Source organism: Clostridium thermarum, assembly GCF_006351925.1.
Classification (GTDB): domain Bacteria; phylum Bacillota; class Clostridia; order Clostridiales; family Clostridiaceae; genus Clostridium_AU; species Clostridium_AU thermarum.
The window spans coordinates 1,488,358-1,949,730 of sequence record NZ_CP040924.1 but is presented as its reverse complement, the minus strand read 5'-3'; the positions used below and the strand labels follow the sequence as shown (position 1 = coordinate 1,949,730).

Here is a 461,373-nt window from a genome sequence, read left to right as displayed (position 1 = left end):
TAAATGTATACTGGCTCTTTCCTTACATGCTGATGAAGCAAATAGTAAAATTGCCATAGATTTTGCTGAAGAATTATCTAAATATGGTTTTAACAAATATTCAATTAGGTATTACGACTATGCTTTGTTAAACAGTGAAGTTTATAATCAAGAGGACTATGCCCTATGGTGTTATAAGTCCATATTTAACATCTTAAGTTCAAACTATCAGCTAAATAAGTTTGAAAATTATGCCTCTCATTTGGAGCAATTATTGGTCAATAGCAAATGTGGCAAGAATCTAACACAATATATTTTACTGCTTTCAAAATTTTATTTAAAAACCTCTCAAGTGTCTAAGTTGCAAACTTTTATAGATGTATTGGAAAATGCAATGTAAAGATAAAAAGAGTACGTCATTAAACCATAACTGTTTTGTGATATACTCTTTTTATTTATAGAAATAAAGTTTTGAAGCATTGTTAAAACTGAATATTTCTATCTATTGGTTGTGATAGGGATATCCAGGTATCAGTTCTTTGGATTCCGGTAATAACATGAACCTTATTCATCAATAAGTCTTGAAGATGTGAAATACTTTTACATATGACTTTAACAAATATTGAATACTCACCTGTGGTGTAGTGTAGTTCAACAATTTCTTTAATCTTCTTCATCTCTTCAAGAACATATGAAAATGAGGAAGATTTATCTAAGAATATCCCTACAAAGCAGCAAACATCGTACCCAAGTTTTGATGTATCCAATAATAGCTTAGTACCTTTAATAATCCCCATGTCTTCCATCTTCTTCATTCTTACATGGATTGTACCACCACTAACATGACACATTCTAGCAATTTCTAAGTACGGCGTTCTTGAATCCTTTATTAAAATCTCAAGTATTTGATAATCCAATTCATCTAGCTGTGGATTAGAAACAAAACTCATATGCTCACCTCATAACGTAATAATTTATGTTTATTTAATTATATCAGATTTTAGTGATAAATTAATAATTTTATTTAAAATATTTATTAAATTTAATATTTTGTTCTTTTTTTTAGGGTAAAAAATTATAATTTACATAAAGAATTTTATACTATAAAATATTATTGTTATGTACAATGCTGATAAAAAGGTAAAAACCTTAGATTTAGTGACACATGCTGCCGCTAATTCAGAATTCATACTCTAGTTAAAAAGGGGGGATAATTATGTTTTGGGAAATACTTTTATTAATCGTGCTTGCCCTAGTTACTTTAATTGTATATAACCTACTTAAAATATTTGTTTTAGATAAACTTAATATAAACAAATGGCTTATATTTGCACTAGGTGTTCTGCTGATTATGCTTTCTTCCTACTGCATGGGTAAAGTACCTCAAATTCTATCATTTGTTTTAATATCGATCTCTGTAATTCCATTTTTATGGTTTTTCAACGTTATCAGCACTGACAAGGTTGAAAAGAAGAAACAAATTAAAATTAAACCTAAGGCAAAACCAAATAGAGTAAAAAACAAAAGGTAAAAAAAGGTGACCAAAGGTCACCTTTTTTAGCTGCATCCGGTAGTAGTACCACAATCGAGGCACACCATACAGGTTCCATTCTTAACCATTCTTGTACTGGAGCAATTTTTACAACTTGCACTATATACCCTTTCACCTGTATCATTTTTATGAGAAACTACTTCCACGGCATGATTATGAGGTTTTACTTGACATCTTGTAAAATCATTCAATTCTATATCTATTATCTTACTGATCAAATCAGATATTGAGCTTACATGCTTGATATAAGGATGCTTCTGTACAAAACCGTAGGGTTCATATTTTTGTCCTCTCAACATTCTGGCGATATCCTTTGGAGGAACATTATATTGAAGCATAACTGATATTGATTTCGATAGAGAATTAAGCAGTCCTGTAATTATTGTTCCTTCTCTATCAGTCGTTATATATATTTCGCAAATTCTTCCTTTTTCATCTCTGTTTACAGTTGTATATATCTTTACATCATCAATTTGTGCAGGGTGTGTAGTACCGTACCTTATACCCTGAGGCTTGTTTCTCTTAGTATAACCGCTGTTTTGCTGCATTTCTTTTGCATACTTTAAAAGAGCATCATAAGTCAAATTCTCAAGATTTACTTCCTTACCTTCCTCTAAAGATGTATTTAGAGGTTGGCTTGCTTTTGAAGAATCCCTGTAAAGGGTGATACCCTTTATTCCTAACTTCCAGGAAGTTAAGGTAACAACTTCAAAGTCTTTTATTGTAGCGTCCTTTGGTAGATTTACTGTTTTTGAAACAGCACCTGAAATAACCGGCGTTAAAGCTGCTACCATTTTTACATGACCCTCCGGTGCAATATATCTTTTGCCGGTTCCGCACTTATTTGCTGTATCGAAGATTGGTAAGTGTTCAGGTTTAAGGTGTGGCGCACCTTCTAGTTTACCATCTATTATTTTGTCATATTCTACGTTACCTGCTTTTACCTTTTCACTTCTTAGTACATAATTTAAAATATCCTCAATTTCTTCTTTACTGTACCCCAAATTCTTTAAGCTTAATTCTATTACTGGATTAATTACAGTCATAAATCCGCCGCCAACAAGCTTTTTATAAACTATGTGGCTGAAAAAGGGCTCAATGGAAGTTGCTCCGCAATCCATTGCAAAGGAAATTGTACCAGTAGGGGCTATTACTGAAACCTGTGCATTTCTATACCCAAACTCTTTTCCGTTTTCTAAAGCCTTTATCCACGTATTTTTTACAACGTCACTTAAATTCTCAAGTTTACACTTGTTTAATATTTCATGATTGATTTCCACTGGTTTATAGTTTAACCCCTCATATTCACCGTCTAGTGCTCCTGACACCCTGCAGTGGTTCCTTATAACCCTTAGCATATGCTCTTTATTTAATTCAAACTTTTCGAAAGGACCAACTTTTTTTGCCATTAGAGCTGATACAGAGTAGGATTGCGCAGTTAACAATGACGTTAAGCCTGCTGCTACATTCCTAGCTTCATCTGAATCATAGGGTAAACCCATTACCATTAAAAGAGAAGCCAAGTTAGATATACCTAAGCCGGTAGTTCTAAACAAATAAGTCTTTCTAGCAATATCCTCAGTAGGAAATTGACCAAAATGTATGGATGCTTCTAATATAAGCTGTACCAGTGATATAGTATGCATATATCCTTCAATATCGAAGGCCTTTGTATCATTGTCGTAAAACCTATATATATTTATAGAAGCTAAATTACAGGAGGTATCGTCTAAAAAAGCATATTCACCACATGGATTTGTGGAATTAATTCTATTATAAGGGGCGTTATAAACACCATCTTCTCCATTTGGACAAGTGTGCCATGCATTAAAAGTATCGTTAAACTGAGGGGCAGGGTCTGCGCACTCCCAAGCAGCCTTATTAAACATTTCCCACAGGTCTTTAACCTTAGCCTCTCTGTCTACGGAGGAGTCTTTTCTTCCCTTTAGCTTTATTGTAACCTCCGGATTCTTGTCAAGATTAGCAACTTTCATCATAAATTCATCGCTAAGTCTTAGTGAGTTGTTGCTGTTCTGACCGGAAACTGTCTGATAGGCTTCGCCATCCATGTCTGTGTCATAACCCATCTTGGCCAAAGCACGTACCTTCATTTCCTCCTTTGACTTCCAAGTAATAAATTCCTCTATTTCAGGGTGATCTATGTCTAAACATACCATTTTTGCAGCTCTTCTGGTTGTTCCACCGGATTTTATTGCACCTGCATTTCTATCTAATCCCTTTAAAAAGCTCATGAGGCCTGATGAAACACCGCCACCGGATAGCTTTTCGCCAACGGCTCTGATTGTGGAGAAGTTGGTGCCGGTACCGGAGCCTCCTTTAAACAGCTTAGTCTCAGTAACATATTGCTCTGTAATAGAATGGGGTCCTAGCAGCTTATCTTCAATGGATAATATAAAACAAGCAGAAGCTTGTGTTCTGCTGTAAGCATCTTTAGACTTTACAACTTTTCTCTTTATAGGGTCAAAATAATATGTATCATTTGATTCACCAGTGATTCCATAGGCTAAATTCAAACCGGTGTTAAACCATTGAGGAGAGTTAGGTGCATACAATTGGCTTAATAATGCATAGACCATTTCATCGTAGAATATTGCCTCTTCCTCATCGTTTTCTATCAATCCTTCATCCTTTAGAGCTGTACTCCAAAACTTAACCATTCTATGAGCAACCATTCTCATGCTGTTTTCATAGCCTACTTCATTTGGTACTCCAGCTTTTCTAAAATACTTAGAGGCTATTATATCACAGGCATTTTGTGAGTAGTGTTCCGGGAACTCAAGGTTTTTCATATCTACCAGCACTTTACCGCTTTTATAATCCTTTAAAATGACATCGACCCTTTTCCATTTAAATAAATCATATACAGTTTTAGTTTTATTTTTTTCTAATTCTTTAGTATAATATCTAGTAAGTAAGTTTTTAATACTTTCCATTGTACACCTCCAAAAACAACTCAATATATTGTGTCAACATGCACACTCAATACAATATATTGTGTGCACAATAAATATTATATGACAATTCTATAATAAACACAATAAATAATAAGTATTAAGAAACAAAAAGAATAATATGTCTAAAAATACGGAAATTTAAGCAGAATTAAAAGAGAAAAAACAAGAATAGGAGGCGTTTCTATGCTCCATATTTACAAGGGAATATACCCTAAGGTGGCTGAAGATGTTTTTATAGCCGAAGGTAGTCATATAATAGGTTATGTAACCATAGAAAAAAATTGCAGTATTTGGTTTGGTGCTGTTCTAAGAGGGGATGACAATTATATTACCGTTGGAGAGGGGACAAATATACAGGACAATTCCGTAATCCATGGAAGCAAAGACACTGCACCAACCATTATAGGCAAATATGTGACCATTGGCCACAATGCCATTATACACGGTGCAGAGATAGGGGACAATTGCCTGATTGGAATGGGATCAATTATAATGAACAATTGTAAAATAGGGAAAAACACAATTATCGGAGCCGGCTCACTAATTCCCGGAGGAAAAGAAATACCAGAAGGTGTACTTTGTATGGGATCTCCTGCAAAAATAATTAGAAATCTTACTGAAGAAGAATATAAAAAACTGAGAAGTTCTGCAGAACACTACATAAAGATGATGGGGGAATATAATGATAAACGTAGATAACTTTAAAGATATGAAAATTGAAGATAAATACAACCTAATGCTGTTACTCATAGAAGGACAGTTAAAATCCGAATCAGATTTTATTGCTAATCTAAGCAATACATCAGCAATAATAAAGTCTGCATTAGAGGAAACAAACTGGGTAGGATTCTACCTATATAAGGATGGAGAATTGGTGCTTGGTCCTTTTCAAGGCCTTCCAGCTTGCTGTAGAATAGAGATTGGCAGCGGAGTCTGCGGAACTGCAGCAAAATTAAAAGCAACCCAAAGAGTTGCTAATGTACATGAGTTTGATGGACACATCGCATGTGACAGCGCTTCAAATTCGGAGATAGTTATACCTATCATAAAAGATGATAAACTACTAGGCGTACTGGATATTGACAGTCCTGTATTTGACAGGTTTTCAAAAATAGATCAAACGTATTTGGAGAAGGCTGTAGAGATCCTAGTGAAGTACCTGTAATAATTGACAATAAACATTTGACAATGGACAATTATGGATAAAATTCAGCAGAACTGAATTTCTACAAAAATTGTCAATCGTCCATTGTCAAATGTGAATTATCATAAACCATACTTTTTACATTGTCACCTAAGAAGCATCCTATCTGTAAATATCCAATACCAGTCCAGTTATCTCATCAATAGTTCCCGCTATTGACAAGTTATCTTTTTCTTCCTGTAAAAGAAGTTTCGTTAACTCTTCAAGTTTTTTATCTATGGTCTCTATAGTTATAAAGTATTGAGTCTGCCAAAAGCTTATGTCTTTCTTTATATTATACATATGCTGCAGTACAGAGTTTAAATATTCTTTAATAAGATTCTTATAGGCTTTTACGTCAGCATAGGATTTTGTGATTATCAGTCTGGCACCTTTCTTTTTGATGTCCTCTTGAATCCTCTTCAATTCTTCCTCACTTCTTTTATCACGGGCAAAATTGAAGTTTTGTGAAAAATCCTTTTTTAACTCTATACTTTTCTTTTCTTCGGACTTTATAGGAGAATTTCTCCCAACTCTTTTTATTTCCAATAAAGCAACCTCCTTACATTAAACCCATGAATTCATGCTTGCATCTGAAGGCATTCTCCAATCACCTCTAGGAGAAAGACTAATAGTTCCAACCTTTGGTCCATCAGGAAGAGCTGAACGCTTAAATTGCTGGGTGAAGAATCTAGAAATAAATTTATTAAGCCACTTTTTTATCTCTTCTTCGCTGTAAGTGCCTTGAAAGGCATGAATTGCAAGAAAACATATTTTCTCAGGCGTAGCTCCCTGTCTTATAAAATAGTATAGGAAAAAATCGTGCAGTTCATAGGGTCCAATAATATCTTCTGTCTTTTGTGATATCTCACCATTTTTATCTTTAGGTAACAGTTCAGGACTCACAGGAGTATTGATAACATCTAAAAGAATATCAGAAATAGCTTTATCAAACACATATAGGGCAGCATACTCTACCAAATACCTTACCAGTGTCTTTGGAATAGAAGAGTTTACACCATACATGGACATATGGTCTCCATTGTAAGTGCACCAACCTAAGGCTAGTTCCGAAAGGTCACCGGTACCAATCACTAATCCGTTTTCCTTATTTGCTATGTCCATAAGTATTTGAGTACGCTCACGTGCCTGAACATTCTCATAGGTGACATCATGTATTTCAGCAGGGTGTCCTATATCTTTAAAATGCTGCAGACTAGCATTTACTATATTTATCTCACGTAAGTCTGTATTTAGTTTCATACACAGCTCTACGGCATTATTGTAAGTCCTGTCCGTTGTACCAAAACCAGGCATAGTTACTGTAACAATATTTTCTCTGGACAAACCTAACATGTCAAAGGTCTTTATCACAACCAATAGGGCTAATGTAGAATCTAAGCCACCGGATATTCCTATCACTGCTTTTTTAGCACCGCTGTGTTGAATTCTTTTTGCTAAGCCTGCAGTTTGTATATTAAAAATCTCCTCACAACGCTCCTGCCTAAACTTAGGATCAGAGGGTACAAAAGGATGTTTATCGACAAATCTGTCAAATACAGCTATCTCTGTATTGCTATACTGGAATTTTATATCTATGAAATCATATGGCATTTTAAAGGAATGGGTACGAAAACTAGTGTTTCGGAGCCTTTCATTATTCAATCTGTCTACATCAACTATTGCAGTAATTATTTCATTTTCACGCTCAAACCGTCTGTTTTCTTTTAATAAGGAACCATTTTCAGAAATAAGCATATGTCCGCTGAAAACAAGATCCGTTGTAGATTCAAAAACACCACTAGAGGCATATAAGTAAGCACAATAACAACGAGCACTCTGTGAAAGCACCAGATCTCTTCTATAGTTTGATTTGCTAACAAGTTCATTTGAAGCTGAAAGATTACCGATAATATTAGCTCCAGCTAAAGCTGCGTTACTGCTTGGCGGTATCACAACCCATAGGTCTTCACAGATCTCAAAAGAAAATTTATAGCATCCGCTGGAAAACATTAGATTTATTCCAAATGGAATCTTATTTTGAAAGGGTAGATCCACTTCTTTGTCTATAATATTATTTCCTTCAGAAAACCATCTTTTTTCATAAAACTCTGTGTAATTTGGGATGAAGCTCTTTGGTATAATTCCCAAAACTTTGCCTTCGAAAATAACAAAGGCACAGTTATATAATGCATTTAAATAATGCAGTGGTGCACCAACAACTATTAGCATATCCTTTCCAATACTTTGAGTGCATATAACTTGTAAAGCCCTCTTTGCTTCCTCTATCAATTGTTGTTGGAGAAACAAATCTCCGCAGGTATAAGAGGTAATGCATAGCTCAGGGAAAACTAAGAGCTTAGTACTTAATGAAAATCCTTGTTCCAATAGCTTGCATATTTGCTCTGTATTATACTGAATATCTGCCACCCTTGTAGTAGGGCAGGCTGTGCCAACTCTTATGTAGTTCATTACTATCACTCCAATAACCATTTAAAACTGATATAGATAGATTATAACCTGTAATATTATTTTTAACAATAATTGATATAATTCTACGATATTCTTATTAATTTATAGTAAATATGTGAAATTTATTCAAAATCTCTTTATATGGTTTATTTTAACTTATATAATGATATATCTACCCTTTACAAATTGTAATATATAGCATATAATAATATCGTAAACAGCGAATACAAATGATAAAAAAAGTATTAATTATAAGACATTTCATGTATAATAAAATTATAGGGAAGGAGGGGTTTTATGGATAAAAATATGGTACTTTGGCTTATAATTGGTATTATTTCAGTAGTTGTAGACATAGTAACCAGCGCCTTTATTTTTGTTTGGATTGCTGTGGGCACTATAGCGGCAATTATAGCCAATTTACTAGGATATTCGTTCACCATACAACTGGTTGCATTCATCATTGTAAGCACACTGTTTATAATTGTTGGATATCCGCTGGTGAAGAATACCCTAAAAAAAACAGTGGCAAAATCGCCTACAACTGAGCAAGGCTATATCGGCAGAGAATTACTCATGGAAGAAGATGTGACAGATAAAGCTAATATAAAAATTGATGGCATATACTGGACAGTTAAGAACGAAGGAGAGTTAATTAGAAAAGGTGACAAGGTTAAAATAACAGGAATTGAGGGAAATAAATTAACCATTAAAAAGATTTAATTTTTAGGAGGATGTATTATGGGACCAGAAATTATTTTAGTAATAATATTAGCTATTGTTTTTCTAGGTGTGTTATCTTCAGTTAAGGTTGTTAATACTGGAGAGGTTTATATACTTGAAAGGTTGGGTCAATTCTATAAAGTACTTGAGCCAGGTTGGCATTTTACCATTCCTTTCATAGATTTTGTTAGAAAAAAGGTTTCAACCAAGCAGCAAATTCTTGATATAGAACCGCAAAGCGTTATTACAAAGGATAATGTAAAAATTTCAATAGACAACGTAATATTCTACAAAGTAATGAATGCCAAAGATGCAGTATATAACATAGAGAATTTCCACCATGGTATCATATACTCAACTATAACAAATATGCGTAACATTGTTGGTGAAATGACACTAGATGATGTTTTATCCGGAAGAGATAAAATCAATTCAAAGTTGCTGCAGATAATTGACGAAATTACCGATGCCTATGGTATAAAAATATTATCTGTTGAAATTAAAAACATAATACCACCTGCAGAAATTCAGCAGGCCATGGAAAAACAAATGAGAGCTGAAAGAGATAAGAGAGCAGCTATCCTGCAAGCAGAAGGTCAAAAAGCTGCAGAGATTGCAAGAGCAGAAGGTGAAAAGCAGGCTAAAATTCTTACTGCAGAGGCAGAAAAAGAAGCAAATATCAGAAGAGCCGAAGGTCTTAGGGAATCTCAACTTTTGGAAGCAGAAGGTAAAGCAAGGGCTATAGAAGCTATAGCAAAGGCACAGGCAGAGGCTATAGAAAAAGTAAACAGAGCTATTATAGAATCCGGAACCAACGAGACAGTTATAGCCCTTAAGCAGGTTGAAGCTCTGCAAGAAATGGCTAAAAACCCTGCAAATAAACTCATTCTGCCAAATGAAGCCATATCTTCCTTAGGAAGTATAGCAGCAGTAGCTGAAATGCTTAAAAAGTAATTTAAATGGTACTTAGAATCACAGGTGTTATCACCTTGATTCTACGGTACCTTTTTTTAACCGTTAAATTATAACATTTACATTTATTAAATTTGTAAACTTTTCTGATTTTAAGTTTAATTTAAACTGATTTTATTGAAATAATAACAAAATTAGTTATAATTGGTAGTATAAATTTTATTTACAAATTGGGAGGTAAAGTATGAGGGTTTTAATGCTATCTTGGGAATACCCACCTAGAAGTATAGGTGGTCTGTCCACTCATGTATACAATATTAGCCATAGTCTTCAGGGAGCAGGTCATGAAATTCATGTAGTTACATGCGGCAATGAAAAATCTAAGGCTTTTGAAGTTGAAGATGGTATCAATATACATAGAGTTTTTCCTATCAGTATAGAGAAAGACAATTTAATCGAATGGATAAATCAATTAAATTATGCAATGATTGAAGCCTCTGCCAAATTATTAAATAACGAAGAGAAATTTGATCTAATTCACGCGCATGATTGGCATGTGGCATTTGCCGCAAAAACCTTAAAGCAAATTTACTGCTTACCGCTTATAACCACATTTCATTCAACAGAGTATGGTAGAAATAACGGAATTTATACAGACTTACATAGGCACATAGCATCCATAGAAGCGCTTTTAGCAAAGGAGTCAAGTAAGATTATCTGCTGCAGCGAATATATGAAGGACCAGGTATCATCACTCTATGACATCGATAAAAATAATATACAAGTGATACCAAACGGCGTGTTTGAAGCACCTAAATCCAGCGGCAGAATTAATATATTTAGGAGAGCATATGCTAAGGATGATGAAAAAATTGTACTTTATATAGGCAGACATATATACCTAAAGGGAATTCATCATATAATAGATGCGATACCTACCATAGTTTCAAAAATTGGTAATATTAAATTTATTATTTCCGGTACAGGTCCCATGACTGAAGACCTAAAATATAAAGCTCAAGCTATGGGCATATCCGATAAGATAATATTTACAGGTTATATAGATGAAAAAGTAAAGCAAAAGTTATACCGTGCTGCCGATGTCTTTGTAATTCCATCCCTATATGAACCCTTTGGCAATGTGGCACTGGAAGCAATGACTATGGGGTGTCCAGTAGTTGCATCGGCCACCGGAGGCCTATCAGAAATTGTTGACAATAACGTAACGGGTAAGTTATTTAATCCCGGTTATGTACATGAGTTGGCTGATTCAATCGTAGAGTTACTCAATGACGATGTACTAAGAAATGGTATTATCGAAAAGGCTTTAGATGTGGTAAAAGATAGTTATACATGGGAAAAGGCCAGTGAGCTCACCAGTGAAGCATATATATCCCTGAGGGTAAAAAAGAAAAGAACACCTGTGAGAAAAAATAATAAAAAGCCTGTAGTAGAGGAGACAGTATTAGTTAATACAGAAGATATAAGCGAAAAAAGTTCAGAAAGGAAAAAGTCCAGCAGAAGCGGCAAAAAGAAAGCAGAAAGCGATATATCCGAATTATTATAAAATAAAATCAGAATATTATTCGTTTTAATACGAATTTTATTCTGATTTTATTTTATTTTATTGACTATTATGTTTTTAGATGGTACTATAGTATAAAAGTTTATAAATTTATCCATATAATCCTGATAATATGGTTCAGGAGTCTCTACAGTTTTGCCGTAAACAATCTGGCTATGGGTAAGTCCTAGGTAATATTTTTTTGTATATACCTCTTTTTGTCGACCGCAGGATTTACTCATACTGCGGTTTATTATTTTTCAAGGAGGTTTTACAATGGAACAGAAGGTTTATCGTATATTTGTGGAAAAGAAACAGGAGTATAATGTGGAAGGCCAGCATCTCTTAAAAGATTTTAAGATTAACCTGGATTTGTCCACATTGGAATACGTACGGATTATTAATAGATATGATATCTCCGGTATTAACGAAACAGAATTAGCCACTTCTATAAAAACAATCTTTTCAGAAGAAACCATTGATCTAGTTTACAAGGAAAACTTTCCCGTCCATGAAAATGAGTATGTCTTTGCTGTAGAATATTTGCCGGGTCAATATGACCAAAGAGCTGATTCTGCAGTTGAATGCCTTCAGCTTATCTTTAAAAAACGTCCAATTGTAAGAAGTTCAAAAGTACTTGTCTTAAAAGGCAGCTTAGCTCCATCTGATATACAAAAAATAAAACACTATTATATTAATCCAGTTGATACCAGAGAGGCTAGTTTAGATAAATATGATACCCTAGAAGAAATTTTTGACACTCCCTCATCTGTAGAAATTATTACTGGCTTTATTGATTTTGATGAAAATGGAATACAGGAACTTCATAAAAGATTAAGCCTTGCAATGTCTTTGGACGATCTTAGAGCCTGCCACACTTACTTTAAATACTCAGAAAAACGTAATCCTACCATAACAGAAATCAAAGTACTGGATACCTACTGGTCCGACCACTGCAGGCACACCACATTTTTGACAGAAATCAACCATGTGGACATAGAGGGTGGAAATTATACCTTACCAATAGCCTCTGCTTTCAGAGAATACTGTCAGGGCAGGGAAGTAGTATATGGACCTAACAACAAAGCTATTACTTTGATGGATATCGCCCTTATGGCAATGAAGGAGCTTAAGCACGCCGGTAAACTACAAAATCTTGATGAATCCGATGAAATAAATGCCTGCAGCATCAAAGTTCCAGTGGAAGTCGATGGTGTAAAAGAGGACTGGCTAGTTATGTTTAAGAACGAAACCCACAATCATCCCACAGAAATTGAACCCTTTGGCGGTGCTGCTACCTGTTTGGGAGGTGCCATTAGAGACCCGCTTTCAGGTAGGTCTTACGTCTATCAGGCTATGCGAGTGACCGGTAGTGGTGATCCAAGGACTGCCCTAAAGGATACTCTTCCTGGTAAGCTGTCTCAAAGGAAAATTACTACTGAAGCAGCTCATGGATACAGCTCCTATGGTAATCAAATCGGTTTGTCTACAGGTCTTGTTTCTGAGCTATACCATGGTGGCTATGTAACTAAAAGAATGGAAATCGGCGCTGTAATTGGCGCCGCACCGGCAGCAAATGTTATAAGACTGACTCCTGTGGCAGGAGATAAAGTTATCCTACTTGGAGGTAGAACCGGCCGGGATGGCTGTGGCGGTGCCACCGGATCTTCAAAAAAACATACTGAAGAATCCATTGAAATCTGCGGAGCAGAGGTGCAAAAGGGAAATCCCCCCATAGAAAGGAAACTTCAGAGATTATTTAGGAACAGGGAAGTTACCACATTGATAAAGAGATGTAATGACTTTGGTGCCGGTGGTGTATCCGTGGCAATAGGAGAATTAGCGGATGGTCTTCTAATAGATTTGGACAATATACCTAGAAAATATGAAGGCTTAGACGGCACTGAGCTGGCTATATCCGAATCACAAGAGCGTATGGCTGTAGTTGTGAGCCCTGAAAATGTAGATACCTTCATTAGCTTAGCCCAGAAAGAAAATGTGGAAGCTACGGTAGTAGCGGAAGTCACCGATGATAGCAGATTAATTATGAAATGGAAAGGAAATATAATTGTCAATCTATCCAGGGAATTTCTTAACACCAATGGTGCCAAAACTTATACTACAGTTATAGTTAAGTCTCCTAAGGATTTAGGAGAACTCTTTGAAGAAAATAGCATGGATTTAACCCTTGAAGATATGTGGCTGGACAAAATTTCTGATCTCAATGTCTGCAGCCAAAAGGGATTAATTGAAAGATTTGACAGTACTATAGGAGCAGGTACAGTTTTAATGCCCTTAGGTGGGAAATATCAACTTACACCGATTGAGGCTATGGTTTGTAAATTACCGGTCCTCAAAGGTAACACTGATACAGCCTCAATAATGTCCTATGGCTTCAATCCAAGAATCTCTGAAATAAGTCCTTTCCACGGCGCGGTCTATGCTATTGTTGAAGCAGTGTCAAAAGTGGTGGCCGTGGGCGGAGACTACCATAGAGTAAAGCTAACTCTGCAAGAATACTTTGAAAGATTGGGGAGCAATCCGGAAAGATGGGGGAAGCCTTTCGCCGCACTTTTGGGAGCCTATTTTGCGCAGAAGAGATTGGAAATTGCCGCTATCGGGGGTAAGGACAGCATGTCAGGCAGCTTTAATGACTTGGATGTGCCTCCTACACTAGTTGCTTTTGCAGTTGATGTAATTGAAAACTGCAGCCGCATAGTTTCTTCAGAATTTAAAAGTGCAAACTCAAAAGTATTTCTTATAGAAACAAGAATAGATGACAACTACTTGCCGGATTTTGAAGACCTAAAAAGAAACCTATCAGCGGTAACAAACCTAATCAAATGCGGAAAGCTAAAAGCCTGTTCCACTGTTAAATCCGGTGGAATCTGCGAAGCTATTACCAAAATGACCATAGGTAATAAGATAGGCTTTAGGTTTGACAACAAGGCTGAAAACCACAATCTATTTTCCTTAAAATACGGCTCCTTTATCTTAGAGGTGGAGAAGGACTTTGATGAAGTTACAACTTTAAAAGGTTTGAATTATGATTTATTAGGTTACACAGTAGAAACTGAAAGTATACAAATAGGCAGTACTATTATTGCACTGGACGCTATTCTTAAAAAATGGATAGACCCCCTAGATAAGATTTTTCCAACAACCGTTGAAGTTAAGCCTGTAGTATACGCGGAAAGATTATTCAATACTTCAAAGGTGAAAAGTTGTAACTTCAATATAGGTGGTGCAAAACCTAAGGTCTTTATTCCTGTATTTCCGGGTACAAACTGTGAATATGATTCTGCCAGAGCCTTTGAAAAGGCCGGTGGAAAAGCTTTAATTCAAGTGTTCAGAAACCTGACATCAAGTGATATATATGACTCTGTAAGAATTATAGAGCAGGAAATAAAGAATTCTAATATACTGATGTTTCCCGGAGGCTTTAGTGCAGGAGATGAGCCTGATGGTTCAGGTAAATTTATAGCCAACGTATTCAGAAACCCCATACTAAAAGAGGCAGTGATGGACTTTCTGCAAAATAGAGATGGGTTAATTCTTGGAATATGCAATGGCTTTCAAGTATTAATAAAGCTAGGCCTTCTTCCCTATGGTGAAATAAGAGAAATTGACAAAGACTGTCCAACACTTACTTATAATACCATCGGCAGACATGTTTCCTGTATGGTTAATACCAAGGTAGTATCAAATCTTTCTCCTTGGTTCAGCTCTGTAAAAGTGGGAGACATTCATACAGTACCGGTTTCTCATGGAGAAGGAAGGTTTGTGGCACAGGAGGCGCTCATAGAAAAATTATTTCAGAATGGTCAAATTGCAACTCAATATGTTGATTTACAGGGCAATGCAGTAAGTACTATGCCATACAATCCTAACGGTTCAATGTACGCTGTAGAAGGTATAACCAGTGCTGATGGAAGAATTCTAGGAAAAATGGCCCACAGCGAACGTATTGGAAAAAATCTATATAAGAATATTCCCGGAAACATGGATCAGAAGATCTTTGAATCCGGTATTAAATACTTTAAATAAAAGGGGGACAAATATGCAAGTAGCAATCATTTTTGGAAGCAAATCGGACAAGGAGGTAATGAAAGGTGCTGCAGATGCCTTAAAAGAGTTTGGCATTACTTATAAGGCCTTTATACTTTCTGCCCACCGGGTACCGGAAAAATTAATGGAGGTACTTGAAGAAATTGAGAGTGACGGCTGCCAATGTATTATAGCCGGAGCCGGTTTGGCTGCCCATCTTCCTGGGGTTATAGCCTCCCATACTACCAAGCCTGTTATAGGCGTACCTATTAACGCAGCAATGAACGGATTAGACTCACTGCTTTCAATAGTGCAGATGCCAAAATCCATTCCTGTTGCCACTGTAGGAATTAACAACAGCTATAATGCAGGAATTTTGGCTGTACAAATGCTGGCACTAAAGGATGAAGACCTGGCTATTAGAGTAAAAAATTACAGAGTAGTTATGAAAGAAAATTTCATAAATGAAAACAATCAGGGGGTAGATCTATAATGGATAAAAAAGAAATGCTTTATGAGGGAAAGGCAAAGAGAATTTTTGCTACAGCTGTTGAGGATGAGGTTATTGTTTATTACAAGGATGACGCCACTGCCTTTAATGGAGAAAAAAAGGGACAAATCGGAGATAAGGGTGTGATGAACAACCACATTTCTTCAATGCTTTTTGGACTGCTTGAAAAGAATGGGATTAATACGCATTTTTTAAAGAAAATAAGTGACAGAGAGCAACTTTGCAAGAAAGTAGAAATTGTACCACTTGAAGTTATAGTAAGAAATGTAGCTGCAGGCAGTATGGCAAAACGCCTTGGCTTAAATGAAGGTTATGAACTCAAAACAACAGTTTATGAAATCTGTTATAAAAACGATGATCTTGGGGATCCCCTTATAAATGATCACCAGGCAGTAGCCATAGGCTTAACTACTTTTGAAGAACTCAATAATATCTATGCCATAACAGAAAAGGTAAACAACATTCTTAAGGACTTCTTTAATGGTCTCGGCATTAAATTGATTGATTTTAAATTAGAATTTGGGAGATATAAGAACGAAATAATTTTGGCAGATGAAATCTCCCCGGATACCTGCAGGTTTTGGGATACAGTAACCAATGAAAAATTAGATAAGGACAGATTCCGCAGAGATATGGGCAATGTGGAAGAGGCCTATAAGGAGATATTAAACAGAATTTCAAATGCAAATTAGTGAGAGGAGTAAGGCATGTTGGGTATAAATGATGACAAGCTCAAGGAGGAATGCGGAGTTTTTGGGATTTACTCCACTGATAATATAGATGTGGCTACATTGACCTACTATGGTTTATATGCACTCCAGCATCGTGGACAAGAGAGTGCCGGAATTGTAGTTTCAGATGGTGAAAAGTTAGACTGCCATAAGGCAATGGGATTGGTTTGTGATATCTTTGATGAAGAAACTTTAAGGAAACTGAAGGGAATATCCGCTATAGGCCATGTCAGGTATTCCACTACCGGCTCCAGTAATGCAGCAAATGCACAACCGCTGCTTTCACAATATAAGCTTGGTTCAATAGCGATTGCCCATAACGGGAATCTTGTGAACGCCGATGTAATAAGAGAGCTCTTAGAGGATGCCGGCGTTATATTTCAAACTGCCGTAGACACGGAAGTTGTTCTGAATCTCATTGCAAGAGCAGCAAGTAAAGGAATTGAAAAAGCGGTTTTTGACGCAGTCCAAACAATAAAGGGTTCCTTTGCCATGGTAATACTCACAGAGGACAAACTTATTGGCGTAAGAGATCCCAATGGAATCCGTCCCCTCTGTATAGGCAAGGTTGGCAGCAGCTACGTCTTATGTTCAGAAAGTTGCGCACTGGACGCTGTCGGCGCAGAGTTTATACGAGATGTGAATCCCGGAGAAATTGTAATTATTGATGCTAACGAGCTAAAGTCCTTACATCCAGGAGAGAGGACCAGATGTGCTACCTGTGCCTTTGAGTATATATATTTCGCAAGACCTGACAGTGTCATTGACGGAATTGATGTATATGGTTCCAGAGTTAAAGCAGGTAAAATCCTTTATGAGGAATGTCCTATAGAGGCGGATATAGTTGTAGGAGTGCCGGATTCAGGTATAGCTGCCGCTTCAGGCTATGCTGAAGCCTCAGGGATCCCCTTTAGTATGGGTTTTGTTAAGAACAGATATGTTGGCCGTACCTTTATTTCACCTTCCCAAGACCTAAGAGAAAAGGCTGTAGCTGTAAAGCTCAATCCCTTAAAAGTCAATGTTAAAGGGAAGAGAGTAGTACTCATAGATGATTCAATTGTGAGAGGAACCACCAGCAAACGCTTGGTTGATTTACTTAGAAAAGCCGGTGCTTTAGAGGTACATTTTAGGGTTTCCTCACCGGTAGTTAAATACCCCTGCTATTTTGGAATTGATACACCCTATAGAAAGGATTTGATTGGTGCCAATTCTACAATAGAAAAGATTAGACAGGAAATAGGGGCTGATACGCTTGGCTATATAAGTATCAAAGGCTTATTAAAAAGCTTCGCCAGTAATAATGATTTCTGTCTGGGCTGCTTTAACGGAGAGTACCCTATAGCAACACCTATGGAGTCGGTGAAGGAAAGATTGGAAAGGTAGGTATTTATATGATAACTTATAAAGATTCCGGAGTTAATATAGAAGAAGGTTACAGGTCAGTAAATCTGATAAAAGCCTATGCAGAGAAAACCATGCTGCCCTTTGTACTAAATAGTATTGGAAGCTTTGCAGGTATGGTGGAATTACCGGAGGGTTATAAAAAGCCTGTGTTAGTGTCCGGAACCGACGGCGTCGGGACAAAACTTGATATAGCCTTTAGGTTAAAAAAATATGACACCGTAGGCATTGATTGCGTAGCCATGTGTGTAAATGATATATTATGCCACGGCGCTAAGCCATTATTCTTTTTGGATTATATAGCCTGCGGTAAGCTGGAAGCGGATGTGGCTGCAGCCCTAGTTAAAGGCGTAGCAGATGGTTGTCTTCAGGCAGGCTGCTCCCTAATTGGTGGGGAAACCGCAGAAATGCCCGGTTTCTACCCCCACGGAGAATATGATATAGCAGGTTTTGCAGCGGGAATTGTTGAAAAAGAATCCATAATAAACGGTAGTGATATAGAGGTCGGTGATGTGCTCATCGGTCTTGCCTCTTCCGGTCTTCACAGCAATGGATACTCTTTAATAAGAAAGATAATTCCTGATCTTAATATGCCCTTTGGTAATACAACTATTGGAAAAGTTCTATTGGTACCAACTAAAATATATGTGAAACCAATTTTGGACTTGATAAAGGATTTCAAAATAAAGGGGATGGCCCACATTACCGGAGGAGGTTTTATAGAAAACATCCCCAGAATGTTCAAAGGAGACTTTACTGCTGTAATCAATACAAAGTCTTATCCACTTCCAGAGATATTTGAATATATCAACTCTCTTGGTGTAGACAGAGCTCACATGTACAATATCTTTAATATGGGAATAGGCTTTGTGTTGTGTGTATCACCGCAGGATGCGGAGGCTGTTATCAGATCTTTAATCTCAATGGGTGAAACCGCTTATAAAATTGGTGTTGTCCGTGCCGGAGGTGAAGGTATTTGTATAGAGTAGCTGTGCTTATTTCCGGCAGTGGTTCAAATCTACAGGCTTTAATTGACAGCCCCGCTAGGAATACTAGCTACAGCATTGACTATGTTATAAGTGATAGGCCTGGGGTATACGGGCTGAAAAGAGCAGAATTAAATGGAATAAAGAATTATGTAGTGGATAGGAAAGTTTATAAGGCAGCTTTATCAGATGAAATTTTAAAATTGATTAAGGACAAAGTGGACATTATTGTTCTTGCAGGTTTCTTATCCATTTTGAGGGGAGAAATATTAGTGGCTTTTACGAATAAAATAATTAATATTCATCCCTCGCTAATACCAAGTTTCTGCGGAAGTGGAATGTATGGCATTAAGGTTCATGAAAGCGTAATTCAATGCGGAGCAAAAGTTTCCGGTTGCACCGTTCACTTTGTAGATGCAGGCACCGATTCGGGTCCAATTATTTTGCAAAAAACCGTTCCTGTATATTTTGAAGATGATGCATTATCCCTTCAAAAAAGGGTACTGGAACAGGAACATATTGCTCTACCGAAAGCACTAGATTTGCTGTGTAAGGATAGGTTAAAAATAATTGATGGTAGAGTAAAGATAATAGATTAAGGGGGTTTAGTATGATTAATAGGGCATTAATAAGTGTTTATAATAAAGAAGGTCTATTGGAACTATGTTCCTTCCTGGTTGACAAGGATGTAGAAATCATTTCTACCGGTGGAACATACAGGTTTTTAAAGGATAACAACCTGCCGGTTACAGAGGTTAGTGAGATAACGGGTTTTCCAGAAATGTTAGATGGCAGGGTAAAAACCTTACATCCCAAAATCCACGGAGGAATATTGGCGTTGAGAGAAAATTCTGAACATATGGAGGCATTGGCTGCTAAAAATATATCAACCATAGACATGGTGGTAGTAAACTTATATCCCTTCTTTGACAAAGTTACTAGCGACATAGCCTTTGAAGAAAAGATAGAATTCATCGACATCGGAGGCCCAACTATGCTACGTTCCTCTGCAAAGAACTTCAAAGATGTTGTGGTGATCAGTGATGTTAAGGACTATGCTCCCATAATGGAGGAGATTGAATCTAATGGGGATGTATCTTTTGAAACCAGAAAAAGACTAGCGGGAAAAGTTTTCAATTTAACATCTGCTTACGATGCTTCAATCAGCAGCTTTTTACTGGATAATGAACCTTATCCAGAATACTATACTATTTCCTACAGAAAGGCTATGGACTTGAGATACGGTGAAAATCCACATCAAACAGCGGCCTATTATACTTCCACTACTAGAAATGGTGCCATGAAGAACTTTGATGTTTTAAACGGTAAAGAGCTTTCCTACAATAACTTAAAGGATTTAGATGTTGCTTGGAGGGTTGTTTGTGAATTTGATGAAATAGCTTGTTGTGGACTTAAGCATAATAGCCCCTGTGGTGTAGCAATAGGGGACACAGTTGCTGATGCCTATATAAAGGCCTATGAATGTGATCCAACATCTATATTTGGTGGCATAGTTGCTGTAAATAGAAAAATAGACAAGATCACTGCTGAGGAAATGGTAAAGACCTTCCTGGAAGTGGTTGCAGCTCCGGATTACGATGAAGCCGCCCTGGAAGTATTAAGGACTAAAAAGAACTTGAGAGTTATAAAATGTGCTGTTCCCCCAAGTGATGAACAGTACATGGTTTCAATAGACGGCGGCCTTCTTGTTCAACAAGAAGACAAGAAATTAATTGACAGCCTTACTGTTGTTACGGAAAAGGCTCCAGAAGAGAATGATATGGAGGACCTTATCTTCGGCATGAAGGTTGTCAAATATGTAAAATCCAATGCCATAGTCGTGGTTAAAAATAAAATGGCTGTGGGCATAGGTGGAGGACAAGTTAATAGGATATGGGCAGCAGCCCAAGCCTTAGACAGAGCAAAAGATGGAACAGTTTTAGCTTCTGATGCCTTTTTCCCCTTTAATGATGTAGTGGAAGAGGCTGCTAAGTATGGTGTAAAGGCCATAATTCAACCCGGTGGTTCAATCAGAGATAAAGATTCCATAGAAGCTTGTAATAAACATAATATGGCTATGGTGTTCACCGGTATAAGACACTTTAAACATTAAGAGGGGTGGCCAAATGAAGGTTTTAGTTGTAGGATCCGGCGGCAGGGAGCATGCAATAGCATGGAAAGTGAGTGAAAGTTATAAGGTCAGTACAGTTTATTGCGCCCCCGGTAATGGCGGCACCCACTTTGAAAATAAATGCATCAATATACCACTTTCCTCCAAAGAGGACTTAAAGCATTTTGCTCTGAAAGAGAATATTGACTTAACCATAGTTGGACCGGAAGAGCCTCTCACCAAGGGTATCGTAGATGAATTTAAAGCAGCAGGTTTGAAAATCTTTGGTCCTTCCAGGGAAGCAGCTAAGCTTGAGGGCAGCAAAATCTATGCTAAAAACTTTATGAAAAAATACGGCGTAAAGACCGCTGCCTATGAAGTGTTTTATGATTTGAATAGTGCTGAAGAGCACTTAGCACATTGTGAGTATCCTATAGTTATAAAAGCTGATGGTTTGGCTGCAGGTAAAGGGGTAGTAATATGCTGTAATAAAGATGAGGCTCAAAAGGTACTGGAAGACTTCATGTTGAAGGATATATTCAAGGGTTCCGGCAAAAAAATAATTATGGAGGAATTCCTTGAAGGCGTTGAAGCCTCTATCCTATGTATCACTGATGGAAACACTATTATTCCGTTTATATCTGCTAAAGACCACAAGCAAATATACGATGGAAACCAGGGACCAAACACAGGGGGAATGGGTGCAATTGCCCCAAATCCCTACTGCAGTCAAGAAGTGTTGAGGGCCTTTGAAGAAGATATTATGCTGCCTACTCTAAGAGGTATTAAAAGGGAAGCACTAGACTATACAGGCATTATTTTCTTTGGAATAATGATAACCAAAAGTGGTGTCTATAACTTAGAATACAATGTAAGAATGGGTGACCCTGAAACCCAGGCAGTACTTCCCCTAATGGAAAGTGACTTTCTGGACCTTATTAATGCAGCCATAAATAAGACTTTGAATGATTATAAAATCCGATGGAAGAACCAACATAGCTGTTGTGTAGTAGCAGCCTCACCCGGTTATCCAGGTAGCTACAAAACGGATTTACTTATATCTGCCGGTGAAATATATGAAGGTAAATTTTTTGCAGCAGGCATACGGGAAAAGGACGGAAAAATGTATACTTCGGGTGGTAGAGTTTTTGCTGTCACATGCACAGGGGACAACTTGACAAGCGCAATTGAAAAGTCCTATAAAAATCTTCAGTGTTTTAGCTTTGAAGGTATTTACTATAGAAAGGATATCGGGACTTTATATTAGAAGGGTATAAAAGCAGTCAGTTATTATATAAAATATGACTGCTTTTTTCTTCCTAAAACTTTCATTTAATAGTATAATATGCTTTATGATAATAAAAGCAGGGGAGAAAAGTATGAATCTAAGTGGAAAAACAGCAATAATTACTGGAGGTTCCAGAGGCATAGGCAGAGCCATTGCCTTAAGCCTATCTAATTGTGGTGCCAGTACAATAATAACCTACTCAAGGGATCAAGCAGGAGCTGAAGAGACAGTAAAACTTATTCGAGAAAGTGGGGGCTATTGTACTTCGAAGCGTTTTGATATAAGAAATTTTGGTGCTTGCCAAAAGGCTGTAGATGAAGTCTATGCAGCTTTTGGAAAAATTGACATCCTGGTAAATAACGCGGGACAGTCTAAGATAGGCTTGTTTATAGATGCAAAGGAAGATTCTTGGAATGATCTCATTGATATTAACATTAAAGGTATATTTAACATGACTAAGCCTGTTCTGGAATATATGCTAAAAAGCGGCGGCGGATCCATCGTGAATATTTCCTCCATCTGGGGCGTAAATGGTGCTTCCTGTGAGAGCATATATTCTGCTACAAAGGGAGCCATAATTTCCTTCACAAAGGCTCTTGCAAAAGAAATGGGCCCCTCAAATATAAGGGTAAACGCCATTGCTCCTGGGGTTATAAAAACACGTATGAATCAATGGCTAAACAATGAGGAGGAAGAGGAACTACTTTCCAACATTTCCCTGGGCCGCTTTGGAGAACCCTCAGATATCGGCAATTTAACAGCTTTTTTATGCAGTGATGAAAGCAAGTATATAACTGGTCAAACCATTGTTGCGGACGGCGGATTTATTTAATTTAGAATTAAGATTTATTAATTAAGAATGAAAGAAAGAAATTCAGAGGAGCTGAATTTCTTCCATCATTCTTAATTTTTAATTTATTTTATTCACTCATTGAGTTATTCTTCTTTGGTGGGGTTTATCTTTCTTAATGAGAAATAAAAACATACGCCTTTCTCAGTATTTCTCACTCCAAAGGTACTGTTGTGAAGCAGCAATATGTTTTTCACAATGGATAAGCCTAGGCCAATTCCTCCAACACTTCTGTTTCTTGATTTATCAACTTTGTAAAACTTATCCCAGATGCTCTCTAACTCATGTTCAGGAATTTTCTCTCCCTGATTTTCCACTTCAACTATATAATAATCACCATCAGCAAAAAGTCTTATTTCGATATAGCAGCCTTCATTTGTATGCCGCACCGCATTAGTGATAAAGTTTGTGAGGACCTGTTCAATTCTGATATAATCCCCAAATACGTATGCGTTCTCAGATATATTAGTAATTAAATTTATATTCTTTTGCTGCATAAATTGCATATGCTTACTGATGCACTTTCTTATGAGTTCATCAATGCACAACTCTCTTGGAGTAAGCTTAAATGTGCCACTTTCAAGTTGTGATAAATCCAGCATATCTGAAACAAGTGCATTCATTTTTGCCGCTTCATCCATAATTACATCCAGATAAAATTCTCTAGATTCATCATCAGCAATATTGTCCTTTAAGCCTTCAGCATATCCGGAGATAATGGATATGGGAGTTCTAAGTTCATGAGAAACCCCGGCTATAAAGTCCTTTCTCATCCTATCCAGCTTTCTTTCTTTTTCAATATCTTTCTGAAGGGCTATATTTTTTTCTCTAAGCTCGCTTAATGCCTTATCCAACCTTTGACTTAAAAAATTCAGTGTACTTGCTAAGCTTCCTATTTCATCTTCACTGTTGACTTCACATTTTGCAGAGAAGTCCATTTCTGCAATTTTCACCGCTGTATTGTTTAGTTCTCTTAAAGGTTTCGAAATCATATTGGCGTAGATTAGGGATAGTATAACAATTACAAGTACAGCACCGAAAAAAACGTATATATAAAATTCCTTTATAATATCTGCTGCTTCTTCAACGGGCTGCAGAGATGAAACCGCCAGTATTACATCAGAGTCACCAGAAGTTGATAGGGGTGATAAGCATACGATATTCTGTATATCAAAATCTGTGTTATGGTAGATAGAAGTCTGAGTAGTTTTTAATTTCAATATTTTATTAAAGGTGGATGGGTTAGATATCCACTCCTTAAATATTTTATTGATAGTATTAACTTTACTGGAATCCATATCAATTTTACTGTCACCAATATATTTTATTTCGCCTGTACTACCAATAATGATAATTTTTGCATTGTTGCTTTCTTCAAACTGTCTCATCATCCTGTACAAGTTTCCGCTGTTTATGTAGTTTTGCGTGTACAAACCGTTGAACTGTTCTACATTTTGCTCAAAGCGTTTTATTTTTCTATTAACATAGAAATCCTCAAAAAATATACTTTGCAGATAAATAGTTACTGTAATAAATAGTATGAGTGATGCTGAGGTTATGGCAAAAAGTTTTTTCCAAATCTTCTTTTTCAACGTTTCACCTCAAATCTGTAACCGCTGCCTCGAATAGTAGTTATGAGATAGGCCTTTTCTTTGAGTTTTTCCCTAAGTCTTTTTATATTAGTGTCTACAGTTCTTGCATCGCCATAGTAATCAACACCCCAGACACTATCTAGTATCTGGTTGCGAGTCAAAGCTATACCTGCGTTCTTTACAAGGTATAGGAGCAGCTCGTACTCCTTTGGTGACAAAACAACCTCTTCATCATTAATTCTTACTTCATGAGATAACTCATTGATGGTCAAGCCATCCATTGATATAAGAGTGTTGTTGGCTTCTGAAGTGGCCTCGGTTCGCTTCAACAGTACTTTTATCTTTGCTATTAAGACTTTTGGACTAAATGGTTTAGTCACATAGTCATCGGCGCCCAACTCATAGCCTAGAAGTTTATCTTCTTCTTCAGCCTTGGCGGTTAGAATAATGATAGGAATATTTGAGGTTTTACGTATATGCTTACAAACCTCCCAACCATCCATAAACGGCATCATTATATCTAAAACAACCAGGTCCACAGGATTCTTTTTTAGCATCTCCATGGCTTCTAAGCCGTTAGATGCCTCGTAATATTCGAAATCTTCCCTTTTTAGATAGTCACAAAGCAATATCCTCATGCGCTTTTCGTCTTCAACTAATAATATCTTCTTCTTCAAAATAATCACTCCATAACTTATATACAGTAAAATTATCACAATATTATCTTGATTTCAAGAAGCTATAAGTGAAACAAGAGCCACGAAATAAATTATTACAAAGTAAATAATAATTCAGTTATATTTATGTTATAATAGCTATGTTACCAGTGTCAATTATTACTGCCCGTTAATAAGCTATAGTAGAATAAAACAATTGATGAGTAGGTGGGCAGTAATATGAGTAAAAGTGAGGGGTACTTTAGGAAGATTCACCGTATGAGTTTAGCAGAAATACACAGTAACTTTGAGTATCTGGGTGAAGGCATAAGCAGAATAGCTTATGGCATAAATGATTATTGGGTTGTAAAGATAGCAAAGGGACTAGAAGGTCTTTATCAAAACAAAGTTGAATTATATGTTTATAAGCATGCTGGCTCTAGATACAGGAAATACTTATGTCCAATCCTTTGGCATAGGCCTGATATGATAATCATGCCTAGAGCTCTACCTTTGAGTAAAATTACCAGATACAAAAGGGTAGATTTAAGATCCATCCGTCCGGAACCGGAGGCTTATAATGATTTGCTGTCCTTTACAAGGCGCTTTTATATGCTACCCGAAGATATAGAAGCTGCCAGCTCTTGGGGATTGATAAATAACCTCCCGGTGCTTATAGATTATGGCTGTACCAGTGAAGAGGGAGACGATTTTTACGATAATATATAGGTGCGCAAAGCACCTTTTAAATTTATTTTGAGGTGATATGATGACAAAAGTTTATGCTGATAATGCTGCAACCACATATCCAAAGCCGGAAGAAGTTGGCTTGAGCCTATTAAATTACATAACCAAAATCGGCACTAATGTTTCAAGAGGAACTTATGAGCAATCCTATTCTACTGCCAGGGTTGTATTTGAAACCAGAGAGCTCCTCTGTGAATTTTTTAATTTCAGGGAACCTCTCAATGTAGTTTTTACCTCAAATATTACTGAAAGTTTAAATATCATAATTAAAGGTTTTCTGCAAAATAGAGACCACGTAATAGTTTCATCTATGGAACACAATGCTGTGGTGAGACCTCTACATTCAATGTCAAAGCTTGGTGTAAATTTCACTATTGTTCCTTGTGATGAGGAGGGTAAACTTGCACCAAAGGCGGTAGAAAAAGCAATTACCAAAAATACAAGGCTTATTTTGATAAATCATGTATCAAATGTGTGCGGAACAAAACAGGATATCTTTGAAATAAGTAAAATCTGTAAAAGACATAATATCCACTTTGTCATAGATAGTGCACAAAGTGCCGGACTGCTGCCAATTGATTTCCAATTCCTAAATTTAAGCGCCTTGCCCTTTACCGGACATAAGGGGCTAATGGGGCCTCAAGGCATTGGTGGCATTCTTCTTAACGAAAGCTTTGCAAAGTCTATTAAGCCTTTCAAAGAAGGTGGTACCGGAAGTTTTTCTGAACAAGAAATTCAACCGGAAATCATGCCTGATAAATTCGAGAGTGGAACTTTAAATTTACCCGGTATTTTTGGATTAAATGCAGGTATAAAGTACATAAAGAAGGTTGGTCTATCTACTATTTATGAGCATGAACATTTTTTAGGTAAATTGTTCCTAAATAATATTTTAAACATAGGTGGAATACAACTTCATGGCATAAAAGAAATGGAGGGCAGGACTTCAGTCTTCTCAATTAGTTTTGACAAGTTAGACAGTGCTGAAGCTGCTTTTATATTAGATAGGGATTATGGTATTATGACTAGGTCAGGTATTCACTGTTCTCCTTTGGCCCATAAGACTTTGGGAACTTTTCCACAGGGCACAGTACGCTTTAGTTTTGGTTACTTCAATACAAAGGAAGATATTGACTACATATCAAAGGCATTACATGATATGGTAAAAAATCAAAAATAAAAGCTCGGTTTCCCGAGCTTTTATTTTTATTTATGTTAAGTTATCCAGCTGTTCTTTTCTGTGTTCCTGCTTTTCTATAGTATTTTGCAATGTCTCTTCGTCCATATGATCAGCATTATGATCTAGGTATCCTTCGGTGTATTTAATATTTCTCTTTAAGTTATCTACTTCACTGTTCTTCTCATGTTCACCATAAGCTATGATATTCTTGAGGTTATTAATTTCATCTTCTCTTTCTCTTTGAATCTTTTCTGCATGCTCTAAGTTTTCAGGGTCTGATATATCACTGTGCTGCTCTAAATGTCTTTCTGTCCTAGTATGTTTTTCAACTAAATCTATTAGCTGTTCTACTCTATTTTCCTGTTCTTTCTTATGACACTTATTCATATTTACACCTCCTTAAATTATCACTATTATTTTGTGATAAATCCAAGCTATCAATGCATTGAAAATAAATCTTAAAGACTTAAAAAATGGTTTTAATGAAAAAACTAAGAATGTATAATTATAGTTAATAAAAGCCATTGTAAAGAGGTGATAAATATGTGCGGAAGATTTTTATTTTCCTTTGATGTTGATGAAGTTATGAAAAGCTATAAGGTCAGCAAAAATTTATGCAATGACATAGAAAAAGGCGAAAAGTTTCCAGGAACAAAGATACCAGTAATATTAAATCAAGATGGCAAATTGGTTATAAAAGATATTTATTGGGGAATCAAATACGGCAGTAAAAATATTATAAATGCAAGGTTTGAAACAGTTGAAGAAAAACCCTTGTTCAAGGGATTATTGCAGTCTTCAAGATGTATAATACCGGCAAGTTCCTACTATGAGTGGAAGGTGAAAGGAAAATCAAAGGAAAAAATGGAAATTTCTCAAATCCACAATGAATCTATGGCCCTAGCAGGTATTTATGGTAATTTTAAAGATGGAGAAGATAACTATTATGAGGCAGTTGTTATATTAACAGTTCCAGCAGACGAGTCCATTGAAGACATTCATCCGAGAATGCCTCTCATAATTTCAAAGGAGTTAATAAAATACTGGTTAGATCCTTCAATAACAAATATAGATAAACAAAAGATGTTAGAGGCCAACTATGGTCAGAACTTTTCAAGCAAAAATTGTGAAGGTCTTCAACAAATGAGTTTTTTATAGAGGAGTTTTGGCTCCTCTATATAATTTCTGTAGCTATATCTACAATATAAGCCTCTGTATTGTCTTCAATAAAATTTATTACAGTTTGTATTACGCTGTTTCCATGAGAAGTGCTATTGCTGACACAGGCTATGCCTAAGACTATGGAGTTATGCATATCCAAATTCTCTATTTCACTAACGGAAACATTAAACTTACTGCTAACTTTGTCAATAATACTGTTAACCACCATTCTTTTTTCCTTTAAAGAGTGGCACCATTCTGCCATTAACTCGATTCTACCTGTTGCAATTATCATACTATCTCTCCTTATAAAACACTTCTTTTTACCCAATATACACAATATTATGATATAATACAACTGTATATATACTAGAGAGGAGCTATTATAATGAAAGTATTATACTATGACTGTTTCGCCGGCATCAGCGGTGATATGAATATTGGGGCTCTGATAGATCTAGGAGTGCCAAAAGAACATTTGTTGGAGGAATTGGCTAAGCTCAATATAGAAGATGAATATACTTTAGACATCATCCCTTCAAGTAAAATGGGTATTCACGGTACTAAATTTACCGTTAAGCTTAATCATCATCACCATGATCATGACCATCATCATAGGCACTTGTCTCATATAGAAAAATTGATTTTGGAATCTGGTCTCTCGGATCAGGTAAAGAAAATTAGCTTGAGTATCTTTAAAAGGGTGGCAGATGCCGAGGCTAAAATACATAATACCTCAATAGATGAAGTTCATTTTCATGAGGTCGGCGCAGTAGATTCCATTATTGATATAGTAGGTGGGGCCGTATGTTTAGAATACCTAAAAGCTGACAAAATATTCTCATCTCCCGTTCAATTAGGCGGAGGATTTGTGCGATGTGCTCATGGCACTTTTCCTGTACCTGCACCAGCTACCTTAGAAGTGATAAAAAATATACCGGTAAGCTTTGGTAAGGTCATGCATGAAGCCACTACACCTACTGGTGCTGCAATAATAGCTGAAATCAGCGATGAGTTTATTTATCCCAATAACATGAAGGTTTTAGCAACAGGCTATGGTATTGGAGGAAGAGATGTGGAAATTCCCAACGTATTGAGAGTAATCCTTGGAGAAATATAATAGAAGGAATGATTTTTATGAAGGACCAAGATATACTTAACTTACTAAACACTGTAAAATCCGGTGAACTCTCTGTGGAAGATGCCTATACTCAACTCAAGGATTTAACTTACAAGGAACTAGGCTATGCAAAAATTGACAATCACAGAGAGAGAAGAGTGGGTTATCCGGAAGTGATATACTGCGCAGGAAAAACCCCAAATCAGATTAAAGGTATAGTAGAATATATGTTGTCTAAGAATTGCAATATATTAGGCACAAGAGCGGATAGAGCAGCATATGATGCTGTTAAGGAAGTTTGTCCGCAGGCTGAATATAATGAGTTGGCTAGGACAATTACAGTTAAAGTGAAGGATGCGGAACTTACCAATAGCTATATAGCTATTGTATCTGCGGGAACTTCTGATTTACCGGTAGTAGAAGAAGCTGCAGTAACAGCTGAGATATTTGGAAATAGGGTAGAGAAAGTAATAGATGTGGGTGTTGCAGGAATACATAGGCTCTTTAATAAGCTGGAGATAATACAAGGTGCAAAGGTTGTGATTGTAGTAGCAGGCATGGAGGGTGCCTTAGCCAGTGTGGTTGGCGGTTTGGTAGATAAGCCAATCATTGCTGTTCCTACCAGTGTAGGCTATGGTGCAAACTTTGGCGGCCTTTCTGCCCTGCTTTGCATGCTTAACAGTTGTGCCAGTGGAGTAAGCGTAGTAAACATAGATAACGGCTTTGGTGCAGGTTATTTAGCCAGTATGATAAACAAATTGTAATTTTGTACACAAATTAGAAAAAATTTATTGCATAAGTAAAAGCAGAGTGGTATAATTATACAAAACTTAGAAACTTTATAGGATAGTTGGAGTGGATTTATCATGGAATTTCTTAATGTACAGCAAAAAAAGCATTATAGATATTATTTTAGCCAAAGCTTATATTACTTTGGTTATTTTTGCTGTACATTAATTTAATATTTTCATGTAAAATGGGTCAACTTCATAATACCAAAAAAGAAAAGGACTCATTTGGGTCTTTTTTTATTACAAAAAAGGAGTGAGTTATATGGTTATAATTATGAAAAAAGATGCGAATGCTGAGGACATTGAGAGAATCAAAAGGAGAATTGAAAATTTGGGTTGCAAAGTTCATATGAGTCAAGGAGAAAGTTGTTGTATTCTCGGAGTGGTTGGGGATACAAGCAGAATAGATACAGGAGTTTTTGAGGTTGAAGATTGTGTAGAGAGAGCCATGAGGATTCAAAGCCCATACAAAAGAGCCAGCAGATTCTTTAAACCAACGGATACGGTTGTTAATGTAAAAGGTAAGCTTATAGGGGGAAATAAACTAACAGTTATTGCAGGTCCTTGCTCAGTAGAAAGTGAAGAACAGCTTTTGACCATAGCAAAAGCTGTAAAAAAATCAGGAGCAACTTTTCTAAGAGGGGGGGCCTATAAGCCTAGAACATCCCCATACAGCTTTCAAGGCTTAAAAGAAGAAGGGTTAAAACTGTTAAAGAAGGCCAGTGATTTAACAGGTCTGCCGGTAGTAACAGAAATAATGGCTGCCCATCAAATAGAGTCAGCTCTGCCCTATGTGGATATAATTCAAATAGGAGCTAGAAACATGCAGAACTTTGATCTATTAAGAGAAGTAGGAAAAACCGATAAGCCTATTCTTCTTAAGAGAGGTTTAAGTGCTACCATTGAAGAACTATTAATGTCAGCTGAATATATAATGTCAGAAGGAAATGAAAATGTAATTCTCTGTGAAAGGGGGATCAGAACCTTCGAAACCTACACCAGAAATACGCTGGACTTAAGCGCAGTACTGGTAATTAAAAAGTTAAGCCATTTGCCGGTAATAGTTGATCCAAGTCATGCCAGCGGTAAATGGTGGATGGTTGAACCCCTATCTAAGGCAGCTCTTGCGGTAGGCGCTGATGGTATAGCTGTAGAAGTTCATCATGACCCCATAAATGCCTTAAGTGACGGAGAACAATCTATAAAGCCCGATAAATTCAATCACTTAATGGAATCCATAAAACAGATGTCTGGATTCTTGAATAAAGAATTTCAGGAGTAATATTATGGATATCAGTGACTTTAAAATAACAGTTGTAGGTCTTGGATTAATAGGCGGCTCTCTGGCTATGGCCTTGAGAGATTTAAAACCTAATAGATTATGGGCTATAGATAAAGATGAGCAAACAATCAGAGCCGCAGAAAATAGTGGTATAATTGATAAATTTAAAGGGGATATCAACTCACCTTTAGAAGAAAGCGATCTTATAATTATAGCTCTTTACCCTGAAGATACTGTTAAGTTTATTTTGAATAATATGCAGAGTTTTAAAAGAGGCTCTTTGATAACTGATACCTGTGGGTTAAAGAGCGGTATAATTCAAAAACTCAGTAATTTTCTTCGTAAGGATTTAGAATTTATCGGCGGGCACCCAATGGCCGGAAAAGAAAGCTCAGGGTTTAGCAGTGCAGATAAGGCAATTTTTTATAATGCTAATTATATTCTTACACCTACGGAAAATACTAATAGAGATGCTCTGAAGCATCTGGAGGCTATGATATTAGCCTTAGGCTGCAAAAAACCTATATTACTTTCACCAGAAGAACATGACAGGTTAATAGCATATACAAGTCATCTTCCCCATTTGGCCGCAGTTTCACTGATAAATTGTTTTAGTACTGAAAAGGATCTGGCTGGTTTAGTGGGAGGAAGTTATAGGGATGCTACAAGGGTAGCAGACATTAATAGTAACCTTTGGCTGGAACTATTAAAGCTCAATAAGAAAAATGTCACAATTGCGCTGGATTCTTTCATAGAATCTTTAAGTCAAATGAGAAATTCCATTGCTAATGACGACGATGCTAAGCTAATGAATTATTTTGAACAAGCCAGGCGCAGGAGAAAGGGGATAGGGTAATGTTTCAAATTGACCTGAATTTACCGCAGCATCAATATAATATTTTTATTGAAGCTCATCTGCTAAATAAGATTTCTGAGATCATATCTCATTTATTTAAAACTAAAAAAGTTATTATTATCACCGATTCTAATGTAGATAAAAACTATGGTAGTGTTGTTAAGGCAAATCTCATAGATGGAGGTTTTGACGTGCAGTTTATTGTATTAAAGCCCGGTGAGGAAAGTAAAAGCTTGCAATCACTGGAGTATATCTACAACAAACTTTTGGACTATTCTGCCAATAGAGATACTTTACTTGTTGCCTTAGGCGGTGGTGTAATAGGAGATATTACAGGCTTCGCCGCAGCTACCTTCCTAAGGGGGATAAAATATATACAAATTCCCACCTCCGTCATAGCCCAAGTTGACAGCAGCATAGGCGGAAAGGTAGCTGTAAACCTTGAGAGGGGAAAAAATCTTATAGGGAGCTTTTATCATCCCCATGCAGTTTTGATAGACCCGGAAGTATTAAGAAGCCTGGAAGATAGATTTTTCTTTGACGGAATGGCAGAGGTAATTAAATACGGACTCATAAAGGATTCACAGCTCTTTAACAACCTTATGAGCTATAAAACAAAAGAAGAAATTATGGCTAATATAGAATATATCATTTCAACCTGCTGTCTTATAAAAAAAGAAATAGTAGAAAAAGATGAAAAAGACATCGGTGAAAGAATGCTGTTAAACTTTGGCCACACCATAGGTCATGGGATTGAAGCTTATTATGAATATAAAACCTATACCCATGGCGAGGCAGTAGCAATCGGTATGTACTGTATCAGCGGTATTGGGGAACAATTAGGCTTGACTGCCCCAGGCTGCAATGAAAAAATAAAAGCTATTCTACAGCAGTATCATCTTCCCTATAAAGCTCCTGTTAATGTAGATGAGCTATTGGAAATAATAAAAAATGATAAAAAGGTCTTTGATGATGGTCTAAACTTCATTCTCATTAAGGACATCGGCAATGCATATATAAATAAGGTTAAATTGCAGGATGTTTCTATCTTCTTAAAAAAAGGAGCTGAGTGCAATGAGTAGTATTGAAATAAGACCCGGCAGTTACCTCCAGGGCACCGTAAAAGTTCCTTCATCAAAGAGCATAGGTCATAGAGCACTAATCTGTGCAGCGTTGTCTCAAGGGAATAGTACTGTTGAAAATATCAACTTATCCAGAGATATTAAAGCTACTACTGAAGTGTTGGAATCCTTAGGAGCAAAGTTTTTCACAAGTAAAAATAGTATTGAGGTCACCGGAACTCCTAAGTTAAACTGCTCCGGGAAAGAGCTCTTCTGTGACGAAAGCGGCTCAACTTTAAGATTCTTGATACCCATTGCGTTACTGCAGGATGAAAAAGTGACCTTTAATGGGAGAGGTAAGTTAGTAGAAAGGCCTCTTACTCCTTACTACAAAATCTTTGATAATCAACAGCTCTACTATAAAAATAACAACGGCCTGCTCCCTCTAGAGCTTTGCGGTAAGATCAAGCCTGGTGTGTTTAACATTAAAGGCAATGTCAGTTCGCAATTTATTAGTGGACTCATGTTTGCCCTTCCTCTCCTGGATGAAGATTCAACTATTGTTATTGATGGCAATTTGGAATCTCGACCATATGTTGATTTAACCATAGATGTTCTGAAAGATTTTGGTGTTTCAATTGTCAACAAGGACTACAAATCATTTATTGTAAGAGGAAAACAACGCTATTGTGCAAAGAATTATTCTGTAGAGGGGGACTTTTCTCAAGCTGCCTTCTTTATTGCAGGAGGATTGCTGAACGGAAGTGTGCTCTGCACAAATCTGAAAATGGCTTCTCTGCAAGGGGATAAGGCAATTGTTGATATTGGAAAATTAATGGGCGGTAAAATAACCGTAACAGAAAAGGGTGTATTAGCTGAGAAATCCGCCTTAAAAGGTACTGATATTGACGCATCCCAGGTGCCTGACTTAGTTCCCATACTTACAGTACTGGCAGCACTAAGTGAAGGGCAGACAATCATATATAATGCCGCAAGGCTAAGAATAAAGGAATGTGACAGACTGCAAGCCATCAGTACAGAACTTAATAAGCTAGGTGCTGATATTACAGAAAAGGAAGACTCATTGATTATCAACGGTGTAAAATCATTAAAGGGAGGAATAGTTAGTTCCTGGAATGATCATAGAATAGTCATGGCAATGACTATTGCATCAATGAGGGCCGAGGAACCTGTGATTATTGAGGATTATAAGGCTGTTGAAAAATCTTACCCCCATTTTTATTCTGATTTTACTGACTTAGGAGGACAAGTAAAAGAGTTCTAATTATACTTTAACGAGGTGAAACAATTGGATGAATTAAAAGCATATAGGGATGAAATAGACGCTATTGATAAAGAAGTTGTTAAGCTAATGGAAAAAAGATTGGAGATCTGTTTAAAGGTCGGCCAATATAAGAAAGAAAGAGATCTACCTATCTTAAATGAAGATAGAGAACAGCAAGTGCTTCAAAATAACTTAAGTCTTGTAGAAAACAAGTATTATGAAATATATATAAGGAATATATTACAGACTATTATGGATGAAAGTAAAAAACTACAGGCAAGTTTTTAAATTTATAGTGAGGTATAGATATGAAACAATCCTATGGACTAATAGGCGAAAAATTAGGCCACAGCATTTCACCTTTGATACATCAGCTTATCTTTGAATATTGCAACCTTGATGGTGACTACCAGTTATATGAGTTGAACCGCCACCAAATAGGAGAATTCGTAAAAAACACAAAGCTTAAAGGTTTTAATATTACTATTCCTTACAAGATAGAAATAACGCAGTATTTAGACTTTATAGCAGAAGAAGCCAAAGCTATAGGTGCAGTTAATACAGTAAACATTGTGGATAATGTCTTCTATGGCTATAATACAGACTATTACGGCATCGATATGACTTTCAAAAGACACAATATAAACTTAAAAGATGCCTCAGCAATTATTCTTGGCAGTGGAGGTGCTTCTGCTGCAGTTTTTCAATACTTGAAAGACAGTGGTTGCACTGATATAACAATTGTAGTAAGGGATAAGAGTAAAGTTGTAAATTCTATGTATAAGAACCTTAATCTCTTAACCTATAATCAATTATCTGCTGTTGAGAAAAAAGATCTATTGATAAATTGTACTCCGGCGGGTATGAGTCCCAATATTGACCAAAGTCCGGTATCCTGTGATTTTGTGAAAGGTTTTTCTTTTATTTTTGATTTGATATACAATCCTATGAAAACAAAGTTACTGTCTTTTGCTGAGCAGTGTGGTATAAAGCATTGTAATGGATTGCTGATGCTCATAGGGCAAGCGGTGCATGCTCAGGCTATCTGGAACAATATTTTGGTTTCAGATGATTTATTAGAAAAGCTTTATAATGAATTATCTAAAAGAGGTATATAATGGAGTTGAAAAAGAGTAATATAGTTTTAATCGGTATGCCTGGTTGTGGAAAAAGTACAATAGGAAGGAAACTCTCTGCCAGGATTAATTGGAATTTTATCGATGTTGATATATTAATAGAAGAACGAACCAGAAAGTCTATCCACGAGATTTTTCAGTCAGGAGAAGATTATTTCAGAGATATAGAATCAAACGTTATTGAAGAGCTGGAGCACAAAACCTCTACGGTTATTTCAACTGGAGGCGGCATAGTCAAAAGAGAAAAAAACATAGAGTCCTTAAGAAAACATGGATTTATAATTTTTATAAACAGGTCACCGGAGAAGATTCTTAAAGATATCGATATAGCTTCACGTCCTCTGCTTTCAACGAAGAAAGAGAATCTTTTAAAACTGTATGCAGAGAGAATTGACTTATATAAAAAGTATAGTGATATAGAGGTTTCAAATGATTGCAAGCTTAAGGCTACTTTAAATAAACTTTATTTAATTTGCAAGGAAAGGGGACTGTTATGAAAGTATTAGTTATAAATGGTCCAAATATAAACCTATTGGGTATCAGAGAAAAAAGCATCTATGGCTCTGAGAGCTATGAGGACTTATGTAATTTAGTTGCTGAGGAAGCCAGCAAAAGAAATATTTCTGTAACCATAGTTCAAAGTAATATAGAAGGCGAGCTTATCAATTTCATTCATGGTGCTTATGACAGCTATGACGGAATAATAATTAACCCCGGTGCCTACACACACTACAGTTATGCAATATATGATGCACTAAAAGCAGTAATGATCCCTACTATTGAGGTACATATAAGTAACATTCATGCAAGGGATGAATTTAGAAGTAAATCTGTCACTGCACCTGCAGCGGTCGGCATAATCAGTGGCTTTGGACTAAAGGGCTATGTTTTGGCACTTGAGGCCATGCTCCATATAAAGCAAAAATAACAGGGGACAAACTCCTCCCTGTTATTTTTTTATTGTTACATTGTTTTTATAAACATTTGTGTCCAGTAGGTTTTCCCTGAACTGCTGGTGGCAAGGCCTACGCCAATCTGATTGTAAGTTGGACTTAATATATTGGCTCTATGTCCTGGAGAGTTCATCCAAGCAGTTACAACTTCTGCCGGAGTTTTTTGTCCCATTGCTATGTTTTCACCGGCTGCAGAGAAGCGTATACCAAATGTTTCCATCATATTAAAAGGAGATCCATAGGTAGGTGAAGTATGGGAAAAATAATTTTTATTTATCATGTCCTGTGACTTATATCGCGCAACTCTAGCTAACTGCCAATTGGCTTTTAATGGTGCTAAACCTTTTTTATTTCTTTCAACATTGACTAATCTAACGACTTCAGCTTCCTTAGCTTTGATATCATCAATAGTTGGTACTGTTAGCTTTTGTCCTGGATAAATCATTGAGGGATTCTTAATGGTTGGATTAGCTGCTATAATCTCACTTACTCCAACTTCATATTTAGTTGCTATTTTCCACATGGAATCACCGGCCTTAACAGTATAAACTACCGGTTGTGCAAATACTTCTACAGTGAAAATTGATAGAAATAAAACTGATAAAGTGAAAATTTTCTTCATCACTAACACCTCCATATATATTTTTATATTTTATTGTTTTTTTATGTTATATTATTAGTGTCAATAAAGAAAACTAATATATCATACTACAAGTAATTGGAAAGCTCGTTGAGGTAATAGCATGAAAATAGCGGTATTGTCAGATACTCACGTAAAACTAAACAATATTAATATTCTGATGGAATTCTTGAAAAAACTGCCCAAGGTTGATATGATAATCCATAGTGGAGATTTAATTTGTTATGAAGCTTTTGAGATACAATTTATATTAATCCTGGCTTACTTTTTTATAAAAGAAAGGAAAAATACTTCACCTATGTACTAGTAAACCTAGAAGAGAATGCCATTTCTGCTTTCTTTGTTTTTACAAAACAATAATTAATAAATATACAGACCCTTATGTAATGAACAGAAGTATAAACAAAATATATAAAAATTTGGTGATTTTAATGGAAGAGAGATTACAAAAATATATGGCTCACTGCGGAATTGCATCCCGCAGAAAATGTGAAGAACTTATCCTTGCGGGCAAAGTAACCGTAAATGGTGTTGTGATCACTGAATTAGGAACACGCATTGATCCAACTGGTGATAAAATTTATGTGGACGGTGTCCTAATTCAACCGGAAGAGCGAATGAGATACATAGCCTTGAATAAACCCGTTGGATATGTAACAACGGTAAAGGATGAAAAAAACAGACCTACTGTATTGGATTTAATTAAGGTAGAGGAGAGAATTTATCCTATAGGACGACTAGATTATAATACCTCAGGACTACTATTGCTGACAAATGATGGAGATGTATATAACAGAGTCATACATCCACGCAAGGCAATCAATAAGGTTTATGTAGCCTTGGTCCGTGGTTTAATAACTGAAGATAAAATTCAGCGCTTTAAGACCGGTATAGATATTGGAGACTATATAACCGCTCCTGCTTCTCTTGAAATCTTAAGTGTCAGCAAAAACAGCACTACTGTAAAAATAGTAATCCATGAGGGAAAAAACCGCCAAATAAGAAGAATGTGTGAGAAAATTGGTAATCCTGTACTTGAACTGAAAAGGGTGAAAGTAGGCAACATATCATTAGGTAATCTTCCCTTAGGCAAATGGCGTGAGCTCACTGCTGAAGAAATCAACTACTTAAAAAATTTATAGTTCGGGGGATATTATGTTTAGATATGTAAATGATGTTAGTAATATAGCTCAAAACATTATACAGAATTATTGTAGGAGCTACGATATAGCTATAGATGCTACTCTGGGAAATGGACATGACACAGACTTTTTGTCCTCACTTTTTAAGAGGGTATATTCTTTTGATATACAAAAACAATGCATTTTAAAATATAAAGATTATAATAGAGAAAATGTTGTTCTGATAAATGATTCTCATGAGAAAATACACCAGTATGTAAGAGAAGAAATTGATTGTGCCATGTATAATTTAGGCTTTCTTCCCGGAGGGGATAAAAATATAACTACAAACTACAAAAGTACTTTACTAAGCATTGAAGATTCACTTACGCTCTTAAAACCAAATGGACTTATAACCATTGCAATTTATACCGGTCATGACACCGGCAAGTTAGAAAAGAATCATTTGCTTCACTTTGTAAAAAACTTGCCCAAAAATACCTACGGCGTCCTTCATCACACCTTTCTTAATAGACATAACAACCCACCAGAACTGTTAGTTATAGAAAAGAAATGAAGGATTTTGACGGCTATATTGAATAATCTTTCAATTGATGGTAAAATGAATCTAGCCTTGCAAATGTTGAACTTAGGAGTGGATATCAGTTGATTGATAATGAAAAACAAGATTTAATGAGAATAATTCAGGTTAAATTTCCTAGATTGAGTAAAGGTCAAAAGCTCATAGCAGAATATATCTTAAAACATTACGACAAAGCCGCATTTATGACTGCAGCAAAGCTAGGAACTAGTGTAGGTGTAAGTGAATCCACTGTAGTAAGATTTGCCAACGAACTTGGATACAGCGGTTATCCAACCTTGCAAAAAGCTCTTCAGGAATTAATAAAGAACAAGCTTACCACTGTACAGAGAATCGAATTGTCAAACGACTTCATCAGTGAAGAGAACGCTCTTAAAGGTGTGCTTAAATCCGATATGGAGAACATTCGGGCCACTCTGGAAAAAATTAATCATAAAACCTTTGAAGATGTAGTAAAGAGTATCTTCGAGGCAAAAACAATTTACATAATTGGCTTAAGAAGCTCCACAGCTTTAGCTGAATTTTTAGGTTTCTACTTAAATATAATACTGGATAATGTGAAAGTAGTTGGGTATGGTATTAGTGATATATTTGAGCAGATGCTAAACGTATCAGAAGAAGATTTAGTTATAGGAATCGGTTTCCCAAGATACGCCAACAGAACTATCGAAGCTCTAACCTTTGCTCAAAGCAGGTCTGCAAAAGTTGTAGCAATTACTGACAGTTTACTATCTCCACTGGCAGCTCAAGCTGACTTTACGCTTATTGCCCAAAGTAATATGGCGTCCTTTGTGGACTCCTTGGTTGCTCCACTTAGTGTAATCAATGCATTAATTATTGCAGTGGGCTTAAGAGAAAAAGAAAAAATTTCTACTATTTTTACAAATCTTGAAGGCATCTGGGAAGAATATAATGTCTATACATATAAAAGCAAAGATGATAGATAGTACATTGAAGACCTAAAACAGGTCTTTTTTGTTGAACGGACAAAAAATTTCTAATGATACAAGAAGAGGTGATAAGTTGAAGACTACTGTTGTTATTGGAGGAGGACCTGCTGGCATGATGTCAGCTATAGAAGCCTCTAGAAGTACCAAGGTTATACTGTTAGAATCCAATGCTAAATTGGGAAAGAAACTTTTTATTACCGGAAAAGGCAGATGTAATATCACAAATGCCAAGGACATTAATGATTTTTTTGATTTTATTCCCGGAAATCCTGCTTTTTTATATAGTGCACTCTACAGCTTTACAAACGAAAATACCATGGACTTTTTTGAGAAAGCAGGTGTTAAGCTAAAGGTGGAAAGAGGGGGTAGGGTCTTTCCTGAATCCGATAAATCCTCAGATATTTTAAACGCCTTTAACAGTGAATTATCCAAGAGAAATGTGGAAGTAAGGCTAAATTCCAAGGTTACAAAGATTTTAAAAGTAGGCAATAAAATATCCTGCGTTGTTTTAGAAAACGGCGAAAAAGTTTACGGAGATTATTTTATTCTTTGTACCGGTGGCAAATCATATCCGCTAACAGGTTCCACCGGGGATGGGTACACTTTCTCAGCATCACTTGGCCATAAAATTGTTCCGCTGCGTCCTTCCTTAGTTCCAATAGAAGTTGAAGAAGCATGGGTTAAGGAACTGCAGGGACTATCACTGAAAAATGTTGAATTTAAAATATACGAAAATAATAAATGTATTTTTAGAGACTTTGGAGAAATGCTTTTTACCCACTTTGGTGTATCCGGTCCAATTGTTTTGAGCGGCAGCAGAAAGGTTAAAGACAATGCAAATCAGTATGCCTCAATAGATCTAAAACCCGCCTTATCCGAAGATGAACTAGATAAGCGTATACAAAAGGACTTTGAACAATTCAAAAATAAGGACATAAAAAATGCATTAAATGAATTATTGCCGCAAAAAATCATTAATAGAATAATAATTGTCTCCGGTATTCCTGATGATAAAAAGGTTCATTCAATAACAAGACAGGAAAGAAAATGCCTAGTACATGCAATAAAAGACTTCAGACTTCAAATAAAGGGTTTAAGGCCTATAGCTGAAGCCATCGTTACAGCCGGGGGAGTGGATACTAAGGAAATAGATCCATCTACAATGAATTCAAAAATAATAAGCAATTTATACTTTGCCGGTGAAGTAATAGATGTAGATGCTTATACAGGTGGCTACAACATACAAATTGCACTGTCCACCGGTTATTTGGCTGGCAAAGCTATTTGTGAGAAAGAAAAATTGTAGTTTAAGAGGATTTTGTAAATATTTATAGAATAATATATAAAATACAAAAGAAAGGCGGTTTTTTATGAGAATTTCTATAGCAATTGACGGACCTGCCGGAGCAGGAAAAAGTACTATTGCGAAAAAAATAGCTAAAGAGCTAGGTATAATGTACATAAATACCGGGCTGATGTATAGAGCTGTTACTTTAAAAGCTATAGAGGAGAATATTTCTCCTGATAATATAGAAGCCTTAAGCATGTTGGTAGATAGAATGGATATGTATTTTGAAAATGATGATCTCATAGTGGATGGGCAAAATATTACTTCCAAGTTAACTACTGCAGAGGTAAGCAAACATGTGGCCTCTTACGCATCAATAGCGGAATTAAGAGAACGATTAGTAGTCCTGCAACGTAATCTGGCAAGTAAATTTGACATTATCATGGATGGCAGAGATATAGGTACAGTGGTATTAAAAAATGCTGCCTTTAAATTTTATCTTACTGCTACTCCAGAGGAAAGAGCCAATCGAAGATATAAAGAGCTTCTAAGTAAGAGTGCAGTTTGTTCTTATGAAGAGATTTTAAAGGATATTATAGATAGAGACTACATAGACATGAACAGGTCGGTTAACCCTTTGACAAAAGCAGAGGATGCCATCGAGATTGATACCACTTCCTTAAGTATAGATGAGATTGTAAAAACTATACTGGATTATATAAAAAAGGACTTGAACAACTTATAAGATTGAATGCAAAATAAAAAGAAAATTCAATTTAGGATTAATGCAGGTGCATCTGTACCTGTTTAGTTAATAAAGGAGGCATTATAAAAATGAAAGAGGAAAATGTTAAGGATTTCAACGAACAGTTAGCTTATATGGATCAATTCGATAAGCAAATTGTTGTTGGGGAAGTAGTTAAGGGAGAAGTAATTTCTGTAAACGAAAAGGAGGCCTTTTTAAACATAGGATATAAAGCTGACGCTATATTGCCAGCTGCTGAGGTTACGTTTGAATCAGTTCCAAATCTTAAGGATATCATTAAAGTTGGGGACATAGTTGAAGCAAAAGTAATTAGCAGAAGAAACGAAGATGGATATGTGGTTTTATCAAAAATCGAGTTAGAAAGAGGTTCAGCCTACAATTACATAAAAGAGGCTTTCAATGAAAAGAAGCCTGTATCTATAACTGTTAAAGAGGCAGTTAAAGGCGGCTTGGTAGCTACATATAAGGGAATAAGAATCTTCATACCTGCATCTCATATAGAGCTATATCACGTGGAAAATTTAAATGATTATGTAGGAAAGACCTTTGACATTCAAATCGTTGAATTTAACGAGTCAAAAAGAAATACTCGTATAATAGGATCTAGAAGAGACTTATTAAAAGCTGAAAAAGATAAATTTGAAGAAGAGGTCTTCAATAAGCTTGAAAAAGATATGATTGTAGAAGGTGAAGTTCAGAGAATAACTTCCTTCGGAGCCTTTGTTGACGTAATGGGTGTGGACGGTTTACTTCACGTTTCAGAACTTTCATGGGGTAGAGTTTCAAAGGTTACTGACGTATTAAAGGTTGGCGATGTTATAAAAGTTAAGATACTTGACATCAACAAGGAAACCAAAAAGATTTCCCTAAGTCAAAAAGCTCTCAGCAGTGATCCATGGAGCAATGTGGAGGTAAAATATCCTGTTGATTCTGTAGTTTTAGGTAAGGTTGTTCGTTTTGCAGACTTCGGCGCGTTTGTTGAGTTGGAACCTGGTGTTGATGCCTTGGTACACATCTCCGAAATCAGCCATAAAAGAATAAATAAGCCTTCAGAAGCATTGGAAATTGGTCAACAAGTTAAGGCTAAAATTATTGACGTAGACATAGAAAACAAGAAAATTGGCTTGAGCATCAAAGCTGTAGAGTAAAATTTTTGAAGCGTGTGAATACACGCTTCAATTCTTATTTATAACCAGACTGCCCAATAGCATTTTTATTTTAAGCGAATTATTTCAGTTTTTTATTAATATAATAAAGTAGCAATAAATAGGGGGAATTCTATGTCCGTTATCAACCATAACGGTGAACTCATAACGATTAAAGAACTGGTTATGATTGAAAGAGTTCTGCATCATTACGGTATTGAGGTAATCAGTGTTTCTAAATACCGTCATGTATACAAGGTACAAAGCAGTGTGGGTAATCTCTGTGTACGTAAAGTTAGTCATGGTAGAAAAAAGGTCTTAAACAGCTTCAAACTTGCTGAAGCATTAAAAAAGAATGGCTTTCACAATATTCAAAAGTATTATAAAACCCTCAAAGATGATTGCTACGTAAAATACGGAAAATATATTGTCTATGTAACTGAGTGGGTTGAAGGTGACGAGTGTAATTTTAATGATATTAAAGAAGCTGAAAAATGCTGTGAACTTTTGGCCCAATTCCATAAAAGTTGCATTGATATCGATTCCTATGACATAAATATTAAGAACAGCTCAAAAAACTTGCCAAAGATGTTTTATGAAAGTCTGATTGACTTAGAACGATTTAAAGAAATTATTAAACATAAAGTAATTCAAAATCAATTTGATTATATTTACAATGATCATATTGATGCCTTATACACTAGAGGTGTTACAGCTCTCTCAATATTAAATAATTGTAACTATTATAACCTGACTAAAAACGCCTTGGTTACAAAATCAATTGCTCATGGCAGTTTTTATAGGAAGAATATAATAAAAAGTGGAACAGGCTACTTTATAATCACTTTAAACTCAGTTAACATTGATTTGCCAATTATCGATTTGGCAAAATTACTTAGAAGGTTACTACCTAAAAGCGAGTTTGCTTGGGACTTCAAGAAAGCTCTTAATCTTCTCAATCATTACTCTATTTATAGACCAATTGAAATTCCTGAACTTGAAATACTACTTGCATTTCTCATCTTTCCATATAAGTTTTGGAAATTAGGCTATAAACGATATAAAAAACATAAAGGCTTTAACGAAGTAAAATATTTAAAAAGGCTGCAAAAATTACTGGCATATTCTGAACAGGAAAATAAGTTTATCGATGATTTTATGAGGTATATTAATAATTTAATTGCCATTAATCAAAATTCTAAATAAACTTTATATTTAATGAGGTATGTTATGTTTAAAACAGAGAGACTGCGAATTAAAAATTTAAATGAGTTCGCAGATTTAAACAGTAAAAGGCGTGAATTTAATTCTTTAAATGAGGAATACTTTAAATACTATAACAAGTCTAATTTTATTGGCAGATATCAGCTAAGAAAACAAGTGTGTCTACTAAGGTACGGTAATAAACTCGTTGGTTACCTTTGGCATTCAAAAATAGACTCAGGAGCAAATGCTTACTTAATTAATTCTCTTTATGTTGACAAGAACTATATGGATATAAATTGCTCTGAGTTATTAAAAGACTTTAAGGCCGGAAGTGTCTTGTACTTTGACGGTAAGTTAAGCGAGGAAGCTTCAAACTTACTATCGAGATTTGGTTTCGAAGAAAAAAGCACCACCTTTGAACTTAAACTCACATTAAATTCAAAACGTCATGAACCCTTAATTGATAATTTAAACTTTGTGACCTTTAAAAAGGGACGTCATGAAAAAATAAGATGTGATATTCAAAATAGCGTTTTTTTTAATTTTGAAAGACAGCCTTTAACTATTCAGGATATATTGGCAGATGAGATGCAGGATTATTATGTAAATGATTGGTGCATATTCATCAAGTACAATAACGACTATGCGGGGTATGGACAAATAATTATGCATAACTTTACCCCACTGATTGTCAACTTTGGAATCAAAAAAGAATACCAAAGAAGGGGGTTTGGTCAATTACTTTTAACCCATCTTTTAAATATACTTATTGATTGTGGATATAATGAAGTTAAAATCAAGGTAAATGCTGATAACACCCCAGCATACGAGTTATACAAAAAATGTGGTTTTAAACTCTTTGATCAATACAAAACATGGACAACATTAATAAAAACCTAAAGTAGCCAGCTTTTTTACTACTTTAGGTTTTATATTTGGGGATTCTAGGTTCTTTTTGAAAATTCCATTAAGGCCTTCTTAAGAATATTAATAGCTCTTATTAAAGCATCTGACTCAAGGCAGTAGGATATTCTAATTTCATCTTTGCCAAGGTTTGGTGTCAAATAAAAGCCCTCTGCAGGTGCTACCATGACAGTTTCATTATCAAGACTATATTCCGACAGCATCCATTTAGAAAATTCCTCAGCATCCTCTACAGGTAATTTAGCAATTATATAAAAGGCACCTTCCGGTTTCTTACACTCTACTCCAGGAATCTTTATTAGTTCTTCATATAAAACATCTCTTCTATGAGTGTACTCATTTCTTACGTTTACAAAATACTCCGGTGGAGTATTAATCAAGTTAGCCGCACCAAATTGTTCTAGAGTTGGAGAGCTTAGTCTCAGTTGGCACATTTTCAATATTTCGTTATTAAATTCTGGATTTTTGGAAGCAGTAAGTCCCACTCTTGCTCCACAAGCGCTGTACCGTTTGGATATACTGTCTATCAATATGGCCCTATCTTTAATTTCATCATATTCTAATATGGAAGTATGCTTTAATCCATCATATACAAACTCCCTATATACCTCATCAGATATAATATAGAGATTGTATTCCTTTGCTATACCGGCAAGCATTGTCACTTCTTCTTTAGTATATACCACACCGGTTGGATTACCTGGGTTTGAAAAGATGATAGCCTTTGTTTTTGGAGTTATAAGTTCCGTAATCACTTCTTTATGTGGCAAGTGAAAACCATTTCTTCTCAGTGTTGTAAAAGTCCTTACTTCTACACCACAAGCTGCTGCGATACTTCTATAATTTGTATAGAATGGCTCAGGTATTATTATATTATCTCCTATATCACAGACAGCCATAAGGGTGAACAATATGGCTTCGCTGCCACCATTTGTGACCATAATTTCCTTTGGGTCAAGATCAAAATTAAGCTTTTTATAGTATAAACTGAAGGATTCCAATAAGATTTTTTCACCATTGGAATTTGAATACTGTAGTACCTTTTCTTTAAACTTATCCACACCATAAAAAAATGTTTGAGGTGTTTCAATATCAGGCTGTCCTATATTGAGGTGATATATTTTCACACCTTTTTTGCGTGCTATTTCTGCATATGGAGTTAATTTTCTAATAGGTGAAAACAAAACTTTTTTTATTCGGTTAGAAACTTCCATAATGAACCCCCTTTTTGGTTTCCAGCTGCTAACAGTCTATTCTATGCCGATACTTTCATTGGGGACATAACCAGTTTTAGTATTTAGTAATGTCTCTGCTCTGACTCTATCAAAGTATCCTCTATCATAAATAGTCTCATACAGTGTTGAATCTTCATTTTCTTCTTCTTTTTTTGCATCGTACATTAAAAACACCTCCTGTACTTTAATTTTCTCACTTATGTTTTATTTTATTCTTATACTACAAAATACATATTTAAATTAAGGTTGCCACATTTCTTATTAAAACTTCTTTCAAATTGCAATTAAATTTTATATAATAAACTATGTAGATTTATGCATATAAGTTTAAAAAAACATCAATGAAAAATTTATCCTGTTTTATTTTGCGCTTTTATTGCAACTTATGTGAAAACCACTAGATTTTATAGAAGGAGAATTGCCATGCTAAACAATAAGACTTTGAGTTACTATATAGAAACTTGGGGATGTCAGATGAATGAGGAAGACTCAGAAAAACTATCCGGGATGTTAAAGAATATCGGCTGCATACGAACAGAAGTAAAGGAACAAGCTGATATAATCATATTCAATACCTGTGCAGTTAGAGAAAATGCTGAATTAAAAGTTTTCGGTAACTTGGGTGCTTTGAAGAAACTTAAGGAAGAGCGGCCGGACCTTATAATAGCACTATGTGGTTGTATGATGCAGCAAAAGGATATGTCTGAAACCATAATAAAGAAGTATCCTTTTGTAGACATAATATTTGGAACCCACAATTCCTATAAGTTCCCTGAATACCTGAACCGGGTTAGACAAGAGGGAAAATCCGTTATTGAAATCTTTGATAAAGAAGAGGGTATAGTTGAAGGAATACCTGTAGATAGAAAGAGTGACATAAAGGCCTTTGTAACCATTATGTATGGCTGCAATAATTTCTGTACTTATTGTGTGGTTCCCTATGTAAGAGGAAGAGAGAGAAGTAGAAAACCAGTGGAAATTATCAGGGAGATAAAGTCCTTGGTAGCTTTAGGCTACAAGGAGATTACTCTCCTAGGCCAAAACGTAAACTCCTATGGTAAGGGTTTAGAGGAAGATGTTGACTTCGCTAAGCTTTTAAGAATGGTCAACGAAATAGAAGGTCTTGAGAGAATAAGATTCATGACTTCACATCCAAAGGATTTAAGCTTGGATGTAATATATGCCATAAGAGACTGCGAAAAGATCTGTAATCAAATTCACTTACCGGTTCAAAGCGGTTCATCGGCTATACTTAAGAAGATGAACAGGTCTTATGACAGAGAACAATATCTTGAGCTTGTAAGAACCATCAAAAGGGAGATTCCTGATGTAGCGCTTACAACAGATATCATTGTAGGTTTCCCTGGAGAAACCGAAGAAGACTTTGAAGACACATTAAACCTTGTTAAAGAAGTTGAATATGATTCTGCCTTTACCTTCATATATTCAAGAAGAAAATATACTCCGGCTGATAAAATGGAAGAACAGATTGATGATAAAGTAAAGCATGATCGTTTCAATAGGCTTATTGAAGTGGTTAATGAAATCAGTGCTAAGATAAATAAAAGCTATCAGGATAAAGTTGTGAAAGTTCTTGTGGAAGGTAAAAGTAAAAATGATGAAACAAAGCTTATGGGCAGAACTACTACAGGTAAGCTTGTAAATTTTGTAGGTCCTGAGGATTCTATCGGAAATGTAATTGATGTTAAGATTACTAAGGCTTTAACCTTTTCACTAAACGGTGAAGCAATATAAATTGTGATAAAGGCTCTTAACAGAGCCTTTGATATCAGGAGGGAATAATTGTGGCACTAACTCCCATGATGCAGCAATACTTACAAATAAAAGAGAAGAATAAAGATTGTATATTATTTTTTCGATTGGGAGATTTCTATGAAATGTTCTTTGAGGATGCACAAATAGCCTCAAGAGAGTTAGAACTTGTTCTAACCGGCCGTGATTGTGGCTTGGAAGAGCGAGCTCCTATGTGTGGCATTCCTTATCATGCTGCAAATAATTATATAAGCAGACTTGTAGCAAAAGGGTATAAAATTGCTATATGTGAACAGCTGGAAGACCCAGCCCTGGCCAAAGGTATCGTAAAGAGGGATATAACAAAAATAATTACCCCTGGTACTTTTACTGATTCTGCTTTTTTGGAAGACAATAAAAATAACTATATACTTAGTATATTCTTAGACCAAGTTACTGATATATGCGGCTTATGTTTTTCAGATCTATCTACGGGAGAATTCTATGCAACATCCTTTAATATGGTTTACTCGTTAATTATAGATGAAATATATAAGTTTTCACCTAGAGAAATGTTAGTGGAGACCACCTTGGATTTAAGTCCCTTGAATGACATCATTGATAAGTTAGATATAACTGTTACCACTAAAGACAGCAGCTATTTTACTGAAGGTGCTTATAAAAACTTATCACATCAGTTTCCGGCTTTAGATATAAACAATTATGATAAGGCTACTGTCTATTCGGCTAACAGCCTACTTAACTATATCTTTGAAACCCAAAAGATTTCACTATCCAACATCAATACCATAGATTATTATGAAGTGTTGGATTATATGAATATGGATATTAACTCCAGGCGAAATCTTGAACTCACTGAGAATATCAGAGATAAGTCTAAAAAAGACTCCCTTTTATGGATACTAGATAAAACTAATACAGCTATGGGGAGCAGAATGCTCAGAAAATGGATAGAACTGCCCCTGATAAACGAGGAGGCGATCAATCAACGCTTAGATGCTGTGGAGACCATAAAAGAGGATTACAGTATGCTGTCTGAGCTTAAAGATAAACTTAAAAATGTTTACGATATGGAAAGAATTTGCGGAAAGGTTTCTTCCCAAAGTGTAAATGCCAAAGAAATGCTGTCACTGAAACATTCTATAAAAAATATTCCTGAAATTAAGCAAATGCTTGCTGTAACCACAAATCCACTGCTTAATTTAATGGAAAAAAATATGGATGCACTGGAAGACATATATGAGCTTTTAGACAGGGCTATTGCCGATAACCCGCCCCTTACAATAAAAGAAGGAAATATAATAAAAGAAGGCTATGACAGTGAAATAGATACTCTGAGAAAAGCCAAAGCCCACGGTAAGGAATGGATTGCAGCCCTAGAAAATCAGGAAAGGGAAGTAACCGGAATTAAGTCACTTAAGGTAGGTTATAATAAAGTATTCGGCTACTATATTGAGATAAGCAAAGCAAATTATGCTTCTATCCCTGATGGAAGATATATCAGAAAGCAAACCCTATCCAATGCTGAAAGGTTTGTAACTCAAGAGCTTAAGGAAATGGAAGAAAAGATCCTTGGAGCAGAGGAAAAGCTCTACACTCTTGAGTATTCTGTATTTATTAATATAAGAAACATCGTAGAACAAAATATTGACAGATTAAAGAAGACTGCAAGATTAATTTCTCAGCTTGATTGCCTTGTATCTTTAGCCGAGGTAGCACTGCAAAACAATTACAATAAACCCATTATAAAAAAAGATGGTTGTATTAGGATTGTAGAGGGAAGACATCCTGTCATCGAAAAAGTAATTAAGGAAGGCACCTTTATCAGTAATGATTCCTACCTTGATAATGAGGATAATCAAATGTTACTTATAACCGGGCCTAATATGGCTGGTAAGTCTACATATATGAGGCAGATAGCCCTTATTACTCTTATGGCCCAGATCGGCAGCTTTGTGCCTGCCAAGAGTGCAGAAGTAAGCATCTGTGATCGTATTTTTACCCGAATAGGAGCCTCTGACGACCTATCCTCGGGGAAAAGTACCTTTATGGTGGAAATGTCTGAGGTAGCCAATATTTTAGCTCATGCTACCAAGGATAGCTTAGTGCTGTTAGATGAAGTAGGAAGAGGTACCAGTACTTACGATGGCCTAAGTATCGCTTGGTCTGTAATTGAGTATATCTGCAACAAGTTGAGATCTAAGACATTGTTTGCAACCCATTATCATGAATTAACCCATTTGGAAGACAAGATAAAAGGTGTTAAAAACTACTGTGTATCAGTAAAGGAAATAGGCAATGAAATTGTGTTTTTAAGAAAGATAATCCCCGGCGGAGCAGATCAGTCCTATGGTATAGAGGTGGCTAAACTTGCAGGACTTCCCGAGATGGTAATTCAACGATCAAAGGAGATTCTAGCAGATTTGGAAAGTGAGAATAAGGTTGAAACAGCTCATATCAAAGAAGCAGCAATAACCATGAGCAGTGATGTTCACAGCAAACCTAAAGTACCCCAAAAGGCTCCTAAAAAGGAATCCCGGCAGTTAAATTTCATGGACTTGGAAAAAGATATTTTTATTGAGGAAATCAGTTCAATAGATATACTGAACATAACCCCAATGGAAGCCTTCAACAAACTCTATGAAATAGTAAAAAAATCAAAAAGCATATAGCTTCGCAGGTGATTATAAATGAAGAGAATTTCGGTTTTAAGTGAAGATACCAGCAATAAAATAGCTGCGGGAGAGGTTGTAGAAAAACCTTTCTCCGTAGTTAAAGAACTAGTTGAAAACAGTATCGATGCCGGTGCTAAAAATATAAGCATCGAAATAGAAGAAGGCGGGCAAAAGAGAATATCCATAATGGATGACGGTCAAGGAATTCATCCTGAGGACATTACAAAGGCTTTTTTACCTCATGCCACCAGCAAAATTAACAAAATAGATGATATATACAGGATCAATACCTTTGGCTTTAGAGGTGAGGCTCTGGCCAGTATAGCCTCTGTATCAAAGGTAAAATTAAAGAGTAGAACAGAAGAGTTTGATATTGGAAGGGAAATTGAGATCAACGGAGGCTATGTGGAAAGCATAAAGGATGCAGGAAGTAATATAGGTACTTTTATTGAGGTGAGGGACTTATTTTATAACGTGCCTGCAAGGCTGAAATTTTTAAAGTCCACCTCTAAGGAAACATCATCAATTTCTGATATAATAAGCCGTATTGCTCTCTGCAATAACAATATTGCTTTTAAACTTATTAACAACGGCAAAAAAGTATTTCAAACCTATGGTAACGGAAATTTAAAGGATGTAATCAGAATTATATATGGTAAAAATACAGTGGATAATCTTATATACTTTGAAGGTCATACAGATACTGCCAGCGTATTCGGTTACGTCGGTAACCAGGAGTTAAGCAGAGGAAGCCGTAATAATCAATCCATATTTGTCAACCGAAGGTATATAAAAAATAAACTTATAACAGCTGCTGTTGAGAATGCAATGAAATCTTTTTTGACCATAAACAAATTTCCGTTTTTTATCCTCTTCCTGGATATTTATCCTGAATTAATTGATGTTAATGTACACCCTACAAAGGCTGAGATTAAGTTCAATGATGATAGGTCAATTTTCAAATTGGTTTTTGACAGTGTTCATAAAGGTGTGGGTGAAGCCCTTAAGGATACCTTTATGACTGATATTGAGGAAGCAAAGGAATATATACCTAAGGCTACTACTGTAGAAGAAAAATCCGAGCCTTTATACTTTCATAATTTGATTTTTCCAAATGAAAAAAGTACTCCTGAGGTTTCTATCAGCAGTCTGCCCATAGATCTATCAGGAGAACCTAACAGCAGAATAGAGCATTATCAGGAAAAGGATACCATAAATACAGATATTAGGGTAAATTTAACTGAGAAGTCAATTGGTGCACGTAACATAAACCCTCAACCTGAGGTCTATGCTAAACTGCCCACATTAAAATATATAGGTACCTTTTATAATACCTATATTATTTGTGAACTAGGAGACGAATTATATCTCATTGACCAACACGCAGCTCATGAAAGAATTTTATTTGAAAGATATAGGTCTGACATAAAAAAGGGGACAGTTGTCAGTCAAATATCACTGACACCACTTGTGTTAGAACTATCCTTAGAAGACTATGTATTGTTTAATGAATATAAGGAAATATTTATTAATGCAGGTTTCCATATTGAAGATTTTGGAGATAATACTATAACAATAAGAGAAATACCCTACATTTTAGGAAAACTTGACGGTAAATGTTTCCTGTTGCAAATGCTTGATAACATAAGGAACTTCGGCACTGCCAGCACCATTGATGTAAAGTATGATAACATTGCGCGTATGGCTTGTAAAGCAGCAGTTAAAGCTCATGATAAACTATCACAGGCAGAGATTGAAAAGTTACTGGAAGACTTAAAGTATTGTGAAAATCCTTATAACTGTCCACACGGAAGGCCAACTATAATAAAAATGAGTCTTTATGAAATTGAGAAAAGATTTAAAAGAATACAATAAATCATAATTAATATTATGTTAACTATTAGGAGAATAATATGAAGGATAAACTCATAATAATAGGTGGACCTACTGCTGTAGGAAAAACTTTGATTTCTATTAAACTAGCAAAATATTTAAATGCTGAAATCATCTCAGCTGACTCTATGCAAATATATAAACACATGGATATAGGCTCAGCAAAAATTTCACCGTCAGAAATGTCCGGCGTTCCTCACCATATGATAGATATTGCGGAACCATGGGAAAGCTTTAGCGTAGCTCAATTTAAAGAGATGGCGCTGGAACATATAAAAAATATTTACTCTAAGAATAAGCTGCCAATGCTTGTGGGTGGGACTGGACTATATATTGATTCTATAGTTTGCAATTATAACTTTACAGAGGCTGACAAAGACGAAAGCTACAGAGCCTATCTGGAAGACCTAGCGGCCAGTGAAGGTAATGAATATGTTTTTAAGCTGCTTCAAAATGCAGACCCGGAAACTGCCTCTAAATTACATGCCAATAACTTAAAAAGAGTAATCAGAGCTCTTGAAGTCTATAAATTAACGGGTAAACCCTTTAGTTCTTATGTCATAGAAGAGCAGAAAAAGTTTGATATACCGTTCAAACTCTATTACTATGTTTTAAATATGAACAGAGATATTTTATATGACAGAATCAATAAGAGAGTTGATCAAATGATGTCCAGCGGACTATTGGAGGAGGTTAAGAAGTTAAAAGAAATGGGTTGCACAGCAGATATGCAGGCCATGAAGGGTATAGGTTATAAGGAGCTTCTATATCATCTAGACGGAAAAATGACTTTGAATGAGGCTATTGAGGCTATAAAAAAAGGTAGTAGAAATTATGCTAAAAGGCAGTTGACATGGTTTCGAAAAGATCCAAGGATAAAGTGGATAGAAAAAGAAAATTTTACTTCTGATGATGACATTGTTGAATATATATTAAATGATATAAACTCAAAAAATACTGTGAATAAAAACTAATTTTACTCTAAATAAAGGATTTTTTATTTCTTTATCGAATAAAATATTAAGAGAATTTTGGAGGGTGAGATGCAATGAACAAATCAACAAACAACTTACAGGATATATTTTTAAATGGTGCTAGAAAAAATAAAATACCAGTAACAATATATCTTACAAATGGTTTTCAACTAAAGGGCATAGTAAAGGGATTCGACAGTTTTACCGTTGTATTAGACTGTGATGGCAAACAGATGATGATATATAAGCATGCTATATCTACAATAACTCCATTGAAGGTTATTTTATTCAATAATCAAAATGATGATGAAGGTATTGAAGAATAGGCAAATTTGCCTATTCTTTTTTTATGTGATAATATGATTAACTGGAGGGTGGTAAAATGAATTTACATATGAAAAATTTTCTAAAGCTTAAATACAAAATAGGAGATAGAGTACTTGAGTTTATGGATGCTGCAGAAAGGGATGTTGCTGATCAATTTAAGTACTACGATGAAGTAAGGGAGTATAACCAAGCAAAGGTGCTGTCTGCTTTTCAAGCAGAAAGAATCAGCGATTCGCACTTTACAAACAGCACCGGATATGGCTATGGGGACATTGGTAGAGATGCATTAGATAAGGTTTATGCAAGAATCTTCAACTGTGAAAGTGCCTTAGTAAGGCCTCATTTTGTCAACGGAACTCATGCTATCGGTGCAGCCCTATTTGGCAACCTACGTCCCGGAGATACTATGCTGTCTATCTGCGGCAAGCCCTACGATACACTTCACAACATAATAGGTATAAGCGGCAAAGAAAACATAGGCTCATTAAAAGAATATGGAATCAATTATAAGCAAATCGATCTAATAGATGGAGATTTTAATTTTGATGAAATCAAAATAGAATTAACTGAAGATAAAACCATAAAGCTAGTACATATTCAAAGGTCAACTGGTTATGGTTGGAGAAAATCTCTTAGAATTAGTGCAATTGAAAAAATAATCAGTTTTGTTAAGTCTATTAGAAATGATGTTATTTGTTTCGTAGATAATTGCTACGGGGAATTTGTTGAAGTTAAAGAACCAACAGAGGTTGGCGCTGACTTAGTTTGCGGGTCTTTAATAAAGAATATAGGCGGTGGTATTGCTCCAACCGGTGGTTATATTGCCGGCAAAAGCGTATATGTAGAACAAGCCTCTTACAGGTTGACCATTCCGGGAATAGGAGGGGAGTGCGGCTCTACTTTTGGCGTGATGAGATTACTGTTCCAAGGATTGTTCCTAGCTCCACATACATCAATTGAAGCTGTAAAAGGTGCCGTGTTATGTGCAAGAATAATGGAACTTGCAGGTTTTGAAGTTCTGCCAGGATATAATGACATAAGAACTGATATAATACAGGCAATAAAGTTCAATGACAAAGATAAATTGATCAAATTCTGCAAGGGGATACAGAAGGGATCACCCATAGATTCTTTTGTAGAATGCGAGCCTTGGGATATGCCAGGATATAACGATCAAGTAATAATGGCTGCCGGAGCCTTTGTTCAGGGTGCTTCCATAGAACTATCTGCTGATGCACCTATCAGACCACCATATATTGCTTATCTGCAGGGCGGATTAACATTGGACCATGTTAAAATAGGTGTTATGATAGCACTCAATAATATAATATAGAAGAAAAAGCTGCATTGCTGCAGCTTTTTTAATATGCTCTATATAAACCTACCAACTTACCAAGTATCTTGCAATCTTTCACTATAATAGGACTCATAGTTTTATTTTCAGGCTGTAATCTTATGTGATCCTTTTCTTTAAAAAATCTTTTTATTGTAGCTTCATTTTCTATGAGAGCCACTACAATTTCACCATTTCTAACAGCTTCAGTTTTTTCTATTATGGCCATATCACCATCGAGTATACCGGCTTCAATCATACTTTCGCCTTTTACATTCAGTATAAATAGGTCATTTTGATTTTTTATATAGCTTAGGGGAATGCTGAAGGTATCTTCTATATTTTCTACTGCAAGAATAGGTGCACCAGCAGTAACTTTACCGACAACAGGAATATCAATCATTTCACGTTTACGATGAGCGAACTCAACAATTTCTAATGCTCTAGGTTTGCTAGGATCTCTTTTTATTAAACCCTTTTTCTCCAATCTCTTTAGATGTCCGTGTACTGTAGATGTAGAGCTTAAACCTACAGCATCACATATTTCTCTAACTGCCGGTGGATATCCTTTTTCTTCAGTATGTTTTTTAACAAATTCGTATACTTCTCTTTGCTTTGTACTTAAGTTTTCAAACATTTTAATAACACCTCTCAATCATATAAATTATACCATATAGTATCGAAAATATCAAACTTATGTTCTATCTAATAATAATTGACATATATTATAATTTTTATACACGGTTGAAAAAAAATATTTGATTTAATATAATATAGGGTGACCATAGAACATAAGTATAGGAGGCACTAAATGTCAAAATCTTGCATATTCACACTGAACAAAATCTGCGATAACTGCGGGGCCTGTAACATCTGTGACCTGAATTCAAAAAAGATCTGCAATAACTGCGGTAAATGCCTAGAGACTGCAAACAATGATTATAAAGAAGTTATTATCGATGAAATTGATGATATAAATATCTCTGACAACAACTTTTATGTACATAATAATGACTTAACAATAGAAAACTTAGAAAAATGGGAACTGGGGGAGGACGATACAAGTTACGAAGACGAACTAGATATAGAATATATAGATGATGTTGAAGGTCTAAGGGAACTGTTGGATACCCCTGAAAACGACACATTGGAAGAAGTTTTCCCCGGCTTTTATACCATAAAGAGAGATAAAAAAGATTGCATCCATTGATGCAATCTTTTTATTCAATTTCATTTAACGGATTTAGATTTACTGCCTCCCTGAGCTTTTCGTCATCAACATGGGTGTATATCTGGGTAGTAGAAATATTTTCATGGCCCAAAATCTTTTGAAGACTTCTGATATCTACATTACCATGCTTGTACATAAGAGTCGCTGCTGTATGACGAAGTTTATGAGGGGTATACTTAGTACTGTCTAATCCAGCAGCTGCTATGTATTTTTCAATTACCAGCTCAACATTTCGTTTGCTGATCCTTCTTTTTCTTTCGCTGATAAAAAGCGCATCTTTATGAGCATCTAATATTTCCATACTGTTTCTCTCAGGCAGATAGTCTTCAATAGCCCTTATGCAAGCTTTATTCAAATAGACAGTTCGCTCCTTATTGCCTTTACCTACTACCGATAAAATATCTCCCTTTATTTTTGAAATATCTATGCTGCACAATTCAGATAGACGCAAGCCACAATTTAAAAAAAGGGTAATAATGCAAAAATCTCGCTTCGAATGCCTGTAGGTGTCATCTACAGCTTCCAAGAGCTCTTTACTTTCGCTTAGAGTTAAATAAATTGGATTTCTTTTATCCGTTTTAGGCGTTTCAAGGTCCGCTGCAGGGTTTTCTTCCAATATTTTTGTCCTCGTATAAAGATATCTGAAAAAAGATTTTAACGAGGCAACTTTTCTGGCTCTGGCATAGGCACTGTTACCTCTGTTTTTTTCTACATAGGAAAGATATGCATATAAATCTGTAAGTTTAATTGTCTTTATGAAAGCATCATCTATATCATCAATAGGAATATCTGCAAATTCCATATCACCTGGGCATTTTCGTCTGTACAACTGCATGAACTTAAAGAAAATAGTTAAATCAATCTTGTAGCCTTCTACAGTATTAGGAGATTTTGCTTTAATTACTTCTAGATAATTTAAAAATTCCCTTAACCTTTCAGGAAGCAAATAGTATTCGCTAAAAGGCGAAAGGGTACTAGCCGCAGGCTTTGTCTTTTTTACAGTTTTTTCACTTTTAGCCGGAGTGCTTATATTTTTCACAACCAATTCTTTAGTTAACCCCATATCTTTTAATATTCTTTGTATTTGTCTTATACTTACATTATATACTTCTGCCAAATATGAAGTTGAGTATCCACTTCTATATAGTTTATATATATCTTCTATAATAGGATAAAAAGACTTACTTTGAAACTCTGATTTTAATTTTATTAATAATTTCTCATCCTCATCTGTAAGCTTAAAATTGCTTATTATATTTTTATCTTGCACGCTGTATAAGACCGCATCATAATTTTTACTCATTTGGCAATTCACCTCTGTTATATTATACCACTTTATATGTCGCTTGTCCACATTATTGCGCTAAATATACATTTAGCGCATAATATTTTAAGCGTCATTTACCATATATTAACATATTGTTCGTATAATCCTTATGTTGTTACTTGGATTCAGATATCTAACATATTTATGCTAACTTTAGCTTTGCATTCATAATGAAAATTTAATATTTAGACACCAACTTTCCGACATTTTTTATTAAATTTTTACTTGGCGTTTCAATTGAAATTATATCTTAAATATTTGGCTTTTATCTTAAAATTTTTACCCTATTTTTGATGCATAAATATACCATTATTTGTAAATCACATCCTGTTAGCAAAACTGGGTATATTTACCATATTGATAAAAATACAAAAGCTGCTCATTCGCAATTTCGAACAGCAGCTTTATAATATTTATATACAAAATATACTAAACGTTAATTTCAGCTTTCGCACCAAGATATTCAGCATTTTCATTCAATATAGGTTCAACAACCTCTTCTATAAACTGAACTACTTGTCCCGGCGCTCTTCCAACAAACTTTTTTGGATTTACAATACTTAAGATTTCTTCCTTGGACATTCCAAAAGCAGGGTCATCTATGATTCTTTCAATGAGATAGTTATTTAATCCTTCTTCCTTGACCCTCTTAGCAGCTTCCATAGAATGTACTCTTATCCTTTCATGGAGCTCTTGACGATCTTTTCCTCGTTTAACAGCTTCCATCAGAATATTTTCTGTGGCCATAAAAGGAAGTTCGTTATTTACATGGGCTTCAATTACTTTTTCATATACCACAAGATTTTCACTCACATTAAGATACAAATCTAAGACTCCATCTAAAGCAAGAAAAGCTTCAGCTACGGATAATCTCTTATTTGCAGAATCATCTAAAGTCCTTTCAAACCATTGCGTAGAAGCAGTTATAGCTGGATTCAAGGCGTCTACTATAATATATCTAGCCAAGGCTCCAATCCTTTCAGATCTCATAGGATTTCTCTTGTAGGCCATAGCAGAAGATCCAACTTGATTTTTTTCAAAAGGCTCTTCCATTTCCTTCATACTCTGGAGCAATCTCATGTCATTACTAAATTTATAGGCGCTCTGTGCTATCTCTGAAAGCGTATTAAGCACAATAGAATCCACTTTTCTTGTATATGTCTGTCCAGTAACCGCAAAAGTCTCTTCAAAGCCCATTTTATCTGCAACAAGTTTATCTAATGCCTTCACTTTTTCCTCATCGTCATTAAAGAGATTCATAAAACTAGCCTGTGTTCCAGTAGTCCCCTTAGCTCCTCTTAATTTTAATTTGCTGATGACAAAATCCAGATTCTCTAAGTCTATTACAAGATCCTGAATCCATAAACATGCTCTCTTACCTACAGTGGTCAATTGAGCAGGCTGAAGATGTGTAAAACCCAAGGTAGGTAAGTCCTTATATTTTTCTGCAAATTTTGATAGCAAGGAAATTATATTGATTAATTTCTTTCTTATAATATATAAAGCTTCTCTCATTATTATTATGTCAGTGTTATCTCCAACATAACAACTTGTAGCGCCAAGATGGATTATACCTTTAGCTGCGGGGCACTGCAATCCATATGCATATACATGACTCATAACATCATGTCTAATTTCTTTTTCTTTCATTTCCGCATCTTCATAGTTTATATTATCCATATTACTTCGAAGTTCGTTGATTTGCTCCTCTGTAATATTAAGTCCCAGTTCCTTTTCACTTTCAGCAAGAGCCACCCACAACTTTCTCCAAGTTTTAAATTTCATATCATCAGAAAAAAGGTAACTCATTTCTTTTGAAGCATATCTAGAGTTAAGTGGTGTACTATATAAATTTCTCATCCCTCGTCTCCTTTTATTTCATCAAATATTTTTCCCATAGGTATTATACCATAATTTATTAATTACATTAGTTATATTTATGTAAAATCTTAATATAATTTACTGTAAAAAGATATTCTTAGGGGGAATACCATGTATAAATTGAGTCTGTTAGACAAAATTTCAATCATTCTAGTCATAATTGGGGCTTTGAATTGGGGGCTGATCGGTATCGCAAACTTTAATTTCGTTGCTCAACTCACTTCTATTCTTGGAGAAATTTCATCCATTGTTGAAAGAATTATTTACATATTGGTTGGATTAGCAGGTCTAAACTTAGCTTTCCTCATATATAAGAGCAAAAATCAAAGATTCTCATAGAAGATTAAAAGAGGGGACTCATGTCACCCTCTTTTAATCTTCTAGTGAATTTATCAGTTTAACCAACTCTTCAACTGCGTGAGTTTCATCATCTCCAGAGGCTGTTATAATAATGTTAGAATTTTTTGATACACCTAAAGATAACACACCTATAAGACTTTTAACGTTTGCTTTTTTTCCATTATGTTCAATTGTAATATCAGATTTAAAGGATGAAGCCTTTTTTACCAGTAAAGTAGCTGGTCTTGCATGTAACCCGGTTGAGCTTTTAACTATTACTTCTCTACTTACCATTTTAACCCTCCTATTTTAAGTTTACAGTCATAAACACTTCTTTTGCCTTTGTGCTCCTGTAATTAATGTCTATGCTTTCAATAATTTCAGAATTTGTTATTACTAAAGGTGTTATAGTTGAAGCTTGCATTTCAACGAATTCTCTGTCGAAATATAAGATCTTATCTCCTGCTTTTACTTTTTCACCAACCTTTACATAAGAAGCAAATCCTTTACCCTCCAGTTTTACAGAGTCAATACCGACATGTATTAATATTTGCAGACCTTCCGCTGTTTTAATTCCAACAGCATGCTTTGCATCATATACAAGCACCACTTCACCATCTACCGGAGAATAAACAAAATTATCCTGAGGTTTTATAGCGGCACCTTCGCCCATTATTTTCTTGTTGAAAAGATAATCATTTACTTCTGTTAATGCTACGACTTTACCCGTTATAGGTAAAAGTAGATCAATTTGTTTTCCCATCTATTAATCACCCTTTGCTTCCAAATTATATCTATTAATAATATAACATGAATTAAAACAAAATAAAACCACTATACCAGCAATATCTTGTATATTTACAAAAATTATTTTATGTTAAATCACAAATAAATTTTTCTATTCTTGCAAGCCCTTTTTCGATATTCTCCAGCGAGGTCGCATAGGATAGTCTTATGTAGTTGCCGACACCAAAAGCTTCTCCAGGAATTACAGCCACCAACTGCTTCTCAAGCAATAATTGTGATAGAGTAAAAGAGTCTTTGATCAGCAAATCCCCCATTTTACGGTTTAGCAAATTACTAATGTTTACCATTACATAAAAGGCCCCTTGCGGATTGATGCAGCTAATATGATTTATACTATTAATTTTATCTACCATATAGTTTCTTCTTATTTCAAATTGTTTAATCATATATTGGATTTTATCTTGCGGACCCTCTAAAGCTTCTAAAGCTGCATACTGACAAATTGATGTAGGATTAGATGTAGTATGACTTTGAATGTTAGACATAATTTTAATGAGCTTTTCAGGACCTGCGGCGTATCCTACTCTCCAGCCTGTCATAGAATAAGTCTTTGATAAACCATTTACTATGATGGTCCTGTGGTATGCATCTTTGCTAAGTGACGCTATACTAACATGTTTTTCATTATCATATATTAATTTTTCATAAATTTCATCGGAGATAATTAGTAAATCATATTTCTCAGCAAATTTAGCTATCTGCTCCAGTTCCTCTTTTCCATAAACTGCACCGGTAGGATTATTGGGACTATTCACAAGTATGGCCTTTGTATTTTCGGTAACAACTCTCTCTAAGTCCTCGATACCATATTTGAAGTCACATTTTTCTGCTACACTTACAAATACCGGCTTTCCTCCATATAATTTAATTAATTCCGGGTAGGAAATCCAGTAAGGACTAGGCACTATGACTTCATCACCAGGATTGATAATAGCCTGAAATAAATTAGATAAGCACTGCTTAGCACCTGTTGATACGATAATTTGTGAAGTTGAATACTGCAGGCCATTATCATTATATAACTTCTTACTTATAGCTTCTTTCAACTGAACAATACCTGAAGCAGGTGTATACTTTGTTAGCCCTTTTTTCATTGCCTTTATTGCTGCTTCAATTATATTGTCTGGCGTGTTAAAGTCGGGTTCACCCGCCCCAAAACTCACTACATCCAATCCTTCATCTCTCATTTTTTTTGCTTTTGCTGTTATTTCTAGTGTTACAGAAGATTCTAGCTGCAAGGATAAGTTTGAAAATTTCATTTTACTTGCCCCCCGTTGTATTTATTATAATAATTAAAAAATTTTGTAGTTAGATTTAAATCCAGACCTATAGCCCCTATGTTGATATCAGATTTTGTATTGCTACCGTGATAATCTGTCCCTCCGCAGATAACCAACTTATACTTTTTTGACAGATTATAAAAATTATTTATATCTTTACTGTCATGTGAAGGATGAAAGACTTCAATACCACAGAGGCCATAAATCTTCAAGTCTCTTATCAGTTTTTCTGGATCTATACCCTTATACAATTCACCAGGATGTGCTAATACAGATATACCCCCACTATTTTTTATCAGCTTCAGCGCTTCTTTATAATTAAGCTTATACCGCTCAATATAAGCCGGCCTACCTTTGGCAAGATATAGATGAAAAGCTTCTCTTAATGATTTGACATAGCCTTTATCAAGCAGAAGTTTAGCTATGTGAGGCCTCCCCATTGATACAAATCTATCCAGCTTAATATCAGATTCAGAAATATTTATTCCCAGCTTTCTTAACCTGCCAATTATAGTATATACCCTTTCTACTCTTTCCTTATGTATATCATTAAGCACACTAATCAATTCTGTGTTAAATACATCAATAAAATACCCTAGAAAGTGAATCTCATGTCCATTATATTCGGAACTCAACTCCAACCCCGGCACTATAGTTATTTCTTCACTTATTTGGGACAGCTCATACTGGGATAATATAGAATCATGATCAGTGATTGATATGCAGTTGATACCCTTACTTTTAGTTATATCTATTATCTCTTTAGGAGTTAAAGATCCGTCGGAATAACTTGAATGAATATGCAGATCTGAGTAAATCATGAAAAACACCTATTTCTGTTATGGTATAAAAAATATATATAAAATATATCATTTATCGGAATTAATGTAAATATCTTTCCTTTGAATAAAAAGTTCAGTGTAGTAAAAAACTCCTTCTAAAGCTTGTAAAAATATTTTATAAGCTTTAAAGGAGTCTCTCTTTCTTCACTAATCTAAATTACTTTGCATAATCTATTGCTCGTGTTTCTCTAATTACATTAACTTTAATTTGTCCAGGGTATTCTAATTCGCTTTCAATCTTTTTGCAAAGATTTCTAGACATTTCAACTAACCCGGCATCATCAATTTGATCTGGTTTAACCATAATTCTAACTTCTCTGCCTGCTTGAATGGCATATGACTTTTCTACGCCTTCATATGAATTTGCGATTTCTTCTAATTTTTCTAATCTCTTAATGTAAGCTTCCAGAGTTTCTCTTCTTGCACCAGGTCTAGCAGCAGAAATAGCATCCGCAGCTTGAACTAATACAGCTTCGAGAGATTGCATCTCTACATCCCCATGATGAGCAGCTATTGCATTAACAACTATTGCAGATTCATGATATTTTTTCGCAATTTCTGCACCTATCAATGCATGCGGTCCTTCAACTTCATGATCTACGGCTTTACCGATATCATGAAGCAAACCGGCTCTCTTGGCTACTGTAGGATCTAGTCCTAGTTCCCCAGCCATTAATCCGGCTAGGTAGGCAACCTCCAGAGAATGCTTCAATACGTTTTGGCCATAACTTGTTCTATACTTCAATCGGCCCAACAGTTTAATTAACTCCAGATGGAGTCCATGTACACCTGTTTCAAAAGTTGCTTGTTCACCTTCTTCTTTTATGTCATTTTCAACTTCCTTTTTAGCTCTTTCAACCATTTCTTCTATTCTGGCAGGGTGTATTCTACCGTCAATAATTAGTTTTTCAAGAGCTATTCTAGCAACTTCTCTTCTAATTGGATCGAAACTTGAAAGTATAACTGCTTCCGGAGTATCATCAATTATTAGGTCAACACCAGTTAGTGTTTCAAGAGTTCTGATGTTTCTTCCCTCTCTACCTATAATTCTACCCTTCATTTCATCATTTGGAAGTGCAACCACATGAACTGTTGACTCTGAAACATGATCAGCCGCACATCTTTGAATGGCAGTTGTAATTATTTCCCGAGCTCTCTTTTCACATTCTTCCTTGGTCTTAGTTTCAAATTCTTTTATCAACACAGCAGAATCATGCTTTAGCTCAGAACTTAACTGTTCTAAAAGAAAAGCTTTTGCCTCTTCTGAGGTTAGACCAGCTATACGCTCTAGCTCTTCCCTCTGCTTTTGATATAATACTTGAATACTGTCCTCTAATTGCTGTACATCCTGAAGCTTTTTATTGATACTTTCATCCTTCTTTTCGAGCATGTCGCTCTTCTTATCCAAAGATTCTTCCCTCTGAAGTATTCTTCTTTCCATTCTCTGGATTTCATTGCGTCTTTCTCTGGATTCACGTTCAAAATCTGTTCTTAACTTATGAACTTCTTCCTTTGCCTCCAAAATAGCCTCTTTCTTTTTTGAATCTGCTTCTTTTTTAGCATTTTCAATTAAAGCTTCGGCCTCCTGTTCAGCTTTGACAATTTTTTGTTCTGCTAATTTTTTTCTTATTAGAAATTCAAATGCTATAACCACTGAGATTAAAACCCACACTAAAAATGGTATAACATAATCACCCATATGAACACCTCCTATGCTTTATTTTGTAATACTAGTTCTTTTCTATGAAAGCTTAGAAAAGGTGTCATATTATTCAATTAAAAATTACTATGATAAACCAGTATTTGTATTTATTTTATATTAAAATTCACTTAATGTCAAGTTGAAAACCTTTTGAGTGAGAATTGTTTGCCTCATACACATATTACAAATTATGTTAACTATAAAATATATACTTATTTTCCCAAAAACAATGTAAATATTAAAAAGGTTAGTATAAACTACCAACCTTTAATCAAGCCCTTTATTCGTTATCTGTATTTTTGGAATCACTTTCTTTATCTGCAGCTAAAATTGGAAGATCATACTTTTTTCGAATTAGATTTTCTATTTCCAAAGCTAACTGGGGGTTTTCTCTAAAATATTGCTTAGCATTTTCTCTTCCTTGTCCTAATCTAACATCATTATATGAGAACCAAGCCCCACTCTTCTGTACAATACCCTCTCTAACACCTACATCTAAAATAGTACCTTCTCTGGAAATTCCTTCATTATACATTATATCAAATTCAGCCTGTTTAAAAGGCGGCGCTACCTTATTTTTAATAACTTTTACCCTTGTTCTGTTTCCAATTACATCTTCGCCTTGTTTTATTGAGTCAACTCTTCTAATATCCAAACGTACTGACGCATAGAATTTAAGTGCTCTTCCTCCCGGCGTAGTTTCCGGATTGCCAAACATAACTCCTACTTTTTCTCTCAGCTGATTTATAAAAATAGCTAGACATTTTGATTTATTGATTGTACCAGCCAATTTTCTCAGAGCTTGGGACATAAGTCTAGCTTGTAAACCTACGTGAGAGTCACCCATTTCCCCTTCTATTTCTGCCCTAGGTACTAAGGCTGCTACGGAATCCACGACGATGGTATCAATAGCATTGGATCTTACAAGAGCTTCTGCAATTTCCAAAGCCTGTTCACCGGTATCCGGTTGTGAAACTATAAGATTATCTATATCTACTCCTAATCTTCTTGCATAATTAGGATCCAGTGCATGCTCCGCATCAATAAAAGCTGCTGCTCCACCTCTTTTTTGTGTTTCTGCTATTATGTGAAGTGCTACTGTTGTTTTACCTGAGGATTCTGGCCCAAAAATTTCAATTATTCTACCTCTTGGTACACCTCCAATTCCTAGGGCTATATCTAACTCCAGACACCCGGTAGGTATGGAATCTACACTTAATGTACTGTGTTCACCAAGTTTCATTACTGAACCTTTACCAAATTGCTTTTCAATCTGACTCATAGCCGCTTCTATGGCTTTTAACTTTTCCAAATCTAAATTTGCCATTGTTTCTCATCCCTTTCCGAACATGTGTTCTATTAATAATTATAACTTATCCTTAATAATAAGTCAACATTATATTAAAAAGTTCCTAATAAAGGAACTTACGTTTGGCGATATTTCAATTCTTGCCATAATAAGAAATAATATACATTATATTTTAAAATTATTTATTATTATTAGCTTAATCATTTTTCAATTTTTATTACATGCTTATTCTTAACAAAATAGTCATATCCAGATAACAACGTTATAATAACGGTTAAGTACAACGAAATTTCAGTTAGAAGAGGCATAAACTTTTTTATAGTATCAATGAAGGCAAAACCCTTAGTCAACTCTGGTTGGATTTCGAGGTTAAACTGTAAAAGTGCGATAATTATTGCTATTATCTGTATAACTGTTTTTATTTTTCCCCACCAGCTGGCAGCAATAACCAGGCCTTCTGAGGCTGCAATTGTTCTCAATCCAGATACTGCAAACTCCCTTGCAATAATAATAACTGCAGGCCACGCAGGTATTATTCTATACTCAACTAAAGATATTAAGGCGGCAGTAACCAATAATTTATCCGCCAGCGGATCCAAAAATTTACCAAACTTTGTTATTTGGTTTCTGCTTCTGGCTATGTATCCGTCAAGCTTATCTGTCAATGCTGCAATTATAAATACCAGTGTTGCCATTATTGATCCATAGGGAATATCTCGGATAGCAATGAATATTAAGAACAAGGGAACTAGAAAAATTCTTAAAACGGTTAACTTATTTGCCAGATTCATAATATACATCTCCTACTAAATCATACTCGCTAGCCTCATTAACTTTAACAGTAATATAAGATCCTAGATCTATATTTTCGTTGCTACTAATATACATCAAACCATCAATATCTGGAGCCATCTGCATGGTTCTACCAATATAGTACTCTCCATCTTTACTTTCCACAAGGGTCTCAAATACTTTTCCAATTTTAGCCCTATTGTTATTTAATGAAACCTTCTGCTGCAATAACATGATCTCATGCTCTCGTTTAGACTTTGTTTTATCATCAATAGTCTCCTTCATGCTAGCAGCGGCTGTACCCTCTTCGGGAGAATATTGAAATACTCCCATATTATCAAAACAAGTATCTTTTACAAAATCACACAATTCCTGAAAATCTTCTTCTGTCTCACCGGGAAAGCCTACAATAAAAGTAGTTCTTAATGCAATATCTTTAACCTTTGCTTTTAATTTTTTAATTACTAAAATAATATTTTCTTTTTTACCTCTTCTCCCCATTCGTCTTAGGATCCTGTCACTTATATGTTGTATAGGCATATCAATGTATTTACAAACCTTTGGATTATTTGCTATTACATCTATCAGCTCATCTGTAATCTCTTCTGGATAGCAATATAACAATCTAATCCACTTCACACCTTCTACTTTTGAAATCTCATCAATTAGTTTTGGTAAGCTCTTTGTACCATATATATCAATGCCATATAAGGTGGTATCTTGTGCAATTAAGATTATCTCGCTAACTCCTTGACTTACCAGTTGATGAGTTTCTTTTATTATATTCTCCATAGATCTACTGCGATAAGGTCCACGTATTTTTGGAATAGCGCAATATGTACAATTATTATTACATCCCTCGCTTATCCTTAAATAAGCAAAATTCTTGCCGGTTGTAAGTACCCTCTCACCTTCATTTATTATATTACTGTCTGAGCATAATATAATCTTTTGATGGTCAGAGTAAAACTTTTCAATAGCTGCGGATATTTTATCGTAATCATTGACTCCCAAAATAATATCTATTTCAGGCATTAGTTCCTGAAGCTCCGCTTTATACCTTTGTGTAAGACACCCCGTTGCAATCAATACTTTACATTTATAATTCTTCTTATACTCTGCCATTTCTAAAATTGTGTTTATAGATTCCTGCTTAGAAGCTTCAATGAATCCACAGGTATTAACGATTATGACATCTGCTTCCTTTGGATCATTAGTCACTTCAAACTTATCCTTGAGACTTCCAAGAATTATTTCTGTGTCAACTCTGTTTTTATCGCATCCTAAGCTTATTAAGCCTAACTTGTATACCGTCAATTTATTTCCTCCTAAAGTTTAAATTTATAAATATATTTTAAAACTCTTTTATATATTTAACAAGTTTTTTATTAATCATCACCTATAATTTCATTATTTAGATAAGAATTTCTATCCACTAAAATTTGACGTGGCTTACTTCCATCTCTTGCAGAGATAATCCCCTTCGCCTCAAGTTGATCTATTAGTCTAGCGGCTCTATTATAGCCGATTCTTAGCCTTCTTTGCAATAGGGAAGTAGAAGCTTGATCGCATTCCACCACAATTCTTATTGCTTCATCCAATAACTCATCAAATTCTTCCTCATATTCCTGTTCAGAGTTAATGTGATTCAGTATTTCCTCCTTATATTCACTTATATTCTGTTGACTCTTTATGAAATTTACAACTTTCTCTACTTCCTCTTCACCAATATAAGCACCTTGTATTCTTATTGGCTTAGCTTCACCAACTGGATAGAAAAGCATGTCCCCTTTACCTAGAAGTTTCTCAGCTCCTGTACTGTCCAGTATAGTTCTGGAATCTATTTGGCTTGAAACTGCAAATGAAATTCTGGAAGGTATATTAGCTTTTATAACACCTGTTATAACATCAACAGAAGGTCTCTGGGTGGCAATTACAAGATGCATACCAGCGGCTCTTGCCATCTGGGCTAACCTACCTATGTAATTTTCCACATCCCCTGGACAGACCATCATCAAATCAGCCAGCTCATCAACTATAATGACTATCCAAGGCAACTTTTCTGTAACCTTTCCCTTTTCCAAGAGTTCATTGTATCCCTCTACATTTCTTACAGAGTTATCTGCAAACAGCTTATATCTTCTTGTCATTTCATTTACAGCCCAATTAAGAGCTCCAGCTGCTTTTTTGGGATCTGTTACTACCGGAATGAGTAGGTGCGGAATACCATTATAAACACTTAACTCTACCACTTTAGGATCCACCATTAACAGCTTGACATCATCAGGTGAGTACTTGTATAGTAAACTTATAATTAGGGTGTTTATACATACACTTTTTCCTGAGCCAGTAGCCCCCGCTATAAGTAAATGGGGCATTTTGGTCAGGTCTGCAACTACACAGTTTCCTGCAATATCTTTACCCAATGAAAAAGAAAGATTATTTTTATTGTTCTTAAACTCTTCAGACTCTAAAACCTCTCTTAGATATACCGGAATCAGCTCCTTATTGGGAACTTCGATTCCTACTGCCGCTTTTCCTGGTATTGGCGCTTCTATACGAACCCCTTTTGCAGCAAGACTAAGTGCTATATCATCCGAAAGATTCACTATTTTGCTTACCTTTACACCGGAACTGGGCTGCAACTCATACCTAGTTACAGATGGGCCTTTAGTTACCTGAATAACCTTAGCTTCAACTCCAAAGCTGCTTAAGGTCTCTTCCAGCTTTGCTGCACTGTTCAGCAAGCCTTTTTTATCCTCCTTGTTCATATTAAGAGAATTATTTATGTTTAAAAGATCTGTTGAGGGAAAACTATATGCTGCTGCCACATCATTAAAATTCTGCATTATCTCTTCAGAAATGGATTTACTAATATCTTCTTTAGCCTCACCAACGGAATTATGCTTTTTTTCGATGCTTACAGCGGCTTTTTGCAATAAGTTTCCTTCTTCTTCAACATTATTATTCTTCATAAAATCTATTATTTTTATCTTCTTATTGATATCATTTATATAATTCCCCTTATCATTAACTACTTCCTCTGTCAGTGCTACCTCCTGTACATCCGATAAAACTTGCTTTTTTTCTTTTTGCTTTCTTGGGAGCTTAATTTTCCCCACCACATCCATAATTGTAAAGTTGAAAACTATCATCATGCTAATTATGTATACAGTACAATAGAGGATATAACAACCAGTACTACCTAACAGCTTATACAGAGGAACCGTTATAATATAGCTTAATACGCCACCATGTGCAAAATTTTTACTCATAGCTACATCTACAAGACCATTTACAAAATCACCATAATAAAATTTATCAATGTTAGCTAGCTGCACAAACAATATGGTGTTAATTACAAAGGTAAGAATTCCGTAGAATTTCTTTTCAAATTTTAAATTTCCCTTGGTAATTATCATTGCAATGCCTATAAAAATAATAAAAAGCGGTAATAAGAAAGCTCCGATCCCTATTAATGCAAACAATATATTTTTTATAAATCCACCTAATAATCCTGCTTTTAATGTAAATACACTGATCAATGTTAATAGGCCAAAGGCCACTAAGGTCACTCCATAAATGTCATTATGTAAATTAGATTTACTTTTCTTTTTAGCCAACGTCATCACCTCTTGGTATTATTTCTACATCACTTTTTAATATCCTTTTTTTTATAAAAATTTAACCATAGGTATCTCCTATGGTTGCTTTTTGCTTTCCTCAATCAAACTATTTAATTTTGAAAGGGCTTCTTTTATTCCACCCACTTCGTCGATTATGCCCTCTTCAACAGCTTGCTTTCCAATCAATATTGTTCCCATATCATTCAGCAACTCGTCAGATTGAAGCATGAGCTTTACAAATCTATCGCTACTTATCTTCGATGTTCTGGTAACAAAATCAATTATTCTCTTTTGCATTTTGTTGAAATACTCAAATGTTTGCGGTACACCAATAACCAGCCCCGTCATTCTTATTGGATGAACAATCATTGTTGCAGTAGGTGAAATAAATGAATAATTTGCAGAAGTAGCCAGGGGCACTCCAATTGAATGTCCTCCCCCAATTACCAGAGAAACCGTAGGCTTACTCAAACTATTTATCATTTCTGCAATTGCTAAGCCAGCCTCCACATCTCCACCTACAGTATTAAGTACTATCAATATACCCTCAACTTTCTCATCACGCTCCATACCTATTAGCTGCGGTATAATATGTTCATACTTAGTAGCTTTTGTTTGAGGTGACAATAGATTATGACCTTCTATTTGTCCTATTATAGGAACAACTTGAATGCGCTCGTCTGGGCGAGCTATATCAGTAGTACCTAATTCTTTTATATTTTCTCGTTTATCTTCTTTTTGTTGAATTTTTTCTTCATCAGCCAAAGCAATCCCTCCATATACGTTTGCTTTTATTATTTTGTACATCAGAGGGTTTAAATATACTTTATAGCAATTTAACTATAAATCAAATTCTTTATGAAGAGCTACTATAGCTTGTTGGGTTTTCGAGGATTTCACTAAACACCATATTGTCATGTGAGAATCTGCTGTCTGCAGGACCTCAATACCTTCATTCCTAAGTCTTTTCAGTATTCTAGCCATAACACCGGGAACGCCCTTCATTCCTATGCCAACAACAGCGATTTTGCTGCATTCCTCCTGTTTGTTATATATCAAATTCATACTCTCCATCAAATTATATACAAATTCTTTATCTTTATCATCTATAGTAAAAATCTTCTCGTGTGGAAAAACGTTTATTAAATCTATACTGATATTATTTCTACCTAGTATATCTAGAATATCGTCATAGCTACCGTTATTCTTGTTGTCTTCATAATTTATCTTTACTTGGACTCTATGGCTCATATGAGTTATACCAGTAATAACCTTACCTTCTTCTCCGTGAGTTACAGCGCTGGTTATTACTGTTCCTTCACAGTCATTTAGTGTATTCTTTATTGCTAACTTAATATTATATTTCATAGCAGCTTCCACAGCCCTTGGATGAATAACCTTAGCTCCCTGTTCTGCCAATTGAAAAACTTCATTATAGCTTATTTCCTTGATAAGTGATGCATTATTAACTATTCTTGGATCTGCAGTCATTATACCATCCACATCTGTGTATATTTCTACTTCTTCTGCTCCTAGAGCTCCACCAATTATCGCTGCTGATACATCACTGCCGCCTCGTCCCAAAGTTGTAATATAGCCACTTTCACTTATCCCCTGAAAGCCTGCTATAACCGGGATAGATGAGGAATCGAGAACTTCTAGAATTTTTGTGGTATTAACCTTTATAACCTCAGCTTCACCATATTTGTCATTAGTTATCAAACCTGCTTGTCCACCAGTCAAAGGTGTTGCTGTATAACCAGCTTCATAAAGATCTGCTGTAAAAACTACAGAACTAATTATTTCTCCACAACTCATCAATAAGTCTGATGCCATTTTATTATTATCCAAAAAATCCTTTTTAACCAATGAAAGTAGGGTATCGGTGGCATAGGGATCATTCATCCTCCCCATGGCAGATACTACAACTACTGGTTTATAACCCTTCTTAACACAATCAACTACCTTGTTGATAGCAGACTGCCTTCGTTCTTTGGTAGATACTGATGTTCCACCGAATTTCTGCACTATTATTTTCATCACATACCTCCACGCCTTATAATCGGGTCTTTTTTATTGATTGCTCATCCGCATCAATTATTATAGTCCTTAAACCAATTTTTTTCACGCATTCCCAGGGTACTTCCAAAAACTCATTATTACTAAAAAAGCTAAACTTAGATTGTGACTTATTTAGTATTATTAACTTTAAGTACCCATTTTCATCAATAATTACATCATTATTTGCTAGATAATTATATTTTTCACCATCATTTACATTAATTATCTCATATTTTTCTATTTCACTGTATAGTTTAGAGTTATCACCCATAATATATACCTCCTTAATCTTATATAAAGATTTTATGAAAAGCTATGGTATTATATTACAGGTGATAAACATTTAGACCAATTCCTTAGTTGTATTTTGTTTAAAAGCTACTGTATCAAAGTTCAGTATTTCATTGTATTGATCAATATTAATATTCTTACCTACAAAAGCAGCATTCATTATTCTATTTCCAAATGTAACTTTCATAACTTCATTTAATTTATCAGTAGTAATGGCGTCAATCTTCTTCAGTATTTCATCCGGCCTGTTAATTCGATTCTGGAACAGTGCAGCTTTACCGTTACTAAACATCCTACTGCTGGTGCTTTCCAATCCCAAAATGTAATTACCCTTAATCTGCTCCTTTGCTTTTATTAACTTCTCTTCTCTTATTCCTGTTTTAATGAAATCCTCTATTTCTTGAGATATCATCACTAAGGCATCAGCTGCATAATTAGGGTTTAGGCCAGCATAAATATTAATCACTCCAGTATTTATATATGAAGAAAGATAGGAATAAACAGTGTAACATAAGCCATGCTCCTCCCTGATTTTCTGGAAAAGCAAGGAAGATGCACCACCGCCCAATACATTATTTAAAAGCAAGAGAGGATATATATCATCATTACCCATTGGTATACCCTTAAGACCTAAGCTGATATGAAGCTGCTCTATATCTTTGTTCTTATAAAGACTACCGGTTAGTATCTCGGGAGAGGAATAATGAGTAATTTTCTTAGTATCACTTTTCCACTTGCCAAAATATGCTTCTACTAACTTTTCTACATTACTTATATCTACGTTTCCGCAGATAGAAATAACAGAGTTTTCCGGTATGTAGTAGGAATGAACATAATCTATTAACTGTGCACGGGTAAAGCTTCTAACTGTTTCTTCAGTACCTAAAATAGGAAGTGAAAGCGAATCTTCACCCCATGTTACTTGGCTGTGCAGCTCATTTACAACATCGTCGGGAGTATCTTCGCTCATATTAATTTCTTCAATAACTACACCTTTTTCTCTCTCTATTTCTTCTTCACTAAAAATACTGTTAAAAAGCATGTCAGACAATACATCTAGAGATAACTCCAGGTGTGTATCTAACAACTTTATATAAAAACAAGTAGCTTCTTTTCCTGTAAAGGCATTGAGCTGACCACCCACATCTTCGATTACTTCAGCCAACTCCTTTGCACTTCTATTTCTTGTACCTTTAAAGAGCATATGTTCTATAAAATGTGAAATTCCATTATTGTTTATAGCCTCATTTCTTGAACCATTCTCAATCCAAAGCCCTACGCTTACAGAATTAACATAATCAATCTTTTCAATTACAAGTCTAAGTCCATTGGATAATGTTATCATATTATACATGTTATCACCGACCTCTCATAAAAAATAAAAAGGCATAACGCCCTTCTATTTTTATTGCTCTTTCTCTTCGTTCTCACTATCTTTTATGGCATCTTTTCTAGAAAGATTTATTCTTCCCTGATTATCTATTTCAGTTACCTTAACTAAAATTTCATCGCCAACAGAAACCACATCTTCTACTTTGTTAACTCTAGCTATATCCAACTTAGATATATGAACTAAGCCTTCTTTATTTGGAAGAATCTCAACAAATGCGCCAAAAGTAGCAATTTTGGTTACTTTACCAAGATAAACTTCTCCTACTTTAACTTCCTTTGTTAAGTCTTCTATCATTTTTATCGCTCTCTTAGCTCCAACGCTATCACTTGACATAACAAAGATCTTTCCGTCATCTTTTATGTCAATTTTAACACCGGTTTCTGCTATAATCTTGTTTATAACCTTACCGCCAGTACCTATAACGTCTCTAATCTTTTCAGGGTCTATAGTCATTGTATAAGCTCTAGGAGCATAAACAGACAAATCATCTCTATGTTTTGGTATGCACTGAGTAATTTTTTCTATGATTTCCAGTCGGGCTTTTCTTGCCATGTCTATAGCTTTTCTGATACACTGATTAGATAATCCTCTTAGCTTAGTATCTACCTGTATAGAAGTTATTCCTTCTACGGTACCAGCTACTTTGAAGTCCATATCTCCAAAGAAATCTTCTATTCCTTGAATATCTGTCAATATTTCTTCCTGTGTTAAATCCTCACTGGTTACTAACCCCATAGCAATACCTGCTGCCGGCCTCTTTATTGGAACACCTGCATCTAATAATGCCAAGGTACTTCCGCAGACACTGGCTTGGGAAGTAGATCCATTAGAACTTAAAACCTCAGATACTAATCTTATAGTATATGGGAATTCTTCTTCAGAAGGAATTAAAGGCTGTAATGCTCTTTCTGCCAAAGCACCATGACCTATTTCTCTTCTTCCGGGTCCCCTCATTGGTTTAACTTCTCCAACACTGTAGGATGGGAAATTATAGTGATGCATATATCTCTTGAATTCTTCTTCCCCAAGGCCATCCAGTATTTGTACGTCACCTAGAGCTCCTAAGGTAGCAACAGTCAATACCTGAGTCAAACCTCTGGTGAAAAGTCCAGTACCATGAGTTCTTGGTAGTATTCCCACTTCACATGAAATTGGTCTTATTTCATCAAATTTTCTCTCATCAGGTCTTCTATGATCCACAAGAATCATATTTCTAACAATTTTTTTCTGAAGGTTATAAACTATCTCAGCAATATCTGCTAAATTGTCAGGATATTTTTCATCAAAGGCTTCGGAAATCTTCTGCTTAACAGCATCCATTGCCTCATTTCTTTTGTCTTTGTCAGTTATGTACATTGCTTCCTTTATCATATCAAAAGCAAACTGAGTAACCTCTTTTTCCAGTTGTTCATCAGGTTTGCTTACCTCAAAGGCTGCTTTAGGTTTACCATGTTGTTTCATGGCTTCTTCTTGGAATAAAGCTAGTTTTTTACATTCCTCAAAACCAAACATAATTGCATCATACATTACGTCTTCAGGAATTTCATTTCCACCAGCCTCAATCATCATTACTTTATCCTTAGTAGCACATACTGTAAGTTCAAGACAACTTTGCTCTCTTTCCTTTGAAGTTGGGTTGATGATGAACTTACCATCAATTAAACCAACGGATACTGCACCTACTGGGTCAGTAAAGGGTATGCTTGATAAACATAGGGCTAAAGAGGCCGCATTTATAGCCAATATGTCTGGCTGATTATCAGGCTCAACGGATAAAACAGTGCAGACAATCTGCACATCATTTCTATATCCCTTTGGAAATAATGGTCTTAAGGGCCTATCTATTGCTCTTCCGTTTAGGATAGCATTTTCTGAAGGCCTCCCCTCTCTTTTTACGAATCCCCCCGGAATTTTACCTACGGCATAAAGGCGTTCTTCGTATTCAACACTTAGTGGAAAGAAGTCAATTCCTTCTCTTGGTTTGTCTGATGCATTAACATTTACCATCACTACTGTGTCGCCATAACTCACTAACAGTGCACAGTTAGATAACATTCCAATTTTGCCATATTCCGCCTTTAATTTTCTGCCGGCTAATTCGTATTCTAATATATGGCTCATATTATAGTACCTCCCTTCAGTACACTAATATTATTTACAAAATAATACTTATTATTAATTTTTTAAAATAATAGAGCGGATTAACCGCTCTAGCTATTTTCTTAATCCTAGTTTTTCAACAATGTTACGATATCTTGTAATATCTTGTTTCATTAGATAGTTTAAAAGTCCTCTTCTTTGTCCAACCATCATAAGTAGACCTCTTCTTGAGTGGTGGTCTTTCTTATGAATCTTTAAGTGGTCATTTAAGTGATTAATTCTTTCTGTTAGTAATGCAATCTGCACTTCTGGAGAACCTGTATCTCCTTCATGTCTAGCATATTCTGCTATAATTTCATTTTTTCTTGCCTTATCCATGTCAACACCTCCAAAATTTAATCCCCTTTCTCCAAGAATCCAGTTGGCAACTCTGAAATCTTAGGGTAAGGTTCACAAAGCTTATTATAACAAACTCATTATTAATTGTAAATGTTTTTTTAGATTTCTTCTATTTTTTTGTCTTTTACGTATTCAAAGTCCTTTTTCATCTGATTTACAAGTTCTTCTATGGAGGAGAATTTAACCTCATCTCTTATTCTTTCAATGAAAAAGACCTGAATTTCGTCACCATAAATGTCTTTATCAAAGTTTAAAATATATGTTTCTACATTTATTTTTGTTGTGAACTCTACAGTTGGATTGTAGCCTACATTAGTCATTCCAATATAGAATTTACCATTATGTCTAATTTTGGTGTAGTATACACCAGGCTTTGGTATGACAAATCTCTCATCTACCATAATATTAGCTGTTGGATAGCCTAAAATCCTTCCAAGCTGTTTTCCTGGAATGACCTCTCCGGAAAGCATGAATGGTCTAGAAAGCATTTTATTAGCCTGAGTAATATCTCCATATTCAACAAGATTTCTTATTCTGGAACTGCTTATAAGTTCGCCATTAAAATCAAGTGGATTCATGACCTCTACCATAAAGTTATATTTTGGGGCAAGCTTCTGAAGTAAACTTACATCCCCTTGGTTTTTATGGCCAAAGCGATAATTAAAACCTACCACTACACCACCCATATTATACTTTGTCAAAAGTTCTATCACAAAGTTTTCTGCCGTGGTCTGCATTACCTCTCTATTAAACTCAACAAGACATAGAATATCAATTCCTACATCCTGTAGGGTTTCTCTTTTTGATGCATTATCCATCAGCAGCTTTGGTACGATATTGGGATTAACAACAGTTAATGGATGGTTTTTAAAAGTATAAACCATACTGCTTCCATTGTGCTGCTTAGAAAGTTGTATACATTTCTGTATGAGACTCATATGCCCTAAATGTAAACCATCAAAACTACCTAATGCAATGTAAGTCTTTTTATCCAAGACCCCTTCAAATTTGTTATCAATTAAATGCATATGCTTACTCCTAAATTAACAAAGTTGATATTTTAAAAGACTTATCGTATCTATGACCAATACCAATAAGTTGACAATCACTATTATATACCTTATATTCGCCGATTTCTATACCTTTTAAAAAGTTGAAGTCCCTTATTTCAACACCATTAGAAAGTAATTTTCCAAAGTAACCATCAACCCTGATTTCTCTAAAATTAACTAGTGCTTCATCCATTGGAATTATATACTGGTTAATATTCTCTATATTTAGATTATTAACATTAACTGAGTTTTCTATTTTAAAGTTTCCAGAAAAGGTTCTTTCCAATCCACTCATCATAGCTCCACAGCCTAACTTTTCACCTATGTCAAAACAAAGGCTTCTTATGTATGTACCCTTAGAACATTCAACATGGAATTTCACCTTATTCTCGTTAATACTTAAAATGTCTATCTTTTCAATGTTTACACTTCGTGCAGGACGTTCTACCTCTATTCCTTCTCTAGCTAATTCATATAGTCTTTTTCCGTTCTGTTTTAGTGCAGAGTACATGGGAGGGACCTGTTTAATATTTCCTTGAAACGATAATATAGCCTCTTGAATTTCCTCAGGACTTACATTAACCTCATTACGGCTTATAATTTTACCTTCTCTGTCATAAGTGTCTGTAACAATTCCTAGAGTCATTTCAACGGCATACCCCTTAGTTCCCTCCATTATATAGTCAATTAGCTTTGTAGCCTTGCCAATACAAATAGGTAGTACACCACTGGCAGCAGGATCTAATGTGCCAGTATGCCCCACCTTTGTCCCCTTTACAATTTTTTTAATTTTATTGACGGCATCAAAGGAGGTAATGCCGTCAGGTTTGTAGCAGTTTATTATACCATCCATCACTTTAAGGAATCCCCTATCTTTTGAATCAATATTTCCTTTAGTTCCTCTACACTACCACTATAAGTAAAACCTGAAGCTTTTGAATGACCTCCACCACCATATTCTTCAGCTAATTTTCTCACATCAAAATTAGTCTTAGATCTAAGACTAACCTTATAATTGTCGTCATTTTCCTTTATGAAAACCACAACTTCTACTCCTCGAATTTCAGTACCAATGGATACCAAATCAGACACTTCAGAAGTACTAACGGAATATTCCTTCATCAAAGCCTTACTTACCTCTATGATACAAACCCTATCATCACAGGCAAGATATAAACTATCTATCAACCGGCCAGTCAACTTAACTAGAGCAAGCTTTTTATTTTCATATATAATTCTGTGTATTTCAGAAAAATCAATATTTTTTGTTATTAAGTCTCCAGCTATCTTGTGAGTAAGAGCAGTAGTATTTGAAAATTTAAAGCTGCCACAATCAGTAATAATAGATGCATACAGACACTTTGCAATTTCTATATCTATACTAACTCCAATTTCTTGCAGCAGAAGATAGATTATCTCGCCCACAGCACTATAGGATGCATCAACATAATTCACATCTCCATAAAAGTCATTTGATAGATGATGATCCATATTCATTAGAACATATTTTCTAGGGGCTATATCTTTAATATGACAGTTGATCCTTTCAACATTTCCACAATCAAGCACAATCAGACAGTCAACATCATCATCTATCGTTCCATCACTTTTGTTTATTTCCTCAACACCAGGAAGAAAATTTAATATTTCAGGAACTGCTTCCTTACATAATATATTTACTTTCTTTCCTAGTTTTCTTAAGCCATACATCAAAGCTAAGGCGCTGCCTATTGAATCCCCATCAGGTGACACATGAAAAGATATTGCTATATTACTTGCTTTATTAATTTGCTCTATTATTTCTTTAAACATGTTATTCACCTTTTATTTTATGAAGTAATTGTTCAATATGCATACCATGTTCAATGGATTCATCTAATTCTATAAGTATCTGAGGAGTATACCTTAAGTTAATCCTGTTTCCTAATTCCCTTCTTAAGAAACCGCTGGAGTTTTTAAGAGCAGTTAAAGTACTTTCTTTCTCTTCATCTTTGCCAAATATACTTACATAGACTTTAGCATATCTTAAGTCCTTGGTGACATTTACATTTATGATGCTCACCATTGCATTGACTCTTGGATCTTTTAAGTCATTTCTTATTATATCGCTAAGTTCTTTTCTTATTTCTTCGTTAATTCTATCGTTTCTGTAACTAGCCATTTTAGTCACCCCTTTATAGATGCTCTCTCTTGATCTCCTCCATGGTATAAGCTTCTATAATGTCGCCTTCTTTTAAATCATTAAACTTTTCTATGCTTAAGCCACATTCATAACCAGCCGCAACTTCTCGTACATCATCTTTAAACCTTTTTAGAGAGGCAAGTTTTCCGTCTAAAATTACAATGCCATTTCTAATTACTCTTATATCGCTACTCCTTACAATTTTACCATTTAATACATAACATCCGGCAATGGTTCCAACATTGGAGATCTTGTAAATCTGACGTACCTCAGCGCTGCCTAATACTACTTCCTTATAATCAGGTTCAAGCATTCCAATCATAGCAGACTTAATATCTTCAATTGCATTGTATATTACTCTGTAAGTTTTAATATCTACTTTTTCTCTTTCTGATGCAGCTGTAGCATTGGCATCCGGTCTTACATTAAAGCCAATGATTATAGCATTGGAAGCTGAAGCTAGTGTTACATCAGTTTCTGTAATTGCACCAACTCCACCATGAAGTACTCTTACCTTTACATCGTCAGTGGAAAGCTTCTCCAAAGATTGCTTCATTGCTTCCACGGAACCCTGCACATCAGCTTTTACAATCAAGCCGAGTTCTTTAACCTTACCTTCTTGAATTTGACTATATAAGTCTTCCAAAGATACCCTATGAGATATTTGCTGGTCTTTGATCTTTTCTTTTCTTGCTTCAGCCATTTGTCTTGCTGTCTTTTCGTCTCTTATAACTGTGAAACGGTCTCCAGCTGATGGAACTTCAGATAATCCCAGTACTTCAGCAGGTATAGAAGGACCGGCTGATTTGATTTTTTTACCTTTATCATCAAACATTGCTCTGATCTTTCCATAAGTTGTGCCTACTAAGATAGAATCACCTACATGTAGCGTTCCATTCTGCACAAGTAGAGTTGCAACGGGTCCTCTACCCTTATCCAATTTAGCTTCTATGACAGTTCCCTTGGCATTTCTTGATGGATTAGCTTTTAATTCCATCATTTCAGCTGTCAGCAGAACCATTTCTAATAAATCGTCTATACCTTGTTTATTTTTTGCAGAAACAGGTACAGTTATTACATCTCCGCCCCAGTCTTCAGCTATCATACCAAATTCTGTGAGCTCCTGTTTTACTCTATCAGGATTGGCTTCTGGTTTATCCATTTTATTTATAGCTACTACCATAGGTACATTTGCAGCTTTACAATGGCTGATAGCTTCTTCAGTTTGAGGCATAATTCCATCATCGGCAGCAACCACTAAAATAACTAGGTCAGTAATTTGAGCTCCTCTTGCTCTCATAGCTGTAAAGGCTTCATGACCCGGAGTATCTAAGAATGTTATTTTCTCATCATTGATGGTTACTGTGTATGCACCAATATGTTGCGTAATTCCGCCCGCTTCTGTTTCCGTAACTCTCGACTTTCTAATTGCGTCCAGTAGGGAAGTCTTACCATGGTCAACGTGACCCATTACTGTAACTATCGGAGGACGCTTTTCAGTATTAACATCTTCCTCAGTTTCTTCCTCATCCATAAGTTTATTTTCTTCTTCTTGCTTTTGTTTTAATTGAATATCAAACTTTGCAGTAACTTTCTCAGCAGTAGCAAAATCAATTTCTTGATTTATAGCAGCCATTACTCCGCAAAAAATAAGCTGCTTTATTACCTCATTTACTGGCTTACCAATTTTCTCAGCCAGCTCCTTAACTGTTATAGTGGATGGTATTTCTATTACCCCCGGTGATATATTTAACTGATTATTGCTTGATACTTCCTTCTTGTTATCATTTTCGTTTTTGTTAGTTGACTTATTTTTGCTCTTTTTGGGCTTTGTAAAAGACTTCTGATTAACATATAGCTCTTCGTATTTTGCTACAATATCCTTTTCATCCTCTTCTACCATCTTTGAATCATTGCTAACCGTTACTTCACTTTCACTCTCTGGTGACTTACCAGTCAATAATTCTTTTATAAGCTCCGCATCCTCTTCCTCTATTACACTCATGTGGTTCTTTACTTCAACACTAAACTCATCCTGCAGAATAGTTATTAAATCCTTACTAGATATATCTAATTCTTTAGCTAATTCATACACTCTAATTTTAGACATATATTCACCCCCGATTATTTTGGTTGTTATCATAAATTTCTATTAACCTTTTACTCATATCAGCATCGATTACAGAAATTACATTAATCTCTTCTCTTCCTAAAATGCTTCCAAGCACTTCCTTTTCATAGTCAATAATCAATTTCACCTTGTGATTTTCACAAAGTCTTTCGAATTTTTCACGAGAATTTTTTGATATACTTTTTGATATAATACAAAGGGATACCTTACCTAACTTTATATATTCCTCAGACTTATTGTATCCTTCAACTAACTTTCCCGCCCTTTTTGTCAGTGCCAAGAATTGAAGAAAACTATCCTTCATTTGTTATTTCTCCCTTTAGCTTTTCATGTAACTCTTCTGATATTTTAACTTCTAAATTCTTCTCCAAACGCTTTGTTTTAAACGCTTTTTCTAAGCATTCTATATTTCTGCAAATATATGCACCTCTTCCAGGCTTTTTGCCTGTCAAGTCCATGGAAACTTCTCCTTCTTTGTTCTTTACAACTCTTACAAGTTCTTTTTTAGGCTTCATTTCCATGCAACCAGTGCACATTCTTAAAGGTATCTTTTTGACTTTCATGCCAGACACCTCCTTGTTTTACTCAGCTTTTTCAGCCTGCGACTTGCTCTTAATGTCAATTTTCCACCCTGTTAGCTTAGCTGCCAATCTAACATTCTGACCTTCTTTTCCAATAGCTAAGGATAATTGATTGTCATCAACTATTACTTTAGCAGATTTATTATCCTCATCTATAGTGACATCTAGAACTTTTGCAGGACTTAAAGCATTAGCAATATATTCTTCAGGTAACTTACTCCATTTTATGATGTCAATTTTTTCGTTTTTTAGTTCATTAACGATATTTTGTACTCTTATTCCCTTAGGTCCAACGCATGCACCCATTGGATCAACATTCTCATCATTGGAATGAACAGCAATCTTTGTTCTTGAACCAGCCTCTCTGGCAATACTTTTAATTTCAACTACTCCTTCATATATTTCAGGAACCTCAAGTTCAAATAATCTCTTTACAAGACCGGGATGGGTTCTGGAAACAATTACTTGGGCACCCTTCGTGGTATTTTTTACCTCAACTATATATAATTTTAATCTTTCATTGAAATTATATTCCTCACCATGCATCTGTTCTGTTGGTCCTAGAACGGCTTCTATTCTGCCTAAGTCAACAAATACATTTCCCTTATCTTTTCTTATTACTGTTCCAGTGATTATGTCATATTCCTTTTCTACAAACTCATTATAGATGATGTTTCTTTCAGCTTCCTTTATCCTTTGCACAACAACTTGCTTTGCAGACTGCGCAGCCACTCTGCCAAAGGTTCTAGGAGTAACTTCAATTTCTACAACATCGCCTATTTCATACCTTGGGCTGTATCGTCTGGCATCCTGCAGTGAGATGTCATTTACATCATCTTTTACCATGTCTACAACCTTTTTCTGAGCATATACATGAATTTCGCCGTTTTCTCTATTCATGCTTACTCTAACATTTTGCACAGAGCTGCCTGTAGTTGCATAATTCTTTTTGTAGGCGGCAACCAAAGCATCCTCAATTGTAGTGAAAAGTAACTCTTCACTAATGCCTTTTTCTTTCACAATTTCTCTCAATGCCCCAATAAATTCTTCATTCATTTGTACTAACCTCCTTTAAACTCCCCTCTAGATTAATTTTACTTATTTTATCTCTAGGTATTTTTATTTGATTATTATTATCTTTTATGTATATATAATCATTATCAAAATTATCAAGAATACCTTTCAATGATCTCTTTCCCTCAAAGACACCTTTAGTTTTAATATTTACAATATAGCCTATATATTTGCTCAGGTGCTTATCAGTAAACAGCTCTCTGTATACTCCCGGCGACGATACCTCAAGGTAATAGCTGTCCGGTACCGGATCTTCTATATCCAGCATTTCACTTATTGGTCTGCTAACCCTTTCACAATCCTCAAGTGTAATACCATCCTCTTTATCTATATATATTCTTAGAAAATTTTCTCCCTCTTCTTCTACATACTCGATGTAATATAACTCGTAACCCAGTTCAGAAACCAATGGTTCTATAAGTCTATTTAGGTTTTGTAATAACAGTTCTTTTTCCACAATCATCGCCTCCGTCTAATGTATAGTTATTTATATTTTGTGCCATTAGTAACATTATATTACCAATGCCAACGAAAAACGCAACAGATGTTGCGTTCAAATAAATAGAAAGAGCGGGTTTTATATATATCCCACTCCTCACGCTCAAATTATAGCAATTCATTAGAAATATTGTACCACAGCAAGTAAAATATTACAAGAAAAACTTAAACAATGTAGCTTATGTTTTAAATTACTACATCTTATTAATTTCTTCCATCAATGCCTCAACAATTTCTTCTTCCTTTACCTTTTTAATAATTTCACCTTTTTTAAAGATAAGACCCTCTCCATTACCTCCTGCTACTCCTATATCAGCTTCCCGAGCTTCACCGGGTCCATTCACTACGCATCCCATTACTGCTACCTTAATGTCTTTATCTAGCTCATTCAACTTTTCCTCTATGGTTTGAGCTAGCTTGATGAGATTGATCTGAGTTCTTCCACAGGTAGGGCAGGAAACAAAGGTCATACCTGACTTTATCAGTCCGAGAGATTTTAATATTTCTCTTCCTACTCTAATTTCCTGAACAGGCTCATCTGTTAAAGAAACCCTTATAGTATCACCAATTCCTTCCGCCAGCAGTGTTCCAATACCTACACTGGATTTAATAGTTCCCCGCCATGTAGTACCGGCTTCTGTTACACCTATATGTAGAGGATAATCCACCTTCTGAGATATTAATCTGTAACTTTCAATCATTTGAAGCACATCTGATGACTTTATAGAAATAACAATATCGTTAAAATTAACTTTTTCCAGTATATCAACATGCTTTAATGCACTTTCCACCAAAGCTTCAGGACAAACCCTTCCATACTTGGCAAGCAGTTCTTTTTCAAGGGAACCACTGTTTACGCCAATCCTTATTGGTATTCCTTTGTCTTTAGCATGTTCGGCCACCAGCTTTACCCTTTCTATACTTCCTATATTTCCTGGATTAATACGTAAGGCAGATACTCCGTTCTTAATAGAATTAAGGGCCAGACGATAATCAAAATGTATATCTGCCACCAGTGGTATACTTATTTGCTTTACAATTTCTTTTATGGCCTCGCTTGCTTCCACATCCGGTACTGCACATCTTATAATATCACAGCCAGCAATCTGCAATTGTCTAATTTGTTCTACAGTTGCGCTGACATTTCTTGTATCAGTATTAGTCATAGACTGAACAGTTATCGGAGAATCTCCTCCAACATAAATATTGCCAACCTTTATCTTTATAGTATTTCTTCTACTCATTAAGTTCATCTCCTAAAAATTGATCGGGTAGAAAATATCCTTTAAAAGAACCAACACCATTAAAAGCATTAGAAAAATAAAACCGATATAATTAACTACCGCAACCTTCTTATCATCAACTTTCTTTCTTGTAATAATCTCGAAAAGGAATAAGAATATCCATCCTCCATCCAGAGCAGGAAACGGAAGGACGTTAAATATGGCTAGTTGTATGCTCAAATATGCTGTTAAGAATAATAGTGACGTTATTCCGGCCTTTGCAGCACTGGTTGATACTTTAATTATAGTTATTGGTCCCCCAAAGTCGCTAGCTTTAGCTTTACCTTGGAATAGGGTTCCAAAGAATTTAAAGGTTTCTTTTGTCATAGTTACAGTTTCATTAAAACCATAAGAAATACTTTGTCCAAGGCTAGGTTTCTTTGTCTTCGGCTCTATACCGATCATATAGTTTTTTGTTTCCTCATTTAGTACTGGAACCATATTAAAACTTATAATGTCCTTTCCCCTTTGAACTTCAACTATCAGCTCTTTACTACCATTATTGATAATTTCAGTAGAAATTTCATCCCAGGTATTAATCTTCTTGTTGTTAATGGTCAGAATTTTATCATCTGCCATTATACCTGCCTTTTGTGCTGGAGAATCATTTAAAACGGATTTTATTTCTGTAGTTACAACTCCCCTAGCATATCCCGTAATTCCAAATAATAAAATTGCAATCAAAATGTTCATGATTGGGCCGGCAGAGACAATACTCAATTTTCTTAAGGAAGATTTATTTGAAAAAGCTCTGGGATCATCGCTTTTATCTTCCTCCCCTAACATTTTAACATATCCTCCAATAGGTAAGGCCTTTATAAGATATTCTGTCTCCTTACCCTTTATACCAAAAATCTTTGGTCCCATTCCAAGCGAAAATTCCTCTACTTTTACGTTATTTAATTTAGCAACGATAAAATGTCCAAATTCATGACCTATAATCAAAATGCTAAAAGCCAAAATCGCTAATAATATATACACTTGCATACCTCCTATAGAAACTTCTTATTGATGTATTCCCTAACTTGTTGCTCTGTCTGTATAATATTCTCCAATGTCACTTCCTGACAGTAATCAAACTTTTCCATACATTCTTTTATTGTATAATATATATCACCAAAGTTTATCATGTCCTTTAGGTATAAATCTACCGCTGCTTCGTTTGCACAGTTCATTATTGCTGGCATCAGTTTACCGCATTTACCAGCTTCAAAAGCTAAGCTTAGACAGGGAAAATTATTATAATCCGGTTCTTCAAAGGTGAGTTTTCCAACCTTTATTAAGTCCAAGGGTTCCACTACCATATTAGCTCTTTCAGGATAATTTAGAGCATATTGTATCGGTAGACGCATGTCAGCATTACCCATTTGAGCAATTACGCTGCCATCAATATATTCTATGGCAGAGTGAACTATGCTTTCAGGATGAATTATAGGCATGATTTTTTCATAGGGTTGAGAAAACAGCCAATGAGCTTCGATAACTTCCAGACCCTTATTCATTAAGGTAGCTGAATCTATGGAAATCTTGTGCCCCATATTCCACTTTGGATGCTTTAAGGCTGCTTCCTTTGGCATGAACTTCAACTCTTCAAATTTTTTCCCCCTAAAAGGTCCACCGGAGGCTGTGAGTATGATTTTGTTGATACTCTTTTCTGAATTTCCCTGGAGACATTGAAATATAGCACTATGCTCCGAGTCTACGGGAAATATATTAACTTTATTCTCTTTTGCCTTATTCATAACTAGCTCGCCGGCAGCTACCAGTGTTTCTTTGTTGGCAAGAGCTATATCCTTCCCACCCTCAATGGCCTTTAAAGTCGGTAAAATACCAACCATTCCAACAAGGGCAGTAACCACCACATTCACCTGGGGAAGTGAAGATATTTCTATCAGTCCTTCCATCCCCATAAGAACTTTAACCTTTATATTATGTAACTTGCAGTAAACCCTTAGTTTATTACAGCTTTCTTCATCTGTCATAACAACGTAAGCCGGTTCAAATTCATCAATTATTTTTCGCATAGCTTCGTAATTTTTATGTGCAGAAGCAGCAGTAAGTTTATATCTATTCTTTTCTTTTCTTAGTATATCTAAAGTTTGCGTACCAATTGAACCCGTTGCTCCCAATAATGTTATGTTCTTCACTTTACCACCTCAAAATTATGTGTAACTTACATTATTATATATTATCTATAATATATATTTATAATAAATTAAGCAATAATTATATTCCAACTAAAGTCCAAACCCATGAAAAATAAAAAGGAAGCAGTATATATCACATCTAGAATTATACTACATTCCTCTTATAAATAGCTATATTTTTACTACAATGGTAAGATAATAAAAGATTACAACAGAAGAATACATAATACTATCAAACCTATCTAAAATGCCACCATGGCCAGGTATAAGCTTGCTATAATCCTTGATATCTACATATCTCTTAATAGAAGAAGCTACTAGATCCCCAAACTGTGATATGATACCACACAATATACCGATAACAGCATAGTTAGCAATTGGCATGATGTTATAATTAATCTCCACCATATATCCAAATGCAAATGTTATTAATGTACTTCCAAGAATTCCACCCAAGGAACCTTCTATAGTCTTTTTAGGACTAACCCTTGGGCAAAGCTTAGTTTTCCCAAAAAAACGCCCGAAATAATATGCAGTTGTATCACAGCTCCAGGATGTTATAAATACTAACCATACCAGTATATTACCATATGGTTTCAAGTTGATCAATGGTATAAAACTAAAAAACACAGCCACATATAATACACACAAAAGACTTATTGCAGCATCGATAAAATTATATTTTGTATTTATAACAGGTATACATAATAATACTAATGTCAACATTATTAAGAAGGCATCAATATGATTTGAGTTTCTATTCAATATTAATAAAGCATAGTATACTACGGCTGCAGCATAACATATGAAAGAAAAAGGTTTAGATCCACTTTTTTTCACTGCATTAAGGAATTCGTGCATTCCTAATAAAGCTAAAACCATTGTAAAGCCTGCTAAATAGTACCCACCTAAGTAAATAATAATTATAAAGGGCGAAATTAGAAGGGCACCCACGTATCTATTATTCATTTGCTCTTCCCCCTACCTATTACTTTACACCACCAAATCTTCTATCCCTTTTTTGATAATCTTCTATTGCTTTGTGCAAGTCCTCAACAGTGAAATCCGGCCAATATATGTTAGCATACCAAAATTCAGAGTACGCGCACTGCCAAAGTAAGAAGTTGCTAACTCTCTTTTCACCGCTCGGCCTAATGATAAGGTCAGGATCAGGAATGCCAGCGGTATAAAGGTAGTTACTGAAGGACTTCTCATTTATGTCCGTAAATTTTATGTTACCTTTTTCGTAATCTTTTAAAAGTTTTTTCACAGCGTGCACTATTTCATCCCGCCCCCCATAATTAAGAGCGAGATTCATAATTACCCCAGTATTATTTTTTGTCTTATTATATGCATTTATAAGCTCCGTTTGGCATTTTTGAGGAAGTTTTGATATATCTCCTATATGGTTTACCACTACGTTATTCTTATGTAATTCTTCAATTTCATTTTTTAGATATTCAACAAGCAATTTCATAAGTGAGTTAATTTCTTCCTGGGGTCTTACCCAATTTTCTGTAGAAAAGGCATAAAGGGTCAAGTACTTAATACCTAGCCTATTGCACTCCTTTACCACTTCTCTTATGGTTTCTACTCCCGCCTTGTGTCCCATTGCACGTGGCAGATTTTTTTCCTTAGCCCATCTTCCATTACCATCCATAATGATAGCAATGTGTTTCGGCATCTCTTTATCAATACTTACTCTGCTACTCTTTTTCTTTTTCTTAAATAAAAAAAACATACTCAGCACATCCTTATCACTGATGGTGTCATTTGATATAAAATACAAATAAAACCTGCATAATGCAGGTTTTAAATTGACATTATTTCTTTCTCTTTGGCTTCTACTATTTTATCTACTTCTTTTATGCAGTTGTCAGTCTTTTTCTGAACTTCCTCTTCATACTTCTTCATCTCATCTTCAGACAGAGTACCGTCCTTTTTTAACGCCTTAATCTTATCGTTAGCGTCACGTCTAATAGATCTGATAGCAACCTTAGCATCTTCACCTAACTTTTTAACCTGTTTAACCAAATTCCTTCTTGTTTCTTCTGTTAATTCAGGAATCAGAAGTCTTATAACTGTACCGTCATTAGTTGGATTTAGGCCCAAGTCTGATTTTAAAATAGCTTTTTCAATGGCTTTTAGAGAACTCTTTTCCCATGGCTGAATAAGAATTAATCTTGGCTCCGGAGCGGATACGTTGGCTACTTGATTAATTCCAACCATACTTCCATAGTACTCTACTTCAATCCTATCAAGTATAGTAGGATTAGCTCTGCCAGCTTTCATAGTAGCTAAGTCTGACTTTAATACGCTAAGGGTCTTAGCCATCTTCTCTTCAGCCTTTTTCAAAATTTCCTTTACCATAATAAACCTCCTCTATTCTCTTGATACAATAGTACCAATTTTTTCTCCACAGACAGCTCTCTTAATATTGCCAGGCTCATCCAATGCAAAAACTAAGATAGGAATATTATTGTCCATGCATAATGAAGTAGCAGTTGAATCCATTACCTGCAGACCCTTTTCTAATACCTCAATATAAGTAAGTTTGTCAAATTTAACGGCATCAGCATATTTATGCGGATCCTTATCATACACACCGTCAACTTTTTTAGCCAAAAGTATAACTTCTGCTTCGATTTCAGCTGCACGAAGTGCCGCTGTTGTGTCCGTAGAAAAGTATGGATTACCGGTACCTGCCGCAAATATTACAACTCTTCCCTTTTCCAGGTGTCTCATAGCTCTTCTTCTAATGTATGGTTCAGCCACTTCCTTCATTTCAATGGCAGTTTGGACTCTTGTCATAACTCCCAAATTTTCTAAAGAATCCTGTAAAGCCATAGCGTTGATGCAAGTAGCCAGCATTCCCATATAGTCAGCGGTAGTTCTGTCCATTCCTTCACCGCTTCTTCCTCTCCATATATTGCCGCCACCTACTACAGCTCCAACCTCTATGCCCATGTCAACTAACTCTTTTATTTCTTTTGCAATTCTTGTTGTCACATCAAAATCTATGCCATAACCTTGCGGGCCAGCTAGAGCCTCACCTGATAGCTTTAGCATTATTCTTTTATATTTTGAGTCCATGTCTACACCTCCAAATTAAAGTTAAATACCTTAAAAAAAGGAACACGCAGTGTTCCTTTTTTTATTTAACCTGCTGCATTTGTTTTTGTACTTCTTCAGCAAAGTTTTCTTCCTTCTTCTCGATTCCTTCTCCTCTTTCAAATCTAACATATCTGTTTACTGTTATTGGAGATCCAACTTCCTTTGATTTTTCTTGAAGATATTTTGTAATAGTATAGTCAGGATTCTTTACCCATACTTGTTCTACCAAGCAAACTTCCTTGTAGTACTTCTGTACTCTTCCTTCAACCATCTTTTCAACTATTTTTTCTGGTTTACCTTCGTTTAAAGCTTGAACTCTGTAAATTTCCTTTTCTTTTTCAATTGCTTCTTTATCAACGGAATCTCTGTCTAAGTATAGTGGATTAGCAGCAGCAACTTGCATTGCAATATCCTTTGCAACTTCTTTAACAACGTCGTTAACTACGTCGCAACCAAGTTCAACTAAAACAGCGATTCTTCCGCCACCGTGTATGTAACTTTGAATTAAGCCCTTTTCTACGGAGAACTTTGCAATTCTTCTTACAGTCATATTTTCTCCAAGCTTTGCTATTAATGCTGTAACAGCATCCTTTACTGTAACACTGTTATCAGCTATGTATTGTTCTTCTACAAACTGTTCTACTGAACTAGCATTTGAAGTTGAAGCCTGCTTAGCTAAATTCTTTGCCAATGTAGTGAAGTCTTCATTAGCAGCAACAAAGTCAGTTTCGCAGTTAAATTCAACTATACCAGCGTTCTTTAAATCGTCTGATACATATGTATCAACTATTCCTTCTGCAGCTACTCTTCCAGCTTTCTTAGCAGCAGCAGCTAATCCCTTTTCTCTTAAAAACTCTATAGCTTTTTCCATATCGCCATTAGTTTCGCTTAGAGCCTTTTTACAATCCATCATTCCGGCTCCAGTTCTCTCTCTTAATTCTTTAACAGCTTGTGCAGTAATCATGTAATTATTCCTCCTATTAAAGTTAATTTAAAAGGTAAATGGAGTACTACTCCACCTACCTCTAATAAAATTACTCAGCTAGTTGTTCTCCTTGACGTCCTTCAATAATAGCATCAGCAATCTTTGCTGTTATTAGCTTAACCGCTCTTATCGCATCATCATTACCTGGTATTACATAATCTACTTCATCCGGATCACAATTAGTATCAACAATTGCAACAACAGGTATACCTAAAATTTTAGCCTCGGAAATTGCATTTCTTTCTTTTCTTGGGTCTACAACAAATAGAGCACCTATGTTGCTGTCACTCATCTTCTGAATTCCGCCTAAGTTCTTTTCAAGTTCTTTTTCCTCATGCTTAAGTTTGATTACTTCTTTCTTTGGAAGAACTTCAAAAGTTCCGTCCTCTTCCATCTTACGAAGTTCTTCAAGCTTTGAAATTCTAGTCTTAATTGTTTTGAAGTTAGTTAGCATACCGCCTAACCATCTATTTTTTACATAGTGCATACCGCATCTTACTGCTTCTTCCTCGATAGCTTCTTGAGCTTGCTTCTTAGTTCCTACAAAAAGAATATCTTTTCCTTCTGCAGATATGCTCTTAACAAACTCATAAGCCTCTTCAATCTTCTTTACAGTTTTCTGTAAATCGATTATATAGATACCATTTCTTTCGGTAAAGATATATGGAGCCATCTTTGGGTTCCATCTTCTTGTTTGGTGTCCAAAATGTACACCAGCTTCTAATAGTTGTTTCATTGAAATAACTGACATTTTTATACCTCCTTGGTTTTACCTCCATCATCCTCATTTTTATAAAACACCTTTCGGCACCCTTTTATAAATTGGACGATGTGTGTATTTTCTCACTTCAGTAGTATAACATAAGGATTTGTGTCCTTCAATAACTTTTTTAATAAATTCCAATTTTTTTTCTACATTATCTACTTTATCTTTTTCAATTCATCCAATAACTTATCATTCAGAATCTTAATGTGAGTCCCTTTCATACCTAAGGATCTAGATTCTATAACCCCTGCGCTCTCAAACTTTCTCAAGGCGTTTACTATTACTGACCGTGTAATTCCTACTTTATCCGCAATCTTTGAGGCCACCAGCAGACCTTCGTTACCATCTAGTTCATTAAATATATGCTCTACAGCTTCTAATTCTGAATAGGATAGTGTTCCAATGGCTAATTGCACAATTGCTTTTTTTCTTACTTCCTCTTCCATCTCATCACTTTTAGCCCTTAGTATTTCCATTCCTACAATTGTGGCACTGTACTCTACAAGCACTAAATCATCATCGGTAAAATGTTCTCCAAACCTTGCAAGCAGTAAGGTCCCAAGACGCTCCCTATTTCCCATTATGGGTACTATGGTAGTTATCTTATTGTCCAATTCACAGTTGCCATCTTCACCAAATACACACAATCCTTGATTATGTAGGTTTGCTAAAGTTTCTTGAGCATTCATCAGCTTAGAATTGTAAGCTTCAGGAAATCTCATTTCACTTAGCACCTTGTCTTTTACTATATCGCACTCAAAACCACCTGAAAAATTATAGCCAAGTATTTTTCCTTTTCTGCTAACAATGTATACATTACATGCTAATACATCGCTTAGTAACTTGCATATGTCACTAAATACTACTGGCTCCGCTCCAGTTTTCTGAAGTATTTTATTTAACTTTCTTGTTTTTTCTAATAATGTAGACATTATGTTACCTCCTATTAATATAGTGATTTCTCTTTTGTTGTAATTGTTTAAAAATTTCAAAATTTCAGAATTGTTTATCGTCACCTCAATTATAATATCATAACAAAGTTTTCATTTCAATATATTATTTTTCAAACTTTGACATTTTACTACTGATTTTTACTATTTTCTTCTCATTTTAATGGTTATTATAATAAGATAAAAGCTAAGCAATATCTATAATTGTAGTTTTGCATCCTTATTGCTTTAAAAACATTGAACAAAATAAATTGCACAACTCTGATCTATTAACTTAAATTCAAAAATATTCTAATTGCTTAGAATATATTGAAACTCTAGAATATCATCAGATTTGTGCAATCTATATTGAGATCTAAGAAGCTTTTATAAATACCTATACTTACTTTTCAACTTCATGTTTACATTCCGGATTTGAGCAAACGAAGTAGTTTCCCTTTGCTTTACTATATTTAACAACTACAAGACTACCGCATTTTTCGCATTTTTTATCTGTAGGTTCAAACCAACTGACAAAATCACAGTTGGGATAGTTTTCACAGCCAAAAAACTTCTTTCCTTTTTTACTTCTTTTAACTACTACCTTACCACCGCATTTAGGGCAGGAAACATTCAGTTCCTCAACAATAGCTTTTGTATTTTTACATTCTGGATAACCAGGACAGGCAAGAAATTCTCCGAATCTTCCTTGTTTAATAACCATCATTCTTCCACATTTATCGCAGGCAATATCACTTACTTTATCCTCAATGGTTATCTTATTAATTTCTTTTTCTGCAATTTCAATACTCTCCTTTAAAGGGATATAGAAATCGTCAACAATCTTCTGCCATTTTTCTTTGCCATCTTCTATATTATCTAACCTATTCTCCAGCTCTGCAGTAAAATCCACATCCACAATTCCCTTAAAATATTCACACATAATAGTGTTAACAATCTTTCCAAGCCCCGTAGGTACAAGACTCTTCTTATCTCTCTCAACATACTTCCTCTCTAAGATTGTGGTAATTATGGGAGCATAGGTACTTGGTCTTCCTATACCATTCTCCTCTAGCATCTTTACAAGAGAAGCTTCATTAAATCTTGAAGGTGGTTGAGTAAAATGTTGAATACCATCTATTTTCTTCTTTTCAAGCACTTCTCCCTCTTCAAGTTCCGGTACATTTATGCTGTTTTCCTCTTCTTCGTTAGTATATTCATATACCTTCATAAAGCCGTCAAACTTAACCTTTGAACCACTAGCCTTGAAGAGGTAATCTCCATTGACAATTTCTACAGAAGTAGTGTTCAGTATGCAAGATGCCATTTGACTTGCAATAAATCGATTCCATATAAGCGTGTATAACTTAAGCATATCTGGAGCTAGACTTTCCTTTAATTCAGCAGGAGTTAGCTCGGTATAGGTTGGTCTAATTGCTTCATGGGCATCCTGAGCACTTTTCTTTCCTTTATAAATTCTCGGAGTCTTTGGTAAATACTCACTGCCATAGGAGCTTAGGATAAAGTCAGCAGCATTCTTTTGCGCCTCTTCCGATATTCTCACCGAATCCGTACGCATATATGTTATGAGACCAACTGAGCCCTTGCCTTTGATTTCAACACCTTCATATAGTTGTTGAGCCAAAGACATAGTTTTCTTTGTAGAAAAGTTTAATTTTCTGTTGGCATCCTGCTGGAGTGTACTAGTTGTAAAAGGTGGCAATGGATTTTTCAGTTTGCTACCTTTTTTCACTAGCTTCACTTTAAATTCATTTTGCTCAAGTTCACTTATAATTCTGTTGCACTGCTCTCCATTATCGATTTCAATCTTTTTTCCCATGTAGCCCGACAACTTAACTTTAAAATTTTGTTTATCTTTTTTCTTTTTCAGTTCACTTTCTATTGTCCAAAATTCCTTCGGAACAAAGTTCAAAATCTCTTCTTCTCTATCACAGATCAGTTTTAAAGCCACAGACTGTACTCTACCCGCACTTAATCCCCACTTAACTTTCTTCCATAAGATAGGACTTATTTCATAGCCCACTAATCTGTCTAGGATACGTCTTGCTTGTTGCGCATCCACTAAGCCTTCATTTATCTTTCTTGGATTTTTTATGGCGTTCTTAACCGCATTTTTAGTGATTTCGTTAAACTCTATTCTGCAGGGTGTGTCTGATTGAATATCTAATGCCTTAGCCAAGTGCCAAGATATGGCCTCTCCTTCTCTATCAGGGTCCGTTGCCAGATAAATCTGCTCACTCTTTTTAGCTGCCTTTTTTAGTTTATCAAGCAAATCACCTTTTCCACGAATAGTTATATATTTAGGATTGTAGCCATTTTCTACATCCACACCTAGCTGACTCTTAGGTAGGTCTCTGATATGTCCCATTGATGCTTCCACTATAAAATTGGAGCCCAGGTATTTCTTAATGGTTTTCGCCTTCGCCGGTGACTCTACAATAACTAGTTTTTGTCCCATACAAATCCTTCAGCTCAAGTGCTGAAGAAACACCCCCTTTATACTAAATCTTATTAAAACTCCTTATTTACCTTAACATAGAAGTTGCCTGCAATACATTTTATATTATCTTCAAGTTGCATTTCCAATAATAACTCATATAATAATGAAATGTCAATATTAGTTATTCGAACTATATCGTCAACATGCATAGGTGTATCTGATAGAAGGTCATATACCAACCTCATATCTTTGTTGTCCAAAGCCGCATTTCTCCCTTTACACTTTTCATTATATTGTAGTCCAATTAAATCTAGTATGGACTCTATTCCGGTAAATATAAATGCACCATCCTTTATGAGCCTATTGGTTTCCTTACTCTTGTCGGAGAAAACGGACCCCGGTACTGCCATTACAAGCTTACCTTGATCTAAAGCCCTGGAAGCAGTAATCAGCGAACCGCTCTTTTCAGCAGCCTCAACAACTATTATAAGGTCACTCATACCACTAATAATTCTATTTCTAATTGGGAAATTATATGCAAAAGGAGGCGTGCCTGGTACAAACTCTGAGATAATGCACCCCTTTTCTTTAATTTCATAAAACAGTCTTCTATTTTCTGCAGGATAAATTTTATCTAGGCCACAACCTAGTACTGCTGTTGTAAACCCACCGTTATTAATGGCCCCCCAATGGGCTATGGAATCTATGCCCTTAGCAAGACCACTGACGATATTAACCTTGTATTTTGCAAGCTCTGAGGATATATTATCGGCCACATCTCTACCATAGATAGTACATAGTCTTGATCCTACAATTGAAACAGTTTTATACTGATTTAATTTTTCTATATCCCCCAGGTAGTAAAGTACAAAAGGTGAATCCTCATAATTTTTCAACATTATGGGGTAATTTTCAGATTTAATTGTTATAGTCTGTATACCGTTTTTCTCTATCAGTTCATTTGTTCGCTTTAACTTTTCTGTGTTCATAGCCAATTTAAGTGCTTTTAATACAGAGTAATCCTTCACATTATCATATTCATTTATAGCTAACCATAGGTCCTCTGTACTGTTAAAAGCCTCCATTAATTGTCTTTTTATCTCATTGGGTAATTTAGCCGAACTAAACCAGAGATCATACAAATCCATCACATCATCACCAATCATTTTTATTAGTTCAGTATTTCCATCTTAAAAACCTTTATTCATTTGAATTAAATTAAATAAACAAGTCAAAGATTACAAAGGAGGTGATAAAATTTGGCAATTAGTATTTATAGTTCAACTTATAATGGGTTACAAGGAATAATAATTAACGTAGAGGTAGAGATATCCAGGGGCTTGCCCGCCTTTAATATAGTGGGCTTAGCAGATACAGCTGTTCGAGAATCTAAAGAGAGAGTACGTTCTGCTATTATTAATTCAGGCTATGATTTTCCATTAGGAAAAATTACAGTAAATTTGGCGCCTGCTGACATAAAAAAGGTTGGTTCCCTGCTTGATTTGCCTATTGCAATAGGCATTTTGGCCGCAACAGACCAAATTAATTCTGAAGGAATCAATAATTTTATAATTGTTGGAGAGTTATCTCTAAACGGTGATATCACAAGCATTAGAGGGGCACTTCCCATTGTCATTGAAGGCATTAGAAATAATTTGGTGAAATTTATCGTACCCACTGACAATGCCCTTGAGTGTTCTCTCATTGAAAAAGCTGAAATATATCCCTTTGATACATTGAATCAAGTAACCAGCTATCTTAAGCATCGAGATATGCTGCCCTATAAAAATAACTGTGTCAACCGCAAAAAAGAGAGTAATATGGATTTTTCAGAGGTTGTGGGACAAAACGCTACAAAACGTGCACTGGAGATTGCTTGTGCAGGTGGTCATAATATTATAATGTTTGGCCCCCCAGGCTGTGGTAAATCTATGCTAGCCTCAAGAATTCCAACTATTCTCCCAAGTCTAACATATGAGGAGTCTCTCGATGTTACAAAGATCTACAGTATAACCGGAAAGCTTCATCCCAATGAAGGTTTGATCGTTAACCGCCCCTATAGAGCTCCCCATCATACTGCAACCAAAACCGCCTTAATAGGCGGTGGAAGCCAGCTAATGCCGGGTGAAATTACACTTAGTCATCACGGTATTCTGTTTCTGGATGAACTGTTGGAGTTCAATAAAACCGTATTGGAAGTATTAAGGGAACCACTGGAAAGCAAACAAATAACAATAAGCCGTTGCACGGGCTCTGTAGTCTATCCAGCTGATTTTATGTTGGTTGCTTCTCTAAATCCCTGTCCTTGCGGCTATTACTTGAGCAAGGTAAGAGAATGCACTTGCAGCGATCACGAGAGGATAAAATATTTGAACAAGTTATCCGGTCCTTTTCTTGACCGCATTGATATGTTTAGCTTTGCATATGCCCATAATTTTAATGAGATGACTTCAACCACCAAAGAAGAATCTTCCGAAAGCATTAGGAAAAGGGTAGAAGCTGCAAGACAGATCCAAAGGAAAAGATTTGCTATGGAAAAACTGAATTGCAACGGGGATATGTCCGGCAGACACATAAGAAAGTACTGTACTATAGACTCCGCAGCTGAAGATATCCTTAATAGATATTTTAATAAATTCCCTTTCAGCATGAGAATTTACAATAAAGTATTAAAAATCAGCCGTACCATAGCTGATTTGGAGAATAGCAAGGATATCACATCCTCCCATGTGATTGAAGCCATTAGTTACCGTCAGTTTATAAAGGGAGATGTAATATAGGATGGTGAAGGGCTTTGATTAATAGTATAGATATAGGGATTTATGGTGAAGATCTTGCTCTTAAGCATTTCCTAAATGAGGGCTATACTTTGTTAAGAAAAAATTATAGAACAAAGCAAGGAGAAATCGACTTAATCCTCAAACTCAAGGACATACTTTGCTTTGTAGAGGTAAAAACAAGATATAACAATAATTTCGGCACACCCGGTCAGTGCATAGACATAAAGAAAAAGAAACGTATTATAAAAGCCTCTCTGATTTTTATTTATTCAGAGAAGCTTTTGAATTATAATGTGCGATATGACGTTGTAGAGGTGGTTCTAAACTACAAAAACGATTCCTATAGCATAAATCATATAGAGGGCGCTTTTATTCAATAAGCGCCTTTAAAAAACTCTTTCTGTGAATTGGGGTTATTCCATATTTCTTAATTGCATCTATATGTTCCTGAGTGCCATAACCAGCATTTTTATCAAAGCCATACTGTGGATAGACCTTGCTGTATTCCTTCATGAGCCTATCCCTATAGACCTTTGCAATAATGGACGCTGCGGCAATGGCAGCACTCTTACTGTCACCCTTAATTACTGCCATATTGTTGCCGGAGTATCCCCTTATGGGATACCCATCTGAGAGGACCAATTCTGGCTTAACCTCAAGTCCCTGGCATGCTTGGAGAAAGACCTCATGGTTGCACACCCCTATGCCTTTCGCGTCTATGGCATTATTGTCTAGCAATACTATTTTATAATGAGCAGCCTTTTCAGTTATTATACTAAACAGTGCTTCTCTCTTCTCCGGAGAGATCTTCTTGGAGTCATTAAGTCCTAATATCATGGAATCATTCTTTAGTGCATCATAATTCAGCATGATGGCTGCTGCCACAATAGGGCCGGCTAGCGGGCCTCTGCCAACTTCATCAACCCCAGCAACATATTCATAGACTCCAAAACTCCTATCAAATTCATACATGGCCTTAACACGGTCTATCTCTTTTGTAAATTTGTTTACTCGGTTTTCAAGCCTTAACCCTAAACTTACAACATTTTTTCTACTGTCACTTTTTAATATGTTAATTATATTATTAATAGTATCTAACTCTTTATAGTTTTCTACACAGAGTGCATTTACATATGAGTGCAAATCTTTATAGGCTATTGTCTTTATACTTTCTTTTTCGATCATTACTGTTACCCTCTATCTCCTAAGGCAGCTCCAAGCAAATCTTTCCTATTTTCCCGCCTCTGAATTCATCTAAAATGATGTTAGCTATTCTATTATAGTCAACTTCCCCACCAGATACTATTGCACCTCGCTTAAGTGCAATTTTATTCAAGGTCTCTAACGGCTCATCACATAGTTCCGTTAATTTATATCTTTCCTTTAACCTATCAGGTGCAACTTCCTGCAAACGTCGTACAAGATGGACTGCAAGCTCCTCCATATCCATAACTTCATCCTTAATTGCACCGGTGAAAGCTAAATTAAAGCCTACTTCCATGTCTTCAAATTTTGGCCATAAAACTCCTGGTGTATCCATCAATTCCAGCCCCAGTTTAGTCTTAATCCATTGCTTGTTTTTTGTCACTCCCGGTCTGTCGCCGGTCTTAGCAATATTATTTTTTGCCATCTTGTTGATAAAAGAGGATTTACCTACATTAGGTATTCCTACTACCATAGCCCTTGTAACGATATTCATGAGGCCTTTAGCCTTTAAACGGTCATGCTTCTCTTTTAACAATTCGTTAATAAGGGGCTTTATTTCATTTAAGCCCTTTCCTGTAACACAGTTAACTGAAAGAGCTTTAACTTCTTCAGTGGATAACTTTTTACACCAACTGCGCACTACGTGGTCTTCACATAGGTCACTCTTATTTAAAAGTATTATTCTGGGCTTCCCACTGCATATCTCATCGATATCCGGATTGGAGCTGGACTTTACAATTCTGGCATCTCTAATTTCTATAACAACGTCTACAAGCTTTAGGTTTTCTTTTATTTCCTTCTTTGTTTTTAGCATATGTCCTGGAAACCAGTTTATCTTCATTTTTCATCAACCCTTTTACATTTTACTATACTGTTATCTATATAAAAAATGGGACTTTCTCAAGTCCCATTTTTAAATGCTTAAATTATGTTTAGATTAATTCCTTAACCTTAGCTGACTTACCCACTCTGTTTCTTAGGTAGAATAACTTAGCTCTTCTTACCTTACCCTTTCTTACAACTTCAATTTTTTCGATTACTGGAGCATGTACAGGGAAAGTTCTTTCAGTTCCTACACCATAAGCAACTCTTCTAACAGTGAAAGTTTCTCTTAAGCCACCGTTTTGTCTCTTTAAAACTGTGCCTTCAAAAACCTGAATTCTTTCTCTGTTACCTTCTTTAACCTTAACATGAACCTTTACAGTGTCTCCAACATTAAAGTCAGGTAGGTCTTTTCTTAATTGCTCTGCTTCAATTGATCTTATTAATTCATTCATTGTGTAATACCTCCTTTGTTTATTAAACGTTCATACCCATTACAGATAGAGGACCGTTCGTACTAACACAAAGCATATTTTATCATATTCTCAGTTCTAATTCAATATAAAAATTTACAATTTCAAACTTTTTTATTTCTCCTTTAATTGCAAAAGTAAATTCCACCTCTCTAGGTGGTAAGAGTGGATTTTAATTCTACAAATATGAAAGAGTATAGAGAGTGGAATTTAGTAATACAAAATATTATTATATTGATATATGCGTCATTACAGTAATCCTTGCTTGGTAAGGAAGGAGTTTTTCATTATGGCTAAATTCAAACACTTTACGTTAGAGGAAAGAGTCTCTATTGAAATAATGCTTAAAGCCTCCCTTTCTTTCAAAGCAATAGCCCGAGAGCTTGATCGAGATTGTACAACCATTTCCAAAGAGGTTAAAAATCATATCATGTACAAGCGAACAGGTTCTTACGGTAGACCTTTTAACAACTGTATTCATCGTTTAACTTGCAACCATACATATCTATGTGAGAAATCACATTGTAGAATTCGACGCTGTCGCTTTTGTTCAGATTGTTCAAAATTCTGTTCTGATTACAAAGCATATACTTGTCACTTACTCTCTAAGCCACCTTATGTGTGCAATGGATGTGCTAGCCTTACAAAATGTACTCTGGAGAAAGCAATCTATAATGCTTCCTATGCCCATGATGAATATGTACTTCGTCGTTCTGAGTCACGAAGCGGCATAACTATTTCTGAGGACGAGATTAAACGTCTTGATAAAATCATAACCCCACTCATTCAAAGAGGTCAATCTATACACCATATCTGCGTTAATAACAGAGACCTTATCATGCATAGTGAAAAATCAATCTACAACTATATTGATTACAATCTTTTCTCCACAAAAAATATTGACCTTCCAAGAAAAGTTGTTTATCGTCCAAGAAAAAAGCTTAAAAATCATTTTAAAGTGGATAAGTCCTACAGAATTGGACGCACATATCAGGATTTTCTTGAATTCATGAAGGAAAATCCTGATACTCCAGTAGTTGAAATGGATTCTGTTGAAGGTACTAAAGGTGGTAAGGTGTTGCTCACTATCCATTTCGTTGATTCTCAGTTTATGCTTGCTTTTATTAGGGATGCAAACACTTCACGTTCCGTCATAGATATTTTCGAAAATCTTTATTTGGAACTGGGGCCTGACACTTTTCTAAAACTATTTCCTGTCATTCTAACTGACAACGGCAGTGAGTTTACAAATCCAAAGGCTATCGAGTTTGATAGGCAGGGAAACCGCATAACACGCATCTTCTACTGCGACCCTTCAGCGCCATATCAGAAAGGTGCTGCAGAAAACAACCATGAATTGATCCGGAGAATTGTTCCTAAAGGCCAGAGCTTCAACTCATTTCAACAGAAGGATATCTCATTGATGATGAGTCACATTAATTCTTATTCAAGAAAAAAGCTGAATGACCAGTCTCCATACTCGGTATTCAGCTTCCTTTACGGCGCTAAAACGCTCGCAAAGTTGGATTCAGAACTCATCAAACCAAATGAGATTATCATGAATCCGAGTTTATTAAAATATTAACCTACTCAAGCAGGGATTACCGCTGGCGCTTAAGTTAAAACTTTTTCAATGGGTGGAATTTACCTTTGCAAAAAAAACGGAAAATATTCACCCTTTGTTTGCTATACCCAAAATCAGCTGAAATCTGCTTGAGCTACTTAAATTATACCTCATTTTTGTCTAAAATAAGCAAAAAATTACTCTTATAACCAAAAATCTTATCTAGTATCGATTTTACGGTGGAAGTTAATTCTACAAAGTGGAAGTTAACTTTTCAATTCACCTTTTTTATTTCTCTTCAGAAAACTTTTTAAGAAGTTTCTTTTCCTCCGTACTTAATTGGTATTTACTAAACAAGTCCGGTCTTCTCTCAGCAGTGATTTTTAAAGACTGGTATTTTCTCCATTTTCTTATATTTTCGTGATGTCCGGATAAAAGTACTTCTGGGACACCTTTCTCTTCAAAAACAGGAGGTCTGGTATATTGCGGATATTCCAGAAGCCCTTCATAGAAGGACTCATCCTTATAGCTTTCGTCATTGGACAGAACTCCTGGTAGCAGCCTGCTTATACTGTCAACAATCGGTATACAAGCTGCCTCACCGCCTGTTAGTACAAAATCTCCAAGAGAAACTTCCATATCTATGTAGTTGTAGGCTCTTTCATCTATGCCTTCGTAATGTCCGCACAAGAAAATCAAGTGTTCTTCCTTACAGAGTTCTTTGGCTAATTCTTGATTAAACGTCTTCCCCTTTGGTCCGAGAAAAATCACCTTGCCATCATGTAATGCCTTCACGTGCTTTATACAGTCTGCGATAGGTTGAACGGACATAACCATTCCTGCACCACCTCCATAAGGATAGTCATCAACCTTCCTATGCTTGTCGGCAGTAAAATCTCGTATATTGTATGTATTTATCTCCAAGAAGCCCCTTTGCTGAGCTTTTCCGATAATGCTGTAATTAAAGACATCAAACATCTCCGGAAAAAGGGTTAAAATACTAATCTTCATAATTCCATACCTCTACAGGCTCAATAATAATAGAAGCATTTTCCACATCTATATCCTTCACAACGGACTCTATAACCGGTACCAAGACGTCCTTTTCTCCCTTGACCCAATATACATCATTACTACCGGTAAAGATTACTTCCTTGACCTCACCTATATACTTTCCATTGGTGTCACTTACCTTGCATCCTATTATATCTACTACAAAGTATCTTCCTTCAGGTAATTTGGCTGCATCTTTTCTTTTTACTTTTATATATTTGTTCTTTAGTTTTTCCGCTTCTTCCATAGTCGCTATACCTTCAAGCTTTAGAATAGCTTTATCATTTTGAAGTTTAACCCAAATTACCTTTTTTTCCTCACCATCCAGTAAAACATACTTGAGTTTCTTAAATCTCTTTATATCATCTGTCAAAGGATGTACCTTTATCTCACCTTTAACCCCATGAGTATTGATTATTTGACCAATGGTTAATTCATCCTTCATATTATCACCACTTTTATATTATTATAGTAGCACTTAATTAAAAAGAGCTAGGAATAACCTAACTCTAAAAACTACAGTATTTCAACAGAAACCCTTTTGTTTTCTTTTATAGCAGCTGCTTTAACAACGGTCCTTATAGCCTTAGCTATTCTACCTTGTTTACCAATTACTTTTCCCATATCCTCCGGAGCTACTTTCAGTTCCAGAATAATTGACTGCTCTCCTGCTATTTCATTAACTTTCACCATATCAGGATTGTCAACCAAGGATTTAGCTATTACTTCAACTAATTCTCTCATTAACTGTTCTGTACCAGGTAAAACCTGCTACAGATTCACCTCCTAATAACTACTTTGAAAGTTTTTCAGTAATTCCAGCTCTATCGAATAGCTTTTTAACTATATCAGATGGTTGAGCACCATTCTTAACCCATTTAGCTGCCTTCTCTGCATCTATCTTGATTTCAGATGGTTCTACAAGAGGATTATAGTAACCAATTTCTTCTATGAATCTTCCATCTCTTGGGGATTTAGAATCAGCAACTACTACTCTATAAAATGGAGCCTTGTGTGCACCCATTCTTCTTAATCTTATCTTTACTGCCATTAATTTCACCTCCTTCAAATTGTAACACTTTTTATTTCATAAAAGGGAACTTTCCGAATAGACCTTTTTTCATATTCTTTTGTAACCCCTTCATTTGCTTTGTCATCTTCTTCATGTTTTCAAACATTTTTATTAATTTATTAACATCCTGTACGGTAGTTCCGGAACCAGCCGCTATTCTCTTTTTGCGGGATGGGGAGCTGCTTACCAGAGAAGGATGGGTTCTTTCCTTTTTGGTCATGGATTGAATAATCGCCTCAACCTTAGCCAACTCTTTTTCTCCTTTAGCAAAGTCAACGCCTTGCAGTTCTTTGGCATTAACCCCGGGCATCATCTCCAGTAACTTGTTAATAGGGCCAAGTTTCTTCATTTGATTCATACCCTGAAGGAAGTCCTCAAAGTTGAACTCTTGAGTCATCATCCTTTCGCTTAATTCCTTAGCTGCCTTCTCGTCTATAGCCGATTGTGCCTTCTCTATAAGTGAAAGCACATCACCCATACCAAGAATCCTGGAAGCCATTCTGTCAGGATAAAAGACTTCTAAATCGCTCATCTTTTCGCCTATGCCGACAAACTTTATAGGCTTTTGAGCCACTTCTCTGATGGAAAGGGCTGCACCGCCTCTTGTATCACCATCAAGCTTAGTCAATATTACACCAGTAATGTCCAGTCTGTTATTGAAAACTTCTGCCACATTTACTGCATCCTGACCAGCCATGGAATCAACCACCAGCAGAATTTCCTTTGGCCTTATAACTGACTTTATATTTTCCAACTCTTCCATCAGTTCATCATCTATGTGCAATCGGCCAGCTGTATCTATGATTACTACATTATTGCCATTATTTTCGGCGTATTCAAGTCCGCCCTTTGCAATATCAACAGGGTTGACCTTATCCCCCATAGAAAACACAGGAATGTCAATTTGCTTACCCAAAACTTGTAATTGCTTTATTGCAGCAGGTCTATATATATCACAGGCAACTAGTAATGGCTTCTTATTGTTTTTTCTCATTTGAAGAGCCAATTTTCCTGCCATAGTGGTCTTACCTGCACCTTGCAGACCAACTAACATTATAACAGTTATGCCATGTTCAGCATAGTTAATCTTACTGTCACTGCCACCCATAAGTCTGGTTAATTCATCATTAACGATTTTTATAACCTGTTGTCCCGGTGTCAAGCTTTCCATTACTTCATTACCAAGACACTTTTCACTGACAGTATTCACAAAGTTCTTAACCACCTTGTAGTTTACGTCAGCTTCCAACAAAGCTAACTTAACCTCTCTCATGGCTTCTTTTATATCTTTTTCTGTTAGCTTACCTTTACCTTTTAACTTTTTAATAGTTTCCTGCAGTCTAGATGCTAATCCTTCAAAAGCCATGTTTACCCTCCTATAACAACTTTAATATTTCTTGTTCAATTGCTTCTATCTTTTCTCTGCAAGCAGAGTCTGAAATATTTTCTTTTAATTCCCTAATGGAGTTTAAGAGTGAATGTTTAGCTTCAGTATTCCTTATGGCATTTTCCTTAAGCTTAAGCTTTTCTTCATACTCTAGAAGCTGCTTGTGGCATCTTCTAATAATATCATGAATTGCTTGCCTGCTGGTGTTAGTAATTTCAGAAATCTCAGCCAAAGATAAATTTTCATCGTAATACATAGATAAAATATCCTGCTGTTTTTCTGTTAGGAGGGTTCCATAAAACCCCATTAACATAGACATTTCAACATGGTTTTCCATACAATCACCACAACATTTAATATAATATCAGAGGAAATTTATCCTGTCAAGTATTTTTACTTAACAGTCATTAAAATAAAGCATCCGCAAACATCTTGGCGTCAAATTCCTGTAGATCATCAACACCTTCTCCAACACCTATAAAATATACCGGTACCTTCAATTCTTTCTGAATAGCAATAACCACACCGCCCTTTGCTGTACCATCTAACTTAGTCAAAATAATTCCGTCAAGACCGCATATTTCTTTGAATTGCTTAGCTTGAATTATGGCATTTTGACCAGTGGTAGCATCCAGTATCAGCAGGGTATTCTTATTTGCTTCCGGAAATTCCCTGTCTATTACTCTATTAATCTTAGAAAGCTCATCCATTAAATTCTTTTTGTTATGAAGTCTTCCGGCAGTATCACAAATTAAAAGCTCTGTTTTTCTTGCCTTTGCTGCTTGAATGGCATCAAACACCACAGCTGCAGGGTCTGCCCCCTCCTGTTGCTTAATGATATCCACTCCGGACCGTTTACTCCATACATCTAATTGTTCTATCGCTCCTGCTCTAAAGGTATCCGCTGCTGCTAAAAGTACTTTTTTACCGTTGCTTTTATACAGATTGGCTATCTTTCCTATAGAAGTAGTTTTACCAACTCCATTGACACCAATGATTAATAGGACGTTTTGTGGCCCATTGATCAAAGATCTCTTTTCTTTGGCTTCAAGTTGTTCCATAATCACTTCTTTTAATAGATCCTTAACTCCTGTAGGATCCTTCAGCTTATTTTCCTTAATCTTTGCTTTCAGATCATCCATAATCTCCATTGTGGTATTTATTCCGATATCTGCAGTGATAAGAAGTTCTTCCAATTCATCATACATATCATCATCTATTGATACTGTCAGATTCAGGATCTCACTTATTTTATCCGTAAATGAAGACTTAGTTTTTGATAACCCGCTTTTTAACTTATCAAAAAAATTTCCAAACATATTATTATCCTCCTCAGTAAGATAGTTATTTTGATAAATCTACAGAAACTATTTTTGATACACCCTTTTCCTCCATAGTTACCCCATAAAGTACATCACTGGCTTCCATTGTACCCTTTCTGTGGGTAATAACTATGAATTGTATCTTCTCTGAAAAAGTCTTTAAAAATTCCGCATATCTGGCAACATTGGCATCATCTAAAGCAGCTTCTATCTCATCTAAAATGCAGAAAGGCGTAGGCTTCATTTTCAATATGGCAAACAAAAGGGCAATGGCTGATAAACCCTTCTCTCCACCGGACATAAGGTTTATATTTTGCAGCTTCTTACCAGGAGGCTGAACATTAATATCTATAGCGGCTGTGAGTTCGTCTCCTTCACCTAAAATTAAGTCCGCACTTCCTCCTTTAAACAATTCTCTAAAGGTTTCATTGAAATTTACCCTTAGTTTGTTGAAGTTCTCATTAAAGACTTCCTTCATTTTTGCTGTCATCTCATTTATTACGCCAAGCAGCTCAGCTTTTGCATTAATAAGGTCCTCTTTCTGACTGTTCATAAAGGAATACTTTTCTTGCAGCTTTTCATACTCCTCTATAGAGCCTACATTTACTACCCCTAATTGAGAGATGCTTGACTTTAATGTTGTAACTTCTTTTTTTATAATATCAGGATTTTCTATGATCTTTTTGTATCTTTGAGCTTCTGCCAAAGTGAGGTTATACTCATCATTAAGTTTAGACAGCATATTTGACCTATCCAACTCATATTTTGTCATACTCATCTCTAACTTATGCTTTTCTGCTTCCTTGGCAGAAATGCTTTCCTTTGTATTTTCATGCTCCTGAGTCATTTTTTTAATGTTTTCTTTTTTATCTATTTTTATTACTTCATATTCACGGAATCTTTCTTCAAAAGCCTCAACTTCTAGAATTAAGTCACTGATTTTGATGTTGTTTTCATCAATATTACGCTGACTTTCATGAATGCCAGCTTCCGATTTACTTATTTCCAGACAAAGTTCTTCTTTTCTCTTGTAATTGCCCTCAATTTCTTTGGCAATTCTCTCCAGTTCCTTTATTTTGTTATTTACTACTTCATCATTTTGAGCCTTGTTTATTTTTAGCTTAATGAAGTTTTCCTTTTTCTCCTCCATTTCCGCCTTTTTCTCTTCTAATTCTGCTTGTAGTGTATCTATATGCTTTCTATACTCCGCTTCTTTTACTTCAGCCTGTTTTATCTGTTCTTCGATGCTAGAAATGCTTCCACTATACTCCTGGACTTTATCTTCCATAGACTGAATTTCTTGAACAGACAGCTTTGCATTTTGTTTTAACTTATCTGATTCTTCAGCAATAGCAGTTATCTTACCTTGTATCTTTGTAATTTCTATTTCTTTATAGTGAATTTGATCCCTTTCATTCATTATATTGTTGTCTAAGTTGCTTACCCTTGTTTTTAATGCAGAAAGGTCTCCACTGACGCTTTGAATATTTGCCTTCTCCTCCTCCATCTTGCTTTCTAAATCCTTAATTTCACGTTTTCTACCAAAAATATTTGAGGTCTTATTTTGTTGACTTCCACCTGTCAAAGAACCTCCCGGATTGACTACATCTCCGGACAAGGTTACAATTTTGAAACTATAAGAAGTCTTTTTAGCAATGATCAGGGCATTATCCATATTTTCACAAATTATAGTTCTGCCTAAAACATAGTTCACTGCTGAAGTAAATCTTTTGTCAAATTCCACTAAGTCACTGGCTATTCCAATAAAACCTTTAAGGCTCACTGTGTCATTTCCCAGATTTAACTTCTTACCAGTGATTATGTTTAAAGGAAGGAAGGTAGCTCGACCAAGATTATGGACTTTTAAATGATTAATTAAAAGCTTTGCTATATCATCATCTTCAGTTATAATATCGGATACAGCTCCTCCAAGGGCAACTTCGATGGCCTCTACAAGATTATCCGGAACCTTTATAACATTACCTAATACATAGGCCTTATCCTTAGCCTCTGGAACCTTACCATTTTCTATATTCAGCATGAGGGTCTTTACAGCCCTATTATAACCTTCATAATGTTTCTCTAGATTTAATAGAGCACTGTGATTTGCCTCTAACTTATTGTAACTTACTGTAGCATCCTTATAGATTTTCTCTAGGTCTGCTACTTCCTTCACCAAAGCGGAGATTTGCTTTTTATATTCTTTTATATTATTTTGATGTTCCTCTATACTGCTGTAAATTTTATTTTTCTCTTCCTCCAAAGCTGCTGCTGTGGTGGTATTAATAGCTAATGAAGCCTTATAGTTTTCATATTGAGTCTTAAGCTGTTCTTGTCGTTTAGAAAGGTTATCATGATTTATCCTTGCAGAATTAAGTTCATTTTTAAATTCTGTTATTTTTCTTATCACTTCAAACAAGTCATCGTTGTTCTCTGCAAGAGTTTGCTCATGTTCCCCTACCTTGCGGCTGATATCTTCCAGATAATCTTCTAAGACTTTTATTTCTTCATCAGTTTTAAACTTGTCCTGTTGACATTTACCCAATTCTTCATCCAGTTTAGTTTTTAGAGCATTCTGAGCTAATATCTTTCCATCCAGTTCTTCAATCTCTTTTTCATATTTAGAAATATTATCTTTTAGGTTTGCAATTCTTTCTGCAAGCACCTGATTATTAGATAATATACTTTGCTTTACATTTAGACTGTTATAATATCGCTCCTTATCACTTAAGCTCTGCTGTTCATGTTCCTCTAACTCTTTATTCAGAACATCCAATACACCTTTTATCTCTTCTTTTTTAGCAGTAAACTTTTCAATTTCAATATCAATTTTATTGACAGCTTCAGAAAACTCCTTAATTTTTTCTTCATTTTTTTGTATATAATGAATTATTAAAGCCACTTCCTGCTCTGTTAACTGCTTCGACAATTCTAAAAATTGCTTTGCTTTTTCATGTTCAATTCGTAAGGGTTCAAGTCTCTCCTCATAAGTGGACAGAATATCATTTATTCTCACGAGATTTTGCTCAGTATTTTCTAATTTCTTTTCCGCTTCCTCTTTTCTGCTTTTAAACTTTACAATACCTGCAGCTTCCTCTATGAGATTTCTTCTATCCTCAGGACGTCCGCTGAGGATAGCTTCTATCTTACCCTGCCCAATTATTGAATAGCCTTCTTTGCCTATACCGGTATCCATAAACAATTCATGAATATCCTTTAATCTGCAAAGAGTATTATTGATATAGTATTCACTTTCACCAGATCTATATAGCCTTCTAGAAATTGTAACATCAGAATACTCTATGGGCAACTCATAATCACTATTATCTAGGGTAATTGCTACTTGTGCTAGTCCAACAGGTTTTCTGAACATAGTTCCTGCAAAGATGACATCTTCCATTTTGCCGCCACGAAGTGTCTTAATACTTTGTTCACCTAGTACCCATCTCACAGCATCGGAAATATTACTTTTGCCGCTTCCGTTTGGACCGACTACCGCAGTTACACCATTTTTAAATTTTAATTCTGTTTTATCTGCAAAGGACTTAAATCCTCTAATCTCCAGTGATTTAAGAAACATATATACACTCCTAACTAACTATAGCAGTAACTAAAGATAATAAAAATGCAATAAGGACAAATATTACAACATATCTTGTAAACCTCTTTTTTTGTGATTTTTTCATTGCCTACACTCCCCATTTTTAATTTCACTTCTATAGTGTATAGTAAACCTTAAAAAACTTCAATTGGCAATTATAAAAAACAACTCCATGCAAGCATGTGGCGCCAGCATGGAGTGTATAATTCATTATCTAGGTTCAACAATAAACTTAATTGCAGTCCTTTCTTCTCCTTCGATAGTTATTTCTGAGAAGGCCGGTACTACTACTAAGTCAATACCGTTTGGAGCAACAAAACCTCTGGTAATTGCAATAGCTTTTACAGCTTGATTAACTGCTCCAGCACCTACAGCTTGCACTTCAGCAGCAGAATTCTCTCTTAAAACCGCAGCTAATGCGCCTGCAACAGATTTTGGTTGAGATTGTGCTGATACCTTTAATACTTCCATAAATAAATTCCCCCTATAATTATTATAAAAAAACTGTATAGTTAATTATTCTATACGCTTTAAGATTTTCCTGCTTTAACATTTTTAGAAATATAATCAAATATCGACACAATCCAACATCTACCTTCATACTCAAATCTTATAAGCCCATTCTCCAAAGAATCATCTATGAAAACATTTAAATTATCGGTAGTTATATGTCTTTTCATGTCGTAAAACAACATCTTTTTATTAGCATATAATCGAGAGATATATCTGGAATTAATAAATAATTTTATTGGTTCCGTGAAATTTTGTATCTCATCACGGATCATATCACATATTAAACTTCCTTCTACAAGTTCTCTGAACGCAGGATGATAGGGGCCGGTAATAATATCTCTTCCTTCAGTTATATTGTCTGTAGCCTGTAGACCCACTCTGATAATATTTACTCCGTGATACGTGTAGATACAATACAGTTTTTTCGCAATTTCTATTGCTTCTTGAAGGGAGTATGGTTTGTAACTGCCCCTATTATACATAAGCTCCATTGGTGTATTCTTAAGCACTAAAGCTGGATATATTCTGCATAAATCAGGTTTAAGTGCTATGCTGGCATAAGCAGTTTCAAGATCCTTTTTGATGTTATCTCCCGGCAAACCTAACATAATTTGATGGCCAAGAATAAATCCATATTCTTTAATTTTAATGGAAGCATTAATGGTGTCAGCACGATTGTGGCCTCTTCCAGACATTCTAAGAACATCATTATCCATAGACTGAAGACCAAGTTCAATTATATCTACTGAATAATGTTTTAATCTGGTCAATATTTCATCATCTATATAATCAGGACGAGTTGAGAGCCTAATGAAGTTAATTAAACCTTTATCCTTATAATGCTTTGCTGCTGAAAGAAGCTCTATCTGCTTATCCACAGGAATAGCAGTAAAAGTTCCTCCAAAGAAAGATATTTCAACTATGTTGTCATTTCCGTCAATTGTTTTAAAATATTCCTGCACTGTTTGATGTACTGTGCTGGCAGTAACCTTTTCTTGATATCCAGTTATTGAGTTTTGATTGCAAAAAACACAGTTATGAGGGCAGCCTTCATGTGGTACAAATAAGGGTATGATGTAATGTCGTTTACTCAAATTTTTCCTCCAATCTATTGAGTGCGGACTTTGCAGCAAATTGTTCAGCTTCTTTTTTGCTGTATCCAACTCCCTCACCCATAAATTTATTGTTGACTATGACGTTAACAAAAAATTGTCTTCTATGCGGCGGTCCTTCGTGTTTAGTCAAATCATATTGAATAGATATCTCTCCATTCTTTTGCAGAATTTCTTGGAGCTTAGTTTTATAGTCTAGTGTTATTTCATTCCTTATAGCCCGCTGAATAATTTCGTTGAAATTTTTAAGTATATAGGACTTTGTGAAGTTGAACCCCTTATCCAGATATATGGCCGCAATTATTGCTTCAACACAATCTGCCAATATTGAGATTCTGGTCCTGCCGCCTGTCATTTCTTCACCTTTGCTCATATATATATATCGACCTAAATCCCAGTCTTTAGCAATTTCGTAAAGAGAATTTTCACAAACTACAAGAGACCTAATCTTGGTTAGTTCGCCTTCGCTTTTATTTTTATAATTTTTAAATAAATGCTCAGTTATGGTAAGCTGCAACACTGAGTCACCTAAAAATTCCAATCGTTCGTTATACTTTACGTCTTTCTTTTGATTTGCGAAGGAACTATGGGTAATTGCAGTATTTAGAAATGCTTTATTCTTAAAACTTACTCCCAGTTTTTTCTCTAGTTCATCTAAGAGAAGATAATCCAAATCCATAGTATCTGCTCCTTTATAAGTATATAATTAAAGCCCCGAATGAACGGGACTTGTCAGCAAATTTTATTCTTCACTATGTGCCTTTATGTACTCAACTACATCTGCAACTGTTGATATATTCTCTACCTCTTCATCAGGGATTTCCATATCGAATTCATCTTCAAGAGCCATTATTAACTCGACTAAATCTAGTGAATCTGCGCCAAAATCATCAATAAAGGATGATTCCATGGTAATCTCATCTTCATCAAGACTTAATTTATCCGCAATTATCTCTCTAACTTTTTCAAATACCATACTTTCACCTCCTAATACATCTCTAATTCAATATTATAATATGACAATAATGCCGTCAACAAAATTATTGTGCATGAATTATATTACTCTGTCAAGCTATTGGTAATACTTTCTCTAATTTTTTCTATGACATTCTTTTCATACAATGTGTATGCTTGCTTAATAGCATTTTTTACAGCTCTAGCATCAGAACTTCCATGAGCTTTTATACAGATACCGTCTACGCCTAAGAATGGGGCACCACCCACTTCTTTATAATCAAACTTCTTCTTGAAGCTTTTAAACACAGGTTTTAATATAAGTGCACCTATTTTACTTCTAAGGTTTGACATCATTTCAGTCTTTAGAATGTCAAAGATGGTAGAGGCTACCCCCTCATACATCTTTAATACAGTATTTCCTACAAAGCCATCGCATACAAGGACCTGAACATCACCGGCAGGTATATCCCTAGGCTCTACATTTCCTATAAAATTTAAGTTGCTTTCCTTAAAAAGTTTATAGGCGGCCTTTGTAAGTTCATTTCCCTTTTCTTCTTCTGCTCCTATATTTACAAGACCCACTGAAGGTTTCTCAATTCCTATGACATCTTTCATATAAATTTGGCCCATAATGCCGAATTGAACCAAATTCACAGGCTTACACTCCGCATTTGCCCCAGCATCCATCACCATAAAAGATCCGTTTTTACCTGGCATAATGGGAGCTAGCCCAGGTCTGTCAACACCTTTAATTCTTCCAACAATAAAAAGAGATCCTGCTAAGAAGGCTCCAGTGCTTCCAGCTGAAATGACGGCGTGGCACTCCTTATTCTTTACTAGATTTAATGCAGTACAAATACTAGAATTTTTCTTTTTTCTGATTGCCATAACAGGATGCTCGTTAGGACTGATTACTTCCGGTGCATCTAATAGAGCAATCTTATTAGAATCAAAGTGATATTTTTGAAGTTCTTTTTCAATAATTTCTTTAGGTCCTGTTAAAGTAATATGTACATCTAGTTCCTTTACTGCTTCAATGCAACCTTCAACTACCGCTGCAGGTGCATTATCGCCGCCCATTGCATCAACTGCAATCCTCATAGCAACACCCCTTTTCTGTATTTTATCTAAAATAAAAGAAAGTCATTGACTTTCTTTATTTTTCTGGATTTACGATTTCTTTTCCCTTGTAATAACCACAATTCTTGCAAACTCTGTGAGCTAGCTTCATTTCGTGGCATTGTGGGCATTCTATTATGCCTGGTAAACTTAATTTAAAAGTCTGAGCTCTTCTAGAATCTCTTCTTGCTTTTGAAAATCTTCTTGCCGGATTTCCCATTGTTACACCTCCTTATTCAGTAAAAAACAACTCTTTTAGCTTTTCCAGCCTTGGATCAACGTTTCCGTTGTCACAATTACATGTCTTTTTATTGAGATTGCAGCCACAGCTTTGACACAAACCTTGGCAATCTTCACTACACAATTTTTTAATTGGTAAAGACATAAGAATATTGTTTTCTATTAATTCAGTTAGATTGATTATATCGCTATCGATGAAGATGACAGATTCATCTTCATCGTTAGGAACAGCTGAAAATTTTTCGTGTATCTCAATGTCTATAGGATATATAAAGTCCTCAAGACATCTTGAACACATTAAAATTAATTCTCCAGATAATTTACCATCAAGATAAAACATCTCATCAACTCTGCCGGTAACTCCCGAAAAAACAATTTCTTTATTAGTCTTAATTTCGGAATTTCCTATAAACAGCATATCAGGTTTAAGACTAACATTTATCTCCTTGCTAGAGTTTTTCTTGTTACTTAAATCATTGATATTAATATACATATGTTTATCTCTGGAATAAAAACAATTCCTTACGTGTAAACGTATATGCAGTATTCTGCATAGCTCGAGTCAGAGCGACCTTTTTCACTCCCTCTAGTAAAATGTTGTTCAGAGTAGCCACAATTTATTATATAAAGGACCCTAATAAAAGTCAAGTTTACAATGATAATTTATTTTACCAGATTTAAAGTATCTCTTGCAATCATTAATTCCTCATCGGTAGGAATTACAAAAACCTTAACCTTAGAGTCTACTGCGCTGATATCTTCTCTTCTTCCCTTGAAGTTATTTTTTGATTTTTCTATCTTAATTCCTAGTGCTCCAAGTCCGTTACATACTTCTTCTCTGGTTTCTGGAGAATTTTCTCCTAAGCCTGCAGTGAAGATTAGTGCATCAATACCATCCATAGCAGCTACATAGGAACCAATATACTTTCTAACTCTGTAGTGGAATATGTCTAGTGCTAACTTACATCTTTCGTGTCCAGCATTCATTTCATCTTCTACATCTCTAAAATCACTGCTTACACCGGATATTCCAAGAATACCACTCTTCTTGTTCAAAATATTATCCATTTCATCTGCAGATATATTTAATTGCTTCATAAGATAGGTTACCACAGCTGGATCAAGATCTCCTGATCTTGTGCCCATTACCAAGCCTTCAAGTGGAGTAAAGCCCATACTTGTATCAAAGGATTTACCATTCTTTACAGCAGTAATACTTGCTCCGTTTCCTAAATGGCATACCACAAGTTTTAGGTCTTTGATATCTTTACCTATCATCTTAGCAGCTTCTTGGGATACATATTTGTGTGAAGTTCCATGGAATCCATATCTTCTCACACCATACTTTTCATATAATTCATATGGCAAGGCGTAGATATAGGATTCCTTTGGCATTGTTTGATGGAAAGCAGTATCAAACACAGCTACCATTGGTACATTAGGCATTAATGCCCTACAAGCCTCTATACCGGTTATGTTTGGAGGATTATGAAGCGGTGCAAGCTTTACGCACTCATTTAAAGCCTTCATGACGCTGTCATCAATAATTACGGATTCTGCATATTTTTCTCCACCGTGAACAACTCTATGTCCAACAGCTGCAATTTCATCCATGCTTTTTATAACGCCATTTTTCTCATCTATAAGAGCATCAATAACTAACTGGATGGCTTCTTGATGATTTGCCAAAGGCTTTTCAACTATGTATTTGTCTCTTCCTTCAACCTTTTGAGTAAGCTTGGAACCTTCAATTCCGATTCTTTCTACTAGACCTTTTGCCATTACTCCTTCATTAGTCATATCAAGTAATTGATACTTTAAGGATGAACTACCGCAGTTTATAACTAATATCTTCATTTCAACACCTCTATACTACTAAATATTTAAATATTTTTTTGTGCTTGAACTGCTGTAACAGCAACAACATTGACAATATCTTCAGCACTGCAGCCTCTTGATAAATCATTTATTGGACGTGCAAACCCTTGACAGATTGGTCCTATGGCCTCTGCCTTAGCAAATCTTTGTACCAACTTGTAACCAATGTTTCCTGCTTGTAAATCTGGGAATATTAAAACATTAGCATTTCCTGCAACTTTACTGCCAGGTGCCTTTTGATCTGCAACTTTCTTAACTATAGCTGCATCTAGCTGCATCTCCCCATCTATTAACAGGTCAGGTCTTCTTTCCTTTGCTATTTCGGTAGCCTTTCTAACCTTTTCAACCAATTCGTGATCAGCACTTCCCATAGTTGAGAATGACAACATTGCAACCTTTGGATCAATACCGCACAAATTTTTTGCAGTTTCAGCTGTAGCTATGGCGATAGAAGCCAACTGCTCTGCATTTGGGTTTGGATTTACCGCACAGTCAGAGAATACCAGCATTCCTTCTTCTCCATACTTACAATCTGGAACCACCATTATAAAGAAACTGGAAACAACTGATACTCCAGGTGCAGTTTTAACTATCTGTAAACCTGGTCTTAGTAGATCTCCAGTAGTATGAACAGCTCCGGACACCATACCATCTACATATCCTAATTTAACCAACATCGTTCCGTAATATAACGGATCTCTAACAATTTTTTCAGCCTTTTCCATTGTCATCCCTTTGCTTTTTCTGAGTTCATAGAACTCCTGAGCAAAAAGTGATGTTCTTTCGCTGTTTTCCGGATCTTCTATTGCTATTCCTTCTATATTTGCCCCAATTTCCTTGGCTTTTGACTTTATTTTACCTATATTACCTACGAGTACAAGCTCCGCTAACCCATTTTTCACTATGGTTTCACAGGCTAACAGCGTCCTCTCTTCCTCACCTTCTGGCAGCACAATTCTCTTTTTATCTTGTTGTGCCATCTGCCAAATTTTTTGCAAAAATTCCATGTTCATTTCTCCTTTCAAAACTTATAAGGCTATATTTAATATACTCCTCACACCATACTAGTTTCAACAAAAAATTATAAAATCCTTGTATAATATAAAAGTTATTAAATTTCCAATTTTCTAAATTTTCTTATACGCTTCGATTAAAAGTAATTTTATTTACAAATTTAATTATTTACTACATTTTTTATATGCCTTGTAAAAAATGCTTTGATTATTATAAAAGTATAATATATATTGAGTATATATGGACATTTATTTTACAATACTTGAAAAGAAGGTGATAAAAATGAAAGTTGCTGCGATTATTTGTGAATACAACCCTCTCCACAACGGACACTTGTATCAGATAGATTTAACTAAAAAAATCACAGGTTGTGACAGTCTTATTGCCATTATGAGCGGAAATTTTGTTCAACGAGGAGAACCTGCAATAATTGATAAATGGCTCAGAACAAAAATGGCCCTAAGTAACGGTGTGGATTTAGTCATAGAACTTCCCGCAATATACGCCCTATCTTCCGCTGAATTTTTTGCAGAGGGTGCTGTATTAATTTTAAACAATCTCAACGTAGTAAACGCCCTTTGCTTTGGAAGTGAATGCGGTGAAATTTCACCACTGTTAAGAATTGCAGAAATTCTTCATATGGAACCAGAGGATTACAGGGCTTATTTGAAAACCTTTTTAAATGAAGGTCTCGTTTATCCTGCGGCTCGCAGTCTTGCTCTACAAAAATATATAACAGTGAACTTAAAAGATAGCTCAGCTGCTTATAAAAATATACTTATGACTTCAAATAACATACTTGGTATAGAATACTGTAAAAGTCTGATAGCTAATAATTCAAGCATTAAGCCCTATACAATTACCAGAATTGGTTCAGGCTATAATGATGAAAACATCAGCAACGGCTTTTCCAGCGCCACTGCAATCAGAAAACACCTTAAGAATCATGGCCATATGGAAAGTATTGCCTTACAGCTTCCTAAAAATTCATTTGATATTATTATGCAACTAAAGAAAGATAATTATGACTTTACTTATCCTGATTCAATGTTCAGATATATTAAATACAAAGCCCTGACTAAAAGGGATACAAATATAGAGAACCTATTTGATGTCAGTGAAGGTTTGCATAACAGGCTATACAAGTATATCCTAGAGTCAAACTCCCTTGAAGACCTCATAAGCAAGATAAAAACAAAACGATATACTTATACCCGTCTCAGCAGAATTCTTACTCAGTATTTTATAGGTTTTGAAGAATTTGATCAAAGCACATTGCTTAATAGCAAATGTGATTATATCAGGGTATTAGGTTTCAACACAAGAGGGGGAGAAATCCTTAACCTCATAAAGAAAAATTCAACTATGAAAATCATATCAAAGTTCCCGAGGAACATCACAAATGATATTTTAAAACTGGACTTGGCCACCACAAGAGCCTACAGCGTTATAAATAAGAACGTGCGCCATAATGATGACTATTTAAGAAGCCCAATTATTTTTGACTAGTATTTTGCAGGATAGTAATATTTAATCCTCCTAAGAACTATAAATAGTATATATTGTTTTTGACTTTAGAATACAGTGCAGCAATAAAATAAATACCTGTCTGCATATATCAATCAATTAGGAGGATTTATGTTGCAAACACTATTGTTATTAATACTTTCCCTATCACTGCTTTTCTTAATAAACTCCACCATCAGATGGAAGAGCATTAACATCATAATTGTCTTCCTATGTACCTGCGTAATAATTTATTTTATTACCTTTCCAAAACAGTGTATCAACTCTACACTTTTTGGAGCTAAAATATTCTTTACAGCTCTGTTTCCATCACTATTTCCATTTTTAATAGTTTGTAATTTACTTATTCGGTATGACGGTATAGAAATATACTCAAAACTCTTTGGAAGAATACTCTGTAAACCTCTGCGCCTGTCAGTCCAGTGCAGCATTGCGCTAATTATCAGTGCTCTTTGCGGATATCCGCTGGGTGCAAAATATACCTGTGATCTATACGAAAAATCCCTTATCTCTAAAGATGAATGCCAAAGGCTTCTCAATATAGCCTCAAATACCGGACCCATTTTTATCGTAGGCTCTGTGGCTACCGTTATGCTTGGTAATACTCAACTTGGTTATATAATGTTATTTTCTAACTATATAGCTTGTATCATTATATCATTTCTAATTAAGCCTGTGAGTACATATGTAAATATATCCGGTAAAAACAACTTCTCAACATATCTCCCAAGCAAAAGAAACTTTGGCAGTGAACTTAAAGAGAGTATTAATAACGCATTAAAAACTGTCATATCTGTAGGTGGATATGTAGTCTTGTTTGCTGTATTGATAGATATTTTAAGCTACAATAAATACTTCGATTTAGCTTTGCTGTACATAACAAAAAATACAAATACTAAGGATATATTAAAATCTGCCTTACTTGGCATAATTGAACTTACGAAAGGCTGTCAGTTAATCTCAACTTTGAATATATCCTTATATTATAAAAGTATAATTATCAGCTTTCTTTCCTGCTTCAGCGGTCTATCAATTATTTCGCAGGTATATTCCTTTACATACAAATTTCCGGAGCTTTCGATGAAAAAATACATAAAAAGAAAAGCAGTACAAGGACTTATTAGCTCCATTGTCACTGCATTATTGCTGCTCCCCTTCGAAAAGATCTCCACAAGTACCTTTACTGCTATAAATGTAAATTCAAGCTTTAATTGGGTTTACATCATATTGTTTGTTTTATTGTTAATTCCTTTATGTATACATAGTCTTAAGAAATTATTTCATATTTCGTAACTCTTTAATATTTTCACGGATGCCATTAGAGGTGCTGCTGATTTCTTTTATTACATCCTGTAAGAATTTATCGGTCTCACCTTTAATGGCCTGTACCATTTGATGAACTTTTACTTCCATCTCCTTATCAAGCTGGCAGAGAATTTCATCGGCATAGTCTCTAGCACCCAAGCGAATGGTTTTAGCGTCCCTTTGAGCCAGGGCCAGTATCTCTTGAGCCCTTGTCGTTGCCTCCTTTGTGATGTCATGATTTTCCACCTGTTTTCTCATCATTTCTACGGTTTCTTTTTTAACGGCTTCGTATTCTTTGTTCGCTTCGTTCAGTATTCTTTCTTTTTCACCTAACACCCACTGCGCCTTTTTAAACTCATCCGGCAAATAGTTGATAATCTGATCAACTATATCCAAGACTTCATTCTTATCAATAAAAACTTTTCCGGTGATAGGCATTTTTGGTGCATTTTCAACTATTTCCTGTAAGTACTCTAGTAATTGAATTACATCCATACTTTCTCCCCCTACTATTCCCGAATTTTTGATAGCACATTGTTGATTATCGGATCTGGTACAAGACCCTTAATACACCCTCCAAACATTGCTACCTGTTTTACAGAAGATGAACTTAAATATGAGTATTGAGCGCTGGTCATCATGAAGAGAGTCTCTATTGAATCATCAAGTTTGTTATTCATAAGAGCCATTTGAAATTCATATTCAAAATCAGAAACAGCTCTAAGACCTTTAATAATAACCTTCGCATTATGACTTTTCATAAAATTAATCAGCAGCCCGCTAAAACTCTCCACTTTAACGTTGCTGTAAGGTGTTACCACCTTTTTTATCAATTCAACCCTTTCCTCAATGGAAAAGAGACCTCTCTTATCCGGATTTATCAATACAGCTACTATTACCTCATCAAATATCTTTGCAGCTCTTTTTATTATGTCTTCATGTCCATTGGTAATAGGATCGAAACTTCCGGGATATACAGCTATTCTCATTTTGGCCTCCTTACGTCAACTGCAAACTACAAAGATTTGTCAATATACTTATATAAACAAACTGTAGTGTTACCATACTTTCTATATTTTGACAGCAATAATTCTCCATTGCCTTCGTAGATTCTTTCACTGGAATCTATTTTAGTAACAATAATTCCATCTTTATCTAACATATTATTTTGGTGTATTACATCTATAGCCCTTGGTATCATATCTTTTAGATAAGGTGGGTCAATAAAAATTATGTCAAAAACTCTGCTTTCCTTCGCTAAATACTCCAAGGCTTCGTATGAATCCATATTTAAGCAGATACACTGGTCTTGAAATTTAAGATTTTCAACATTTTTCTTTAGTCTATCAAAAGTAACAGGACTTCTGTCCACAAGAACACATTGTTTAGCACCTCTGCTGACAGACTCCAGTCCCAGGCTTCCGGTACCGGCAAAAACATCCAAAACTAAAGCATCCTCAAGTCTGTTCTGTATCATACTAAACATTGCTTCTTTAACTCTATCCAAGGTAGGCCTAGTAGTCTCCATACCTTCCGGCGGCAATAACTTCCTGCCTTTTGCAATACCTGCTATTATTCGCATGGTATTTCCTCCTTCTGCTCATTTCTATACTATTTTAACATATTGTTAATATACATACAATTATTCACGAAAATTTTACATAAATAAAAGGTTTTAGTTAAAGCAAATATATTTTGATGAACTCTCGATCGCCTCTTTTAATTCATCAATTACTGCTCTGTATTCCTCTTCGTTATTTAGCACATTCCTAGCCTCTTTATTAGCTACTTTCAGCAGCTCCGAATCCTCATATATGTCAGCCAGCATTAAGCCTGCATCACCGCTTTGATTTATGCCAAACATATCGCCGCTGCCTCTCAACCTCATATCTTCTTCTGCAATTTTAAATCCATCATTGGTTTCTACCATAATGCCCATACGTCTTTTAATATTATCATTCTTTATATCTGCTATTAATATACAGTAAGATTTATATCCACCTCTCCCTACTCTTCCTCTCAATTGATGAAGTTGGGCCAGGCCAAATCTTTCAGCATTTTCTATAACCATCACCGAGGCATTGGGAACATTTACTCCAACCTCTATAACCGTGGTAGCTATCAGAGCTTTGGTATTCCCACTTTTAAAGTCAGCCATAGTAGCTTCCTTCTCTGAGGGCGTCATTTTACCGTGGAGCACTGCCACGTGAATATTTTTGAAATAGCTCTTTTTCAGATCATCATATAAGGTTTTAACGGATTGCAATTCCAGGTTTTCACTATCTTCAATCATAGGACAAACGATATAAGCTTGCCTGCCCTTATTAATTTCTTCTATGACTGCCTTGTAGGCATTCTCTCTCTTTTTTCTTTCTATAAGTATTGTATCAATCTTTTGTCTTCCCGGAGGCAACTCATCTATAATGGATATATCCAAATCTCCGTAAACAAAAAGAGATAATGTCCTTGGAATGGGTGTAGCGCTCATAACCAACACTTCGATACTATTACCCTTATTTAATAGCTTAGCCCTTTGATAAACTCCAAATCTATGCTGTTCGTCGGTAACTATCATTGCCAGGTCAGAAAACTCTACATCTTCTTCCAAGATTGCGTGAGTTCCTATAATGAGCTGGGCCCTGCCTTCTTTAATTTCTTCTTTTATTCTTTGTTTGTTTTTGGGTGTTAAGCTCCCCGTCAATAGGACAATATTTATATCAAACTTTCCCAATATTTTTTGAGCTTCAGCATAATGCTGTTTAGCTAAAATTTCTGTAGGAACCATTAAGGCAGCCTGATATCCATTCTTGATTATATTGAACAATGCTATTAGGGCTATTACAGTCTTACCGCTGCCTACATCTCCCTGTAGCAATCTGTTCATAGCATATGGATTCTTTTGATCAAGCAGTATCTCCCTTATAACTTTTCTCTGTGCCTTTGTCAGTTCAAAGGGTAAAGAGTCCCTTAAGTCTGTCAACTCTTCAGCCATAACATAGCTTCTGCCAGCATTAATACTCCTGTTGTATTTCTTGAGCATAAGAATTTTTAAAGAGTAGGCAAAAAGCTCCTGAAACTTAAGCCTTTTCCTTGCACCTTCTAATTTTTCCTTGCTTTCGGGCATGTGAATGTTTCTAATTGCTTCATCCAATGACATCAGCTTATATTTATGCAGCAAGGTTTCAGGAAGGTTTTCACTTATGATTGTGGACTCTAAAACTTGCCTTACTAACTTCATAATTGTAGAAGAAGTTAAGCTTCTGGTTAAAGAGTACTTAGGCAAGATACTTGTATTCAATTCCAGATTATTAACAATCTTTGCATTACATAGCATTTCTTTACCCTGAAATATATTTAGCTTACCATACAACCTATAGGTTTCATTAATTCTAAAACTATTTTTGATATAGGGCTGATTAAACCACTTACATGCCAATTGCTTTTGTCCAGTATCAATGTATATGGTGGTAATGACCTTTCCTGTTTTAGACCGATTATCCCTGTCAATCCTGGTAACTCTTCCCTCTACCATGCAATGGTCAATTTCAGTCTTGCTTCCGCTTGTTAAAGTTCCAATAAATTCATAGTCCCTGGGAAAGTACAGCAGCAAATCCTTAACAGTAAAAATATCCAGGTCATTCAGATAGGCTTTTAATTTTGGTCCTACCCCTTTTAGGAAAGATATTTCTTTGCTTAAGTCCAAATAAATTCACCTCCATGAAAAAAAAGCCCTAAGGCTTTTTTTTACTCAACAGAAACGATAAAATAATATAGAGGTTGTTTTCCATTGTATGTTTGAACGTCTAAATCTGAATACTTATCTTCTATTCTCTCAACGAATTCCATAACCTCTTCCTCATTGCATTCCTGACCATATAATATAGTGATTAGTTCACTATCCTCAGTTACTGCATTATCAATCAGTTTTTCACAAACTTCAAAAATATCTGTACCAACTTCAGATATTTTTCCTTCTATCAAGCCGAGAATATCGCCTTCTTTAATCTCTTTTCCATCCATTTCTGTCTCTCTAACGGCATATGTAACAGATCCAGTTGTAACCTTTGCCATAGCTTCTATCATGGTTCCTTTGTTTTCCTCTACATCAGCCTCTCCATTAAACATGGTTAAGGCAGTTATACCTTGAGGTATTGTCTTAGATGGAATTACTATTATATTTTTTTCACTGATTTCTGCAGCTTGTGTAGCAGCCATAACAATATTTTTATTATTTGGTAAAACAAAAATGTTTTCAGCATTAATCTTTTTTACTGCATCCAGGATATCCTGTGTGCTTGGATTCATTGTTTGTCCGCCTTCAATAACATAATCAACACCAAGATCCTTAAAGATATTGGTAACTCCTTCTCCGGCGGCAACTGCGATAAATCCGTATTTTTTCAATTCTGTCGCTGTTTCCTCTGCGGTAATACTGTCTTCATCCACCACTAGGTGTCTGTGTTGTTCCTTCATATTTTCAATCTTAATCTTAGTCAGTTCTCCCAATTTTACCGCTTTAGATAAAACAACTCCAGGATCATTGGTATGTATATGAATCTTAATGACATTTTCGTAGGAAACTGCAACAATTGAATCGCCATATTGCTCGATTTCATCTCTGAAAGCATTGCTGTCAGGATTGCTTTCCTTAGTCATTATAATAAATTCAGTACAATATGCAAACTTTATATCTTCCTCGCTGATGCTTTGTTGCGCAGATGCATTGGATGCAACCGGAGCATCCTCCTTAACTACGGCCTTAACATTGCCAGTTAGTGCATCTCTCATTCCGTTTAATATTACTAAAAAGCCCATACCACCAGCATCTACTACCTTAGCCTTTTTTAGAACAGGCAACATTTCCGGTGTCTTGTTTAGTATGTTGCGGCAGTGGTCGCATACCTCATTCATTAGTGTAACAATATCGCTGGATTTGCTGTTAACTGCACTTTCTCCGGAAGCTCGAACTATAGTTAAGATTGTTCCTTCAGTGGGTCTCATAACAGCTTTATAAGCGCTTTTAGAACCTTCCATTAAGCTCTCAGCAAACTCCTTTGCATCAACCTCATCCTTATTTTCCAAGCCCTTAGCTATTCCTCTTAGAATTTGTGAAAGTATAACACCAGAGTTTCCCCTGGCTCCCATCAATGCACCCCTAGCCAGGGTTTTAGCTATATTTCCAACGGTATCGTTTTTCAAATTTTTTATTTCTTCCACAGCCGCCTTGATGGTCATAGACATGTTTGTTCCAGTATCCCCATCCGGTACCGGAAAAACATTTAAAGAGTTTACATACTCTTTTTGCTCCTCCAAAGTGTTGCTGGCATTTATCATCATATTATAAAAAATTTCACCATTAATTTTTAAAATGCTCATTCTGTCGTCCCCCTTAGACTCTTACACCTTGTACATTCACTGTAATAGTAGATACTTTAATTCCCAAGAAGCTTTCAACATTATACTTTATTTTCTGAATAATATTATTGGCAATTACAGAAATTTTAGTACCGTACTCAACTACTACGTATAATTCAACAGACAATTCATTATTTTTATAGTGTATTTTAACTCCTTTGTGCAGGTTTCCACCTTTAATAAGTTCCCAAAGGCCATCAGTAGCATTTTTTGAGGCCATGCCAACTACACCGTAGCATTCCATTGTAGATAGACCAACTATATTAGCAATTACTTCTTCGGAATAACTTACCAGACCAGTTTCGTTAGTTATACTTATCATAATTAATCCTCCTCGATTATTTCCATATAGTTTATTTTATATTAAATATTACTTATATTCAAGAAAATAATAATAATTGATGTATTCTTCGGTAATAATTTTATATTTTGCTTGCATGTTTTATGCATTCTATGCTAAAATAATAAATGTTTGAATTGAGAGTTAATCTTGATGTTACATAAGGAGGTGTTTTCAATGTCAAGAAAATGTGAAGTTTGCGATAAAGGTGTTGTCTTCGGTGTTCAATATAGTCATTCACACCGTCAATCAAAGAGAACATGGACTCCAAATATAAGAAGAGTTAAGGCTATAGTAAATGGAACCCCAAAAACTGTACACGTTTGTACAAGATGCTTACGTTCTGGTAAGGTTCAACGTGCGGTGTAAAAATAAAAAAATGCAGTTGTCATAAGCAATTGCATTTTTTTATTTTTTGTGATTAAAAGTCTTAGGAGTCTTTAACTCCAAGTTTGACTTTTCACTTTCTTATAAAAATTTTTATTATTGAGGAAAGAAATTTAGGTAGTTTAATAGCGATTATTTTCATATGTCCTCCTCATGAAAATTACTAATGATGATTGTGATTCATTATTTGCCACCCACAATATATGATAGCTATACCAGCTGCAGCAATCCAGCCCCATATAGGTACAACTACCGAAAGTACAACGCCTACACCTATACATGTAATTATGAGCCCAAGCTTTTTCTTAGTCTTTTTTAATGGCTTCCACATGCAAATCACACCTCATCATTATTTCATTATTTATTATATGAGGAAAATTTAAATCTGTTACAACTTTTTAGTCTCTGCTGAAAATAATTAATAAGGTGCCCTCTTTAAAGGATAGCTGAACATTAAGGCCAATAAACTCATTAGATATGGCAATATTATCCTCCGGCATCAGATTATGATTACATAGCTCATATTTGGCTCCACGTATATTAAGCCCCTTTACAGTTCCACCATAAGCAATAAGGGAAAAGAACCTGTATCCTTCGTTTACAAGCTCAACATCCCTGTCAGCCATGAATAAAAGATTATTGTCGTCCTTTATAGTGGCCTTTATGTCACTTTTTAAGCATTTATAAAGTAAGCCTACATTGGCCAAGGTATGATCTAACCTGCTGCCAGTGGCCCCTAGTATGGTTACTTCATCAGCCTTTAATTCCAAAACCTTGCTGACTGCAAGCTGAGTGTCCGTATAATCCTTTTCCGCAGGAAATCTAATCATTTCCTTCTTTAGCGCGGCCATCCTTTCAAATATTGTCCTATCTACGGAATCAAAATCTCCAACTAAAATATCAGGCTCTATATTATATTTATTCAAGCACTCCAAACCTTTATCAATTCCAATGATATAATCTGACATCTGAACTTCTTTTTCTATAAGTTCTTTTGAAGGAGGACTTCCTCCTGAGATAAGTAAAGCTTTCATATTGTTACATCCCTACCTAATCGTATAATTTGACTTTAGAAATTTCCTCCAGCATAGTGGTATAACTTTGGTATCTCCCCTGTACGATAATACCTTTTTCCACCGCCTCTTTGACCCCACAGCCTGGTTCTTTGTAATGTAAACAACCTTTAAACTTACATTGGTACTTATATTCTTCAAATTCAGGAAAACAGTGCTGAAGCTCCTCTTTTTTTATTTTAGTTATATCAAGGGAAGAAAATCCCGGAGTATCAACAATAAAGCCGTCTTCAACCGCTATAAGCTGACTATGTCTTGTGGTATGCTTACCTCTATTGTTCTTTTCGCTTATTTCACCGGTTTCCATCACATTACTGCCGCAAAGTCTATTTATCATAGTTGATTTCCCTGCGCCAGAAGGTCCACATACCACGGTAACATTGTTTTTCAAATACTTACCGACTTCCTCAAGGCCTTCTCCGGCCTTTGCGCCAATAAAGTGGTATTTATAGCCTATCCTTCCAAAATAATTTTCTATAAATTCCAGGTCCTGTCCTGCTGCCAAGTCCCTCTTATTTACAAATAACACTATATTTAGGTTATTGCTTTCACATACTACTAAAAATCTATTCAGTAAATCTAAATTAATATCGGGGTTTTTTATTGAAAAAACTACAAAGGCCTGAGTTACGTTAGCCACATTGGGTCTTATGAGTTCACTGGTCCTGGGTAGTATCTTTTCAATAACTCCTTTATTATTTTTTACAGCAATTTCAACTCTATCACCGACTAGAGGGGTAAGTTCATTAAATCTGAACTTACCCCTAGCCTTACATTCTACAACTTCATCATCAACTTTTACATAATAGAATCCGCCAATACCTTTAATGATAGTTCCTATCATATATCCTCCTCAAGATTACTCTTCCTGCTTTTCATAGTATTTTATATTTATTGCCGTTCCTTCTTCTACAGAGGTACCTCCTGCAGGACTCCATTCAAAGATCTTACCGTTATCTTCATCAATGTCTGTGGGAACAGCTTCTTGAGCGCCCATTTTTAGTTTAAATTGAGCCAGGATAGTTTCAGCTTCCTCTATAGTTTTACCCATTAAGTTTGGAACAATTACTGTTTTATCTTCTTCTAGTACATAATACTTAATATCTATTACTGCCCCTTCTTCAACCTTGGTATTTGCAGCTATATTTTGTTCTGCTATTTTGTCTGCTAGAGTTTGGTCCTTTGTTGGTACCTCTGTTTTATTGCCTAATTTCAACTTAGCTGTTGTGAGCAGAGCCTCTGCCTCTTTAACAGTCTTACCTTTCAAGTCCGGAACGGTAGAGAAGACAACTTCCGGTCCCAAGCTCACTACTACCTGCACTTTTGTTCCCTTTTCAGCTTCTGTATCCGCTGTGGGCGTCTGGCTTATTATAAAGTTCTTTGGCACAGTATCATTGTATTGCTTATCGGATATAACCAATTCAAAGTTTAGGTTTTGTAATATAATTTTAGCCTGTTCTACATCATAATCTAAAACAGATGGTACAGTATTCTTTCTAGGACCTTTACTTAATCTAACTCCAACTACATTATTTGGAGCCTTTTCACCTGCAGCAGGGAAGGTTTTTATAACACTGCCGGCAGGAATCTCATCATCATAGTCATCATCACGTACCTCAAACTCTAATCCCAATGCTTCAATTTCAGCTTTGGCTTCAGCCTCGGTTTTACCTATTACGTTTGGTACCAGTACCTCTTCTGAGGTCCTATCAGGCTTATTTGTATTAGGAGTTTTATTGGTTCCTCCAAATACAGCCCAAGCAGACAAAGCTCCGAGGGCAACTACCAATATACCTGCCAAAGCAAACAACAATATCTTCTTTGTTGTTATATTAACTTTTGGCTCATCATCAAATTCCTCATCAGCATGTGGAATATTGACTGGTTCCATTATCCTGGTATGATCCTTCTCCACAGAAGAGGGAATTATCTCATAATTTAAGTCCTTCTGTATACGCAGTAAGTCCATAAGTAATTCTCTGACAGTCTGATACCTGTTATTAGGATCCTTTTGTATACACTTCATAATAAGAGCATTTAAGCTCTCAGGTATACTGCTGTTAAGATGCTTTGGCGGTATAGCATCATCTTGAAGGTGTTTTAAGGCTATAGTAACCGGGCTTTCTGCATCAAATGGAAGTTTTCCGCTTACCATTTCATAGAGTACTATTCCCAGCGAATATATATCTGTCCTGGCATCAACAAAATTTCCTCTTGCCTGCTCCGGTGAAAAATAGTGAGCAGATCCTATAACCTTATTTGAGTTTGTTATAGTAACATTACTGCTGGCTTTAGCTATGCCAAAATCTGTTACTTTAACTACGCCCTCATCTGTAACCATTATATTCTGCGGCTTAACATCCCTATGTATTATATTATTCCTGTGAGCACAATCCAGAGCCTTTGCAATTTGAATGGCTATGTCTATGGCTCTTTCGTAACTCAATCTTACATTTTCCTTTATAATTTGTTTAAGAGTCTTTCCCTTTACATATTCCATAACAATATAATTTATATCTCCTTGGCTGCCTACATCAAAGATGTTTATGATATTATTATCTGATAAATTAGCAACAGCTGTTGCCTCGATTTTGAATTTATCAACGACGGCAGGATCATTGGCATAATCTCTTTTTAGTATCTTTACTGCATCATAACGGTTTAGCTTATGGCACTTTGCTTTATATACCTCAGCCATCCCGCCTTCACCTATCTTTTCAAGCAATTCATATCTGTTATTTAATATGGTTCCAATCATTATTACACTCCCCCTTCAATAACCATCACTGTTATATTATCTCTGCCGCCTCTTTCTTTAGCAATATTTATCAGCTCTCGGCAAGCCTCCACATTATTACTATACTTTTTGATATATTCATAGATTTCCTCCGGCAGAACTTCATTAGTTAGGCCATCTGTACACAGGATAATTTTATGTAAATCTTTTATACTTATATCAAAGATATCTATGTCAACATCAATACCAGTTCCCAATGCTCGAGTTATGATATTTTTGTTTGGATGCAGCTTTGCCTCCTGCTCTGTTATACTACCTTCGTCTATCAATTGCTGAACAAGAGAGTGATCTTTGGTAACCTTTAATATTCCCCCGGCTTTAATAATATAGCAGCTTGAATCACCAACATTGGCTACAATTCCACCTTCTCCATTACACAGATAGGCTGTAATAGTTGTCCCCATTCCTTTTAGATTATTATTTTCCAAAGCTCTTTCGTAGATGACCTTATTGGCATAAAGCACAGAATTTCTCAGCAGGTCCTTAGGTTTCTCCTCGTTTTTATGCTCAATAACATATTCAATAACCTTTTCTGCTGCCAGTGCGCTGGCAATTTCACCGGCATTGTGGCCCCCCATTCCATCAGCCACAAGATATATTCTAACACTTTCATCCTCATAGAAGGAATAATAATCCTCATTGATTTGTCTGACATTCCCCACATCTGTTAAGGCCCCCAGCATAACTTCACCCCTTTCTTATATGTTCCTACTATCCATATAACTTTTTCTTAATTGTCCGCAAGCTGCATTAATATCCGCTCCAAGTTCTCTACGTATTGTTGTTTCAATGCCGGCACTTTCCAGCCTCTCCTTAAAGGTACGTATACTTGATGTAGAGGACTTCTTTAAAGCACTTTCCTTTACTTCATTCATAGGGATTAAATTCACATGGCAGAGCATACCCTTAAGAAGTTTTATTAACTGCTCGGCATCTTCATTACGATCATTGATATTATTTATAAGCGCATATTCAAAGGTTATTCTTCTTCCTGTTATATTTATATAATATTTACAAGCTTCAATAATGTCAACAATTGAATACTTATTTGCTATGGGCATAATTTTCTTTCTTTCCTCATCCCAAGGACTGTGGAGAGAAATTGCCAGAGTAACCTGGAACTTTTTATTTGCCAGATCATAAATTTTCGGAACTATACCACAGGTTGAAATTGTTATATGCCGTTGTCCTATATTTAAACCGTGCTCCCAATTTACAAGTTCAAAAAACTTGAGAACATTATCATAGTTGTCTAGTGGCTCACCGCTACCCATGATTACAACGTTGGAGATTCTCTCACCAATTAATCTTCCTCCCACAATAACTTGAGATAAGATTTCTCCACCGGTTAAATTTCTTACACAACCATTTAAGGTTGAAGCACAAAACTTACAGCCCATTCTGCAGCCAACCTGAGAAGATACGCAGATTGTATTCCCATGTTTATATTTCATCACAACCGATTCAATAATATTGCCATCCCTATATTTTAGAAGCATTTTTACGGTATCGTCCACTTTAGATTTATATGCTTCAACAACTTCCGGAATGTCTACATAAAACTCCTCTGATAACTTTACCTTTACGGTGGAAGAAAGATTTCTCATTTCCTCAAATTTAAAGACTCCATTATAAATCCAATCAAAGACTTGTTTCGCTCTGAACTTTTTTTCTCCCTGTTTTTCCATCCATTGTTGAAGTTCCTCTAAATTTAAATCTAAGATATTGTTCATCCTTATACTCCTATAACTTCTTCTTTAATTTTGCTATAAAAAAGCCATCCATATCCTTATCCGGTAATATTGTCAACATACCGTCAGCGCTATATATAAAATTAGTTCTTTGACCAAAATTCAAAGTCTCAAGAGTAAAATCATTATTTTTCTCTAGGAAGGAATATATTCGTTCCTCATTTTCGGCTCTGTTTAAGGTACAAGTTGAATACACCAGTATTCCGCCTTTTTTTACATATCTGGATGCATTATTTAGGATCTTATCCTGCATAGAATACAAACCTTCTATTTCCTTCATGGTTTTAGTCCATTTTATTTCCGGCTTTTTCCGTATTATACCTATACCGGAGCAGGGGACATCAACCAAAACTCTGTGATAGGACTCATCAAACTCTTCATTATAAACTGATGCATCCATAACCTTGGCTGAAATATTTTCAATATGTAATCTTTTTGCATTATCCATTATCAGTTTAATCTTGTGGTCGTATAAATCAAAGGCCTCAACCCTGCCGGTACCTCTGAGCAGTTCTCCAATATGTGTACTTTTGCCCCCAGGAGCAGCACACATATCCATAACGAAGTTGTGCTCCATTACAGCTAAGGCCAGGGTAGCCATCATAGCACTCTCATCCTGAACTGTGAAGTAACCTTCCTTGAACAAAGGATTATTTTCTATATTGCTGCCTTTTAAAATCTTTATAGCCTCAGGGCATACTGCTCCTTCTTCTATATTGTAGTTCAGTTTAGTCAATTCATCCCAAACTTCATCATAATCAAAACGCATACTGTTAATTCTTACTGTAACACTGGGCGTAGAATTTAAACCGGCTAGTATCTGCTTTGCCCTTTCCTCTCCATATTGTTTAACAAAGAGCTTCACCATCCACTTTTCGAAGGAATACTTATAAGCTAATTCACTAATTGTTCCACTTTCAGGGTTATAGTTTCTCTCTTTATTTCTTAGATACCCTCTCAACACTCCGTTGACAAACTTACTGGCACCAATAGAAGTCTTTTTTGCTAAGTTTACAGCCTCATTCACAATGGCGTACTCCGGTACCTTATCCAGATAAATGAATTGGTACAAGGACATTCTCAGTATATTCAGCACCCTATTATCCAATTTTTTTAAGGGACTTTTAACTAGGCCGGATAATATTACATCCAATTTATACTTGTATTTTAGAGTCCCATATACAATTTCTGTTATCAAGGCCCGGTCCTTTTCTTCTACATTGTATTGATTCAGAAGCCTTCTGAGCACTATATTTGAATAAGCTCCATCCACCAGCACCATTTCTAAAGCCATTACAGCAATTTCTCTAACGTTCATTATTGCTACCTCAATTTACTCTAAAATTATACCTTCTTCTATGCTGTTGCCATTAAGAAAGCTTTCAATTGACATTCTCTTTCCATTTGGGAACTGTAATTCCTTAATAGCAAGGTAATTGTCCGAAGCTGCTACCACTAGGCCATCCTTAGAGGCCTTTACTATAAGTCCAGGAACTTCTCCCTTATTTTTCCCCAATACATCTGAAGTAAAAATCTTCATAGACTCACCTTTATACTTAGTATAAGCAACCGGCCAAGGATTCAATCCCCTTATCAAGTTATTTATTTCTTTTGCAGATTTACTCCAATCTATCAAGGCCATTTCCTTGTTTAACATTGAAGCATAACAGCTTTTACTATCATCCTGCTTTACCGGCATAATTGTCCCATCTGCTATGCCCCGAAGAGTTTTCACCATTAACTCAGCACCGTTTACTTTCAAGGCGTCATGAAGGTCACCTGCAGTCATATCTTCTGTAATATTAATTTTACTTTGCAGCAGTATATCTCCTGTATCTAAACCAACATCCATCAGCATTGTGGTATTTCCTGAGTATTCTTCTCCATTAATTATACTCCAGTTTATAGGTGCAGCTCCTCTATACTTAGGAAGCAGTGAAGCATGTAAATTGATGCAGCCATACCTTGGAATATCCAGCACTTCCTTGGGAAGTAATTGGCCAAAGGCCACTACTACAATAAAATCCGGTGCTATTTCCTTTAATATATGGATAGTTTCTCTATCATTTTTCAGTTTTATCGGCTGATATATGTCTATATTATGTTTTAACGCTTCCTCCTTAACCTCACTGTAAGTCAACTTCTTTCCTCGTCCCTTTGGCTTATCTGGCTGTGTTAACACCGCTGCAACATTAAAATTATCTATACAAGCCTTTAAAGTAGGAACCGCAAACTCAGGGGTTCCCATAAAAACTATCTTCATATTTAATTTCCCTCACTCTTTACTAATTTATCTATAAAAAGTATTCCATCCAAGTGATCTATTTCATGGCATATAGCCCTGGCAAAAAAGTCCTTTGCCTCCAAGATAAATTCCTCACCGTTTTCATTGAGTGCCTTAACCTTTACTCTGGTAGGTCTCTCGACCTCTCCTTGTCTTCCTGGAAGGCTGAGGCAGCCTTCTAAGCCTACACACGCTCCCTCTTTCTCAAGGATTTCAGGGTTTATGAAAACATGAACTCCTTCCCCTACATCCACAACGGCAACTCTTTTTAAGATTCCAACCTGAGGTGCAGCCAGACCAACCCCCTCTGCAGCGTACATTGTCTCTATCATATCTTTAACCAGTACTTTTATCCTGTCATTGACTTCATCAACAACCTTACTTTTCTTTCTTAGTATTTCATCATGGTCGGTTCTAATATTTCTTAATGCCATAATCAATTTCCTCCACTCTAAATTAAATTATTTGGGTTCACATCTAAATTCAATCTTACTTCAGTGTATACATTTTTTAAAGAATCATATACAATATCTTTAATCTTCGCTGCAGTTAAATGATCAAAGTGACCTTTTAATATAATCTGCCATCTATGCATATCCTTTATCTTAGATATTGCACAGGGACACGGACCTAATATACTAATATTATTCTTATCTTCCAAGTAACTATTTATTGCTATACCTAAATTCTTAATTGTAGTAATCAGCAAATCTACCTTGCTGGAGCTAAGGTTAATATTTATAAGTTCAGTAAAAGGCGGATAATTCATATTATTTCTGATGCCTATTTCTCTATTATAAAAACTTGTGTAATCATTGCCCAGTGAATATTGAATACTATAGTGGTCAGGTGTATAGGTTTGAATTATTACTTCACCTTGTTTATTGCTTCTTCCAGCTCTTCCTGCCACCTGGGTCAGAAGCTGAAAGGTCCTTTCCGCTGACTTATAGTCAGGCAGATTTAAGGTAAGATCTGCGGCCAATACCCCAACCAAGGTAACATTGGGAAAATCTAAGCCCTTAGCTATCATTTGAGTTCCAATTAATATTTGAGCTTCACCTTTTTTAAAGCTTTCATATATATTTATATAGGAATTTTTCTTTCTGGTGGTGTCCATATCCATTCGTAGAGTCTTTGCAGAGGGAAAGTATCTTTTAACCTCCTCCTCAACTCGCTCTGTTCCAATGCCAAAATACTTTATATATTTGCTTGAACACTCCGGACATTGATTATGGACCGGCTGTCTGTAGCCGCAGTAATGGCAGTGCATCAAATTATCTTCCTTATGGTAGGTTAAGGTTATGTCGCACTGCTTACATTTATACACAAAGCCGCACTTTCTACAGGAAACAAAGGTAGAAAATCCTCTTCTGTTTAAGAAAAGAATAATCTGCTCTCCCCTTCCCAAGGCCTTTTCAATAGAGGTGTAGAGCTTAGAACTGAAGATGGATCGATTATTCTTAGCCAGTTCCTCCCGCATATCTGCCAAAACCATATTAGGAAGCTTTGCATTATCTACCCGATTTTTTATTTCTATCAGCTCTAGTTCTCCTGCTTTAGCACGATAGTAGGTATCCATAGAAGGAGTAGCCGTACCTAATACCAGCTTACTCCCTTTTTGCATTGCTATAAACTCTGCTATTTCCCGAGCATCATATTTAGGATTGCTTTCAGATTTATAGCTGTTTTCATGTTCTTCATCTATTATGATCAAGCCAAGATTGGAAAAGGGTAAAAACAGAGCAGACCTAGCTCCAATAGCTATTTTAGTTCTCTTGTTTTTTATACGCATCCATTCATCAAAACGTTCACCATCAGACATTTTGCTGTGGTAGACACTGATGTCACTGCCAAATCTCCCTTTAAACCTTTCAATCATCTGTGGAGTCAGTGAAATTTCAGGAACCAATACAATACTGTCCTTACCCTCTTTTAGCATATTTTCTACTAAATTAAGATATATTTCAGTCTTACCGCTTCCGGTAACACCGTGTATAAGGTACTTGCCTTTATCACTATTCATAATAGTTTCCACAGCTTTTATCTGTTCTGCATTAAGGGTTTTTGCTGTATATTTTCCATACTCCCTGTCATCTAATCTATCTACAATCACTTCTTCCAAAGAGAGCATATGATGCTTTAACATTGTATTGATGGAGCTTAAGGAAAAGCTGAACTTGTTACTGAGAGTAGTTCTTGTATAAAGGCCGTTTTCAGCTTTTACTGCATTATAGATTTCAATATATGGAGATTTGTCGAATTTCCCGGCAGGCATCTCCTTAGCATATAGTACTCTTTCCGTTTTGTTGGTCATACCTTTAATAAGTCCTGTTGGAATGAGCAGTCTGATGCAGTCTATATAGGTGGCCAAGTAACGTCTTTTCATCTGCTCTATGAGTGCTATACCTTCTTCATCAAATAATGGGCTTTCATCACAAAGTGTCCTTATGGGTTTAATATATTTCATCTCTTCCTTTAGCTCTTCCTTAAGCTCCATTATAAATCCGTCAATTAACTTATCGCCTTTTCCAAAAGGAATCTTCACTCTTTGACCTAGTTTTACTTTTCCTAAAAGTTTTTCTGGTACTTGGTAGGTAAATATTTTATCCACCATTATAGAATCATTATTAACTACTACTCCGGCATATTTATATTCCATAAGCACTGCCCCTTAAAATAAAAAAGCGCACTAGCGCCTTTTTCCTATAGTATTAAAAATCTCCTCTGCCACTTCTCTTTTGCTCATCTTATCCAAAGAAATCATACTTCCATCCTTTGAAATGATGTTTACTTTGTTATAATCTGAGCCGAAGCCTGTATCCGTCGGCATTATATCATTTGCTATGATATAATCCAGATTTTTTTTTGCTAGCTTTATCTTAGCATTTTGAATTAAGTCGTTACTTTCTGCAGCAAAACCCACTAGTAATTGATCCTGAGTCTTTAGCTTACCAAGCTCCATTAAAATATCATTGTCCTGGACTAAGCGCAAATTTACTGAGTCACCGTCTTTCTTGATTTTTATGTTGCTGTAGTTTTCCACCTTAAAGTCAGAAACTGCAGCACATTTTATTATTATATCACTTTGGTGAAAAAAGCTAAGTACCGCATTGTGCATTTCAGCATTAGTGTTTACCTTCACTACATTTACACCTACAGGCGGTTCTAAGTTTGTAGGTCCAGAAACTAATATAACTTCTCCACCTCGGTCACGAGCTTCCTCTGCCAAAGCATAGCCCATCTTGCCCGAAGAATGATTACAGATATACCTAACAGGATCAATGGGGGCAACCGTTGGGCCGGCAGTGATAAGCACCTTTTTACCCATTAAATCTTTGATCTTATATAGTTTTGAAAGGGCAAACTCTGTAATTAGTTTTGGATCCGGTAACTTTCCTTTACCCTCGTCACCACAAGCTAACCTGCCAGAGGCAGGCTCAATGAATGTATAACCAAAGGCTTTTAATTTTTCAATATTTTGTTGCACAATAGGATTTTCATACATATTGGTGTTCATTGCAGGCGCAAAAACTACCGGTGCCTTAGAAGCCATGATAGTAGTTGAAAGCATATCATCTGCAATACCGTTAGCTACTTTGCCAATGATATTAGCTGTAGCCGGTACCACAAGAATCAGGTCTGCTTTTTTTGCTAAAGAAATATGCTGAATTTCCCAAACCTTTGGTTCTTCAAACATATCCACAATGACCTTGTTTGAGCTTAGTGACTGAAAAGACAAGGGTGTTACAAATTCCGTAGCATGCTCAGTCATTATAACATCTACGTTTATATCCTTTTTTCTTAAAGCACTTACAACCTCAAGTGCTTTATATGCAGCTATCCCACCGCATACACCAAGCACCACATTTTTTTTGTATTTCATTACTTAATACCCTCTTTTAATGATTCATAGACTATAGCCCCAGTGTTTACTTCATTAATTGCTACAGTTAGTGGTTTATTAGACCCAGTTTTCACCAATGGATCTGCTCCGTCTATAAGCTGTCTTGCTCTCTTTGCGGTTACAATTACTAATGAGTATCTATTGTCAACCTTTTTTAATAAGTCTACTATTGATGGATTAATCATAGAGTTGTTCATGTATTAGGCCCTCCTTAGAATCTAAAATATCATCTTTTATTCTGTCAACACGACACTTTTCTGCTATTATTATCGCTTGTATTTTCTTAACAGCTTCAGAAACTTGGTCGTTTACAACAGCATAATTATACTTTGATACATAATTAATTTCTTGATAAGCAGCTTTAAATCTTGTCATCAATGATTCGGGTGTTTCACTGCCTCTTCCTATTATTCTCTTTTTTAGCTCTTCCATGGAAGGTGGTAAAATGAATATAAATACACCACCGGGATAGGTTTCTTTTACCTTCAATGCTCCCTGTATATCTATTTCTAGAATCACGTCTTTACCAGCCTCTAGTGCCTCTAGAACACTGCTTTTGGGAGTACCGTAATAATTACCGTACACTTCAGCATATTCTAAAAAATCGTCAGCCTTAATTTTCTCTTGAAATTTATCCTTGGTTAAAAAATAATAGTTTTTCCCCTCAACTTCCCCAGCCCTAGGACTTCTTGTGGTGGCTGATACGGATAACCAAAAGTCTGAGCTTTCCAATAATGCTTTACAAATAGTACCCTTACCAGCACCGGAGGGACCGGACAAAACTATTAATATTCCTTTTTGGTTCATTATTCATCAACCTCGTCAACAGTTTCTTCTTCCTTAGATGATAGTCTATGTGCCACAGTTTCAGGCTGTACTGCAGATAAGATAACATGATCGCTGTCAGTTATTATAACAGCTCTTGTCCTTCTGCCATAGGTTGCATCGATCAGCATACCTCTATCCCTGGCTTCCTGAATAATTCTTTTTATGGGAGCTGATTCGGGACTGACAATTGCAACTAATCTATTAGCAGATACAATGTTTCCAAAGCCGATATTAATTAACTTAATATTCATAGTATTCCTCCTACTACTCTATATTTTGAATTTGTTCTCTGATTTTTTCAATCTCATTTTTTATCTTTAAAGCAGAATTAGTGATTTCTATATCATTTGACTTTGAAGCAATGGTGTTGGTCTCCCTGTTCATTTCTTGAACAATGAAATCCAGCTTTCTTCCCACCGGCTCATTTGAATCCAAAGTCGCTTTCATCTGCTCTATATGACTTTTTAATCTTGTTATTTCTTCATCAATACTGCTTTTATCCGCATAGATTGCTAGTTCCATGTTTAAACGGTTTTCATCAATAGCAACATTATCCAGAAGTTCTTTAAGCCTTTCTGCCAGCTTTGCCTTGTACTGTGTAACATGAGAATGAGCCTTACCACTGATTACCTTAACCTCATCAGAGATATTCTTACATTTAGCGATAATGTCCTCACGAAGCTTATTTCCTTCTGTACTTCTCATTTCTTTTAACATTGCTATGGCTTCAGCAAGAGCCTTTTTCAGCATACTCCAGATTTCTTCAATGTCTTCTTCATTTTCTTCAACATAGATCACATCAGGATATCTTGCAACCAAAGAAATAGAAATATCATCTCTGATATCAGAATATCTGTCTTTTATTTCCCTTAGGCATCTTACGTAACTATCCGCTAGGCTACTGTTAAACTGAGCGCTAACACCAAGTTTCTCATAGTTATTGTATGTAATAAAGACATCTATTTTGCCTCTGCTGATGTTCTCGCTTATTTCCTTTCTTATCCTGTCTTCTATGCTGTTCATCATTCGCGGCATTCTTATGTTAATATCAAGATATCGGTGATTTATACTTTTTATTTCTACATTAAAGCTTAGCTTTCCTTCAACTTCATAGCCTGACCTTCCGAAACCCGTCATGCTGTATATCATTAAAAATCATCTCCCGTCGCCTTGACAATATATAATAATTATTATACATAAACCAACACCATTATTTCAAGGCATTTTTTCTAATTTGCTCCATTATATTCATTAAATCTTCCATTTCCTTTTAATTATTCACATATAGTCCATCTTCGAATATGGCCTTGACCTCATCAACATTCCTGGTTTTGCTTAGAGCTAATATCAACTTTATCCTTGCCTTTTGTCCCGGCATATGGTCTGCAAAGATTACTCCCATTTCTCTCAGCATTTTTCCGCCACCTTCGTAACCATAGGATTCGTATACCCTGCCTTCAAAGCATCTTGACACTAGAACAACAGGCACGTTGCTGTCAATAGCATTTTGAATTCCCTTTAGCATTTGCGGAGGTACATTACCTCTGCCCATGGCTTCTAAGACAATTCCATTATCGCCTTTGTCTAGGCAAAATTCGATAAGACTTGAATCCTGTCCTGCCGTACATTTTATAAGGTCCACCTTGGCATCAATTTTATTAACTTCTATTCTTTTGGATATTCTATTGCATCTGTAAAAAATAACAGTGTTGTTATCCACTATTCCCAGGGGGCCAAAGCTGGGGGTTGCAAAGGCATTTATACTCATGGCATTTACTTTAGTAACTTCGTTTGCACTATTTAGCTCTCCGTTAAAGCATACAAGAACCCCTCGGTTTCTAGCCTCATGTGATATTGCGGTACATATAGCCTCTGCCAGATTTGAGGGGCCGTCATAGCCTAACTCCGAACTACTTCTCATGGCTCCGGTAAATACTACCGGCTTTTCAGTGTCTATGGTTAAATCCACTAGATAGGCCGTTTCCTCCAGAGTGTCTGTACCATGAGTTACAACCACACCGGATATATCATCTCTAAGTAGTAACTTCTGAATAAACTTCGACAGCTCAAACATATTATCTATGGTCATATGAGGTCCGGGCAAACTTGAAAAGGTAAGGGTTTCAATTTCACAATACCTTTCAATCCCCGTTACCATCTTCATAATTTCCTCTCCAGTAAGTCCCGGAACAGCAGCTTTGATCTTTTCATCTACTATCATCGATATTGTTCCACCATTAAAAACCACTGCTACCTTTTTCATAATATATTCCACCTTCATTCATCAACATAATTTATATATTATATATGGAAAACTTAAAATTAGAAATAGTTTTATCAAAGATTATATACTAAAATTTTATATCAAAGAGTTCAATGCTTGCCAAAATATATTTATTTCCAATTCATTATATAATAATCCTTCATGAAAATTCCATGAATTATAATAAGAGCCCATTGGAGGCTCTCATTATTTGAGTACTTTATTTCTTTTTTCCTCTGTCATAGAAAGTTCAGACAGCAGCACAAGATATTCCTTATCACCGTTTATTTCCTTAACCAGAGCTGTATCCTCTTCTTTATTTAGGCGCTCAATCCAAACAGATTTATTATTATATTCTACATCGATATACCCTTTGGATTCCACCAGTTCTTTAGCATCTTGGCAATTCATGATATTTCACCTCCAAAATGAATTAAAAATCTGTCTATAAACGCACAATAATTCTGTTATACTATAAGTATTATTGAAAGGAAGTGATTTTATGTGGAAAGAGTTTAAGAAGTTTGCTTTACGAGGCAATGTTTTGGATTTAGCTGTAGGTATAATTATAGGCGGTGCCTTCAACAAAATCGTCTCCTCTTTGGTTAACGATATCGTCATGCCTTTGGTTGGCATATTATTAGGTCATGTTGATATAAAGGAAGCCGCCCTTAAGCTAGGCGAGGTAGAGCTTAAATATGGCATGTTTATACAGAACATACTTGACTTTTTAATAATAGCTTTCTCTGTATTTATTCTTGTAAAGACAGTTAATAAGTTCAACAATTTTAGAAAGGCTGAGGAAGCAAAGGTTGAAGAGGCTAAGAAAATTTCCAAAGAAGAAGAGCTTCTTACAGAAATCAGAGACCTATTGGCTAAGAATAATTCCAGTAACCAATAAATGCATCCATATAGATGCCTTTTTTCCTATGAACTTATCATTAAATTGCCCTTTTTAGTATGAAATTTCGGTCCTAACTCTAAAACTTTACTTATAGCTAAATTTTCTTTTATTATATTAAAGGATTTTTAACCTTTTTGACTATCCACTGAATATTTTTCTTCATAACTGTTAGAATAATCATTATAACCTTGATTACATTGGAGGGAGTGTCTGTGGAAAAAGGGTTAAATTTAGCAGTATCAGATATCATTGAATGGGATGTAAAGAATTGGAGCACTGCTTTGGATTATTGGTTAAAGGAAAGCCTTCAGAATTTATCAACTTGCACAGCCTTGGAAATTGGAAGCAGGAATGGTGGTCTGTCTTTATGGCTGGCTATGCAAGGCTGCAGAGTCATTTGCAGCGACTTAGAAGGCCCTACAGATAAGGCAAAGGAACTGCATCAGAAGTATGGTGTACAAGATTTAATTGAATACCGTTCCGTGGACGCCACAGATATTCCTCTAGAGGACAATTCTATTGACCTAGTAGTATTTAAGTCTGTACTCGGAGGAATTGGCTATGGAAATAATAAAGAAGCTCAAATTAAGGCTATAAATGAGATGTATAGGGTATTAAAGCCAGGGGGAGAACTATTTTTCGCAGAAAACCTTATAGCCTCCCCAATACACAAAGCCCTGAGAAAGAGATTTGTTAACTGGGGAAATTCCTGGAGATATCCATCAATCTCAGAAATAAAGGAATTTCTGTATAACTTTAGCTGTGTCTATTACTTGACCACTGGCTTTCTAGGAACTCTTGGGAGAAGCGAAAGTCAAAGAAATATATTAGGAAACATAGATTCTATTTTCTCAAACCGTATCATTCCCGAACGTTGGAGATATATAGTAGTAGGTGTTGCGAGAAAGTAATCCAATAAGTTAAAGCCCGATACTATTCGGGCTTTTTTACTATTCTTTAAGATATTTCTTTAAAGCACTCTCTACAAATGGCAAAGGAATAAACAAACACATTATACCAATCCCTATATGAATTAGACTCAATATTTCCTTTTTAACAGGAACATACAGTTTACTAAGTAGTACTGCAATTAGCAGTACTATACCTACTTTAATCCAAATTTGCCCGCATTTTAAGTGTGCCAGTTTCCAAGTACCTTCATTACTCATAGACCTTTTCGTCCGATATCCATATAAATTATTTATTTTTCTAGGTGGAAACTTTATAAACACTAATCCTATGACAAGCATTGTTACCGGGATACTTAAATCTACAAACCAGAAAAATATATCCATAATTGAATTCCCCTTACTAAACTTTTTTCTGAATATTCACTCAATTAACAAAGTTATCCACATTTCCAGACAAGCCTTTGATCACTTTTTAGGCATTTTCGTAATGAACATACCGGTATACTTAGATACTTGTATGTAACCTTTTCTTGCAATAATACCTTCTAGGTACACATTAAAGTCTTTAATTTTACTTTCACTCATGACCTCATAAACCCCCATTTCTATATTAATTTTTCCCTATATTCCAGAACATCATCATACCATGACCAAAGTGCTCATTAGGCCCCTTCCAAAAGCCGAATTTTTCGTAAAATTCCTCTTTTCCCTTTGCAGACATCAGCCCTACTACAGCTCCTTCGCAGGCATTCTCAGCTATATAGTTCATAACTTCCTTCATCATCACTTGTCCAATTCCTTTGCGTTGGTGATCCGGATTAACTATGACATCTTGGATATAGAAGCATGTAGAGCCATCACCTATGGCCCTGATGGTTCCTACTGTTACCCCATTGTAAATAGCGCAAACTCCAAACAAAGAATTTTTCAGCCCCAGTTCCATCGATATTATATAAACCCAATATAAAAAGAAGGAAAACTCCTTCTTATATTCTTGCTTTACAATCTTTACTTAAATTCATTATTATTAGCTTTGCTTTGCAATTTTTTATCATTAACATTGCTGTTATTTACAGCTTGATTCTTTTTATCTTCTTCTATCATTCTAAAGCCTAACATAGCCATTTTCTTCCTATAACCTGTTAATTCTTCAACCATTTTTTCACTTCCTTTCAACAACTAAAGGAGAATAACCCACTATGTTAATCTTTCCTCTTATTTCTGCTTTGTTTTTCTTGGTGCTGAGCACTATCTGTAACCTTGGATCCTATATCCATATTGCTTTTTTCAGGATGACCTTTTTTAACCTTTGACATTTTTCACACCCCTTTCAAGTATATATTCCCCAAAAGAGTGAATGGTATTCGTTAATTGATTAAAAATGAGCCCTTTGGCTCATTTCCTTTTATTAGAGATTATGTTTAAATTAAGTGTCATGAGTCATGAAGACCTTAGGACAGAATATCAAAGGTCTCGTCTTTTGCACTTACCCTATAAGCTAGTCTTTCTAATTCACTTTCAAGCTCTGAAATTCTGAGGTTTAATTCAGTTATAGTATCCTTTAGAATTAAATTTTCTCTGGTCTTTTCATCAATCTCATTTAATTCTGAATCCACATATTTAAATTCTGGTTGAGTTTTACATTCAGCACATTCTACAGTCCAATTTTCAGTATCTTTATATCTTTTCACTCTGGCTTTAAACCTTGCACTATTGCAGTTACTGCAGTATTTCTTAACCGTTTCATACTTTTCCAGTTTTATATTAGCTACAATAGTTCCACATTCAGAACATACTGCTTCATACTCACCAGGTTTTTGATTCAGATTAAATATTACACCGCCACAATTAGAACAGCTTTTTGTAATCTCCATTCAAACCACCCCCATAGTATTTATGCTAGTTCTATTATTTTTATTACATAGAAAAATACAATATAAAAATATTTTTATATGTCTTTTATTTTTACATACCTTTTGACCTAAATAGACCGTATTATACATGTATAGACTTATTTTAACATTCAAGGGGGATGGAATATGAATACTAATAAATTATCCTATAGAAAAAGAAAAGGTAGTGTAAGAATATTTATCTTTACCATTATTCTTTTTTTGACTAGTTTTACAACAGTTACACTGTTTATAACCTCTTCTTCCGATGGCATTAACATAAAATCTGCTGCCAAAGGTAATGAAAAAATAACGGAACCAATAGATAAAACTGATAATACAGATCAAACTCCTAATAAAGATAAGGATTTAATTGTTAACCCTAATGATGGTACATCCCCCCAAAATACAAATATGGGAGAGCAAGAAGGACAAGTGTCTGATAATTCTGGAGAGGAGCCCCAGGAAGTACCCCCTGTTCCCACAAATGAATATGCCGTGCCGGCTGAAGAAGTATATTCTTACGGAAGAAGCGAAGGCAAGAAGTTTGCGTTTTTAACTTTTGATGATGGTCCTAATACAGTTATAACACCAAGAGTATTAGAAATCTTAAAAGAATACAATGTACATGCCACTTTTTTTGTGCTTGGCAATTCAGTTGATAATAATCCTCAAGTATTAAAGCAGATTATTGATGATGAACATGCTATTGCAAATCATACCTACAGCCATGATTATAAGATACTTTATCCTAATAAAACTGTGGATATAAGTGCATTTAAGGAAGAGCTTAAGAAAACAGATGAAGCCATTTCAAAGGCTCTGGGAACTGCCTATTCAACAAGGGTGGTGAGATTCCCTGCCGGTTCTTTCGAAAACTGGAAGAAACCCATGAGAGATGCTCTCGCAGGAGACGGGATGTATTATTTAGATTGGAATGCTGAGAACAAGGATGGTATAAAGCATAATGTAGCTATTGAAGAGCAATTAGAAACCGTAAAAAATTACATTGCAGCCGCCGAGAACAGTGATAAGAATGTGGTTCTTTTAATGCATGATTCTCCTACTAAAAAAACTACAGCTGATGCCCTACCTCAAATATTAGACCTATTAATATCAAAAGGTTATGAATTTTGTACAATTAAATAATTAAAAACCCTTTAATATTTTACAATATTTTGTTATTATAAGAATAGTTGGTATCCCTAAGGAGGTTAACTTATGCGAAAAAATAGCCTATTCGGTAGGATATCTTTTGCTGAAACAAGGTGTATTTTATCAGGTGCAGCTATAATATCCGTTTCAGCTATAATATCTATTCTTATAATAACTTTAAGAGAAATAAAAACTACAAATCTTTTGGCAGATGTTAATACAGTTTCCAATACGGCCAATTTAACCACAGTGGTTACTATAGATCACCCAGTGGTAGGTGAAGATGAACCTGCCAAAGCAAAGCCTTATGAAAATGATTCGATTTATGAAGAAATTTCGATATCAGAAATACCCTTACGAATTAAGGATACTAAAAAGATTAGGCGGACAAAATATTTTGTCCCTGCTGAACAAGTCTTTTCCTACGGCCGGAACTTTGGAAAGAAATATGCCTTTTTAACTTTTGATGATGGGCCAAGTAAAAATATAACGCCGCAGGTCTTAGAAATTTTAAGGGAACATAATGTCTCTGCAACCTTCTTCGTACTTGGAAGTGCTGTTGAAAATAATCGGGAGCTTGTAGAGCAGATTTATGAAGATGGTCACGCCATCGCAAACCATACCTACAGCCATGATTATGGAATATTATACCCTAACAAAACTGTGAACGTACAAGCTTTTAAGACTGAAGTAGACAAAACTACTGCAGCCATAGTGGCTGCAATAGGTACAACCTCTGCATCAAGAGTAGTAAGGTTTCCTTCCGGTTCCTTTGAAAGCTGGAAAAAGCCTATGAAAGAAGAGCTCATTAACAGTGGAATGTATTACGTAGACTGGAACGCTGAGAACAGGGATGGGATAAAAAACGATGTATCCTTGGATGAGCAACTTGAAGCTATTACCAATAATATTGGTAATGCTGAAGGCGCTGATGTGAACCTCATTGTACTTATGCATGATTCCTCCACTAAACAATCTACCGCTGATGCCCTACCTGCAATTATAGAATTAATTAAATCTAAAGGCTATGAGTTTGCAATAATCAAATAAAAAAAGCGGTACCTCCTATTCAAAGAATAGAGAGTATCGCTTTTTTGTGTTTTTCTTGTTTAAGTTTCATCCTGTTCTATCTCATCAGTTACTAATCGTTCATTGACCTTATTGACAAAAAGCTTATAAATACTTGCAGCTATGGGCACACTTAAGAGCATTCCCACAATTCCTCCTAATCCTCCGCCGATAGTGATGGCTGCAAAAACCCATATGCCTGGCAGTCCAATACTGGAACCAACTACTCTTGGATATATGAGGTTATTCTCTAATTGCTGCAAGATGCTTATGAAGACTAAAAAGAGCAGTGCTTTTATCGGACTAACAGTCAAAATCATAAAAGCTCCCAAAGCCGCACCAAGATATGCTCCCACAACGGGTATTAATGCAGTAGCGCTAATAAAAGCACCAACCGTCGCTGCATAAGGGAATCTGAATATCCACATGCCTATAGTACACAAACAGCCTATAATGACTGCTTCTATAAACTGACCTGAAATAAAACTTGAAAAAGCTGAATTTACTATGTGCATAACATAATTTATTTTTTCAATGCTCTTATCTTTCAAAAATGCCTTCATGACCTTTCTGATATTTAGCTCTAAGCCCTCCTTATTTGCCAAAACGTAAATGGCAAAGGTAAGAGCGATAATAAAATTCATCAGCCCACTTGTCAGTGAGCCTACAAATGCAAATGTAGAGTTCATTAGTCCCCTAAACACAGAAGTCACAGCCGACATTGCATTATGTAATAAGCCTTCAAGGTCTATTTTAAGTGTGTCTAATGCTTTTCCCACTATTTCATACTTATCACTATTTGTTTCTATAAAGTTCTCAATGCTGCCTATAATGCGGGGAACTCCTTCTATGATAACGGAAGCTGCTTTGATTAACTGCGGTATCACTATCAGCGAAAGTATAACCATTATGCCTATGATCAGTATTATGGACAAAAATATGCAGGCAGCCCTTCTAGTTCGTATAACAAACTGATTTTTTGAATTTGGAAAATAAACCTTTTCCAGCTTTATCATCAATATATTCAGTATATAGGCTATACAAAGCCCTAAAACCAAGGGCATACCAGCTTTTGTAATCCCCTTTATCCCACCGATAATTCCCTCTGAATACTTTACTATAAGTACTAGTATTGCAACTAAAATAAAGTATTTTGCAATACTAATAAATTTCTTCATGTTATTCACTTTGTTACCCTCCACACCGACTTTGCTTGGTATCTATTTTATAACCAGCTAGATAACTAGATTTCAAGTTATCTAGCTGGCTTATAATCACTCTATATCCAAGAGTTCACTTATGTCTTCTATAGCTAAATAATAACCATCCACCTTGCCAAAGCCGTACTTGGCATAAATAAAAGGTATACCTGCAAATTTTGTTGCTTCATAATCGCCCTGAGTATCTCCAACATAAACGGCGTCTCTAAGTTTATTTCTTTCTATAATTAACTTAATGTTGTTACCCTTGCTTTTATTTGTATTTCCAAAGCATTCAATATCAGTGATATATTTTTCAACTCCAGCTTTCTTCATGAATAACTCTATGTAACCCGACTGACAATTGCTAACAATGAAAAGTGAATATTTTTTTGAGAGCTTTTCCAAGGTCTCTTTTACATTAGGAAACAACAGATTTTCATTATTTTCTATCAATGCTTCATGTTCATATTTACAGCACAGTTCCAAGATATGTTCTCTTTCCTTCGCGTCAGCATTAGGAAATAAATCCTGTGCTATAACATCCATAGTCTTTCCAAATTCCTTTTTAAGTACCTCGGCAGTAATTTTGGCTGCTGATACACCTGCTTCCTCTACTGCCCTATTCCAAGCCTTTGCCACAACTTCTGTGGTATCCCACAATGTACCATCAACATCAAATATTATACTCTGCATCATAATTACCTACTTTCTATTTAATCTTATGGTTTAACAAAAATTTAAAATGCTAGCCAATTTAAATAGCTGACCTTCATATTTCTTATTTTCCGAGACTATATAACAATTATACATTGAAATCAATCATGTTCATAGCCCTTTTCTAATTTATGTATTTAGGCAAAATTAAGGAATAGCAACTGTAATTATTTCCCAGGTAATTTATCAAATACTCTCTTAGCTTCATACAGAAACAATACTATTAATCGATGGATATACTCACTTATACATAAAAATATCTTCTATTGGAAATCTTACTTATGATAGAACTGTAAGGAGTGAAAATGTAATGCGTGAAACTGTTTTAGAAAAATCTAAAGGTAGAGCCAGCTACCATGACTCTGTGGAAGAAATGCTTAAGAGAATTAGAGAAGATGGCATGTCAAATGTCTGGGACAGGTATGCCGCTCAGGAAAAAATCCGATGTAAGTTCTGCCTGGAAGGCCTAAGCTGTCAGCTTTGTTCCAACGGCCCATGCCGAATCAATGAAAAGACCGGTCAAGATAAGGGGGTATGTGGTATAGGCAACGACGCCATGGCCATGAGAAACTTTTTGCTAAAAAATATAATGGGTGCAGGTACATATAGTCATCATGCCTACGAGGCTTTTCGAACACTTAAAGCTACAGCAGAAGGAAAGACTCCTTTTAAAATTACAGAAGCAGAAAAGCTTAGATGGATGTGTGAGAAGGTAGGCATAGATACAAATCAAGATATCAATGATATGGCTGTGGAACTTGCCATTCTGCTTGAGGATCAACAACATATTGGAGTAGAAAATAAGAATATTATGGTGGAAGCTTTTGCACCAAGGAAGCGAAAGGAACTTTGGAGAAAGCTTGGCATATACCCTGCAGGCACAGTTCATGAAGAACAAAATTGCGTAGCCAGCTGTCTCACTAATGTGGATGGCAACCATGTGTCACTGGCAATGAAAGCCCTTAGACTTGGAATAGCCACAATTTACAATACACAAATCGGTCTTGAAATGGTTCAAGATATTTTGTTCGGAACACCTAAACCCCACGAAGCAAATATGGATTTAGGCATAATGGACCCTGATTATGTTAACCTGGTATTTAACGGTCATCAGCCTTGGGCCGGAGTTGCTACAATATTAAAGGCAAGGTCAAAGGAAGTTCAAGATAGGGCTAAGGCAGCCGGAGCCAAGGGCCTTAGAGTCGTTGGATCTATAGAAACCGGTCAGGAATTGCTGCAGCGATTTGAAATGGATGATGTTTTTGTAGGACATATGGGTAACTGGCTTACAATAGAACCCCTATTAGCTACCGGTACCGTAGATGTGTTTGCTATGGAGGAAAACTGTTCTCCACCTGCAATTGATATGTATGCTGAAAAGTATCAGGTAACCTTGGTAGCAGTAAGCACCATAATTGATCTACCCGGCGTTAAATATAAAATTCCTTATAATCCTGAAGAAGTTGACAAAATGGCTGATAGATTAATTGAACTGGGTATAGAGAACTTTAAAAAGAGAAAAGAAAGAAACATTAAGGCTGTAGTTCCAAAGAGAACTCAAAAAGCAATTACTGGCTTTTCCACGGAAGCGGTTTTAGGTGCTTTGGGAAACAAACTTGATCCTTTAGTAGATGTAATTTCCGCCGGTAAAATTAAAGGTGTTGTAGCCTTAGCAAACTGTTCAACCTTAAGAAATGGTCCTCAAGACTGGATGACAGTTAATCTTACAAAAGAATTGATAAAGAGAGATATTCTCCTAGTAGCCGGCGGATGCGGAAATCACGCTTTAGAAGTTGCTGGTCTCTGCACTTTGGAAGCAGCTAATGAATTAGCCGGAAGCGGCTTAAAAGAAGTTTGCAATATGTTAAAGATCCCACCGGTTTTAAGCTTTGGAACCTGTACGGATACCGGTAGAATATCCATGTTAGTAACAGCCTTAGCAGACCATCTAGACGTAGACGTCTGCCAGCTTCCAATAGCAGTGACAGCACCGGAATGGATGGAACAAAAGGCAACCATTGACGGTATATTTGCACTGGCCTATGGTGCTTTCACCCACCTATCTCCTACTCCATTTATGACCGGAGCTCCTCAGCTAGTGGAACTTTTAACTAATAAAGCAGAAGAGGTTACCGGAGGAAAAATTGCTCTAGGAGATGACCCTGTTAAGGCAGCGGAAGATATAGAAGCTCATATAATCAGCAAGAGAAAAGGACTTGGACTTAACTGATTAAAATTAACAATGGCTATTTGTCAATTTATATGGGGCTGTGGCATTGGTGTTTAAGAAACGCTAGTGCTCAGTCCTATCATTAGGCTGAGCTTGCTATGCTGTTTCCACTTCCCCCCGTATCAAAGAAGTTCCAAGTAGCAATAGTGATCCCCTCCAGAGGCTGTTCTATGTCCTCCTCCCTTGTTGTATCATAAGATTCTATTTCTTCCTCTACCTTCCCCCTACGTTTTTTCTTCCTTGTGGGTTTTGAATTGTCTGTTATACTGGTGAACAGCATTTTTTCTCCCACTTTTAGCTCTTCTTGCTTAGGCTCTTTTATAGGTTTTTCTTGATATTCAGAAGTTGTCTGCGGTGATTGTCCTATACTTTTAACCTCATATTTTGCTTCCGGCGAAATTATTATGCCCTTGAAGATTTCCTCTACAGGGTATTGTCTTTTCACACATATTTCATAGAGGTGATTCAGGAATTCCTTATCCTTCACATCTTTAAGCTCTTTATTTATAGCAGCTATGGTTTTCTTGTTGCACTTAAAATTATGCTTAAACCAATTCATTATCATTATTTCATTTGAGGTCTTTGATACTGCTATCTTTCCATAGGCTTCAAAGGTTCTAAGATGGGTCTCTATTACCTCAGGAGCCAGTCCTGTCTCAAGTTCTGCTACTTTCATATTAAACTTATATATACCACAGTGGTTAGTCATAGTATTGGTGATCAGATACATATAGAAATATCTCTCCTCAGGCTTTAACTCCAGGACAAAATCATTCTGCCAAAACTTCTCTTGAATTTGTTTATACATACTCATTTAACTTCCTCCCTTATATTAATCTTGGTTTCTACCAATTAATATACTATTGAGGAAAATTTTGCCCCGGAGACCAGAACTTTTTTTAATTAGTATTGAGTGATGAGTAATTATGGATGTGGCTGTTGCAGTATATATCGCCGGATTAATTGTCATGTAAATAGTCATTTATTCCTTTAGCTATTCCCTCTGCCCATTTCTTTTGATTCAAAGAATTATTTAATAGTTTTTCCTCTGTTGAATTGCTTATATATGCTAGTTCAACCAAAGCGGATACTGCTTGATTATTCTTTATTACATAAAATTTTTCTTCTCTTATTCCTCTGTTAGTTAAATTCATGCTTTTAACCATATTATCCTGAATGGATTTTGCCAGCAGCTTATTCTTGGAATTTGCAGAGGAATAGTATGTCTCAATTCCTCTGACACTGGAATACTCAGAAGCATTTGTATGTATGCTTATAAACAGATCAGCCTTCGCTTTATTGGAAATATCCACTCTTGCTCTAACGTCATCCTTTTCATTTGCAGCCCAAGCAATGCTGTCACTCTTTCTTGTGTATACTACATTATGTCCTTGACTTTCTAAAATATCACCAAGCATTAAAGATACAGCAAGAGTAATATTTTTTTCTTTTACTCCAGTGGGCCCTACAGATCCAGGGTCAAAGCCTCCATGTCCGGGATCTATAACAATGTTCTTACCTCCTTGGGGCTTGATAAGAGTAATGAATTCTGCAGAAACCCATCCAGTGGAATTGTTTTGGCTGATCTTCATCCAATCCTTCTGAGTTTCTAATATACGAACTGCTTCTCCTCTATAAAGTACTTTTACCACATTATAAGTGGTACCTGGACCATTTCTAGCGTTTAGTGCAGATGCGGAAACATAACCTAACTTCTTTTCCAAAACATTGGTACTGTAATTACTTGTGTTACTGCTGTGCTGGACAGCACTTTGTTGCGGAATAATATAATCTGTTTTTACATAGCTTTGAGAAACATAACCTATGCTGTTACGAAAGTTTATTTTATACCAGCCAGCATTCAAAGAAATAATGCTTACTTTTTCATTGGTTCGCAAACCACCTATGATGCTGTATTTGGTATCGGGACCACTTCTCACTGCTAAACTGCTGGCAGTTACAATTCCAATGTTAGCACTGCTTTTAGTGCTTGCGGCAGTGGTACTTGCTTTTGTAGATGTAATTTTTTCAGAAGCTTTTACAGAAAAGTTATTTATAGAAACAGCACCCATCATAAAGGCCAGAAATAAAACCTTTTTTAAAAAACTCATTAAATTCACCCCAAATTACTTAGATTCAAGCTCTCCGATTTCTTTTCTATATATTTCCATATATTTTACAATTTATACAAGTCGTAACTTTTTTGCTAATATTATAACATAAATTTCTGAAAAATTCTTTGTTTTTTTGTAAAAACTAATCCAAAAATTAAACCTAACAGCAGTCGACAACATATAAATGTAGACTAATATTTCCAACCCTGACGTTATCAAAGGCATATAAGCTGGAAGTGCAAGTATTTGAAAGAACAGAAAGTTTGTTCATGACTGCATGGATCCCAATTACTTTTACAAACCTTGTTCTCATATACTTGATTGTCATTACATGTGAAAAAGAATTACTTAGTATTAAGAAAACTATAACAGCTGCCCTGCTTTCCTTTCCCATAATATATATAGCATTATACCCAAAAGACATATATGAAGTATTTGATTTCCTTCCATTAACTAATGCTTTTGTATTAGGCCTTGCTTTCATATATATGCCCATCATAATTCTTGTAGAGTTAATCTAAAAAAGAAGCTAATTTCACTTATAATACGTAATTATATCAAAATAGTTGGTGCATAGTTAAAAATTGTTGTGGTAGCCCTAATATAAAAAGTGTTATTATAAAATCAAGACTAATCGCCCAAATTTGGCGAGTTACTAAGGAGAAATAACCATGGACTTGAAAGAAAAGATAAAAGCACTTCCCTCTTCCTCCGGCATTTATCTTATGAAGGACTCTCAGGGAACCATAATATATGTAGGAAAATCTAAAAACCTAAAAAATAGAGTATCATCATACTTTCAAAAGAGTAAAAACCGTTCGCCCAAGGTAGAGAAACTTGTAATGAATCTCAAGGATTTTGAATATATTCTTACGGACACGGAGTTTGAAGCCTTTATGCTGGAATGCAAATTGATTAAGAAGTATAAACCTCGCTACAACCGTTTGATGAAAAACCCTTTAGCCTATAACTTTATTGGTATATCAAAATCAGAGCCCTATCCTACCCTTGAAATAATATATAGTCCTTTTTCCAAGGATAAATATATCTATTGGGGTCCATATAGCAGCAAGGGTATTGTGGAGAAAGCGGTTCAAGGAATCAAGGAATGCTGTATGATCATGTGCAGTAATCCCACCAAGAAGAACAGCAGCTGCCTAAATTATTCTTTAGGTCTCTGTCTTGGTACCTGTTTGGGTAAAGTGACCAATGAACAATATAGAGAAATAATAGAAAGAATCATGGCCCTATTTAACGGTTCTGATCATAGTATTATTGAAGAAATGGAAAGAATTATGCTGTCAGCCTCTGAGAATTTTGATTTTGAAACAGCTGCAAAATATAGAGATTATATTACCGCGTTAACCTCCATTTTAAATAAGAAGAAGGTTATAGAATTCGCAGAGGAAAATAACGGTATAATTTTAGTAGAAAAGTTAGATGAGGAATACTTCAAGTTATTTATTATTAAGGGTAATAAAATTCTCTATACTGAAAGGTACTGTCTTCAAACCACGGATATACAAAAGCTTGTTAAAGAAGTACAAAAAAGTCCTCATAACTATATAAATCCAGCTTTACTAAAGGCATCTATTGAGGTAAATATAGATGAAATAGATGAAGCTCAGATCATATACAGCTATTTGAAAAGCAATAAATGCCAGTACTGGTTAATCTGATAACCCATAACATAAAAGCTGATATTAAAAATTAAATGTTTCTAAAATATTTATTAAATCTTTTGGAGTACTTGGATAGAAGTAAATTATTTGATAATATATATTTCATAATTGATAATACTACTTTATAAAACTAAGGAGGGACAGCGTTGTGCAAAATAGAAAAAGTTTAATAAGCTACATTATAACTGCCCTATTGATTACATTAATAATAAATACTCTTTTATCCAGAGTCTCCCAGTCATCTTTGGAAGAAATCGACTATAGCCGTTTTCTATCTATGTTGAAAAATAATGAAATAGAATCAGTGGAAATACAATCAGACAGACTCTTGATAACCCCAGTTGAGGATGAAAATTCACCTGCTGATAAAAAAATCTACTATACTGGTTACCTGTATGATCCTGAGCTGGTGAATAAGCTTGAGAGTGCAGGAGTTAAGTTTTCAACACCTGTTACAGATAAACAATCGCCTATTATAACCTTTATACTTTCTTGGATACTGCCCTTTGTGTTATTTTATATAGTAGGTTCCTTCCTCATGAACTCCCTGAGCAAAAAAATGGGAGGAGGAGCTATGTCCTTCGGTAAAAGCAATGCTAAGATATATATAGAGAAAAAGACCGGTGTTACCTTAAACGATGTAGCCGGTCAGGAAGAGGCAAAGGAATCTCTCAAGGAAATAATCGACTTCCTTCATAAGCCGGAAAAATATACGAAAATAGGAGCAAAACTACCTAAAGGTGCTCTTCTTGTAGGCCCTCCCGGTACCGGTAAAACCCTTTTAGCTAAAGCTGTAGCCGGAGAAGCTAATGTTCCCTTCTTCTCACTTTCTGGTTCAGACTTCGTAGAAATGTTCGTAGGAGTTGGTGCCTCAAGAGTTAGGGATTTGTTCAAACAAGCGGAAAAAAGTGCCCCCTGCATAATTTTTATCGATGAGATAGATGCCATTGGTAAGAGCCGTGAGGGAAACATGGGCGGAAATGACGAAAGAGAGCAGACCTTAAATCAGTTATTGGCAGAGATGGATGGTTTTGATTCTTCAAAGGGTGTAGTTATATTGGCAGCTACTAACAGACCGGAAGTATTAGATAAGGCCCTGTTAAGACCCGGCCGTTTTGACAGAAGAGTTATTGTTGATAAGCCTGATCTCAAAGGTAGAGAGGCTATCTTAAGGGTTCACGGCAAGAACGTCAAACTGGCTGATGACGTCAATTTTGAAGAAATAGCTCTTGCCACTGCCGGAGCTGTAGGAGCAGACCTTGCCAATATGGTAAATGAAGCTGCACTGAGAGCTGTAAGCCTAGGTAGAGATAGGGTTCAACAAGCGGATCTTTTTGAAGCGGTAGAAACAGTTATAGCAGGTAAGGAGAAAAAGGATAGGATTATGACAGAAGAGGAAAAAAGACTTGTGGCCTACCACGAAGTCGGTCATGCCCTAGCTGCAGCAATGCAAAAGCAAACACAGCCGGTTCATAAGATTACTATAGTTCCAAGAACTATGGGGGCCCTAGGCTATACAATGCAGATGCCTGAAAAGGAAAAGTACCTAATGTCCAAAGATGAAATACTGGAACAAATTGTAGTATTACTTGCCGGTAGAGCTGCAGAGGAAGTTGTCTTTAATAAAATAACTACCGGAGCTTCTAATGACATTGAAAGAGCTACTGAGCTTGCTAGACAAATGGTAACTATGTATGGTATGTCTGACAAATTTGGCATGATGGGTCTTGAGTCCATACAAAACAGATATCTTGACGGAAGGCCTGTTCAAACATGCTCCAGTGAGACATCTGCAGAGGTAGATAGAGTAGTTCTACAGATAATAGCTCAGTGCTACGAGAAGGCTAAAACCCTGTTAAATGACAATCTAGAAGCATTAAATAAAATTTCTGAGCATCTTATTCAAAAGGAAACTATCATGGGTGAAGAATTCATGGAGATACTAAATTCAGTTTCTTCTGCTAACAGCATAGAATAAAAAAATCAGACTTCAGAGCACCTGTAAATAATGGGCCTCTGAAGTCCTTTTGTTAGCACCTATTTTAGCTGTTTTCTTCTTCAAACTTCTTCATGAATTCTACTAAAGCTTTAACACCTTCTATGGGCATAGCGTTGTATATGCTGGCTCTCATCCCACCTACTGTTCTATGTCCTTTTAGGTTCTCAAAGCCTGCTGCCTTTGCTTCCTTCACAAATTTTGCATCCAATTCGTCGGAACCTGTTACAAAAGGTACATTCATCAAGGAACGATCCTTCTTAACCACAGTTCCCTTGAACATGCTGCTGGAATCCAAGTAATCATAAAGTATAGCAGCTTTTTCTTCGTTTATCTTCTTCATAGCCTCTAAGCCGCCTTTTTCCTTAACCCACTTAAACACCTTACCACAGATATATACCGTAAGCCGGTGGTGTGTTATATAACGAAGCATTGTCTGCATGAATTTTGTATTTTAGCATGGTTGGAGTACCCGTAAGCACTTCTTCGCTGATTAAATCTTCTCGAATTATTACAATAACAACTCCTGCAGGTCCAATATTTTTCTGAGCTCCTGCAAAAATTAGTCCATACTTACTTACATCTACCGGTTCAGATAATATATCTGAAGACATGTCAGCCACCAATACCTTATCTCCGGTTTCAGGAAGTTCATTGTACTTGGTTCCATATATAGTATTGTTATGGCAGATATATACATAGTCTGCATCATCAGAAATCTTTAAGTCTTTTACATCCGGTATATATGAAAAGGTCTTATCTGCTGAAGATGCCAATATATTTACCTTTCCATATATTTTTGCCTCTTCAGCCGCCTTCTTTGCCCATTGCCCTGTGATAATATAATCTGCTACTCTGTTTTTCATTAAGTTCATTGGTACCATGGCAAACTGTTGAGATGCCCCACCTTGTAAAAATAATACCTTATAATTGTCAGGAATGTTCATCAAATCCCTTAAGGTTGTCTCCGCATCAGTAATAATTTGCTCAAAAGCTTTTGATCGGTGACTCATCTCCATAACAGACATTCCTGTGCCGTTATAATCCAGCATTTCTGCCGCTGCCTCTCTGAGCACCTCCTCCGGTAACACCGCTGGTCCTGCAGAAAAATTATAAACTCTTGACATACTATAGCCCCCCTATTAACCCTTTAATGGCATGTTGCACAATGTAAGAAAATTGCGTATTAACGCAATTTTCTAAATGAGTAATGAGCAGTGAGTAATGAGTAATTGAGGAATATTTTTCTCCGCTTGTCTAAGAAAAATCTTTAATTTTATTATTTATATAGGCATGCGATATCATGTCCAATGTTTTATGAGACACGAGATGGTCAAGTTATAAAAATTAAGAATTATTAATGAATAGTGTATAATCATGGTATATTTTTGTAAGCTTACATTAAAGAAACACTAAAAAATAATTTAGTAGAAATTCAGCTCCGCTGAATTTCATCCATAATTACTCATTACTCATCACTCATTACTCATTACTAATTAAAAAAGTGCTTCGCAATTTCTTTCCATTCTGCAACATACCCATCTAGTATTTAATCATAATCATGATTCTATAATATTACAGATCCTAAAGCATATCAAGGGCAAAATTGATAATTTGTTAAAAAAATAGCACATTCTTTCACAGAAAAGCAATTTATACTTATAGTCTGCATACAGCGGACAACATTCGATAAATTTTAGGTGATGCATCTACCCTGAAACTATTCTTATTATCGTTTGGAAACCGATATCCATATTTCACTCTTATAATTTAGCAGATTGGTATCTTTTTTGAGAAAGCTTTTATCTCAATAAAACACCTTGGCATATGGCCAAGGTGTTTTATTATCTATTATATTTGTTCATATAGTGGTTTAGTGCTTGTGCACCTTTAAAGGCTAAACAGATAAATGATATATAAGCCAGTATTCTAAGTATTGATTCAATTATAGCAATGGCCTCTAAATTAACTAATACCCCCATAATCATCCTCCTAAAATGGATATTATTTATATTTCAATCTTATACTAATTTATGATATTTTAAAAGTGATATTCTGCAGCTATGAAAAAACTCCTTCAAAAATATAAAAAAGTGATCGACTAATCAGTCAATCACTTTTACAATTATCTTCTACCCTTTTTTAATGATTTTTGAAATTTAGACAACCCTTTTTGAAAGGCCTTTTCTTTCATTCGCAAACTTGTATTCTCTTTCCTCTCAGCAAATTCTGCCTCTTTCTTTAGCTTTATGAAGTTTTGCCACCTATCCTTAGAAAGCTCTCCCTTTTCCAAAGCTTCTTTTACCGCACATCCGGGCTCTGAACCATGACTGCAGTCCCTAAATTTACATCTTGTTGCCAGGTCCTCAATGTCACTAAAGGTTGTAGATATACCTTCAGTAACATCCCATAGACCAAGTTCTCTCATTCCCGGTGTGTCAATAATCATAGTACCGTTATCAAGCATAATAAGCTGCCTATGGGTGGTGGTATGCCGTCCCTTGCTGTCATCTTCTCTTATTCCGCTTACTTTCATAATCTCACACCCTGCAATGGTGTTTACCAATGAAGACTTGCCTACACCGGAAGAACCGAGAAATACAATTGTTGTCGCTGGCTTGATATATTTTTTTAATTCCTCCATTCCTTCACCGGTAAGTGAGCTTATTGCTACCACAGGAACCCCCACTGCCATACTCTCAACTTTTGCCTTATACTCCTCATAATTGGGGCAAAGATCCAATTTGGTCAGAACAATTACCGGCATACCGCCACTCTGCCAGGCAGTGGCTAAATACCTTTCCAGTCTTTTTAAGTTTAAATCATGATTTAATGAAGTCATGATGAATACATAATCAAAATTCGTTGCCACCACCTGTTCTGTTTCATTGAAAGAGTCAAGTCTGGAAAATTTGCTCTTTCTGTCCAAGACTTTGTATATAATATCTTGGCCATAGGGATTGTTTTGAACAAATACAAAGTCCCCTACTGCTGGATAAACAACATTTTGCTCACCATTGTAAAAAAGTGATCCTTTAAGCCTAGCACCTTTTTCACCGAATTCTGTTATTATAGTATAATATTCTCTTTGAACTTCAATTACCCTAGCAGGTATTAAGCCCTTATCACCTATACCAAACATTTCACTTTGCACCTTAAAAAAATCTGTATATCCATATCTATCCATTTTTACATTACTCATCAATTACCTCCGTTACATCTTTAATGAATGAAATAAATTTATTACAAAAATACTTTAAACAATTATTCAAATCACTCACAGCAACACCTCCTTGATAGATAACAAGACTCTAAAAATGGGCATAAAAATTCCGTAGACAAGCAACCTCTTAATTAGGCTACTATCTACGGACATAAAAATAACATGACCTTCCTGCCATGTTACTAATCCTCAATAGTCAGTATAATATGAAAGGTTAACTACAACTACGGAAATGTAACACTAATAAGGCATTTCCTTATAAGGTACACTCACGCCCATATTAAGTTTAAACTACAACCACCTTAACACTTGTTTTCATATGACATCTCTCCTTTCATAGGATACTAATCATTACACTACATACTGATAGGTTAAGTATATCATCTTAGGATTATTATGTCAAATTCACAATATTTAGTTTTTTTCTTCACAATAGACAAAAGTCGTGTTAAACTATCAATAATTGCAGTAATTAGGACAACTATTCTGTATAGAAATTAGTCAATTGTCCTAACCTATTGTGCATTACATTAATATATTTAAAACTATAGGAGGAAAAATCATGGGAAACCTAATGAAAAAATGGAACCAATTAAGCTTAGTAACCCAAATAGCCATAGGCTTAATTATCGGAATAGTCCTAGCTATAGGAATTCCAGAAACGGCCAAACCAATCACAATTTTGGGTTCATTATTTGTTGGTGCTTTGAAATCAATCGCCCCAGTACTGGTATTATTTTTAGTTATGTCTGCTATTGCCCAGCATAAAAGAGGTCACCAAACAAATATGAAATCAATAATTGTTCTCTACCTTATAGGAACATTCTTAGCTGGACTAGTAGCGGTTATTGCAAGCTTCTTGTTCCCTGTGAGCCTGACACTTGCTTCAGGTGCTGAGAACTTGACTCCACCCGGTGGCGTAGTGGAAGTTATAAGATCCTTACTTCTAAATCTGGTGGATAATCCTGTAAAGGCACTTTTGAATGCTAACTATATCGGGATACTATCCTGGGCTGTATTGCTTGGTTTTGCATTAAGAACAGCACCTGATTCCACAAAAACGATGCTCAGCAACTTCTCTGATGCAGTATCCACCATAGTACAATGGGTAATCAAGTTTGCTCCTCTTGGAATTATGGGGCTCGTATTTGATTCCATAGCCACAAATGGTCTATCATCCCTACTGGACTACGGTAAATTACTGGTAGTACTAATTGGATGTATGGTCTTCATAGCACTTGTCGTTAACCCAATAATAGTATTCATAATGATACGCCAAAACCCATTTCCACTGGTGTTTAAGTGTTTAAAGGAAAGTGGAATAACCGCCTTCTTTACGAGAAGTTCTGCAGCAAACATACCTGTAAATATGACTTTGTGCGAAAAGTTGGGCTTGGATAAGAACTCCTATTCTGTATCAATTCCCTTAGGTGCTACCATCAATATGGCCGGTGCCGCAGTTACAATTTCTGTTTTAGCTCTGGCTGCGGTTCACACTCTTGGTATTCAAGTGGACATAGGTACTGCCTTTATCCTAAGCATACTTTCCGCTGTATGTGCCTGCGGGGCCTCTGGTGTAGCTGGTGGTTCCTTACTTCTTATTCCACTGGCCTGCAGCTTATTCGGTATATCAAATGACACTGCCATGCAGGTTGTAGGTGTGGGCTTTATCATAGGAGTTCTACAGGATTCCTTTGAGACAGCAATCAATTCATCTACTGATGTGCTCTTTACAGCAGCTGCTGAATTTGCTCAATGGCGAAAAGAAGGAAAGAAAATTGTAATTAAAAAATAGTCGATGAAAACTGCGTATCTACGCAGTTTTCTTAATTAGATCCCGCGAACCGTGCCAATTCTTCGTTAAACTTCTCTCGTTCATCATAGAACAGTCCGTGTCCCCTTAACTCAAATGGAACAAGCTTAGAATCTTTTATCGTCTCTTTCTGTGCCTCTGCTAGGGCGAATGAACACACTTTGTCATGAATACCATGTAGTATTAATGTAGGAACATTAATAATGTATTCTTTGCGCCTTAAATTTGTGAATTAAAACTTCGTTCATAGGTTTCTAATTATAAAGGGTAAGAAATTTAAAAAACGAAATAATATTTTTATAGCTTAAAACCTTTACATTACTTATAATCATATTAATATAAACTTTTTAAATTAGTTGCTAATAGGAGGTAACAAATGAATAAGAGAGCTTTAAAATTAGTCTGGTCCGATGAATTTGACTATGAAGGACGTCCTGATCCTGAAAAATGGAGTTATGAAGTGGGAAACCATCAATGGCCTAATAATGAAGCCCAAGCCTATACAGACCGGCCTGCTAACATAAGAGTGGAAGATGGCAAAATGATAATTACAGCCTTAAAAGAACAGGATGGAGAAAGAGAATATACTTCTGCCAAATTAGTTACCTATGGCAAAGCCTCCTGGAAGTATGGACGAATTGAGGTTAGAGCAAAGCTTCCCGGAGGAAGAGGGGCTTGGCCTGCTATCTGGATGATGCCGGATTCCTTCCATGAAGGTATTGATTGGCCTAATTGTGGTGAAATTGACATCATGGAGTTTATTCCTAACGCTACTAACTCCAAAATATTTAGGATGACCTCTCGGCAGAACGATATGGCTAGCTCCTTCAATCCTGAGAAATCAATAGTACTGTTTAGCCTTCATTCAGAATTACACAATCACAGCAACAAAGATACAGTACAATACACCCACATGACTCAAGAAGTTGAAACTGCTGCCACTGAGTTTCATACCTATGGAATAGATTGGACAGAAGATTATATCGAGTTTTTTGTGGATGATAAGCCTATGGTCCGCTATAATAAATCTGATGATAATGAGGATCAGTCATTTAGAAGCTGGCCCTTTGATCAACCCTTCTATCTAATAATGAATATTGCTGTAGGTGGTTCCCTAGGTGGAGAGATACACGACGAGGACTTGCCTTATGTAATGGAGATTGAGTCAGTAAAAGTTTATCAATAGTTTCGCAGCTAATAATACATAAACAGTATCCACACTAAGAAATCTAGTCTGGATACTATTTTTTCATATCTCTCTTACTGATATGTTTGTACATATGCTAAACTATCGTTCTATAGTTTTTTCATCGAAACAGGCTAAGCCGAAAATGCACCCCACCGCTAAATCCATAATTTCTTCTCTCATTTCATCATAGTTTTTTGAATGTACCGCATCTACAAATTCCTTAAATTCTTCTGTCATAACACCAAGTATTTCATGTCTGCTTGCAAAGGATCCATAGCCTTTTTGATTAAGTCTGTATCTCAATTTTTCTGCGACCTTATCTACTGCATTCATAACTTGTTCTTCAGTAAGTTCCTCTCTAGGCAAAATAATTCTCCTTCCTAAATATGATTAATCACAGAAGACACTGAACTAACGGAAGAAGCGGAGAGATTTTCAATTTTTATAATTTATGGTGTAATCTCGTTTATGTCATCTCATATACGAAATTTTAATTATCTCTAGTAAAACCCTTCCGCGTAATTCCGTGTCTTCTGCATCTTCAGTGATTAATATTTTGTCATTTATTTTCCTATAATGCTAATTTAGTATGTTACTCAAGTATTTTTCTACAGCTTTGAGATCTTTATTACTGCGGACTGCATAATCGGCTGCTTGTTCCTTGCTAATCTTATTGATATCGAAGTATTTTGCTTCCTCCGATGCAAAGTAGAGGCCGCATACGGTGGCTGCAGGCTGCATCATAAAGCTTTCTGTGAGAGACACTCCGGTATTTTCCTGGCCCTTAAGCAGTTCAAAGAGTTTAAGCTTTTCACTGTGGTCCCTTAGAGATGGGTAGCCAAAGGCCGGCCTGATTCCTCTATACTTTTCTCTCAACATTTCTTGAACGGAAAGTTCTTCATCCTGTACATAGCCCCAGTATTCTTTACGTACCTGCATGTGAAGTAATTCTGCAAAGGCTTCAGCCAGTCGGTCTGCCAATACTTTTATCATAATGGCCTTATAGTCGTCGCCCTCAGCCTTTAGCTTTTCAACATATTCATCTGCTCCCAGTCCGGCGGTAACTATAAAGCCTCCAAGATAATCCGCTATTCCTGAGTCTTTAGGTGCAATATAATCTGCCAGACATCGGTATTCACCCTTCTGGTTTACCTCCTGCTGTCTCAACATATTAAAGGTTGTAAGGACTTTATCCCTACTTTCATCACTGTAAAGTTCAATGTCATCTCCCAAGGAATTTGCAGGGAATAAGCCAAACACTGCATTGGCAGTGAGGATTTTCTCTCTTTCCAGAAAGTCAAGCATTTCATTGGCATCATGCATGAGCTTCTTTGCTTCTTCAGCATATTTAGGATTTTCCATTATATCAGGATACATTTCCTTCATGCCCCAGGCCACAAAGAAGAACGTCCAATCTATAAATTTCCTCAATTTACTGATAGGAAACTCCTTTAAGGTTTTAATGCCAATGTAGTTAGGTTTATCTATTTTAATGTTTGACCAGTCAAGTTTAACGCCATTTTCTCTGGCTTCAACAATATCCAGAAGCTTACGCTGAATTTTATTGTAATTTTCCCTTGTGGTCTTGTATTCAGCGTTAATTTCCTGAAGGTATGCCCCTCTTGTGTCCTTGTTTGCAAGTTTCTTTGCTGCCTCTACAGCCTTTGAAGCATCTTTGGAGTGTACTACCCCCTTTGAATATCTTGGTGCTATCTTTAATGCTGTATGGGTAGGTGAAGTGGTTGCCCCACCCACCATGAGGGGAATATCAAAGCCCTGCCTTTCCATCTCCTCTGCAACAAAACACATCTCCTCAAGGGATGGAGTTATAAGGCCGCTCAGTGCTATGATATCTGCTTTCTCTCTTTTAGCGGTTTCCAATATTTTTTCACTGGGAACCATAACTCCCAAGTCAATTACTTCGAAGTTATTACAGGCAAGCACTACGGAAACAATGTTTTTACCTATGTCATGCACGTCTCCTTTTACAGTGGCAAAAACCACCTTTCCTGCACTGCTTTTCTCTCCGCTGTTCTTTTCCGCTTCTATATAGGGCAGCAGAACACTGACTGCCTTCTTCATAACTCTTGCGCTCTTAACCACCTGAGGCAGAAACATTTTCCCCTCTCCAAAGAGGTCTCCCACCATGTTCATTCCATCCATCAGTGGCCCTTCTATAACCTGCAGAGCTTTTTCATATCTTGCTCTTACTTCCTCCACATCCTGTTCTATATAGTCAGTGATTCCTTTAACCAAGGCATATTTCAGTCTTTCGGCAGCATCAGATTCTCTCCACTGCAACTTATTATCTGCCTGACTGACTTCATTGTTTTTATAATTCTGGGCAAATTCGAGTAATGCTTCTGCTGCATCTGCACTCTTATTTAGCACTACTGCTTCAACAGCTTCCAATAGCTCCTTATCAATTTCGTCATATATCTGTATCATGCCGGGATTAACTATTCCCATGTCCATACCTGCCTTAATGGCATGATATAGGAATACTGAATGCATAGCTTCTCTTATGACATTGTTTCCTCGGAAGGAGAAAGAAAGATTGCTTACTCCCCCGCTTACCTTTGCATAGGGAAGATTATCCTTTATCCAGGCCACTGCCTTGATATAGTCCACCGCATAGTTATTATGGTCTGGTATGCCTGTGGCAATGGCCAAGATATTGGGATCGAAAATTATATCTTCCGGTGGAAAATGCACTTCTTTTACAAGTATGTCATAGGCCCTCTTGCATATCTCTATCTTTCTTTCATAGGTATCCGCCTGACCTCTTTCATCGAATGCCATTACAACTATTCCGGCACCAAACTTTTTTATTAAGCTGGCCTGCTCTATAAATTGCTGCTCCCCGACTTTCAGTGAGATGGAATTTACTATTGGCTTTCCTTGTATGGCCTTTAATCCCTTTAAAAGCACTTCAAACTTTGAGGAATCGATCATTACGGGCACCTTAGCAATGTCCGGCTCACTAGCCAAGAGTTTTAAGAAGATATCCATCTCTGATTCTGCATCTAGAAGGGCATCATCAAAGTTGATATCGATAATTTGAGCGCCATTTTCCACCTGTTCCTTTGCAATGGATAGGGCTTCCTCATACTTTTTCTCCCGGATAAGTCTGGCAAACTTGGCCGACCCGGCCACATTGGTTCTCTCCCCGATATTGACAAAATTGTTTTCTTTGTTGATCCTTACAGCCTCCAGACCGCAAAATACAGTTTCTCTTGGCAACTTTGGTAGTTCTCTCGGCTTATAATTCTTTACAGTTTCATATATAGCCCTTATATGGTCAGGGGTAGTACCGCAGCAGCCTCCAACTATGTTTAAATGTCCTTCCTCTGCCAGTTCCTTCACCACCGATGCAGTTTCCTCAGGAAGTTCATCATATTCTCCTAGGGAGTTAGGTAAACCAGCATTGGGATAAAAGCTAATATACAGGCTCTGGGACTTGGAAAGTTCCTTTATAAAGGGAACCATCTCTTTAGCTCCGAAGGCACAATTTAAGCCTATGCTTATAATCCTATCACTTTTTACACTTTCTGCGAAGGCCTCCAGAGTTTGGCCTGAAAGCACCCTGCCACTTAGGTCAGTAATAGTTCCAGAAATCATAATAGGCAAGTCTATGCCTTTTTGGGTCAGCACATTATCAGCGGCTATTAATGCCGCCCTTGCATTTAAGGTGTCAAATACGGTTTCTATCAGCAGTATATCCACTCCACCATCAACTAAGCCCTCTATCTGTTCCTCATAGGCCTTTTTAAGTTCGTCAAAGGTTATATTTCTAATTCCGGGATTTTCCACATTCGGTGATAGGGAAGCAGTTCTGTTGGTAGGTCCTATGGAACCTGCCACAAATCTAGGTTTATTGATACTCTTGGAGGTATACTCATCCGCAATTTCTCTTGCTATTTTGGCCCCAAAATAGTTTAAGTCATAGACCTTGTCCTCAAGCCCATAATCCCCCTGTGAAATTCTGTTACTGTTAAAGGTATTGGTCTCTATGATATCTGCCCCTGCTTCAAGGTAAGCCTTGTGTATATCAATTATTATTGATGGATTTGTAAGATTTAATAAATCGTTATTGCCTTTTTGACTTTTATGGCATTCACAACTTCCATGAAATTCAGCTTCACTTAAGCCATGCTTTTGTATACTTGTTCCCATTGCCCCATCAAGAACAAGTATCCTTTCCTTTAAGTAAGTATCTAATTTTAAAGTCATTTAATCGCCCCCTGATTTGTTTTCTGAGTAAAAAAAGGCTCCCTGCTGCAGGAAGCCTTATAGTTAAAAATCAACTTAATAAGCTTCTTATCTTTCAGCCTTCGCTGCAGGATTTAGCACATGCTAGCACAAAGCTAGTGTTGCTGGGTTTCATTGGGCCTTTCCCTCCACCTCTCTCTATAAGAACCTTCTTTATAATGTTAATATGAGTATATATTTAGTTTTAGTTATAGTCAACAATTGTTTTTAAATAAAGTGTATTTTGGTGGTTAACGGATATCATAGACACTTCTGAGCTTTATGCCCACCGGTTTTCCCTTTAAAATTTTTACTCTTCTTTCACCGGCATTCATATCAAAATAGTTGTCTTCAAGCAGCATATTGTCCTCTTCATTTATTATTTCCACACTTCTTGCATAGCTTTTTGCTGTAACTATAATCTCGTCACCTTCTACTCTGTAGCTCAACTGGGGGTCAATAAATTTAAAGTGTTTTGGTACAGAGAATATTACCGTGCCCTGGGAAATTACCTGGCCGTCCTTTAACATTTCATAGCTTACATAGTCCTCATAAAGTGAGGCATCATTCATATCAACGGTGTCAAGCCACTTGCTGGATAATTTCTCCACCACAACTTCATAAGAGCCCTCTCTTTTTATCTCAGCTTTGTTATTGCGGAGAGCCCATCTTACTGTAACCTTCTCATCCTGCATGGATTCATTTGCCACGCAAAGTTGGATGGACTTCACTACTTCATATGGCTCTGCGTTTACATTTGTATTCTGCGTCAGGATTCCTTCTTCCTTACAGGACAGCATAAGCGGTGCAAAGAATCTCTTGGCATAGTAATGGAGAGCCTTCCATCTTCCGTAATAATCTATGGAAGCCCAAGAGGCTACCGGCCAGCAGTCATTTAACTGCCAGTAAACAGTACCCATACAGCGGCCTCGGTTTCTTCTAAAATGCTCAACTCCGTAACGGATAGCATCTGCCTGCAGCAATTGAGAAGCATATATCAAGGTATCAAAACTGTTTGGATAGAGGTAGGTGGCTCCCATATAGCTCATGATCTTGCTGTTTGCCCCATCATTTCTTTGGTGTTTCTCCATAACATAGGAGAAAATGTTTCTATCCTCCGGCTCAGTGAAAGTTTCAATAGTTTTAAGTGAGGGGAAGGACTGGAAGCCAAATTCCGATACATATCGGAAAAAGAACTTTCTATACTCTGTAAAAGGCTTGTTCCCATGCCATACATCCCAGTAATGTACATCGCCCCTGTTTTCATCATTTGGATTGTCAAAGCCTCCACCTGAAGATGGGCTTGCAGGCCAATAAAAGGTCTGCGGATCATATTCCTTTACCATCTTTGGAATGATGTACTCATACATTTTTACATAATCGCTCTTAAGTTTCGGAGTGAGATCCCAGATACCCCTGTCCACAAACATTTCCATCTCATTGTTTCCACACCAAAGAGCCAGGGAAGGATGGTTTCTGATTCTCTTGATATTATCCTTAAATTCGGCCTTTATATTTTCTTCAAATTCTTCTGTGAGGTTATAGTTTGCACAGGCAAACATAAAATCCTGCCATACCATAAGTCCCAGTTCATCACAGGCATTCCAGAAGGTATCATAAGGATAGTTTCCGCCTCCCCATACACGGATTACATTAAAATGTGCATCCTTGCACTGCTTTAAAAGCTCATAAGTCCTTTGTGGCGTAACCCTGGTCAGTATATTATCTTCCGGTATATAATCCGCACCCATAGCAAATATCTTGATACCGTTTACCTCATGAGCAAAGCTCTCACCGTATTCGTCCTTTTCAATGCACGCTGTCATGGTTCTTAGACCAATTCTCTTCTCCCAGAAATCCAGCTTTTCTTCACCATGCATTAGGGTTACTTTTACCTTGTATAAAGGCTGGTCTCCGTAGCCATTGGGCCACCAGAGCTGAGGCTTGTCTATTTCAATATACTTCGGTGAATCCCCATAAATTATCTCTTGTCCATCCGGATCAACAAGGGTAACTTCATAGGAAAATCCACGTCTTACTGCTTTATTATCCCTATCATAAAATCTCAGGTTTTGCTTTCCCTCTGTTCTTGCAATGTCCACTTGAAGTTCAAGGGTTACCCTGCCATCATTATGCTCCTGCCTGACATAGACACCGTCTATTCTACCTTTACATACACCAAAGAGTGCTACATCTCTCCATATCCCCATATCCGGAAGTCTTGGACCCCAATCCCATCCAAACATGCAGTGAGCCTTTCTTATCTGTGGAAAGCCCCTCATGGCATCTTCAGAACCGCCAATGTGTATTTTATCATCCGCCTCTCTTATGAACTTTGTGGGAGAATAAAAAACTATTTTTAACTCATTGTCATCGTCTTTAAGATATTTCTTTACTTCAAATTCCCAAACTCTGTGCATATTATTTACAAACCCCATATGATATCCGTTCAAGTAAATATCTGCAAGAGTGTCCAATCCATCAAAATGCAGGATAATTTCTTCACAATTAAGCATATCCTTTGTAATGTCAAAGCTTTTGCAGTATTCGTAATCCTCTTCCATGAGCTTTAAAGCCTTTAGCTCATTATCCCTATAGTAGGGATCCTCCATTTTATTGTTCCTTAGCAAGTCACTGTAAACAGAGCCGGGTACAACTGCATTCATATAATCTGCATCATGAATGCAGCGCATCTTCCAGGTACCATTCAGTTTTTCAATAAGCATTACTTTTCCTCCCTCCGTAATAAATCTCGATTGTAGACCATTTTTTATAATTATATTCTCAGTTAAGGCATTGAAATTTTAATACCCTAACTATCTACCAACAATAATAACCATCCACTTCTTATTCCTCCCAGAGTTTAAGAAAAATATTAATACATATACATTATAGCATTACTTTTAACATTTATTAACATAAACTAGAAAAACAAAAACCACAGATGCACTGTGAAATTTCAGTGACATCTGTGATTTTTTATTTCAGATAGACTACACTATTTATGATATTTAATTGTTATTATTATGTGTAAATATTTCTCACTTAAACTATTGAACTATTGGCTGTAGTACCACTTAATACTAATTATTTTTTGAACTCCTTAACTAATTGCTCAAAGGCAGGTATAGACCTCTTTATCATATCAAATTCAACACAGTAAGACATTCTAAAGTATCCGGGACATCCAAAACCGGACCCAGGCACCAGCAGAAGATTGTATTTGGTAGCAATTTTTGCAAATTCTATATCATCCGGTATAAGTGCTTTAGGGAACATATAAAAGGCACCTTGGGGTTTTGTACATTCAAAGCCCAGTCTAATGAGATTATCATACAAAAAGTCCCTTTTGGCCTTATAGTCTTCCACATCAATTTTAGCATCCAGTGAATCAGCCACGACTCTTTGGAACAAGGCTGGAGCGTTTACAAAACCCAAGGTACGGTTGCAGAAAGTCAAGGCCTTCATCAGCAAGTCAACATTTTCGATATTGCTGCTGGCAGCAATGTATCCAATTCTTTCACCGGCAAGGCCTAGAGATTTACTGAAAGAATTAACTATTATTGCATTTTTAAAAATACTTAGGATGGAGGGCATCTTTGTACCATCATATATTATTTTACTGTAGGGTTCATCAGATACTATATATATGGTACTTCCATACTCCTTTTCCTTATCCCCAATAATGTCATTAAGTTTTTTTAAGTTCTCCTCTGTATAAATAACTCCTGTTGGGTTATTAGGAGAATTTATAATAATGGCCTTGGTCTTAGGTGTTATGTGTTTTCCCACTTCCTCTAAATTAGGCTGAAAGTCAGAGGTCTGTGCAGGAACAAGCACAAGCCTTCCTCCACTATTGTCTACATAGGACCCATATTCTACAAAGTAGGGAGCAAATGCTATGACCTCTTCCCCTTCATTTAGTAAGGATTTAAAAACCACATTCAGTCCGCCGGCAGCTCCAACTGTCATCACTATATTTTTACCGCTTAAACTTATCCCACTTTCATCTTCCAGGCTTTTTGCTATTTTCTCACACACATCCGGATAACCGGTATTGCTCATATACTTATGCAAGCCAGTCTCACCGCTTAACACATGTTTCTTAAGGGATTCCAGCACTTCCACAGGTGGTTCGCCAAAGGGATTTCCCAAGCTGAAGTCATAAATATTCTCCCTGCCATGTATTTTTGCAAGCCTATTGCCTTCCTCGAACATAGCCCTTATCCAGGAAGACCTTTCTAGATTCCTCACAATCTTTTCTGAAAACATTATAAACACCCCAATTTCATTTAGATTAAAATATATTTTTTAAGTATATCATATAATTGGCTCACATGCACTATCAATAAGCTTCAATATTCTAAATAAAAATACCCGCCGAAGCGGGTACTTCTAATTATTGCTTTTCTTTTATATATTAACAGCCAAAATGATCTTTGTCGCCTTTACAAAGTAGCAAGAACAATAGGGCAATTACTAGAAATAAAGCTACCTTGTGGCAACATTTCTTGTCATCAAATTTTATATGATCAAATTTACAAAAGTCACAGCGGTCGAAGCAATCACAGCAGTCACAGCACTTACAGCAGTCGAAGCATTTACAGCTGCAAATGGTCTTGCAGCACTTTTTCTTACATTTTGACACTTATTTCAACTCCTCTTCTGCATAATATTAAAAATATGATTTTATATTGTATTTTATGACAAGAAATCAACCTTTGTTACATATTTCATTGAAATAATAGTTAATATCATGTAGAATAAGAATGTTATTATCTTAACAGACAAGCCGTTAAATGAAAATTCACAATAAGAGGAGCTAAGTATAAAACATATAGTACGGTTCGCTTTATATTTCTCAGGCTTATTCATTCTTGACTTAGGAATAAATCTTGCAATTAAATCTGATTTGGGAGTATCACCCATTTCGTCCTTTCCATTATCCATAAGCATAGCTAGAGAAAAAAATAAGGGATTATCTCAAGGCAATTTTAAGACAATCCCTTATTGATTATTTGCTTAAATCAATAAACAACCTTAATTATTTTTTCCACCTTAAGAAGAGATCCTTATATTCTTTCATAAAATTCTCAGAAATCACTATGTTGTTGCCGTCATCGCTTTTGTTCTCCTCACCTACCGGTACAGGATTACAGCCATTTCTCACCTTCTCTATCTGATCCACGTCAAAGACATTTCCACAGTTTTGACATACAAAAGTATCACCCTCTTGTAAGTAATACCCTCTGCCTGAGGCGTAACATATCTGGCAGGTATTTAAGGCTGTTCTGATTGTACCATCCTTAGCTTTTACTGCAAAGACCTCCATGGTCACATTGTCTACCTTGTAGGGATAAAACTTTGCAGTTTCCGTAACTTCAACCTTGGGTATAATTAGATCACCACTGGTAAGGACATCCTCAATCACGGTCTGGTTTTGTGATTTTTCAGTATTGTTTGACTCAACCGGCTTATCGGAAAACAATGCCACTATAACAGCAATAACCATTATCAAACCTGTCATGGAGCTAATAATCACCATCCTGTAGTCAGCTTTCTTTTTATTCTTCTTGGTTAACGTTCTTTTTTCAATATTTCTTACATTATTTTTTTTAGACATCTATATCTCTCCTCTCCAGATCTGAGTAAATATTACTAAAAACTTATGAAGTTCTTATGTAGATATATAAATTTAGCAAAAAAAGTTTGTAAACTCTTCAAGTTATTTTTTTGTCTTCATAAAATCAACATATACATCGTATATAATTTATAATTGCATAGTTAATTAAATAAAAAGTACTATATGAAATTCCGTACTAATGTGGGAGGGTCTTATGGGGATTAGAAGAGATAAGATAAAAGTGTACGAAATGACCTGTACATCTTGTGAAAATCGAGTAGAAAGAGCTATCAAAAGTTTGGATGGCGTAGTAAATGCCATGGCAAATTACAGTGGAGAATTTGCTGTGGTTGAATACGATGACGAATTCTGTGATTTAGATAAGATTAAAGAAGCAGTGAGAAAAGCTGGGTACTCCGTTCAAAGTTCCAATGATTATAAATTTATAGGCATACTTATTGCAGTGGCAGCTGTAGTATTGCTAGGCTTGAAGACAAGCGGCTTTGATATGGAAGAAAAGTTAAGCAATGCTTCCTATGCTGTCCTCTTTGTTGTTGGAGTACTTACATCCATTCACTGTGTGGGCATGTGCGGCGGTATAATGCTTTCACAGAGCCTATCAAAAGAAAGTACAAGCCGATTGGAAGCAATGATGCCTGCTTTTCAATATAATTTAGGAAGAGTTGTGTCTTACACCCTTCTTGGTGGGCTGGTTGGCGCTCTCGGTTCAGTTTTTTCACTTTCAATTGCAGCAAAAGCTGCTCTGCAAATATTTGCCGGTGCCTTTATGCTAGTAATGGGTTTTAACATGGCTGGTTTTAAAGTCTTTAGAAAATTTTCGATAAAACTTCCTCATTCTGTATGCAAGGTTAAAAACAGTTCAAATTCATCTTTTGTGGTTGGTCTGTTTAATGGACTTATGCCCTGTGGTCCACTGCAGACTATGCAACTTTTCGCTTTAGGTACGGGCAGTGCCATTAAGGGAGCCTTATCAATGTTCATGTTCTCTATTGGAACTGTGCCCTTGATGTTAACCTTCGGAGCCCTTTCCGGCCTATTAAGTAAAGGTTACACAAAAAAGATACTTAAGCTTAGCGGAGTACTTATCATCTTTCTAGGGATAATCATGGGAAACAGAGGCTTCACATTGATGGGCATAAATTTAAATCCTTTTAAAGCAATTGCCAATAGTTCTAAAGATTTATTAAATGGAAATTCCACCGATTCACTAAATAGCAATGTGGCTAAAGCTACTATAAAAGATGGTGTTCAGGAAATCGTAATGACCGCCGGCAACGGAGGCTATATGCCTAATGCCTTCTATGTTCAAAAAGGCATACCGGTGAGATGGATAATTAAAGGTGAAAAGCTGAATTCCTGTAATAATGCCATAATAGTCCCCTCATTAAACCTAGAGTTAAAATTAAAAAAAGGTGAAAATGTAGTAAAAGAATTTATTCCCGGTGACAAAGACATTAACTTCAGCTGTTGGATGGGCATGATAACAGGTGTGATTAAAGTAGTAGATAAGCTTGATACAGTAGATACATCCGTGGAGGATCCTTCAATTCCTCCTGCAAGTTCAGTTCCAGGTTGTTGTTCAGTTCCTCTGGAGGAAGAGGATGAGCCGGCTTCAACCAGCATATATGGTAATGACTTAACAATCATACCAACTACAGTATTGGTTAACAAAGCCACTGTAACCGAAAAAGAGCAGGCAGCACAGTTTAACGGATATGGCAATGTGTTTCAACCCCTGATAGTAGTCACCGGCAGTAGTAATAAAACTAAGTTAACCTTTGATCTATCAGCCTTTGATGTTGTTGATGGTGAATATGTAATTGCAGATGTTCTCACAGGAGAAAAAGTTGCTACCTTTATAGGCAAAAATGGAATTAATGAGGTGGAATTCAATGCTCCAAAAGCCGGAGGTTATGGTATTTGGTACGGAGACTATCTGCTGGGTGTCATTGAAGTGGTTAATGATTTAGAGTCTGTAGATTTAGAAGATATAAGGAACACGTATATTAATTAGAAGATGTGAGATGTGAGGTGCCTGGCACCTCACATCTCACATCTTTATCTTTCTATCTTTTTTAACTGGCCTAAATGTTCCAGTACATCCTCATAGTAGGGCAAGCCTTCATTATCACCTTCAACCCCCACTACCAGTGATCCCACTGCATTTGCAAACTTAACGCAATTCTCTAAGGATTCACCCTTAAGCATTGCTGTCAAGAATCCCGCTGCAAATCCATCCCCTGCTCCTACGGTATCAACCAAGGCCTTTGGTTTTATGGCAGCTACTTCATAAACATTTATTCCATCGGAACCAACTGCACCTTTGGCTCCTTTTTTAACAATGACCTTCTCTATACCTTTCTTATGGAAGGTTTTTATTGCCTCCTCAATGCTAATTTCTCCTAATAAGATGCAAATCTCTTCATCACCTATTAAAAGAATATCTACATAAGTCAAAATTTGATTTATGTAGTCTGTTGCCTCTTCCTTAGTCCACATCTTTAGTCTTATATTAGGGTCAAAGGATATAATTAGCTTATTTTTCTTTGCCAGCTTAACTGCTTCTAATATTATTTCTCTATTGTTAATGCTAATGGATGGAAACACTCCGGTAATATGAAGTACTTTTGCATTTCTGAAATATTCCTCATTTAAGTCTGCTGCCTTCATAGTACTTGTCGGAGATTTTTCTCTGTAGTAAAAAGACCTGCTGGATCCATCCGCTAAAACTTCTCTAAAGTATACTGAGGTTGGATATCCATCCACAAGTTTAACTTCTGAAGTATCAATCCCCTCTCCTCTTGCTACTTTTATTATATATTTTCCAAAATCATCATTGCCCAATCTGCTTATCCAACCGGCATTCAAACCCAATCTTGCACAGCCAATAGCAACATTTAATTCTGCTCCCCCAACCTTTCTGTCAAAGGTATTACAAAATATAATTGGTCCTTTTTGTTGAGGTACCATTGCAATCATGGCATCCCCTATTGTAATGACATCTCTCATTTTTAGTCACACTACCTTTCAAAATTTAATATTAAGCTTGCCTCAGTTAAATATAAATTCAAGGATAAGAAACTCTACATTTTTGAGCATATTTTAGCTCAATATCATCGCTTGTTCCACAATGCGGAACATTGTTTCATATTTCCTAATGTCATTGTAGATGCATTTTCTTTACTTGTCAATGCGGCTGTATTGAATCTTAACATTTTATTTGTTAAAATCCTTATAAAATATTAAAATGTAAATCAAAGTGATGAAATCGCGGGAGGATAAATAATGTCTGAGAAGATAAACAATTCGAATATGGTTCAGTCAATAGAACGGGCTATAGACATACTTGATTATTTGGCACAGCACCCAAAGGGCTGCGGAATTGGAGAACTATCTAAAAATTTAGCCCTAAGCAAAAGTACTATCCATCGAATAATAACAACTTTGAAGCATAAGGAATATGTCACTCAAAATATGGAAAATGAAAAGTATCAGCTTGGAATGAAGGTACTTAGCTTATCATCTTCCATAGTCAACAACATGGACTTCATAGACATAGCCAAGCCATATATAAATGATTTTGCAAATAAAGTCGGTGAAGTTATTCATCTTACTATCCCCGATGAATCATTTACCAATATAATCTATGTAGATAAGGTAACACCTGAAAACTCCGGCAGAGCTATAACAATGTCCTCAAACATAGGAAAAAAGGCCCCAATTTATTGTACCGCTTCCGGAAAACTATTATTGTCTCAACATACTGATGATAAAATAAGAGCCCTTTTGAAGGATGTTTCCTTTGTTAAGTACACTGAAAATACTATAAACAGTATAGATGTTTTAATAGATGAAATCCATGAGATCAGAAAAAATCAATATGCCTTTGACAATGTTGAATATGATAACGGAGTTATATGCATGGCAGTTCCAATTTATGATAAAGCCAATAAAATCATTGCGGCCATTAGTCTTTCAACGGTAACGCTTTTTAACACCAAAGATGATTTACTAAAACATTTGGATAACTTTAAGAATATTGCCAAAAATATAAGCAAGCTGATGATACATAGACCTTTCTAACTTCGCAAAAAAAGCTAATCTTAAGAAATATATATTTTTGAAGGCCCTAAAAAAATTCGAATAGTCTCCAAAGCCGCACCGCCTATAAACATCCGTGACAGACCTCTTGATAAGTATCAGCTCTTTTGCATCAATGAGCTTTTTTTGCACTATATACATGTGAATAGTAGTAAATGTGTGTTTTTTAAATTCCCTGGAAAGATGAAATTTGCTTAGATATAACTTTTCTGCTAAGTCATCAGCAGTAATATCTTCCTCCAAATTATTAATATAATTAATTTTTGCGCTGTCGCACAAAAAAAAAAGAGCGACAGCTCTTTTTTTCAGACTTTAAATTTGTCAATTTCTAAACTCAGTTCTTCTGCCAAGGCATACAAGCCTTTTGTGGATTGAGCTATCATTTCTGTGGAAGCAAGCTGCTCCTGGCCTGCTGAGGAAATTTGCTCGGTACTTGCAGCAAATTCTTCTGCCGTTGCAGACACATCCTGTGTATGCTTGAATATTTCCATTGACTTTTCATTGATAGTTTCCATTGCCGCTGCGGTTTTCTTAAAGATGTTAACTATGCTGTCATAGGAAGTTTTTATTTTGTTAAATACCTGCTGAGTAACCTTTAAGGCATCTCTTTGTTCATCAACCACTAAAGCTGCCTTGTTAATATTTGATACAGCCAAGCTTGTTTTTTCTGTAGTTTGATTAATTATGTCTGTAATTTCTTTTGCTGCACTTGAAGTTTCCTCTGCCAGTTTCCTAATTTCATCCGCCACTACTGCAAAACCTCTTCCGGTTTCCCCTGCCCTGGCTGCTTCTATTGCTGCATTGAGGGCCAACAGATTAGTTTGATCAGCTATAGAGGTGATGACGTTAATGATGTCCGCTACCTGTTCTATCATCCTACTTAGTTCATTTACAGATACATCCACTTCTTTGGAGATTGAAACACTTTCCTCCATCTTTTTAGCCTGCATATTAACTGCTTCCTCACCCTCTTTAATCGAAGTCAGTGATTTAACTGCATTCTGTGCTCCACTTGAAGCTTCCTCTGTTATGTCACTTATAAGTGATGTTACTTCTGACATTGTTGCACTAATATTATTAACTGTTTTTGCCTGATTACTATTTCCCTCTGCTAATTCACCAATGGTAGCCACTACTTGAGTAATTGTCTTCACATTCTCATCAGTAGCCTTTGCAAGCTCATTGGAATGTGTAGTGGCTGTGGCTGAAATATACTTAAGCTTAGATACCATTTCTCTTAAAGCTTGTCTAGTATCTCTTAGTGCCGCTGCCATAGCTCCTGTTTCATCCTTATATTTTAGAGCTTCATCAAAGGATTTATCATCTACCAAATCAAGCTTGGCAGTTCTCTTGGTGATTTCAGTTACCATTACGATGGGTTTAGAAATAATCTTACCAACAATATAGGCCATAATAACGCCAATTACCAATGATATGCCAAGTCCTACTAAAACAGAAATTGGCGGAAGGTGAAGGCCGCTTTTGGGAACAGATTGAACTGCCGGTACTCCCACACCTTGTGCATCCATAGCCAGTTTTGGGTCCCCACCGGTATTAAAAAAGGTTGAAGCAACATTTATTGCTGCCACTATCAAGGAATTTACCACGGATAAGGTAACAATCTTAGTAGATATTTTTTTCATATGTATCCTCCTCATCTATATATGTTAATGGATATTACCATATATTCATTTTATAGACTTAACCTTAAATCAACCTTAAAAATTATGCACCATTATTTTAGCAATTCAATTCGTGGTATTTTTTAATATGGTTAACTTCTAATTTGGATTAAGTTCTGCTGCCTCTGCTTCCTTTTATAATCTGATATTCCATTTTCTTTTTACATCTGCCACCTCCAGGCATCTTCACTTCCACAGTTCCTTCCAATGCATAATTGTTTCGCTTAACTCAACTAAAGCACTAGTCTTATCCTTTGCCAAGATTGCACCACGTAACCCTGCTATATTCATTGTAAGTATATTATTTCACATTTTCCGTATTCTCTTTGAGTGATGGTACCCTTCAATACCTCTTCTGGAGTCAAACTGCTGAATATTGAAACTCTCCTCTCTATGCAACTTCTCCCGCTTTTATATATGCAATTGGAATAATCCTGACAACTCATTTGCATCTCCTTATATTAAATAATAGTTTTTCATTTTTATGTCCTCATCCAAGCCCCTACATGAACAATCACCGATGGAAAGTAGGATGATGATAAATCTATATGTACTTTTTATTTTATATACCTAAAAGTATATAATAAAAAAAAACATCAAACTTTTTTTGCTTGATGTTTTGCTAAGCTATTCTCTGAAAATTGCACATAAGAATGTGCATTAGGTCAAGTCCTCGACCTATTAGTACTAGTCAGCTGCACACATTACTGTGCTTACACCTCTAGCCTATCAACCTTGTGTTCTTCAAGGGGTCTTACTGACTTACGTCATGGGAAATCTTATCTTGAGGTGGGCTTCACGCTTAGATGCTTTCAGCGTTTATCCCGTCCCGACATAGCTACCCAGCGGTGCTCCTGGCAGAACAACTGGTACACCAGAGGTCAGTCCATCCCGGTCCTCTCGTACTAAGGACAGCTCCTCTCAAATTTCCTACGCCCGCGACGGATAGGGACCGAACTGTCTCACGACGTTCTGAACCCAGCTCGCGTGCCGCTTTAATGGGCGAACAGCCCAACCCTTGGGACCTACTTCAGCCCCAGGATGCGACGAGCCGACATCGAGGTGCCAAACCTCCCCGTCGATGTGGACTCTTGGGGGAGATCAGCCTGTTATCCCCGAGGTAGCTTTTATCCGTTGAGCGATGGCCCTCCCACGAGGTACCACCGGATCACTAAGTCCGACTTTCGTCCCTGCTCCACTTGTGGGTGTCGCAGTCAGGCTCCCTTCTGCCTTTACACTCTACGAACGATTTCCAACCGTTCTGAGGGAACCTTTGAGCGCCTCCGTTACTTTTTAGGAGGCGACCGCCCCAGTCAAACTGCCCACCTAACAATGTCCCGTCACCAGCTTCATGGTGTCCGGTTAGAATCTCAGTATCATCAGGGTGGTATCCCAAGGTCGACTCCACAAAGGCTGACGCCCTTGCTTCCAAGTCTCCCACCTATCCTGTACAGATAATACCGAAACTCAATGCTAAGCTACAGTAAAGCTCTACGGGGTCTTTCCGTCCAATCGCGGGTAGCAAGCATCTTCACTTGCACTACAATTTCGCCGGATTTGCAGTTGAGACAGTGCCCAAATCATTACGCCATTCGTGCGGGTCGGAACTTACCCGACAAGGAATTTCGCTACCTTAGGACCGTTATAGTTACGGCCGCCGTTTACTGGGGCTTAAGTTCATGCCTTCGCTTGCGCTAAGCAATCCCCTTAACCTTCCAGCACCGGGCAGGCGTCAGCCCCTATACATCAGCTTACGCTTTAGCAGAGACCTGTGTTTTTGCTAAACAGTTGCTTGGGCCTATTCTCTGCGGCCTACTCGCGTAGGCACCCCTTCTCCCGAAGTTACGGGGTCAATTTGCCGAGTTCCTTAACTGCAATTCTTCCGCTGGTCTTAGGATTCTCTCCTCACCTACCTGTGTCGGTTTGCGGTACGGGCACTACTTCACTCCCTAGAGGCTTTTCTTGGCAGCGTGGAATCAGATACTTCGCTACTAAATTTCGCTCCCCATCACACCTCAGCATTGAACAGACGGATTTGCCTATCTGTTCTGCCTAGATGCTTAGACCCACATCCAATAGCGGGCACATCCTATCCTCCTGCGTCACCCCATCGGTAATAACGCGTCATAGTGGTATCGGAATATCAACCGATTGTCCATCGCCTACGCCTCTCGGCCTCGGCTTAGGTCCCGACTAACCCTGGGAGGACGAGCCTTCCCCAGGAAACCTTAGGTTTTCGACCAAAGAGATTCTCACTCTTTTCTCGCTACTTATTCCAGCATTCTCTCTTCTGTACAGTCCACCACTCCTTTCGGTATGACTTCAGCCCGTACAGGATGCTCCTCTACCGCTGACGCGCAAGCGTCAACCCGTAGCTTCGGTGGTAAGTTTGAGCCCCGGACATCTTCGGCGCAGGATCTCTCGACTAGTGAGCTATTACGCACTCTTTAAATGAGTGGCTGCTTCTAAGCCAACATCCTAGTTGTCTTAGAAATCCCACATCCTTTTCCACTTAACTTACACTTAGGGACCTTAGCTGACGGTCTGGGCTTTTTCCCTTTTGACTACGGATCTTATCACTCGCAGTCTGACTGCCGGTATACAAGTATATGGCATTCGGAGTTTGATAGGGTTCAGTAAGCGCAATGCCCCCTAGCCCATTCAGTGCTCTACCTCCATTACTCAATTATCCGACGCTAGCCCTAAAGCTATTTCGAGGAGAACCAGCTATCTCCGGGTTCGATTGGAATTTCTCCGCTATCCACAGCTCATCCCATGGTTTTTCAACACCAACGTGGTTCGGGCCTCCACGGAATTTTACTTCCGCTTCACCCTGTCCATGGATAGGTCACCCGGTTTCGGGTCTACAGCATGCAACTATCCGCCCTGTTCAGACTCGGTTTCCCTTCGGCTCCGTACCTTAAGTACTTAACCTTGCTACATGCCGTAACTCGCTGGATCGTTCTACAAAAAGCACGTCATCACACAGATTAAGGACGGGGGACACACCTGAAGGTGAGTCCCGCCCAGAATATAGTGCTCTGACCGGTTGTAGGCACACGGTTTCAGGTTCTGTTTCACTCCCCTCCCGGGGTTCTTTTCACCTTTCCCTCACGGTACTTCTTCGCTATCGGTCATCAGGTAGTATTTAGCCTTGGGAGGTGGTCCTCCCTGCTTCCCACAAGGTTTCACGTGTCTCGTGGTACTCTGGATCAGATCTTCACTTTGACAGTTTTCACTTACGTGGCTGTTACACTCTGCGGCTTAACTTTCCAGAAATATTCAGTTAACCATCTCTGTGAGTTATGATCTGTCCGCAACCCCAGAAACAAGTTTCTGGTTTGGGCTCTTCCGCTTTCGCTCGCCGCTACTGACGGAATCGATTTTTCTTTCTCTTCCTCCAGGTACTTAGATGTTTCAGTTCCCTGGGTTTACCTTCCTTAAGCTATGGATTCACTTAAGGATACATGGGGTTACCCATGTGAGTTTCCTCATTCGGAGATCTCCGGATCACAGGCTATTTGCGCCTACCCGAAGCTTATCGCAGCTTATCACGTCCTTCTTCGGCTCCTGATGCCAAGGCATTCACCATGCGCCCTTTATAACTTGACCTTACTCGTCTCACGATAAGCGGCGCACTGCGTTGTTGCCGTCGTCGCTCCGGTCCTCATTGGCCTATCCAGCCAACTCCGGTCCTCACTCCTAGGCGCCTAGCATTGCTTGCTTCTCCTGAGACTCGTTGTCAGTGAATGGCGAGTCCATTCAGCTGTACAACTTTGTTATAAAGAACAATAATTGATATTATTCTTAGCTTTACTCCAGATATCCTACGGAAACTTGATTTAAACTTGTTTGAAAATCCCGAATCTTCAACGGGTTTTCAGGCATGTTTAAATTATTAGCTGTAGTTGGATATCTGCTTAATTTCTTATGTGCAATTTTCAAAGAACAACGGAATACTATTTTACACCGCTGACGCGTTGGCGTCAACCTGTAATTTCTTCCACCTGAAAGACGTTAGTCTTTCAAAATTGAACAGAGATTGGTCAGACCTGCGCTCTAAGTATCTCTTGGATATCTTTAGAGCAGGTTCTCCATAGAAAGGAGGTGATCCAGCCGCAGGTTCTCCTACGGCTACCTTGTTACGACTTCACCCCAATCGCTGACCCTACCTTCGGCCGCGTCCTCCTTGCGGTTAGACTACGGACTTCGGGTATTGCCAACTCTCATGGTGTGACGGGCGGTGTGTACAAGGCCCGGGAACGTATTCACCGCGACATGCTGATTCGCGATTACTAGCAACTCCGGCTTCATGCAGGCGAGTTTCAGCCTGCAATCCGAACTGGGACGAGTTTTATAGTTTTGCTCCGCCTCGCGGCTTTGCCTCTCGTTGTACTCGCCATTGTAGCACGTGTGTAGCCCTAGACATAAGGGGCATGATGATTTGACGTCATCCCCACCTTCCTCCGAGTTAACCCCGGCAGTCTTGCTAGAGTGCTCAACTTAATGGTAGCAACTAACAATAAGGGTTGCGCTCGTTGCGGGACTTAACCCAACATCTCACGACACGAGCTGACGACAACCATGCACCACCTGTCTTCCTGCCCCGAAGGGCTTCCCGCATTACCGGTAATTCAGGAGATGTCAAGTCTAGGTAAGGTTCTTCGCGTTGCTTCGAATTAAACCACATGCTCCGCTGCTTGTGCGGGCCCCCGTCAATTCCTTTGAGTTTTAATCTTGCGACCGTACTCCCCAGGCGGAATACTTAATGTGTTAACGGCGGCACAGAAGGTTGGACCCTCCTACACCTAGTATTCATCGTTTACGGCGTGGACTACCAGGGTATCTAATCCTGTTTGCTCCCCACGCTTTCATGCCTCAGCGTCAGTTACGGTCCAGAAAGTCGCCTTCGCCACTGGTGTTCTTCCTAATCTCTACGCATTTCACCGCTACACTAGGAATTCCACTTTCCTCTCCCGCACTCTAGATATCCAGTTTGAAATGCAGCACCCAAGTTAAGCCCGGGTATTTCACATCTCACTTAAATATCCGCCTACGCATCCTTTACGCCCAGTAAATCCGGACAACGCTCGCCACCTACGTATTACCGCGGCTGCTGGCACGTAGTTAGCCGTGGCTTCCTCCTCTGGTACCGTCATTATCGTCCCAGAAGACAAGAGTTTACAACCCGAAGGCCTTCATCCTCCACGCGGCGTTGCTGCATCAGGCTTTCGCCCATTGTGCAATATTCCCCACTGCTGCCTCCCGTAGGAGTCTGGACCGTGTCTCAGTTCCAATGTGGCCGATCACCCTCTCAGGTCGGCTACGCATCGTGGCCTTGGTGAGCCGTTACCTCACCAACTAGCTAATGCGCCGCGGGCCCATCTCATAGCGGATTGCTCCTTTAAAGTTGCCATCATGCGATGGCTGCTTATTATGCGGTATTAATCTCCCTTTCGGGAGGCTATCCCCCTCTATGAGGCAGGTTACCCACGTGTTACTCACCCGTCCGCCGCTGGGGACCGAAGTCCCCCGCTCGACTTGCATGTGTTAGGCACGCCGCCAGCGTTCGTCCTGAGCCAGGATCAAACTCTCAATTTAAAAGTTTGAACTCTAGCTTATCGCTAAATTTATTCTTCAGACTTTCGTCTGTCAAAGAAATCGCTGACCATGATTTATTCTGTAAAGAATTATCATCTTGGGCAACATATACGCGTCAACTCCCGTTGACTATGTTGCCCGCTAAAGTGATAACATCACTTTAGCCCTCTGTTCAATTTTCAAAGACCAACATTATTTCATCTGCTGTTTTTCGACAGCTAATTTAGTTTAACATATTTTTTTATTATGTCAATATCTTTTCCTAAATATTTTTTGTAGATTTTAAAATCTTATTCAAAAATAGTTTTAGAAAAGTTTGTACTTTATATTATCATGATACACATCAACTGTCAGCAATCATTTTACCAGTAATAACTGGTATCTGATATATGATTACAAAGTTAGTCTTAACTTATGTGATTTATTTTATACCATCAAGTTCCCACCTTTTCAAAGATACTTTGATAAAATTTCACCCCATCCTCAACTTCTTTACTTGTAGGCTGATTTCGATTTATATCGCCTATGATTTTCCATTGTACATTGCACAGGTGTTTACTGCATAGACGGTCTTTCCTGCTGGAATCTTTTCGGCTATACCTATTACTGCAGGATAAAATGCACTGAAATCTATTCCTGAGGTAAATCAAATAAGATTGTATTCTTCCACATCTATTTCCACCCTCTCATCTGCATTTGTGTGGTGCCACCCACTTCACTAGTCACAACTTCCAATTCTCAAGTTAATAGGCGAAACCATAAAAAAGTTGCCAGACCTAACCCATGAGCATCTTATAATATCTTTCAATTTTGCTGTCTATATCCCCTATACTTATATGCCTTGCTTCTCTTAATATCTCCTTACCTTCAATAAACAAGAGCAGTGCCGGTATGGTAAAAATATTAAAGGCAGCTGCGACTTCCATTGATTTTTCCACATCCACTTCGGCACCTATAATCTTAGTATAAGCTTTAAGAATTTCTTGTACCTTTGGCTTTATAGCAGTACAGACATTGCAACTTTCACTTCCAAAGTACAATAGTACAATTTCATTTTCCTTAATTAATTGAGCAACAGCAACTTTTGAATCTAATTTATCCAAAGTATCCTCACCTTTCTAATTTTCCCCTATATCTACCGGTTCCACCAGATACATTCACTACATTGAAGCCCTTTCCCTTTAAAATACTGCAAACATTGGAACTTCTGCCTCCAGATTGACAGATAATATGATATTCCTTTGATTTATCTAATAGTTTATCTGCTTTATGAATAAGCTCATCCATAGGGATATTCTTTGCAGTTGGCAGGTGCCCGTATTTATATTCATAGGGTTCTCTAACATCTATTAATTCTATTTTTCCTAGTAAATCTTGTATTTCATTAACTTCTACAGATTTTAAAGTATTTTTAAACATAAATTTAAACATATATTCTCCCCCTGTTTTATTTGATTATTTTCTTTTGTATTTTAAAATTGATATTCCTTGAGTTGCTGTTCCCATTGGGCAGTAAACACACCATGAACGGGGCTTATATATGGCCATAGTTATCAGTCCTAGAATAGTTGATGTCAACATTAGACTATAAAATCCAAAGGCAAACTGTGCTATCCAAGGGGTAACATAACTTGTATTCACCCACTGCCAGGGCACTTTCCAGGTCCAAAGAAGAGTCACTACTTCTTTTAATTCACGGGCTCCGTTAAAGACCAAATAGGTATTAAAAAGCATATTTGCAAACATCACTAGAAAGAATATTAAGAATCCATATCTAAACCATTTTGTCCTAAAAAACTTTGGCATTGGTTTATTTTTCGAGAGTTTAAACTTAGTACCAAGTAGTTTTAACAGTTGTCCTCTTCCACAATAAGTGCTGCAATAGATCTTTCCTCCACCTGAAATAGCTATAATCAAGGGGACGGTAAAACATATTAAGCCTATCCAAGCAAAAAGAATATTAAATAATCCCAAAAATAAATATAAGGATGTGGCAATCCATAGATATTCATACCAAACCTTCTTTTTCTTCTTTGCCATATTACTTCACCACTTCCTTCTCAATTATTTCTATTATAGAAGCTGGGCAGACTTTTTCACACTTAGAACAGCCTACGCATCTGCCTTCATCAACCTCTGCAAATACTCCCGCTACAACCTTTATTGCCTCTATAGGACACTCTGCTTCACAAGTTCCGCAGGCCACACATTGATCTTTTAAAACTTTAGCCTTCTTTCTTATTATTTTCTTTTTCTCTTCCATTATCCTTCCCTCCACTATGACGTTAATATACCCTATAGGGGTATTATATTCGTAAATATATTTTTTTGCTACCATACCCATGGAGGGTATAATTAAAATTATATAAATTACCTTTAAATTTCTCCTTAAATCTTTATATCTCTTTATCTTGTAAAAAATAAAAAAATCCTTTGTTTGTTGATTTTTACAATAAACAAAAGATTCCTTAGCAACATTTCAGAAAATAATCATATTTCAACATCAGACCTCAATAATGAAAATAATATTAGATCAACTACACCATGTCCCTTCCAATGGTATCCTTGACGTATTAATCCCTCCTTCGTAAATCCATTTCTTTGTAACACATTTTGAGATTTAATATTATCCGGCATAACAAAGGCTTGTACACGATTAATTCCAATCTCCTTTAATAGATAATCTGTCATTCCCTTTACAGTTTTTGTAGCTATTCCTTTTGACCAATAACAGTGATTAAGCCTATAACCTATTGTAACCATGTTTACATCAGCAAAGTAATCAAAGATTTCTGCCACCCCAACAATGTGGTCAGGTTCACTGTTCAGGCATATTCCAAGAAAAATTCCCTTTTTCTTATTAAAATCCCTTTCAAAATGTCCTATCATATTGGTCACAGTATCTTTATTCTTTCTGAGCACTACGGGAGTATATTGAAAGAGCTTTTCATTACTATATATTTCAAAAAGACTATCCAGGTCTGAAGCTAAAATTTTTCTTAATGTTATTTCATCCGTCACAATATAAGGAAATTGCTCAAAAGGACTTTTGCTCAAGATTATCATACCCCTTCCATAATAGATATAATTCAATTATATAAAAGGTGGATAATCTTGTATATAAGTTTTTCATACTTTATGAATTCATCTTTCTAAGAAATAGAATAACAGGAATAAGGTATACTCCTGCTATTTTAACTTATATCCTATTTACTTGGGCTGATTTTTTCTGCATACACAAGTAGTTTTGTCGCAGCTTCCCTGCTTATATGTTTATCACTCTGAGCCTTCAAATGATTTTTAAATGAATTAAAATTATCTTGCTTTAGTTTCACCTTTAAGCTGTTGTATATTCCGACATTGTTTATGGACCATCTGCAAAATAGTGGGCAATAAGGCTTTCTATTTTGTCAATCAAAAATGCCTTTGGCTTCCACAAATAATCTTACTTGCTTTAAAAATATTCGCTCAAATGGTTATTGGGTTAGAGTATTTTGGTAGATGGACCAGTGAGATTAGTATAAAAAAATAAGCAGGAGTGAACCTTTTGCATCCCCCAGCTAATAATCATTATTTTACTTTTTTCACTACAATATCCTCATATTCCTGTGGCGTTATGCCTATAAACTCCTTAAACACTGTGAAAAAGTAGGTATAGCTATTGAATCCTACCCTTTTGGTAATATCTTTTAACTTGAAATCTCTATTTTCGATAAACCACTTAGCATGTTCTACTCTTATATGATTCAAATACTCGTTAAAGCCTATGCCGCAGTCCTTTTTAAATATCCTGCTGAGATAGGAACTATTTACCCCTATTTCTTCTGCAGCATCATTCAAAGAGATGTTTGAACTATAATTTTTATGAATAAAAGAAATTGCTTTCCTTGTTGGCTCTGAATAATCTGAACTTATTTCAGAAATCTCAATAAATTTTAATACCCTCTCATAAACACTTAAAATCCAATCTCTTACTTCATTAATCGTCTCATACTTTTTCATTTCTTCATAGGGTATCTCTCCATCCGAATAGATATCCTTAATATTTATGCCGGATTCTCTAGCTATTCTGTTTACTATATTAATGAGCTCCACGCAGATAATTCCAATAGATGCTTGGCTCATTTCATTAAGTATAACGGGATTAAAAATATTTTTGATGCACTCTTGGAGTTTTTCTCTGTTAGCAAATTTCAATGCTTCAATAATTGTCTTCTCATCATTCATGTCAAGGGTTAATATTTCTTTTCTCTTATTCGTTACTATATTCTCCTGAAATATTGAATCCTTACCTTTAAAGAATTTGTTTTTTAGATTTTTCTCAGCCTCCACATAATATTTATGTACATCCATAATGCTGACAATAGTGCTGCTTATACTAAAACAAGCAGTAATGTTAAGATACCTCTTTATACATTCTTTAATTCTATTTATGGATGCAAAAACATTATTATGCATTTCGGAGCAGCTTCGCAAATTACCTGGAGTAAATAGCATTGCAAACTTTTCTTCTTCTATATTTGTAATAAAAGCATTCCCCATATCATTTAAAATCTCTGTTGATATTTCCATAAAAGATGAGATTATCTTTTTTATACCCTTAGTTGTAAGCTTCTCTTTTAGATGATGAAAGTTATCCAGCTCTACAGCTACTACAATTAGATTACTCATATCTATGCTTAATCCCAAATCTGATATCTTCTGTTTCACTTCACCTATGTCATCAAAGCCTCCGGATACAAGTTCCCGTATAAACTTCTGCTTCATTTCGGATATACTTTCCTTTAATGCTTTCTCCATTTTATTTCTATTATCATTTTCCATACGTTCATTTCTAATGAGGTCACAGGCAGTTTTTAGCACATTCAACAAGGCTTCGGCATTTAGGGTATGCTTTAATATATAATCTACAGCACCTTTTTTCATACTTTGTCTTACATAGTCATACTGATCGTAACCGCTCAACGCTATGACCTTAATGTTAGGATAGTTTTTATTAAGATAATCAATAAACTCAACTCCATTCATAACAGGCATACTCATATCCGTGATTACAATGTGGGGATGTTGTTCTTTAATAGTTTCTAAGCCGTTTTCTCCATTCGCTGCTTCCCCACATATTTCAAAACCATGTTTATTCCAATCAATTAGGGTCTTAATGCTGGTTCTAGATATAGAGTCATCATCTACTATCAATACTTTAATCAAAACTATCCTCACCTTTCACTTTAGAATTGGAAAAGATATCTCTACAGTGGTATAAAGTCCTTCTATACTATTTATAGTTAAACCGTATTGTTCTCCAAAGTACATCTTGATTCTTTCATTTACATTATTAATGCCGATACCGCTTAATCTCCTCTTATCAACGTTCTCTCCCTTACCAAGTAAAGTAGCTAATTTTTTCTCCGATATTCCTATACCATTATCCGTTATGCTAATCTTTACAGTTCCATTATATTCATAGCCCTTTATAACTATAACTCCTTGCCCTTCCATAGGCTCGATGCCATGGATCAGAGCATTTTCCACCACGGGCTGCAGAGTGAACTTTGGAATCCTATAGTTAAGTATTTTCTCCTCCAAATCGTAATTGACTACAAATTTGTTAAAATATCTGTACTCTTGTATATTAATGTAGTTTTTAATATACTCTATTTCATCGTTAACAGTGACCAGCGTTTCACCCTTTCCCATGTTGGCATGTAGTAACTGTATTAAAGAGGTTATAAGATTCTCTATATTCTCAGCCCTTTGAATATTTGCCAGCCACTTTACAGTATTTAGTGTATTTGAAAGAAAATGCGGATTTATTTGAGCTTGGAGAGCTTTAAATTCAGCATCTCTCTTCTGCCGTTCTTTGCTTTTTACATTTTCCATGAGATTTTTTATTTCGTAAACCATGACATTAAAGTTTCTTGCCACTTCCCCAATTTCATCTTTACTCTCATCTTTTATATTGACAGATAGATCGCCCCCCTTAGCAAGATTCATAGAGTGTACCAGTCTTTTTAAAGGTAGTGAAATACTCTTAGAAAAGAAATAGGAGAGTATAATGGCAAGTATGGAACATATCAAACCAAATAACAATATTCTGAAACCTATGCTGGCAGATTCTGAATTTAAATAGGCATATGGAATGGTGCTTACAACGAACCAATCGGTTTTTACAATGGGTGTAAAGGCAACAAGATGTAGGTGATTGTCAATCTTTAAATTAAAAGTCCTGTTCCCCTTGTCAGAGTTGTTAATAATATTACTTATAAGCTCTACATTCTTATATAGCTTTCCTAGAGAAATATCTTTATTGATGCTTGAAATAACTATACCCTTCCTATCAATGACAAATATATCGGAACCTTGTCCTAAATCAATATTTCTATATATGTTTGCAAAGTATCTTTCATTTATGCGAATCATCAAAGAGCCTATAATATCACCGTCATTTAAAGACTTTATGGCTCTTCCAATCAAAATACCATTACTCTTACTTATCTGTTCTTCCTCAGTAGCAAAGTTAACCAGACGTTTTTGTCCTTCTGGATTTATAGATTTCCATACTGGCTTTCCTTCTTCCTTATGAATTTCCTCTTGATAATTGTAAAAATAAGTATCCGTAAAATTTAATGGAAATCCACTATCACCATAGGCTGTTATTCTTTCCATTTTATTTGTATAAATTAAAACATCAGATACGTCATGAAGCAGAGAAAACTTTTTCATCATCATCTCCTTCATTTTACGTTCCCTGTTCAATACTTGCCAAGAACTTAAACTATCGTAATTAAGCAAAGTTTCTTGAACTATATCTGAATATCCAATTTCAATACTGTCATTTTCAAACCTGTCAATCTCTCTACCTATGTTTTCACTTATCTGATCCATAACCTGCACTGAATAAGCACTGATCTTTTTGGTAAGGGCATTTATGGAATTTTCATAAGAAAAAACACTTATAATTATCAGTGGAACCAATGATATTGCAAGCATTAATATTAGCAGCCTATACTGTATTTTAATATTTCTAAAGAATCCTGTATGTTCTTCAATTATTCTACTAAGTCTACTTTTAGTTATTGATGATTTATTAATATTTAGTTTCATATCATCCCACATTCTCATCCTTACTATTATAATTATAGGTTTTATTTTGTTGAGATTTTAATTATATATCTATTATAGCGAATAAATACCATAATAGTACATAAATAATACTATTTAGCGCATTTAGTTAGCAACTTTCTTATAATATACACAAAAGGGCTATCACTCTATTTATTTAGTGTGCCAGCCCCTTAAAAAAATTCCATATTGTCAGTAAAGTTATATAAGGTCACATGATGGAAAGGATTATGTTTTATCCTTTAACTCCACCTACGGTAAGACCTGAAATAAAGGCCTTTTGATTAAATAAGAATAATATTACAATTGGAACAATAGACATAACAGCTCCTGATAATAATAAGTCATAGTTGTTGCCATAAGGTGCAATCAATGCCTGTAATCCTATTTGAAGAGTCAGCATTTTATCTGAACGAAGGACTATTAGGGGCCATACAAAACTATTCCAGCTTGTCATTGCCTGTAGTATAGTCATGGCTCCAAAAGCAGGCTTCATTAGAGGTAACATTATCCTGAAATATATACTGTATTCTGAACAACCATCAATTCTTCCAGCATCAATAAAGTCCTTTGGTATGCCAACTGCATATTGTCTGAAAAAGAAAATTGCAAAGGGAGAAACCATAAAAGGTAGTATTACCCCTGCATAGGTATCAATAAGTTTTAAGTTTATAGTCAATTTATACAAAGGCAATATGAGTATTTCCACCGGCACTGTCATAACAATCAAGACGATTATAAATAATAATCTTTTTCCTTTAAAATCATAAGCAGCAAGTCCATACCCTACCAGTGATGAAAAGAAAAGAGAGCATGCTGTAAAAAGTGCAGTTATGATAATGCTGTTTCTAAACCAATATAGATATATTCCGTCTCTTGCGGTGTAAAGAAGCTTATAATTATTAAGATTCCAACTCTCAAAATCCAAATTTATTGTTATTCCATTTCTTATCATTTCAGCCCCGGGTTTAAAGGATGATTGTAGCATAAATATAAAGGGTGCAAGGCAAAATATTGCAAATATAGACAAAACAATAAATGTTATAATTACTGCTATAGGCCTATGTCTTCGCTTAGATTTCATATTAATCACTCTCCTTCTTAAAGAATCCTGTTGCTGAAAGCTGTAATATGTTTACAAGCATCACTAATAAGAGAAGAACTATGCCTATAGCAGATCCAAAGCCAAGGTCATTCTGATTAAAGCCTTGATGATAAATGTAGTTTACGATAGTCATTCCAATTTCTCCTGGAGAACGAGGCCCTGACCATAGGGCATAGGACTCTGCAAACATGGAGTAGCCTCCATATACACTTATGGTTACAACGTAAGTTATTACCGGCCTAAGACCAGGCATGGTAATATGTCTAAACTTTTGAACTTCATTTGCTCCATCAATGGCAGCAGCCTCGTATAGTTCTGCCGGAATTGTTTGCAAACCAGATAGAAAATATACAACATTAACCCCAAGCCATCTCCAAGTACATAAAAGCACCAACACAAACATACCTGTATGTTTTCCCTGCAACCAAACTATTGGCTCAATTCCAAACTTACCTAGAATAAAGTTCACTAGGGTTGTTGATTGTTCACCAAAAACAAGTCTGAAAAATAATCCTGCTACAATAACTGAAGTCAATGCAGGTATAAAAAGTGATGCTCTAAAAAAGTTCTTTGCAAAGGTCAATTTGTTGTTTAGCAAAACAGCTATGATAATTGGCAACGGAACCAATACAAGAATGGTCCAAAAGGTATATCTTGTGGTTACAAAAATAGCGTTTAAAAAATGTTTATTGAAGAGCTTTGAATAGTTTTTGAATCCAATAAACTCTACTTCCCCTGGGCCAAGTATCTTTTGAAAGCTCATAATAACTGTAGAGATTAAAGGATATAGAAAAAATATCAGAAATGATAATATAAAAGGTAAAACAAAAATATAGGGCGCAACCTTTTTGGAATTTAGTATATTAATCCCTTTTCTAATGGGATTTGGTTTCATATTAGTTTGTTTTACTACACCATAGGACATGTTTAAAGCCTCCTTTTGAAAGTAAAAGATTCAACTTTAGATATAGTTGAATCTTTTACTGTTAATTAATGTCAGCTTGGATACTACTTATTGTTAAGTTCCTCAGTGGCTTCCCTTAATGCTTGTTCAGGTGTATCACTTTGTTCCTTTAGAACCTTGAACATAATGTTCTTCTGGATCAAAGAGGTAGCATCTGGGTAATTTTCTGTTAGATTTAATCCACTGATATCTCCTACTATTGATTGAAGTGTCTTAAATATATCTGTACCAAAATAATCAGTATATTTATTTGGAGCTTCCATAGCAGGATCTGTCCAAGCATCCTCTCTTATTGGGTCAAAGCCAAGAACTGTCCAAGTCTTTATGCTTCCTTCCTTGGATAGTTTTGCTTCAGCCATAAATTGCTTAGCTAGCTCTTCATGCTTAGTTTGATTTGCGATTACAGTTGCAGTTCCACCCATACCTGCAGACTTCTTGCCACCAGGGAAGGAAGGCATTGGTCTTACAACAATTTTGCCCTTTAAGTCCGGCATATATTGTTCGAATCTACTCATATACCACAAGGGCATCCATAATGATGCAGCATTTCCCTTATTCATCCATGCCCAATATTCTTCTGCATGATGGTTTCCACCAGGAGTTAGTACAGCTATTTTATCTTTATATACCATATCATAAAGCATTTGGAGGGTTTTAATATTTATTTGGTTATCTAATTGTGCCTTTCCATCCTTATCAAAGTAATCTGAACCTTGCATATTTATAAGCGGATAGAATGTCCATTGATCTGTGGTCTCAATTGTAGCCATTGGTATTCCAGTGGCTGCAACCACTTTTTTACCTGCTTCCATATAATCATCCCAAGTTTTAATGTCATCAACATTTACTCCTGCTTTTTCTAGAATTTCTTTATTATAATACATAACTTGAGCACCTGCGTGGTAATCTACGCCATAGTATTTACCGTTCTTAGCATAGGTATCTAATCTTCCCATGACTAAATTATCCTTCACAGGTTCAACTATGTCATTTAATTCAAGTAAAGGAGGATTGCTGCTTTTAACATAATTTTCGAATTTACTAATTTCTATATCTGCAATATCCGGTGCTCCAGTGCCCGACTGAAGAGCTATTAATAGCTTGTTATGCATATCATCATAGGGATATACATCAGTCTTTACCTCAATTGGCTTATCAGGATGATTCTTGTTCCAAGTGATTACTGCATCATCCCAAAACTGTTTATGAAGTTCTTGAAAAGTCCAGAAATTAAGAGTCGTAACCTTTGGTGTTGCATCTCCACTATCATTACCTGTTTTATCTGCCGGCTTATCACCTTTTCCGCAACCAGCAAAAAGTAGTGATACAGAAGTAACAGCAGTCAGTAAAAATGCTAATGATTTTTTCAATACAATCTCCCCCTAATATTTTTTATTACCCCAGTAAATACTGCAGCGATAATACTTATGCGCCTCCTTTTTTAGGAGTAACTCTCCGGATGGAATGTAATCATTTTCACCCCTTAGCATTATTATAAATTATTCTTAAGTCTTAAGCATTTAACTTTTTTTACCTTTTACTTAAAAATTTAGTTATCTGAAAATTAAATATAAAAAAATATCTATTAGCTCATTTAGTATTTCTACATAGTTATGTTTTGAAATATAAGGAGAGTCACAAAACTCCATAATTATTTTTCCAATTACACCGCTGCCAAACTCAATACGACCATTCCTTTTCAACGAGAGCGTTCAAGTTTCAACTAGTATCTTGGCTTCCTCTGGAGATAAGGTTAACACAAATCTTAAAGCAATATCATTGCATTTTAATATTTCATCAACCGCTTGTTTTTCGATCAAGGATGAAGATATATGCATAATGTCAAATATCAATCACATCACCTCCAAAAATAATATAATCTCTATAAAAACTCTTGACTTTTTGCGCAATATATGATATAATAAAAAAGTGTTAGTGTCTGCGATTTATTGTAAACTTTATTTTACCACCTATTTAGATAATATCAATACAAAATTTTAGCCACCCTTTATATGTTAATATAATCGGTGGCTATTTTTATATACTTCTCCCACTGGGTACGATTAATTGTATATAATTTAGTGATTTCATTCTCTTCATCTTCAAACTCATCAATTAGCTGACACCCATAAGCTATGCTCTCTCTATTTTTTCTTATCCATCCTCTCACTCTAGCCTCGTCAAAACTATAGGGATAATACCCTATAATATCCGAATCTGCAAGAACAGCATACAATGATCCAAAGTCATCTTCTGTCATCTCTCGTAAAATCAATCTATCTGTTTCTATAACCATAAGTTAGCCTCCCTCCTAAACGACGACTCCACAGCACCGGAGTATCCTCCGATGCTGTGGAGCCTATTTTCATAACCTACTTATTATTTTCTTTTTACAGGAATCCAAATTGCACTCTGATAGTCTGGATCCTTTGTGCTGCCTGAAGCAGAATACCATTCAATGTTATAATACCCTGCCAGCTCATACTCACCGTTACCAGGAAGCCATTCCTTCCAAATCTGGGTATTTACAGTCTGCAATGACTCAGGCATAGGTCCGACACATTTAAATTTTGCCCACTCTGCTTCAGGTAGTTCATAAATTTCCATACCTTCCGGAACATGACCACCCGTGTATCTTCCGGCTATCATGTAACGGAACTTTCCTTCTTTGCCTATATCGTCAATACAAACTCCAAATTCTCCAATACGGTTGTCATAGACTGCTTGTTCAATTTCATTTGCCGGAGCATTTCCTGCAAATAAATTTGCCTCATATTTCTTAAAAATCTCATCCCAGTATTTTGGTATATCTTTGTAAGCCATATCAAAAGAAAACTCCCTTGAAAATCCGATCACTTTGAAGCCAGCCATTTTTTCAACAGTATAGTTCATATTATCTCCTCCTTGAATAAAAATACTTACTCTCAGCGGAAGAAAGGTTTTTACAGCTCTCATTTTCTTTCGGACTTCTGTAGGTGTGGCATTATGAAAACGGGTAAATGCTTTTGTAAAGCTCTCCGGTGTCTCGTACCCATACTTAAGCGCCACATCGACGATCTTATTACCAGTGTTTACTAGCTCCATTGCCGCCAGATATAATCTTCTGTTTCTGATGTATTCGCCAATGGTGAATCCGGTCATAATTTGAAAACCACGCTGAAGGTACATGGGTGATATATGAACGTGGTCTGCTACCTCTTCAGGGCCCTTGACAGTTAGCAGCTCATCTTCCATATACTTTATAGCCTTTTTAATTGCAGTTATCCATTCCATCTGCTTCTCACCTTTCTCTCCTGCTGATACTATAATTCTAGCAAGAGTTAATTATATATTCTTGTCATTCAAGAGAATGATTTGTCAGGTTATATTTGCTGAAATCCTTATTTACTTTTAGAAATTTATACTATACCTGGCCTAGAAGCTTCTTAAGCAGCTCATTCTGCTTTGTTACTTCTGTTAATTCATTTTCTAATTCTTTTTCTCCCTCAACTAAAGCCTTTATCCATGGCTTAACCTTAATTTCATTCCTTTTCTCAGATTCTCTTATCCAAGTAAATATTGTTGATTTTGATATTCCATGTCTTCCTAATAGTAATGAAACATTTCCTACCTCTTGCACTTCCCTTAAGATCTCTTCCTTTAATTCTTTAGCATACATTTTTCCTCTGATAGTTTAACTTCAAACACTTTCTACAATATAATAAATGTAAAGTAATTGTCCAAATCTATTTAGCGGCTTATGAGATTAGTCCTAATTCTATCAAACAAATCTAGGTATTCATTGCGTAATCCATCAGCAATCAATTTTGCTATATATTCTGTATTTCCTGAACCTGAAAAATATAGTTTCATCTTCTAAACCTCAGATTTTTTAATGTCTTAGTCCAAATTTTTTATTCAAGCGAATTGTCTCAATAATAGCGCAATATTTGTCTGCGAAACATATGATCAAAGCTTCTCTACTTTTAGGTATTTTTGTAATAGTCAGCGGCCACATATGACTTCGTATAGCCTCTTGTTTTTTTTCAGAAATGTCAAAATGTTTTACTGCGTTATTGCATGCAATGTCTGGATGATCAAAACCATGAGTTTTACGTGAAGGATCACCATCGTGCCAGTCATAGAGAAATAAATCATGAAGCATTGCTGCTTCTATTAGTGCTTTTTCGTCCGCATTAAGATGTAATTTTTCATTAATGAGATAACTAATCCATGCTACATTTTCGCAATGCTCCAACGTGGTAGTTGTACCATGCTGAATATACTGGCCCATCTGTTTTACTACATCGGATTCGAAGTAATCTTTAATGAGCTCTTCAAAGCGTTCTTCACAAAGTTGTTTTGCAATCTTATTTTTTCGCTCTGAAAGTTTAAAAACCGCAATTCGACTTATTACTTTATTGTAAAGTGAATTCTGATTGCTGTAAACCTGATTTATTATATCTGTCATGTGATTTTGAAATCCTTCATCTATGGCAGCGACTCGTCTCTGAAAATCTGTCAGTGCAGATATTGTCAATGTGGCATCCATAGAAATAATTGAAACAAGCAAAAGGGCCAAAATATTTGATAAAGTTTCAGATAAGGTGATTAGTCCTCTATCAGCCAAAGGTATCAGAACCTTCATCACCAATATTGAGGCAGTACCAAATGCAAGGGACGTAGGAACGCTTGTCCTACCATTGATATTCAGCGGAACATTACTATAATCCCACCACCGTGCATTGAATCGTTTTTCAAGAATCCAAGATGTAGGATATTCTAAAACCATGCTTACAATAAAACCAAGTATAAATATCATCCACCACTCCATAGTCGGAAGATGCTCCGCTTTGCACAAGTCATATATGAAAAAGCCAAACAGTGATCCAAATCCATAAATGGGACATATAGGACCATAAAGAAAGCCACGGTTAGCCCACTTATGTTTACGCATAGTACAATAAATGCTTTCCCAGAGCCAGCCGAGAAAGCTAAAAAGGAAGAAAGCGAGAATATATCTATTCAAAACAACAACCCCTTTTCATCTTCCCATACTTAAATTGACCAGTATGTTTTGATTTGCTTATCCATATAATGTATTTTATTGGAATCCCTTTGCAATGTCAATGTTTATAAGCTTTTATTCATTAATATTATATACAACTATGTAAACATAACCACCGGCTTGGCCGGTGGTTATGTTTAATTCATAAAAGCTATCATTTTTAGCATATAGTATTTTGCTAATGGCTAGTTCTCCCCGATACATAGCACTTATATAACCATGAGGATGGCCGGTCTGGTAATTGATGATAACTATTCCTTGGTCTGTATCCTTTATTATTTGCTCCACCCGATCAATGTCACGCAAAATGAAATCTACATGATATCCCTTTATAATTAACCATCCGCCGGCGTTAACCCAATTGCCCCATCCACCTGGTGGTACTGCCAGATTACTTCTATGCTCGTCATCCAACTTTCTAATCTCATTCACCATAGGGCAAATGACAGCAATACATGTAATTAGACAATCAATAATAACTGCCTATCTAACATACATTATTACACTTTAAGCGTAAAAGTAAAGGTTGTATGTTAATTTTCCACTGTTTCAGCATAAATTTTTTCGCAGAAAAAGAGAGGACTATGCCTTTCTATATATAAATCAAGTATTGATTCTTGTGCTTCAAAAAAAGTTTGTCCATACGATAATAACACAAATTTAATGCTTTTAAAGTATATTTCATGGCTATAAAAAGCAATGAACTAGCTGAAGTTATACAGCTAGTCCATTAATACCTTATCGCACTATGTTATTATAAATCTATTTTTGAATAAGACTTTCTCCAGCTATGCCCATAATTTTATCAGTTGCTTTCATAATTTTATCTGATTCTTCTTCACTATATAATCCACATGCAGATTCCATGGCTGAGAAAAAATCAGTAAAGATATCTATAGCCTTTTGGGGTATTGAATCACTTTTCTCCCATTCAACTTGTAATTCTTTTAAAATACTACATATACCTTCTACCTTATCTTCATCTAATCCATTACCTAATATGAGTGGAACCAATAATCCATCATCTGCTAATATCAATTTTTCTAATTTTTTAAGTTTACTGCTTTTCATTCAATTGATCTCCTTTTACTTATAATTACTTTAATTGCATAAGTTGGGATACTTCCTACTTTTACAATTATGAGGAGTATTTAGCTTGTCCCTTTGCAATAGCTTCATATATATGATGTATTAAATAATTTCATTAATATTATACAGTGAATTTTTAATTATATCAAATTGATTCATACTTTTTAACGAATTTCTTATTTTTCAGCTTATTCCATAAATCTAGTGCCATATCCCAACAAATAAAAACACCTTAATTAAACAAACTCTTGTAGTATTTATTTAAAAATATATTTCATCGAAAATTAAAAGAACCTCATTACAAGGTTCTTTGTCATCATTCCTAAATACTAAAAGTTTTTAGCAGCTATTTTTGCTTTTTCAATTGCGTCATTTAGCATTTTCTCAGTATCTATTTCTTTCACATCTAACATTTCAGCTGTTAAACTTTCAACATCCTTAATTCCAAAGAAGTTGAATATAGTCTTCGCGTATCTTTCTCCCATTTCTAAAGCATCCATTGGAGGAGTTGAATAGTTTCCGCCTCTTCCTGAAATAACTATAGCTTTTTCAGCTTTAGCAAGTCCAGCTGGGCCATTGGCAGTATATCCAAAGGTAATTCCGGTTACTGAAACATAGTCAAAGTAAGCTTTAACTATAGCTGGCATTCCTAAGTTCCACATTGGTGCTGCTAAAACAATCTTATCAGCTTCTGCAAATTGATATGCATACTTTAATATTGGATGATTTTTACTATCTTCAGTTTTAGGTCCAAATATAGCTCCTAAATCTTCAGCTCTTAAGAAATCTATATTTTCTTTATATAAATCTAATACAGTAACTACATCCTGTGGATTTAATTTTTTGTATTCTTCAATGAATGTATCTGAAAGTTTAAAAGTTCTTGATTGACCTTCTGGTTTAATGTTTGCTTTTATATATAGTACTTTTTTCATTTTACTAATACCTCACTTTTACTAATAATGTCTTAAGTCAAATTTAATTCTGAGCAATTTAATCAACTTTAACTAAATGATAACCTATTTCAATTGAAATTGCAAGCAGGTATTTTTTTATATTTAAGATATTTTCAATTGCTTTTACAAGGATCTCTACAGATTTCTCTACTGTGTACATGAGTCCAAAGGTTAAATTGCCTCCATTTCTCTCGTGCCATAAAGGTTTTTGAAGTTTCTATGAAAGCAGCTCAAGTTGTCATAGCCTACAGCATGGTCAACATCCGCCACCAGCATTTTGATGAAAATTATAATGTTACCACAAAAGGCTTTGCTGGGTTATGAGCTTTATTATATATGTTCACTTCATAGTATGGTGTACTTGCAAAAGAAATTGTTAAGTTTTCGGGTAAATTTCCTAAAATCAACAATCCATCAGCTTCAATGGTTACTTTATCCGGGGTCAGCTCTTTCCCTTCCCCATCTGTAATAATCAAAGCATTCACCTTATCCCCCTTTACATATAGCCCATCACCGTTCTTAAAGTTAATACGTACTCCTCCGGTAAATCTCTCAGCAGTAGAAAATTCAGGCGGATCACACAATATGTCCTGTCCGTATACATGTCCTCTTGCACACAGTGCCAAACGCATTCCTATTGGTTTCTTTCTCTTCGGATGTATATCCCATTCCATACCGGCATCTGAAGAACTTACCATCCATGTGCCCGGTATTGTTTTCGATACAAGCTCCTGCTGTCTGCGAACCACCGGATAATTTTCACCGGTACTCCCCAGCCATTCACCAAAAGGTGCAAGTTGTACAAAGATGAAAGGTAGTTCGTCCTCCCATAGATTACGCCAGCACTCAATCAATTTTCCAAAAACTGTGAAATAGAGTTGCGGTCTTACAGCATCACTTTCTCCTTGATACCAGATGACACCTCGTATAGTATAGGGCGCCACCTTTTTCAGCATGGTTTCATATAAGCCCCCTGGCCGTTTTTCAGAATATGGCCCCATCACCGGCATAGTGACATTTACCTCTTGTTCAGTGTCCTTCCTAAGCATTTCTCGCTGTTCCTCTAAACTAAAGCCTGGGTACCAAAACTTTCTAGCCATATCATCCATGTCTTTTAGTGGAACTGAATGATTATTTGCAGGATTTCTGCGGAATTCTTCTTTATAAGCTTCCAAATCAAGGCCCTTTACTGCCTCTTCGTATGCCTCCAGCCATGCACTTCCTTCATTGTCTTTGAGATATTCTGTATCCATCCATGCACTGGCTGAGGTACCACTCCAATTGCAGCCAACTATTCCAATTGGAACATCAAGATTTTCATGGAGATCCTTCGCAAAATAATAACCAACTGCGGAAAAGTATGGCAGGTCTTCCCTTGTACATTTTTTCCATGTTCCAAAGCTTGAGTAATCATGTTCCTCAAGCTGTCCCTCATAAGAAACATCAGGAAAATCAAAAAAACGTATATCCTGATTCATCGTACCATTAAGGACTTCGTTTTTATCTTCATCGAATTCAAGCCAATATTCCATGTTAGATTGACCCCCGGCAAGCCACACTTCTCCAATGTTGATATCATGGAACTCTAAAGTATCTATACCATCAGAAATTTCTAGCTCCAGTCCCCTTTCCACCTCCATTGATGAGAATATAATCATCCAGTTACCATCAGCTCCAACTGTCGTGTTGCTTACCACTGTTTCTTTTCCCTTTAGGGTGCCCGTTATTCTTTTACCTGCATTGCCGCTACCCCATATCTTTATAGGCTTTTGGCGCTGCAATACCATATTATCTCCAAAAATCATGGCTGTCTTTAACATAAAAGGTGCCATCCTCCTCACTTCTCAAATCTTTGCAAAAAGTGAGGTGCCATGGCACCTCACATGTCATAGAGAGTGCCAGCCACCTCACTTATCATATCTTTATATTATTTAAACGGATTTTCTGTCTTATAAAGCATTCCCTTTGGTTGATTAAAACCTATTTCCTTAATGCCAAGGTATCTGAATAGGTTGTAAATTGCCTTTCCAAAGTGTCCGAAAGCAACTGCTCCATGGTGTGGGAATCTTCCTTCTATTAATACGTGTCTGTAGAATCTTCCCATTTCAGGAATTGCAAATACACCAATAGATCCGAAGGATCGTGTTGCTACAGGTAGAACTTCACCTTCAGCCACATAAGCAGTCAATTCAGCATCTGCGTTGCTTTGTAGACGGAAGAAAGTGATTTCTCCAGGGATAATGTCTCCTTCTAAAGTTCCTCTTGTAATGTTTGGTTCTTGATTTGGCTCAAGAGCTCTTGCCATTATCATTTGGTTCTTCATAGTTCCCTTTGTTAACTTGCAGATTGCAGTGTTTCCACAGTGGAAGGCCATAAATGTGTCTTTAAGAGTGTAGTCAAACTTACCTTTGATTTCTGATTCATACATATCAGCTGGTACTGTATTGTTTATATCAAGTAAAGTTACAACATCCTGGCTTATGCAAGTTCCTATGTATTCACTTAGGGCTCCGTATATATCAACTTCGCAGGATACTGGTATTCCCATAGCAGCTAAACGGCTGTTTACATAGCATGGTACAAATCCAAACTGTGTTTGGAAAGATGGCCAGCACTTGTTAGCAAAGACAACAAATTCTCTTGAACCCTTATGTTCTTCCATCCAGTCTAATAATGTTAATTCATATTGGGCAAGTTTTGGTAGAATACCGGCCATTTTGTTGCCTTCTCCTAATTCCTTTTCCATGCTAGCTATCACTTCAGGAATTCTTGGATCATTTGCATGTGCATTGAAGGCTGCATACAAATCAAGCTCAGAATTCTCTTCAATTTCAACGCCTAAGTTATATAATTGCTTAATTGGTGCATTACATGCTAAGAAATCTTGTGGTCTTGGACCAAAAGATATGATCTTTAGGTTCTTTAATCCGATTAACGCACTTGCAACCGGAATAAATTCAGCTATCATTTCTGCAACTTCTGCAGCAGTTCCAACTGGATATTCTGGAATATATGCCTTTATATTACGAAGTGCTAGGTTGTAGCTGGCATTTAGCATACCACAGTATGCATCTCCACGTCCGCCTACTAAGTTGTCCCCTGCTTCTTCTGATGCAGCCACAAACATAACTGGTCCATCAAATTCTTTAGCAAGTAATGTTTCTGGTGTTTCCGGTCCAAAATTTCCTAAGTAAACAACTAATGCATTAACTCCTGCAGCCTTAACATCTGCCAAAGCCTTTCTCATATCCTTTTCGTTTTCAACCACAGTTGGACATTCATAAATTTCTCCCTTGTATGCTCCTACTACAGCTTTTCTTCTGCTTTCAGATAACTCCATCGGAAAACAGTCTCTGCTTACCGCAACAATTCCTAGTTTAACTTTTGGTGTATTATTCATTATCTATATCCTCCTAAATTCCTTTAAAGCCCATAAAGATTTATAATCTTTATGCCTCCTGATTTATTTATAACTCTATCTAATCATACTTTATTTTTTTAATGAAATGTTTTCTCCAACTAATCCAATAAATGCTCCCTGAGCACCTAAGTCAGTATTTTTATGGCCAATTAACCACTTGTTTTTTGCAAACAATAATGCATCTTCATTAACCTTTTCAGCTTTATTATCTAATGGCTTATTAGTATCCTTTGGCAATACCACCACGCACTTGAAACCACCTTCATTAGCATTGCAGGGTGCATAGTGAAGAGTAGTTGCATAAACTTCGATAGCAGTACCTGCAGGTACAAAAAACGCTTCTATATTTGCAGTATTATAGGTATAATCAGCTTCAATATCCTGTTGGCTGCCTAAAAGAAGTATAAGATCAGTGACAGCAATGTTTATTTCTGAGGATCTATGATATTCAACGGCATTTAACATATAGTTATTACCATTGCAGTACCCTATTTGAATAGGTAATTCCCCAAACTCTCTGTCTCTTAGTTCTTTGGCAATTTCCAAATCCTCCAGCTCCTTTATGGATGGTTCGTAAGTTACTCCTTCCGGAAGTGGTGTGCTCTTCATCTTTTCAAGGATTTCTGCAAAATCATAATTTTTTAATACTTGTCCATACTTTCTGAATTCTCTGTCAGTGACATTTTTAATAACCATGCTATCTGTCCTTTCTTCTTTTAAAGATATACAGCCAAGACTTATAATTAGCAGTGGACAATTGACATTTGTCCACTGTCAATTAATTCTAATGCCAAAATTAAATTTTGGGTTTTATCTATACATAGATTTACTGATTATATATAACCTTTATTCCTTTGTTTACTACAGCTATTGCCTTTTCAACAACGTTTTCAACAGTAAATCCAAATTTTTCAAATAACACTTCTGCCTTTCCTGAAGCTCCAAAAGTATCTAAGGAAATTATTTCTCCATCAATACCTATATACTTGTGCCATCCGAAGGAAGATAAGGCTTCTACTGCAACTCTTGCTCTGATATTTCTAGGGAGTACAGATTCCTTGTAAGCTTCATCTTGAGCTTCGAACACTTCAAAGCTTGGAATACTTATAACTCTGGCATCTATACCCTTTGCTTCCAGCTCTTCAGCTGCCTTATATATCAGTTCTACCTCTGAACCTGATGCCATTAATAACACATCCGGAGTTTCTTTCTTAGAGTCCTTAAGAATATATCCGCCCTTTAAGGCTCTCTTTGCACAACCCTCATACAGCGGAAGCTTTTGTCTTGTTAATACCAAGGAAGTTGGTGTTGTTCCATTTGTTACAGCATAATACCAAGCTGCAGCTGTTTCCTTTGAATCTGCCGGTCTGTAAACAGTCATGTTTGGCATACTTCTTAGGGCTGCTAACTGCTCTATAGGCTGATGAGTTGGTCCATCTTCCCCTACTCCAATACTGTCATGGGTCAATACATATGCAACAGGAAGGTTCATAAGTGAAGATAATCTCATAGCTCCCTTCATATAATCACTGAATACGAAGAAGGTTGCACAGAATACCTTTAGTCCTCCGTGAGCACACATTCCATTAGCAATTGCTGCCATAGCATGTTCTCTAACACCGAAATGAAGGTTTTGTCCACTTCTATCCTCTGCTGAGAAATCACCCTTGCCGTTCATATAGGTTTTATTTGAAGGTGCTAAGTCAGCTGAACCTCCAATGAAGTTAGGAATTAATTTTGCCAATCTATTTATAATAACTCCTGAAGAATCTCTTGTGGCCATTTCTTTATCAAAGCTCCAAAACTCTTCATTGTTTAGTAAGGCTTCTTTATCTACTTCACCATTCATCCATTCATTATACTCTTTAGCTAATTCAGGATATGCTTCAGAATATGCTTTAAACAATTCATTCCAAGCAACTTCTTTTTCAATACCCTTTTCTATGTAGTTATTCATATTTGAATATACTTCATCAGGTACAAAGAAGGCAGGCTCTGTCTTCCAGCCTATATTTTCCTTCATTGCAAGAACGTTTTCTGTTCCCAGTGGTTCACCATGGGCTGATGCCTTTCCTTGCTTTGCAGGACAACCATAGCCTATTAGATTCTTAACTATTATAATAGATGGTTTTGATTTCTCTGCTTTTGCTGCTTCAATAGCCTTGTCAATTGCTTCTAAGTCATTACCATCATCAACCTTTAATACCTGCCAGCCATAGGCTTCATATCTCTTGGCAACATCTTCTCTAAAGGCAATGTCTGTATTTCCCTCAATTGATATGTTATTTGAATCGTATAATACAATAAGTTTTCCTAGTCCTAAAGTACCAGCTAAGGATGAGGCCTCTCCTGAAATTCCTTCCATAAGACAACCATCACCTACTATGGCATAGGTGTAATGATCAACTACGTTAAAGTTAGGCTTATTAAACTTTTCTGCAAGGTGAGCTTCTGCAATGGCCATACCTACAGCATTACAAATACCTTGTCCAAGTGGACCTGTAGTGATTTCTACACCCTTTGTGTGACCGTATTCAGGATGTCCTGGAGTTAAGCTTCCAAGTTGTCTAAAGTTTTTAATGTCATCTATAGTTATACCATATCCAAATAAGTGTAATAAGGAATATTCAAGCATGGAACCATGTCCTGCTGATAGTATAAATCTGTCTCTGTTGTCCCAGTTCGGATTTTTTCCATTGTGATTCATCTTTGTCCATAGTGTAAAAGCCATGCTAGCTGCCCCTAAAGGTAAGCCCGGATGCCCGGATTTTGACTTTTCGATGGCATCAGCTGAAAGAACTCTTATGGCATTTATACACAATTTATCTAATTCTCTACTCATGGTTTTTGTCTCCTACTTTCCAAAAGCTTTATTCCAGTCAGCTTTGAATTTTTCTAAGCCCTGGTCTGTTAATGGGTGCTTTAACATCTGCATAATTACAGAATAAGGAACTGTAGCTATATCTGCACCTGCCTGAGCTGCCTGTATAACATGTATAGGATGTCTTACGCTGGCTGCTATTATCTGAGTATCTATGCCGTGAATATTGAAGATTTCAGCAATGTCTCTTACTAACTGCATTCCATCCATTGATATGTCATCCAATCTTCCTAAAAATGGGCTTACATAAGTCGCTCCTGCATTTGCAGCCAGTAAAGCTTGTGTTGCTGTAAAAACTAATGTTACATTTGTTTTGATACCTTCGCTGGCTAAAACCTTTGTTGCAGCTAGTCCTTCTGCAGTCATTGGGATCTTAACTATCATATTTTTATGAATTGCAGCAATTTCTCTACCTTCTTTTATCATACCCTCTGCATCTTCACTGACAACTTCGCCGCTTATTGGTCCATCAACTATCTCGGTTATTTCCTTTATAACTTCGTTAAAGTCTCTGCCTTCCTTTGCAATTAGTGATGGATTAGTTGTAACTCCACAAATAACCCCCATTCTGTTTGCCTCTCTAATATGGTCTACATTTGCAGTGTCGAGAAAAAACTTCATTTTTATCTCTCCTTTTTTAATAATTTTTATGAAGCTCTTTTTAAATATGTTTTTAAAATTACTTTAATAAGTTAATTATACTTCCCATTGATAGGTTAGTCAATACACATAACTATACTTTATACGATTTTATGTATACCTTTTCTTATATGAAATTAAAAAACCTGTAATCTTCATGACTACAAGCTCTTTATAAAAAACTAATAATAAGTGGTACATTTGACACCGCCCACTAAAGCTATTACAAGTATATTGCTACCGGTCCGTAAGATCCGTTTATAATTTTAATCTTTGTTTCAAAAATATCTGTTAAAATATCTGCTTTCATAACCTCTTCTACTGTTTAATAAGCAGCAACCTTTCCATCCTTCATGGCACAAATTCTATCAGAATATTTTGCTGCAAAATTTATATCATGAGGCTGTCCGGGCTGTCGCATTAGCGATTAAAAATCGCTAATGCTCAGCCTTATTGTGTAACAAAGTAAACCACTTGCTAAGCAAGTGGTTTACTTTGTTACACAAATAAAAAAAGCCTTATTTCTAAGACTTTTATACAATTTGTCCCCCAATATGGTAAAATTTTGTTGAAAGGGGGTGTATTTTATCATGTTAGACTTTTTGGATGCAGTTTCTATAAAAGATTCAATTGTAAATTCAATAAAAATGTTTGAATCTAAACTAAGCGACGACTTAGAAGTTGCTATAATTATTAACTCACTTACCATAAGGCCTACTGCAATAGCTGCCAACACTGAGAAACCATTAATTTATTTTAGTGGTACATACTCAGGAGCTACTATTCAAATAATTCAGCATATTAATCAAATAAACTTTGCATTAATAGCTGTTGCAAAGGAAAATCCCAATCAAACTGCTAAAAGAATTGGTTTTACTCTTGGTTAGGATACAGTATTGTTACATCAATATTTTCTTCCTGTGATCTGGCCCTATCTTTTTCTTTTTTTGTACAACTCGTAGAAATAATTGTGCCATCCAATAAAATATTAATTTCTCTTGGCTGTACTTGAACTTGCCTTTCAACTGCAGCTACTTTTTCAAACTTCTCAAGAATTCTGTCCAAACTATATTCAATGTCTTTTAATTCCTGCTTAATCTTTTCAGTTCCTTCAATCTCTATAGTCGCAACAAAGCTGTTTAATGCAATCTTCTTTTCTTCCAACTTTTTCACCTCACTTTCAGAAATTAAAAAAGCACCTAAGATAAATTAAGTGCTTATTAATCATTATATATTTCAATTTTCCTATTACAACTGCAACACACCATATGTACGTATCCATCTGAACAGAATATTTTAAATTTTGCGGATTTATTTATATCATCCTGGAAGTTGGTTTTCTTAAGCTTTACTCTGTCATCATTTCCACAAGTACATTTCAAATATAGCTCCATAAACTTCACCTCAAGACAAAAGCACTTACTATCTTTACTTAGTAAGTGCTTTATTTGTTATAAAGTTTTTTTATTTTTAAATCAGCTTCTTCCTCAGATATCTCCTCAATATTGAATAGCTCTGAGCTGTTACCAATTAACTCCCCATCATATCCCATAATCCTATCCATTAGAATGTTATTATTATCAACAACCCAGCCCTTTTCTACGTCATAGAGATATGGGACAAAATTATTTATCTTCCCCACTTTATTTATATCTTGTATATAATAATATTCCATACTCTCACCTCACTTCTTCTATTTTTGCTGGATATTATAATTTACTGGAAAGTTCAGTCATTCTCTTGGATAGCTCAATGGCTTCTACAGATGCTTTATCCTTTAATACTCTCCATTTTTCATACAAACCGTGTAATTCGCCATTCTTTAATTCAAAACTCTCAGGAGTATGATATTGAATTTCAAACTTTTGACTCGCTGGAGATGTATAAATACAGTTTATGCCTTTATATGGATTACTTTTTATTAACCAAGTATTCTTCACCTTGACTTACTCATAACCTTTTTCAGATAAAAGCTTATTAATCTCAAAGTATTTGTCAACCAGTTCCTCATGTGGAGCTTGGTATGTATATCTTATTACATCATTTGTACCTGCAATGGTCTCATCAATAATCTTTACATCCAAACTATTGTTACTATCTGTATTTACCTTTCTGAGGTAAGAATCTTTGCTTTTTAGTCTAAAATCAAGTCCAACCAATTCATATCCAGAAGTCTTAGCTATATCTTGCAAGTCCTTTGTGATTGTCGGCTCATTAATAACAATTTTATTATAGGCGTTAATTTTTCTATAGTTACACTTTATAACATTCCATTTCTCAGTATTATTATACTTTAATTCCTGGAAGTCATCAATGTGTTTAGGTACTTCATCACCCAGTATACTTCTGTATTTTTTAAGCTCATTCTTATCTGACGCCTTATTCTTAATCTTCTTTTCCTCAGTTAACGCTCTAGGATTATTCGCAACATTCTCTTCATACCATTCCTTATAGGTCATATTCGCAGGAACCGTTTTGCTTTCTCCTGTCACTGGATCCTTAGCTCTCCTCTTGAGCTCCTCTTGATCTCCTCGAGATCATCATCATCAAATACCTCTAATGTTGTACTTCTACAATTAGCATGTAGTGGAGGAACGTTCTTCCCTATTTATGCTTCTTTAAGGTCATATATTTTCCCATCATGTTCTCGGCATATATCTGATGTCCTTAAATCTAACGTAGCCAGAAATTGAAATTTCTCAACGCCCGCTTCTTTATAAGCTTCAAGTTCTGCTGAGTTGGCTACATATGTTGTCTCAGTTCTGATAAGTCTTGCAGCAGCAAACTCTCCTACCTGCATTTTGTCAGCAATATCCTTGGTCATACGCTGAACACTGGCACCATTCATGAAGCCCTTAGTTAGTACATGTTCTAGTTCAGAAGAAAGCTTCTCTGTATTTCCCCATATTCTCTTACTGAAATGCTTACGACTCCACTTATTTTTCAATATCTCCTCAACTTGTTTCACCGATATCTCCGCAAAACTGAATCCATACCCTGTCATCTGCTGCATATCAAACATTGTCCTGTAATATGCAGTTTTAGCTGTATTCATTAGTCCCTTTTCTATGTTTCTCACCTGAATATCAGCTAGCTTTTTACATTCAACATTAAGCTTCTCCTTAATAGCCTGCAGCTTAGTAAGTCTGGCACGATAAGCCGGTGCATTTATCTGTCTTAACATTTCTCTTTTTAGCTCTTCATCCGGAACATAGGCTATTGTTGTTTTAAGATTGTCGATAAATTCTTTCTTTTCCCCAATAGTGAGATACTTTTTTGCTTCTTCCATACTCAATTTAGCATCTTTTGAGTATGTATTTAATATTTTCTGCATTGCCGCATTAATTTCTTCTATAGCGGCTTGATATGACTCCAGTATCTTTCCTATTACCCTATCAGAATCCTTGTGATAATCGTCCATACGCTGACGTGCACGTTCTCCCCAGTACTTATTCCTCATCTACTTCATCATCTCCGCCGGAGGCCTGCTGCTCTATATTCATTCCAAAAGCTTCCTGATGCTTTTTCAGGGTTTCTTCCTTCTGCTTAACTAATCTCTCAAGCTCTTGCTCTGGATCCTTAACCCAGGGATGATTAGCAATTATTGTTTCATCACTGATAACATCTTTTGAGTTTGTGCAATTGCTAATGGTCTCAGTTTCATTAATGGCAATGTCTCTATTGAATACTATCTCAACTTCTTCATTGCTGTAATTGCCTTGACCTGTTTCAGCTAGATAGATATTTACAAAGTATAGTAACTGTTCCCATGAATTTTTAAACTCAATCTCCAGCTTATTACACTTTAAATCTAATCCGGAGTAAAGGAACTTTAGAGCAATTCCGGATGGAGCTGATCCCATCTTATCAAGATCCATATTAACTGATTGTCCAAACTCTTTAATGTCTCTCTTAATTTGCTCAAGGTGGAGCTTAGCAGCGATATATCAGACCGTCTTTTGTCATAGTCATCAATGAGAGACTGAACAAACTTTATATCCGGATACTCTGAATCATTGTTCTTAAAAGCAACGAAAGGAACCCTTCCCCAGCTCCTAGCCTCCTCACCTTTTTTATAATGAGGTACCGGCCCACTTACAGGTTCCACTTCTATGTCATATATAAGCTTATTATCATTCAGTACAAAGTATTCAACGGTATCTTCTGTGTAATATTCAACCTTAGTAACTTCTTTCTTTTTCTTGCCTTCATACTCAATTTGAACATAATACCTTATCATTGCCTGCAGCTCCGTGTGCTGTTATCTTTCCAAATAGGTATGCACTGTTCTGCCGGCATCTTCATGTATTTAAAATTACCTGCTTCATCAATATAAATATACCAATATCCAATACCTTTATTGCTTACTTCATTTCCCATCTTAGATATTTCATACTGCAGGTTCTTCCCTAAGATAGTTTTAATTTTCTGGATATAGTCTTTATTCTCTCCATCTAATGAAAAAGGCTTAGATAATAAATACCCTACTTTTTCATCAACTAAATTTTTCATGAAGGCATGGACTAATTTATTATTGGCTTTGCACTTATCTTCTTCATAGCCTCTATCAGTATATCTGACTATCTTTCTGTCAAGTATATCATTTTCAACATCATAATACTTCTGTCCAGTAATCATCAGTTTTCTTTTGTCACTGGAGTTAAATTCTCTAATTTCAAGCAATATAATATCCTGCATAAACATCATGTTAGTGTTATTTTTAAATATAAACACCCCCATACCTCCTTTACTTTAGGACTGAAACACCTGCGTTTCTGTATAAAATAGTATTAACAAAATACCTCATAGCATCCATAGCATGGTCCATAACCTTAACCGGTTTATCTTCCCCTCGTCGGATGGCTTTCTCATCCCAGATGTAAGAGAAGAACTCTTTAAAGGTGTTAACGCACTTTTCATTAAACTGTAAAAGCATATCATTTAGCACAATTTCTGCGTCAGCTACGAAGCTGCAAAAATGTCCGTAGAACTCAAAGAAGGTCAGGAAATGGCCGAATATGAACTCAAATACCTTGTGGATAATTATGAGGTATTGGCAGACAGGTTAAAGAGATTGATGTTGAAAATAGAGGATATTGTTCATAAGATACCTGGTGCCCATCAAATGATTGCTATCAATGGCTTAGGTTTAGTAACAGTTGCGGGATTCCTTTCTGAAGTTTGTGACCTATTCAACTATGATCACCCCCGTCAAATTCAGAAACTCACGGGACTTAATTTAAAGGAGAACAATTCTGGCCAGCATAAAGGCCAAACCTCCATAACTAAACGTGGTCGACGAAAACTGCGTTCTATTTTGTTTAAAGCTATCATGCCGATGGTAGCTAAAAATTGAGAATTTAAGGCTTTACATTTATTCACAACTTTTTAGATTTTAGTTCTTTGAGATATGAAGCTGGGAGCAGTCAGATAAAGTTTTTTCAATTAGGGCATTGATCCCGTTTAGGAGCATAACTGACCTCCACCTCATGGATAGGTTGAACGAAGGAATTTAGGGACATTGATCCTGTGAGACATAGGAAGGTTAACCCCCTTGAGTATTGTGGAGATCCAACGCAAACATACTTGCTTATATTGTGGCTATGTTTGTTAAGGTCGCAGTTCTATAAGCATTACTCTAGATACATATTCTCACGTGCTGCCAAATATACAAAAGGAGGCCGCTCAAAAATTAAACGAATTATTTAAAGGTGTCCTGTGAAGGGCATCTTTTCATTTAAAAATTTATTACATACATTGGACATCCTACGCTAAAATAGAAAAGCTGTGAACCACTGATTCTTCAATGTTTCACAGCTTCTTTGGTCTGGGTAACAGGATTTGAACCTGCGACCTCTAGAACCCCATTCTAGCGCGCTACCATCTGCGCCATACCCAGTCGACGAATTATATTATACCATATATAAAAAGAAAATCAATAATAAATTATTATTTTTAAATATCCGGTGAGACATAAGCAACGTTCCCTAGTCCCAGCGGGACAGAAACAACATCTCTTTGTCCCAAAAAACAAGGGACATAAGCGGGACACTAACAACGTCCCTCTGTCCCTAGTCCCTTCGTTATTATAGTATAATGCAAATCAGACCGCCATTGCCTTCGTTGATGATCTTTTGGAGGGTCTTTTGAATCTTGGATTGAACATCTTCTGGCATCTTGTAGAGTTTGTTCTGTAGGCCTTCCTTAACAAGAACCTCTAAGGACTTACCAAACATGTTGCTCTGCCAGATCTTTGATGGATCTGATTCAAACTGCTCCAGTAATGACTTAACCAGCTCTTCACTTTCCTTCTCTGTACCCATAATAGGAGATATTTCTGTTTCGATATCTGCCTTTATCAGGTGCAGTGATGGAGCACTGGCCTTCAGCTTAACGCCAAATCTGTTGCCTTGTTTTACTATTTCCGGCTCTTCAAGTTTCATTTCACTAAGCTGTGGTGCTACTAGGCCATAGCCTGTTTCTCTTACATCTTTGAGAGCTTCTTCTATCTTGTCAAATTCTGTCTTCGCTCTATGCAATTCTTTCATAATGCCTAGGAGCTCTGTTTCACCCTTTATGTTACATCCGCAAACTTCACTTAATATATTGTAGAATATGGATTTTTGAGGTGCCAGTTCAATTCTTGCTGTTCCCTCTCCCATATTCATTTCGCTAACCATTCCTTTATCCAGGAACTCGATTTGTCCTAAGCCATCGATGGATTCTCTTACATCTCTAACCTTTTCGATACTCTTGCACATATCCTTGATGATGTTCATAAGGTTAACCTTTAGCCAATGGGTTGCCTCTAATTTCTCTATCCATTCAGGCATATCTATGTTGATTTCCTTCACCGGGAATTCCTTAAGAACTCTGTGCATTACATTTGTAACATCCTCTTGCCTTAGATTTAAAACATCTAACAGCTCTACAGGAACATTGTACTTTCTTTCAAGCTCAGCCTTTAGCTGAATGGTTTCAGGATCACCGGTTCTTGCGGAATTTAATATGATGATGAAGGGCTTATTTATAGCTTTTAATTCAGCTACAACTCTTTCTTCTGCCTCTAAATATTCTTCTCTGGATATGTCAGTGATAGATCCATCAGTGGTTACCAATAGACCGATAGTGGAATGTTCGTTTATAACCTTCTTTGTACCAAGCTCTGCTGCCTCTTCGAAAGGTATTTCGTAGTCATACCAAGGAGTAGTTACCATTTTAGGTTGATTACCTTCTATGTAGCCTGCTGCGCCTTTTACAATATAACCAACACAGTCCACCATTCTCACTTTGAACTTAATTCCTTCTGCTAAGCTGATTTCTACAGCTTCATTTGGAACAAACTTTGGTTCTGTAGTGTGAATTGTTTTTCCAGAAGAACTCTGAGGAAGTTCGTCCTTTGCTCTTTGCTTCTTGTAGGTATTATCGATATTTGGGATTACCATCATATCCATGAACTTTTTGATGAATGTTGACTTACCTGTTCTTACAGGACCTACTACTCCTACATAGATATCGCCTTGTGTACGCTCTGCTATATCCTTGTATATATCAAAGTTTTCCAAAATATACCCTCCCAATTATAGTTATTACGATATATATATATTAATAGCTAAAGTCATTTATGACAAAAAACAAAACTGCCTTAATTTATTTTAAGACAGTTTTTCGTAATTTTTTTAGTCTATGTATATTTCATCTTTTTTGTCTCTGGTCATCAATGCATGTACTGCTTCCTTTGGATTTAAGCCCATAAACAGAATTCTATAGAGTACATCGGTTATAGGCATATCTACCCCTTCCTTCTCTTTAAGGGTATAAAAGGCCTTGCAGGCGGTTATTCCTTCTACCACCATGCCAACTTCCTTGATAGCTTCATCTGTGGTATAGCCTTTACCAATGAGTATACCTGCCCTACGGTTTCTGCTGTGCATACTAGTACAAGTTACTATTAGGTCTCCCATGCCGGTAAGGCCGGAGAAGGTTGTTCTGAGCCCCCCAAGTTTGGTTCCTATTCGTATAATCTCATGCATTCCTCTGGTCATAAGGGCTGCCTTTGCATTGTCGCCGTAACCAATACCATCGGACACTCCAGCTGCTAAGGCAATTATGTTTTTTACAGCTCCGCCTATTTCCACGCCAATAATATCCGAATTTGTATAAACTCTCAGATGCTTTGACATAAATAGGTCCTGTACCTTTTGTGCCGCTTCCATATTAGTAGATGTAACAACCATGGTTGTAGGGGATTCTGTAGCTACCTCTTCAGCATGGCTGGGACCAGAAAGTACTACGACGTCATTTTCAGGAAGCTCCTCACTGATGACCACTGACAACCTCTTTAAGGAAGTCTCCTCTATGCCCTTTGCAATACTGACAATTATCTGACCGGGCTTTACCAATTCCCTAATCTGTTTTGATATAAGCCTAATAACATGAGATGGTACCGCAAGCACTATATATTCTGCCCCGCCTATAACTGCTTTCATATCGTTGGAGGCCAAGACATTTTCCGGAATAGCAATCTTCTTTAAATATCTCTCATTGGTTCTTTTAGTATTTATTTCTTCAATAACTTCTAAGTCTCTGTCCCAAAGTTCTGCCTTGTAGCCTTTTTTACCTAAAAGCATACTTAGAGCTGTTCCAAAGCTCCCCCCACCAATTAATGCCACCTTAATCATTTTTTTCGTTCCTTTCACGGAATTGTAGTTTTATTCCGGTACCTTTAAAATCAAAGCTGCTTCTTAACTGATTTTCAAGATACCTTTCATAGGAAAAATGAAGAGCCTTATAGTCATTTACAAAGAAAACAAAAGTTGGTGGTTTTATACCTACCTGAGTAACATAGTATATTTTGAGTCGCTTTACACCAACTACTGGAGGTTCCTTCATAAGTACAGCTTTGTTTATAACCTCATTCAATATACCCGTTGAAATTCTTCTGCAGTAATTGTCATAGCACTCTTTAGCCATTTCAAGGACCTTATGCACTCTTTGGCCAGTTTTTGCTGAAATAAACAGGTATGAGGCATAGTTTAAGAATTTTAATTTCATCTCTAGTTCTTTTTTGTATTTGTCCATGGTCTTATCGTCTTTTTCAACAAGATCCCACTTGTTCACTATAACCATTATGGCTTTGTTCATTTCATGGGCATAGCCAACGATTTTTTCATCCTGTTCAGTTACACCTTCCTCTACATCTATCATCAAGATACACACATCTGCCTTTTCGATAGCTGCCAGGGTTCTTACTACACTGTACCTCTCTATTTCTTCCTTAACCTTACTCTTACGTCGAAGACCTGCGGTATCGATAAGTATGAACTTTCCTAGCTCTGTTTCCAGATAACTATCCACCGCATCTCTTGTAGTTCCGGGAACATCACTTACTATTACTCTCTCTTCTCCCAAAAGCCTATTTATCAAGGAAGACTTTCCCACATTTGGTTTGCCCATAAAGGCTATTCTGATAATCTCATCGTCAACCGCTTCATCATCAATATCTCCAAAATGTTCAACAACCTTATCCAGCATATCTCCCAAGCCTAAACCCTGAGAAGCGGAAATTGTAATAGGATCCCCTATGCCTAAGTTATAGAACTCGAAGGCATTGTTTTCTTCCTTCAGAGAATCTACCTTATTTACAACTAAAACTATAGGCTTCTTGCTCTTTCTCAGCATTTGAGCAACCTCTTTATCTGCCCCGGTAAGACCTTCCTTACCGTCCACGATAAATATTATTACATCTGCAGTCTCAATGGCAATCTGCGCCTGTCTTCTCATTTGGCTTACTATGATGTCTTCACTTTCCGGTTCTATACCACCCGTATCTATAATTGTAAAGTTGTATCTAAGCCATTCTGCTTCGGCATATACTCTATCTCTTGTTACCCCAGGTGTATCCTGTACTATTGATATTCTCTTTCCCGCCAATTTATTAAATAAAGTTGACTTACCTACATTGGGTCTTCCCACGATTGCAACTATTGGTTTTCCCATTGCTATTCCTCCCTTTTGTATTCCTTATTCTGCATGTATAAATTATCAATTTCTGCTCCACCGGCTGTCTTTGTTTCTTTACACACCTGGCCATTATTATTGATTATGTCTATTAGATCTTCCCCGGTATATTCACATTTTATAACTTTTCTTCCCAAGGCCTCTTCTAAATCATGTATGGTCAAATCATCCAGAAAAACAGATTCCCCGCTTCTTAGCATGTTAACGGGTATGATTATCTTGCCCGGTCCGATATTATCCTTTAACTGGTCAATGATATCTCCACCGGTAAGGAGGCCTGCTACAGTTATGGTCTCTCCAAAGAACCGGTTAATGATCTTTCTGACATCAAGTTTAACCTTATTGTTTTTTTCCATAATAAGCTTTGCCATGCTTTTTATCTCCTCATAGGCTAAAACACCGGTAACCAAGGTATATTCTCCCTCAGCCTCATCTTTCAAATAGGGCAGTGTTTGTTCTATGCTATCCCTTAGGAACCTTATCATTCCAACACCGTCCTCCAGCTGTTCAAAGCCTTCGTAGAAGTCACTGTCAGGTATTTCTTCCCCGGCTAAGACATAAAACTCATCTGAAAGTCTCACAAAGGGTGCTCCAATTTCTTTTATGTACTTTTTCTGAAGCTTTCTGACACTATGAATTTCTTTCCTTGCACTGTCAGCATTATATAGGGTTATATTATACAAGCCTTCTCGGTACTTGGTAGAACCTACCGGAACCACTGCAACGTTTTGTATTGCAGGATGGAGCTTATAAAGGTCCTCAATAGTCTTTATAAGTTCTTCTCCGTTATTTATTCCGGGAACACTGACAATTTGAGTGTTCATGTTTATGTTTGCGGCAGCTAACTTTTGCAGTCTTTCATATATATTGCCGGCAAAACGGTTATTGAGCATCTTCTTTCTAAGCTCAGGGTCCGTAGTATGCACAGAAATATTAATGGGACTGATTCTATATTTTATAATTCTGTCTATATCGCTATCCTTCATATTGGTGAGGGTTACAAAGTTCCCCTGAAGAAAGGCCAGTCTTGAATCGTCATCTTTAAAATACAGGGTGTCCCTCATACCTGGAGGCAGCTGATCGATGAAGCAGAATATACATTTATTAGAGCATCTCTTAGCCTCATCCATAATAGATTTTTCAAAGTCTACTCCAAGGTTCTCGTCATATTCCTTTTCCACTTCATAGGTCCAAATCTCGCCAGTGAGCTTTTGAACCTCTAGTTCTATATATTCTTCTGCCATTAAGAATCTATAATCAATTATATCCTTTATTTCATTGCCGTTTATCGATAATATAACATCCCCAACTTCCAGCTCAAGCTCCTCAGCTATCCCCCCAGGATGTATATTACTTATTTTTGCTGACATAGCGTCACCTCGTTAAAATTAGTATACAACTAGTTATAATACCTTAATTGACCAATATAGTCAACAAATTAAAAGCTTACAGAATAGGAAATGACAATGGACACACGAAAAAATCTAAACACGGAATTTTCGGAGGACACGGAATACGCGGAAGTTCTTTTTTCAAGGTCAACTTTGCTTAAGTTATTGCATTAATGTAGTTTTAACAATTTTACATCCATGTCATATTAAAATAAAAAAGAAGAGTCCCTCAGCGTAATTCCGCGTATTCCGTGTATTCAGTGATTAATATTTTTCACTATTATTCTTCTAGTATCTATTCTTATCTTTATATTAACCCATGTATTATATTCATATTTCATGCAAAGTTTATCTTCGAAAGGATAATTTTCTCCATTGTTTAATGGATATTATAATTATAAATTATACTTATGAAAGATACTTTTAAAAGTTAATTTAGGAAGTGGTAATGTTGAGAGACTTGGCTGGTAGACCAAAAGTGATGGCCACAGTCAACAGAGAAATGATTCGTTCTGCCCTTTTAGAGCTTGGCAGTGCTACTAAGGCAGAACTGAGTAAGTACTGTGGCATAAGCTCTCCAACTGTGGGAAAAGTATTGGAAACACTACGAAAGAATGAAGAGATAATTGAATTAGGTTATGATGATTCCAGCGGCGGAAGACGAGCTATGCGGTATTCCATCAATGCTGAGAAAATTCTTGGCCTTACCCTATTTCTAGAGCAAAAGGAAACTATCTACTCTGTTTATAAGTGCACTGGTGAGACCTTAATAAGTGGTCGTCTAGATGGTGAATTTCTCAAATCCCTGGATAGTATTGAGATGATTGTGTCCGGATTATTGAAAGAGCATCCTAACATTGCTTCCATTTCAATCGGTGTTCCGGGAGCGGTAAAGAATGGAGAAATATTTTTTATACCGGATTATGATGCTTTCAAAGGAGTAAACTTAAAGAAGTATTTTGAAGAACGTTTCAATTTGCCGGTGGTCATAGAAAATGATATGAACGCTGCTGTTATCGGCTATCATGAAGTACTTAAACAAACTTCATTGAAAATTGAAGAGCCCTTGGATAGTAAAGCAAAGCTTCATGATATTTCCATTACCTATCTCTATCTTGGTAATAACGGTCCAGGTACAGGCATTTTAATTAATGGAGAAGTGGTTAGAGGCAGCACTTGTTTTGCCGGTGAAGTTAGCTTCATTCCCATATACGATAAGGAGAACTTTTTCCAGCGTACAAGGCAAAATGGTGTGACCAAGCTGGATATAGATGCTGTTAGCCGCTTAATCACTGCCTTCGTCACCATAATCAATCCCCAATACATAGTGTTATGTAAAAAGGATATTGATCAAAGTGATCTGCTGGAAATCATAGAGAATTGTTCAAAGTACTTTCCCATGGAACATATGCCTGATTTGCGAATCCGGGAAAATTGGAAAGAAGATTACACTCTTGGTTTAAAGACTCTTGGTTTAAAATCAATGTTCTCAGGTATTAAGATTATTAGAGATTAAAGTCCAAAATATAAGTAAAGGTGGAAGAAATTTTATGGCTACGTTTTTTTTAGTTATTATTTATTTATCCTTTATCAGTTTAGGACTGCCGGATTCACTACTGGGTGTTTCATGGCCACTGCTGCACTTAGATATTAATGCCCCATTTGAAGCGGCAGGTTTGATTTCTATGATAGTGGCAGGAGGGACTATCGTTTCCAGCTTTGTAAGTGGTAGAGTAATCAAAGCCTTAGGCACCGGTAAAATTGCCTTTATTAGCTGCTTAATGACCGCTGCTGCCCTCTTAGGTATCTCCTTTGCACCATCTCTCATATGGCTTATATTGTTGGCTATACCACTGGGCCTAGGAGCAGGCTCCGTAGATACTGCCTTGAACAATTATGTGGCCCTGCATTACAAGTCCTACCATATGAGTTGGCTGCACTGCTTTTGGGGAGTAGGCGCTAGTATCGGTCCTATAATTATGTCCAGGTTTATTTCAAAGGGTCAGACTTGGAGATACGGATATCTGACGGTGTCAATCATTCAATTTGTATTGGTTGTGATACTTTTAGCAGCCCTTCCCCTATGGATTAAAGCAGAAAGAGATTCTGAAAATAATGAATCTGGTTCAGAAGAAGCTGCAGATAGCACATCAGTTGGCCAAGCGGCCCAAAAGCCTCTTAAAATTAAGGGAGTTAAGTTAGCCTTAGTGTCATTCTTATTTTACTGCGGTACGGAATCCACAATGGGATTATGGGGCAGTAGTTTCCTCGTAAATGTAAAGAATATCTCTGCAGCCACTGCCGCCAGCTGGGTATCTCTCTATTATACCGGCATTACGGTTGGCCGATTTATCAGCGGATTTTTAACTCTGAAAATGAGTAACCGCATGATGATCCGTACTGGACAAACTATAGCATTGTGTGGTGCTCTCTTATTGTTGCTACCACTGCCATCTATATTCTCCCTGTTTGGCTTTATGCTAGTGGGACTAGGCTGCGCGCCTATTTATCCCTGCATGCTGCACGAAACTCCTGTACGTTTTGGAAAGGAAAACTCACAAATGCTTATGGGTTACCAAATGGCCTTTGCCTACACGGGAAGCACCTTCTTGCCGCCGCTGCTTGGAGTAATTGCATCTAGAACATCAATAAGCATAATGCCCTTCTTCGTTGTATTCTATATAGCTACTATGCTCATTGGTTCAGAAACTCTCAATGCCTATCTATACAAGTTAAAGTCGGAAGTATAGTAATTATCGAAAGAATGTTGATTTAAAACCATTTCTTTACTATACCACCGGTATTTTAATTGTAAACTTGCTACCCTGACCTAATTCACTTTCAACATCAATGGTGCCCTTTAAGCCAATGACAATGTGCTTGACTATGGCCAAGCCTAGGCCGGTACCTCCTTTGGCTCTGGACCTGGCCTTGTCAACCCTATAAAACCTTTCAAAAATTCTTGGTATATGATCTTTAGGTATACCCACTCCATTGTCCTTTACCCAAATTACGCAATGTTCTTCCTCCTGGGCGCAACCAATCTCCACGTTGTCGCCGGTTTCGGAGTATTTTATGGCATTGTCCACTAAGTTAATCATCATTTGCTTGAACTTATCAGTACTGCCTAAAATTCTACATCCCTGCTGTAAGTCGAATTCAAGGTTTATGGTTTTATCCTCTGCGGTTTGCTTCATTAAATTATATACCTGCATTATTGTTTCTTTAACATCTATAAGTTCTTTTCTTTCTTCTATATGGTTCTCTAAATCTGACAGTGTTAATATATCGTTTATCAATCTGGTGAGCCTTTCCGCCTCATCATTTATTATGTCTAAGAACTTCTCCTTAGTGGCTTTGTCCTCTACATATTTGAGGGTTTCCGCAAAGCCTTTAATAGATGTTAATGGAGTTTTTAATTCATGGGACACGTTAGCCACGAAATCCGACCTCATATGTTCCAGTCTTTTTATTTCTGTAATATCCTGCACCACAGCCACTGTTCCCATGTGCTCACTGTTATTTACTAACTCCGCTGTTCTTATCCTCAAAATCTTTTCATGGGGGTATGATACTCTAATTTCCCGCTGTGAACCGTCCGCACCATGGAGAAGCTCGTCAATTACCAGATCTTTTATATGATCAACCAATTTTTTTCCGATAATATCCTTATCAATACCGAATATCTTCTTTGCATAGGGGTTTATCATCATTATACGGTTATTTCTATCTATGGCTATTACTCCACTGTCCATGCTCTTTAGTATAGCCTCCAGCTTATTCTGCTTATCTACTAAGTCCTTAAGAGTGTCCTGAAGTCGACTTGCCATGTAGTTAAAGGTCTTTCCAAGTTGTCCGATTTCATCCTTGGAAGTTACCACTACTCTTTTTTCCAGTTCCCCTTTAGCAACTCTGCCAGTTATATACTGTAAATCTTTTATGGGCTTTATAATGATATAGGAGAGTCTGGAGGATATGGCAAGGGTCATGGCCAAGATTACTATTATCAATATAATATAGTACTTTAAATATTTGGTATTGATTGCACTTAAGGTCTCAATAGGTTTTGAGCTTCTAATAATAATGTTCCCATCTAACCTAGTAGCAACATAAATCATGTTCTTTCTTAAGCTAGAACTATACCTTATACTTATTCCTAACCCTTTTGCTCTTGCTTCAGTTACTTCACTACTTTCATTATGCTTTTCCATAGATTCACTGGTTTTCTGAGTTTCATAAATAACGTGGCCATCCTTGTCAATGATAGTAAGCCTATAATCATATTTCTCTAACTCAGAAGAAAAAGGAAGTTTACCTGAACTAATGTCAATTTTATACTCTTTAATAATCTTAGATATTATTTCATTATTCAAGGCAAGTTCCTTTTTCTTGATTTCAGTGTATTCATAGTTGGATATAAGGACATACAGGGCTATAGTTAGGGCCAGGCAAAATACTATGGTAGAGAGTATAAAAAACATAAGCTTCTTTTTCATGTCAATCACCAAAGTTAAATCTATAACCTATTCCTCTTATGGTCTCTATATACACAGGATTCTTGTCATCCTCCTCAATCTTCTGCCTAAGATGTCTTATATGCACATCCACGGTTCTGGTTTCTCCAATGTATTCATAACCCCATATCTTATCTAACAGAAAGTCCCGGGTCATGACGTGGCCCTTGTTTTTTATTAATATTTCCAGAAGCTCAAATTCCTTTAAGGTCAGTTCCAGTTTTTCACCTTTTTTGAGGATCTCATGTTTCTGAAAGTCTACTGTAATGTTGCCAAATTTATAGGAGTCATCATTAGGTTGAACGCTGGTTCTCCTCAGTACAGCTTTAACTCTGGCCATGAGCTCTCTTATGGAAAAGGGCTTTGTAATATAGTCATCAGCCCCCAGCTCCAGGCCCAAAATCTTATCAATCTCCTCGCCCTTTGCAGTTATCATAATGATGGGAATCTGAGACATTTGCTTATCTCTTCTTATTTCCTTGCAAACATCGTAACCATCCATACCGGGAAGCATCAAGTCTAAAAGCATCAAGCTTGGTTGCTCTGTCTTTGCTATTTTTAGGGCTTCCGCACCATTTTGGGCCGTTAATACCTTATAACCATTGTTCTCCAAATTGAATCTTATCAGTTCTAAAATATTTGCCTCATCGTCTACCACTAAAATTTTTTCTTCCGGCATAAAAAACCTCCATTTATTCTTCCATATATACTAGTGAAAATAATCTGCCGCTTTGGTCTTTCCTTGTCCTAAAGGAATGAAGCTTAATGCCCGATGTTCTTTCAGAGCATCCGGTACACAAGTTTACATCATAGATTTTATCTTTGCTTACACCGGATTTTATACACTGCAGCTCTATACACTTAGCTAAATTAAGCCTTCTATCTACTACTATTTCATCTGATTTATACAAATCATCCGAAGTAAATTTATCCATTAACTCCTGTCCTACCTCATAGCAGCAGCACCTCATATGGGGTCCAATATAGACAGAAATATCTTCGGCCTTAGATCCAAATTCCTGCATCATTTTATTTATTGTGCTGTAGGAAATTTGGCTGTAAGTTCCCTTCCAGCCGCTGTGTACTGCTGCACATAAGTCCCGTGCAGCATCGTATATAATCACCGGAACACAGTCTGCAGTAAATACGCCTATTGCTACTCGCTTTTCCTTTGTAAGTATGGCATCTCCACATTTCACCGAGCCGTCATATATATTTATGACATCACCGTGTACCTGCTTGGAGTAGCCTACATCCCTAAGGCCAAACATTTCTTGAACCTTATTGATATTATTGGTAAAGTTATCAGATATCATATTAAAATCCGCATCATTATATGCAGTAAAAAATATGATATTTGCCTTCCCCTGAACAAATTTGATGTATTGAAATCCATCCATATAATCTATTTTCATTGAATCAACCTCATAATATATTGTTGCATAAATTAATTATCCATTGCAAGCCTATATATATAGATTTAACCTAGTTAACGACAATTTAACATACCTATTTTGTAGACATAAGCTTTTTTATCTCTTCTATAAAGGTATTGACATCCTTAAATTGTCTATAGACGGAAGCAAATCTCACATATGCTATTTCATCTATATTTTTTAGGTTCTCCATTATTACCTCGCCAATATACTCGGACTTTACTTCTGTAAGCATCTGATTACTTATTCTCTTTTCTACGTCTTCAGCAATTGACTCAATTTGCGCCCTTGATACAGGCCTTTTTTCACAAGCCTTTATAAGCCCGTTTATTATTTTTGATTTATCGAAATAGTCCCTTCTTTGATCTTTCTTTATGACTAATATAGGTAAGTCCTCTATCTTTTCATAGGTAGTATATCTCTTTGCACAGCTGAGACATTCACGCCTTCTTCTTATGGACATATTATCTTCTGTAGATCTGGAGTCCACAACTTTACTTTCCTCAAATCCGCAGTAAGGACACTTCATATGCTATCACACCTCTCAAAAGCTTTTATTACATTATCGCATAAATGTGATAAAGCTTACAATAATATTTTAAACAGTTTGCTTTGTCTTAAAATAAATAGACAGACCACTTAAAGCCTGTCTAACTACCCATTAATATTATATTTCACAATTTCTTACAACTATTCCATGCAACAACAGCTTGCATTTATACTTCTATCAGAAAATCACTCTGCACCGGCTGTACTATCAGCATCCACAAGGATTACATCTATCCCTACCTTTTTAACTTTAGACCAGGGTATTTCCAGCATGTTCTGCTTTCCAAACCAGGAGCTTTTTTGCATAGGAAGCAGCAAAGACTCAATTCTATATTCATCACAATCTATCTTAATATCCTTTATATATCCAATTTTAGCACCGGTATTTATGTCGATTACTTCCATTACCCTTAAATTGTTTATGGAGTACATATTGCTATTGTTATCCACTTAAACCTACCCCCTTCGTTTATAAAAATCTCATTAAAATATATGTGCAAAATTAATAAGCTATGCATTTAATCATTAAAAACCTGGATGCCATATATATTTTCTAAAATTGACATTCCAATCAATGATTCATAGATACCATTGTATAGAACACATTCTCTTAAACAACCCTCTTAAATTCTTTTCAGATAAAAAAGGACCATATCAAGCTTCTCCCCTTGATACAGTCCTGTAAATAAATAATAAGTTTAAACATATTTTCTCATATGCCTTAAGGCTGTCTTTTCCAATCTCGATACTTGAGCCTGGGATATTCCTATTTCATCTGCTACTTCCATTTGGGTACGACCGTCAAAGAATCTCAATGTCAAGATAAGCTTTTCTCTGTCATTAAGTTTTTTCATTGCCTCTTTTATAGATATATTCTCCAACCAACTTTCATCCATGTTTTTATTATCGCTTATTTGATCCATCACATATATGGCATCGCCACCATCATGATAAATTGGCTCAAAAAGGGAAACCGGATCTTGAATAGCATCAAGCGCAAAGACAACCTCTTCTCTTGGTACCTTTAACTCCTTAGCAATCTCAGAGATTGTAGGTTCTTTGTTGTTGTCATTTACCATTTTGTCTCGCACTTGAAGAGCTCTGTATGCTATATCTCGCAGTGAACGGCTAACTCTTATAGAGTTGTTATCCCTTAAGTATCTTCTTATCTCACCAATAATCATAGGCACTGCATATGTAGAAAATCGTACATTCTGGCTCAAATCAAAATTATCAATGGCTTTCATTAACCCGATGCAGCCTACCTGAAATAAATCATCAACGTTTTCTCCTCTATTGTTAAATCTTTGAATTACACTCAATACTAATCTGAGGTTACCCTTTATGAACTTTTCCCGGGCTTCACTATTGCCTTTTTTCATCTCCTCCAATAGAGCCCGCATTTCGGGTTCTTTTAACACCGGGAGCTTTGAGGTATTTACACCACATATTTCAACCTTGTTAATCATCATCAAGTCATCGCCCCTTTAGAGTAATTGCATTTAAAATTATCTCCTGGGAAGCGCCTTTTTATACTAAAGACAAACTATATCATTTTATTTATTTCTTTCTTTAACCTTTTAATGATTCTCTTTTCAAGCCTTGAAATATAGGATTGGGATATGCCCAGCATATCAGCAACCTCCTTTTGGGTCTTTTCCCCGCTGCCATTAAGTCCAAATCTTAAGCTTACAATTTCCTTTTCTCTTTCATTGAGTCTTTTCATAGCCAGTACCAATAGCTGCTTGTCAATTTCATCTTCTATAAGATTATATACTATATCATTTTCAGTTCCCAGAATATCGGACAATAACAGTTCATTGCCGTCCCAATCTATATTAAGTGGCTCATAGAAGGAAATTTCGGCTTTGACCTTGCTATTTCTTCTAAGATACATTAGTATTTCGTTCTCTATACATCTGGAAGCATAAGTAGCTAATTTAATTTTTTTCTCAGGATCGAAGGTATTTACAGCTTTTATTAGTCCAATTGTACCCACTGATATTAGATCCTCAACACCAACTCCAGTATTTTCAAATTTTCTTGCTATATAGACAACCAGTCTTAAATTTCGTTCTATTAAAACGGACCGGACACTTTCGTCGCCTTCCACCAGTTTTATTACCAGGGAATCTTCCTCTTCCTTTGAAAGTGGCGGGGGTAGTGCATCGTTTCCACCTATGTAGTAAAGCCTCTTGTAAAGAAATTTTATTTTTAATACTAACTTACTGAAAAATGATAATAATCCCATCATAGTTTCTCCACCCCTCATATAATGTCTCTTGATAATAGTGCCTGATATTCATTGAATTCACTTAATTTTATATCGCTAATCCCGATTACGGCATTTTTATACTGAAAATTATCCTTGTCGTAGCTTATCTTAACTTTTTCCGGTTTAAAGGCTTCCAGAAAACTTGCTTGTCCACTTACTACTTTATAAGGTATATATAGCTTTTCATACAGGCTGGTATCAATATCTGATACCGCGCTTTTCTCTACTATAATCACAGGAAGATTAGTAATTGGTTCCTTTAATTCATTTCCTGTATCTAACAGTGCACTAACTGTAAAACTGCTGGACTTTGTAAATATCTCTACATTATAAGTATAGTTGTTAAGCTTTCTCCTGCTTATTATAAAACTAAAAACTCTATATATAATAATATAAAGTAACATCAGCGCAATTATAAGCCACTTTGTATTAAAGTTTTCATAATACCCATAGGCCGGGTTTCCCATATTTCTATATTCTAAAAAAAAGATTAGTCCTGCTAATACAAAAGTATATAATAGATATATTAATGTACTTTTCAGAATAAAAATAAGCTTATTTTTGCCAAAGGCACCATATATTATTAATATGACAACCAAAAGCTTTATAGGAAGTATAGTGAAAAATTTTAATTTATCATAGAAAATAACTAAAGTATAAAGCCCTGCTGCGGCAGAGGAAATTATCGCTCTAATATTTTTAAGCTTTATACTCAATGTTTGAGCTGTTATTATAAGCAAAAAATAATTGACTATTATATTTTCTAATATCATTACATCTACCCATACAATCAACAGCATCAACCCCTATTTACTCCCTAAGGATATTATATATCCATTGAAAGCAAAATTTTGTCACAATTGTCCTCTGTTTACACTATTTTATATGTTATATTTCTACATCAAAACCTATAAGTGCCAATAAAAATGTATCTGAGGATTATTTTTTATCATACAAAAAGATAATAAAAATAGACCATACATAAATGTATGGTCCTAAACTACTTATCTTCTTTGCTTTCTTAAAAACGCAGGAATCTCCAGTTCGTTGTCATTGTAATCTCTTGTTGAAGCCACTTCTTCAAGAGGCTTCTTATCGTCCTTTGGAGTATCAAAAATTAGCTTTTTTTGCTCATGTTTATCATTTTCAAAGCCTGTAGCAATGACGGTAATTCTTATTTCATCCTTAAGGTTCTCATCGATAACTGCTCCGAAGATGATGTTAGCATCCGGGTCTGCTGCCTGCTGTACTATCTCAGCAGCTTCATTGATCTCTAATAGTCCAAGATCTGGGCCACCGGTTACATTAAGCAGTACTCCTGTAGCACCAACGATGGAAGTTTCCAGCAATGGACTTGAAATAGCCTGCTTAGCTGCCTGCTGTGCTCTATCATCACCACTGGCCCTACCTACACCCATGTGAGCCAAGCCTTTGTTTAGCATTACGGTTCTAACATCGGCAAAGTCCAAGTTAACTAAACCAGGAATAGTTATCAAGTCTGATATACCTTGTACACCTTGTTTTAAAACGTCATCTGCCATTCTGAAGGACTCCACAAGAGTAGTTCTCTTATCTACCATTGTAAGTAATCTTTCATTTGGAATAGTAACCAATGTATCTACTCTTTCCTTTAAGTTCTTAATTCCAAGTTCTGCATGAAGCATTCTCTTTCTGCCTTCAAAAGGAAATGGCTTAGTAACAACACCAACAGTAAGTATGCCCATGGACTTTGCAATCTCTGCAACTACTGGAGCTGCACCGGTACCGGTACCTCCACCCATACCTGCAGTGATAAATACCATGTCAGCACCCTTTATTGCCTGTGCTATTTCTTCCTTACTCTCTTCTGCAGCCTTTTGTCCAACTTCAGGATTGGCTCCTGCCCCTAATCCCTTAGTCAGCTTATCTCCTATTTGTATCTTTTGAGACGCATGTGATAACATTAATGCCTGCTTGTCAGTATTTATAGCAATAAATTCTACATTTTTCAAACCTTCTTGAATCATTCTGTTTACGCCGTTATTACCACCGCCGCCACATCCAATTACCTTTATTTTCGCAAATTGTTGTACATCTACATCGAAATCTAACAAGATAATACCTCCCCTTTAAATAAACTCATCTATTAAGTTCTTTAATCTTCCAAAAATACTTTTTTTACTTTTTTTACCATTTCCCTCTGAAGGAACTGAAGCTTCATTTCTAACAATTTTGATACTGTCTAGTATCACTTTTAACATGCCAACGGGTACGGAATAAATCCAATTCCCTGCCCCCATCATATTATTTTCTATAATCTGTATGGGTTTACCTAATTCTTCTTCAAATTTAGCTATGATATCTTTATAATAGATAATACCACCGCCGGTTATGAAGATTCTATCAAACTCCTTTAATCTCTTTTTATTATTGATTTCTTTCAGGGCAAAAGTTATTAGTTCCTCAACCCTGGCTTCAATAACCTCATTAATTATACCACTATTATACATTGATTGTATATCATCTTTGAATTTTTCATCAATCTGATTGTCACCATTAACAGTATTTTGAGTATACTTTAATTTAACTTTTTCTGCATCAGCATAGGGGATACTTAAACATGACATTATGTCTTTTGTAATGCTGTTACCGCCTAATGGTATATATTTAGTATAACATATTCTGCCCATTTCGTATATGGACAAGTCCGTAGATTCCGCTCCAACATTTACAATTCCTATAGATGATACCTTATGTTCTTCAGTTGTCACCAGTTTGCCCAGGGCTATGGGTTCAGGAATTATCCCTCTTACCTTTATACCAGCAGTTTCCATACACTTAACCAGATCCTTGACTACCATCGAATCCACAGTAAACAGCTTAGCTTCAAAGGTCAATTCCTTGCCTCTTATTCCGATGGGATCCTCAATGCCGGAGTATTGATCCACACTGTATTGTACCGGCAATAACCAGACAACCTCTCTTTCTGGCTTCGATGCTTTCTCTCTTGTAATATTCATAATTTTTTCAACATCTTTATCAGTTATTGTTGAACCTGAGACAATTGATACAGTCTCCTTTGCATCTTGAATACTACATAAGCCTCCATGAATACTAATATAAGCATCATTAATAGATGAGTCAACCAAATTTTCCAATTTGGCCTTACATTGAGCAATAGCTTCTACAACTTGTTCCACATCAACTACGACAGACTTTTTAATACCGTAATTATTTACGGAGGATACAGCAACAACATTCATTTGTTTAAAGCCATCAACCCTTGCTACTGCAGCACTTATCTTTGAATATCCAATGTCAAAGGCTACAAGTAGATCATTCATCAATGCTTTCCCTCCCAAGTTCATATCCTATTTCTAGTCTTGAATAATCTATTTAAACACAAAACTTTTACCTAAATTATTCAACTTGCTGATTCATTTATTCGAATAGCTATAACCTTATATATTCAACACAAAAATTAATTTTCCTCCAATTTTTCATTAAATTTTAATAAAACATAAATTTTTTTTAAAAAAATAAAGAGGAAGACTTCCTCTCTATTAGTTAGCTTTTTCAAGGTCATTTATATTAATACTTCTCGTGTGAAGAGTATGACTCCACTCTTTTTTGTCTTTATCAATAATCCCCATAATTGATATTGGCATCCATGTAATGGCATAGATAGGGTATACTATATAGTAAAGCAATACCTTTAGACTAAGCTTTTTCTCCAGGGCCAACACCAGTGGTGTATAAATTAGCTGCATAACAGTAACAAATATCACACCCATTGTTATTAAGTTAAAATCTGCAGTTATGCTTTGACTAAACTCTGTGAAAAAGCCACTTAAATCACTTAGTTTTTCGTAATATTGAGTTCCCTTTTGAATTGCATTCATTATCATTCCTATGCCGGCTATGATAACTATTATAGGCTGTATGCTGTATATAGCACAGTCAAGTGACACTAGATCAAATTTAGTCACTGCTCTCTTTATCAACTTCCAAAAGTATCTGCTAGCTACATCAGCAAAGCCCTGCATCCATCGTTTTCTCTGCCACCAAGATTGTGCAAGGGTCAAAGGCTTTTCATCGTATATTACTGCGTCATGGGCCCATCCAACTCTCTTACCGTTAAGTACAAGCTTGCAGGTAAACTCAAGGTCTTCAGTTAAGCAGGTAGCTCCCCAGCCAAGTTCTTTAAGAACCTTGGTAGAAATACAGAAACCAGTGCCTCCCAATTGGTTTGACAGTTTTAAATTACTTCTGGATAGCTGGAACATACGGTTTGATGTCCAGAAGGCTATGGAGTAACTTCCAGTAATCCAAGAATCCACAGGATTTTTACTGTCCAGATAGCCTTGAACCACTTCAAAGCCTTCACAAAGCTTGTTATTCATTTCTCTTAAAAATTGTTTTGATACAAGATTATCCGCATCAAAGACCACTACGGAATCATACTTCTTATCCATCTTGAATATTTTATCAAACATCCACTCCAGAGCGTAGCCCTTTCCTCTTTTTTCTTTATTTGTTCTTTCATAAACTATCGCTCCGCTGTTTCTTGCAATTTTAGCTGTATTGTCAGTACAGTTGTCAGCGATAACAAAGATATCATATAGATCCTTGGGATAGTCTAGATTTGATAAACTATGTACTATATCCTTTATCACCATCTCTTCATTATGGGCTGCCACCAGCAAAGCAAATGACTTTTGAGGTTCAAACTTCTTTTTACTTTTTAGCCTTATTAGGCCAAAAAATGACAGAATGATATAGTATGCAGATATGGTCATAAGTCCCTTTGTAAATATCGCACCTAAAATATCAAATATTGCTTTTATAAATTGCATTTTCGTCCCCCCCTGATTCAAAGCTATTTTAGCACAATGAAAATACAAATGCCATAGTTTAAAAGATATTTTTACAACTTTGTCAGTAGATAATATTCGAAAAGCTACAAATAAATGGGGCATACTATAAAGTATGCCCACTTTTAGAAAAATTAAACTATAACATCATTAGTCTTTGAATCATCTCTTTATCTATAGAATAAGTAAGTGCCGTTTCAGCAGAAATGAGCTTCTTCTTGTACAGCTCTGTGATTGCCATATCCATAGTTTTCATTCCATGCTTACTTCCGGTTTGTACGGATGATTCAATTTGATGAGTTTTTCCTTCTCTTATTAGGTTTTGTATTGCTGAAGTAATAATCATTATTTCAAGAGCAGCTACTCTTCCTTCCCCATCTGATCTTGGAAGCAATTGTTGTGAAACAATCCCCTGCAGAACAGATGCCAGCTGAATTTTCACCTGCTGCTGCTGATAGGGAGGAAATACGTCCACTATTCTGTCTATAGTTTTTGCAGCACCAATAGTATGCAGGGTAGAAAGTACAAGATGACCGGTTTCAGCTGCAGTAATAGCGATGGATATAGTCTCCAGGTCTCTCATTTCTCCTACAAGAATTACATCCGGGTCTTCTCTTAATATTGATTTTAAGGCTCTTTGATAGCTACTGCTATCCTTACCTATCTCTCTTTGATTTATCACAGACTTATTGTGTCTATGTAAATATTCTACAGGATCTTCTAGGGTAATAATGTGTGCAGATCTTGTAGTGTTAATTTCGTTTATCATTGCTGCAAGAGTTGTACTTTTACCACTGCCTGTTGGTCCGGTAACCAATACCAAGCCTCTCTGCCTTGTGGTAAGGTCTCTTATTACATTTGGAAAACCTAAATCAGCAAGAGTAGGTATTTTTAATCCTACAACTCTTATGGCCAGGGCGTCACTGCCTCTCTGTTTGAAAACATTTACTCTGAATCTGCCTGTTCCCGAAATCGAATAAGAGGTATCTATTTCCCCCTGTTTGTTGTATTCATCATATCTATCCTCTAGTACCGCTCTGGCATAGGCCGCAGTATCTTCCGGGGTAAGAGACTTTTCCTGTATAGATGTAAGTTTACCATTAATACGCATTATGGGAGGCACGCCAACAGTTAAGTGAAGGTCTGAGGCTCCTGCATTAAGTGTCATTTCTAATAGTTCATTAAATGATAACATATTTAACCTCCTTGTTTGTACATAAAGGACATTCTTTTATCAGTTCAAAATTACAATCAATTATAATATTCTACAAAATATTATAAAATCCTTTTATAATTCACAATTTATAAAAGGATTTTATATCCAATAATTTATCATAATTTGAGCTTACCATTGAGTTCCTTATACAGCTTCTTTAAAGCCCTCTTTTCTATTCTTGATACATAGGATCTGGATATGCCCAGCAGCTTTGCAATCTCTCTCTGTGTTTTCTGGTTTCCATCAACTAGTCCATATCTCATCTCTATGATAATTTTTTCCCTTTCCGTCAATGAACTGTTTATTTTGCTGTATAGCTTCTTTATTTGAATTTTACTCTCTACTATCTCAATGATAGAATCTTCATCACTGCTTAACACGTCCATAAGTGAGATCTCATTTCCTTCCTTGTCTACACCTATGGGATCCTGCAAATATACTTCTCCTTTTATCTTCTTATTGTTCCGTATCAGCATTAATATTTCATTTTCTATACACCGGGCGGCATAAGTAGCCAATCTGGTACCTTTTTTTGTATCAAAGGAATCTATTGCCTTAATTAATCCTACGGTACCAATGGATATTAAATCATCAATATCCTTACCGGGATAGGAATACTTCTTTACTATATGTGCCACTAATCTAAGGTTTCTTTCAACCAATATACTTTTGGCTAACAAGTCTCCCTCTTTTAGCCTTGATAAGTAATATTCTTCCTCTTTTTCATCCAGCGGTTGAGGAAAGGAATTGCCACTGGTTATATAGGCTGTCAAAAAAGTTACACTGCCGAACATATCTAAAAGATAATTAACAAACAACACAGGATGTTCCTCCTAATAGTGCTTATTAATATTTTATTCGGTAGCTATAAATATGTTTCCTAATCAGCGAAAAACTTTTTCAACTGCTTCTTTAAAAATTGGTGCCGCAGTAGAGCCTGCGCCTTCAGTTTCCACATCAATATCTTGTACGAAAACAACAATAGAATAGTATTTCCCTTTACTTTTCACAAAGCCAGCAAACCATCCGTCAGAATACTTTTTAAATCCGCCCTCTTCTTGAATGAGTCGTGTGTTTGTACCAGTTTTGCCACCGGTCTCCAAACCTTCTACATAAGCACGCTTTCCCGTGCCCTTTTCATTACGGACAACCTCCAGCATATGTTTTTTTACTGTAGCTGCAGTAGTCTTTTTCAGTACTTGGTTTTTTATGGTTGTATACTTTTCAAGCTCTACACCATCATTATTTACCAGGGAATCGATAATGTAAGGTCTCACATAGGTGCCATTATTCACCACGGTATTTACAATCCCCAGTGCCTGAAGAGGTGATATTCTCATACTCTGACCAATTCCCAGCATAGATTCCGAGGAGTCTGCAAATTTAACATTCTTAACTTCATCATACTCCTCACCAAAGAGCTTTTTCAAGTTCAATCTATCAGAGGCTACTATGTCTCCGGTAACCTCATAGTTACCACTAAAATTTAGAACCTTGCTAAAGAGTCCCTGTTTCCTTGCCATGGTGTATATGTTTTTAAAACCCATTTTTGCTCCTAGATTTCCAAAGTAGGTGTTACAAGATTGTATGTAAGCTTCCTCCATATTTACTGTGCCATGGTTCTTTTCCTCTTCTTTACATTGAATCTCCTTATAAAGCCAGTTTTTATTTTGTTCTAAGGCGATCTCCTCCATGATGGTTTTAAAGATTGAACCTGGTTCAAAGCCGTTTTCCGTGGCAGAGCAAAGATTGATATTGGGCTTCCAGTCATCTCTCTGTACCATAGCCTTAATTTTACCGGTATCTGATTCCATAATTACCACGCCAATCTGATTATAGCTGCTCCATTCTTCCTTGTATAGCAAAGATTTTATTTTATCTTCCATCTCCTTGTCCGTGGTAAGTTTTATATTCACATTGTTTTCAGGAACAATATACTTTTCTTCACCAATTATGCCGTTTACATCCCTGTCAAAGGAAACTACAGGATACTTATTATCTTTAATTTTTTCCACTATAAAGCCTTCGATGGAATCCGCCTCTTTTTCATTGTTATTGGAATCCACAGGACTTGTCATTATGTTTTGATAAAGCCATGCATTAGAGCGGTCAACTTCGCTTTTTATAAAACAATATACTCCTTTTACATCCTTAATATCTTTAAGTTTATAGTAAGTTTCTTCGTCTACTTCATAGTACTTTTTATTACTAGTCATATTATATTTCAGCTCAGTCAAATCATAGTCCTTGTTATAGTTTCTAAGGGTATAAACCAGAGCATTTATTTTTGCCAGGTCAGTTTCCCTGTTATCCCTAATATAGCTGTTTACATCAACAACAAAATAATATTTTCTTATATAAGTCAGCATTTCCCTGCCGTTACTGTCCAGCAACATATATTTTATATTGCTTATGGGCTCCTCTATTAGATACTGCTTATCTGTCATAACACTTAGCTCCTGGCCCTGATATAGGTTTATATAAGCTATCCTAATAGTCAGTAACAAAAGGACTGCAATCATCAGAGCAGTGACTTTTATAGCCCGCAGCTTTATTGTTTGAAAAAACATAAATAAACCACCTCACCTCAGCTTAATTCTAGCCTAAGGTGAAGTGGCTTATACCTTTTTAATCTACTTTTTTCATTATGAGCATATCATTTTCGTAAAGTTTTTCTTCACATTTAAAGGTATAAAGCATTTGGGCCACTGGTGTAGCTTCTAACTTTTTACCTTCTAAATCTCTTATATCCTCAAATTTCACCTTAAAATCTCCGCCTACAGGCCTCAGAACTTCTGCAACATCTCCTTCAAAGACCTTATTTCTCTGCTCTATGGTTGCAATCTCCTTTTCTGGGTCATAGTTTCTTACAATTCCAACTATGTCATAATTTCTTATATACGAGGAGTTTTCATACACTTGCTTATTTTGATCTCCAAAATAAAAGCCGGTATAATACTGTCTGTGACTTACCTTATCTAAGTCTTCAAGCCACTTCTTGTTGAAGCTATAATTTTGCGGATCTTCCCAGAAGGCGTCCAAGGCTTCCCTGTAGACCTTAGTTACCACAGCTACATAGAAGGAACTCTTCATTCTTCCTTCAATTTTAAAGGACTGTACTCCTGCTGCAACCAATTCAGGTATATATTCAATCATACACAAATCCTTAGAGTTCATAATGTAGCTTCCCTTGTCATCCTCCAGAATCTCATATTTTTCTCCCGGCCTCTTTTCCTCTGTGAGGTAATACTTGTATCGGCAGGGCTGAGCACAGGCCCCTCTGTTGGCATCTCTACCGGTGAGGAAGTTAGATAACAGACATCTTCCGGAATAAGCCATGCACATGGACCCATGAACAAATGCTTCTATCTCAAGATCCAAGGGAAGTGCTTTTCTCATATCAATTACTTCCTTCATGGATAACTCTCTTGCAAGAACTATTCTCTTGATCCCCTGCTTATACCAAAACATAGCAGATCTATGGTTAACATTGTTGGCTTGAGTGCTTAAATGCAGTTCTAAATCCGGCACAACTTCCCTCGCAGTCATTATTATTCCTGGGTCCGCAACAATAGCCGCATCTACTTTTAGGTTATACAATTCTGTTAGATACTCTTCTAAACCGTTTAAATCCTCATTGTGTGGAAAAACATTTAATGCAACATAGGCTTTCTTGCCTCTGTCATGTGCATATTTTATACCTTCAGCCAGTTCTTCATTGCTAAAGTTATCTGCAAAGGCTCTCAAGTTCAGTTTATTTCCCCCAAGGTAAACAGCATCAGCGCCAAAGTCTATGGCTGTCTTCAGCTTTTCCAGATTACCTGCCGGTGCTAAGATTTCAGGCTTCTTCATGTTAATCCTCCTTACTTTTTATAACTGCTATACCATCCCCCATTGGAAGAATTGCAGTTATAAGTTTATCATCTTTGGTAATCATATCAATAAACTTTTTCATTCTTTTAACTATGGTTATTTTTCTTCTTATAACCAACTCTCTAGAGGCTACCATACCTTTATAGAGTACATTATCTGCTAAAATTACGCCATCTTTATTCAAAAGTCTCTGACAATGTGGAAAAAACTCATTGTAGTGTCCCTTGCCCGCATCAATAAATATCAGATCATATTTATCTACAAGCTTCTCAAGCACCTCAAGACAATCGCCACAGATTACATTTATTTTACCCTTAAGTCCAGCCTTCTCAATATTGGCACCGGCCAGAGCTATCATGTTTTCATCCCGCTCCACGGTGTCAACATGTTCAACAGAGCCATTACTGTTATACATAAGAATAGAAGAATAACCTATGGCTGTGCCCAGTTCCAAGATTCTCTTAGGCTTTATAATATTGATCATCAATTGAAGAAAGTTAGCTACTTCCTTATGGATAATTGGAACCTTATTCTCCTCTGCGTACTCTTCGAGTTCCTTAAGTAAACCTGCATTGTCCGGCACTAGCCCTCTGATATACTGCTCCATATAGTCATAAGTTATATTACTCATTCGTTTCCTCCATTTGTTAATTCGATTGGTACTTTAGAACTGCAGCATTGTGCTTTTCAAAGCTTTCGTTGAATTCATGGGTTCCATCATTCCTTGAGCAGAAGTACAAGTACTTTGTATCCTCAGGATTTAAGGCTGCTTCTATGGAGGCCTTACCAGGGTTACTGATTGGACCTACCGGAATGCCCGCTACCACATAGGTATTGTAAGGAGAATCAATCTTGTAATCATCCAGTGAAAGCTTTTCCTTATGCACCCCCAGAGCATACTGAACTGTAGGATCGGACTGCAGCGGCATTCCAATCTTTAATCTGTTTGCAAATACAGAAGATACCAGGGTCCTTTCCTCTTCCACTTTAACTTCTTTTTCTATAATGGAAGCCAAGGTTACTATTTTATCTATCTCATCTACCTCATCAAGGGATAATCCTACTTCCCCAATTTTTCTCTCAAAGTTATTGAGCATAATTTTAATTATAGCCCTTCCATCTTTTCCGCTTTCAACCTTTGTAAAATCATAGGTATCAGGGAAAAGGTATCCTTCTAAAGCATACTTTCTCTTCGAGTTATTCTTTATATATGGGGGTAATTCATATTTTAAGCAAGTGTCAACAAAATCCTGATAAGAAATAACACCCTTCTCCTCAAGGATCTTTCCAATTTCCTCTAAGTTTTTGCCCTCAGGTATCATAACTCTAACCACATTTGTGGGCAGACCTTGAAAATTTTTCAAAGTATCAAACATCTGAGCCAAGGTTGCATCTGCAGGTATCACTACATCACCTTGTTTTACAGAAAAGGAGACCTTGTTCAGCTTCATGTAAAGTCTAATTAACAATGAGTTTTTCAGATTTCCTTGGCTATTTAATCTGTTAATAACACCATTTAAAGTATCTCCGGACTTAATAGTCATCTTCAACTCAGTTGCATCAATATTTTTCAGAGGTTTATTAATGACACTTATGTAGTAACCTCTGCTGCCAATAATTATTACCATCACTACGATCCAAATGGTGGCTATGGTTTTTATCAACTTCTTTAACATTTAGTTCCCCCCATAAAATTCGTATACTATACCTCGTTTCTCCTAGCTGCTCTCTTTCTCATTTCTGCATTAAGAATCTTTTTCCTCATTCTTATAGTCTTTGGTGTAACTTCTACAAGTTCATCATTATTTATAAACTCCAAGCACTGTTCCAAGGACATCTTTCTAACAGGAGTTAGCTTTAAGGCCTCATCAGAACCGGAGGCACGAGTATTGCTTAGGTGCTTTTTCTTACATACATTAACCTCAATATCCTCTGCTCTTGAACATTCTCCGGCTATCATTCCCTCGTAAACTGGGGTACCCGGTTCTATAAACAGTGTTCCTCTTTCTTGTGCATTATATAAGCCATAGGTTATTGCTTCTCCGGTTTCAAATACCACTAAGGAACCTCTGGTTCTCTGTGGTATATCCCCTTTGTACTCCTCATAACCTTCAAATAGGCTGTTCATTATACCGTTGCCCTTTGTATCTGTAAGGAATTCGTTTCTAAAACCTATAAGACCTCTTGAAGGAATTAAGAATTCCAATCGTACATAACCGTTAACAGCTGAAGTCATGTTGAGCATTTCTCCCTTTCTTTGTCCAAGCTTTTGTATTACCGCTCCCATAAAATCTTCAGGTACATCTATTGTTAAGAATTCGATAGGCTCTAAGGTTTTCCCTTCTTTTTCTTTAAAAATAACTGAAGGTTTTGAAACTTGGAATTCATAGCCTTCTCTTCTCATTTGCTCTATTAAAATAGAAAGATGCAACTCACCTCTACCGCTTACCTTGAAGGTATCCGGAGAAAGCTCTTCTACTCTTAGACTTACATTAGTCTCTAATTCTCTCATCAGCCTATCTCTTAAATGTCTTGAAGTAACAAACTCTCCTTCTCTTCCTGCAAAAGGAGAATCATTCACAAGGAAATTCATACTGATGGTTGGCTCATCTATATCAACGAATGGAAGTGCTTCCGGTGCACTGCTGTCAGCAATGGTTTCACCGATATTAACCTCACCTAAACCGCTGACTGCCACTATATCTCCAAGCTTTGCTTCTTCAACTTCTACTCTCTTTAGTCCATTATATACATAAAGTGTGGATACTTTTACATTATGAGAGGAACCATCTCTGTGTAGAATTGTTACATTTTGATTTTTCCTGATTACTCCTCTTTCTATCTTACCAATGCATATTCTTCCTACATACTCGCTGGAATCTATGGTTGTAACCAGCAATTGAAGGGGCATATCTATATATCCTTCCGGAGCTTTTACTTTCTCAATAATTGTATTATACAAGGGTGCCATACTATCACTTTCATCATTGATATCCAATTTGGCATAACCTTCTCTTGCAGAGCAATATACTATTGGAAAGTCTAACTGCTCATCATCCGCTCCCAACTCAACGAATAGATCAAAAACCTCGTCGATTACTTCTGTGGGTCTTGCATCATGTCTGTCGATTTTATTGATGACAACTATAGGCTTTAACCCAAGCTCCAAGGCCTTTTTCAAAACGAACTTAGTTTGAGGCATAGTACCTTCATAGGCATCAACTACCAAAAGCACACTATCCACCATTTTTAAAACACGTTCTACTTCGCCACCGAAGTCCGCATGTCCAGGAGTATCTACTATATTTATCTTAATACCGTTATAGCTTATAGCAGTATTTTTTGACAGGATGGTAATTCCTCTTTCTCTTTCCAAGTCATTAGAGTCCATAACCCTTTCCTGAACTTTTTCATTGGTTCTGAAAACATTACTTTGTTTCAGCAAGGCATCAACTAAAGTAGTCTTACCATGGTCAACATGGGCAATTATAGCAATATTTCTTATATCTTCTCTGGTGTATTTATTCATATTAGCCTCCGTTTATTTAAATTGACTTTATATAACATACTATAAATTCATCAAAAATAAAATTGGATACAATGTACCCAATTTTACTGAAGTCATATTTATTCTAATATTATGGTCTATAATTGTCAACTTATTAAGAAAAATGTAACCCTATACAGCTTAAATTTCCATTATAATTGGAAGAATCATCGGTTTTCTCTTAGTTTTCTCATAAAGGAAGTTTCTCAGATCATCCTTAATATTTGTCTTCAGAGTTGCCCAATCAGTTATATGCTTTTCTTCACAATTTCTTAAAGTTTCCTTAACTACGAGTCTTGCTTCTTCCATTAAGTTTTCTGATTCTCTTACATATACAAAACCTCTGGATATAATATCGGGGCCGGCAATTACATTACCACTTTCTTTTTCAATAGTAACTACCACTGTTAAGATTCCATCTTGTGATAAGTGCTTTCTATCCCTAAGCACGATGTTTCCAACATCACCTACTCCAAGTCCATCTACAAAAACGTTGCCGGAGATTACTGTGCCATTTTTCTTTATACCATCCTTGTTTACTTCAATTACGTTACCTATATCTGCTATCAGGGTATTAGCAGGATTTAAACCAAGTTTTACAGCCAATTCAGCATGTTGTTTCAGGTGTCTGTATTCACCATGTACTGGTACGAAAAATTTAGGCTTAACAAGTGAATGCATAAGTTTTAATTCCTCCTGACAAGCATGACCAGATACATGGACATCTGCTAGTGATTCATAAATTACTTCTGCACCATTTTTAAACAGTTGATTAATAACTCTGGATACCAATTTCTCGTTACCAGGTATAGGTGAAGCAGAGATTATAACCATATCACCCTCCATGATGCTGACCTTTTTATGCTCATTGCTTGCAATCCTGGAAAGAGCAGACATCGTTTCTCCCTGGCTGCCAGTAGTTATTATTGTCACCTTATCCGGTGGATACTTATTGATAGTATCAATGCTGATAAAGTTATCTTTGTCAATATGGATATAGCCGAGTTCCGTACCAACAGCTACGATGTTTTCCAAGCTTCTTCCTGATACCGCTACCTTTCTGCCATATTTATTGGCTGCGGATATAATTTGCTGAATTCTGTGGATATTTGAGGCAAAGGTAGCTACAATAATTCTTCCCTTTGCAGCAGTAAAAAATCTCTCAAAAGTATCGCCAACAGTACTTTCCGACATGGTATAACCTGGACGTTCAACATTTGTACTGTCAGCCAACATTACAAGTACGCCTTTTCTTCCAAGTTCAGCAAATCTAGATAAGTCTATTACCTCTCCATCTATTGGGGTATAGTCTACTTTGAAATCACCGGTATGCAGCACAACTCCTAAAGGCGTATGAATCGCAATAGCCACCGAATCCGCAATACTATGGTTAGTCTTTATAAATTCTACTGAAACATTATTCAACTTTATTACATCCTTAGGACTTACTCTTTTAAGTTCTGTAACACTCAAAAGTCCATGTTCCTTAAGCTTCATTTCCACAATACCCAAGGTTAGCTTTGTTCCATATACCGGTACATTTATCTGTTTTAATACATAGGGTAGAGCCCCTATATGGTCCTCATGTCCATGGGTAAGGAATATCCCCTTAACCTTATCTGCATTCTTTATCAGATAGCTCACATCCGGAATTACTATATCAATTCCAAACATTTCTTCATCAGGGAATCTAAGCCCGCAATCTATTACTATTATCTCATCCTTATATTCAATAACGGTAAGGTTTTTTCCTATCTCATTAAGTCCCCCAAGAGGTATTATTTTGATCTTATCCTTATCCCTCCTCATTGAATCATCCTCCTTCTATTACTGTTCTTCCTTAGAGCACTCATAACAAATGCCAAAAAATCTGACACTATGATTTTTAATTTTGAACTTATATTTTTCTTCAATGTTTTGTTCCAGTATATCCAGTAAATCTCCTTCTACTTCTAATACTTTTGAACAATTATTACATATCAAATGATGATGTTGATGGTTTTCCTCTTCGTGAACAATTTCATATCTACTGATATTGTCACCGAGTTCTAATCTGCTCACTATGCCCAATTCTTCAAGCATAGCAATTGTTCTGTATACCGTAGCAAGCCCAATCTCGGCGCAATCTTCCTTTACCAGGTCATAAATTTCCTCAGCAGTAAGGTGCTTTCCCTCACTGCTGACGATACAGTCAACTATAGCCCTCCGTTGAGGAGTAAGCTTATAGCCCTTTGCTTTTAAGTTTTCTTTTAATCTTTTAACTTCATCAGCATGCATCTTAGCCATCTTTAATACCTCTTCAATATTAATTTAGGTCATCACCAGAAAAAATTGCCTCATAGGCTTCATTGACCATTTGAAATTCTTCCTCGTCTTCAATAGTAACTAAAATGTCATTGCCAGCCTCATCCTGTTCAATCTTAAGTGCTACCGCTTCATCTTCGTCACCATCAACAGGCACTACAATAACATACTCGTTTTCTTCAATGTCAAACTTAGTTATTACTTCGAATTCAGTTTCATTTCCTTCTTCGTCAGTCAATACGATTGATTCTACATCATTTTCCATATTTAACTCTCCTTTTCTATTAATATTTATTTATTTGACAATCTGTCAAGATAACCTTGTAAAATATACATAGCAGCTAATTTATCAACAATCTTTTTTCTCTTATTTCTGGATAGGTCAGCTTCCAGCATAACTCGGTGGGCTGCAACGGTCGTAAGCCTTTCGTCCCATGTATCCACCTTAATATTTAATCTTTCTTGGATTTTTTCAGCCAATTTTAAAACCTTTTCTCCTGATGGACCTATGGTGCCATTCATATTTTTGGGCAAACCCAATACAATAAGATCACAACCATATTCTACCACATATTTGTTTATTTCATCTATATCAACATTTACGCTTTTACGCTTTATTGTACAAATACCCTGCGCCGTTAACCCCAATGGGTCACTGACAGCCACTCCAATAGTTTTTTCACCAACATCTAGTCCTAGTATTCTCATAGTTCTCCATTCTTAAAATAAAAATGCCCTAAAAAGGGCACTTTTATTTTATACCTAAATAAGATTTTAAAACTTCTTCAAGAATTTCATCACGTTCCAGCTTTCTAACCAGAGCTCTGGCACCATTATAATTGGTTATATATGTAGGGTCTCCGGAAATTAGATAACCCACCAACTGGTTTACCGGATTATAGCCCTTTTCCTTCAGTGAATCATATACTTGAGTTAAAATTGCTTTAGTTAAATCCCTTTTATTGTTTATAAAATTAAACTGCATTGTGTAATCATTTTTATCCATATTAATCCTGTATAAAATCATGGTTATGATTTCTTACAGACTTCACCCCCTTGCTAGGAATACTTTAGCTTAAGGTATCATAATTAAGTATTAACTTCTTCATTATAATATATAATGGTAAACATTACTACACTTATATTATAAATGAAAATCATTTAAAAGTACACTATTTAACTAAAGTTTCTAATAACTTTTCAACAACATTCATTGCTTCCGGTAATTTTCCCGGCATTTTTCCTCCGGCTTGAGCCATATCTGGACGGCCACCGCCGCCGCCACCGGTTACTGCTGCTACGTCTTTGATGATTTTACCGCAGTGTACTCCCTTAGCCACAGCTTCCTTAGTTGCCATTGCCAGCAGAACTACTTTTTCATCAAAAGCACTTCCAAGAACAACAAGTCCGTTGTCTAACTTATTTCTCAGTCTATCTCCCAATTCTCTCAGGTTCTCACTGTCCATATTATCAACTACAGCAGCAATATATTTTACGCCTTTAACTTCTTTAATCTTATTTAGAAGTTCTCCTTCTGCGCCTTTAGCAAGCTCTTTCTTTAGTTCATTTATTTCCTTGTCTTTTTCTTTTAATTCCTGTACAAGAGCAGCAGATTTATTCACTACTTCTTTTGGATTACATTTTATTGTATTAGCAATGTCTTTTATAGTTGTAAGCTTTTCATTTAAGAACTTTATTGCATTAAAGCCTGTAATAGCCTCTATTCTTCTTATACCTGCAGCTACACCGCTTTCGGAGGTTATCTTAAAGAGGCCGATTTCACCGGAATTTGATACGTGAGTTCCACCGCAGAGCTCTATGCTGAAATCTCCAACGGAAACCACTCTTACAATATCACCGTATTTTTCGTCAAAGAGTGCCATAGCACCTTTTTCTCTTGCTGCTTCTATACCCATCTCTTCTGTTTCAACGGAAGTTGCTTCCATAATTTTTGCATTTACTATTTCTTCTACCCTGCTGATTTCTTCCTCAGTCATTGCAGTAAAGTGAGTAAAGTCGAATCTCAACTTATCTTCATCTACAAGAGAACCGGACTGATGTACATGGTCTCCCATCACTTCCTTGAGGGCTGCCTGTAGCATATGAGTTGCAGTATGGTTCTTTCTGATATTGTTTCTTCTAACTGAATCTACCTTAAGCTTTACTTCATTCCCCTGTTTTAAGCTTCCTTCCAGTACAGTTGCAAAATGTAGGGTCTTTCCTGCAACGCTCTTTTTGCAATCTTCTACCTCTGCTTTAAAATTATCGCTGTAAATTATACCCTTATCTCCTATCTGTCCCCCCATTTCAGCATAGAAAGGAGTTTCTTCCACAAGGATTATTCCCTTGTCTCCGGCCTCAAGGACCTCTGCAAACTCCTCATCCTTAATTAAAAGAGATACCTTTGAGCTATATTCTGTATGGTCATAACCTACAAAGTTTGTATTGTATTCAGCCGGTATTTTGTTTGTAATGCTGTCTTCGCTGCCCATATAGTTAGATTCGCCTCTTGCCTTTCTTGCTCTTTCCTTCTGCAGCTTCATTTCCACATTAAAAGCTTCCATATCCAGTCCAAGGCCCTTTTCAGCTAATATTTCCTCTGTCAATTCCACAGGGAAGCCATAGGTATCATAAAGTTTAAATACAAGCTCACCCTTCAGAACCTTTTCGCCGGACTTTTCTAATTCGGAAATATACTCAGCCAATATTCCCATACCGGAGTCAATTGTTTCTTCAAATCTTTCTTCTTCTATCTTTATTACATTCTTGATATAGTCCTTTTTCTCTTCTAATTCCGGATATGCACCTTTAGAATTTTCCACCACTATATCACATAGGTTATACAGGAAGGCACTGGTTAGACCAAGAAGTCTTCCATGTCTTGCAGCTCTTCTGAGGAGTCTTCTTAAAACATAGCCTCTTCCTTCATTTGATGGGAGCACTCCGTCGCAGATCATCATGCTTACACTTCTTATGTGGTCTGTAATGATTCTTATGGATACATCCTTTGCGGCATTTTCGCCGTACACAGTATTGGACACTCTACAAACTTCCTGTAAAATAGAATTTATTGTATCCACTTCAAATATAGTGTTCTTGCCTTGCATTAGGGCTGCCATTCTCTCCAAGCCCATACCGGTATCAATATTAGGATTGGCCAATCTATGGTATACACCATTTTCATCCTTATCAAATTGTGTAAATACAAGGTTCCAGAACTCTACTACTCTATCGGCATCAGCAGCTGCCTCAAATTCCTCGACAGTCTTTATTACCCCTACTCCTCTGTCGAAGTGAATCTCAGAACATGGTCCGCAGGGTCCCTGACCTATTTCCCAGAAGTTATCCTTCTTACCGAGACGGAAAATTCTTGAAGGATCTACATCTGTGCTCTTTGACCAAATTTCAAAGGCCTCATCATCTTCTTCATATATAGTAACATATAGCTTCTCTTTTGGAATTTCCAATACCTTAGTTACAAATTCCCAAGCCCATGGAATTACTTCTTCCTTAAAGTAGTCACCGAAGGAAAAATTACCAAGCATTTCGAAATAGGTAGCATGCCTTGATGTTTTTCCTACATTGTCGATATCACCAGTTCTTATACACTTTTGGCAGGTAGTTATTCTTGTCTTTGGTGGCTTTGCAAGCCCAGTGAAATATGGCTTTAACGGCGCCATACCTGCATTTATTAGTAACAGACTGTTATCATTTTTCGGAACCAGTGAAAAACTATCCAGTCTTAAATGTTCTTTGCTTTCAAAGAATTTCAAATAAGCTTCTCTAACTTCATTTAGGCCCATGAATCTCATGTGTATATCCTCCCTTAAATATAGTATTTATAAAATAAAAGGACTCTCATCCACAAGGGACGAAAGTCTATTTCGCGGTACCACCCTAATTACAGGAATAGAAATTCCTGCATCTCCTTAAAGAAAAGCTCAGAGACAGCTTCGATAAATCTATCAAGAAGTTCTCACCAACCACTTCCTCTCTGAATGAATCAATCAATCTACTAATTCTCGTCATCACTGATTATTAAATATATAGGCAAATTATAAATTATTCGAGATTTTATGTCAATAGCTTTAATACATGTAATAGTCTAAGTCTTCGAGAATCACCTTTACCATTACCGCCACCGGTACTGCCATTACCATGCCCACAAAGCCACCAACCTTTCCACCTGCTATGAGGAGCAAGATTATAAACAAGGGGTGTATATTTACAGTTTCTCCAGTGATTTTAGGTGATATAATATCACCCTCTATCTGCTGTATGAGATTCAAAAGGACCGCTGTCCATAGGGCTGTTTTTGGGGAGTCAATAAGTGCTACCAATACTGGTGGTACAGCTCCAAATAAGGGTCCAAAGTATGGAATCACATTGAAGATGCCATTGAGCAAGGATAGAAGCAGAGGAAAATCCACCCCGAGAGCCAACAACACAAAAAAGGTCATGATGCTTATTAGTGCACTTAACAGGAATTGGCTTAAAATATACTTTGACAGCATCAAATTTATATCCTTGGATAAATTTCTCATCACCGGTCGTTTTTTGTGCGGTATAAAGGCAATGAAATTCTTTCCTATTTTATGTCCATCTGACAAGATATAATAAACTAAAATCGGAATCACTGCAATGGATAAGAGGTTTCCGCTCTTTTCAAAAATGCAGTCAAAGGCATTCTCGCAAAATCCTGTTACCGCCTTTTCTATCTTACTCAAAGCTATGGTAATCACATTTTTAAAATATCTGTTGCTGGATAACTCCTCTATTCTTTTATTAATATTGTTGATTATCCCCTCAAATTCATCAAAGGTATTTCCTATATTTAAGGTTTCCCTTATTATATTTGGTATCAAAAATACAAGTATTACAGCAATACCAAGAAGCAAGCCCAGCAATATAACAATTGAAGATATTTTCTTTCCAATTCCTTTTTCTATTAACTTATCCTGTACAGGTTTTAAAGAATAGGCTATGACAAAGGCTATGAATAATGTACCCAGGACTTCTTTTATAATAGGATTAGTAGTCAGTAGAAATAATGCCAATAAAGAGACTGTTAAAATTAAGATATATCTCAAAACTTTATATTTTAAAATCCTATTCATAGTAATCAGCACCACTTATTTCATGTCTTAAACTTGTATAGCGAAAGTTCCCTTTTCCAAAATATAGAATGTTTTTATCTCCAAAAATCAGTTCATTTATAAGCAAAATTCCCTTACCTATTACGAGCTTTCTGATCATTCCCGGGCTGATGATAATGCCTCTAAGTTTAAACTTATTATCAAACAAAATGTCCTCTGCAATTCCAATTATATTGCCCTTGATGTCTGTTACCTCCATACCTTTTACCGCAGAGAAGGTCAAGAGTTTTTTTTCTGACATTTTGCCTATTATTATACTGCAATCATAATATATAATGTTCTCAATATATACAACTTTGTTTTTTCTTCTCAGTATACTGCCTCCAGATACAGAAAAACCCTGTACTTTCTTTTCATTAAAATTCACTATCACATCTGATACAATGCCGGCCTTCTTGCCATCACTATATAGAACATTCTTTGTCAAGAAATCCTTTAATCTGTACAACGACATAGTACAGCCCCTCTTCATCAATAATATACTTATTATTTCTCAATGAAGGGAATATCATACAACAAAAAGAAGCTGTCGCACTTAATATTTAAAGCGACAGCTTCTGCCTAATCTAACTTATTCACCATGAACATGATCATGTATATCATCATGTTCAACCATATCCCAAGGTTCCAAACCATGATTAATTCTATAGTCGTTTATGGCCTTGTGTATAGCTTCCTCAGCCAATACTGAACAATGCATTTTTACAGGTGGCAGACCATCTAATGCCTCTGCCACGGCTTTGTTTGTTAGCTTCCATGCTTCATCTAAAGTCTTACCCTTTATTAATTCAGTAGCCATACTTGAAGAAGCTATTGCCGAACCACAGCCATAGGTCTTAAACTTAACATCCTTAATAATATTGTCTTCAACCTTCAGGTATATTTTCATTATATCTCCGCATTTTGCGTTACCAACTTCACCTACTCCGTTTGCGTCTTCTATTTCTCCTACATTTCTTGGATTCCTGAAATGATCCATAACCTTTTCGCTATACATTGCTGCTTCCTCCCTTTTTAACTACTGACTCCCATAATGGTGACATATCTCTAAGTCTTTTTACTATGTTAGGAATAACTTCCAATACATAATCTACTTCTTCCTCTGTATTTCCTTCTCCAAGGCTTAGCCTTAAAGATCCGTGAGCAATTTCATGAGGTAATCCTATTGCCAAAAGTACATGAGAAGGATCTAAAGCCCCAGATGTGCAGGCACTACCGCTGGATGCGCAGATTCCCGCATCATCGAGAAGTAAAAGTACTGATTCTCCTTCGATGAATTCAAAACAAACATTGACATTACCCGGTAGTCTCTTGTCACCCTTAGGTCCATTTAATCTTGTATAAGGAACCTTTAGCAAACCTTCTACAAGCTTATCTCTTAGAGCTATCAGTTTTGCATTCTTTTCTTCTATATTAGCTGTTGCAAGTTCTATAGCCTTGCCCAAACCCACAACTCCTGCTACGTTTTCTGTTCCGGCTCTGCGGGCTCTTTCCTGTCCGCCGCCGTGGATTAAGTTGTCAATTTTCACGCCTTTTCTTATATATAAGGCTCCTACTCCCTTTGGTCCATAGAACTTATGTCCAGCCAAGGAAAGCAAGTCTATGTTCATATCCTTTACATCTACAGCTATGTTACCAATTGCCTGAACAGCATCAGTATGGAATAATATCTTTCTATCTCTGCATATTTGGCCAATTTCTTTAATTGGCTGAATTGTTCCTATTTCATTGTTAGCAAACATTACGGAAACTAAAATTGTAGTATCCTTAATTGCAGCCTTTAAATCCTCTAGACTAATAAAGCCTTCCTTATCTACAGGCAAATAAGTTACCTCGAAACCATTCTTTTCTAAATATTCACAAGTGTGTAGAACAGCATGGTGCTCTATTTTTGTTGTTATAATATGATTGCCTTTTTTTCTGTTAGCAAGGGCAACACCCTTTATAGCCCAATTGTCTGCTTCTGATCCAGAGCCTGTAAAGTATATTTCCGACGAATCCGCATTTAGAGCCTTTGCTACTCTATCTCTGCTTACATCAATAGCCTTCTTTGTCACTCTTGATAGAGAATATATTGATGATGGGTTACCAAAATTCTCGGTAAAATAGGGCAGCATTTCTTCAACCACTTCTCTCTTTGTGTAAGTGGTTGCAGCATAATCCATGTATATGGTTTTATTCATTTTTTCACCTTCCTTAAAGTATATAGAGCAAATTCTAAAAAACCACGCCTTATTAAGTCTCTTGGATTTTTAGAGGATAATCATTTCTCTTATCTTTCATTTTGTTATAATTATCAACTATATCCCATAGGGTAGTTGTTTCTAACACGCTGTCTATACTAAGCTTTATCTTTTCCCAAAGAAGTCTTGTGGCACAGTAGTCTTCATTGCTGCAGACCAATCCGTCAAGACATTCTGAGATTTCCACAGGTCCTTCCAAAACCTTGAATATATCAGCTACTGTTATTTCCTTAGGTGACCTGGTTAAAATATACCCACCTTGAGCACCTCTTATACTCTTTATCAAGCCCGCTTTTCTTAAAGGTGCAAACAGCTGCTCCAAATAGTATTCGGATATTCCCTGTCTTTCTGATATGCTCTTTATAGAAATAGGTTCATCTCCATAATGTACTGCCAAATCTACCATAGCCTTTATCCCATATCTTCCTCTGGTAGACAGCTTCATTTCATCACTTCCTTTAATCCCGACTCTTTTAGTATACTTTAATTTTAGAATAACAAATCCGACCATAATTGTCAACTATATATACAAGTTTCCTTTTATTCAGCCCGCTATTTTAAATTGACTGAAATATTTTTAAGCATATGAAATCTATCAATAAAAAAGCAAGGTAAGCCAAAACTTACCTTACTTTTTACTGGTACAGATAAAAATAAAGAATACCCCTTCAATACAATTCCACGCTTTCCGCGTGTTCCGTGATTATTTCAGTATTCCATGTTCTTAGGCCTTCCCTTGAGATTTCTTTCCGGTTCGTATTTGCCCCAATAAATACGCCTTTCATTATATTGTATTCTCGGTTCCTTTATTTCAGCTGGATAACCGATATGCACAATTCCCAAAGGAATTACGTGTTCAGGTATGCATAAAATCTCACTTACAGCCTCAATGATATTTTTGTAAGGATATACACTTACCCATACACCGCCCAAGCCAATACCGGAAGAAGCCAACAGCATGTTCTCTATGGCTGCACTGCAGTCCTGAATCCAATACGTCTCCATGCTGCCCCTGGCAAGTTTCATATTTCCGCAGACAGCTATTGCCAATGGTGCCTTATACCTTGTGGTTTTTAGGCATTTTTTTATTTTACACAGTGTTTCTTCCTCCAAAATAACAACGAACTCCCAAGGCTCATTATTACAGGCACTTGGTGCTGCCATTGCGGCTTCTAACAGCAACTTGATCTTTTGTTTCTCTACCTTTTTATTGGAGTAGCTCCTTATAATTCTTCTTGAGTATATTTGATCAATTTTGTTTTCCATCTCTAAACACCCTAGCCCCCTTGAATATTTAAAGTAACTGAAAACAATATAATTACAGTGTTGCCACCATAACCGCCTTTATGGAATGTAATCTGTTTTCTGCCTCATCAAAAACCACTGAATGCTTGCTTCTAAATACTTCATCTGAAACTTCTCTAATATCTATACCCTGTTCCTCGATATAGTATTTTGCAGTCTGCGTGTTAAAATCATGATAGGCCGGCAGACAATGCATAAATATAACATTCTCATTGTCAGCTGCCTTCAGCAGGTCCTTTGTAACCTTATAAGGTGAGAGGATTTTTACTCTTTCCTGCATTTTATCCTCTTCTCCCATGGAAGCCCAAATATCAGTATATATTGCATCTGAGCCTGCTAAGTCTATTATGTTATCTGTGACAATAATCTTTGCCCCGGTTTCAGCAGCTATACTGTTAGCCTTATCAAGTACCTCCTGTGAAGGCCACAACTCCTTTGGTCCATAGGCCACATATGTCATACCCATTTTGGCACAGCCATACATCAAGGCGTTGGACATATTGTTTCTCGCATCTCCAACAAAGGTGAGCTTTATATCCTTTAATGGCTTATTGACCTTTTCCTCCAAGGTCATAAAATCTGCCAACACTTGTGTTGGATGATCCTCATCCGTCAACCCGTTCCAAACCGGTATACCTGACTTCTCCGCCAAGGTTTCTACTATGCTTGGATCAAAACCTCTAAACTCAATGCCATCATAGAATTTCCCCAAAACTACTGCTGTATCTTCTATGGATTCCTTCTTACCCATTTGTGAGTTACTTAAGTATGTTACATTGGCGCCTTCGTCATAGGCAGCTACTTCAAAAGCACATCTTGTCCTAGTAGAAGTTTTATCGAAAATTAACACTATGTTTTTTCCTTCTAATACCTTATCTCTGACTCCACTCTTCTTTTTTCTTTTTAATGCATGTCCAAGATCAATCAGATATCGAATTTCCGAAGGTGAAAAGTCCAATAGTGTAAGAAAGCTTCTTCCCTTTAAATTAACAGTCATATAACCACCTCAATTAATATTTATACATGATATATCTATATTTATACATATATTATACAACAAAAACTCCTGTTGTACACAGGAGTTTTTAATATTTATACGTATTTTTTTATATTTATTCTTTATAATACCCAATTTTTCTAAACTTTTCATACCTTTTCATTAATAATTTATCTTCTTCCAGGCTACATAGCTTTTCTAAGGTAGAAATAAATCTATCCTTTAGTATAGTAGCCATGGCGTCTATATTCTTATGAGCTCCTCCATTGGGTTCCATAATTACCCTATCAATGACCTTTAAACTTAGCAGATCCTCTGCAGTGAGCTTCATTATATCTGCTGCTTCTTGAGCTCTGGAAGCATCCTTCCATAAAATACTAGCAAAGCCTTCTGGCGACAGTATAGAATAAACTGAGTTCTCCAACATCCAGACCTCATCTGCCACCGCTAAAGCTAAAGCACCACCACTTCCTCCTTGGCCTATAACTACTGAAATTATAGGTGTTTTTAGATTCATCATAGTAACCAGGTTTCTTGCAATAGCTTCACCCTGACCTCGTTCTTCAGCCCCTATTCCACAATAGGCACCTTGAGTATCTACAAAACAAATAACCGGTCTGCCAAACTTCTCTGCCTGCAGCATTAATCTTAGTGCCTTTCTGTAGCCTTCAGGATGAGGACAACCAAAGTTTCTAAAGATGTTGTCCTTTGTGTTTTCACCCTTTTGCTGAGCTATAACAGTAACACTTCTACCGTCTAACTGAGCAATACCTCCTATAATAGCAGGGTCATCACCGAAATTTCTGTCTCCATGGAACTCCATAAAGTTATCAAAAATTCTATCTATATACTGCTTTGCTGAAGGTCTTTCTTGGGCACGAGCCATATTTACCTTTTCCCAAGCACTTCTCTCCTTATTTATACCCATAGACATAATTATCTCTCCTTATGAAGCAATAGTATATTGGCCAATGTACGTCTAAGTTCGCTTCTATGAACTATACTGTCAATAAAACCTTTCTGTAGCAAAAATTCCGCAGTTTGAAATCCCTTGGGCAGCTCTTGTTTAATGGTATCTTGTATTACTCTCTTTCCTGCAAAACCGATTAGTGCTCCCGGTTCTGCCAGGATTATATCTCCTTCCATAGCAAAGCTGGCAGTGACACCACCGGTGGTAGGATCTGTAAGGACTGTAACATAAAGAAGCTTACTTTCAGAATGTTTAGCTATGGCTCCGCTTATCTTTGCCATCTGCATCAAGGACACTATGCCCTCCTGCATTCTGGCTCCGCCGGAAGCTGTGAATATTATTATAGACAGTCTCTGCTTGGTTGCATATTCCACAGCCCTTGTTATCTTTTCTCCAACTACAGAGCCCATACTCCCCATCATAAAATTGCTGTCCATTACGGCAATAACAGTGTCTAATCCGTTGATCTTGCCTCTCCCTGTTACTACCGCTTCATTGACACCTGCTAATTCCACTGTTTTCTCCAGCTTGCTTTCGTAGTCTTGAAAATTAATAGGATTAACACTTTTCATTCCTTTATCGAATTCAATGAAGGACTCCTTATCCAGAACATATTTAAGGCGATCACTGGCGGATAACCTAAAATGATAATTACAATTACTACAGGTATTATAGTTTTCTTCCACATCGCTTTTATAGAGTATTTTACCGCAGTTATTGCATTTTATCCACATTCCATCCGGAATAATAGGTCTATGTTCCTCTTCTGTACTCAAAGTTGTAGAGCTTACAGTAATATATTTCTGTTTTTTAAACAAGTCCTTTATCATTCACTTTTCACCAACTTATCTTTTAAGAATGAAGTGTCATACTCTCCTTTAACAAATCTGTCATCACAAAGTATTTCATATTGAAATTCTATATTTGTAACTACACCTTCGATTAACAGTTCTCCTAAGGCCCTCTTCATTCTGGCTATAGCACTGCTTCTGTCCTCTGAATGAACGATAAGCTTCGCTATCATTGAGTCATAATGTGGGGGAATGCTGTAGCTTTGATAAACAGCACAATCTACTCTTACTCCCGGTCCACCGGGCAGGTTAAGGCCCATAATTTTCCCCGGGGAAGGTCTAAACTCCTTGCTTGGGTCTTCAGCATTAATTCTGCACTCTATAGCATGACCTCTTATCTTTATGTCCTCTTGCTTTATATTAAGTGCCTCTCCTGCAGCAATTCTTATTTGTTGCTTTACAATATCTATACCTGTTACTAACTCTGTTATAGGATGCTCTACTTGAACTCTGGTGTTCATCTCCATAAAGTAGAAGTTATGGTTGCTGTCCACTAAAAATTCTATGGTTCCGGCATTGTGGTAGCCTACCTTTCTTGCAGCCTTAACTGCTGCCTCTCCCATTTTTATCCTTAGCTCCGGCGTTAAGAAGGCAGAAGGAGCTTCCTCCAGCACTTTTTGATTTCTTCGTTGAATAGAACACTCCCTTTCACCTAAGTGGATGATATTGCCGTATTTATCTCCAAGGATTTGAAATTCAATATGGTGAGGCTTGTCAATAAATTTTTCCATGTACAGTGTATCGTCACCAAAGCAGGCTTGTGCTTCAGTTTTCGCTGTGTTATAGGCCCTTGAAAGTTCATCCCTGCTGTAAACTATTCTGATACCTCTGCCGCCTCCACCGGCTGCAGCCTTTATCATTACAGGATATCCAATGATCTCTGCCATTTCATGTGCAGCCTCATCACTTTTCAAGGCCCCTTCAGTTCCCGGAATAACTGGTACCCCGGCCTCCTTCATAATTTCTCTGGCTTTAGCCTTATTTCCCATGAGTTCTATACTTTCAGCATCAGGGCCGATAAAAGCAATATTACATTCCCTGCACATCTTAGCAAACTTACTGTTTTCTGAAAGAAATCCAAAGCCCGGATGTATTGCCTCTGATCCAGTCAATACAGTGGCACTTATTATATTTTGTATGTTTAAATAGCTGTCCTTGGATGGGGCTGGCCCAATACATACCGCCTCATCAGCCAGCTGCACATGGAGGGCATCTCTATCCGCCTCTGAATATACAGCTACGGTAGCTATACCCATTTCTCTGCAGGCTCTGATTATTCTAACAGCTATCTCACCCCTATTAGCTATTAATATCTTTTTAAACATATATCCTCCCATTATCTTCCGACAATGAATGTAATCTCAGCTTCGCAGGCCTTATGCCCGTTAACGGTTGCCACTGCTTTACCCACACCGGCAGGCCCCTTAACCTTGATTATCTCAACCTCCAGTTTTAAAACATCTCCCGGCACAACTTTTCTTCTGAATTTAGCTTTATCTATACCGGCAAAGTAAGCTATTTTGCCTTTGTTTTCTTCAAGACTTAAAATAGATACTGCTCCGGTCTGTGCCAGGGCTTCTATTATAAGTACACCGGGCATAACCGGCTCCTGAGGAAAATGTCCCTGGAAGAAATATTCATTCATAGTCACATTCTTATATGCAGTAACCTTTACCCCCGGTACTACCTCCTCTACTCTATCAATTAGCAGGAAGGGATAGCGGTGAGGTAAAATATTTTGAATTTCTCTTATATCCATAAATTCACCAACCTACGCTTTTATTTTAAATAGTGGCTGATTGTACTCTACCATTTCTCCGTCTTTTACAAGCACCTCTATAATTGTTCCATTACATTCGCTTTCTATCTCATTCATAAGCTTCATAGCTTCAATTATACAAACAACATCTCCACTTTTAACTGTTTTACCAACAGTCACAAAGGGTTCACTACCAGGTGAGGGAGCACTGTAGAAGGTTCCTACCATTGGTGACTTAATCAATGTACATTCTACATCTTCCCTCTCCTGTTTCTTAACAGTTTCTACCCCAGTAATTACTTCACTGGAGGTGAAAGCCTCATACTGCTTTGCTTCCACAGTTCTTGTTGTAGTAAGAATCGGAGTTTCAGTGCTGTCAGTGTTTTTCTCCAATTTAATTCTCATGTCCTTGATTTCTATCTCCATTGAGGACAGTTTAGAATTTTCCATCATTGAGACAATTTCTCTCACTAAGTTTAAATCCATATTCAACCTCTCTCTTTTTATTCTTTCCACTTTTTAAAGGCTATAGTAGCATTATGGCCTCCAAAGCCTAAGGAATTTGATATTGCAACATTTACTTCTACCTTACGTCCCACATTAGGAACATAATCCAAATCGCAGTCCTCATCCTTTACCTTATAGCCTGCTGTCGGAGGAATAAAATCATCCAATATTGAGTTTATACAAACTACTGCTTCCACAGCCCCGGCAGCCCCTAGCAGATGTCCTGTCATTGACTTTGTGGAACTTACAGGTATTTTATAAGCCTGCTGGCCAAAGACTCTCTTTATGGCAATAGTTTCGAATTTGTCATTATAAGGAGTACTGGTTCCGTGAGCATTTATGTAGGATACCTCTTCCTTTGCGATGTCTGCATCTCTTAGTGCCATCTCCATACATCGGGCTGCGCCCTCTCCTTCCGGATCCGGAGAAGTCATATGGTAGGCATCACAGGTGGCTCCATAGCCTACGACTTCACAGTATATTCTGGCGCCTCTTTTTAATGCATGCTCTAAGGTTTCCATGATCAATATGCCGGCACCTTCTCCAATTACAAAGCCATCTCTTTCCTTGTCAAAAGGAATAGAAGCCCTCTCAATATCATTGCTGGTACTTAGAGCCGTAAGGGATGTAAAACCGGATACCCCCAAAGGAGTGATAGAAGCCTCTGCACCACCGGCAATCATTATATCTACAGTGCCCTTCTGAAGATGATTAAAGGCATCTCCTATGGCATTGGTTCCGCTGGCACAGGCTGTAACCACACTGGTACAAATACCCTTTGCCCCATATCTTATAGCTATATTACCGGAAGCCATATTTGAAATTGCCATAGGTATAAACAACGGTGATACTCTTGAAGGTCCCCTTTGAAGGAGCTTATCATATTCTCTTTCTATGGTTCCAAGTCCACCAATTCCGGAACCTACTAATACACCTAATCTATATTTATCAACAGCATCAAGATCCAGACCACTGTCTCTAATAGCTTCTTCTGCTGCAGCCATAGCAAATTGACAGTATCTGTCCATTCTCTTACATTCTCTTTTATCAATATATAGTTCAGGTTGGAAGTCTTTAACCTCCGCCGCTATTTTGACCTTATAGTCTGTAGTGTCAAAACCCTTTATATAATCTATGCCGGTTTTTCCATTTTTACAATTTTCCCAAAAGGTTTTTACATCATTACCAATTGGTGTAATGGCCCCCATACCGGTTACTACTACTCTATTTAACATATTATTACCAACCTCTCTTCTAAACAACCATTCCGCCATCAACATTGATTACTTGCCCAGTTATATAGGAAGCACTATCTGATGCCAAAAATGCTGCTAATTCTGCTACATCCTCTGCTTTACCAATCCTTTTCAGAGGTACACTTTCTACAATTGCATCCTTTACTTTCTGAGGCAGTACCTCTGTCATATCTGTCTCTATATATCCCGGAGCTATGGCATTCACTGTTATTCCTCTTGAACCAAGCTCCTTTGCCATGGATTTTGTAATTCCCAAAATACCTGCCTTTGAAGCAGCATAGTTTGCCTGCCCCGCATTTCCCACAAGGCCAATTACAGAAGATATATTGATAATTCTCCCACTTTTCTGCCTAAGCATTATAGAAGATACATGCTTTATGCAATTAAAGCAGCCCTTTAAGTTGACAGATATAACATTGTCAAAGTCCTCTTCCTTCATTCTCAGAATTAAATTATCCTTTGTAATACCGGCATTATTTACTAGTATATCAACTCTGCCGAACTTTTCCTGAGCACTTTTAATAAGAGTTTCTGCTTCATGAAAGTTGCTTACATCGGCCTTAACTGCTAAGGCAGCACCTCCCATATTTTCTATAGCATGTACCAGCTCCTCTGCTTCCTTTTCACTGTTTCTGTAATTTACTACTATATCAGCGCCCTGTTGAGCTAACTTCATAGCTATTGCCTTACCAATACCTCTGCCACCGCCGGTCACTACTGCGCATTTACCCTTAAGCATATTATCCTCCTCATATTCTTATAAACTATTTTATTTTTAAAACTTCCAGAGTATTATTCAGCGATCTTACGTCTTCAACATTTAAAGCCGTTATCTTCCTATTTATTTTCTTTAAGAAGCCAGTCAGTGTTTTACCCGGTCCCAGTTCTATAAAGACATCTACTCCATCCTGAAGCATCCTTCTCATAATGTCTTCCCAAAGTACCGGGCTCATAGCTTGTTTAACTAAGAGCTCCTTAATTTCCTCTTTATCATTTATATAATTTCCATGTACGTTAGTCAGTACAGGAATCTGCATATCCATAATTTTAATTTTCTCTAGTTCTCCCTTTAAGTTTTCAGCCGCAGGTTTTAACAATGAACTGTGGAAGGGAGCACTTACCGGCAGCTGTATACATTTACCCCCCTTTCCGCTCATTATTTCCACCGCTTTGTTTAAGGCTTCCTTTTCACCGGCAATGACGATTTGTCCGGGACAATTGAAGTTTACAGCTTCCACCACCCCAAATTCTGAAGCTTCTTTACAGCCCCCCAGTACTGTCTCTCTATCTGATCCAAGTACTGCTACCATTCCTCCTACTCCCACCGGTACTGCTTCCTGCATAAACTTTCCTCTTTTTTTAACAAGGGCTACAGCCTTCTCATAACTGAGAGCTCCACTGCATACTAAGGCAGAGTATTCTCCTAAGCTAAAGCCCGCTGTAACATCAGCTTTCACACCGGCTGCCTGCAGAGCCTTCATGGCTGCTATACTTACAGTGAGCACGGCGGGTTGAGTTACTTCTGTTGAATTTAGTTCCTCTTTACTTCCATTAAAACAGGTATCTGCTAAATTAAAGCCCAACACATCATTGGCTATATTAAAAATCTCTTTACATTCTATAAAATTATCGTATAAGTCCTTACCCATTCCTGTGTACTGAGATCCCTGTCCTGAGAAAATAAACCCTATTCTTGACATAATCCACCTCTTGAAAGCATTCGCTTAATTACTGCTTCTGCTTCAGCAAACATCTCTTCAACAATCTCAGCAGAAGTCTGCTCCTTATTCACCAGTCCTGCAATTTGCCCTGCCATAACAGAACCCATATCTATATCTCCATCTCTAACAGCTCTTGGGAGTGCCCCTCTTCCCAGTTCTTCATATTTTTCAAGAGCAGCACACTCTTTTTCTAACAGTTGGAATTGTCTTGCCAACTTATTCTTTATGACTCTAACAGGATGTCCTGTAGGCCTTCCTGTAACTACAGTATCTATATCCTTTGCATTCAATACCTTTTTCTTATAGTTCTCATGTATGGTACATTCCTTAGCAACTAAGAATCTGGTGCCAACCTGAACCCCCTCTGCTCCAAGCATGAAAGCTGCAGCCACACCTCTGCCGTCACCAATTCCTCCAGCTGCAATAACCGGTATATTGACTTCACTTACTACCTGAGGTACCAGGGCCATAGTAGTAAGCTCACCAACGTGACCTCCTGATTCACATCCTTCTGCTATTACAGCATCCGCTCCGGTTCTTTCCATTCTAACTGCTAAGGCCACAGATGGAACCACGGGAATTACAATGATACCGTGCTCTTTCCACTTATTTATATACTTGCCCGGATTTCCTGCACCGGTGGTTACTACCTTAACACCTTCGTTGCAGACCATCTGAGCCACTTCATCAGCATTGCTGCTTAGCAGCATGATATCTACTCCAAAGGGCTTATCTGTCAATTCCTTTGTCTTTCGGATTTGTTCTCTCACATATTCTGTAGGGGCATTAGCGGCTGCTATTATTCCAAGACCTCCGGCATTACTAACCGCAGCTGCCAGAGAACTGTCTGCTACCCAAGCCATACCACCTTGAAAAATTGGGTACTTTATTCCAATTAAATCACAAATTTTTGATTTAAACATATTACTCCTCCTACACAAAGGGTCAGACTTTCATCTGACCTAAAAAAACTATTGTTGTGCTTCTATGAACTCTACAGCATCCTTAATGCCCTTAATACTTTCAGCATTTTCAATTTTTATGTTGAAGGCTTCCTCAATTTCTATAACTATTTGGAATAGGTCTAAGGAATCTACCCCTAAATCTTCAAATGTTGTCTCCATAGTTATTTCCTCTTTGTCTAATCCAAGCTGATCCACAATTATATCTCTTACTTTTTCAAATACCATTTTCTTTTCCTCCAATATCAATTATTATTTTTGCCACTGCAAAAATGCAGCACCATTGGTTAGGCCTCCTCCGAAGCCAACAATTATCAATTTATCGCCATTACTTAAAAGTCCTTTTCTATTAATTTCGTCTAATGCAATTGGTATGCTTGCACTGGATGTATTGCCATATTTATCAAGGTTAACATAAAATTTAGACGGATCAGCCGATAATTTCTTTGCTGCATAATCTATAATTCTTACATTAGCCTGATGGGGGATGACATATTGGATATCATCCATAGTTAGATTTTCTCTTTTTAGAATTTCTTCAACGCTTTCTGCCATTACAGAGGTGGCAAACTTGAAAACTTCTCGTCCATCCATTACTATGTGATTATGTCCTGGGTGTTCTATATTATCCGGAGCATAAGGGTTGTTAATAGGTAGTGCATGACTTTGCAAAACCTCCCCCTTTTCACCATCTGCAGCAATCAGTATAGAACCAACGCCTCTTACCTTTGAACTGCTTAACAACACCGCTCCGGCACCGTCGCCGAACAGTACACAGGTACTTCTGTCCTGCCAGTTAACTATCTTTGAAAGTGTCTCAGCTCCAATTACTAGAACATGATTGTATACACCGGTTTTAATAAATTGTGTTCCAACACTTATGCCATAAATAAAACCTGTACAAGCCGCGTTGATATCAAAGGCTGCCGCTTTTTTTGCTCCTAGCTTACTTTGCACAAGACAAGCTGTGGCCGGAGTAAACATATCCGGGGTTACGGTTGCCACGATAATCAGGTCCACCTTCTCTGCACTGACTCCTGCATTTTCCAATGCATTTTTTGCCGCTTTGACCGCTAAGTCAGAAGTATTTTCTCCGGAAGTTATTCTTCTTTCCTTAATGCCGGATCTTGAACTAATCCATTCGTCGCTTGTGTCTACTATTTTAGCCAAGTCGTCGTTAGTAACTATATTTTCCGGCACATATCTTCCGGTTCCACTAATATAAACTTCTCCCATACAACTACTCCTCGTTGCTATTACTCAAATTATATTTTCTTTTGAAGAATTTATTCAGCTGATCCATAGCCCTAACTAAAATCTTTTCTTCCTCTTCACTTAGACCTTCTATAGTGGCCATTACCATGTCCCTATGGAACTTTTCATGGATTCTGTAGGCAAGTTTACCTCTTTTAGTTAGTTGTACAAGTACAACTCTTCTGTCCTCTTCTATTCTTTTTCTTTCAACATAACCCTTATTAATAAGCTTGTTAATGGCGGTAGTCAGAGTACCTACTGTGATCTTAAGGTCAGCTGCTATCTCAGACATACTTCTGGGCTCATACATACCAATAGCTTCTATAGTATGGATTTATGTAACGGTAATATCTTTAAATTCTCCTTGCTGCAATGCTGTCTGCTCAATCCGTAGTATATCGTTAAATATATCTACCAGTAATTCATTTAAGACTTGATAACTTTTATCCATAGATAGTAGTATAACTTCACCTCATTCTTTTACTTTGCACATCAAATACTTTGATTATCAAATTATTTATTTTGATAATCAAAGTATATTATAAAAAGAATGAGATGTCAATATTATAGAAGTAAGAATATAGAAAAATTGAGAATTGACAATAGACAATGGACAATTAAGGATTGGACTGTTGGCTATTAAAAGAAAAGATAAAAAATATTCATCACGGAAGACACAGAAGAATCTGAATACGCTGAGGAGGCTTTCTTTTTAAAGATTGAATTAATCAGAGACAGCGTTAACATTGCTTTATCTGGATACTTGAAATAGTCTAGAACTGTTGTCTAAAATCTTTCTGTGTCCTCAGCAGATTCAGCATCTTCCGTGATGAAATTATACTTCTAAATTGTCAATTATCATAGTTCTTTCTTTAAAGTACACAGGCTTAAGCGAAGTTTCCTGGCAAATTAATTTTGCATTCCCAAAATTCATACCTATAGCCTGAGGATAATGTGAATCTGAGCCAATGGTAACATACCGTCCACCTAGTTCATAAAATCTCTTATATATCACGAGTAAGTTTTCCAGGGCCTTCTTATCCGATAGCCTTCTAGCATTTACTTCCATAGCAATATCATATTTCACTAATGCCAATAAAATTTCATCAATTAAATCACTGTATTCGCTGTAATAGAGTTCCTTATCCTCGTAAGGAGAATATCTGCAAATGTAATCGATATGTCCCAGGCTATCAATATATTGATTTGCCACAATGTTTTTATAAACATCCTGAAGATATTGAATATAAACATCCTCTTTGCTTCTACCAACATATACCTCAGGAAAATATATGTCATAATTTCCCAGGAAATGTAAAGAACCTAATACGTAATCGAATTTATTTTCATTTGCAATTCTGCCATTGGCTTCACTATAAGCATCGGTCAATCCCAACTCTATACCTAGCAGTAGATCACTGTTTCTATATTCTCCATAGCTAGAAAAGTATTCATCAGTGTCAAATACAAATTGACCTTCCTCAGGATGGTTAATATCCATATGCTCAGTAATTATCAGTGATAAGTCTCTCTCTTTTGCTGCACTAATTGCTTCCTCAAGCTTCATTTTGGAGTCTGTTGAGAAGGTGGTATGAATGTGGGTATCAAACATAGTCTATTCCCCCTGATAACAATCAACTATTTCTCCATAGTAAATAGTATGAAGGTCCCCATCTATGTAGGAAGTATTTAATATATCCTCACTTAACATAGCTGCATTCATGTCATGTTTATATACTACCTTGCACTCAAAGTAAATATCGCAGTGGGTAATTACAGGGGCATTTACCTTTCTGCCTTCCTGTGCAGTAATATTAGCAGCCTCAAATTTGTCTACAACCCTTCCGGATTTGCTTCCGCACAGATCCAAAGCTTTCTTTAACCCATCCTTCAAGGGGATACTTACAGTAAATTCACCGCTTTTTTCTAAGAGCTCATGAGTGTAGCGTGATTTCCTCACCATCACTGAAAATATGGGTTTTCCCCATTGGTAACCAATATTTCCCCAGCTTATAGTCATGGTATTTGCTTTATCTTCGTGTTTTACAGAAAGGAAAGCACCTTTCTTATGGAAATAATCCATTACCTTTTCTGCATTTTTTAAAAAGTCTGCTGCCATCTTATAAAACCTCCTATATGGTATTATTTGTAAATTGGATACTTAGCGCAAAGAGCTTTTACTTGCTCCCTAATATCTGATAAGTCCTCTTCTCTATGTTCTACCACATAATTAATAAAGTATGCAATTTTTTTCATTTCTTCATCCTTAAAACCTCTTGTAGTAACAGCAGGAGTACCTATTCTTATACCGCTGGTGATAAAAGGACTGAGTTTTTCAAAGGGAATAGTATTTTTGTTTACTGTTATGCCTACAGTATCCAGAAGCTTTTCTGCCTCTTTTCCGGTTATATTCTTATTTGTCAAATCTACAAGCAGTAGATGATTATCTGTTCCACCTGAAATTAGCTTGAACCCATAGTTTTTAAGTTCTTCTCCCAATACCCTGGCATTTATAACAACTTGGTTCATATAAGTTTTATATTCCTCTGTCATAGCTTCCTTAAAGCATATTGCCTTTGCAGCAATAATATGCATCAGAGGACCGCCTTGCATTCCCGGGAATATGGCCTTATCCAAGTCCTTTGCATATTTTTCTTTGCACAAGATAGCTCCACCTCTTGGTCCCCTTAGGGTCTTGTGAGTGGTTGTTGTAACAAAATCTGCGTAAGGAACCGGATTTGGATGAAGGCCTACAGCTACTAATCCTGCAATGTGGGCCATATCCACCATGAAATAAGCGCCTACTTCATCAGCGATCCTGCGGAAATTTTCAAAATATATAATTCTTGGATATGCGCTGGCTCCCGCTACAATCATCTTGGGCTTATGCTTCAGCGCCAATTGTCTTACTGTTTCATAATTTATTGTTTCTGTCTCCTGCTCTACTTCATAAGAAACAAAATTAAAAAGCTTACCGGAGAAGTTCACCGGACTTCCATGAGTAAGATGTCCACCGTGGCTTAAGTTCATTCCCAGTACAGTATCTCCAGGGTTTAGCACCGAAAAATATACAGCCATATTAGCTTGAGAGCCTGAATGAGGCTGAACATTTGCATGCTCTGCACCAAATAACTGCTTTAGTCTCTCCCTTGCCAAGTCTTCTACCTTATCTACAATCTCACAGCCCCCGTAGTACCTTTTTGAAGGATATCCCTCTGCGTACTTATTCGTCAGTGGTGAACCCATTGCTTCCATCACTGCTTTACTGGTGAAGTTTTCTGATGCGATGAGTTCTATATTATTCTCCTGTCTTTCTGTTTCTTCTTGGATGAGCTTTAATAATTCTGAATCTAAAGCCCCAATATTTTCATAATTCATTTATCTCACTCCTATTCTAAAACACACTTTATATAAATTATAATTATGGAGAAGTCATTTATCAACAAGTTTTTCCATGGTAAAGTTAAAACCTTAATTTATGTGACGAAAAAAACATATTCTGTGATATAATATCATTGAAGTTTAGGAACGGAACCGATAAGAGGGTGATGACATGATTAGTAACATGGATATTAATAGAATTGGTTTTATTGCTGTGGAAGCAGGTAGGATTATACTGGAGAACGGCGGAGAAACCTATCGTGTGGAGGATACCATTGTAAGAATTTGTACGGCTTTTGGCGCCAGCCATGCGGAAAGCTTCGTAACTCCCACAGGAATAATGATGTCCGCCATTGGCAAAGATGGCAGTACAATTTCAATCATAAAAAGAATTAAAGTACGTACAGTAAATTTAGAAAAGATATGTAAGGTTAATGATCTATCCAGGAACATTTATAAATATGTAGACTCAGAGGAAGAAATAATTAAAATATTGAATGAGATAGACGCTACTCCAAGATACGGCCGCAGAAAAACAGTATTCTTTTCTGCCTTGGCCGCAGGATTTTTCACTCTTCTTTTTGGGGGGACGGTGCAGGACTTTTTTCTAGCCTTAATAATTGGATTTTTTATAAAGTTAACAACAATTTATCTCAATAACCTGAGCATAAATGAATTCTTTATAAACATCGTTGGTGGCGCAATGGCTGCCTTATTGGCCCTGATTTTTAACCAAATAGGTTTAGTGGGCAACTTCGACAAGCTGGTCATAGGCTCTATAATGCTGCTGGTTCCTGGCCTTTCAATTACTAACGCCATCAGGGATACCATAGCTGGTGACTTAATGGCAGGAATGACCCGAATTCTGGAAGCATTTCTGGTTGCGATCGGCATTGCTGTAGGCAATGGTATCATGTTAAAGTTGTGGATGTATGTGATTGGGGGGGTACACTAATGGTTCTTCAGACCCTATATGCAATAATGGCTAGCCTTGGTTTTGCTATAATTTTTAATATTAAAGGAAAAAACATAATTTATGCTTCTTTGGGAGGAGGCCTAGGTTGGCTTATCTATATTTTTTGTCAGGAATTTAATTTTAGCACCACTGCCTCTATGTTTATGGCATCCCTGGCCATCGGCACCTATAGTGAAATAATGGCAAGGGTAATAAAAGCGCCTGTGACCGTATTTGTGGTTTGCGCTCTAATTCCTCTGGTTCCCGGAGGCGGGATGTACTACACAATGTTGGAGTCCATTACCGGTAATGTTGATACTGCCTTAAAGCTTGGAATTGATACCTTAAGCAATGCAGGTGCCTTAGCAGTTGGGGTTTTGCTTACTTCTTCAATTTCAAGGCTTATGGGTAGTAGTGGATCAAAATAAAATTCATGGCGGAAGGCGCTGAATATACGGAAATACGTGGAGAAATACTTTTTAATACTGAATTTTCGAGGAAGCAGAGAACACTGAAGGATTCTTATTTGCAAAGTAACTAGCTTAAGTATATCGCTGTGTTTTGGAAAAAAGTGTTGATAAGTAAAATAAGTAAAATAAGTAAAAAGAAAAAATCTAGGCATGCTATTGCATGCCTAGTAAAGTTAAGTTATTTTATAAATTAAGTCATAGCCGAAACAAGGTTTCAAGCTGAATTAATAACCCCTTCCGCATCCTCAGTGTATTCCGTGGATTCCGTGTTAAATTTTTTAAGAGTAACAATTGCATTTATTGACCGTCGTTCCCTTACTTTAAAAATGTCAGGATTGTTGCTACAAGCCCGTCTATATTCTTGTTGGTGGCTTCCGGGTCTTCGCTTATTAAGCAGCCCTTAGCATAATTTTCAACCAAAAGGGCACCAACTTTATTTATTCCTTCTCTAACTGAAGCAATTTGTACTAGTATTTTCTTACAACAGGCTTCAGTCTGAATCATCTTCTCTATTTCCTCAACCTGAACAAGAATTCTATTTAATCTAATCAGTATTTCACCCTTTAAGTCTGTTTTTTCTACGGGCTCTTCCGGCATATCTGGGCCCTTTAAAAAAAGTAATAGTGTAATTACCAGTTCGTCTATATTCTTAGTGGTACTTTTACTGTCTTCACATATTACGCAGCTCTTTGCAAAGTTCTCTACCAAAAGGGCTCCAACCTTATTGTTGGCAGCTCTAATAGCAGCAATTTGTACCAAGACATCCTTGCAGCATACTTCACAGTCCACCATTTTCTCTATACCTTTAATCTGTCCTTGAATTCTTCTCAATCTAACAGCAATATCCTTTTGTAAGTTCTTTCTATCCATTGTTTCCTCCATTATACCTATACCCCGTATATATTATATTAATTATAACATTATTATGCTACTCCTTCAACTTGCCTAAACATAAAAAAAGTATGCTTACGCATACTTTTTTTATATTTCTTGATTATTTATAAGTCTTACTATGTTATCCTTGTGTCTAATAATCATTAAAACACAAGCTATTAGGGCACCGTTGGTAATTGCCATAGGGAACTGTAGAATATAACACATAAGCGGCAACATGATGCCCGTTGCAATAGATCTTATGGATACTATACTAGTAATAACCTTTAATAAAAAGTGTATAGCTATTCCAGCAGCAGTTGGTATTGGGGCTATAAAGAAAAAGGCTCCAAGGGTTGTGTTCACGCCTTTCCCTCCCTTAAATTTGAGGAAAGGTGTATAATTATGTCCTAAAATAGCTGAAATTGCTATCATGGATAAAAAGGTATCTTTATCCACCTGTAAAGCTAATTTATCATACAGATAAATACTTACAACCACCGGAGTAACACCCTTTGCTACATCTATTATCTGAGTGATGATTGAGGCTTTTGAACCTGCAACTCGCTTTACATTTGTTGAACCTATATTACCGCTGCCCACTGTCCTTATGTCTATACCACACATTTTTTTTGTTATTATGTACCCAGAAGGTATAGAACCACATAAAAATGAAATTAAGATAGTAATAATAAGTATCATATTATTCAACATCCTCACTTGCTACATAGTAATTTTATATTTAGAAAATTATCCTGGCAATATGATAGCATAAATATAAACAAAGCTCAAACTATTTATTTATTCTTCAATCAGGTACTTCTCCATTTCTATTATGGAGATTTAAGATTTTACAATTTAAATCATTATTACAGGTACTAGTCCAAACTCCTTCGATCCCTTTAGCCATAACTCCAATGTATTCTTTGAAATATCTTCCCCAAGCATCCCACTGGATAAACTCTTAAGAAGTAAATAAAAAACGTCCACCATTAAAGGCGGACAGCAATATCTTGATTAATTTACTTTACCATCATATATTAATGGAAAAGCACAGCTAATTTAAAAATTTGTGATTAGTTTTATAGTCCTTCTGTGTTTATCCTAGGCATGGTGTCTTCAGCATAATCCCATTCCTCATTATCTATAATCACTTCATTATCGATATTGACCTCCCAACTTGAATCCTGAAATTCTCTTGATAGACTTTCTTCTGTTTTGTATTGAGTTTTTTTTGATTTTTTTACCATATTCTCGCCCCTTTTATGTAATAAAGATATATATATTATTTCCCGAATCTCTATTTATATATAAATTAGCAATTATTCTGTTTATTAAATTTGACCAAATATAAAAAACACATACCTCCATATGAGGGTATGTGTTATAAACTTATTTATCAGTTTGTATTCCAATGCTAAGCTCCTTAAGCTGCTTTTCATCTACTACGTTTGGAGCTTCTGTCATTGGGTCGAAAGCATTTTGATTCTTAGGGAAGGCAATAACATCCTTAATGTTATCTCTGTTGGTTAAGAACATTACCATTCTGTCAAAACCGAAAGCTAACCCCCCGTGTGGTGGTGGTCCAAACTTGAAGGCTTCTAATAAGAATCCAAATCTTTCCCATGCACTTTCCTGGGTAAAGCCCAGAACCTTGAACATCTTTTCCTGAAGCTTAGTGTCGTGTATTCTTATACTTCCTCCGCCCAGTTCTTCACCGTTAAGCACTATATCATATGCCTTTGCTCTAACCTTTGATGGGTCAGTGTCCAGAAGAGGTATATCTTCATCCATTGGCATAGTGAAGGGGTGGTGTTCTGCTACATATCTGTTTTCTTCTTCATCATAGGATACCAATGGGAATTCTGTTATCCAAACAAAGTTGAATTCTTTGTTGTCCTTAAGTATTTCAAGCTTCTTGGCTACCTCTAATCTTAAAGCACCAAGAGCACTTAATACCACTTTATTCACATCTGCTACTATGAATATTAGGTCTCCTACTTTTGCATTCATAGCATTTATTACTTCCATTGTCTTGTCATCTCCAAGGAATTTGCTGATTGGAGACTTTATACCATCTTCCTTATAAGCTATCCAAGCTAAGCCTTTAGCCTTGTAGGTCTTAACAAATTCGCCAAATCTGTCGATGTCCTTTCTTCCCATGGTAGCACCGTTGTCAATTTTAATAGCTCTTACGGAACCATTTTTAGCAAGAGCATCCTTGAACACTGTAAACTCAACCTCCTTTACTATTTCAGTCAAGTCCACAATCTCATAACCAAATCTTAAATCAGGTTTGTCAGAACCGTACTTTTCCATGGCTTCTTTGTAGGGCATTCTTCTTATTGGGGTTGGAACGTCATAATTCAATAATTCCTTAAATACTCTCTTTATCAAACCTTCATTTAAAGTCATTACATCTTCAGCCTCTACAAAGGACATTTCCAAGTCCACCTGAGTGAATTCAGGCTGCCTGTTAGCTCTTAAGTCCTCATCTCTGAAGCACTTTACTATCTGGAAGTATCTATCAAAGCCAGACACCATTAATAGCTGCTTAAAGAGCTGTGGTGATTGTGGCAGCGCATAGAACATGCCAGGGTAGTTTCTGCTTGGAACCAGATAGTCTCTGGCTCCCTCAGGCGTACTCTTTGTAAGCATTGGAGTTTCTACTTCCAAGAATCCATTTTCATCAAGATAATCTCTGATAACCTTGGCGCACTTATGTCTAACCATGAATATGTTCTGCATATCCGGTCTTCTAAGATCCAAGTACCTATATTTCATTCTTATGGTTTCTGCAGCATCTAGATCTTCTTTTATGTAGATTGGAGGAGTTTCTGATTCTGATAGTATCTTTATTTCTTCTCCTCTTAACTCAAATTCACCTGTTTTCATATTGGGGTTTGGTGCTTCTCTTCTTGCCAATACTCCAGTTACGGCTATACAATACTCGGATCTAACGCCGTCGGCCTTTTCAAAGGCAGCCTTGTTGATTTCTTCTCCAAATACTACTTGAAGTATTCCTGCTCTGTCTCTTAAATCCACAAATATCAGTCCGCCCAGATTTCTCTTTCTTTGAACCCATCCCATAACGGTAATGGTTTCATTTAAATTTGCTTCAGTTACATTCCCGCAAAGTATAGATCTTTTTAGTCCATTTAATGCTTCTGCCATGGTTTTACCTCCTGTTATTCCCCTTTGATTATACGGCTTACAGCTTCGTAGTCATCAATATTTATATCAATAGTGCTGCCATCTTCCATCTTCTTTAGTCTGGCAACTCTTTTGTCCAGTTCATCCTCACCCAATACCAGTGAGTATTTTGCACCTAATTTGTTTGCGTACTTCATCTGCGCTTTCACACTCCTACCCATGTGATCGCAATCGCACTTTATGCCTTTTTTTCTTAGTTCATAAGTAAGTTTCATCGCTTCCAAGGAAGCCTTTTCCCCCATTGAACCGATGTAAAGCTGTATGTGGTCAGGCTTAGGAATCTCAAGGCCTGCTCCTTCTATGGTCATTATAAGACGCTCCAGGCCCATGCCAAAGCCTACTGCAGGCATGGAAGGACCTCCAATCTGTTCAATGAGGTAATCATAGCGTCCGCCGCCACATACCGTAATATCATTATTGATTATTTCAAAGACAGTCTTGCTGTAATAGTCCAGTCCTCTTACTATATATGGGTCAACTTCATAGCTGATTCCCATAGCTTCTAAATAGCCTTTTAGTTTATCCATGTGTTCTTTGCAATCATCGCATATATAATCTAAGATTACTGGTGCAGTCTTAGTGATGACCTTGCACTTTTCTTCCTTACAGTCCAAAATTCTCATAGGATTTTTCTCATATCTGCTGTTGCAGGTTTTACAGAGATTGTTCAAATTATCCTTTAGGAAACCCTTTAAGGCATCATTGTATGCCTTTCTGCATTTGGGGCAGCCTATACTGTTAATATGCAGCTTTAAATTATCTATACCAACCTCGCTGATAGCTCTCATAGCTAGACTGATAGTTTCTGCATCCAAGGATGCTGCCGGCGCCCCAAAAACCTCCACACCAAACTGGTGATGTTCTCTGAATCTTCCCTTTTGAACATTCTCATAACGGAATACTGGTGTAAAGTAATATAGTTTTGTTGGCTGAGCTTCACTGTAGAGACTGCTTTCAATGAAAGCTCTAACTGCCGGAGCTGTTCCTTCCGGTTTTAGTGTGATGCTTCTGCCCCCCTTGTCTTCAAAGGTGTACATCTCTTTTTGAACAACGTCGGTAGTTTCACCTACCCCTCTTGTGAATAATTCCGTAGCTTCAAAAGCCGGAGTTCTGATTTCCCTACAGCCATACTCCTCTGCAATCTTTCTTAGTTTGCCTTCTACATAGTGCCATTTATAAGCCTCTTGTGGAAGTACATCCTTAGTCCCCTTCTGTGCTTGTATCATATTTAAACCTCCTTAGCCCTTATAAACTGTATCCAGGAGAGCAAGCTTTCTCTCTATAAGCTCATCAATTCTATTTACATACTCTCCCACATCCTTTAAGTTTGCAAATCTTTCTATTCTGTTTTCCTCAGAAAATATTACCTTAGTTACAGCATCTGCACCAAGGGCAATATTAACCTGATTCTCTTCCATAATCTTTACATTATATATACATTCCAAGCCCTTTATAGTATAGCCCACATTTTCCATATTGCCTACCATATTTTTTTGCCTATATAGATAATATGGAATCATACCAAGCTTTTGGGCTGTTTTCCTTGTGACCTCAAACATTTTTGTCAGCTCTTCCATACCCAACTTATTTGAATATTTATCATTGATTAGGTCTTCATGAAGTCGTGACGCTCTCTTTATAGACATACCATGCACCGTAAGGCTCTCTGGCTTTAATCTAAAAATTTCTCTGCAGGTATTTTCTACTTCTTCGATACCTTCTCCCGGTAAGCCAACTATAATATCCATGTTGATATTGTTAAAGCCCAGTTCTCTGGCCATATTAAACTTATTAATAACCTCTTCTACGGTATGTATTCTACCTATAGTTGTTAAGGTTTTGTCGTTCATACTTTGTGGGTTTATGCTTATTCTTGTCACTCCATATTCTTTCATTGCCATAAGCTTCTCTTTAGTAATGCTGTCCGGCCTTCCTGCCTCAACGGTAAATTCCACTATTTCAGAACCGGTTATAAAATTTTTATGTATGCTTTTCAAAATGTCAGCAAACTGTTCATTATTTACCGAGGTTGGAGTTCCTCCTCCAAAATAAATACTTTCTATATTTAGGCCCTTTTCTTTTATGTAGACAGCTATTGCATGTATTTCCTTCTTTAAGGCATCCAAATAAGCCTCAACAAGAGCTTCCTTCCCCCTTATTCCATTAGCGGCAAAGGAGCAATAGGCACACCTTGTTGGGCAGAATGGCATGCCAACGTATATGCTTATGTCTTTTATGTCATTCCTCAGGTACTGCTCTTGATTTTTTGCCACATCATAACAGAGCTGGGCTTTTTCTTTGCTGACCAAATAATGCTGCTGATAGTGTTCCAGCACCTTTTCCAAATCAAGGCCCTTATGTATAAGACTTGAGGCTATCTTAGTGGGCCTGATACCTACTAAAGTGCCCCAGGGGTGTAATTTGCCGGTAAGCTTTGAAAAAAACTTATAAACAGCAACTTTTATATGATCTTTCAAGATATTGTTTTGAAGGCGAGCATAGTAATCCTGTATTTCCTTGCCCTTAATTAATACTCCTTCATCCTGAACTTCCACTTCAAAATCCTGGTTTTCACTTACAAAATTCACATCCTCAAAGGGATAAAATAGTTTTACAATCTGAAATACATCATATTTATATTGTTCAAGATTTATACTTAGTTTTATACTCATTTGTTCTCCCTGCTGAAGCTTTATAAAAATGGATTAAATTGCTTCTCCCTGCCTATGGTAGTTTCTTCTCCATGTCCCGGGAGCACTACCGTATCCTCAGGTAAATCCATAAGCTTTGTTTTAATACTGTTTATTAGAATCCTGTGGTTTGCTCCCACAAAATCTGTTCTACCAACACTGCCATTAAACAAGGTGTCTCCGCTTATAAGTATATTGTCAAAATAGAAGCATACCCCACCAGGTGTGTGGCCAGGAGTGGTTATGCACTTTATCTTTGTAGAACCAAGCTCAAATACTGTTGCTTCATAAATAAAATTATTTATAGAGCCATCATAGCCCTCCATGTTAAATAGCTCGCTGGCTACCGAATGTATCATGTCGTAGTCCTCTTTTGTAACATAAACAGGTGCCTTATACTTGTTTTTCAAATCCATAACAGCCCCGGTGTGATCAAAATGACCATGGGTCAGCAATATATACTTTACCTTTGCCTCATTTCTCTCGAGAGTTGCTATAAGCTTCTCTGCCTCACCGCCTGGATCGATAACCGCAGTTTCTTTAGTTTCTTCATCTATTAATATATAACAATTAGTAGCTAAAGGGCCCGCTGGAATTCTTAAAACCTTCATAAAACTCACTCCTAAAAATTCTTTTTACTGTCTAACAGTAAGGTTACTGGACCATCATTTACCAAATGCACATCCATCATGGCTCCAAAAACGCCTGTCTCAACTTTTGAAATCTCTTTTTTACATTCTTCAACAAAAGTATTATATAACTTTTCAGCTTCTTTACCTGAAAGAGCCGCCATAAAGTTAGGACGTCGGCCTTTTCTACAATCTCCGTAAAGGGTAAATTGAGACACAATTAATAATTCTCCATTTACGTCCTTTAAGGACAAATTCATTTTTTCCTCACTGTCTTCAAATATTCTCAAGTTCACTAATTTATCCTTTATATAGATTACATCATCAACAGTGTCTTCTTTTGAAATGCCCAAGAGCACCATTAAGCCCTGTGCTATTTCTCCTACAACTTTACCTTCAACCTTAACACTACTGCTGCTTACCCTTTGAACGACTGCTCTCATTTACTCACCTCTAGCTCTTTGTTCTATATATTTCCATGATTCCATCCACTCTTTTAAGCTTCTTCATCAATTCCTTTAATTGTTCAATATCAGTTATTTTCAGCTTAATATTGATCACTGCAAATCCACCTTTGGCAGTCTTTGCATTTAAAGCGTGCAGGTGAATTTTAAAATCAGTGATTAATACCATAATATCTGACAAGATTCCACTTCTGTCTTCCGCTTTAATCTGTATTTCAGTGATATAGCCATTGGATTTTGCACCACTCCAATTTACATCAATGATTTTATTATCAGTATCATGCAGTAAAACTTCAGCATTTTTACAGTCCTTCCTGTGGATGGACACACCTCTCCCCTTTGTAATGTAACCGATTATGTGGTCGCCTGGTACTGGGTTACAGCATTTTGCGAATCTAACCAATACATTGGTAAGCCCTTTTACCTCAACGCCATAGTCATTGCTTTTTCTGTTAATACGAGAGGATTTGGAAATCTGCTCCTCGATGTTTTTTAAAGCCGTTGTATTATCTAGTTCTGCAGTCTTATCACTCTTATAAGCCTCTTTGAGTTTAGTTACCACAGCAGATGCCATCAGTGCACCAATGCCTACTGCTGCATAGACATCATCTATACTGTTAAAGTTGTACTTTTTTAACAACTTATCTAAAATTTCACCTTTAGCAAGTTCTCCAAAGTTGCAGCCCTGTCTTTTCGCCTCCTTCTCCAGAAGTTCCTTACCCTTACTGATATTTTCTTCCCTCTTAGCCTTTTTAAACCAGGCTCTAATCTTACTTTTTGCCTGATTGCTCTTTGCTATATTCAGCCAATCTATACTGGGTCCCTTTGCCACCGCAGAAGTCATAACCTCTACAATTTCTCCCGTCTTTAAAACATAATCCAGAGGCACCATCTTTCCATTGACCTTTGCCCCAACACAGCGATTGCCTATGTCCGTATGAATCCTGTAAGCAAAATCTATGGGTGTTGACTCTGCAGGCAAATCAATTACAGCCCCTTTAGGAGTAAACACAAAAATTTCGTCGGAAAACAGATCAATCTTAAAGGCCTCCATAAATTCCTCTGCATCAGAGGTCTCTCTCTGCCATTCTAAAATATCTCTGAGCCAGGAAAGCCTTTTCTCAAAATCATCACTATTGTTTTCCTGATTTTTCTCCTTGTACTTCCAATGGGCAGCAATACCGTATTCTGCGGTTCTATGCATTTCAAAGGTACGTATTTGAATCTCAAAGGGCTTTCCCTGGGGTCCAATCACTGTAGAATGTAGGGATTGATACATATTAGGCTTAGGCATGGCAATATAATCTTTAAATCTGCCAGGAATAGGTTTATACATAGTATGAACAATACCTAAAGCTGCATAGCAATCCTTTACTGTTTCTACTAATATTCTTACGGCAGTTAAATCAAAAATTTGATCTATTGTCTTATTTTTATTCATCATTTTTCGATATATACTATAGAAATGTTTCGGTCTTCCGTCAATTTCTGATTTAATTGTAGCTTTCATCAAATTTTCATGGAGCTGCGATATTATTAGCTCAATATACGCTTCCCTCTCAGCTCGTTTTTCAGCAATTTTCTTCACCAAGTCATAGTATTCCTCCTGGTTGCTGTATCTGAAGGCCAAGTCCTCAAGTTCCCACTTGATTTTGGACATTCCCAATCTATGGGCTAGAGGAGCATAGATATCAAAAGTTTCCTTAGCTGTTTCACGCTGTTTTTCTGCTGATCTATATTTTAAGGTTCTCATATTATGGAGCCTGTCTGCCAATTTTATCAGAATAACCCTGATATCCTTTGTCATAGCAAGCAGCATCTTTCGAACATTATCTGCCTTTTGTTCTTCCTTTGTCTTATACTGAATTTTACTTAGCTTAGTTACTCCTTCTACCAGATTGGCAATTTCCAAGTTAAATTCTCTGACAATATCCTCGTGGGTGTAGTTGGTATCCTCAATAACATCATGGAGCAGCCCAGCAGCAATTGTATTAGTATCCATGCCCATTTCTGCAAGAATAGCGGCAACTTCCGCAGGATGAGTTACGTAGGGCTCTCCGGATTCTCTTCTCTGTTCTTTGTGAGCTTCCGCTGCGAAATTATATGCTTTTTCAATTAATTCTTTATTAACATTAACGCAATTCTTATCAATTAACTCAAACAACCTATCTAACATCGGGCTACTCTCCTCAGTTTTAAATCAAATTAAAATCAATGGCTGGTTAAGCAACCAGCCATTATTTTTCTATATTATATAATAACATGTATATTTTTTCAATTGCTTTTTAAATATCGTATTCAACTAGAGAGTTAATATCATATTTTTGTAGTTTTTCTCTTCCCTTCAACTCGGAAAGTTCAATGACAAACTGCATAGAAACCACTTCACCACCAACTAACTCAACCAGTCTTGCAACACTTTGAATAGTTCCTCCAGTGGCCAACAAATCATCCACAATCGCCACTCTTTGTCCTGGCTTTATAGCATCCTTGTGTATTTCAAGGCTGTCACTGCCATACTCTAGATCATACTCAATTTTTATTGTTTCAAAAGGTAATTTACCTTTCTTTCTAACCGGAACAAAACCCACTCCCAATGCATATGCTACAGGAACTCCAAAGATAAAGCCTCTTGCTTCCGGTCCAACTATTAAATCTATATTCTTATCCTTAAGCTCATCTACAATTTTATCTATAGCAAATTTCAAAGCCTCTCCGTCTTGTATAAGAGTAGAAACATCTTTGAAGCTGATACCTTCCTTTGGGAAGTCTTCTACTATTCTTATCTTGCTTCTTAAATCCATATAAATTCCCCCATGTTTCAAATTTGAATTCCAAGTAGATTACTTATGTAGCTACCTTTGACTAGTTTATTATATACCATTAAAAAAATTGTGCAATAATTTTTTAATAAATAATCATGTCCCGGTTGGAATTATTGACTTCTTTATTAAGGTACTTGGCAATTTGCTCTGCCCTATAGCCGTCAGAAGTTGTAAACAATTCCACTGCAATCCTAGCATTATCCATCTTGCCGATGGCATTGGTTGTAGGTTTTATATCCATTACAAGCTTTTGTATATTTTCCATTGTTATCTCATTTATATTATGTACTTTTAAAAGTGCCTTAATACCATGATTATGAGTCTTTAGTATATGCTTCAGACCTTCTTTTACAAAAATTTCATTTTCATCAATTACAGGCAGCCCTGAAGCAACAGTACCTATCAGCACTAAATCCGTATATTTCTTGGCAAACTTCATCTCATAATACATGGACAGCGCTTGGGCAAGTTTATACGACAATCCTGAGAAGGATAGTTCCTTAAATTTGTACAAACATTCCTTTTGTTTAGGATTTATAGATATGGCATCTATCTTACAGTATCTGACACTATTATTTATTATTATTACATCTATACCCATGCTCTTACAAAGTTGAATTTGACTAACGGATTCAGCCCCGCATCCAACAGTAACTATGAGCTTAGCACCTAGAAAATTGATATGATTTCTTATAACGTGGGTATCTAACTTATCTGCTTCACTATCTTGTATATAATATTCAACATCTGCATTCAAATATTTAAAGAGTAAGAAAAGTAATGATACACCACATATGGCATCGGCATTGCAGGCTCCATATATAACGATTTTTTCTCTGTCATTTATAGCCTTGACTGTTCTTTCAAGCGCTTTGCTCATATCCTTCAAAAAAAAAGGATTATATGTAGTTAAAAAGTTTGGATATTTCAAAGCCTCCAAAAACCTAGACATAATTAAACCTCCACTTAAATTAGAAAACATCTATATTATATAGGATAAAAGTAATTTTGACAATTTTTTTTTATAAAATATAAAAAAGAGAAACCCCTTAGAGTTTCTCTTTAAATTACAATATACTATGCAGCCATAGCCTTCTTCTTTCTTTTCTTGCTGAAGTTTTTAAACATAACCCACAGTGGGCTTGCAATGAAGATTGATGAGTAAGCTCCGGTAAGTATTCCCACTATTAGAGGAAGTGAAAAATCTCTAACCTGCGGAACAAAAATTTGAACCGCTACAATTGTAAATAGTGTTGTCAATGATGTATTTATGGATCTAGACATAGTTTGAGTTACGCTAATATTGGCAATCTCAGTAATGCTCTTTCCTCTAAGAGTCTTTTGATTCTCTCTTATTCTGTCAAAGATAACTATAGTATCATTGATTGAATATCCTATGATGGTCAGCATTGCTGCAATAAAGGGTGAGTTTACAGGTATTCTGAATGCCGCATAAAGTGTCAGCGTAATAAGTACATCATGAATCAGTGCTATTATTGCCGCAAGACCAAAAGCAACATCTTTAAACCTTATTCTAATGTAAAGCAACATACAAACTGTAGCAACTGCTAATGCAGTAAAAGCCTTTCTTGTCATTTCACTTCCTATAGAGCCCTCTATGGAGTTTTCAGAAAGCAGGGCTTCATCCTGTAGTTCATACTTAGTCTTAATTTTGCTAAATATCTCTTGAGTAGTTGCATTGTCAAGTTTACTTGATTGAATTTCAACTTGGGTTTCATCCACTATTCTTGTCACTGCATCTGGAGCAGTTTCTCTAACCAAAGCAGCAATCTCTTCATTGTTAACTGCTTTGCCCATTTCTATGGTAACTACTGTACCGCCTTTAAAATCTATACCAAAGTTCAGACCCTTGTTGGCAATTAAGAATACTATACCTACAGCTATAATTGCTAAGGAAATACCAAACCACATTTTAGTTCTTTCAATTATCTTAAGCAAGTGTATTACCCCCTCTTTACTCCGAAGTATGATGGTTTGCTAAGTATGCCGGCATTAAATGCAAGTCGTAACAGATATTTTGTTATAACTATTGCAGAGAACATACTTAATATTATACCTATAGACAAGGTCAAGGCAAAACCTTTAACTCCTCCGGAACCTAGATAGAATAATACTACTGCAGCAATTATAGTTGTAACGTTTGAGTCGATAATTGAAGAAAGCGCTCTGTGAAAGCCTGATTCCATAGAAGACTTTATGGACTTTCCTATCTTTAGTTCTTCCTTTATTCTCTCGAATATAAGAACATTTGCATCTACTGCCATACCAATTGTAAGCAAGAAACCTGCTATACCCGGTAAAGTCAATACTACGCCAAAGGCCTTGAAAGCATATAGTACCAATAATATGTACACTATTAATGCCAAACTTGCAATAACGCCAGGTAGTCTATAGTATACTATCATGAATAAGAATACAAGAATTATACCTATAAGACCAGCCTTTAAGCTCAGCGGAATAGCCTCTTCACCAAGAGTTGGTCCAACAGTTTTAGTTTCCACATTCTTTAGTGCAACAGGAAGGGCACCGGATTTAATTATACCTGCTACTCTTTTAGCTTCATCAAAACTGGACATATTTGTTATTGACGCTTCTCCATCAGTAATAATAGCTTGAACTTTAGGTGCAGAAACTGTCTCGTCATCCATCTTTATAGTTATTGCTTGACCATAATACTTCTCCGTTGCTTCAGCAAATTTCTCTTTACCAGATTCCTTAAACTTTAAACTTACTTGTGGTTCATTTGTTACAGTATTTATTACAGGTTCAGCAGTTTCTACATCTTCACCTGTAAGTATTTCCACACCATCTGGTCCTACAAAAGTTAATTTTCCAGACTGGCTCAACATAGTGGCTATTTCACTTGAGTTGAATTTTCCAGGTATCTCTACCCTAATTCTTTTTTCGCCTTCTCTTACTATAGGTGTTTCTGATACGCCCATAGAATTTACTCTCATTTCCAATGTTTGAATAGCTCTATCTATAGTGTCATCATCTACTTCAGAAGTAACTTCCAGAAGCATGCTAACCCCACCCTGCAAATCCAACCCCCTTTGTAATACTTCACCAAAGGATTGAACCTTATAACCTCCAACATCCGGAGTTCCATAAATCCCTAGGCCGGCAAATAATCCTATCAATATTACAGCAATGGTAAAGGTTACAATACTAGTTGCTTTTGTTCTCTTCTTTGTCCTCATCTTTCTCCCCCTCTGAACACTTTCATAGGTTTAATTATATTACGACATCAAATAATAGTCAATAACAGGTAATTTACATTATTTTTTCTTCATACTTACATTTGAGAGCTATAGCACACTCCAAACGCTTTTTAGTAATCTTGCAGCCAAGTTCATAAGGAACATGGATATCTTTGTTGAAGTTAAAGTTATTGGCCTGACAGCCACCACTACAGTAAAATCTTGCCCAGCATCCCATACATTTTGGCTTATTGTAGATGTGTGCATCCTTAAACTCCATGGCTAAATCGTCTCTAAAGTTGTCTTCAAAGATAGAGCCAAGCTTAAATTCCTCTATACCTACGAATTGGTGGCAAGGATATATGTCCCCGGATGGAGTTACTGCAACATATTCATGGCCGGCGCCACAGCCGCTTATTCTCTTATAGACACAGGGTCCTCCGTCAAGATCTATATGGAAGTGGTAGTACTTAAATTCCTTGTCAGTACCTATTCTCTCTTCCATTTCTTCTACCAATTTATCGTAGGACTCATAAATTGCTTCCAAATCCTCTTCCTTTAGAGCAAGCTCATGACCATCAGGCAGAACTACCGGTTCAATGGATATTTCTTTAAAGCCTTCATCGGCCAAAGCTATAACATCCTTGTAGAAGTCAGTATTTCTGCTTGTGAATGTTCCTCTTGCATAATACTGCTTATTCTTGTCTCTTCTTTCCACCATTTTTTTGATCTTTGGAAGAATATCATCATAGCTGCCGCTGCCATTATATCTTACTCTTACGCTGTCATTTGTCTCTTTTCTTCCATCTATAGACAATACTATATTTCCCATGTTTTTATCTATATATTCTATAATTTCATCACTGAGCAAAGTAGCGTTGGTGGTCATAGTAAATCTCACATTTTTGTTATGGATTTTTTCCTGTTCCTTAGCATACTCTACTATTTCTTTAATATTGTTAAAAGCCATTAAGGGTTCTCCTCCAAAGAGATCTATCTCAATGTTTCTTCTTGGTCCGGAGTTCTTTATGACAAAATCAACAGCCCTTTTTCCTACTTCTGCAGACATCATCTGTCTTCTTCCCTTATACTCACCCTCTTCTGCAAAACAGTACTTGCACTTGAGGTTACAATCATGTACAACATTTAAACACATAGCCTTTATAAAGGACTTTGATTTATCATTTCTTGCTATATGTTCATATTTGTCTCCAGAATACAGCAGTTCCTCTGCAAGAAGCTCTTCTATATCACTTAAAGCTTCTTCAATTTCTTCAGCGTTGTATTTTCCCCTTAGTCTATCAATTACTTCAGCTTTATTTGGTACAACCTCTTCATCTAAAATATCGTATATTAGCTCGTCTACTATATGAACGCAGCCGGAGTTTACATCCAGTACGTAATATTCGTTGCCTTGCTTAAATTTATGTATCAACGCCAAAATATTTTCCTCCTAACTAAATTATTAATACAGATAAAATGTGCAATGAAACATTGCACATTAAATAAGCAGCAGCCCGTGGCTACTGCTCTCCTATGATATTAGTTTTCACAGGCTAAATTTGCAACGGTGCAGGAAGTTTTGCATGCTGATTGACAGGAATTAGCACATTCCTTGCATCCTGGCTTTGCTAAGCTATTCTTTAGATTTGGTTTGTTTATTGTTCTGATATGTTTCATATTTTAGCCCTCCATTCCAAAAAACACTTCAAAAATATTATATCACATAAGATTGCTTAAATAAAGTATTTCTATATATTTATACCAAGCATACCTGAAAGTGCACCAACTACCACTGCAATCGTAATCCTTAATAATTCTGTAAGTCCAAAGAATACATTATTAAATAATACTGCTGATGCTATAAAAATCAACAGCATATAGAGCAGAGCCACCAGTATCCCCACCAGCCATCCGTTTTTATTGTTCTTTCTTGCAGCATATATGGCTCCATAAACCACACTTAAGCAGGTTGTCACCAGATAATACACAGAAAGGAACTGGTTGCTAACATCTGTAAAGGTCATGATTATTGCAAATATTATCACTAGTACGATAGTAATTAAGGTTGCCCTTAAAACCCCCATGGATACTTTTGTAAGAAACGCTTTTTCTTCCATATATAAAACACCTCCCATCTAATTATTATCTATGTAGATGAGAGGCATTTTATTACAATTATATACTTATTTATTCAGTTTTTGATTCTGTTATTACACTGGCAATTCCATTTTTTGAAATCTTAAGTCTTGCTCTGTCCGGACCGGTCTGAACCAATACATGGTCATCTTGAATACTAGTAATCTTGCCTATAATACCGCCTCTTGTCAAAACCTCATCATTGACTTTTAGCGCTTCTAACATAGCATTGTACTTTTTCTTCCTCTTATTTTCAGGTAAAAATACAATAAGGTAAAATAAACCCAGCATAACAATCAAAGGTAAAGCTGCACCCAAAATCTCGTTCATTGTCTTTTCCTCCTTTACAAATTATAGTTCGTTCCATTTAATTCTATACATTTCCACTGAATTGTTCAACCATTTTATTCTTAAATTCATAAAAATTATCATTTTCTATAGCTGTTCTTATGTCTTCCATCAATTTATTATAGAAATACAGGTTATGTAATACACACAGCCTCATGGCCAACATTTCCTTAGCTTTAAACAGATGTCTTATATAGGCTCTGCTGTAATGCTTACAAGCAGGACAGCCGCAGCCTTCATCAATAGGTTTAGAATCTGTTTCGTACTTGGCATTCATTATATTTATCTTACCATATTGGGTGAATACATGGCCATGTCTCCCGTTACGGGCAGGTAGTACACAGTCAAAGAAATCTATTCCTCTTGCTACACCTTCAAGTATATTTATTGGTGTACCAACTCCCATTAAGTAAATTGGTTTATCCTCAGGTAAATGGGGTACAACAGAATCTATAATTCTGTACATTTCTTCATGAGTCTCACCTACTGCAAGACCACCAATGGCATATCCATCTAGGTCAAGCTTTGAGATATCCTTGGCATGAGCTATTCGTATATCATCAAATACCCCACCTTGATTTATACCAAAGAGCATCTGTTTCTTATTAATTGTACTGTCTAAAGAATTTAATCTCTTCATTTCTGCTATACATCTGTGCAGCCATCGGGTAGTTCTCTCAACTGACCTTTCAACATACTCCCTAGGAGAAGGATTGGGTATACATTCATCAAAGGCCATGGCAATTGTGGATGCCAAGCGGCTCTGAATTTGCATACTTTCCTCCGGTCCCATGAAAATTCTCTTTCCATCTATATGAGAGTTAAAATATACCCCTTCTTCTTCTATCTTCCTTATGCCTGATAAAGAAAAGACCTGAAATCCTCCGGAGTCTGTTAGAATTGGCCTATCCCAATTCATAAACTTGTGGAGCCCTCCCATTTTATACACCACTTCATCACCAGGCCTTAGATGCAGGTGATAGGTATTTGACAACTCCACTTGACAGCCAATGTCCTTTAAATCCATGGAGGAAACGGCCCCTTTTATAGCTGCCAGAGTACCTACATTCATAAATACCGGTGTTTGAATTGTACCATGAGGAGTTGTAAAAGTTCCCCTCTTGGCCTTATCTTCCTTTTTAATTATCTTAAACATACATTTCACTTCCCTTTAGTTAATTAAGGATTAGTATTGTGGCTTTTAGAATCTGTAATAAACATAGCGTCTCCAAAACTAAAAAACCTGTATTTTTCTTCTATTGCTTTATGATAAGCCCTCATAATAATTTCCTTATGGGCAAGTGCACTTACCAGCATAATTAAAGTTGACTCGGGCAGATGGAAGTTTGTAATTAATGCATCTACAATTTTAAAATTATAGCCCGGGTATATAAAAATATCTGTCCATCCGGTCTTAGGAGCTACATATCCTGATGAGTCTGCTACGCTTTCCAAGGTTCTGCAGGAGGTAGTTCCCACTGCAATTATCCTGCCGCCGTTTTTCTTACAAGCATTGATTTTTGCACTGGTTTCCTCATCCACCATATAGAACTCAGAATGCATTTTATGTTCCTCAATGACATCCACCTTTACAGGTCTGAAGGTGCCAAGTCCAACATGCAGTGTAATATAGGCAATATTTACCCCTTTTTTCTCAATATCCGCCAACAATTCCTTGGTAAAATGAAGACCTGCTGTCGGCGCTGCCGCTGATCCCACTGTCTTAGAATAGACAGTCTGATACCTTTCCTTATCCTCCAACTGCTCAGTTATATAGGGAGGCAGGGGCATTTGACCCAGCTCATCCAAAATCTCCTCAAAAATACCTTGATAATAGAATTCAATTATTCTATTTCCTTCATCCACCATATCTATTACTTTTGCCTTCAATCTTCCGTTACCAAAGCTGAATTCAGCTCCTATCTTTGCCTTTTTTCCCGGCTTAACAAGACTTTCCCACTTATCTCCTTCTATCCTCTTAAGCAATAAAAATTCTATTTTACCACCGGTATGGAGTTTTTCACCAATAAGTCTAGCCGGCATAACTCTGGTATTATTAAGTACTAGACAATCTCCTGGATTTAAATAATTTATTATGTTTTTAAATACTTCATGTCTTAGCTCACCGTTATCCTTGTTAACTACCATAAGCCTTGATTCATCCCTATTTTTTAAGGGGTGTTGAGCTATAAGCTCCTCAGGAAGGTCAAAATAAAAATCACTTACTTTCAAAATTACACCTCATTTGTATTTATTTTTCTTCAAATAATGGAAGCTGCTCCACATTGTCTTTTATCCATTTTCTTTTAGTATGGCTATAAGCTTTATCTGTAGCCATTCTTCCTCTTGGGGTCCTAATTATAAACCCTTTTTGCAGAAGATAGGGTTCATAAACATCTTCTATGGTATCCAATTCTTCACCAATAAAATAGGATAAAGTTTCTATACCAACAGGACCGCCGGAGAAGTTATCTATAATAGCCTCCAGGATACGGTTATCAACCCTATCAAAGCCTTCTTCATCCACTTCTAAAAGTTCCAGGGCCGCCTTTGCATCTTCTAATTTAATAGTACTTTCACCTTTTACTTGAGAATAGTCTCTGACTCTTTTTAAAAGTCTTATGGCTATTCTAGGTGTTCCTCTGGACCTTCTGGCAACCTCATAGGCACTGTCTTCCTCTATTTTACAGTCTAAAATTTCCGCAGATCTTATGATAATTTCTTTTAGCTCATCATTATTATAATACTCCATAGCACACAGAACACCGAATCTATCCCTTAGGGGGGATGTCAGCAAGCCTACTCTGGTGGTTGCTCCAATAAGTGTAAACTTGGGCAAATCCAATCTTATGGACTTAGCAGAGGCTCCCTTTCCAATAACGATATCCAAGGCATAGTCTTCCATAGCCGGATATAATATTTCTTCCACATTTCTGTTTAATCTATGTATTTCATCGATAAACAGCACATCATTTTTGCTTAAGGTAGTGAGTATAGCTGCTAAATCCCCAGCTCTTTCTATAGCCGGTCCGGAGGTTATCTTCAAATTGCCTCCCATCTGTTTTGCTATTATATTGGCCAAGGTTGTTTTTCCTAAACCCGGAGGTCCATATAGAAGTACGTGGTCTAAGGCTTCTCCCCTATTCTGCGCTGCCTTTATAAACACCTTTAACTTATCCACTACTTTTCTCTGGCCAATATATTCATTTAGATTCTGAGGTCTCAGACTGTATTCAGAATTACTTTCTTCTATTGTACTAATTGACGATAATATTCTTTCATCCATTATTAGTATCCCCTCAATTCATAAGTTGTTTTAGGGAGTTCTTTATTACCCCTTCCAGAGAATCAGCTAAATTGACATTTTTTAAGACACTGACACATTCCTTTTCAGAGTATCCCAGTGCCATAAGAGCTTCAATAGCATCAGCATATACAGAGCTCTTTGTGGTATAGTCAATAGAGATCTCCTCAGCATTATCTCTTACCTTTTTCATCTTATCTTTAAGCTCCAATATTATCCTTTGAGCTGTCTTCTTTCCTACACCGGGTGCACGTGTCAGCGATGCCTCATCGCCAACTGCTATGGCAAATTGCAGTCTTTCCACATCTAATATGGATTGAATAGACAGGGCAGCCTTTGCACCTACTCCGTTAATATTTAATAATAGTAGAAACATCTCTAATTCTTCTCTTGAAATAAATCCATAAAGCCCAAGAAAGTCTTCCCTAACCATTTGATAGGTATATAATTGCACCTCATCACCGATCTTGGGAAGTTTCGTAAGAGTACTTCCTGGTACATATATTTTATATCCTATACCATTATTATCTATCACTACATAATCCTTATAAAAGCCCTTATAGCTTCCCTTTATATATTCGTACATCAATATTTCCTCCTCACTCAGGTTACGGTTCAAAACATAACACAGGCTATATATACTTTACCATCACAAAATAAATATTTCAATACAAGTATTGTTACTAAATTTACAGGATCCGTTGAACAAAAGAGAAGAGAAGAAAAAAAATTGACAATTGTCAATTGTCAATTTCAATCATTCCATAATATTATGGGGCAAAGATAGAACTCACAAACTTTTAATTGCTTACGAAGAGATTGCCATCATTTCATCCTGAGCCTCTTCTTTGGTTTCAAATTCAAATTCAAAATTTATTAAACTCTCTTGGTACTGCTCAGGTAAGGTTTCAAGGGTTCTATTTGAAATATCATAATCCGGATCCTCTATAAATAAGTTTCCCTCATTATCGCATTTGAAAATTGCTACAAACTCTTTATTGGTAGCTCCAAGATAGTACTTTTGTGGTGTAAACCGGGTTTCCTTTTCAAATATAAGCTCAAAATTTGTCTCTTGTATAAGTTTATAGTCCTTTCTCTCGTAATATTCTTTTAACTTTGACACAGTTAAGTCTCCAGATAAAAAGTTTTTAACCTCTTTCATGGATACATTCTTTGTATTTATTTCATTATCTTTATTCTTTAGCTTTAACACAATTACAGTATCATCTGATAACACTTTTTCAATAATTCTTGCACTGGTGACCTTTTCATTTTTTTCCTCATAGCTAAGGCTATTTTTACTTAAAACCCTCATAGCAATATTAAAGCTTATTGTAAATATAATAACAATTCCTAAAATACAGAGCATAAGATAATCATATTTGCTCAATTTCATAACATCACTCCCATAATGTTTTTGGACTTGCTTTCATTGTGATATTATGAACATATTTTTTCATTTTTAAACAAACATTTCAAAATTTATCAATAAAAATGTACTGTTACGCATTCATTAACTATACTTTTTATAGTTTCGGCAAAAAACAAGAGCCAATTAACTACGGCTCTTGAAAAAATATATGATATTTAGTGTTGTGGTACATCTAAGTATTTTAGCAAATCTTCCCCTAATGCTGCTTCAAATTCACTGTTTTCTATTTTGCTCAAGTCTCTATACAAAGTGTTCAAGCGGTTTATAAGCATTTGAACAGGCTCGTTGCTCTCCTTGGCTACAGCTTCTTCGATTATTCCCTTATTGTTAGGGTCCACACCTGTAATGTCAAGCAACTTTTTAATAGCCTCTTCATACTCCTCAATCTTTATACAGATATTGTTATAAAGATCTCTTATTTGCCCAAACTTTAACTTCATATATTTCTCCCCCCTTTGTAAAATAATATACAGTGTTCAATAAATTAAGCCCCACCGGCAAATCATTCTTTTCTATAGCTTCTATTCTACAATAATTTGTAAAATCCTTCTGATATTTCATATTTTTTATTTTATCTATCTTAAAAGAAAACAGCCTGTTGACATATAAAATCAACAAGCTATCTATATAATATAATTACTTCTTTAATTCTTGTACTCCAGTTATAGTTGTTGCTGTATCTACTTCTTTATCAGCAATTTTGAAAGTCTTTTGAGCTTCTTCGTTTAAGAAGTAAAGATTTCCTTCAATTGTCTGATTAACTAATTTAAAGTTCTTACCAGCAACATAAACGTCACCTTTGAAAGTACCGTGCTCAAGACTTCCGTTGATGCTATTGAAAGTAATGCTTGGAGCAGTCTAAGTAAATTTACCAGTTACTTTTTTATTTTCATCCTGAGTATATAGAGCTATCTTTCTCTGATATAACTCTTCTCCAGTTTCTGAATTCTTCTTGCCATTCTTAAAATCGCCATCTACTACCAGATCCTTGTCGATGGTTATATCCTTTGTAAGTGAGATTATCCATTTTCCGTCCTTGCCAATTGATTTTTCAAAAACAGCAGCATCATCTACGATTGAAGCAGCTGCCACTGTATCAGCCTTATTTGAATCAGTTGTTGAAGCTGGCTTTTAACATCCAGCAAATGATGTTGCCAATGAAACAGTTAATGCTAAAACTAATGCTTTAACTCATGAATTTTTTATCATAATAACATGAATATTATTCTTCCCATCCTTCAGGGAACTCAGCATTGTGGTAAACATCTTGAACATCATCATCATCTTCAAGAGCATCCAACATCTTTTGGAACTTAGCTGCAGTTTCTTCATCAATTGCTGTAAGTGTATCAGGTATCATTTTAACTTCTGCTTCAAGGAATTCCAAGCCATTTGCTTCAAGAGCTTCTCTTACTGAACCAAAGTCCTCAGGAGCAGTTGTAATTATGTAAACTTCTTCTTCAGAAGCAAAATCCTCTGCTCCTGCATCTAAAGCCATCATCATAAGTTCGTCTTCATCAATGTCATCAGTTTTTTCGATAACTATCTGACCTTTTTTTTGGAACATAAAAGATACACAGCCAGTAGACCCCATATTTCCACCATACTTAGTAAAAGCATGTCTAACATTTCCCGCACTTCTGTTCTTGTTATCTGTTAGTACATTTACTATCACTGCAATTCCTGAAGGGCCATATCCTTCATATACTATTTCTTCATAATTTACTGAGTCTGCTTCACCAGAGCTCTTTTTTATAGCTCTCATTATTGTATCTTGAGGCATATTATTAGCTTTTGCTTTTGCCACCACATCCTTTAGCTTAGCATTGGTGTCAATGTTTGGTCCTCCATTTTTAACCGCCAGGGCAATCTCCTTACCTATCTTAGTAAAAATCTTACCTCTCTTCGCATCGACCTTACTCTTTTTAGCTTGAATATTATGCCATTTTGAATGTCCTGACATATGTAAAACTCCTCCTATATTAAAATAAAAATCCACCATATCAATGAAAATTCGCAAATATTATATCACATAGCTTGAAGATACTTCAACCTTCAGTTATTGAAAAAAATTAATATTTAGCTCAGATCATCACAAGAGTTCCGTCGTCTTCCTTAAAGTATATACCCTCTTCTTGGCTTAAAAGCTGAAATTTATTATTTGTAATTTCTACTAAGCCTGTTTTTATTTCCTCTGCCTTTTCTTTTTCGCATAAAATGCTCAGCACTACCTTGTGGCTGTATTCTGTGTCGACTATCTGCCAATGATTTTTGTTAAAAGTGTATTCTACTTTTCCGTGGAGATCATAGTCTAATTGAATTTTAAAGAGTAGCCCATTTACTTTTTCAATGGTGCCTGCCTCTTTCACAGCTAATGCCGCCGCCTTTGAATAAGCCCTAACCAGCCCCGCAGCCCCTAAAAGCACCCCTCCAAAGTAACGAGTCACCACCACAACCACATCGGTTATGTTGTTTTTCTTGATTACCTCTAATACAGGTATTCCGCCTGTGCCCTGTGGCTCTCCATCATCACTGTAGCGTTGAATTTCACAGTTCTTTCCTATGGAATAGGCATATACGTTGTGTCTTGCTTCCCTATGTTCTGCCCTTATACGGTTAATAAAATCTCTTGCCTCTTCCTCACTTTCTACTCTGGCTACAGCGCCAATGAATAAAGATTTCTTTTCTTCATATTCACCAATAGCTTGTCCTTTTACAGTTTTATATCCCATCTCTAGCACCTATTTTCTATAATTATTCAAAATATCTGAGATTCTCTTCAAACCTACTTCGATTTCATTTTCACTGGTTTGAGAAAATCCTATCCTAAAATATCGGTTTCCATCAGCAATACTTCTGTAGAAAATTTCTCCTGGAGTAATTAATACCTTTGCCTCTCTACATTCTTCAAATAGTTCATAGGAGTTTATTGTAACATCCTCCTTAAGCCTAAAATAAAAATTCAATCCACCACCGGGATATTCAAAATTCACATAGTTTGCTAAATACTTCTCCAAGCTGCTTATCATGTAAAGATATCTTTTTTTATAGATATCATTTAGTTGATCTATATAACTTTTCCAATAACCAGAGCTTATATAGAGCTCTAAAGCCCTCTGCATAAGACTTGATGTAGCAATATCCGTATTTATTTTTGCATTTTGAATATTTTCCCTAAACTCTGGAGGGGCTATAACATATCCTATTCTTATTCCCGGTAGAAAAACCTTGGAAAAACTCTTAATATATATTACTCTTTGTCCAGTATCCATTTTCTTAAAGCTCATATAATTTATATGGCTGTCATATATCAATTCAGACAAGTAATCATCTTCAATTATATAAAAGTCATAAATTTCAGCAAGTCTTAATATTTGCTTCTTTTTCTCATGGGAGTATGTGGCTCCAGTAGGATTTTGAAAATAACTCATCAAATAGAGAAATTTTATATTATTTTTCTTAATTATATTCTCTAATTTCTTAATATCAATGCCGTCCGTTTGAATTTCAACTTCAATAATTTCAGCTTTTCTCCAGTTGAATACAGCCAAAGCCCCGCTGTAGGTGGGTTTTTCAATGACGATACCATCCTTATGATTGATTAATGCTTTAGATACAATATCCAACCCCTGCTGGGCCCCGGATACAATAAGCACATCTTCAATGTTCACAGTATCGTCCCAAAAGTTTTTTACAATGCTCTTTCTCAGACCCTGGAAGCCAAGCAACTCCTGATAAACAAGGGCTTCAGCACCATCTCTTTCCAGAACTCTATTTATTACATCTTTAAAAATATTCACCGGAAAAAAAGAGCTGCTTGTAGTTTCTCCTGTAAAATCAATATATTCTTTTAAAGTATCTGGATTAATCTTTTTTAATACATCAGAATACTTTTTCTTTATATTTTTATATCCATCGTTTTTCCTAACAAATGTGCCACTGCCTATTTTTTGGGCAACATAGCCTTCCTCTTCAAGCTTTCTATAAGCGCTAATCACCGTAGCTTTATTCACTTTTAATTGCTCACAGAGGACACGAATGGTAGGAAGCTTTTCTCCATCCTTTAGTTTATTTGCTTCTACCATTCGTTTAATTTGATGATATCTGAATATACTTAGGTATTTCATTGTCTTTTATTTTAATGTTTATGTAACTCATAGCGCCACCTATTAAAAATATATTGCATTTCCTTATACTAATTATATTATACTGAGTAATAAATACAATCCATTAATAATTCACCATTTTAATATTGTAATTCTCAATCTTACCGCAGTTATTACATTTATATATATGCCGGCAATATTGTGAATTTTCTATGGGCATATCTGCACTATAGGGATCCAGATAATCTTCTATTCTACCTACATCTGAGAGAACCTCTTTACAGTTTTCACATAGAAAAGTAGTATCGTACATAGCATTACATAAAGGACATATTTTCATAAAGCCGCACCTCGCACTTTTTTATTTTTATTATTGCCGTCATATAAAGTAAAAATTCTAAGTTCTTGGTTAATTCCTAAGAATATATAGTAAAATAAAGAAGACCCAAAGGTCTTCTAACTAAATTCTATAGTTACTTGATTTGTTCAGTACTTCCTGGTCTGCCATGGCCTCTATATACACGCCGTTGTCTCTATACTCTTCTTTAAGTATATTTGCATTCCTATGTAGGAAGGCCGCAGCATGACTATCACTGTAAGGTATCAAAAATTCTGCCTTTTTCAACTTTTCCGGAAGATTTTTTGCTATAGCATCTAAGAGCAGCTCAAGGTTAGTTCCATTGACAGCAGAAATCTCAACTATATCCAGGTAGTTCTCCTTATCAAGGTAATCTTCCTTAAGCCTTTGTAAGTACTCCGGTTCAACTTTATCCATTTTATTCAAAGCCATTATTTTCGGTATGTTTATGGCTCCTAATTCTGTCAGCACTGCTTCAACAGCTTCAATTTGATTCCTAACCTCAGAGGAAGAGCAATCCACAACATGGATTAAGAGATCTGAATATATAACCTCTTCCAAGGTAGATTTAAAAGCTTCTACCAGATCATGCGGCAGTTTTCTCACAAAACCCACAGTATCTGTGAGGGTTATCATTCTGTTATCCCTAAGATTTAAGGCTCTTGTAGTTGTATCCAAGGTAGCAAAGAGCATGTTTGCTTCAAAGACCTTATCTTTAACAGCTGCATCTTTTGGCAGAGCAATATCACATAATTTATTTCTCAGAGTAGATTTGCCTACATTAGTGTAACCCACCAGTGAAACTCTGGGGACATTTTCCTTGTTTCTCTTTTCTCTTTGAACCTCTCTAACCTTTTGAATTTTTTCCAGTTCATTTTTCAAATCATAAATTTGTTCTTTAATGTGTCTTCTATCAGTTTCTAGCTTTTTTTCTCCAGGCCCCCTTGTTCCAATTCCACCACCGGTTCTTGACAGTACTGTTCCAAGTCCGGTTAAACGAGGAAGGCGATACTTAAGCTGGGCAAGTTCTACCTGAATTTTCGCTTCCTTTGACTTTGCTCTCCTGGCGAAAATATCCAGAATAAGTGTAGTTCTGTCTATGACTTTTATCCCTAGGCTCTCCTCAAGATTTCTAACCTGGGAACCGGAAAGTTCATCATCAAAGATAGCCACGTTTGCTCGGACCGCTTGAATCAACATTGCAATCTCTTTCACCTTACCGCTGCCTATATAGTAAACGGGATCTATTTTTGATTTCTTTTGGAAGACTTCATGTACTACAGCAACCTCACAGGCATAGGCAAGTTCTCTTAGTTCCTCCAGACTTTCCTCTGTATCACTGCCTATAATGATAGCTTTTTCCTCATTATCTTCCTTTATATCACTATCATATATAAATCTTTCTACCAAATTCACTTTGTCCAAGAAATTATAATTTATTGCTTCCATTAGGGACATTTCTTCAATAGTTTCATAGGTCAGCTCTCCATCTGCAACATTACAAAAGCCCAAGGTGATTCTTGGCTCCTTGCCTGCATCCACAGAAATAGCTGCAATACAATCCAGCTTCATCCTTAACAAGGCAGAGGTATCCAGTGCTGAAAGCCTTGATATTCCATTTGGATGAGTATGAATTATTCTCACACCGGATAGCCGCTTTTCTCTAATGTCTATAATTGGTATATCCACACTGCTGCTGTCGCCGATGCAAACATACTTTACATGACCTTTCCTGTCTATGGCTACACTAATCTCCCTATCCAGTACAAGTGTTACCGAATGCATTGTTTTTACGATTTCTTCAGTAACCACCTCTTCTCGCGGCACCTTTATACTGTAAATATCCTCTAACTGATTCAGTATAAACTTCTTAACACCATCTATATTACCGTATATCAAAGTTAACACTCCCTTTTATGTATTTGCACTCTATATGAATTTAAACCGAATAAAATGATTAAGTTAGTAATTAGTTATGAGTAATTAAGGAGGATTTTCTCTGCTTCTCTCCGAAAAATCTTTAAAATATAATTTTATCCTCAATTACTCCTTGCTCATTGCTCATTACTAATTGAAATAAGTACATAGAACTTTCTTTCATTTGGGACTAATCAATATGTTGTTATATTTGACAAAGTTCCTGCTATTATACTTGACAACTTTCAATTAATTTTATACTATAATAGCAATATTGTAAATAAGATATTGGATATACTTGGGAGGGCACAATGGAAGATAAAAAGCGGAATATTTTAATATCCGAAGAGCAAATCAGGGCTAGAATAAAAGAATTGGGAAGTGAAATAGAAAGGGACTATAAGGATAAGAAATTATACGTATTATCCCTACTTAGAGGAAGCTTTATTTTCACTGCAGATTTGGTAAGAACTCTTGATATTCCTGTTAAGATCGGTTTTATGACCACTTCAAGCTACGGACATGGTGAAGAAACCTCTGGAAATGTTACCGTAGTAAACGACTTGCCGGATGATATTACTGGCTTAGATGTTCTAGTAGTTGATGACATCGTTGATTCAGGAATAACTATGAAATTTGTAATAGACTATGCAAAGTCAAAAGGTGCTGCAACCGTTAAATCTTGTTCATTGCTGGATAAGCCAGAGAGAAGGGCTGTTGACCTAGTTCCGGACTATTGCGGTTTTCAAATTCCTGATGTATTTGTCGTAGGCTATGGCTTAAATTATGGAGACTATTATAGAAACGTACCATATATCTTTAATTGGGAGAAAATATAAGGAGTTGTCAACCACTTGGCAACTCCTTTGCTTTTAAGTTTAGTTATTGGGCATGGAAAAACCGGAACCATTCATATCTAGGTTTATAGCATTATCCGGAACTTTACCTACTATAATCGTCTCACAAATTGGAATTTGATGTACAACCTCAATATCACTTCTTTTAAAGGGTATGATTACTCTTATTTGGGTTCGGACTTCTACAAAAATTCTATGTCTGGTTTGATTGATGCCTGCGCTTTCAAAGGTTGAATAATACTTGGTTTCTATATTGCCTATAGGATACATTTTAACCGATATACCCGGCCCATAGGACGATAATATATTATTTTTCGTAATATAGCTTATAGGAATCTTTATTCCCATACTGCCCAGCTGCTTAAGGTCCCATTGGCTTTGCAGAGCCACATTGCAGGCAATTTCATTTAGCTTCAGTGTGTCAGCCTTTAGCATTACAATATTGCCGCTATCATCTTTTTCTACTTTGATTACCTTGTCGTAATCAAAGCTTTTATTAAATTCTTTTAAAATACAGTTATTGACGGTAACTATTGCTTTGGCTCTCATTTCACCTTCTGCCACAGCTATAACTGTGGGCATAACGGTTTTATCAAAGATATATATAAAAATATTGAAACTCACTGCTATGAGAACAAATAATATGATCAACCTGGTTTTAAGCTTCATGTCTGCACATCCTTTTATATTGTTATTATCACTGTTGCCGCAAACTATCAAGATAGCGATGTTAATGATAATATATTTATTAATATATATGCATAGAAATGTGATTGAAGAATATAAAAGTATTGATGCAGAATACTTGCATAGAATATTGATTCAATATTTTTTATTATTATGTTATAATATTTGAGAATTGGCAAAAATAAAGATATGTTAATTTTTAGGAGGAACTATGAAAAAGAAGAAGAAAAAGAAAAGCAAGCTAGGAAAGGCATTTAAATATTTTTTCATAACCATGTTTTTTTTAGGCTTGATTGCCTCTGTGGCCTTCGGCGGAGTAGTACTCGCTATGATTAAAACGACACCGGCTCTGGACATAAATAGTATATTGAGTTTGGACGAACCAACTGTTTTATATGATAATAAAGGTGAATTTATGGACGAGGCCCCTACTCTTCTCAAACGTGAATCTGTTTCTATAGAAGAAATCCCAGACATGCTCAAATATGCGGTTATCAGCATAGAAGATGAACGTTTTTTAGAGCATAACGGTATAGATTATAGAAGAATAGTTGGTGCATTATACACTGACGTTAAGAAAATTCTATCCAATGAAGAAGGCCTGCACGGAGCATCAACCATCACCCAGCAGCTACTTAAAAATACTATTCTTACCGATGAGGTAACAATTAAAAGAAAAGTTCAGGAAATGTATCTGGCTATACAGTTAGAGAAAGCTCTAGATAAGGATGAGATTCTTGAAGCCTATCTGAACACAATTAACCTTGGCGGAAATGTTCATGGTGTTAAGAAGGCAGCTGAGCAGTATTTCGATAAAACCAACTTAATGGACCTGACACTTATAGAATGTGCTTACTTAGCCGGTGTAACTCAGCATCCATATAAGTATTCAGTGTTTATTGATTATGCTAAGAACAATCCGCAGGTATATATAAACAGAACGAAAACTGTGATAGCTAAGATGAAGGAAAATGGCTATATTGATGAAAGTACTTATGCTCAGGCCATAAAGGATTTGGACGATGGTAAATTACAAGCGGCCTTTAAATCACCAAAATCTACACAGACTGCCTATAAATTAAACTATGAGTGGTTTTCCAGACCAGCTATGGATGCAGTAAAAAAAGATTTAATGACAAGCTATCACTATACATCTGAAGAAGTTGAAAAGCTGTTTATGTATGGTGGGTTAAAAATATATACAACCATGGATAGGGAGTTACAGGAATCAGCACAAGCTATCCTCAATGATCAGAAGTACTTCGGTAAAGCGCAAAAAGGCGATATAACAGATCCTAAGAAGGTTGTACAGCCTCAAGCTTCTGCTGTAATTACTGACTATCATACCGGAGAGGTTAAGGTTATCATAGGTGGTAGAGGTGAGCAGCCAGCAAACTCCTTTAACAGGGCAACTTCAACCAGCTTTATAAGACCAACAGGATCCACCATAAAACCGCTTACCGTATATGCTCCAGCCATTGATACGAAGCAATTTACTGCCGGTTCCGTAGTTGAGGATTCACCATTATCACCGGAAATAGGTAAGCAATGGCCCGATGAAAATGGAAATCCTTATAATCCAACTAATTATGACACCAATGGATATGCGGGCTATGTTACGGTGAGAAAGGCACTGGCTCGTTCCATAAATCTGGTTGCCATAAAGATGGAATACGATATAGGTATAAAGACAGGTCTATCCTATGCTGAAAAGTTTGGCATACATTTTAACGATGTAGATAAGAATAGTTTATCAGCCTTGTCCTTAGGTCAGTTTGAAGGTTCTAACACTCTTCAAATGGCAGCAGCTTTTGGAACCTTTGGAAACAGTGGAATATATACATCGCCAATCTTGTATACAAAAGTTGTAGATAAAACCGGTAAGATTCTGCTGGAGAATAAGCCCTCAACCAGAAAGGTATTATCTCCTCAAAGTTCATATATTATGTATGACTTACTTAAGGGTCCAGTATATGATCCCGAAGGCACCGCAGGAAGAGCAAGAATTGGCAGCATGCCTATTGCAGGTAAAACCGGTACATCTTCAAAATGGAAGGATTTCTGGTTCTGTGGACTTACCCCCTACTATAGCGGAGCGGTATGGATTGGCGACGATAAAAAAGCCTCTTTAAACAAGTCCGGTTTAAGCAGTGGTACTGCCGCTGAAATACTCGGAGACATCATGGAAGTGGCTCATAAGGACTTAGAGGTGAAGGATATACCTGTGCCAACAGGACTTGTTAAAGCTCAAATTTGTATAGATTCCGGAAAACAACCTACAGATTTATGTTTAAAGGATCCTCGTGGGCATCGAGTAGTTACAGATTATTTCATTGAAGGTACTGTGCCTACTTCCTTATGTGATATACATGTTGAAGCCAAAATAAACAAGACAAACGGAAAGTTAGCAACCGAGAATACACCTGCAGATTTAATTGAAAGTAAAGTGTTCATTCGAAGAGATTATACTCCAACAAAAACTCTGGCAGATGAAAAATGGGTTTTGCCTAAAGAAGTAGACACTACTGCACCGGCAGTAAATCCAACAACTCCCGGCTCTCAAGAACCACCTGAACAAGATCCTACAAAACCGGATGCTACTGAAGAGCCTAATAATGAAGAGCCAGTTGATGAGGAACCTGAGGTGGAGGATCCTACAGGAACAGAAGAAGTAAATCCTGATTAGTAGAAAAAGTAGTACATCAATAGGTGTACTACTTTTTATTCTCTTAGTTTTTCTTTCATTTGCTTTAATACCTTTTTTTCAATTCTTGAAACTTGTACCTGACTTATACCTAACATTTTTGCAACTTGAATTTGAGTTTTATCTTTAAAGTATCTTAACATTATTATTTGTCTGGCTTTGACATCTAAACTTCTTAAGGCTTCCTTTAAGGCTAGCTTGTCAACCACCTCTCTATCATCTTCTGCATTTTCACTTAACTTGTCAATCAGCAGTACCGGTGAACCATCATCCTGGTGAATAGTATCATAGAGATATTGCATTCCAAGCACCGATTCCGTGGCAATTAAGACATCTTCTTTGCTGACACCTGAATAGTCTGCTAATTCCTCTATTGTGGGAGCCCTATCAAGTTTTTTTGTCAATGCTTCCTTATCATAGTGAAGCTTACGGGCTACGTTTTTCACATTTCTACTTACTTTTATTATGCCGTCATCTCTCAGAAATCTCTTTATTTCTCCTATTATCATGGGAACGGCATAGGTAGAAAATTTCACACTATATTGTGGGTTAAAGTTATTAACTGCCTTTACTAACCCAATAGACCCTATTTGAAAGATATCTTCATATTCGTACCCTCTGTTTAAAAACTTTTTACTGATAGAAGACACCAGGGGTAAGTTCATTTCAATAAGTTTATTTAATGCATCCTTATCTCCCACTCTAGCAAGTTGTATAAGTTCAATATTATCTTCGTAATTATAGCACTCCTTCTTTACAACTTCCTCTTCCATACTACTCCACCTAACATATAGATTTGAATGTCTTTTTCATTACGACTTTTGTTCCCTTTCCTGCTTCAGAATATACCTCTAAGGAGTCCATAAAAGTTTCCATAACCGTAAAGCCCATTCCTGATCTTTCAAGGTCCGGTCTGGAAGTATAAAGGGGTTGCATAGCCTGTTCAATATTATCTATACCTCTGCCTTCATCAGATACTGTAATTGTAACCTCGTTATCCTTTATAACTGCTTCAATAGTTACAATGCCATCTTTATTTTCATATCCATGTATGATTGAATTTGTTACAGCTTCCGATACTGCAGTTTTAACATCTGTTATTTCTTCTATAGTCGGATCAAGCTGTGATACAAAAGCAGCTACTGCTACTCTGGCAAAGCTTTCATTTTGTGACTTACTCTGAAATTCTACTTTCATTCTATTTTCATACATAAGAATACCCCCACTTACAGCTTATTGACAGCTTCTTCGACGCTATCAAACATCTTAATAATTTTAAACATCCCCGATAATTCGAAAACCCTTTTAACAGAGCCTTTTACATCAGTTACACCTACCGCTCCGTTTCTCAAGGCTAGTTTCTTATATCTTCCTATAACAACTCCAATGCCTGAACTATCCATGAATGTTACTCCAGAGAAATTCATAATAAGCTTATTGATTTTCTCCCTGTCAATTCTTTCATCAATTTTATTTCTCACTTCTTCTGCACTATGATGGTCTAATTCCCCCATCAGCTGGACAATTAGTTTATCATCGTTCTTATCAATTTTTATATACATATACTTCCGCTACTTTTATAGCAGCTTCCCCCCTCGCTCTTATAGTTTACTGTATGGACTTATTAAGCAGCCCGGTTCATAAAAAACTCCGATATAGCGCTATAGATTACAACATTTTACTTGCTTGTAGTACATTTTTACCGGGCTTGTAAAAGTAGATCCTATAAAGTCAGATGATAATATTATTCTATATTAAAAGGAAAATTCCTCCTATAAATGTGAATTTTTTTCATCACATCTTTTTATTATACCCTTTAATATTGGATTCTAAACATGTTTTATCTTTATAATTAAACTCAATTACCTCTAAGATTTATATAAAAAACATTAAGGAAGACTCGATGTCATCCCCTTGAAGTTTCAATATAGTCAACCTCTTTGCTGCTTAGATTAAAGAAATCATACAACTCCTCATCAGTTTTGAAAGCATGATTTTTATCAGTAGGTATATATAATCTGTTTAAATTATTGGGATAGTATTCGTATAATTTTCCACCTAGCTTTTTTGCAAAGCTCTTAAAGTAAAATTCATAGAGCTTACTGTTAAGCAGGCTTTGTAAAAATTCATAGTTCATGTTTACATCCGGCCTAATATTCAGTGCGTATACATCTGCACTGAAATAGTGGCTTGCATCCTTGATAAATCTGTTTTCCTCAGATTTAAAGGGAAATATAATTTTATCCCTCTCGAAGATTGATGTTTCTCTCCCCCACTGAAGCTCATACCATTTTCTTTTTCCTTTGGCACATTCTCTTCTCTTCATCAATCTTTCCTTGTGCTTGTCTATATATCTTACAGCGTTTGGATACTCTTCTACAGATGTAATTAAATTAGAATAGATTAAAAGGAGCTTGCTTTCTACTACACCTTTCTTTGTTATATTACTGTTTTTTATCCATGGTCTTAGCAAGTCCCTTTCTATATTGTTCTCTTCAACTATTTCTTCGGTAACGATAAAGGCTTTATCTAAGCCTGTAATTATTCCTTGATAGGTTTCACACAGTTCCCCCAACTTTTTGCTGCATCTTCTCTCTACCTTATCTATGATTTCTAAATGTTCCTTAGTGTGAAGTCTCCATGGCTCATGGTTCAAACTTTCTCTTTTTATGTAAAAGTCGCTATAGTTTTTTTGTTCAATTTTTTTAGTTTGTTTATCCCAAAGCCCAGGCTTATTGACTATAACTTCATCAGTGTAAGAACCGCCCAAAAATATAATAACCGGATCAATTCCAGCTCCCTTAAAAGGTCTTATTCCATAAAAGTCAAAAATTCTGTGAACACTGCTGTGGTTTAGCAAAAATTCTCTTAGCTTAACACCGCTGAGAGATTCCATGAAATATCTGGAGGTAATAAAGGTTATTTTGTAGTCCGAGTGAACGGACTTTAATGCTTTGGCAAAAAAACAGTAGGAAATATCACCTTTATCATTAAAAACCTCTGGATAAATATTCCTCAAAGTATTAGAATAATCTTTATCCAACGCTTTTGTTCCTATATAGGGTGGATTTCCAATAATCACATTATACTTTTCATTCAAATCTGATAATAAGAAATCTTTATGCATTAAATTATTCACATTTACATATCCGGCTTTTGCATACAGATCAATTGCCAATACCTTCAAGGCCATATCATCAATGTCTATGCCATAAAGGTTGTTATCTACTATATGTTTATCTATGTGGACTAGGTTTAGGTTTAATCCATGAATTTCATTTATTGTATTTATGTTTTCCACATATATATTCTTGATGTAATCAAAAATACTGAGTAGAATGTTTCCACTGCCGCAGCTGGGGTCTAAAATTTTTAAAAAAGGGTTCTTAATTAATTCATCCTTTAAGGTATTTTCTATCATAAAGATAGCAATATCTTCCGGTGTATAAACTACTCCGTTCTTGTCAGCACAAACATGCTCATAATAGTAGTTCCCTATGGTGTCCTCTTCCTTTAAATCTAAGAAATATTTACATCTTTTAATATTATCAATTTTACATACACTATCCTTAGTATTCAAAATTTCATCATACAAAGCACTTATTATCTCACTAAAGTTCAATATAATCTTCTCCTAACTCTTTCATCATACATACGCTTTTTCTTCAGATATTATCAAGTATACCACAGAATTGGAGGGGAAAAAACATGAAAGTAAGGATACTGTCACTAATAGTTTTGGGCTCACTGATTTCATCAGGCTGCACTAATAAACTGTCTCTTTGCAGTAATATTAATCACAGTAAATACAGTAATTCAGCAAACACTTTTATCGAAAGAAATTCCGAGGCCTTTTACATTGATGACAAACTTGAAGAAGAGAAAAACTGTAAAGAAGAGGATAAATACAGAAGCAGCATTAGCAAAAATCTACTTGTTAACTTTCAAAACAGCTTCTATAGTACAAAAGAACACTCCTGGTATTTTAAGCCCAACAATAAAGGCCTTCCACCAGAAGAACCGGAGGAAATAGTAAAACTGCTAAATGAAACCTCGGGCTACTATATAGGTAATACAGAAGAAAAGGAGCTGTATCTTACTTTTGACGAAGGATATGAAAATGGCTATACCAATGATATCCTTGATACCTTAAAAAAACATCAAGTAAAAGCAGCTTTCTTTGTAGTAGAACATTATATAAAGAGTAATCCGGAATTGATAAAAAGAATGATAGACGAAGGACATCTTGTATGCAATCATTCTGCCCACCATCCATCAATGGCGCGAATCACTGATTTTGATAAGTTTAAAAAAGAATTAGGTGAGGTTGAAGAGGTCTTTAAAGAAGTTACCGGCAAAGAGATGCCTAGATATTTCAGACCTCCTATGGGAAGATTTAGTGAGCTATCTATGCACTATACTAAGGATTTAAGTTACAAGACTATATTTTGGAGCTTGGCTTACTATGACTGGGACCCAAAAAAACAACCCAATGCTGCTGAGGCGAAAAAACTGTTGCTAAAAAGAACACACAACGGTGCTATAGTGCTGTTACATGCTGTTTCAAAGACCAACAGGGATATCCTAGACGATTTAATCACTTCATGGAAAGCTGAGGGTTATGCAATTAAATCTTTGGATGAGTTAAAATAAAAAATCGGGTGGTCCCCGATTTTTTCTATATCTTACCATTTACTTTGTCCATAATAGCTTTCTTTAAGACCTCTGCCCTTTCTCTTAGGGTATTACAGCTGTCTACAATTTCCTTCATATCATCCTTAATGAGTTTTACATTTATCCTTACATTTAATACGCAGCTTTCTACAGCGGCATAGGCTAAAATTGCCGCTACTCCGGCATCGGAAATAACATTGGGATTGCCATACTTTGCTGCTATTAAAATATAATCCATTAAGTTTACAGTTTCTTCTGCTAATTTATAGGGTACCATCATGGCATTGACTAAACCTTCTTGTATGTTTTTCTCTCTTATTATCACTTCATCCGTAGTAGCCCTAGGAAGCTTATAGGCTTCCATTAGACCGGAAAAAGCTTCTCCATCCTTATTTATATGCTCAAGTAATTCTTTAAACTTTGCATTGCACTTAACCAATGCGACCTCTATTCTTTCTTGTGCTTCTCTGTCCAAGGCCTCATAGGACTTTTTCCCTATTGTTAGATTAAATACCATGCTGCCTAAGGCTGATGAAAGTGCTGCAGTTAAAGCAGCAGCTCCACCTCCTCCAGGTACAGGACTGCTTGATGCCAACTTATCCACAAAATCATAGATAGTATCATTTTTAAAATCCATAACATACCTCCTACAACTCACTTTTAAAAGTTAAGAATATTGAATGTTTTTATACCTCTCCAAGATACTGTTTTACCCTATCCATGGCTATGCTATTTTTATCAGCTTTCATACCATCTAAATATATTTTAAAGAGTGAAAAAGGCTCTCTTTTCAGTATAACTCTTCCAAGGGCCTCTATAAACAGGTATACTGAGAATACTGCTTTCTGAATAACGTTGGCATTTCTCCGCATAAAAACCACCCGGTTTCTATTGAGAAAATAGTAGCTTAGTCCCTTATATTTTGATATTGTAGCAGATCTTTTGTGATAGATCTTACTATCTTTCAGACACATAAGTTTATAACCGGCCCTCTTAGCTCTCAAACAAAATTCAGTCTCTTCAAAAAACAAAAAGTACATTTCGGGAATGTTTCCTATGTTCTCAAATACATCTCTTCTAATGATAAAGCAGGCCCCCCCAAGGTAATCAACTTCTACAGGGCCGCCGGATAACTTACTATAGGGATAATTTTTTCTCTTGCTTTGAGCAAGACCGGTAAACAGGTTGATATTTGCTCCCATTGACTGTACCTTATCCCTTTCATCAAAGTCACAAATACAGGGCCCGGCAACAGCCACCTTCTTGTCACTTTCCATATATGTTATCAGTTTATTTAAAAAGTCCTTCTCTACCTCAACATCATTATTTAGGATGCAAATATAATCCGCTCCCTTTTCCATGGCATAATGTATTCCCACATTGTTTCCCGCAGCATATCCCAAATTATTATCATATTTAATAACTGTATGTCCTATTGCCTTACGTTTTAAAATTTCTGCAGAATTATCCCTTGAATTATTGTCCACAATTACAACCTTATAATTACCATAGTCTATTTTATTAACACTTTCCAAGCACCTCAAGGTCTCTTCACAGGCATTGTAGTTAAGTATAATTATGTATACTAAAGGTAGTCTATTCATTATCTCCCCCACCACTCATTAATTTGTCAAAGAGTTTAGCTGCAACTATATCCCAATTATATCTTTCTTTTATCATTTTAATATTGTTGTAGCAAATTTCTTTTAGATCACTATTGGCCATGTGCACCAAAGCCTCTGAGAAGCTCTGAACTTCCGGACTTTCTACCACAACCCCGCCATTAACGATTACTTCTCTGGCTACCCCTACATCTGTTGAAATTATTACGTTACCGGAGGCTGCTGCCTCTATCAGTACAAGTCCAAAGCTTTCATATAGAGATGTAAGACAGAAAATTTTCGTCCTCCTGTAAATTGACTGTAGCCTTTCCCTATCATAAATTGCACCGGTTAAATCTATCTTATCCTTCATGGCCGGATGTTTCAAAATAAAATCATCTATATATTTTCTAAAGCCCTCTGTGTACTCACCAACTAACAAAAGCTTCCAGTTGTCTTTAAACTGTTCATATGCCCTATTAAATGCTTCTACTAATAGCTCAGTATTCTTTTCAGTCGCACCAAGTCTTCCTACCTGCAGTATGTAATTTTCTTTATCATTAAAATCAATGTTTTCATAGTCAAAATTCCTGTAATCTATGCCATTGGGAAGATATAAAAACTTATCTAAAAACATTGGTAAAAGTTCCTTAATTTCATTATACAATCTTTCTTGTTCTACCCCAATGACATCTATTTTATCAAAAAAAGAATGGAATAACTTCTTTTTTAACCCCTTCAATCCACGAATCTTACTCAACAACTTGTCTGTACAATCAAGCTTCAAAAATAACTTTCCCGTGGGATTTAAGCCTTTATAAACTGTACCATAAACAACACTTCTCAAGGTGACATGGAATAATTGCAGGCAGTCAATTTCCTTACACCTACGCTTTAAATAAGCTATGCCGTCCACCAGGTCATTATTGAATTTTTTTTTAATAAAATCAACTTTTAAGCCCCTAACATGGCTTTCAAGATATTTGTAATCATCGTTATTATAACAAGCTAAATAAGACTCAGCTGAAAATAACTGTGTCATTTTATAGGCCAGCATTCCAACATCCTTAATGAGATGAAGGTTCTGTGCTTCAGGAAAAAGAACATAATATTTCAAAATCTCACCCTACTTTTTTAGTTTTCCTTTAAAAAACAAACCAATCCTTTAAGATTGGTTTGTCTCGTACTTATATTATACACTATTTATTAGCAATTTCGTCATACAACTGGCTAAATCTTGGATCATTCTTCAAAGAAACCAAGTATTCCATAAAGGAGTGCTTAAGGTCATCTCTCTTTAGTGCAAACTCAACGCTGGCTTGAAGGAAACCTAATTTGTCGCCCACATCATATCTACGGCCTTCAAAATTATAAGCATACATGGCTTCCTGATTGATTAAAGTTTTTAGTGCATCTGTCAGCTGAATTTCCCCGCCTTTACCCGGTGCAGTATTACTTAAAATATCAAAGATTTGAGGTGTTATTATGTATCTTCCTAATATGGCTATGTTGGATGGGGCTTCTTCAACTCTTGGTTTTTCTACCAGGTCTTTTACCTTGTATACCCTGTCTTCGATGTGCATTCCCTTTACAATACCATACTTACAAACATCCTCCATGGGCACCGTCTGTACTCCCAGAATAGTTGTCTTAAATTCATTGTAGCAATCTATCAATTGTTTTAAGCAGGGTACCTCACTGTCTACTACGTCATCGCCTAACATAACTGCAAAGGGTTCCTTGCCCACAAAGGTCTTTGCACAGTTTATAGCATGCCCAAGTCCCTTTGGTTCCTTCTGTCTTATGTAATATATATTCGCCATATTGGAAATCTCTCTTGCCATGGTTAACAGCTCTTCTTTTCCGCTGCTTTCTAGTTCCTTCTCTAATTCCACAGACTTATCAAAGTGGTCCTCTATGGCTCTTTTGTTTCGTCCAGTAATTATGAGTATTTCTTCTATGCCAGAAGCTACCGCCTCTTCAATTATATACTGAATTGTTGGTTTATCTACGATTGGTAACATTTCCTTTGGTTGTGCTTTTGTGGCAGGAAGAAATCTTGTTCCCAAGCCTGCAGCAGGTATGATAGCCTTTTTCACTTTCACCTTAAAACCCCCTAATACCTAAGATAAAAATTATTTTCTAAAAAAGCTAAAGAAGCCTTTTTTCTTTTTATTTAATATTATTTCCGGTAGCTCTACAGATATTCCCTCAAGCATCATTTTTTCATGTCCAATTATCCAATTATATAAGTCCTTATTCAACTCTTTGATTCTATTATAGCCTTGTTTAATATTAGTATTCCTTCGTGTATTATTATGGGCATCGCTTCCTAGCATATGAATCAGATTCATACCAACCAGCTTTTCAGCGAACTTCTTTATATCTGTTCCATATATGCCAGCAAGACTACCGGCATTCATTTGAGCCAGATTGCCTTGTTCTATCAGGTCTATAAGCAGCTCAGGTTTCTTCATTATGCTAAGGTTTCTTTCAGGATGGGCCAATATAGGAGCAGCCCCTAAGAGTCTAAGTTCATAGAAAATTTTTTCTGTGTAGATTGGAAACTGCTGCATGGGCAGTTCAATCAGTAAGTACTTTTTATTGTTGAATCCCCATATTTTCTTTTCCGAATACAGCCTTGGCAAATCTGGATTTATATATATTTCCATGCCTTGTATAATCTCTATTTTACCTTCAGCCTTTTCTTGCATAAGCTTAAGCTTCTCTTGATATTTTTCCCATTGTAACTCATATTCACCTACAATAAAGTGTGGAGTAGCACAAATATACTCCACACCTTGACTCAGTGAATTCTCAAGCATATCCATGGTCATATCAATATCACTGGAACCATCATCAACTCCGGGCATTATATGAGAATGGAAATCTATCAAATCATCACTTCCTTATTATCTTTATTCATTCGACTTGTAATAGCTCTCGTAATATCTGCCGTAGTAATAGTGCTCTGACTTTTCAGGTACCTTATTTATAACCACTCCTAAAATTTTCGCACCTACTTTATCTAATAATTCCTTAGTTTTTGCTAAGCCAAATTTCTCAGTAGTTCCATAGCTGGTAACTATCATAGTGCCGTCTACAAGTGTAGATAGTATCTGTGCGTCAGTAACGGCAATAACCGGAGGCGCATCAATCAATACCATGTCAAAGACCTTATTTAGTTCAGATAAAAGTGCTTTCATTTTCTTTGTTCCCAATAGTTCTGCCGGATTTGGCGGTGTAGGCCCACTGGTTAGAACGAATAAGTTGGGTACATTAGTTGGAAGTATAAGTTCTTCAAATTTTTTGTCCTGTATCAAAAGATTTGTTAATCCTTCAGAATTTGGCAAACCTAGCTTTTTATGAACTGTAGATTTTCTCAAATCGCAGTCCACAACGATGACCTTTTTGCCACTTTGGGCTATTGTTATAGCCAGATTAATCAAAACCGTACTTTTTCCTTCGGAAGGTCCAGAGGAAGTTACAACTATAGATTTAACGGAAGCATCCAAATTTGAAAACTGAAGATTTGTTCTTAAAGTTCGAAATGCCTCAGCGGCCCTGGATTTTGGATTTTTGAAAGTAATCAAATTCTTTAGCATACGCTCACCTCTTATTCCTCTACTTGAACCAAAGGTATTATACCAATAACCGGTACACCAATGAGTCTTTCGATATCCTCTTGAGTTTTAACAGTATTATCCAAATATTCTAACAGGAACACCAATCCAATGGATACCATCATTCCTAGAAAAAATGCAATCGCAGTATTTAGAAGTGGTTTAGGAGAATCCGGTGAGGTAGGTAAAAGTGCCTCGTCTAATATATGAACATTGTCTTCACTTAAAACATCCTGGCCTATCTCCTTTAAGGATTTAGCCAACTGATTGGCAATAATCTGTGCAGTTTCGGCGTTTTTTGATTTGACGGTTATAGTTAGAAATTGGGTATCTCCCTTTGGTGACACAGATATCATTTTTTGGACTTCTCCAATACTCAGATCTAGATTTTGCTTTTCAATTACATCCTCAACCACTGTACGAGAGGTTGTCATGATACTATAAGTTTTTACCAACTTTTGATACATCATTACATCATTATAATTATAGTTGGTAGCTTGACTGTCTTCTTTTTTACCAATTATTACAGATATATCAGCTTTATAGGTAGGCTTAATTATAAGATAGCTGAAAACTGCACTGGTAAAAGTACTTAGAAGAGTAATAACCACTATAAGCAGAAATCTCTTTTTCAATATATTTATATACTCTTTAATCTCCATCGTTTGTTATGTTCCCCCTTAACATTTTTTCGATGCTTTTTAAAATTTCGTCATCTCCATCAATTTTTTTTGCTATTTCTAAATGAGCATGAGCTGCATCTATATCTCCTTTGTTAAAATAGCACATTATTAAATTGGTGCATAATTCTACAGATCTTGTAGCTTCAAATACCTTTCTGAAATATGCAATGGCTGTATCATAATCGCCCAAGCAGGCATAGTTTAAGCCTAACTCATTGAACACATCGACTATTGTATTGTCTAATCTCATACACTCATTTAAATAATAAATTGCCTTTGGGCTTAAGCCTAGGTTTCTATAGGCTACAGCTATATAGTAATATAGATAGGCATCTTCCTCCAAATGCTCCAATAGCGGCAATAATAACTCCAGCGCGTACTTTGGATTACTTCTGATATTTTCTCTACCAATTTCCAAATCCGATAACTTCCTGAGTTCATTGCTAAAGTTTAGAATTTCCTCTGAACTTTCACCTCCAAAACTAAAGAATAAATTCAAGCTATCCTTTGCATCTGCATATTTACCATCTTCATAAAGTAGTTGACTTTCACACAAATAGGCATAAGGATACTTCATTGTCTTGCCATATTCAATTAGGTTTTTTAGTTCATCTCCGAGTTTTTTGTCCTTCTTAAACTCACACTGAAGACACCATAACATTTTTTCAAAAATATCCACTTGTGGACTTGTGATATAAAGACCACGCAGTAATATATACCCATCCAAATAATTGGATTCTTTAATATAAGCTGCAATAATACCTTTAACCAACTTTGAACACCATTCATTTATAGTCAGAAGGTTCTTGTACTCTTCTGAATGCTTAAAGTCATTGTCGCATCCAATAACATAGTACATTCCTTCAACGAAAAATTTAATTGGTATTTCCTCAAGAGGATTCTCAGACTTAACTTCATTTATTATTTCATTCGCTTTTAAGGGTAAATACAAATTATCACCCAGGCTACAATTGAACAGTTTTGCCAAAATATTCTTATTTATATTTAAAAAAAGTAAACTTGACAGTTTAGATGATAAATAACTTCTGCTTAACATATTCCTCCAAAAACAAACAATTTAATAATTAATCTCACCATAATATAATAAATTATAAAAAGAAGATTGTAAAGCCTAAATAAAACTTTACAATCTTTTCTAATTTTTTTTTAATTGTTACATGCTTCTTCAATAAGTTTCATAACTGCAGTCTTGAAATCCTTAAGTTTACTGTCTGCATTTTCAAGAGAATCTGAAACTACAGAAATATATACCTTCATCTTAGGTTCTGTACCTGATGGTCTAACCACAAACCATGAGCCATCACTTAATATGAACTTCAATACATTTGATTTAGGTAGGTCAATTCCTCTTTCTGCGCCCTCTACGAAGTCATATTCTAAACTTGACTTATAATCAAACTTTTTGTTGATTGAAACACCATTTACACTGTTCCCCATTGAATTTCTTAAATAATCAAGAGCCTTAGTGATCTTTTCCTGACCTTCCTTACCTTGCAGTTCAATAGAGATAAGGTCTTCTTTATAGAAACCATATTTATTATATAACTGTACTAGTGCTTCATATAGGGACATTCCCTTTGACTTATAATATAAGGTCATTTCGCAGATCAGCATAGCTGCAATAACCGCATCCTTATCACGAACAAAGTCTCCCGCCAAGTAGCCATAACTTTCCTCAAAACCAAATATATAAGTATTCTTCTTTGTCTTTTCAAATTCTTTTATTTTTTCACCAATGTACTTAAAGCCTGTCAGTACGTCCAGTAATTCTGTGTTGTAGTCAGCTGCTATGTTTCTTGCCATCTCAGTGGTTACTATTGTCTTTATAACTATGCCATTTTCAGGTAATCTGCCTAACTCCTTCATAGACATTAAAATATAATGAGTAAGCAGTATACCGGTCTGATTTCCGGTAAGCACCTTATAGTCTCCGTTGCTTGTCTTTACCACTACTCCGATTCTGTCACAGTCAGGATCTGTACCAAATATTATATCCGGCTGGATATCTTTAGCCATGTCCATTGCTATGCTGAAGACCTTTGGTTCCTCAGGGTTAGGATATGGAGCTGTTGGGAAGTTTCCGTCAGGCAACTCCTGCTCTTTTACCACATGCACATTTGAATATCCAAGTTCCTTTAAAACTCTTCTAACAGGAACGTTTCCGCTTCCATGAATAGGTGTATATATAATCTTCAAATCCTTAGCAGAATTTTTAACCAGATCTTCTCTTATTGTTAGCCCCTTTACCTTATCTATATAAACCTTATCTACTTCTTCCCCAATTATAACTACTTTCTCTGCTTTAACAGCTTCTTCTAGACAAGTTTTATTTATCTTATCAAAGGTGTCTACTCCTTCTATGTAGGACAGTATTTCCTTTGCAGCCTTGTCAGTAACCTGGCCCCCATCTTCTCCATACACCTTATATCCGTTGTATTGCTTTGGATTATGTGAAGCAGTTATTACTATACCACCCTTGCACCCTAATTCCCTTACTGTAAATGAGAGCATTGGTGTAGGTCTTAGACTTTCAAAAAGGTATACCTTTATATTATTTGCACTTAGAATTTCAGCTGCAGCCTCAGCAAATTCCCTAGACATATTTCTGGAATCATAGGCTATAGCTACTGATTTTTCTCCGGAATATGTTTTATTTAAATAGTCAGCAAAGCCCTGTGTTGCCTTACCTACAGTATAAACATTCATTCTGTTTGATCCGGCACCAATAACGCCTCTTAATCCACCAGTACCAAATTCTAAATCCTTATAAAATCTGTCTTCTAATTCCTTTTCATCATTTATTGTACTTAATTCTTCCTTTGTCTTAACATCAATTAAAGCAGAATTAATCCACAGATCATATTTTTCTCTATAATGCATTGTATCCCTCCTATGATATTCTAATACTATATTATACTATAAATCCAATAAAACAAAAGTTATATTTTATTAAATTGAAAATGTAAACGTAAACTCTTTTTAGAGGGATAAAAATGTATGGTCACACATTTTAGACAAAACTAAAAGCAAAAGTAAAAGCATAGTTGCGCAGAACTATGCTTTTACTTTTGCTTTGTTTTAAATTTCTGTTGGTGCACTGGCATCTTCAGCAGATGTAGTTGCTTCATTGGTGTTGCCGCCGGTTACAGTGGCAATAACCGTATTCACATCTTCCATAAAGGTTATTTCACTTGCCAGCTCAATATTACTCAACTTGAATACATCACCGAATTTTAGATTTTTCAAATCTACATTAATATACTTTGGCAGCTTACTGGCTTTACATTGAATCTTTACACTGGATTTTTCCTTTTGCAGAATTCCCCCGGATTGAGCAACCTTATCTTCATTGATAAAGTGTATTGGTACACTGGTTTGGATTGTCTTGTCTGGATTTATACCTTCTAAGTCAATATGTATTATTTTATGAGTTACAGGATCCTTCTGCACCTCTTTAATAAGGGTCCTATGTGTAGTTCCTTCGATGTTTACATCAATAACACCATGTTCCCCCTGTCTTACTATTTCCCTGGAAAGCTCCATTTCTCCAATCTCAAATAAAAGATTCTTTACCTGCTCTCCATACAATACTCCAGGAACCTTTCCCATTCTTCTTATCCTACCGGCATCGTGCCTGCTGTTTTTTACTCGAATATTACAATTTAAAATGTTCATACATCAACCCTCCTTCTAAAGTATTTTTCCCATAATTTACAATAATATTCCTTATTTATAAAAATCTTTTTTTCTAATATTGCATATCAAAAATGCACAACATATACTATAGTATTTCAGAAGGTGTTATCCGCCTTTTACCAAAGATTTTCAGTGAAGAAGGTGTTGGATAAATTGTATAAGTTAGATCAAAATAAAACCCCATTATTTGATGCCTTAATGGAGTATGTGAACCGTGGGACGATACCCTTTCACGTACCTGGTCATAAAAAGGGAACCGGTATAGATGAAGAGTTTAAAAACTTCATTGGAGAAAATCCATTTAAAATTGATGTGACAGTATTCAAGTTGGTAGACAGCCTTCATCATCCTACGGGACCAATAAAGAAAGCCCAGGAGTTGGCGGCTGATGCCTATGGATCAGACGCTTGTTTCTTCTCAATACATGGCACTTCGGGAGCCATTCAAACCATGATTATGACCGTAGTTGGTGACGGTGATAAGATAATTATTCCAAGAAATGTTCATAAATCCGTTACCTCCGGTATAATCATGAGCGGAGCCATACCAATCTTTATGAACCCCGAGTTTGACAAGAGGGTTGGTATCGCCCAGGGCGTTACTCCGGTGACCGTGGAAGAAACCTTAAGAGCCCATCCTGATGCTAAGGCTGTACTTATAATAAATCCAACTTACTACGGTGTTGCTACAGATATAAAGAAAATTGCTGATATTGTTCACAATTATGATATACCACTGCTGGTAGATGAAGCCCACGGACCACATCTTAGCTTTAATGACAGGTTGCCCCTTTCGGCTATGGCAGGCGGTGCAGATATGTGCGCCCAAAGCACTCATAAAATTATTGGAGCCTTAACCCAATGTTCACTTCTACAAGTACGATCAGAACGTATCGATATAAGAAGAGTGCAGCAGGTGCTTAATTTGCTCCATACCACCTCACCATCCTATATTTTGATGGCATCTTTGGATTGTGCCAGAAGGCAAATTGCCCTTCATGGAAAAGAACTCTTAGATAGGGCCATAGACCTTGCCAATTATGCCAGAAGTGAGATCAATAAAATTCAGGGATTATATTGTTTTGGAGAAGAGCTTATAGGTAACCCTGGGGTTTATGCCATAGATCCCACCAAACTCACTATAACCTGCAGAGATTTAGGTATAACCGGCTATGACCTGGATATGATCTTGGTCAATAAATATCATATCCAAGTTGAGATGTCCGACTTGTATAATGTTCTGGCTGTTGGCTCCTTTGGTGATACTAAAGAAAATATAGATAAACTAATAAATGCTCTGAGAGAAATCAGCAGCGAATATGCTGGCAAGCAGGAAATAATAAAACAAGATTTTATAGATATACCGGATATACCGCCGGCTTCCTTAAATCCTCGACAGGCCTTTAATTCTAAAAAGGCTCCTGTAGTACTTAAGGATAGTATTGGTGCTATCAGCGGCGAATTTCTGCTGGCTTATCCTCCAGGGATACCGGTATTATGCCCAGGAGAGATCATCACCGAAGAAATTGTAGAGTATATTCAGAGATTAAAGGCTGCAGGATTATATGTGCAGGGTACTGAAGACCCCTTGGTGGAAAATATTAAGGTTGTGCTAAAATAAACTTGGGATAGTGAAAAAGACGAGGCTTACACCTCGTCTTTAATTTGATCATCAACTTACAGTTACGAACTATGAATTTTATCTATCTTGAATTTTTCTATATCCTGGATAAATTCATCAATCTGCTCTTCACTATAGACCTTAATTCCGTTATCCGACAACATCTTTGCAGTTACCCCCATTCCCTTAACCACCTTACCGGTGAAGGTACCGTCATATATAAAGTTACTGCCGCAGGAAGGACTTCTTTCTTTTAGTATTGCATATTTTATGTTGAACTTCTTTGCCATATTAAGCGTCTCCTCTGCTCCTCGAAGGAAATGCTTTGTATTGTCCTTTCCTTCTTTGTCAGCCACCCTAATGCAGTCAGTTCCTTGGTCCACTTCGTCCTTAATAATTATCTCATTAGGTTTTCTAGGCGTGGTCATTCCTCCCAGCTGTTCCGGGCATACCGGGATAAAACCATATTTATCTAATATGTCCAGCAGCTTTTCACATTTGTTGTTGCCGCCGTTGTACTTGCAATTTATCCCCAATAAACAGCCGCTAACCAATATCATCCACTTCTACCTCCGCATTAATTAGATTATTTCAGCACTACTACCGTTGCACCGCTTCCACCTTCAGAATACTCTCCCAGCCTATAGCTTTTAACATGGCTGTGCCTTTTTAGTAGGTCTCCAATAGCCTTTCTTAAAATACCGGTACCCTTACCATGAATTATTGTCACTTCGTTTAATCCGGCCATGTAGGCATCATCAAGGTACTTATCCACATTGTAGATAGCTTCCTCTGCATCTAGCCCTCTTAAATCTATTGAAGTGGCTGCTCTTCTTAGGTTTAAGTTTACTTCCCTCTTGGAAATCTTTTGTTTTGAAGAGGTTTTTCCCTCTTCAATAGCTCTTAAGTCAGATATATTCACCGTAATTTTCATTATCCCTGCCTGAACCTGAAGATCTCCCTTGGAATCCGGCATAGTCTGCACAATTACCTTTTGATTTAGACTAGCCAAAAGGACTTCCTGTCCGGGAACCACAGCCTTGAGTTTTTTACCCTTCTCTGCTTCTTTTTCAGCCATATTGCTTTCTAAATTTTCCATTCTCTCTTTAAGTCTTCTTCTCTGTTCCTCAATTTTACTTCTCACATCATTGTCATAGCCCATTCTTTCAAGTTCTCGTATATTCTTAGCAATTTCATCTGCTTCTTCTTTTGCTGCCTTAATTATTGATTTTGCTTCCCGTTGGGCATTTTGAACTATGTTATCCTTGTTCTTTTGAATATTATAAAGCTTTTGCTCATACTTTTCTTTTAGCTTTGCCACCTCTGCTTTAAGCATGGCTGTTTCTCTTGCGTTATTTTCAGCCTCTATACTCTTCTTCTGAAGCTTCATTATTAAATCCTCAAATAGCAAAGTGTTGCTGGAAACATTTTCCTTGGCAGCCTCAATTACTTCCTCTTTTAAGCCCAATCTTCGGGATATTTCAAAGGCATTGGACTTTCCAGGAATTCCGATTAGCAGCCTGTACGTAGGTTTTAGTGTCTCCACGTCAAACTCTACCGATGCATTTTCTACATGAGGAGTATTCAGAGCATATCCCTTTAACTCGCTGTAATGGGTGGTTGCTAAAATTTTAGTTTTTCGTGCTCTGAGATTTTCCAATATGGCTGCCGCCAGAGCAGCACCCTCTACGGGATCTGTACCGGCTCCTATCTCATCAAAGAGTACAAGACTCTTCTCTGTAGCCTTATCCATAATGTAGACAATATTTTTCATGTGGGATGAGAAAGTAGAGAGGCTTTGCTCTATACTCTGTTCGTCTCCTATATCTGCGTATATGCTATCATAGCAGCTGATTACAGAATTGTCCTTTGCAGGAATTAACAGTCCGCTCATTCCCATAATTTGAAGAAGCCCCACGGTTTTAAGGGTTACAGTCTTACCTCCGGTATTGGGTCCCGTTATTATCAGGGAAGTGTATTCTCCACCTAGATAGATGGTACTTGGTACTACCACCTCAGGATTAATTAATGGATGTCTTGCTTCTATGATGTAAAAGCTTCCATCTTCACTTATTATTGGACAAGTTCCCCTAATTTCACTGCCATATTTGGCTTTGGCAAAGATAAAATCCAGTTTCCATATGATTTTGCTGTTATTCTTTATTATAGCTATGTTATCATGAACCTTTTTGGAAAGCTGGGCCAATATTCTTTCCACCTCGGCCTTTTCCCTCAGCATTAATTCTCTAATCTCATTATTTAATTGCACCAAGCTCATGGGTTCAATAAATAATGTGGCTCCACTGGAGCTTTGATCGTGAACTATACCGGGAACGGCGCCCTTATGCTCCGCTTTCACCGGAATTACATACCTATCTCCACGGATTGTATAAAGGTTTTCCTGTAAAAACTTCGAATTTTTCTTTACAAGCTCATTTACTTTGTCCCGTATGGAACCATTTTTATTTTTCAATTCCCTTCTTATATTGAATAGGGTCTCACTGGCCCTGTCACTGATTTCATTTTCATCAAGGATGGCATTGAATATTTCGTCCTCCACCCTTTTTAGAGGAACAAGGCCTTCACAGATATCCTCAAGGACTAAAAACGCTTCTTCATCTTCTTTATGGGCAACATAATCCTTAAACCTTCTTGCAACCCTTAAAAGTCCTCCGATTCTGTACAGGTCTGCTGACCCTAATGTGGCTGCCTTTTCTGCCCTGAAAATCCCTTCTCTCACATCGTGTATCCCTTCAAAAGGAGGAGACCCCTTCTTCATTAATAATTCTACGGCTTCTTTTGTCTCTTGAAGCCGCTCCCTGATTTCATATACATTGCTGTAAGGTACAAGCTCTTCGATAAGTTCCTTGGCTGCAGCGGTCTGTGTATATGCCTTTATTATTTCTTTTATTTTGCTGAACTCCAGCACTCTAAGTGACCTTTCATCCATATCTATCAACTCCCAACCGTTATTATTCTACTCCCCTTTTGTAATGCCCCCTGGTAAAGTCCGATAAACTCAAGGGATTGCCCTTTATAATGGACCTTGCAATTTCAAGAACCTCTTCATAGCTTTCATTGGTAAAATCAAATCTGAAGTGACTCACTCCCATAGACTTTAAATCGGCCATATGTGGGGTTAAATCCAAAGGTACACTGTTATATATGTGGCTTCTGCAGAACATATCATTTCTTATTACGAATTCCATTCCCTTTCTGTCCTTCAAAGCATAAGTTCCCTCCTGGCAGTGGATGGTACATTTGCTCTCCCTGCTTTTACCACCTAAAACACTTCCCACAGCGCAATACTCACTCACCATAAGTTCAATTTTACCGTAGGCTATTATCTGCACGGGATAATTTTTAGGAAGAGCCTTTATGGTTTCCTTGATTTCACTGCGGTTCAATTCTACGCTTAAGGGTGCTAAATCACAATAATCATTTATAAAATGCAAGGCCTCACTGTTTAATATGTTTAATTTATAATCCCCCAAGCATAGGGTCTTATCCTTAAAATAATTTAAGAGCCCCAGATTGGAAGTAATAATTCCTTTCATGTTTTTGAGATTATCTTCTACATATTTTACTACTGCACTTTCTTCTCCTCTTACTATATTCGGCAGTTTGAGGAAAACATTAGGTATATTATATGAGAAAATTTTCCTCCTGTCTATATACCTGCTGTAAACATCAATTGCTACAGTGTCCAAGCCTAGTTCCCCTATTGCTCTAAGCTGTTCATCACTGGACACTAGGAAGAGTTTTTCACTAACCTCTTCAGCACTAGACTTACACTTAATGTTTTTTCTATTAGTATTTACTTCATAGCCCTTAAATTCATCAATAGCACGTGAATCTTCATGTTTACCGGTAATAATCTCTGCTAAAAGCCTTCTTCGAACTTCATTGATGGCTGCTACGCTGATATAGCCCTCTTGGAATTTTGTGAAGCTTACCTCCTCAATTTCAAAGGGAGTATTACCTGTCTTTCTGACTTTTCCTTCTATGAACTCCGCAGTCAAAGGTTTGTTTACTGCACGATCCACTATAGGTCCTACAGCTATATATTCTCTACCCTTATTTTCTGCTTTCAGCCTTAGTGGCTCACCTGGCGAAAATTCAACCTCTATGCTTACCTTTAGCTTTTTTATGTACTTATCGCTGAAGGTTTTCTTTAGTTCCTGATTCAATCTTACATCATTTGTTTTATATATTGTATCTCCCCTTTTATATATAGTGGGTATTATAGTGACCTTTTGACCCTTGGAAGCCATTGATACTTCCTTATTATTTAGTAAGATCTTGCTAACTTCTGCCCCATCCTCCCCCACTCTTATGCCATCACCAATGGAAATATCCAGGTAAAGCTCTATTGTTTTATTATCTATGGCTTTACCAAGTACAATACCAGTATTCTTAGGAAAGTTATAGGACATCATTTCTCTTCCGTGATTGCCGAAAAAGTATCCCTTGGAAAAACCCTCTCTATTAAATAATTGAAGCAGCTTCAGCTCCTCATCCTTCCTGTTTTTGATGCCACTGCCTTGTATATACTCGTCTATGACCTTTCTGTAGGTCTCAACAACACCAGCAACATATTCTGGCTTCTTCATCCTTCCTTCTATCTTAAAGGAAGTCACACCGGCTTCTATGATTCTGTTTATATCTGAAACAGTACATATATCTTTTGGACTTAAGAGATAGCCTTGTTTAACCTTTCCGCTATTTTTGTCCAGTATTTCATATGGCAGCCTGCAGGGCTGGGCACATCTTCCCCTATTTCCGCTTCTGCCTCCAATCATGCTGCTCATCAAGCATTGCCCTGAATAGCATACACAAAGGGCTCCATGAATAAAGACCTCTGTCTCTATTATGTCTGATATTTCTCTTATTTCCTCTGTATACAACTCCCTTGCCAGCACTATTCTGTGGAAACCTAAGTCCTTTAACATCCGGCTGGTTGACTTATTATGTACGGACATTTGAGTGGAGGCATGAACTTCCATGCCCTTAAAGGTATTTATTAGCATCTTAGCCAAGCCTAAGTCCTGAACTATGATACCATCTACACCTATGGAATATAGGTCTTTGGCATAGTCCATTACCTCTGCCAGCTCTCTTTGCTTTATTAACGTATTTATTGTAATGTATATCTTTATGCCATAGCCGTGGCAGTAATCCACTGCTTCTTTAATCTTATCCAAAGTAAAATTTGTGGCATAAGCTCTGGCCGAAAACTTGCTGCCGCCCATATATACAGCATCTGCACCATTGTTTACCGCTGCATAGAGGCTTTCCGTATCACCAGCAGGTGCCAGCAGTTCTAAATATCTATCTTTCATTTTCATCTCTCCCATTGTACTTCAACTATCTATATTTTCCCCAAGCTTCATATTATCACTTCAAAATCAACATATATTTTAAAAGACACTATTTTAGTATACAATAAAAAAAAGTGACTGTAAAAGTCACTTTTAAAAAGATGCCATATAACTATCATACAGAACCTTTGTGCAGCTTTCCCAATTATACTTTTCACTGATAAATTTTTTTAACTCACTGTCCTTTTTTGCTTTTAATCCCTGCTTAACAGCCTCATATATACTTGCTTCATCATAGGGATTGCAGTATGTTGCCATATCCCCAAAATATTCCCTAGCATTACTCTGGTCCGTAGAAACAACGGTACAGCCACTGGCGGCTGCTTCAAGGGAAGATCTCCCTGAGGTCTCCACAAAGCTTGGCAAAACATGGAGTTTTGCAAACCTATAGGCATTATAAATATTATAACTATCAATAAAGCCGAGATACTGGGTTCCATGGTAACTCATACATTTATCATAGTAAACCCTGTCTTCTATATTACCTATCAACACCAGGTTAATGTTTAGTTCCTTGCAAATCCTTGCAAGTACAAGTTGGTTCTTAATAGGACATATCCTTCCTACACATAGTACATAATTGTCCAACCTGTACCTATCCTTCAAACCGTAAAGTGGGGTTTCCTCACTTATTATGTCTACTCCATTATATACCACTATATAATTTGCACTTTTGCATATTAGCTTTTTAAGTTGTTCTGCTTCAATATGGCTATTGGGGTAAACTGCCTTACAGCCTTTCACTATTTCTCTTCTATAGATATTACACCTTTCCCATAGCTTTATACTTTCCGCATTATTAATATGATGAAAATACCTGGTCATATCCCAATATAGGGGAGATAAAACTATAGCTTTCTTATAATATCTTGCTATTTTATAGTACTTATAAGTCTCACCCATTCTTGTGAGATTGAACAGATGAATGAGATCATATGGTGAAAAATCGGTTATATCTCCGCTGTTTATGTCAACGTCCACTCCTAGCTTCCTTAAGTATTCGGCAGTCTTTAGCATTTGTACTGAGTCTCCTCCAAAGTTTCTAAGATAATCACTTCTTATGCACATGAGTACCCTCATAATAATCCCCCTGATACTTATATTGAAGCCGGGAAGAAATCTTCCGGGAAAGGAGTCTGATTGAAGTCAAGAAAGATTTGGCATATGTCATCCTCTTCCGGTTCTTCGTATTCTTCACAAGCCGGCGGCTCCGGACAATAACCGAAGGCAGGTATTAGAAGCTGTACCTCACCTACAACTTTTATCATAACAAAGACTCCTACAGCAATTGTGATATTTTCAGTGGTTATATTAGGTGTACTTAGAATTTCAGACCTTGTTTCAACCAAGGTTTCAAACTTAAACTCATCACGAGTCTGTGGTCTATACATCACTATATCTTTGACTATTTCCGGCAGCACACCATTTATGGTTATGGTCTCATCATTAGCTAACTTAAGTATTGCCTTATAAGGTACACTGAGTGAGAACTGAACCCTTGAAAAGTTTGGCCTATCCCGTAATGGTGTCACCACAAGTGTTCCCGTTATAATACTACCGTTTTCAAAAATCATCCGTTGTAATGATATTTTCCCTATATTTGATGGCAAAGGTATAGTCACCATAGGAAAACAAATTCTTTGCTGACAGTGAGCAAATACCTTCTTGGCCATTATGCAGACTGCTTCCTTGATGTCATGTAATTGATAGGAATCTGAAAAATCAATGGGCTCTCCAGGCGAAACCGGTGATCCGGCATAGCAGGCTGCTATAGCAAAGGGTTCTTGCACATCCTCCAAGGTCACAGTGTCCACAGAGTTTGATATGAAATCAATTATACTTATATCCCCACTCTGGGAATTTGTAACATAAAGCTTGGTATTATCCGGAGACAAGGCTGCCCTTACCGGATGACTGCCCACCTTAAAAACCTTGGATAATATACTGTAGGTTGTGGTATCCACTGTTACCACAGTACCTTCAGAAGTGTTATTTAGTGCATATAATATATTGTTTCTTTGAATTAGGGCCACCGGTTCTGCCAACAGTTCATCGGTGATGTTGATAATTACCGAACTGCTTTTTAAATCATAAATTTGTATTCCCGAGGCTGAAGATACTTGTCCATATGCAATAAAGGCCTTTGTGCCATCCTCAGAAATAGCAATATAATTGGCCTTTCCTGGTAGGTTGATAGTATTTATATGTTCCATGGTTATAGTACTGTATACTTTAACTGTATTGCAGTCAGTAATATAAAGTCTGTTTCTGCTTTTATTTAATGACATATATTGTGTAGAGGAAAGGCCTCCTATAGAAACAACTAGACTCCCACTGGTTAAATCATAAACTTGAAGTTCCGCTCTGTCAGCAGTGTACATACGTCCCATAATTATATCTATGTCTATAAATCCTTCATTTGGTATATTTAATACCTTGCTGCTTCCATCCGCCAATATCATGGTCACTTTATCATTGTCACCGCTGGATACATATACTGTTCCATCTTCTTTACAAATAACTTCTTTTGCTCCTTTACCTACTATATAAGTTTTTACCACCTTATTTGTAAAACCATCCAGCACAGATAAGGTATTAGTTGATAAGTCAGTAACATAATATCTTATTCTCTTGGTCAGATCTGCTATGGCCATTTATCTATTCCCCCTATTCTTTTATATGTCTGTAATAAATCATAAGTAATTATTCAATAACCTCATTTATCTATCATATACTTCAATCTAACCATAATATAATGTTATAAGATGAGGTATTAACTACTATGCACTTTATATAATCATATGCGTTATTACCCCTATAATATTAAAGTTTTGAGGTGATAAAATGATTTTTAGCAATAATTTCAGCTTTGTTCTGCGAGATAGCAAGGATCACTTTCATAAATTCTTCCTGTCTGAAGATAATTCACTTATGTTGGAACCTGTAACTACCATCTCTTCAGAAGGAACCTATACTATTGAGCAGGACATATTGGACTACAGCGTAGACATAGATAGAGAAGACAAAATACATATCTTATTCTTAAATGGTGCAGGAGAACTTTGTTACCGACTTCATCCATTACTAAATACCCAAAAGAAACTTGTAGAAATAAACTTAAAAACAACATCTATGAAATTTCTGACTCTAAAAGTGATTGATGAAGATATACATATTTTTTATATGCTTAGCAACAGACATTCTAGTACATGGTCCATATATCACAGCCTGTGGCATAATAACGCTTGGACAGTAAAAAAGGTGGTAGAGGTTACAGCGGAAAAACTCCTTCAACCCTACAGAATAGACTACACTAAAAATAATCTTTACCTGTTTTATTCTAAAAACAGTAGAGATTCCTACGGTATAAAGAAATTCAACCTTGATTTTTACATGTGGGGAGATTTGGATGAATGCATTGATCTCAATGGTTCCCACAACGCTTCCTTCATCATCAACGAAAGAAATGTTGCCTTTATATGCTACAGTTCTTCTATATACAGGAATATTTACACCGTAATAAAATACCGGGATTTAAACAATAACTCCTCTCGTTGGTCAAAAGACCTACCTTTGTCAGAAAACTCTATAAACGCCCTGCATCCATGCATGATTATCAGAAACAATTATACATATGTGCTCTGGGAAGAAGGAGATGCTCTAGTCTTTAGAAAAACAGATTCCGGTCAAATAAACTGGACTAATAAGAATATTCTGTTGACTCAAAAATCTTCTGTTAGCAATTGTGTTTATATAAGCAGCCATCCTTCTGAGCCAGGTTTTAAAAGTACCTTTTGTCCCCTGGTCTTAGCTACACCACCCTACCCAATAATAAACTTAGAAAAGAGCCCGGAAAGACAGCAGTTTATTGAGAGTGAAAAACAGCTGAAGTCACAGACTGCCAATATTTCCAATCTCACGAATATGATTTCAAAAGAGGAGTATATCAGAGAGCTTCAACTAATCCTCATAGAAAAGGACAAGAAGCTTTTGGAAACTGTAAAGCTGAAGGAAATACTGACTAGAGAGTTGGAAACTATAAAATCAGTCCTATCTACAAAAGATATGGAAATTGCATATCTCCAACAGCAGCTGTCAGACACTCAAGAGGAATATGCAGCTTATCAAAAGGAGCAAGAAGAAAAATACAACAAACTACTGGAGGAGCTGAACAATAATTCTGCCAGAGAGGCTGCCGCCGGCCTTACGGATAGAGAAAGCACCATTGAGCGGCTTAATATACTTGTAAACTCCCTTTATCAGGAAAACACCCAAAAGGATTTACGGATAGAGGAATTGGAGCAAAAATTAAATAAGGGGTTATTCAGAAGAATCTTTGGATAGAAATTAAACCGCAGCTTTTATATACTGCGGTTTCTCCTATAATATTTTTCTCACCCATCTCTCCTCGGATAATACCTCTACGGTCCCCAGCTCATTGACCTTGTATTGTGCCCAAAACATTAGAGGCATGATTTACAATTATTAACCAAATATTATATTACTGCACCACTCCACCTATGAGTAAAAAACCTCACGACGCATAAGTGTCATGAGGTTTCTTTTTATTTTCCATTATTAATCAGAGGATTATTCATCTTTTTTACTTTTACTAGGTTTATTTGATTTTCCACCAACTTGTTTTGCAAATCAATTATCTTATACCTAGCAGACTGGAGCTGGAACTTTAACTCTTTATTTTCTGCCTTGTAGGCATTATAGTCACTTAAGTATTTTTCTGAGGCTTCCTTCAAAGCACTTATCTCCTCCTTTAGTTTATCTACCTCTTCATCTTTGCTCCTTAGAAGTTCCTGGCTGTTATCACTTTCAAGCTTCTGCAATAGCTCCTGATTTTCTTGCTGAACTTGCTGTAATTGACTTTGTAAAGCTTCTATTTGATGTTTATTTTCTTTGTCCTTAGCTTCTAAAGCCTGTATTTCTTCACAAAGCTCCTGGTAGGCCATATCGCATTTAAAAAGATCATCTACGGCATTTACAGCTGTAAGTACTGCCACGTCGGTAGTACTCAACTTTCTATTACTCTCAGAGATAAGCTTTATTTTTTTATCTACATACCCAGCAACCCTGTGCAAGTATTCTTCCTTCTCATCACCTTTTAAGTTATAATCCACACCATTAATCTTCACAGTAACAATATTCATGCAAACACCCTCTTAGATAACTTTTGTTATACTTTATTTTAACATATATTGATAATAGGTTAAAAGTGAAAATTGCATAATTCCATATTTTGATTACAGAATTATGCAACTTCTTTTATATATTATCTAAGTTGAGCACCTAATCTATATTCTAGGTTCTTTAGTATTTTATCATGCACCATATTTACTTCTGCATCAGTAAGGGTTGAACTTTCCTTTCTATATATAATCGCATAGGCAATGGATTTTTTACCTTCAGGAATCTGCTTGCCCTTATAAATATCAAAGAGCTTAACTGACTCAACCAAAGGTGCACCCTGCTTCTTAATTATATCTTCTATTTCCTGAACAAGTATGCTGTCATCTACAATTAAGGCCATGTCTCTGGATACTGCAGGATACTTTGGAAGAGACTTATACTTTTTCTCCAGCTTAGCATTGGCGTAAAGTATATCCAGATTTAACTCAGCTACATATGCAGGTACATCCAAGCCGAATTTATCGCTTACATCAGGATGAATTTCTCCAAGGACACCAACCTTAGTGTTTTTTAGCATCAATGCTGCAGTTTTTCCAGGATGGAAGGTGGCATTGTCGCTTTCTCTTACGAAGCTGCAGCCTTGTACTCCCAAGACTTCTAATAGATTTTCCACTATGCCCTTTAAGTCTAGATAATCACACTGTCCATACATTCCTACTGTCAGTATATTTCTTTCATCCGGAAGTTCTCTTCCGTCATTTAGAGGAATATATACCTTTCCAATTTCAAAAAGCCTTGTTACTTCATTATTTCTTGCATAATTACGGCCAAGACTTTCCATCATGGAAGGAATAGTGGTGGTTCTCATAACACTATAATCTTCGCCCAGCGGATTCTTTATGGTCACTGTGTTTCTCAACGGGTTATCAGCATCTAAATTTATCTTATCAAAGGCCTTGGGGCTTATGAAAGCATAGCTTATAGATTGGTTAAGTCCGGAAGCAAGCATTGTTGCCAGTACCATATCATCCATATGCTGCTTTGCATTTTTACCGCCCCTTTCAGTGGTGATATTAATCGTTGTGGAAGGAATCTTGTCATATCCATATATTCTTGCAATTTCCTCTGCTATATCTTCCTTTATATTAATATCAATTCTGAAGGTTGGTACAGTGATTTCCAATACATTATGCACAATAGTGGTTTTAAGTTCTAAACTGTCTAAATACTTTTTCATGTCCTCTACCGGTATTTCTGTGCCTAAGAACTTATTAACCCAATGTCCATCAACGGCCATAGTCTTTTCCTTTACAGGCTTTTCATAGATATCTATGGTTCCCTTAAGGACTTTTCCAGCATTGAGCTTTTCAACAAGATGGCAAGCTCTATCCATTGCAAGCTGTACTAAATTTGGATCAATGTCCTTTTCAAATCGTGATGAAGCTTCAGTTCTCACACCTAGCTGCTGGGCAGAAACTCTTATATTAGTACCATCAAAATTAGCACACTCAAATATTACTTCCTTAGTATCATCCTTTATTTCAGAGTTTAACCCTCCCATAATACCTGCAAGTCCAATGGTCTTTGCATCGTCCTTTATGCAAAGTACATCAGAAGTCAGTTCTCTCTCTACCTCATCCAAAGTTGTAAACTTTTCTCCATCAGCTGCTCTTTCCACTACTATCTTGCCGGAAGTAATTTCTCTTCTGTCAAAGGCATGCATTGGTTGCCCAAGCTCCAGCATTACGAAGTTGGTAATATCAACTATATTATTTATTGGCCTTACTCCTGCATCTAAAAGTTTTTCCTGCATCCATTGAGGTGATGGCTCTATCTTTACATCTGCCACAGCTCTGGCCATGTATCTTCTGCAGAGCTCATCCTTAACCTCCACAGTTACCAGGTCACTTACATTGCCCTGGCCTTCATAAGCTACAGCAGCCTCCGGCAATCTATAGGTAGTTGCCAGAGTAGCTGCAGTTTCTCTTGCAATACCTACAACGCTTAAGCAGTCCGGTCTGTTTGAAGTTATTTCAAAATCGATGATAGCATTGTTTAAGCCCAAAACTTCCTTTATGTCCTTTCCTACAGGTGTATCCTGCGGAAGAATCATTAGTCCATGAACAGGTTCATCTCCTGCAATGCCAAGTTCCTCTTCAGAACACATCATTCCGTATGAAACAACGCCTCTGAGCTTACCTTTTTTAATCTTTACTCCTCCTGGTAAGGAAGAACCGTGAAGTGCCACCGGAACGATGTCCTGCTCCTTCATATTATTAGCTCCCGTAACTATCTGCAAGAGCTCCGCTTCTCCAATATCCAGCTGACATACAACCAGCTTTTCAGCATCGGGATGAGGTTCAATCTTCACTATCTTTCCCGTAACCACATTTTGAATCTCATCTCCTTTAGTTATTACTTCCTCTACCTTGGATCCTGAAAGGGTCAATCTATCTCCCAATTCCTTTGCATCTATATCAATATCAACATAATCCTTTAACCATTTAACTGGTACTTTCATCGTTACACCTCCAATATTAGAACTGATTTAAAAATCTCATGTCACTTTCATATAACAATCTTATATCATCCAGTCCGTACTTCATCATTACCATACGGTCTACACCAAAGCCAAAGGCAAAGCCACTGTATATTTCAGGATCAATACCACCTTTTCTTAAAACTTCAGGATGCACCATTCCACAGCCTAAAAGTTCTATCCATCCGCTTCCCTTGCATACGCTACAGCCCTCTCCCACACATACAAAGCAGGAGGCATCCATTTCTGCTGAAGGCTCAGTGAAAGGGAAATGATGGGGTCTGAACTTAGTATTTACTTTATCCCCAAACATTTTCTTAGCAAAAATCTCTAATGTTCCCTTCAAATCCGCGAAGGTAATGCCCTTGTCAATAACAAGACCTTCCATCTGATAGAAGATTGGTGAATGAGTTGCATCTACAGCATCAGATCTGAACACCTTGCCTGGAGATATCATCTTTATAGGTGGTGCGTTCTTCTCCATAACTCTAATCTGAACCGGAGAAGTTTGTGTTCTTAAAACTACATTGTCGTTAATATAGAAGGTATCCTGCTCGCTTCTTGCCGGATGATTCTCTGGGATATTCAAAGCCTCAAAATTGTAGTAATCAGATTCAACTTCCGGACCTTCTTCAATGGTAAAGCCCATGGAGATGAATATTTCCTTCATACTTTCCAGTGCTGCATCAAGGGGATGTCTCTTACCTAGGATATTTCTTTTACCTGGTAAGGATATGTCAATTACATCATTCTTTAGTTTTTCATCTCTTTCTTTGTTCTTAATGGCTGTTACTGATTTAGTTAGAGCTGCTTCTATGGCTTCTCTTACCTCATTTGCCACCTTTCCTACTACCGGTCTTTCCTCTGTGCTAAGAGCCCCCATACCTCTTAGTATAAGGGTAAGTTCTCCCTTTTTGCCAAGATACTTGACCCTTACAGCTTCTAACTCAGCACTGGTAAAAGAATTCTTTATCTCATCCAGGGCTGACGCTTTTATGGCTTCCAATTTTTCTTTCATCTTTCTTCTCCTTTCAAAACTATCTTTCAAATTTATAAATGTCACCAAAAAAATAAAAACCGTCCCACAAAGGGACGGAAGATCCGCGGTACCACCCTAATTAGCAGTTTTTGCTGCTCTCTTAGTGAAAGTTATCGGTTTTACCCGCCAAATGCTACTTAATCAAAGCTGATCCTGTTCACATTTGAAACTCCGGAGTGAACTTCACTGTACTTTTCCTAAAAAAGGCTTTCAGTCATGACCTTTTCTCCCTGCTAGGCATCCTACAGTTACTTTCTCCATCAAAGTTATAATTATGTAATTTTCTTTATTATAACCACTGTTTATAAAAATTTCAACTTTATTTTAAATTTTGTCGTAATACTTCATAGATCATTATGGATGCAGCCACCGATGCATTAAGAGATTCTGCTCCACCTGGCATGGGAATCTTAACCCTGATGTCAGCCAAAGCATATACTTCTTCGCTTATGCCTTTGCCTTCATTACCTACAGCTATAATAACCTTTTCTCCGTAAGTCCTAGCAAAAAAGTTTTCTTCAGCATCTAAGGAGCTTGCCACTACCTTATATCCTACTTCCTTCATAGATGCTACTATTTGATGGTTTTTATCTTCTATTATGGGAACATAAAATATTGACCCCATAGTGGATCTAAGTGTCTTCTCATTATAGGGGTCAACGGTACCGGCTGTATAGATTATACCTTTAGCGCTGGCGGCATGGGCAGTTCTAATTATAGTCCCTAGGTTCCCTGGATCCTGTACCTTGTCGACAAGGACAAAAAGGCCATTTTCCCGAGGGGTATTATAGGTTTTCTTGCGGATTATTGCCGCTATACCCTGAGGAGCTTCTGTATCACAAATATCATTAAACAAACTGTCTTTAATTACATGTAAAGAACCTTTCACAGCACTCTGAAATATATTTATATATTTTTCAGAGTGTTTTTGGGAAATCAGCAGCTTTTCTACATCTGCTCCGGCTTTAAATGCTTCCTCAACAAATCTGCAGCCCTCTATAAAAAATTTTCCCTGCTCTTCTCTATACCTTTTTTCCTTCAACTTTTTAACTTCTTTAATGAGCTGATTATCCTTACTCTGTATGAGTTCCAAGTACATTCCACCTTTACCTGTCAATCATATTTTCAATTCTGCTTAGTTCCTCAGAGCCACCGATAGCTAATATAATATCACCATCCTGAATCTCGTCATCTGCTCCCGGAGCAATATTTACGCCATCTTCTCTCTTAATTGCCATGATATTTATGCCATATCTTGCCCTTGCATTCAATTCTCTGAGACTCTTCCCGCTCCATTCCTTAGGCGATACTATTTCAGCTATACTATAATCCGGTGAAAGTTCAATATAATCCAATATATTAGAGGAAATAAGATTGTGAGCTACACGAATTCCCATATCTCTTTCCGGAAGGATAACTCTATCAGCACCAATTTTACTTAATAGCTTTGCGTGGAGCTCATTCTGTGCCTTTGCAATCAGGTACTTAACTCCAAGTTCCTTTATTAGCAGAGTAATCATAGCACTGGATTGAATATCAGAGCCTATTGTAACTACTGCAACGTCAAAATTTTTAATACCTAAGCTTCTTAGTGCACTCTCATCGGTAGCATCCATTTGAACAGCATGGGTAACACTATCAGAGATTTCCTGTACCAAACTTTCCTCTGAATCTATAGCAAGCACGTCATTACCTAATGAATATAAGGTTTTTGCCACTGATGCTCCAAATCTTCCTAGTCCTATCACAACATATTGCTTTTTATCCATAACCCTACAACACCCCTAACCAACTAATATTTTATCCTCAGGATACCTAATAGCACTCTTCTTTTTATTTTGTGCCAATGACAATGCTATTGTAAGTGGTCCAACCCTCCCCACATACATACATAATATGATTAATACCTTTCCCAGTGAGCTTAGAAAGGGCGTTACTCCCAGTGTTAATCCAACAGTAGCAAAGGCCGAGGTTGCCTCATATAAAAGGAACTCTAAAGAAAACCCCATTTTCCGCTCTGTAACTGTTAGAATCATAGTTGCTGAGGCTACTACTAATAACCCAATGGTGGCAATGGTAAAGGCCTTTAATACCAGGTCTTTTGATATTCTCCTTTTATATATCTCTGTATCTTCTTTTCCTTTTACAGTACAAATTATTGCCATTATTATAATACCGAGAGTAGAGGTTTTTATACCTCCGGCTGTAGACCCTGGTGAACCTCCTATGAACATTAATACCATGGTAAAAAATCTTGAAGTGGGCATCATTTCTGCTGTTGGTATGGAATTCATGCCGGCAGTTCTTGGTGTAACCGCTGCAAAAAGTGAATTGGTAAACTTATCAACTAGAGACATGTTCCCAATAGTTGCAGAATTGTTGTGCTCTATAATATATATAATTACTGCTCCACCAAATATCAAAAATAATGTAATAGTTATAACTATCTTAGAATGAAGGGAAAGGCTTTTCATGTTTTTATAATTATATATATCTGCCCACACTGAAAAACCCAGACCTCCAATAGCTATCAAAACACCTAATGTCATAACAACAACAGGGTTCCTCTGCCAACCCACTATACTTATAAATTTATCCGATGTTTCACCAAACAAATCAAAACCTGCATTGCAGAAGGCTGAAACGGAATGCCATATACTATAATATATGCCTCTGGCAAAACCAAATTCAGGTATAAACTGGGTAGATAAGAACAATGCACCAATACCTTCAACAGCAAAAGTAAAAATCAAAATATACTTGCCCAGCTTTACAAGTCCTTGTAGGTCAAAGGTATTCATAGCCTCCTGCATTATTAATCTTTCTCTCAAGGTAATCTTTTTTCCCAGGATCAGAGCAAACAAGGTTGCAAAGGACATGAATCCCAAGCCACCTATTTCAATTAAGAATATTATAACTGTTTTACCGAAATAGTTCCAATGACTTCCGGTATCAAGTGTTACTAACCCAGTAACACAGGTAGCTGAAGTTGATGTAAATAAACAGTCCAGAAAGGGTGTCCACGTTCCATCTGCAGAAGAGATTGGAAAAGTCAAAAGGATTGCCCCCAATAAAATAAGAAGAGCAAACCCTATGGACAAAATACGTACAGGACTTAATTTTATTTTTCTTGCTATGCTTATATGCATAATTACACCTCGAATTATACCCTTTTATAAATATTTTTACCAACTATAAATTTATCCACCAGACCGTATCAAAAATAGTATACAATCTGATGGAATAAAATGTAATCTCTGTATTATTTTTATGTATAGGGCCTTAAGTATGTATTCTTAAAACCCAGCATTTTTATGCGTTTAATTGATTCTTAGCTATCTGCACCAAATCTGCAAATGCCTTTGGATCATTGATTGCTATTTCTGATAACATCTTTCTGTTTATATCTATACCAGCAAGTTTTATACCATTCATGAATCTTGAATAGGATAATCCATTAATTCTTGTAGCAGCATTTATTCTTGCTATCCAAAGCTTTCTGAAATCTCTCTTCTTTAACTTTCTGCCAACATAAGCATTTCTTAATGCTCTTATTACACTTTCATTAGCAGTCTTAAATAACTTGCTTTTTCCACCGTAGTATCCTTTTGCAAGCTTTAATATCTTCTTATGTTTTTTACGGGAATTCATTGCTCTCTTTACTCTTGCCATTTCATTAACCTCCTTCTATCGCTGTACTATTACAGGTATGGTAATAATTTCTTCATTACTTTTTCTTGTGCTGCAGATACATATGCAGTCTTTCTAAGATTTCTCTTTCTCTTAGAACTCTTCTTTGTCAAGATATGGCTCTTGAAAGCTTTAGCTCTCTTTAATTTTCCTGAACCAGTCTTCTTAAATCTCTTTGCTGCACCTCTATGAGTTTTCATTTTTGGCATGATATTTCCTCCTCCCAAATTTTAGCTCTTTTTTGGAGCCAGTATTACTATCATATTTTTTCCTTCAAGCTTAGCGGCCTTTTCTATTATACAAACATCCTGAAGTCTATCAACAAAACTATCTAATATCCTTTTGCCTAAATGTGAGTAATCAGCTTCTCTTCCCCTGAATCTAACTGTAACTTTTACCTTATCCTCATCCAGCAAGAACTTTCTTGCATTATTAGCTTTAATGGAAATGTCATGTTCTTCTATTGTTGGACTAAGTCTTACTTCTTTAATGCTGATAACCTTTTGTTTCTTTTTAGCTTCCTTGTCCTTTTTTGATTGCTCATAGATAAACTTACCAAAATCCATTATCTTACATACTGGCGGATTGGCTGCTGGAGAAATCATAACTAAATCTAGTTCTTTTTCTTCTGCTATGTTTAGAGCATCTTTACTGGACATTACTCCCAACATAGATCCGTCTTCACCAATTACTCTTATCTCTTTTTCTCTTATTTCGTCGTTTATAAGATAATTTTTACTAATAATCGTCACCTCCGAATTATTTATAAAGCCACCTTTTACTACTTAGCTATGCTTATAAATAAAAAAGCGGCACAAAGCCGCTTCTTACATTCGAAATTACATTCAACCTTACAAGCATAACCGTAAGGTGAGAAACGGCCGTTTCTTCTTAACATGTAATATTATAACTATGCTATATCCATTTGTCAACATATTTTTCAAACTTGAATATTTTGAGCAACTGATTTACATAATTCACATTCATTACACATGGTAACTCTATCCGTAAACACATTATTGATTGTATCCAATACCTCTTTATTTGTACAGTACTTAGCCCCATGTATATTTATTTTCCTTGGAGAATTTGTTATTAGGCCGCTGATAATAAGATCTTCTATATTATTTTCACTAATTTTTTCAGTAGATAGCTCATTTAAAAATTCTTTTAAAAATTCCTTTCCATTTTCATCTCTTATCTGGTACTTTCCCTTAGAGTCTATAATTATATTCACCGTATCCAGCTTACTATCCTGTATTTCAACAAAATATTTTAAAAGCTTTATGAATTCACTGTATTCCTTATCTACCATATATCTTTCTACTACTTTATCAACGATAGCCTCTATATCCTCCCGAAGTTCCTTCATCCTAAAGGTTATAAAACCGTTGATGTTTATTTCATTATTTTCCTCTATGCAAGCAATGATCTTGTCTATGATATTGTTTTTCCTGTTCATGTAATATATTCCGCTGTCATCTATAATAAGCTCTTCACCTTTTAGAACCTTCATGCTTAATATTTCAACATCTCTGAGCTCATCCGGTTTAAGAAAGAAATAGGTGTCATTTAAAAAGTTCAGCATCTCTTTATCATAAAATTCATATATGGCAATCTTGTATAAGATATTAGCCATATAAAAATTAAACATACTAACAATTTTTTCATTATACTCTTCTTCACTGCAAAACACTTTGATAAACTGCGTATTATTGATAATGCTTTCGGAGATTCCTAAGATAATATTTTTTTCTTTGAAGTGTTTCTTTATCTCATTAAGCTCACCGATTATATCCCTTTCACCTTCATAGACTACTGTCAAAAGCAACATCTGTCTCACTCCCTTCTAAAATTAGTATGTGTTTAATACCTGTGTCTATACAAGAAAATTAATACAGCAATCGACAGAGTGCTGTGAGAATTTTGACATTAAGTTTATAAAATTATAAAATTATGTATAATGAATTATTATGGATAACTTTAGAAAGGAGTAAAATATGAACTGCTGTATTGTAGACTGCAGAATCTCTGAAAGTGAAAGCCTGGCTTTGTCCAAATTAGGTCTTACAGCCTTATTGTGCCCTAGACACAGTAATTTGTATGCCGCTATTAGCAGCCATCCGGATATTCAAATTTTTGTTCACAACAAGAAGCACTTGATAGTTCAAAAAAAATTAGATCCGCTTTTTATAAACCAATTCCTTGAACTTGGTATTGAAGTAACACTTTCAGAGGCAGAATTAACCTCTGAGTATCCTCATGATATAATATTAAACTGTTTTCGATTAGGTGACTTATTCGTACACAATTTAAAATATACCGATAACAAAATATTGGAGGCCTTGGACAGCACCACAAAAAAAATTCATGTAAAGCAAGGCTATACTAAATGTTCTACCGCCATTGTCAACGAAGGCGCTGTTATCACCAACGACATTGGCATTGCCAAAGCTTTAACCACAGAAAAAATAGATGTATTATACTTGCCTCATGGAGATATAGTGTTGGAAGAGATGAACTACGGCTTTATAGGCGGCTGCTGCGGTCTATTGGATGAGAAAAACATAGCCTTCTTCGGCAGCTTGGATAAATACATTTACGGTAAGGAAATCAAAGACTTTTTAAGAAAACATAAAGTGGAATATCATTACCTAATGGATGAGAAACTGACAGATAGAGGCAGCTTGTTGATGATTTATTAATCACTGAAGACGGGAAATACACTGAAATACACGGAAGGGTATTCCTTAAAATGAAATTCCTCTCCGTGTATTCCGTGTTGAATTTTTATGTTCTTTATACCGATAAATGCAAAATAAAAAAAGACACGTCAAAGCGTGTCTTTAATTTTCTTATGGAGGCGCCACCCAGATTTGAACTGGGGATGAGGGTGTTGCAGACCCGTGCCTTACCACTTGGCTATAGCGCCAAATAAATGGAGCGGAAGACGGGATTCGAACCCGCAACTTTCACCTTGGCAAGGTGACACTCTACCATTGAGTCACTCCCGCATACATGGTGGCTAGACCAGGAATCGAACCAGGGACACGAGGATTTTCAGTCCTCTGCTCTACCGACTGAGCTATCTAGCCTTAAATGGCGACCCAGAAGGGACTCGAACCCTCGACCTCCGGCGTGACAGGCCGGCACTCTAACCAACTGAGCCACTGGGCCGTTTGAAATTAGTGGTGGGCACAACAGGGATCGAACCTGTGACCCTCTGCTTGTAAGGCAGATGCTCTCCCAGCTGAGCTATGCGCCCACTAACTTCTGAAGACAAATATTATTATATATGGACATTTAAATGTTGTCAACAGCTTTATAAAAAAAATCTTTTAAATTTTATTGAGCAAATCACCAATTTCATCATTGCTGAAATGATATGAAGTATTACAAAAATGGCACTGAATCTCTTCAGACTTTCCTTCCTCATAGATCTCTGACAAATCAGCTTTTCCAATACTGATCAAGGCCTTTTCAACCTTTTCACGGCTGCAGTCACACTTATAAAAAGGTTCTCTATATTCCATAATTTTTATGGACATATCTTCAAAAAGATCCTTCATAATGGTTTCTATATCTTTTCCGCTATCTAAAAGCTCTGTTATAGATTTCATCTCTTCCAATCTGTAAGAAATCAAATCTGCAACCAGCTCATTGGCACCGGGCATCATTTGGATTATAAATCCGCCAGAAGCCTTTATAGATAAATCACTGGCTACTAGTACGCCTACACCTACAGCTGACGGAGTTTGCTCAGACTTTGCAAAATAATTAGTCAAATCGTCACCTATTTCGCCAGTTACAATTGGTATCTGTCCTACATATGGCTCCCTAAGTCCAATATCCCTGATAACTGTCAGCATTCCATCAGTACCTATAGCACCACCTACATCCAGTTTACCCTTATCATTTTGTGGCAAATCCACTGCAGGATTTCCAATGTACCCCTTAACTCTTCCATCAGCATATGCAGTAACAATTACCAAACCTGCTGGTCCACCACCTTTAATTTGCAGGGTAAGTACGTCCTGCTCATTTTTTAACATTGAACCCATCATTACTCCAGCGGTAAGCATTCTTCCTAAGGCAGCTGCAGCTGTAGGACGACACTGATGAATTTTAACAGCTTCATTTACCAAATTCCTTGTGCTGGCGGCAACAAAGCGTACAGCTCCCTCAGCCGCTGTTCCTATTATCAAAGTATCCTTCATAATTAACACCAACCTTTTCTTATCCTTTTACTACAATATATGTTATTCTTTCCGAATCAGCTTTAACAGGATTATTTGTATAGTTGTCCACCTTGGCAACAATATTTAATCCGTTTTGCTTTAAAGCCTTTTCTATCTCTTCTGTACTGTAAATTCTCTCTCTGTGAACCTCGTCAAATCTTTCATATAGCTTGCCTTCACTTATGAAAAAGGTAAGATACATTTCAACTATGCGGTTACCTAGAGTATTTTCCCAAAGATAAACTATTTCATCGCTATTATATGTAAAAATATTATCACCTAATATTTTTTCTAGTTTATATTCACTGTTGATATCGAATATGAACAAACCCTTTTCCTTTAGATGAGTGGCTACCCCTAAGAAAAAAATATCCAAATCTCCGTCTTCCGTTAAATAATTTGTAGAATCTAAAGCACAGGTGATAAGATCAAATTTATTATTTAATTTTAAATACCTCATATCTTGATTTACAAATTTGGCCTTAATTCCCTTATCTCTAAATTTACTTTCTGCTATGATGAGCATTTCCTCTGAGAGGTCTACGCAACAAGTTCTCTTAAAACCTCGGGATAAATTTATGGATAAGTTTCCAGTACCACACCCTAAGTCCAGATAATCATCGCTCCTTATGTTCATCTCTAGACATTTTTCTCTTATAAAGTCGCTCCAACCGAGATAATCTATATCTTCATTGATCAAACTATCATATATCTCTGCAAATCTACTATATGCCATAAGTTTATCCCCCTAGACTTAACAATGTCATCCAGAATATTTTATATATAAAGATATGAGAAGTCAACAGGCCTATTTATTATACTTTGACAAAATTTCTTTATTTGTTGGCATATGCAGTTTTTTCTTTCGCTTGGTCATTATGCCACCTATCCTGCCCGTTTCCTCAGCGGTTAAGCCACTCCAGCCAAGGGCATCAACCTTTTCTTTTAAGCCTAATTCCTCTGCAATCTCATACTTGATTTTTTCTCTTAACTTTTCTTCTTCTGTTAACTCTTTATTTGTTTTTAACTTAGCCTTAATTACCTTTTTAAGAGGTGTTTTTCCCATATTAAAATCACTCCTTATACATCTCAATTATTATTTTTCACTAATAGTATGTTGATTATACATGTAATTAATTGAAATATTTTTCTAATCAGTATATAATCTTTTTAACTAAATCTATATAATAATACTAGGAATGAATTTAATTCCGAAAGTTATGAAAAGTAATAAACAATATGCAAAGCGAGGGATGTAAATGAGTATTTTTAAGGGCAGCGGCGTAGCCATTGTTACTCCGTTTGATGAAACTGGTGTGAATCTGGATAAACTCAAAGAACTTATAGAAGACCAAATAAAAGCCGGCACAGATGCTATAATAATTTGCGGAACCACCGGTGAAGCATCCACCATGACAGAAGCTGAAAAAAAAGAAGCTATTAAGTTTACTGTGGAGGTTGTAAATAAAAGAGTTCCAGTCATTGCAGGTACCGGAACCAACAATACCAGTGTATCGGTCAAAATGAGTGTTTGGGCTGAATCCATGGGAGTTGACGGCCTTCTTGTTATTACCCCCTATTACAACCGAACAACTCAAAAAGGTTTAGTTGCTCACTTTGGAGAAATAGCAACCAGTGTGAAAATTCCTTTGATACTATATAATGTACCTTCCAGGACAGGTATGAATCTTCTGCCTCAGACAATAGAAGAGTTGACAAAATATGATAATATTGTGGCTGTAAAAGAGGCCAGCGGGGATATTGGGCAGGTTGCAAAAATCAAAGCCCTATGTGGTGATAGGATAGCTATATATTCAGGAAATGATGATCAAATAATACCAATTTTAGCCCTGGGGGGCTCCGGAGTTATTTCTGTGGCAGCTAATATCATTCCAAAGAAAATGCATGAGCTATGCCATGAATTTTTTAAAGGTAATTTTAACAAGTCCCTGGAACTTCAGTTAAAATATCTTTCACTGATAAATGCTCTATTTATAGAAAACAATCCAATACCGGTAAAAACTGCTATGAACCTTATGGGAATGAATGTTGGTAAGCTGAGACTCCCACTTTGTGATATGAGTGAAAGCAACTTAAATATTCTTAAAGGTGAACTGAAAAAACATGGACTAATATAACGGAGGGTAATATGATAAAAATAATTCTTAATGGCTGTAATGGCAGAATGGGTAAAGCTATATCCGAGCTTGCTAAGAGCAATGACACAGTTAAAATTGTTGCAGGGATCGATAAATTCCTTACAGAAACAAATTCCTATTTTCCTACTTATGATGATATAAACAAGTACCAGGGAGAATGTGATGTAGTTTTAGACTTTTCAAGTCCAAAATCCTTGCCGTCACTTTCTCTATACTGCCTTGAAAAAAAGCTTCCCCTTGTACTTTGCACTACCGGGTATAGTGAAGATGAATATAAGGCCATCAAAGAACTAAGTACTAAGATACCTGTATTCAACTCCGGAAATATGTCTTTGGGGATAAATATTTTGAGCTCCATATTAAAGAAAATTTCTCCATTACTTTTTAAAGGCTTCGATATTGAAATCATTGAAAAGCACCATAATCAAAAGGTTGACTCCCCCAGCGGCACTGCATTGATGTTAGCCAACGCTATTAAGAGTTCCCTTGAAGATGAGGTAGAATATGTTCACGGTAGAAAAGGACTAAAAAAGAGAGAAAAAAATGAGATTGGTATTCACGCTGTGAGAGGTGGTTCAATAGTTGGAGAACATGAGGTCATATTTGCTGGTATAGGTGAGACCATAGTGCTAAAGCATACAGCTCTGTCAAGAGACGTGTTTGCCTCCGGTGCACTGAGAGCCTGCGAGTTTATGTGTGGAAAAGCACCTGGGCTTTACAATATGGATGATGTCATACAAGGATAATTCAATCATACTGCTGGTTAAATTCTACTTTGCAGAAAAAGTGTGATGAACAATATAAAAGAATTGACAATTGTCAATTTACTGTAATATGCAAGGTTACTTTGAATAAACTTTAAAGTTGAATATATACCAAAAACACCTATGAACTATTAAAATTCATAGGTGTTTTTTATAGTTAAATTTAACTATTTATACAAATGGCAAGCCACAAAATGTCCTTGCTGTACTTCTTTTGTTTCAGGTGTTTGCTCAAAGCACTCTGGCTTAGCATATCTGCATCTTCCGGCAAACCTGCAGCCCGGTTTTGGGTTAATTGGGCTTGGTATATCCCCTTCAAGCATTATTCTTTGTCTTTTCTTACCTTCCTCCGGATCAGGAACTGGTATTGCAGATAATAAAGCCTGAGTATATGGGTGCAGGGGATTTTCATATAACTGCTTAGAAGTAGCTAATTCCACCATTTTGCCTAAATACATTACACCAACTCTGTCAGAAATATGCTTAACCATGGAAAGGTCATGAGCTATAAACAAGTAAGTTAAGCCTAATTCCTTCTGAAGCTTAATTAATAAGTTTACAACCTGTGCTTGTATAGAAACGTCTAGTGCAGAAATAGGTTCGTCGCACATAATAAATTGAGGTTCAATAGCAAGAGCTCTTGCTATACCTATTCTCTGTCTCTGACCTCCGGAAAACTCATGTGGAAATCTGGACGCATGTTCTTTATTTAATCCAACCAAACTCAAAAGGTGATATATTTTTTCCATTCTTTCCTGTCCAGTGTACAAGCCATGAATATCGATACCTTCACCGATAATGTCACCAACCGTCATTCTAGGATTTAATGAAGCATATGGATCTTGGAAAATAATTTGCGCTTTTCTGGCAAATTCCTTCTTTCCCTTTCTATCTAACTTGTGTATATTTACACCGTCAAATAGTACTTCCCCATCTGTAGCATCGTATAAGCCAACTACAGTTCTGCCACAGGTAGTTTTTCCGCAGCCGGATTCTCCAACTAAACCCAGGGTTTCACCCTTTTTTATGTCAAAGCTTACATCATCCACCGCCTTCAGAGTAGCTCCGTGTCCAACATTAAAATACTTCTTTAAATTTCTAACTTGTATAAAAGTTTCTTTTGAACTCATACCTTAGCACCTCCTGTAGTTCCAGCAAATCTATCAACCTTTGGTGCATTTGGATGCTGTAACCAGCAACTTACCTTATGTGAATCACTAATATCCGTAATTACAGGCATAGCCTCTTTACAAATATGCATGCAGTTCTCACATCTGCTGGCAAAAGGACATCCTACCGGTGGTTTTAAGAGATCTGGAGGTGTACCTTTGATTGAATACAGCTCATCTTTATGCTTTGTGTCTAGATTTGGTACAGATTTTAACAATGCCCATGTATATGGATGCTTTGGATTATAGAAGATTTCATCTACAGTTCCTCTTTCTACCACCTTTCCTGCATACATAACCTGTACTCTATCTGCAACGTCAGCCACGACCCCTAGGTCATGGGTAATAAGAATTACCGCAGTTCCTAATTTATTTTGTAAGTCCTTAATCAAATCCATTATCTGTGCTTGAATAGTTACATCCAGTGCTGTTGTAGGCTCGTCCGCAATAAGTATCTTAGGATTACATGCCAAAGCAATAGCTATCATTGCTCTTTGTCTCATACCACCGGAGAACTCATGAGGATACTGGTGAATTCTTTTGTCAGCATTTGGAATATTAACAAGTTCCAGCATCTTAACTGCTTCTTTCATAGCCTCTGACTTTGACATTCCTCTATGATTTATCAGTGTTTCTGCTATTTGTTTTCCTATTGTCATCGTAGGATTAAGAGAAGTCATAGGATCTTGGAAAATCATACTGATATCTGCGCCCCTCAGTGCTCTTAATTCCTTTTCATTCATCTTTAATATATCTTTGCCATTGAATATAATCTGTGATCCTTCCTTTATTTCAGCAGGAGGTGTCTGTATTAGCTTCATTATGGACTTTGCTGTAACAGTCTTACCGCAGCCTGACTCCCCAACGATGGCTAAAGTTTCACCTTCATTCAAATAAAAATCAACGCCTCTAACAGATTGAACTTCGCCGGCATAAGTATGATAAGATACTCTTAAATCTTTTACTTCAAGTAATTTTGTCATTTATACCCCTCCTTATTATTGGCGAAGCTTTGGATCAAGCGCGTCTCTTAACCCATCACCAAGTAAATTGAATGCTAATACCGTTAAACAAATAGCAAGTGCAGGGAAAACAAGCTGATAAGGGTGGTTCATCATCTGCCCTTGTCCAGCCAACACTAGTGTTCCCCAACTTGTACTAGGAGGCTGTACTCCTAGACCAAGATAGCTTAGGAAGGCCTCGTCGAAGATATATGCAGGTATATCCATTGACATATAAACTAGAATTATACCTATAGTATTAGGTATTAAGTGCTTTATGATTATTCTCATGGGGCTAGCACCAAGTGCCTTTGCAGCTAATACATATTCGGAAGTCTTCAGCTGCATAACTTGTCCCCTTATCATTCTTGCAATACCAACCCAGCCAATTAAGCAAAGGGCTATTATTAAAGTAGGTATTCCCTTTGGTAACACTATAAGCAGCATTATGACAACTATAAGATAAGGTACTGTTGCTATAATTTCTGCAATTCTCATCATTATAATATCAACTTTGCCGCCAAAGTAACCTGCAATTCCACCATAGAGACAACCAAAAGTTAATTCAATTGCTGTACCAACAAACCCGATAGCTAAAGATACTCTGCCGCCAACTAAAACTCTGGCAAACAGATCTCTTCCAAGATTATCGGTACCAAACCAATGCTCCCATGATGGCCTTTGATCCAATAAATCATAGTTTTGAGTTTCAAAATCTGTCTTAATCAGCCAAGGCCCAGCAATGCATGCTATTATCATTAACAACAAAAAGAACAGCGACGCCATAGCTATGGGGTTTTTCTTTAGTCTTCTCCACGCATCTGCCCAATAGGAAATATTAGGTCTTACAATGGCATCGGTATCAGAATCCTCGCAGCCAATTATCTCAAATTTACTTTTATCCAAATTCATATCTGCATTCATCATATCACCTCTACTTCTTATTGCCAGCAACTTTAATTCTTGGGTCAACCAATGCATATACTATATCTACTACAATTAGAGATATAATATATAGAGCAGCGAAAAATACAGTAAGGGACATAATTACGGTATAGTCTGAATTACCGATAGCCCTAACTAGTTCTCTTCCTAGTCCAGGAATGGCAAATATACTTTCAACAATAATTGATCCAGTTATAATTGCTGCTATTCTTGGTCCAACAATAGTAATAACTGGAATCATAGCATTTCTCAAAATATGTTTTATGACTAGACTGGCCTTAGTAACACCTTTAGCCTTTGCAGTCAATATATAATCCTGATTAACTACGTCCAATACAGAGGTTTTCATAAATCTTGCATTTGACGCTATTCCGCCTAAACTTAATGCTAAGGTTGGAAGTATTGTATATTTAAAGGGGGCCCAAAATAAGTTCTTTGTACTCCATCCTATGGAAGGTATTCCATGTTTTCCTCCCAAAGCATATTGTATTAATATTGCCACAACAAAGCCAGGTATAGAAACACCTATAATAGCAATAAAAATAACTAAATAGTCCACCCATGTATTCCTTTTAAATGCAGCTATTATGCCTAGTGATAATCCAACAATAAGACCGAATACTACTGCCTGTAAGCCTAATCTGGCTGATGCAGGAAGTTCTTTAGCTATCATGTCATTAACTTGTACTCCTGGATAGTATATGGATTCTCCCATATCAAATCTTACTAATTTACCTAAATAATCGAAATATCTAACATATGCCGGTTGATCAAGTTTATACTTTGCTCTTATAGCCTTTTGAGTTGCTTCTGGAAGTTGCTTAGCTTTTGTAGCTATAGGGTCACCACCAACAAGGTTTATCATAGTAAAAGTCACTGTAGCAATAACCCAAAGTGTTACTAGCATTAACCCTATTCTTTTAAAAATAAATTTTGCCATGGATTATTTTACCTCCATCCCTAAAAACTACAACATCAACAGTATATTTATACTGTTGATGTTGTGAAATTATCATTCTTTTCCTGAGATATAAGTTTCTGATAGATCGTAGTATCCACCAAACTTAGGAATATAGAATCCTTTTACATAATTCTGTCTGAACTGGTGAATATCTGCATAGTATGTTGGAAGAACTGCAGCGTCTTCAACAATTAAAAGTGTTTCCGCTTCTTTGTAAAGCTGAACTCTCTTGTCTGCATCCAGTTCTTTTGCTGCTGCAAGAACTAACTCATCATACTTTGGATTGTTGTAATTACCATTGTTGTTAGGATTGCTGGATATGAATACTCCGAAGAATGAACTTGCATCGTTGTAGTCTGCTCCCCAACCACCAGAAACTATGTCAAAGTTTCCAGCCTGCCTTTCCTTGAAGTAAGTCTGTGCATCAACTGCAAAGTTAAGAACTAATTCAAAACCAAAAGTATCTTTCCAAGTCTTCTGCCAGTATTCAGCAATAGCCTTTGATCTAGTTGTAGCTGGTCCGTTTAGTAACTCAATCTTAAGTTTTGATGGATCAGTTATTCCTTCTTCCTTAAGACCTTCCATGAATAGAGCCTTAACATCATCAATCTTAACACTCTTTAATGGTTCTTCAACAAGTGCTCTGTAATCTTTTCCTGAAACCTGCATTCCAGCTGGTACTATACCCCATGATGGTATATTCCTCTTGAATACAACATTTAAGAATTGTTGTCTATCAGCAGAAGCAGATAAAGCACGTCTTACTTTAGCATTCTTTATAACTGGTCTTTCTACATTGAAGTAGTTGAAGAATGCTGTAGTATCAGTTCCAGTAATATACTGATATTCTCCTTGTTCAGCTAGCTTCTTAAGTCTTGTTAAGTCATCACCACTTGCACCAGCAACATCAAGTTCCTTACCTTCAAACATCTTTACGATTGTAGCTGTTTCATTGATGATATGTCCGATAGCTGTTTCAAGCTTAACACTATCGGCATTCCAGTAATTAGGATTCTTCTTGTAAACTATCTTTGAACCCTTTGCATATTCGCTAACTACAAATGGTCCGTTATATACCATTGTAGCTGGGTCGTTTCCAAAGGAATCTCCCTGAGCCTTAACTAAATCTTCTCTTATAGGCGCTAAGCACTTGAAAGCTACAGCGCTTTCAAAAGCAGGAGTTGGCTGTGCTAAAGTTACCTGGAAAGTATACTCATCTATAGCTTTTACCCCCAAATTAGCAAGTGCTTCATCTATAGCAGCATCGCCCTTTTCTGCAGCAGCGATAACTTCACTAGCTCCCTTAACCCCTATTTCTTCAAGGAAAGTCATGTAGTCAGCAGCTGTTCTTGGATCGATTAATCTCTTCCAGGAATATTCATAGTCTTTAGCAGTAACAGGTTGTCCATCGGACCACTTAGCTTCTTTTCTTAATTTGTAAGTATAAACAGTACCATCTTCACTTACTTCAAAACTTTCTGCTCCAGCCATTTTATTAACAACTACGCCATCCTCAACAGATTCTCTAACCAAACATTCGTAAACGTTAGTTAATGTTGTAAAGGATTCACTGTCACTGATTAGTGAAGGATCCAGTGTCTTGAAATCATAACCTATTACATTAATTGTCTGATCTGCATCAAGTTTGATTTCTTCTTGTCCTGGTGTTTCACTACCTGGAGTTTCGCCTGCGATTGGACTTGGAGTTGTTTCCCCGCCGCCTTTCTTTCCGCAACCAGTCATGAATACTGTTACAGAAAGTGCAGCTGCCATTAATACTGTCAGCAATTTTCTTTTTTTCATTGATATTCCCCCTTTTAATTTAAAATGCATTTTTATCTAATAAGCACAAAACTTATTATCTAACTAATAAAAATATTATGTTTAAGTTAAGAATTTTATTATTTAAAGTACTTTTAATTATTAATAATTAATTTCCCTTCTTTCATTGTTATTAATATTAACATAGAATTAATACATTGTCAATTATGATAATTAATTAATTAAAATTTTAATTACTTTTCATTCAAAATATCTAATAATTAATAACATGATATTATTTACATTGTTAAATATCAATTTAATTATCACATATTTTTATCTTACTAAGCCACTTTTCTATTCTATCCATTCCCTGCTTTAGTACTTCCATACCATAACAATAGGAAATTCTTATATAACCTTCACCTGCCCGACCAAAAGCATTGCCAGGAACAACAGCAACCTTTGCCTCTTTCAACAACCTTTCGCAAAACTCCTCACTGCACAGATTGAACTTCTTTATACTTGGAAATATATAAAAGGCTCCCATAGGTTCAGCAACTTCAAATCCCATACCTTGCAACCTTTTATATACATAGTCTGCTCTCTTCTTCAGCTCTTTATTCACACTATCAAGATGATATAAACTTTTTCTCAATCCTTCCAAGGCTCCAAACTGTGCTATAGAAGGAGCACAGGACACATTGTATTGATGTACCTTAAGTATTTGCTTCATATAGACATCAACAGCACACACATATCCTATTCTAAGTCCGGTCATGGAAAACATCTTTGAAAATCCTCCCACAAGTATTATCTTATCCTTTAGTTCTTTCACTTGGGCTAATGAGTAATACTCATCAAAGATTAAAGCACTGTACATTTCATCACTAATAATAGTAAGATCACTATTTTTCCCTATTTCATACAAGGCCTCCATGTCACTATTACTTAAAACCGCTCCCGTGGGATTACTTGGATAGGAAAGCACTAAAACCTTGGGGTTGTGTTCTTTTATTATTCTGCTTATACTTTCAATATTTAATGTAAAGTCACCATTGACTTCACAGTTTAAAACCCTTCCGCCAAGAACTTTTACTATACTTTCATAGGCGGGATAGGCAATGGAGGGTATGATTACCCCATCACCAGGGTTGATAAGTGCATTAAATACGCTAAAGAGGCCCTCACTTCCCCCTACAGTTATGCAAATTTCCTCCATACTATAGTGAATATCCTTTTTTGCCAGGTAATTACTTAGCTCCTTTCTCAACTCATCTAGCCCCATATTAGAAGTATATTTTGTTTTATCATTTTTTATCGCTTCAATCATGGCATTTTTTATCTCTTGCGGTACAGGAAAATCCGGTTCACCTATTGTCAGCGAAAGTGCCCCAGGAACCTCTGCAACTTTATTAAAAAACCTTCTTATACCTGATATAGCTATAGACTCTACATTAACGTTCATTTTATCCACCCCAACGCAATCATTTTATATTAATATAATATTAAATAATCAATCTGACAATATTTAATGTCAGATTTAGTTTTTTTGTGTATATTTTTATGTTAAGACCTTTCTTTCTTAACATTTTTTTATTATAATTATTTTTATATTATATACTTAGGGAAAGGATTGATGATATGGAGTATAATCTTACCGATCCATATGAAATTGCCCGTTACATAAAGGATGCAAAAAAAACTACGCCCGTAAAAGCTTATATAAGTGGTGATCTATCGGATTGTAGCTTCGGAAATATTGACGTCTTCGGTTCAAATAATTTTTATGTCTTGTTTGGCGACGGCAAAGAGGTTATTGATTTTATTGAACGCTATAGTGATAAAATTTCTAAATATAAGTTAGAGAACGACAGGAGAAACTCAGCAATACCATTGTTAAATCTAATTTCAGTGGATGCCAGAATAGAACCCGGTGCCATTATTCGTGATAAAGTAGTTATCGAAAAAAATGCCGTAGTTATGATGGGAGCCGTAATCAATATAGGTGCTGAAATCGGTGAAGGTACAATGGTGGATATGAATGCAGTGGTAGGCGCACGTGGCAAACTAGGAAAAAGGGTACACCTGGGTGCCGGAGCTGTTGTAGCTGGTGTTTTGGAACCGCCAAGCAAGTCTCCCTGCGAAATTGGAGATGACGTACTAATTGGAGCTAACGCTGTAATACTTGAAGGTGTTAAGATTGGAAAAGGTTCTGTTGTTGCTGCCGGTTCTGTTGTAACAGAGGATGTTCCGGAAGGTGTTGTGGTTGCCGGTACCCCTGCAAAAATAATAAAGTACGTTGATAGCAAGACCAAGAGCAAGACACAATTGTTAGATGACCTAAGAAAATAATGCTTAAAATTCAAGGGACCTCAGAAAAGCTGAGATCCCTTTTTTATCTTATATTACGCCTTGTTCGTTTTCATCCTCTTCTTCACTGCTTAAAATGCAGTTGTCTCTGTTTACCTTTTCCATCTTAGAAATTGATACTTCATAAGCTACTTTCTTAATTGTTTCTTCCTCAGAAATTCTCTTTTGATATTCTCTGCTTTGAAGTCTTCCCCAAATCCTAATGTTATCTCCAACGGTTAAGGTTTGGCAGAATCTTGAATTTCTACCCCAGGCTATGGTCGGTATGTAGTCAGATTTATTATAAGCTCTGTTAACAGCTAAGAGCATATCTGCTATTTCTCTTCCAAAGGGTGTAGTTCTATAAACCGGAGCCTTGCAAATAAATCCGTCTAGGAATATTTGATTTGGATTTTTACTTTTTTCAAGGCATGGCTCAATATTTCTTGCAAATACTGTCAATATCAGTCTATTGGCACCGTCTACAAACTTATTATAAGATCTAAGTTGTCCCTCAACAATAATATCATTGCCAACTTTAAAATCTAATCCTGTCAGAAGTCTTTCCGAAACAGTAATAGCTAGTACATCCTTAGTATCACTGAGCCTTGGTACTTCGAGATTAAATATGTAAAAACCCTCTCCGTACATTTCATGACTAAAGACTAGTTCTGAGACAACCTTCCCTTCTAAGTAAATTTTATTGTTTAGCATTAAATTGTCCATCTAAACCCCTCTCTCCCTTGGTTTTAAATTTGTTTTACAAAAGATAATTATTCATTTGTATTTAAAAATATTACTATTTTTATATCTATAATTAGTAATATCTTTTTAACCCCTTGAAAAAAATTACAGCACATTACACTATTCCATTATAATACATTTTTACGCTATATTGCAATTACTTATTAGAAATTTGTTTACCATTACTATCAATTATGTAATCTTTTTTATAAATTAATTCTGAAACTGTCACCATACTATAGCCTTTTTTCTGGAAGTATTCTATAATTAAGGGCAAGTTCTTTATAGTATGTTTTGCTTCACTGTGGAAGAGCAATATGGATCCGGGCTTGGTTTTATTTATTACTCGGTCAAATTCTATACGTTGTCCTTCATTTTTCCAATCTATACTGTCCACATCCCATTGAATGCAAAACCTATTGGTACTCTCTACTGTAGAAATTATTAAATCATTATATGCTCCACTTGGACATCTAAAGAGTTCTGTACCCTTGCCTATAATTTTTTTTATCTTCCCATCTGCAATCTCTATTTCCTTTATCAAGGCACTGCTGGAGATATTGTTCATATCGGGATGACTATTGGTATGGTTTCCTAGCTCATGCCCCTTTTCATATAGCAGTTTTAGCTTGTCAGGATTTGCATCCACCCATGTTCCTACCAAAAAAAAGGTTGCCTTTACGTTATACTTGTCCAAAATTTTAATAATTTCTTCCGTGTTATCCTCTCTCCAACTGGCGTCAAAGGTGATTGCTATCTTTTTTTCATCAGTGTCTACTGAGTATATGGGCAGTTTCCGCTTTATTGTTGAGAATACCCTATTACTTCTAATATTTGCAGCCACCAGAAAAAATACTGTGGTTATCAACAATACCACAGCGGTAATCCCTTTTTTCACCTTTCCTTTTCTAATTAATATGACCAATATCTCATCCTCCTAATAAATTGCTCAATAGATTATATTCCTTGGTGAGAATAATATGAAATTAAAATCTTTAAAGGGCAACTTTTTTAGTTACCCTTTTTTGTGATATAATTAATCGTATGAATTTTTAGTAAGCTGTTGATTAAGGAGGAAGATTGGGATGTTTGATGATTTAAATCAATTAGCGGAAAATAAATTAATTATATTATACATTTTAGATAAAATAGGTATGCCCATACCAAAAAGTCAACTTATACAAATAGTGCTAGAAAATAACCTTGTAAATTATTTTCTACTTCAACAGTACCTTTCGGAGCTCCATAGTTCAGGATTTATGGAAACTCTTAATTTAAATGAAAAGAAAGCTCTCACTATAACAGACAAGGGAAAAAAGGTTCTATCCATGTTCGTGTCCAGAATACCTGAAGATTTGATATCAAAGATAGAGGACTATATAAAAGGAAAACTAGACGTCATTAAAAAGGAAACCTATCTACACGCTGATTATACCATCGAAAATAATAATATTTTCATTGTTAGTCTGAAAGCCCAAGAGAATGATCTGACACTTATAGATATCAAGGTTAATGTGCCTTCCAAGAAGCATGCCATTGACCTATGTCAAAATTGGAAATCTAACTCTTCAAAGATCTACAACGACATAATGAAAACCTTACTTCAATACTAAATCAGCGTCATACCTATAGGTTCTTTTCCTATAGATATGGCCTGTTTTTTATTATTAAAGATATCATATCTGATCAGTTGATTGTCATAATTGTCGGCAATATACAGGAATCGCCCCTTCCTTTTTATACTTCTTGGCATTCCTCCCACAAAAGCTCTTTTTACAACTTCCATATCCTCTAAATAGATGAAACTTACATAGCCTTCACTAAAATTCGCCACATAACACATTTTGTCTTCATTGAATACATCTATTGGACTTTTTCCTGCTTCAATTCTTCTAGTAGATGAAAGGGTATCTGTTGAAATTACATTAATAAAACCGTTGTAATCACTACCCAGGTGACTTTCACATACGAATATATACTTATTATCTCTTGAAAATATGGCACTTGTCGGATAACTTCCTACCGGTATATTCTTTAATATCTCCTTGCTATGGCAGTCTAATATGGTAACAGTGTCATTTTCCATATTGGTTATAGCCATTAAGCCCAAGGCATAGTTAATTTCGATGCTGTGAGGAAGAATTCCAACTGGTATGTCTTCTATTATCCTCTTATTTTCCAAATCAAAGACAACGATATTATTACTTTCACCGCAGGTTATATAGGCATCATTTTTAAATACTGCTACATCATTGCAGTTTCCGCCGATATAATACTCTTCCATTGATTCAGAGGCCATAACATCCACTATCGATATACTGCTGTCATAGCTATTGGCAGTAATAACAGCTCCCTTCCAACTGCATATACCATGTGGTCCAGCCTTTGTACAAGACTTGCACAGTGAAATCCTAGCTTCTTCTTTAAAGCTCTTGAGATTTATTTTGGATAAATTGTCGGAACCCCTATTACAGATAAGTAAAAAGTCCATATTATCACCCCAATTGCGCCATTGCAATAATTAATCTCACACAGTATACTATGATGTAACGGACTAATATGTCATATATCAGACTTATAAAATTTAAATTCCCCTTCTAAATTTCTAAAAGGCTTTTTGAATTAAGAATTAAGATTATGGAGGATTTTTCTCCGGTTCACTACGAAAAATCTATATATAAAAAATAGTAGAAATTCAGCTCAGCTGAATTTCTACCTTCATTTTTAATTTTTCATTCTTAATTGTATCTAACCGAGTTTTTCGATTCTTTCCAGTACTGCCTGAAGCATTTCCTTATACTTCTCGCCCTTCTGTTTCTCTTCCTCAACTACGTTCTGAGGTGCCTTGTTGACAAAGCTTGGGTTGGAAAGTTTTTTCTCAACTCTGTTTATTTCTCCCAAGAGTTTTTCTTTTTCTTTATTTAATCTCTCCATTTCCTTTTCCCTGTCGATTAAGTCAAACAGCGGCATAAATAGTTCTGCTCCCTCAGTAACTACAGATACAGCATTTTGAGGAATATTTTCCTTGCTGTTAATGATGGACAGCTCGCTTACAGAAGCTAATTTTTCAAAATATATTTTTCCTTCTTCAAAGGCTGATGCTGACTCTTCCTTTACATAAGCAAGGAGCTTTGACTTCTTGGAGTTTGGAACGTTCATTTCTGCCCTGGCATTTCTTATGCCCTTGATGGCATCAATTATGTAGCCCATTTGAGTTTCTGCTTCCTCATCGTAAGCTGCAGCCTTGTATTGTGGCCATTTAGAAATAGTGATTGATTTATATTCACAATCCAAGTGAGTATATATCTCTTCTGTTATGAATGGCATTACAGGGTGAAGCAGCTGTAATCCTGCTGTTAGCACAGTATGCAATACATTATAGGTTACCCCTTTTGCCTTTTGATTATCTCCATATAATACAGGCTTTGAAAGTTCTATATACCAGTCACAGAACTCAGACCATAAGAAGTCATATACCTTTTGTAGGGCTATACCTAGCTCATATTTTTCTATATTTTCGGTAACTTCCTTAACCACTGTATTCAATCTGGATAGTATCCATCTATCAGCAATGGTATAATCCTTTGAATCCTTTTCCTGTTCCATCAAAGTCTTATCCAGATTCATCATAACAAATCTTGAAGCATTCCATATCTTGTTGGCAAAGTTTCTTGCAGCTTCAACTTTTTCAGGATAATATCTTATATCATTTCCCGGTGCACTACCTGTTACCAAGCTAAATCTTAGTGCATCTGCACCATAGGTGTCGATAACATCTAGAGGATCTACTCCATTTCCTAGGGATTTCGACATCTTTCTTCCTTCTGAGTCTCTTATTATTCCATGTATAAGTACGGTGTCAAAAGGTGTCTCTCCCATGTTATGAATTCCTGAGAAGATCATTCTGGCAACCCAGAAGAAGATTATATCATAACCGGTTACAAGTACGTTGGTTGGATAGAAATATTCCAGATCCTCAGTCTTCTCAGGCCAGCCCAGTGTGGAGAATGGCCATAGGGCTGAACTGAACCAAGTATCCAACACGTCTTTATCCTGTGTGAGCTTATCACTACCGCACTTGCAGCAGGTCTTTGGAGTTTCTTCTGCTACAGTGATTTCACCGCAGTCCCCGCAGTACCAAACCGGAATTCTATGTCCCCACCAGAGCTGTCTTGATATACACCAGTCCTGTATATTTTCCATCCAGTTATAGTAGATCTTTTCAAATCTCTCAGGTACAAATTGAGTAGACTTATTTCTAACAGCTTCGATGGCCGGCTTAGCTAAGGATTCCATCTTAACATACCACTGTTTTGAAATCATTGGTTCAACTACTGAGTTACATCTATCATGAGTTCCTACATTGTGAACGTGTGGTTTAATCTTTACAAGATAGCCTTCATTCTTCAAGTCTTCAATGATAGCCTTTCTGGCTTCATATCTATCCATGCCGGCATACTTTCCGCCAAGTTCATTTATTGTTCCGTTTTCATTCATTACATTTATTTCTGTTAAATTGTGTCTCTTACCAACTTCGTAGTCATTTGGGTCATGAGCAGGTGTTATCTTTACAGCACCAGTACCAAATTCCTTATCAACATAGTCATCTGCTATTACTGGTATTTCTCTGTTAACTAATGGCAGTAAGAGTTTCTTACCTATAAGGTGGCTATATCTCTCATCTGAAGGATTTACTGCAACAGCGGTATCTCCAAGCATAGTTTCCGGTCGTGTAGTAGCTATTTCAAGAAATTCGTCACTGCCTATTACCGGATATTTAATGTGCCAGAAGTTTCCTTCCTGCTCATTGTATTCTATCTCTGCATCAGATAGGGCTGTCTGACATTTTGGACACCAGTTTGTGATTCTGTTTCCTTGATAAATCAATCCTTCATTATATAACTTTACAAAAACATGTCTTACAGCTCTGTTTAAGTTCTCATCCATGGTGAAGGCTTCTCTTGTAAAGTCTGCAGAACAGCCCATTTTCTTTAGCTGTTGTCTTATTCTGTCCCTATATTCATGAGTCCACTCCCAAACCTTTTCCAAAAAGGCTTCTCTACCCATTTCCTTTTTCTTAAGACCTTGCTTTAAAAGTTCATTTTCAACCTTTACTTCTGTTGCTATACTGGCGTGGTCTTCACCTGGCAGCCAAAGTGTGCTAAAACCCTGCATTCTCTTATATCTTATGAGCATATCCTGCAGTGTATTGTCCAGAGCGTGACCAAGATGGAGCTTACCGGTGATATTTGGCGGCGGCATCACAATGGTAAAGGGCTTTTTGGTCTTATCAACATCTGGAGTGAAGTATTTGTTATCCTCCCAGTTTTTGTATATTCTCTCTTCAAATTCTTTTGGATTATAGGTAGTAGATAATGTTAGCTTTTCTTCCATTTTACATCCTCCCGTTTATTTATTGATTTTTCCAGCTGGATACTTAAGGGAACAAGTTCCCTGTTTATTAGATAAATTTTAATAAACCCATTAATAAAAAAGAGTTTTCATCCAAAAAGGACGAAAACCCGCGGTACCACCTTTATTCCCACAAAATAATGGGCTCTCAAAAACTAACGGTTGAAAACCGTCCTTGCCTACTCACTAAACTTTCAGCAAAGAAGCTCAAAAGCTACCTTCAAAGTGTACTATATAAAGGGTCTTGCAGCCTACGAACCCTTCTCTCTAAATACAGCAACTACTTTTACTCCTCTTTATCAATGCTTATTTATCCTATGTAATTTTATTCACTATAATTATAAACTTTATTCCTTATCTGTCAAGAACAAATTAATTAAGCTTTGCTTCCCGCAACCTCGTCAACAGCAATATTCTTCTGTAGTTCCTCTGCCCCTTTAAGCTCCAAATTCTTAAAGGCGGCTGCCAGCATTAATTTTATTCGGTTTAGCTGATTTACTTCACTGGCTCCGGGATCGTAATCTACTGCAGTTATATTGGCCAGCGGGTATCTTTCCTTTAAGGCCTTAATCATTCCCTTACCAGTTACATGGTTAGGCAGACAGGCAAATGGCTGCATGCAGATAATATTTTCTACACCGCTTTCAATAAGTTCAACCATTTCCGCCGTCAAGAACCAGCCCTCCCCGGTCTGATTTCCCAGTGACAGTATCTTATACGCTCCTTCCGCTAACTCCTCTATAGATCTTGGAGGTTCAAAGCGCTTACTTTTGCTTAGGGCTTCTTTCATATGTTTTCTATAAAATTCTATGCCTTTGACCACCACACTTCTTGCCAATTGTGCTTTTTTAGTCCCCTCCAAGTAGTTATACTTAAAGTTTGCATCATAGGAGCAATAAAGTAGAAAATCTATAAGGTCCGGCATCACAGCCTCTGCTCCTTCATTTTCAATTATCTCAACTACACTGTTATTGGCAGTTGGGTGGAACTTAACCAGTATTTCACCTACCAGTCCAACCTTAGGTTTCTTCACGTAACACAGTTCCAAGCTGTCAAAATCTCTGACAATACTGTAAATATTGTTTTTGAAGGTTTTATGGTCTCCACTTCTTACCGAGGCTTTACATATTTCTACCCAGCTCTCATACAAAGCATTGGCAGAACCTTTAATTTTTTCATAGGGCCTTACCCTATATAAAACCCTCATGAGTAAATCTCCATAGGTTAAAGCAATCAAGGCCTTGTTTATAAGTCCCGGTGCTATTTTAAATCCTGGGTTTTTTTCTAGTCCTACAAAATTTAAAGATATTACAGGAATATCTGTATAGCCAGCATCCGCCAAGGCCTTTCTCAAGAATCCGATATAGTTAGTGGCTCTGCAGCCTCCGCCGGTTTGTGTAATCATCACTGAGGTATTCTTTAGATCATACTTACCAGATTTTAAGGCTTCAATAATCTGGCCTACCACTATTATAGAAGGATAGCAGGCATCATTGTTTACATATTTTAACCCTTCCTCCACCGCATTTTTATCAATGGACGGTAATACAACCACATTATAGCCTGACTCTCTGAAAGCCACCTCTAAAAACTGAAAGTGGATAGGAGACATCTCAGGTGCCAGGATGGTGTGATTTTTCTTCATCTCCTTTGTGAAGGGTACTCTTCTGTACTTTGTCAGCTGAGGCTTCCTGATGTAAGAGTTTCTTTCTCTCTCCTCCATAGCAGCCTTTAAGGATCTGATTCTTATTCTGGCAGCTGCCAGGTTGTTGCCCTCGTCAATCTTTAATACAGTGTAAATTTTCCCCTTTTCCTGCAATATTTCCTGAACCTGGTCTGTGGTTACCGCATCTAAGCCGCAGCCAAAAGAATTTAACTGAATTAATTCCAGATTATCCTGGGAAGCCACAAAGGTTGCAGCCCTATATAGTCTGGAATGGTAAACCCATTGATCTACTACCCTCAAAGGTCTTTCAACAGTAGCCAAGTGACCCACGGAATCCTCTGTTAACACGGCCATACCAAAACCTGTAATAATATTGGGTATGCCATGGTTTATTTCAGGATCAATGTGATATGGGCGTCCACTAAGCACTATGCCCTTCTTACCCGTCTTCTTTAAGTATTCCAAAGTTTCTTCTCCCTTAGCCCTTATATCTCGCTCAAAGTTATCTCTTTCACTCCAGGCCGCTTCTACAGCAAGATCAACTTCTTTCCGGGTAAGGTTAAAACTCCTTAATTCGTCAAAAATCCTCACTTTTAGTTTTTCCTTATTATTTAATGAAAAGAAAGGATTCATAAATAGAATTTTTCTTTCCTTTAAAATATCCATGTTATTCTTAATGACTTCAGGATAAGATGTAACTATAGGACAGTTATAATGGTTGTCCGCATTTTTATCCTCCTTCCTCTCAAAGGGGATTGAAGGATAAAATATAAAATCAATACCTCTGTTAAATAAACTCATTATGTGTCCATGAACTATTTTGGCTGGATAGCATACAGATTCTGAAGGTATTGTCTCAATTCCCAACTCATACACTTCCTTGGATGACCTTTGTGAAAGCTCTACTCTAAAGCCCAAGCTGGTAAACAGTGTAAACCAGAAGGGATAATTTTCATAGATATTTAGAACCCTAGGTATACCAACTGTACCTCTTTTCGCTTCTTCCTTTTTCAGCGGTTTATATTTAAAAAGCCTCTTATACTTATAATCATAGAGGTTAGGTATTTCCTCTTTTTTCTCTACAATGCCCAGACCTCTTTCACATCGGTTTCCGGATATGAATTGTCCCCCATCATTGAAAATATTGATAGTTAACAGACAATTGTTTCCGCAAAGGCCGCAGCGTTTCATAGAGCTTTCGTACTTGAAGTCCTCCAACATATCTTCCCCAAGGATGCTGCTTGTATGTCCTTCAGACCATCTTTCCATGGCAATCAACGCTGCCCCAAAAGCCCCCATAAGGCCTGCAATGTCAGGACGTACAGCATTTCTGCCGGCCACAAGCTCGAAACTTCTAAGTACCGCATCGTTGTAAAAGGTACCTCCTTGCACAATTATCTTCTTTCCCATTTCTTCCGAGTTTCTAATCTTAATAACCTTTTGCAGGGCATTTTTTATTACCGAATAGGATAGACCTCCGGATATATCTCCCACAGAGGCTCCTTCCTTTTGAGCCTGCTTGACTCTGGAGTTCATGAAAACAGTGCATCTTGAACCAAGGTCCACCGGATGTTGAGACTTCAAAGCTTCCTTTGCAAAGCTATCTACAGACATACTCAAGGAATGGGCAAAGGTTTCTATAAAGGAACCGCAGCCTGAGGAACAAGCCTCATTTAATAAAATACTGTCTATAACCCCATCCTTTATTCTCAAACACTTCATATCTTGTCCACCAATATCTAATATAAAGTCAACTCCGGGAAGGAAAAAATCTGCTGCCTTATAGTGAGCAATGGTTTCAATTTCGCCGATATCTACTTTTAAGGCCTCCTGGATTAAAGCCTCACCATAGCCGGTTACAGCAGCATTAGCTATTACCACCTTTTCTGGCAGTTTGCTATACAGGTCCTTTAATATAAAAACAACCTGATTCAAAGGACTTCCTTGATTGCTGCCATAGTATGAGTATAAAAGCTGTCCCTCATCACCGATGAGTACTGCCTTTGTTGTTGTAGATCCCGCATCTATGCCTATGTAGGCCTTTCCTGAGTAGGAGGTTAAATCTCCCCTTACCGCTCTATGTTCCTTATGTCTTGCTTTAAACTCCGCCAGTTCCTCTTCATCCTTAAAGAGGGGTCTAAGTCTTGGGATTTCTACATCTTTAACCTCACCAATGGACGATACCCTGTTTATAACATCGGAGAAAAGCTGCGGCAATAGGTCTGAAGACTTAAGTGCTGCACCCATGGCTACAAAAAGTTGAGAGTTTTCAGGAAAAATAACCTGTTCTTCGTTTAAGTTCAAGGTTTCTTTAAATCTTTTTCTCAGTTCAGATAAAAAGTATAAGGGACCGCCTAAAAAGGCAACATTTCCTTTAATTGGTTTCCCACAGGCAAGACCGCTGATAGTTTGATTTACTACGGATTGAAATATAGATGCTGCAATATCTTCTTTGGCAGCTCCCTCATTTAGTAAGGGCTGAATATCAGTCTTAGCAAAAACCCCGCAGCGGGCAGCTATAGGATAAATGACCTTATAATTCTTGGCCAGCTCGTTTAAGCCTAAGGCATCGGTTTGGAGGAGAGAGGCCATCTGATCAATAAATGCCCCGGTTCCCCCGGCACAGGTCCCATTCATCCTCTGCTCTAGTCCACCTTTAAAATATGTTATTTTGGCATCTTCTCCCCCTAACTCGATTGCCACATCAGTTTCAGGTATATAAGTTTCAACAGTATGAGTACAGGCAATAACCTCCTGAATAAATGATATATTCATCCATTTTGAAACAGACATTCCTCCGGAGCCTGTTACCATAATCGTCACTTCACTATTTGAAAACCTATCATATGCTTCCTGAAATAAATCTATTATGGTCTTTTTTATATCAGAAAAGTGTCTCCTGTATTCGCTAAAAACTATTTTATAGTTCTTATCTAATATTACCATCTTAACTGTGGTTGATCCTACATCCATCCCCAAATGATACTTTTCCTCCATTTAATCTACCCCACTTGTAATAAAAAAATATATTCTTAGCAAATTCTAACACCAAAAAATTTCAGAGTCAATTAACTATTAACTCTCTTTATTGTTCTTAACCACCTTGAGTCTGAAAAAATCCTCTCTTTCTTTCTCCTCCAGTACTTCTCCAATATACTTTACGATCTCCTTGAATTTAGGAATTTGTATATTTTCCAGTGCATTAGCTCTTTTTTGGGTCTTCTTGATCTCCATGGCCAGTTTAAAAATGGCATTTTCCACTTCTGCCAACTCATAAATAAGATACTTTACCTCATTAAACTTTTCGTAGGCAAGGTCCATAGCAGAATTGCTCCTATAAAAGCCATATTCAGGCTGAATTTCTTTCTTGGTGTACCTTATATGAGGAACCTCAACGCCCATAACACTTTTATATATAATGTCAAAGTTTTTCTCCTCTGGTATTGCTAAGGCTATATCCTCTACTGTGGAGATTCCTACGGTAATATTAGCCTTTCTCAGCGCATCATATGCAGCTCCGAAAATGTCATTTACACTATTTTGAAGCCTTTCTGCCCTATCAACATAAGACATCATCTCTCGAATAAGTACATTTCGTTTTTTATCCAAAAGCTCATAGCCCTTTTGGGAAAACTCCAAAGAGCTCTGAGCACTTATGAGATTGGATTTGGTAGGCGCAATGTTTTCCATGTGTAACCCCCTTTTACTGATTAAGAATTAAATAGTATTTTTCAATAATGGCTGGGCTGATTCTGTCAAGTTCCGTTTTAGGCAGTATTGAAAGTACCTTCCAGGCTATGTCAAGAGTTTCTGTTATGGTTCTGTTTTCCTCATAGCCTTGTTTTAGAAACTTCTCTTCCAGGGCTCTGCCAAATTCCATATATAACTTATCTGTATCTGAAAGTTCATCTTCCCCTATTACTTGAGCCAGAGCTATTATTTCCTGTACTCTGGAATAGGCTGAAAAGATTTGGCTGGCCACTTCTGCATGGTCTTCCCTGGTATATCCTTCACCTATGCCATCCTTCATCAGTCTGGACAGTGAAGGCAGTATATTCACCGGTGGATATAAGTCCTTTTGGTACAAGGCTCTGCTGAGAACTATTTGGCCTTCAGTAATAAAGCCCGTTAAATCAGGTATGGGGTGTGTAATATCGTCATTTGGCATGGACACTATTGGTATCTGAGTTATTGATCCGTTTTTCCCCTCCATCATACCGGCTCTTTCATAAAGGGAGGCCAAATCTGAATATAGATATCCGGGGTAGCCCTTTCTGCTAGGCACTTCTTCTTTTAAAGAAGATATTTCTCTCAAAGCTTCGCAGTAATTTGTGAGGTCATTCATGATTACTAAAATGTGCATGCCTTCTTCAAAGGCAAGGTATTCTGCTGCTGTAAGGGCACAGCGGGGTGTTGTAATTCTTTCAACAATTGGGTCATCAGCCAAGTTCATGTATGTAACCACTCGGTCTAATACTCCGGCTTCTAGAAAGCTCCTTCTGAAAAAATCTGCATCATCATGTTTTAGGCCCATGGCCGCAAAAACTATTGCAAAGTTTTCACTATTGGCTCCACTGATGGTCGCCTGTCTAATAATCTGAGAGGCCAGTTCGTTATGAGGCATCCCATTACCAGTAAATATAGGCAACTTCTGCCCCCTTATGAGTGTGGTTAAACAATCTATGGAGGAAATTCCCGTCTGGATATAGTTTCTTGGATATTTTCTGGCAACTGGATTCATTGGCCTACCGTTGATGTTATATTTTTTGCTGCTGTAGATTTCATTTCCTCCATCCCGTGGAGCACCGATACCATTAAATTCACGACCCAGTATTTCTCTGCTCAATGCTATTTCCAGGGGACGTCCGGTGAAGGTAACAGCACAGTTGTCTACAGACATCCCTGTTGTTGCCTCAAATATCTGAATGACAACCTTGTCTTCATATATTTGAACTACCCTTCCTTTTTTTCGGTATCTTCCCTCTACAACTATATCTACCATCTCGTCATAGGCAGCATTTTCAACTCCTGAGAGTATTAGAAGAGGACCTTTTATCTTGTCCAGGATTAAGTATTCCTTTTTCAAAGCAGTCCCTCCTGTTCATAATTCTTATATAGCCCTTCATAAAAACTTTCTATCCTATTCTCAAGTTCATCTAGTTTTGATAGATCTGTATTGGAAACATTGTATTTCATTTTATTGATCTCTTCAAAAATGCTCTTATCCTTGACCTTGGAGATGGGAGCTCCAATTTTTATGTTCTTGTATGCCAGGTCATAAAATTTCTCAATGACCTTCAGCATTTTATATTGCTTATTCAGCGGCACATAAGTGTCTTCAGCATGATAGGCATTTTGCTGAAGAAATGCTACCTTTATGAGTTTAGCTGTCTCCAAGATCAGTCTTTGATCATCCGGCAGCACGTCCTCGCCAACCAGCTTTACTATCTCCTGGAGTTTACTTTCTTCCGATAATATCTTCATCATTTTATTTCTTGAAGGTATCATATCCTTTGCCACATTTTCCTCGTACCATTCCTTTAGCAGTGGAATGTAACCGCTATAGCTGGATAACCAGTTTATTGCGGGATAGTGTCTTGAATAAGCCAGTTTTCTGTCTAGACTTAAAAAAGCACTTACAAATCGTTTTGTATTTTGGGTAACAGGTTCAGAAAAGTCTCCACCGGCAGGGGATACTGCCCCTATTACTGTTATGGATCCATCAGTTCCATTTAAATTCTCAACATATCCGGCTCTTTCATAAAATTCAGCCAACCTAGAGGATAAATAAGCCGGATATCCCTCCTCCGCAGGCATCTCTTCCAATCTTCCGGAAATCTCCCTCAGTGCCTCAGCCCATCTGGAGGTAGAATCTGCCATTATTGCTACATGAAGTCCCATATCTCGATAGTATTCAGCAATTGTAATTCCGGTGTAGATGCTGGCTTCTCTTGCAGCAACCGGCATATTTGAGGTATTTGCTATCAAAACCGTTCTTTTCATCAAGGGGAGTCCGGTTTTAGGATCCACTAACTTAGGGAAATCTTCCAACACTTCTGTCATCTCATTGCCTCTTTCTCCGCAGCCTATATATACGATGACATCTGCATCAGACCACTTGGCAAGCTGGTGTTGGGTCATGGTTTTTCCCGTACCAAAACCACCGGGTATAGCAACAGTCCCTCCTTTAGCTATGGGAAAGAAAGTATCCAGTATTCTTTGACCGGTAATCAATGGTATTTCTATGGATTTTCTGCACCTTACCGGTCTGGGAACTCTGACGGGCCACATCTGATACAATTTGAGCTCTTCTGTTCCATAGCTATGCTTTATAGCTATTATCTTTGTTTCTATATTATAAGATCCACTTGGCAGTGCTTTTGTTACTGTGCCTTCCATCCCCGGCGGTAACATTAGCTTATGCTTTATTAAAGGCGTTTCCTGAACAACAGCATATACACTGCCCGCTTTAAGATATTGGCCTTCTTCAACGGTTACTTCTACATCCCACAATTTATCACTGTCCAAGGTTATAAGACCTATGCCCTCAGGGATAAACCCCTGAGAAATTTCATCTATTCTCAATAGTGGCCGTTGTATACCGTCAAAAATATTGCCCAGTATACCTGGCCCAAGCTTTAAACTAAGTGGTCTTCCTGTTGCGGTTATTTCCTCCCCAACCTTTAGGCCAGCGGTTTCTTCATAAACTTGTATAGTTGCATTATCACCTTCAAGTATTATTATTTCGCCTATTAACTTTTTCTCACCAACCATAACCATCTCTCTCATGCCAAAACCTGTCATCTTCTCAGCCACAACTACCGGTCCGTTTATACCACATATATAACCTTTTTTATTTCTACCTTCCACCGCTTTCCCCCCTATCTCAAGCTCTCGTTGATACTCAACCCTATAAAGTCCCTTAACTGAAGCAACTTATTACTCAAGGAATTGTCAATTCTATATTTTCTATCGCTATCTTCTAGGAGGAAGCCACCTAAAATATCATTCTCAGCTTCCCTTATCACTATTGCTACACCTTTACCACAGCAAAAAGAAATTATTTTTTCACTGAGCCGCTCCCCATCTTTTCTCGTCAGATATAAAATGTAATTATCCTCTCCCAACTTATCTATTACATCTTCCAACAACTTCAAAGACAAGTTCTCATATTCAGCTGTTTCTACATAGTCAAGTATTCTTTTTTCCAGGGCCTGGTTGATTTGCTTCTGCATATCTTCCCTAAGGGACATTTGCATCTGCTGAAACTTGATTTTCTCTTTTGATATCTTTTCTACCGCCTTTAACTTGGCCTTTTTAGAAGCTTCCTTTATCTCTTCCTGGGTATTCTCCTCCAAATGTTTCTTAAGTTCCTCTAATTTCTGTTCTCTTTCCCTTTCAAAGCTATCAAATTCGGCTTGTTTATCTGCCTTAATCTTGTCGTATATAATTTTTGAAAATAGTCTGATTTTATCTTCAATAGTAGTCAAATATATCACCTCATATTTTTAAGCCTATTGAATCCTTAATATAATTTAACATTGCATCTTTTCCCTTATAGCTGCCATGCCTGTCCGGTATCTCAACTATAAGCGGCAAGGTACTTCTTAGCTTTATTTCCCTTAACTTGTCCTGCACAACAGCAGCGGCTTTTTCAGTTAAAATAATGATTCCTAATTCCTTATCCTGTATGAGTTTATCCATTATGAATTCAATTTCGTCCTTATTGTGCAGTACAATACCATTGATTCCTGCTATCCTTAGTCCAACGTAAGTATCCACATTATCACTGATCAAAAATGTCTTCATTTAAAATTCACCTATAGAGTATTTAGTATCATAATTGAAATAATAAGACCGTAAATGGCAATACCTTCTCCTAGTCCCACATAGATAAGTGTCTTACCAAATAGTTTAGGATCTTCAGAAACAGCGCCCAAGGCTGCTGAGCCTACAGTTCCAACCGCATAACCTGTACCTATGGTCGCAAGGCCCGTACTCAAGGCAGCAGCCAAATAGCCTAAGCCTTGTGGATTTGAAAGTCCTGCATCACCAGCTGCCCTTACCACATCGGGTATCAATAAAATCAAGGCTCCGCACATAACCGGAATAAACATTGCGAGATTGATGCCTATTGCCTTTTTTAGCCGTGCCTTCCCACACAAGTCCGCCTTAGATTTTTGAACCAAGCCATAGGTCACTGTTGAAACTACTAATATAAATGTTAATAAAGAAATTATAATCATACTTATCCCTCCAAATATTTTAATTTATAAAGCTGTCGTTTATTTTTACTGCTTGAAACTCTACGCCGCCCCCTTCAAAATACTTGCTGAAGAGTTCATAGTACTCTAGCCTCAAGCCCTGGATAAATACTATCAAGCCTTCAAGGCCTATGATGACAATATTACCAAGTATATACATAAAAATACTACCACTGCCCCGCATCATCTTGGCTAAAGCAGTAAAAGCCATAAATAGTCCCACGTGGTTTAAAGCAAAAGCACCCACTCTTATAAATGAGAGAATGTTAGAAAAAAGGCTTATTAAGACTTCTATTATTCCGAAGCCTCCTTCTACAAAGTAATCTGTCTTACTTTCTTCAAACAAGGGCCTTTTGCCCTCAAGCAGATTCCCAAGCGGCTCATGCAACAGCATAAGCACCAAAGCCAGTATGAAAAATGTGATCCATAGTTTGTCACTTATCATATATAATCCTTGAAATTTACTGTAAGCAAAGGCTAGTACTGCTATAAAGAACAGCATTCCTACCAGACCTTCCTTGCCAAATATCCCCCTCTTAGCATCTCTTTTTTTATAGCTGTTAATTAAACTGTATATATAACTGATGATAAGTAATATGCAGCCTAATATTACTCCGTAAAGGAGAGTATCCATTATGTTTTCCATAGGTCTTATGAAAAAATGAGGCATCTCCTCAGTGCCTAAAAGTTCTGCCAAAAAATGAGGAAGTTCTTCAAAGCCAAAGACACTGCCGTAGGCAAAACCAAAGATGGTAGAACTTATTCCCATTCTAAGTAGAACCCCACCTAGGTTGGGACGTCTCATCTTATGCATGAGGAAAATTCCAGCCAGAACAAAGATTAATCCTTGTCCCACATCACCAAACATAGCACCAAAGAGAAGCATATAACTTACTGCTAAAAAGAAGGTTGGATCAACTTCGTCATAGGATGGAATCCCATACATAGCCACCATGCTTTCAAAGGGCTTAGCTAAAACATTATTCTTTAAGCAGGTTGGTGGAACTATACTCTTACTTACTTCCTTGGCTTCCTTTTCAGTAATGATAAGTCTTTCCTCACAAAAACTAAGTTCTTTTTTAATATAGCTTACAAATCTCTGTGGTATCCAACCTGAAAAGTAAAAAAAATCATTTGTGCAAGCCATTGTATTCTTAATTTGGTTGCTTTTAATCTCTAGTTCTAAGCTCTTATCTAAAATTGCAACAATCTCCATGTTCTCTTTTATTATTTGTTTCAGGCCTAAGTCCAATTGTTGAATTTCTTCATTTAATGTCTGTAGCTTTTTCTGCAGTATTTCTATGATTTCTCTAGGAGTTCCCTTTTCCACCGGTGGCTGGGGTATTAATTCGCAATTCAGTGATTTAAATATTCTATGAGCTTCAGCAATTAATATGTAAGGAGTAAAAGCAAATATTATCTCGTAACTTACATCCTTATATATGCTGATAGCAATGGACGGTATATTTTCATAATTAACTTTTAGTTTTTTCATATTTTCTGTAGATATTTTCATAACCCTAAAATCCATGTACTTAAGGTTATTTATATCTTCTAATGAAATGTCCAGATCATTTATAAATTTCAAGTTCTTTAAAATCTCTGTAATCTTATCTTTTTCAGCCTGTTTACTTAAGAACTTCTCATAGGCATTTTCTATCTTAAGAGATAGGCTAAAAATTGATGATTGAAGCGTCGAAAAGTCATAGATTAATTCCTTATTTTTTAATCCATGTATTTTAACTTTGGGACATATGCTTTTTATTTTCTCCAACCTACTTTCTAGTTCTGTATAATCTCTTTCTGAACTATAGGGTCTAATATAACAAACGTCCATCAAGACCTCAAGGTTGTCCTCGGTAGTCTTCACAGTGAAATCTGTGGTGTCTATTTCTTGAATAGCACTAACTGGTTGCATATAACCAGCTTTTACAATTGTCTTGGACACCTTGTCTATATCCGCCATATGACCCACCATATTTAGCATTACCATTTTTTCAATCGCCATTTTCTCACCCCATAATTCAAATTGTCGCAGTAATAAACTGTATAATGTCTTCTCCAAGTTGACTATATCTTTTATTTTCAACAATACTGATTATGTCCCTACACTCTAGCAGCGCCAATTCAAGGTATGCCAATACCACAGAGATATTTCTCTTAAACTCTGAACTATATTTTAAATATATCTTTTTTAAATATGCCAATATTTCTTTTTCAAGAAGGTATTCCTGGAAATTGCTCCTGTAGAATACTTCTTTATAAATGGTACTATTAACCCTATTATAGAATTCCTTAAGGTCTCCACTATAGCATAAGGCCTTTATATCTTCTTTTTTTAATCTCCATCCATCATATATAGTGTAGTTAAATAATATTTCAGGCTTTAATTTATAGTATTTAATCCCCCTAAATATCCATTGTATATTAAGAAGGTCTGCATAAGTACCATTCAACTTCCTAATTACATCTCTGTCCTCCTTAGGAAGCTTTTTTATGAATTTTCTGAGCATTATAAAGTAGACAAAGTCCAAAGCCATTTCTATTTGAAATAGGCTTTCCTTCTCAACATCTTTAACCAAATTTGCTATGTGCTTGTAATATACAGTTCCTCTAAGCTTTTCCACAACTTCACCAACACTATTGGCTTGTAACAACTCATTGTAGTCTACAGTGCTCAGCGAACACTGAAAATTAAGCATGTTTAATAGTTCATCATTTTCTCGCTCTATGTATTTTCCTCTTAATATAATTTTAATGTCCTCAACTTCGAAACGTATAAAAATAATTCTCAAAAGTTTTTTATAGTCTTCACTTAAATAATGCATAAGCTTAGTAAAATTTCTAATATAATGCTTTTTCAAAATAACTTCCAGCTGACCCCTATGCAATTCTTCAATAGTGTATCCCTCTAGTGCTTCACTGTACTTTGTACTTGTTTTTAAAAATCTTAGAGCCTCTTTATAACTATTACAAGCAATGAGCTCACCTATTTGCTCCTTTGATAATAATCGCCCTTCCAAAGCCTTAACCTTTGTATTCACCGCTGAAAATTCTACAACACTACCCATAAGCTACACCTGTTTAAAAGAGTCTAACAATCTTTCAAATACTTTTTCTATTATTTCATCCTTAATATTGAGAAATGACGCTGTAAGTTCTTCAAGTGCTTTCTTTTCTTTTGCATGTATATTCATTATCTCTTGGTCTGCACGGTTCATTTCTTCTTCCCAAACCCTTTTCCTTTCCTCTTGGATAAAGGCAAAATTATTCTCAGACATGGCTTTCATCTCATTTTGAAGGTCTTTTCTCTTTCTTACAAGAATTTCATCATTTATTTTCCGAAAATTTTCTGCATCCTTGTCAATGGCAATGATTTTTTTGATTGTCTCTTCCACAGTAACACCTCCAAACACAATTTAAATAGTGATACACACATATACATTAATACCGTATTATCCCATTTAATATTAAGTTTATTACTTTTGGACTAACTTTTAAAGCTGCACCTGGTTCCAATTATCAAGGAAAATCTTTATAAATTCTTACATTGTTCTCATTATCATGATTTTTTGTAGTATTAAGTATATTTTTTTCAATACAGACAATAATCTAAATGTAATATGCTTGTAAATCAGGAATATATTATTATGTAGAACTAATTACGGGAGGTTTTCTATGAATTACTTCGAAAAGGCAAACGAATACTATAATATTAAAGACTATAAAAAAGCAATTGAATTTTATGAAAAAGCTATAGAATATAAAGAAAATGAGTCCGCTTCTTTTTATAATTCAGGAGTATGTTTTATAAAATTAAAAGAATACGAAAAAGCAATAAACCTATTAAAACGTGCCATTGAACTTCGCAGAAACAGTAAATACTTTTTTAACCTAGCCTACTGCTATGCCATGTTGAAGGACACAAAAAAGGCCCTTATATATTTTAATACAGCATGGAGTTTAGACAATAATGATAAAGATTGTGAAAAAGCTATTCAGCTAATTATTCAAGGATATAAAAAAAATCCCCGTTAAAGGGATTTATCTCCATTCTCCAGCTATTGAAGAATTTCTATGATCAAGACCAAATCTGCTGCTGTCAAAGTAGTTGCCACCTTTGTAGAAGGTTGTGTCCACATTAATCCACTTACCATATACCAATACTTGATTCCATGCATGGGTAATCCAACTTACTCCATTAAAACCTTCACCTGTAATCATTCTTACATCTAGGTTAACAGCCCTGCACATAGCAATGTAAAGGCAAGTGTAATCGAAACATATGCCTTTTTTTTCATTATAAGCGGCTATAGCACCAGATTTCACTGAAAAGTCATTATTTAATATTCTTGTGGCCTTTTCATTGTCGTATTCTAAATTCCGGCCAATCCACTCATATATTATTTTCGCTTTTTCATATTCACTGTCCACATCAGCTACAAGACTCCTTGCAAAACTATCAATAGCTTCATTTGATTGTATACCTTCATCCAAGGTAATTCCGTTATAATATATAATGACACTGTCACTGCCGCCTATGCTCTTAGCCGCTTCCTTTACCTCAATTTTTATGGAGTTATTTATAATATTAGGAATCTGTCGTGCCAGCTTAGAGTTAGCTATTGGTACAATAATATCCTTACAAATATAATTGTATATTTCTGAGCGGGAAAGATAGTCATTAAATTGGGCATTTAAATTCATAAAGGCAGCAATATTAAATAATACAGCTAATAATATAGTGACACATATGGCCCTAGGTATTTCAAAAATTGATGAAATAAATCTTTTAATAGTATTACTCTTATGGCCTAAAGCCCTTTCCAGCACATCAAGAAAAGGAAATATTATCACCATGTTTATAAGATAAAAAAATAGTTTTATAATTTCATATAGGATAAGTACAATGATTGGTAACACAATTAGATACAATAAATAAGGGTTGTCCTCTAATTTATCGGTTATAGTTGGGGGTATTGCCCTGTACATCCTATCATAAATACCATAGTTGTGTTGGACAAATATTCTTCTAAAAAAAAATAAACCGGATATAATGGCAGCAATTAATCCCATATCTCCTTCAACGGAGATAATATCACTTTTTAGCTCTATGGATGAGAAGTTTAATATATACCCCCTTATTATAGGATATAAAAAAGCCATAATGAGAATTACTGATATGGCATTTACCTTCAAAATTTGACCACCACCTTTACTCTTCTATCTGAAACTCCATTACTTTTTCTATTGCCTTCTTTGCGATTTCCCAGCTAAATCCTTTGTTAACTAGGAATCTCAGTAACTTTTCATATATCTTTTTCTTGTCTGTTTCTCTTTTTATTATGGTTTGGTATTTCTTCGCAGCAAGTGACTCTGCCGTATCATCTTCAACACCGGCATCCATCTTAGAGGTAAATTCTTGTATGATTTCTTCATCTATACCTTTTTTAATAAGATCATATTTTAGCTTATTTTTTCCAGACCTCTTCTGTTTGTCCTTAATATACATTTCTGCGTATTTTTCATCATTTAAAAAGTTGTATTCCTTAAGAAAAGCAACTGTGCCTTGTACAGTTGTTTCATCATATCCCTTCTTATATAGCTTATCCCTTAATTCTTTTTCTGTCTTATAACTTCTTTCCAGGTATTTTAGTGCATCATTTTTTGCTTTCATAAGGTTATCTGCAGTGATAATATCCTTAATTTGCTCTAAATCAACCAGTTTAGACTTTTTCAAATCATATTTATAAACAAGCTCTGCATGGCAGCTAAAAGCATAGTCATCATTAATATATACATTTACTCTCTTTGTATTATTTTTTTGAACTTCTAACTTAGTTATTATATTTTCCATAACTGTTCCCTTCTCATTTTTTCGGCTTCAATATATGTATAGCCGGATCCACAAAAACTTCCCTTGCTACATTATATATGTCTTCCTTGCGTATTTCTTGTATCTTTCTCATATCTTCGACAAATTCATAGATATTTTCTCCATCTAAGCACTGGTGTAAAATGTAATTTGCCAGGTCCGTAGAATCTTCTAGAGTAGAAGCAACTGCAGTTTTTAGGACCTTTTTCATCAATACCAGCATTTCATCATCTAATAAAATCTTGCCATTTTTTAATTGTTCTATACAACTATTTATTACTTCAAGGGCTTCTTTTACAGAAGCTTCCTTTACTGCTGTATAAATGTACAAGGTCTTTATTTCTCTGTTAGTATCAAGATGGGTATATACATCATAGGCTAAGCCGCGGTTTTCTCTCAATTCTCTGAACAATATGGAGTTGGCACTTTCTCCAAATTTGTGATTTAATATTCTCAATGCTAACTCTTTGTCCTTATCTAGCCCATAAAAGGTATAGAGATAGGTTATAGTACATTGTTCTATATTACTTTTATAGGTAGTCTTTTTTATCTTTATGTTTTTTTCATGTTCCGGCTTAATTAATTCCACCGGTTTGTACTGCCAAGCCCCAAACAACTTTCTTATTACCTCTAAGGCCTCCTCATGTTTCATTGGAGACACCACTGAAATCACTGTGTTATTAGGCACATAGTACTTATTGTAAAAATTCACAGCCTTTTCTCTATTAAATTTAGCTATAGAGTCAGCTGTACCTATTACATCGTACTTTAAAGGACTGTTTTTAAAACCATAGTTGTTTACCATCCTATAGCTGTAATCCTCAACATCATCACTACTGGACCTGTATTCTGCCATGATAACATCCTTTTCTTTAGCTATTTCCTCCTCAGGAAATATGGAATTAATAAGCATATCTGACAAAAGACTCAAGGCATTTTTCGTTTCTTCTGCTAAAACGGTAACACTGTATACCGTATTTGTATAGTCGGTATAAGCATTATATTCACCGCCAAGAAACTCTAAGGCACTGTTTAGACTTTCATTATCTCTATTTTTTGTGCCTTTAAAAAGCATATGCTCAATAAAATGGGAAATCCCCCTTTCCTCATGGCTTTCATAAAGAGCTCCAATTTTTACACCACATTGTATCGAGGCTATACTTGTTTGTTTTTTAATTGTTACCACTCTTAAACCATTTTCTAAAACTATATCTTTTGCATCAACAATTTTGTAATCCATACTCATCTCCACTACATTTTATTTTATATAAGTATAAAAAGATATTTTTTGCATCAATTATTATCTATCTATTCAATATACACCTTCATATTTTACTAGATTATATTAGGAATTACTACATTATTATAACAAAATAAATCTCATTAAATAGACAAAGTCCTGCATATATTTATAAAATCCGTATTATTGTACATCATACTTATTCTGATATTTTATAATTGACCAAAGTAATAACATCTGATAAAATGTACAAGTATTCTTTAAAAGAATATAGACAGTTCGAAACCATCCTGTCTCTAAAAAAAACTAGGGAGGTATTATTAAAATGAAATTTACAACAAGAAAATTGGTTTCCGCAGCAATGGTTGCTGCAATTTACGCCACTCTGACAATGGTATTATCATTTTCAGGCTATGGGCTCATCCAATACAGAATAGCTGAGGCTCTCACTGTTCTGCCCGCATTTTCCTCAATCCATATTTATTCTCTTTTTGTTGGCTGCATGATTGCTAATTTATTAAGCCCCTACGGATGGCTTGATATAGTAGTGGGTTCACTGGCTTCATTGTTAGCTGCTATTGCCACATATTATATAGGTAAGAGCAAATTAAAGTATAAGAAATATCTTGTTCCAATTCCGTCAGTATTATTTAATGCATTAATTGTGGGTGGATTATTATACTATGAGGGAGTAGCACCTACATTTTTGATAGGTTTCCTACATGTTGGTTGGGGACAAATTGTTTGTGCTTACATTTTAGGAATATTATTTTATACTTTGATAGAGAAGAAAACTATACTTAAAAGAGTTTTTACTGGAATATAAAGCAAATAAAAATAGGTGGCCATGACCACCTATTTTTATTTGCTTTATTATGTTCAAATCTGTTGATTCTATTATTCTTCAACCTCTTCAAACTGATCCTTACCTACACCGCAAAGTGGGCAAAGCCAATCTTCTGGAACATCTTCAAAAGCAGTTCCTGGTTCTACTCCATTATCTGGATCTCCCTCTGCTGGGTCATAGATATATCCACATGCAATACAAACATATTTTTTCATAGTTAACCTCTCCTTTTAAAGTTTATAAAATAGTATTATTATAATTAATATTATATAATAAAAATTCAAATTTATCCAGTATTCTTGCCAAAGTTTTCATAAATATTACATTCAATTTTCTTTAATATTATTCTTTAAGTATGCTCTTATATCTAAATCATATTTTTTCACAATATATGAGAATATATTTTGGCTTCCTCTTATGTATTCTTCAATTTGCTTTAAATACTTCTTTTTATCATAGTTATTGACCTCTGATCTATCACCATAATATTCTTTCTCATATATACCTATAATTTCTTCTAAATATTCCCTTAACTTTTTATCGATTATTCTGCTTATGTATTCCTGGTCTGACAAGTTTGGAGAATTTGCTATCCCAAGTGCAGTTAATCTATTCTTTATATAATAGTACAATAAATTAATCTTGTTATGTTTTAGGATTCGGCTTACTTCTTTCCTATCTCTAATTACTTGATAACTGAAGTAAAGTATTAATAAAAAACCAAGCAACAATAATATTACTAAGCCTACCTTTAATATAGTTTCCAAAAACGAACTGGATAATGCTGATATTTTATTGCCAATATCTTTTTCACTTTCAATTAGCTTAGATAAATTAATTTTATCATCATTCTTCTCAAGCAGCATCTTAATTTCCTTGTTGCCTTGTACTACAATACTGCTGTCAACCCTGTAGTTTGGAGGTGTACACTCTAAGACAGCCCACAGATTATACTCTGCAGAAACTAAGACCTCACACCATGCATGAGCATTATTGCCCCGTACTACATATAAACCATCAGTGTCCATTGTATTTGCCATGCTGAAGCCTTCCACATATCTGGCAGGAATTCCCTCTAACCTACACAAGATCACTGCCGCTGTAGCAAAGGATGTGCAGTATCCTTTTTTCAGCTCAAATAAAAAATAATCTGTAAATTCTTCACCTTTTGGCACATTTGGCACATCTGTTTCATAAGTGTAGTTCTTTCTCAAAAAGTCCATTATTCTGTAAATCTTTCCTTCAATACTAAGGCTGTCGCTAATACCATCGCCACCGGAAACAATTTTTTCAGCCAACTCCTTGGTTCTGTCTGTGATATTATAGGGCAGCTGTAAGCACTTCCAGTATAAGCTTTTCAGATATTCTGCCTGTGTGCTGTTCTCAGGATTGTCCAGTATTAAACCATAATCTAATTTAAGATTTCTGTTATAAAACTCTTCAAAGTTATCAAAACCTGTAGTACTTTCATAGAAACTGGCATTATAATACTTATGGTTAATATTTTTTTCCAATAACATGAAGCTATTGTCTCTAGTTGTACCAATATTCTTTTTATCAGAAGTGACTAAGACGGTGTTATAGGGAGTAAAAAGAGATGTGCTTTTTATTCTCTCGTTATATACCGTTATTTGCTTAGGTTCAGCAAATCCATACTGCAGAGCATCACCTAGTAATTTTTCCTGCACCTTTCTGCTTAAAAGTTTTTCATCGGGCCTATCAGCTATATAATAATTACTGGTAGTTATATTCCACTTTTCTCCGGTGTAATAATCTTTTACTGTGCCCCGCAAATAATAGGCCTTATCACTCTTTACTCTCAGCATTATTTCATTGTTAGCTACTAATGGTCCCCCTAATTTATCTCCGTCACCAAAGCCGTAACTACTGATATCATATAGCTTGGCCATATTAGTATATACATTCTTTAAAATATTTTTTCTCAATATTTCCTGCAGTTCCGATAAGCTTTTTGTCCCCGTTACTTTAACCAGACCAAGTGCTATGAGAAAAACAGCAAGAGATGCTATAATATAATTTTTACACACCTTTTTTGCTTCTACTGAAAATTTTAACCTCTCCCTATCTGCTTGTAGCTTGGTCCTCCTGTAAGTATTCGTAGAAAAGTATAAAATAGAAAGTATAATTAATATAATATAAAATATTCTATTGCCCTTGGAATAATAGGAAACATAAGTTAAATATATAAACTGAGCTACAATAGACCAATTGCCCAGTAATTTCCTGTCTGCAGCAAATACCAAAACGATAATAAAAATCACCAGTAAAAGTGCAACTGGGAAAATATCGTATATAGGTATCTCCTGACTATAGAATATTTTTATATTTGTGTCTTTGATTATAGCAAAATATTCTTGTAAGGATTTGATTCCCCAGGTGCTTACTACTTTTATATAAAAATATACTAAAAGAACAGCAGCAGCAAGTTTTGTATATAACTTTTTAAGGCATACACCATATAGATGTTCTATTAAAATACCTAGCAGTAATACAACAAGTACTATGATGGGATCTATAAATGTAATATTATAAAACTTTGCTGTTAAAATCATATTGATTATTAAGCCAATTACCAATAGTACTTTAGGGGTAATATATATAATATTTTTATTTATAGGGCCTAAGAGTAATTTCATTTTATTCTGCCTCCCCTATATGAGCTTAGGTTTCACAATTCATGATTTCACTTATTCCTGTGCAGCTTATTCCTGCCATCTGCAGTCTACACCTATATTCTTCATTGTTACCAGTCTCAACACAATAGAACACAGAGACATCAAACCCCATATCTCTTAAAGCTAAGGTATTCTCCACTATATTTGCTTTTAAGTCCGGTAAGACCAAAAGCATTTTATTGCTTCTATGAATACGGCTGATGATTGAGTAGATAAACTCCTGAATGCACAACTCTCCATCACTTTTCTCTGTAACAATAAAATCCATAAATTCATCAAAAGTCTGCTTATTCATTACCTGTTTTACCATCATATTCTTTTTGTTGAAATATACATCTGCATTTATCTCTCTTTCAGAAAGATAATGCAGAATGGATGATGCCAACTCTACAACCCTTTCCTCAACAAAAACATCCTCATAATTGTAATTTTCCTTATTCATGTCCACTAAAACTACGTATTGCTCACCGGATATGGTCTCAGTATTCTTAACATATAGTTCTCCTAACTTTGCACTTATTTTCCAATGAACCTTTTTTAAACTATCACCAAGCCTATACTTTCTCACATCTTTAATAATGGACTGGTCTTCGTTGGTGGAATGTTTATCATACTTTTCAAGAAATATGTCTTTTCCACCGATGTCAATATAATCTATCTTATAAATTTTGGGATATACCTTTACATTAATGTTCTTGTCCTCATGCTTAATGTAAGTAAATATTTTAAAGATATCAGACACTTCAATATATGCCTTTCCTATATAATAGAGACCCCTTTTATTAAATGTAATTTTTCTTTTTATCCATTTATCTTCATCATAGTTCATATTTGTTACTTCGCCGGTATGCTCACCTTCACTGTACTTAAGGATATCACTTTTTACTTTCAAGTATGGGATAGGCAGCAGAAAATCAAAATTAAGTTTTATAATACTTTCACAGGAATCTCCAGTGGAATAGTAATCTCTTTTAAACTCAACTTGAAATTTAAGGGCATACTTAACGATTAATATGTATGCCAATGAAAAGAAAGTTATAATAAGAGCTGTGTAAAAGGCCAGATAAAGGAAGTCTCCGCCAATTAAAAGTACTAGTCCCATCATGGTTAACATCAGAACAGCATAATATTTATTGACTCTTATCATAGGCTAGTACCTCGGAATACTGATTCGGTCAAGGATATCACTTACAACATCCATTTCATTCATACTATTAGCCCTAGCCACGGGGGATAAAATAATTCTATGGCATAGTACCTGATATACATTTTTCTTTACATCATCCGGTATAATATAGTCTCTTCCATTAATAAAAGCCATGGCTTGAGAAGTCCTTAATAAGGCGATAGATGCTCTTGTACTTCCGCCTAAGGCAATATATTTGCTTACTCTGCTGTATTGGATTATATTTACAATATAATCCAATAGAGGTTTAGCTGCATGAACCTTCCTCACTTGCCTCTGAAGCTCCAATATATCCTTTCCATCTACGATGGGTTCAAGAGTTTCTTTTCTTTCATTCAAGGTTTCTAATATATTACTCTCCGTTTCAGCATCTACATAGCCTAGCTTCACCTTTATCATAAATCTGTCCAATTGAGCTTCCGGCAACATAAAGGTACCTTGCTGCTCCACTGGATTTTGTGTGGCAATAACTATAAAAGGAGCCTCCAGATAGTAGGTTTCGTTGCCATCGGATACTTGTTCTTCTTCCATAACCTCTAATAGAGCCGACTGAGTCTTGGGCGATGTTCTGTTTATCTCATCCGCCAAGAGTATATTTGTAAAAACCGGTCCCTTCTTAAATTCAAACTGCTGACTTTTCTGGTTGTATATGGATACTCCTAGTATGTCTGAAGGAAGTAAGTCCGGTGTACACTGTATTCTCTTACATTGAAGGTTTACGGTCTTAGCTAATGCTTTTGCCAGTGTAGTCTTTCCCACACCCGGTACATCCTCCATGAGAATATGTCCACCGGCTAAAATGCCCTTTACAATATCAGTGATTTCATGACCCTTACCTAAAATGGATTTTTCCACATTACTGATTATCTTTTTCACTAACTCTTTTTGTATCATGTAGCCCACCTCATTTACATCCTCTTATTCATATTTATTCTAGGAAGGTACATCAAATCCTTCATACTTTATCTGCAATTAACAGATTTTGCATTTTTTATAGATTATATAGAATTTTATAGTAATTTCATACAAAAGAAATACCACAGTACATCCATATCCTAAAGCTTATTTTTTTATTCTTTATATTATGACATAAAAAGCAAAGAGAGGCTTGTTTACCACTAATTAGTGTAAACAAAACCTCCCTCTGCCACTATATGCCTAATCCCTCATTATCTGCATATAGGGATAATGTAATATTTAAATTTCCGTTTCTGGACCTTAAATTATCAAGAAATTCCTTTTGACTTGTTTCGGTATTCATATCTACTGTATAAACAAGCTGAAATAAGCTTCCCAAATCTGTAGTTTTAACTTTTATTAACTCATAGTTCTTAGTATATTTTTCAAAGATGTCATCAAAGACTCCCTCATAATTCAGATTTTCCGGTATTGTTATCTTCAGAAGCTTTTTAACAGTTTTCTTTGCTCCGAAGTTAATTAAGTTTAAGAAGAACATCAGCAGGCACAGGAAAACTGTAAAGAGGACTGCATATCCGAAGACCCCTACGCCACAAGCCAATCCAGCTGCCATAGCAAAGAGGACATAGGATATATCTTTTGAATCACCAGGTGCGCTTCTAAATCTTATGATTGAAAAGGCTCCTGCTAAACTGAAGGCCCTTGCCACATTACTTCCTATCAACAGAACGATTATTGCTATAACAGTAGGTACAATTATCAAGGTCAATGAAAAGTTTTGAGAATAACCACCTTTGTTTGAAGTTTTCATATAGGTAATACTGATTATTGCTCCTAAAATAAAGGATATTAATATAGTTAAAATGGCATCTTTTAAAGAAATTGCTGTGCCAGTTGCTGTTGTGTTGGATAAGCTGTTGTATAATGATTCAAACATATTGCTTTCTCTCCTTCTTTGTTTTTTCTCTAGCTATCATTCTTTTATATTCTGTTCCATACTTAGAAAAACTTTGCTTATATATCTTTTCCTCTGATAATAGCTGTGCAAGCCATAGGGGAAAGGTTTTCTCCGCCTTTATCTCCATGAGCCATTGCCCCTTCTCCAAAAGTCCTTCACCATAATCTCCACTTTCCAATTTGAGATCATACCTTCTGCTTCTAATATTTGTATCAAAGGTTATTCTCAGATCTCTGCTCTCCTTGCTGAATAAAGCCTTTCTGTCATAGGCTAAGTAGAGCTTGGGTTCAACCTTATAGATCCTTAACATATACTCAATTTCCTTAAGTACCTGCTTGTTCATATAATTCTTAAACTCCGGCAGTTTTCCTGTAGCTACAAATTCATAAGCCTCATTTAGCTTTAGTCTGATTCTTCTTTTGTTGACAAGGCCGCAAACTTTTTTCTTTATCTCAAGAAACACCTTTTCATCTTCTTTTGGTACCCCATAAGCCCTAAGCCTCAGCTTTTCTTTATAAGCGGGTTTTGATAAGGAGTTTCTGATTAATTGATCATCAATTGTATCATAATAAATATTGCTTATGGTATAAAACTCATGGTTTCTGTTATATTCATCCAGTTCCATATATTGAATAAGAACTTCTTGGATTCTATCATACTGATCCTGAGATAAAATGTATTTATTTTCTTTTCTGTTAAAGACCTCTATTGCCACTCTAACTCTCCTCTCTGCCGGTGTATTTATGTTTGTCTCCATCTGATGATTCTATCTTACAAAGTTAACCTTAAATAAACCTTAAATAAATTTAATTATTTTCAGCCATAAGTTTTGATTTTATTTAAGGTTTATTAAAGGTAGGCTGTGATATAATGTAACTGTTCCATAAAAAACTTAATTTTTTCAAAACTACGGAGGTAAAACAATGAGAATACTATTAGTAGAAGATGAAATCCCTTTAGCGGAGGCATTGGCACAAATATTAAGAAAAAACAATTATACCGTAGATATGGTTCACGACGGTGAAATAGGATTAGATAATGCATTTAGTGACATTTACGATTTGATTATATTAGACATTATGCTTCCTAAGATGGATGGCCTAACTGTTCTGAAAAATATAAGAAAGGAAGGTCTGGGAGTACCGGTAATACTTCTCACCGCAAAGGGGGAAATCACCGATAAGGTTGCCGGCCTTGACAGCGGTGCTGATGATTATCTGGCAAAACCCTTTGCCACTGAGGAACTACTGGCTAGGATACGTGCAGTGGCCAGACGTAAAGGAGAGGTAATTCAAAATAGTACATTAAAATTTGGAGACATCGAATTAAATCCTTCAACCCTTAAATTATCCACCTCTACTAAGGAGGTAAAACTCATATTGAAAGAAAGTGAGCTGCTTGAACTCCTTATTAACCGAAAGAACTCTGCTACTTCAAAGGAATTAATTATAGAAAAGCTTTGGGGATTTGATTCTGAAGTGGAGCACAATCACGTAGAGGTCTATATTTCTTTTTTGAGAAAAAAGCTGGCCTTCTTAAATTCAAAGGTCATTATAAGTACTGTCCGAGGTGTGGGCTATATTTTAGAAATGCAAAAGGACAAATGATATTCTAGTCAGGAGGAATACAAGGGGGAATGCCTATGTTTAAAGAGCTTAAAAAGAAATTTCTCATGCTTAATTTAGTAATAATATCCGTGACTATGCTTGCAGCTTTTCTAACCATCTATTTAATAACCTATAATAACACCAGAAGAGAAATTGACATGGAGCTAAGGAAGCTATCTGAATTCAATCGTAAGCCCACTGATGGTTTTATGGATCGCCCTGGTATGAATTTATCAGATTTTGACCAGACACCCCCAAAACGCTCCGTTTCATTTGTAGTTTATACCGATAGCAAAGGTAATAAGCTTGCAACCTCTTCTATTTTTGAATTAGAAGATATTTTCTATGAAACCGCAAAAAATATAGCTTTGTCAAAGAATACTGAGAAAGGCCGTTTAAAATTGGATGGTACCCATTGGGCCTATATGAAAACTACCTACTTTGACGGATACAAAATAACTTTTTTGGATATCTCGGATAGTCAAGGAATTTTGACCAGACTGATATATACCTTTGCAGCAGTGGCAGCAGTGATGCTCATAGTCATTTACTTTATCAGCCGCTTCTTTGCAAACCGATCCATTGAGCCTATAAAGGAAGCTTTTGACAAGCAGAAACAGTTTATTGGTGATGCTTCTCATGAGCTTAAAACTCCCTTATCTGTAATAAATACAAATGTAGATGTGCTGTTGGCTAATAGTGACGATACTATCAGCGATCAGTCTAGATGGCTTTATTACATTAAATCAGAAGTGGAGAGGATGGCTCGGTTAACCAATGACTTACTATATTTAACCCAGGTGGATTATTCAGAAACAAAAATGATTTTCTCAGAATTCAATTTGAGTGAAGCTGTGGAAAGTGTGCTGCTCACCATGGAAGCAATGATTTTTGAAAATAATATATATTTAGATTATGACATAGAGCCCAATATAACTATTAAAGGTAACAGCGAACAGTTTAAACAGGTAGTGATGATATTATTGGATAATGCCTTAAAATACACCAATCCTAAAGGAAAGGTAACTATGGTATTAAAGAAAAATCATAACAACGTTATCTTGACAGTTTCCAATACCGGTAAAGGTATACCGGAAGAACATTTGCCCAAGATTTTTGATCGCTTTTACCGCATAGATAAGTCCCGTGCCAGAAACAGCGGAGGCTATGGCTTGGGCTTAGCCATTGCCAAGACCATCGTTCAGCAGCACGGCGGGAAGATTTCAGTGAAGAGTATTGAAAATGAACTTACCACCTTCACAATAGAATTATAATTCGTGTTAAATGAATAACTTAAAAATAAAGAGTCTGGATCAGCTTTAATACTGCCCCGGACTCTTTACATTTATTCAGGCTCAGCCCTGTAATAATATGGCTCCAATATAATGGACATCCTTCACTTCCAGAAGCTCAGTGACCACATCTTTTACCCTCTCCGAATCCACCGGAGCTTTATCAACTATGACTCCGCTGGTTTCTCTAAAAATCTCAACAGCAGCATAAAAAATAAAACCTGCCACTATAAGAGAGGCAATAGGATCAATAATAGCTGGGGCCCCAAGCCTTATACCTATAACAGTAGCAAGTACCCCTACAGATACAAATATATCTGCTCGGGTATGAAGTGAATCTGAGACAAGTATCTGACTATGATACTCCCTTCCCTTCTTATACTCATAGCTACTGACAAAAATATTGATAACCAGGGTTATAATTAAAGTAATAATACTCTCAAGATTAATACTTAGCTCTACAGGATTAATAAATCTCTGAACCCCACCATTGATAATATTTATTCCAACTGCTGACAACATTACCCCTATAAAAAGTCCTGCCAAGGTTTCAAATTTACTGTGGCCGTAGGGATAGTCTTTATCCACCGGCTTTGATGCAAACCAAATTCCGATAAGGCCAACAATATTTGAGGACCCGTCTGATAAGGAATGAAATCCATCTGCCATCATACTCGTACTCTCAATTACAGCTCCCAGAATAATTTTTAGTGCAGCTACAAGAATATTGGCAAAAAAATTATCAGCAGTACATTTCGCACTTTTTTTAAACTATCACCTTCCATTGTCACATAAAATTACCAAAGGCATCTTCATATTTTCTTCATATTTGTTTGTTAGAATCCCCTTGTGCTTGAGTTTGTCCCCCTTTTTTATCTAAATAAGTGCAAGCAAAATATATATGGTTTCAAGCCGAATGCTAAGGCAGCGGAGGATCAATAAAATTGGGGTGAATCCATCTTGGTAGGGAACTCTCTTTCCGAACCCGTCAACTAACTTCGTAGGCTTATGAGAGGAGTAAACATGAACAAACGTAATATTATATTAGCTTCTATAATACTAGGAGTATCTTTGTCTATTTTTTCAATTGTTAAATTTGAGAATACAGCAAAAGCTGGAGTTTACCAAGACCAGTCAGGAAATACTGTAATCTCAGACAATATTTCTACATATTCCGTACAAGCCCCGCCTGCCGAAACAACAGCGCAAACACAGCAGACCAATGAAAGTAATACAAATGATGAAATAAGTGTTGCAGTATCAGACACACAAAAGTCAACTGCAGATACTACAAGCAACGTGCCATTATCTAGAGGAGGAACACCATCTCCAAAAAAACTAGAGGAGGCAAAAAAAATGGCCCAAGCTGCTGAAGCAGAGACTAAAGCAAAGGCTGAAGCTAAAGCAAAGGCAGAGACTGAAGCAAAAGCAATAGCTGAAAAAGAAAGTAAGGTGGAGCTGCTGGATTGGTGGGATTCTGCCAGATATGTCTTTTCCAGAGGCACTACGGCAGTAGTTACTGACGTTTACACCGGTAAAAGCTTTAAGGTTCAGAGGACAATGGGGACAAACCATGCAGACACTGAAGCTTTAACAAAGGAAGATACCGCCATAATAAAAAGCATCTGGGGCGGGTTTTCTTGGGAGAGACGTCCCGTTATAGTAACAGTTGATGGAAGAAAACTTGCTGCCTCTATGAGCGCCATGCCCCACGCAGGAGTAGATTCAGAACCTGCCTACGAATATGTAAATAACCGTTCAAATGGCTATGGCAGCGGTGAAAACTTAGATGTGATAAAAGGCAATGACATGGACGGACACTTTGATATTCACTTCTTAAACAGCACAAGGCACATGGATGGTGATAAGGATCCTCAGCACCAAACTGCAATAAAAGTTGCTGCCGGTAAATAAACAGAATCCACCTGTGCTTTAAACACAGGTGAATTCTAATGGAATTTTACTTCATAAATAAAAAGATCTAATTCTCTTTGTAACTTATATCTATGTGTAAGGATTCTCCGTCATCAAAGTTTAACGGTACACAAACTGTTACAGCTTTGGCAGGAGTCAGCTCCATGTTTTCACAGGTTAACACAGTTGGGGGAGTAATATCTATAGACATATTTGCTTTATAAAATATATTGGCAGTGTGCCCCATAACCATATTAGCCAACTCAGCTATTGCACTTTTGGCCATTTCATCCAGCTCCGGCACAGGCATCCCAAACATCATAGCTGAGGCAATCCTACATGCTAATTGCTTGGACAGAGAGAGTACAACACTACCACTTATTTCACCAGTTATACCTATCATAATAATAACAAGATTTCCGATGTGTGGAGTACTTCTTGTGAATACCCTGCCAATTGTTGGCTTTAGTCCAGTTGTCTGGTTTACTACATCTAAGCTTGCTTCAATAAAGGGATTTATGTATTCCACCCTCAATGATGTCAACCCCATTTCTCTATATTATTAACTCCATATAGAACTATAAAATTCGTGTGTCACATAAATGATAATTATTAGAATCATTTACTTATTAAGCTTAATTATAATTGCATTCAATGGCTTTGTCAAGACATGTTATATTATGTAGAAAATTTAATAATATAGTAAAGAACAAACCTATGGGAGGTATTTCTCCCATAGGTTTATAATATCTTATACTTTTTATACGTCTGCAGCCTTTCTTAATGCCTCATCTAAATCTGCAATAAGGTCCTCTACATCCTCAATACCAATGGAAAGTCTTATCATGTCAGGAGTGACTCCAGCGGCTAATTGCTGCTCTTCTGAAAGCTGGGCATGGGTTGTACTTGCAGGGTGTATTACCAGGGATTTTGCGTCTGCCACATTGGCCAGCAGTGAGAAAAGCTCAAGGCTGTTTATAAACTTTCTTCCGGCTTCTAAGCCCCCTTTTATGCCAAAAGTGAAGATGGAACCTGGTCCCTTAGGCAGATATTTCTTTGCCAAGTCATAATATTTATTGCCCTCAAGTTCCGGGTAGTTTACCCATGATACCAGTGGATGATTATCTAGAAATTCCACAATTTTTCTGGTATTGGAAACATGTTTTTCAATTCTCAGCGACAGCGTTTCTAAGCCCTGAAGGAATAGGAAACTGTTGAAGGGACTTAAGGCTGCTCCGGTATCTCTCAGCAACTGTACTCTTGCCTTTATGATGAAAGCCAAGGGTCCCAGCGCTTCATAGTACTTAATTCCATGATAACTTGGGTCAGGCTCTGTAAAGCCTGGAAACTTGCCGCTGGCAGCCCAATCAAACTTACCTCCGTCAACAATCACTCCGCCAATGGAAGTTCCATGTCCGCCAATAAACTTTGTTGCGGAATGTACCACTATATCTGCCCCAAACTCAATTGGCCTAATAAGATAAGGGGTACCAAAGGTATTGTCCACAATTAGTGGGATACCATTTTCATGGGCTATATCAGCAACCTTTTCTATATCCACAAGATTTATTCCCGGATTTCCTATGGTTTCAAGGTAAAGTGCCTTAGTTTTCTCATTAATTGCCTTTTTAAAGTTCTCCGGGTCATCAGGATCTACAAATACCGTTTTGATTCCAAGCTTTGGAAGGGTAGTAGAAAATAAGTTGTAAGTTCCGCCATAAAGTGTACTTGCCGCTACTATTTCATCCCCGGCACCGGCTATATTTAGTATAGAGTACGTGATGGCAGCAGAACCTGAACTCACCGCTAAAGCCCCTACCCCACCTTCTAAGGCTGCAATCCTCTGCTCGAACACATCTGTGGTTGGATTCATTATTCTGGTATATATATTGCCATTTTCTTTAAGAGCAAATAAATTTGCTGCATGGTCCGCATCATTGAATACATATGAAGTGGTTTGATAAATTGGAACCGCCCTTGATCCTGTAGTTGGATCAGGCTTTTGGCCTGCGTGTACCTGTAGTGTGTCAAATTTGAATTTTCTTTCTGTCATAATTAATCACTCCTTTTTATTATTTATTACATTTTATAGGGCCTAACCCTTTACCTCTCATGAATATAGTATAAATATTCATTTTTTTGTTTTGGTAAGTCATCTATAAAATAATAAGCCTCTTTCGATGAAAGAGGCTTATAGCAGCTTTTTTCTCTCATCTCTCAGTTTTACACCGAAGGAATTAGCACCATACATGTAAATGAAACATGCTGGTTGCCGGGTTTCATAGGGCCTGTCCCTCCACCTCTCTTGATAAGAACTATTTAAATTTTCAAGTTTTAATTTATTGTTAAATTACTTTCCTACTATTATAATTTGTTTACTATGTTATGTTTATAAATATACCACCCTTTGCATACAATGTCAAATATTTTTTGTTTTTATCTTATATTTTTTGCAGAGTACGCTCAAACTCAGATATTAGATCTCCTATATTTTCAAGGCCTACGGAAATTCTAAGTAACCCCTTTGATATTCCTGCCCTCTCCAATTCTTCTTCACTGAAGGCCCTGTGGGAGGTTTTAGCGGGATAAGAAATGGCCGTACTAACTCCCGCAAGACTTGGAACCAATTTAATAGTTTCAAGTTCCCTAATCAGGCCATAGGCTCCCTTTTCTCCATCTACTAAATCAATGCTCAACATTCCTCCATAATAGTCCCCACGGAATATTTTCTTTGCAGTAATGTGATGGGGTGAACTTTTAAGGCCTGGATAATAAACAGTCTTAACTTTTGGATGGTTTTCTAAATACTTCGCTAACTTTAATGCATTATTTGAATGTTGTATCACTCTGAGCTCCAAGGTTCTCAAGCTTCTTACCAAGAGCCAGCCGTCAAAGGGGCTCATGGTAGGTCCGTATAATACTCCTGTAGAGCTTATCTGTCGCATGGTTTCCTTGTCAGAAACTACTATGCCCGCTGTGATATCACTATGTCCGCATAGATACTTTGTGGCACTGTAGACAACTATATCTGCTCCCAGTTTTAAAGGTTGGCATATCACAGCGGTTGCGAAGGTATTATCTACAATCACCTTTGCATTATGGTCATGGGCAATTTGAGCAATTTTAGGAATATCCAAGACCTCCATCAGTGGATTGGATATAGTCTCGATGTATACAAGCTTTGTGTTTGTTTTAAAATACTGTTCCAACCTATCCTGTAGAGGGTCCACAAAGGTAACCTCTATATTAAACCTTTTTAACTCAGTCTTAAAAAACTGATGGCTGCCGCCGTATAATACGTTGGCAGCAATAATGTGGTCCCCGGCCCTTACTTGAGACAGAATGGACATAGTTATGGCAGCCATTCCGGAAGAGTAAGCCTGAGCATCCTCTCCGCCATCAATATTGTACATTATTTCCTTTAGAGCATCGTAGACCGGATTGTTCATCCTTGTGTACACGTAGCCTTCCTCTTCCCCAGCATAAACCTTATCCAAGGTTTCTACATCATCAAAGGAGAACACAGAGGTTAGCGTTATGGGTAAAGTTTTACTGCGTGATACTGAAGGAGGATTTCTATCTCCCAAGTGAACCAGCTCTGTCATTAAACTCTTTTCCATGTTGACCCCCTACTCTTTTTTTCTGTTTTTTCATAATAAATAAAAAGCCTCTTCAAAAGAAGAGGTTCCATTTGCAACAAGGTCTCTTCTTATCTTTCAAGTACTAACTTGCAGGAATTAGCACCATGCATCCGTTACCATGCTGGTTGCTGAGACTTCATTGGGCCAGTCCCTCTGTCTCTCTGGATAAGAATGTTATATTCAGATATTACTAAACATGATACCAGTATAGCAGAGGCTTGTCAATCATTATCTACAGATTAATATTATTATTTTCACCTTACATCTACAGCAACATATGATGTATTATAACATCCTACTAGAAACATTGAAAAAATATGAGGTGAAAACGATGAGTTACTGCAAAATGCCCTACAAAAACATTTCCCCCTCCAGAGCCCGGAAGCTTTTGAAACACGATCCAAATATTCTCCTGATCGACGTCAGATCACCGAAAGAGTATATGGAAGCACATATTCCTGGAAGTGTCAACATCCCAATAGAATTTTTGGAATGGGAAATCTGTAATTTACAATTGTCTCCTTTCATACCAATAATGGTGTATTGTAAGACCGGACTCCGTGCCACTTCTGCAGCATGGTTACTGATTAGCCTAGGTTTTATAACCGTATATAACCTAGGCGGAATTGACCGCTGGCCCTATAGACTTGAGGGATGAAAGCAGAGGGACGTTTTGCTTGCCATCTTTTAGCCAAACAAAACGTCCCCTTACTGCTTAAGAGATTTTATACGCAGTATCTTCCTTCTTTATAGTTTTAATCCTTCTCAAGAGCTTTACTGATATTAAATGATTTATATTTTCTACCTTTGCTATATATTGTTTTAGAGTCTGAAATTCTCCAACAACTTCCTTTAACAAGAGCCTTTCAAATATTTGCCGTATGGTATGTACGTTTTGCAGCTCCTTACTGTGGTTCATATTGTTAAGAATAAAGTTTACAGTCACTGCCAGACTTTCTATAAGCTCTTCCTGACTATAATTCTTTTTCAAGGAATTTTCAAAGGCCATAATCCCTTCTTCAGGGAGGCTTACACTGTCTTCGATTATACTTTTAAGTACTTCTTTTGTATATCCAATTAAACAATTTTTTCCCTGGCATCTTATACAATAGTTTTCTCCAAGGCATATGTTTTCTATTCTTTCATTAATTTGATTATAATACTGATATAATTCCTCTGAAACCTGCTTAAAGGTAGATAGCTTGCCCTTTTTTCTTTCTTCTATAGTGGGCTTTAAAATCAAGAATACACAAAGTGCCAGTACAATAAAGAAGATTATTATATTTACTGGAGTCAGGTATTCCTTTGGTAAGGTGGCAAACAATTTTGTAATACCAAAAAACATAAATATGGCTGCAGAAGCAATCTTAATAGTAAATTCGGGTATTCTGTTACCGAGCTTACTTCCTACCAAAATACCTAAGGACCCTGTAATAACCATTCCTGTTACTGTACCCATTAGAATAAACAATGGATATTGAGCATCAGCAGACAGAGTAATTGCTGTGAGCTGGGTCTTATCCCCTAACTCTCCTATGAAAAAGGCTATGGCAACGGTAAGTACCGGTCCAAAACTGCTTTTAGCTTCTTCTTCATCTTCTTCCTCTTCTGCTCTCAGTGTCCATAGAGCAAATCCAATAAAGGAAATACCCGCAACAATTTGTATAATGTTAATGGGTATTAACTTTGACATATAAGCTCCAAGTGCTACGGCAACACCATGATTTAGTAAAGATCCGATAAAAATACCAACTAACACCTTTCTGACCTTATACCTGGTGGCAAAGGCCATAGCTAAAATTTGTGTCTTGTCCCCCATCTCTGCCATGAAAATTAGGAACATTGCCTTAATAAATTCCTGTATCATTTTCTAACCCCCATAATAATAATAAAATAAAAAAGGCGAGGCCTTTAGACTAATATACCCACAAGGCAGATATACTAATCTAAAAGTCTCGCTTCTTTAGTTCTAACTCTAAAGCAAATAGGACCAGGATTGCTCCATTATGTTGACCCTATTTATGGCACAAAGCCACAGCTACTCCCTTTTAAGATATTATTCCTATACAAATATATCATAATTTATCTCTATAGGCAAGACTGGACACTTCAACTTTTCTAAAAGTTTTATGTCCAAGCCTTACCTCGCTTGAACTTTTGTAATAACTATGCTATTTATAACCTTCTGTTAGAAAGCGACTTTTCTTCTAAGCATCTTAATTCCTCAATGATGCTCTTAAACTCTTCCTTATCTTTGACAGAATCAAAAACCGCCTGTTGTAACAACTTAAAGAGATTTTCATATAAATACTAGGCCTAAGTGAAGAGTTTTCCATGACAAATTCCCCCCCTTTCATAGATAACACAAACTAAAGGGCACTTTGGTCACAAAATATATAAAAATTTAAAAGGACTATTCAACATTTTGTTTTTATAAAATGTTGAATAGTCCCTTGTCAACCAATATTAAAACTTAGCAAACCTATCTCTTACCTTTTCTTCTCCCATTACATGCATTATGGTATAAAGGTCTGGAGTATTTGCCCTGTGGGTTAAGGCAGCCCTGACCACTGCAGCCACATCTGCAATCATACCCTTGAAGTTTTCTGGGTTAGCCTTGAATTCCTTCCTATTAGCAGTATAGCCTAGCTGCTCACCAACAGCCTTTAACTCTTCGAACCAAGTGTCCTTATCGGCATCAAAGTTGTAAGCCTCAGCATAGGCAGCTATTATTCGTTTTGCTTCTTCCATATCAACGTTCTTTGGAAGCTCTATTTGATCTACTGTTTCTTTATAGAATAGTTCATCAAAGAAGTAGAAGATCTTCTCTCTAACATCCATCCACTTTGCATAGTCTTTTCTTGGTTTTGGACCTTCCCTATCTATGTTGAAAATTTCTTTAGCCATGGATTCATTAGCAGTTACCAATTCATACATTTGTGGATCGAATTCCTTTGCCCACTCTGTATATTTCTCATATACCTCTGTGGCTTTCATTCTGGAGATTACATCTTTTGAAACGTCACTTAGCTTTACCAGGTCAAATAAGGCACCACTTTTACTCATCTTATCTAAGGCAATTTCAAAATCATAGCTGTCTGCAAAAGGATTTTCTGCCCTCCAGGTTTCAAAACCTGAATTAATTATATTTAACAGATATTCTATTACGGACTGTACTGGATATCCAACCTCCCTGTAATAGGAAACGGCAGCCTCGGGGTCTTTTCTTTTTGAAAGCTTTCTCTTTGATCCCTCATCCTGTTTCATAATGGTTGGAGTATGAGCGTATTTTGGCGGCTCAAAGCCAAGCACTTCAAATAGTTGAAGGTGTATAGGTGCAGATGACAGCCATTCTTCTCCCCTGATCACATGGGTTGTTTTCATTAAGTAATCGTCGACTACATGAGCAAAATGATAGGTTGGTAGTCCATCACCCTTTATCAATACGATATCCTGATTGTTTTCCGGGAACACAACCTCTCCCTTTATCAGGTCCTGTAATACTACCTTGTTATCAGAATTGCCCGGTGACTTTAGTCTAAGTATATAGCTTTCTCCTCTTTCAATCTTCTCTATCGCTTCTTCTGTAGAAAGATTTCTGCAGTGAGCATACTCTCCGTAATATCCCGGAGTTATCTTTTCAGCTATTTGCTTTTCTCTTAAGGCATTAAGTTCGTCTGCATTACAAAAGCATGGATAAGCCAAGCCCTTAAGTATTAAATGCTTTGCAAAAGTCTTATATATTTCAGCTCTTTCACTTTGCCTGTATGGGCCGTAATCTCCTTTCGAAGTATCTTTTCCTGTCATTCCTTCATGGAAATTCAGTCCAAAGTTATGCATAGTAGAGATTGTATCTTCTACTGCCCCTTCTACCTCTCTCTTCTGATCTGTGTCTTCTATTCTCAAATAAAATACTCCACCACTCTGTACAGCCAATCTTTCATCGATCAAGGCTGAAAAAACTCCTCCGATATGCTGAAATCCAGTTGGACTTGGGGCATATCTTGTTACCTTGGCACCCTCTTTCAAGTTTCTCTTCGGATACATTTTAATGTAGTCTTCAATAGTCTTATTAATATCTGGGTATATTAGATCTGCTAACTTTTCTAAACTCATGAACTTTCACCTTTCCTTTACATATTAAAAAGCCCTTCATCCTAACTACATAGGACGAAAGGCTAATCTTCCGCGTTACCACCTAAATTGGTTAAATTTCTTTAACCCAACTCAATTATCTTTAAGGAGATAAACCCATAAATATACTCCACTGTCGTGATTTTCTATTTATTGCTCCAAAGCTTCTTTCCACAGCGTTAATTTCTAAGTTTCCACCATCCTTAGATCTCTGTAAATTAACCCTCCGTGTACTTTTCTTTTTCATAGCCTTTTGATTATTATTCTACTGTTTATAAAAAATATACTTATATTATATTGATGTTATAGGATTTTATCAATAATATCCTACAAAAAAATTAATTTTTTTGCTTTAACTTTAATTGCAAAAGTAAATTCCACCTCTCTAGGTGGTAAGAGTGGATTTTAATTCTACAAATATGAAAGAGTATAGAGAGTGGAATTTAGTAATACAAAATATTATTATATTGATATATGCGTCATTACAGTAATCCTTGCTTGGTAAGGAAGGAGTTTTTCATTATGGCTAAATTCAAACACTTTACGTTAGAGGAAAGAGTCTCTATTGAAATAATGCTTAAAGCCTCCCTTTCTTTCAAAGCAATAGCCCGAGAGCTTGATCGAGATTGTACAACCATTTCCAAAGAGGTTAAAAATCATATCATGTACAAGCGAACAGGTTCTTACGGTAGACCTTTTAACAACTGTATTCATCGTTTAACTTGCAACCATACATATCTATGTGAGAAATCACATTGTAGAATTCGACGCTGTCGCTTTTGTTCAGATTGTTCAAAATTCTGTTCTGATTACAAAGCATATACTTGTCACTTACTCTCTAAGCCACCTTATGTGTGCAATGGATGTGCTAGCCTTACAAAATGTACTCTGGAGAAAGCAATCTATAATGCTTCCTATGCCCATGATGAATATGTACTTCGTCGTTCTGAGTCACGAAGCGGCATAACTATTTCTGAGGACGAGATTAAACGTCTTGATAAAATCATAACCCCACTCATTCAAAGAGGTCAATCTATACACCATATCTGCGTTAATAACAGAGACCTTATCATGCATAGTGAAAAATCAATCTACAACTATATTGATTACAATCTTTTCTCCACAAAAAATATTGACCTTCCAAGAAAAGTTGTTTATCGTCCAAGAAAAAAGCTTAAAAATCATTTTAAAGTGGATAAGTCCTACAGAATTGGACGCACATATCAGGATTTTCTTGAATTCATGAAGGAAAATCCTGATACTCCAGTAGTTGAAATGGATTCTGTTGAAGGTACTAAAGGTGGTAAGGTGTTGCTCACTATCCATTTCGTTGATTCTCAGTTTATGCTTGCTTTTATTAGGGATGCAAACACTTCACGTTCCGTCATAGATATTTTCGAAAATCTTTATTTGGAACTGGGGCCTGACACTTTTCTAAAACTATTTCCTGTCATTCTAACTGACAACGGCAGTGAGTTTACAAATCCAAAGGCTATCGAGTTTGATAGGCAGGGAAACCGCATAACACGCATCTTCTACTGCGACCCTTCAGCGCCATATCAGAAAGGTGCTGCAGAAAACAACCATGAATTGATCCGGAGAATTGTTCCTAAAGGCCAGAGCTTCAACTCATTTCAACAGAAGGATATCTCATTGATGATGAGTCACATTAATTCTTATTCAAGAAAAAAGCTGAATGACCAGTCTCCATACTCGGTATTCAGCTTCCTTTACGGCGCTAAAACGCTCGCAAAGTTGGATTCAGAACTCATCAAACCAAATGAGATTATCATGAATCCGAGTTTATTAAAATATTAACCTACTCAAGCAGGGATTACCGCTGGCGCTTAAGTTAAAACTTTTTCAATGGGTGGAATTTACCTTTGCAAAAAAAACGGAAAATATTCACCCTTTGTTTGCTATACCCAAAATCAGCTGAAATCTGCTTGAGCTACTTAAATTATACCTCATTTTTGTCTAAAATAAGCAAAAAATTACTCTTATAACCAAAAATCTTATCTAGTATCGATTTTACGGTGGAAGTTAATTCTACAAAGTGGAAGTTAACTTTTCAATTCACCTTTTTTGCTTTAACAATTTAAGTGCAGTCTTTTTTAAATCTTTTTATTCTTTCAGCTTTTCAATCTGCGCCTCTCTGCTATCTTTGAATTCCTTATTTATACTGCTTGCATAGGAATAGCCCCCCTTATCATCCATCGCTTCAATAAACAGTTCTTCTAAACCATTATTTACAGCTATTTCTCCCTTTACTTCAAATTCCTTGATTAAGTTATTTATTAACTCGTTATTCTTATACATATTTAAATATCTTCCCTCCTTTTTCACTATGTATTCATAATTTTGCCCATTAGATATTTTTATAATTCAATTTTAAATAATACTGAGAAATTTTGATAATCTTCCTAAAATAACTCTACAAAATTATCGAAATATAGAGTAAAATATAGAATGTTGAAAGTAAATACTAAGGAGAGTTGAAAATGCAAAGTATTACAATGAATTCCATGCCATATGGCCAGATGGGAATTATAGCTCTGCAGAGCTGTAAAGAATTAGGAATAAAGATTGATAACTACTTACAAGAAATGAGACAGGATAACTCCGGTAATGTGCCAAAAACCTTTCTTATATCTACAGAGGAAATAAGATTTTCAAACGGAGAAGGTAAAGTAAAGCTGGAGGAGACTGTTAGAGGAAAAGATATTTACATATTATGTGATATCGGAAATTACAGCTGCACCTATAAGATGTACGGTTTTACAAACCATATGGGTCCAGATGAACATTTTCAAGATATAAAGAGAGTAGTATCCGCTATGGGTGGAAAAGCTAGAAGAGTGACCGTAATAATGCCACTGTTATATGAAGGAAGACAACATAGAAGAAAAGGCAGGGAATCATTGGATTGCGCTATGGCGCTGCAGGAACTTGAAAGACTTGGGGTTAATGATATCTATTCCTTCGATGTGCATGATCCTAACGTTCAAAATGCAGTTCCTCTGCTTTCTTTTCAAAACCTCTACCCAACCCACGAGATTATTAAGAAGTTCATAACGGAAGAAGAGGACCTTAGAATTGATAAATCAAAGATGATAACCATAAGCCCTGATACGGGAGCTATGGACAGAGCGATTTATTATTCCAGCGTTTTAGGCCTGGATATCGGTCTGTTCTATAAGAGACGTGATCACTCCGAGGTTATAGGAGGTAAAAATCCTATTATACAGCATGAATACATCGGAAGAGATGTTGAGGGAATGGACGCATTGGTCATAGATGATATGATTGCTTCCGGAGAATCTATTTTTGATATAGCTAAAGAACTTAAAAAGAGAAAGGCCAGAAAGATATATGTAGCCACTACCTTTGCCCTATTCACCGAAGGTATAAGCAAGTTTAACAAGTATTATGGAGAGGGTCTAATTGATAGGGTCTACTCCACTAACTTAACCTACCTTCCGGAGGAAGTCAGAAAGAGTCCTTGGTTTAAAGAAGTAGACATGTCTCAATACCTTGCAACCATAATGCACTATGTTAATTTGGATAAGTCAATAAGTCCTTTGACCAATGCCGCTAAGATGATAAAAGAAATACTATAAACGATGGACAATTGACATATGACAATTGACAATGAATGAAGCAATTCAGCGCAGCTGAATTGCTTTTATTATAATTTGCAGATTTTTCTCAGCTTCGCTGTGAAAAATCATCCTTAATTGTCAATTGTCCATTGTCAATTAGACAAGCCTTTGATTCATAACGTCTGTGAGATTAACTTTTTCGATTCTTGCCTTAATCTCCTCTATATCCATTGTATAGAGGCCTAATTCCTGCATTCTCTTGAAGTATTCAGCCCCGGCAAAGGTGTACCTGTTTCTTCTGCCTTCCTTTGTGGATAGTTGATAATTTGCAAAGGCAATCAGGTCTCCCAAGGCAACGGTCCTTGGAAGTGTAAGCAGCGGTATTCCAAGAACATAGCGAACTGCATTGTGGCCTGCCAGTGAGCCTGTAGCTATGGCTTCTGTATGTCCAACAAACAATCCCGCTTTTTCACCACCCACAAAGAGGTTGTCTAATCCTTTTACCCTCATGTCGTCGGTTCGTGGAGCCACTGAGAGATATCTTATTGAATTTCCCTTGCCTCCGGCATAAGGATCTACATATTTTGCATATTCTAATCCCTTAATCTTTCTTAGTTTGTCCAGCGGATAGTAGGAAGTCATTAGCTTTGCATGTCCTGTATCTAACAATACTACGTTTTCTGCAAACTCCTTTAAGGCATATTGCTGGCATACCTTTAATTTAAGCTTGTCAATATTTACATCCTCTGAAGGTACCTTCAAAACAACAACACCTTTTTCATCCAGTTCCTTCACAATTTCCGGTGAAAGGCTGTCCTTTGCCAGCTTACAGGATCCACTGAAGGCTCCAAAGATGTCATCTTCTCTTTCCCCCTGTAAATCGTCAACCCCTGCTCTGGCACTTAAGCTTACTCTCGGACCAAAGGCCGGACATCTCAGAACGCACATGGAGCACCCATTGCCATATCTTAAACAATTGCCCATAGGTCCTGTTGAACCCGTTGTCTCAATAAATACGTCTCCATCATAAAAGCTTCCGTCAGCCAGATATATTCCCTTAATCTTCTTGCCTTCTTTTTCTATATCTACCACTCTGGATATGATCTTAATGTTGACACCAATTTCTTTCAGGTAATTGGTAACTTCTTTTTCCACCTTGTTAACATCATACAACCAGGCATGTTTATGTCCAGGAAAATCTATATTAGAATGTCTGCTATTCTTATCTGTTATATCTATCAAATCACCGGCCCCGATTGCTTTAAGCTCCTCAGCAGCAGTATATCTTCCATTGTTCCTCATTATTCCGCCAACATTTCCAAGCCCCAGAAGCATATCGGTTTTTTCAAAAAGTGTTACCTCAGCGCCGGCTTTTCTTGCCGTAATTGCAGCAGCACACCCAGCCCAACCTCCTCCAATTATGATAACCTTCATATTAACCTTCTCCCCTCAAAGAATTTTTTAGGTTCCGTCTGAATTTTGCATAAGCGCTTTACCACATGTCCCTTATATCTGGCACTGCAGCTTCCGCAAACTCCCTCTCCGCAGCACATTCTGGCATTGTTACAGCTTGATGTTTTCACTCGGTCGTTCACATATTCTATAACCTTAAAGTTTAGAATATCGGCACCATCACAGTGGATAAGATTTACCTTATCTTCCTCAATGGCTCTATCAATGACCTCTTTTAGTTCATCTGTTAATTCACCTTTTTCTAGAGTCTTACAATTTATCACCTTGCAATCATACATGGATAAATACTCGCTGACAAAGTTACTTCTATAGTTTCCGTTATCCAAAACTACTATGAGCTGATTTCTATTAGAATATAATTTTCTGAGCACAGGAACCATAGGCGCCTGTCCTATTCCCCTTGCAATGACTAATGACAGCCCATCCTTGGCAGAATATACATTTTTTAAGCCAAAAATTCCATTCCAAAATGGAGCTCTAATGAGCATATTTTCGTTTTCCTGCACAGTATCGATACTCTTAGTTTTAATGCCTTTTATTTCTATGGCAACTTTAATCCAATTTTCTTCAGTATTTACATCCATAATTGAAATTGGGGTATCATAAAATTGAGTGGTTTTAGGACTCCTCATAAATATATAACTACCTGGATGCATCAGGTCCTGAGCAATTTTATGAGAAGTAAGTAATGTGAAAATAATGACTTTATTGTCTATCATCTCTTTCTTCAAAACCTTACAAAAATAATTCTTCCTTTGATTTTTTGCCTTGTTTCCGTTCCATACATATTCCTGATAGATGCATACACCCTTCCAATTTATGCAATCACAGAAGGTTTTTCCGGATAATTGAGAACACAGTATACACTCACCGACCTGAGCCAAGTGGCATGGACAGTACTCTGTTCCTGCATCGATACAATCAGTTACTTCGTAATTCATTTTTAAACCTGCCTTTCTCCCTGATAAAAGCCAAGAAAAAACTCACGCTATAATATTAAAATATTGAGTTTATTTAATTTTGTGACTATAAATAAAAAAGAATCCCCAGTGTTATAAAACTGAGAATTCCTTCTATTTGTTGTATGATTAACAAATAATTTTGTTATATTGCTCAAAATCCTATTTAAAGAATTTATACCATTTTTTAATTCCCTTTTCCTTCAATACCTCATTTTCTGTACATAATGGGGAAGTATATATCAAATCATTGTCTTCATAGATATTAATAGTACCTACCTTTTCATCCTTATAAATAGGTGCCTCTATATCCTTTGGTGTTTTTATTTGTACATCCATGGCACTCCCCTTTTTTATGGGAATCCTTATATCTTCCTTAGCTACCAAATTTGTAGTTTTCTTGGTGGGTAAGATACATAAGCTTTTTACAATCTCACCCTTTTTGATTACCAGTTTAAAATCATAAGTTTTAGAAATGAATTCATTTATCTTCTTCGTTTCTCTCCACCTTTGAGGACAATTGATAACAACGATAATGATATCGCTGCCTCCTTTATTCACTGAAGTTACCAGACATTTGCCTGCTTGACCGGTATATCCTGTTTTTACACCATTGGCTTCAGGAATCTGCCAAAGTATTTTATTTATATTGTGATAACCTCTGCTAAAACCTTTTGCAGCGGCATCTACATCTTTAACTGAAACAATCTCGTTAAATTCCTTTATTTCCTTGGCCTTTGCTGTGGCAAGAGCTAGGTCATAGGCTGTAGTATAATGCATGGAACTGTCAAGCCCATGGGGAGATTCAAAATGGGTATCCACCAGACCGATTTCCGTTGCATATTCATTCATCAGCTGTACAAACTGTTCCACACTGCCGGATATGCCCTCTGCTATGGCTATAGCTGCATCATTACCACTTCTCAACATTAAGCCATATATCAATTCTCTCAATGATATTTCTTCTCCCTTTTTATAACCTACCACTGACCCTCTTATATTTGCAGCTTTTGCACTTATGGTAACTTTTTTGTTCAGATCTCCATACTTTAAAGCTACCAAGGCTGTAACTATCTTTGTAGTACTTGCCATTGGAGTTAATATATGTGCATTCTTTTCATATAAAACCCGATTAGTTTTTGCATCAATTGCAATGGCATTTCTCGCTTCTATATAGGGCGGCTTTACATTCTCAGGTTCAGCATTTACATTCACACAAAAAAATGAAGTAAAAGAAACAATGAATGCCAGTAAAAAGTTAATATAGTTTTTCACATGCACCGGACAACACCTCTTTCTTTTCTAATAACTTCAAAAATCCCACGTCTATATAATAGTTTTTGTATTATCACTAACTTTAATCCTATGAATTTATACTTCTTATAAATTATTTCGAATAATATGAAATAATTTTATATTTATGGATATAATATCAAATGTTACTTAACTCTGGAGGAGCTTTTTATGTATTATATTGTTGGCATAATACTACTCTTAGTCATCCTTTTTTTTCCCTTGAGCATAAAACTCTCCGTTTTATATAAGGATGGACACTTTAATATTTTCATATATAACAAACAATTGAAACTTAAAAAAAAAGTTGAAAAGCACAAAGCTACACCGGCCACTGCGCAGAAAGCTGAATTCAACCTTGTCAATTTTCTTCCGGAAAAGCTTAGGAAGGTCATCTATAAGGTATCGGATGAAAAACGTAAGCTGCCTGCAAAAATTGACTTTGATCTTCACTATGGTTTTGATGATGCAGCAGTGACAGCAATATTTTACGGAATCCTGAATGGACTGAACAGTCTTTTGTATAATCAGTTCAGCTTTCTGCTTGATATAAAAAAATATGAATATCATATTGTACCCCATTATAATGATCCAATGTTTAATTTTAGGCTAAATTGTATAATTTCTTTCAATTTAGCAAAAATTATATATATGCTGTTTGCAATTTATGTATTTTAAGGAGGTGGCTTCCCAATTTAATTGGGATATATCTATGTATAATCATCCTATCGAAGGTTTAATGCAAAGCACAATGGAAAACTTCAGAGATATGATCGATGTTAATACCATCATAGGCGAGCCCATCGAAACTAATGACGGTACTGTTATATTACCGATTTCAAAGGTTTCATTCGGTTTTGCCTCCGGTGGCAGTGAATTTGCTCAAAAGAAAAATTCAGAAGAAGAAAGCAAATTACCCTTTGGAGGCGCCAGCGGTGCTGGTGTTTCTCTAAAACCGGTAGCTTTCTTGGTTATGAAAGGCGAATCTATAAGACTTCTATCTGTTGACCATGAAAATACCTACGACAGAATTATTGACTCAATCCCACAGATAATAGATATGCTCAAAGGTAACGGAAAAGGTAAAGAAGAATACAAAAATGACGTAAAAGCCACAGACCATGAATCCACTCATGATGCTATATAAAAAACTGCGTTAATACGCAGTTTTTTAATTGACATTTTATTTCTATCTGGCAGCAACTTTACTTTTTCTATTGTTCTAAGTTTGCTTGCTCGGAGTTAGTCTCTTCATCTTCATCTAAGTACTCGTCAATTATACTCTCAATAGACGGTAGTTCCTTAATGTTCTGTAAGTTAAACTGCTTTAAAAATTCGTCGGTGGTAGTATATAGTATGGGTCTCCCCGGTGCATCTAGTCTTCCGGACTCCTTTATGAGATTTTTTTCTAGGAGCTTGGCTACAGCGCTGTCACTCTTTACTCCTCTTATTTCATCTATATCTACCCTGGTAATAGGCTGCTTATAGGCTATTATGGCAAGGGTCTCTAAGGAAGCCTGTGAAAGAGCTTGTCTATTATTGGTTTTAAGAATTTTTACTACAAAATCACTGTTCATAGGCTTGGTAACCAATTGATACTCGTCATTCATGTTGATTAATTTAATGCCCCTGCTCTCTTCCTCATAGGTAAACATCATTTCCTTCAATATATTTTTTGCATACACAGGACTGCACTCTAATATTTCTGCGATGGTCTTTAACTTCATTGACTCACCGCTTACAAATAGAAGAGATTCAATTATTGAAAAATATCTTTCTTTATTGGATATCTCCTTCATTTCCGTCTGCAGAATATCGTCCTTCTTCATCGGTATCAACCCTTTCTATATAAATATCCTTAAAATTATCTTCCTGATAAACTCGGACATTCTTAATTCTTATCAATTCCAGCAGTGCTAAAAAGACTACAACCACTTCAATTTTACTTTCGTAGGAACTTATTATCTCTTTAAAAACATACTTCTTTCCCTTCTTAAGCCTAGTACTTAACTCAACCATCTTATCCTCTATTTTAAACTTATCCATAGGAATATGGTTCTGAAGGGTGTTGTTTTCATTGAGTTTATTCCTGTATCTGTTTAATAACTCATTATAAAGATTGTATAAATCCAGCATAGTGACATTTTTGAGTATATCTTCACTATTTGCTTGTTTGCTTTTATCATCAATAATTTCCGGTTTTTTTGCAAACAGATATCCTGTATCCTTTATTCTAGATTTTAAGAATCCTGCTACTGCCTTAAACTTCTTATACTCAACCAATTTTTCAACCAATTGCTTTCTGGGATCGACTTCATCTTCTTCCTTTTCATTGAGTTTTGGCAGCAGCATTTTTGACTTGATTTCTATCAAGGTAGCTGCCATGACTATAAACTCAGAGGTTATCTCCAGGTCAATTTCCTTCATTCTTTTAATATATTCCATATATTCATTGGTAACTTCATATATTTTTATATTGTAGATATCCATTTCATTCTTCTTAATAAGGTGAAGAAGTAAATCAAAGGGACCTTCAAAATTCAAGTTGGAGATTTTAATATTATATTCCATACTGCTTCCCCCCATACTGTATCAAAACATACATAAATAATATATCATTAAAATGAAATTAATACTATAATATAAATTCATTATATCCAGCAAAAAGACTATCGCTTATTTGAAGGAAAGTGCGAAGCACTTTTTCAATTAGTAATGAGTGATGAGTAATGAGTAATCATGGATGAAATTACTCACTGCTCATTACTCATTTAAAAAATTGCGTTGTGACGCAATTTTCTCTTTAAGTGTAACATCCCCTTATATTTTTAATTTAAAGAGCTATCGCTCTTTAAATTTGTGCGATAGCTCCTATTTTATATGGCATGATTAAATAAGTTCTTGAAGTTGAATTTCAAGTTTTCAAAGAAGCCTGAGGTCTTCTTTATAGCTCTATCACTATAGATATTTACTTTGCCAAAAAGTTCACCATTGTTGTAAAATTCACAGTAACCTATAATTTCACCTTGCTTATAACTCTTTTTATTTTCCTGCAGCATAATCTTCTTAGTTATCTTATTCTCTGTTCCCTTTTCTAAGGTTACTGAGAAGTCTTCAGCTGCCTTGGCCATAAGGAATTTATCTCCACTCTTATTTAAAGTAATCTTTTCAACATCGTCACCTTTATTTACAAGCTTTTTACACTCAAACTTTGAGAAACCGTAGTTTAAAAGCATGCTGGCGTCACGATTTCTGACTTTATAAGTTGGGGCTCCCATAATAACAGATAACATCCTTACACCCTCTCTAACTGCGGTTGCTGATATGCAGTATTTTGCCTCACTGGTATAACCGGTTTTTAGTCCATCGCAACCTTTGAAAAATCTAACCAATTTATTATGATTTACCAGTTCAATAGGGGTTTTTCTACCCTCTGAAATTGTCTCCATGTATGTTCCGCTGTACTTTAGTATTGAAGGATGTTTCAATAATTCTCTGGACATTAAATATATGTCATAAGCAGAAGATAGGTGCCCATCTGCGGGAAGTCCAGTACAGTTTTTAAATGTAGTATCATGCATTCCCAAAGCTTTGGCTTTTTCATTCATCATAGCCGTAAAGGCCTCTTCACTGCCTCCTATATATTCTGCTAGAGCCACCGCAGCATCATTTCCTGAAGCAATGGCTACACCTTTTATCAGCTCTTCAACAGTCCTAATTTCTCCTGTGTCAAGGAGCATCGTACTTCCGCCCATTTTTTTAACATTCTCGCTTATCGTTACCTTATCGCTAAATTTAATTTTACCGCTATCTATGGCCTCCATAGTCAATAGCATAGTCATTATCTTAGTAACAGATGCAGGGGCTAGTTTTTCATGTATATTTTTTTCATATAATATTCTGCCTGTGGTTGGTTCAGCTAACAGTGCAGATTTTGCTTCTACATTTATTCCTTCTCCCTCTGCTTTTACCCTTAGATTTAAAAAATTTAGCGATAAGATAAATGTAAGGATACATACAAATATACTAAATCTTCGTTTCTTCATTTCTAATCCTCCTTTCATATTTATTTTTTCCAATAAGCCTAAGATTATCACAAAACCATAAAAAAAAGGACCTGGCATCATAAACCAATTCCTTTTATGTTACGATTATTCATTTTATGCTCTGGGATGGGTATTCTTATAAACTTCCATCAATTTTTGTTTTTTCATTGCATCTATATAGACCTGAACTGCAGATATATCTTTATAGCCTAATAGCTCTTTCAGTGACCTTATGTCTGCACCATTCTCTATCATGTGCACCGCTATAGAATGCCTCAGTGTATATAAATTTATCTCTTTATTTATTTTTGCTTTTTTAGAATAATACTTAATAATCTTCCAAAACCCCTGCCTGCTCATTTTTTCCCCTTTATTATTTAAAAAGAGAAACTTCAAATCCTTTGTATTGAGCTCTTTTCTAAGCTTAAGGTACTTGTCCACACATTCAACACAGTATTTCCCTAGGGGTATAATTCTTTCCATGCCCTTAGTACCTTTACATCTTAGATAATTAAACCTCAAATCTATATCTTCCAGGGTCAAGTTCAACATTTCTGATATTTTAATGCCACTGGCATACATCATTTCAAGCATGGCCTTATCTCTTACTCCTTTTATGGAGTTCTGATCCGGTGTAGAAAGCAGCCTATTTACTTCTTCGACGGTCAATATTTCAGGTATACTTCTCTTATATTTTGGAATTTCATAATCTAAAACCGCTGCCTTTTCCAAGCGGCCGGTCCTAACCAGATACTTATAAAAGTTTCTCAGGCAAATTACACTTCTTGCTATCGAGGATTCTTTCTTCCCACTACTGGCCAAGCTTTGAGTATATGACATCAAGGTCATGTTATTAACCTTATCATAGGTTAAATTGTTACTAACTAAAAACTTCTGAAAAATGGTTATATCTCTCTTGTAGGCATCTATGGTGTTGTCACTCAAATTTTTATTTTCACTTATATATGTTAAATATTCTTTTACAAGTTCGTTCATATTACACCTACTAACTGATTAATAGTATATTTTAACCCTTTGTTTCTATTATTATTATATAGAATATTACTTCCCTACTCAATACTAATAGGTTATGTAACTTCTGAATGCATTATAATAATATTGAAAAAAGTTTATATTGTCATGAATATCTGCTACAAATATGCTATTTTTATGTATTACGGTCCTTTTATATAGGTAGAATATCAGCTGGTCAAATACAATGGGAAGTATGTATCCTAAGATAACAAGCAAGGCAAAACATTTTAAATAGATCCATAAAAAATTATAGAAATCATTTTTTTGTCTCAAAAAATCACACTCCCTGCTGCAGTTGCTATGGTTTGAATTGCTCTTGGAGTTACATAGGCCTCATACAAGAATCCCAATATCATAACCAACAATATTATAAAGAAGGTAACCGAATAATCTAAAAAATAATTTTTGTTATAATTTATTTGCTTATTAACCCTATCCTTAAGCTTTGAAAAAGATAAACGCATTGCCAATACAGAAGCTACTATCAAGCAAGGTATGTATATGATATTTTGAGGAAGAACTCCTAAAAGTACAAACCAAGTCCCTTTATATCCCATACTATAAAATGCAAAGGTTGTTGCAAAACCAAAGAAAAATCCTTTAACAATATCTACAATTAATATTATAGGAATTCCTATAATTGTTAGTCCTGCCACCCACAAAACCAAAAGCATTGGCAGATTGTTTTTAAGGCTCTCTATTATAACAGCAGTATTTTTTACTTCCATAGTACTGATATTTTTATTAAAATCTAAGAAATAGCTGATTAAGTCTTGCCTTTGTAGGTCATCCATGTACCTTACGGTATAAATTCCAAGGACAATGCCTGTAAAAAGGCATAAGAGCGAAACAATGTACAGCCACATGCTTTCCTGAAAGTGTCTTGATAAATTGGAACCGGTATTTAATCTTCTCATTTTCTTCCTCCCTATAGTATACCTATTTTTCACACGGAGTTATTAAAATAAAATTCTATATAATATTTATGTCACCATGGGAAGATATATTCCATTGATCCTATTAAGCAAAATTTTCATCACTGAAGACACTGAACAAAGGAAATTATGCTGAAGGGATTTCATTTTTAAACACTGATTTGTGGGGAGGCCACTGTGAACGCTGAAGGATTTTTCTAAGTAATCAGTTATTACAATATATTACTCTGTTTTAGAGGAGTGTTGGTGAAGTGTGAGATATACTGGTGATTTGTCCATCAACTGTTTATTAAAACAGTAAGGCATGCTACCACATGCCTCTATTTTACTTTGCAATTTTCTATACTAAAACTACTAGCTTACCTTATTTTTTAATCTCAACTTATCAGCTACCATTGCAATAAACTCTGAATTTGTTGGCTTGCCCTTATCGTTGTGTATAGTATAGCCAAAGAGCTTATTTATAGTTTCAACTTGACCACGTCCCCAAGCAACTTCTATAGCATGTCTTATTGCTCTTTCTACCCTGCTGGCAGTAGTATTATACTTCTTAGCTATGGATGGATACAGTTCCTTTGTCACTGCTGACAGCAGTTCCATATCATTAACTACCATGGTAATAGCTTCCCTCAGGTACATATATCCTTTAATGTGGGCAGGAACACCAATTTCATGAATTATATTGGTTATTTCAGATTCCAAATCCAATGGTTCCTTTTTTGATACCCTAATCTCAGGGGTGTCTATTAGAGATATAGTCTTTTTAACATCATCACTGGATATAGTGTTATTAAACATCTGTCTAATTCTCTTTGTGAACACATCCATATCAAAAGGCTTAACCACATAATAATCTGCACCAAGCGTTATAGCCCTCTGAGTAATCTTATCTTGTCCCACTGCAGATAGCACAATTATTCTGGGTTTTGGATCCAGATTCATTGTATTTAGTTTCTCCAAAACACCCAGTCCATCTAAATGTGGCATAATTATATCTAATACTACCAAGTCGGGAGTTTTTTCCGATATAAACTTTAAAGCCTCTACACCATCTTTTGCTATACCTGTTACAATTATATCCCTTTGGTTTGCTAAATAATCATTTAAAATGTTACAAAATTCCTTATTATCATCTGCAATGAGTACCGATATTTTAGTTTCTTCCATTTTAATATCCCTCCAAAAAATCATTACATATATTAACAAATAACTAATTCGACAAAGTTAATAAAATTCCTTCTAGGTAATGAAAAAATAATTGTTATTTTTATCCATTTTTATATTTAACGTTTATACAATGAAAAGGCCGCTGATAGAAGCGACCTTTTTCATTAATCCACTATTTTTGAGTCTTTTAACATCCATTCTATATATATGCCATAGCCAGTATCAGGCTTATTTATCAAAACATGTGTTACTGCTCCAACAATTTTATTGTTTTGAATAATTGGACTACCACTCATACCTTGAACAATTCCACCGGTCTTAGCCAGTAACCTGGGGTCTGTAACCTTAATTACCATACTTTTGGGTCCAGGCGTATCTTGATCTAATAGCTTTTCTATTTTAATATCATAGTACTGTGGCCCCTTGTCATCTAAAGTTGTGATTATTTGTGCATCGCCAACTTGAATTTCATCCCTCAGTGCTACTTTCATAGGCTTCACTTTATTTCCCTCTAATATTGACTTATTAGCCTTACCAAATATACCACATTCAGTGTTGCTATTTATTTGTCCTAACACATTACTTTCATTTACAAAAACGCCCTTTAATTCTCCCGGAGTTCCTCTGACACCTTTTCTTATGTTTACTATAGATGATGCAACAAGTTCTCCTTTATCCACATTTAAGATTGTTCCTGTATCCACATCGGTTATAGGATGACCTAATGCAGCAAAACTACCGGTCTTTTCATCATAGAAGGTCAGTGTTCCAACACCAGCGGTGGAGTCTCTTACCCACAATCCGATTTTATATTTCTTTTCCTTTGGTATTTTAACCGGTTTAACTAACTTTATTATGCTTTCACCTTTTCTTTCTACCTCAATTTTTACTTCCTTACCTTCAGATTCATTTATTAAATCTGAGAGCATTTCCGCATTTTTTACAGACTTATCATTGATGCTTAATATACTGTCTCCAACCATGATACCGCTTTGAGCCGCAGGACTTGATACTTTACTGTTATCTACTTCTATGTCACTTAGGGCTACTACCAATACACCCTTGGTATTCAGTTTTACCCCTATGCTGGTTCCTCCGGGGTATAGGCTTAAGTCCGGGACTCTTTTTACGTCAACGGATTTAACAGAAAACAAGCCTAGGAGTTTCACATCCGCTTTTGAGTTTAATTCAGGCTGGTCCTTTACCTTCCCAACTGCTAAGGCAGATACGTCTTTTCTTTCATTTACTTTTAAGAGGTAACTTGATTTTATTTCGTCCTTTACTCGTATAAACATTGTATTAGGTATTTTCTCTATAGAAAGAAACAAACTTAAAATCAAAAATACCACAGGAGTTAAAATATACATGATCTTGTATGCCTTTTTCCTACCCATTATTTTAACCTCCTTTTATCCTTTTAGTATTCTTACTTTGACTATAGATTAATACTTGAACAAACATATATTTTCGAATCTATAGTCATTACTGCCTTTAATTTTAAGTTTCCCGATTTTGAAATATGTTATGCTATAATAAATCTACATAGAAAGCCAATAGTTTAGTGTATATGTTTAATAATGTTTTGTATATTTTAGCAAGGCCTGGATATAGAATTCATATGATATAAAATTTAATAAATCATACACATTATTTTTTCATAAACAAAAAAAACTATAAGCATAAAAACTTATAGTTTTATTTTTTCTAAAATTTATAAAATTATGTATTATTTATTTTGTTTTTAAACTTTGATTGATTCACAAATAGTCTTTTTTAACTTATCTGCCATTTGAATCAGCTGCTTAGAATTATTTACAGTAATATTGGTTACTTCAATACCACCAATCATCCTGCTTATTTCTTCTATCTTTTCCTCCTTGGAAAGCCTTTTAACATTTGTATAAGTCTTATCTTCTATAATCTCTTTGTAAACCCTGTAATGGGAATCTGACATAGTGGCAATCTGCGGGAGATGGGTGATACAAAATACTTGATGTTTGCATGATATCAAGTACATTTTTTCAGCAACCTTTTGGGCTATTGCTCCACTGATACCGGTATCTATTTCGTCAAATATAACTGTTGGTATCATATCTCTGTCTATAAATACCGTCTTCAAGGATAACATAATTCTTGACAATTCTCCACCGGAAGCTATTTTTTCTAAAGGCTTCAAAGGTTCTCCCGGATTGGTGGAAATTAAGAACTGCACCTTATCAAAGCCATTATTTCTCAGTACATTGTCCTTATCAACCTGGACCCTAAATACGCTTTTTGCCATGCCGATATCGGAAAGCTGGTCTTTTATTTTCTCTTCTAACACAGATGCATATTCATTTCTCACACAGTGTAACTTTTCTGCTAGATTCATGCACTTTTTTTCAATCTTCTTTTTTTCTTCAAGCAACTTGTTTACTATTTCATCCTTGTTTATTATTTCTTCCAAATCTTTTTGTAATTTATCTCTATAGGTCAAGATTTGTTCAATGGTATTACCATACTTTTTCTTAAGCTTGCCAATTTCATATATTCTGCTGTTTACCTCAGATAGTTCGTCCACATCATAATAATAACTATCCTTTACAGACCTTAGTTCACCAATATTTTGCTCTATATTAAAATATGCTTCTTCCAGGCTATCTCCAATTTTTTTAGCAATTTTTACTTTATCTTGAATAGATCTTAGCTCCTTTATGACATTATCCAGTGCATCATACACAGAAGCACTTCCTTCCATTCCATTATAAAGTAACTCATAACTATAATTTAATACACTGCTGATTTTCTCTGCATTTGTCAGAACCTCAGCTCTTTCCTCAAGCTCAACATCCTCACCTCTTCTTAGCTTTGCAGCTTCAATCTCCTGAAGTTGAAATTGGAGGTAACTGGCTACTTTTGCACTTTGCTCATCCTTTCCCCTTAAGCTTTCAATCTTAGAATTTATTTCGGAAAGCCTATGATAGTACTCTTTGTATTCAACCATAAGTCCCTGTAATGCACTTCCGCTGTATCCATCCAGATAATGGATGTGAGTGGAGGAATTAAATAAATTTACATTTTCATGCTGTCCATGTATATCTATAAGAGTTTCAGTGATTTCTCTTAAGGCAGATAAGATAACAGACTTTCCGTTTACTTTTATATTACTTCTGCCTGAATTAAAACTCTCTCTGCTTATAATGACAACATCATCAAATTCAATTTCCATTTTGCGTAAAATATTTTTTGTATTGTCATTATCTAAACTGAACACTGCTTCTACATAGGTGCTGCTCTCACCAGTTCTTATCAGATCTTTATTAAACTTGCTACCTAAAACATAATTTATGGCATCTATAAGTATAGATTTACCTGCTCCTGTCTCTCCGGTTAATACATTAAAGCCTTCTTGAAAATTTAACGATAGCCCTTCGATCAACGCAAAGTTCTTTATATTCATTTGCAGAAGCATCTGCTAACCTCCTGTATGTTAATTTAAGAATTTAATAGTTTTTTTATTTTTTTCACCAGTTCTTGGGCCTTCTCAACACCACGTACCACGATAAAAATTGTATTATCTCCAGCTATGGTTCCGGCTATCTCTTCAAAATTCAAAGAATCTATAGCTTCTGCCGCTGCAGAAGCAGATCCTGTTATAGTTTTTATTATAACCATATTCTCTACATTCTCCACATATAGCACTGTCTGAGAGAATATGTTAACCAATTTGTTTGATAAAAAATTTTGCTCCGGAGTTATAGCCACATATTTGTACTTCCCACTATTGGATAGTACCTTAATCAATTTTAATTCCTTTATATCTCTGGAAACTGTGGCCTGGGTAACATCCATTCCACAGCGTTTCAGTTCCTCTGCCAGTTCTTCCTGAGTCTCTATTTCCTTTGAGTTAATAATTTCTATTATTTTTGCATGACGTAAAACTTTCATTATCAATCACCTTCACAACTTATTTCTCTGGTTCTCCAAATAATTTTATCTCTTAAAACATTAAAATAATCATAATTTTTAAGTCTTATCAGGCTGCATTTCCAATCAGATAAGCTGATTGTTATCACTGAGCCCTTGTCTAGTTTTAAAGATTCCTGCCCATCAACCGTAAGAAAAATACTCTCATTCCAGTCCTGGATCAATATTTGCACTATGCTTTTTGAATCCAGTACCAGGCTCCTTAATCCAGGGGACTGAGGGCAAATTGGGGTTACTTCGATTAAGCTAAGTGTTGGGTATAAAATAGGTCCTCCGGCAGATAATGCATAAGCAGTAGATCCCGTAGGAGTTGATACTATAACTCCATCAGCATTAAACTCAGTGTACAAATTATTGTCCACCTTAATTTGATATTTTACCATTCTCGCCAAAGCACCCTTAGACAATACAATATCATTAAGTGAGGCATAGACCAGTGACTTTTCCTTATTTGATATTTCGCATCTGAGCATAATTCGATTTTCCACATTGTAATTGTTTTCTTTTATCTGTAGAAGAGCTCTTTCAAGCTCTTCCTTTTCAACACTGGCCAAGAAACCAAGATTTCCGATATTGACACCCAGTATGGGTATATTGTGCTTACATAGGGCACGGGCAGTTCTGATTATTGTTCCGTCTCCGCCTAAGGTAATCATCATTTGCATTTTATCCAAAACAGAGTCATCTTCTGTTTCACTATCTTTAAAAGTATATATTATACTGTCAGTAAATATCCTTTCCACACAGCTTCGTACTTCTTTTAAGATAAAACCGGTTTTATCCTTTGAACTATTGATGTTTAAACCAATATATCTCATTGTACCTCCTATGGAGTTCTAATCTTTAATCTAATTCCTTATGAGATTTTTGCACTACCTTATCAATTAAAGTTTCGTCAAACTCACACTTTGAGTTATTATCCTTCTTCATATATAATAAATACTCAATGTTTCCTTCAGGCCCTTTTATTGGTGAATATTCTATATTTATAATACTAAATCCTTCTTTTATTGAAAAATTTACAACCTTTTCTATTACTTCTTTGTGGGTGCTCCTGTCTCTAACCACACCCTTTTTTCCGACCTTTTCTCTGCCAGCTTCAAACTGAGGTTTTATCAGGGCCAGTACCTCTCCTTCTTCCTTCAGCAGTGCCTTAACCGCCGGTAATACCTTGGTGAGTGAGATAAAAGATACATCAATGGAGGCCATATCGCATAGTTCTCCCAAGTCTTCCGGAGTGACGTACCGTATATTTGTCCTCTCCATACAAACCACTCTTGGATCGATTCTCAATTTCCATGCAAATTGGCCATAGCCAACATCTATGGAGTACACCTTACTTGCTCCATTTTGCAGCATGCAGTCAGTAAAGCCTCCCGTTGATGCTCCTATGTCCATACAAACCTTGTCTTTGAGGTCAATGTTAAATTCTCTTATGGCCTTTTCAAGCTTGTAGCCCCCCCTACTTACATAGGGCATTTCATTGCCTCTGAACTCAATTACATCTTCCTTTTTAACAACCTGACCGGCCTTTGTAACCTTGATTCCATTGACATAGACATCACCGGCCATTATACCGGCCTGGGCCTTTTCTCTGGAACTAAAAATTCCCTTTTCCACAAGTACTACATCAAGTCTAGCTTTCGTTTCACTCATTCTTTACTCCTTCATTTTGTGATATACTTATTACTCGTTTTGCAATTCCTTCGGCATCTAGTCCATATTGCTTATAAAGTAAATCCGGATGTCCCTGCTGAATAAACTCATCCTTAAAGCCCATATTGTACACTTTTATGCTGCTGTTTGTACTATTAACATAGTCCAGCACCATGGAACCAAACCCACCATTTATCACATTGTCCTCAAGTGTTACTATTTGGGCTCCTCTTTGTATCAGTTCATCAAGTAATTTTTTATCTATAGGTTTAACTGAATATGCATTTATCAGTGCAGTATTAATGCCTGCCTCCTTAAGGATCTCACAGGCTCTTATTGCATGGCTCACCATTTTGCCGGTGGCGATTATTACTATATCGCCGTCCTCCTTTAGAATTTCCCAGCAGCCGGGGGCTATATTTTCAACCGGTTTTAACGGTGCACTGCTGCTGTCTCCCCCTCTTGGGTACCTGATTGCAACGGGTCCGGTGTAATCTACGGCCCATCTCAGCATTGATCTCAATTCCACGGTGTTTTTGGGGGCCATGAGAACTAAGTTAGGCATATGTGAAAGATAGGATATATCAAAAAGCCCTTGGTGGGTTTCACCATCCTCTCCAACAATTCCCGCTCGGTCAATAGCAAATATTACGGGCAGCTTTTGTATGCACACATCATGTAAAACCTGATCATAGGCCCTTTGCAAAAATGTAGAATATACCGCAAACACCGGCCTATAACCTTCTCTGGCCATACCTGCCGCCAAAGTCACAGCATGCTGTTCAGCTATGCCTACATCAAAAAATCTTTCCTCAAATCTTTGTGCAAATTTTCCAAGTCCTGTACCATCTTTCATAGCAGCAGTTATTGCTATAACCTTTTTATTTTTTTCTGCTATCTTTACAATTTCATCCCCAAAGGTGCTGGAGTAAGTTTCACCGGCTGTGAAGCATATTTCTCCGCTGTCACAGTCAAAGGGGCCTACTCCATGGTACTTATTGGGGTTCTTCTCTGCAAAGTCATAGCCCTTTCCCTTTTGTGTAATTGTATGAATCAATACAGGACCTTCAATGTTTTTTGCTAAAGCCAGAACCTTACTAAGCTCTTTAATATTATGTCCATCTATTGGTCCAAAATATTTAATGCCCATTTCTTCAAAGAGCATTCCCGGTACTATAAATTGCTTTATACTGTCTTTGATTTTATTTATACTATTAACTACACCCTTGCCTAAAGAACTCTTTTGCAGTGTAGAATTAAATTCATTTTTAAATTTATTATAGGTTGGTGTTACCCTCAACTTACTTAAGTAGGTTGAAAGTCCGCCTACATTATTGGCAATAGACATTTGATTGTCGTTTAATACAATTATTATATTAGTTTTCCTGTCACCCACATCATTCAGTGCCTCAAAAGCCATGCCGCCCGTCAGGGCACCATCACCTATAACTGCAACAATACTGTGTTTTTCTCCTTTTAAATCCCTGACTCTCGCCATTCCCAATGCTGCAGAAATTGAGGTACTGCTGTGGCCGGTCTTAAACATATCATAGGGACTTTCCTCAGGCTTAGGAAAGCCGCTTATTCCGCCGTACTGTCGTAGCTTATCGAAGCGGTCCCTCCTGCCTGTAAGAATCTTGTGTACATAAGCCTGGTGACCAACATCCCAAATAAGTCTATCCTGCTTAAAGTTGAATACATTGTATAAACTTATAGTAAGTTCTACCACTCCTAGATTTGAGGCTAAATGTCCTCCAGTCTTTGATACCTTATCTATTAAAAAAGCCCTTATTTCTTCGCTTAGAATTTCCAATTCTGATAAAGTCATTTTTTTAATATCAGTAGGCTCTTCAAATCTATCAAGTATTTTATACATTATAAATCTTCCTTTTCGTTTTTAGTATTCTCTAGTAAGGAGAAAGTTAGTCAACTGCTGTAAATCATCTGTATTGGCCTTTAATTTCTTTAACAGTTCAATACACTCCGAAGTTAAATCTATACAGATTTTTTTGCATTCCTCTAATCCATATTCGGTAATGTAAGTAGTCTTATTGTTTTCTATGTCACTGTTCACTTTTTTTCCCAATACATTAGTGTCGCCTATAACATCGAGAATATCATCCTTAACCTGAAAAGCTAAACCAAGTTTCTCTCCATATGATTCTAAGATTTCCAAGTCTTCTTTTGATGCACCGCCTATTACGGCACCTGCCAAAATTGCGGCCTTGATCAAGGCACCGGTTTTCTGCCTGTGCATGTAATTTAGTACATCTAAATCAACTTTTTTATCTTCACTGAGTATATCTACCACTTGTCCGCCAATCATTCCCTCCACACCGCTGGCTTCCAGGATTATATTCGCGGCCTCAAGTGCCTTATCTCCATGCTTAAGAGCATGTTTTATCAATATATTAGCTGCTTCATTTAGCAGTCCATCACCGGCCAATATTGCCATAGCTTCTCCATAAACCCTATGACAGGTTGGCTTTCCCCGTCTTAAATCGTCATTGTCCATACTGGGCAGGTCGTCATGAATCAGTGAATAGGTATGTATCATTTCTATTGCCCCGGCAACTTCTATTACTTCACTATAATTTTCACCATATAGACCATAAGTCAACATCGTGAGTAAAGGTCTTATCCTCTTTCCGCCGACAGATAAACTGTAGCTCATAGTTTCGTAAATTAGCTTGTTATATCCACCTTTACCTTGGAAATATTGCTCCAGCCATTTATCTATTTCTTCCTTTAATTGCTGTGCTATCATACTTGCTCCTCATTTTCAAAATCTATTTCTGCACCATTATTTAGTATTTTTATTTTTCCCTCAGCTTCGTTCAGCATTTTATAAAGCTTATTGCAGCTTTTCATGCCCTCTTCATAATGCTTGATGGAATCATCTAAGGACAAATCACCTTTTTCCATCCTCAGTATAATCTCTTCAAGTTTTTCCATTATTTCTTCATAGCTTTCTTTTTTCTTTGCCATAGCTATTCTCCTTTAAAACAAACATTGGCTTTCACTTTGCCATCCTTCAGTGTAATATAAATACTATCTTGAGTTTTTAAAACAGCACTGCTGCTTATAACCTTGTTTTCTTCATCTTGAATAACTGCATAGCCCTTGTTTAAAATGTTCAAAGGATTGTGGGCTCCCAGCAAGGCATTGGCTCTGGCAAGCTGCTCCTTCTTAATTCCTATAACCATTTGCATACTATGCAACAACCGGCTTTTTAGATTATCAACAGTATTGTAGCTGTTCACTATGTAGTTTACGGGATTATTTAATTCCAATCTGCTTTTATATCTCTCTAAGATATTTCTTTTACTGCTTAGCTCTCTTTCAAATACTCTTCCAAGCCGTATTTGTAAGGAGTTGACTTTCTCGTTAAAATCCCTGATGGAGGGCACAGCTATCTCAGCGGCAGCAGAGGGTGTAGGTGCTCTTCTGTCGCTTACAAAATCTATTATTGTAAAGTCCGTTTCATGTCCAACTCCGGATATGATTGGCTTTTTAGACTTGAAAACCTCATAGGCCAGAGCCTCATCGTTAAAGCTCCACAACTCCTCAATGGAGCCACCACCTCTGGCTATGATTATGGTGTCAATATCTTCCACGGAGTTGAGGTATCGTATCCCTTTAATGATCTCTTCACTGGCTCCTTTACCTTGAACCAACGAAGGGTAAATAAGCAGGTTTACCTTACTGTTTCTTCTCTTTGCCACATTTATTATATCTCTTACAGCTGCACCGGTGGGAGACGTTATTACTCCAATTCTTCGTGGAAATTGCGGAATTTCCTTCTTATATTCATCTTTGAACAAGCCTTCTTTTTGCAACTTTTCCTTTAGCTTTATAAAAGCAGCAAACAGCTCACCAATACCTACCTGCACCATCTTATTGCAGTAAAGCTGATAGGTTCCCTCTTTTAGGTATGTGGACACTCTACCTACTACTTCTACGTTCATTCCATTTTCAGGTACAAAGTCTAAGCCCTCAGCATCACTTCGGAACATTACTGCGCTGATTTTACCATATTCATCCTTTAAAGAAAAGTATACGTGTCCACTATTATGAACTTTCAAGTTAGAAATTTCTCCTCTAACATGGACATTGCTCAAAATAAAGTCATTATCCATAACTTTTTTAATATAATTGTTAAGGGCACTTACTGATACTACTTTAATATACATTTTGCTTATACGCCTCACATAGGTTTTTTATGAGCATTATTGTGGTCATTGCTCCAACTCCTCCCGGTACCGGAGTTACATAGGCTGCTTTTTCAATAACCTCCTCATACGATACATCCCCGGTTATCTTTCCATTTACAGAAGTGGTACCAACATCGATAACGATGGCACCTTCTTTTACATAGTCAGCTGTAACAAAGCCCGGCTTTCCTATAGCAGTTATCAGAATATCCGCCCTGCTGCAAATTTCTGCTAAATTAACTGTCTGGGAATGACATATGGTTACGGTGCAGTTTTCGTTAAGCATGAGCTGTGCTACAGGCTTTCCCACAATATTGCTTCTTCCGATTATAACGGCATGTTTTCCTGCCAAAGACGTACCGGTGCTTTTTATTAAGTTTAAAACACTCATAGGTGTGCAAGGTATAAAGCTAGATTCCCCTTTATAATACTTGCCATTATTTACATCTGTTAAACAGTCAATGTCCTTTTTATAGGAAATTGCTGAAGTGACCTTCTTTTCATCTATATGTTTGGGCAGTGGAAGGAACAACATAATTCCGTCTACACTTTCATCATTATTAAGATATGTAATGAGTTCACAAAGTTTCTCTTCACTTATGTCTTCTTCCCTGTGATGTACCTTGACAGTTATGCCTAAATCATTACAGAGCTTTATGACATTGTTCAGATAGTAATGCGACCCACCATCATTTCCAATTATTATCGGCGCCATACAGGGTACTCTTTTCCCTTCCTTTACCATGATCTCCGTAAAACTCCTAATCTCAGCTTTAAATTTTACAGCAAGCTCCTTTCCGTTGATGGCAAACCCCATATTACCTCCTCCTAAATCCTGCCTTCACTTTTGGCGATTTTATCCAAAACTCCGTTGATAAATGCAACGGACTTATCTTCAGAGTACCTTTTTGCAATTTCTACAGCTTCATTGATGAAAACCGCTGCCGGAGTTTCAACATCGTTAATTATCTCATAGGTACTGCATCTCAATAAAGCTAAATTTATCCTGGAAATTCTGTTCATTTTCCAACCGGTAAGATGCATTTCAATTTTTTTATCTAGGCTTTCAATATTTTCATTGACTCCGTTGATCAGTTTTTTTATATATTCTATATCCAGCTCAGGAAGCTCCTCTTTATATTGTTCCAAATAATTCTCTATGGCCTCTTCCAGAGTATATTTATTGATTGACATCTGATATAGTAATTTAACCGCTTCTTCTCTTGATAATCTTCTATTCACTATAAAATCCTCCATATAACAATAAATTTGCTCATATTTTTATTATCAACTATATTATAAAAAAAATATACAGCAATTTCATAAAATAATAAATATTTATGCAAAAATATTAGTCATTATAACATGGAAACACCCTCTGGGTAAACAGAGGGTGTTAATATTTATTCCTCGATTAATTCGTTATTGTCTTCATTCTTGGCAACAATAACATTGTGTACAAATATGTTCACAGCAGATACTTTTAAACCTGTCATTGTCTCAACTGCCTTTTTTACACCATCTTGAACAGCCTTCGCAACTTCCGGTATCTTTATTCCATATTCTACCGCAACTGCTATATCTATTGAAGCACTTTCTTCTCCAACATTAACTTTAACGCCTTTTGAAGGATTCTTTTTACCACCAAGTATCTGGGTTATACCACCGGCTAAACCTGTGCTCATGCCGACAATCCCCTTAACTTCAGCAGCAGCAAGGCCTGCTATAACACCTACGACGTCGTCTGATATCTTTACAATACCCATATTAGCTGAGCTGTTTATATTTTCATCCATGACCGTCCCTCCTCATCTTGCATAACGCAAAACTAAATCATATGTACATTATATCAAATGTAATAATATTTTACAAATGTTATTACTTTAATTCAACCTCAACATTGCTAATTTTTGCAACGCTGTAAACTACATCTTTTATAACTTTGCCGTCTGTATCGGTTAATTCGCTATGTGGATACTTGATTATTACTCTTGCCTTAGTATAGTCATTTTCTATTGTACATATTACGTCTTCAAAGCCTTTTCCTTTTAAGTGTTGCATGATGGTCTGTTCATTCTTTTGAGCCTCCACCATTTGAGCGTAGCTTTCACTGGCTGCGGTTCTCTGAGCTTCGTCCAAGTTTTTGTCCTCTGCCATTGCTCTTAAATTAGATAGGGCCATGGCATCTCTTTGTTCCTTTTGTTCAAGAGCTGTAGCAAAGTAGTTAGCTGATGTTTCAGCAGCGTCGTCATCATCTAGAGTTAATAGACTGCCTTCACTTGTAAATTCGCTGTTTGTTACCTCAAGTGGTCCATTCACCTTCGCTGCCAATATACCGGCACATACTATGAGCGCCAGTAAAGTCACAATAATACCTGCTTGTTTTTTATTCATTTTTATTCCTCCCATCTATTTTTCTATTGAATTATATGCTGCTAATTCATAGCAAATACCTGAATTTTGTAATTCGGAATGCCAAAGAAACTTGATATGGCCGCTATAATATCTTTTTTGATTTTCTCATTTTCTGCACCTTCTGCAACTATAATCACACCTTCGACCTTGGGGTTTATCTTCTTCAGTATAAAGGGTGTGGTTTTTCCTCCATCGGTGGATACAACAACCTCTTGGCCGTTGTTATCTTGCTCTATCTTCCTCTCACCTCCTTCATTATCCTTTTCTATGGTTGTACTTTTACCCCCATTTGTATTATAGGCAGGTATGTATTCCTCACCACATTCAAAGTTGATCATTAAGTCTACCCTACCTACGCCCTTCATCTTTGAAAGCATTGCTTTCAGCTCCTTTTTCGTCTGCTCCTCGTAGCTTGTGAGAACATTTGCGGTGCTTACGCTTTCATTTGAAGTTGTCTCCTGTGTTGAGGTGGTGACAGCAGAGGATGGTGTTTTAAAGAAATTTGACAGCATTACCAGTAAAACTCCCAGCAAGAAAACAACCACAATATTATAAGCATTTTTCTTTGAAGTCAATTTGTTTATAGTATCCATTAAACCCTTTAAGTTCATTTCTATCTCCCCCTGTATATCTCAATATTTAAAGCAGTGCAAGACGTCATTTTTGAAACTTGTATACTAAGATCTTCTCTTCCGGAAGGTCCAAAACTGTACTTAAATAATCCCTGACCTCTAAGCCATATTGGCTGTCATCTAAGTTATCCTTTTTTGAACTGGAACTTGTCTTTATATCAACTTTTTCTATTTTGCTTATGGCTCCATTATCCATTCTGACACTGATACTTTCTATTACAAACTCCTCTTTTTCCTCATCATATGCTACCTTAGCATCTACCTCTGCCTTATCCTTAGGGTATATTTCCTTTAGCTTCTCAACGCAAAGCTTTTCCAGATTAAGCTTGAACACATACAGGGTATCCTTAAGACTGCTTTCCCTTAAACTTTTTGTGCTGTCTTCTATTTGATTTTCTACTGAAACCGCAGCATTGTTCATAAAGGCGGTTATTTCAGAGCCTTCATTTAGAAACTTTACAAGAGGATTTATTATCACTGTCATGAGAATTAAGCCCAATACGAACTTACAATATTTCTTTAGATTGTTGTCCGGTAGGATCATTTCTACAGCGGTTATAAAGAATACTGTAGTACAAATGTTGATGATCCAGTTCCTTAAAGCATCCACTGCCCGCCACCTTCTTTCTCCATTAACCTATACTCTCTCAAGTCAACACAACCTTTCCCGTAGCTGCCAAGATTGATACCATGACAAAAAACATCACTGATACGGAAACGAGGCAGGACATTATCAGTATTAGAGAATCGCCGGCAGTAGTGATACTGTTGACAAATTTCTTATCACTTATGGGCTCTATCATAGCGGCAGTAAACTTATATAGCATGGCCATAATAAATAGCTTAATGACCGGAAAGGCAACAATGACAATGATCAAAACCAGTCCCAGAGCGGAAAGTGAATTCTTCAGCAGGATTGAGTAACCGGCCACGGAAGAGATGGCATCAGAAAGGCACTTACCTACAACTGGAACAAAATTATCTACCATGTACTTGGTAGTTTTTACTGTTACCTGGTCTATAGTTTTAGAGGTAATCCCTCTAATACTTAATATTCCAATAAATAGGGTCATGGTGATCCCCTGGATCCATATGGCCCATTGATTTATCAGTTTCGTGAGCTTACTTATCTTATAGTCCTCAGATATGTTGTTTACAAACTGAAGTATAAAACCGATCATTATCAAAGGAATTATGATAGTGACATAAAGCCTTGCCGCAATATTGGCACCGGCAACCACTATGGGGTTCATCACTGCTGCTTCGGTAACTCCTCCTACGCTGGCCACCAGCATTATGAGCACCGGCACCAAGGCCGTCATAAAATCTGTCATCTGCAGTATGGTTTCCTTAGCCAGGTTTAAACCAACAAGAAAACTCTTGGATACAACAATAATAAGTACCGAATAGCAGGCAAAGTAGGCTATATTTGAAAGACTTTCATTGCTGAAGGCTTTCTGGAGATTGTGCAGCAGGGCTGCCACCACTGCAATAACTACTATAATTACCATAAGCTTTGCCGAAAGTGCCAGTTCTTTGAGCACATATGTAAGAATAATCTTATATATTTGTCTATTTGTTAGACCGTCATCTCCCGTCTCTATAAAATTATCCACGTACTGCTGAACGTCTAATTCATTTATTATTTCATATTTGTTCTTCATGTTTGATATGTAATCATATAGAGATTGGATTTTTTCCTCGTCCTTTACGCTAAACCCATGTTGCTCATCTGCATATACCCTTACAGGTACCACCAGAACTAAAATCAAAGTTAACAACATTATTATCTTTTTCATTGTTTTCACCTACATAATCTTTAGAATTGATTGAAGTACGGCCATTAGTATAGGAATTGCCAAAACAAGGATCAATATCTTCCCTGAAAATTCTACTTTCGAAGCCAGACTGCTTTCGCCGGCATCCCTGCAGATCTCACTGCAGAAAGAGGCAAGATAGGCAATGCCAAGAATCTTTAAAACCGTATTGAGATATACAAAATCTATGTTTGCCTTCGCCGCCAGCTGCTGCAGGAACTGCATTACTGCAGTAATTTTTGTCAGCATAAAAAGGAAAATGACAATTCCGGCCACTATACTAATTTGAACTGCAATGTCGCTCCTTCTGTCCTTAAATATCTGTACAATACACAATGCAATAAAAGCAAAGGAAACAATCTTTATGATATCCATAAGTCTCACCTATAGCTGGAACATAGCTTGCACATCTTTAAATAATTTGCTAATGAGGCTTATAACCATCATTAAAATTATTACTATGCCCGCCAGGTTAGTTATTGCGGCCACATCATCCTTGCCGTTACTCTTTAGCACCTTGTCCAAAATAATAAGTAATATTCCGGTAGCTCCTATCTTAAAAAGTAAAGAAACATCCAACATCCCACCATACCTCCATTAAATTAGTATAATTGCCACAGCCGCCCCCAAAGAAAAGCCTAAGAATCTGTACATCTTAACATTCTTGTCCACATTTCCTTCCAGCGTCTGTATTATGGTCTTTAAATTATGTTCACTGAGGCTAAAAACCTTTTTATGTCCATCCAGATCCGATTCTCCCAGTGCCTTGGCCAAATCCAATAGAATCTCTTTGTCTTCCTTTGTTAAACAATTTTCTTCCACCTCTTCACTTAAAGCTGATAAAAATGCATCATATACGGAATTACTTCCGTTGCTTTTTAGTTGCTTAGACACCCTTTCAAAGATTATATTTATAGGATACTTGCTTTTACCGGCAACGCTATCGCAGGCATCCGGCAGTGTAGTTCTGGTAAAAAATATTTCATTTTGTAATTGAATCAGGGCACTTTGTATTTCTCTAAGCTGTACTAGCCTCTTCCTGGCATTTTCAGCAAATATAAAACCCAACAGGGTGGAAGCCAAAACTATAAGTACCGCACCAAAGATTTTAATCATCTCGTTTCCTCCAAATATAATCTTTTCTTGTAAAATCGTAGATTTTCTCTAATGTACCTACTCCATTCCTATTACTTAGTATTACAGCTCTATTAAAAACATGATTGTTAATTAAATCCTTGAAAACTACTCTGCCATAAAAATCCTCTAAGCCATTGCCGTGTATTGTGGAAATCAAATTAACCCCACAGCTTAAGGCCGATAATATGCTTTCCATATCCCTATATGTACCAATTTCATCACATACTATGACCTCCGGTGACATGCTTCTTATGGCCATAATAATGCCTTCACTCTTCAGGCAGTTGTCAAAGACATCAGTCCGAATACCTACCTTCATCTGTGGCACTCCATCACAACAAGCCGCCAGTTCACTTCTCTCATCAATGATACATACCTTTTTCCCTGATAAGCCCAGGGACTTCATTCCCGTAGATATGTTTCTGGCCATATCTCTTAAAATTGTTGTCTTACCGCATTTGGGTGGAGATATTATTATGGTATTTAGAATATTATTTTCATTGATGATAAAAGGCATTATCTTATCGGAACAGCCAATGACTTCTCGTGATACTCTGATGTTTATTGAAGCTATATTTTTTATTGTTTTTACCTTATTGTCTTCCATCACACACTTGCCGCAAAGCCCCACCCTGTGGCCGCCTTTAATAGTAATAAACCCTTGCTTTATCTCTTCTTCAAAAGCATATAGTGAATAATTGCTTGTCCTCTGCATAATTGTCTTTAAATCTTCCATGGTGGAAATATAATTTAATATACATTCCTGATTGTCTAGGTTCAAAATCACAGGATTATTGGCTTTAATTCTTATTTCCTGTAACTTATCAAGATTTGGAAGTTTCTTTAAGATTAACTGCAGATTCTGAGGTAATATGCACAAAATTTCATTAGTATCCATATGTTTCATCTCACTCAAAAACACTAAGTTTTAGAGTAGTTCTTCACCTCCCTTCATATATAATCTTTATTTAGCAGTAGCAAAATTTATTACAAACAAAATAAAAAAATCCTTAAGTATTTTTTACTTAAGGATTTTCTTACTTAAATTATATTCTTATTTAGTCATTGGAACCTTCATTTATGTTACTTATGAGATCATAGCTGCAATTAGGACAACCTATTTCTTCATTGTTATCAATGATGGCCTTATCTATATATATAATCTCTCCACAACGCGGGCACTGATGTTCAACGAAGTTATCCTCAGATAAATAGTCTTCAGTATCATCAATTCCATAGAATTCCTCTTCTACGTACTGTAAATCATCGTCCAAAGTACTGATATACATTTCCAAATGGTCCTGTCTATATTCAATCTCATCCAACTTATCTGCCATTTCATACATTACTTTAAGCATGGCAGAAATAATTCTACCTTCTTTACTATTTAAGTCTATGGCTAGCCCATCTACCATACCCTGTAAATAGGATACCTTTGACTTCATCGAGTCCATAATCTACACTCCCTCATCAGTATCATAGCCAAACAGAGCCCTTATACTCTTTCCATGTACTCTCCGGTTCTTGTATCTATTCTGATTGTATCTCCTTCATTAACAAACAGTGGTACGTTAACAACTGCACCGGTTTCTACCTTAGCTGGCTTAAGTGTATTTGTTGCAGTATTTCCCTTGAAGCCAGGTTCTGTTTCAACTATTTGAAGTTCTACAAAGTTTGGAGCTTCTACTGAGAATGCTTCACCCTTATAGAATTTTATGATTGCAAACATGTTTTCCTTTAGGTACTTTATAGCATCTTCTACTTTTTCATAGTTAAGAGGAATTTGCTCAAAAGTTTCCTGATCCATGAAGTAGTATAACTCACCATCAGAATATAGATATTGCATTTCTTTTCTTTCTATTACAGCTTCTTGGAACTTTTCTGTTGGGTTGAAAGTTCTATCTGTAACACCGCCAGAAATTACGTTTCTTAGCTTTGTTCTAACGAAAGCTGCTCCCTTTCCAGGCTTAACATGTAAAAAGTCTATTACTGTATACACTTGTCCATCTAACTCAAAAGTGGTTCCTTTTCTTAAATCTCCTGCTGAAATCATTCAGTATCCCTCCAAATATTAAATTCGTTAATATTATAACCTTTTCAGGTATATTAATACCATTCTATACATAGTTCTACCTTATTATAGTATTAAGCCAATGATTATTTTATCAAAATATATAGCTATTTGCAAATATTATTATTAAATTTTGATAAAAATATTACTTTTTAACTCTTATGCATCAAAGCTCAAAGGTTACAAATATTCGATTAGCGTCCTCTTCACCCTCTATGTATTTTTTTATCTCTTTGAAACCTCTGCTATTTTGCAAATTGTTTAACATGAGTTCAATGTCATCAATTGTACCTGTCATGCTTAATTCGGCTTCTATATGCCTTCCGTCTTCCCCAAGGGAAAAGCTTAAGACCCTACATTTTGAATTTTCGGTATAAATAGACTCCAGCACATCAAAAAGGCTTACCGGCGGCACTGTAGGAGATTCAACAACATCCACGATTTCATTTTTTTCATTATAATATTGCTGCTCATTTATATTCTCCACTTCAAGTTCTATTATTACATGAATTTGAATAATCAACAGAAAAAATAATAGAACACTTATAAAACTGTACCATATCTTTTTCATTTAATTTATTCCGCTCCCTTTACTGATAGTTCAATATTCAGTTTAAAGTTTTCCTGAACTGCTTCTATGGGGGAAAGCTTCTCAATTATAAAAGCTCCCTTATCCTCTATGTCTTTTACAAAGCTAATACATTGTTTTGGACTTTGTGCAATCACTCCTAAAATGAGCCTGTTATTTTCATATACAAAGCTTGAAATGCGGACATTGTCTTCCGCTAATCCATAAACTTTTCTGCGGAGTTCAATTATATTTACTTGCTTACTGCTTTTTTTACTGTCCTCAACTTTTATATTGCTAAAGACAGGCTTACTTTTAGCCGTCTCTATGTCAGACCGCTTCTTTTCTGCTTCTTGCAGTACAAATATGTTCAGAAGAACCAACAAAAGTATTAAGAAAAAGTAGAGCTTGCTTTCTCTTTTTTCAATATTTTTTATATACTCCTCGGAAATAAAATTGTGCTTTTTAATCATATTACACCTATATATTTTTTAATTATTTTATCTTCGCTGATTTTTCCAAGATCCTTCACAGAAAAGTGTTCTGCCAGGCATTCTATATGGCCTTTGCTATGGTAATTGAGGAACACTATGGGAAAATTGATATCAGTAGTTATCTTATCTCCACAACCAATACATTTCTTGATTATATCTAACAAATTACCACTACCATTGTCAGCAAATTTAAATATACTGCTGCTTTCAACCCCTCCACCAGCATAAAATACCAAATAAGTAAACTCTCCACTGGTAAATATTAACACAAACTCACTTTTCTTAAGTATTTTTTCAACATAATAGAGGTAGCAAAACTGAATTAAATACACACCCTTTACTTTCGCACCCTTGTTCAGGGCCTCAAATAGTTGTTCCTTTTTGGAGTTGATACAATAAAGCCTTATTTTATATTTGTTTGAACTCTTGCTCAAAATATTATAGCTGTAGCAAAGTTTGCTTATGTCATCAAAGTTATAGATCATATGATTTTTTATCATTTTGCTCAACCACTTGGTTTTGGTGGCGGGAATATATAAGGTATCTATATATATGTCTTCTTCATAATAGATAAATACAAAAGACCCCCTGCATCTTTTTCCCAATTCACTCTTTATTGTTTCTATGTTGCTGTTATATATTTTGATCACTTTTTTAAAGCTCATATATTTTACCTCTTTGTAAACTTACTATGAACCAAATTAAATTTTACTCCGGTACTTGTAGGATATATGCTATAGTACTCAGTGCAGTTCTTAATACTATTATAGGGATATGTAAGTGTTAATAGGTCTTTACCTTCGTTAAAGGTCAAGGTAGTGTCCCCATGTCGGAAATTAACCCAGCTGTTATCATTCCTCAAGCATTGTAGGATGCTTTCTCTGTCAGTAATAGTGGTCTTAGCTTTTAATTGTCCATAAAAATCACTAAATATCTTCTCTTTTATAAAATTAATGGTGCTTGTGGTCTCAAGCATCTGCCTTTTGTACTGCAGGTCCTTATACCTATCAATTTGAAATTTAAAGCCTACTATAGCCGTTAACAGAATCAGCGTGCCAACCAAAAGCACATAAATTGCCGCATTGCCATCCTTCATCTTATGTACTGAGTATTTATGCATTTTGAAAACTTTTCCCCCCTATCAGTGGTAATTTCAATTATCACAACCCCTTCATACATATTAACCGCAAAATTGCTAACCTTTCTCAGAAAAACATTGGTAGCTTCTACATAACCTCTTTTAGTGTGCTCTATCACCAGCTTTTCTCCTTCCCTCTTGATATAATCTATCTCCTCATATGCAGGCACTTCCAAATACCTCTTCATCCTTATATAACTTGGATAGAAATGGACTTCGCTATTGCCATTACATACTTCACTTTCTATATACCTAAATGCCTCACCTATATAAAACTCTTCCCTGCTTTCAATTACAGCCCTGTTAAAGTCCTTTGAAAAAAATATAAAGGCTGAAAGTACAGCGGCAGCCAGTATACTAATTATAGAAAGGGAAGTAATAAGTTCAATCAAGGTGCTACCTCCCCTGCTTCTACTAATTATAGTTTCCCTTATAAATTTCATGGCTTAAAACCTCTAACTTTCCATTAATCAAGTAACTGAGCTGAAGTGAAATAGTAATTACACCACTTTCTGATACAGCTGTAATTTTTATGTTTTTACCTCCACTGCCCGGTGAGGACTTTAATAATGTAAGTATATTATTCCTGCTCAAAGTATTGGGGTTAATGTTCTCATCTGCAATATACATAGGTTCAGAACCTATGCATGCTGCTAATTCGTTATAACTGCAATTTGACAGCAGACTGGTTGCGGTAGTTTCAATACAGTTTAAATACATACTTAGTGCAGTGTTGTAGTTTTTTTGCTTAACCTTTAAGAGGTGCAGGGACAAGCCACAAAACACTATAATTGTAATCATACTTAAGGCTATCAAGCTCTCTAAAAGGGTATAGCCTTTTTTAATTTTTAATTTCAACATATGACGTACCCACACTTATTGTTATTTCATGTATTTTATTCTCCAAGTCCACGAAGGACATAGTACATGCATCCGACGTAAACCCCTTGTTATTAAAATTCAGCTTTGCATCGCCGTTACTTACATTAATACTATATAATTTTAAACCTTTAGGTACATTGAGTATCCTTTTTACATCAGTGCCTACATTAAAAATTAATCTGTTTCCCGCAACATCGAATTTTATGTAGCCACTGGTATCTCTATAATAACAGTATTGCTTACAGCTGTTTATAAAGCTCATAATTGAGTTATTGCATTGATCAACCAAGATCTTGTTTCTATACTTTTCATAGGTGGTGAAGTATTTTATAAACATCATAGATAAGATAGTCAGGATAGATATAGTAATCATAAGTTCTATTAGGGTATAGCCTTTTTTAATTTTCATAGATCTTGCGCCCATGTTCGAAATCCTCTATTTGCACCTTGTAATTTGAGAGATTTGCTGATAATTTATAGGTTTTTGACTCATACACATAATTCATACTGATAGTCTTTTGTAGGTTATTAACTATCATATTACTTACAGGGATTCCGGTAAGGACATCGATATTAGCTGCTAAGGCAGTGCTGTCAAGCTTGTTGCCACAAGCTTCATAGGTCCACACAATGGCCTCAAAGATCACCTGACCATTGGAAGAGGCACAGGCATCCTTTGATTTATTAATGTAGTATTTGTATCCTATGGTTGTAACCGTAGATAAAATAGTTATTATTGAAATGACCACTACTACTTCAACAAGGGTAAAGCCTTTTTTCAAATCTCTCACTCCAGCAATCAGATATTGTACATACTAAACATGGGTAATGCTATGGAAATGACAATAATCCCTACTATGAAACCCACAAGGATAATAGCTAAAGGTTGGATGAGCTCTAAGGCCTTTTCTATTTGAGAGTTCAATTCATCCTCCAAAATTCCCAAAAGCCTGCCCAGCATTTCACATAATTTCCCTGTCTCTTCACCAAGTTTTATAACAGAAAGACTGGTGTAGTCTATCACTTCTACACTTAAAAGTGCCTCCAGTATACTTTCCCCTTCCCTAATCTGGGATACAGACTTGCTTATCTGTAATCTCAGGTTATCATCCTTTAACACCGCTGCTGACCCTTCTAAGGCCTTTACAATAGTGCTTCCTCCGCTGTGTAAAAGATAAACTCCATAAAGAAATTCATAGTTACTCCGTTTGAAATATACCTTGTTGTATACCGGTATCTTTTTCACTATTGAAGAAATTTTAATCCTCTTATTTTTTATTAAATAGGTCAACAACACTGCCAGCAGCCCGGTGACCAATAAAACATAAGGTAGGTTTACCTTTAGAAAATGGCTGAGTGCCATAACAATATATGTGATTAAGGGTATCTCTCCTCCCATGGAAGTTATCATATTTACCATAGAGGGCACTATGGTTATTAGTAAGATCATTGCTACTATTATGGTAAAAGTAAGGACACAAACTGGATATGCCGCAGTAGCTGCAACCTTGCCTTTAAGCTTATTTTCCTTATAGTAGTATATGGATAGGTTGTTGAATATTTCTGCCAAGCTTCCTGACTCCTCGCCAATGTTGACCATATGCAGCATAAATTCAGGAAAACCATTTGGTGCATTTTTCATGGCCTCATATAAGGAGGCTCCCCTTCTCAGGTCCCCAAGTATATAAACACAATTGTCGTATATCTGTCCATTCTTTAATTGAAAACAGCACATTTTAATGGCTTCCAATATTGGAATACCAATCTCCAACATAGTGCCTATCTGCTTGCAAAAGAAAGATAGGTTCTTTAGCTTTATTTTCTGCTGAAGTCTAAACCCCTTGATATTTAGGCTGGTCTGAACATCCAGCAAGTGTTGTTTTTTTGAGTAAAGGTAGGCTATCAGTTCCTTAGAATCACTGCACTGATATTCTCCTTTTGAGATCTTTCCATCATAGCCTATAGCCTTGTACCGATAAGTTTTCATATAATTCACCTAACTAAAGATTTTTCCATTTGACACTCTGATCAACTCTTCTGTGGTGGTTAGACCTTTTAAAACCAAGGCCTTGCATTGTGCTGTTAGATTGGTTCCACTGATAGTCCCCTTGCTCTTACTGCAGGCCTCTCCCTTTAATATCTGCCTGCGGACATCCTCTTCTATTATCAGTATTTCCGACAGTACCGTCCTGCTAAAATAGCCGCTATGGTTGCATGCCTGACAACCTCTCCCCTTGTACAGTGTTGTGACTTTCTGGTCTGCAAACATACTCATTTCAATCTGATCGGGCCTATAGCTCTCCTTACAATGGCTGCATATTCTTCTTACCAGTCTTTGTGCAATAACTGCAATGAGAGCATCTGCCAGAAGATATCTTTCAACTCCCATTTCCACCAATCTGTTTACAGCTCCTATGGCATCGTTGGTATGAAGGGTTGATAATACCAGGTGTCCGGTAATGGCTGCTCTTATGGCTATGGCAGCAGTCTCTTCATCTCTGATCTCACCTATCATAATCACGTCGGGGTCCTGCCTTAATATACTCCTCAATCCTACGGCAAAGGTTATACCCGCCTTCACATTTACAGATATCTGATTTATACCCTTCATCGTATACTCAACTGGGTCTTCAATAGAGGTTATATTTATACTCTTTCTATTCAGTTCCTTAAGCATTGCATATAGAGTAGTGGACTTACCGCTGCCCGTTGGCCCCGTAACCAAAATTATTCCGCTGTTATGCATTAACAGCCTTTTGATCAACTTACTCTGGTCCAAATCCTCATAAATACTTTCAATATTGCAATAGTCTATGGTTTTGTCTAAAATTCTAATGACGAACTTTTCACCGAAAAGCACAGGAATAGAAGATATTCTCAGGTCCAATTCTCTTTCTCCGTAAAAATAATGATATTTACCATCCTGAGGAATTCTCTTTTCTGAGATATCCATGGAGCATAAAACCTTCAACCTGGTAGAAACTGCGCTGTATACTTCCACCGGTAAGTTTAAAAACTCCATAAGACTGCCGTCTACTCTATACCTAACCATGAGGTTACCTTCCTGGGGTTCCAAATGTATATCACTGGCCCTAACAATAATTGCATTATTTATAATATAGTCCAGGATTACCACTGCCGGAGCACTTTCATCGTCCTTACCCATTATTTTAGGAGTATTCTTCTTCTCTTCACCTTCAGTGTCCTTCTTCAGTCTGCTTACGGCCTTGTTGAACTTTAAATATCCATAAGCCCTGGGGATCATTTCAACTAACTTATCTTCAGCAATTTTAATTATGTAAAGCTTCATATTTGTTATTAATTTGAGCCTTGCCAGAAGTTCTGCATCCTCATTGCATCTCATGGCAATATGAAGTGTATCATCAATCACTTTAATAGGCAGTACCTTGTTCTTTACTGCAAACTCCTCCGGCACCAAATTTAACGCTTCTACATCCAGCTTATCAGTATCTAGGTCTTTATGGTCCAAATTATACTCAAACACATGGTCTCACCTCACACATAAAATATTATTTACCATTATTTTCTTTTTAAACATTTGCGTTATATTTTTTGAGATATTTTGTATCAATTTCCGAAGTTCCTTCTATTTTTAATCCCCACTTGACAACTCCGTTTTATTTATCTTAACATTAAATCATTATATTCTGTATGGAGGTTCTGAGGGCTTCCATAGAGAATTTTCCTAAGAGGAAAGGGTGGTTATTATGGCTTTTGATGGTATATTTCTATATGCCTTATCCTTGGAGTTAAAAAATGATCTGTTAAACGGGAAAGTAGATAAAGTTAATCAGCCTGAAAAGGATGAAATTATTCTAACAATAAGAAACGGAAATAAAAACAGAAAGGTGCTGATAAGTGCCAGTTCCAACTATCCCCGAATACATTTTACCGATAGAAATAAGCAAAACCCAATGCAGCCCCCAATGTTTTGTATGCTGCTAAGAAAATATCTGCTAGGTGGTAAAATCATAGGTATCCAGCAAATGTCTTCCGACAGGATATTGACCATAGATTTTGAAAGTACCGATGAGATGGGCTTTGACAGCATCTATAGTTTAATAATAGAGATAATGGGTAGACACAGTAACATTACTCTTGTACGTAAAAGAGACGGTATTGTCATGGACAGCATCAAACATATAACACCTGATATAAACTCTTATCGAAGTCTTTATCCCGGTATAAAATACAAATATCCTCCGGAATCAGAAAAGTTAAATCCTTTTGATTTTTCCTTAAAAGATTTGCAAGATAAAATCAGTTACGATATTGTTGAATTATTGCCTAATAGCTTTTCAAATTTATTTGTAGGCGTAAGTGGCACTTTATCTACGGAGTTGTACAACAGGTTAACTCAGGATACTAAAAAAATAACAGTAGAGTCAGTGGATAAATTATATATCTTTTTTAAGAACTTCTTCGATGGGTTAAAATCAGAAAACTTCACCTTCACTCTCTATACCGATGATACCGGCAATTATAAGGACTTTTATTGTTTTCCTTTGACACAGCCAAAAGACTATAAAGTGGTCGTCTTCGACAGCGCCAGCAAACTTCTCGATACCTTTTACTATGTTAAGGATAAGCAGGATAGGTTGAACCAAAAGAGTGCAGACCTGCAAAAACTGATAACCAACAACATAGACCGTTGTAATAAAAAAAGTGCCATCCTTAAGAATGCTCTTAAGGAATGTGAAAAGAAGGATAAATTCCAGCTCTACGGAGAGCTCCTTACTGCTAATATTTACAGCGTTAATAAGGGAGATAAGTATGTTGAAGTGTATAATTACTACTCTGATGTGGAGGAGTATGTAAAAATTCCTTTAGATGAAAATAAGACACCGTCAGAAAATATCCAGCAGTATTATAAAAAGTACAACAAGCTAAAAAAGACTGAAGAGGCAGCCCTAGAGCAACTTAAGAACAACGAAAGTGAGACAGAATATCTTCAATCTGTACTTACCAATGTTAAAAATTGTGACAGCTATGATGAAATTGAAGATATAAGAAGAGAATTGGCAGAAACGGGATATATAAAGTTTAAAAAGATTTCTGCAAAAACAAAAGCCTCTCAGTCAAAACCTCTCCACTTTAAATCCACCGATGGAGCGGATATTTACGTAGGTAAAAATAATATACAAAACGATTATCTTACACTAAAATTTGCAGAAAGACAGGATATATGGCTTCACACAAAAAACATACCTGGCTCTCATGTAATTATTAAGAATAATGGTAGTATATCCGATAAAACCTTGGAAGAGGCCGCTGTTTTAGCCGCTTTTTACAGCAAGGCAAAGGATTCCACTAAAGTGCCGGTGGATTATACAGAAGTTAGGAATGTAAAGAAACCTTCCGGTGCAAAACCTGGGATGGTTATATACACAACCAATAAAACTATATATGTTGATCCTTATGATATAAAGGAGACAAAGGGACGTAGTTTCTGTCCCAGAACTATAGTTACTTAAAATAACAAAAAATATAAACACAGAATAAACAGAGGAACTGAGAACACGGAAGGATTTTTACTTTTCCGTGTCTTCAGGCACCTCCGTCATTTCCGTGTTTAAATCTACTTCTCCTTCACAGGATTGATATACTGATAGTAGTAACATAACAATCTGCCATTATACAGTTTTCTGTTTTTGTCTGCCTTTTTCCTAAAGCACTTTTCAAATTCATAGTAGGAAGTCAGGACGAAAAAGGACCATTCCGGATGATTCTTATACAGGTTTCCTAAGGTCTCGTAAAGCTTTCTCACCTGTTTTTCTTCTCCTAATCTCTCCCCATAGGGAGGATTAGTTATTATGTAGGCCACTCTTTTTCTAGAACTAAATTCTTCTACAGGCAACTTTTGAAAGTTAGTATATTGCTCTACTCCTGCCTTTATGGCATTTTGTCTTGCAGTTTTTAAGACCCTGCCATCCATATCTGAGCCATAGATCACAAATTCCTTGTCATTGATGGCTGCCTCCGCCTCTCTTCTTACCTCTTGCCAGATGCTCTTTTTTATATTGGGCCAGTCTTCACTGACAAAACTCCTTCTTAAACCCGGAGCAATATTTTTGCCTATGAGGGCTGCTTCCACCGGTATAGTTCCTGAGCCGCAGAAGGGGTCATACAGCAGTATGTCAGGATTCCATTTGCTGATTAGCACTAAAGCCGCAGCCAGTGTTTCCTTTAGGGGAGCCTCTCCCGCATTTTCCCTATAGCCACGCTTATGTAAGCCCGGACCTGAGGTATCTATGGTCAAGGTTACTATATCCTTTAATATCCCAACCTCAATTTTGTAAACCGGTCCATCTTCGGTGAAAACATCCCTCTTGTATTTCCGCTTCATGGCCTCCACTACAGCCTTCTTCACTATAGACTGGCAATCAGACACGCTGAAAAGCTTTGACCTTACTGACTTACCTGTAATGTGCATCTTCCCGTTCTCAGGTATTATCTTCCACCAATCTATGGCCTTTGTGCCCTGAAACAATTCTTCAAAGCTTTCTGCTTTAAACTCAGCCATCTTTATCAAAACTCTGTCCGAAGTCCTAAGCCATATATTTGTTCGGGCTATATCTCTTTCGTCTCCCTTAAAAGTAACCCTGCCATTCTCGGTGTTTATATCCTTATATCCTAAGGCCTTTAACTCTGAAGCGGTTATTGCCTCAATTCCAAAGGTAGATGTTGCTATTAAGTCATATTGCATCTGTTTCTCTCCTTATATGTATAGTTTTTTATTAGGGTAACATATATTTTACTAAATATATGTTTATCTGTCCCAATACAAATATTCATAATTTATAGTTAAAAATCAATTATTTCCATTGTACCAGGTAAGGAGATTCTAGTAAATAGAAAAGGATGCCCCAAAATAACTTGAGACATCCTATTTTACATTTATTCTTCTTCTGTCTTACTCTTTTCAGGTAACACTAAGTTTAAGATAATTCCTGCTAAGGTTGCCAGAGCAACTCCATTGATATCAACAGGGGCACCATTTACATCGAAGCTTAACACAGCTCCGCTAATGCCTAGAACAATTACAACAGAGGCTACTATTAAATTCTTCTTTTTTCCAAAGTCAATCTTGTTTTCCACGAAAACTCTGAAGCCCGAAGATGCTATTATACCGAACAGTAATATACTGATACCGCCCATTACAGGAGTAGGAATATTTTTTATAACCATTGCTACAGGTCCTATGAAGGAAAGTACAGTTGCAATGATTGCTGCTCCGCCTACAACCCAGACGGAGTAAACTCTTGTAATTGCCATAACGCCTATGTTTTCACCATAAGTTGTGTTCGGAGGTCCTCCTACTAATCCTGCAAAGATTGTTGCTAGTCCATCACCCAGAATTGATCTATGAAGTCCCGGTTCCTTAGTAAAGTCTCTTCCGCAAACATTGTTAGTAACATACACGTGTCCAATATGTTCTGCCAAGGTAACAAAGGCTATCGGAGCCATCATAATCATTGCACTGAAATTAAATTCAGGAGTGGTAAAGGTGGGTATTCTAATTATATCTGCTTCTATAATTTCCTTTATTACCTCCTCTGGAACTATGCCAAAGATGAAGGCTGCAATATAACCTACTACCATTGCTATCAGAATTGGTATTATCCCCAAGAAGCCCTTAAAATACATTGAGCCTATAATACCTACAGCCAAAGTAATTGTTGCTACAGCTAATACCCTGTAATCCGTAGGTAATGTACTGCCATCTGCAGCAGTTTGAGGAATTAATCCTGCCCAGTCTGCAGCAGTTCTTGCTAGGGATAGACCTATTACAATAACCACAGCACCAATAAGCACCGGAGGCAGAGCCTTGTCCAACCAACTTGAACCAGCATACTTTATAATTGCAGCAACTATTACATATACAACTCCTGCAGCTATTATTCCGGATAACATTCCCTTAGTACCATAGTTTGATGTTGCAACAGCCATGGCACCTATGAAGGCAAAGGATGAGCCTATGTAGGCAGGTAACATAGCTTTTGTACAAAGTATATAAATCAAAGTACCTATACCACTGCAAAACAGTGCTATTGCCGGATCTAGGCCAGTGAGCATAGGCACCAATATAGTGGCACCTACCATTGCAAATAAGTGCTGGAAACTAAGAGGTATTGTTTTCAAAATCGGTAATTTCTCGTCTACATCAACAAAATTTCTCATTAATAATTCCTCCTTTTAGCCTCTCTGGGCTATTTTAAAAGATTTATAATAAATCAATTATTATACTAGTTCAAAGATTTTTACTGCGTCTTGTCCATCTATTTCACTAAGTTCCACAGAAATCAATTCGCTTTTTGAGGTAGGCACATTTTTCCCGACGAAATCTGCTCTTATGGGCAGCTCTCTATGGCCTCTGTCAATAAGTACCGCTAACTGTATCATGGTAGGTCTTCCTGCATCAATTACAGCATCTATTGCTGCTCTGGCAGTTCTTCCGGTGTATAATACATCATCTACCAACACGACCTTCTTGCTCTTAACTTCTACACCTAAATTCCTGCTATTTATTCTGGGCATATCGTCAATGGTTTGAAGATCATCTCTGTATAAGCTGATATCTACACTGCCTACGGGGACCTCAACCCCCTCAATCTTAGCTATCTGTTTTTGTATCCTTTCTGCCAAGGGATAACCTCGCCTTTTGATACCTATCAGGACAATGTCATCTATCCCCTTATTTTTTTCAATAATTTCGTGAGCTATTCTTATCAAGCTTCTTTGTATAGCCTTGTCATCTAATAAAACAGATTTTATTTTCAAAATATCACCTCTTTCTATAAATACAAGCTTAGTACTTGAATAAGTTGTTGAAATTCGTAAAGTAAAAAAACGCCTTACCCATGAGGATAAGGCGTAATATGTACACATACACTATTACTACATCATCTATGCCTTATGACCTCACTGGATCATTTAAAGGTTCGCTGTTCACTTTTCTTATTCATATTAGCATATAACTTTATTTATTTCAACTCTTTTCGCAATATTTCTATCACTTTCTTAAAATAATCCGGCAGTGGTGTTTCAAACTCCATGTATTCCCCGGTGGTAGGATGTATAAAGCCAAGGAGCCTTGCATGCAAGAGCTGGCCTTCAAGCTTAAATCTCTGTTTCTTGTATCCATATACCGGATCCCCTACAAGTGGGTGACCAATATGAGCCATGTGTACCCTAATTTGATGAGTTCTTCCTGTTTCCAGCCTGCACTCCACCAAAGTGGCATTATTAAACCTTTCCACCACCTTATAATGGGTTACTGCTCTTCTGCCGTCTTTGACAACAGCAATCTTTTTTCTTTCTATGGGATGTCTTGCCAGTGGTGCATCTACAGTGCCTTCATCAGCCTTAAGCACCCCTTCTACAAGAGCCATATAGACCCTTGTCATGGAGTGATCCTTTAGCTGCTCTGCCAGCTTGTTATGAGAGTTATCATTTTTTGCAATTACTAACACACCGGAAGTATCCTTATCTATGCGGTGTACAATTCCCGGTCGGATAACCCCATTGATGCCTGAAAGGTCACTGCAGTAGTTTAGGATTGCATTTACTAGAGTCCCGCTTTGATTGCCAGCGGCAGGATGTACAACCATCCCCTGGGGTTTATTCACCACCAGCACATCACTGTCCTCATAGAGTATTTCCAAGGGAATGTCCTCAGCCTCTACCGACAATTCCACAGGATCCGGAATTACAGCCTCCACCACATCACCGGTCTTTAGTTTATAATTACTCTTAACAATCTTGTTATTAACCTTAACTGCTTCATCTTCAATAAGCCCTTGAATATATGACCTTGACTTATCCTCCATGGATATACTTAAAAATTTATCGATTCTTAGGCCATTATATGCCACATCTACTATATAGTTATGTTCCTTCATTCCTTAACATCCTTTATTATATATAATGCCAATAATGCAGTACCAACTACAACTAAAATGTCTGCTATATTAAAGTTTGGCCAATAATACACGTCCTTATAATGCCAAGATATAAAATCTACCACATAATTGTAGATTATCCTATCGTATAAATTTCCAAGTGCTCCACCAATGATCATTGCCAGGCTAATATTCAACAGCTTTGATTTTTGTCTGTTTTTGATTAGATAAACAATTACACCTATGATAACTATTGAAGTTATGATACTGAGCAGATACTGCCTGCCTTGAAAAATACCAAAGGCAGCCCCCCTGTTTTCCACATATTGAAATTCAAAAAAATTCTTGATAACTGTTATATCCTTGCTATCTTTTAAGTGATTTATTGACAAGATCTTTGTTACTCTGTCCAAAATAAATCCCAATATAATAATTACTATTTCCATCTCCATCCCCCTTAACTAATTAATCCGGCAGCTGTCTTCTGTATTGTTCATTGCTTATTTTCTCAATGGGTTCAACATAATCATCTTCGTCGTCCTCATGATACTCATAGGTGTTTTCTATCCTGTTATAAGCTGACACCGCTTGATAGCTATCTTCAGCGTCAAAGCCCACTTCATCAGAAAAGTCATTGTAGCCATAGCCAAAAGGATAGCCAAGTACGTCTTCCTCGATGGGCCTGCCTACAGTATTGTTCTGAGCTTTTGCATTTAATTCATTTTGGCAATGCACACAGTACTCAGCATAGGGAAGAAATTCCAGCCTCTCACTGGGTATCTCTTTGCCGCATCTCTTGCAGGTACCATAGGTACCCTCTTCTATATTTTTTAATGCCTCATCTATCTTTTTTATTATAGTGACCTCATGTTCTCTAAGAGCCCTGCCCTTCTCCATAGTCTCCATTTCACTTGCTAAATCTGCCGGATGATTATCATAAAAAGACAATTCAGAAGAAGTCTCGAAAAGAGCATTGGTCATATCATTATCCTTTAATTTAAGAAGAAACCTCCTTGCATTTTCCCTCTCGGATAAAAGTTTCTTTTTGTAGTAATTCAAGTTCTTATCATTCATAATCCTTCCACCCCTTCAAAGTCTCAGCATTCTATAAAGTTATCTAACTTTATATATTAGTTATTTTGTCATATGGAAGAATTTTTATGTAAACTAAAATATAAATCTCACTCCTTAGTTTCTATAGACAAAATAATATCTATACTTGGAGTGAGATTTATGTTGATATCATTAATTATCCTTTACAAAAAATCTCTTTATCTCGTTTAGCTCTTCATTATTAAAATTCTCTTCTTCAATCTCTTTTAATGCGAAGGCTTTTTCAGTAACTAACGGTACTTCTGTACTTTTGTCTTCTATTGTTGACCCAATATTATAGTTTTTGATGAAGTCCTTCTCCAAGTCATCAAAGGTGTCCATTTGAGTCTTTAAAAAGTTTCTATACTTTGCTCTGAATTTGAAAAATTCCTGCTTTAGCTTGTCATAATCATCGTTTATAGCCATTACATCACCATGAGCTTTATCCAATATCTTTTGAGCAGTGTCATTGGCATTTTTAATGATCATGTCTGCTTCCTTTTGTGCATTGACCTTAGCCTGTTCTGCTGCATTTTGTGCAAGCAGCAAGGTGTTTTGTATTGTTGCTTCTATTTTAGCATAGTGTTCCAGCCTTTCACTTAGAACTAAATTTTTCTCCTTCAATGTGGAATTTTCCTTATATAAGGCCTCATAGTCCTCTATGACCTTCTCGATAAATTCATCTACTTCGTCCGCATTATAGCCTCTTAAGGACTTTTTAAATTCCTTATTGTTTATATCCATTGCCGTTAGTCTCATTAATACACACCCCATATTAAACAAATTTTTTCAGCAGTATCTTAAGTCTTCCACTGCCGCTATTGCCTACAACGTCACTAACCTTAAACTTTCCATATCCCCTTATAGTTAGGGTGGATGGTATAGTTACTTCAAAATCCTTTTCTCTTATCTCATTATAATTTATTAATACCTTGCCGGCCTTTAAGATATCAACACTTCTACTTCTGGATAGTCCGGTAACGGAACTTACTACACAGTCCGCTCTCATGGATGTAGTCAGAACAATCTTTTCTTCAAAATTATAGCTAGGTAATTTGTCATAGTCCGTGACCATGGAAACTTCACAAGGACAATGACCAATAGCCGTCAAATTACTTATTAAATATGTTGCTATATCGTCACAAACTGCGCAGTATCCCTTGGAATTATCCACTACTAAGTCACCAATTTTTTCTCTTTTAATGCCTAAGGACATCATTGCACCCAAGTAATCTTTGTGCTGAAGAGTATGAAATTTAGATTTGTTGGTTATACATATAACCGTAATGGGCATAGACACATCACCATCAGTATAAAATGCCAGCATCCGCCTTTCAGCTTCTTCAAAGATACCTTCACTGATCACCTTTACTGCCAGTGCATTACCCAAATCCTCTACCTTACTCCAAACCCCCGGTGTATAAAACTCTTTACTGTATACTGTTTTACCGGTTTTCTCTGCCAGTACCAATCTATCAAACAGTCTTAAAATTACCGCCTCATCTTCACCGCTAATGGTCTTTAAGAAATCTTCCTTTTTCATTACCATAGAACTGTAAGCAGCAATGACTTAATAAGATCTAATATTATAAATGCCAAAAATGGTGAAAAATCTATAGGTAAATTAGGAGCAATTCTCTGCTGTAGTCTTCTTCCCGGCACTAAAAGCGGATCAGTTATACTTTCGATAATCTGTACGATAGGATTTCTGCTATGAGGTGCAACCCAAGAGATTATAGCTCCGGCTATTATTATGTATTTTAAAATTTCGATTACTCCATTAATAAATGTATAGATGGATATCTTCAACGCCTCCTTTACTTAGTCCAACCAAATAAACCTCTACTGCTCAATTCATTCTTTAACTCATTGGTCACTTCCACATTAGATGGTGATAAGATGTATACTCCTCGTTCTATTTCCTGTAGCTCTCCGCCCAAGGCATAGCTTGCGCCGCCCATAAAGTCCAAAAGTCTTTGAGCAGTTTTTGCTTCTAGGCTTGTGGTATTTACAACAACAATCTTTCTGTTTTTCAAATCATCACATATGTCAGTTGCATCTTCAAAAACTGTAGGCTTAGAGATAACAACCTTAGCCGCTGATGCAGTGTGAATATTAACAACTTTACTTGATTTTCTGCTTGAGGACAAAGTTGGATTTACCTCTGTTTCCTCCTCATATTCCGGAGCTTGATTCTCTAATTCTTCAATTTCATCATACTCGTCTACCAAGCCCATAAATCCCATAACTTTATTTAAAACCTTACCTGCCATTTTCAATCCTCCTATAAATTATTATTGTATATTCTTCTTCCGAATATTCCCTCTCCAATTCTTATCATATTAGAACCTTCTTCAATTGCAATTTGATAATCTCCAGTCATTCCCATAGAAAGATACTCCATTGAAACATTTTTGTGATTTTCAGCCTTTAATCTTTCAAAAATCATCTTCATATCTCTGAAATATTTTCTGTTCTCCTCTTCATCTCCCCGGGGAATTATGGCCATAAGTCCTACAACTTCAACATGGTTACATTCTCCCACTTGTTGAATTATTTCCTCTAACTCCTCTGCCAGGGCACCGGTCTTGCTTTCCTCTCTCCCGATATTAATTTGTATTAATACCCTAGCTTTCATATCAATATTTTGATACTGCTTCTCGATTTCACGCAGGAGTCTCACGCTGTCCAGCGAGTGAATCAGAGCCACCTTACCCGCTATATACTTCACCTTATTTCTTTGAAGATGGCCTATAAGATGCCAATTTACATCCTTATGAAATCCTTCATACTTAGAGATAAGCTCCTGAACCTTATTCTCACCAAAATCTCTTATTCCGCACTGGTAAGCAACTTCCATTTCATCAAGAGTTCTGGTCTTGCTTACTGCTATTAATGTCACTTCTTCAGGAATTGACCTCTGTATTGATTGTATGTTTTCAACTACATTCAAAATATCGCCCCTTTTGAAGTTATAGAAAATTAAAACTTAAATAATATTATTCTTCAAGTATTACAAATTTCCTGCAATTTTAAATAAAAAATTTAATTATTTTCAGCTTCCTTTGCAAAGTTGAATTTATAATCTCCTATATACTCCGGTATTTTTACATTAGACTTTATTTCAAAATCTATAGATATTCCCCTATATTTTAAAAAGGTCAAATATCCATCTTCTGAAAACAGGTGGTTCCTCATAGTTTCACTGTTTCCAATGGCACTGATATAAAACGGTGCTCCTATATTGACGCCGTTAATTTTTAAAAAGGGCCCCCAACAGTAGAACTCAGAATTGCTCATTATTCTCTGTCCATTGATTGAAATGGCCTCTGCTCCTGAATTTCTTAAGCTATTGACAACCTCCAAGACATCGGTATTGTGAACTATTCTTGCCCACTGTAAGAAATCATCTTCTATAGTACCTTCAAAGGAAGTGGTGGCATCGTTCAGGGTTATAATTATTCCTTCTCCCTGAACAGCCTCTGTGCCTAAGATCATTTTATTCTCTTCCAGTTCCTTTTCCATATTCTTTACAATCTCAGAATTAGGAACCGTTGGATTTTTGTATTCATTAAGTTTTACTGAATTATATAAGTATTGTTCTTCCAGCTTGCTAATCTCCTTAAAAAGCTTACTTCTTTCATTAACAGCTTCCTGATATTCTTTTGCATTTAAATATTTAGTAGGTTCGGAAGGACCAAAGTTCAAATCCATTGCTACCAATATACCTAAAAATATGCTTGCAACCAAAACAAATACCCTTGCTTCGTTTAATTTCATCCAATCACTCCTTAGCGTGACCTAGCCTTCTCTATAAGTAGCCTTCTGATAATTGCAAAGTTATCAAATATTCGTCCTCCAAAAACTATTACTGCAGCAATATATATTGGAATTCCTAATTTATCTCCCAAATAGGCAAGTCCTGCGGCCAAAGCTGCATTTCCGAAAAAGCCTGAGATAAATATATCCGCTTGAAAACTTTTGGATAAATTTGCTCTAATGGCTCCAAACACGGAATCCAGACAGGCTAGGATAGCCACAGAAATATAAGGGGAAAATTTTTCCGGAATACTAACGTCCCATACAACACCAACTATAATACCTACTAGCAGACCTAAAATAGCAATCATAATTTCACCTCATTATTCTTTAATTGGCTTTATATACTCATTCTTATACACTTTATTATACTTTGGAATCCTGATAGAATCGGATTTCTCATAAGTAATGTCATAGAAACCGAGATTTCCTGCGGTTAGTGTCCCTGTGAAGTCCAAGGCACTGCTTAGATTAACCTTATTTCCAATGGCTTTAATTGTTATCCTTTGAGAAGGTGATACCTTTTCCTCATTTACCCAAATGTAGGCATCTCCATTGGAAATCCTCATTCCCGTTTGACTTGTAATTCTGCTGTCATTTATGGCAATAGCTTCTGCGCCGGCAAAATTCAGTTCATTTACCAAGTAGGCAAGGTCACTGTGGGTCAGCAGCTGTCTGTTCACATCTGCTGAAAATAAATCCGATGCAGGATTGATGTAAATTATAACCCCCGGTCCTTCTACATCTGTGTAACCCAAAAGCATTCTCGTGTAATCCAGCTGATTTTTCAGCTCCCTGCTCATATCGCCGTTACTGGTGACAGACTCTTCATATTTCTTTAATTGCTCCATCAATTCACTGTTGCTCTTTTCTAAGTCTGCTTTAGCCTTTTTTAATTGCTCAAGTTCTACGGTTATCTGAGTATTGTTATAATCATTACTGCTAATTTTATTCTTATTTTTGCTTAAAAGCTGAAACTGATAGGTAAGCATAAATCCCAACAAGCCACAAACTACTGCTACAGTTAACTGTGAGCCAATCTTCTTCATCCTTATTCCTCCTGGTCTTCTATTGATATTACAGGAGCTTCATCATAGCTTACATCAATATATCCTTTTAAATTTAGGAGCTCCTGCTGACTTATTATATTAATTGCTTTGTTTAATTTTTCCTGCATGCCATCTATACTTCCGGCCTTAACCTCAATATTATTAAAGTAAACCTTGATTTCCGAACTGCTTTGTAAATCAATGGCTGTAATCTTGGTATCACTTATGTTTCGTTTTATCAAATCAGAAAACACTTCTATCTGTTGAAGTCTCCTGCTGTCCTCAGAAATCAGCATACTCGGTTGAGCCAAAGCAGCATCTAATCCGGAAAGCTGGACTAGGCTCTTATCGGTGATAGCCCCTGTGATCTCCAGCACATATCCCGAAACATCCAAAATTACATATTCTTTGCCTTTAGAAATATAATACTGAGGGGTTCTTTCTGTAATCTCCAGCAGCACAACTGATGGCAGCTTTCTTTTCACTTTTACGTCAGAAATGTACGGATTTGAAAGTATATTCTCCCTTGTGTCCGCCTTGCTTAAGAGGAAGATATTACTGCCAATATTAATTTCGGATAATTTTTCTATATCTTCAGTTGCTACAAGAATATTATTTTCAATTACAATTTCACTTATATTAAAATACGGAAGTTTTAGTCCAAGTATTACAGTTATTATAAATGTTATAATCGTCCAAAATATAATTTTCTTTATTAGTTTTTTCCTCTTCCTCATTCGTATTAACTCATTGGTATTTTTCTTAATTTGCCCCATTTTTTACCCCTTAACCGTTTCTATATTTACTGTACATATATCCAGCTTCAGCCATAATTTTAACTTGCCCAAAAACCGGTTTAAGATGTCGGATTTCAAACAAGTTAAGAATTATGTTACATATAGGATACCTATATGATACCACTTAATTTATGTGATTTCATTATGTTTTTTTAATTTTTCTTTTTCAACTGATAATAACTTTAGCAAAAATATAAAGGACCTGCCCAGTAGGCATTGTCCCTATATTTTTACCCTATTAGTATTACTTTGTCTGGAAATATTGAGCAATACTCCCATAGCGGTTAAATTAATAACCAAGGAAGATCCTCCGTAACTGATAAAGGGGAGAGGTACTCCTGTTACAGGCATTGAACCAGTTACAACAGCTATGTTTACAATAGCTTGAACAGCTATGATTGAAGTTATTCCGGTAGCAAGTAATGTACCGTATGTATCCTTGGCATTGACCGCAGTCTTTATTCCTCTCCAAACAAAGACCACAAAAATCATGATTATAAAAATGCAGCCAATAAGTCCAAGCTCTTCCCCAATAATAGCAAATATAAAATCATTGTGGGGTTCGGGCATATAGTAGCACTTCTGTCTGGACTGCCCCAGGCCTAAGCCCCATATACCCCCGGAGCCAAGTGCAAGAAGTGACTGTATAAGCTGGTAGCCCTCTCCTGCAGCATCCTTCCAAGGGTCAAGAAAGCTCAGCAATCTATCTCTTCTATAGTCTGCTGAAAAAATCAAGTATCCGGCACCCAATAGCCCTACCGGCATAACTAGGCCAAATATATGTGAAGCCTTTGCGCCGGCAACGAACAGTACAATTATTGTAACCATCATAATTACTGAAGCTATACTCATATTAGGTTCTGCCAAAATGATTGCCGCATAAACTCCTGAAATAAGTAAATAGGGTATTACACCATAAATCAAAGATTTTATACGTTCCCCCTTCATGTCAATACTCTTAGCAAGAAAAGCTACGATAGCATACTTTGTTATTTCTGAAGGTTGGAAGGATGCAAAACCTAATTGAATCCATCTTCGTGCTCCATTTACAGGTTCAAATACAAAAACCAGCAATAGCAATGGTATTACAATAATCATCAGTATACCGGTTACTTTTTTTATTTTATGATAATCAACGCCCATTGTCAGAATCATAGCAACTATACCGATGCCGGCCCAGGTCAATTGCTTCTTCAAAAAGTACATGTCATCTCCGTACTTTATGCCGGACGTCCATGCACTGGCGCTGTAAACCATGATTATCCCAATGGATAGGAGAAGCATAATTGTTGTAAACATCACAAAATCCGCTTCGCCCATTTTGCTCCCGGCTTTTTTCATATTTTATCCTCCTATTGATTGCTGATTAGGAAAGTCCTAATACAAAGACAAGAATGCTATAAGACATAGTATTACGGTAACAATTGAAAATATGGAAACAATCTTTGGTTCCGCCCAACCACACATTTCAAAATGATGATGTATGGGCGACATCTTAAATACTCTTTTTCCTGTAGTCTTATAACTGATAACCTGTATTATTACCGATAAAGTCTCTATCATATATATGCCGCCAACTATTATTATTATTAAAGGTAACTTTAATATCATAGCCACTGCAGCAACAGCTCCGCCTAAGGCAAGAGACCCGGTATCACCCATGAATACTCTGGCCGGAAAAGCATTATATCTTAGAAAGCCTAAAAGTGCACCGGCAATAACTCCGCAAAATTTTGCAAGGGTGTAGTGGCCCATGGCCATAGAAATCATTGTAAAAAAGGTCATTACCAGCAGTGTTACTGATGTAGCTAAACCATCTAATCCGTCAGTAAGATTTACTGCATTTGTTGTGGCGGCGAAAAAGAATATTATAAAAGGTATATATAGCCAGCCTAAGTTAATTGTTGTACCCATGAAGGGAACTATTATACTTGAACCTATGGCCGGATTCTTATAGGCATAATAGGCAAACAAAAATGATACAACTAACAGAAGAGCCATTTTTTGATAAGCCTTAAGCCCCAAATTGTTCTTTTTGATAATTTTCAGAATATCATCCAAAAATCCAATAAAGCCAAAGGCAATAAAGGCATACAGTGCTATCATTGCTTCATCAGTAGGATCCTTCACCAGTAAAGGTAAAGAAATTATAGAAGCAGCTATAAAAATCAATCCACCCATGGTGGGTGTTCCGGCCTTTTTTTGATGACTCTTAGGTCCCTCTTCTCGGATGAATTGTCCGAATTTAAGCCATCTTAAAGCTGGTATAATTAGGGGGCCTACTAAAGTTGCCACCACAAAGGATACTAATACTGCATAAACTATTTTTGAATTAATTAGATCACCCATTTTACCCACCCCTAACAGGTAGTTCCCTCCTTCATTAGCGCCTAAATTATTTAATTTCATTTACTATTGTTTCAAATTTCATTGCTCTTGACGCCTTAAATAATATCAAATCACCATTAGACAATATACTTTTTATATATTCAGTGGCAGCCTTTGTATTCTCAAAATGAACAAAATTTGAGTCACAATTAAAGCCTCTTCTGTATGCTTCTTCATACTCACCGATACTTATCAGTAAATGGACGCCTTTAGCTTTAGCATATTCTGCCACTTCTTTATGTGCGTTAAAAGCTTCTGTGCCTAATTCTCTCATGGTCCCAAGAACAGCAATTTTTCTTACTGCCTTCATGTTGGCCTGAACATCCAAAGCTGCCTTCATGGAATCGGGACTTGCATTATAACAATCGTTAATAATTGTATAGTCCTCACATTTAATTATATCCAGCCTCATAGATGTAGCTTCCAGATTACCAAAGCCTTCTGCTATAGTATCCATATCCAAGCCTAAGGCCCTGCCGCAGGCCACGGCCAAAAGAGAATTCAGTACATTGTGTTTTCCCGGTATCTTTATTTGAATCTTGTTGTCAAAGTATTGTCCTCCCTCAACAACATTATATTCGACCCTGTCTTCAAATAATGATATATTTTCTGAATGATACTCAAAAACTTTGTTAAAGCCTGCCTTTATTATCTTGTAAGCACCATTTTCTAAAGTACTTAAGAGATCATCTTCACCATTTACAATCAAGATATTTTTCTCTGTAAAGAAGTCCACAATCTCCATTTTTGCCTTCAATATATTCTCCCGGCTGCCCAAATTCTCGATATGAGATATTCCTATATTAGTGATTACCGCCAGATCCGGTCTGGCAATGTCAGCCAGCCTGTGAATTTCATTAAAATTGCTCATTCCCATTTCCAAAACCGCCACATCGTAGCTGTCATCCAAGTTAAATATCATAAGGGGAAGGCCAATTTCATTGTTAAAATTCCCCTGAGTCTTAAACACCTTGTATTTATTGCTGAGGGCAGAGGCTATAAGGTCCTTTGTTGTGGTTTTGCCAGTAGACCCGGTAACCCCAATAACCTTGATATCCAGCTTAGCCCTATAATATTTTGCAAGGTCCCTTAGTGCCTTTTTTGTGTCCTTAACCAAAATAATTGTTGCATTACCAATATCCTTAATATCAAAGGCAAGTTCTTCCACAATACAAATGCTTGCACCCTTTTGAACAGCCTCTACAACAAATTCATTTCCGTTAAAAACTTCACCTTTTATTGCAATATATATATTCCCCTGCTGTAACTTTCTGGTATCTATACATATATCATTAAAGATGACCTTACTGCCGCTATTATAGACTTCACCGTCTATAGCATCAATTATTTCCCTTAGGGTAATTTGCTTCATATCTTCACCTCTAGTTAGTTCTGTTTTCAAGTATTTCCCTTACAACTTCTCTCTCATCAAAGTGTATTATTGTTTTATTTTTAAATATCTGATAGTCCTCATGCCCTTTTCCGGCAATGACAATAACGTCTCCCTCTCTGGCTATATCTATGGCCAGCCTTATGGCTTCTTTTCTGTTTTCAACAACCATGTAGTTATCCGTAGTAATGCCTGCCAGGATGTCTTTAATAATATCCATAGGCTCCTCATCTCTTGGATTGTCAGAGGTTATGATCGCAATATCACTCAGTCTTGCACCAATTTCCCCCATAATAGGTCTCTTGGTCTTATCTCTGTTGCCACCGCAGCCATACACTGATATGAGTCTACCCTTTGTGAACTCTCTGACAGTTCGGAGGATATTGTCTAAACCATCCGGAGAATGAGCATAGTCTAAAATAATGTCAAAGCCCAGGTTATATTCCCTGGCCGTAAGCTCACAGCGTCCCGGAACTTGAACCTTCTCAAGACCTCTTTTCACTGACTCTGGGTCAATGCCTTCAGTTAAGCAAACCGCCGCCGCACAGAGGGAATTGTATATATTATATCTTCCGGGAATAAAGATGCTGATTTCATGTTTATCCTGTTTATTTATTAATGTATACTTAGCTCCTCTGGAATGCATGGCTATATATTCCGCTCTAAAGTCAGCAGCCTTCTCAATGCCATAAGTTAATTTATTGTTGCTTGCATCCCTATATACCTTTTCTCCATAGGTATCATCAATATTTATTACTGAGGTGCTACAGATCTTAAAGAGCTTCAGCTTTGCATTATAATAGTTTTCAAAGGTCTTATGGAAATCCAAATGATCTTGTGTCAGATTGGTAAATACCCCATATTTAAAAGGAACTCCATAAACTCTATCCAATTCCAAGGAGTGTGAGGATACCTCCATAATGCAGTACTCTACTCCTTTTTCCACCATGTAGGCAAATAGCTGCTGCAGCTCCAGTGATTCGGGTGTTGTCCTCTCTGCATGAAGCTTTTCACCGGCCACATAGTTTAATATGGTGCCTATCAGGCCTACCTTATGGCCCGCTTCCTCAAGTATAGTCTTTAGCATAAAGGTAGAGGTAGTTTTTCCGTTGGTTCCAGTAACTCCAATGAGCTTTAACTTGTCTGCAGGCCTGCCGTAGTAATTGGCGGAGGCTAAAGCCATTGCCTTCCTGGAATCCTTAACTTTTATGACGGTAACATTGTCATAGACCTTTATATCTTCTTCACAGATTACGGCTGCGGCACCATTTTCTTGTGCCGCAGCTGCATAATTGTGTCCGTCTGTTGCAAAGCCTTTTATACAGAAAAACAAATCACCTTTTGTAACCTTTTTTGAGTTATATTGAATGCTATTTATTTCAACCTCATCACTGCCTTGAATGATCTCGAAATCAATTCCTTCCAATATTTTAAATAATTTCATAAAAACATCTCCTTAAAATGGCATATTTAAATTATTACCAGTTTCTGTACCTATAAACCATATTCTGTATAAAGTTTTTAATCACCACCTAGGATATCCAATTCAAAGATTACTTTTGTTCCCTTTGATACCGTCTCTCCCGGTCTTACGCTTTGTCCTGCCACTAAACCCTCGCCCATATATTCAGCTTCAAGTCCCAAGCTGTTTAGTACCTCTTGAGCACTGTCCTTTGAATAGCCCTTGAGGTCTGGGACAACTACCTCTTTATTATAGTTACCGCTACTACCGGTGTAAAGAATGATTTTGTCCCCTTCCTTCTCAGTATAGCCCGGTTTTGGCGTCATATCTACTATTACCTCACCGTCACCATCAATCTCATAAGTCAACTTTAATTCCTTTAGAGCCTTAATAGCTTCACTCTTTTTCATACCTCTGAGATTTGGTACTATGACGTCCTTTTTCATGCTTCTGAGAGTATCTTCAATGGCCACGTCCCCCTTAATAGACAGGTAATTAAATATGTCATAAAAAACCTGCTTTGCAACCGGTGCAGCAATCTGACCTGCATAGTATTTTGATGGGTCAGGTTCATCGATGGATATGAAGACAGTTACTTTAGGATCATCCACTGGTGCCATACCTGCAAAAGAAGCAACATATTTGCCGGCAGCATAAGTTCCGGTATCAGGGTTTACCTTTTGAGCAGTACCCGTTTTACCGCCAATGTGATAGCCATCTATGAAGGCGTTTTTACCTCCACCTTCAGAAACAACCTTTTCAAGATAGGTGGAAAGTAAGTTGGCCTGCTCCTTACTAACTATTTGTTTTGTTACATAATTTTCAGAATAAGTTTCAAAGGTTTCATTCACTACTACGTTATTTTGCTCGTCCACATGAGTTATGGCCTTTAATATATGTGGAGTAACCCAAATGCCATCATTTGCAATAGCATTGAAAGCAGCCATGTATTGTATAGGTGAAACTGTATTACTCTGACCAAAGGAAATTGTAGCTAAATCCACAGTAGTGATCTTCTCAGTTTTTTTAACTATACCAGTGGCTTCACCGGGGAGATCTATGCCGGTCTTCTTTCCAAAGCCAAACTTGTAGATATACTCATTTAGGCCTGCTGCCTGAAGTCTTTCTCCAAGTTCCATAAACCCTACATTACATGAGTTCTCAAGAATTTCTACAAAGTTTTGGGCTCCATGTCCGGTTCTCTTCCAACAGTGAATGGTTCTGTTGGCAACTTTTTTGCTGCCCGTACACACAAAGGTATCAGTTTCACTGACAAGTCCCTTTTCCATGGCTGCAATGGCTGTAAACACTTTAAAAATTGAGCCAGGCTCATATGTATCACTTACAATTCTATTTCTCCAAAGCTTTGACATTTCTTCAACGGTAGTAACGCCTTCCCTTGGTTTATTGGGGTTAAAGTCAGGCTTGTTGGCCATAGCCAGTATCTCTCCGGTCTTAGGATCCATTACCATTATTGATACAGCCTTTGCCTTATTATCATTTAAGGCCTGTTCTGCCGCCTTTTCTGCAAAAGCCTGAATTGTTGCATCTATAGTCAGTACAACATCCTTACCGTCCATAGGTTTTGTGAAATCTGAAATTGTATAGGGCATTTCATCACTTCTCCTATCGGTTTCAGTAATTCTTAGACCGGGTGTTCCTTTCAATACACTGTTATACTGCAGCTCTATTCCTGCAAGTCCTTCACCGTCTGAGTTAGTCGTACCAAGTACATGAGCTAAAAAGTTATTTTCTGGATAGTATCTTTCAGTGTCCGGTGACACCAATACTCCATTAATCTTAAGTTCTCTGACCCTATCAGCTTTTTCCTTATCTATTCTTCGCGCTAAAGTTCCGCTTCCTCTTTCCTTGCCGCTGGGCAGAGTTTTGTACAATTCCTGCAGCACCTTGGCAGTATCCATTTCTAAAGCGTTAGCTAGTTTTGGAGCAATTATCTCAAAGGAAATATTATTTTTTTTCACATAGGACCTTATAGTATTCATAGCCAAGTCCACTCTATATACATTGGCACTTATGGCTAGTTCCTTACCATTTCTGTCCAGTATACTGCCCCTTCTGCCATCAATTTTTACTTCGCTTGTCCACTGTTCAATAGCCAAGGCCTTTAGTTTGTTAGACTCAAAGACCATCACATAAAATAATCTTAAGATTAATGAAAAAAATAAAACGGAAAGAACACCCATGGTTATGAGCATTCTTCGTTTTATTATTACTCTATCCCTATAGTCTTTTTTGTTCACTACACCTACCCCCGTTAGAATAATAGATTTTTTATCTTCTCAAAAAAATCTTCTGCTTTACTCTCCTTATCATCCTGGGGTACTTCTGCAAAATTATTTATACTGAAGTCTGCGTAAATTACATCCTCTCTCTTAGGCATTACCATATTGAGAGTATTCTCTGCTGTATTTTTGATATTAGGAAGGCTGTTCAACTTTATCAATTGAATTCTCATATCCTCATTTTGCTTACTAATATCATTTATTTCGCTGTATATCTCAGTTACTTTCTGCTGTTTTTCGTATAATCTCCCTTCATTGAACATGAGTGCGATTCCTGCCACAAAAACTATGGAGATTGCTTTAATAACTTTACTTTTTTGTATATTTTTCTGATGCTTTAAACGGTTTTCCCGCTGTATCTTTGACTTTCTTAAGATTTCATAGTCCTCTTTCCTTGAGGGACCATTTTGTTGTCTTTCCGGTGCCAGTGCAGTGCTTCCTTTGATATACTGCATTTTTTTATCCTCTACCAATTTATTCACCCCACCCATAAAATATAACTACCATAATTTTTGCTTTTCATATATTCTCTCGGCAATTCTTAGTTTGGCACTCCTGCTTCTTGGGTTGCTCTCCACTTCTTCTTCTGAGGGTTCTATGGGCTTCCTTGTGATAACCTTCACCAGAGGTTTCTTGCCGCATTGGCATATAGGAAATCCCGGTGGACATGTACAAGGATTCTCAAGCTCCTTGAATTTGTTTTTAATGATTCTATCTTCAAGAGAATGGAAAGTGATGACGGCTATGCGGCCCCCATCATTCAGACAGTTAACCCCATCCACAACAGTTTTGTTTAAAATCTCCAGTTCCTTGTTTACTTCTATTCTTATGGCCTGGAAGGTCCTTTTTGCAGGATGAGGCCCTTCTCTTCTGGCCTTTGCCGGTATAGCAGCCTTTATAATATCCACCAGCTGGAAGGTAGTTTCTATCATATTTATTGCCCTTCTGTCAACTATAAATGCAGCTATTCTTCTGGCGAACTTTTCTTCGCCATATTCACGAATAATTCTTTCAAGGTCTTCTTGACTGTAGCCATTAACTACATCATAGGCTGACAGCCTATCATTTCTGTTCATTCTCATATCAAGAGGTGCATCATGCATGTAGCTAAAGCCTCTCTCCGCATTGTCTAATTGGTAGGATGATACGCCTAAATCTGCTAAGATACCATCTACCTTATCTATTCCAAGATTGCTGAGTATATTTTTTATGTTTCTGAAGTTGTCATTTACATATGTAACATTGTCATATTCTCGTAATCTATTTTTTGCGGCATTTATGGCCTCAATATCCTGATCTATTCCAATCAATCTGCCCTTGGGCGATAGCTTCTGCAAGATACAGCTGGAATGTCCCCCACCACCAAGAGTACAATCTACGTATATGCCATCTTGCTTAATATTTAGCCCTTCTATACATTGTTCTGCCATTATGCTTATATGTTTAAATTCCATGTTCTTCTCCTCTTATATGCCTAATTCACTCATTTTTTCTGCAATCTCATCGAAATTGATATCTGAATTATTGTATTCATCCCATTTGGCCTTACTCCAAATTTCAATTCGGGTAGATACACCTATACTTACTATTTCCTTTTCAATGCCGGCATATTCTAATAAATTTTGTGGTATTAGTGCTCTTCCTTGTTTGTCTATCTCCACTTCATTAGCTCCTGAAAAAAAGAATCTCACAAAAGCTCTGGCATCTTTGCTGGTAAGCGGTAGGTTCTTTAATTTGTCTTCCATATTTTTCCATTCATTCATGGTGTAAGCATATAAGCAACCATCTAAGCCTTTAGTAAGAACAAAGCTATTTCCTAATTCCTCTCTAAACTTAGATGGTATAATCATTCTATTTTTATTATCAATGGCATGCTGGTACTCGCCTATAAACATATTTCACCTCAGAATGATTATAAAATTTAATAAACTTACTCCACTTTTTATAAAAACCGCTCCACTTTACTCCACTTTTAACCACTTGGAGATATAATTCTATAAAAAATAGAAAAACCCTTCTTTTTTTGAAGGGTTTTAAAAAATATTTTGAGATTATTATATTTTTAATCTATAATTGATATAGCCCATCTCTCATCACTGTTAAGATATTGAAGCCTTTCAATTATTTGCTCTTCAGTAATATCCTTTAATACTTCATAATAGTCAAAGGGATTAACTCCTCTTATAAAATAGTCTTTGATAAAGTTGCCCAGGCCTTCAATGTTGTTAAACCGGGTAATAAAGGAGCCAACCAGGGTCTTTTTAACTCTTTGAAAGTCTTCACTGTTAATTGCAGACTTATTATTTCTTATATAAGTACGTATTTCCTCCATTACCTTCTCAGGGTCCCTGCTCTCTCCGCCGATTATCAGATGACAATAGTCCTTTTCCAGAGTGTATTCATAGGAAAAGCTTTCATTTATAAGTCCGCTGTTGTATAGACTTTCATATAGTGAGGAGCTTCTGCTGAATAAAAGCCTGCACAGTATATCCATCTGAACCTTCCTCCGGATATAGTTGCTTTTGTCTATTCCCTTTGGCTCATCCTTAAAGCCTATGATGAAATTTGGTATACTAAGCCCCAACTTCTTTCGAATCATATCCTTGTTAACCTTAGGTTCTTCACTATATTCTTTTACCTTATAGTCTGCTTTATTTCTATTATTAGGTACAGTTCTTTCAAGAATTCTCTCTATATCTTGAATATTTACATCTCCCACTATTGTCATTATCATATTTTCCGGTACATAGAAGGTATTGTAGCAATCATACAAAAGCTCAGGTGTAATCTCATAAATGGACTCAACGGTTCCTGCGATATCATACCTAACCGGATGACTATTGTACATGCATTCTAAGGCATTATAGTACACTCTGAAGCCGGGATTGTCTTCATACATCCTTATTTCCTGTTCAATAATTCCCTTTTCCTTATTGACATTCTCCTCTGTCAAGTAAGGATTGTATACGAACTTCACAAGTAATTCCAGATTTTCATTAAAGCCTTCGGTACTTGTAAAGTAATAGGTTGTTATTTGGAAGTTAGTATAGGCATTTGGAGAGGCTCCCAACTCAGCAAATCTATTGAAGATATTGCCCTCCTCTTCTTCAAAGAGCTTGTGTTCAAGAAAATGAGCTATGCCCTTTGGATACTCTTTCATTTCCTCTCCCTTTTTTGCAAACTCTATATCATTGGAACCAAACTTTATTGTAAGCATAGCAAAGCTCTTAGTATAACCTTTTTTAGGTATTACATAGGTTCTCAGACCTTTGATAACTCCTGTATACATCTCCTCTTTTATGGGTTCAAAATATATTCTTTCTAACATTTAATCACTTCCCTTCTACTGCTTTGTCATAAAGTAAACAGCGTTTAGTTCTATAGTCTTAGCACATTCTATCACTCTTTCAATATCAACCTTTTCCAGCCCGGCTATAACATCCTCCAAAGTATATTGAATACCGTAGGCTCTTAGGGCAGAAATATAATCCATCAATGAATACTGTGAATCCGTTATAGTTCTCAGGTCACTGATAAGCTTTTTCTTGGCACTATACAGCTCTTCACTGCTTATATTTCCATTTTTGATAGCATTAATTTGCTCAATACAAATATTTTTAGCTTTTTCATAATTATTATGGTCTATTCCGCAGGCTATGATAAGCAAGCCCTTGAACTTTTCTATAAAGGAATAGCTATAATAGGCTAAACTATTCTTCTCCCTAACTTCATTGAAAAGCTTTGAGTGGGTTCCGCCTCCCAATATAGAGTTCATAACTGAAAGGGCAAAGTAGTCTCCGTTGAAGATGGTGGTATTTGTTCTGCAGCCCAGGCAGAGCTTTGACTGATTTACCTCCATGGTCTCAACCACTTCTTTAATACCGCTCTTAAAAGCAGTACTTGGTACTACTACCTCTCTGCAGGTATTTTTTATTAAGGTATTTGCCCTATTTTTTATACTTTCCTCATCTATATTTCCACAGGCAAACAATAGAGAGTTACTCTTTGACCTTATGTCCTCCCAAATTTTAGGTAGGTCACTGTTTTTTATAGCTTCCAGCCTCTCTATGTTTCCATACTTATAGATGGAGTAAGGTTCTCCCTCCGTCATAATTTCCTCCATTCTCTCCAAAGCATAGCTGTCTTTATTATCCAGCCTGGAATTGATAAGTACTTTTAAATTTTCTTTTTCTGTTTCAAAATAGGATTGTTCAAAACCACCCTCGCTCATTAAGGGGTTGTTGACTATCTCATCTAAGAAGTCCAAGGCCTGCTCCAAGAGTTTTTCACCTTTTAAGGCGAAACTGTCATCAATAGATTGTATATAAAAATTTAAAAAGAGCTTTTCACCCTTTTTTGTCACCACTATGTCAAAAACCGCACCGTAAAGGTCCTGAAGGTGTTCCCAAATTGCCTTTGTAGTGGGGTATTTTCTGCTTCCCCTCTTCAGCAGTGCCCCCAATAAATTGTAGACCGTCACCTTCTCATCCAAGTCCAGTGGTATAACCAACGAAACGGCATTATTCTTAAACTTATCGGATTGAATAATATTTATATTGTCCATAATAGTCTCCTTCCTAAAACTTAACTGTTTCATAAGCTTTCCATAATATTGTATTATCTATTATATTTTGCCACAAAAGAGTTAATGATACACCTTTAATTTTAAAGAATCGTTTAGTTTTCTTAAGTGACAAGTTAAGAATTATAAGTGACAATTTTCATAATAGCTTTTCAGACCGTAATATTATTATTGTCTTCCGTGGATTCAGCGTTTAAATTTCTTTACTTAGCAATTTTCCTATATTAATCCTTCATATTCCGAAAAAGTTGAAATACCAAACTTACTAAGGTATAATTTAAAATTGATATTAAAATTGAAAGATATAAAAGATATACAGTAAAGAAAGGAATGTACCTAGATGAAGTTAGGAATAGTAGGTTTACCAAACGTAGGTAAAAGTACATTATTTAATGCAATAACACAGGCCGGAGCAGAATCAGCCAATTATCCTTTTTGTACAATAGAACCGAACGTAGGTGTGGTAGCAGTTCCAGATAAGAGACTAGACGTATTGGAAAAGATGTATAACTCAAGAAAGAAGGTTCACGCTTCCATAGAATTTTATGATATCGCGGGACTTGTCAAAGGTGCCAGTCAAGGCGAAGGTCTTGGTAACAAATTCTTGTCCCATATTAGAGAGGTTGCTTCCATAGTTCACGTTGTAAGAGCTTTTGATGATGAAAATATAGTACATGTAGATGGGTCCGTTGATCCTGTGAGAGATATAGAAACCATAAATCTTGAACTCATATTTTCAGATATAGAAGTATTGGATAGAAGAATTGAAAAAACTGTTAAGTTAGCCCGTTCAGGAGATAAGAAGGCCAAGGCAGAATTTGAACTTCAAGAGAGAATCAAAGCTCATCTGGAGGCAGGAAAACCTGTAAGAACTCTGGAAGTTACTGAAGACGAAGCTGAAATTATAAAGGGCTACTTCCTATTAACTTCAAAACCGGTTTTATATGTAGCAAATATTTCTGAAGAAGATCTTATGAACGGCAGCATGGAAAATGAATATGTAAAAAAGATTAAGGAATATGCCACACAGGAAAATTCCGAAGTAGTTGTGATAAGCGCTAAGATTGAAGAAGAGCTTTCCTCCTTGGATGAAGAAGAAAAGAGAGAACTCTTGGCAGATTATGGGCTAGAAGAAACAGGTCTTGACAAGCTAATCCACTCCAGCTACAAGCTACTTGGCCTTATGAGCTTCTTAACTGCAGGAGAACAGGAAGTTAGAGCTTGGACTATCAATATAGGCACCAAGGCACCTGCCGCTGCCGGAAAGATTCACTCCGATATCGAAAGAGGCTTTATCCGCGCAGAGATAATATCCTTTGATAAGTTAGTAGAATGTGGTTCCGAAGCAGCAGCTAAGGAAAAGGGCTACTACCGCTTAGAAGGAAAAGACTATATTATGCAAGACGGAGACGTGGTTAATTTTAGATTTAATGTTTAGTGTAGCCTTGTTGTTTAGTGTAAGTATCTGTAGTTTCAAGGTTTTACGAATTAAAAATTAAGAATGAAGGTAGAAATTCAGCGGGGCTGAATTTCTACTTTTTTATTTTCTAATTTAAGAGAATGTGTCATTTTTTATAATTGTTAATAAAGCAATATCATATAAGAACAAAGAAACCCGAAAGTTCTTATCTTTTAGCTTAGTTGTTCTTATTTCTGGCTGTATACTTCTTGATTTCCTTTGCTGCTGCTGCCATGATGTCCTCTACCTTGGTTTTGTCATCTCCCATCAGCACTTCTAAAGCGTCATCTAGTTTTTCCATTGTATAGAGATTGAATAGGCCCTTTTCTACTGCTGCTTCTACCTCCGGTTTGAGGACGATGTTGTCTACATTGGATTTTGGTACAAGTACTCCCTTGCCCTTTAGGCTGCCCTTCAATTTGCAGATCTCATAGAAGCCTTCAATTTTTTCATTTACCCCACCGATGGGCTGCACTTCACCAAATTGATTGATGGACCCTGTAACTGCTATTCCCTGCACTATAGGTATCTTGCTCAAGGCTGATATGATTGCTGCAATCTCTGCTACGGAGGCGCTGTCTCCCTCCACCTTGCCATATATTTGTTCAAAACTGAGGTGAAAGTCTACCGGGATACTACTATAACCACCAAAGAGCTTATTTATTAGGCCCGTCAATATGCTGACTGCTTTGTTATGAATATTGCCGCTTAAATTGCTTTCCTTTTGAACGTCTATAATACTACCATTGCCCTTGTAGCAGCTGCAGGTTATTCTTAGGGGCCTTCCAAAGCTAGAGTAGCCAAGGTCAATGACAGAAAGTCCATTCACAGAGCCTACAAGTCTTTCATCCATAGGCAGTATAACCCTGCTTTCTTTAAAGCTTTCCAACAGGTGGTTTTCAATAAGGCTTTTTTCATAAAGAATCTCTTCAATATCCTCCCCTTTAATAGTATCTTTTCCCAGCCTTCTTGCCTTCCTATCAGCTGTCATTAATATTCGGTTTAGCTCAACTTCATCATAAAGGAGCTTTTTTCTGCTGTCAGCCTTTCTTGATAAAAACCTAAAAATTTCCCTGACAGCTGAATCTGCAAAGGTCATCACCCCTTCTGTCTTGCTGACTGCCTTAATATCCATAACAATTAGCTTGCGGTTTGTTTCATTATTTTCAATTTCCGAGTCATATTCCAGTCTAACTCTGAAAATCCGTTTAAAGTCATCATCCATATTGTATAAAACCTCGTAGGTTTCATAGTCACCCAAAAGTATTATCTTGACGTTTATATCAATAGGGGTAGGTCTTAGGCTATTAAAAGTAAGAAGTTCCAGATAGCTTTTATTGTGATCAAACTTAACCCTGCCATTTATTAGTGCTTTTCTTAAATAGTAGTAGGAGGATGGGGTAGAAAATAAGGCAGAGGCTCTCATTATTAAACATCCATTATTGGCCTTTAGCAGCGAACCTGCCTTTATGAGGTTAACATCCGTTATATATGTGCCATTATGGTTTTCATACTCTATGGTACCCATGAGATTATTTAAGGTAGGATCTTCTTCAAAGATAACATTACATGCATCTTCTTCACTATTATCCACCAAAACATTTACGCAATATCTATAAATAACCTCATTTATTTTTTCTTCATCCTCATCGTAACGGGTAGAATATATCTCAACAATACTCTTTTCTATGTTTTCACATACATATTTTAAATACTCAAGGGCCTTCTCTTCATTATTGAAAAGGCAAAAGTACTTTGACTTGCATGTATTAATTTCCTCTACCAAGTACTGCAGTAAAACTTCCTTAATCCTCTGTATTCCCTCATTTTCTTCATTTTTAATAGCTTCCAGGATTTCACGGGCTTTGTCTTTTAAGCTGCTTACTTTATTGAGCATTTCTTCCTTCATCTGTAAATCCAAAGCATCGTAATCACTATCCGATAATATCTCCCCATCTTTTATTGGCATAAAGTTAAATCCAGTCTTTGTTAATCTAACTTCAACCCCCTCTTCTCTTGCCTTATCAAAGAGGCTGTTTATCAATTCATTTTTCTTGCTTTGAATTTCTTTGATGATTTTATCCTTCTGACGTATATTTCCATGGTAAAAATTATTAACGATCTCTGTATAAGCGTTTTGTATCTCTTCTAGGGAATTCTTCAGCTCAGAGCCCATCCCGCAGGAAAGAATTAATGCTTCCGGTGCTTTTTCATCCCCCATTACAACATAACAGATATCCTTTAAATTTTTATTTTTAAAAACTTTTTTAGCTTCCTCTATGATAGTATCTACCTTAGATTTTGAGTAATCATCTATTATATAAATGTTATAGCCTTCAGAATCTATGCTGAGAAAACTCTTTAACTTGTCAATTATTCCGTCATATCCCGGTACTGTATAACTTATTTCCTCATCCTTGACTTTGGGTACATCTATTTTGTATAAAATGTCCTTAGGTTCCAATTTATTTTTCACGATACCGCTCAAACCCTGCACTTTAGGCTTGGAGCCTCCCCCCTTTGCTATAGAATGCCATATTATATTAATATTCGGCTTCTACTCATTTAGTAACTAATTTCTTTTATTTAAAAATGAATTCATATTTTTGATAGTTTGTAAGATTTCCCTTAAAACAAAGAAATTTTACCAAAAAAAAAGGAACCCATAAAAAGGTCCCCTTTATTTAATGCAGCAACAATATTTCATATTTTCTTCTAAGCTTTATCCGCCTTTGGAGGCTGTGGTGCACTTGGCTTTACCGGTGGTTTAGGCGGAAGCTTTTTTATAAAAGTTCCTTCAACTATCAGTTGAGACTTATCATCAGCTGTGGCTATTATAGAGTACTCCTTAGTTAGCTCAATGGCCTTCTTCACGCAGAAATCAGCACACATACCGCAGTAGGTGCAGGCCCCCATATCAAAAGTCAAGGTTATTTCCTGCCCGCCCTCTATATTTTTTGTTGTCTTAGTTATGCATTGAGGGGCACAGACCCGGATGCACATACCGCAGGCTACGCAAAGTTCCGGATGAAACTTAATCTTTCCCCTGTAGCCTTCCGGCACATGGGGTTTTTCATAGGGGTATTTCTTAGTAACCGGTGCCTTAAAAATATTTACCAGAGCGTCTTTTATAAAGGGTATACCTGCCAATTACTCCGCCCTCCTTTTTTTCTTTAATATTTCTATGGCTTTCAGCAAGCCGTCCATCATGGCTTCAGGTTTTGGCGGACATCCTCCTACGGATACATCTACATGAACCCACTTGTCTAGGGGCCCTTCTATGGAGTAGCTTCCCCTAAAGACGTTGCCTGAAATTGGGCAGGATCCAAGGGAAACAATAACTTTTGGATCCGGTACCTGGGCAAGTACTCTTTGCATTCGTTCTCTTGACTGCGAGGTTATGGGACCAGTAACAAAAATTATGTCTGCATGTCTAGGAGTTCCTGTAAGCTTTACACCAAATCTTTCTGCGTCAAAGTTTGGTCCTAAAAGAGCAATGAGTT

The 461,373-nt window shown here is 36.4% G+C and carries 451 protein-coding genes, 6 tRNA genes, 2 rRNA genes, 8 pseudogenes, 5 riboswitches and 4 other annotated features (2 of these 476 cut by a window edge); of the genes and pseudogenes, 93 read left to right on the top strand and 374 right to left on the bottom strand.

What is annotated here, in order from left to right; genetic code table 11:
- Nucleotides 1–379, top strand: partial view of a helix-turn-helix domain-containing protein gene (locus FHY60_RS08905; protein WP_139904641.1) — the 3' end only. 893 nt of this gene lie to the left of the window's left edge; only the last 379 of its 1,272 coding nucleotides appear in the window; its start codon lies beyond the left edge, outside the window; it ends in the stop codon at nucleotides 377–379.
- An 82-nt stretch (nucleotides 380–461) separates the two neighbouring features.
- Here the strand turns inward: FHY60_RS08905 and FHY60_RS08900 are convergent, their stop codons facing one another.
- On the bottom strand, nucleotides 462–929 hold the full coding sequence (locus FHY60_RS08900) for an Lrp/AsnC ligand binding domain-containing protein (protein ID WP_139904640.1): 468 nt from the start codon (nucleotides 927–929) through the stop codon (nucleotides 462–464).
- 266 nt (nucleotides 930–1,195) lie between these two features.
- Between FHY60_RS08900 and FHY60_RS08895 the strand changes: the two genes are divergently transcribed.
- A complete protein-coding gene (locus FHY60_RS08895; RefSeq protein ID WP_139904639.1) occupies nucleotides 1,196–1,510 on the top strand; it encodes a hypothetical protein in 315 nt (104 codons plus the stop codon).
- Between the two features lie 26 nt (nucleotides 1,511–1,536).
- Here FHY60_RS08895 and FHY60_RS08890 read toward each other — a convergent pair whose 3' ends face one another.
- The gene (locus FHY60_RS08890) at nucleotides 1,537–4,485 is read right to left on the bottom strand and encodes a vitamin B12-dependent ribonucleotide reductase (RefSeq protein WP_139904638.1); all 2,949 of its coding nucleotides are present in this window, start codon (nucleotides 4,483–4,485) and stop codon (nucleotides 1,537–1,539) included.
- Between the two features lie 204 nt (nucleotides 4,486–4,689).
- Here FHY60_RS08890 and FHY60_RS08885 point away from each other — a divergent pair, with 204 nt between their 5' ends.
- Both FHY60_RS08885 and FHY60_RS08880 read left to right on the top strand, forming a co-directional pair.
- Nucleotides 4,690–5,205 (top strand): gamma carbonic anhydrase family protein, encoded by a 516-nt coding sequence (locus FHY60_RS08885; protein ID WP_139904637.1) that lies wholly within the window; start codon nucleotides 4,690–4,692, stop codon nucleotides 5,203–5,205.
- On the top strand, nucleotides 5,189–5,671 hold the full coding sequence (locus tag FHY60_RS08880) for a GAF domain-containing protein (RefSeq protein ID WP_139904636.1): 483 nt from the start codon (nucleotides 5,189–5,191) through the stop codon (nucleotides 5,669–5,671). The genes FHY60_RS08885 and FHY60_RS08880 overlap by 17 nt, the downstream gene beginning before the upstream one ends.
- A 141-nt stretch (nucleotides 5,672–5,812) precedes the next feature.
- On the opposite strand, the gene FHY60_RS08875 is transcribed toward FHY60_RS08880, so the two are convergent.
- The gene (locus FHY60_RS08875; RefSeq protein WP_139904635.1) at nucleotides 5,813–6,238 is read right to left on the bottom strand and encodes a YaaR family protein; all 426 of its coding nucleotides are present in this window, start codon (nucleotides 6,236–6,238) and stop codon (nucleotides 5,813–5,815) included.
- Nucleotides 6,239–6,256: 18 nt separating this feature from the next.
- Nucleotides 6,257–8,161, bottom strand: coding sequence for an NAD(+) synthase (locus tag FHY60_RS08870; RefSeq protein WP_139904634.1), 1,905 nt, complete (start codon nucleotides 8,159–8,161; stop codon nucleotides 6,257–6,259).
- Nucleotides 8,162–8,458: 297 nt separating this feature from the next.
- Between FHY60_RS08870 and FHY60_RS08865 the strand changes: the two genes are divergently transcribed.
- The 12 genes from FHY60_RS08865 (at nucleotide 8,459) to ymfI (ending at nucleotide 23,266) form a co-directional block, all read left to right on the top strand.
- Nucleotides 8,459–8,884, top strand: coding sequence for an NfeD family protein (locus FHY60_RS08865; RefSeq protein WP_139904633.1), 426 nt, complete (start codon nucleotides 8,459–8,461; stop codon nucleotides 8,882–8,884).
- An 18-nt stretch (nucleotides 8,885–8,902) separates the two neighbouring features.
- Nucleotides 8,903–9,838 (top strand): SPFH domain-containing protein, encoded by a 936-nt coding sequence (locus tag FHY60_RS08860; protein WP_139904632.1) that lies wholly within the window; start codon nucleotides 8,903–8,905, stop codon nucleotides 9,836–9,838.
- A gap of 202 nt (nucleotides 9,839–10,040) precedes the next feature.
- Complete coding sequence (locus FHY60_RS08855; RefSeq protein ID WP_139904631.1) at nucleotides 10,041–11,363, top strand: glycosyltransferase family 4 protein; 1,323 nt, start codon at nucleotides 10,041–10,043, stop codon at nucleotides 11,361–11,363.
- A 92-nt stretch (nucleotides 11,364–11,455) separates the two neighbouring features.
- Nucleotides 11,456–11,557: riboswitch (purine riboswitch) on the top strand.
- Nucleotides 11,558–11,636: 79 nt separating this feature from the next.
- Entirely contained in the window at nucleotides 11,637–15,407 is a 3,771-nt protein-coding gene (locus tag FHY60_RS08850; protein WP_139904630.1) for a phosphoribosylformylglycinamidine synthase, read from the top strand.
- Between the two features lie 13 nt (nucleotides 15,408–15,420).
- Entirely contained in the window at nucleotides 15,421–15,900 is a 480-nt protein-coding gene (gene purE / locus FHY60_RS08845; protein WP_139904629.1) for a 5-(carboxyamino)imidazole ribonucleotide mutase, read from the top strand.
- Complete coding sequence (gene purC / locus FHY60_RS08840) at nucleotides 15,900–16,610, top strand: phosphoribosylaminoimidazolesuccinocarboxamide synthase (protein WP_139904628.1); 711 nt, start codon at nucleotides 15,900–15,902, stop codon at nucleotides 16,608–16,610. Before purE ends, purC begins: the two co-directional genes overlap by 1 nt.
- A 15-nt stretch (nucleotides 16,611–16,625) precedes the next feature.
- Nucleotides 16,626–18,032: an amidophosphoribosyltransferase gene (gene purF / locus FHY60_RS08835; RefSeq protein ID WP_139904627.1), complete on the top strand. Its 1,407-nt coding sequence runs from the start codon at nucleotides 16,626–16,628 to the stop codon at nucleotides 18,030–18,032.
- An 8-nt stretch (nucleotides 18,033–18,040) separates the two neighbouring features.
- The gene (purM, locus tag FHY60_RS08830) at nucleotides 18,041–19,039 is read left to right on the top strand and encodes a phosphoribosylformylglycinamidine cyclo-ligase (RefSeq protein ID WP_139904626.1); all 999 of its coding nucleotides are present in this window, start codon (nucleotides 18,041–18,043) and stop codon (nucleotides 19,037–19,039) included.
- Nucleotides 19,027–19,635 carry a phosphoribosylglycinamide formyltransferase gene (purN, locus tag FHY60_RS08825; RefSeq protein ID WP_139904625.1) on the top strand — a complete coding sequence of 203 codons (609 nt, stop codon included), beginning with the start codon at nucleotides 19,027–19,029 and terminating at the stop codon, nucleotides 19,633–19,635. The genes purM and purN overlap by 13 nt, the downstream gene beginning before the upstream one ends.
- Nucleotides 19,636–19,646: 11 nt before the next feature.
- Nucleotides 19,647–21,149, top strand: a complete 1,503-nt coding sequence (gene purH / locus FHY60_RS08820; protein ID WP_139904624.1) for a bifunctional phosphoribosylaminoimidazolecarboxamide formyltransferase/IMP cyclohydrolase — start codon at nucleotides 19,647–19,649, stop codon at nucleotides 21,147–21,149.
- Between the two features lie 13 nt (nucleotides 21,150–21,162).
- Nucleotides 21,163–22,413: a phosphoribosylamine--glycine ligase gene (purD, locus tag FHY60_RS08815; RefSeq protein WP_139904623.1), complete on the top strand. Its 1,251-nt coding sequence runs from the start codon at nucleotides 21,163–21,165 to the stop codon at nucleotides 22,411–22,413.
- Nucleotides 22,414–22,525: 112 nt separating this feature from the next.
- Nucleotides 22,526–23,266 carry an elongation factor P 5-aminopentanone reductase gene (gene ymfI / locus FHY60_RS08810; RefSeq protein ID WP_139904622.1) on the top strand — a complete coding sequence of 247 codons (741 nt, stop codon included), beginning with the start codon at nucleotides 22,526–22,528 and terminating at the stop codon, nucleotides 23,264–23,266.
- A 104-nt stretch (nucleotides 23,267–23,370) separates the two neighbouring features.
- On the opposite strand, the gene FHY60_RS08805 is transcribed toward ymfI, so the two are convergent.
- Both FHY60_RS08805 and FHY60_RS08800 read right to left on the bottom strand, forming a co-directional pair.
- Nucleotides 23,371–24,876 carry a sensor histidine kinase gene (locus tag FHY60_RS08805; protein WP_139904621.1) on the bottom strand — a complete coding sequence of 502 codons (1,506 nt, stop codon included), beginning with the start codon at nucleotides 24,874–24,876 and terminating at the stop codon, nucleotides 23,371–23,373.
- Nucleotides 24,873–25,553 carry a response regulator transcription factor gene (locus FHY60_RS08800; protein ID WP_139904620.1) on the bottom strand — a complete coding sequence of 227 codons (681 nt, stop codon included), beginning with the start codon at nucleotides 25,551–25,553 and terminating at the stop codon, nucleotides 24,873–24,875. Before FHY60_RS08800 ends, FHY60_RS08805 begins: the two co-directional genes overlap by 4 nt.
- A 219-nt stretch (nucleotides 25,554–25,772) precedes the next feature.
- Here FHY60_RS08800 and FHY60_RS08795 point away from each other — a divergent pair, with 219 nt between their 5' ends.
- Nucleotides 25,773–26,261, top strand: a complete 489-nt coding sequence (locus FHY60_RS08795) for a hypothetical protein (RefSeq protein WP_139904619.1) — start codon at nucleotides 25,773–25,775, stop codon at nucleotides 26,259–26,261.
- A gap of 40 nt (nucleotides 26,262–26,301) precedes the next feature.
- On the top strand, nucleotides 26,302–27,459 hold the full coding sequence (locus FHY60_RS08790; RefSeq protein ID WP_139906346.1) for an aminotransferase class V-fold PLP-dependent enzyme: 1,158 nt from the start codon (nucleotides 26,302–26,304) through the stop codon (nucleotides 27,457–27,459).
- A 30-nt stretch (nucleotides 27,460–27,489) separates the two neighbouring features.
- Here the strand turns inward: FHY60_RS08790 and FHY60_RS08785 are convergent, their stop codons facing one another.
- A complete protein-coding gene (locus FHY60_RS08785; protein WP_139904618.1) occupies nucleotides 27,490–27,846 on the bottom strand; it encodes a hypothetical protein in 357 nt (118 codons plus the stop codon).
- A 156-nt stretch (nucleotides 27,847–28,002) separates the two neighbouring features.
- Between FHY60_RS08785 and FHY60_RS08780 the strand changes: the two genes are divergently transcribed.
- A complete protein-coding gene (locus tag FHY60_RS08780) occupies nucleotides 28,003–28,617 on the top strand; it encodes an SOS response-associated peptidase (RefSeq protein ID WP_139904617.1) in 615 nt (204 codons plus the stop codon).
- Between the two features lie 16 nt (nucleotides 28,618–28,633).
- On the opposite strand, the gene FHY60_RS08775 is transcribed toward FHY60_RS08780, so the two are convergent.
- Nucleotides 28,634–28,915 (bottom strand): DUF503 domain-containing protein, encoded by a 282-nt coding sequence (locus FHY60_RS08775; protein WP_139904616.1) that lies wholly within the window; start codon nucleotides 28,913–28,915, stop codon nucleotides 28,634–28,636.
- Nucleotides 28,916–29,008: 93 nt separating this feature from the next.
- On the opposite strand from FHY60_RS08775, the pseudogene larC reads away from it, so the two are divergent.
- From larC to aroQ, 10 genes and pseudogenes are all read left to right on the top strand, one after another.
- A pseudogene (gene larC, locus FHY60_RS08770) lies at nucleotides 29,009–29,734 on the top strand (nickel pincer cofactor biosynthesis protein LarC); the annotation flags it as partial.
- 23 nt (nucleotides 29,735–29,757) lie between these two features.
- On the top strand, nucleotides 29,758–30,504 hold the full coding sequence (gene larB / locus FHY60_RS08765; RefSeq protein ID WP_139904614.1) for a nickel pincer cofactor biosynthesis protein LarB: 747 nt from the start codon (nucleotides 29,758–29,760) through the stop codon (nucleotides 30,502–30,504).
- 289 nt (nucleotides 30,505–30,793) lie between these two features.
- Entirely contained in the window at nucleotides 30,794–31,813 is a 1,020-nt protein-coding gene (aroF, locus tag FHY60_RS08760) for a 3-deoxy-7-phosphoheptulonate synthase (RefSeq protein WP_139904613.1), read from the top strand.
- Between the two features lie 4 nt (nucleotides 31,814–31,817).
- On the top strand, nucleotides 31,818–32,669 hold the full coding sequence (locus FHY60_RS08755) for a prephenate dehydrogenase (protein ID WP_139904612.1): 852 nt from the start codon (nucleotides 31,818–31,820) through the stop codon (nucleotides 32,667–32,669).
- Nucleotides 32,669–33,751 (top strand): 3-dehydroquinate synthase, encoded by a 1,083-nt coding sequence (aroB, locus tag FHY60_RS08750; protein ID WP_139904611.1) that lies wholly within the window; start codon nucleotides 32,669–32,671, stop codon nucleotides 33,749–33,751. Before FHY60_RS08755 ends, aroB begins: the two co-directional genes overlap by 1 nt.
- The gene (gene aroA, locus FHY60_RS08745) at nucleotides 33,744–35,015 is read left to right on the top strand and encodes a 3-phosphoshikimate 1-carboxyvinyltransferase (protein WP_139904610.1); all 1,272 of its coding nucleotides are present in this window, start codon (nucleotides 33,744–33,746) and stop codon (nucleotides 35,013–35,015) included. Before aroB ends, aroA begins: the two co-directional genes overlap by 8 nt.
- Before the next feature lie 15 nt (nucleotides 35,016–35,030).
- A complete protein-coding gene (locus FHY60_RS08740; RefSeq protein ID WP_139904609.1) occupies nucleotides 35,031–35,303 on the top strand; it encodes a chorismate mutase in 273 nt (90 codons plus the stop codon).
- Between the two features lie 20 nt (nucleotides 35,304–35,323).
- Nucleotides 35,324–36,133, top strand: coding sequence for a shikimate dehydrogenase (gene aroE, locus FHY60_RS08735; RefSeq protein WP_139904608.1), 810 nt, complete (start codon nucleotides 35,324–35,326; stop codon nucleotides 36,131–36,133).
- A complete protein-coding gene (locus FHY60_RS08730; protein WP_139904607.1) occupies nucleotides 36,133–36,648 on the top strand; it encodes a shikimate kinase in 516 nt (171 codons plus the stop codon). Before aroE ends, FHY60_RS08730 begins: the two co-directional genes overlap by 1 nt.
- Complete coding sequence (gene aroQ, locus FHY60_RS08725; protein ID WP_139904606.1) at nucleotides 36,645–37,079, top strand: type II 3-dehydroquinate dehydratase; 435 nt, start codon at nucleotides 36,645–36,647, stop codon at nucleotides 37,077–37,079. Before FHY60_RS08730 ends, aroQ begins: the two co-directional genes overlap by 4 nt.
- 35 nt (nucleotides 37,080–37,114) lie before the next feature.
- Here aroQ and safA read toward each other — a convergent pair whose 3' ends face one another.
- Entirely contained in the window at nucleotides 37,115–37,741 is a 627-nt protein-coding gene (gene safA / locus FHY60_RS08720; RefSeq protein ID WP_479723571.1) for a SafA/ExsA family spore coat assembly protein, read from the bottom strand.
- A 106-nt stretch (nucleotides 37,742–37,847) separates the two neighbouring features.
- On the opposite strand from safA, the gene FHY60_RS08715 reads away from it, so the two are divergent.
- The 9 genes from FHY60_RS08715 to FHY60_RS08675 all read left to right on the top strand — a co-directional run bounded on the left by FHY60_RS08715 (nucleotide 37,848) and on the right by FHY60_RS08675 (nucleotide 45,721).
- Nucleotides 37,848–38,051, top strand: coding sequence for a metallophosphoesterase (locus FHY60_RS08715; protein ID WP_139904604.1), 204 nt, complete (start codon nucleotides 37,848–37,850; stop codon nucleotides 38,049–38,051).
- 124 nt (nucleotides 38,052–38,175) lie between these two features.
- Entirely contained in the window at nucleotides 38,176–38,886 is a 711-nt protein-coding gene (locus tag FHY60_RS08710) for a pseudouridine synthase (protein WP_139904603.1), read from the top strand.
- Nucleotides 38,887–38,899: 13 nt separating this feature from the next.
- On the top strand, nucleotides 38,900–39,442 hold the full coding sequence (gene mnmM, locus FHY60_RS08705; protein ID WP_139904602.1) for a tRNA 5-(aminomethyl)-2-thiouridylate-methyltransferase MnmM: 543 nt from the start codon (nucleotides 38,900–38,902) through the stop codon (nucleotides 39,440–39,442).
- 92 nt (nucleotides 39,443–39,534) lie between these two features.
- Nucleotides 39,535–40,413 carry a MurR/RpiR family transcriptional regulator gene (locus FHY60_RS08700; protein ID WP_139906344.1) on the top strand — a complete coding sequence of 293 codons (879 nt, stop codon included), beginning with the start codon at nucleotides 39,535–39,537 and terminating at the stop codon, nucleotides 40,411–40,413.
- 76 nt (nucleotides 40,414–40,489) lie between these two features.
- Nucleotides 40,490–41,722, top strand: coding sequence for a BaiN/RdsA family NAD(P)/FAD-dependent oxidoreductase (locus FHY60_RS08695; protein WP_139904601.1), 1,233 nt, complete (start codon nucleotides 40,490–40,492; stop codon nucleotides 41,720–41,722).
- A gap of 64 nt (nucleotides 41,723–41,786) precedes the next feature.
- Complete coding sequence (cmk, locus tag FHY60_RS08690) at nucleotides 41,787–42,449, top strand: (d)CMP kinase (RefSeq protein ID WP_139904600.1); 663 nt, start codon at nucleotides 41,787–41,789, stop codon at nucleotides 42,447–42,449.
- A gap of 89 nt (nucleotides 42,450–42,538) precedes the next feature.
- The gene (gene rpsA / locus FHY60_RS08685; protein WP_243122119.1) at nucleotides 42,539–43,618 is read left to right on the top strand and encodes a 30S ribosomal protein S1; all 1,080 of its coding nucleotides are present in this window, start codon (nucleotides 42,539–42,541) and stop codon (nucleotides 43,616–43,618) included.
- 132 nt (nucleotides 43,619–43,750) lie between these two features.
- On the top strand, nucleotides 43,751–44,821 hold the full coding sequence (locus FHY60_RS08680) for a CotS family spore coat protein (protein ID WP_139904599.1): 1,071 nt from the start codon (nucleotides 43,751–43,753) through the stop codon (nucleotides 44,819–44,821).
- 24 nt (nucleotides 44,822–44,845) lie between these two features.
- The gene (locus tag FHY60_RS08675; protein WP_163215900.1) at nucleotides 44,846–45,721 is read left to right on the top strand and encodes a GNAT family N-acetyltransferase; all 876 of its coding nucleotides are present in this window, start codon (nucleotides 44,846–44,848) and stop codon (nucleotides 45,719–45,721) included.
- A 44-nt stretch (nucleotides 45,722–45,765) separates the two neighbouring features.
- Here the strand turns inward: FHY60_RS08675 and FHY60_RS08670 are convergent, their stop codons facing one another.
- Both FHY60_RS08670 and FHY60_RS17860 read right to left on the bottom strand, forming a co-directional pair.
- Nucleotides 45,766–46,959, bottom strand: coding sequence for a pyridoxal phosphate-dependent aminotransferase (locus FHY60_RS08670; RefSeq protein WP_139904597.1), 1,194 nt, complete (start codon nucleotides 46,957–46,959; stop codon nucleotides 45,766–45,768).
- Nucleotides 46,960–46,995: 36 nt separating this feature from the next.
- Nucleotides 46,996–47,145, bottom strand: coding sequence for a hypothetical protein (locus tag FHY60_RS17860; protein ID WP_163215898.1), 150 nt, complete (start codon nucleotides 47,143–47,145; stop codon nucleotides 46,996–46,998).
- Between the two features lie 258 nt (nucleotides 47,146–47,403).
- Here FHY60_RS17860 and miaB point away from each other — a divergent pair, with 258 nt between their 5' ends.
- From miaB to FHY60_RS08640, 6 genes are all read left to right on the top strand, one after another.
- A complete protein-coding gene (gene miaB, locus FHY60_RS08665; protein ID WP_139904596.1) occupies nucleotides 47,404–48,735 on the top strand; it encodes a tRNA (N6-isopentenyl adenosine(37)-C2)-methylthiotransferase MiaB in 1,332 nt (443 codons plus the stop codon).
- Between the two features lie 50 nt (nucleotides 48,736–48,785).
- A complete protein-coding gene (mutS, locus tag FHY60_RS08660; RefSeq protein ID WP_139904595.1) occupies nucleotides 48,786–51,425 on the top strand; it encodes a DNA mismatch repair protein MutS in 2,640 nt (879 codons plus the stop codon).
- 18 nt (nucleotides 51,426–51,443) lie between these two features.
- Entirely contained in the window at nucleotides 51,444–53,303 is a 1,860-nt protein-coding gene (gene mutL / locus FHY60_RS08655; protein WP_139904594.1) for a DNA mismatch repair endonuclease MutL, read from the top strand.
- A gap of 38 nt (nucleotides 53,304–53,341) precedes the next feature.
- Nucleotides 53,342–54,295 (top strand): tRNA (adenosine(37)-N6)-dimethylallyltransferase MiaA, encoded by a 954-nt coding sequence (gene miaA, locus FHY60_RS08650; protein WP_139904593.1) that lies wholly within the window; start codon nucleotides 53,342–53,344, stop codon nucleotides 54,293–54,295.
- A 74-nt stretch (nucleotides 54,296–54,369) separates the two neighbouring features.
- Complete coding sequence (gene hfq / locus FHY60_RS08645; protein ID WP_139904592.1) at nucleotides 54,370–54,621, top strand: RNA chaperone Hfq; 252 nt, start codon at nucleotides 54,370–54,372, stop codon at nucleotides 54,619–54,621.
- A 56-nt stretch (nucleotides 54,622–54,677) separates the two neighbouring features.
- A complete protein-coding gene (locus tag FHY60_RS08640) occupies nucleotides 54,678–55,955 on the top strand; it encodes a methionine gamma-lyase family protein (protein WP_139904591.1) in 1,278 nt (425 codons plus the stop codon).
- Between the two features lie 28 nt (nucleotides 55,956–55,983).
- On the opposite strand, the gene lexA is transcribed toward FHY60_RS08640, so the two are convergent.
- Entirely contained in the window at nucleotides 55,984–56,592 is a 609-nt protein-coding gene (gene lexA, locus FHY60_RS08635) for a transcriptional repressor LexA (protein ID WP_139904590.1), read from the bottom strand.
- Nucleotides 56,593–56,766: 174 nt separating this feature from the next.
- Between lexA and FHY60_RS08630 the strand changes: the two genes are divergently transcribed.
- The gene (locus FHY60_RS08630; protein ID WP_139904589.1) at nucleotides 56,767–57,165 is read left to right on the top strand and encodes a hypothetical protein; all 399 of its coding nucleotides are present in this window, start codon (nucleotides 56,767–56,769) and stop codon (nucleotides 57,163–57,165) included.
- Between the two features lie 10 nt (nucleotides 57,166–57,175).
- Here FHY60_RS08630 and FHY60_RS08625 read toward each other — a convergent pair whose 3' ends face one another.
- Both FHY60_RS08625 and purB read right to left on the bottom strand, forming a co-directional pair.
- The gene (locus FHY60_RS08625; RefSeq protein WP_243122279.1) at nucleotides 57,176–58,132 is read right to left on the bottom strand and encodes a tyrosine recombinase XerC; all 957 of its coding nucleotides are present in this window, start codon (nucleotides 58,130–58,132) and stop codon (nucleotides 57,176–57,178) included.
- An 810-nt stretch (nucleotides 58,133–58,942) separates the two neighbouring features.
- Nucleotides 58,943–60,373: an adenylosuccinate lyase gene (purB, locus tag FHY60_RS08620; RefSeq protein ID WP_139904587.1), complete on the bottom strand. Its 1,431-nt coding sequence runs from the start codon at nucleotides 60,371–60,373 to the stop codon at nucleotides 58,943–58,945.
- Nucleotides 60,374–60,505: 132 nt separating this feature from the next.
- On the opposite strand from purB, the gene FHY60_RS08615 reads away from it, so the two are divergent.
- On the top strand, nucleotides 60,506–60,733 hold the full coding sequence (locus tag FHY60_RS08615) for a DUF378 domain-containing protein (protein ID WP_139904586.1): 228 nt from the start codon (nucleotides 60,506–60,508) through the stop codon (nucleotides 60,731–60,733).
- 33 nt (nucleotides 60,734–60,766) lie between these two features.
- On the opposite strand, the gene FHY60_RS08610 is transcribed toward FHY60_RS08615, so the two are convergent.
- From FHY60_RS08610 to dprA, 36 genes are all read right to left on the bottom strand, one after another.
- On the bottom strand, nucleotides 60,767–61,027 hold the full coding sequence (locus FHY60_RS08610) for an HPr family phosphocarrier protein (protein ID WP_139904585.1): 261 nt from the start codon (nucleotides 61,025–61,027) through the stop codon (nucleotides 60,767–60,769).
- Between the two features lie 10 nt (nucleotides 61,028–61,037).
- The gene (locus FHY60_RS08605; protein WP_139904584.1) at nucleotides 61,038–61,496 is read right to left on the bottom strand and encodes a PTS sugar transporter subunit IIA; all 459 of its coding nucleotides are present in this window, start codon (nucleotides 61,494–61,496) and stop codon (nucleotides 61,038–61,040) included.
- Between the two features lie 109 nt (nucleotides 61,497–61,605).
- Complete coding sequence (locus FHY60_RS08600; RefSeq protein WP_139904583.1) at nucleotides 61,606–62,799, bottom strand: pyridoxal phosphate-dependent aminotransferase; 1,194 nt, start codon at nucleotides 62,797–62,799, stop codon at nucleotides 61,606–61,608.
- Entirely contained in the window at nucleotides 62,796–63,641 is an 846-nt protein-coding gene (locus tag FHY60_RS08595; protein WP_139904582.1) for a PHP domain-containing protein, read from the bottom strand. Before FHY60_RS08595 ends, FHY60_RS08600 begins: the two co-directional genes overlap by 4 nt.
- 178 nt (nucleotides 63,642–63,819) lie before the next feature.
- On the bottom strand, nucleotides 63,820–65,361 hold the full coding sequence (gene rny / locus FHY60_RS08590) for a ribonuclease Y (RefSeq protein WP_139904581.1): 1,542 nt from the start codon (nucleotides 65,359–65,361) through the stop codon (nucleotides 63,820–63,822).
- A 283-nt stretch (nucleotides 65,362–65,644) separates the two neighbouring features.
- On the bottom strand, nucleotides 65,645–66,691 hold the full coding sequence (gene recA, locus FHY60_RS08585; protein ID WP_139904580.1) for a recombinase RecA: 1,047 nt from the start codon (nucleotides 66,689–66,691) through the stop codon (nucleotides 65,645–65,647).
- A 182-nt stretch (nucleotides 66,692–66,873) separates the two neighbouring features.
- Nucleotides 66,874–67,464, bottom strand: coding sequence for a CDP-diacylglycerol--glycerol-3-phosphate 3-phosphatidyltransferase (pgsA, locus tag FHY60_RS08580; protein WP_139904579.1), 591 nt, complete (start codon nucleotides 67,462–67,464; stop codon nucleotides 66,874–66,876).
- The gene (gene rimO, locus FHY60_RS08575; RefSeq protein WP_139904578.1) at nucleotides 67,448–68,782 is read right to left on the bottom strand and encodes a 30S ribosomal protein S12 methylthiotransferase RimO; all 1,335 of its coding nucleotides are present in this window, start codon (nucleotides 68,780–68,782) and stop codon (nucleotides 67,448–67,450) included. Before rimO ends, pgsA begins: the two co-directional genes overlap by 17 nt.
- A gap of 71 nt (nucleotides 68,783–68,853) precedes the next feature.
- Nucleotides 68,854–71,094, bottom strand: a complete 2,241-nt coding sequence (locus FHY60_RS08570; RefSeq protein WP_139904577.1) for an FtsK/SpoIIIE family DNA translocase — start codon at nucleotides 71,092–71,094, stop codon at nucleotides 68,854–68,856.
- A gap of 72 nt (nucleotides 71,095–71,166) precedes the next feature.
- Nucleotides 71,167–71,856, bottom strand: a complete 690-nt coding sequence (locus FHY60_RS08565; RefSeq protein WP_139904576.1) for a ClpP family protease — start codon at nucleotides 71,854–71,856, stop codon at nucleotides 71,167–71,169.
- A gap of 75 nt (nucleotides 71,857–71,931) precedes the next feature.
- Nucleotides 71,932–73,131: an aspartate kinase gene (dapG, locus tag FHY60_RS08560; RefSeq protein ID WP_139904575.1), complete on the bottom strand. Its 1,200-nt coding sequence runs from the start codon at nucleotides 73,129–73,131 to the stop codon at nucleotides 71,932–71,934.
- A 16-nt stretch (nucleotides 73,132–73,147) separates the two neighbouring features.
- Nucleotides 73,148–73,423, bottom strand: coding sequence for a YlmC/YmxH family sporulation protein (locus tag FHY60_RS08555; RefSeq protein ID WP_139904574.1), 276 nt, complete (start codon nucleotides 73,421–73,423; stop codon nucleotides 73,148–73,150).
- Nucleotides 73,424–73,495: 72 nt separating this feature from the next.
- On the bottom strand, nucleotides 73,496–74,797 hold the full coding sequence (locus FHY60_RS08550; protein WP_139904573.1) for a M16 family metallopeptidase: 1,302 nt from the start codon (nucleotides 74,795–74,797) through the stop codon (nucleotides 73,496–73,498).
- Nucleotides 74,798–74,848: 51 nt separating this feature from the next.
- A complete protein-coding gene (locus FHY60_RS08545; RefSeq protein ID WP_139904572.1) occupies nucleotides 74,849–76,957 on the bottom strand; it encodes a polyribonucleotide nucleotidyltransferase in 2,109 nt (702 codons plus the stop codon).
- A gap of 93 nt (nucleotides 76,958–77,050) precedes the next feature.
- Nucleotides 77,051–77,314 (bottom strand): 30S ribosomal protein S15, encoded by a 264-nt coding sequence (gene rpsO, locus FHY60_RS08540; RefSeq protein ID WP_139904571.1) that lies wholly within the window; start codon nucleotides 77,312–77,314, stop codon nucleotides 77,051–77,053.
- A 119-nt stretch (nucleotides 77,315–77,433) separates the two neighbouring features.
- A complete protein-coding gene (locus tag FHY60_RS08535) occupies nucleotides 77,434–78,363 on the bottom strand; it encodes a bifunctional riboflavin kinase/FAD synthetase (RefSeq protein ID WP_139904570.1) in 930 nt (309 codons plus the stop codon).
- A gap of 10 nt (nucleotides 78,364–78,373) precedes the next feature.
- Nucleotides 78,374–79,240 (bottom strand): tRNA pseudouridine(55) synthase TruB, encoded by an 867-nt coding sequence (gene truB / locus FHY60_RS08530; protein ID WP_139904569.1) that lies wholly within the window; start codon nucleotides 79,238–79,240, stop codon nucleotides 78,374–78,376.
- Nucleotides 79,240–80,199, bottom strand: a complete 960-nt coding sequence (locus FHY60_RS08525; protein ID WP_139904568.1) for a DHH family phosphoesterase — start codon at nucleotides 80,197–80,199, stop codon at nucleotides 79,240–79,242. The genes truB and FHY60_RS08525 overlap by 1 nt, the downstream gene beginning before the upstream one ends.
- 1 nt (nucleotide 80,200) lies before the next feature.
- Nucleotides 80,201–80,548, bottom strand: coding sequence for a 30S ribosome-binding factor RbfA (gene rbfA / locus FHY60_RS08520; protein WP_139904567.1), 348 nt, complete (start codon nucleotides 80,546–80,548; stop codon nucleotides 80,201–80,203).
- Nucleotides 80,549–80,561: 13 nt separating this feature from the next.
- Nucleotides 80,562–82,679, bottom strand: coding sequence for a translation initiation factor IF-2 (gene infB, locus FHY60_RS08515; protein WP_139904566.1), 2,118 nt, complete (start codon nucleotides 82,677–82,679; stop codon nucleotides 80,562–80,564).
- A gap of 4 nt (nucleotides 82,680–82,683) precedes the next feature.
- Entirely contained in the window at nucleotides 82,684–83,004 is a 321-nt protein-coding gene (locus FHY60_RS08510) for a ribosomal L7Ae/L30e/S12e/Gadd45 family protein (protein WP_139904565.1), read from the bottom strand.
- The gene (gene rnpM, locus FHY60_RS08505; RefSeq protein ID WP_139904564.1) at nucleotides 82,994–83,263 is read right to left on the bottom strand and encodes an RNase P modulator RnpM; all 270 of its coding nucleotides are present in this window, start codon (nucleotides 83,261–83,263) and stop codon (nucleotides 82,994–82,996) included. The genes FHY60_RS08510 and rnpM overlap by 11 nt, the downstream gene beginning before the upstream one ends.
- 18 nt (nucleotides 83,264–83,281) lie before the next feature.
- Complete coding sequence (gene nusA, locus FHY60_RS08500) at nucleotides 83,282–84,337, bottom strand: transcription termination factor NusA (RefSeq protein ID WP_139904563.1); 1,056 nt, start codon at nucleotides 84,335–84,337, stop codon at nucleotides 83,282–83,284.
- On the bottom strand, nucleotides 84,330–84,812 hold the full coding sequence (gene rimP / locus FHY60_RS08495) for a ribosome maturation factor RimP (protein WP_139904562.1): 483 nt from the start codon (nucleotides 84,810–84,812) through the stop codon (nucleotides 84,330–84,332). Before rimP ends, nusA begins: the two co-directional genes overlap by 8 nt.
- A gap of 235 nt (nucleotides 84,813–85,047) precedes the next feature.
- Nucleotides 85,048–86,097, bottom strand: a complete 1,050-nt coding sequence (gene ispG / locus FHY60_RS08490; RefSeq protein ID WP_139904561.1) for a flavodoxin-dependent (E)-4-hydroxy-3-methylbut-2-enyl-diphosphate synthase — start codon at nucleotides 86,095–86,097, stop codon at nucleotides 85,048–85,050.
- Between the two features lie 12 nt (nucleotides 86,098–86,109).
- A complete protein-coding gene (gene rseP / locus FHY60_RS08485; protein ID WP_180375493.1) occupies nucleotides 86,110–87,123 on the bottom strand; it encodes an RIP metalloprotease RseP in 1,014 nt (337 codons plus the stop codon).
- A gap of 5 nt (nucleotides 87,124–87,128) precedes the next feature.
- Nucleotides 87,129–88,283, bottom strand: a complete 1,155-nt coding sequence (gene dxr / locus FHY60_RS08480; RefSeq protein ID WP_139904559.1) for a 1-deoxy-D-xylulose-5-phosphate reductoisomerase — start codon at nucleotides 88,281–88,283, stop codon at nucleotides 87,129–87,131.
- 171 nt (nucleotides 88,284–88,454) lie between these two features.
- Nucleotides 88,455–89,252 carry a phosphatidate cytidylyltransferase gene (locus FHY60_RS08475; protein WP_139904558.1) on the bottom strand — a complete coding sequence of 266 codons (798 nt, stop codon included), beginning with the start codon at nucleotides 89,250–89,252 and terminating at the stop codon, nucleotides 88,455–88,457.
- Nucleotides 89,253–89,271: 19 nt separating this feature from the next.
- The gene (locus FHY60_RS08470; protein ID WP_139904557.1) at nucleotides 89,272–90,024 is read right to left on the bottom strand and encodes an isoprenyl transferase; all 753 of its coding nucleotides are present in this window, start codon (nucleotides 90,022–90,024) and stop codon (nucleotides 89,272–89,274) included.
- 71 nt (nucleotides 90,025–90,095) lie between these two features.
- Nucleotides 90,096–90,653 (bottom strand): ribosome recycling factor, encoded by a 558-nt coding sequence (frr, locus tag FHY60_RS08465; RefSeq protein ID WP_139904556.1) that lies wholly within the window; start codon nucleotides 90,651–90,653, stop codon nucleotides 90,096–90,098.
- A gap of 12 nt (nucleotides 90,654–90,665) precedes the next feature.
- Entirely contained in the window at nucleotides 90,666–91,376 is a 711-nt protein-coding gene (gene pyrH / locus FHY60_RS08460) for a UMP kinase (RefSeq protein ID WP_139904555.1), read from the bottom strand.
- 61 nt (nucleotides 91,377–91,437) lie between these two features.
- Entirely contained in the window at nucleotides 91,438–92,361 is a 924-nt protein-coding gene (tsf, locus tag FHY60_RS08455; protein ID WP_139904554.1) for a translation elongation factor Ts, read from the bottom strand.
- Nucleotides 92,362–92,431: 70 nt separating this feature from the next.
- A complete protein-coding gene (rpsB, locus tag FHY60_RS08450) occupies nucleotides 92,432–93,133 on the bottom strand; it encodes a 30S ribosomal protein S2 (protein WP_139904553.1) in 702 nt (233 codons plus the stop codon).
- A 170-nt stretch (nucleotides 93,134–93,303) separates the two neighbouring features.
- Nucleotides 93,304–94,080 carry a GTP-sensing pleiotropic transcriptional regulator CodY gene (codY, locus tag FHY60_RS08445; RefSeq protein ID WP_139904552.1) on the bottom strand — a complete coding sequence of 259 codons (777 nt, stop codon included), beginning with the start codon at nucleotides 94,078–94,080 and terminating at the stop codon, nucleotides 93,304–93,306.
- A 400-nt stretch (nucleotides 94,081–94,480) separates the two neighbouring features.
- Entirely contained in the window at nucleotides 94,481–96,556 is a 2,076-nt protein-coding gene (gene topA / locus FHY60_RS08440) for a type I DNA topoisomerase (protein ID WP_139904551.1), read from the bottom strand.
- A 53-nt stretch (nucleotides 96,557–96,609) separates the two neighbouring features.
- Nucleotides 96,610–97,704 (bottom strand): DNA-processing protein DprA, encoded by a 1,095-nt coding sequence (gene dprA, locus FHY60_RS08435; protein ID WP_243122257.1) that lies wholly within the window; start codon nucleotides 97,702–97,704, stop codon nucleotides 96,610–96,612.
- Between the two features lie 93 nt (nucleotides 97,705–97,797).
- Between dprA and FHY60_RS08430 the strand changes: the two genes are divergently transcribed.
- Nucleotides 97,798–99,318, top strand: a complete 1,521-nt coding sequence (locus tag FHY60_RS08430; RefSeq protein ID WP_139904549.1) for a YifB family Mg chelatase-like AAA ATPase — start codon at nucleotides 97,798–97,800, stop codon at nucleotides 99,316–99,318.
- A 14-nt stretch (nucleotides 99,319–99,332) separates the two neighbouring features.
- Nucleotides 99,333–99,698, top strand: a complete 366-nt coding sequence (locus tag FHY60_RS08425) for a YraN family protein (protein WP_139904548.1) — start codon at nucleotides 99,333–99,335, stop codon at nucleotides 99,696–99,698.
- Here the strand turns inward: FHY60_RS08425 and FHY60_RS08420 are convergent.
- The 3 genes from FHY60_RS08420 to rplS form a co-directional block, all read right to left on the bottom strand.
- Complete coding sequence (locus FHY60_RS08420; protein WP_139904547.1) at nucleotides 99,688–100,503, bottom strand: ribonuclease HII; 816 nt, start codon at nucleotides 100,501–100,503, stop codon at nucleotides 99,688–99,690. The genes FHY60_RS08425 and FHY60_RS08420 overlap by 11 nt on opposite strands.
- A gap of 19 nt (nucleotides 100,504–100,522) precedes the next feature.
- Nucleotides 100,523–101,365, bottom strand: coding sequence for a ribosome biogenesis GTPase YlqF (ylqF, locus tag FHY60_RS08415; RefSeq protein ID WP_139904546.1), 843 nt, complete (start codon nucleotides 101,363–101,365; stop codon nucleotides 100,523–100,525).
- Nucleotides 101,366–101,456: 91 nt separating this feature from the next.
- Nucleotides 101,457–101,801, bottom strand: coding sequence for a 50S ribosomal protein L19 (rplS, locus tag FHY60_RS08410; protein WP_139904545.1), 345 nt, complete (start codon nucleotides 101,799–101,801; stop codon nucleotides 101,457–101,459).
- A gap of 307 nt (nucleotides 101,802–102,108) precedes the next feature.
- Here rplS and FHY60_RS08405 point away from each other — a divergent pair, with 307 nt between their 5' ends.
- On the top strand, nucleotides 102,109–103,404 hold the full coding sequence (locus FHY60_RS08405) for an IS30 family transposase (RefSeq protein ID WP_139904066.1): 1,296 nt from the start codon (nucleotides 102,109–102,111) through the stop codon (nucleotides 103,402–103,404).
- 267 nt (nucleotides 103,405–103,671) lie between these two features.
- On the opposite strand, the gene trmD is transcribed toward FHY60_RS08405, so the two are convergent.
- The 17 genes from trmD to pta form a co-directional block, all read right to left on the bottom strand.
- Nucleotides 103,672–104,394: a tRNA (guanosine(37)-N1)-methyltransferase TrmD gene (gene trmD / locus FHY60_RS08400; protein WP_139904544.1), complete on the bottom strand. Its 723-nt coding sequence runs from the start codon at nucleotides 104,392–104,394 to the stop codon at nucleotides 103,672–103,674.
- Nucleotides 104,384–104,881: a ribosome maturation factor RimM gene (gene rimM, locus FHY60_RS08395; RefSeq protein ID WP_139904543.1), complete on the bottom strand. Its 498-nt coding sequence runs from the start codon at nucleotides 104,879–104,881 to the stop codon at nucleotides 104,384–104,386. Before rimM ends, trmD begins: the two co-directional genes overlap by 11 nt.
- Before the next feature lie 71 nt (nucleotides 104,882–104,952).
- Nucleotides 104,953–105,180: a KH domain-containing protein gene (locus tag FHY60_RS08390; protein ID WP_139904542.1), complete on the bottom strand. Its 228-nt coding sequence runs from the start codon at nucleotides 105,178–105,180 to the stop codon at nucleotides 104,953–104,955.
- A gap of 49 nt (nucleotides 105,181–105,229) precedes the next feature.
- Nucleotides 105,230–105,487, bottom strand: coding sequence for a 30S ribosomal protein S16 (rpsP, locus tag FHY60_RS08385; protein ID WP_139904541.1), 258 nt, complete (start codon nucleotides 105,485–105,487; stop codon nucleotides 105,230–105,232).
- 31 nt (nucleotides 105,488–105,518) lie between these two features.
- Nucleotides 105,519–106,874 carry a signal recognition particle protein gene (gene ffh / locus FHY60_RS08380; RefSeq protein WP_139904540.1) on the bottom strand — a complete coding sequence of 452 codons (1,356 nt, stop codon included), beginning with the start codon at nucleotides 106,872–106,874 and terminating at the stop codon, nucleotides 105,519–105,521.
- A gap of 10 nt (nucleotides 106,875–106,884) precedes the next feature.
- The gene (locus FHY60_RS08375; protein WP_139904539.1) at nucleotides 106,885–107,232 is read right to left on the bottom strand and encodes a putative DNA-binding protein; all 348 of its coding nucleotides are present in this window, start codon (nucleotides 107,230–107,232) and stop codon (nucleotides 106,885–106,887) included.
- A 70-nt stretch (nucleotides 107,233–107,302) separates the two neighbouring features.
- Nucleotides 107,303–108,214: a signal recognition particle-docking protein FtsY gene (ftsY, locus tag FHY60_RS08370; RefSeq protein WP_139904538.1), complete on the bottom strand. Its 912-nt coding sequence runs from the start codon at nucleotides 108,212–108,214 to the stop codon at nucleotides 107,303–107,305.
- 25 nt (nucleotides 108,215–108,239) lie between these two features.
- A complete protein-coding gene (gene smc, locus FHY60_RS08365) occupies nucleotides 108,240–111,797 on the bottom strand; it encodes a chromosome segregation protein SMC (protein WP_139904537.1) in 3,558 nt (1,185 codons plus the stop codon).
- Nucleotides 111,798–112,028: 231 nt separating this feature from the next.
- A complete protein-coding gene (locus FHY60_RS08360; RefSeq protein WP_021655065.1) occupies nucleotides 112,029–112,289 on the bottom strand; it encodes a stage V sporulation protein S in 261 nt (86 codons plus the stop codon).
- Nucleotides 112,290–112,348: 59 nt separating this feature from the next.
- Complete coding sequence (locus tag FHY60_RS08355) at nucleotides 112,349–113,425, bottom strand: elongator complex protein 3 (protein WP_139904536.1); 1,077 nt, start codon at nucleotides 113,423–113,425, stop codon at nucleotides 112,349–112,351.
- Nucleotides 113,418–114,122 (bottom strand): ribonuclease III, encoded by a 705-nt coding sequence (gene rnc / locus FHY60_RS08350; protein WP_423243582.1) that lies wholly within the window; start codon nucleotides 114,120–114,122, stop codon nucleotides 113,418–113,420. Before rnc ends, FHY60_RS08355 begins: the two co-directional genes overlap by 8 nt.
- A 63-nt stretch (nucleotides 114,123–114,185) precedes the next feature.
- Nucleotides 114,186–114,419, bottom strand: coding sequence for an acyl carrier protein (acpP, locus tag FHY60_RS08345; RefSeq protein ID WP_139904535.1), 234 nt, complete (start codon nucleotides 114,417–114,419; stop codon nucleotides 114,186–114,188).
- An 83-nt stretch (nucleotides 114,420–114,502) separates the two neighbouring features.
- The gene (gene plsX, locus FHY60_RS08340) at nucleotides 114,503–115,501 is read right to left on the bottom strand and encodes a phosphate acyltransferase PlsX (protein ID WP_139904534.1); all 999 of its coding nucleotides are present in this window, start codon (nucleotides 115,499–115,501) and stop codon (nucleotides 114,503–114,505) included.
- A gap of 55 nt (nucleotides 115,502–115,556) precedes the next feature.
- Complete coding sequence (rpmF, locus tag FHY60_RS08335; RefSeq protein WP_139904533.1) at nucleotides 115,557–115,739, bottom strand: 50S ribosomal protein L32; 183 nt, start codon at nucleotides 115,737–115,739, stop codon at nucleotides 115,557–115,559.
- Between the two features lie 12 nt (nucleotides 115,740–115,751).
- Nucleotides 115,752–116,252: a YceD family protein gene (locus tag FHY60_RS08330; RefSeq protein ID WP_139904532.1), complete on the bottom strand. Its 501-nt coding sequence runs from the start codon at nucleotides 116,250–116,252 to the stop codon at nucleotides 115,752–115,754.
- Between the two features lie 170 nt (nucleotides 116,253–116,422).
- Nucleotides 116,423–117,616, bottom strand: a complete 1,194-nt coding sequence (locus tag FHY60_RS08325) for an acetate kinase (protein ID WP_139904531.1) — start codon at nucleotides 117,614–117,616, stop codon at nucleotides 116,423–116,425.
- Between the two features lie 26 nt (nucleotides 117,617–117,642).
- On the bottom strand, nucleotides 117,643–118,644 hold the full coding sequence (gene pta / locus FHY60_RS08320; RefSeq protein WP_139904530.1) for a phosphate acetyltransferase: 1,002 nt from the start codon (nucleotides 118,642–118,644) through the stop codon (nucleotides 117,643–117,645).
- 289 nt (nucleotides 118,645–118,933) lie between these two features.
- On the opposite strand from pta, the gene FHY60_RS08315 reads away from it, so the two are divergent.
- Nucleotides 118,934–120,160, top strand: a complete 1,227-nt coding sequence (locus tag FHY60_RS08315) for a nucleotidyltransferase (RefSeq protein ID WP_139904529.1) — start codon at nucleotides 118,934–118,936, stop codon at nucleotides 120,158–120,160.
- Nucleotides 120,161–120,289: 129 nt separating this feature from the next.
- Entirely contained in the window at nucleotides 120,290–121,471 is a 1,182-nt protein-coding gene (gene ylbJ, locus FHY60_RS08310; protein WP_139904528.1) for a sporulation integral membrane protein YlbJ, read from the top strand.
- Here ylbJ and FHY60_RS08305 read toward each other — a convergent pair.
- The 6 genes from FHY60_RS08305 to FHY60_RS08280 all read right to left on the bottom strand — a co-directional run bounded on the left by FHY60_RS08305 (nucleotide 121,454) and on the right by FHY60_RS08280 (nucleotide 127,223).
- Entirely contained in the window at nucleotides 121,454–121,978 is a 525-nt protein-coding gene (locus FHY60_RS08305) for an ATPase (protein WP_139904527.1), read from the bottom strand. The genes ylbJ and FHY60_RS08305 overlap by 18 nt on opposite strands.
- A 14-nt stretch (nucleotides 121,979–121,992) precedes the next feature.
- Nucleotides 121,993–122,472: a pantetheine-phosphate adenylyltransferase gene (gene coaD / locus FHY60_RS08300; protein ID WP_139904526.1), complete on the bottom strand. Its 480-nt coding sequence runs from the start codon at nucleotides 122,470–122,472 to the stop codon at nucleotides 121,993–121,995.
- 26 nt (nucleotides 122,473–122,498) lie between these two features.
- A complete protein-coding gene (gene rsmD / locus FHY60_RS08295; RefSeq protein WP_139904525.1) occupies nucleotides 122,499–123,065 on the bottom strand; it encodes a 16S rRNA (guanine(966)-N(2))-methyltransferase RsmD in 567 nt (188 codons plus the stop codon).
- A 93-nt stretch (nucleotides 123,066–123,158) separates the two neighbouring features.
- On the bottom strand, nucleotides 123,159–125,186 hold the full coding sequence (recG, locus tag FHY60_RS08290; RefSeq protein WP_139904524.1) for an ATP-dependent DNA helicase RecG: 2,028 nt from the start codon (nucleotides 125,184–125,186) through the stop codon (nucleotides 123,159–123,161).
- A 41-nt stretch (nucleotides 125,187–125,227) separates the two neighbouring features.
- Nucleotides 125,228–126,859 carry a DAK2 domain-containing protein gene (locus FHY60_RS08285; protein WP_139904523.1) on the bottom strand — a complete coding sequence of 544 codons (1,632 nt, stop codon included), beginning with the start codon at nucleotides 126,857–126,859 and terminating at the stop codon, nucleotides 125,228–125,230.
- 13 nt (nucleotides 126,860–126,872) lie between these two features.
- Nucleotides 126,873–127,223: an Asp23/Gls24 family envelope stress response protein gene (locus FHY60_RS08280; protein ID WP_139904522.1), complete on the bottom strand. Its 351-nt coding sequence runs from the start codon at nucleotides 127,221–127,223 to the stop codon at nucleotides 126,873–126,875.
- A 192-nt stretch (nucleotides 127,224–127,415) separates the two neighbouring features.
- On the opposite strand from FHY60_RS08280, the gene rpmB reads away from it, so the two are divergent.
- The gene (rpmB, locus tag FHY60_RS08275; protein WP_139904521.1) at nucleotides 127,416–127,607 is read left to right on the top strand and encodes a 50S ribosomal protein L28; all 192 of its coding nucleotides are present in this window, start codon (nucleotides 127,416–127,418) and stop codon (nucleotides 127,605–127,607) included.
- A gap of 91 nt (nucleotides 127,608–127,698) precedes the next feature.
- Here the strand turns inward: rpmB and spoVM are convergent, their stop codons facing one another.
- The 18 genes from spoVM to FHY60_RS08190 all read right to left on the bottom strand — a co-directional run bounded on the left by spoVM (nucleotide 127,699) and on the right by FHY60_RS08190 (nucleotide 142,936).
- Nucleotides 127,699–127,767: a stage V sporulation protein SpoVM gene (gene spoVM, locus FHY60_RS18695; protein ID WP_139906340.1), complete on the bottom strand. Its 69-nt coding sequence runs from the start codon at nucleotides 127,765–127,767 to the stop codon at nucleotides 127,699–127,701.
- A gap of 21 nt (nucleotides 127,768–127,788) precedes the next feature.
- Nucleotides 127,789–127,956 carry a hypothetical protein gene (locus FHY60_RS17855; protein WP_180375492.1) on the bottom strand — a complete coding sequence of 56 codons (168 nt, stop codon included), beginning with the start codon at nucleotides 127,954–127,956 and terminating at the stop codon, nucleotides 127,789–127,791.
- A 67-nt stretch (nucleotides 127,957–128,023) separates the two neighbouring features.
- Complete coding sequence (locus FHY60_RS08265) at nucleotides 128,024–128,659, bottom strand: thiamine diphosphokinase (RefSeq protein ID WP_139904520.1); 636 nt, start codon at nucleotides 128,657–128,659, stop codon at nucleotides 128,024–128,026.
- Between the two features lie 16 nt (nucleotides 128,660–128,675).
- Nucleotides 128,676–129,542: a ribosome small subunit-dependent GTPase A gene (gene rsgA / locus FHY60_RS08260; protein ID WP_139904519.1), complete on the bottom strand. Its 867-nt coding sequence runs from the start codon at nucleotides 129,540–129,542 to the stop codon at nucleotides 128,676–128,678.
- A gap of 15 nt (nucleotides 129,543–129,557) precedes the next feature.
- Nucleotides 129,558–131,456, bottom strand: a complete 1,899-nt coding sequence (gene pknB, locus FHY60_RS08255) for a Stk1 family PASTA domain-containing Ser/Thr kinase (protein WP_139904518.1) — start codon at nucleotides 131,454–131,456, stop codon at nucleotides 129,558–129,560.
- A 2-nt stretch (nucleotides 131,457–131,458) separates the two neighbouring features.
- The gene (locus FHY60_RS08250) at nucleotides 131,459–132,178 is read right to left on the bottom strand and encodes a Stp1/IreP family PP2C-type Ser/Thr phosphatase (RefSeq protein WP_139904517.1); all 720 of its coding nucleotides are present in this window, start codon (nucleotides 132,176–132,178) and stop codon (nucleotides 131,459–131,461) included.
- 15 nt (nucleotides 132,179–132,193) lie between these two features.
- Entirely contained in the window at nucleotides 132,194–133,228 is a 1,035-nt protein-coding gene (gene rlmN, locus FHY60_RS08245; RefSeq protein WP_139904516.1) for a dual-specificity RNA methyltransferase RlmN, read from the bottom strand.
- A gap of 10 nt (nucleotides 133,229–133,238) precedes the next feature.
- A complete protein-coding gene (gene rsmB / locus FHY60_RS08240) occupies nucleotides 133,239–134,564 on the bottom strand; it encodes a 16S rRNA (cytosine(967)-C(5))-methyltransferase RsmB (RefSeq protein WP_423243581.1) in 1,326 nt (441 codons plus the stop codon).
- 15 nt (nucleotides 134,565–134,579) lie between these two features.
- Nucleotides 134,580–135,509 (bottom strand): methionyl-tRNA formyltransferase, encoded by a 930-nt coding sequence (gene fmt, locus FHY60_RS08235; protein WP_139904514.1) that lies wholly within the window; start codon nucleotides 135,507–135,509, stop codon nucleotides 134,580–134,582.
- A gap of 2 nt (nucleotides 135,510–135,511) precedes the next feature.
- On the bottom strand, nucleotides 135,512–135,964 hold the full coding sequence (def, locus tag FHY60_RS08230; protein WP_139904513.1) for a peptide deformylase: 453 nt from the start codon (nucleotides 135,962–135,964) through the stop codon (nucleotides 135,512–135,514).
- 17 nt (nucleotides 135,965–135,981) lie between these two features.
- Nucleotides 135,982–138,189 (bottom strand): primosomal protein N', encoded by a 2,208-nt coding sequence (priA, locus tag FHY60_RS08225; RefSeq protein ID WP_139904512.1) that lies wholly within the window; start codon nucleotides 138,187–138,189, stop codon nucleotides 135,982–135,984.
- Between the two features lie 30 nt (nucleotides 138,190–138,219).
- Nucleotides 138,220–139,413, bottom strand: a complete 1,194-nt coding sequence (gene coaBC, locus FHY60_RS08220) for a bifunctional phosphopantothenoylcysteine decarboxylase/phosphopantothenate--cysteine ligase CoaBC (RefSeq protein WP_139904511.1) — start codon at nucleotides 139,411–139,413, stop codon at nucleotides 138,220–138,222.
- On the bottom strand, nucleotides 139,413–139,631 hold the full coding sequence (gene rpoZ / locus FHY60_RS08215) for a DNA-directed RNA polymerase subunit omega (protein ID WP_139904510.1): 219 nt from the start codon (nucleotides 139,629–139,631) through the stop codon (nucleotides 139,413–139,415). The genes coaBC and rpoZ overlap by 1 nt, the downstream gene beginning before the upstream one ends.
- Nucleotides 139,612–140,241, bottom strand: a complete 630-nt coding sequence (gene gmk, locus FHY60_RS08210; protein WP_139904509.1) for a guanylate kinase — start codon at nucleotides 140,239–140,241, stop codon at nucleotides 139,612–139,614. The genes rpoZ and gmk overlap by 20 nt, the downstream gene beginning before the upstream one ends.
- Nucleotides 140,241–140,513, bottom strand: coding sequence for an extracellular matrix/biofilm regulator RemA (remA, locus tag FHY60_RS08205; protein ID WP_139904508.1), 273 nt, complete (start codon nucleotides 140,511–140,513; stop codon nucleotides 140,241–140,243). The genes gmk and remA overlap by 1 nt, the downstream gene beginning before the upstream one ends.
- A 13-nt stretch (nucleotides 140,514–140,526) precedes the next feature.
- On the bottom strand, nucleotides 140,527–141,411 hold the full coding sequence (locus tag FHY60_RS08200) for a YicC/YloC family endoribonuclease (protein ID WP_139904507.1): 885 nt from the start codon (nucleotides 141,409–141,411) through the stop codon (nucleotides 140,527–140,529).
- A gap of 121 nt (nucleotides 141,412–141,532) precedes the next feature.
- Nucleotides 141,533–142,525, bottom strand: coding sequence for an asparaginase (locus FHY60_RS08195; protein WP_139904506.1), 993 nt, complete (start codon nucleotides 142,523–142,525; stop codon nucleotides 141,533–141,535).
- Between the two features lie 207 nt (nucleotides 142,526–142,732).
- Nucleotides 142,733–142,936: an H-type small acid-soluble spore protein gene (locus FHY60_RS08190; protein ID WP_139904505.1), complete on the bottom strand. Its 204-nt coding sequence runs from the start codon at nucleotides 142,934–142,936 to the stop codon at nucleotides 142,733–142,735.
- 91 nt (nucleotides 142,937–143,027) lie between these two features.
- Between FHY60_RS08190 and mscL the strand changes: the two genes are divergently transcribed.
- Together mscL and FHY60_RS08180 are read left to right on the top strand one after the other, a co-directional pair.
- Nucleotides 143,028–143,426, top strand: a complete 399-nt coding sequence (gene mscL, locus FHY60_RS08185) for a large conductance mechanosensitive channel protein MscL (RefSeq protein ID WP_139904504.1) — start codon at nucleotides 143,028–143,030, stop codon at nucleotides 143,424–143,426.
- Between the two features lie 215 nt (nucleotides 143,427–143,641).
- The gene (locus FHY60_RS08180; protein ID WP_139904503.1) at nucleotides 143,642–144,340 is read left to right on the top strand and encodes a class I SAM-dependent methyltransferase; all 699 of its coding nucleotides are present in this window, start codon (nucleotides 143,642–143,644) and stop codon (nucleotides 144,338–144,340) included.
- 39 nt (nucleotides 144,341–144,379) lie between these two features.
- Here the strand turns inward: FHY60_RS08180 and FHY60_RS08175 are convergent, their stop codons facing one another.
- The 4 genes from FHY60_RS08175 to FHY60_RS08165 all read right to left on the bottom strand — a co-directional run bounded on the left by FHY60_RS08175 (nucleotide 144,380) and on the right by FHY60_RS08165 (nucleotide 146,214).
- A complete protein-coding gene (locus tag FHY60_RS08175; RefSeq protein ID WP_139904502.1) occupies nucleotides 144,380–144,724 on the bottom strand; it encodes an SdpI family protein in 345 nt (114 codons plus the stop codon).
- 226 nt (nucleotides 144,725–144,950) lie between these two features.
- Nucleotides 144,951–145,283 carry a GNAT family N-acetyltransferase gene (locus FHY60_RS08170; protein WP_139904501.1) on the bottom strand — a complete coding sequence of 111 codons (333 nt, stop codon included), beginning with the start codon at nucleotides 145,281–145,283 and terminating at the stop codon, nucleotides 144,951–144,953.
- Between the two features lie 65 nt (nucleotides 145,284–145,348).
- Nucleotides 145,349–145,519, bottom strand: coding sequence for a hypothetical protein (locus FHY60_RS17850; protein WP_180375491.1), 171 nt, complete (start codon nucleotides 145,517–145,519; stop codon nucleotides 145,349–145,351).
- Nucleotides 145,520–145,791: 272 nt separating this feature from the next.
- Complete coding sequence (locus FHY60_RS08165; protein WP_139904500.1) at nucleotides 145,792–146,214, bottom strand: hypothetical protein; 423 nt, start codon at nucleotides 146,212–146,214, stop codon at nucleotides 145,792–145,794.
- A 165-nt stretch (nucleotides 146,215–146,379) separates the two neighbouring features.
- On the opposite strand from FHY60_RS08165, the gene FHY60_RS08160 reads away from it, so the two are divergent.
- Nucleotides 146,380–147,381 (top strand): polysaccharide deacetylase family protein, encoded by a 1,002-nt coding sequence (locus FHY60_RS08160; RefSeq protein WP_139904499.1) that lies wholly within the window; start codon nucleotides 146,380–146,382, stop codon nucleotides 147,379–147,381.
- Between the two features lie 72 nt (nucleotides 147,382–147,453).
- The gene (locus FHY60_RS08155; protein WP_139904498.1) at nucleotides 147,454–148,437 is read left to right on the top strand and encodes a polysaccharide deacetylase family protein; all 984 of its coding nucleotides are present in this window, start codon (nucleotides 147,454–147,456) and stop codon (nucleotides 148,435–148,437) included.
- A gap of 59 nt (nucleotides 148,438–148,496) precedes the next feature.
- Here FHY60_RS08155 and FHY60_RS08150 read toward each other — a convergent pair whose 3' ends face one another.
- Together FHY60_RS08150 and FHY60_RS08145 are read right to left on the bottom strand one after the other, a co-directional pair.
- Nucleotides 148,497–149,633: an AI-2E family transporter gene (locus FHY60_RS08150; protein ID WP_139906338.1), complete on the bottom strand. Its 1,137-nt coding sequence runs from the start codon at nucleotides 149,631–149,633 to the stop codon at nucleotides 148,497–148,499.
- A gap of 96 nt (nucleotides 149,634–149,729) precedes the next feature.
- A complete protein-coding gene (locus FHY60_RS08145) occupies nucleotides 149,730–150,353 on the bottom strand; it encodes an HAD family hydrolase (RefSeq protein WP_139904497.1) in 624 nt (207 codons plus the stop codon).
- Between the two features lie 328 nt (nucleotides 150,354–150,681).
- On the opposite strand from FHY60_RS08145, the gene cooS reads away from it, so the two are divergent.
- The gene (gene cooS, locus FHY60_RS08140; protein ID WP_139904496.1) at nucleotides 150,682–152,601 is read left to right on the top strand and encodes an anaerobic carbon-monoxide dehydrogenase catalytic subunit; all 1,920 of its coding nucleotides are present in this window, start codon (nucleotides 150,682–150,684) and stop codon (nucleotides 152,599–152,601) included.
- Nucleotides 152,602–152,683: 82 nt separating this feature from the next.
- On the opposite strand, the gene FHY60_RS08135 is transcribed toward cooS, so the two are convergent.
- Together FHY60_RS08135 and FHY60_RS08130 are read right to left on the bottom strand one after the other, a co-directional pair.
- Nucleotides 152,684–153,415: a hypothetical protein gene (locus FHY60_RS08135; RefSeq protein ID WP_139904495.1), complete on the bottom strand. Its 732-nt coding sequence runs from the start codon at nucleotides 153,413–153,415 to the stop codon at nucleotides 152,684–152,686.
- 145 nt (nucleotides 153,416–153,560) lie between these two features.
- Nucleotides 153,561–154,712 (bottom strand): N-acetylmuramoyl-L-alanine amidase family protein, encoded by a 1,152-nt coding sequence (locus tag FHY60_RS08130; RefSeq protein ID WP_139904494.1) that lies wholly within the window; start codon nucleotides 154,710–154,712, stop codon nucleotides 153,561–153,563.
- A 197-nt stretch (nucleotides 154,713–154,909) separates the two neighbouring features.
- On the opposite strand from FHY60_RS08130, the gene FHY60_RS18690 reads away from it, so the two are divergent.
- The 3 genes from FHY60_RS18690 (at nucleotide 154,910) to ftsH (ending at nucleotide 158,375) form a co-directional block, all read left to right on the top strand.
- A complete protein-coding gene (locus tag FHY60_RS18690) occupies nucleotides 154,910–155,236 on the top strand; it encodes a GerAB/ArcD/ProY family transporter (protein WP_139906336.1) in 327 nt (108 codons plus the stop codon).
- A 150-nt stretch (nucleotides 155,237–155,386) separates the two neighbouring features.
- Nucleotides 155,387–156,394 (top strand): GIY-YIG nuclease family protein, encoded by a 1,008-nt coding sequence (locus FHY60_RS08120; RefSeq protein ID WP_139904493.1) that lies wholly within the window; start codon nucleotides 155,387–155,389, stop codon nucleotides 156,392–156,394.
- A gap of 151 nt (nucleotides 156,395–156,545) precedes the next feature.
- Nucleotides 156,546–158,375, top strand: a complete 1,830-nt coding sequence (gene ftsH / locus FHY60_RS08115; RefSeq protein WP_243122256.1) for an ATP-dependent zinc metalloprotease FtsH — start codon at nucleotides 156,546–156,548, stop codon at nucleotides 158,373–158,375.
- A gap of 64 nt (nucleotides 158,376–158,439) precedes the next feature.
- On the opposite strand, the pseudogene serC reads toward ftsH, so the two are convergent.
- The 3 genes and pseudogenes from serC to rsgA (FHY60_RS08105) all read right to left on the bottom strand — a co-directional run bounded on the left by serC (nucleotide 158,440) and on the right by rsgA (FHY60_RS08105) (nucleotide 161,595).
- Nucleotides 158,440–159,520 (bottom strand): annotated as a pseudogene (gene serC, locus FHY60_RS08110) (3-phosphoserine/phosphohydroxythreonine transaminase).
- Nucleotides 159,521–160,237: 717 nt separating this feature from the next.
- Entirely contained in the window at nucleotides 160,238–160,375 is a 138-nt protein-coding gene (locus FHY60_RS17845; protein WP_163216022.1) for a hypothetical protein, read from the bottom strand.
- 143 nt (nucleotides 160,376–160,518) lie between these two features.
- Nucleotides 160,519–161,595 (bottom strand): ribosome small subunit-dependent GTPase A, encoded by a 1,077-nt coding sequence (gene rsgA / locus FHY60_RS08105; protein ID WP_139904491.1) that lies wholly within the window; start codon nucleotides 161,593–161,595, stop codon nucleotides 160,519–160,521.
- Between the two features lie 583 nt (nucleotides 161,596–162,178).
- Here rsgA (FHY60_RS08105) and sstT point away from each other — a divergent pair.
- Nucleotides 162,179–163,411 carry a serine/threonine transporter SstT gene (sstT, locus tag FHY60_RS08100; RefSeq protein WP_139904490.1) on the top strand — a complete coding sequence of 411 codons (1,233 nt, stop codon included), beginning with the start codon at nucleotides 162,179–162,181 and terminating at the stop codon, nucleotides 163,409–163,411.
- A 31-nt stretch (nucleotides 163,412–163,442) separates the two neighbouring features.
- On the opposite strand, the pseudogene FHY60_RS18305 reads toward sstT, so the two are convergent.
- Nucleotides 163,443–163,631: pseudogene (locus FHY60_RS18305) on the bottom strand (alpha/beta fold hydrolase); the annotation flags it as partial.
- Nucleotides 163,632–163,805: 174 nt separating this feature from the next.
- Here FHY60_RS18305 and FHY60_RS08090 point away from each other — a divergent pair.
- Nucleotides 163,806–164,615, top strand: coding sequence for a glycoside hydrolase family 16 protein (locus FHY60_RS08090; RefSeq protein ID WP_139904489.1), 810 nt, complete (start codon nucleotides 163,806–163,808; stop codon nucleotides 164,613–164,615).
- A gap of 102 nt (nucleotides 164,616–164,717) precedes the next feature.
- Here FHY60_RS08090 and FHY60_RS08085 read toward each other — a convergent pair whose 3' ends face one another.
- The 5 genes from FHY60_RS08085 to FHY60_RS08065 all read right to left on the bottom strand — a co-directional run bounded on the left by FHY60_RS08085 (nucleotide 164,718) and on the right by FHY60_RS08065 (nucleotide 173,517).
- Nucleotides 164,718–164,984 carry a MazG nucleotide pyrophosphohydrolase domain-containing protein gene (locus FHY60_RS08085; protein WP_139904488.1) on the bottom strand — a complete coding sequence of 89 codons (267 nt, stop codon included), beginning with the start codon at nucleotides 164,982–164,984 and terminating at the stop codon, nucleotides 164,718–164,720.
- A gap of 213 nt (nucleotides 164,985–165,197) precedes the next feature.
- Nucleotides 165,198–168,851 carry a methionine synthase gene (gene metH / locus FHY60_RS08080; RefSeq protein ID WP_139904487.1) on the bottom strand — a complete coding sequence of 1,218 codons (3,654 nt, stop codon included), beginning with the start codon at nucleotides 168,849–168,851 and terminating at the stop codon, nucleotides 165,198–165,200.
- Nucleotides 168,852–168,935: 84 nt separating this feature from the next.
- Nucleotides 168,936–169,037, bottom strand: a riboswitch (SAM riboswitch).
- A gap of 83 nt (nucleotides 169,038–169,120) precedes the next feature.
- Nucleotides 169,121–171,595: a beta-mannosidase gene (locus tag FHY60_RS08075; RefSeq protein WP_139904486.1), complete on the bottom strand. Its 2,475-nt coding sequence runs from the start codon at nucleotides 171,593–171,595 to the stop codon at nucleotides 169,121–169,123.
- A 361-nt stretch (nucleotides 171,596–171,956) separates the two neighbouring features.
- Nucleotides 171,957–173,141 carry a pyridoxal phosphate-dependent aminotransferase gene (locus FHY60_RS08070; RefSeq protein ID WP_139904485.1) on the bottom strand — a complete coding sequence of 395 codons (1,185 nt, stop codon included), beginning with the start codon at nucleotides 173,139–173,141 and terminating at the stop codon, nucleotides 171,957–171,959.
- 148 nt (nucleotides 173,142–173,289) lie between these two features.
- Complete coding sequence (locus tag FHY60_RS08065; protein ID WP_139904484.1) at nucleotides 173,290–173,517, bottom strand: hypothetical protein; 228 nt, start codon at nucleotides 173,515–173,517, stop codon at nucleotides 173,290–173,292.
- 180 nt (nucleotides 173,518–173,697) lie between these two features.
- Between FHY60_RS08065 and FHY60_RS18790 the strand changes: the two genes are divergently transcribed.
- Nucleotides 173,698–173,883: a DUF6198 family protein gene (locus tag FHY60_RS18790; protein WP_479723581.1), complete on the top strand. Its 186-nt coding sequence runs from the start codon at nucleotides 173,698–173,700 to the stop codon at nucleotides 173,881–173,883.
- Nucleotides 173,884–173,913: 30 nt separating this feature from the next.
- Here the strand turns inward: FHY60_RS18790 and FHY60_RS08060 are convergent, their stop codons facing one another.
- Nucleotides 173,914–174,492: a DUF2318 domain-containing protein gene (locus FHY60_RS08060; protein ID WP_243122255.1), complete on the bottom strand. Its 579-nt coding sequence runs from the start codon at nucleotides 174,490–174,492 to the stop codon at nucleotides 173,914–173,916.
- Between the two features lie 214 nt (nucleotides 174,493–174,706).
- Here FHY60_RS08060 and FHY60_RS08055 point away from each other — a divergent pair, with 214 nt between their 5' ends.
- Nucleotides 174,707–176,527, top strand: a complete 1,821-nt coding sequence (locus FHY60_RS08055) for an urease accessory protein UreH domain-containing protein (RefSeq protein ID WP_139904483.1) — start codon at nucleotides 174,707–174,709, stop codon at nucleotides 176,525–176,527.
- A 44-nt stretch (nucleotides 176,528–176,571) separates the two neighbouring features.
- Here the strand turns inward: FHY60_RS08055 and FHY60_RS08050 are convergent, their stop codons facing one another.
- Nucleotides 176,572–177,522, bottom strand: coding sequence for a sugar kinase (locus FHY60_RS08050; RefSeq protein ID WP_139904482.1), 951 nt, complete (start codon nucleotides 177,520–177,522; stop codon nucleotides 176,572–176,574).
- A gap of 276 nt (nucleotides 177,523–177,798) precedes the next feature.
- On the opposite strand from FHY60_RS08050, the gene FHY60_RS08045 reads away from it, so the two are divergent.
- Nucleotides 177,799–178,596, top strand: a complete 798-nt coding sequence (locus tag FHY60_RS08045) for an IclR family transcriptional regulator (protein ID WP_139904481.1) — start codon at nucleotides 177,799–177,801, stop codon at nucleotides 178,594–178,596.
- On the opposite strand, the gene FHY60_RS08040 is transcribed toward FHY60_RS08045, so the two are convergent.
- The 28 genes from FHY60_RS08040 to fsa form a co-directional block, all read right to left on the bottom strand.
- Nucleotides 178,525–178,857, bottom strand: coding sequence for a helix-turn-helix transcriptional regulator (locus tag FHY60_RS08040; RefSeq protein ID WP_243122254.1), 333 nt, complete (start codon nucleotides 178,855–178,857; stop codon nucleotides 178,525–178,527). The two genes, FHY60_RS08045 and FHY60_RS08040, sit on opposite strands and share 72 nt — an antisense overlap.
- Before the next feature lie 62 nt (nucleotides 178,858–178,919).
- Nucleotides 178,920–180,257 carry a methyl-accepting chemotaxis protein gene (locus FHY60_RS08035; RefSeq protein ID WP_139904480.1) on the bottom strand — a complete coding sequence of 446 codons (1,338 nt, stop codon included), beginning with the start codon at nucleotides 180,255–180,257 and terminating at the stop codon, nucleotides 178,920–178,922.
- A gap of 700 nt (nucleotides 180,258–180,957) precedes the next feature.
- Nucleotides 180,958–183,908, bottom strand: a 23S ribosomal RNA gene (locus FHY60_RS08030).
- A gap of 488 nt (nucleotides 183,909–184,396) precedes the next feature.
- A 16S ribosomal RNA gene (locus FHY60_RS08025) occupies nucleotides 184,397–185,897 on the bottom strand.
- Together the 16S and 23S rRNA genes form the textbook arrangement of a ribosomal RNA operon.
- A 776-nt stretch (nucleotides 185,898–186,673) precedes the next feature.
- Nucleotides 186,674–187,000, bottom strand: coding sequence for a thioredoxin family protein (locus FHY60_RS08020; protein WP_139904479.1), 327 nt, complete (start codon nucleotides 186,998–187,000; stop codon nucleotides 186,674–186,676).
- A 7-nt stretch (nucleotides 187,001–187,007) separates the two neighbouring features.
- Nucleotides 187,008–187,328 carry a rhodanese-like domain-containing protein gene (locus FHY60_RS08015; RefSeq protein ID WP_139904478.1) on the bottom strand — a complete coding sequence of 107 codons (321 nt, stop codon included), beginning with the start codon at nucleotides 187,326–187,328 and terminating at the stop codon, nucleotides 187,008–187,010.
- A 24-nt stretch (nucleotides 187,329–187,352) separates the two neighbouring features.
- A complete protein-coding gene (locus tag FHY60_RS08010) occupies nucleotides 187,353–187,937 on the bottom strand; it encodes a 4Fe-4S binding protein (RefSeq protein ID WP_139904477.1) in 585 nt (194 codons plus the stop codon).
- A 1-nt stretch (nucleotide 187,938) separates the two neighbouring features.
- Nucleotides 187,939–188,160, bottom strand: a complete 222-nt coding sequence (locus tag FHY60_RS08005) for a 4Fe-4S dicluster-binding protein (RefSeq protein ID WP_139904476.1) — start codon at nucleotides 188,158–188,160, stop codon at nucleotides 187,939–187,941.
- Between the two features lie 227 nt (nucleotides 188,161–188,387).
- Nucleotides 188,388–188,963 carry a GNAT family N-acetyltransferase gene (locus tag FHY60_RS08000; protein ID WP_243122253.1) on the bottom strand — a complete coding sequence of 192 codons (576 nt, stop codon included), beginning with the start codon at nucleotides 188,961–188,963 and terminating at the stop codon, nucleotides 188,388–188,390.
- Nucleotides 188,964–189,467: 504 nt separating this feature from the next.
- The gene (locus tag FHY60_RS07995) at nucleotides 189,468–191,105 is read right to left on the bottom strand and encodes a response regulator transcription factor (protein WP_139904474.1); all 1,638 of its coding nucleotides are present in this window, start codon (nucleotides 191,103–191,105) and stop codon (nucleotides 189,468–189,470) included.
- Nucleotides 191,106–191,120: 15 nt separating this feature from the next.
- Nucleotides 191,121–193,001, bottom strand: coding sequence for a cache domain-containing sensor histidine kinase (locus tag FHY60_RS07990; protein ID WP_139904473.1), 1,881 nt, complete (start codon nucleotides 192,999–193,001; stop codon nucleotides 191,121–191,123).
- 253 nt (nucleotides 193,002–193,254) lie between these two features.
- Nucleotides 193,255–194,103: a carbohydrate ABC transporter permease gene (locus FHY60_RS07985; protein WP_139904472.1), complete on the bottom strand. Its 849-nt coding sequence runs from the start codon at nucleotides 194,101–194,103 to the stop codon at nucleotides 193,255–193,257.
- A 1-nt stretch (nucleotide 194,104) separates the two neighbouring features.
- Nucleotides 194,105–195,049: a carbohydrate ABC transporter permease gene (locus FHY60_RS07980; RefSeq protein WP_423243580.1), complete on the bottom strand. Its 945-nt coding sequence runs from the start codon at nucleotides 195,047–195,049 to the stop codon at nucleotides 194,105–194,107.
- An 83-nt stretch (nucleotides 195,050–195,132) separates the two neighbouring features.
- On the bottom strand, nucleotides 195,133–196,458 hold the full coding sequence (locus FHY60_RS07975) for an ABC transporter substrate-binding protein (protein ID WP_139904471.1): 1,326 nt from the start codon (nucleotides 196,456–196,458) through the stop codon (nucleotides 195,133–195,135).
- A 183-nt stretch (nucleotides 196,459–196,641) separates the two neighbouring features.
- On the bottom strand, nucleotides 196,642–196,791 hold the full coding sequence (locus FHY60_RS18475; protein ID WP_279230461.1) for a DUF6323 family protein: 150 nt from the start codon (nucleotides 196,789–196,791) through the stop codon (nucleotides 196,642–196,644).
- Between the two features lie 305 nt (nucleotides 196,792–197,096).
- The gene (locus FHY60_RS07970; RefSeq protein ID WP_139904470.1) at nucleotides 197,097–197,384 is read right to left on the bottom strand and encodes a GNAT family N-acetyltransferase; all 288 of its coding nucleotides are present in this window, start codon (nucleotides 197,382–197,384) and stop codon (nucleotides 197,097–197,099) included.
- 83 nt (nucleotides 197,385–197,467) lie between these two features.
- Entirely contained in the window at nucleotides 197,468–198,361 is an 894-nt protein-coding gene (locus tag FHY60_RS07965; protein WP_139904469.1) for an AraC family transcriptional regulator, read from the bottom strand.
- Between the two features lie 130 nt (nucleotides 198,362–198,491).
- Nucleotides 198,492–198,746, bottom strand: a complete 255-nt coding sequence (locus tag FHY60_RS07960) for a transposase (protein ID WP_139904468.1) — start codon at nucleotides 198,744–198,746, stop codon at nucleotides 198,492–198,494.
- Nucleotides 198,747–198,959: 213 nt separating this feature from the next.
- Nucleotides 198,960–200,096, bottom strand: a complete 1,137-nt coding sequence (locus tag FHY60_RS07955) for a putative ABC transporter permease (protein WP_279230460.1) — start codon at nucleotides 200,094–200,096, stop codon at nucleotides 198,960–198,962.
- A gap of 114 nt (nucleotides 200,097–200,210) precedes the next feature.
- On the bottom strand, nucleotides 200,211–200,570 hold the full coding sequence (locus FHY60_RS07950; protein WP_479723578.1) for a hypothetical protein: 360 nt from the start codon (nucleotides 200,568–200,570) through the stop codon (nucleotides 200,211–200,213).
- 327 nt (nucleotides 200,571–200,897) lie between these two features.
- Entirely contained in the window at nucleotides 200,898–201,206 is a 309-nt protein-coding gene (locus tag FHY60_RS07945) for a hypothetical protein (RefSeq protein ID WP_139904467.1), read from the bottom strand.
- A gap of 347 nt (nucleotides 201,207–201,553) precedes the next feature.
- Nucleotides 201,554–202,159, bottom strand: a complete 606-nt coding sequence (locus FHY60_RS07940) for an FMN-dependent NADH-azoreductase (RefSeq protein WP_139904466.1) — start codon at nucleotides 202,157–202,159, stop codon at nucleotides 201,554–201,556.
- A gap of 58 nt (nucleotides 202,160–202,217) precedes the next feature.
- Complete coding sequence (locus FHY60_RS18470; protein WP_279230459.1) at nucleotides 202,218–202,340, bottom strand: hypothetical protein; 123 nt, start codon at nucleotides 202,338–202,340, stop codon at nucleotides 202,218–202,220.
- 127 nt (nucleotides 202,341–202,467) lie between these two features.
- A complete protein-coding gene (locus FHY60_RS07935) occupies nucleotides 202,468–204,000 on the bottom strand; it encodes a sialate O-acetylesterase (RefSeq protein WP_163215880.1) in 1,533 nt (510 codons plus the stop codon).
- A 107-nt stretch (nucleotides 204,001–204,107) separates the two neighbouring features.
- Complete coding sequence (locus tag FHY60_RS07930; RefSeq protein ID WP_139904464.1) at nucleotides 204,108–205,580, bottom strand: L-fucose/L-arabinose isomerase family protein; 1,473 nt, start codon at nucleotides 205,578–205,580, stop codon at nucleotides 204,108–204,110.
- Between the two features lie 90 nt (nucleotides 205,581–205,670).
- Entirely contained in the window at nucleotides 205,671–206,297 is a 627-nt protein-coding gene (locus FHY60_RS07925) for a DUF4867 family protein (RefSeq protein ID WP_139904463.1), read from the bottom strand.
- A gap of 130 nt (nucleotides 206,298–206,427) precedes the next feature.
- On the bottom strand, nucleotides 206,428–208,443 hold the full coding sequence (gene tkt / locus FHY60_RS07920; RefSeq protein WP_139904462.1) for a transketolase: 2,016 nt from the start codon (nucleotides 208,441–208,443) through the stop codon (nucleotides 206,428–206,430).
- A gap of 12 nt (nucleotides 208,444–208,455) precedes the next feature.
- Nucleotides 208,456–209,103 carry a fructose-6-phosphate aldolase gene (gene fsa, locus FHY60_RS07915; protein WP_139904461.1) on the bottom strand — a complete coding sequence of 216 codons (648 nt, stop codon included), beginning with the start codon at nucleotides 209,101–209,103 and terminating at the stop codon, nucleotides 208,456–208,458.
- A 608-nt stretch (nucleotides 209,104–209,711) separates the two neighbouring features.
- Here fsa and FHY60_RS07905 point away from each other — a divergent pair.
- Nucleotides 209,712–210,008: a DUF6173 family protein gene (locus FHY60_RS07905; RefSeq protein WP_139904460.1), complete on the top strand. Its 297-nt coding sequence runs from the start codon at nucleotides 209,712–209,714 to the stop codon at nucleotides 210,006–210,008.
- On the opposite strand, the gene FHY60_RS07900 is transcribed toward FHY60_RS07905, so the two are convergent.
- The 8 genes and pseudogenes from FHY60_RS07900 to FHY60_RS07870 form a co-directional block, all read right to left on the bottom strand.
- Nucleotides 209,995–210,285, bottom strand: coding sequence for a hypothetical protein (locus tag FHY60_RS07900; protein WP_139904459.1), 291 nt, complete (start codon nucleotides 210,283–210,285; stop codon nucleotides 209,995–209,997). The two genes, FHY60_RS07905 and FHY60_RS07900, sit on opposite strands and share 14 nt — an antisense overlap.
- 280 nt (nucleotides 210,286–210,565) lie before the next feature.
- Complete coding sequence (locus FHY60_RS07895; RefSeq protein WP_139904458.1) at nucleotides 210,566–210,796, bottom strand: hypothetical protein; 231 nt, start codon at nucleotides 210,794–210,796, stop codon at nucleotides 210,566–210,568.
- A gap of 34 nt (nucleotides 210,797–210,830) precedes the next feature.
- On the bottom strand, nucleotides 210,831–211,061 hold the full coding sequence (locus FHY60_RS07890) for a hypothetical protein (protein WP_139904457.1): 231 nt from the start codon (nucleotides 211,059–211,061) through the stop codon (nucleotides 210,831–210,833).
- 6 nt (nucleotides 211,062–211,067) lie between these two features.
- The gene (locus FHY60_RS07885) at nucleotides 211,068–211,613 is read right to left on the bottom strand and encodes a hypothetical protein (RefSeq protein WP_139904456.1); all 546 of its coding nucleotides are present in this window, start codon (nucleotides 211,611–211,613) and stop codon (nucleotides 211,068–211,070) included.
- Between the two features lie 116 nt (nucleotides 211,614–211,729).
- On the bottom strand, nucleotides 211,730–212,581 hold the full coding sequence (locus FHY60_RS07880) for a minor capsid protein (protein ID WP_139904455.1): 852 nt from the start codon (nucleotides 212,579–212,581) through the stop codon (nucleotides 211,730–211,732).
- Nucleotides 212,571–212,999, bottom strand: coding sequence for a phage portal protein (locus FHY60_RS18290; RefSeq protein ID WP_243122251.1), 429 nt, complete (start codon nucleotides 212,997–212,999; stop codon nucleotides 212,571–212,573). The genes FHY60_RS07880 and FHY60_RS18290 overlap by 11 nt, the downstream gene beginning before the upstream one ends.
- Nucleotides 212,954–213,759 (bottom strand): annotated as a pseudogene (locus FHY60_RS18285) (phage portal protein). The gene FHY60_RS18290 and the pseudogene FHY60_RS18285 overlap by 46 nt, the downstream one beginning before the upstream one ends.
- A 109-nt stretch (nucleotides 213,760–213,868) precedes the next feature.
- Nucleotides 213,869–214,057: a hypothetical protein gene (locus FHY60_RS07870; protein ID WP_207671449.1), complete on the bottom strand. Its 189-nt coding sequence runs from the start codon at nucleotides 214,055–214,057 to the stop codon at nucleotides 213,869–213,871.
- 72 nt (nucleotides 214,058–214,129) lie between these two features.
- On the opposite strand from FHY60_RS07870, the gene FHY60_RS07865 reads away from it, so the two are divergent.
- A complete protein-coding gene (locus FHY60_RS07865; RefSeq protein WP_163215879.1) occupies nucleotides 214,130–214,477 on the top strand; it encodes a transposase in 348 nt (115 codons plus the stop codon).
- A gap of 467 nt (nucleotides 214,478–214,944) precedes the next feature.
- Here the strand turns inward: FHY60_RS07865 and FHY60_RS07860 are convergent.
- From FHY60_RS07860 to FHY60_RS07840, 5 genes are all read right to left on the bottom strand, one after another.
- A tRNA-Pro gene (locus tag FHY60_RS07860) sits at nucleotides 214,945–215,020 on the bottom strand.
- 187 nt (nucleotides 215,021–215,207) lie between these two features.
- Entirely contained in the window at nucleotides 215,208–216,686 is a 1,479-nt protein-coding gene (spoIVA, locus tag FHY60_RS07855) for a stage IV sporulation protein A (RefSeq protein WP_139904453.1), read from the bottom strand.
- A gap of 114 nt (nucleotides 216,687–216,800) precedes the next feature.
- Nucleotides 216,801–217,802, bottom strand: a complete 1,002-nt coding sequence (locus FHY60_RS07850; protein WP_139904452.1) for an NAD(P)H-dependent glycerol-3-phosphate dehydrogenase — start codon at nucleotides 217,800–217,802, stop codon at nucleotides 216,801–216,803.
- Nucleotides 217,795–219,120, bottom strand: coding sequence for a ribosome biogenesis GTPase Der (gene der / locus FHY60_RS07845; protein WP_139904451.1), 1,326 nt, complete (start codon nucleotides 219,118–219,120; stop codon nucleotides 217,795–217,797). The genes FHY60_RS07850 and der overlap by 8 nt, the downstream gene beginning before the upstream one ends.
- A 2-nt stretch (nucleotides 219,121–219,122) precedes the next feature.
- Entirely contained in the window at nucleotides 219,123–220,511 is a 1,389-nt protein-coding gene (locus tag FHY60_RS07840) for a DUF512 domain-containing protein (protein WP_139904450.1), read from the bottom strand.
- Between the two features lie 469 nt (nucleotides 220,512–220,980).
- On the opposite strand from FHY60_RS07840, the gene FHY60_RS07835 reads away from it, so the two are divergent.
- Together FHY60_RS07835 and FHY60_RS07830 are read left to right on the top strand one after the other, a co-directional pair.
- Nucleotides 220,981–222,048, top strand: a complete 1,068-nt coding sequence (locus FHY60_RS07835; RefSeq protein ID WP_207671448.1) for an ROK family transcriptional regulator — start codon at nucleotides 220,981–220,983, stop codon at nucleotides 222,046–222,048.
- A 34-nt stretch (nucleotides 222,049–222,082) separates the two neighbouring features.
- Complete coding sequence (locus FHY60_RS07830) at nucleotides 222,083–223,282, top strand: MFS transporter (protein ID WP_139904449.1); 1,200 nt, start codon at nucleotides 222,083–222,085, stop codon at nucleotides 223,280–223,282.
- Nucleotides 223,283–223,321: 39 nt separating this feature from the next.
- On the opposite strand, the gene pnpS is transcribed toward FHY60_RS07830, so the two are convergent.
- The 46 genes and pseudogenes from pnpS to FHY60_RS07600 form a co-directional block, all read right to left on the bottom strand.
- Nucleotides 223,322–225,028, bottom strand: a complete 1,707-nt coding sequence (gene pnpS / locus FHY60_RS07825; protein ID WP_139904448.1) for a two-component system histidine kinase PnpS — start codon at nucleotides 225,026–225,028, stop codon at nucleotides 223,322–223,324.
- A gap of 1 nt (nucleotide 225,029) precedes the next feature.
- Entirely contained in the window at nucleotides 225,030–225,725 is a 696-nt protein-coding gene (locus tag FHY60_RS07820; RefSeq protein WP_139904447.1) for a response regulator transcription factor, read from the bottom strand.
- Nucleotides 225,726–225,738: 13 nt separating this feature from the next.
- Complete coding sequence (pgeF, locus tag FHY60_RS07815) at nucleotides 225,739–226,461, bottom strand: peptidoglycan editing factor PgeF (protein WP_139904446.1); 723 nt, start codon at nucleotides 226,459–226,461, stop codon at nucleotides 225,739–225,741.
- Between the two features lie 94 nt (nucleotides 226,462–226,555).
- Nucleotides 226,556–227,011, bottom strand: coding sequence for a transcriptional regulator NrdR (gene nrdR / locus FHY60_RS07810; RefSeq protein ID WP_139904445.1), 456 nt, complete (start codon nucleotides 227,009–227,011; stop codon nucleotides 226,556–226,558).
- Between the two features lie 206 nt (nucleotides 227,012–227,217).
- Nucleotides 227,218–227,463 carry a YlmC/YmxH family sporulation protein gene (locus FHY60_RS07805; RefSeq protein ID WP_139906327.1) on the bottom strand — a complete coding sequence of 82 codons (246 nt, stop codon included), beginning with the start codon at nucleotides 227,461–227,463 and terminating at the stop codon, nucleotides 227,218–227,220.
- Between the two features lie 266 nt (nucleotides 227,464–227,729).
- Complete coding sequence (gene sigG / locus FHY60_RS07800; RefSeq protein WP_139904444.1) at nucleotides 227,730–228,503, bottom strand: RNA polymerase sporulation sigma factor SigG; 774 nt, start codon at nucleotides 228,501–228,503, stop codon at nucleotides 227,730–227,732.
- 74 nt (nucleotides 228,504–228,577) lie between these two features.
- A complete protein-coding gene (gene sigE, locus FHY60_RS07795; protein ID WP_139904443.1) occupies nucleotides 228,578–229,285 on the bottom strand; it encodes an RNA polymerase sporulation sigma factor SigE in 708 nt (235 codons plus the stop codon).
- A 14-nt stretch (nucleotides 229,286–229,299) separates the two neighbouring features.
- Nucleotides 229,300–230,106, bottom strand: coding sequence for a sigma-E processing peptidase SpoIIGA (spoIIGA, locus tag FHY60_RS07790; RefSeq protein ID WP_139904442.1), 807 nt, complete (start codon nucleotides 230,104–230,106; stop codon nucleotides 229,300–229,302).
- 204 nt (nucleotides 230,107–230,310) lie between these two features.
- Entirely contained in the window at nucleotides 230,311–231,399 is a 1,089-nt protein-coding gene (gene ftsZ, locus FHY60_RS07785) for a cell division protein FtsZ (RefSeq protein ID WP_139904441.1), read from the bottom strand.
- Nucleotides 231,400–231,414: 15 nt separating this feature from the next.
- Entirely contained in the window at nucleotides 231,415–232,629 is a 1,215-nt protein-coding gene (gene ftsA / locus FHY60_RS07780) for a cell division protein FtsA (RefSeq protein ID WP_163215876.1), read from the bottom strand.
- Between the two features lie 219 nt (nucleotides 232,630–232,848).
- A complete protein-coding gene (locus tag FHY60_RS07775) occupies nucleotides 232,849–234,141 on the bottom strand; it encodes a glycosyltransferase family 2 protein (protein ID WP_139904439.1) in 1,293 nt (430 codons plus the stop codon).
- A gap of 157 nt (nucleotides 234,142–234,298) precedes the next feature.
- Nucleotides 234,299–235,354 (bottom strand): type IV pilus twitching motility protein PilT, encoded by a 1,056-nt coding sequence (locus tag FHY60_RS07770; RefSeq protein WP_139904438.1) that lies wholly within the window; start codon nucleotides 235,352–235,354, stop codon nucleotides 234,299–234,301.
- 137 nt (nucleotides 235,355–235,491) lie between these two features.
- Nucleotides 235,492–236,196, bottom strand: a complete 705-nt coding sequence (gene sigK / locus FHY60_RS07765) for an RNA polymerase sporulation sigma factor SigK (RefSeq protein WP_139904437.1) — start codon at nucleotides 236,194–236,196, stop codon at nucleotides 235,492–235,494.
- A 63-nt stretch (nucleotides 236,197–236,259) separates the two neighbouring features.
- Nucleotides 236,260–237,945, bottom strand: a complete 1,686-nt coding sequence (locus FHY60_RS07760) for a penicillin-binding transpeptidase domain-containing protein (protein ID WP_139904436.1) — start codon at nucleotides 237,943–237,945, stop codon at nucleotides 236,260–236,262.
- A gap of 58 nt (nucleotides 237,946–238,003) precedes the next feature.
- Nucleotides 238,004–239,227, bottom strand: a complete 1,224-nt coding sequence (locus FHY60_RS07755) for a peptidase U32 family protein (protein ID WP_139904435.1) — start codon at nucleotides 239,225–239,227, stop codon at nucleotides 238,004–238,006.
- 1 nt (nucleotide 239,228) lies between these two features.
- Entirely contained in the window at nucleotides 239,229–239,879 is a 651-nt protein-coding gene (locus tag FHY60_RS07750; protein ID WP_139904434.1) for an O-methyltransferase, read from the bottom strand.
- Between the two features lie 16 nt (nucleotides 239,880–239,895).
- Entirely contained in the window at nucleotides 239,896–240,924 is a 1,029-nt protein-coding gene (gene mltG / locus FHY60_RS07745; RefSeq protein ID WP_139904433.1) for an endolytic transglycosylase MltG, read from the bottom strand.
- Between the two features lie 26 nt (nucleotides 240,925–240,950).
- Complete coding sequence (gene typA, locus FHY60_RS07740; RefSeq protein ID WP_139904432.1) at nucleotides 240,951–242,777, bottom strand: translational GTPase TypA; 1,827 nt, start codon at nucleotides 242,775–242,777, stop codon at nucleotides 240,951–240,953.
- Between the two features lie 159 nt (nucleotides 242,778–242,936).
- Nucleotides 242,937–244,604, bottom strand: coding sequence for a ribonuclease J (locus FHY60_RS07735; protein WP_139904431.1), 1,668 nt, complete (start codon nucleotides 244,602–244,604; stop codon nucleotides 242,937–242,939).
- Between the two features lie 18 nt (nucleotides 244,605–244,622).
- Nucleotides 244,623–245,081: a Fur family transcriptional regulator gene (locus FHY60_RS07730; RefSeq protein ID WP_139904430.1), complete on the bottom strand. Its 459-nt coding sequence runs from the start codon at nucleotides 245,079–245,081 to the stop codon at nucleotides 244,623–244,625.
- A gap of 19 nt (nucleotides 245,082–245,100) precedes the next feature.
- Nucleotides 245,101–245,364, bottom strand: a complete 264-nt coding sequence (locus tag FHY60_RS07725) for a DUF1292 domain-containing protein (RefSeq protein WP_139904429.1) — start codon at nucleotides 245,362–245,364, stop codon at nucleotides 245,101–245,103.
- Between the two features lie 26 nt (nucleotides 245,365–245,390).
- Nucleotides 245,391–245,807: a Holliday junction resolvase RuvX gene (ruvX, locus tag FHY60_RS07720; protein WP_139904428.1), complete on the bottom strand. Its 417-nt coding sequence runs from the start codon at nucleotides 245,805–245,807 to the stop codon at nucleotides 245,391–245,393.
- A gap of 43 nt (nucleotides 245,808–245,850) precedes the next feature.
- On the bottom strand, nucleotides 245,851–246,105 hold the full coding sequence (locus FHY60_RS07715) for an IreB family regulatory phosphoprotein (RefSeq protein ID WP_139904427.1): 255 nt from the start codon (nucleotides 246,103–246,105) through the stop codon (nucleotides 245,851–245,853).
- 166 nt (nucleotides 246,106–246,271) lie between these two features.
- Nucleotides 246,272–248,911 (bottom strand): alanine--tRNA ligase, encoded by a 2,640-nt coding sequence (alaS, locus tag FHY60_RS07710; RefSeq protein ID WP_139904426.1) that lies wholly within the window; start codon nucleotides 248,909–248,911, stop codon nucleotides 246,272–246,274.
- Between the two features lie 52 nt (nucleotides 248,912–248,963).
- Nucleotides 248,964–249,137 (bottom strand) — a binding site (T-box leader).
- A 50-nt stretch (nucleotides 249,138–249,187) separates the two neighbouring features.
- Complete coding sequence (locus FHY60_RS07705; RefSeq protein WP_207671447.1) at nucleotides 249,188–250,189, bottom strand: AI-2E family transporter; 1,002 nt, start codon at nucleotides 250,187–250,189, stop codon at nucleotides 249,188–249,190.
- A 19-nt stretch (nucleotides 250,190–250,208) separates the two neighbouring features.
- The gene (locus FHY60_RS07700) at nucleotides 250,209–250,709 is read right to left on the bottom strand and encodes a PRC-barrel domain-containing protein (protein WP_163215874.1); all 501 of its coding nucleotides are present in this window, start codon (nucleotides 250,707–250,709) and stop codon (nucleotides 250,209–250,211) included.
- Nucleotides 250,710–250,826: 117 nt separating this feature from the next.
- Nucleotides 250,827–251,252 carry a Fe-S cluster assembly scaffold protein NifU gene (nifU, locus tag FHY60_RS07695; protein ID WP_139904423.1) on the bottom strand — a complete coding sequence of 142 codons (426 nt, stop codon included), beginning with the start codon at nucleotides 251,250–251,252 and terminating at the stop codon, nucleotides 250,827–250,829.
- Nucleotides 251,245–252,438 carry a cysteine desulfurase NifS gene (gene nifS / locus FHY60_RS07690; protein ID WP_139904422.1) on the bottom strand — a complete coding sequence of 398 codons (1,194 nt, stop codon included), beginning with the start codon at nucleotides 252,436–252,438 and terminating at the stop codon, nucleotides 251,245–251,247. The genes nifU and nifS overlap by 8 nt, the downstream gene beginning before the upstream one ends.
- Nucleotides 252,439–252,490: 52 nt before the next feature.
- Nucleotides 252,491–252,943 carry an RrF2 family transcriptional regulator gene (locus tag FHY60_RS07685; RefSeq protein ID WP_139904421.1) on the bottom strand — a complete coding sequence of 151 codons (453 nt, stop codon included), beginning with the start codon at nucleotides 252,941–252,943 and terminating at the stop codon, nucleotides 252,491–252,493.
- A 263-nt stretch (nucleotides 252,944–253,206) separates the two neighbouring features.
- Nucleotides 253,207–253,764, bottom strand: a complete 558-nt coding sequence (locus tag FHY60_RS07680; RefSeq protein WP_139904420.1) for a nitroreductase family protein — start codon at nucleotides 253,762–253,764, stop codon at nucleotides 253,207–253,209.
- Between the two features lie 52 nt (nucleotides 253,765–253,816).
- Nucleotides 253,817–254,800: an ornithine carbamoyltransferase gene (argF, locus tag FHY60_RS07675; protein WP_139904419.1), complete on the bottom strand. Its 984-nt coding sequence runs from the start codon at nucleotides 254,798–254,800 to the stop codon at nucleotides 253,817–253,819.
- Between the two features lie 115 nt (nucleotides 254,801–254,915).
- Complete coding sequence (locus FHY60_RS07670) at nucleotides 254,916–255,728, bottom strand: acetyl-CoA carboxylase carboxyltransferase subunit alpha (RefSeq protein ID WP_139906325.1); 813 nt, start codon at nucleotides 255,726–255,728, stop codon at nucleotides 254,916–254,918.
- An 8-nt stretch (nucleotides 255,729–255,736) separates the two neighbouring features.
- The gene (accD, locus tag FHY60_RS07665) at nucleotides 255,737–256,600 is read right to left on the bottom strand and encodes an acetyl-CoA carboxylase, carboxyltransferase subunit beta (protein WP_139904418.1); all 864 of its coding nucleotides are present in this window, start codon (nucleotides 256,598–256,600) and stop codon (nucleotides 255,737–255,739) included.
- On the bottom strand, nucleotides 256,597–257,946 hold the full coding sequence (locus FHY60_RS07660; RefSeq protein WP_139904417.1) for an acetyl-CoA carboxylase biotin carboxylase subunit: 1,350 nt from the start codon (nucleotides 257,944–257,946) through the stop codon (nucleotides 256,597–256,599). The genes accD and FHY60_RS07660 overlap by 4 nt, the downstream gene beginning before the upstream one ends.
- 11 nt (nucleotides 257,947–257,957) lie before the next feature.
- Nucleotides 257,958–258,380, bottom strand: coding sequence for a 3-hydroxyacyl-ACP dehydratase FabZ (gene fabZ / locus FHY60_RS07655; protein WP_139904416.1), 423 nt, complete (start codon nucleotides 258,378–258,380; stop codon nucleotides 257,958–257,960).
- A gap of 12 nt (nucleotides 258,381–258,392) precedes the next feature.
- The gene (gene accB / locus FHY60_RS07650; RefSeq protein ID WP_139904415.1) at nucleotides 258,393–258,866 is read right to left on the bottom strand and encodes an acetyl-CoA carboxylase biotin carboxyl carrier protein; all 474 of its coding nucleotides are present in this window, start codon (nucleotides 258,864–258,866) and stop codon (nucleotides 258,393–258,395) included.
- A gap of 17 nt (nucleotides 258,867–258,883) precedes the next feature.
- Nucleotides 258,884–260,122, bottom strand: coding sequence for a beta-ketoacyl-ACP synthase II (fabF, locus tag FHY60_RS07645; RefSeq protein ID WP_139904414.1), 1,239 nt, complete (start codon nucleotides 260,120–260,122; stop codon nucleotides 258,884–258,886).
- Nucleotides 260,123–260,141: 19 nt separating this feature from the next.
- Entirely contained in the window at nucleotides 260,142–260,882 is a 741-nt protein-coding gene (gene fabG / locus FHY60_RS07640) for a 3-oxoacyl-[acyl-carrier-protein] reductase (protein WP_139904413.1), read from the bottom strand.
- 25 nt (nucleotides 260,883–260,907) lie between these two features.
- Nucleotides 260,908–261,843, bottom strand: a complete 936-nt coding sequence (gene fabD / locus FHY60_RS07635; protein WP_139904412.1) for an ACP S-malonyltransferase — start codon at nucleotides 261,841–261,843, stop codon at nucleotides 260,908–260,910.
- Entirely contained in the window at nucleotides 261,831–262,787 is a 957-nt protein-coding gene (fabK, locus tag FHY60_RS07630) for an enoyl-[acyl-carrier-protein] reductase FabK (RefSeq protein WP_139904411.1), read from the bottom strand. The genes fabD and fabK overlap by 13 nt, the downstream gene beginning before the upstream one ends.
- A gap of 48 nt (nucleotides 262,788–262,835) precedes the next feature.
- On the bottom strand, nucleotides 262,836–263,054 hold the full coding sequence (locus FHY60_RS07625; protein ID WP_139904410.1) for an acyl carrier protein: 219 nt from the start codon (nucleotides 263,052–263,054) through the stop codon (nucleotides 262,836–262,838).
- 24 nt (nucleotides 263,055–263,078) lie between these two features.
- A complete protein-coding gene (locus FHY60_RS07620; protein ID WP_139904409.1) occupies nucleotides 263,079–264,062 on the bottom strand; it encodes a beta-ketoacyl-ACP synthase III in 984 nt (327 codons plus the stop codon).
- A 4-nt stretch (nucleotides 264,063–264,066) separates the two neighbouring features.
- Nucleotides 264,067–264,531 (bottom strand): annotated as a pseudogene (locus FHY60_RS07615) (MarR family winged helix-turn-helix transcriptional regulator).
- 384 nt (nucleotides 264,532–264,915) lie between these two features.
- Nucleotides 264,916–265,692 (bottom strand): histidinol phosphate phosphatase, encoded by a 777-nt coding sequence (locus FHY60_RS07610; protein ID WP_139904408.1) that lies wholly within the window; start codon nucleotides 265,690–265,692, stop codon nucleotides 264,916–264,918.
- A gap of 3 nt (nucleotides 265,693–265,695) precedes the next feature.
- Entirely contained in the window at nucleotides 265,696–266,199 is a 504-nt protein-coding gene (locus FHY60_RS07605) for a flavin reductase family protein (RefSeq protein WP_139904407.1), read from the bottom strand.
- A 23-nt stretch (nucleotides 266,200–266,222) separates the two neighbouring features.
- Nucleotides 266,223–267,458, bottom strand: a complete 1,236-nt coding sequence (locus tag FHY60_RS07600; protein WP_139904406.1) for a serine hydroxymethyltransferase — start codon at nucleotides 267,456–267,458, stop codon at nucleotides 266,223–266,225.
- A 187-nt stretch (nucleotides 267,459–267,645) separates the two neighbouring features.
- Between FHY60_RS07600 and FHY60_RS07595 the strand changes: the two genes are divergently transcribed.
- Entirely contained in the window at nucleotides 267,646–268,416 is a 771-nt protein-coding gene (locus tag FHY60_RS07595; RefSeq protein WP_139906323.1) for a threonine/serine exporter family protein, read from the top strand.
- Nucleotides 268,416–268,844, top strand: a complete 429-nt coding sequence (locus FHY60_RS07590; RefSeq protein WP_139904405.1) for a threonine/serine exporter family protein — start codon at nucleotides 268,416–268,418, stop codon at nucleotides 268,842–268,844. Before FHY60_RS07595 ends, FHY60_RS07590 begins: the two co-directional genes overlap by 1 nt.
- Before the next feature lie 357 nt (nucleotides 268,845–269,201).
- On the opposite strand, the pseudogene FHY60_RS07585 reads toward FHY60_RS07590, so the two are convergent.
- The 31 genes and pseudogenes from FHY60_RS07585 to hflX form a co-directional block, all read right to left on the bottom strand.
- Nucleotides 269,202–269,432 (bottom strand): annotated as a pseudogene (locus FHY60_RS07585) (metal-sensitive transcriptional regulator); the annotation flags it as partial.
- 60 nt (nucleotides 269,433–269,492) lie between these two features.
- Nucleotides 269,493–269,768: pseudogene (locus FHY60_RS07580) on the bottom strand (metal-sensitive transcriptional regulator); the annotation flags it as partial.
- 99 nt (nucleotides 269,769–269,867) lie between these two features.
- Nucleotides 269,868–270,461 (bottom strand): glycerol-3-phosphate 1-O-acyltransferase PlsY, encoded by a 594-nt coding sequence (gene plsY / locus FHY60_RS07575; RefSeq protein WP_139904404.1) that lies wholly within the window; start codon nucleotides 270,459–270,461, stop codon nucleotides 269,868–269,870.
- Nucleotides 270,462–270,841: 380 nt separating this feature from the next.
- Nucleotides 270,842–271,009 carry a hypothetical protein gene (locus FHY60_RS17835; RefSeq protein WP_163193972.1) on the bottom strand — a complete coding sequence of 56 codons (168 nt, stop codon included), beginning with the start codon at nucleotides 271,007–271,009 and terminating at the stop codon, nucleotides 270,842–270,844.
- A 142-nt stretch (nucleotides 271,010–271,151) separates the two neighbouring features.
- Entirely contained in the window at nucleotides 271,152–272,933 is a 1,782-nt protein-coding gene (gene aspS / locus FHY60_RS07570; RefSeq protein WP_139904403.1) for an aspartate--tRNA ligase, read from the bottom strand.
- Between the two features lie 14 nt (nucleotides 272,934–272,947).
- Nucleotides 272,948–274,198 (bottom strand): histidine--tRNA ligase, encoded by a 1,251-nt coding sequence (hisS, locus tag FHY60_RS07565; protein ID WP_139904402.1) that lies wholly within the window; start codon nucleotides 274,196–274,198, stop codon nucleotides 272,948–272,950.
- Nucleotides 274,199–274,210: 12 nt separating this feature from the next.
- Nucleotides 274,211–275,644 (bottom strand): coproporphyrinogen III oxidase, encoded by a 1,434-nt coding sequence (locus FHY60_RS07560; protein ID WP_139904401.1) that lies wholly within the window; start codon nucleotides 275,642–275,644, stop codon nucleotides 274,211–274,213.
- A gap of 20 nt (nucleotides 275,645–275,664) precedes the next feature.
- Nucleotides 275,665–276,273 (bottom strand): MBL fold metallo-hydrolase, encoded by a 609-nt coding sequence (locus FHY60_RS07555; RefSeq protein ID WP_139904400.1) that lies wholly within the window; start codon nucleotides 276,271–276,273, stop codon nucleotides 275,665–275,667.
- A gap of 11 nt (nucleotides 276,274–276,284) precedes the next feature.
- Complete coding sequence (gene dtd, locus FHY60_RS07550) at nucleotides 276,285–276,734, bottom strand: D-aminoacyl-tRNA deacylase (protein WP_139904399.1); 450 nt, start codon at nucleotides 276,732–276,734, stop codon at nucleotides 276,285–276,287.
- A 10-nt stretch (nucleotides 276,735–276,744) separates the two neighbouring features.
- The gene (locus FHY60_RS07545; protein WP_139904398.1) at nucleotides 276,745–278,931 is read right to left on the bottom strand and encodes a RelA/SpoT family protein; all 2,187 of its coding nucleotides are present in this window, start codon (nucleotides 278,929–278,931) and stop codon (nucleotides 276,745–276,747) included.
- Nucleotides 278,932–279,040: 109 nt separating this feature from the next.
- Nucleotides 279,041–279,559 carry an adenine phosphoribosyltransferase gene (locus FHY60_RS07540; RefSeq protein WP_139904397.1) on the bottom strand — a complete coding sequence of 173 codons (519 nt, stop codon included), beginning with the start codon at nucleotides 279,557–279,559 and terminating at the stop codon, nucleotides 279,041–279,043.
- A gap of 103 nt (nucleotides 279,560–279,662) precedes the next feature.
- Nucleotides 279,663–280,532, bottom strand: a complete 870-nt coding sequence (locus tag FHY60_RS07535; RefSeq protein WP_139904396.1) for a DHH family phosphoesterase — start codon at nucleotides 280,530–280,532, stop codon at nucleotides 279,663–279,665.
- A gap of 125 nt (nucleotides 280,533–280,657) precedes the next feature.
- Nucleotides 280,658–281,539, bottom strand: coding sequence for a protein translocase subunit SecF (gene secF, locus FHY60_RS07530; protein ID WP_139904395.1), 882 nt, complete (start codon nucleotides 281,537–281,539; stop codon nucleotides 280,658–280,660).
- A 5-nt stretch (nucleotides 281,540–281,544) separates the two neighbouring features.
- Nucleotides 281,545–282,801 (bottom strand): protein translocase subunit SecD, encoded by a 1,257-nt coding sequence (secD, locus tag FHY60_RS07525; RefSeq protein WP_139904394.1) that lies wholly within the window; start codon nucleotides 282,799–282,801, stop codon nucleotides 281,545–281,547.
- A 73-nt stretch (nucleotides 282,802–282,874) separates the two neighbouring features.
- Nucleotides 282,875–284,242: a thioether cross-link-forming SCIFF peptide maturase gene (scfB, locus tag FHY60_RS07520; protein WP_139904393.1), complete on the bottom strand. Its 1,368-nt coding sequence runs from the start codon at nucleotides 284,240–284,242 to the stop codon at nucleotides 282,875–282,877.
- A 101-nt stretch (nucleotides 284,243–284,343) separates the two neighbouring features.
- Nucleotides 284,344–284,481 (bottom strand): six-cysteine ranthipeptide SCIFF, encoded by a 138-nt coding sequence (scfA, locus tag FHY60_RS07515; RefSeq protein WP_139904392.1) that lies wholly within the window; start codon nucleotides 284,479–284,481, stop codon nucleotides 284,344–284,346.
- A gap of 71 nt (nucleotides 284,482–284,552) precedes the next feature.
- The gene (locus tag FHY60_RS07510; RefSeq protein WP_163215868.1) at nucleotides 284,553–284,921 is read right to left on the bottom strand and encodes a TIGR04086 family membrane protein; all 369 of its coding nucleotides are present in this window, start codon (nucleotides 284,919–284,921) and stop codon (nucleotides 284,553–284,555) included.
- 70 nt (nucleotides 284,922–284,991) lie between these two features.
- The gene (yajC, locus tag FHY60_RS07505; protein ID WP_139904390.1) at nucleotides 284,992–285,270 is read right to left on the bottom strand and encodes a preprotein translocase subunit YajC; all 279 of its coding nucleotides are present in this window, start codon (nucleotides 285,268–285,270) and stop codon (nucleotides 284,992–284,994) included.
- Nucleotides 285,271–285,313: 43 nt separating this feature from the next.
- A complete protein-coding gene (gene tgt / locus FHY60_RS07500) occupies nucleotides 285,314–286,444 on the bottom strand; it encodes a tRNA guanosine(34) transglycosylase Tgt (protein ID WP_139904389.1) in 1,131 nt (376 codons plus the stop codon).
- A 23-nt stretch (nucleotides 286,445–286,467) separates the two neighbouring features.
- On the bottom strand, nucleotides 286,468–287,520 hold the full coding sequence (queA, locus tag FHY60_RS07495; protein WP_139904388.1) for a tRNA preQ1(34) S-adenosylmethionine ribosyltransferase-isomerase QueA: 1,053 nt from the start codon (nucleotides 287,518–287,520) through the stop codon (nucleotides 286,468–286,470).
- 19 nt (nucleotides 287,521–287,539) lie between these two features.
- Complete coding sequence (gene ruvB, locus FHY60_RS07490) at nucleotides 287,540–288,574, bottom strand: Holliday junction branch migration DNA helicase RuvB (RefSeq protein ID WP_139904387.1); 1,035 nt, start codon at nucleotides 288,572–288,574, stop codon at nucleotides 287,540–287,542.
- 13 nt (nucleotides 288,575–288,587) lie between these two features.
- Nucleotides 288,588–289,178 carry a Holliday junction branch migration protein RuvA gene (gene ruvA, locus FHY60_RS07485; protein ID WP_139904386.1) on the bottom strand — a complete coding sequence of 197 codons (591 nt, stop codon included), beginning with the start codon at nucleotides 289,176–289,178 and terminating at the stop codon, nucleotides 288,588–288,590.
- Between the two features lie 222 nt (nucleotides 289,179–289,400).
- Complete coding sequence (locus FHY60_RS07480) at nucleotides 289,401–289,988, bottom strand: hypothetical protein (protein ID WP_139904385.1); 588 nt, start codon at nucleotides 289,986–289,988, stop codon at nucleotides 289,401–289,403.
- A gap of 191 nt (nucleotides 289,989–290,179) precedes the next feature.
- Entirely contained in the window at nucleotides 290,180–290,464 is a 285-nt protein-coding gene (locus FHY60_RS07475) for a hypothetical protein (protein ID WP_139904384.1), read from the bottom strand.
- A complete protein-coding gene (locus FHY60_RS17830; protein ID WP_180375487.1) occupies nucleotides 290,427–290,585 on the bottom strand; it encodes a hypothetical protein in 159 nt (52 codons plus the stop codon). The genes FHY60_RS07475 and FHY60_RS17830 overlap by 38 nt, the downstream gene beginning before the upstream one ends.
- Before the next feature lie 297 nt (nucleotides 290,586–290,882).
- Nucleotides 290,883–291,116: a hypothetical protein gene (locus tag FHY60_RS18280; protein WP_243122250.1), complete on the bottom strand. Its 234-nt coding sequence runs from the start codon at nucleotides 291,114–291,116 to the stop codon at nucleotides 290,883–290,885.
- A 130-nt stretch (nucleotides 291,117–291,246) separates the two neighbouring features.
- Nucleotides 291,247–291,987, bottom strand: a complete 741-nt coding sequence (locus FHY60_RS07465; RefSeq protein WP_139904383.1) for a YebC/PmpR family DNA-binding transcriptional regulator — start codon at nucleotides 291,985–291,987, stop codon at nucleotides 291,247–291,249.
- A 121-nt stretch (nucleotides 291,988–292,108) separates the two neighbouring features.
- The gene (locus FHY60_RS07460; protein ID WP_139904382.1) at nucleotides 292,109–292,756 is read right to left on the bottom strand and encodes a YigZ family protein; all 648 of its coding nucleotides are present in this window, start codon (nucleotides 292,754–292,756) and stop codon (nucleotides 292,109–292,111) included.
- A 9-nt stretch (nucleotides 292,757–292,765) separates the two neighbouring features.
- A pseudogene (gene pdxR / locus FHY60_RS07455) lies at nucleotides 292,766–294,182 on the bottom strand (MocR-like pyridoxine biosynthesis transcription factor PdxR).
- 72 nt (nucleotides 294,183–294,254) lie between these two features.
- Nucleotides 294,255–294,470: a hypothetical protein gene (locus FHY60_RS07450; RefSeq protein WP_139904381.1), complete on the bottom strand. Its 216-nt coding sequence runs from the start codon at nucleotides 294,468–294,470 to the stop codon at nucleotides 294,255–294,257.
- 120 nt (nucleotides 294,471–294,590) lie between these two features.
- A complete protein-coding gene (gene hflX / locus FHY60_RS07445) occupies nucleotides 294,591–296,387 on the bottom strand; it encodes a GTPase HflX (RefSeq protein WP_139904380.1) in 1,797 nt (598 codons plus the stop codon).
- A 329-nt stretch (nucleotides 296,388–296,716) separates the two neighbouring features.
- Here hflX and hpt point away from each other — a divergent pair, with 329 nt between their 5' ends.
- Nucleotides 296,717–297,244: a hypoxanthine phosphoribosyltransferase gene (hpt, locus tag FHY60_RS07440; protein ID WP_139904379.1), complete on the top strand. Its 528-nt coding sequence runs from the start codon at nucleotides 296,717–296,719 to the stop codon at nucleotides 297,242–297,244.
- A 39-nt stretch (nucleotides 297,245–297,283) separates the two neighbouring features.
- On the opposite strand, the gene yunB is transcribed toward hpt, so the two are convergent.
- Nucleotides 297,284–297,931, bottom strand: a complete 648-nt coding sequence (gene yunB, locus FHY60_RS07435) for a sporulation protein YunB (RefSeq protein WP_139904378.1) — start codon at nucleotides 297,929–297,931, stop codon at nucleotides 297,284–297,286.
- Between the two features lie 229 nt (nucleotides 297,932–298,160).
- On the opposite strand from yunB, the gene FHY60_RS07430 reads away from it, so the two are divergent.
- Nucleotides 298,161–300,635 (top strand): transglycosylase domain-containing protein, encoded by a 2,475-nt coding sequence (locus FHY60_RS07430; protein ID WP_139904377.1) that lies wholly within the window; start codon nucleotides 298,161–298,163, stop codon nucleotides 300,633–300,635.
- 35 nt (nucleotides 300,636–300,670) lie between these two features.
- Here the strand turns inward: FHY60_RS07430 and sigF are convergent, their stop codons facing one another.
- The 4 genes from sigF to FHY60_RS07410 form a co-directional block, all read right to left on the bottom strand.
- Nucleotides 300,671–301,426 (bottom strand): RNA polymerase sporulation sigma factor SigF, encoded by a 756-nt coding sequence (gene sigF / locus FHY60_RS07425; protein WP_139904376.1) that lies wholly within the window; start codon nucleotides 301,424–301,426, stop codon nucleotides 300,671–300,673.
- Between the two features lie 10 nt (nucleotides 301,427–301,436).
- The gene (gene spoIIAB / locus FHY60_RS07420) at nucleotides 301,437–301,865 is read right to left on the bottom strand and encodes an anti-sigma F factor (RefSeq protein ID WP_139904375.1); all 429 of its coding nucleotides are present in this window, start codon (nucleotides 301,863–301,865) and stop codon (nucleotides 301,437–301,439) included.
- 14 nt (nucleotides 301,866–301,879) lie between these two features.
- Nucleotides 301,880–302,215 carry an anti-sigma F factor antagonist gene (gene spoIIAA, locus FHY60_RS07415; RefSeq protein WP_139904374.1) on the bottom strand — a complete coding sequence of 112 codons (336 nt, stop codon included), beginning with the start codon at nucleotides 302,213–302,215 and terminating at the stop codon, nucleotides 301,880–301,882.
- A 344-nt stretch (nucleotides 302,216–302,559) separates the two neighbouring features.
- Nucleotides 302,560–304,275: an Eco57I restriction-modification methylase domain-containing protein gene (locus tag FHY60_RS07410; RefSeq protein ID WP_139904373.1), complete on the bottom strand. Its 1,716-nt coding sequence runs from the start codon at nucleotides 304,273–304,275 to the stop codon at nucleotides 302,560–302,562.
- Nucleotides 304,276–304,361: 86 nt separating this feature from the next.
- Here FHY60_RS07410 and pdaA point away from each other — a divergent pair, with 86 nt between their 5' ends.
- On the top strand, nucleotides 304,362–305,306 hold the full coding sequence (gene pdaA, locus FHY60_RS07405) for a delta-lactam-biosynthetic de-N-acetylase (protein WP_139904372.1): 945 nt from the start codon (nucleotides 304,362–304,364) through the stop codon (nucleotides 305,304–305,306).
- A gap of 25 nt (nucleotides 305,307–305,331) precedes the next feature.
- Here the strand turns inward: pdaA and FHY60_RS07400 are convergent, their stop codons facing one another.
- The 10 genes from FHY60_RS07400 to FHY60_RS07355 all read right to left on the bottom strand — a co-directional run bounded on the left by FHY60_RS07400 (nucleotide 305,332) and on the right by FHY60_RS07355 (nucleotide 314,930).
- Entirely contained in the window at nucleotides 305,332–305,964 is a 633-nt protein-coding gene (locus FHY60_RS07400) for a cyclodeaminase/cyclohydrolase family protein (protein ID WP_139904371.1), read from the bottom strand.
- A gap of 49 nt (nucleotides 305,965–306,013) precedes the next feature.
- Nucleotides 306,014–306,931, bottom strand: a complete 918-nt coding sequence (locus FHY60_RS07395; protein ID WP_139904370.1) for a glycosyltransferase family 2 protein — start codon at nucleotides 306,929–306,931, stop codon at nucleotides 306,014–306,016.
- Nucleotides 306,924–308,045, bottom strand: coding sequence for a glycosyltransferase family 4 protein (locus FHY60_RS07390; protein ID WP_139904369.1), 1,122 nt, complete (start codon nucleotides 308,043–308,045; stop codon nucleotides 306,924–306,926). Before FHY60_RS07390 ends, FHY60_RS07395 begins: the two co-directional genes overlap by 8 nt.
- A gap of 82 nt (nucleotides 308,046–308,127) precedes the next feature.
- Nucleotides 308,128–309,033 carry a UTP--glucose-1-phosphate uridylyltransferase GalU gene (gene galU, locus FHY60_RS07385; RefSeq protein ID WP_139904368.1) on the bottom strand — a complete coding sequence of 302 codons (906 nt, stop codon included), beginning with the start codon at nucleotides 309,031–309,033 and terminating at the stop codon, nucleotides 308,128–308,130.
- A 30-nt stretch (nucleotides 309,034–309,063) separates the two neighbouring features.
- Complete coding sequence (locus FHY60_RS07380) at nucleotides 309,064–309,825, bottom strand: tyrosine-protein phosphatase (RefSeq protein ID WP_139904367.1); 762 nt, start codon at nucleotides 309,823–309,825, stop codon at nucleotides 309,064–309,066.
- Nucleotides 309,826–309,846: 21 nt separating this feature from the next.
- A complete protein-coding gene (locus FHY60_RS07375) occupies nucleotides 309,847–310,533 on the bottom strand; it encodes a CpsD/CapB family tyrosine-protein kinase (RefSeq protein WP_139904366.1) in 687 nt (228 codons plus the stop codon).
- An 11-nt stretch (nucleotides 310,534–310,544) separates the two neighbouring features.
- A complete protein-coding gene (locus FHY60_RS07370; protein ID WP_139904365.1) occupies nucleotides 310,545–311,213 on the bottom strand; it encodes a YveK family protein in 669 nt (222 codons plus the stop codon).
- Complete coding sequence (locus tag FHY60_RS07365; RefSeq protein ID WP_139904364.1) at nucleotides 311,203–312,291, bottom strand: tetratricopeptide repeat protein; 1,089 nt, start codon at nucleotides 312,289–312,291, stop codon at nucleotides 311,203–311,205. The genes FHY60_RS07370 and FHY60_RS07365 overlap by 11 nt, the downstream gene beginning before the upstream one ends.
- 110 nt (nucleotides 312,292–312,401) lie before the next feature.
- Nucleotides 312,402–314,135, bottom strand: coding sequence for a phospho-sugar mutase (locus FHY60_RS07360; RefSeq protein ID WP_139904363.1), 1,734 nt, complete (start codon nucleotides 314,133–314,135; stop codon nucleotides 312,402–312,404).
- A 198-nt stretch (nucleotides 314,136–314,333) separates the two neighbouring features.
- The gene (locus tag FHY60_RS07355; protein WP_139904362.1) at nucleotides 314,334–314,930 is read right to left on the bottom strand and encodes a 50S ribosomal protein L25; all 597 of its coding nucleotides are present in this window, start codon (nucleotides 314,928–314,930) and stop codon (nucleotides 314,334–314,336) included.
- Between the two features lie 174 nt (nucleotides 314,931–315,104).
- Here FHY60_RS07355 and FHY60_RS07350 point away from each other — a divergent pair, with 174 nt between their 5' ends.
- Nucleotides 315,105–316,571: an aminotransferase class I/II-fold pyridoxal phosphate-dependent enzyme gene (locus tag FHY60_RS07350; protein WP_139904361.1), complete on the top strand. Its 1,467-nt coding sequence runs from the start codon at nucleotides 315,105–315,107 to the stop codon at nucleotides 316,569–316,571.
- Between the two features lie 62 nt (nucleotides 316,572–316,633).
- On the opposite strand, the gene FHY60_RS07345 is transcribed toward FHY60_RS07350, so the two are convergent.
- From FHY60_RS07345 to FHY60_RS07325, 5 genes are all read right to left on the bottom strand, one after another.
- Nucleotides 316,634–317,131: a 2-thiouracil desulfurase family protein gene (locus tag FHY60_RS07345; protein ID WP_139904360.1), complete on the bottom strand. Its 498-nt coding sequence runs from the start codon at nucleotides 317,129–317,131 to the stop codon at nucleotides 316,634–316,636.
- A gap of 26 nt (nucleotides 317,132–317,157) precedes the next feature.
- On the bottom strand, nucleotides 317,158–319,521 hold the full coding sequence (locus FHY60_RS07340; protein WP_139904359.1) for an endonuclease MutS2: 2,364 nt from the start codon (nucleotides 319,519–319,521) through the stop codon (nucleotides 317,158–317,160).
- A gap of 22 nt (nucleotides 319,522–319,543) precedes the next feature.
- Nucleotides 319,544–321,913, bottom strand: coding sequence for a U32 family peptidase (locus tag FHY60_RS07335; protein WP_139904358.1), 2,370 nt, complete (start codon nucleotides 321,911–321,913; stop codon nucleotides 319,544–319,546).
- A 132-nt stretch (nucleotides 321,914–322,045) separates the two neighbouring features.
- Nucleotides 322,046–323,032 (bottom strand): glycosyltransferase family 4 protein, encoded by a 987-nt coding sequence (locus tag FHY60_RS07330; protein WP_139904357.1) that lies wholly within the window; start codon nucleotides 323,030–323,032, stop codon nucleotides 322,046–322,048.
- Nucleotides 323,033–323,049: 17 nt separating this feature from the next.
- The gene (locus tag FHY60_RS07325) at nucleotides 323,050–324,606 is read right to left on the bottom strand and encodes a YncE family protein (RefSeq protein WP_139904356.1); all 1,557 of its coding nucleotides are present in this window, start codon (nucleotides 324,604–324,606) and stop codon (nucleotides 323,050–323,052) included.
- Between the two features lie 190 nt (nucleotides 324,607–324,796).
- On the opposite strand from FHY60_RS07325, the gene FHY60_RS07320 reads away from it, so the two are divergent.
- Nucleotides 324,797–326,296, top strand: a complete 1,500-nt coding sequence (locus tag FHY60_RS07320) for a hypothetical protein (RefSeq protein ID WP_139904355.1) — start codon at nucleotides 324,797–324,799, stop codon at nucleotides 326,294–326,296.
- 221 nt (nucleotides 326,297–326,517) lie between these two features.
- Here the strand turns inward: FHY60_RS07320 and FHY60_RS07315 are convergent, their stop codons facing one another.
- The 10 genes from FHY60_RS07315 to ytxC form a co-directional block, all read right to left on the bottom strand.
- Nucleotides 326,518–327,114, bottom strand: a complete 597-nt coding sequence (locus FHY60_RS07315; RefSeq protein WP_139904354.1) for a cell division protein ZapA — start codon at nucleotides 327,112–327,114, stop codon at nucleotides 326,518–326,520.
- A 122-nt stretch (nucleotides 327,115–327,236) separates the two neighbouring features.
- Nucleotides 327,237–329,615: a phenylalanine--tRNA ligase subunit beta gene (pheT, locus tag FHY60_RS07310; RefSeq protein WP_139904353.1), complete on the bottom strand. Its 2,379-nt coding sequence runs from the start codon at nucleotides 329,613–329,615 to the stop codon at nucleotides 327,237–327,239.
- 16 nt (nucleotides 329,616–329,631) lie between these two features.
- Complete coding sequence (gene pheS / locus FHY60_RS07305) at nucleotides 329,632–330,651, bottom strand: phenylalanine--tRNA ligase subunit alpha (RefSeq protein ID WP_139904352.1); 1,020 nt, start codon at nucleotides 330,649–330,651, stop codon at nucleotides 329,632–329,634.
- 67 nt (nucleotides 330,652–330,718) lie between these two features.
- Nucleotides 330,719–330,945, bottom strand: a binding site (T-box leader).
- A gap of 46 nt (nucleotides 330,946–330,991) precedes the next feature.
- Nucleotides 330,992–331,771, bottom strand: coding sequence for a TrmH family RNA methyltransferase (locus FHY60_RS07300; protein ID WP_139904351.1), 780 nt, complete (start codon nucleotides 331,769–331,771; stop codon nucleotides 330,992–330,994).
- Nucleotides 331,772–331,778: 7 nt separating this feature from the next.
- Nucleotides 331,779–332,441 carry a potassium channel family protein gene (locus FHY60_RS07295; protein ID WP_139904350.1) on the bottom strand — a complete coding sequence of 221 codons (663 nt, stop codon included), beginning with the start codon at nucleotides 332,439–332,441 and terminating at the stop codon, nucleotides 331,779–331,781.
- A gap of 15 nt (nucleotides 332,442–332,456) precedes the next feature.
- The gene (locus tag FHY60_RS07290; protein ID WP_139904349.1) at nucleotides 332,457–333,821 is read right to left on the bottom strand and encodes a TrkH family potassium uptake protein; all 1,365 of its coding nucleotides are present in this window, start codon (nucleotides 333,819–333,821) and stop codon (nucleotides 332,457–332,459) included.
- 163 nt (nucleotides 333,822–333,984) lie between these two features.
- Entirely contained in the window at nucleotides 333,985–334,344 is a 360-nt protein-coding gene (rplT, locus tag FHY60_RS07285; RefSeq protein ID WP_139904348.1) for a 50S ribosomal protein L20, read from the bottom strand.
- Nucleotides 334,345–334,373: 29 nt separating this feature from the next.
- Nucleotides 334,374–334,571 (bottom strand): 50S ribosomal protein L35, encoded by a 198-nt coding sequence (rpmI, locus tag FHY60_RS07280; protein ID WP_139904347.1) that lies wholly within the window; start codon nucleotides 334,569–334,571, stop codon nucleotides 334,374–334,376.
- A 21-nt stretch (nucleotides 334,572–334,592) separates the two neighbouring features.
- Nucleotides 334,593–335,114 carry a translation initiation factor IF-3 gene (infC, locus tag FHY60_RS07275; RefSeq protein ID WP_139904346.1) on the bottom strand — a complete coding sequence of 174 codons (522 nt, stop codon included), beginning with the start codon at nucleotides 335,112–335,114 and terminating at the stop codon, nucleotides 334,593–334,595.
- Nucleotides 335,115–335,302: 188 nt separating this feature from the next.
- Entirely contained in the window at nucleotides 335,303–336,196 is an 894-nt protein-coding gene (ytxC, locus tag FHY60_RS07270; protein WP_139904345.1) for a putative sporulation protein YtxC, read from the bottom strand.
- A 166-nt stretch (nucleotides 336,197–336,362) separates the two neighbouring features.
- Here ytxC and FHY60_RS07265 point away from each other — a divergent pair, with 166 nt between their 5' ends.
- The gene (locus FHY60_RS07265) at nucleotides 336,363–337,067 is read left to right on the top strand and encodes a DUF6873 family GME fold protein (protein ID WP_139904344.1); all 705 of its coding nucleotides are present in this window, start codon (nucleotides 336,363–336,365) and stop codon (nucleotides 337,065–337,067) included.
- A gap of 153 nt (nucleotides 337,068–337,220) precedes the next feature.
- On the opposite strand, the gene FHY60_RS07260 is transcribed toward FHY60_RS07265, so the two are convergent.
- From FHY60_RS07260 to FHY60_RS07225, 8 genes are all read right to left on the bottom strand, one after another.
- Nucleotides 337,221–337,294: transfer RNA gene (locus tag FHY60_RS07260), tRNA-Cys, on the bottom strand.
- Nucleotides 337,295–337,301: 7 nt separating this feature from the next.
- Nucleotides 337,302–337,376, bottom strand: a tRNA-Gly gene (locus FHY60_RS07255).
- 5 nt (nucleotides 337,377–337,381) lie between these two features.
- Nucleotides 337,382–337,457: transfer RNA gene (locus tag FHY60_RS07250), tRNA-Phe, on the bottom strand.
- 5 nt (nucleotides 337,458–337,462) lie between these two features.
- Nucleotides 337,463–337,539: transfer RNA gene (locus tag FHY60_RS07245), tRNA-Asp, on the bottom strand.
- A gap of 12 nt (nucleotides 337,540–337,551) precedes the next feature.
- A tRNA-Val gene (locus tag FHY60_RS07240) sits at nucleotides 337,552–337,627 on the bottom strand.
- Nucleotides 337,628–337,700: 73 nt separating this feature from the next.
- Nucleotides 337,701–338,579 carry an Hsp33 family molecular chaperone HslO gene (gene hslO, locus FHY60_RS07235; RefSeq protein WP_139904343.1) on the bottom strand — a complete coding sequence of 293 codons (879 nt, stop codon included), beginning with the start codon at nucleotides 338,577–338,579 and terminating at the stop codon, nucleotides 337,701–337,703.
- Nucleotides 338,580–338,598: 19 nt separating this feature from the next.
- Complete coding sequence (locus FHY60_RS07230) at nucleotides 338,599–339,336, bottom strand: class I SAM-dependent DNA methyltransferase (protein ID WP_139904342.1); 738 nt, start codon at nucleotides 339,334–339,336, stop codon at nucleotides 338,599–338,601.
- A gap of 72 nt (nucleotides 339,337–339,408) precedes the next feature.
- Nucleotides 339,409–339,666, bottom strand: coding sequence for an alpha/beta-type small acid-soluble spore protein (locus tag FHY60_RS07225; RefSeq protein WP_139904341.1), 258 nt, complete (start codon nucleotides 339,664–339,666; stop codon nucleotides 339,409–339,411).
- 193 nt (nucleotides 339,667–339,859) lie between these two features.
- Between FHY60_RS07225 and dapA the strand changes: the two genes are divergently transcribed.
- Together dapA and dapB are read left to right on the top strand one after the other, a co-directional pair.
- A complete protein-coding gene (gene dapA / locus FHY60_RS07220; RefSeq protein ID WP_139904340.1) occupies nucleotides 339,860–340,738 on the top strand; it encodes a 4-hydroxy-tetrahydrodipicolinate synthase in 879 nt (292 codons plus the stop codon).
- Nucleotides 340,739–340,749: 11 nt separating this feature from the next.
- Nucleotides 340,750–341,505, top strand: a complete 756-nt coding sequence (gene dapB, locus FHY60_RS07215) for a 4-hydroxy-tetrahydrodipicolinate reductase (protein WP_139904339.1) — start codon at nucleotides 340,750–340,752, stop codon at nucleotides 341,503–341,505.
- Nucleotides 341,506–341,690: 185 nt separating this feature from the next.
- Here dapB and FHY60_RS07210 read toward each other — a convergent pair whose 3' ends face one another.
- From FHY60_RS07210 to FHY60_RS07185, 6 genes are all read right to left on the bottom strand, one after another.
- On the bottom strand, nucleotides 341,691–342,653 hold the full coding sequence (locus FHY60_RS07210; RefSeq protein ID WP_139904338.1) for an ABC transporter ATP-binding protein: 963 nt from the start codon (nucleotides 342,651–342,653) through the stop codon (nucleotides 341,691–341,693).
- Nucleotides 342,650–343,675 carry an ABC transporter ATP-binding protein gene (locus FHY60_RS07205; RefSeq protein ID WP_139904337.1) on the bottom strand — a complete coding sequence of 342 codons (1,026 nt, stop codon included), beginning with the start codon at nucleotides 343,673–343,675 and terminating at the stop codon, nucleotides 342,650–342,652. Before FHY60_RS07205 ends, FHY60_RS07210 begins: the two co-directional genes overlap by 4 nt.
- 15 nt (nucleotides 343,676–343,690) lie before the next feature.
- Nucleotides 343,691–344,605 (bottom strand): ABC transporter permease, encoded by a 915-nt coding sequence (locus FHY60_RS07200; protein WP_139906319.1) that lies wholly within the window; start codon nucleotides 344,603–344,605, stop codon nucleotides 343,691–343,693.
- Between the two features lie 22 nt (nucleotides 344,606–344,627).
- A complete protein-coding gene (locus FHY60_RS07195; protein ID WP_139904336.1) occupies nucleotides 344,628–345,578 on the bottom strand; it encodes an ABC transporter permease in 951 nt (316 codons plus the stop codon).
- Nucleotides 345,579–345,650: 72 nt separating this feature from the next.
- Entirely contained in the window at nucleotides 345,651–347,402 is a 1,752-nt protein-coding gene (locus tag FHY60_RS07190; RefSeq protein WP_163215862.1) for a peptide ABC transporter substrate-binding protein, read from the bottom strand.
- Between the two features lie 277 nt (nucleotides 347,403–347,679).
- Nucleotides 347,680–348,828 (bottom strand): pyridoxal phosphate-dependent aminotransferase, encoded by a 1,149-nt coding sequence (locus FHY60_RS07185; RefSeq protein WP_423243579.1) that lies wholly within the window; start codon nucleotides 348,826–348,828, stop codon nucleotides 347,680–347,682.
- A gap of 176 nt (nucleotides 348,829–349,004) precedes the next feature.
- Here FHY60_RS07185 and dapD point away from each other — a divergent pair, with 176 nt between their 5' ends.
- Nucleotides 349,005–349,715 (top strand): 2,3,4,5-tetrahydropyridine-2,6-dicarboxylate N-acetyltransferase, encoded by a 711-nt coding sequence (gene dapD / locus FHY60_RS07180; protein WP_139904333.1) that lies wholly within the window; start codon nucleotides 349,005–349,007, stop codon nucleotides 349,713–349,715.
- Nucleotides 349,716–349,763: 48 nt separating this feature from the next.
- Here dapD and FHY60_RS07175 read toward each other — a convergent pair whose 3' ends face one another.
- Complete coding sequence (locus FHY60_RS07175) at nucleotides 349,764–350,438, bottom strand: single-stranded DNA-binding protein (RefSeq protein ID WP_139904332.1); 675 nt, start codon at nucleotides 350,436–350,438, stop codon at nucleotides 349,764–349,766.
- A gap of 175 nt (nucleotides 350,439–350,613) precedes the next feature.
- Complete coding sequence (locus FHY60_RS07170) at nucleotides 350,614–351,381, bottom strand: polysaccharide deacetylase family protein (RefSeq protein WP_243122249.1); 768 nt, start codon at nucleotides 351,379–351,381, stop codon at nucleotides 350,614–350,616.
- 160 nt (nucleotides 351,382–351,541) lie between these two features.
- On the opposite strand from FHY60_RS07170, the gene FHY60_RS07165 reads away from it, so the two are divergent.
- Entirely contained in the window at nucleotides 351,542–352,069 is a 528-nt protein-coding gene (locus FHY60_RS07165) for a DUF4364 family protein (protein ID WP_139904331.1), read from the top strand.
- Here the strand turns inward: FHY60_RS07165 and FHY60_RS07160 are convergent.
- The 12 genes from FHY60_RS07160 to FHY60_RS07105 form a co-directional block, all read right to left on the bottom strand.
- Nucleotides 352,066–352,947 (bottom strand): YncE family protein, encoded by an 882-nt coding sequence (locus tag FHY60_RS07160; RefSeq protein ID WP_139904330.1) that lies wholly within the window; start codon nucleotides 352,945–352,947, stop codon nucleotides 352,066–352,068. The genes FHY60_RS07165 and FHY60_RS07160 overlap by 4 nt on opposite strands.
- A gap of 257 nt (nucleotides 352,948–353,204) precedes the next feature.
- Complete coding sequence (locus FHY60_RS07155) at nucleotides 353,205–355,850, bottom strand: valine--tRNA ligase (RefSeq protein WP_139904329.1); 2,646 nt, start codon at nucleotides 355,848–355,850, stop codon at nucleotides 353,205–353,207.
- A 113-nt stretch (nucleotides 355,851–355,963) separates the two neighbouring features.
- Nucleotides 355,964–356,180 (bottom strand) — a binding site (T-box leader).
- 64 nt (nucleotides 356,181–356,244) lie between these two features.
- Nucleotides 356,245–360,531, bottom strand: coding sequence for a 2-hydroxyacyl-CoA dehydratase (locus FHY60_RS07150; protein WP_139904328.1), 4,287 nt, complete (start codon nucleotides 360,529–360,531; stop codon nucleotides 356,245–356,247).
- A gap of 78 nt (nucleotides 360,532–360,609) precedes the next feature.
- Nucleotides 360,610–361,224, bottom strand: coding sequence for a V-type ATP synthase subunit D (locus FHY60_RS07145; RefSeq protein ID WP_139904327.1), 615 nt, complete (start codon nucleotides 361,222–361,224; stop codon nucleotides 360,610–360,612).
- 13 nt (nucleotides 361,225–361,237) lie between these two features.
- Nucleotides 361,238–362,620, bottom strand: a complete 1,383-nt coding sequence (locus FHY60_RS07140) for a V-type ATP synthase subunit B (protein WP_139904326.1) — start codon at nucleotides 362,618–362,620, stop codon at nucleotides 361,238–361,240.
- Nucleotides 362,617–364,404, bottom strand: coding sequence for a V-type ATP synthase subunit A (locus tag FHY60_RS07135; RefSeq protein WP_139904325.1), 1,788 nt, complete (start codon nucleotides 364,402–364,404; stop codon nucleotides 362,617–362,619). The genes FHY60_RS07140 and FHY60_RS07135 overlap by 4 nt, the downstream gene beginning before the upstream one ends.
- Before the next feature lie 11 nt (nucleotides 364,405–364,415).
- Entirely contained in the window at nucleotides 364,416–365,024 is a 609-nt protein-coding gene (locus tag FHY60_RS07130; protein WP_163215860.1) for a V-type ATP synthase subunit E, read from the bottom strand.
- A gap of 10 nt (nucleotides 365,025–365,034) precedes the next feature.
- Entirely contained in the window at nucleotides 365,035–365,343 is a 309-nt protein-coding gene (locus tag FHY60_RS07125; protein WP_139904323.1) for a V-type ATP synthase subunit F, read from the bottom strand.
- Nucleotides 365,344–365,354: 11 nt separating this feature from the next.
- Nucleotides 365,355–365,780 (bottom strand): ATP synthase subunit C, encoded by a 426-nt coding sequence (locus FHY60_RS07120; protein WP_139904322.1) that lies wholly within the window; start codon nucleotides 365,778–365,780, stop codon nucleotides 365,355–365,357.
- A gap of 19 nt (nucleotides 365,781–365,799) precedes the next feature.
- A complete protein-coding gene (locus FHY60_RS07115) occupies nucleotides 365,800–367,806 on the bottom strand; it encodes a V-type ATP synthase subunit I (RefSeq protein ID WP_139904321.1) in 2,007 nt (668 codons plus the stop codon).
- A gap of 16 nt (nucleotides 367,807–367,822) precedes the next feature.
- Entirely contained in the window at nucleotides 367,823–368,869 is a 1,047-nt protein-coding gene (locus FHY60_RS07110; RefSeq protein ID WP_139904320.1) for a V-type ATPase subunit, read from the bottom strand.
- A 3-nt stretch (nucleotides 368,870–368,872) separates the two neighbouring features.
- Entirely contained in the window at nucleotides 368,873–369,196 is a 324-nt protein-coding gene (locus FHY60_RS07105) for a hypothetical protein (RefSeq protein ID WP_139904319.1), read from the bottom strand.
- 280 nt (nucleotides 369,197–369,476) lie between these two features.
- Here FHY60_RS07105 and FHY60_RS07100 point away from each other — a divergent pair, with 280 nt between their 5' ends.
- The gene (locus tag FHY60_RS07100) at nucleotides 369,477–369,836 is read left to right on the top strand and encodes a tetratricopeptide repeat protein (protein WP_139904318.1); all 360 of its coding nucleotides are present in this window, start codon (nucleotides 369,477–369,479) and stop codon (nucleotides 369,834–369,836) included.
- Between the two features lie 6 nt (nucleotides 369,837–369,842).
- Here FHY60_RS07100 and FHY60_RS07095 read toward each other — a convergent pair whose 3' ends face one another.
- From FHY60_RS07095 to FHY60_RS07085, 3 genes are read right to left on the bottom strand one after another with little or no spacing between them, the layout of a single operon-like run.
- Nucleotides 369,843–370,997 carry a transglutaminase domain-containing protein gene (locus tag FHY60_RS07095; RefSeq protein ID WP_139904317.1) on the bottom strand — a complete coding sequence of 385 codons (1,155 nt, stop codon included), beginning with the start codon at nucleotides 370,995–370,997 and terminating at the stop codon, nucleotides 369,843–369,845.
- A gap of 16 nt (nucleotides 370,998–371,013) precedes the next feature.
- The gene (gene recX, locus FHY60_RS07090) at nucleotides 371,014–371,655 is read right to left on the bottom strand and encodes a recombination regulator RecX (RefSeq protein WP_139904316.1); all 642 of its coding nucleotides are present in this window, start codon (nucleotides 371,653–371,655) and stop codon (nucleotides 371,014–371,016) included.
- A 13-nt stretch (nucleotides 371,656–371,668) separates the two neighbouring features.
- Nucleotides 371,669–372,913 (bottom strand): M16 family metallopeptidase, encoded by a 1,245-nt coding sequence (locus FHY60_RS07085; RefSeq protein ID WP_139904315.1) that lies wholly within the window; start codon nucleotides 372,911–372,913, stop codon nucleotides 371,669–371,671.
- Nucleotides 372,914–373,238: 325 nt separating this feature from the next.
- On the opposite strand from FHY60_RS07085, the gene FHY60_RS07080 reads away from it, so the two are divergent.
- Nucleotides 373,239–373,739: a QueT transporter family protein gene (locus FHY60_RS07080; RefSeq protein WP_139904314.1), complete on the top strand. Its 501-nt coding sequence runs from the start codon at nucleotides 373,239–373,241 to the stop codon at nucleotides 373,737–373,739.
- 71 nt (nucleotides 373,740–373,810) lie between these two features.
- Here FHY60_RS07080 and rd read toward each other — a convergent pair whose 3' ends face one another.
- The 6 genes from rd to FHY60_RS07050 form a co-directional block, all read right to left on the bottom strand.
- Nucleotides 373,811–373,975, bottom strand: a complete 165-nt coding sequence (gene rd, locus FHY60_RS07075; protein ID WP_139904313.1) for a rubredoxin — start codon at nucleotides 373,973–373,975, stop codon at nucleotides 373,811–373,813.
- A gap of 111 nt (nucleotides 373,976–374,086) precedes the next feature.
- On the bottom strand, nucleotides 374,087–376,417 hold the full coding sequence (locus FHY60_RS07070; protein WP_139904312.1) for a transglutaminase-like domain-containing protein: 2,331 nt from the start codon (nucleotides 376,415–376,417) through the stop codon (nucleotides 374,087–374,089).
- A 25-nt stretch (nucleotides 376,418–376,442) separates the two neighbouring features.
- Nucleotides 376,443–377,603 carry a DUF58 domain-containing protein gene (locus tag FHY60_RS07065; protein ID WP_139904311.1) on the bottom strand — a complete coding sequence of 387 codons (1,161 nt, stop codon included), beginning with the start codon at nucleotides 377,601–377,603 and terminating at the stop codon, nucleotides 376,443–376,445.
- A 3-nt stretch (nucleotides 377,604–377,606) separates the two neighbouring features.
- The gene (locus FHY60_RS07060) at nucleotides 377,607–378,536 is read right to left on the bottom strand and encodes an AAA family ATPase (protein WP_139904310.1); all 930 of its coding nucleotides are present in this window, start codon (nucleotides 378,534–378,536) and stop codon (nucleotides 377,607–377,609) included.
- Nucleotides 378,537–378,792: 256 nt separating this feature from the next.
- Nucleotides 378,793–379,497, bottom strand: a complete 705-nt coding sequence (locus FHY60_RS07055; RefSeq protein WP_139904309.1) for a DUF4956 domain-containing protein — start codon at nucleotides 379,495–379,497, stop codon at nucleotides 378,793–378,795.
- Entirely contained in the window at nucleotides 379,490–380,275 is a 786-nt protein-coding gene (locus tag FHY60_RS07050) for a polyphosphate polymerase domain-containing protein (protein ID WP_243122248.1), read from the bottom strand. Before FHY60_RS07050 ends, FHY60_RS07055 begins: the two co-directional genes overlap by 8 nt.
- A gap of 166 nt (nucleotides 380,276–380,441) precedes the next feature.
- On the opposite strand from FHY60_RS07050, the gene FHY60_RS07045 reads away from it, so the two are divergent.
- Both FHY60_RS07045 and FHY60_RS07040 read left to right on the top strand, forming a co-directional pair.
- Nucleotides 380,442–381,125, top strand: a complete 684-nt coding sequence (locus FHY60_RS07045) for a response regulator transcription factor (protein WP_139904308.1) — start codon at nucleotides 380,442–380,444, stop codon at nucleotides 381,123–381,125.
- A 35-nt stretch (nucleotides 381,126–381,160) separates the two neighbouring features.
- Complete coding sequence (locus FHY60_RS07040; RefSeq protein WP_139904307.1) at nucleotides 381,161–382,399, top strand: sensor histidine kinase; 1,239 nt, start codon at nucleotides 381,161–381,163, stop codon at nucleotides 382,397–382,399.
- An 81-nt stretch (nucleotides 382,400–382,480) separates the two neighbouring features.
- Here the strand turns inward: FHY60_RS07040 and FHY60_RS07035 are convergent, their stop codons facing one another.
- Complete coding sequence (locus FHY60_RS07035) at nucleotides 382,481–383,104, bottom strand: cation diffusion facilitator family transporter (protein ID WP_243122274.1); 624 nt, start codon at nucleotides 383,102–383,104, stop codon at nucleotides 382,481–382,483.
- A 213-nt stretch (nucleotides 383,105–383,317) separates the two neighbouring features.
- A riboswitch (cyclic di-AMP (ydaO/yuaA leader) is annotated at nucleotides 383,318–383,439 on the top strand.
- A 1-nt stretch (nucleotide 383,440) separates the two neighbouring features.
- Here FHY60_RS07035 and FHY60_RS18275 point away from each other — a divergent pair.
- On the top strand, nucleotides 383,441–384,331 hold the full coding sequence (locus FHY60_RS18275) for a hypothetical protein (RefSeq protein WP_243122247.1): 891 nt from the start codon (nucleotides 383,441–383,443) through the stop codon (nucleotides 384,329–384,331).
- 67 nt (nucleotides 384,332–384,398) lie between these two features.
- Here the strand turns inward: FHY60_RS18275 and FHY60_RS07025 are convergent, their stop codons facing one another.
- The 3 genes from FHY60_RS07025 to FHY60_RS07015 all read right to left on the bottom strand — a co-directional run bounded on the left by FHY60_RS07025 (nucleotide 384,399) and on the right by FHY60_RS07015 (nucleotide 387,951).
- Nucleotides 384,399–384,860: a chemotaxis protein CheX gene (locus FHY60_RS07025; RefSeq protein WP_243122273.1), complete on the bottom strand. Its 462-nt coding sequence runs from the start codon at nucleotides 384,858–384,860 to the stop codon at nucleotides 384,399–384,401.
- Between the two features lie 231 nt (nucleotides 384,861–385,091).
- Complete coding sequence (locus FHY60_RS07020) at nucleotides 385,092–386,384, bottom strand: homocysteine synthase (protein WP_139904304.1); 1,293 nt, start codon at nucleotides 386,382–386,384, stop codon at nucleotides 385,092–385,094.
- 154 nt (nucleotides 386,385–386,538) lie between these two features.
- Nucleotides 386,539–386,646: riboswitch (SAM riboswitch) on the bottom strand.
- Nucleotides 386,647–386,772: 126 nt separating this feature from the next.
- Nucleotides 386,773–387,951 (bottom strand): trans-sulfuration enzyme family protein, encoded by a 1,179-nt coding sequence (locus FHY60_RS07015; RefSeq protein WP_139904303.1) that lies wholly within the window; start codon nucleotides 387,949–387,951, stop codon nucleotides 386,773–386,775.
- An 86-nt stretch (nucleotides 387,952–388,037) separates the two neighbouring features.
- Nucleotides 388,038–388,144: riboswitch (SAM riboswitch) on the bottom strand.
- A 135-nt stretch (nucleotides 388,145–388,279) separates the two neighbouring features.
- On the opposite strand from FHY60_RS07015, the gene FHY60_RS07010 reads away from it, so the two are divergent.
- A complete protein-coding gene (locus FHY60_RS07010; protein WP_180375485.1) occupies nucleotides 388,280–388,630 on the top strand; it encodes a rhodanese-like domain-containing protein in 351 nt (116 codons plus the stop codon).
- A gap of 57 nt (nucleotides 388,631–388,687) precedes the next feature.
- Here the strand turns inward: FHY60_RS07010 and FHY60_RS07005 are convergent, their stop codons facing one another.
- Both FHY60_RS07005 and gltX read right to left on the bottom strand, forming a co-directional pair.
- Entirely contained in the window at nucleotides 388,688–389,839 is a 1,152-nt protein-coding gene (locus FHY60_RS07005) for a TMEM165/GDT1 family protein (RefSeq protein ID WP_139904301.1), read from the bottom strand.
- A 599-nt stretch (nucleotides 389,840–390,438) separates the two neighbouring features.
- The gene (gene gltX / locus FHY60_RS07000; RefSeq protein ID WP_139904300.1) at nucleotides 390,439–392,088 is read right to left on the bottom strand and encodes a glutamate--tRNA ligase; all 1,650 of its coding nucleotides are present in this window, start codon (nucleotides 392,086–392,088) and stop codon (nucleotides 390,439–390,441) included.
- A 47-nt stretch (nucleotides 392,089–392,135) separates the two neighbouring features.
- Nucleotides 392,136–392,362: a binding site (T-box leader), on the bottom strand.
- A gap of 266 nt (nucleotides 392,363–392,628) precedes the next feature.
- Between gltX and FHY60_RS06995 the strand changes: the two genes are divergently transcribed.
- A complete protein-coding gene (locus tag FHY60_RS06995; RefSeq protein WP_139904066.1) occupies nucleotides 392,629–393,924 on the top strand; it encodes an IS30 family transposase in 1,296 nt (431 codons plus the stop codon).
- 306 nt (nucleotides 393,925–394,230) lie between these two features.
- On the opposite strand, the gene FHY60_RS06990 is transcribed toward FHY60_RS06995, so the two are convergent.
- Nucleotides 394,231–394,425, bottom strand: coding sequence for a hypothetical protein (locus tag FHY60_RS06990; RefSeq protein WP_139904299.1), 195 nt, complete (start codon nucleotides 394,423–394,425; stop codon nucleotides 394,231–394,233).
- Between the two features lie 197 nt (nucleotides 394,426–394,622).
- Between FHY60_RS06990 and FHY60_RS06985 the strand changes: the two genes are divergently transcribed.
- Nucleotides 394,623–395,726 carry a ribose-phosphate pyrophosphokinase gene (locus FHY60_RS06985; protein ID WP_139906314.1) on the top strand — a complete coding sequence of 368 codons (1,104 nt, stop codon included), beginning with the start codon at nucleotides 394,623–394,625 and terminating at the stop codon, nucleotides 395,724–395,726.
- 138 nt (nucleotides 395,727–395,864) lie between these two features.
- Here the strand turns inward: FHY60_RS06985 and FHY60_RS06980 are convergent, their stop codons facing one another.
- The 3 genes from FHY60_RS06980 to FHY60_RS06970 form a co-directional block, all read right to left on the bottom strand.
- Complete coding sequence (locus tag FHY60_RS06980) at nucleotides 395,865–397,142, bottom strand: FAD-dependent oxidoreductase (RefSeq protein WP_139904298.1); 1,278 nt, start codon at nucleotides 397,140–397,142, stop codon at nucleotides 395,865–395,867.
- A complete protein-coding gene (locus FHY60_RS06975; protein WP_139904297.1) occupies nucleotides 397,139–398,122 on the bottom strand; it encodes a sulfide/dihydroorotate dehydrogenase-like FAD/NAD-binding protein in 984 nt (327 codons plus the stop codon). Before FHY60_RS06975 ends, FHY60_RS06980 begins: the two co-directional genes overlap by 4 nt.
- A gap of 180 nt (nucleotides 398,123–398,302) precedes the next feature.
- A complete protein-coding gene (locus FHY60_RS06970; protein ID WP_423243578.1) occupies nucleotides 398,303–399,415 on the bottom strand; it encodes a D-alanyl-D-alanine carboxypeptidase family protein in 1,113 nt (370 codons plus the stop codon).
- Nucleotides 399,416–399,721: 306 nt separating this feature from the next.
- Here FHY60_RS06970 and FHY60_RS06965 point away from each other — a divergent pair, with 306 nt between their 5' ends.
- Entirely contained in the window at nucleotides 399,722–400,111 is a 390-nt protein-coding gene (locus FHY60_RS06965) for a DUF2953 domain-containing protein (protein ID WP_180375484.1), read from the top strand.
- Nucleotides 400,112–400,145: 34 nt separating this feature from the next.
- The gene (ytfJ, locus tag FHY60_RS06960; protein ID WP_139904294.1) at nucleotides 400,146–400,580 is read left to right on the top strand and encodes a GerW family sporulation protein; all 435 of its coding nucleotides are present in this window, start codon (nucleotides 400,146–400,148) and stop codon (nucleotides 400,578–400,580) included.
- 67 nt (nucleotides 400,581–400,647) lie between these two features.
- On the opposite strand, the gene scpB is transcribed toward ytfJ, so the two are convergent.
- From scpB to FHY60_RS06770, 38 genes are all read right to left on the bottom strand, one after another.
- The gene (gene scpB, locus FHY60_RS06955) at nucleotides 400,648–401,262 is read right to left on the bottom strand and encodes an SMC-Scp complex subunit ScpB (RefSeq protein ID WP_139904293.1); all 615 of its coding nucleotides are present in this window, start codon (nucleotides 401,260–401,262) and stop codon (nucleotides 400,648–400,650) included.
- Nucleotides 401,213–402,004, bottom strand: coding sequence for a segregation/condensation protein A (locus FHY60_RS06950; protein WP_139904292.1), 792 nt, complete (start codon nucleotides 402,002–402,004; stop codon nucleotides 401,213–401,215). Before FHY60_RS06950 ends, scpB begins: the two co-directional genes overlap by 50 nt.
- Before the next feature lie 305 nt (nucleotides 402,005–402,309).
- Complete coding sequence (locus tag FHY60_RS06945; RefSeq protein WP_139904291.1) at nucleotides 402,310–403,479, bottom strand: D-alanyl-D-alanine carboxypeptidase family protein; 1,170 nt, start codon at nucleotides 403,477–403,479, stop codon at nucleotides 402,310–402,312.
- A gap of 114 nt (nucleotides 403,480–403,593) precedes the next feature.
- Nucleotides 403,594–404,475 carry a tyrosine recombinase gene (locus FHY60_RS06940; protein WP_139904290.1) on the bottom strand — a complete coding sequence of 294 codons (882 nt, stop codon included), beginning with the start codon at nucleotides 404,473–404,475 and terminating at the stop codon, nucleotides 403,594–403,596.
- A gap of 308 nt (nucleotides 404,476–404,783) precedes the next feature.
- Entirely contained in the window at nucleotides 404,784–405,431 is a 648-nt protein-coding gene (gene spoIIM / locus FHY60_RS06935; RefSeq protein WP_139904289.1) for a stage II sporulation protein M, read from the bottom strand.
- A gap of 372 nt (nucleotides 405,432–405,803) precedes the next feature.
- Nucleotides 405,804–406,616: a sporulation transcription factor Spo0A gene (spo0A, locus tag FHY60_RS06930; RefSeq protein ID WP_139904288.1), complete on the bottom strand. Its 813-nt coding sequence runs from the start codon at nucleotides 406,614–406,616 to the stop codon at nucleotides 405,804–405,806.
- Nucleotides 406,617–406,780: 164 nt separating this feature from the next.
- On the bottom strand, nucleotides 406,781–408,010 hold the full coding sequence (gene spoIVB, locus FHY60_RS06925; protein WP_139904287.1) for a SpoIVB peptidase: 1,230 nt from the start codon (nucleotides 408,008–408,010) through the stop codon (nucleotides 406,781–406,783).
- A gap of 347 nt (nucleotides 408,011–408,357) precedes the next feature.
- Complete coding sequence (gene recN, locus FHY60_RS06920) at nucleotides 408,358–410,067, bottom strand: DNA repair protein RecN (protein WP_139904286.1); 1,710 nt, start codon at nucleotides 410,065–410,067, stop codon at nucleotides 408,358–408,360.
- A gap of 23 nt (nucleotides 410,068–410,090) precedes the next feature.
- Nucleotides 410,091–410,543 carry an arginine repressor gene (locus FHY60_RS06915; protein WP_139904285.1) on the bottom strand — a complete coding sequence of 151 codons (453 nt, stop codon included), beginning with the start codon at nucleotides 410,541–410,543 and terminating at the stop codon, nucleotides 410,091–410,093.
- A 2-nt stretch (nucleotides 410,544–410,545) separates the two neighbouring features.
- On the bottom strand, nucleotides 410,546–411,400 hold the full coding sequence (locus FHY60_RS06910) for an NAD(+)/NADH kinase (protein ID WP_139904284.1): 855 nt from the start codon (nucleotides 411,398–411,400) through the stop codon (nucleotides 410,546–410,548).
- Nucleotides 411,401–411,425: 25 nt separating this feature from the next.
- Nucleotides 411,426–412,238, bottom strand: coding sequence for a TlyA family RNA methyltransferase (locus tag FHY60_RS06905; protein WP_139904283.1), 813 nt, complete (start codon nucleotides 412,236–412,238; stop codon nucleotides 411,426–411,428).
- Entirely contained in the window at nucleotides 412,231–414,114 is a 1,884-nt protein-coding gene (dxs, locus tag FHY60_RS06900) for a 1-deoxy-D-xylulose-5-phosphate synthase (protein ID WP_139904282.1), read from the bottom strand. Before dxs ends, FHY60_RS06905 begins: the two co-directional genes overlap by 8 nt.
- A 21-nt stretch (nucleotides 414,115–414,135) precedes the next feature.
- On the bottom strand, nucleotides 414,136–415,005 hold the full coding sequence (locus tag FHY60_RS06895) for a polyprenyl synthetase family protein (protein ID WP_139904281.1): 870 nt from the start codon (nucleotides 415,003–415,005) through the stop codon (nucleotides 414,136–414,138).
- The gene (locus tag FHY60_RS06890; RefSeq protein WP_139904280.1) at nucleotides 415,002–415,226 is read right to left on the bottom strand and encodes an exodeoxyribonuclease VII small subunit; all 225 of its coding nucleotides are present in this window, start codon (nucleotides 415,224–415,226) and stop codon (nucleotides 415,002–415,004) included. The genes FHY60_RS06895 and FHY60_RS06890 overlap by 4 nt, the downstream gene beginning before the upstream one ends.
- 2 nt (nucleotides 415,227–415,228) lie before the next feature.
- Nucleotides 415,229–416,431 carry an exodeoxyribonuclease VII large subunit gene (xseA, locus tag FHY60_RS06885; RefSeq protein ID WP_139904279.1) on the bottom strand — a complete coding sequence of 401 codons (1,203 nt, stop codon included), beginning with the start codon at nucleotides 416,429–416,431 and terminating at the stop codon, nucleotides 415,229–415,231.
- Nucleotides 416,421–417,269 (bottom strand): bifunctional 5,10-methylenetetrahydrofolate dehydrogenase/5,10-methenyltetrahydrofolate cyclohydrolase, encoded by an 849-nt coding sequence (locus tag FHY60_RS06880; protein ID WP_139904278.1) that lies wholly within the window; start codon nucleotides 417,267–417,269, stop codon nucleotides 416,421–416,423. The genes xseA and FHY60_RS06880 overlap by 11 nt, the downstream gene beginning before the upstream one ends.
- 11 nt (nucleotides 417,270–417,280) lie before the next feature.
- Complete coding sequence (gene nusB, locus FHY60_RS06875; protein WP_139904277.1) at nucleotides 417,281–417,694, bottom strand: transcription antitermination factor NusB; 414 nt, start codon at nucleotides 417,692–417,694, stop codon at nucleotides 417,281–417,283.
- 161 nt (nucleotides 417,695–417,855) lie between these two features.
- Nucleotides 417,856–418,248 carry an Asp23/Gls24 family envelope stress response protein gene (locus tag FHY60_RS06870; RefSeq protein WP_139904276.1) on the bottom strand — a complete coding sequence of 131 codons (393 nt, stop codon included), beginning with the start codon at nucleotides 418,246–418,248 and terminating at the stop codon, nucleotides 417,856–417,858.
- A gap of 82 nt (nucleotides 418,249–418,330) precedes the next feature.
- Nucleotides 418,331–418,846 carry a SpoIIIAH-like family protein gene (locus tag FHY60_RS06865; protein ID WP_163215891.1) on the bottom strand — a complete coding sequence of 172 codons (516 nt, stop codon included), beginning with the start codon at nucleotides 418,844–418,846 and terminating at the stop codon, nucleotides 418,331–418,333.
- 41 nt (nucleotides 418,847–418,887) lie between these two features.
- Nucleotides 418,888–419,478: a stage III sporulation protein AG gene (gene spoIIIAG, locus FHY60_RS06860; RefSeq protein WP_139904274.1), complete on the bottom strand. Its 591-nt coding sequence runs from the start codon at nucleotides 419,476–419,478 to the stop codon at nucleotides 418,888–418,890.
- A 46-nt stretch (nucleotides 419,479–419,524) separates the two neighbouring features.
- Nucleotides 419,525–420,109 (bottom strand): stage III sporulation protein AF, encoded by a 585-nt coding sequence (gene spoIIIAF / locus FHY60_RS06855; RefSeq protein ID WP_139904273.1) that lies wholly within the window; start codon nucleotides 420,107–420,109, stop codon nucleotides 419,525–419,527.
- 37 nt (nucleotides 420,110–420,146) lie between these two features.
- A complete protein-coding gene (gene spoIIIAE / locus FHY60_RS06850; RefSeq protein WP_139904272.1) occupies nucleotides 420,147–421,298 on the bottom strand; it encodes a stage III sporulation protein AE in 1,152 nt (383 codons plus the stop codon).
- Nucleotides 421,299–421,307: 9 nt separating this feature from the next.
- On the bottom strand, nucleotides 421,308–421,691 hold the full coding sequence (gene spoIIIAD, locus FHY60_RS06845; protein ID WP_139904271.1) for a stage III sporulation protein AD: 384 nt from the start codon (nucleotides 421,689–421,691) through the stop codon (nucleotides 421,308–421,310).
- Nucleotides 421,692–421,700: 9 nt separating this feature from the next.
- Entirely contained in the window at nucleotides 421,701–421,898 is a 198-nt protein-coding gene (gene spoIIIAC, locus FHY60_RS06840) for a stage III sporulation protein AC (protein ID WP_139904270.1), read from the bottom strand.
- Nucleotides 421,899–421,913: 15 nt separating this feature from the next.
- Entirely contained in the window at nucleotides 421,914–422,432 is a 519-nt protein-coding gene (spoIIIAB, locus tag FHY60_RS06835) for a stage III sporulation protein SpoIIIAB (RefSeq protein ID WP_139904269.1), read from the bottom strand.
- Nucleotides 422,425–423,360 carry a stage III sporulation protein AA gene (gene spoIIIAA, locus FHY60_RS06830; protein WP_139904268.1) on the bottom strand — a complete coding sequence of 312 codons (936 nt, stop codon included), beginning with the start codon at nucleotides 423,358–423,360 and terminating at the stop codon, nucleotides 422,425–422,427. The genes spoIIIAB and spoIIIAA overlap by 8 nt, the downstream gene beginning before the upstream one ends.
- A 151-nt stretch (nucleotides 423,361–423,511) precedes the next feature.
- Nucleotides 423,512–423,907: a CD1247 N-terminal domain-containing protein gene (locus FHY60_RS06825; protein WP_139904267.1), complete on the bottom strand. Its 396-nt coding sequence runs from the start codon at nucleotides 423,905–423,907 to the stop codon at nucleotides 423,512–423,514.
- 41 nt (nucleotides 423,908–423,948) lie between these two features.
- Nucleotides 423,949–424,506 carry an elongation factor P gene (efp, locus tag FHY60_RS06820; protein ID WP_139904266.1) on the bottom strand — a complete coding sequence of 186 codons (558 nt, stop codon included), beginning with the start codon at nucleotides 424,504–424,506 and terminating at the stop codon, nucleotides 423,949–423,951.
- Nucleotides 424,507–424,690: 184 nt separating this feature from the next.
- Nucleotides 424,691–425,095 carry a hypothetical protein gene (locus tag FHY60_RS06815; protein WP_139904265.1) on the bottom strand — a complete coding sequence of 135 codons (405 nt, stop codon included), beginning with the start codon at nucleotides 425,093–425,095 and terminating at the stop codon, nucleotides 424,691–424,693.
- Between the two features lie 5 nt (nucleotides 425,096–425,100).
- Nucleotides 425,101–425,565 carry a hypothetical protein gene (locus FHY60_RS06810; RefSeq protein WP_139904264.1) on the bottom strand — a complete coding sequence of 155 codons (465 nt, stop codon included), beginning with the start codon at nucleotides 425,563–425,565 and terminating at the stop codon, nucleotides 425,101–425,103.
- On the bottom strand, nucleotides 425,562–426,251 hold the full coding sequence (locus FHY60_RS06805) for a hypothetical protein (RefSeq protein WP_139904263.1): 690 nt from the start codon (nucleotides 426,249–426,251) through the stop codon (nucleotides 425,562–425,564). The genes FHY60_RS06810 and FHY60_RS06805 overlap by 4 nt, the downstream gene beginning before the upstream one ends.
- Before the next feature lie 5 nt (nucleotides 426,252–426,256).
- Nucleotides 426,257–426,706, bottom strand: coding sequence for a hypothetical protein (locus FHY60_RS06800; protein ID WP_139904262.1), 450 nt, complete (start codon nucleotides 426,704–426,706; stop codon nucleotides 426,257–426,259).
- On the bottom strand, nucleotides 426,679–427,167 hold the full coding sequence (locus FHY60_RS06795) for a type II secretion system protein (RefSeq protein WP_139904261.1): 489 nt from the start codon (nucleotides 427,165–427,167) through the stop codon (nucleotides 426,679–426,681). The genes FHY60_RS06800 and FHY60_RS06795 overlap by 28 nt, the downstream gene beginning before the upstream one ends.
- On the bottom strand, nucleotides 427,139–427,585 hold the full coding sequence (locus FHY60_RS06790) for a prepilin-type N-terminal cleavage/methylation domain-containing protein (protein ID WP_139904260.1): 447 nt from the start codon (nucleotides 427,583–427,585) through the stop codon (nucleotides 427,139–427,141). The genes FHY60_RS06795 and FHY60_RS06790 overlap by 29 nt, the downstream gene beginning before the upstream one ends.
- Entirely contained in the window at nucleotides 427,566–428,015 is a 450-nt protein-coding gene (locus FHY60_RS06785) for a pilus assembly FimT family protein (RefSeq protein WP_163215887.1), read from the bottom strand. Before FHY60_RS06785 ends, FHY60_RS06790 begins: the two co-directional genes overlap by 20 nt.
- A complete protein-coding gene (locus FHY60_RS06780; protein ID WP_163215885.1) occupies nucleotides 428,005–428,388 on the bottom strand; it encodes a prepilin-type N-terminal cleavage/methylation domain-containing protein in 384 nt (127 codons plus the stop codon). The genes FHY60_RS06785 and FHY60_RS06780 overlap by 11 nt, the downstream gene beginning before the upstream one ends.
- A gap of 17 nt (nucleotides 428,389–428,405) precedes the next feature.
- The gene (locus tag FHY60_RS06775; protein WP_139904257.1) at nucleotides 428,406–429,593 is read right to left on the bottom strand and encodes a type II secretion system F family protein; all 1,188 of its coding nucleotides are present in this window, start codon (nucleotides 429,591–429,593) and stop codon (nucleotides 428,406–428,408) included.
- 9 nt (nucleotides 429,594–429,602) lie between these two features.
- Entirely contained in the window at nucleotides 429,603–431,111 is a 1,509-nt protein-coding gene (locus tag FHY60_RS06770; RefSeq protein ID WP_139904256.1) for a GspE/PulE family protein, read from the bottom strand.
- A 223-nt stretch (nucleotides 431,112–431,334) separates the two neighbouring features.
- Here FHY60_RS06770 and FHY60_RS06765 point away from each other — a divergent pair, with 223 nt between their 5' ends.
- Entirely contained in the window at nucleotides 431,335–433,101 is a 1,767-nt protein-coding gene (locus tag FHY60_RS06765; RefSeq protein WP_139904255.1) for an Rqc2 family fibronectin-binding protein, read from the top strand.
- 104 nt (nucleotides 433,102–433,205) lie between these two features.
- Here the strand turns inward: FHY60_RS06765 and FHY60_RS06760 are convergent, their stop codons facing one another.
- The 25 genes from FHY60_RS06760 to yfmF all read right to left on the bottom strand — a co-directional run bounded on the left by FHY60_RS06760 (nucleotide 433,206) and on the right by yfmF (nucleotide 456,393).
- Nucleotides 433,206–434,333, bottom strand: coding sequence for a THUMP domain-containing class I SAM-dependent RNA methyltransferase (locus FHY60_RS06760; RefSeq protein ID WP_139904254.1), 1,128 nt, complete (start codon nucleotides 434,331–434,333; stop codon nucleotides 433,206–433,208).
- 191 nt (nucleotides 434,334–434,524) lie between these two features.
- Nucleotides 434,525–435,808, bottom strand: coding sequence for a uracil permease (gene uraA, locus FHY60_RS06755; RefSeq protein WP_139904253.1), 1,284 nt, complete (start codon nucleotides 435,806–435,808; stop codon nucleotides 434,525–434,527).
- A 60-nt stretch (nucleotides 435,809–435,868) separates the two neighbouring features.
- Nucleotides 435,869–436,408 carry a bifunctional pyr operon transcriptional regulator/uracil phosphoribosyltransferase PyrR gene (gene pyrR / locus FHY60_RS06750; protein WP_139904252.1) on the bottom strand — a complete coding sequence of 180 codons (540 nt, stop codon included), beginning with the start codon at nucleotides 436,406–436,408 and terminating at the stop codon, nucleotides 435,869–435,871.
- Between the two features lie 203 nt (nucleotides 436,409–436,611).
- On the bottom strand, nucleotides 436,612–437,529 hold the full coding sequence (locus FHY60_RS06745; RefSeq protein WP_139904251.1) for an RluA family pseudouridine synthase: 918 nt from the start codon (nucleotides 437,527–437,529) through the stop codon (nucleotides 436,612–436,614).
- On the bottom strand, nucleotides 437,526–437,975 hold the full coding sequence (lspA, locus tag FHY60_RS06740; RefSeq protein ID WP_139904250.1) for a signal peptidase II: 450 nt from the start codon (nucleotides 437,973–437,975) through the stop codon (nucleotides 437,526–437,528). Before lspA ends, FHY60_RS06745 begins: the two co-directional genes overlap by 4 nt.
- 19 nt (nucleotides 437,976–437,994) lie before the next feature.
- A complete protein-coding gene (locus FHY60_RS06735) occupies nucleotides 437,995–438,603 on the bottom strand; it encodes a TraR/DksA C4-type zinc finger protein (protein ID WP_139904249.1) in 609 nt (202 codons plus the stop codon).
- 171 nt (nucleotides 438,604–438,774) lie between these two features.
- Nucleotides 438,775–439,380 (bottom strand): DivIVA domain-containing protein, encoded by a 606-nt coding sequence (locus FHY60_RS06730; RefSeq protein ID WP_139904248.1) that lies wholly within the window; start codon nucleotides 439,378–439,380, stop codon nucleotides 438,775–438,777.
- A 16-nt stretch (nucleotides 439,381–439,396) separates the two neighbouring features.
- Nucleotides 439,397–440,164, bottom strand: coding sequence for a YlmH family RNA-binding protein (locus tag FHY60_RS06725; protein WP_139904247.1), 768 nt, complete (start codon nucleotides 440,162–440,164; stop codon nucleotides 439,397–439,399).
- Entirely contained in the window at nucleotides 440,164–440,430 is a 267-nt protein-coding gene (locus FHY60_RS06720) for a YggT family protein (RefSeq protein WP_139904246.1), read from the bottom strand. The genes FHY60_RS06725 and FHY60_RS06720 overlap by 1 nt, the downstream gene beginning before the upstream one ends.
- A gap of 8 nt (nucleotides 440,431–440,438) precedes the next feature.
- Nucleotides 440,439–440,894: a cell division protein SepF gene (locus FHY60_RS06715; RefSeq protein ID WP_139904245.1), complete on the bottom strand. Its 456-nt coding sequence runs from the start codon at nucleotides 440,892–440,894 to the stop codon at nucleotides 440,439–440,441.
- Between the two features lie 11 nt (nucleotides 440,895–440,905).
- Nucleotides 440,906–441,574, bottom strand: a complete 669-nt coding sequence (locus FHY60_RS06710; RefSeq protein ID WP_139904244.1) for a YggS family pyridoxal phosphate-dependent enzyme — start codon at nucleotides 441,572–441,574, stop codon at nucleotides 440,906–440,908.
- A gap of 92 nt (nucleotides 441,575–441,666) precedes the next feature.
- Nucleotides 441,667–442,401, bottom strand: coding sequence for a DUF881 domain-containing protein (locus FHY60_RS06705; protein ID WP_139904243.1), 735 nt, complete (start codon nucleotides 442,399–442,401; stop codon nucleotides 441,667–441,669).
- 11 nt (nucleotides 442,402–442,412) lie between these two features.
- The gene (locus FHY60_RS06700; RefSeq protein ID WP_139904242.1) at nucleotides 442,413–442,751 is read right to left on the bottom strand and encodes a small basic family protein; all 339 of its coding nucleotides are present in this window, start codon (nucleotides 442,749–442,751) and stop codon (nucleotides 442,413–442,415) included.
- Between the two features lie 12 nt (nucleotides 442,752–442,763).
- Nucleotides 442,764–443,489: a DUF881 domain-containing protein gene (locus FHY60_RS06695; RefSeq protein ID WP_139904241.1), complete on the bottom strand. Its 726-nt coding sequence runs from the start codon at nucleotides 443,487–443,489 to the stop codon at nucleotides 442,764–442,766.
- Between the two features lie 2 nt (nucleotides 443,490–443,491).
- Nucleotides 443,492–444,265 carry a cell division protein FtsQ/DivIB gene (locus FHY60_RS06690; protein WP_139904240.1) on the bottom strand — a complete coding sequence of 258 codons (774 nt, stop codon included), beginning with the start codon at nucleotides 444,263–444,265 and terminating at the stop codon, nucleotides 443,492–443,494.
- Between the two features lie 243 nt (nucleotides 444,266–444,508).
- Entirely contained in the window at nucleotides 444,509–445,627 is a 1,119-nt protein-coding gene (gene spoVE, locus FHY60_RS06685) for a stage V sporulation protein E (RefSeq protein ID WP_139904239.1), read from the bottom strand.
- Between the two features lie 36 nt (nucleotides 445,628–445,663).
- The gene (gene mraY, locus FHY60_RS06680; protein WP_139904238.1) at nucleotides 445,664–446,635 is read right to left on the bottom strand and encodes a phospho-N-acetylmuramoyl-pentapeptide-transferase; all 972 of its coding nucleotides are present in this window, start codon (nucleotides 446,633–446,635) and stop codon (nucleotides 445,664–445,666) included.
- A gap of 46 nt (nucleotides 446,636–446,681) precedes the next feature.
- Nucleotides 446,682–448,046 (bottom strand): UDP-N-acetylmuramoyl-tripeptide--D-alanyl-D-alanine ligase, encoded by a 1,365-nt coding sequence (locus tag FHY60_RS06675; protein ID WP_139904237.1) that lies wholly within the window; start codon nucleotides 448,044–448,046, stop codon nucleotides 446,682–446,684.
- A gap of 10 nt (nucleotides 448,047–448,056) precedes the next feature.
- Nucleotides 448,057–449,508, bottom strand: coding sequence for a UDP-N-acetylmuramoyl-L-alanyl-D-glutamate--2,6-diaminopimelate ligase (locus FHY60_RS06670; RefSeq protein WP_139904236.1), 1,452 nt, complete (start codon nucleotides 449,506–449,508; stop codon nucleotides 448,057–448,059).
- A gap of 77 nt (nucleotides 449,509–449,585) precedes the next feature.
- Complete coding sequence (locus FHY60_RS06665; RefSeq protein WP_139904235.1) at nucleotides 449,586–451,787, bottom strand: stage V sporulation protein D; 2,202 nt, start codon at nucleotides 451,785–451,787, stop codon at nucleotides 449,586–449,588.
- Nucleotides 451,788–451,801: 14 nt separating this feature from the next.
- Nucleotides 451,802–452,284, bottom strand: a complete 483-nt coding sequence (locus FHY60_RS06660) for a hypothetical protein (RefSeq protein ID WP_139904234.1) — start codon at nucleotides 452,282–452,284, stop codon at nucleotides 451,802–451,804.
- A gap of 45 nt (nucleotides 452,285–452,329) precedes the next feature.
- Nucleotides 452,330–453,283: a 16S rRNA (cytosine(1402)-N(4))-methyltransferase RsmH gene (gene rsmH, locus FHY60_RS06655; RefSeq protein ID WP_139904233.1), complete on the bottom strand. Its 954-nt coding sequence runs from the start codon at nucleotides 453,281–453,283 to the stop codon at nucleotides 452,330–452,332.
- Between the two features lie 12 nt (nucleotides 453,284–453,295).
- The gene (mraZ, locus tag FHY60_RS06650) at nucleotides 453,296–453,724 is read right to left on the bottom strand and encodes a division/cell wall cluster transcriptional repressor MraZ (protein WP_139904232.1); all 429 of its coding nucleotides are present in this window, start codon (nucleotides 453,722–453,724) and stop codon (nucleotides 453,296–453,298) included.
- A gap of 167 nt (nucleotides 453,725–453,891) precedes the next feature.
- Nucleotides 453,892–455,157 (bottom strand): EF-P 5-aminopentanol modification-associated protein YfmH, encoded by a 1,266-nt coding sequence (gene yfmH, locus FHY60_RS06645; protein WP_139904231.1) that lies wholly within the window; start codon nucleotides 455,155–455,157, stop codon nucleotides 453,892–453,894.
- 15 nt (nucleotides 455,158–455,172) lie between these two features.
- On the bottom strand, nucleotides 455,173–456,393 hold the full coding sequence (yfmF, locus tag FHY60_RS06640; protein WP_163215884.1) for an EF-P 5-aminopentanol modification-associated protein YfmF: 1,221 nt from the start codon (nucleotides 456,391–456,393) through the stop codon (nucleotides 455,173–455,175).
- 358 nt (nucleotides 456,394–456,751) lie between these two features.
- Here yfmF and ychF point away from each other — a divergent pair, with 358 nt between their 5' ends.
- Nucleotides 456,752–457,849, top strand: coding sequence for a redox-regulated ATPase YchF (gene ychF / locus FHY60_RS06635; RefSeq protein ID WP_139904229.1), 1,098 nt, complete (start codon nucleotides 456,752–456,754; stop codon nucleotides 457,847–457,849).
- Nucleotides 457,850–458,048: 199 nt separating this feature from the next.
- On the opposite strand, the gene FHY60_RS06630 is transcribed toward ychF, so the two are convergent.
- The 3 genes from FHY60_RS06630 to FHY60_RS06620 all read right to left on the bottom strand — a co-directional run.
- Nucleotides 458,049–460,346, bottom strand: a complete 2,298-nt coding sequence (locus tag FHY60_RS06630; protein WP_180375482.1) for an AAA family ATPase — start codon at nucleotides 460,344–460,346, stop codon at nucleotides 458,049–458,051.
- Between the two features lie 239 nt (nucleotides 460,347–460,585).
- The gene (locus FHY60_RS06625; RefSeq protein WP_139904227.1) at nucleotides 460,586–461,020 is read right to left on the bottom strand and encodes a 4Fe-4S dicluster domain-containing protein; all 435 of its coding nucleotides are present in this window, start codon (nucleotides 461,018–461,020) and stop codon (nucleotides 460,586–460,588) included.
- Nucleotides 461,021–461,373, bottom strand: partial view of an NADH-quinone oxidoreductase subunit B family protein gene (locus tag FHY60_RS06620; protein WP_139904226.1) — the 3' portion only. Its footprint extends 88 nt past the window's final position; 353 of the gene's 441 nt are visible here — the last part of the coding sequence; its start codon lies beyond the right edge, outside the window — the gene reads right to left on this strand; the stop codon is at nucleotides 461,021–461,023.

Excerpts from the sequence above, each read along its gene's own strand:
- FHY60_RS08900 (WP_139904640.1), bottom strand. The coding sequence starts at position 929 with ATGAGTTTTGTTTCTAATCCACAGCTAGATGAATTGGATTATCAAATA.
- FHY60_RS08895 (WP_139904639.1), top strand. The coding sequence starts at position 1,196 with ATGTTTTGGGAAATACTTTTATTAATCGTGCTTGCCCTAGTTACTTTA.
- FHY60_RS08890 (WP_139904638.1), bottom strand. The coding sequence starts at position 4,485 with ATGGAAAGTATTAAAAACTTACTTACTAGATATTATACTAAAGAATTA.
- FHY60_RS08885 (WP_139904637.1), top strand. The coding sequence starts at position 4,690 with ATGCTCCATATTTACAAGGGAATATACCCTAAGGTGGCTGAAGATGTT.
- FHY60_RS08880 (WP_139904636.1), top strand. The coding sequence starts at position 5,189 with ATGATAAACGTAGATAACTTTAAAGATATGAAAATTGAAGATAAATAC.
- FHY60_RS08870 (WP_139904634.1), bottom strand. The coding sequence starts at position 8,161 with ATGAACTACATAAGAGTTGGCACAGCCTGCCCTACTACAAGGGTGGCA.
- FHY60_RS08865 (WP_139904633.1), top strand. The coding sequence starts at position 8,459 with ATGGATAAAAATATGGTACTTTGGCTTATAATTGGTATTATTTCAGTA.
- FHY60_RS08860 (WP_139904632.1), top strand. The coding sequence starts at position 8,903 with ATGGGACCAGAAATTATTTTAGTAATAATATTAGCTATTGTTTTTCTA.
- FHY60_RS08855 (WP_139904631.1), top strand. The coding sequence starts at position 10,041 with ATGAGGGTTTTAATGCTATCTTGGGAATACCCACCTAGAAGTATAGGT.
- FHY60_RS08850 (WP_139904630.1), top strand. The coding sequence starts at position 11,637 with ATGGAACAGAAGGTTTATCGTATATTTGTGGAAAAGAAACAGGAGTAT.
- purE (WP_139904629.1), top strand. The coding sequence starts at position 15,421 with ATGCAAGTAGCAATCATTTTTGGAAGCAAATCGGACAAGGAGGTAATG.
- purC (WP_139904628.1), top strand. The coding sequence starts at position 15,900 with ATGGATAAAAAAGAAATGCTTTATGAGGGAAAGGCAAAGAGAATTTTT.
- purF (WP_139904627.1), top strand. The coding sequence starts at position 16,626 with ATGTTGGGTATAAATGATGACAAGCTCAAGGAGGAATGCGGAGTTTTT.
- purM (WP_139904626.1), top strand. The coding sequence starts at position 18,041 with ATGATAACTTATAAAGATTCCGGAGTTAATATAGAAGAAGGTTACAGG.
- purH (WP_139904624.1), top strand. The coding sequence starts at position 19,647 with ATGATTAATAGGGCATTAATAAGTGTTTATAATAAAGAAGGTCTATTG.
- purD (WP_139904623.1), top strand. The coding sequence starts at position 21,163 with ATGAAGGTTTTAGTTGTAGGATCCGGCGGCAGGGAGCATGCAATAGCA.
- ymfI (WP_139904622.1), top strand. The coding sequence starts at position 22,526 with ATGAATCTAAGTGGAAAAACAGCAATAATTACTGGAGGTTCCAGAGGC.
- FHY60_RS08795 (WP_139904619.1), top strand. The coding sequence starts at position 25,773 with ATGAGTAAAAGTGAGGGGTACTTTAGGAAGATTCACCGTATGAGTTTA.
- FHY60_RS08790 (WP_139906346.1), top strand. The coding sequence starts at position 26,302 with ATGACAAAAGTTTATGCTGATAATGCTGCAACCACATATCCAAAGCCG.
- FHY60_RS08785 (WP_139904618.1), bottom strand. The coding sequence starts at position 27,846 with ATGAATAAGTGTCATAAGAAAGAACAGGAAAATAGAGTAGAACAGCTA.
- FHY60_RS08780 (WP_139904617.1), top strand. The coding sequence starts at position 28,003 with ATGTGCGGAAGATTTTTATTTTCCTTTGATGTTGATGAAGTTATGAAA.
- FHY60_RS08775 (WP_139904616.1), bottom strand. The coding sequence starts at position 28,915 with ATGATAATTGCAACAGGTAGAATCGAGTTAATGGCAGAATGGTGCCAC.
- larB (WP_139904614.1), top strand. The coding sequence starts at position 29,758 with ATGAAGGACCAAGATATACTTAACTTACTAAACACTGTAAAATCCGGT.
- aroF (WP_139904613.1), top strand. The coding sequence starts at position 30,794 with ATGGTTATAATTATGAAAAAAGATGCGAATGCTGAGGACATTGAGAGA.
- FHY60_RS08755 (WP_139904612.1), top strand. The coding sequence starts at position 31,818 with ATGGATATCAGTGACTTTAAAATAACAGTTGTAGGTCTTGGATTAATA.
- aroB (WP_139904611.1), top strand. The coding sequence starts at position 32,669 with ATGTTTCAAATTGACCTGAATTTACCGCAGCATCAATATAATATTTTT.
- aroA (WP_139904610.1), top strand. The coding sequence starts at position 33,744 with ATGAGTAGTATTGAAATAAGACCCGGCAGTTACCTCCAGGGCACCGTA.
- aroE (WP_139904608.1), top strand. The coding sequence starts at position 35,324 with ATGAAACAATCCTATGGACTAATAGGCGAAAAATTAGGCCACAGCATT.
- FHY60_RS08730 (WP_139904607.1), top strand. The coding sequence starts at position 36,133 with ATGGAGTTGAAAAAGAGTAATATAGTTTTAATCGGTATGCCTGGTTGT.
- aroQ (WP_139904606.1), top strand. The coding sequence starts at position 36,645 with ATGAAAGTATTAGTTATAAATGGTCCAAATATAAACCTATTGGGTATC.
- safA (WP_479723571.1), bottom strand. The coding sequence starts at position 37,741 with ATGGAGGTGTTAGTGATGAAGAAAATTTTCACTTTATCAGTTTTATTT.
- FHY60_RS08715 (WP_139904604.1), top strand. The coding sequence starts at position 37,848 with ATGAAAATAGCGGTATTGTCAGATACTCACGTAAAACTAAACAATATT.
- FHY60_RS08710 (WP_139904603.1), top strand. The coding sequence starts at position 38,176 with ATGGAAGAGAGATTACAAAAATATATGGCTCACTGCGGAATTGCATCC.
- mnmM (WP_139904602.1), top strand. The coding sequence starts at position 38,900 with ATGTTTAGATATGTAAATGATGTTAGTAATATAGCTCAAAACATTATA.
- cmk (WP_139904600.1), top strand. The coding sequence starts at position 41,787 with ATGAGAATTTCTATAGCAATTGACGGACCTGCCGGAGCAGGAAAAAGT.
- rpsA (WP_243122119.1), top strand. The coding sequence starts at position 42,539 with ATGAAAGAGGAAAATGTTAAGGATTTCAACGAACAGTTAGCTTATATG.
- FHY60_RS08680 (WP_139904599.1), top strand. The coding sequence starts at position 43,751 with ATGTCCGTTATCAACCATAACGGTGAACTCATAACGATTAAAGAACTG.
- FHY60_RS08675 (WP_163215900.1), top strand. The coding sequence starts at position 44,846 with ATGTTTAAAACAGAGAGACTGCGAATTAAAAATTTAAATGAGTTCGCA.
- FHY60_RS08670 (WP_139904597.1), bottom strand. The coding sequence starts at position 46,959 with ATGGAAGTTTCTAACCGAATAAAAAAAGTTTTGTTTTCACCTATTAGA.
- FHY60_RS17860 (WP_163215898.1), bottom strand. The coding sequence starts at position 47,145 with ATGTACGATGCAAAAAAAGAAGAAGAAAATGAAGATTCAACACTGTAT.
- miaB (WP_139904596.1), top strand. The coding sequence starts at position 47,404 with ATGCTAAACAATAAGACTTTGAGTTACTATATAGAAACTTGGGGATGT.
- mutL (WP_139904594.1), top strand. The coding sequence starts at position 51,444 with ATGAAGAGAATTTCGGTTTTAAGTGAAGATACCAGCAATAAAATAGCT.
- miaA (WP_139904593.1), top strand. The coding sequence starts at position 53,342 with ATGAAGGATAAACTCATAATAATAGGTGGACCTACTGCTGTAGGAAAA.
- hfq (WP_139904592.1), top strand. The coding sequence starts at position 54,370 with ATGAACAAATCAACAAACAACTTACAGGATATATTTTTAAATGGTGCT.
- FHY60_RS08640 (WP_139904591.1), top strand. The coding sequence starts at position 54,678 with ATGAATTTACATATGAAAAATTTTCTAAAGCTTAAATACAAAATAGGA.
- lexA (WP_139904590.1), bottom strand. The coding sequence starts at position 56,592 with ATGTTTGAAAACTTAAGTACAAAGCAAAGAGAAGTATACGAATTTGTT.
- FHY60_RS08630 (WP_139904589.1), top strand. The coding sequence starts at position 56,767 with ATGTCAAAATCTTGCATATTCACACTGAACAAAATCTGCGATAACTGC.
- purB (WP_139904587.1), bottom strand. The coding sequence starts at position 60,373 with ATGAGAAATTTATATAGTACACCACTTAACTCTAGATATGCTTCAAAA.
- FHY60_RS08615 (WP_139904586.1), top strand. The coding sequence starts at position 60,506 with ATGTATAAATTGAGTCTGTTAGACAAAATTTCAATCATTCTAGTCATA.
- FHY60_RS08610 (WP_139904585.1), bottom strand. The coding sequence starts at position 61,027 with ATGGTAAGTAGAGAAGTAATAGTTAAAAGCTCAACCGGGTTACATGCA.
- FHY60_RS08605 (WP_139904584.1), bottom strand. The coding sequence starts at position 61,496 with ATGGGAAAACAAATTGATCTACTTTTACCTATAACGGGTAAAGTCGTA.
- FHY60_RS08600 (WP_139904583.1), bottom strand. The coding sequence starts at position 62,799 with ATGAAATTTTCAAACTTATCCTTGCAGCTAGAATCTTCTGTAACACTA.
- FHY60_RS08595 (WP_139904582.1), bottom strand. The coding sequence starts at position 63,641 with ATGATTTACTCAGATCTGCATATTCATTCAAGTTATTCCGACGGATCT.
- rny (WP_139904581.1), bottom strand. The coding sequence starts at position 65,361 with ATGGGTGATTATGTTATACCATTTTTAGTGTGGGTTTTAATCTCAGTG.
- recA (WP_139904580.1), bottom strand. The coding sequence starts at position 66,691 with ATGGCAAATTTAGATTTGGAAAAGTTAAAAGCCATAGAAGCGGCTATG.
- pgsA (WP_139904579.1), bottom strand. The coding sequence starts at position 67,464 with ATGAATCTGGCAAATAAGTTAACCGTTTTAAGAATTTTTCTAGTTCCC.
- FHY60_RS08570 (WP_139904577.1), bottom strand. The coding sequence starts at position 71,094 with ATGACGTTGGCTAAAAAGAAAAGTAAATCTAATTTACATAATGACATT.
- dapG (WP_139904575.1), bottom strand. The coding sequence starts at position 73,131 with ATGAAAATAATAGTGCAGAAATTCGGTGGAACATCAGTATCTACCAAA.
- FHY60_RS08555 (WP_139904574.1), bottom strand. The coding sequence starts at position 73,423 with ATGGGTGATAACTCTAAACTATACAGTGAAATAGAAAAATATGAGATA.
- FHY60_RS08550 (WP_139904573.1), bottom strand. The coding sequence starts at position 74,797 with ATGTATAATATGATAACATTATCCAATGGACTTAGACTTGTAATTGAA.
- FHY60_RS08545 (WP_139904572.1), bottom strand. The coding sequence starts at position 76,957 with ATGAGCCATATATTAGAATACGAATTAGCCGGCAGAAAATTAAAGGCG.
- rpsO (WP_139904571.1), bottom strand. The coding sequence starts at position 77,314 with ATGGATAAGGCAAGAAAAAATGAAATTATAGCAGAATATGCTAGACAT.
- FHY60_RS08535 (WP_139904570.1), bottom strand. The coding sequence starts at position 78,363 with ATGCATTTAATTGATAACAAATTTGAAGGGGTCTTGGATAAAAAGACT.
- truB (WP_139904569.1), bottom strand. The coding sequence starts at position 79,240 with ATGGATGGTATAATAAACTGCTACAAACCTGACGGCATTACCTCCTTT.
- FHY60_RS08525 (WP_139904568.1), bottom strand. The coding sequence starts at position 80,199 with ATGTTTAAAGAAATAATAGAGCAAATTAATAAAGCAAGTAATATAGCA.
- rbfA (WP_139904567.1), bottom strand. The coding sequence starts at position 80,548 with ATGGCTAGTTACAGAAACGATAGAATTAACGAAGAAATAAGAAAAGAA.
- infB (WP_139904566.1), bottom strand. The coding sequence starts at position 82,679 with ATGTCTAAAATTAGAGTGTATGAATTAGCTAAAGAATTAGATATATCT.
- FHY60_RS08510 (WP_139904565.1), bottom strand. The coding sequence starts at position 83,004 with ATGAAGGATAGTTTTCTTCAATTCTTGGCACTGACAAAAAGGGCGGGA.
- rnpM (WP_139904564.1), bottom strand. The coding sequence starts at position 83,263 with ATGAAAGTCAAAAAGATACCTTTAAGAATGTGCACTGGTTGCATGGAA.
- nusA (WP_139904563.1), bottom strand. The coding sequence starts at position 84,337 with ATGAATGAAGAATTTATTGGGGCATTGAGAGAAATTGTGAAAGAAAAA.
- ispG (WP_139904561.1), bottom strand. The coding sequence starts at position 86,097 with ATGAGTAGAAGAAATACTATAAAGATAAAGGTTGGCAATATTTATGTT.
- rseP (WP_180375493.1), bottom strand. The coding sequence starts at position 87,123 with ATGCAAGTGTATATATTATTAGCGATTTTGGCTTTTAGCATTTTGATT.
- FHY60_RS08475 (WP_139904558.1), bottom strand. The coding sequence starts at position 89,252 with ATGAATAATAGATACGTGGGTGCCCTTCTAATTTCGCCCTTTATAATT.
- FHY60_RS08470 (WP_139904557.1), bottom strand. The coding sequence starts at position 90,024 with ATGTTTTTTTTATTTAAGAAAAAGAAAAAGAGTAGCAGAGTAAGTATT.
- frr (WP_139904556.1), bottom strand. The coding sequence starts at position 90,653 with ATGGTAAAGGAAATTTTGAAAAAGGCTGAAGAGAAGATGGCTAAGACC.
- pyrH (WP_139904555.1), bottom strand. The coding sequence starts at position 91,376 with ATGGACTCAAAATATAAAAGAATAATGCTAAAGCTATCAGGTGAGGCT.
- tsf (WP_139904554.1), bottom strand. The coding sequence starts at position 92,361 with ATGATTACTGCACAAGCTGTTAAAGAATTAAGAGAGAGAACTGGAGCC.
- rpsB (WP_139904553.1), bottom strand. The coding sequence starts at position 93,133 with ATGTCAGTTATTTCAATGAAACAACTATTAGAAGCTGGTGTACATTTT.
- codY (WP_139904552.1), bottom strand. The coding sequence starts at position 94,080 with ATGTCTACATTATTAGAAAAAACAAGAAAGTTAAATAAAATACTTCAG.
- topA (WP_139904551.1), bottom strand. The coding sequence starts at position 96,556 with ATGGGACAAAAACTAGTTATTGTAGAGTCACCGGCGAAGGCGAAAACC.
- dprA (WP_243122257.1), bottom strand. The coding sequence starts at position 97,704 with ATGATTGGTGATGATGTGATGGATTTGTATGATCTCTGGTTTAGTTCG.
- FHY60_RS08420 (WP_139904547.1), bottom strand. The coding sequence starts at position 100,503 with ATGATCGAAAAAGAAAGTATAAAGACAATAGCCTATAAAGATTTGCAC.
- ylqF (WP_139904546.1), bottom strand. The coding sequence starts at position 101,365 with ATGAAGATAAACTGGTTTCCAGGACATATGCTAAAAACAAAGAAGGAA.
- rplS (WP_139904545.1), bottom strand. The coding sequence starts at position 101,801 with ATGAATGAATTAATAAGATCAATTGAAGCAGAGCAATTAAGAAAAGAC.
- FHY60_RS08405 (WP_139904066.1), top strand. The coding sequence starts at position 102,109 with ATGGCTAAATTCAAACACTTTACGTTAGAGGAAAGAGTCTCTATTGAA.
- trmD (WP_139904544.1), bottom strand. The coding sequence starts at position 104,394 with ATGAAGATTAGTATTTTAACCCTTTTTCCGGAGATGTTTGATGTCTTT.
- rimM (WP_139904543.1), bottom strand. The coding sequence starts at position 104,881 with ATGAAGGATGAATTAACCATTGGTCAAATAATCAATACTCATGGGGTT.
- FHY60_RS08390 (WP_139904542.1), bottom strand. The coding sequence starts at position 105,180 with ATGAGAGAATTAGTTGAAGTAATAGCTAAATCCTTGGTTGACAATCCT.
- rpsP (WP_139904541.1), bottom strand. The coding sequence starts at position 105,487 with ATGGCAGTAAAGATAAGATTAAGAAGAATGGGTGCACACAAGGCTCCA.
- ffh (WP_139904540.1), bottom strand. The coding sequence starts at position 106,874 with ATGGCTTTTGAAGGATTAGCATCTAGACTGCAGGAAACTATTAAAAAG.
- FHY60_RS08375 (WP_139904539.1), bottom strand. The coding sequence starts at position 107,232 with ATGGAAAACCATGTTGAAATGTCTATGTTAATGGGGTTTTATGGAACC.
- ftsY (WP_139904538.1), bottom strand. The coding sequence starts at position 108,214 with ATGTTTGGAAATTTTTTTGATAAGTTAAAAAGCGGGTTATCAAAAACT.
- smc (WP_139904537.1), bottom strand. The coding sequence starts at position 111,797 with ATGTTTCTTAAATCACTGGAGATTAGAGGATTTAAGTCCTTTGCAGAT.
- FHY60_RS08360 (WP_021655065.1), bottom strand. The coding sequence starts at position 112,289 with ATGGAAGTATTAAAGGTATCAGCACAATCTCAACCAAAATCTGTTGCA.
- rnc (WP_423243582.1), bottom strand. The coding sequence starts at position 114,122 with ATGGATTTGGATTATCTTCTCTTAGATGAACTAGAGAAAAAACTGGGA.
- acpP (WP_139904535.1), bottom strand. The coding sequence starts at position 114,419 with ATGGTATTTGAAAAAGTTAGAGAGATAATTGCGGATAAATTAAGTCTT.
- plsX (WP_139904534.1), bottom strand. The coding sequence starts at position 115,501 with ATGAGGATTGCAGTTGATGCAATGGGCGGCGATAATGCACCTGCAGCG.
- rpmF (WP_139904533.1), bottom strand. The coding sequence starts at position 115,739 with ATGGGAAATCCGGCAAGAAGATTTTCAAAAGCAAGAAGAGATTCTAGA.
- FHY60_RS08330 (WP_139904532.1), bottom strand. The coding sequence starts at position 116,252 with ATGTATATTAATATCAATGATTTAAGTAACAAGAAAAACTCTAGCAAG.
- FHY60_RS08325 (WP_139904531.1), bottom strand. The coding sequence starts at position 117,616 with ATGAAGATATTAGTTATAAACTGCGGTAGTTCATCCTTAAAGTATCAA.
- pta (WP_139904530.1), bottom strand. The coding sequence starts at position 118,644 with ATGGAATTTTTGCAAAAAATTTGGCAGATGGCACAACAAGATAAAAAG.
- FHY60_RS08315 (WP_139904529.1), top strand. The coding sequence starts at position 118,934 with ATGAAAGTTGCTGCGATTATTTGTGAATACAACCCTCTCCACAACGGA.
- ylbJ (WP_139904528.1), top strand. The coding sequence starts at position 120,290 with ATGTTGCAAACACTATTGTTATTAATACTTTCCCTATCACTGCTTTTC.
- FHY60_RS08305 (WP_139904527.1), bottom strand. The coding sequence starts at position 121,978 with ATGGATGTAATTCAATTACTAGAGTACTTACAGGAAATAGTTGAAAAT.
- coaD (WP_139904526.1), bottom strand. The coding sequence starts at position 122,472 with ATGAGAATAGCTGTATATCCCGGAAGTTTCGATCCTATTACCAATGGA.
- rsmD (WP_139904525.1), bottom strand. The coding sequence starts at position 123,065 with ATGCGAATAATAGCAGGTATTGCAAAAGGCAGGAAGTTATTGCCGCCG.
- FHY60_RS08285 (WP_139904523.1), bottom strand. The coding sequence starts at position 126,859 with ATGAGCATTTTAAAAATTAATGGTGAAATTTTTTATAATATGATGATA.
- rpmB (WP_139904521.1), top strand. The coding sequence starts at position 127,416 with ATGTCAAGAAAATGTGAAGTTTGCGATAAAGGTGTTGTCTTCGGTGTT.
- FHY60_RS17855 (WP_180375492.1), bottom strand. The coding sequence starts at position 127,956 with ATGTGGAAGCCATTAAAAAAGACTAAGAAAAAGCTTGGGCTCATAATT.
- FHY60_RS08265 (WP_139904520.1), bottom strand. The coding sequence starts at position 128,659 with ATGAAAGCTTTACTTATCTCAGGAGGAAGTCCTCCTTCAAAAGAACTT.
- rsgA (WP_139904519.1), bottom strand. The coding sequence starts at position 129,542 with ATGATAGGAACTATCATTAAAGGTATTGGCGGATTCTATTATGTAAAA.
- pknB (WP_139904518.1), bottom strand. The coding sequence starts at position 131,456 with ATGATTGGAACCATATTAAATAACAGATATGAATTGCTTGAAAAGATA.
- FHY60_RS08250 (WP_139904517.1), bottom strand. The coding sequence starts at position 132,178 with ATGCTGGGGGCCTTAACAGATGTGGGGAATGTCAGACAAATCAATGAG.
- rlmN (WP_139904516.1), bottom strand. The coding sequence starts at position 133,228 with ATGAACAATATCTTAGATTTAAATTTAGAGGAACTTCAACAATGGATG.
- rsmB (WP_423243581.1), bottom strand. The coding sequence starts at position 134,564 with ATGAACGTTAGAGAAATTGCTGTAATGGCTTTAGAAATGGTGCTGGTG.
- fmt (WP_139904514.1), bottom strand. The coding sequence starts at position 135,509 with ATGAAGATAGTTTTTATGGGAACCCCTGAGTTTGCGGTTCCTACTTTA.
- def (WP_139904513.1), bottom strand. The coding sequence starts at position 135,964 with ATGGCATTAAGAAATATTAGAACCGACCATGATGAAATACTAAGAAAG.
- priA (WP_139904512.1), bottom strand. The coding sequence starts at position 138,189 with ATGGAATATAAATATGCCGGAGTAGTAGTTAATAATGATTCTATAATG.
- coaBC (WP_139904511.1), bottom strand. The coding sequence starts at position 139,413 with ATGAAATACAAAAAAAATGTGGTGCTTGGTGTATGCGGTGGGATAGCT.
- rpoZ (WP_139904510.1), bottom strand. The coding sequence starts at position 139,631 with ATGAACAACTCTATGATTAATCCATCAATAGTAGACTTATTAAAAAAG.
- gmk (WP_139904509.1), bottom strand. The coding sequence starts at position 140,241 with ATGAACCAAAAAGGAATATTAATAGTTTTGTCCGGTCCCTCCGGTGCT.
- remA (WP_139904508.1), bottom strand. The coding sequence starts at position 140,513 with ATGAATATTAAGTTAATTAATATCGGCTTTGGAAACATTGTATCTGCT.
- FHY60_RS08200 (WP_139904507.1), bottom strand. The coding sequence starts at position 141,411 with ATGATATACAGCATGACGGGTTTCGGAAGGTCAGGCTATGAAGTTGAA.
- FHY60_RS08195 (WP_139904506.1), bottom strand. The coding sequence starts at position 142,525 with ATGAAAAAGGTAGCAGTGGTTTTTAATGGTGGAACAATATCGATGATA.
- FHY60_RS08190 (WP_139904505.1), bottom strand. The coding sequence starts at position 142,936 with ATGAATTGCCAAGATGCTAAAGAACTGGTGGAATCCAAAGGGTATATC.
- mscL (WP_139904504.1), top strand. The coding sequence starts at position 143,028 with ATGTGGAAAGAGTTTAAGAAGTTTGCTTTACGAGGCAATGTTTTGGAT.
- FHY60_RS08175 (WP_139904502.1), bottom strand. The coding sequence starts at position 144,724 with ATGGATATATTTTTCTGGTTTGTAGATTTAAGTATCCCGGTAACAATG.
- FHY60_RS08170 (WP_139904501.1), bottom strand. The coding sequence starts at position 145,283 with ATGGAACTGGGGCTGAAAAATTCTTTGTTTGGAGTTTGCGCTATTTAC.
- FHY60_RS08165 (WP_139904500.1), bottom strand. The coding sequence starts at position 146,214 with ATGGAGATTACAAAAAGCTGTTCTAATTGTGGCGGTGTAATATTTAAT.
- FHY60_RS08160 (WP_139904499.1), top strand. The coding sequence starts at position 146,380 with ATGAATACTAATAAATTATCCTATAGAAAAAGAAAAGGTAGTGTAAGA.
- FHY60_RS08155 (WP_139904498.1), top strand. The coding sequence starts at position 147,454 with ATGCGAAAAAATAGCCTATTCGGTAGGATATCTTTTGCTGAAACAAGG.
- FHY60_RS08150 (WP_139906338.1), bottom strand. The coding sequence starts at position 149,633 with ATGAAGAAATTTATTAGTATTGCAAAATACTTTATTTTAGTTGCAATA.
- FHY60_RS08145 (WP_139904497.1), bottom strand. The coding sequence starts at position 150,353 with ATGATGCAGAGTATAATATTTGATGTTGATGGTACATTGTGGGATACC.
- cooS (WP_139904496.1), top strand. The coding sequence starts at position 150,682 with ATGCGTGAAACTGTTTTAGAAAAATCTAAAGGTAGAGCCAGCTACCAT.
- FHY60_RS08135 (WP_139904495.1), bottom strand. The coding sequence starts at position 153,415 with ATGAGTATGTATAAACAAATTCAAGAGAAGTTTTGGCAGAATGATTTT.
- FHY60_RS08130 (WP_139904494.1), bottom strand. The coding sequence starts at position 154,712 with ATGAGTTTTTTAAAAAAGGTTTTATTTCTGGCCTTTATGATGGGTGCT.
- FHY60_RS08120 (WP_139904493.1), top strand. The coding sequence starts at position 155,387 with ATGGACTTGAAAGAAAAGATAAAAGCACTTCCCTCTTCCTCCGGCATT.
- FHY60_RS17845 (WP_163216022.1), bottom strand. The coding sequence starts at position 160,375 with ATGGGGGTATTAGTTAATTTAGAGGCCATTGCTATAATTGAATCAATA.
- rsgA (WP_139904491.1), bottom strand. The coding sequence starts at position 161,595 with ATGAGTAATGTAAAAATGGATAGATATGGATATACAGATTTTTTTAAG.
- sstT (WP_139904490.1), top strand. The coding sequence starts at position 162,179 with ATGGGAAACCTAATGAAAAAATGGAACCAATTAAGCTTAGTAACCCAA.
- FHY60_RS08090 (WP_139904489.1), top strand. The coding sequence starts at position 163,806 with ATGAATAAGAGAGCTTTAAAATTAGTCTGGTCCGATGAATTTGACTAT.
- metH (WP_139904487.1), bottom strand. The coding sequence starts at position 168,851 with ATGACTTTAAAATTAGATACTTACTTAAAGGAAAGGATACTTGTTCTT.
- FHY60_RS08075 (WP_139904486.1), bottom strand. The coding sequence starts at position 171,595 with ATGCTTATTGAAAAACTGAATGGTACCTGGAAGATGCGCTGCATTCAT.
- FHY60_RS08070 (WP_139904485.1), bottom strand. The coding sequence starts at position 173,141 with ATGTTTTCAGAAAAGATTGTGAGGAATCTAGAAAGGTCTTCCTGGATA.
- FHY60_RS08060 (WP_243122255.1), bottom strand. The coding sequence starts at position 174,492 with ATGTCTAAAAAAAATAATGTAAGAAATATTGAAAAAAGAACGTTAACC.
- FHY60_RS08055 (WP_139904483.1), top strand. The coding sequence starts at position 174,707 with ATGGGGATTAGAAGAGATAAGATAAAAGTGTACGAAATGACCTGTACA.
- FHY60_RS08050 (WP_139904482.1), bottom strand. The coding sequence starts at position 177,522 with ATGAGAGATGTCATTACAATAGGGGATGCCATGATTGCAATGGTACCT.
- FHY60_RS08045 (WP_139904481.1), top strand. The coding sequence starts at position 177,799 with ATGTCTGAGAAGATAAACAATTCGAATATGGTTCAGTCAATAGAACGG.
- FHY60_RS08035 (WP_139904480.1), bottom strand. The coding sequence starts at position 180,257 with ATGAAAAAAATATCTACTAAGATTGTTACCTTATCCGTGGTAAATTCC.
- FHY60_RS08015 (WP_139904478.1), bottom strand. The coding sequence starts at position 187,328 with ATGTTTAAATTTATGTTTAAAAATACTTTAAAATCTGTAGAAGTTAAT.
- FHY60_RS08010 (WP_139904477.1), bottom strand. The coding sequence starts at position 187,937 with ATGGCAAAGAAGAAAAAGAAGGTTTGGTATGAATATCTATGGATTGCC.
- FHY60_RS08005 (WP_139904476.1), bottom strand. The coding sequence starts at position 188,160 with ATGGAAGAGAAAAAGAAAATAATAAGAAAGAAGGCTAAAGTTTTAAAA.
- FHY60_RS08000 (WP_243122253.1), bottom strand. The coding sequence starts at position 188,963 with ATGATAATCTTGAGCAAAAGTCCTTTTGAGCAATTTCCTTATATTGTG.
- FHY60_RS07990 (WP_139904473.1), bottom strand. The coding sequence starts at position 193,001 with ATGAAACTAAATATTAATAAATCATCAATAACTAAAAGTAGACTTAGT.
- FHY60_RS07985 (WP_139904472.1), bottom strand. The coding sequence starts at position 194,103 with ATGAAATCTAAGCGAAGACATAGGCCTATAGCAGTAATTATAACATTT.
- FHY60_RS07980 (WP_423243580.1), bottom strand. The coding sequence starts at position 195,049 with ATGTCCTATGGTGTAGTAAAACAAACTAATATGAAACCAAATCCCATT.
- FHY60_RS07970 (WP_139904470.1), bottom strand. The coding sequence starts at position 197,384 with ATGGTTATAGAAACAGATAGATTGATTTTACGAGAGATGACAGAAGAT.
- FHY60_RS07965 (WP_139904469.1), bottom strand. The coding sequence starts at position 198,361 with ATGGAATGGATAACTGCAATTAAAAAGGCTATAAAGTATATGGAAGAT.
- FHY60_RS07960 (WP_139904468.1), bottom strand. The coding sequence starts at position 198,746 with ATGTATGCTAAAGAATTAAAGGAAGAGATCTTAAGGGAAGTGCAAGAG.
- FHY60_RS07950 (WP_479723578.1), bottom strand. The coding sequence starts at position 200,570 with ATGGTGAATGAGATTAGAAAGTTGGATGACGAGCATAGAAGTAATCTG.
- FHY60_RS07945 (WP_139904467.1), bottom strand. The coding sequence starts at position 201,206 with ATGAAAAGCAGTAAACTTAAAAAATTAGAAAAATTGATATTAGCAGAT.
- FHY60_RS07940 (WP_139904466.1), bottom strand. The coding sequence starts at position 202,159 with ATGAAAAAAGTACTATATATAAAAGCAAACATTAAACCAGAAGGTCAA.
- FHY60_RS18470 (WP_279230459.1), bottom strand. The coding sequence starts at position 202,340 with ATGTACACAGTAGAGAAATCTGTAGAGATCCTTGTAAAAGCAATTGAA.
- FHY60_RS07935 (WP_163215880.1), bottom strand. The coding sequence starts at position 204,000 with ATGTTAAAGACAGCCATGATTTTTGGAGATAATATGGTATTGCAGCGC.
- FHY60_RS07930 (WP_139904464.1), bottom strand. The coding sequence starts at position 205,580 with ATGAATAATACACCAAAAGTTAAACTAGGAATTGTTGCGGTAAGCAGA.
- FHY60_RS07925 (WP_139904463.1), bottom strand. The coding sequence starts at position 206,297 with ATGGTTATTAAAAATGTCACTGACAGAGAATTCAGAAAGTATGGACAA.
- tkt (WP_139904462.1), bottom strand. The coding sequence starts at position 208,443 with ATGAGTAGAGAATTAGATAAATTGTGTATAAATGCCATAAGAGTTCTT.
- fsa (WP_139904461.1), bottom strand. The coding sequence starts at position 209,103 with ATGAAGTTTTTTCTCGACACTGCAAATGTAGACCATATTAGAGAGGCA.
- FHY60_RS07905 (WP_139904460.1), top strand. The coding sequence starts at position 209,712 with ATGTTAGACTTTTTGGATGCAGTTTCTATAAAAGATTCAATTGTAAAT.
- FHY60_RS07895 (WP_139904458.1), bottom strand. The coding sequence starts at position 210,796 with ATGGAATATTATTATATACAAGATATAAATAAAGTGGGGAAGATAAAT.
- FHY60_RS07880 (WP_139904455.1), bottom strand. The coding sequence starts at position 212,581 with ATGAGGAATAAGTACTGGGGAGAACGTGCACGTCAGCGTATGGACGAT.
- FHY60_RS18290 (WP_243122251.1), bottom strand. The coding sequence starts at position 212,999 with ATGGATCTTGATAAGATGGGATCAGCTCCATCCGGAATTGCTCTAAAG.
- FHY60_RS07870 (WP_207671449.1), bottom strand. The coding sequence starts at position 214,057 with ATGCTTTTACAGTTTAATGAAAAGTGCGTTAACACCTTTAAAGAGTTC.
- FHY60_RS07865 (WP_163215879.1), top strand. The coding sequence starts at position 214,130 with ATGGCCGAATATGAACTCAAATACCTTGTGGATAATTATGAGGTATTG.
- FHY60_RS07850 (WP_139904452.1), bottom strand. The coding sequence starts at position 217,802 with ATGATTAAGGTGGCATTAATTGGTGGGGGGAGCTTTGGAACAGCTCTA.
- der (WP_139904451.1), bottom strand. The coding sequence starts at position 219,120 with ATGGGAAAACCAATAGTTGCAATCGTGGGAAGACCCAATGTAGGTAAG.
- FHY60_RS07840 (WP_139904450.1), bottom strand. The coding sequence starts at position 220,511 with ATGTCAGCAAAAATAAGTAATATACATCCTGGGGGGATAGCTGAGGAG.
- FHY60_RS07835 (WP_207671448.1), top strand. The coding sequence starts at position 220,981 with ATGTTGAGAGACTTGGCTGGTAGACCAAAAGTGATGGCCACAGTCAAC.
- FHY60_RS07830 (WP_139904449.1), top strand. The coding sequence starts at position 222,083 with ATGGCTACGTTTTTTTTAGTTATTATTTATTTATCCTTTATCAGTTTA.
- pnpS (WP_139904448.1), bottom strand. The coding sequence starts at position 225,028 with ATGAAAAAGAAGCTTATGTTTTTTATACTCTCTACCATAGTATTTTGC.
- FHY60_RS07820 (WP_139904447.1), bottom strand. The coding sequence starts at position 225,725 with ATGCCGGAAGAAAAAATTTTAGTGGTAGACGATGAGGCAAATATTTTA.
- pgeF (WP_139904446.1), bottom strand. The coding sequence starts at position 226,461 with ATGAAAATAGATTATATGGATGGATTTCAATACATCAAATTTGTTCAG.
- nrdR (WP_139904445.1), bottom strand. The coding sequence starts at position 227,011 with ATGAAGTGTCCTTACTGCGGATTTGAGGAAAGTAAAGTTGTGGACTCC.
- FHY60_RS07805 (WP_139906327.1), bottom strand. The coding sequence starts at position 227,463 with ATGTACTCCATAAACAATTTAAGGGTAATGGAAGTAATCGACATAAAT.
- sigG (WP_139904444.1), bottom strand. The coding sequence starts at position 228,503 with ATGATGATTAACAAGGTTGAAATATGTGGTGTAAATACCTCAAAGCTC.
- sigE (WP_139904443.1), bottom strand. The coding sequence starts at position 229,285 with ATGATGGGATTATTATCATTTTTCAGTAAGTTAGTATTAAAAATAAAA.
- spoIIGA (WP_139904442.1), bottom strand. The coding sequence starts at position 230,106 with ATGCTGTTGATTGTATGGGTAGATGTAATGATATTAGAAAATATAATA.
- ftsA (WP_163215876.1), bottom strand. The coding sequence starts at position 232,629 with ATGAATGATCTACTTGTAGCCTTTGACATTGGATATTCAAAGATAAGT.
- FHY60_RS07775 (WP_139904439.1), bottom strand. The coding sequence starts at position 234,141 with ATGCAATTTATAAAAGCAATATTTGATATTTTAGGTGCGATATTTACA.
- FHY60_RS07770 (WP_139904438.1), bottom strand. The coding sequence starts at position 235,354 with ATGTTATCATTTAATGAACTATTAGAAATGACACTTAATGCAGGAGCC.
- FHY60_RS07760 (WP_139904436.1), bottom strand. The coding sequence starts at position 237,945 with ATGTTTTTTCAAACAATAAAGCTGCGGGCTATAAAAGTCACTGCTCTG.
- FHY60_RS07755 (WP_139904435.1), bottom strand. The coding sequence starts at position 239,227 with ATGAAGAAGCCTGAAATCTTAGCACCGGCAGGTAATCTGGAAAAGCTG.
- FHY60_RS07750 (WP_139904434.1), bottom strand. The coding sequence starts at position 239,879 with ATGAGTAATATAACTTATGACTATATGGAGCAGTATATCAGAGGGCTA.
- mltG (WP_139904433.1), bottom strand. The coding sequence starts at position 240,924 with ATGTTAAAGAAGTTGATAAAAACCATAGCCACCATTTGGATCGTAGTG.
- typA (WP_139904432.1), bottom strand. The coding sequence starts at position 242,777 with ATGAATAAATACACCAGAGAAGATATAAGAAATATTGCTATAATTGCC.
- FHY60_RS07735 (WP_139904431.1), bottom strand. The coding sequence starts at position 244,604 with ATGAGGAGGGATAAGGATAAGATCAAAATAATACCTCTTGGGGGACTT.
- FHY60_RS07730 (WP_139904430.1), bottom strand. The coding sequence starts at position 245,081 with ATGGCTAAGATGCATGCTGATGAAGTTAAAAGATTAAAAGAAAACTTA.
- FHY60_RS07725 (WP_139904429.1), bottom strand. The coding sequence starts at position 245,364 with ATGGAAAATGATGTAGAATCAATCGTATTGACTGACGAAGAAGGAAAT.
- ruvX (WP_139904428.1), bottom strand. The coding sequence starts at position 245,807 with ATGAGAATACTAGGACTAGATGTTGGTGAAAAAACTATTGGAGTGGCT.
- FHY60_RS07715 (WP_139904427.1), bottom strand. The coding sequence starts at position 246,105 with ATGGATAAAAATGATTACACAATGCAGTTTAATTTTATAAACAATAAA.
- alaS (WP_139904426.1), bottom strand. The coding sequence starts at position 248,911 with ATGAGATTCATGGGCCTAAATGAAGTTAGAGAAGCTTATTTGAAATTC.
- FHY60_RS07700 (WP_163215874.1), bottom strand. The coding sequence starts at position 250,709 with ATGTCGTTGTACAGATTAAAGGATTTCTTGACAAAGAATGTTCTATAT.
- nifU (WP_139904423.1), bottom strand. The coding sequence starts at position 251,252 with ATGTATAGCGAAAAGGTTATGGATCATTTCAGGAATCCAAGAAATGTA.
- nifS (WP_139904422.1), bottom strand. The coding sequence starts at position 252,438 with ATGAATAAAACCATATACATGGATTATGCTGCAACCACTTACACAAAG.
- FHY60_RS07685 (WP_139904421.1), bottom strand. The coding sequence starts at position 252,943 with ATGAAGCTGTCTACCAGAGGAAGATATGGGATAAAGGCTATGGTAGAT.
- FHY60_RS07680 (WP_139904420.1), bottom strand. The coding sequence starts at position 253,764 with ATGGAAAACAAAATTGATCAAATATACTCAAGAAGAATTATAAGGAGC.
- argF (WP_139904419.1), bottom strand. The coding sequence starts at position 254,800 with ATGACTGTTAATTTAAAGGGAAGAAGCTTTCTTACACTATTGGACTTT.
- FHY60_RS07670 (WP_139906325.1), bottom strand. The coding sequence starts at position 255,728 with ATGGGTATAAATAAGGAGAGAAGTGCTTGGGAAAAGGTAAATATGGCT.
- accD (WP_139904418.1), bottom strand. The coding sequence starts at position 256,600 with ATGATAAAGGACTTGTTTAAAAAACAGAAATATATTACTGTAAGCTCT.
- FHY60_RS07660 (WP_139904417.1), bottom strand. The coding sequence starts at position 257,946 with ATGTTTAAAAAGATATTAATAGCTAATAGGGGTGAGATAGCTGTTAGA.
- fabZ (WP_139904416.1), bottom strand. The coding sequence starts at position 258,380 with ATGGATATAAGAGAAATTCAAAATATTTTACCTCACCGCTATCCCTTC.
- accB (WP_139904415.1), bottom strand. The coding sequence starts at position 258,866 with ATGGATTTAAACTTAGTGAGAGAAATTGTCTCAATGATGGAAAATTCT.
- fabF (WP_139904414.1), bottom strand. The coding sequence starts at position 260,122 with ATGTTAAATAGAGTAGTAGTAACCGGTATGGGGGCCATTACACCAATT.
- fabG (WP_139904413.1), bottom strand. The coding sequence starts at position 260,882 with ATGCTTAAGGGTAAATGCGCAGTAGTGACCGGCGGTGGCAGAGGTATT.
- fabD (WP_139904412.1), bottom strand. The coding sequence starts at position 261,843 with ATGTCAAGAATAGGGTTTATTTTCTCAGGACAGGGATCTCAGTACACA.
- fabK (WP_139904411.1), bottom strand. The coding sequence starts at position 262,787 with ATGTTTAAATCAAAAATTTGTGATTTAATTGGAATAAAGTACCCAATT.
- FHY60_RS07625 (WP_139904410.1), bottom strand. The coding sequence starts at position 263,054 with ATGGTATTTGAAAAAGTAAGAGATATAATTGTGGATCAGCTTGGATTA.
- FHY60_RS07620 (WP_139904409.1), bottom strand. The coding sequence starts at position 264,062 with ATGGGAGAAGTTTATATTAGTGGAACCGGAAGATATGTGCCGGAAAAT.
- FHY60_RS07610 (WP_139904408.1), bottom strand. The coding sequence starts at position 265,692 with ATGTTTGATACCCACATTCATACCACCTTCTCAACAGACTCCAAAATG.
- FHY60_RS07605 (WP_139904407.1), bottom strand. The coding sequence starts at position 266,199 with ATGGCAGCAGACTTTTTAAAAAATGCAGAAAAGGTAATGGATTATTTC.
- FHY60_RS07600 (WP_139904406.1), bottom strand. The coding sequence starts at position 267,458 with ATGAATTATGAAAATATTGGGGCTTTAGATTCAGAATTATTAAAGCTC.
- FHY60_RS07595 (WP_139906323.1), top strand. The coding sequence starts at position 267,646 with ATGGATATTAATAGAATTGGTTTTATTGCTGTGGAAGCAGGTAGGATT.
- FHY60_RS07590 (WP_139904405.1), top strand. The coding sequence starts at position 268,416 with ATGGTTCTTCAGACCCTATATGCAATAATGGCTAGCCTTGGTTTTGCT.
- plsY (WP_139904404.1), bottom strand. The coding sequence starts at position 270,461 with ATGATACTTATTATTACTATCTTAATTTCATTTTTATGTGGTTCTATA.
- FHY60_RS17835 (WP_163193972.1), bottom strand. The coding sequence starts at position 271,009 with ATGGTAAAAAAATCAAAAAAAACTCAATACAAAACAGAAGAAAGTCTA.
- aspS (WP_139904403.1), bottom strand. The coding sequence starts at position 272,933 with ATGGCAGAAGCATTAAATGGACTAAAAAGATCTATACTTTGCGGGAAT.
- hisS (WP_139904402.1), bottom strand. The coding sequence starts at position 274,198 with ATGATACAAGCACAGAAGGGGACTAAGGATGTACTTCCACAAGAGGCT.
- FHY60_RS07560 (WP_139904401.1), bottom strand. The coding sequence starts at position 275,644 with ATGAGTATAAAACTAAGTATAAATCTTGAACAATATAAATATGATGTA.
- FHY60_RS07555 (WP_139904400.1), bottom strand. The coding sequence starts at position 276,273 with ATGAAGGTTTTAAGAATTCCAGCGGGCCCTTTAGCTACTAATTGTTAT.
- dtd (WP_139904399.1), bottom strand. The coding sequence starts at position 276,734 with ATGAGAGCAGTCGTTCAAAGGGTAAGCAGCAGTAGTGTTAAGGTTGAA.
- FHY60_RS07545 (WP_139904398.1), bottom strand. The coding sequence starts at position 278,931 with ATGTTAGATAGGTTGTTTGAGTTAATTGATAAGAATTGCGTTAATGTT.
- FHY60_RS07540 (WP_139904397.1), bottom strand. The coding sequence starts at position 279,559 with ATGGATTTAAGAAGCAAGATAAGAATAGTAGAAGACTTCCCAAAGGAA.
- FHY60_RS07535 (WP_139904396.1), bottom strand. The coding sequence starts at position 280,532 with ATGTCTAGGTTTTTGGAGGCTTTGAAATATCCAAACTTTTTAACTACA.
- secD (WP_139904394.1), bottom strand. The coding sequence starts at position 282,801 with ATGAGGACAAAGAAGAGAACAAAAGCAACTAGTATTGTAACCTTTACC.
- scfA (WP_139904392.1), bottom strand. The coding sequence starts at position 284,481 with ATGAAACATATCAGAACAATAAACAAACCAAATCTAAAGAATAGCTTA.
- FHY60_RS07510 (WP_163215868.1), bottom strand. The coding sequence starts at position 284,921 with ATGGAAGAAAAAGCGTTTCTTACAAAAGTATCCATGGGGGTTTTAAGG.
- yajC (WP_139904390.1), bottom strand. The coding sequence starts at position 285,270 with ATGAACGAGATTTTGGGTGCAGCTTTACCTTTGATTGTTATGCTGGGT.
- tgt (WP_139904389.1), bottom strand. The coding sequence starts at position 286,444 with ATGTTTAAGATAATTAAAAAGGAAGATAAGGCCAAGAGGGGAACTTTT.
- ruvB (WP_139904387.1), bottom strand. The coding sequence starts at position 288,574 with ATGGATGAAAGAATATTATCGTCAATTAGTACAATAGAAGAAAGTAAT.
- ruvA (WP_139904386.1), bottom strand. The coding sequence starts at position 289,178 with ATGTACGAATATATAAAGGGAAGCTATAAGGGCTTTTATAAGGATTAT.
- FHY60_RS07480 (WP_139904385.1), bottom strand. The coding sequence starts at position 289,988 with ATGAAATTGAGCAAATATGATTATCTTATGCTCTGTATTTTAGGAATT.
- FHY60_RS07475 (WP_139904384.1), bottom strand. The coding sequence starts at position 290,464 with ATGAAGTTAAAGTTTGGGCAAATAAGAGATCTTTATAACAATATCTGT.
- FHY60_RS17830 (WP_180375487.1), bottom strand. The coding sequence starts at position 290,585 with ATGAAATATCAGAAGGATTTTACAAATTATTGTAGAATAGAAGCTATA.
- FHY60_RS07465 (WP_139904383.1), bottom strand. The coding sequence starts at position 291,987 with ATGTCAGGACATTCAAAATGGCATAATATTCAAGCTAAAAAGAGTAAG.
- FHY60_RS07460 (WP_139904382.1), bottom strand. The coding sequence starts at position 292,756 with ATGGGATATAAAACTGTAAAAGGACAAGCTATTGGTGAATATGAAGAA.
- FHY60_RS07450 (WP_139904381.1), bottom strand. The coding sequence starts at position 294,470 with ATGAAAATATGTCCTTTATGTAATGCTATGTACGATACTACTTTTCTA.
- hpt (WP_139904379.1), top strand. The coding sequence starts at position 296,717 with ATGGAAGATAAAAAGCGGAATATTTTAATATCCGAAGAGCAAATCAGG.
- yunB (WP_139904378.1), bottom strand. The coding sequence starts at position 297,931 with ATGAAGCTTAAAACCAGGTTGATCATATTATTTGTTCTCATAGCAGTG.
- FHY60_RS07430 (WP_139904377.1), top strand. The coding sequence starts at position 298,161 with ATGAAAAAGAAGAAGAAAAAGAAAAGCAAGCTAGGAAAGGCATTTAAA.
- sigF (WP_139904376.1), bottom strand. The coding sequence starts at position 301,426 with ATGGAAGAGGAAGTTGTAAAGAAGGAGTGCTATAATTACGAAGATAAT.
- spoIIAB (WP_139904375.1), bottom strand. The coding sequence starts at position 301,865 with ATGTATGAAAATAGAATGAAAGTAGAATTTCAGAGTAAGTCACAAAAT.
- spoIIAA (WP_139904374.1), bottom strand. The coding sequence starts at position 302,215 with ATGTATATAAAAATTGATAAGAACGATGATAAACTAATTGTCCAGCTG.
- pdaA (WP_139904372.1), top strand. The coding sequence starts at position 304,362 with ATGAAAGTAAGGATACTGTCACTAATAGTTTTGGGCTCACTGATTTCA.
- FHY60_RS07400 (WP_139904371.1), bottom strand. The coding sequence starts at position 305,964 with ATGGATTTTAAAAATGATACTATCTATGATTTTGTGGATAAGTTGGCA.
- FHY60_RS07395 (WP_139904370.1), bottom strand. The coding sequence starts at position 306,931 with ATGAATAGACTACCTTTAGTATACATAATTATACTTAACTACAATGCC.
- FHY60_RS07375 (WP_139904366.1), bottom strand. The coding sequence starts at position 310,533 with ATGCTAAAGAATTTGATTACTTTCAAAAATCCAAAATCCAGGGCCGCT.
- FHY60_RS07370 (WP_139904365.1), bottom strand. The coding sequence starts at position 311,213 with ATGGAGATTAAAGAGTATATAAATATATTGAAAAAGAGATTTCTGCTT.
- FHY60_RS07365 (WP_139904364.1), bottom strand. The coding sequence starts at position 312,291 with ATGTTAAGCAGAAGTTATTTATCATCTAAACTGTCAAGTTTACTTTTT.
- FHY60_RS07360 (WP_139904363.1), bottom strand. The coding sequence starts at position 314,135 with ATGCATTATAGAGAAAAATATGATCTGTGGATTAATTCTGCTTTAATT.
- FHY60_RS07355 (WP_139904362.1), bottom strand. The coding sequence starts at position 314,930 with ATGAACATTTTAAATTGTAATATTCGAGTAAAAAACAGCAGGCACGAT.
- FHY60_RS07345 (WP_139904360.1), bottom strand. The coding sequence starts at position 317,131 with ATGATATTGGTTAGCGGCTGTTTATTGGGGATAAATTGCAAGTACAAC.
- FHY60_RS07340 (WP_139904359.1), bottom strand. The coding sequence starts at position 319,521 with ATGGATGAAAGGTCACTTAGAGTGCTGGAGTTCAGCAAAATAAAAGAA.
- FHY60_RS07335 (WP_139904358.1), bottom strand. The coding sequence starts at position 321,913 with ATGAAAGATAGATATTTAGAACTGCTGGCACCTGCTGGTGATACGGAA.
- FHY60_RS07330 (WP_139904357.1), bottom strand. The coding sequence starts at position 323,032 with ATGAGGGTACTCATGTGCATAAGAAGTGATTATCTTAGAAACTTTGGA.
- FHY60_RS07325 (WP_139904356.1), bottom strand. The coding sequence starts at position 324,606 with ATGGCCATAGCAGATCTGACCAAGAGAATAAGATATTATGTTACTGAC.
- FHY60_RS07320 (WP_139904355.1), top strand. The coding sequence starts at position 324,797 with ATGATTTTTAGCAATAATTTCAGCTTTGTTCTGCGAGATAGCAAGGAT.
- FHY60_RS07315 (WP_139904354.1), bottom strand. The coding sequence starts at position 327,114 with ATGAATATTGTTACTGTGAAGATTAATGGTGTGGATTATAACTTAAAA.
- pheT (WP_139904353.1), bottom strand. The coding sequence starts at position 329,615 with ATGAAAGTACCAGTTAAATGGTTAAAGGATTATGTTGATATTGATATA.
- pheS (WP_139904352.1), bottom strand. The coding sequence starts at position 330,651 with ATGAAAGAAAAATTGGAAGCCATAAAAGCGTCAGCCCTGGATGAGATA.
- FHY60_RS07300 (WP_139904351.1), bottom strand. The coding sequence starts at position 331,771 with ATGTACTTGGAACTCATACAGAGTAAGGATAATCAGCTCATTAAAGAA.
- FHY60_RS07295 (WP_139904350.1), bottom strand. The coding sequence starts at position 332,441 with ATGGATAAAAAGCAATATGTTGTGATAGGACTAGGAAGATTTGGAGCA.
- FHY60_RS07290 (WP_139904349.1), bottom strand. The coding sequence starts at position 333,821 with ATGCATATAAGCATAGCAAGAAAAATAAAATTAAGTCCTGTACGTATT.
- rplT (WP_139904348.1), bottom strand. The coding sequence starts at position 334,344 with ATGGCAAGAGTAAAGAGAGCAATGAATTCCCGTAAAAAACATAAGAAG.
- rpmI (WP_139904347.1), bottom strand. The coding sequence starts at position 334,571 with ATGCCAAAAATGAAAACTCATAGAGGTGCAGCAAAGAGATTTAAGAAG.
- ytxC (WP_139904345.1), bottom strand. The coding sequence starts at position 336,196 with ATGTTGCTTTTGACAGTAGTCTATGAAGGTGAAAGGGATATAATCGGT.
- FHY60_RS07265 (WP_139904344.1), top strand. The coding sequence starts at position 336,363 with ATGAACTGCTGTATTGTAGACTGCAGAATCTCTGAAAGTGAAAGCCTG.
- hslO (WP_139904343.1), bottom strand. The coding sequence starts at position 338,579 with ATGAAGGATACTTTGATAATAGGAACAGCGGCTGAGGGAGCTGTACGC.
- FHY60_RS07230 (WP_139904342.1), bottom strand. The coding sequence starts at position 339,336 with ATGGCATATAGTAGATTTGCAGAGATATATGATAGTTTGATCAATGAA.
- FHY60_RS07225 (WP_139904341.1), bottom strand. The coding sequence starts at position 339,666 with ATGGGAAAAACACCTCTTAAAAAGGTAATTAAGGCTAAGTTAAAAACA.
- dapA (WP_139904340.1), top strand. The coding sequence starts at position 339,860 with ATGAGTATTTTTAAGGGCAGCGGCGTAGCCATTGTTACTCCGTTTGAT.
- dapB (WP_139904339.1), top strand. The coding sequence starts at position 340,750 with ATGATAAAAATAATTCTTAATGGCTGTAATGGCAGAATGGGTAAAGCT.
- FHY60_RS07210 (WP_139904338.1), bottom strand. The coding sequence starts at position 342,653 with ATGAGTTCAAAAGAAACTTTTATACAAGTTAGAAATTTAAAGAAGTAT.
- FHY60_RS07205 (WP_139904337.1), bottom strand. The coding sequence starts at position 343,675 with ATGACAAAATTACTTGAAGTAAAAGATTTAAGAGTATCTTATCATACT.
- FHY60_RS07200 (WP_139906319.1), bottom strand. The coding sequence starts at position 344,605 with ATGAATTTGGATAAAAGTAAATTTGAGATAATTGGCTGCGAGGATTCT.
- FHY60_RS07195 (WP_139904336.1), bottom strand. The coding sequence starts at position 345,578 with ATGGCAAAATTTATTTTTAAAAGAATAGGGTTAATGCTAGTAACACTT.
- FHY60_RS07190 (WP_163215862.1), bottom strand. The coding sequence starts at position 347,402 with ATGAAAAAAAGAAAATTGCTGACAGTATTAATGGCAGCTGCACTTTCT.
- FHY60_RS07185 (WP_423243579.1), bottom strand. The coding sequence starts at position 348,828 with ATGAACGTTAATGTAGAGTCTATAGCTATATCAGGTATAAGAAGGTTT.
- dapD (WP_139904333.1), top strand. The coding sequence starts at position 349,005 with ATGGAGTATAATCTTACCGATCCATATGAAATTGCCCGTTACATAAAG.
- FHY60_RS07175 (WP_139904332.1), bottom strand. The coding sequence starts at position 350,438 with ATGGACAATTTAATGCTAAACAATAAAATTTACTTAGAAGGGAAGGTT.
- FHY60_RS07165 (WP_139904331.1), top strand. The coding sequence starts at position 351,542 with ATGTTTGATGATTTAAATCAATTAGCGGAAAATAAATTAATTATATTA.
- FHY60_RS07160 (WP_139904330.1), bottom strand. The coding sequence starts at position 352,947 with ATGGACTTTTTACTTATCTGTAATAGGGGTTCCGACAATTTATCCAAA.
- FHY60_RS07155 (WP_139904329.1), bottom strand. The coding sequence starts at position 355,850 with ATGGAAGAAAAGCTAACATTATCTACTACCTATAATCCAAAAGAATTT.
- FHY60_RS07150 (WP_139904328.1), bottom strand. The coding sequence starts at position 360,531 with ATGGAGGAAAAGTATCATTTGGGGATGGATGTAGGATCAACCACAGTT.
- FHY60_RS07145 (WP_139904327.1), bottom strand. The coding sequence starts at position 361,224 with ATGGAAAACATTGCGCCTACCAAATCCAATCTCATAAGTGCTCAGAGC.
- FHY60_RS07125 (WP_139904323.1), bottom strand. The coding sequence starts at position 365,343 with ATGAAGACATTTTTGATCAGTGATAATGTGGATACTTACGTTGGACTA.
- FHY60_RS07120 (WP_139904322.1), bottom strand. The coding sequence starts at position 365,780 with ATGATTATAATTTCTTTATTAACATTTATATTAGTAGTTTCAACAGTG.
- FHY60_RS07115 (WP_139904321.1), bottom strand. The coding sequence starts at position 367,806 with ATGGCGATTGAAAAAATGGTAATGCTAAATATGGTGGGTCATATGGCG.
- FHY60_RS07110 (WP_139904320.1), bottom strand. The coding sequence starts at position 368,869 with ATGGGTAGTGTTGTAGAATTTTCAGCGGTGAATACAAAGGTTAAGGCT.
- FHY60_RS07100 (WP_139904318.1), top strand. The coding sequence starts at position 369,477 with ATGAATTACTTCGAAAAGGCAAACGAATACTATAATATTAAAGACTAT.
- recX (WP_139904316.1), bottom strand. The coding sequence starts at position 371,655 with ATGGAAAATATAATAACTAAGTTAGAAGTTCAAAAAAATAATACAAAG.
- FHY60_RS07085 (WP_139904315.1), bottom strand. The coding sequence starts at position 372,913 with ATGGATTACAAAATTGTTGATGCAAAAGATATAGTTTTAGAAAATGGT.
- FHY60_RS07080 (WP_139904314.1), top strand. The coding sequence starts at position 373,239 with ATGAAATTTACAACAAGAAAATTGGTTTCCGCAGCAATGGTTGCTGCA.
- rd (WP_139904313.1), bottom strand. The coding sequence starts at position 373,975 with ATGAAAAAATATGTTTGTATTGCATGTGGATATATCTATGACCCAGCA.
- FHY60_RS07070 (WP_139904312.1), bottom strand. The coding sequence starts at position 376,417 with ATGAAATTACTCTTAGGCCCTATAAATAAAAATATTATATATATTACC.
- FHY60_RS07065 (WP_139904311.1), bottom strand. The coding sequence starts at position 377,603 with ATGATAAGAGTCAATAAATATTATGCTGTTCTGATGTTAACCATGATG.
- FHY60_RS07060 (WP_139904310.1), bottom strand. The coding sequence starts at position 378,536 with ATGATACAAAAAGAGTTAGTGAAAAAGATAATCAGTAATGTGGAAAAA.
- FHY60_RS07055 (WP_139904309.1), bottom strand. The coding sequence starts at position 379,497 with ATGTTTGAATCATTATACAACAGCTTATCCAACACAACAGCAACTGGC.
- FHY60_RS07050 (WP_243122248.1), bottom strand. The coding sequence starts at position 380,275 with ATGGAGACAAACATAAATACACCGGCAGAGAGGAGAGTTAGAGTGGCA.
- FHY60_RS07045 (WP_139904308.1), top strand. The coding sequence starts at position 380,442 with ATGAGAATACTATTAGTAGAAGATGAAATCCCTTTAGCGGAGGCATTG.
- FHY60_RS07040 (WP_139904307.1), top strand. The coding sequence starts at position 381,161 with ATGTTTAAAGAGCTTAAAAAGAAATTTCTCATGCTTAATTTAGTAATA.
- FHY60_RS18275 (WP_243122247.1), top strand. The coding sequence starts at position 383,441 with ATGAACAAACGTAATATTATATTAGCTTCTATAATACTAGGAGTATCT.
- FHY60_RS07020 (WP_139904304.1), bottom strand. The coding sequence starts at position 386,384 with ATGACAGAAAGAAAATTCAAATTTGACACACTACAGGTACACGCAGGC.
- FHY60_RS07015 (WP_139904303.1), bottom strand. The coding sequence starts at position 387,951 with ATGGAAAAGAGTTTAATGACAGAGCTGGTTCACTTGGGAGATAGAAAT.
- FHY60_RS07005 (WP_139904301.1), bottom strand. The coding sequence starts at position 389,839 with ATGATACAGGAATTTATTAAGGCAATGTTCCTAATTTTCATGGCAGAG.
- gltX (WP_139904300.1), bottom strand. The coding sequence starts at position 392,088 with ATGAGTTTAGAAAAGTTAGCAGATCTAATATACCCAGATATTAATAAG.
- FHY60_RS06995 (WP_139904066.1), top strand. The coding sequence starts at position 392,629 with ATGGCTAAATTCAAACACTTTACGTTAGAGGAAAGAGTCTCTATTGAA.
- FHY60_RS06990 (WP_139904299.1), bottom strand. The coding sequence starts at position 394,425 with ATGTATAAGAATAACGAGTTAATAAATAACTTAATCAAGGAATTTGAA.
- FHY60_RS06985 (WP_139906314.1), top strand. The coding sequence starts at position 394,623 with ATGAATTCCATGCCATATGGCCAGATGGGAATTATAGCTCTGCAGAGC.
- FHY60_RS06980 (WP_139904298.1), bottom strand. The coding sequence starts at position 397,142 with ATGAAGGTTATCATAATTGGAGGAGGTTGGGCTGGGTGTGCTGCTGCA.
- FHY60_RS06975 (WP_139904297.1), bottom strand. The coding sequence starts at position 398,122 with ATGAATTACGAAGTAACTGATTGTATCGATGCAGGAACAGAGTACTGT.
- ytfJ (WP_139904294.1), top strand. The coding sequence starts at position 400,146 with ATGTATAATCATCCTATCGAAGGTTTAATGCAAAGCACAATGGAAAAC.
- scpB (WP_139904293.1), bottom strand. The coding sequence starts at position 401,262 with ATGAAGAAGGACGATATTCTGCAGACGGAAATGAAGGAGATATCCAAT.
- FHY60_RS06950 (WP_139904292.1), bottom strand. The coding sequence starts at position 402,004 with ATGGAATATAATATTAAAATCTCCAACTTGAATTTTGAAGGTCCCTTT.
- FHY60_RS06945 (WP_139904291.1), bottom strand. The coding sequence starts at position 403,479 with ATGAAGAAACGAAGATTTAGTATATTTGTATGTATCCTTACATTTATC.
- FHY60_RS06940 (WP_139904290.1), bottom strand. The coding sequence starts at position 404,475 with ATGAACGAACTTGTAAAAGAATATTTAACATATATAAGTGAAAATAAA.
- spoIIM (WP_139904289.1), bottom strand. The coding sequence starts at position 405,431 with ATGAGAAGATTAAATACCGGTTCCAATTTATCAAGACACTTTCAGGAA.
- spo0A (WP_139904288.1), bottom strand. The coding sequence starts at position 406,616 with ATGGAAGAAACTAAAATATCGGTACTCATTGCAGATGATAATAAGGAA.
- spoIVB (WP_139904287.1), bottom strand. The coding sequence starts at position 408,010 with ATGGGTAGGAAAAAGGCATACAAGATCATGTATATTTTAACTCCTGTG.
- recN (WP_139904286.1), bottom strand. The coding sequence starts at position 410,067 with ATGCTTCTGCAAATGAATATAAAGAACTTTGCGTTGATCGAAGGGCTA.
- FHY60_RS06915 (WP_139904285.1), bottom strand. The coding sequence starts at position 410,543 with ATGAAAGTTTTACGTCATGCAAAAATAATAGAAATTATTAACTCAAAG.
- FHY60_RS06910 (WP_139904284.1), bottom strand. The coding sequence starts at position 411,400 with ATGAGATATATTGGTTTAAACATCAATAGTTCAAAGGATAAAACCGGT.
- FHY60_RS06905 (WP_139904283.1), bottom strand. The coding sequence starts at position 412,238 with ATGAGTGAAACGAAAGCTAGACTTGATGTAGTACTTGTGGAAAAGGGA.
- dxs (WP_139904282.1), bottom strand. The coding sequence starts at position 414,114 with ATGTATAAAATACTTGATAGATTTGAAGAGCCTACTGATATTAAAAAA.
- FHY60_RS06895 (WP_139904281.1), bottom strand. The coding sequence starts at position 415,005 with ATGATAGCACAGCAATTAAAGGAAGAAATAGATAAATGGCTGGAGCAA.
- FHY60_RS06890 (WP_139904280.1), bottom strand. The coding sequence starts at position 415,226 with ATGGCAAAGAAAAAAGAAAGCTATGAAGAAATAATGGAAAAACTTGAA.
- xseA (WP_139904279.1), bottom strand. The coding sequence starts at position 416,431 with ATGTATATTAAAGTAGTATCAGTAAGTGCCCTTAACAATTATATTAAA.
- FHY60_RS06880 (WP_139904278.1), bottom strand. The coding sequence starts at position 417,269 with ATGGGGTTTGCCATCAACGGAAAGGAGCTTGCTGTAAAATTTAAAGCT.
- FHY60_RS06870 (WP_139904276.1), bottom strand. The coding sequence starts at position 418,248 with ATGGATGAAAATATAAACAGCTCAGCTAATATGGGTATTGTAAAGATA.
- FHY60_RS06865 (WP_163215891.1), bottom strand. The coding sequence starts at position 418,846 with ATGAATAAAAAACAAGCAGGTATTATTGTGACTTTACTGGCGCTCATA.
- spoIIIAG (WP_139904274.1), bottom strand. The coding sequence starts at position 419,478 with ATGAACTTAAAGGGTTTAATGGATACTATAAACAAATTGACTTCAAAG.
- spoIIIAE (WP_139904272.1), bottom strand. The coding sequence starts at position 421,298 with ATGAAAAAGATAATAATGTTGTTAACTTTGATTTTAGTTCTGGTGGTA.
- spoIIIAD (WP_139904271.1), bottom strand. The coding sequence starts at position 421,691 with ATGGATATCATAAAGATTGTTTCCTTTGCTTTTATTGCATTGTGTATT.
- spoIIIAC (WP_139904270.1), bottom strand. The coding sequence starts at position 421,898 with ATGTTGGATGTTTCTTTACTTTTTAAGATAGGAGCTACCGGAATATTA.
- spoIIIAB (WP_139904269.1), bottom strand. The coding sequence starts at position 422,432 with ATGATTAAAATCTTTGGTGCGGTACTTATAGTTTTGGCTTCCACCCTG.
- spoIIIAA (WP_139904268.1), bottom strand. The coding sequence starts at position 423,360 with ATGAAACATATGGATACTAATGAAATTTTGTGCATATTACCTCAGAAT.
- FHY60_RS06825 (WP_139904267.1), bottom strand. The coding sequence starts at position 423,907 with ATGGACTCGATGAAGTCAAAGGTATCCTATTTACAGGGTATGGTAGAT.
- efp (WP_139904266.1), bottom strand. The coding sequence starts at position 424,506 with ATGATTTCAGCAGGAGATTTAAGAAAAGGAACCACTTTTGAGTTAGAT.
- FHY60_RS06815 (WP_139904265.1), bottom strand. The coding sequence starts at position 425,095 with ATGAAAAAGATATGGTACAGTTTTATAAGTGTTCTATTATTTTTTCTG.
- FHY60_RS06810 (WP_139904264.1), bottom strand. The coding sequence starts at position 425,565 with ATGATTAAAAAGCACAATTTTATTTCCGAGGAGTATATAAAAAATATT.
- FHY60_RS06805 (WP_139904263.1), bottom strand. The coding sequence starts at position 426,251 with ATGAGCTTTAAAAAAGTGATCAAAATATATAACAGCAACATAGAAACA.
- FHY60_RS06800 (WP_139904262.1), bottom strand. The coding sequence starts at position 426,706 with ATGCATAAATACTCAGTACATAAGATGAAGGATGGCAATGCGGCAATT.
- FHY60_RS06795 (WP_139904261.1), bottom strand. The coding sequence starts at position 427,167 with ATGAAATTTATAAGGGAAACTATAATTAGTAGAAGCAGGGGAGGTAGC.
- FHY60_RS06790 (WP_139904260.1), bottom strand. The coding sequence starts at position 427,585 with ATGTTGAAATTAAAAATTAAAAAAGGCTATACCCTTTTAGAGAGCTTG.
- FHY60_RS06785 (WP_163215887.1), bottom strand. The coding sequence starts at position 428,015 with ATGAAAATTAAAAAAGGCTATACCCTAATAGAACTTATGATTACTATA.
- FHY60_RS06775 (WP_139904257.1), bottom strand. The coding sequence starts at position 429,593 with ATGAAAACTTATCGGTACAAGGCTATAGGCTATGATGGAAAGATCTCA.
- FHY60_RS06765 (WP_139904255.1), top strand. The coding sequence starts at position 431,335 with ATGGCTTTTGATGGTATATTTCTATATGCCTTATCCTTGGAGTTAAAA.
- FHY60_RS06760 (WP_139904254.1), bottom strand. The coding sequence starts at position 434,333 with ATGCAATATGACTTAATAGCAACATCTACCTTTGGAATTGAGGCAATA.
- uraA (WP_139904253.1), bottom strand. The coding sequence starts at position 435,808 with ATGAGAAATTTTGTTGATGTAGACGAGAAATTACCGATTTTGAAAACA.
- FHY60_RS06745 (WP_139904251.1), bottom strand. The coding sequence starts at position 437,529 with ATGAAGGAACATAACTATATAGTAGATGTGGCATATAATGGCCTAAGA.
- lspA (WP_139904250.1), bottom strand. The coding sequence starts at position 437,975 with ATGGAAATAGTAATTATTATATTGGGATTTATTTTGGACAGAGTAACA.
- FHY60_RS06735 (WP_139904249.1), bottom strand. The coding sequence starts at position 438,603 with ATGAATGATAAGAACTTGAATTACTACAAAAAGAAACTTTTATCCGAG.
- FHY60_RS06730 (WP_139904248.1), bottom strand. The coding sequence starts at position 439,380 with ATGAGACTAACGGCAATGGATATAAACAATAAGGAATTTAAAAAGTCC.
- FHY60_RS06725 (WP_139904247.1), bottom strand. The coding sequence starts at position 440,164 with ATGAAAAAGGAAGATTTCTTAAAGACCATTAGCGGTGAAGATGAGGCG.
- FHY60_RS06715 (WP_139904245.1), bottom strand. The coding sequence starts at position 440,894 with ATGGCAGGTAAGGTTTTAAATAAAGTTATGGGATTTATGGGCTTGGTA.
- FHY60_RS06705 (WP_139904243.1), bottom strand. The coding sequence starts at position 442,401 with ATGAAATTAAACGAAGCAAGGGTATTTGTTTTGGTTGCAAGCATATTT.
- FHY60_RS06700 (WP_139904242.1), bottom strand. The coding sequence starts at position 442,751 with ATGATTGCTATTTTAGGTCTGCTAGTAGGTATTATAGTTGGTGTTGTA.
- FHY60_RS06695 (WP_139904241.1), bottom strand. The coding sequence starts at position 443,489 with ATGAAGAAGATTGGCTCACAGTTAACTGTAGCAGTAGTTTGTGGCTTG.
- FHY60_RS06690 (WP_139904240.1), bottom strand. The coding sequence starts at position 444,265 with ATGGGGCAAATTAAGAAAAATACCAATGAGTTAATACGAATGAGGAAG.
- spoVE (WP_139904239.1), bottom strand. The coding sequence starts at position 445,627 with ATGAAAAAAGCCGGGAGCAAAATGGGCGAAGCGGATTTTGTGATGTTT.
- mraY (WP_139904238.1), bottom strand. The coding sequence starts at position 446,635 with ATGGGTGATCTAATTAATTCAAAAATAGTTTATGCAGTATTAGTATCC.
- FHY60_RS06675 (WP_139904237.1), bottom strand. The coding sequence starts at position 448,046 with ATGAAGCAAATTACCCTAAGGGAAATAATTGATGCTATAGACGGTGAA.
- FHY60_RS06670 (WP_139904236.1), bottom strand. The coding sequence starts at position 449,508 with ATGAAATTATTTAAAATATTGGAAGGAATTGATTTCGAGATCATTCAA.
- FHY60_RS06660 (WP_139904234.1), bottom strand. The coding sequence starts at position 452,284 with ATGCAGTATATCAAAGGAAGCACTGCACTGGCACCGGAAAGACAACAA.
- rsmH (WP_139904233.1), bottom strand. The coding sequence starts at position 453,283 with ATGGAATTTAAACATATAAGCATAATGGCAGAACAATGTATAGAAGGG.
- mraZ (WP_139904232.1), bottom strand. The coding sequence starts at position 453,724 with ATGTTTATAGGCGAGTACCAGCATGCCATTGATAATAAAAATAGAATG.
- yfmH (WP_139904231.1), bottom strand. The coding sequence starts at position 455,157 with ATGTTAGAAAGAATATATTTTGAACCCATAAAAGAGGAGATGTATACA.
- yfmF (WP_163215884.1), bottom strand. The coding sequence starts at position 456,393 with ATGGACAATATAAATATTATTCAATCCGATAAGTTTAAGAATAATGCC.
- ychF (WP_139904229.1), top strand. The coding sequence starts at position 456,752 with ATGAAGTTAGGAATAGTAGGTTTACCAAACGTAGGTAAAAGTACATTA.